Annotated in this window: 446 protein-coding genes, 3 tRNA genes and 8 pseudogenes (1 of these 457 running past the window's edge); 236 read left to right on the top strand and 221 right to left on the bottom strand. The window is 64.3% G+C overall.

Translation table 11 applies throughout. The features are described 5' to 3' along the window. From N7607_RS07395 to N7607_RS07370, 6 genes are all read right to left on the bottom strand, one after another. Window positions 1-366 carry the 5' portion of an amino acid ABC transporter permease gene (locus tag N7607_RS07395; protein WP_279869249.1) on the bottom strand. 285 nt of this gene lie to the left of the window's left edge, so only the first 366 of its 651 coding nucleotides appear in the window; it begins with the start codon at window positions 364-366; its stop codon lies beyond the left edge, outside the window. A 13-nt stretch (window positions 367-379) separates the two neighbouring features. Beyond that, on the bottom strand, window positions 380-1,045 hold the full coding sequence (locus tag N7607_RS07390; RefSeq protein ID WP_279869248.1) for an amino acid ABC transporter permease: 666 nt from the start codon (window positions 1,043-1,045) through the stop codon (window positions 380-382). 3 nt (window positions 1,046-1,048) lie between these two features. Further along, window positions 1,049-2,815 carry an aconitase family protein gene (locus N7607_RS07385; protein ID WP_279869246.1) on the bottom strand — a complete coding sequence of 589 codons (1,767 nt, stop codon included), beginning with the start codon at window positions 2,813-2,815 and terminating at the stop codon, window positions 1,049-1,051. Window positions 2,816-2,840: 25 nt separating this feature from the next. Further along, entirely contained in the window at window positions 2,841-3,659 is an 819-nt protein-coding gene (locus tag N7607_RS07380) for a transporter substrate-binding domain-containing protein (protein ID WP_279869245.1), read from the bottom strand. 302 nt (window positions 3,660-3,961) lie between these two features. Further along, on the bottom strand, window positions 3,962-4,714 hold the full coding sequence (locus tag N7607_RS07375; protein ID WP_279869243.1) for an AraC family transcriptional regulator: 753 nt from the start codon (window positions 4,712-4,714) through the stop codon (window positions 3,962-3,964). A gap of 91 nt (window positions 4,715-4,805) precedes the next feature. After that, complete coding sequence (locus N7607_RS07370; protein ID WP_279869242.1) at window positions 4,806-6,992, bottom strand: M14 family zinc carboxypeptidase; 2,187 nt, start codon at window positions 6,990-6,992, stop codon at window positions 4,806-4,808. 271 nt (window positions 6,993-7,263) lie between these two features. Between N7607_RS07370 and N7607_RS07365 the strand changes: the two genes are divergently transcribed. After that, window positions 7,264-7,707, top strand: a complete 444-nt coding sequence (locus N7607_RS07365) for a hypothetical protein (RefSeq protein ID WP_279869241.1) — start codon at window positions 7,264-7,266, stop codon at window positions 7,705-7,707. Here N7607_RS07365 and N7607_RS07360 read toward each other — a convergent pair. The 6 genes from N7607_RS07360 to N7607_RS07335 all read right to left on the bottom strand — a co-directional run bounded on the left by N7607_RS07360 (window position 7,692) and on the right by N7607_RS07335 (window position 12,991). Continuing rightward, window positions 7,692-8,948: an FAD/NAD(P)-binding oxidoreductase gene (locus N7607_RS07360; protein WP_279869239.1), complete on the bottom strand. Its 1,257-nt coding sequence runs from the start codon at window positions 8,946-8,948 to the stop codon at window positions 7,692-7,694. The genes N7607_RS07365 and N7607_RS07360 overlap by 16 nt on opposite strands. Then, entirely contained in the window at window positions 8,945-9,181 is a 237-nt protein-coding gene (locus N7607_RS07355) for a (2Fe-2S)-binding protein (RefSeq protein WP_279869237.1), read from the bottom strand. The genes N7607_RS07360 and N7607_RS07355 overlap by 4 nt, the downstream gene beginning before the upstream one ends. Further along, complete coding sequence (locus N7607_RS07350; RefSeq protein ID WP_279869236.1) at window positions 9,174-10,283, bottom strand: FAD-dependent oxidoreductase; 1,110 nt, start codon at window positions 10,281-10,283, stop codon at window positions 9,174-9,176. Before N7607_RS07350 ends, N7607_RS07355 begins: the two co-directional genes overlap by 8 nt. Then, window positions 10,280-11,215, bottom strand: coding sequence for a 4-hydroxyproline epimerase (locus N7607_RS07345; RefSeq protein WP_279869235.1), 936 nt, complete (start codon window positions 11,213-11,215; stop codon window positions 10,280-10,282). The genes N7607_RS07350 and N7607_RS07345 overlap by 4 nt, the downstream gene beginning before the upstream one ends. A 100-nt stretch (window positions 11,216-11,315) precedes the next feature. Further along, on the bottom strand, window positions 11,316-11,987 hold the full coding sequence (locus tag N7607_RS07340) for a GntR family transcriptional regulator (RefSeq protein ID WP_137974516.1): 672 nt from the start codon (window positions 11,985-11,987) through the stop codon (window positions 11,316-11,318). A gap of 62 nt (window positions 11,988-12,049) precedes the next feature. Further along, window positions 12,050-12,991, bottom strand: coding sequence for a LysR family transcriptional regulator (locus N7607_RS07335; RefSeq protein ID WP_279869233.1), 942 nt, complete (start codon window positions 12,989-12,991; stop codon window positions 12,050-12,052). Between the two features lie 189 nt (window positions 12,992-13,180). Here N7607_RS07335 and N7607_RS07330 point away from each other — a divergent pair, with 189 nt between their 5' ends. Both N7607_RS07330 and oadA read left to right on the top strand, forming a co-directional pair. After that, a complete protein-coding gene (locus N7607_RS07330) occupies window positions 13,181-14,596 on the top strand; it encodes an acetyl-CoA carboxylase biotin carboxylase subunit (RefSeq protein WP_279869231.1) in 1,416 nt (471 codons plus the stop codon). A gap of 16 nt (window positions 14,597-14,612) precedes the next feature. Then, window positions 14,613-16,424, top strand: a complete 1,812-nt coding sequence (gene oadA / locus N7607_RS07325) for a sodium-extruding oxaloacetate decarboxylase subunit alpha (protein WP_279869230.1) — start codon at window positions 14,613-14,615, stop codon at window positions 16,422-16,424. A gap of 60 nt (window positions 16,425-16,484) precedes the next feature. On the opposite strand, the gene N7607_RS07320 is transcribed toward oadA, so the two are convergent. Next, the gene (locus tag N7607_RS07320; RefSeq protein ID WP_279869229.1) at window positions 16,485-16,880 is read right to left on the bottom strand and encodes a hypothetical protein; all 396 of its coding nucleotides are present in this window, start codon (window positions 16,878-16,880) and stop codon (window positions 16,485-16,487) included. Window positions 16,881-17,028: 148 nt separating this feature from the next. Then, entirely contained in the window at window positions 17,029-17,244 is a 216-nt protein-coding gene (locus tag N7607_RS07315) for a DUF1127 domain-containing protein (RefSeq protein ID WP_279869228.1), read from the bottom strand. Window positions 17,245-17,634: 390 nt separating this feature from the next. On the opposite strand from N7607_RS07315, the gene N7607_RS07310 reads away from it, so the two are divergent. The 3 genes from N7607_RS07310 (at window position 17,635) to N7607_RS07300 (ending at window position 20,234) form a co-directional block, all read left to right on the top strand. Next, window positions 17,635-18,672: a low specificity L-threonine aldolase gene (locus tag N7607_RS07310; RefSeq protein WP_279869226.1), complete on the top strand. Its 1,038-nt coding sequence runs from the start codon at window positions 17,635-17,637 to the stop codon at window positions 18,670-18,672. A 103-nt stretch (window positions 18,673-18,775) separates the two neighbouring features. After that, window positions 18,776-19,600, top strand: coding sequence for an HDOD domain-containing protein (locus tag N7607_RS07305; protein WP_279869224.1), 825 nt, complete (start codon window positions 18,776-18,778; stop codon window positions 19,598-19,600). A 199-nt stretch (window positions 19,601-19,799) separates the two neighbouring features. Beyond that, window positions 19,800-20,234 (top strand): CBS domain-containing protein, encoded by a 435-nt coding sequence (locus N7607_RS07300; protein WP_279869223.1) that lies wholly within the window; start codon window positions 19,800-19,802, stop codon window positions 20,232-20,234. A gap of 145 nt (window positions 20,235-20,379) precedes the next feature. Here the strand turns inward: N7607_RS07300 and N7607_RS07295 are convergent, their stop codons facing one another. The 3 genes and pseudogenes from N7607_RS07295 to N7607_RS07285 all read right to left on the bottom strand — a co-directional run bounded on the left by N7607_RS07295 (window position 20,380) and on the right by N7607_RS07285 (window position 23,024). Then, on the bottom strand, window positions 20,380-20,721 hold the full coding sequence (locus N7607_RS07295) for a hypothetical protein (RefSeq protein WP_279869221.1): 342 nt from the start codon (window positions 20,719-20,721) through the stop codon (window positions 20,380-20,382). A 160-nt stretch (window positions 20,722-20,881) separates the two neighbouring features. Beyond that, window positions 20,882-21,970 (bottom strand): polyamine ABC transporter substrate-binding protein, encoded by a 1,089-nt coding sequence (locus N7607_RS07290; protein ID WP_279869220.1) that lies wholly within the window; start codon window positions 21,968-21,970, stop codon window positions 20,882-20,884. Window positions 21,971-21,996: 26 nt separating this feature from the next. Then, window positions 21,997-23,024, bottom strand: a pseudogene (locus N7607_RS07285) (histone deacetylase family protein). A gap of 270 nt (window positions 23,025-23,294) precedes the next feature. Between N7607_RS07285 and glsB the strand changes: the two are divergent. Next, window positions 23,295-24,215 carry a glutaminase B gene (gene glsB / locus N7607_RS07280; RefSeq protein ID WP_279869219.1) on the top strand — a complete coding sequence of 307 codons (921 nt, stop codon included), beginning with the start codon at window positions 23,295-23,297 and terminating at the stop codon, window positions 24,213-24,215. Between the two features lie 201 nt (window positions 24,216-24,416). Here glsB and N7607_RS07275 read toward each other — a convergent pair whose 3' ends face one another. The 3 genes from N7607_RS07275 to N7607_RS07265 form a co-directional block, all read right to left on the bottom strand. Then, window positions 24,417-27,668, bottom strand: coding sequence for an autotransporter outer membrane beta-barrel domain-containing protein (locus N7607_RS07275; protein WP_279864572.1), 3,252 nt, complete (start codon window positions 27,666-27,668; stop codon window positions 24,417-24,419). Window positions 27,669-27,749: 81 nt separating this feature from the next. Beyond that, the gene (locus tag N7607_RS07270) at window positions 27,750-28,742 is read right to left on the bottom strand and encodes an asparaginase (protein WP_279864573.1); all 993 of its coding nucleotides are present in this window, start codon (window positions 28,740-28,742) and stop codon (window positions 27,750-27,752) included. Window positions 28,743-28,855: 113 nt separating this feature from the next. Further along, a complete protein-coding gene (locus N7607_RS07265) occupies window positions 28,856-30,304 on the bottom strand; it encodes an alanine/glycine:cation symporter family protein (RefSeq protein WP_279864575.1) in 1,449 nt (482 codons plus the stop codon). Window positions 30,305-30,467: 163 nt separating this feature from the next. Here N7607_RS07265 and N7607_RS07260 point away from each other — a divergent pair, with 163 nt between their 5' ends. After that, window positions 30,468-31,286, top strand: coding sequence for a helix-turn-helix transcriptional regulator (locus N7607_RS07260; RefSeq protein WP_279864576.1), 819 nt, complete (start codon window positions 30,468-30,470; stop codon window positions 31,284-31,286). Window positions 31,287-31,362: 76 nt separating this feature from the next. Beyond that, window positions 31,363-32,061 carry a hypothetical protein gene (locus N7607_RS07255; RefSeq protein WP_279864577.1) on the top strand — a complete coding sequence of 233 codons (699 nt, stop codon included), beginning with the start codon at window positions 31,363-31,365 and terminating at the stop codon, window positions 32,059-32,061. 3 nt (window positions 32,062-32,064) lie between these two features. Here N7607_RS07255 and N7607_RS07250 read toward each other — a convergent pair whose 3' ends face one another. The 3 genes from N7607_RS07250 to N7607_RS07240 all read right to left on the bottom strand — a co-directional run bounded on the left by N7607_RS07250 (window position 32,065) and on the right by N7607_RS07240 (window position 33,884). Continuing rightward, window positions 32,065-32,736, bottom strand: coding sequence for a GNAT family protein (locus N7607_RS07250; RefSeq protein WP_279864579.1), 672 nt, complete (start codon window positions 32,734-32,736; stop codon window positions 32,065-32,067). Then, complete coding sequence (locus N7607_RS07245; protein ID WP_279864580.1) at window positions 32,733-33,176, bottom strand: GNAT family N-acetyltransferase; 444 nt, start codon at window positions 33,174-33,176, stop codon at window positions 32,733-32,735. The genes N7607_RS07250 and N7607_RS07245 overlap by 4 nt, the downstream gene beginning before the upstream one ends. An 84-nt stretch (window positions 33,177-33,260) precedes the next feature. Next, the gene (locus N7607_RS07240) at window positions 33,261-33,884 is read right to left on the bottom strand and encodes an FMN-binding negative transcriptional regulator (protein WP_279864582.1); all 624 of its coding nucleotides are present in this window, start codon (window positions 33,882-33,884) and stop codon (window positions 33,261-33,263) included. A 90-nt stretch (window positions 33,885-33,974) separates the two neighbouring features. Here N7607_RS07240 and N7607_RS07235 point away from each other — a divergent pair, with 90 nt between their 5' ends. Next, window positions 33,975-35,441, top strand: coding sequence for a PLP-dependent aminotransferase family protein (locus N7607_RS07235; protein ID WP_279864583.1), 1,467 nt, complete (start codon window positions 33,975-33,977; stop codon window positions 35,439-35,441). Between the two features lie 590 nt (window positions 35,442-36,031). Here N7607_RS07235 and N7607_RS07230 read toward each other — a convergent pair. Continuing rightward, complete coding sequence (locus N7607_RS07230) at window positions 36,032-37,456, bottom strand: aspartate ammonia-lyase (RefSeq protein ID WP_279864584.1); 1,425 nt, start codon at window positions 37,454-37,456, stop codon at window positions 36,032-36,034. Window positions 37,457-37,796: 340 nt separating this feature from the next. Between N7607_RS07230 and N7607_RS07225 the strand changes: the two genes are divergently transcribed. Further along, the gene (locus N7607_RS07225) at window positions 37,797-38,711 is read left to right on the top strand and encodes a LysR substrate-binding domain-containing protein (protein WP_279864585.1); all 915 of its coding nucleotides are present in this window, start codon (window positions 37,797-37,799) and stop codon (window positions 38,709-38,711) included. On the opposite strand, the gene N7607_RS07220 is transcribed toward N7607_RS07225, so the two are convergent. The 8 genes from N7607_RS07220 to N7607_RS07185 form a co-directional block, all read right to left on the bottom strand. After that, the gene (locus tag N7607_RS07220) at window positions 38,708-39,505 is read right to left on the bottom strand and encodes a transporter substrate-binding domain-containing protein (protein ID WP_279864586.1); all 798 of its coding nucleotides are present in this window, start codon (window positions 39,503-39,505) and stop codon (window positions 38,708-38,710) included. The two genes, N7607_RS07225 and N7607_RS07220, sit on opposite strands and share 4 nt — an antisense overlap. Window positions 39,506-39,577: 72 nt before the next feature. Continuing rightward, on the bottom strand, window positions 39,578-40,900 hold the full coding sequence (locus tag N7607_RS07215; protein ID WP_279864587.1) for a sigma-54 dependent transcriptional regulator: 1,323 nt from the start codon (window positions 40,898-40,900) through the stop codon (window positions 39,578-39,580). A gap of 10 nt (window positions 40,901-40,910) precedes the next feature. Beyond that, the gene (locus N7607_RS07210; protein WP_279864588.1) at window positions 40,911-42,761 is read right to left on the bottom strand and encodes an ATP-binding protein; all 1,851 of its coding nucleotides are present in this window, start codon (window positions 42,759-42,761) and stop codon (window positions 40,911-40,913) included. Between the two features lie 165 nt (window positions 42,762-42,926). After that, window positions 42,927-43,661 carry an amino acid ABC transporter ATP-binding protein gene (locus N7607_RS07205; RefSeq protein ID WP_279864589.1) on the bottom strand — a complete coding sequence of 245 codons (735 nt, stop codon included), beginning with the start codon at window positions 43,659-43,661 and terminating at the stop codon, window positions 42,927-42,929. Continuing rightward, window positions 43,658-44,326 (bottom strand): ABC transporter permease subunit, encoded by a 669-nt coding sequence (locus N7607_RS07200; RefSeq protein WP_192399768.1) that lies wholly within the window; start codon window positions 44,324-44,326, stop codon window positions 43,658-43,660. Before N7607_RS07200 ends, N7607_RS07205 begins: the two co-directional genes overlap by 4 nt. Continuing rightward, window positions 44,323-45,069 (bottom strand): amino acid ABC transporter permease, encoded by a 747-nt coding sequence (locus N7607_RS07195; RefSeq protein ID WP_279864590.1) that lies wholly within the window; start codon window positions 45,067-45,069, stop codon window positions 44,323-44,325. Before N7607_RS07195 ends, N7607_RS07200 begins: the two co-directional genes overlap by 4 nt. Window positions 45,070-45,344: 275 nt before the next feature. Continuing rightward, window positions 45,345-46,256 carry a glutamate/aspartate ABC transporter substrate-binding protein gene (locus N7607_RS07190; RefSeq protein ID WP_279864592.1) on the bottom strand — a complete coding sequence of 304 codons (912 nt, stop codon included), beginning with the start codon at window positions 46,254-46,256 and terminating at the stop codon, window positions 45,345-45,347. A gap of 323 nt (window positions 46,257-46,579) precedes the next feature. Continuing rightward, window positions 46,580-46,759 carry a hypothetical protein gene (locus N7607_RS07185; protein ID WP_279864593.1) on the bottom strand — a complete coding sequence of 60 codons (180 nt, stop codon included), beginning with the start codon at window positions 46,757-46,759 and terminating at the stop codon, window positions 46,580-46,582. Between the two features lie 255 nt (window positions 46,760-47,014). Between N7607_RS07185 and N7607_RS07180 the strand changes: the two genes are divergently transcribed. From N7607_RS07180 to N7607_RS07160, 5 genes are all read left to right on the top strand, one after another. Further along, entirely contained in the window at window positions 47,015-47,767 is a 753-nt protein-coding gene (locus N7607_RS07180; RefSeq protein ID WP_279864594.1) for a transporter substrate-binding domain-containing protein, read from the top strand. Between the two features lie 196 nt (window positions 47,768-47,963). Continuing rightward, entirely contained in the window at window positions 47,964-48,452 is a 489-nt protein-coding gene (gene purE / locus N7607_RS07175) for a 5-(carboxyamino)imidazole ribonucleotide mutase (protein WP_279864595.1), read from the top strand. Window positions 48,453-48,466: 14 nt separating this feature from the next. Further along, entirely contained in the window at window positions 48,467-49,549 is a 1,083-nt protein-coding gene (locus N7607_RS07170; protein WP_279864596.1) for a 5-(carboxyamino)imidazole ribonucleotide synthase, read from the top strand. Window positions 49,550-49,632: 83 nt separating this feature from the next. Further along, window positions 49,633-49,878 carry a GlsB/YeaQ/YmgE family stress response membrane protein gene (locus N7607_RS07165; RefSeq protein WP_279864597.1) on the top strand — a complete coding sequence of 82 codons (246 nt, stop codon included), beginning with the start codon at window positions 49,633-49,635 and terminating at the stop codon, window positions 49,876-49,878. Between the two features lie 55 nt (window positions 49,879-49,933). Next, window positions 49,934-50,464: a DUF3299 domain-containing protein gene (locus N7607_RS07160; protein WP_279864598.1), complete on the top strand. Its 531-nt coding sequence runs from the start codon at window positions 49,934-49,936 to the stop codon at window positions 50,462-50,464. 128 nt (window positions 50,465-50,592) lie between these two features. On the opposite strand, the gene N7607_RS07155 is transcribed toward N7607_RS07160, so the two are convergent. Together N7607_RS07155 and N7607_RS07150 are read right to left on the bottom strand one after the other, a co-directional pair. Continuing rightward, complete coding sequence (locus N7607_RS07155) at window positions 50,593-51,492, bottom strand: D-hexose-6-phosphate mutarotase (protein ID WP_279864600.1); 900 nt, start codon at window positions 51,490-51,492, stop codon at window positions 50,593-50,595. A 107-nt stretch (window positions 51,493-51,599) separates the two neighbouring features. Beyond that, window positions 51,600-52,004, bottom strand: coding sequence for an acyl-CoA thioesterase (locus tag N7607_RS07150; protein WP_137974555.1), 405 nt, complete (start codon window positions 52,002-52,004; stop codon window positions 51,600-51,602). A 203-nt stretch (window positions 52,005-52,207) separates the two neighbouring features. Between N7607_RS07150 and N7607_RS07145 the strand changes: the two genes are divergently transcribed. From N7607_RS07145 to N7607_RS07100, 10 genes are all read left to right on the top strand, one after another. Next, window positions 52,208-53,515, top strand: coding sequence for an MFS transporter (locus N7607_RS07145; protein ID WP_279864602.1), 1,308 nt, complete (start codon window positions 52,208-52,210; stop codon window positions 53,513-53,515). Between the two features lie 150 nt (window positions 53,516-53,665). Further along, window positions 53,666-54,631 carry a phosphate ABC transporter substrate-binding protein PstS family protein gene (locus tag N7607_RS07140; protein ID WP_279864603.1) on the top strand — a complete coding sequence of 322 codons (966 nt, stop codon included), beginning with the start codon at window positions 53,666-53,668 and terminating at the stop codon, window positions 54,629-54,631. A gap of 396 nt (window positions 54,632-55,027) precedes the next feature. After that, complete coding sequence (locus N7607_RS07135; RefSeq protein WP_279864854.1) at window positions 55,028-57,091, top strand: ABC transporter permease subunit; 2,064 nt, start codon at window positions 55,028-55,030, stop codon at window positions 57,089-57,091. 22 nt (window positions 57,092-57,113) lie between these two features. Beyond that, a complete protein-coding gene (gene pstA, locus N7607_RS07130) occupies window positions 57,114-58,790 on the top strand; it encodes a phosphate ABC transporter permease PstA (protein WP_279864604.1) in 1,677 nt (558 codons plus the stop codon). Between the two features lie 77 nt (window positions 58,791-58,867). Then, window positions 58,868-59,701 (top strand): phosphate ABC transporter ATP-binding protein PstB, encoded by an 834-nt coding sequence (gene pstB / locus N7607_RS07125; protein ID WP_137974559.1) that lies wholly within the window; start codon window positions 58,868-58,870, stop codon window positions 59,699-59,701. 146 nt (window positions 59,702-59,847) lie between these two features. After that, complete coding sequence (phoU, locus tag N7607_RS07120; protein ID WP_192399782.1) at window positions 59,848-60,576, top strand: phosphate signaling complex protein PhoU; 729 nt, start codon at window positions 59,848-59,850, stop codon at window positions 60,574-60,576. Window positions 60,577-60,697: 121 nt separating this feature from the next. Next, window positions 60,698-61,615 (top strand): response regulator, encoded by a 918-nt coding sequence (locus N7607_RS07115; protein WP_279864606.1) that lies wholly within the window; start codon window positions 60,698-60,700, stop codon window positions 61,613-61,615. Window positions 61,616-61,832: 217 nt separating this feature from the next. Beyond that, window positions 61,833-62,729, top strand: coding sequence for a peptidoglycan DD-metalloendopeptidase family protein (locus tag N7607_RS07110; RefSeq protein WP_279864607.1), 897 nt, complete (start codon window positions 61,833-61,835; stop codon window positions 62,727-62,729). 95 nt (window positions 62,730-62,824) lie between these two features. After that, window positions 62,825-64,651, top strand: coding sequence for a diguanylate cyclase (locus N7607_RS07105; RefSeq protein ID WP_279864608.1), 1,827 nt, complete (start codon window positions 62,825-62,827; stop codon window positions 64,649-64,651). A 79-nt stretch (window positions 64,652-64,730) separates the two neighbouring features. Beyond that, window positions 64,731-65,003, top strand: coding sequence for a hypothetical protein (locus N7607_RS07100; RefSeq protein ID WP_279864609.1), 273 nt, complete (start codon window positions 64,731-64,733; stop codon window positions 65,001-65,003). A gap of 57 nt (window positions 65,004-65,060) precedes the next feature. Here the strand turns inward: N7607_RS07100 and N7607_RS07095 are convergent, their stop codons facing one another. The 5 genes from N7607_RS07095 to N7607_RS07075 all read right to left on the bottom strand — a co-directional run bounded on the left by N7607_RS07095 (window position 65,061) and on the right by N7607_RS07075 (window position 70,100). Beyond that, complete coding sequence (locus N7607_RS07095; protein ID WP_192399787.1) at window positions 65,061-66,401, bottom strand: hemolysin family protein; 1,341 nt, start codon at window positions 66,399-66,401, stop codon at window positions 65,061-65,063. Window positions 66,402-66,473: 72 nt separating this feature from the next. Continuing rightward, window positions 66,474-67,778, bottom strand: a complete 1,305-nt coding sequence (phoR, locus tag N7607_RS07090; RefSeq protein ID WP_279864610.1) for a phosphate regulon sensor histidine kinase PhoR — start codon at window positions 67,776-67,778, stop codon at window positions 66,474-66,476. Between the two features lie 36 nt (window positions 67,779-67,814). Beyond that, complete coding sequence (phoB, locus tag N7607_RS07085; protein ID WP_061902709.1) at window positions 67,815-68,504, bottom strand: phosphate regulon transcriptional regulator PhoB; 690 nt, start codon at window positions 68,502-68,504, stop codon at window positions 67,815-67,817. An 86-nt stretch (window positions 68,505-68,590) separates the two neighbouring features. Beyond that, window positions 68,591-69,484, bottom strand: coding sequence for a 4-hydroxybenzoate octaprenyltransferase (gene ubiA / locus N7607_RS07080; protein ID WP_279864611.1), 894 nt, complete (start codon window positions 69,482-69,484; stop codon window positions 68,591-68,593). A gap of 67 nt (window positions 69,485-69,551) precedes the next feature. Beyond that, window positions 69,552-70,100 (bottom strand): chorismate lyase, encoded by a 549-nt coding sequence (locus tag N7607_RS07075; protein WP_279864612.1) that lies wholly within the window; start codon window positions 70,098-70,100, stop codon window positions 69,552-69,554. Between the two features lie 230 nt (window positions 70,101-70,330). Between N7607_RS07075 and N7607_RS07070 the strand changes: the two genes are divergently transcribed. The 6 genes from N7607_RS07070 (at window position 70,331) to N7607_RS07045 (ending at window position 77,197) form a co-directional block, all read left to right on the top strand. Continuing rightward, window positions 70,331-70,498 carry a rubredoxin gene (locus N7607_RS07070; protein WP_068827612.1) on the top strand — a complete coding sequence of 56 codons (168 nt, stop codon included), beginning with the start codon at window positions 70,331-70,333 and terminating at the stop codon, window positions 70,496-70,498. A 280-nt stretch (window positions 70,499-70,778) separates the two neighbouring features. Continuing rightward, window positions 70,779-71,051 carry an HU family DNA-binding protein gene (locus N7607_RS07065; RefSeq protein ID WP_137974570.1) on the top strand — a complete coding sequence of 91 codons (273 nt, stop codon included), beginning with the start codon at window positions 70,779-70,781 and terminating at the stop codon, window positions 71,049-71,051. 278 nt (window positions 71,052-71,329) lie between these two features. After that, the gene (locus tag N7607_RS07060; RefSeq protein ID WP_143481290.1) at window positions 71,330-72,481 is read left to right on the top strand and encodes a tyrosine-type recombinase/integrase; all 1,152 of its coding nucleotides are present in this window, start codon (window positions 71,330-71,332) and stop codon (window positions 72,479-72,481) included. Further along, window positions 72,478-74,082 carry a hypothetical protein gene (locus N7607_RS07055; protein WP_021702154.1) on the top strand — a complete coding sequence of 535 codons (1,605 nt, stop codon included), beginning with the start codon at window positions 72,478-72,480 and terminating at the stop codon, window positions 74,080-74,082. Before N7607_RS07060 ends, N7607_RS07055 begins: the two co-directional genes overlap by 4 nt. After that, on the top strand, window positions 74,082-76,739 hold the full coding sequence (locus N7607_RS07050) for a hypothetical protein (protein ID WP_052716963.1): 2,658 nt from the start codon (window positions 74,082-74,084) through the stop codon (window positions 76,737-76,739). The genes N7607_RS07055 and N7607_RS07050 overlap by 1 nt, the downstream gene beginning before the upstream one ends. A gap of 2 nt (window positions 76,740-76,741) precedes the next feature. Further along, on the top strand, window positions 76,742-77,197 hold the full coding sequence (locus N7607_RS07045; RefSeq protein ID WP_031287504.1) for a hypothetical protein: 456 nt from the start codon (window positions 76,742-76,744) through the stop codon (window positions 77,195-77,197). 30 nt (window positions 77,198-77,227) lie between these two features. On the opposite strand, the gene N7607_RS07040 is transcribed toward N7607_RS07045, so the two are convergent. Continuing rightward, window positions 77,228-77,443: a helix-turn-helix transcriptional regulator gene (locus tag N7607_RS07040; RefSeq protein WP_021702156.1), complete on the bottom strand. Its 216-nt coding sequence runs from the start codon at window positions 77,441-77,443 to the stop codon at window positions 77,228-77,230. Between the two features lie 110 nt (window positions 77,444-77,553). On the opposite strand from N7607_RS07040, the gene N7607_RS07035 reads away from it, so the two are divergent. The 4 genes from N7607_RS07035 (at window position 77,554) to N7607_RS07020 (ending at window position 80,869) form a co-directional block, all read left to right on the top strand. After that, the gene (locus N7607_RS07035; RefSeq protein ID WP_021218872.1) at window positions 77,554-78,138 is read left to right on the top strand and encodes a hypothetical protein; all 585 of its coding nucleotides are present in this window, start codon (window positions 77,554-77,556) and stop codon (window positions 78,136-78,138) included. Further along, a complete protein-coding gene (locus N7607_RS07030) occupies window positions 78,135-79,523 on the top strand; it encodes a DEAD/DEAH box helicase family protein (protein ID WP_031287506.1) in 1,389 nt (462 codons plus the stop codon). The genes N7607_RS07035 and N7607_RS07030 overlap by 4 nt, the downstream gene beginning before the upstream one ends. Before the next feature lie 51 nt (window positions 79,524-79,574). Next, entirely contained in the window at window positions 79,575-80,375 is an 801-nt protein-coding gene (locus N7607_RS07025; RefSeq protein WP_081672160.1) for an inositol monophosphatase family protein, read from the top strand. Window positions 80,376-80,503: 128 nt separating this feature from the next. After that, on the top strand, window positions 80,504-80,869 hold the full coding sequence (locus tag N7607_RS07020) for a histone-like nucleoid-structuring protein, MvaT/MvaU family (protein ID WP_021703201.1): 366 nt from the start codon (window positions 80,504-80,506) through the stop codon (window positions 80,867-80,869). 149 nt (window positions 80,870-81,018) lie between these two features. Here N7607_RS07020 and N7607_RS07015 read toward each other — a convergent pair whose 3' ends face one another. From N7607_RS07015 to N7607_RS07005, 3 genes are all read right to left on the bottom strand, one after another. Next, window positions 81,019-81,507 (bottom strand): hypothetical protein, encoded by a 489-nt coding sequence (locus N7607_RS07015; RefSeq protein WP_021703200.1) that lies wholly within the window; start codon window positions 81,505-81,507, stop codon window positions 81,019-81,021. Beyond that, on the bottom strand, window positions 81,482-81,967 hold the full coding sequence (locus N7607_RS07010) for a type II toxin-antitoxin system antitoxin SocA domain-containing protein (RefSeq protein WP_021218875.1): 486 nt from the start codon (window positions 81,965-81,967) through the stop codon (window positions 81,482-81,484). The genes N7607_RS07015 and N7607_RS07010 overlap by 26 nt, the downstream gene beginning before the upstream one ends. Before the next feature lie 560 nt (window positions 81,968-82,527). Further along, window positions 82,528-82,962 (bottom strand): hypothetical protein, encoded by a 435-nt coding sequence (locus tag N7607_RS07005; RefSeq protein WP_021218876.1) that lies wholly within the window; start codon window positions 82,960-82,962, stop codon window positions 82,528-82,530. Between the two features lie 252 nt (window positions 82,963-83,214). Here N7607_RS07005 and N7607_RS07000 point away from each other — a divergent pair. From N7607_RS07000 to N7607_RS06975, 6 genes and pseudogenes are all read left to right on the top strand, one after another. Next, a pseudogene (locus N7607_RS07000) lies at window positions 83,215-83,694 on the top strand (IS21 family transposase); the annotation flags it as partial. Then, entirely contained in the window at window positions 83,687-84,490 is an 804-nt protein-coding gene (gene istB / locus N7607_RS06995; RefSeq protein ID WP_011911830.1) for an IS21-like element ISPst3 family helper ATPase IstB, read from the top strand. The pseudogene N7607_RS07000 and the gene istB, both read left to right, overlap by 8 nt. Before the next feature lie 520 nt (window positions 84,491-85,010). Next, window positions 85,011-85,454, top strand: coding sequence for a peptide-methionine (R)-S-oxide reductase MsrB (gene msrB, locus N7607_RS06990; protein ID WP_003464965.1), 444 nt, complete (start codon window positions 85,011-85,013; stop codon window positions 85,452-85,454). A gap of 1 nt (window position 85,455) precedes the next feature. Continuing rightward, window positions 85,456-85,995, top strand: coding sequence for a peptide-methionine (S)-S-oxide reductase MsrA (gene msrA / locus N7607_RS06985; protein WP_003464967.1), 540 nt, complete (start codon window positions 85,456-85,458; stop codon window positions 85,993-85,995). Between the two features lie 140 nt (window positions 85,996-86,135). Then, complete coding sequence (locus N7607_RS06980; RefSeq protein WP_003464969.1) at window positions 86,136-86,840, top strand: glutathione S-transferase N-terminal domain-containing protein; 705 nt, start codon at window positions 86,136-86,138, stop codon at window positions 86,838-86,840. Continuing rightward, complete coding sequence (locus N7607_RS06975) at window positions 86,837-87,805, top strand: magnesium and cobalt transport protein CorA (protein WP_011979111.1); 969 nt, start codon at window positions 86,837-86,839, stop codon at window positions 87,803-87,805. Before N7607_RS06980 ends, N7607_RS06975 begins: the two co-directional genes overlap by 4 nt. 204 nt (window positions 87,806-88,009) lie before the next feature. Here the strand turns inward: N7607_RS06975 and N7607_RS06970 are convergent, their stop codons facing one another. Then, window positions 88,010-88,177: a hypothetical protein gene (locus N7607_RS06970; protein ID WP_016487060.1), complete on the bottom strand. Its 168-nt coding sequence runs from the start codon at window positions 88,175-88,177 to the stop codon at window positions 88,010-88,012. Between the two features lie 75 nt (window positions 88,178-88,252). Between N7607_RS06970 and N7607_RS06965 the strand changes: the two genes are divergently transcribed. The 3 genes from N7607_RS06965 to N7607_RS06955 all read left to right on the top strand — a co-directional run bounded on the left by N7607_RS06965 (window position 88,253) and on the right by N7607_RS06955 (window position 90,122). After that, window positions 88,253-89,266, top strand: a complete 1,014-nt coding sequence (locus N7607_RS06965; protein WP_263101885.1) for a zinc-binding alcohol dehydrogenase family protein — start codon at window positions 88,253-88,255, stop codon at window positions 89,264-89,266. Between the two features lie 72 nt (window positions 89,267-89,338). Further along, window positions 89,339-89,770 carry a heme-binding protein gene (locus N7607_RS06960; RefSeq protein ID WP_005006001.1) on the top strand — a complete coding sequence of 144 codons (432 nt, stop codon included), beginning with the start codon at window positions 89,339-89,341 and terminating at the stop codon, window positions 89,768-89,770. A 58-nt stretch (window positions 89,771-89,828) separates the two neighbouring features. Continuing rightward, the gene (locus N7607_RS06955) at window positions 89,829-90,122 is read left to right on the top strand and encodes a DUF1330 domain-containing protein (protein ID WP_003464978.1); all 294 of its coding nucleotides are present in this window, start codon (window positions 89,829-89,831) and stop codon (window positions 90,120-90,122) included. 325 nt (window positions 90,123-90,447) lie between these two features. On the opposite strand, the gene N7607_RS06950 is transcribed toward N7607_RS06955, so the two are convergent. Beyond that, complete coding sequence (locus N7607_RS06950) at window positions 90,448-90,918, bottom strand: hypothetical protein (protein ID WP_003464979.1); 471 nt, start codon at window positions 90,916-90,918, stop codon at window positions 90,448-90,450. A gap of 467 nt (window positions 90,919-91,385) precedes the next feature. On the opposite strand from N7607_RS06950, the gene N7607_RS06945 reads away from it, so the two are divergent. The 5 genes from N7607_RS06945 to N7607_RS06925 all read left to right on the top strand — a co-directional run bounded on the left by N7607_RS06945 (window position 91,386) and on the right by N7607_RS06925 (window position 94,238). After that, window positions 91,386-91,988, top strand: a complete 603-nt coding sequence (locus N7607_RS06945; protein WP_003464980.1) for a sulfite oxidase-like oxidoreductase — start codon at window positions 91,386-91,388, stop codon at window positions 91,986-91,988. Next, on the top strand, window positions 91,981-92,727 hold the full coding sequence (locus N7607_RS06940) for a ferredoxin reductase (protein WP_002118292.1): 747 nt from the start codon (window positions 91,981-91,983) through the stop codon (window positions 92,725-92,727). Before N7607_RS06945 ends, N7607_RS06940 begins: the two co-directional genes overlap by 8 nt. Window positions 92,728-93,180: 453 nt before the next feature. Continuing rightward, entirely contained in the window at window positions 93,181-93,453 is a 273-nt protein-coding gene (gene grxC / locus N7607_RS06935; protein WP_005005995.1) for a glutaredoxin 3, read from the top strand. Between the two features lie 67 nt (window positions 93,454-93,520). Further along, window positions 93,521-93,802 (top strand): DUF427 domain-containing protein, encoded by a 282-nt coding sequence (locus tag N7607_RS06930; RefSeq protein WP_003464986.1) that lies wholly within the window; start codon window positions 93,521-93,523, stop codon window positions 93,800-93,802. 169 nt (window positions 93,803-93,971) lie between these two features. Further along, window positions 93,972-94,238 (top strand): hypothetical protein, encoded by a 267-nt coding sequence (locus N7607_RS06925; RefSeq protein ID WP_003464988.1) that lies wholly within the window; start codon window positions 93,972-93,974, stop codon window positions 94,236-94,238. Between the two features lie 860 nt (window positions 94,239-95,098). On the opposite strand, the gene sdhC is transcribed toward N7607_RS06925, so the two are convergent. Continuing rightward, entirely contained in the window at window positions 95,099-95,473 is a 375-nt protein-coding gene (gene sdhC, locus N7607_RS06920) for a succinate dehydrogenase, cytochrome b556 subunit (RefSeq protein ID WP_005005993.1), read from the bottom strand. A 730-nt stretch (window positions 95,474-96,203) separates the two neighbouring features. Between sdhC and N7607_RS06915 the strand changes: the two genes are divergently transcribed. Beyond that, on the top strand, window positions 96,204-96,722 hold the full coding sequence (locus N7607_RS06915) for a DUF417 family protein (RefSeq protein ID WP_003464991.1): 519 nt from the start codon (window positions 96,204-96,206) through the stop codon (window positions 96,720-96,722). A 29-nt stretch (window positions 96,723-96,751) separates the two neighbouring features. On the opposite strand, the gene N7607_RS06910 is transcribed toward N7607_RS06915, so the two are convergent. Continuing rightward, window positions 96,752-97,597 carry an AraC family transcriptional regulator gene (locus tag N7607_RS06910; RefSeq protein ID WP_003464995.1) on the bottom strand — a complete coding sequence of 282 codons (846 nt, stop codon included), beginning with the start codon at window positions 97,595-97,597 and terminating at the stop codon, window positions 96,752-96,754. Window positions 97,598-97,848: 251 nt separating this feature from the next. Further along, complete coding sequence (locus N7607_RS06905) at window positions 97,849-98,778, bottom strand: recombinase family protein (RefSeq protein WP_003150544.1); 930 nt, start codon at window positions 98,776-98,778, stop codon at window positions 97,849-97,851. A 201-nt stretch (window positions 98,779-98,979) separates the two neighbouring features. On the opposite strand from N7607_RS06905, the gene N7607_RS06900 reads away from it, so the two are divergent. The 3 genes and pseudogenes from N7607_RS06900 to N7607_RS06890 all read left to right on the top strand — a co-directional run bounded on the left by N7607_RS06900 (window position 98,980) and on the right by N7607_RS06890 (window position 102,626). Continuing rightward, window positions 98,980-99,219, top strand: a complete 240-nt coding sequence (locus N7607_RS06900; protein ID WP_003089107.1) for a ribbon-helix-helix domain-containing protein — start codon at window positions 98,980-98,982, stop codon at window positions 99,217-99,219. After that, a complete protein-coding gene (locus N7607_RS06895; RefSeq protein ID WP_003150546.1) occupies window positions 99,219-99,629 on the top strand; it encodes a putative toxin-antitoxin system toxin component, PIN family in 411 nt (136 codons plus the stop codon). The genes N7607_RS06900 and N7607_RS06895 overlap by 1 nt, the downstream gene beginning before the upstream one ends. Window positions 99,630-99,632: 3 nt before the next feature. After that, a pseudogene (locus N7607_RS06890) lies at window positions 99,633-102,626 on the top strand (Tn3 family transposase). A 12-nt stretch (window positions 102,627-102,638) separates the two neighbouring features. Here N7607_RS06890 and N7607_RS06885 read toward each other — a convergent pair. The 3 genes from N7607_RS06885 to N7607_RS06875 are packed head-to-tail and all read right to left on the bottom strand — an operon-like array spanning window position 102,639 to window position 103,497. Next, the gene (locus N7607_RS06885; RefSeq protein WP_003089113.1) at window positions 102,639-102,851 is read right to left on the bottom strand and encodes a GDCCVxC domain-containing (seleno)protein; all 213 of its coding nucleotides are present in this window, start codon (window positions 102,849-102,851) and stop codon (window positions 102,639-102,641) included. A 7-nt stretch (window positions 102,852-102,858) separates the two neighbouring features. Further along, on the bottom strand, window positions 102,859-103,134 hold the full coding sequence (gene merP, locus N7607_RS06880; RefSeq protein WP_003150552.1) for a mercury resistance system periplasmic binding protein MerP: 276 nt from the start codon (window positions 103,132-103,134) through the stop codon (window positions 102,859-102,861). 12 nt (window positions 103,135-103,146) lie between these two features. Beyond that, entirely contained in the window at window positions 103,147-103,497 is a 351-nt protein-coding gene (locus tag N7607_RS06875; protein ID WP_003089115.1) for a mercuric transporter MerT family protein, read from the bottom strand. Between the two features lie 74 nt (window positions 103,498-103,571). Between N7607_RS06875 and merR (N7607_RS06870) the strand changes: the two genes are divergently transcribed. After that, window positions 103,572-103,970, top strand: a complete 399-nt coding sequence (gene merR / locus N7607_RS06870; RefSeq protein WP_003089120.1) for an Hg(II)-responsive transcriptional regulator — start codon at window positions 103,572-103,574, stop codon at window positions 103,968-103,970. Window positions 103,971-104,045: 75 nt separating this feature from the next. Here merR (N7607_RS06870) and N7607_RS06865 read toward each other — a convergent pair. From N7607_RS06865 to merT, 4 genes and pseudogenes are all read right to left on the bottom strand, one after another. Further along, a pseudogene (locus N7607_RS06865) lies at window positions 104,046-104,696 on the bottom strand (cation transporter); the annotation flags it as partial. After that, on the bottom strand, window positions 104,693-104,938 hold the full coding sequence (gene merF / locus N7607_RS06860; protein ID WP_000654684.1) for a mercury resistance system transport protein MerF: 246 nt from the start codon (window positions 104,936-104,938) through the stop codon (window positions 104,693-104,695). The gene merF and the pseudogene N7607_RS06865, both read right to left, overlap by 4 nt. A 2-nt stretch (window positions 104,939-104,940) precedes the next feature. Continuing rightward, entirely contained in the window at window positions 104,941-105,216 is a 276-nt protein-coding gene (gene merP, locus N7607_RS06855; protein ID WP_000735441.1) for a mercury resistance system periplasmic binding protein MerP, read from the bottom strand. Window positions 105,217-105,231: 15 nt separating this feature from the next. Continuing rightward, a complete protein-coding gene (gene merT / locus N7607_RS06850) occupies window positions 105,232-105,582 on the bottom strand; it encodes a mercuric ion transporter MerT (protein WP_001294667.1) in 351 nt (116 codons plus the stop codon). 71 nt (window positions 105,583-105,653) lie between these two features. On the opposite strand from merT, the gene merR (N7607_RS06845) reads away from it, so the two are divergent. From merR (N7607_RS06845) to N7607_RS06790, 12 genes and pseudogenes are all read left to right on the top strand, one after another. Next, window positions 105,654-106,088, top strand: coding sequence for an Hg(II)-responsive transcriptional regulator (gene merR / locus N7607_RS06845; RefSeq protein ID WP_000429838.1), 435 nt, complete (start codon window positions 105,654-105,656; stop codon window positions 106,086-106,088). Between the two features lie 222 nt (window positions 106,089-106,310). Further along, window positions 106,311-106,601, top strand: a complete 291-nt coding sequence (locus N7607_RS06840; protein ID WP_001247892.1) for a nucleotidyltransferase — start codon at window positions 106,311-106,313, stop codon at window positions 106,599-106,601. Then, entirely contained in the window at window positions 106,598-106,984 is a 387-nt protein-coding gene (locus N7607_RS06835) for a DUF86 domain-containing protein (RefSeq protein WP_003100872.1), read from the top strand. The genes N7607_RS06840 and N7607_RS06835 overlap by 4 nt, the downstream gene beginning before the upstream one ends. 236 nt (window positions 106,985-107,220) lie before the next feature. After that, on the top strand, window positions 107,221-107,577 hold the full coding sequence (locus N7607_RS06830; protein ID WP_003465043.1) for a cupin domain-containing protein: 357 nt from the start codon (window positions 107,221-107,223) through the stop codon (window positions 107,575-107,577). Between the two features lie 254 nt (window positions 107,578-107,831). Continuing rightward, window positions 107,832-108,158 carry a hypothetical protein gene (locus N7607_RS06825; RefSeq protein ID WP_003100858.1) on the top strand — a complete coding sequence of 109 codons (327 nt, stop codon included), beginning with the start codon at window positions 107,832-107,834 and terminating at the stop codon, window positions 108,156-108,158. Beyond that, a complete protein-coding gene (locus tag N7607_RS06820) occupies window positions 108,155-108,655 on the top strand; it encodes a hypothetical protein (RefSeq protein WP_003100856.1) in 501 nt (166 codons plus the stop codon). Before N7607_RS06825 ends, N7607_RS06820 begins: the two co-directional genes overlap by 4 nt. Beyond that, window positions 108,652-109,023 (top strand): hypothetical protein, encoded by a 372-nt coding sequence (locus N7607_RS06815; RefSeq protein ID WP_003100853.1) that lies wholly within the window; start codon window positions 108,652-108,654, stop codon window positions 109,021-109,023. The genes N7607_RS06820 and N7607_RS06815 overlap by 4 nt, the downstream gene beginning before the upstream one ends. Next, window positions 109,017-109,574: a recombinase family protein gene (locus N7607_RS06810; protein WP_003100847.1), complete on the top strand. Its 558-nt coding sequence runs from the start codon at window positions 109,017-109,019 to the stop codon at window positions 109,572-109,574. Before N7607_RS06815 ends, N7607_RS06810 begins: the two co-directional genes overlap by 7 nt. Window positions 109,575-109,744: 170 nt before the next feature. Beyond that, entirely contained in the window at window positions 109,745-110,689 is a 945-nt protein-coding gene (locus N7607_RS06805) for a chromate resistance protein ChrB domain-containing protein (RefSeq protein ID WP_003117271.1), read from the top strand. 170 nt (window positions 110,690-110,859) lie between these two features. Further along, the gene (chrA, locus tag N7607_RS06800) at window positions 110,860-112,110 is read left to right on the top strand and encodes a chromate resistance efflux protein ChrA (protein ID WP_279864620.1); all 1,251 of its coding nucleotides are present in this window, start codon (window positions 110,860-110,862) and stop codon (window positions 112,108-112,110) included. Further along, window positions 112,083-112,430, top strand: a complete 348-nt coding sequence (locus N7607_RS06795) for a chromate resistance protein (RefSeq protein ID WP_223656445.1) — start codon at window positions 112,083-112,085, stop codon at window positions 112,428-112,430. The genes chrA and N7607_RS06795 overlap by 28 nt, the downstream gene beginning before the upstream one ends. Before the next feature lie 67 nt (window positions 112,431-112,497). Beyond that, window positions 112,498-112,815, top strand: a pseudogene (locus N7607_RS06790) (response regulator transcription factor); the annotation flags it as partial. Window positions 112,816-113,085: 270 nt separating this feature from the next. Here N7607_RS06790 and N7607_RS06785 read toward each other — a convergent pair. After that, window positions 113,086-113,805 (bottom strand): response regulator transcription factor, encoded by a 720-nt coding sequence (locus N7607_RS06785; protein WP_081672164.1) that lies wholly within the window; start codon window positions 113,803-113,805, stop codon window positions 113,086-113,088. Window positions 113,806-114,163: 358 nt separating this feature from the next. Here N7607_RS06785 and N7607_RS06780 point away from each other — a divergent pair, with 358 nt between their 5' ends. Both N7607_RS06780 and N7607_RS06775 read left to right on the top strand, forming a co-directional pair. After that, the gene (locus tag N7607_RS06780; RefSeq protein ID WP_192399790.1) at window positions 114,164-114,562 is read left to right on the top strand and encodes a helicase; all 399 of its coding nucleotides are present in this window, start codon (window positions 114,164-114,166) and stop codon (window positions 114,560-114,562) included. A 69-nt stretch (window positions 114,563-114,631) separates the two neighbouring features. After that, entirely contained in the window at window positions 114,632-115,360 is a 729-nt protein-coding gene (locus tag N7607_RS06775; protein ID WP_279864621.1) for a hypothetical protein, read from the top strand. A gap of 57 nt (window positions 115,361-115,417) precedes the next feature. Here the strand turns inward: N7607_RS06775 and N7607_RS06770 are convergent, their stop codons facing one another. The 6 genes from N7607_RS06770 to exbB form a co-directional block, all read right to left on the bottom strand. Continuing rightward, window positions 115,418-116,827 carry an aminoacyl-tRNA deacylase and HDOD domain-containing protein gene (locus N7607_RS06770; protein ID WP_279864622.1) on the bottom strand — a complete coding sequence of 470 codons (1,410 nt, stop codon included), beginning with the start codon at window positions 116,825-116,827 and terminating at the stop codon, window positions 115,418-115,420. 103 nt (window positions 116,828-116,930) lie between these two features. After that, window positions 116,931-119,006: an ATP-dependent DNA helicase RecG gene (gene recG, locus N7607_RS06765; protein WP_279864624.1), complete on the bottom strand. Its 2,076-nt coding sequence runs from the start codon at window positions 119,004-119,006 to the stop codon at window positions 116,931-116,933. Beyond that, window positions 119,003-119,935, bottom strand: coding sequence for a hydrogen peroxide-inducible genes activator (locus tag N7607_RS06760; protein WP_137974575.1), 933 nt, complete (start codon window positions 119,933-119,935; stop codon window positions 119,003-119,005). The genes recG and N7607_RS06760 overlap by 4 nt, the downstream gene beginning before the upstream one ends. Window positions 119,936-120,150: 215 nt before the next feature. After that, the gene (locus N7607_RS06755; RefSeq protein WP_279864625.1) at window positions 120,151-120,864 is read right to left on the bottom strand and encodes a TonB family protein; all 714 of its coding nucleotides are present in this window, start codon (window positions 120,862-120,864) and stop codon (window positions 120,151-120,153) included. Beyond that, window positions 120,861-121,286 (bottom strand): TonB system transport protein ExbD, encoded by a 426-nt coding sequence (gene exbD / locus N7607_RS06750; protein WP_192399795.1) that lies wholly within the window; start codon window positions 121,284-121,286, stop codon window positions 120,861-120,863. The genes N7607_RS06755 and exbD overlap by 4 nt, the downstream gene beginning before the upstream one ends. A gap of 3 nt (window positions 121,287-121,289) precedes the next feature. Then, window positions 121,290-122,402: a tonB-system energizer ExbB gene (gene exbB / locus N7607_RS06745; protein ID WP_279864626.1), complete on the bottom strand. Its 1,113-nt coding sequence runs from the start codon at window positions 122,400-122,402 to the stop codon at window positions 121,290-121,292. A gap of 173 nt (window positions 122,403-122,575) precedes the next feature. Here exbB and N7607_RS06740 point away from each other — a divergent pair, with 173 nt between their 5' ends. Then, entirely contained in the window at window positions 122,576-123,448 is an 873-nt protein-coding gene (locus tag N7607_RS06740) for an SDR family oxidoreductase (RefSeq protein ID WP_279864627.1), read from the top strand. Here the strand turns inward: N7607_RS06740 and N7607_RS06735 are convergent. From N7607_RS06735 to N7607_RS06705, 7 genes are all read right to left on the bottom strand, one after another. Further along, window positions 123,424-123,783 (bottom strand): hypothetical protein, encoded by a 360-nt coding sequence (locus N7607_RS06735; protein ID WP_279864629.1) that lies wholly within the window; start codon window positions 123,781-123,783, stop codon window positions 123,424-123,426. The genes N7607_RS06740 and N7607_RS06735 overlap by 25 nt on opposite strands. Window positions 123,784-123,788: 5 nt before the next feature. After that, the gene (locus tag N7607_RS06730; protein ID WP_279864630.1) at window positions 123,789-124,520 is read right to left on the bottom strand and encodes a hypothetical protein; all 732 of its coding nucleotides are present in this window, start codon (window positions 124,518-124,520) and stop codon (window positions 123,789-123,791) included. Between the two features lie 4 nt (window positions 124,521-124,524). Then, complete coding sequence (locus tag N7607_RS06725) at window positions 124,525-124,905, bottom strand: RidA family protein (RefSeq protein WP_279864632.1); 381 nt, start codon at window positions 124,903-124,905, stop codon at window positions 124,525-124,527. A gap of 49 nt (window positions 124,906-124,954) precedes the next feature. After that, window positions 124,955-127,063, bottom strand: a complete 2,109-nt coding sequence (spoT, locus tag N7607_RS06720) for a bifunctional GTP diphosphokinase/guanosine-3',5'-bis pyrophosphate 3'-pyrophosphohydrolase (protein ID WP_279864634.1) — start codon at window positions 127,061-127,063, stop codon at window positions 124,955-124,957. Window positions 127,064-127,126: 63 nt separating this feature from the next. Continuing rightward, on the bottom strand, window positions 127,127-127,393 hold the full coding sequence (rpoZ, locus tag N7607_RS06715; protein WP_137974584.1) for a DNA-directed RNA polymerase subunit omega: 267 nt from the start codon (window positions 127,391-127,393) through the stop codon (window positions 127,127-127,129). 105 nt (window positions 127,394-127,498) lie between these two features. Further along, window positions 127,499-128,119, bottom strand: coding sequence for a guanylate kinase (gene gmk / locus N7607_RS06710; RefSeq protein WP_279864635.1), 621 nt, complete (start codon window positions 128,117-128,119; stop codon window positions 127,499-127,501). A gap of 39 nt (window positions 128,120-128,158) precedes the next feature. Beyond that, window positions 128,159-129,022, bottom strand: coding sequence for a YicC/YloC family endoribonuclease (locus N7607_RS06705; protein WP_279864636.1), 864 nt, complete (start codon window positions 129,020-129,022; stop codon window positions 128,159-128,161). 144 nt (window positions 129,023-129,166) lie between these two features. Here N7607_RS06705 and rph point away from each other — a divergent pair, with 144 nt between their 5' ends. From rph to N7607_RS06690, 3 genes are read left to right on the top strand one after another with little or no spacing between them, the layout of a single operon-like run. Further along, window positions 129,167-129,886 (top strand): ribonuclease PH, encoded by a 720-nt coding sequence (gene rph, locus N7607_RS06700; protein ID WP_137974587.1) that lies wholly within the window; start codon window positions 129,167-129,169, stop codon window positions 129,884-129,886. 24 nt (window positions 129,887-129,910) lie between these two features. Further along, window positions 129,911-130,276: a DUF4870 domain-containing protein gene (locus N7607_RS06695; protein WP_279864637.1), complete on the top strand. Its 366-nt coding sequence runs from the start codon at window positions 129,911-129,913 to the stop codon at window positions 130,274-130,276. A gap of 60 nt (window positions 130,277-130,336) precedes the next feature. Next, entirely contained in the window at window positions 130,337-131,272 is a 936-nt protein-coding gene (locus N7607_RS06690) for a DUF808 domain-containing protein (RefSeq protein ID WP_279864638.1), read from the top strand. Between the two features lie 19 nt (window positions 131,273-131,291). Here N7607_RS06690 and N7607_RS06685 read toward each other — a convergent pair whose 3' ends face one another. After that, window positions 131,292-132,071 carry an exodeoxyribonuclease III gene (locus tag N7607_RS06685; protein ID WP_192399805.1) on the bottom strand — a complete coding sequence of 260 codons (780 nt, stop codon included), beginning with the start codon at window positions 132,069-132,071 and terminating at the stop codon, window positions 131,292-131,294. 92 nt (window positions 132,072-132,163) lie between these two features. On the opposite strand from N7607_RS06685, the gene pyrE reads away from it, so the two are divergent. Together pyrE and N7607_RS06675 are read left to right on the top strand one after the other, a co-directional pair. Next, window positions 132,164-132,805 (top strand): orotate phosphoribosyltransferase, encoded by a 642-nt coding sequence (gene pyrE / locus N7607_RS06680; protein ID WP_279864639.1) that lies wholly within the window; start codon window positions 132,164-132,166, stop codon window positions 132,803-132,805. A 50-nt stretch (window positions 132,806-132,855) separates the two neighbouring features. After that, window positions 132,856-133,428, top strand: coding sequence for a DUF4124 domain-containing protein (locus tag N7607_RS06675; protein ID WP_279864855.1), 573 nt, complete (start codon window positions 132,856-132,858; stop codon window positions 133,426-133,428). 18 nt (window positions 133,429-133,446) lie between these two features. Here the strand turns inward: N7607_RS06675 and argB are convergent, their stop codons facing one another. From argB to coaBC, 4 genes are all read right to left on the bottom strand, one after another. Beyond that, window positions 133,447-134,355, bottom strand: a complete 909-nt coding sequence (gene argB / locus N7607_RS06670) for an acetylglutamate kinase (protein WP_279864640.1) — start codon at window positions 134,353-134,355, stop codon at window positions 133,447-133,449. Between the two features lie 23 nt (window positions 134,356-134,378). Continuing rightward, window positions 134,379-135,785, bottom strand: a complete 1,407-nt coding sequence (gene algC, locus N7607_RS06665) for a phosphomannomutase/phosphoglucomutase (RefSeq protein WP_279864856.1) — start codon at window positions 135,783-135,785, stop codon at window positions 134,379-134,381. Window positions 135,786-136,999: 1,214 nt separating this feature from the next. Next, a complete protein-coding gene (gene dut, locus N7607_RS06660) occupies window positions 137,000-137,455 on the bottom strand; it encodes a dUTP diphosphatase (protein WP_279864641.1) in 456 nt (151 codons plus the stop codon). A gap of 22 nt (window positions 137,456-137,477) precedes the next feature. Continuing rightward, window positions 137,478-138,686, bottom strand: a complete 1,209-nt coding sequence (coaBC, locus tag N7607_RS06655; RefSeq protein ID WP_279864642.1) for a bifunctional phosphopantothenoylcysteine decarboxylase/phosphopantothenate--cysteine ligase CoaBC — start codon at window positions 138,684-138,686, stop codon at window positions 137,478-137,480. 136 nt (window positions 138,687-138,822) lie between these two features. On the opposite strand from coaBC, the gene radC reads away from it, so the two are divergent. Then, entirely contained in the window at window positions 138,823-139,497 is a 675-nt protein-coding gene (gene radC, locus N7607_RS06650; protein WP_279864643.1) for a DNA repair protein RadC, read from the top strand. Window positions 139,498-139,560: 63 nt separating this feature from the next. On the opposite strand, the gene N7607_RS06645 is transcribed toward radC, so the two are convergent. Continuing rightward, window positions 139,561-141,138, bottom strand: coding sequence for an ABC transporter substrate-binding protein (locus N7607_RS06645; protein WP_279864644.1), 1,578 nt, complete (start codon window positions 141,136-141,138; stop codon window positions 139,561-139,563). Between the two features lie 322 nt (window positions 141,139-141,460). Here N7607_RS06645 and rpmB point away from each other — a divergent pair, with 322 nt between their 5' ends. Next, complete coding sequence (gene rpmB / locus N7607_RS06640; protein ID WP_021702024.1) at window positions 141,461-141,697, top strand: 50S ribosomal protein L28; 237 nt, start codon at window positions 141,461-141,463, stop codon at window positions 141,695-141,697. A gap of 10 nt (window positions 141,698-141,707) precedes the next feature. Then, window positions 141,708-141,863: a 50S ribosomal protein L33 gene (gene rpmG, locus N7607_RS06635; protein WP_021702025.1), complete on the top strand. Its 156-nt coding sequence runs from the start codon at window positions 141,708-141,710 to the stop codon at window positions 141,861-141,863. Between the two features lie 152 nt (window positions 141,864-142,015). Here the strand turns inward: rpmG and N7607_RS06630 are convergent, their stop codons facing one another. Continuing rightward, a complete protein-coding gene (locus N7607_RS06630; RefSeq protein WP_279864645.1) occupies window positions 142,016-142,378 on the bottom strand; it encodes a cupin domain-containing protein in 363 nt (120 codons plus the stop codon). Between the two features lie 214 nt (window positions 142,379-142,592). Between N7607_RS06630 and N7607_RS06625 the strand changes: the two genes are divergently transcribed. Together N7607_RS06625 and N7607_RS06620 are read left to right on the top strand one after the other, a co-directional pair. Next, the gene (locus tag N7607_RS06625; protein WP_279864646.1) at window positions 142,593-144,086 is read left to right on the top strand and encodes an aldehyde dehydrogenase; all 1,494 of its coding nucleotides are present in this window, start codon (window positions 142,593-142,595) and stop codon (window positions 144,084-144,086) included. Between the two features lie 139 nt (window positions 144,087-144,225). Continuing rightward, window positions 144,226-145,377, top strand: a complete 1,152-nt coding sequence (locus N7607_RS06620; protein WP_279864647.1) for an MFS transporter — start codon at window positions 144,226-144,228, stop codon at window positions 145,375-145,377. 5 nt (window positions 145,378-145,382) lie between these two features. Here the strand turns inward: N7607_RS06620 and N7607_RS06615 are convergent, their stop codons facing one another. Further along, entirely contained in the window at window positions 145,383-146,894 is a 1,512-nt protein-coding gene (locus N7607_RS06615; protein ID WP_279864857.1) for a phospholipase D family protein, read from the bottom strand. Window positions 146,895-146,991: 97 nt separating this feature from the next. Further along, entirely contained in the window at window positions 146,992-148,416 is a 1,425-nt protein-coding gene (locus N7607_RS06610; protein WP_279864648.1) for a PLP-dependent aminotransferase family protein, read from the bottom strand. A gap of 178 nt (window positions 148,417-148,594) precedes the next feature. On the opposite strand from N7607_RS06610, the gene N7607_RS06605 reads away from it, so the two are divergent. Further along, on the top strand, window positions 148,595-148,819 hold the full coding sequence (locus tag N7607_RS06605) for a DUF1127 domain-containing protein (protein ID WP_279864649.1): 225 nt from the start codon (window positions 148,595-148,597) through the stop codon (window positions 148,817-148,819). Between the two features lie 162 nt (window positions 148,820-148,981). Here N7607_RS06605 and N7607_RS06600 read toward each other — a convergent pair whose 3' ends face one another. Next, on the bottom strand, window positions 148,982-150,316 hold the full coding sequence (locus N7607_RS06600) for an FAD-binding oxidoreductase (RefSeq protein ID WP_279864651.1): 1,335 nt from the start codon (window positions 150,314-150,316) through the stop codon (window positions 148,982-148,984). Window positions 150,317-150,418: 102 nt separating this feature from the next. After that, a complete protein-coding gene (dadR, locus tag N7607_RS06595; RefSeq protein WP_137974605.1) occupies window positions 150,419-150,907 on the bottom strand; it encodes a transcriptional regulator DadR in 489 nt (162 codons plus the stop codon). A gap of 220 nt (window positions 150,908-151,127) precedes the next feature. On the opposite strand from dadR, the gene dadA reads away from it, so the two are divergent. The 5 genes from dadA to N7607_RS06570 all read left to right on the top strand — a co-directional run bounded on the left by dadA (window position 151,128) and on the right by N7607_RS06570 (window position 155,079). Then, window positions 151,128-152,426: a D-amino acid dehydrogenase gene (dadA, locus tag N7607_RS06590; protein WP_279864652.1), complete on the top strand. Its 1,299-nt coding sequence runs from the start codon at window positions 151,128-151,130 to the stop codon at window positions 152,424-152,426. Beyond that, window positions 152,401-152,754: a RidA family protein gene (locus N7607_RS06585; RefSeq protein WP_279864653.1), complete on the top strand. Its 354-nt coding sequence runs from the start codon at window positions 152,401-152,403 to the stop codon at window positions 152,752-152,754. The genes dadA and N7607_RS06585 overlap by 26 nt, the downstream gene beginning before the upstream one ends. A 58-nt stretch (window positions 152,755-152,812) precedes the next feature. Next, entirely contained in the window at window positions 152,813-153,886 is a 1,074-nt protein-coding gene (gene alr / locus N7607_RS06580) for an alanine racemase (protein ID WP_279864655.1), read from the top strand. A 103-nt stretch (window positions 153,887-153,989) separates the two neighbouring features. Next, on the top strand, window positions 153,990-154,538 hold the full coding sequence (locus tag N7607_RS06575) for a cupin domain-containing protein (RefSeq protein WP_137974609.1): 549 nt from the start codon (window positions 153,990-153,992) through the stop codon (window positions 154,536-154,538). A gap of 118 nt (window positions 154,539-154,656) precedes the next feature. Further along, on the top strand, window positions 154,657-155,079 hold the full coding sequence (locus N7607_RS06570; protein WP_279864656.1) for a c-type cytochrome: 423 nt from the start codon (window positions 154,657-154,659) through the stop codon (window positions 155,077-155,079). A 140-nt stretch (window positions 155,080-155,219) separates the two neighbouring features. Here the strand turns inward: N7607_RS06570 and N7607_RS06565 are convergent, their stop codons facing one another. Together N7607_RS06565 and rep are read right to left on the bottom strand one after the other, a co-directional pair. Next, window positions 155,220-157,787: a WG repeat-containing protein gene (locus tag N7607_RS06565; RefSeq protein WP_279864657.1), complete on the bottom strand. Its 2,568-nt coding sequence runs from the start codon at window positions 157,785-157,787 to the stop codon at window positions 155,220-155,222. Window positions 157,788-157,858: 71 nt separating this feature from the next. Next, the gene (gene rep, locus N7607_RS06560) at window positions 157,859-159,868 is read right to left on the bottom strand and encodes a DNA helicase Rep (RefSeq protein WP_137974612.1); all 2,010 of its coding nucleotides are present in this window, start codon (window positions 159,866-159,868) and stop codon (window positions 157,859-157,861) included. A gap of 295 nt (window positions 159,869-160,163) precedes the next feature. On the opposite strand from rep, the gene N7607_RS06555 reads away from it, so the two are divergent. Next, complete coding sequence (locus tag N7607_RS06555; protein WP_279864659.1) at window positions 160,164-161,837, top strand: bifunctional diguanylate cyclase/phosphodiesterase; 1,674 nt, start codon at window positions 160,164-160,166, stop codon at window positions 161,835-161,837. A gap of 121 nt (window positions 161,838-161,958) precedes the next feature. On the opposite strand, the gene N7607_RS06550 is transcribed toward N7607_RS06555, so the two are convergent. Further along, window positions 161,959-163,344: a NorM family multidrug efflux MATE transporter gene (locus N7607_RS06550; RefSeq protein WP_279864660.1), complete on the bottom strand. Its 1,386-nt coding sequence runs from the start codon at window positions 163,342-163,344 to the stop codon at window positions 161,959-161,961. 138 nt (window positions 163,345-163,482) lie between these two features. Between N7607_RS06550 and N7607_RS06545 the strand changes: the two genes are divergently transcribed. Together N7607_RS06545 and N7607_RS06540 are read left to right on the top strand one after the other, a co-directional pair. Further along, window positions 163,483-164,409 (top strand): LysR substrate-binding domain-containing protein, encoded by a 927-nt coding sequence (locus N7607_RS06545; protein WP_279864661.1) that lies wholly within the window; start codon window positions 163,483-163,485, stop codon window positions 164,407-164,409. Window positions 164,410-164,782: 373 nt separating this feature from the next. Continuing rightward, complete coding sequence (locus tag N7607_RS06540; protein ID WP_279864662.1) at window positions 164,783-165,586, top strand: type 1 glutamine amidotransferase; 804 nt, start codon at window positions 164,783-164,785, stop codon at window positions 165,584-165,586. 50 nt (window positions 165,587-165,636) lie between these two features. Here the strand turns inward: N7607_RS06540 and betT are convergent, their stop codons facing one another. From betT to N7607_RS06510, 6 genes and pseudogenes are all read right to left on the bottom strand, one after another. Continuing rightward, a complete protein-coding gene (gene betT / locus N7607_RS06535; protein WP_279864663.1) occupies window positions 165,637-167,604 on the bottom strand; it encodes a choline BCCT transporter BetT in 1,968 nt (655 codons plus the stop codon). A gap of 124 nt (window positions 167,605-167,728) precedes the next feature. Then, window positions 167,729-168,322 (bottom strand): annotated as a pseudogene (locus N7607_RS06530) (ATP-binding protein); the annotation flags it as partial. Window positions 168,323-168,448: 126 nt separating this feature from the next. After that, window positions 168,449-169,402: a site-specific integrase gene (locus N7607_RS06525; protein ID WP_279864664.1), complete on the bottom strand. Its 954-nt coding sequence runs from the start codon at window positions 169,400-169,402 to the stop codon at window positions 168,449-168,451. A 401-nt stretch (window positions 169,403-169,803) separates the two neighbouring features. After that, window positions 169,804-170,325 (bottom strand): hypothetical protein, encoded by a 522-nt coding sequence (locus N7607_RS06520; RefSeq protein WP_279864665.1) that lies wholly within the window; start codon window positions 170,323-170,325, stop codon window positions 169,804-169,806. After that, window positions 170,306-172,348: a hypothetical protein gene (locus N7607_RS06515; RefSeq protein ID WP_279864666.1), complete on the bottom strand. Its 2,043-nt coding sequence runs from the start codon at window positions 172,346-172,348 to the stop codon at window positions 170,306-170,308. Before N7607_RS06515 ends, N7607_RS06520 begins: the two co-directional genes overlap by 20 nt. A gap of 2 nt (window positions 172,349-172,350) precedes the next feature. Continuing rightward, window positions 172,351-174,588: a hypothetical protein gene (locus N7607_RS06510; protein WP_279864667.1), complete on the bottom strand. Its 2,238-nt coding sequence runs from the start codon at window positions 174,586-174,588 to the stop codon at window positions 172,351-172,353. Between the two features lie 353 nt (window positions 174,589-174,941). On the opposite strand from N7607_RS06510, the gene N7607_RS06505 reads away from it, so the two are divergent. Continuing rightward, on the top strand, window positions 174,942-175,298 hold the full coding sequence (locus tag N7607_RS06505) for a histone-like nucleoid-structuring protein, MvaT/MvaU family (RefSeq protein WP_279864669.1): 357 nt from the start codon (window positions 174,942-174,944) through the stop codon (window positions 175,296-175,298). Between the two features lie 173 nt (window positions 175,299-175,471). Beyond that, a complete protein-coding gene (locus N7607_RS06500; RefSeq protein ID WP_279864670.1) occupies window positions 175,472-176,065 on the top strand; it encodes a hypothetical protein in 594 nt (197 codons plus the stop codon). Between the two features lie 135 nt (window positions 176,066-176,200). Here N7607_RS06500 and N7607_RS06495 read toward each other — a convergent pair whose 3' ends face one another. Beyond that, window positions 176,201-176,974: a hypothetical protein gene (locus N7607_RS06495; protein ID WP_279864671.1), complete on the bottom strand. Its 774-nt coding sequence runs from the start codon at window positions 176,972-176,974 to the stop codon at window positions 176,201-176,203. A gap of 60 nt (window positions 176,975-177,034) precedes the next feature. Next, window positions 177,035-178,093 carry a phospholipase D family protein gene (locus tag N7607_RS06490; protein WP_279864672.1) on the bottom strand — a complete coding sequence of 353 codons (1,059 nt, stop codon included), beginning with the start codon at window positions 178,091-178,093 and terminating at the stop codon, window positions 177,035-177,037. Window positions 178,094-178,150: 57 nt separating this feature from the next. Here N7607_RS06490 and N7607_RS06485 point away from each other — a divergent pair, with 57 nt between their 5' ends. The 4 genes from N7607_RS06485 to N7607_RS06470 all read left to right on the top strand — a co-directional run bounded on the left by N7607_RS06485 (window position 178,151) and on the right by N7607_RS06470 (window position 181,165). After that, a complete protein-coding gene (locus tag N7607_RS06485) occupies window positions 178,151-178,903 on the top strand; it encodes an NYN domain-containing protein (RefSeq protein WP_279864673.1) in 753 nt (250 codons plus the stop codon). Between the two features lie 40 nt (window positions 178,904-178,943). After that, the gene (locus tag N7607_RS06480; protein ID WP_279864674.1) at window positions 178,944-179,783 is read left to right on the top strand and encodes a hypothetical protein; all 840 of its coding nucleotides are present in this window, start codon (window positions 178,944-178,946) and stop codon (window positions 179,781-179,783) included. A 412-nt stretch (window positions 179,784-180,195) separates the two neighbouring features. Beyond that, window positions 180,196-180,639: a hypothetical protein gene (locus tag N7607_RS06475; RefSeq protein WP_279864675.1), complete on the top strand. Its 444-nt coding sequence runs from the start codon at window positions 180,196-180,198 to the stop codon at window positions 180,637-180,639. 97 nt (window positions 180,640-180,736) lie between these two features. After that, entirely contained in the window at window positions 180,737-181,165 is a 429-nt protein-coding gene (locus N7607_RS06470) for a HEPN family nuclease (protein ID WP_279864676.1), read from the top strand. A 9-nt stretch (window positions 181,166-181,174) separates the two neighbouring features. Here N7607_RS06470 and N7607_RS06465 read toward each other — a convergent pair whose 3' ends face one another. From N7607_RS06465 to N7607_RS06445, 5 genes are all read right to left on the bottom strand, one after another. Then, window positions 181,175-181,327: a DUF4113 domain-containing protein gene (locus N7607_RS06465; RefSeq protein ID WP_279864858.1), complete on the bottom strand. Its 153-nt coding sequence runs from the start codon at window positions 181,325-181,327 to the stop codon at window positions 181,175-181,177. Between the two features lie 171 nt (window positions 181,328-181,498). After that, window positions 181,499-182,578 (bottom strand): reverse transcriptase family protein, encoded by a 1,080-nt coding sequence (locus tag N7607_RS06460; RefSeq protein WP_279864677.1) that lies wholly within the window; start codon window positions 182,576-182,578, stop codon window positions 181,499-181,501. Then, complete coding sequence (locus N7607_RS06455; RefSeq protein ID WP_279864678.1) at window positions 182,538-182,861, bottom strand: helix-turn-helix transcriptional regulator; 324 nt, start codon at window positions 182,859-182,861, stop codon at window positions 182,538-182,540. The genes N7607_RS06460 and N7607_RS06455 overlap by 41 nt, the downstream gene beginning before the upstream one ends. A gap of 46 nt (window positions 182,862-182,907) precedes the next feature. Further along, window positions 182,908-183,075: a hypothetical protein gene (locus N7607_RS06450; protein WP_279864679.1), complete on the bottom strand. Its 168-nt coding sequence runs from the start codon at window positions 183,073-183,075 to the stop codon at window positions 182,908-182,910. A 534-nt stretch (window positions 183,076-183,609) separates the two neighbouring features. Beyond that, window positions 183,610-186,696: an error-prone DNA polymerase gene (locus tag N7607_RS06445; protein ID WP_279864680.1), complete on the bottom strand. Its 3,087-nt coding sequence runs from the start codon at window positions 186,694-186,696 to the stop codon at window positions 183,610-183,612. 85 nt (window positions 186,697-186,781) lie between these two features. Here N7607_RS06445 and N7607_RS06440 point away from each other — a divergent pair, with 85 nt between their 5' ends. Then, entirely contained in the window at window positions 186,782-187,477 is a 696-nt protein-coding gene (locus N7607_RS06440; RefSeq protein ID WP_279864681.1) for an SOS response-associated peptidase family protein, read from the top strand. Window positions 187,478-187,495: 18 nt separating this feature from the next. On the opposite strand, the gene N7607_RS06435 is transcribed toward N7607_RS06440, so the two are convergent. The 4 genes from N7607_RS06435 to N7607_RS06420 all read right to left on the bottom strand — a co-directional run bounded on the left by N7607_RS06435 (window position 187,496) and on the right by N7607_RS06420 (window position 190,459). Continuing rightward, complete coding sequence (locus tag N7607_RS06435; protein ID WP_279864682.1) at window positions 187,496-188,902, bottom strand: DNA polymerase Y family protein; 1,407 nt, start codon at window positions 188,900-188,902, stop codon at window positions 187,496-187,498. A gap of 7 nt (window positions 188,903-188,909) precedes the next feature. Continuing rightward, on the bottom strand, window positions 188,910-189,527 hold the full coding sequence (gene imuA, locus N7607_RS06430; RefSeq protein WP_279864684.1) for a translesion DNA synthesis-associated protein ImuA: 618 nt from the start codon (window positions 189,525-189,527) through the stop codon (window positions 188,910-188,912). 83 nt (window positions 189,528-189,610) lie between these two features. Further along, entirely contained in the window at window positions 189,611-189,907 is a 297-nt protein-coding gene (locus tag N7607_RS06425; protein ID WP_279864859.1) for a hypothetical protein, read from the bottom strand. Between the two features lie 69 nt (window positions 189,908-189,976). After that, window positions 189,977-190,459 carry a hypothetical protein gene (locus N7607_RS06420; RefSeq protein ID WP_279864685.1) on the bottom strand — a complete coding sequence of 161 codons (483 nt, stop codon included), beginning with the start codon at window positions 190,457-190,459 and terminating at the stop codon, window positions 189,977-189,979. A 270-nt stretch (window positions 190,460-190,729) separates the two neighbouring features. Here N7607_RS06420 and N7607_RS06415 point away from each other — a divergent pair, with 270 nt between their 5' ends. Both N7607_RS06415 and N7607_RS06410 read left to right on the top strand, forming a co-directional pair. Beyond that, window positions 190,730-192,631, top strand: a complete 1,902-nt coding sequence (locus N7607_RS06415) for an AAA family ATPase (RefSeq protein WP_279864686.1) — start codon at window positions 190,730-190,732, stop codon at window positions 192,629-192,631. A gap of 62 nt (window positions 192,632-192,693) precedes the next feature. Then, complete coding sequence (locus N7607_RS06410; RefSeq protein WP_279864687.1) at window positions 192,694-193,263, top strand: hypothetical protein; 570 nt, start codon at window positions 192,694-192,696, stop codon at window positions 193,261-193,263. 123 nt (window positions 193,264-193,386) lie between these two features. Here N7607_RS06410 and N7607_RS06405 read toward each other — a convergent pair whose 3' ends face one another. The 3 genes from N7607_RS06405 to N7607_RS06395 all read right to left on the bottom strand — a co-directional run bounded on the left by N7607_RS06405 (window position 193,387) and on the right by N7607_RS06395 (window position 195,217). Continuing rightward, window positions 193,387-194,013, bottom strand: coding sequence for a hypothetical protein (locus tag N7607_RS06405; RefSeq protein WP_279864688.1), 627 nt, complete (start codon window positions 194,011-194,013; stop codon window positions 193,387-193,389). A gap of 356 nt (window positions 194,014-194,369) precedes the next feature. Then, the gene (locus tag N7607_RS06400; protein ID WP_279864689.1) at window positions 194,370-194,768 is read right to left on the bottom strand and encodes a hypothetical protein; all 399 of its coding nucleotides are present in this window, start codon (window positions 194,766-194,768) and stop codon (window positions 194,370-194,372) included. Between the two features lie 2 nt (window positions 194,769-194,770). Further along, window positions 194,771-195,217 (bottom strand): hypothetical protein, encoded by a 447-nt coding sequence (locus N7607_RS06395; RefSeq protein ID WP_279864690.1) that lies wholly within the window; start codon window positions 195,215-195,217, stop codon window positions 194,771-194,773. Between the two features lie 99 nt (window positions 195,218-195,316). Here N7607_RS06395 and N7607_RS06390 point away from each other — a divergent pair, with 99 nt between their 5' ends. Continuing rightward, entirely contained in the window at window positions 195,317-195,628 is a 312-nt protein-coding gene (locus tag N7607_RS06390; protein ID WP_279864692.1) for a helix-turn-helix transcriptional regulator, read from the top strand. 19 nt (window positions 195,629-195,647) lie between these two features. Here N7607_RS06390 and N7607_RS06385 read toward each other — a convergent pair whose 3' ends face one another. The 5 genes and pseudogenes from N7607_RS06385 to N7607_RS06365 all read right to left on the bottom strand — a co-directional run bounded on the left by N7607_RS06385 (window position 195,648) and on the right by N7607_RS06365 (window position 199,995). Further along, on the bottom strand, window positions 195,648-196,808 hold the full coding sequence (locus N7607_RS06385; RefSeq protein WP_279864693.1) for an ATP-binding protein: 1,161 nt from the start codon (window positions 196,806-196,808) through the stop codon (window positions 195,648-195,650). Between the two features lie 61 nt (window positions 196,809-196,869). Further along, window positions 196,870-197,574 carry a YiiX/YebB-like N1pC/P60 family cysteine hydrolase gene (locus N7607_RS06380; RefSeq protein ID WP_279864695.1) on the bottom strand — a complete coding sequence of 235 codons (705 nt, stop codon included), beginning with the start codon at window positions 197,572-197,574 and terminating at the stop codon, window positions 196,870-196,872. A gap of 31 nt (window positions 197,575-197,605) precedes the next feature. After that, window positions 197,606-198,610, bottom strand: a complete 1,005-nt coding sequence (locus tag N7607_RS06375) for a restriction endonuclease (protein WP_279864696.1) — start codon at window positions 198,608-198,610, stop codon at window positions 197,606-197,608. A gap of 187 nt (window positions 198,611-198,797) precedes the next feature. Beyond that, window positions 198,798-199,700 (bottom strand): annotated as a pseudogene (locus tag N7607_RS06370) (YifB family Mg chelatase-like AAA ATPase); the annotation flags it as partial. 34 nt (window positions 199,701-199,734) lie between these two features. Continuing rightward, entirely contained in the window at window positions 199,735-199,995 is a 261-nt protein-coding gene (locus N7607_RS06365; protein WP_279864697.1) for an accessory factor UbiK family protein, read from the bottom strand. Between the two features lie 413 nt (window positions 199,996-200,408). Between N7607_RS06365 and glnK the strand changes: the two genes are divergently transcribed. The 5 genes from glnK (at window position 200,409) to sutA (ending at window position 204,449) form a co-directional block, all read left to right on the top strand. After that, complete coding sequence (glnK, locus tag N7607_RS06360; RefSeq protein ID WP_021700071.1) at window positions 200,409-200,747, top strand: P-II family nitrogen regulator; 339 nt, start codon at window positions 200,409-200,411, stop codon at window positions 200,745-200,747. 35 nt (window positions 200,748-200,782) lie between these two features. Further along, window positions 200,783-202,099 (top strand): ammonium transporter, encoded by a 1,317-nt coding sequence (locus N7607_RS06355; RefSeq protein WP_192399830.1) that lies wholly within the window; start codon window positions 200,783-200,785, stop codon window positions 202,097-202,099. A gap of 96 nt (window positions 202,100-202,195) precedes the next feature. After that, window positions 202,196-203,446, top strand: coding sequence for an ammonium transporter (locus tag N7607_RS06350; protein WP_279864698.1), 1,251 nt, complete (start codon window positions 202,196-202,198; stop codon window positions 203,444-203,446). A gap of 154 nt (window positions 203,447-203,600) precedes the next feature. Further along, window positions 203,601-204,044: a secondary thiamine-phosphate synthase enzyme YjbQ gene (locus tag N7607_RS06345; RefSeq protein ID WP_279864699.1), complete on the top strand. Its 444-nt coding sequence runs from the start codon at window positions 203,601-203,603 to the stop codon at window positions 204,042-204,044. A gap of 78 nt (window positions 204,045-204,122) precedes the next feature. After that, window positions 204,123-204,449: a transcriptional regulator SutA gene (gene sutA / locus N7607_RS06340; protein WP_279864700.1), complete on the top strand. Its 327-nt coding sequence runs from the start codon at window positions 204,123-204,125 to the stop codon at window positions 204,447-204,449. 59 nt (window positions 204,450-204,508) lie between these two features. On the opposite strand, the gene N7607_RS06335 is transcribed toward sutA, so the two are convergent. The 6 genes from N7607_RS06335 to N7607_RS06310 all read right to left on the bottom strand — a co-directional run bounded on the left by N7607_RS06335 (window position 204,509) and on the right by N7607_RS06310 (window position 209,118). After that, window positions 204,509-205,207, bottom strand: a complete 699-nt coding sequence (locus N7607_RS06335; RefSeq protein WP_279864860.1) for an HAD family hydrolase — start codon at window positions 205,205-205,207, stop codon at window positions 204,509-204,511. Beyond that, on the bottom strand, window positions 205,204-206,097 hold the full coding sequence (gene xerC, locus N7607_RS06330; protein WP_279864702.1) for a tyrosine recombinase XerC: 894 nt from the start codon (window positions 206,095-206,097) through the stop codon (window positions 205,204-205,206). The genes N7607_RS06335 and xerC overlap by 4 nt, the downstream gene beginning before the upstream one ends. Window positions 206,098-206,190: 93 nt before the next feature. Continuing rightward, window positions 206,191-206,886: a DUF484 family protein gene (locus N7607_RS06325; protein WP_279864703.1), complete on the bottom strand. Its 696-nt coding sequence runs from the start codon at window positions 206,884-206,886 to the stop codon at window positions 206,191-206,193. Further along, window positions 206,883-207,713, bottom strand: coding sequence for a diaminopimelate epimerase (gene dapF, locus N7607_RS06320; RefSeq protein ID WP_279864705.1), 831 nt, complete (start codon window positions 207,711-207,713; stop codon window positions 206,883-206,885). Before dapF ends, N7607_RS06325 begins: the two co-directional genes overlap by 4 nt. A 10-nt stretch (window positions 207,714-207,723) precedes the next feature. Further along, window positions 207,724-208,971, bottom strand: a complete 1,248-nt coding sequence (gene lysA, locus N7607_RS06315; RefSeq protein ID WP_279864706.1) for a diaminopimelate decarboxylase — start codon at window positions 208,969-208,971, stop codon at window positions 207,724-207,726. A 9-nt stretch (window positions 208,972-208,980) separates the two neighbouring features. After that, entirely contained in the window at window positions 208,981-209,118 is a 138-nt protein-coding gene (locus tag N7607_RS06310) for a lipoprotein (RefSeq protein WP_021700061.1), read from the bottom strand. Window positions 209,119-209,281: 163 nt separating this feature from the next. Between N7607_RS06310 and N7607_RS06305 the strand changes: the two genes are divergently transcribed. The 4 genes from N7607_RS06305 (at window position 209,282) to rnk (ending at window position 211,380) form a co-directional block, all read left to right on the top strand. After that, window positions 209,282-210,334, top strand: a complete 1,053-nt coding sequence (locus N7607_RS06305) for an AraC family transcriptional regulator (protein ID WP_279864707.1) — start codon at window positions 209,282-209,284, stop codon at window positions 210,332-210,334. 10 nt (window positions 210,335-210,344) lie between these two features. Beyond that, window positions 210,345-210,677, top strand: a complete 333-nt coding sequence (gene cyaY / locus N7607_RS06300; RefSeq protein ID WP_137974629.1) for an iron donor protein CyaY — start codon at window positions 210,345-210,347, stop codon at window positions 210,675-210,677. Further along, a complete protein-coding gene (locus N7607_RS06295) occupies window positions 210,649-210,852 on the top strand; it encodes a DUF1289 domain-containing protein (protein ID WP_137974630.1) in 204 nt (67 codons plus the stop codon). The genes cyaY and N7607_RS06295 overlap by 29 nt, the downstream gene beginning before the upstream one ends. 120 nt (window positions 210,853-210,972) lie before the next feature. Then, window positions 210,973-211,380: a nucleoside diphosphate kinase regulator gene (gene rnk, locus N7607_RS06290; RefSeq protein ID WP_279864708.1), complete on the top strand. Its 408-nt coding sequence runs from the start codon at window positions 210,973-210,975 to the stop codon at window positions 211,378-211,380. Here rnk and N7607_RS06285 read toward each other — a convergent pair. Continuing rightward, window positions 211,377-211,607 (bottom strand): hypothetical protein, encoded by a 231-nt coding sequence (locus N7607_RS06285; protein ID WP_279864709.1) that lies wholly within the window; start codon window positions 211,605-211,607, stop codon window positions 211,377-211,379. The two genes, rnk and N7607_RS06285, sit on opposite strands and share 4 nt — an antisense overlap. A 3-nt stretch (window positions 211,608-211,610) precedes the next feature. Next, window positions 211,611-211,796, bottom strand: coding sequence for a hypothetical protein (locus tag N7607_RS06280; protein ID WP_279864710.1), 186 nt, complete (start codon window positions 211,794-211,796; stop codon window positions 211,611-211,613). 185 nt (window positions 211,797-211,981) lie between these two features. Between N7607_RS06280 and N7607_RS06275 the strand changes: the two genes are divergently transcribed. Next, window positions 211,982-212,785, top strand: a complete 804-nt coding sequence (locus N7607_RS06275; protein ID WP_279864712.1) for a lipase family protein — start codon at window positions 211,982-211,984, stop codon at window positions 212,783-212,785. A 6-nt stretch (window positions 212,786-212,791) separates the two neighbouring features. Here N7607_RS06275 and N7607_RS06270 read toward each other — a convergent pair whose 3' ends face one another. The 4 genes from N7607_RS06270 to N7607_RS06255 form a co-directional block, all read right to left on the bottom strand. Then, window positions 212,792-213,457, bottom strand: coding sequence for a hypothetical protein (locus N7607_RS06270; RefSeq protein WP_279864713.1), 666 nt, complete (start codon window positions 213,455-213,457; stop codon window positions 212,792-212,794). Window positions 213,458-213,473: 16 nt separating this feature from the next. Next, on the bottom strand, window positions 213,474-216,338 hold the full coding sequence (locus N7607_RS06265) for a class I adenylate cyclase (RefSeq protein ID WP_279864714.1): 2,865 nt from the start codon (window positions 216,336-216,338) through the stop codon (window positions 213,474-213,476). 352 nt (window positions 216,339-216,690) lie between these two features. Next, window positions 216,691-216,933, bottom strand: coding sequence for a TIGR02647 family protein (locus N7607_RS06260; protein WP_279864715.1), 243 nt, complete (start codon window positions 216,931-216,933; stop codon window positions 216,691-216,693). A gap of 72 nt (window positions 216,934-217,005) precedes the next feature. After that, window positions 217,006-217,281 carry a hypothetical protein gene (locus N7607_RS06255; RefSeq protein WP_279864716.1) on the bottom strand — a complete coding sequence of 92 codons (276 nt, stop codon included), beginning with the start codon at window positions 217,279-217,281 and terminating at the stop codon, window positions 217,006-217,008. A gap of 130 nt (window positions 217,282-217,411) precedes the next feature. Here N7607_RS06255 and N7607_RS06250 point away from each other — a divergent pair, with 130 nt between their 5' ends. Further along, on the top strand, window positions 217,412-218,071 hold the full coding sequence (locus N7607_RS06250; protein WP_279864717.1) for a glutathione S-transferase: 660 nt from the start codon (window positions 217,412-217,414) through the stop codon (window positions 218,069-218,071). Between the two features lie 23 nt (window positions 218,072-218,094). On the opposite strand, the gene N7607_RS06245 is transcribed toward N7607_RS06250, so the two are convergent. The 3 genes from N7607_RS06245 to argH are packed head-to-tail and all read right to left on the bottom strand — an operon-like array spanning window position 218,095 to window position 220,258. Next, a complete protein-coding gene (locus N7607_RS06245) occupies window positions 218,095-218,574 on the bottom strand; it encodes a GNAT family N-acetyltransferase (RefSeq protein WP_279864719.1) in 480 nt (159 codons plus the stop codon). 19 nt (window positions 218,575-218,593) lie between these two features. Beyond that, window positions 218,594-218,836 carry a hypothetical protein gene (locus N7607_RS06240; RefSeq protein WP_279864720.1) on the bottom strand — a complete coding sequence of 81 codons (243 nt, stop codon included), beginning with the start codon at window positions 218,834-218,836 and terminating at the stop codon, window positions 218,594-218,596. A gap of 27 nt (window positions 218,837-218,863) precedes the next feature. Then, entirely contained in the window at window positions 218,864-220,258 is a 1,395-nt protein-coding gene (gene argH / locus N7607_RS06235) for an argininosuccinate lyase (RefSeq protein ID WP_279864721.1), read from the bottom strand. A gap of 208 nt (window positions 220,259-220,466) precedes the next feature. On the opposite strand from argH, the gene N7607_RS06230 reads away from it, so the two are divergent. The 8 genes from N7607_RS06230 to rsd all read left to right on the top strand — a co-directional run bounded on the left by N7607_RS06230 (window position 220,467) and on the right by rsd (window position 227,763). Beyond that, complete coding sequence (locus N7607_RS06230) at window positions 220,467-221,549, top strand: sensor histidine kinase (RefSeq protein ID WP_279864723.1); 1,083 nt, start codon at window positions 220,467-220,469, stop codon at window positions 221,547-221,549. After that, window positions 221,546-222,295: a LytTR family DNA-binding domain-containing protein gene (locus N7607_RS06225; RefSeq protein WP_137974642.1), complete on the top strand. Its 750-nt coding sequence runs from the start codon at window positions 221,546-221,548 to the stop codon at window positions 222,293-222,295. The genes N7607_RS06230 and N7607_RS06225 overlap by 4 nt, the downstream gene beginning before the upstream one ends. Before the next feature lie 92 nt (window positions 222,296-222,387). After that, a complete protein-coding gene (gene hemC, locus N7607_RS06220) occupies window positions 222,388-223,320 on the top strand; it encodes a hydroxymethylbilane synthase (protein WP_279864724.1) in 933 nt (310 codons plus the stop codon). Continuing rightward, window positions 223,317-224,099, top strand: a complete 783-nt coding sequence (locus tag N7607_RS06215; protein WP_279864725.1) for a uroporphyrinogen-III synthase — start codon at window positions 223,317-223,319, stop codon at window positions 224,097-224,099. The genes hemC and N7607_RS06215 overlap by 4 nt, the downstream gene beginning before the upstream one ends. Before the next feature lie 14 nt (window positions 224,100-224,113). After that, window positions 224,114-225,259, top strand: coding sequence for a uroporphyrinogen-III C-methyltransferase (locus tag N7607_RS06210; protein ID WP_279864726.1), 1,146 nt, complete (start codon window positions 224,114-224,116; stop codon window positions 225,257-225,259). Further along, window positions 225,256-226,488 carry a heme biosynthesis HemY N-terminal domain-containing protein gene (locus N7607_RS06205; RefSeq protein ID WP_279864728.1) on the top strand — a complete coding sequence of 411 codons (1,233 nt, stop codon included), beginning with the start codon at window positions 225,256-225,258 and terminating at the stop codon, window positions 226,486-226,488. The genes N7607_RS06210 and N7607_RS06205 overlap by 4 nt, the downstream gene beginning before the upstream one ends. A gap of 122 nt (window positions 226,489-226,610) precedes the next feature. After that, the gene (locus N7607_RS06200; protein WP_279864729.1) at window positions 226,611-227,102 is read left to right on the top strand and encodes a disulfide bond formation protein B; all 492 of its coding nucleotides are present in this window, start codon (window positions 226,611-226,613) and stop codon (window positions 227,100-227,102) included. A gap of 184 nt (window positions 227,103-227,286) precedes the next feature. After that, window positions 227,287-227,763, top strand: coding sequence for a sigma D regulator (gene rsd, locus N7607_RS06195; protein ID WP_279864730.1), 477 nt, complete (start codon window positions 227,287-227,289; stop codon window positions 227,761-227,763). Window positions 227,764-227,825: 62 nt separating this feature from the next. On the opposite strand, the gene N7607_RS06190 is transcribed toward rsd, so the two are convergent. Next, window positions 227,826-228,464 (bottom strand): FKBP-type peptidyl-prolyl cis-trans isomerase, encoded by a 639-nt coding sequence (locus N7607_RS06190; protein ID WP_279864732.1) that lies wholly within the window; start codon window positions 228,462-228,464, stop codon window positions 227,826-227,828. A gap of 116 nt (window positions 228,465-228,580) precedes the next feature. Here N7607_RS06190 and N7607_RS06185 point away from each other — a divergent pair, with 116 nt between their 5' ends. After that, on the top strand, window positions 228,581-229,678 hold the full coding sequence (locus N7607_RS06185; protein ID WP_279864734.1) for an AlgP family protein: 1,098 nt from the start codon (window positions 228,581-228,583) through the stop codon (window positions 229,676-229,678). On the opposite strand, the gene N7607_RS06180 is transcribed toward N7607_RS06185, so the two are convergent. Continuing rightward, window positions 229,675-230,118: a TIGR02444 family protein gene (locus tag N7607_RS06180; protein ID WP_279864735.1), complete on the bottom strand. Its 444-nt coding sequence runs from the start codon at window positions 230,116-230,118 to the stop codon at window positions 229,675-229,677. The genes N7607_RS06185 and N7607_RS06180 overlap by 4 nt on opposite strands. A gap of 50 nt (window positions 230,119-230,168) precedes the next feature. Between N7607_RS06180 and N7607_RS06175 the strand changes: the two genes are divergently transcribed. From N7607_RS06175 to N7607_RS06150, 6 genes are all read left to right on the top strand, one after another. Beyond that, the gene (locus tag N7607_RS06175; protein ID WP_279864736.1) at window positions 230,169-232,082 is read left to right on the top strand and encodes an ATP-binding cassette domain-containing protein; all 1,914 of its coding nucleotides are present in this window, start codon (window positions 230,169-230,171) and stop codon (window positions 232,080-232,082) included. Then, window positions 232,082-232,621, top strand: coding sequence for a mechanosensitive ion channel family protein (locus N7607_RS06170; RefSeq protein WP_279864737.1), 540 nt, complete (start codon window positions 232,082-232,084; stop codon window positions 232,619-232,621). Before N7607_RS06175 ends, N7607_RS06170 begins: the two co-directional genes overlap by 1 nt. 33 nt (window positions 232,622-232,654) lie before the next feature. After that, entirely contained in the window at window positions 232,655-233,413 is a 759-nt protein-coding gene (locus N7607_RS06165) for a TerC family protein (protein ID WP_279864738.1), read from the top strand. Between the two features lie 74 nt (window positions 233,414-233,487). Further along, window positions 233,488-234,120, top strand: coding sequence for a homoserine/homoserine lactone efflux protein (gene rhtB, locus N7607_RS06160; protein ID WP_279864740.1), 633 nt, complete (start codon window positions 233,488-233,490; stop codon window positions 234,118-234,120). 155 nt (window positions 234,121-234,275) lie between these two features. Continuing rightward, window positions 234,276-235,847, top strand: a complete 1,572-nt coding sequence (locus N7607_RS06155) for an FTR1 family protein (protein ID WP_279864861.1) — start codon at window positions 234,276-234,278, stop codon at window positions 235,845-235,847. Window positions 235,848-235,858: 11 nt separating this feature from the next. Continuing rightward, complete coding sequence (locus N7607_RS06150; RefSeq protein ID WP_137974655.1) at window positions 235,859-236,308, top strand: YaiI/YqxD family protein; 450 nt, start codon at window positions 235,859-235,861, stop codon at window positions 236,306-236,308. Window positions 236,309-236,438: 130 nt separating this feature from the next. On the opposite strand, the gene N7607_RS06145 is transcribed toward N7607_RS06150, so the two are convergent. Beyond that, on the bottom strand, window positions 236,439-236,906 hold the full coding sequence (locus N7607_RS06145) for a thioesterase family protein (protein WP_279864741.1): 468 nt from the start codon (window positions 236,904-236,906) through the stop codon (window positions 236,439-236,441). A gap of 93 nt (window positions 236,907-236,999) precedes the next feature. Beyond that, window positions 237,000-237,671 carry an isoprenoid biosynthesis glyoxalase ElbB gene (gene elbB, locus N7607_RS06140; protein ID WP_279864743.1) on the bottom strand — a complete coding sequence of 224 codons (672 nt, stop codon included), beginning with the start codon at window positions 237,669-237,671 and terminating at the stop codon, window positions 237,000-237,002. A gap of 172 nt (window positions 237,672-237,843) precedes the next feature. On the opposite strand from elbB, the gene N7607_RS06135 reads away from it, so the two are divergent. The 3 genes from N7607_RS06135 to ppk1 all read left to right on the top strand — a co-directional run bounded on the left by N7607_RS06135 (window position 237,844) and on the right by ppk1 (window position 242,451). Further along, window positions 237,844-239,073, top strand: coding sequence for a sterol desaturase family protein (locus tag N7607_RS06135; protein ID WP_279864744.1), 1,230 nt, complete (start codon window positions 237,844-237,846; stop codon window positions 239,071-239,073). Window positions 239,074-239,198: 125 nt separating this feature from the next. Further along, complete coding sequence (gene hemB, locus N7607_RS06130) at window positions 239,199-240,212, top strand: porphobilinogen synthase (protein WP_279864745.1); 1,014 nt, start codon at window positions 239,199-239,201, stop codon at window positions 240,210-240,212. Window positions 240,213-240,234: 22 nt separating this feature from the next. After that, window positions 240,235-242,451: a polyphosphate kinase 1 gene (ppk1, locus tag N7607_RS06125; protein WP_279864746.1), complete on the top strand. Its 2,217-nt coding sequence runs from the start codon at window positions 240,235-240,237 to the stop codon at window positions 242,449-242,451. Between the two features lie 149 nt (window positions 242,452-242,600). On the opposite strand, the gene N7607_RS06120 is transcribed toward ppk1, so the two are convergent. The 3 genes from N7607_RS06120 to N7607_RS06110 form a co-directional block, all read right to left on the bottom strand. After that, complete coding sequence (locus N7607_RS06120; protein WP_279864862.1) at window positions 242,601-242,993, bottom strand: DUF4399 domain-containing protein; 393 nt, start codon at window positions 242,991-242,993, stop codon at window positions 242,601-242,603. A 118-nt stretch (window positions 242,994-243,111) separates the two neighbouring features. Next, the gene (locus tag N7607_RS06115; RefSeq protein WP_279864747.1) at window positions 243,112-243,609 is read right to left on the bottom strand and encodes a DUF523 domain-containing protein; all 498 of its coding nucleotides are present in this window, start codon (window positions 243,607-243,609) and stop codon (window positions 243,112-243,114) included. A 91-nt stretch (window positions 243,610-243,700) separates the two neighbouring features. Beyond that, complete coding sequence (locus N7607_RS06110; protein WP_279864748.1) at window positions 243,701-244,309, bottom strand: 2OG-Fe(II) oxygenase; 609 nt, start codon at window positions 244,307-244,309, stop codon at window positions 243,701-243,703. A gap of 63 nt (window positions 244,310-244,372) precedes the next feature. On the opposite strand from N7607_RS06110, the gene N7607_RS06105 reads away from it, so the two are divergent. Then, entirely contained in the window at window positions 244,373-245,140 is a 768-nt protein-coding gene (locus tag N7607_RS06105; protein ID WP_279864750.1) for a hypothetical protein, read from the top strand. 71 nt (window positions 245,141-245,211) lie between these two features. Here N7607_RS06105 and N7607_RS06100 read toward each other — a convergent pair whose 3' ends face one another. Next, a complete protein-coding gene (locus tag N7607_RS06100) occupies window positions 245,212-246,153 on the bottom strand; it encodes an alpha/beta hydrolase (protein ID WP_279864863.1) in 942 nt (313 codons plus the stop codon). Between the two features lie 109 nt (window positions 246,154-246,262). On the opposite strand from N7607_RS06100, the gene N7607_RS06095 reads away from it, so the two are divergent. Beyond that, the gene (locus tag N7607_RS06095) at window positions 246,263-246,829 is read left to right on the top strand and encodes a DUF6436 domain-containing protein (RefSeq protein ID WP_279864751.1); all 567 of its coding nucleotides are present in this window, start codon (window positions 246,263-246,265) and stop codon (window positions 246,827-246,829) included. Window positions 246,830-246,914: 85 nt separating this feature from the next. On the opposite strand, the gene N7607_RS06090 is transcribed toward N7607_RS06095, so the two are convergent. Beyond that, window positions 246,915-247,673 carry an NRDE family protein gene (locus tag N7607_RS06090; protein WP_279864752.1) on the bottom strand — a complete coding sequence of 253 codons (759 nt, stop codon included), beginning with the start codon at window positions 247,671-247,673 and terminating at the stop codon, window positions 246,915-246,917. A gap of 120 nt (window positions 247,674-247,793) precedes the next feature. Here N7607_RS06090 and N7607_RS06085 point away from each other — a divergent pair, with 120 nt between their 5' ends. From N7607_RS06085 to N7607_RS06035, 11 genes are all read left to right on the top strand, one after another. Further along, window positions 247,794-248,576: a sulfite exporter TauE/SafE family protein gene (locus N7607_RS06085; protein ID WP_279864753.1), complete on the top strand. Its 783-nt coding sequence runs from the start codon at window positions 247,794-247,796 to the stop codon at window positions 248,574-248,576. A 9-nt stretch (window positions 248,577-248,585) separates the two neighbouring features. Further along, entirely contained in the window at window positions 248,586-249,383 is a 798-nt protein-coding gene (gene lgt, locus N7607_RS06080; protein ID WP_279864754.1) for a prolipoprotein diacylglyceryl transferase, read from the top strand. Then, window positions 249,383-250,177: a thymidylate synthase gene (locus N7607_RS06075; RefSeq protein ID WP_279864755.1), complete on the top strand. Its 795-nt coding sequence runs from the start codon at window positions 249,383-249,385 to the stop codon at window positions 250,175-250,177. Before lgt ends, N7607_RS06075 begins: the two co-directional genes overlap by 1 nt. A gap of 3 nt (window positions 250,178-250,180) precedes the next feature. Further along, a complete protein-coding gene (locus N7607_RS06070; protein WP_279864756.1) occupies window positions 250,181-251,041 on the top strand; it encodes a LysR family transcriptional regulator in 861 nt (286 codons plus the stop codon). A gap of 71 nt (window positions 251,042-251,112) precedes the next feature. After that, window positions 251,113-251,448: a hypothetical protein gene (locus N7607_RS06065; protein ID WP_279864757.1), complete on the top strand. Its 336-nt coding sequence runs from the start codon at window positions 251,113-251,115 to the stop codon at window positions 251,446-251,448. Between the two features lie 128 nt (window positions 251,449-251,576). Then, window positions 251,577-252,617 carry a putative 2-aminoethylphosphonate ABC transporter ATP-binding protein gene (locus N7607_RS06060; protein ID WP_279864758.1) on the top strand — a complete coding sequence of 347 codons (1,041 nt, stop codon included), beginning with the start codon at window positions 251,577-251,579 and terminating at the stop codon, window positions 252,615-252,617. Further along, entirely contained in the window at window positions 252,617-254,326 is a 1,710-nt protein-coding gene (locus N7607_RS06055; RefSeq protein ID WP_279864759.1) for a putative 2-aminoethylphosphonate ABC transporter permease subunit, read from the top strand. The genes N7607_RS06060 and N7607_RS06055 overlap by 1 nt, the downstream gene beginning before the upstream one ends. Window positions 254,327-254,343: 17 nt before the next feature. Then, window positions 254,344-255,171, top strand: a complete 828-nt coding sequence (gene phnX / locus N7607_RS06050) for a phosphonoacetaldehyde hydrolase (RefSeq protein ID WP_279864760.1) — start codon at window positions 254,344-254,346, stop codon at window positions 255,169-255,171. Between the two features lie 48 nt (window positions 255,172-255,219). Next, the gene (locus N7607_RS06045; protein ID WP_279864761.1) at window positions 255,220-256,239 is read left to right on the top strand and encodes a putative 2-aminoethylphosphonate ABC transporter substrate-binding protein; all 1,020 of its coding nucleotides are present in this window, start codon (window positions 255,220-255,222) and stop codon (window positions 256,237-256,239) included. Window positions 256,240-256,457: 218 nt separating this feature from the next. Beyond that, the gene (locus tag N7607_RS06040; RefSeq protein ID WP_279864762.1) at window positions 256,458-257,615 is read left to right on the top strand and encodes a TIGR03364 family FAD-dependent oxidoreductase; all 1,158 of its coding nucleotides are present in this window, start codon (window positions 256,458-256,460) and stop codon (window positions 257,613-257,615) included. Continuing rightward, the gene (locus tag N7607_RS06035; protein WP_279864763.1) at window positions 257,612-258,175 is read left to right on the top strand and encodes an HD domain-containing protein; all 564 of its coding nucleotides are present in this window, start codon (window positions 257,612-257,614) and stop codon (window positions 258,173-258,175) included. The genes N7607_RS06040 and N7607_RS06035 overlap by 4 nt, the downstream gene beginning before the upstream one ends. Window positions 258,176-258,366: 191 nt before the next feature. Here N7607_RS06035 and N7607_RS06030 read toward each other — a convergent pair whose 3' ends face one another. Next, window positions 258,367-259,740 (bottom strand): DUF3482 domain-containing protein, encoded by a 1,374-nt coding sequence (locus N7607_RS06030; RefSeq protein WP_279864764.1) that lies wholly within the window; start codon window positions 259,738-259,740, stop codon window positions 258,367-258,369. 77 nt (window positions 259,741-259,817) lie between these two features. Beyond that, the gene (locus tag N7607_RS06025) at window positions 259,818-261,212 is read right to left on the bottom strand and encodes a DUF2868 domain-containing protein (protein WP_279864765.1); all 1,395 of its coding nucleotides are present in this window, start codon (window positions 261,210-261,212) and stop codon (window positions 259,818-259,820) included. 127 nt (window positions 261,213-261,339) lie between these two features. Here N7607_RS06025 and N7607_RS06020 point away from each other — a divergent pair, with 127 nt between their 5' ends. The 3 genes from N7607_RS06020 (at window position 261,340) to N7607_RS06010 (ending at window position 263,799) form a co-directional block, all read left to right on the top strand. Beyond that, entirely contained in the window at window positions 261,340-262,527 is a 1,188-nt protein-coding gene (locus N7607_RS06020) for a GGDEF domain-containing protein (protein ID WP_279864766.1), read from the top strand. Between the two features lie 28 nt (window positions 262,528-262,555). Next, window positions 262,556-263,068 carry a dihydrofolate reductase gene (locus N7607_RS06015; protein ID WP_279864767.1) on the top strand — a complete coding sequence of 171 codons (513 nt, stop codon included), beginning with the start codon at window positions 262,556-262,558 and terminating at the stop codon, window positions 263,066-263,068. 86 nt (window positions 263,069-263,154) lie between these two features. Further along, entirely contained in the window at window positions 263,155-263,799 is a 645-nt protein-coding gene (locus N7607_RS06010; RefSeq protein ID WP_137974677.1) for a YitT family protein, read from the top strand. 9 nt (window positions 263,800-263,808) lie between these two features. Here N7607_RS06010 and N7607_RS06005 read toward each other — a convergent pair whose 3' ends face one another. Both N7607_RS06005 and ilvD read right to left on the bottom strand, forming a co-directional pair. Next, window positions 263,809-264,267 (bottom strand): metallophosphoesterase family protein, encoded by a 459-nt coding sequence (locus N7607_RS06005; RefSeq protein ID WP_279864768.1) that lies wholly within the window; start codon window positions 264,265-264,267, stop codon window positions 263,809-263,811. 155 nt (window positions 264,268-264,422) lie between these two features. Next, window positions 264,423-266,261, bottom strand: coding sequence for a dihydroxy-acid dehydratase (gene ilvD / locus N7607_RS06000; protein ID WP_279864769.1), 1,839 nt, complete (start codon window positions 266,259-266,261; stop codon window positions 264,423-264,425). Between the two features lie 477 nt (window positions 266,262-266,738). Between ilvD and N7607_RS05995 the strand changes: the two genes are divergently transcribed. Continuing rightward, a complete protein-coding gene (locus N7607_RS05995; RefSeq protein WP_279864770.1) occupies window positions 266,739-267,575 on the top strand; it encodes an alpha/beta hydrolase in 837 nt (278 codons plus the stop codon). 48 nt (window positions 267,576-267,623) lie between these two features. Here the strand turns inward: N7607_RS05995 and N7607_RS05990 are convergent, their stop codons facing one another. Both N7607_RS05990 and N7607_RS05985 read right to left on the bottom strand, forming a co-directional pair. Next, complete coding sequence (locus tag N7607_RS05990; RefSeq protein WP_279864771.1) at window positions 267,624-268,820, bottom strand: class I SAM-dependent rRNA methyltransferase; 1,197 nt, start codon at window positions 268,818-268,820, stop codon at window positions 267,624-267,626. A 190-nt stretch (window positions 268,821-269,010) separates the two neighbouring features. Then, on the bottom strand, window positions 269,011-269,550 hold the full coding sequence (locus N7607_RS05985; RefSeq protein ID WP_279864772.1) for a type 1 glutamine amidotransferase: 540 nt from the start codon (window positions 269,548-269,550) through the stop codon (window positions 269,011-269,013). Between the two features lie 191 nt (window positions 269,551-269,741). On the opposite strand from N7607_RS05985, the gene N7607_RS05980 reads away from it, so the two are divergent. The 4 genes from N7607_RS05980 to N7607_RS05965 all read left to right on the top strand — a co-directional run bounded on the left by N7607_RS05980 (window position 269,742) and on the right by N7607_RS05965 (window position 272,633). Next, entirely contained in the window at window positions 269,742-270,554 is an 813-nt protein-coding gene (locus tag N7607_RS05980) for an HDOD domain-containing protein (RefSeq protein WP_279864864.1), read from the top strand. A 215-nt stretch (window positions 270,555-270,769) separates the two neighbouring features. Next, on the top strand, window positions 270,770-271,582 hold the full coding sequence (gene mutM, locus N7607_RS05975; protein ID WP_279864773.1) for a bifunctional DNA-formamidopyrimidine glycosylase/DNA-(apurinic or apyrimidinic site) lyase: 813 nt from the start codon (window positions 270,770-270,772) through the stop codon (window positions 271,580-271,582). 50 nt (window positions 271,583-271,632) lie between these two features. Next, a complete protein-coding gene (locus N7607_RS05970; RefSeq protein ID WP_279864774.1) occupies window positions 271,633-272,211 on the top strand; it encodes a lysophospholipid acyltransferase family protein in 579 nt (192 codons plus the stop codon). Between the two features lie 83 nt (window positions 272,212-272,294). After that, the gene (locus N7607_RS05965) at window positions 272,295-272,633 is read left to right on the top strand and encodes a multidrug transporter (protein WP_279864775.1); all 339 of its coding nucleotides are present in this window, start codon (window positions 272,295-272,297) and stop codon (window positions 272,631-272,633) included. Between the two features lie 59 nt (window positions 272,634-272,692). Here the strand turns inward: N7607_RS05965 and ggt are convergent, their stop codons facing one another. From ggt to N7607_RS05930, 7 genes are all read right to left on the bottom strand, one after another. Then, entirely contained in the window at window positions 272,693-274,366 is a 1,674-nt protein-coding gene (gene ggt, locus N7607_RS05960; RefSeq protein ID WP_279864777.1) for a gamma-glutamyltransferase, read from the bottom strand. 80 nt (window positions 274,367-274,446) lie between these two features. Next, the gene (locus tag N7607_RS05955) at window positions 274,447-274,698 is read right to left on the bottom strand and encodes a YfhL family 4Fe-4S dicluster ferredoxin (RefSeq protein WP_279864778.1); all 252 of its coding nucleotides are present in this window, start codon (window positions 274,696-274,698) and stop codon (window positions 274,447-274,449) included. A gap of 291 nt (window positions 274,699-274,989) precedes the next feature. Beyond that, entirely contained in the window at window positions 274,990-275,469 is a 480-nt protein-coding gene (gene coaD / locus N7607_RS05950; RefSeq protein ID WP_279864779.1) for a pantetheine-phosphate adenylyltransferase, read from the bottom strand. Window positions 275,470-275,547: 78 nt separating this feature from the next. After that, complete coding sequence (locus N7607_RS05945; protein WP_279864780.1) at window positions 275,548-275,934, bottom strand: phosphopantetheine adenylyltransferase; 387 nt, start codon at window positions 275,932-275,934, stop codon at window positions 275,548-275,550. A 2-nt stretch (window positions 275,935-275,936) separates the two neighbouring features. Then, the gene (locus N7607_RS05940; RefSeq protein WP_279864782.1) at window positions 275,937-277,529 is read right to left on the bottom strand and encodes a GMC family oxidoreductase; all 1,593 of its coding nucleotides are present in this window, start codon (window positions 277,527-277,529) and stop codon (window positions 275,937-275,939) included. Window positions 277,530-277,574: 45 nt separating this feature from the next. After that, window positions 277,575-278,120 (bottom strand): twin-arginine translocation pathway signal protein, encoded by a 546-nt coding sequence (locus N7607_RS05935; RefSeq protein WP_279864783.1) that lies wholly within the window; start codon window positions 278,118-278,120, stop codon window positions 277,575-277,577. A 9-nt stretch (window positions 278,121-278,129) separates the two neighbouring features. Continuing rightward, window positions 278,130-279,560 (bottom strand): coniferyl aldehyde dehydrogenase, encoded by a 1,431-nt coding sequence (locus tag N7607_RS05930; RefSeq protein WP_279864784.1) that lies wholly within the window; start codon window positions 279,558-279,560, stop codon window positions 278,130-278,132. Between the two features lie 144 nt (window positions 279,561-279,704). Here N7607_RS05930 and N7607_RS05925 point away from each other — a divergent pair, with 144 nt between their 5' ends. Further along, complete coding sequence (locus tag N7607_RS05925; protein WP_279864785.1) at window positions 279,705-280,367, top strand: TetR/AcrR family transcriptional regulator; 663 nt, start codon at window positions 279,705-279,707, stop codon at window positions 280,365-280,367. Here the strand turns inward: N7607_RS05925 and N7607_RS05920 are convergent. The 5 genes from N7607_RS05920 to N7607_RS05900 form a co-directional block, all read right to left on the bottom strand. Next, on the bottom strand, window positions 280,364-281,347 hold the full coding sequence (locus tag N7607_RS05920) for a hydrolase (protein WP_279864786.1): 984 nt from the start codon (window positions 281,345-281,347) through the stop codon (window positions 280,364-280,366). The genes N7607_RS05925 and N7607_RS05920 overlap by 4 nt on opposite strands. A gap of 137 nt (window positions 281,348-281,484) precedes the next feature. After that, entirely contained in the window at window positions 281,485-281,724 is a 240-nt protein-coding gene (locus N7607_RS05915) for a hypothetical protein (protein ID WP_279864788.1), read from the bottom strand. A 1-nt stretch (window position 281,725) separates the two neighbouring features. Then, a complete protein-coding gene (gene rsmD / locus N7607_RS05910) occupies window positions 281,726-282,319 on the bottom strand; it encodes a 16S rRNA (guanine(966)-N(2))-methyltransferase RsmD (protein WP_279864789.1) in 594 nt (197 codons plus the stop codon). Continuing rightward, the gene (locus N7607_RS05905) at window positions 282,319-283,803 is read right to left on the bottom strand and encodes a pitrilysin family protein (protein WP_279864790.1); all 1,485 of its coding nucleotides are present in this window, start codon (window positions 283,801-283,803) and stop codon (window positions 282,319-282,321) included. The genes rsmD and N7607_RS05905 overlap by 1 nt, the downstream gene beginning before the upstream one ends. Further along, on the bottom strand, window positions 283,800-285,164 hold the full coding sequence (locus N7607_RS05900) for a pitrilysin family protein (protein ID WP_279864791.1): 1,365 nt from the start codon (window positions 285,162-285,164) through the stop codon (window positions 283,800-283,802). The genes N7607_RS05905 and N7607_RS05900 overlap by 4 nt, the downstream gene beginning before the upstream one ends. A gap of 127 nt (window positions 285,165-285,291) precedes the next feature. Between N7607_RS05900 and ftsY the strand changes: the two genes are divergently transcribed. From ftsY to N7607_RS05870, 6 genes are all read left to right on the top strand, one after another. Continuing rightward, window positions 285,292-286,719, top strand: a complete 1,428-nt coding sequence (ftsY, locus tag N7607_RS05895; protein WP_279864792.1) for a signal recognition particle-docking protein FtsY — start codon at window positions 285,292-285,294, stop codon at window positions 286,717-286,719. Next, complete coding sequence (ftsE, locus tag N7607_RS05890; protein WP_279864793.1) at window positions 286,716-287,384, top strand: cell division ATP-binding protein FtsE; 669 nt, start codon at window positions 286,716-286,718, stop codon at window positions 287,382-287,384. The genes ftsY and ftsE overlap by 4 nt, the downstream gene beginning before the upstream one ends. Further along, complete coding sequence (gene ftsX, locus N7607_RS05885; RefSeq protein ID WP_279864794.1) at window positions 287,384-288,394, top strand: permease-like cell division protein FtsX; 1,011 nt, start codon at window positions 287,384-287,386, stop codon at window positions 288,392-288,394. Before ftsE ends, ftsX begins: the two co-directional genes overlap by 1 nt. 116 nt (window positions 288,395-288,510) lie before the next feature. Next, window positions 288,511-289,365, top strand: a complete 855-nt coding sequence (gene rpoH / locus N7607_RS05880; protein WP_279864795.1) for an RNA polymerase sigma factor RpoH — start codon at window positions 288,511-288,513, stop codon at window positions 289,363-289,365. Window positions 289,366-289,424: 59 nt separating this feature from the next. Beyond that, window positions 289,425-290,027 carry a hypothetical protein gene (locus N7607_RS05875; protein ID WP_279864796.1) on the top strand — a complete coding sequence of 201 codons (603 nt, stop codon included), beginning with the start codon at window positions 289,425-289,427 and terminating at the stop codon, window positions 290,025-290,027. Window positions 290,028-290,117: 90 nt separating this feature from the next. Next, a complete protein-coding gene (locus N7607_RS05870; protein ID WP_279864797.1) occupies window positions 290,118-290,816 on the top strand; it encodes a lysoplasmalogenase in 699 nt (232 codons plus the stop codon). Here the strand turns inward: N7607_RS05870 and mtgA are convergent. Beyond that, a complete protein-coding gene (mtgA, locus tag N7607_RS05865) occupies window positions 290,746-291,495 on the bottom strand; it encodes a monofunctional biosynthetic peptidoglycan transglycosylase (protein ID WP_279864798.1) in 750 nt (249 codons plus the stop codon). The genes N7607_RS05870 and mtgA overlap by 71 nt on opposite strands. Before the next feature lie 65 nt (window positions 291,496-291,560). Here mtgA and N7607_RS05860 point away from each other — a divergent pair, with 65 nt between their 5' ends. From N7607_RS05860 to N7607_RS05840, 5 genes are all read left to right on the top strand, one after another. Then, on the top strand, window positions 291,561-291,938 hold the full coding sequence (locus N7607_RS05860; protein WP_279864799.1) for a DUF423 domain-containing protein: 378 nt from the start codon (window positions 291,561-291,563) through the stop codon (window positions 291,936-291,938). A gap of 79 nt (window positions 291,939-292,017) precedes the next feature. Beyond that, a complete protein-coding gene (thiS, locus tag N7607_RS05855; protein ID WP_279864800.1) occupies window positions 292,018-292,218 on the top strand; it encodes a sulfur carrier protein ThiS in 201 nt (66 codons plus the stop codon). A 17-nt stretch (window positions 292,219-292,235) separates the two neighbouring features. Further along, complete coding sequence (locus N7607_RS05850) at window positions 292,236-293,027, top strand: thiazole synthase (RefSeq protein WP_279864801.1); 792 nt, start codon at window positions 292,236-292,238, stop codon at window positions 293,025-293,027. Between the two features lie 76 nt (window positions 293,028-293,103). Next, window positions 293,104-293,775 carry a tRNA (guanosine(46)-N7)-methyltransferase TrmB gene (gene trmB / locus N7607_RS05845; protein WP_279864865.1) on the top strand — a complete coding sequence of 224 codons (672 nt, stop codon included), beginning with the start codon at window positions 293,104-293,106 and terminating at the stop codon, window positions 293,773-293,775. A 155-nt stretch (window positions 293,776-293,930) separates the two neighbouring features. Continuing rightward, window positions 293,931-295,277: a DUF1329 domain-containing protein gene (locus N7607_RS05840; RefSeq protein ID WP_279864802.1), complete on the top strand. Its 1,347-nt coding sequence runs from the start codon at window positions 293,931-293,933 to the stop codon at window positions 295,275-295,277. Between the two features lie 65 nt (window positions 295,278-295,342). Here the strand turns inward: N7607_RS05840 and N7607_RS05835 are convergent, their stop codons facing one another. Further along, on the bottom strand, window positions 295,343-295,792 hold the full coding sequence (locus N7607_RS05835) for a hypothetical protein (protein ID WP_279864803.1): 450 nt from the start codon (window positions 295,790-295,792) through the stop codon (window positions 295,343-295,345). 153 nt (window positions 295,793-295,945) lie between these two features. After that, the gene (gene yrfG, locus N7607_RS05830; RefSeq protein WP_279864804.1) at window positions 295,946-296,620 is read right to left on the bottom strand and encodes a GMP/IMP nucleotidase; all 675 of its coding nucleotides are present in this window, start codon (window positions 296,618-296,620) and stop codon (window positions 295,946-295,948) included. Window positions 296,621-296,712: 92 nt separating this feature from the next. Between yrfG and nudE the strand changes: the two genes are divergently transcribed. From nudE to N7607_RS05815, 3 genes are all read left to right on the top strand, one after another. Further along, window positions 296,713-297,279: an ADP compounds hydrolase NudE gene (nudE, locus tag N7607_RS05825; protein WP_279864805.1), complete on the top strand. Its 567-nt coding sequence runs from the start codon at window positions 296,713-296,715 to the stop codon at window positions 297,277-297,279. Further along, window positions 297,276-298,097, top strand: a complete 822-nt coding sequence (gene cysQ / locus N7607_RS05820; protein ID WP_279864807.1) for a 3'(2'),5'-bisphosphate nucleotidase CysQ — start codon at window positions 297,276-297,278, stop codon at window positions 298,095-298,097. The genes nudE and cysQ overlap by 4 nt, the downstream gene beginning before the upstream one ends. 215 nt (window positions 298,098-298,312) lie before the next feature. Next, window positions 298,313-298,762: a thioesterase domain-containing protein gene (locus N7607_RS05815; protein WP_279864808.1), complete on the top strand. Its 450-nt coding sequence runs from the start codon at window positions 298,313-298,315 to the stop codon at window positions 298,760-298,762. Window positions 298,763-298,883: 121 nt separating this feature from the next. On the opposite strand, the gene N7607_RS05810 is transcribed toward N7607_RS05815, so the two are convergent. The 5 genes from N7607_RS05810 to arcD all read right to left on the bottom strand — a co-directional run bounded on the left by N7607_RS05810 (window position 298,884) and on the right by arcD (window position 305,821). After that, a complete protein-coding gene (locus tag N7607_RS05810) occupies window positions 298,884-300,767 on the bottom strand; it encodes a beta-ketoacyl synthase (protein WP_279864809.1) in 1,884 nt (627 codons plus the stop codon). A gap of 197 nt (window positions 300,768-300,964) precedes the next feature. Continuing rightward, on the bottom strand, window positions 300,965-301,891 hold the full coding sequence (arcC, locus tag N7607_RS05805) for a carbamate kinase (RefSeq protein WP_279864810.1): 927 nt from the start codon (window positions 301,889-301,891) through the stop codon (window positions 300,965-300,967). A 153-nt stretch (window positions 301,892-302,044) separates the two neighbouring features. Then, entirely contained in the window at window positions 302,045-303,055 is a 1,011-nt protein-coding gene (locus N7607_RS05800) for an ornithine carbamoyltransferase (RefSeq protein WP_279864811.1), read from the bottom strand. Window positions 303,056-303,125: 70 nt separating this feature from the next. Then, window positions 303,126-304,376: an arginine deiminase gene (gene arcA / locus N7607_RS05795; RefSeq protein ID WP_279864812.1), complete on the bottom strand. Its 1,251-nt coding sequence runs from the start codon at window positions 304,374-304,376 to the stop codon at window positions 303,126-303,128. A 17-nt stretch (window positions 304,377-304,393) separates the two neighbouring features. After that, on the bottom strand, window positions 304,394-305,821 hold the full coding sequence (arcD, locus tag N7607_RS05790) for an arginine-ornithine antiporter (protein WP_279864813.1): 1,428 nt from the start codon (window positions 305,819-305,821) through the stop codon (window positions 304,394-304,396). 351 nt (window positions 305,822-306,172) lie between these two features. Between arcD and N7607_RS05785 the strand changes: the two genes are divergently transcribed. Continuing rightward, on the top strand, window positions 306,173-306,550 hold the full coding sequence (locus N7607_RS05785) for a DUF5064 family protein (protein WP_279864814.1): 378 nt from the start codon (window positions 306,173-306,175) through the stop codon (window positions 306,548-306,550). Here N7607_RS05785 and N7607_RS05780 read toward each other — a convergent pair. The 10 genes from N7607_RS05780 to N7607_RS05735 all read right to left on the bottom strand — a co-directional run bounded on the left by N7607_RS05780 (window position 306,547) and on the right by N7607_RS05735 (window position 315,916). Beyond that, window positions 306,547-307,908, bottom strand: a complete 1,362-nt coding sequence (locus tag N7607_RS05780) for a sigma-54 dependent transcriptional regulator (protein ID WP_279864815.1) — start codon at window positions 307,906-307,908, stop codon at window positions 306,547-306,549. The two genes, N7607_RS05785 and N7607_RS05780, sit on opposite strands and share 4 nt — an antisense overlap. After that, window positions 307,905-309,713 (bottom strand): ATP-binding protein, encoded by a 1,809-nt coding sequence (locus N7607_RS05775; RefSeq protein WP_279864816.1) that lies wholly within the window; start codon window positions 309,711-309,713, stop codon window positions 307,905-307,907. The genes N7607_RS05780 and N7607_RS05775 overlap by 4 nt, the downstream gene beginning before the upstream one ends. A 423-nt stretch (window positions 309,714-310,136) precedes the next feature. Beyond that, window positions 310,137-310,493 (bottom strand): hypothetical protein, encoded by a 357-nt coding sequence (locus tag N7607_RS05770; RefSeq protein ID WP_279864817.1) that lies wholly within the window; start codon window positions 310,491-310,493, stop codon window positions 310,137-310,139. Continuing rightward, the gene (locus N7607_RS05765) at window positions 310,490-310,996 is read right to left on the bottom strand and encodes a type II toxin-antitoxin system antitoxin SocA domain-containing protein (RefSeq protein ID WP_279864818.1); all 507 of its coding nucleotides are present in this window, start codon (window positions 310,994-310,996) and stop codon (window positions 310,490-310,492) included. The genes N7607_RS05770 and N7607_RS05765 overlap by 4 nt, the downstream gene beginning before the upstream one ends. Window positions 310,997-311,246: 250 nt before the next feature. Further along, window positions 311,247-311,322, bottom strand: a tRNA-Thr gene (locus N7607_RS05760). A gap of 342 nt (window positions 311,323-311,664) precedes the next feature. Next, entirely contained in the window at window positions 311,665-312,870 is a 1,206-nt protein-coding gene (locus N7607_RS05755; protein ID WP_279864819.1) for a methyltransferase, read from the bottom strand. 69 nt (window positions 312,871-312,939) lie between these two features. After that, a complete protein-coding gene (locus N7607_RS05750; protein WP_279864820.1) occupies window positions 312,940-313,629 on the bottom strand; it encodes an ABC transporter permease in 690 nt (229 codons plus the stop codon). Further along, window positions 313,629-314,321 (bottom strand): ABC transporter permease, encoded by a 693-nt coding sequence (locus tag N7607_RS05745; RefSeq protein WP_279864821.1) that lies wholly within the window; start codon window positions 314,319-314,321, stop codon window positions 313,629-313,631. Before N7607_RS05745 ends, N7607_RS05750 begins: the two co-directional genes overlap by 1 nt. Before the next feature lie 55 nt (window positions 314,322-314,376). Then, window positions 314,377-315,129, bottom strand: coding sequence for an ABC transporter substrate-binding protein (locus N7607_RS05740; protein WP_192399950.1), 753 nt, complete (start codon window positions 315,127-315,129; stop codon window positions 314,377-314,379). 13 nt (window positions 315,130-315,142) lie between these two features. After that, window positions 315,143-315,916, bottom strand: a complete 774-nt coding sequence (locus N7607_RS05735; protein ID WP_279864824.1) for an ABC transporter ATP-binding protein — start codon at window positions 315,914-315,916, stop codon at window positions 315,143-315,145. Between the two features lie 360 nt (window positions 315,917-316,276). Here N7607_RS05735 and N7607_RS05730 point away from each other — a divergent pair, with 360 nt between their 5' ends. Genes N7607_RS05730 through N7607_RS05720 form a run of 3 tightly spaced genes read left to right on the top strand, consistent with a single transcriptional unit; the run spans window position 316,277 to window position 319,529 of the window. After that, complete coding sequence (locus N7607_RS05730) at window positions 316,277-318,118, top strand: adenylate/guanylate cyclase domain-containing protein (protein WP_279864825.1); 1,842 nt, start codon at window positions 316,277-316,279, stop codon at window positions 318,116-318,118. Beyond that, window positions 318,115-318,615, top strand: coding sequence for an SH3 domain-containing protein (locus N7607_RS05725; RefSeq protein WP_279864826.1), 501 nt, complete (start codon window positions 318,115-318,117; stop codon window positions 318,613-318,615). Before N7607_RS05730 ends, N7607_RS05725 begins: the two co-directional genes overlap by 4 nt. A gap of 14 nt (window positions 318,616-318,629) precedes the next feature. After that, a complete protein-coding gene (locus tag N7607_RS05720; RefSeq protein WP_279864827.1) occupies window positions 318,630-319,529 on the top strand; it encodes a M48 family metalloprotease in 900 nt (299 codons plus the stop codon). A 34-nt stretch (window positions 319,530-319,563) separates the two neighbouring features. On the opposite strand, the gene N7607_RS05715 is transcribed toward N7607_RS05720, so the two are convergent. The 6 genes from N7607_RS05715 to N7607_RS05690 form a co-directional block, all read right to left on the bottom strand. Next, window positions 319,564-321,513, bottom strand: a complete 1,950-nt coding sequence (locus N7607_RS05715; RefSeq protein ID WP_279864828.1) for an HD family phosphohydrolase — start codon at window positions 321,511-321,513, stop codon at window positions 319,564-319,566. A gap of 113 nt (window positions 321,514-321,626) precedes the next feature. Next, a complete protein-coding gene (locus N7607_RS05710) occupies window positions 321,627-322,277 on the bottom strand; it encodes a DedA family protein (protein WP_279864829.1) in 651 nt (216 codons plus the stop codon). A 92-nt stretch (window positions 322,278-322,369) separates the two neighbouring features. Beyond that, window positions 322,370-322,445, bottom strand: a tRNA-Phe gene (locus N7607_RS05705). Window positions 322,446-322,569: 124 nt separating this feature from the next. Beyond that, window positions 322,570-322,842, bottom strand: a complete 273-nt coding sequence (locus N7607_RS05700; RefSeq protein ID WP_137974743.1) for an oxidative damage protection protein — start codon at window positions 322,840-322,842, stop codon at window positions 322,570-322,572. Beyond that, complete coding sequence (mutY, locus tag N7607_RS05695; protein ID WP_279864830.1) at window positions 322,839-323,906, bottom strand: A/G-specific adenine glycosylase; 1,068 nt, start codon at window positions 323,904-323,906, stop codon at window positions 322,839-322,841. The genes N7607_RS05700 and mutY overlap by 4 nt, the downstream gene beginning before the upstream one ends. Beyond that, the gene (locus N7607_RS05690; protein WP_279864831.1) at window positions 323,903-326,125 is read right to left on the bottom strand and encodes an AsmA family protein; all 2,223 of its coding nucleotides are present in this window, start codon (window positions 326,123-326,125) and stop codon (window positions 323,903-323,905) included. The genes mutY and N7607_RS05690 overlap by 4 nt, the downstream gene beginning before the upstream one ends. Window positions 326,126-326,363: 238 nt before the next feature. Here N7607_RS05690 and N7607_RS05685 point away from each other — a divergent pair, with 238 nt between their 5' ends. Further along, window positions 326,364-327,578, top strand: coding sequence for a sterol desaturase family protein (locus N7607_RS05685; RefSeq protein WP_279864832.1), 1,215 nt, complete (start codon window positions 326,364-326,366; stop codon window positions 327,576-327,578). Window positions 327,579-327,717: 139 nt separating this feature from the next. Here the strand turns inward: N7607_RS05685 and N7607_RS05680 are convergent, their stop codons facing one another. Next, window positions 327,718-328,116 carry an acetyl-CoA sensor PanZ family protein gene (locus tag N7607_RS05680; protein ID WP_279864833.1) on the bottom strand — a complete coding sequence of 133 codons (399 nt, stop codon included), beginning with the start codon at window positions 328,114-328,116 and terminating at the stop codon, window positions 327,718-327,720. Between the two features lie 148 nt (window positions 328,117-328,264). Between N7607_RS05680 and hisB the strand changes: the two genes are divergently transcribed. From hisB to N7607_RS05640, 8 genes are all read left to right on the top strand, one after another. Beyond that, window positions 328,265-328,858: an imidazoleglycerol-phosphate dehydratase HisB gene (gene hisB, locus N7607_RS05675; RefSeq protein ID WP_279864834.1), complete on the top strand. Its 594-nt coding sequence runs from the start codon at window positions 328,265-328,267 to the stop codon at window positions 328,856-328,858. Continuing rightward, window positions 328,859-329,497, top strand: a complete 639-nt coding sequence (gene hisH, locus N7607_RS05670) for an imidazole glycerol phosphate synthase subunit HisH (protein WP_279864835.1) — start codon at window positions 328,859-328,861, stop codon at window positions 329,495-329,497. Further along, window positions 329,498-329,755, top strand: a complete 258-nt coding sequence (locus N7607_RS05665) for a DUF2164 domain-containing protein (protein WP_279864836.1) — start codon at window positions 329,498-329,500, stop codon at window positions 329,753-329,755. Between the two features lie 37 nt (window positions 329,756-329,792). Further along, the gene (hisA, locus tag N7607_RS05660; protein ID WP_279864837.1) at window positions 329,793-330,536 is read left to right on the top strand and encodes a 1-(5-phosphoribosyl)-5-[(5-phosphoribosylamino)methylideneamino]imidazole-4-carboxamide isomerase; all 744 of its coding nucleotides are present in this window, start codon (window positions 329,793-329,795) and stop codon (window positions 330,534-330,536) included. 17 nt (window positions 330,537-330,553) lie between these two features. Then, a complete protein-coding gene (gene hisF / locus N7607_RS05655) occupies window positions 330,554-331,324 on the top strand; it encodes an imidazole glycerol phosphate synthase subunit HisF (protein WP_279864838.1) in 771 nt (256 codons plus the stop codon). 98 nt (window positions 331,325-331,422) lie between these two features. Further along, window positions 331,423-332,157 carry a transporter substrate-binding domain-containing protein gene (locus N7607_RS05650; RefSeq protein ID WP_279864839.1) on the top strand — a complete coding sequence of 245 codons (735 nt, stop codon included), beginning with the start codon at window positions 331,423-331,425 and terminating at the stop codon, window positions 332,155-332,157. 257 nt (window positions 332,158-332,414) lie between these two features. Further along, the gene (locus N7607_RS05645; protein ID WP_279864840.1) at window positions 332,415-333,170 is read left to right on the top strand and encodes an ABC transporter substrate-binding protein; all 756 of its coding nucleotides are present in this window, start codon (window positions 332,415-332,417) and stop codon (window positions 333,168-333,170) included. Between the two features lie 188 nt (window positions 333,171-333,358). Further along, a complete protein-coding gene (locus N7607_RS05640) occupies window positions 333,359-334,117 on the top strand; it encodes an ABC transporter substrate-binding protein (RefSeq protein ID WP_279864866.1) in 759 nt (252 codons plus the stop codon). Between the two features lie 57 nt (window positions 334,118-334,174). On the opposite strand, the gene N7607_RS05635 is transcribed toward N7607_RS05640, so the two are convergent. The 3 genes from N7607_RS05635 to gpmI all read right to left on the bottom strand — a co-directional run bounded on the left by N7607_RS05635 (window position 334,175) and on the right by gpmI (window position 338,416). Next, entirely contained in the window at window positions 334,175-335,485 is a 1,311-nt protein-coding gene (locus tag N7607_RS05635) for a S41 family peptidase (RefSeq protein WP_279864841.1), read from the bottom strand. 41 nt (window positions 335,486-335,526) lie between these two features. Further along, complete coding sequence (locus tag N7607_RS05630) at window positions 335,527-336,771, bottom strand: murein hydrolase activator EnvC (protein ID WP_279864842.1); 1,245 nt, start codon at window positions 336,769-336,771, stop codon at window positions 335,527-335,529. A 109-nt stretch (window positions 336,772-336,880) separates the two neighbouring features. Then, complete coding sequence (gene gpmI, locus N7607_RS05625) at window positions 336,881-338,416, bottom strand: 2,3-bisphosphoglycerate-independent phosphoglycerate mutase (protein ID WP_279864843.1); 1,536 nt, start codon at window positions 338,414-338,416, stop codon at window positions 336,881-336,883. A gap of 140 nt (window positions 338,417-338,556) precedes the next feature. Between gpmI and N7607_RS05620 the strand changes: the two genes are divergently transcribed. Genes N7607_RS05620 through secB form a run of 3 tightly spaced genes read left to right on the top strand, consistent with a single transcriptional unit; the run spans window position 338,557 to window position 339,731 of the window. Further along, window positions 338,557-338,970, top strand: coding sequence for a rhodanese-like domain-containing protein (locus N7607_RS05620; protein WP_279864845.1), 414 nt, complete (start codon window positions 338,557-338,559; stop codon window positions 338,968-338,970). 1 nt (window position 338,971) lies between these two features. After that, the gene (gene grxC / locus N7607_RS05615; protein WP_137974759.1) at window positions 338,972-339,226 is read left to right on the top strand and encodes a glutaredoxin 3; all 255 of its coding nucleotides are present in this window, start codon (window positions 338,972-338,974) and stop codon (window positions 339,224-339,226) included. Between the two features lie 34 nt (window positions 339,227-339,260). Next, on the top strand, window positions 339,261-339,731 hold the full coding sequence (gene secB / locus N7607_RS05610; RefSeq protein WP_192399979.1) for a protein-export chaperone SecB: 471 nt from the start codon (window positions 339,261-339,263) through the stop codon (window positions 339,729-339,731). 44 nt (window positions 339,732-339,775) lie between these two features. On the opposite strand, the gene trmL is transcribed toward secB, so the two are convergent. Next, entirely contained in the window at window positions 339,776-340,237 is a 462-nt protein-coding gene (gene trmL / locus N7607_RS05605; RefSeq protein ID WP_279864846.1) for a tRNA (uridine(34)/cytosine(34)/5-carboxymethylaminomethyluridine(34)-2'-O)-methyltransferase TrmL, read from the bottom strand. A gap of 104 nt (window positions 340,238-340,341) precedes the next feature. Here trmL and N7607_RS05600 point away from each other — a divergent pair, with 104 nt between their 5' ends. From N7607_RS05600 to N7607_RS05515, 18 genes are all read left to right on the top strand, one after another. Further along, the gene (locus tag N7607_RS05600) at window positions 340,342-341,256 is read left to right on the top strand and encodes an MSHA biogenesis protein MshI (RefSeq protein ID WP_279864867.1); all 915 of its coding nucleotides are present in this window, start codon (window positions 340,342-340,344) and stop codon (window positions 341,254-341,256) included. After that, a complete protein-coding gene (locus tag N7607_RS05595; RefSeq protein ID WP_279864847.1) occupies window positions 341,256-341,864 on the top strand; it encodes a PilN domain-containing protein in 609 nt (202 codons plus the stop codon). Before N7607_RS05600 ends, N7607_RS05595 begins: the two co-directional genes overlap by 1 nt. Continuing rightward, a complete protein-coding gene (gene gspM / locus N7607_RS05590; protein ID WP_279864848.1) occupies window positions 341,857-342,540 on the top strand; it encodes a type II secretion system protein GspM in 684 nt (227 codons plus the stop codon). The genes N7607_RS05595 and gspM overlap by 8 nt, the downstream gene beginning before the upstream one ends. Further along, entirely contained in the window at window positions 342,533-342,847 is a 315-nt protein-coding gene (locus tag N7607_RS05585; protein WP_279864849.1) for a Type II secretory pathway component, read from the top strand. The genes gspM and N7607_RS05585 overlap by 8 nt, the downstream gene beginning before the upstream one ends. Window positions 342,848-342,852: 5 nt before the next feature. Continuing rightward, window positions 342,853-344,448 carry a pilus (MSHA type) biogenesis protein MshL gene (locus N7607_RS05580; protein WP_279864850.1) on the top strand — a complete coding sequence of 532 codons (1,596 nt, stop codon included), beginning with the start codon at window positions 342,853-342,855 and terminating at the stop codon, window positions 344,446-344,448. Window positions 344,449-344,452: 4 nt separating this feature from the next. After that, window positions 344,453-345,385, top strand: coding sequence for an AAA family ATPase (locus N7607_RS05575; RefSeq protein ID WP_279864851.1), 933 nt, complete (start codon window positions 344,453-344,455; stop codon window positions 345,383-345,385). Then, window positions 345,382-346,743 (top strand): tetratricopeptide repeat protein, encoded by a 1,362-nt coding sequence (locus tag N7607_RS05570; protein WP_279864852.1) that lies wholly within the window; start codon window positions 345,382-345,384, stop codon window positions 346,741-346,743. The genes N7607_RS05575 and N7607_RS05570 overlap by 4 nt, the downstream gene beginning before the upstream one ends. Continuing rightward, the gene (locus tag N7607_RS05565) at window positions 346,740-348,461 is read left to right on the top strand and encodes a GspE/PulE family protein (protein WP_279864853.1); all 1,722 of its coding nucleotides are present in this window, start codon (window positions 346,740-346,742) and stop codon (window positions 348,459-348,461) included. Before N7607_RS05570 ends, N7607_RS05565 begins: the two co-directional genes overlap by 4 nt. Window positions 348,462-348,657: 196 nt before the next feature. Beyond that, entirely contained in the window at window positions 348,658-349,893 is a 1,236-nt protein-coding gene (locus N7607_RS05560; protein WP_279869421.1) for a type II secretion system F family protein, read from the top strand. Next, a complete protein-coding gene (locus tag N7607_RS05555) occupies window positions 349,890-350,408 on the top strand; it encodes a hypothetical protein (protein ID WP_279869418.1) in 519 nt (172 codons plus the stop codon). Before N7607_RS05560 ends, N7607_RS05555 begins: the two co-directional genes overlap by 4 nt. 16 nt (window positions 350,409-350,424) lie before the next feature. Further along, entirely contained in the window at window positions 350,425-350,937 is a 513-nt protein-coding gene (locus N7607_RS05550; protein ID WP_279869416.1) for a type II secretion system protein, read from the top strand. 27 nt (window positions 350,938-350,964) lie between these two features. Beyond that, entirely contained in the window at window positions 350,965-351,435 is a 471-nt protein-coding gene (locus tag N7607_RS05545) for a prepilin-type N-terminal cleavage/methylation domain-containing protein (RefSeq protein ID WP_279869415.1), read from the top strand. Between the two features lie 4 nt (window positions 351,436-351,439). After that, entirely contained in the window at window positions 351,440-351,871 is a 432-nt protein-coding gene (locus tag N7607_RS05540; protein ID WP_279869413.1) for a prepilin-type N-terminal cleavage/methylation domain-containing protein, read from the top strand. Next, the gene (locus N7607_RS05535) at window positions 351,868-352,359 is read left to right on the top strand and encodes a prepilin-type N-terminal cleavage/methylation domain-containing protein (RefSeq protein WP_279924018.1); all 492 of its coding nucleotides are present in this window, start codon (window positions 351,868-351,870) and stop codon (window positions 352,357-352,359) included. Before N7607_RS05540 ends, N7607_RS05535 begins: the two co-directional genes overlap by 4 nt. Continuing rightward, entirely contained in the window at window positions 352,350-353,246 is an 897-nt protein-coding gene (locus N7607_RS05530; protein ID WP_347881166.1) for a type II secretion system protein, read from the top strand. Before N7607_RS05535 ends, N7607_RS05530 begins: the two co-directional genes overlap by 10 nt. Window positions 353,247-353,292: 46 nt before the next feature. Next, window positions 353,293-353,655, top strand: coding sequence for a hypothetical protein (locus tag N7607_RS05525; protein ID WP_279869409.1), 363 nt, complete (start codon window positions 353,293-353,295; stop codon window positions 353,653-353,655). A 2-nt stretch (window positions 353,656-353,657) separates the two neighbouring features. After that, window positions 353,658-358,133 (top strand): DUF6701 domain-containing protein, encoded by a 4,476-nt coding sequence (locus N7607_RS05520; protein ID WP_279869386.1) that lies wholly within the window; start codon window positions 353,658-353,660, stop codon window positions 358,131-358,133. Window positions 358,134-358,579: 446 nt separating this feature from the next. Beyond that, window positions 358,580-359,326, top strand: coding sequence for a transporter substrate-binding domain-containing protein (locus N7607_RS05515; RefSeq protein WP_279869383.1), 747 nt, complete (start codon window positions 358,580-358,582; stop codon window positions 359,324-359,326). Window positions 359,327-359,478: 152 nt separating this feature from the next. Here the strand turns inward: N7607_RS05515 and dbpA are convergent, their stop codons facing one another. Together dbpA and N7607_RS05505 are read right to left on the bottom strand one after the other, a co-directional pair. Then, window positions 359,479-360,852, bottom strand: a complete 1,374-nt coding sequence (dbpA, locus tag N7607_RS05510; RefSeq protein ID WP_279869381.1) for an ATP-dependent RNA helicase DbpA — start codon at window positions 360,850-360,852, stop codon at window positions 359,479-359,481. Between the two features lie 71 nt (window positions 360,853-360,923). Next, window positions 360,924-361,811, bottom strand: coding sequence for an acyltransferase (locus tag N7607_RS05505; RefSeq protein ID WP_279869379.1), 888 nt, complete (start codon window positions 361,809-361,811; stop codon window positions 360,924-360,926). A gap of 133 nt (window positions 361,812-361,944) precedes the next feature. Here N7607_RS05505 and N7607_RS05500 point away from each other — a divergent pair, with 133 nt between their 5' ends. From N7607_RS05500 to N7607_RS05460, 9 genes are all read left to right on the top strand, one after another. Further along, a complete protein-coding gene (locus tag N7607_RS05500) occupies window positions 361,945-363,189 on the top strand; it encodes an HD-GYP domain-containing protein (RefSeq protein ID WP_279869420.1) in 1,245 nt (414 codons plus the stop codon). Window positions 363,190-363,272: 83 nt separating this feature from the next. After that, window positions 363,273-363,959, top strand: a complete 687-nt coding sequence (gene creB / locus N7607_RS05495; RefSeq protein WP_279869377.1) for a two-component system response regulator CreB — start codon at window positions 363,273-363,275, stop codon at window positions 363,957-363,959. Window positions 363,960-364,051: 92 nt separating this feature from the next. Continuing rightward, window positions 364,052-365,476 (top strand): two-component system sensor histidine kinase CreC, encoded by a 1,425-nt coding sequence (creC, locus tag N7607_RS05490; protein ID WP_279869375.1) that lies wholly within the window; start codon window positions 364,052-364,054, stop codon window positions 365,474-365,476. Between the two features lie 127 nt (window positions 365,477-365,603). Further along, on the top strand, window positions 365,604-366,038 hold the full coding sequence (locus N7607_RS05485; protein ID WP_279869373.1) for a CBS domain-containing protein: 435 nt from the start codon (window positions 365,604-365,606) through the stop codon (window positions 366,036-366,038). Between the two features lie 171 nt (window positions 366,039-366,209). Beyond that, window positions 366,210-367,562 carry a cell envelope integrity protein CreD gene (gene creD, locus N7607_RS05480; protein ID WP_279869371.1) on the top strand — a complete coding sequence of 451 codons (1,353 nt, stop codon included), beginning with the start codon at window positions 366,210-366,212 and terminating at the stop codon, window positions 367,560-367,562. A 44-nt stretch (window positions 367,563-367,606) separates the two neighbouring features. Beyond that, window positions 367,607-367,912: a hypothetical protein gene (locus tag N7607_RS05475; RefSeq protein WP_279869370.1), complete on the top strand. Its 306-nt coding sequence runs from the start codon at window positions 367,607-367,609 to the stop codon at window positions 367,910-367,912. Continuing rightward, window positions 367,909-368,040, top strand: a complete 132-nt coding sequence (locus N7607_RS05470; protein ID WP_279869369.1) for a hypothetical protein — start codon at window positions 367,909-367,911, stop codon at window positions 368,038-368,040. The genes N7607_RS05475 and N7607_RS05470 overlap by 4 nt, the downstream gene beginning before the upstream one ends. Beyond that, window positions 368,031-368,309, top strand: a complete 279-nt coding sequence (locus N7607_RS05465) for a hypothetical protein (protein WP_279869368.1) — start codon at window positions 368,031-368,033, stop codon at window positions 368,307-368,309. Before N7607_RS05470 ends, N7607_RS05465 begins: the two co-directional genes overlap by 10 nt. Continuing rightward, window positions 368,306-368,827 (top strand): hypothetical protein, encoded by a 522-nt coding sequence (locus N7607_RS05460; RefSeq protein ID WP_279869367.1) that lies wholly within the window; start codon window positions 368,306-368,308, stop codon window positions 368,825-368,827. Before N7607_RS05465 ends, N7607_RS05460 begins: the two co-directional genes overlap by 4 nt. Here the strand turns inward: N7607_RS05460 and N7607_RS05455 are convergent. From N7607_RS05455 to N7607_RS05435, 5 genes are all read right to left on the bottom strand, one after another. Then, window positions 368,815-369,432: a glutathione S-transferase gene (locus N7607_RS05455; RefSeq protein WP_279869366.1), complete on the bottom strand. Its 618-nt coding sequence runs from the start codon at window positions 369,430-369,432 to the stop codon at window positions 368,815-368,817. The genes N7607_RS05460 and N7607_RS05455 overlap by 13 nt on opposite strands. A 35-nt stretch (window positions 369,433-369,467) precedes the next feature. After that, window positions 369,468-370,940, bottom strand: a complete 1,473-nt coding sequence (locus tag N7607_RS05450) for an NAD(P)/FAD-dependent oxidoreductase (RefSeq protein ID WP_279869364.1) — start codon at window positions 370,938-370,940, stop codon at window positions 369,468-369,470. Next, window positions 370,940-371,869 carry an ion channel gene (locus tag N7607_RS05445; RefSeq protein ID WP_279869362.1) on the bottom strand — a complete coding sequence of 310 codons (930 nt, stop codon included), beginning with the start codon at window positions 371,867-371,869 and terminating at the stop codon, window positions 370,940-370,942. Before N7607_RS05445 ends, N7607_RS05450 begins: the two co-directional genes overlap by 1 nt. A gap of 49 nt (window positions 371,870-371,918) precedes the next feature. After that, window positions 371,919-372,479, bottom strand: coding sequence for an NAD(P)H-dependent oxidoreductase (locus N7607_RS05440; protein ID WP_279869361.1), 561 nt, complete (start codon window positions 372,477-372,479; stop codon window positions 371,919-371,921). Window positions 372,480-372,550: 71 nt separating this feature from the next. Next, the gene (locus tag N7607_RS05435; protein ID WP_279869360.1) at window positions 372,551-372,760 is read right to left on the bottom strand and encodes a hypothetical protein; all 210 of its coding nucleotides are present in this window, start codon (window positions 372,758-372,760) and stop codon (window positions 372,551-372,553) included. Between the two features lie 33 nt (window positions 372,761-372,793). Here N7607_RS05435 and N7607_RS05430 point away from each other — a divergent pair, with 33 nt between their 5' ends. Next, entirely contained in the window at window positions 372,794-372,979 is a 186-nt protein-coding gene (locus N7607_RS05430) for a hypothetical protein (RefSeq protein WP_279869359.1), read from the top strand. A gap of 3 nt (window positions 372,980-372,982) precedes the next feature. Here N7607_RS05430 and N7607_RS05425 read toward each other — a convergent pair whose 3' ends face one another. Next, window positions 372,983-373,879 carry a LysR family transcriptional regulator gene (locus tag N7607_RS05425; RefSeq protein ID WP_279869358.1) on the bottom strand — a complete coding sequence of 299 codons (897 nt, stop codon included), beginning with the start codon at window positions 373,877-373,879 and terminating at the stop codon, window positions 372,983-372,985. 142 nt (window positions 373,880-374,021) lie between these two features. Between N7607_RS05425 and N7607_RS05420 the strand changes: the two genes are divergently transcribed. Together N7607_RS05420 and speB are read left to right on the top strand one after the other, a co-directional pair. After that, on the top strand, window positions 374,022-375,095 hold the full coding sequence (locus tag N7607_RS05420; protein WP_279869357.1) for a polyamine ABC transporter substrate-binding protein: 1,074 nt from the start codon (window positions 374,022-374,024) through the stop codon (window positions 375,093-375,095). Window positions 375,096-375,211: 116 nt separating this feature from the next. Further along, entirely contained in the window at window positions 375,212-376,168 is a 957-nt protein-coding gene (gene speB, locus N7607_RS05415; protein WP_279869356.1) for an agmatinase, read from the top strand. On the opposite strand, the gene N7607_RS05410 is transcribed toward speB, so the two are convergent. Next, the gene (locus tag N7607_RS05410; RefSeq protein WP_279869354.1) at window positions 376,165-377,052 is read right to left on the bottom strand and encodes a LysR family transcriptional regulator; all 888 of its coding nucleotides are present in this window, start codon (window positions 377,050-377,052) and stop codon (window positions 376,165-376,167) included. The genes speB and N7607_RS05410 overlap by 4 nt on opposite strands. 99 nt (window positions 377,053-377,151) lie before the next feature. Here N7607_RS05410 and N7607_RS05405 point away from each other — a divergent pair, with 99 nt between their 5' ends. Beyond that, complete coding sequence (locus N7607_RS05405) at window positions 377,152-378,939, top strand: alkyl sulfatase dimerization domain-containing protein (protein ID WP_279869352.1); 1,788 nt, start codon at window positions 377,152-377,154, stop codon at window positions 378,937-378,939. A gap of 424 nt (window positions 378,940-379,363) precedes the next feature. Beyond that, window positions 379,364-379,522 carry a YqaE/Pmp3 family membrane protein gene (locus N7607_RS05400; RefSeq protein ID WP_003084988.1) on the top strand — a complete coding sequence of 53 codons (159 nt, stop codon included), beginning with the start codon at window positions 379,364-379,366 and terminating at the stop codon, window positions 379,520-379,522. Between the two features lie 343 nt (window positions 379,523-379,865). On the opposite strand, the gene N7607_RS05395 is transcribed toward N7607_RS05400, so the two are convergent. The 11 genes and pseudogenes from N7607_RS05395 to rpsU form a co-directional block, all read right to left on the bottom strand. Next, window positions 379,866-381,092, bottom strand: a complete 1,227-nt coding sequence (locus tag N7607_RS05395) for a hypothetical protein (RefSeq protein ID WP_279869351.1) — start codon at window positions 381,090-381,092, stop codon at window positions 379,866-379,868. Continuing rightward, on the bottom strand, window positions 381,076-382,098 hold the full coding sequence (locus N7607_RS05390; protein WP_279869350.1) for a nucleoid-associated protein: 1,023 nt from the start codon (window positions 382,096-382,098) through the stop codon (window positions 381,076-381,078). Before N7607_RS05390 ends, N7607_RS05395 begins: the two co-directional genes overlap by 17 nt. Before the next feature lie 131 nt (window positions 382,099-382,229). Beyond that, complete coding sequence (locus N7607_RS05385) at window positions 382,230-383,000, bottom strand: NERD domain-containing protein (RefSeq protein ID WP_279869348.1); 771 nt, start codon at window positions 382,998-383,000, stop codon at window positions 382,230-382,232. A gap of 88 nt (window positions 383,001-383,088) precedes the next feature. Then, window positions 383,089-384,228 (bottom strand): Fic family protein, encoded by a 1,140-nt coding sequence (locus tag N7607_RS05380; protein WP_279869346.1) that lies wholly within the window; start codon window positions 384,226-384,228, stop codon window positions 383,089-383,091. Window positions 384,229-384,446: 218 nt separating this feature from the next. After that, the gene (locus tag N7607_RS05375) at window positions 384,447-384,842 is read right to left on the bottom strand and encodes a hypothetical protein (protein WP_279869344.1); all 396 of its coding nucleotides are present in this window, start codon (window positions 384,840-384,842) and stop codon (window positions 384,447-384,449) included. 1,034 nt (window positions 384,843-385,876) lie between these two features. Continuing rightward, window positions 385,877-386,197: pseudogene (locus N7607_RS05370) on the bottom strand (PAAR domain-containing protein); the annotation flags it as partial. A 181-nt stretch (window positions 386,198-386,378) separates the two neighbouring features. After that, window positions 386,379-386,455: transfer RNA gene (locus tag N7607_RS05365), tRNA-Ile, on the bottom strand. Between the two features lie 17 nt (window positions 386,456-386,472). Further along, the gene (locus tag N7607_RS05360) at window positions 386,473-390,207 is read right to left on the bottom strand and encodes an EAL domain-containing protein (RefSeq protein WP_279869343.1); all 3,735 of its coding nucleotides are present in this window, start codon (window positions 390,205-390,207) and stop codon (window positions 386,473-386,475) included. A 96-nt stretch (window positions 390,208-390,303) separates the two neighbouring features. Beyond that, window positions 390,304-392,148, bottom strand: coding sequence for an RNA polymerase sigma factor RpoD (gene rpoD / locus N7607_RS05355; protein ID WP_192400023.1), 1,845 nt, complete (start codon window positions 392,146-392,148; stop codon window positions 390,304-390,306). Between the two features lie 67 nt (window positions 392,149-392,215). Next, window positions 392,216-394,216 carry a DNA primase gene (gene dnaG / locus N7607_RS05350; protein ID WP_279869341.1) on the bottom strand — a complete coding sequence of 667 codons (2,001 nt, stop codon included), beginning with the start codon at window positions 394,214-394,216 and terminating at the stop codon, window positions 392,216-392,218. Between the two features lie 168 nt (window positions 394,217-394,384). After that, window positions 394,385-394,600 (bottom strand): 30S ribosomal protein S21, encoded by a 216-nt coding sequence (gene rpsU / locus N7607_RS05345; RefSeq protein WP_021702507.1) that lies wholly within the window; start codon window positions 394,598-394,600, stop codon window positions 394,385-394,387. 203 nt (window positions 394,601-394,803) lie between these two features. Here rpsU and tsaD point away from each other — a divergent pair, with 203 nt between their 5' ends. Beyond that, a complete protein-coding gene (tsaD, locus tag N7607_RS05340; RefSeq protein ID WP_279869337.1) occupies window positions 394,804-395,829 on the top strand; it encodes a tRNA (adenosine(37)-N6)-threonylcarbamoyltransferase complex transferase subunit TsaD in 1,026 nt (341 codons plus the stop codon). A 19-nt stretch (window positions 395,830-395,848) separates the two neighbouring features. On the opposite strand, the gene plsY is transcribed toward tsaD, so the two are convergent. Then, on the bottom strand, window positions 395,849-396,418 hold the full coding sequence (gene plsY, locus N7607_RS05335; RefSeq protein ID WP_279869336.1) for a glycerol-3-phosphate 1-O-acyltransferase PlsY: 570 nt from the start codon (window positions 396,416-396,418) through the stop codon (window positions 395,849-395,851). Window positions 396,419-396,493: 75 nt separating this feature from the next. Here plsY and folB point away from each other — a divergent pair, with 75 nt between their 5' ends. Beyond that, window positions 396,494-396,847 (top strand): dihydroneopterin aldolase, encoded by a 354-nt coding sequence (gene folB, locus N7607_RS05330; RefSeq protein ID WP_279869335.1) that lies wholly within the window; start codon window positions 396,494-396,496, stop codon window positions 396,845-396,847. Then, complete coding sequence (folK, locus tag N7607_RS05325) at window positions 396,844-397,377, top strand: 2-amino-4-hydroxy-6-hydroxymethyldihydropteridine diphosphokinase (protein WP_279869333.1); 534 nt, start codon at window positions 396,844-396,846, stop codon at window positions 397,375-397,377. Before folB ends, folK begins: the two co-directional genes overlap by 4 nt. 77 nt (window positions 397,378-397,454) lie before the next feature. Here folK and N7607_RS05320 read toward each other — a convergent pair whose 3' ends face one another. The 11 genes from N7607_RS05320 to N7607_RS05270 all read right to left on the bottom strand — a co-directional run bounded on the left by N7607_RS05320 (window position 397,455) and on the right by N7607_RS05270 (window position 411,773). Then, complete coding sequence (locus N7607_RS05320) at window positions 397,455-398,687, bottom strand: multifunctional CCA addition/repair protein (RefSeq protein WP_279869331.1); 1,233 nt, start codon at window positions 398,685-398,687, stop codon at window positions 397,455-397,457. Between the two features lie 88 nt (window positions 398,688-398,775). Then, on the bottom strand, window positions 398,776-400,341 hold the full coding sequence (locus tag N7607_RS05315; protein WP_279869329.1) for a SpoVR family protein: 1,566 nt from the start codon (window positions 400,339-400,341) through the stop codon (window positions 398,776-398,778). Between the two features lie 10 nt (window positions 400,342-400,351). After that, on the bottom strand, window positions 400,352-401,623 hold the full coding sequence (locus N7607_RS05310; RefSeq protein ID WP_137974812.1) for a YeaH/YhbH family protein: 1,272 nt from the start codon (window positions 401,621-401,623) through the stop codon (window positions 400,352-400,354). 217 nt (window positions 401,624-401,840) lie between these two features. Further along, window positions 401,841-403,763: a PrkA family serine protein kinase gene (locus N7607_RS05305; RefSeq protein ID WP_279924017.1), complete on the bottom strand. Its 1,923-nt coding sequence runs from the start codon at window positions 403,761-403,763 to the stop codon at window positions 401,841-401,843. A gap of 277 nt (window positions 403,764-404,040) precedes the next feature. Further along, on the bottom strand, window positions 404,041-404,370 hold the full coding sequence (gene glpE / locus N7607_RS05300; RefSeq protein ID WP_279869109.1) for a thiosulfate sulfurtransferase GlpE: 330 nt from the start codon (window positions 404,368-404,370) through the stop codon (window positions 404,041-404,043). Continuing rightward, window positions 404,367-405,191, bottom strand: a complete 825-nt coding sequence (locus N7607_RS05295; RefSeq protein ID WP_279869107.1) for a symmetrical bis(5'-nucleosyl)-tetraphosphatase — start codon at window positions 405,189-405,191, stop codon at window positions 404,367-404,369. The genes glpE and N7607_RS05295 overlap by 4 nt, the downstream gene beginning before the upstream one ends. After that, on the bottom strand, window positions 405,191-405,571 hold the full coding sequence (gene apaG, locus N7607_RS05290) for a Co2+/Mg2+ efflux protein ApaG (protein ID WP_279869106.1): 381 nt from the start codon (window positions 405,569-405,571) through the stop codon (window positions 405,191-405,193). Before apaG ends, N7607_RS05295 begins: the two co-directional genes overlap by 1 nt. A 31-nt stretch (window positions 405,572-405,602) precedes the next feature. Beyond that, window positions 405,603-406,415, bottom strand: coding sequence for a 16S rRNA (adenine(1518)-N(6)/adenine(1519)-N(6))-dimethyltransferase RsmA (rsmA, locus tag N7607_RS05285; protein WP_279869104.1), 813 nt, complete (start codon window positions 406,413-406,415; stop codon window positions 405,603-405,605). Window positions 406,416-406,623: 208 nt separating this feature from the next. Further along, complete coding sequence (pdxA, locus tag N7607_RS05280; RefSeq protein WP_279869112.1) at window positions 406,624-407,610, bottom strand: 4-hydroxythreonine-4-phosphate dehydrogenase PdxA; 987 nt, start codon at window positions 407,608-407,610, stop codon at window positions 406,624-406,626. A gap of 112 nt (window positions 407,611-407,722) precedes the next feature. Next, the gene (locus N7607_RS05275) at window positions 407,723-409,021 is read right to left on the bottom strand and encodes a peptidylprolyl isomerase (protein WP_279869102.1); all 1,299 of its coding nucleotides are present in this window, start codon (window positions 409,019-409,021) and stop codon (window positions 407,723-407,725) included. Beyond that, entirely contained in the window at window positions 408,996-411,773 is a 2,778-nt protein-coding gene (locus N7607_RS05270) for an LPS-assembly protein LptD (protein WP_279869101.1), read from the bottom strand. Before N7607_RS05270 ends, N7607_RS05275 begins: the two co-directional genes overlap by 26 nt. A 127-nt stretch (window positions 411,774-411,900) precedes the next feature. Here N7607_RS05270 and N7607_RS05265 point away from each other — a divergent pair, with 127 nt between their 5' ends. Genes N7607_RS05265 through N7607_RS05255 form a run of 3 tightly spaced genes read left to right on the top strand, consistent with a single transcriptional unit; the run spans window position 411,901 to window position 414,369 of the window. Further along, window positions 411,901-412,926: a phosphotransferase gene (locus N7607_RS05265; RefSeq protein ID WP_279869100.1), complete on the top strand. Its 1,026-nt coding sequence runs from the start codon at window positions 411,901-411,903 to the stop codon at window positions 412,924-412,926. Then, window positions 412,923-413,594, top strand: a complete 672-nt coding sequence (murU, locus tag N7607_RS05260) for an N-acetylmuramate alpha-1-phosphate uridylyltransferase MurU (RefSeq protein ID WP_279869099.1) — start codon at window positions 412,923-412,925, stop codon at window positions 413,592-413,594. The genes N7607_RS05265 and murU overlap by 4 nt, the downstream gene beginning before the upstream one ends. A gap of 1 nt (window position 413,595) precedes the next feature. After that, the gene (locus tag N7607_RS05255) at window positions 413,596-414,369 is read left to right on the top strand and encodes a TerB family tellurite resistance protein (RefSeq protein WP_279869098.1); all 774 of its coding nucleotides are present in this window, start codon (window positions 413,596-413,598) and stop codon (window positions 414,367-414,369) included. A 7-nt stretch (window positions 414,370-414,376) separates the two neighbouring features. Here the strand turns inward: N7607_RS05255 and N7607_RS05250 are convergent, their stop codons facing one another. Beyond that, the gene (locus tag N7607_RS05250; protein WP_279869097.1) at window positions 414,377-415,381 is read right to left on the bottom strand and encodes an alpha/beta hydrolase family protein; all 1,005 of its coding nucleotides are present in this window, start codon (window positions 415,379-415,381) and stop codon (window positions 414,377-414,379) included. A gap of 107 nt (window positions 415,382-415,488) precedes the next feature. Here N7607_RS05250 and N7607_RS05245 point away from each other — a divergent pair, with 107 nt between their 5' ends. The 12 genes from N7607_RS05245 (at window position 415,489) to trpC (ending at window position 428,994) form a co-directional block, all read left to right on the top strand. Next, window positions 415,489-417,861, top strand: coding sequence for a sensor histidine kinase (locus N7607_RS05245; RefSeq protein ID WP_279869096.1), 2,373 nt, complete (start codon window positions 415,489-415,491; stop codon window positions 417,859-417,861). Then, on the top strand, window positions 417,858-418,487 hold the full coding sequence (locus tag N7607_RS05240; RefSeq protein WP_279869095.1) for a response regulator transcription factor: 630 nt from the start codon (window positions 417,858-417,860) through the stop codon (window positions 418,485-418,487). The genes N7607_RS05245 and N7607_RS05240 overlap by 4 nt, the downstream gene beginning before the upstream one ends. Before the next feature lie 253 nt (window positions 418,488-418,740). Then, window positions 418,741-419,850, top strand: coding sequence for an ABC transporter ATP-binding protein (locus tag N7607_RS05235; RefSeq protein WP_279869094.1), 1,110 nt, complete (start codon window positions 418,741-418,743; stop codon window positions 419,848-419,850). Between the two features lie 43 nt (window positions 419,851-419,893). Then, window positions 419,894-420,934: an ABC transporter substrate-binding protein gene (locus N7607_RS05230; protein WP_279869093.1), complete on the top strand. Its 1,041-nt coding sequence runs from the start codon at window positions 419,894-419,896 to the stop codon at window positions 420,932-420,934. Between the two features lie 122 nt (window positions 420,935-421,056). Then, window positions 421,057-422,304 (top strand): ABC transporter permease, encoded by a 1,248-nt coding sequence (locus N7607_RS05225; protein ID WP_279869092.1) that lies wholly within the window; start codon window positions 421,057-421,059, stop codon window positions 422,302-422,304. Window positions 422,305-422,408: 104 nt separating this feature from the next. Beyond that, window positions 422,409-423,236, top strand: a complete 828-nt coding sequence (locus tag N7607_RS05220; RefSeq protein ID WP_279869090.1) for an ABC transporter permease — start codon at window positions 422,409-422,411, stop codon at window positions 423,234-423,236. Between the two features lie 237 nt (window positions 423,237-423,473). Continuing rightward, a complete protein-coding gene (gene rpe, locus N7607_RS05215; RefSeq protein ID WP_279869089.1) occupies window positions 423,474-424,148 on the top strand; it encodes a ribulose-phosphate 3-epimerase in 675 nt (224 codons plus the stop codon). Continuing rightward, window positions 424,145-424,960: a phosphoglycolate phosphatase gene (locus N7607_RS05210; RefSeq protein ID WP_279869088.1), complete on the top strand. Its 816-nt coding sequence runs from the start codon at window positions 424,145-424,147 to the stop codon at window positions 424,958-424,960. The genes rpe and N7607_RS05210 overlap by 4 nt, the downstream gene beginning before the upstream one ends. 72 nt (window positions 424,961-425,032) lie before the next feature. Continuing rightward, window positions 425,033-426,511: an anthranilate synthase component I gene (trpE, locus tag N7607_RS05205; protein WP_279869087.1), complete on the top strand. Its 1,479-nt coding sequence runs from the start codon at window positions 425,033-425,035 to the stop codon at window positions 426,509-426,511. Between the two features lie 13 nt (window positions 426,512-426,524). Continuing rightward, window positions 426,525-427,118, top strand: coding sequence for an aminodeoxychorismate/anthranilate synthase component II (locus tag N7607_RS05200; RefSeq protein WP_279869086.1), 594 nt, complete (start codon window positions 426,525-426,527; stop codon window positions 427,116-427,118). Next, window positions 427,118-428,164, top strand: a complete 1,047-nt coding sequence (trpD, locus tag N7607_RS05195) for an anthranilate phosphoribosyltransferase (RefSeq protein WP_279869085.1) — start codon at window positions 427,118-427,120, stop codon at window positions 428,162-428,164. Before N7607_RS05200 ends, trpD begins: the two co-directional genes overlap by 1 nt. Beyond that, on the top strand, window positions 428,161-428,994 hold the full coding sequence (gene trpC, locus N7607_RS05190; protein ID WP_279869084.1) for an indole-3-glycerol phosphate synthase TrpC: 834 nt from the start codon (window positions 428,161-428,163) through the stop codon (window positions 428,992-428,994). Before trpD ends, trpC begins: the two co-directional genes overlap by 4 nt. 56 nt (window positions 428,995-429,050) lie before the next feature. Here the strand turns inward: trpC and crp are convergent, their stop codons facing one another. Continuing rightward, window positions 429,051-429,695: a cAMP-activated global transcriptional regulator CRP gene (gene crp, locus N7607_RS05185; RefSeq protein ID WP_137974837.1), complete on the bottom strand. Its 645-nt coding sequence runs from the start codon at window positions 429,693-429,695 to the stop codon at window positions 429,051-429,053. Between the two features lie 234 nt (window positions 429,696-429,929). Between crp and N7607_RS05180 the strand changes: the two genes are divergently transcribed. Beyond that, a complete protein-coding gene (locus N7607_RS05180; protein ID WP_279869082.1) occupies window positions 429,930-430,355 on the top strand; it encodes an OsmC family protein in 426 nt (141 codons plus the stop codon). A 212-nt stretch (window positions 430,356-430,567) separates the two neighbouring features. Continuing rightward, window positions 430,568-431,362 carry an adenosylmethionine decarboxylase gene (speD, locus tag N7607_RS05175; protein WP_279869081.1) on the top strand — a complete coding sequence of 265 codons (795 nt, stop codon included), beginning with the start codon at window positions 430,568-430,570 and terminating at the stop codon, window positions 431,360-431,362. Window positions 431,363-431,415: 53 nt separating this feature from the next. On the opposite strand, the gene coq7 is transcribed toward speD, so the two are convergent. Next, a complete protein-coding gene (gene coq7, locus N7607_RS05170; protein ID WP_279869080.1) occupies window positions 431,416-432,063 on the bottom strand; it encodes a 2-polyprenyl-3-methyl-6-methoxy-1,4-benzoquinone monooxygenase in 648 nt (215 codons plus the stop codon). An 82-nt stretch (window positions 432,064-432,145) separates the two neighbouring features. Beyond that, the gene (locus N7607_RS05165) at window positions 432,146-432,484 is read right to left on the bottom strand and encodes a histidine triad nucleotide-binding protein (RefSeq protein ID WP_279869079.1); all 339 of its coding nucleotides are present in this window, start codon (window positions 432,482-432,484) and stop codon (window positions 432,146-432,148) included. Window positions 432,485-432,555: 71 nt separating this feature from the next. Here N7607_RS05165 and N7607_RS05160 point away from each other — a divergent pair, with 71 nt between their 5' ends. Continuing rightward, complete coding sequence (locus N7607_RS05160) at window positions 432,556-434,037, top strand: AAA family ATPase (RefSeq protein WP_279869078.1); 1,482 nt, start codon at window positions 432,556-432,558, stop codon at window positions 434,035-434,037. Here N7607_RS05160 and N7607_RS05155 read toward each other — a convergent pair. From N7607_RS05155 to hemJ, 4 genes are all read right to left on the bottom strand, one after another. Further along, window positions 434,034-434,840: an SDR family oxidoreductase gene (locus N7607_RS05155; protein ID WP_279869076.1), complete on the bottom strand. Its 807-nt coding sequence runs from the start codon at window positions 434,838-434,840 to the stop codon at window positions 434,034-434,036. The genes N7607_RS05160 and N7607_RS05155 overlap by 4 nt on opposite strands. A gap of 3 nt (window positions 434,841-434,843) precedes the next feature. Next, window positions 434,844-435,836 (bottom strand): DUF805 domain-containing protein, encoded by a 993-nt coding sequence (locus N7607_RS05150; protein WP_279869075.1) that lies wholly within the window; start codon window positions 435,834-435,836, stop codon window positions 434,844-434,846. Between the two features lie 88 nt (window positions 435,837-435,924). Continuing rightward, complete coding sequence (locus N7607_RS05145) at window positions 435,925-436,887, bottom strand: nitronate monooxygenase family protein (RefSeq protein WP_279869073.1); 963 nt, start codon at window positions 436,885-436,887, stop codon at window positions 435,925-435,927. A gap of 17 nt (window positions 436,888-436,904) precedes the next feature. Further along, the gene (hemJ, locus tag N7607_RS05140) at window positions 436,905-437,330 is read right to left on the bottom strand and encodes a protoporphyrinogen oxidase HemJ (RefSeq protein ID WP_279869072.1); all 426 of its coding nucleotides are present in this window, start codon (window positions 437,328-437,330) and stop codon (window positions 436,905-436,907) included. A 137-nt stretch (window positions 437,331-437,467) separates the two neighbouring features. On the opposite strand from hemJ, the gene argC reads away from it, so the two are divergent. Together argC and erpA are read left to right on the top strand one after the other, a co-directional pair. After that, window positions 437,468-438,502, top strand: coding sequence for an N-acetyl-gamma-glutamyl-phosphate reductase (gene argC / locus N7607_RS05135; protein WP_279869070.1), 1,035 nt, complete (start codon window positions 437,468-437,470; stop codon window positions 438,500-438,502). 165 nt (window positions 438,503-438,667) lie between these two features. Next, window positions 438,668-439,018, top strand: coding sequence for an iron-sulfur cluster insertion protein ErpA (gene erpA / locus N7607_RS05130; protein ID WP_043308183.1), 351 nt, complete (start codon window positions 438,668-438,670; stop codon window positions 439,016-439,018). A 61-nt stretch (window positions 439,019-439,079) separates the two neighbouring features. Here the strand turns inward: erpA and N7607_RS05125 are convergent, their stop codons facing one another. After that, window positions 439,080-440,171 (bottom strand): anhydro-N-acetylmuramic acid kinase, encoded by a 1,092-nt coding sequence (locus N7607_RS05125; RefSeq protein WP_279869069.1) that lies wholly within the window; start codon window positions 440,169-440,171, stop codon window positions 439,080-439,082. 1 nt (window position 440,172) lies between these two features. Next, window positions 440,173-441,573, bottom strand: a complete 1,401-nt coding sequence (locus N7607_RS05120) for a peptidoglycan DD-metalloendopeptidase family protein (protein WP_279869067.1) — start codon at window positions 441,571-441,573, stop codon at window positions 440,173-440,175. A 180-nt stretch (window positions 441,574-441,753) separates the two neighbouring features. Here N7607_RS05120 and tyrS point away from each other — a divergent pair. Next, window positions 441,754-442,952: tyrosine--tRNA ligase (gene tyrS / locus N7607_RS05115; RefSeq protein ID WP_279869065.1), on the top strand; the 1,199-nt coding region annotated here is incomplete at its 3' end.

The raw sequence follows: 442,952 nt of genomic DNA, 5'->3' as shown, positions 1-442,952 counted from the left end.
CGAGCGCGAGGCGCGGCGCAGGTTCGGCGGCACGGCGAGCACGCCGCTGCGCACGATCTCGGTGCAGAACGAGGCGGCGTATACACCGAGCACGATGCAGCCGACGGCGAAGGCGCTGATGTCGAGGCCGGCGATGCTCTTCAGTGCGTTGAACAGGACGAACTGGATCAGCAGCGGCACGCTGCGGAACACGTCCAGCACCCAGGCCAGCGGCAGCGTGGCGCGGGGCAGGGTGGCGCGCAGCAGGCCGAACAGCACGCCGGCTAGGGTGCCGATCAGCATGGCGCCGACGGTCAGTTCCAGGGTGACCCAGGCGCCCTTGAGCAGGAACATCAGGTCGTTGGAGGTGAGACTGGTTTCGAACATGCGCAGTCCTCCCTCAGTAGCGGAACAGGCGCCAGGCCATCAGGCGTGCGACGAGCACGATGGTCTTGGCGATCAGGTAATAGAGCACCGCCGCGATGGCGAAGTACTCGAAGGTGCGGAAGGTCTTCACGTTGTAGTCCTGGGTCACGCCGGTCAGGTCGTTGTTCAACCCGACGATCACGCCCAGCGAGGTCATCAGCACGGCCCAGACCATCTGGTTGGACAGCGGGTAGAAGACGATGCGCAGCAGCTGCGGAATGATGATCATCCGGTAGGCCTGGAAGGCGCTCATGCCCAGCGAGCGCGCCGCACGCATCTGCGTGTCGGGCACCGCCTTGAGGCCGCCACGGAAGTTCTCCGCCAGGTAGCCGGCGTTGTTGAAGGTGATGCCGGCGAGCAGGGCGACCCACGAGCTGACATGCAGGCCGAAACTGCCGAGGCCGAAGTAGAGGATGTAGATCTGGAACAGCGACGGGGTGTTACGGGCGATGGACACCCAGGTGTTGGCGAAATGCCGGGGCACCGGGTGCTGCATCTGCCGCATCACCGTCAGCAGCAGGGCGATCAGCGTGCCTAGGAGCATCGACAGGGCTGCCGTCTCCAGGGTGACCCAGGCGCCTGCCAGCATGTCCGGCAAGGCCTTGAACGCCGAGCGCCAGTGGAAGGTGTAATCGAACATCGATCAGCGATTTCCTTGTGGGTGATGGCCCAGCCAGGCCGGGAGCTGTCCTTGGTTGTGCCCGGTGCAGGCGGCCTCGACGCAGGCGGCGAGGTTGCCGAAGTGCACGTGCCGGCCGACCAGGCCGGGGGCGTAGTGGGCGTACTTGCCCGAGTTGGTCATCAGGGTGCGGCTGCCCGGCGGTACGACCGGCTCGCCGAGCATGCACCAGCAGGTGTCGGTTACCAGGCGCGCACCGAATCTTTCCAGCGTCGCCACGTGCCCGGCCTGCACCGCCCGCTCGTGCACGGCGCGGCCGCAGGTCACCACCAGGGCGGTGTCCGGGTGCTTGCTACGACCGGCGCAGAGGTTGGCCAGGGCGGCCAGCTCGCTGCTGGAGAAGTGCGGGTTGCCCAGGGCCACCAGCTCGACGCGGGGCGACTCGGCGCTGTTGAGTTCCTGCCAGCTGGCCCGCAGGTCTGTGATGGTCACCCGCAGGTGCTTGGCCGGAGCCTTGCCGCCGAGGGCGCTGGCCACGTCCGGTGCTTCCGGGGTGATGCCGGCGATATGGAACATCGGTGCCGCCGAGGTGGTGGCGAAGGCGGCGCCGAAGGCCTTGAGCGCGTCGCTATCGGCGGCGCTGCGCTCCAGTCCGCAGAGCAGCGGGATATCGCTGCCGGCCAGCAGGCCGACGTGGTAGCCGAGTAGCGGCCAGAAGCTGTCGTCCGGTTGCTGCGGCGCTTCCACCTCGATCAGCAGGCTGGCGTGGCGGCCCTCGTCCAGGTGGCTGCCGCTGCGCGGCGCGCGGCCGGTGAGGGCGATGCAGATATCCAGGTAGTCCGGATACTTGAGGGTGCGGGCGCCGAGCACGCTGTTGGCGTAGACCACGGCGTTGGACTCGGCCCAGACGATCTGCTCGCCGGCCTTGGGTGCACTGTCCAGCAGGTACGGCGCGCAGGTGTAGCTGAGCGCCGCGCCCATGGCCATGTACACCTCGCCGAGGGCGCTGGCCGGCTCGCCGAACGCCGGGTCGATGCCCAGGGCCCGCCACTGGCGCTGGTCCACGGAGATCGAGTTGAGCGTGGTCGGCACGCAGACCTTGGCGTCCCAGTCCAGCAGCTGCTGGGCGAAGCGCAGGCAGGCCGGGCCGGTATAGATGCAACCATCGATATGCGCCTGGGTCACGTCGAGCAGTTCGCGGGCACCCTGCAGCTCGGCCATGCGCAGCACCAGCTGCATGGCCACCTGGGCGGCCTTGCCGTGCTCGCCGGCGAGAATCGCGCTATCGCGTTCGCTTAAGGTGAGCGAGCTCGGTTGCGCTGCGTCGTGGGCAATCGGCTCGGCGCGCCAGCCGTCGTCCGGGGCGCTGGCGAACAGCTGCAGGCGCGCGCCGTCGATGCGGGCGATGGCGCCGGTGTGGCGTTCCAGCTCGGCGAAGGCCGCCTGGCCGATGCACAGCACCGGCAGCTGGACGCCGAAGACATGCTCGGCGACCAGGGCGCCGAGGGTCAGAATCTCGTCGGGTTCGGCCAGCACCAGTGCCGCCGGTGCCGGACCGTTGAGGATCAGTTCCAGCAGGACGCTGCTGCCAGTGCAGGAGCCGCGTCCGCTGGGAATGGCCAGCACGCGCCCGGCCAGGGATTGCCCGCTCAGCGGATGGTGTCGGTCGATCACCTCGCCGCTGAACGGGTCGACGCCACCCCAGAAGCTCAGGCCCAGGTCGGCATACAGCAGAGGCCCCTGGCCCCTGCCGTTGACCAGACTGCGGCCGTCGATACTGGCTGCGGACATCGTCATCGCTCCCGGGCGCGCCTGATCAGTAGTACACGCCAGGCACGGTCAGGTTGGCCGGCTTGATCTCGTCGCCGACCCACTTCTTCCACAGCTCCTCGTAGCGACCGTTACGCACCTGCTGGTTGACGAACAGGTTGAGGTAGTTGAGCAGGCCGTACTCGCTGCGCTTGGCGGCCAGCGACACGTAGTCGACCACGTAGGGCGCATCGCCGGCGATTTTCAGGCCCTTGTACTTGCCGGACTTGAGGGTGGCGGCGGCCACGGTGTTGGTCACCACGGTGGCGTCGATATGGCCCTGGGCCACGGCGAGGATGGTGTCGTTCTGCGACTGGTAGGCGCGGAAGCTGCCTTCACCCCAGGCCTTCTGGTCTTTCTCCAGGGCGATGGCCTCGTAGGTGCCGCTGGTGTTGCCGAGCTTCTTGCCCTTGAGGTCGGCGTAGCTGTTCACGCCCGCATCATCGCGGGTCAGCACGACCATCTGGAAGGCGAAGTAGGGCACGGTCATGCCCACGGTCTTGGCGCGTTCCAGGGTGTCGGACGTGGAGGCGACGATGATGTCGGCTCGGCCGGAGACCAGCGCCGGGATGCGGTCGGGGAACGGCGTCTCGACCACTTCCGGCTCCACGCCGAGGACCTTGGCCAGGTCGGCGCAGTAATCCACGTCGAAGCCGGCCGGGTTGTTGTCGGCGTCACGGAAGCCCATGGGCGGGAAGTCCAGGGTCACGGCGCAGCGCAGTTTGCCGGACTCGATGATGTCGTCGAGCTTGTCGGCCTGGGCGGTCACGGCCAGGGAGGAGGTCAGAACGGTGCTGAGGGCAAGAGCGAGAGTCTTACGGTTCATGTGCAGCCTCGTGTGTCTGAAGGAATTGGCAGTCGGATCTGAGTATCTTGAATTTCGTATACGATATTTACTTTGCAAGGCCTATGCCGGATTGCCCCGTGGCAGATGCCGTGCATGGCCGAGCCCGCGCCGCGCCGGCCCGTTCGGGCAAGCGCAGCGGTGGCGGAAAGACTAGTCGGGCGTTTTCGTGACCGATCGGTGTTACATAAGGAAGCATGGTCGCGGAGGCGTGCCCGCAAACGGAACACGCCGGGTGGAAATGGGTTGCACCTGTCGCGCCCGGGCCGGCCGCGCAACCCTTATCAAGGGTTGCGGTGGGAGTCGCGGTACTGGCTGGGGGAGAGGCCGGTAAGGGCCTTGAACTGACGGCTGAAGGCGCTGTGGTCGGTGTAGCCGCAGCGCAGGGCGATCTCGGTGATTGGCAGTTCGCCGAGCAGCAGCTGCGAGGCCGCACCCAGGCGGGCCTTGTGGATCATTTGCCGCGGGGTGAGCTGGAAGATGCGTTTGCAGTGACGCTCCAGCTGCGCCACCGAGAGGCCGGCGATGGCGGTCAGCTCGGCCAGGCTGAGCGGCTGGGCATAGTGGCGGCGGATGTGTTCGTCCACCGCCGCCAGCTTCTGGTAGGCCGGGTGGGCGGCCTGGGCCGCCGGCAGATCGCAGGAGATGCCGGCCATGCCGATGATGCGACCCTCGGCGTTGCGCAGGGCCAGCTTGTGGGTCAGGCACCAGCCGGGCTGGCGACCGGGGTAGAGGTGCAGCTCCAGCTGGTCTTCGAGGCCGTTGCCGCTATCCAGCACCTGCAGGTCCTGGGCGGTGTACAGCGAGCCGAAGCGCGCGGGGAAGACTTCCTCGGCGGTGCTGCCCAGCAGTTCGTGCTTGCTGGCAAAGCCGCAGCGGGTGGCCAAAGTCTGGTTGACCAGCGCGTAGCGCGCCTGCGGGTCCTTGATGAAAAACACCACGCTGGGCATGGCATCCAGCAGCGGGGCGACGGCGCTCAGGCTGGCGAGCAGGGTGGGCAGATCGGCGGGGGTGGGTTGCGGCAGCAGGTCGAGCATGGGGATCGGGCACTGGCCTGGAAGGCGCCCATTCTGCGCAGCGGTAGGCGATGGGGACAAGCGGCCCGCCCGTAGGCGGGCCGCTCTCGCGTCATGGCAGACGGATGCTGTAGTCCTCCACTTCGCCGTAGTTGAAGGTGCCGCAGGGCACGGGAGCCGCGTTGTAGCGCATGGCGATGCGCAGGCGCGTCTTGCCGGCCGGGGCGCTGGCCGGGATGGTCAGGTTGCCGGTGGCCACCGTGCTCAGGGCGCGGCCCGAGCTGTACACCTCTTCACCGGCGTCGAGGAAGTCGCCGTCCTTGTTCAGATCGACCCAGGCCTTCCAGTACTCGGCGTAGGCGCGGCCGGAGAACTGCGGAGTCAGGCGCAGGCTGTTGGCGCCGCGCTGCAGGTCGATCACCTGGGCGGTGAAGTCGCTGTAGGTGCTGGCGGCGGAGCTGCGGCTGAAGGTGCCGACCTGGACCTGGCCGATCCACTCGGAAGCGGAGTTGCCGCTGGCGGCGCTGCAGTAGGTGGGTTGTGGCGTGCCTTCGCCGATCACCAGGAAGCTGGAGCTGACCGCACCCCAGCTGCCGCCGGCGTCACGGGCGCGTACATAGACCAGGTGCTTGCCGGTGGCCAGACCGGTGGTGTCCAGCGTGCCGGTCAGGTTCTCGGTCTTGGCGTTGAACGCGCCGTCCAGCGGTTGCAGGACGACGGGCGTGGCGCCGGCTTCCCAGGGCGCCTTGTCGATGTAGTACTCGGCGGCGGCAATGTTCTGCGTCGCCTCGGTGCCGTTGGCCGTGCTGAAGCGCAGGTCGCTGGTGCTGGCCGACAGCGTCACCGGCGTGCCGGCCGGCACTCCCGTGGTGGCCGCGCCGCCGCTCAGCACGACGCTGGCCACGTCCGGCCCGGCCGGGGTCACGTACGGCGTGCGCACCACCTTGGCGGCGTAGATCAGCGCCGGCAGGTTCTTCGGCTTCACCGTGTTCTGGTACACGGCGCAGGTCTGGAAGAACTGGGTGCCCAGCTCGAAGGTGTAGGCCGCCACGCCTAGTTCGCCATAGCTGATGCCGTCGCTGGTGCCGTCGGTGGGATACAGGCCGACCGACTGCTGCGGGGTGTAGCCGTTGAAGAAGGCGAACTTGCGGCCCAGGGTCTGCAGCGCCGTGCCGTTGGGCGCGGCCTGGCTGGTGTCGCCCCAGGGCCAGAGCACCAGCTCGCTGTAGCTGTGGATATCCAAGTGGATGCCGCTGGTGTTGCTAGGCGCCGCATCGCCGCGGTTGGGGCCGCGGCGGTCCGGCCAGATGCTCCGCGCGTAAGCTTCCAGGGCCTGCACTTCCGGCTCGGAGCCGGCGCTGGGGCCGCGATAGGTGTCGTTGCACTGGGCACCACTGGAGCCCTGGCCGTTGGTGCTGTTCCAGCCGAAAGTGAAGTTGCGGTTGAGGTCGGCGCCGCGCGTGTTGCTGTTCGGCCCGCAGTAGTTCTGGTTGGTGTTCTTGCGCCAGGACAGCCCGGTCTCGGCCTTCTTGCGCCCGTCCGGGTTGGTCTGCAGCAGCAGGTGCACTTCGTGGTGATCGAGGATCCAGGTGGCGTCCGGGTCCACCCCGTAGCCGTCCACCAGCCAGCGGGCGAAGGCCAGCACCAGCGGCGCGGTGGTGTACTCGCGGGCATGGATGGCGCTGTTGATCAGCAGCTTGGGCTTGTCGCCGGGCTTGTTCTGGTTAGTCAGCTTGAGCACGCCGATGTCGTAGCCGCCCAGGCCCTGGGTCTTCTCCCAAGACTGGCCGACGGTCAGCCACTGCGCCAGTTGCGGGTGCGTGCTGGCCATACCGGCGGCGGCCGCGTAGGTCTCTTCCACCGTCTCGTAGCAGGCATAGCCGGGGATGCTGGCGATGCCTGCATCGGCGGTCGCCGCGCTGGTGCTCAGGCTGCGCTGCTGCAGGCGTTGCTGGATCTTGCCGAGGATCTGGTTGCGCTTGGCGATGAAGTCGTCAGCCACCTGGAAGGTGAAGCCGAACGCGGCCAGCTTCTCCTGTTCTTCGGCAGTCAGCTCCATGATCAGGTAGCCCTGCTCATAGTGCGATTCGAGCAATTGACCGTGGAAGCTGATGGCGGCCTTGCGGGCGATATCCAGATTGGGGAAGAACGCCTTGTACACCTGGTTGGCGGCCTTCTCCTGTTCCAGCAGGAGGAAGTCTTCCTGGGCCTGGACCTCGGTGTTGGCCTGAGCGTTTTGCAGCATGCAAAGGGTGGCGATGCCCGCGCCGATGGCGAGCGTGAGGTTCCGCTTTATCATTCTTGCTGTTCCTGTCCATGTAGTAGGGGCGCCCGCTCGATAAGCGGGCACGGTTCCGATGGCGGTCTTGTGGACCGCAGCGGATACGGCGAACGCTCTGGTGCCGACTGCACGGGCTGGGATCCTTTCCTGGCGTGGCGTCGGGAGGTGGCCGGTCTGGCAGCAAGAGTCAAAGAAACCTAGAAGTCACTGGCGGGTCTGTCAATTTGTCGGATGATGGCCGCGTGATGCGTACAGATTCGCGGCAAATGGCCACTAAATGAGCGATTTCATGAGGCAATTCAGTGCACTGTTTGTAGCTCTGCCGCTGCTCGCCAGCCTGGGCTGCAGTGCCGGGCCGGCGTCGGGCGATGGTGCTGAAGCCAGGGAATGGGCACAGCTACGCCAGCAGCGCGGACATTTCGATGGAGCGGCCTGGAACAAGGATCTGGATGCCTGGCAGGGGCGCAAGCACCAGTTGATGCAGGGCCTGGCCGAACGCCTGATTGCGGAAAAACCGGACGAGGCAGGCGTGCGCGCGCTGATGGGCGAGCCCGATGGGCAAGTGACCGCTGATGGCGTCGAGTACGCCGACTGGCTGCGCCGCACCGATTGGCGCGGCGAGCCGGGCGAGAGGCTGTGGAGCTACCACTGGCGCGGCAACCACGACCAGCTGCTGGTGGCCTTCGACGGCGAGCAGGTCAGCGCCGTCGGCTGGCTCTACGCCTGGGAATGAGGCTCGCCACGCAATTCCAGCAAGGTCTCGATGCGCGCCGGACTGAACGGCGGGCGTGGCGCCGTCGGCTGCCAGCCGAACAGCGCCTGGGCGGCACCGCCGCAGACCCGCCCCTGGCAGGCGCCCATGCCGCAGCGGCTGGCCATCTTGGCCTGGCTCCAGCCGTGGTGATCGGCCACGGCAGATAGCGGCACGTCTTCGCAGCGGCATATCAGGGTGTCCGGCCTGGCCAAGCCCTTCACCTCGTCACGCAAGGCAAAGGCGGTATTCAATGCAGTGGCAAAGCCTTGCCAGTGCTGGCGCTGCGACCACAGGCGCTGCGCGGCGTCGCGCTCACCCACCGCGGCATGGCCGGCGATGGCGCCTTCCACCAGGGCCTTTTCGCTACCACCGAAACCGGTGCTCTCACCGGCGGCGTAGACGCTATCCAGGCTGGTGGTTTGCCAGGCATCGACGGCGATGGCGTTGTTGTCGATGCGGCAGCCCAACGCCTGGCCCAGCTGCAGATTGGGAATCAGGCCGAAGCCACAGGCCAGCCGTTCGCAGGCGACTTCGCGGATCTGTCCACCGACGCTCAGGCGCACCGCTTCCAGCTGGCCCTCGCCCAGCGCTTCGAGGACATGGCTGCCCGCCCGGTAGCCAGGATGGAACAGGCCGAACGATTGCAGCAGCTTGTGCGGCCAGCGCGGCAGTTGCGCGGCAAAGCCGGCCACGGCGGACCAGCTGGCCTGCTCGGCGATATGCAGCACCGTCGCGCCGTTGTCTTTCGCGGTGGCGGCGCTGGCCAGCAACAGCGGGCCACTGCCGGCGATGACGATGCGCTCGCCAGCCACCGGCATGCCGCCCTTGATCAGCGCCTGCAGGCCGCCGGCGCCGGTGACGCCAGGCAGGGTCCAGCCGGGGAAGGGCAGCAGCAGTTCGCGGGCGCCGGTGCAGAGGATCAGCCTGTCGTACTCGATCACGCGGCCCTGCTCGGGATCTTCCACCAGCAGCGCCTTGGGCCCGGCCAGGGCGACCACGCGGGTGGCCGGCAGCAGCTCTATGTTGGCCTGGGCTTCCAGGCGTTGGCGATGCTCGCGGGCCAGTGCGGGCAGGTGTGCCTGCGGGCCGTCGCGCCAGATCTGCCCGCCAGCGGCGGGGTTGTCGTCGAGCACGGCGATGCGCGCGCCACTCGGCGCGGCGGCCAGGGCCGCGGCCATGCCGGCGGGGCCGGCGCCGATGATGAGGATGTCCACCTTCATGGCCGGCTCTCCACCCGCATGCCGTCGCGGCACAGGGTCTGGCAGGCCAGGCGGCGCTGGCCGTCGATGGTCACCCGGCATTCCTGGCAGATGCCCATGCCGCACACCGGCGCGCGGCGCTGGCCGCTGACCGAGGTGCGGCTGGTGCCGTCACCGCCAAGCATCAGCGCGGCGGCCACTGTGGTACCGGGAGCCACCTGCAGCCGGCGGCCGTCGAGAATCAGTTCAGGCATGCGCGCGTACTCCGGGGAAGCGCTGCGGCAGATATGGTTCCGCAGCCAGTGGTGCGGTCTCGCCAAGTAGCTGGGCGACCAGCAGGTCGGCGCTGCCCGGGGCGGTGGTGACGCCCAGGCCCTCGTGGCCGACCGCCAGCCACAGGCCGGGGCGCTGTGGGTGCTCGCCGAGCAGCGGCAGGCCGTCCGGGCTGGCGGCGCGGAAGCCGGTCCAGGCGCGGATGCCGTTGAGCCGGGCCAGGCCCGGCATGTAGTCGACGGCGCGTTGCAGCATCTTCGCCAGCATCCACGGCTCGACTTCCGGATCGCTGGTGCCGAACTGCCGCGAGGCGCCGATGAACAGCTGGCCGGTCGGCCGCGGCTGGATATTGGCGGCGGTCGACGGGCCGGTGAGGTTGTGTGCGCTGGTCACGTAGCCGAGTTCCACCAGGGTATGGCTGATGCGCCCGGGGTAGCGGTCGGTGATCAGCAGGTGGCCCTTCTTCGGCTCGATCGGTAGTTCCGGGCATAGCTCGGTGACATGGGCGCCGCCGGCCAGGATCACCGCCTGGGCGCTGAGCCAGGCGCCGTCCGGCAGGCGGACGCGGTTACCGTCGATCTCCGTCACATGAGCCTGGCGCTGCTCGATCAGCGGGTGGTCGAGCAGCCAGCGCGCCGCGTTGGGCGCGTAGAGAATACCGTCGCCGATCACTCGCAGGCCGCCGTGCAGCCCTTCGCGCAGTTCCGGTTCGGCGTTGCGCAGGGCGTCGGCGCCGAGCAACTGGCAGTCCAGGCCATGCTCGCGCAGCACCTGGTACTTGGCCTCGGCCACCGCCATCTCCTCGGCGTTGGCGGCCAGCCACAGGGTGCCGTTCTGCCGGTAGGCGCAGTCGTCCGGCATATCGTGGGCCCAGTCGCGCCAGCGCTGCACCGAGTATTGGCTGAGCGCCAGCTCCGCCGGGTTGTCGTCGAGCACGATCAGGTGGCCCATGCCGGCGGCGGTGGCGGCGCGCAGGCCGGCATCCAGCACCAGCACGCGCTGGCTACGCCTGGCCAGCTCATGGGCGCAGGCGGCGCCGACTATGCCGGCGCCGATGACGATGACGTCGGCGCCATCGCTCACAGGCGAATGCCCCAGGCGAACGGGTCGTCCGCCTCGATCAGCAGGGTGGCCTCGGCGCTGATATGCGCGCGGCCGCGAATGGTGGGGATGATGCGACCACCATCGGTGTTCTCGTAGCTGCCCTCGAACTGGCTGCCGATCACGCTGGCCTGGCGCCACAGCTGGCCCGGCTGCAGCTTGCCGTCTGCCGCCAGGCACGCCAGCTTGGCGCTGGTGCCGGTGCCGCAGGGCGAGCGGTCGTAGGCCTTGCCAGGACAAAGCACGAAGTTGCGGCTGTCGGCCTCCGCGTCATCGGCGAACAGCTCGATATGGTCGATCAGGCCGCCGTCTTCGCCACGGATGCCCTGGTCTTCCAGGGCCTGCTGCACGGCCACGGAATAAGCGGTAAGGGCGTCGAGATTGTCGCCGGCCACGCGCAGGCCGTGATCGCTGATCAGGAAGAACCAGTTGCCGCCCCAGGCGATATCGCCCGCTACCTGGCCATGGCCCGGCACATCAACGGCGACCGCCTTGCGGTAGCGGTAGGCCGGCACGTTGCGCACGCTCACCGAGCGGTCGTCGTGCAGGGTCGCCTCGACGGTGCCGACCGGCGTCTCGATCTTGTGCACGCCGGGGCCGATGCGACCCAGGTGCGCCAGGGAGACCACCAGGCCGATGGTGCCGTGGCCGCACATGCCGAGGTAGCCGGTGTTGTTGAAGAAGATCACTCCGGCACAGGCGCTCGGGTCGACCGGCTCGCACAGCAGGGCGCCGACCAGCACGTCACTGCCGCGCGGCTCCAGCACGCTGGCGGCGCGCCACTGGTCGAAGCGCTCGCTCAGCAGTTGGCGGCGCTCGGCCATGCTGCCGGTGCCGAGATCGGGGAAGCCTTCGAGAACCAGGCGAGTCGGTTCGCCACCGGTGTGCGAGTCGAGTACACGGATACGTTGCATGCAGGCCCCTGCCGCTGAATGGTTTCGGCAAGGGTGCCGCCGGAACGAGGTCGGCGGCTTGAGCCATTTCCGTCGACGCTATGACGAAATCGGCACAGCCTCAGACGCGATTGGGCAGGTGCTCGTAGAGCGTCTGGCACACGCCGTTGATGTGCTCCTCGATCAGCCGGGCGGCGGTCTCGGCGTCGCCGGCGCGGCAGGCGGCGATGATTTCGCGGTGCTCGTGGTCGGCGCGGTCTTTGCCCTCGGACAGGCTCATCTGCATGCGCAGGTAGCGCTCCAGCTTGTCGTGGATCGAGCGGATCAGGTTGACCAGGAACGGCCGTTGCGCCGGCTCGTAGAGGCAGGCGTGCAGCTGCCAGTTGAGCTCGGCCCAGCGGCCGACGTCTTCCTCGCCAAGGAAGGCCTCGCAGATGCGTTCGGCGGCGGCGAAGGTGGCCTCGCTCATGTTCGGTACCGCCAGGCGGATCGCGCGCATTTCCAGCAGCACGCGCACTTCGAACATCTGCGCCATCTCCGGCTCGGAGATGCGCGTGACCACCGCGCCCTTGTTGCGCTGGAACAGCACAAGGCCCTCGGCCTCCAGGCGCTTGAGCGCCTCGCGCACGGGGATCTTGCTGACGTTGAACAGCTGGGCGATGTCGTCCTGGCGGATCGGCTCGTCCTCGGCGAAATGCCCGGAGATGATTGCGTCGCGCAGGTGCTTGGCGATGACCTCGGATGCGGCGGGCGCTATTCCCAGGTTGGGAGCATTGAAACGAGGTAGGGGCACGGCGCGTCACCGAGTCGGCTTATTGATGCGAATATCATATACGAAATCCCTAGATTGCCAGTTCAGCCTGCACGGCTGAAACGCTGCTCCAGCGCCGCGATCTGCGCGCGCTCGTTGCGAATGAAGTCGCGGAACGCCTGGGCCACCGGCGACAGGCGCTTGCCACGCACATGCACCACACACCAGCTGCGCTGCAGCGGCAGCTCTTCCACTGGCAGTTCACGCAGCAAGCCCTGGGCCAGTTCCAGGCGCACGGCATGCCGCGGCAACAGGGCCAGGCCGAGCCCGGCGATCACCGCTTCGGCCTGGGTCTCGCTGGAACCGACTTCGAGGGTTTGGGCGAAGTGGGCGCGCTTCTGGTGACAGTATTCCTCGCAGGCGCGACGAGTGCCCGAACCGATCTCACGGACCAGCAGCGGGAAGGCGGTCAGGTCGCCCAGGCGCAATTTTTCCCGCGAGCACAGCGGATGGCTCGGTGGCGCGACCGCGACGATGGGGTTGTTGAGGAAGGGGAAGAAATCCAGGGCCTGGTCGCCGGGCGGCTGCGACATGATCAGCAGGTCGTCGCGGCTCACCGACAGGCGCCGTACCGCCTGGCCGTGGTTGACCACCGCCAGTTGCAGGCTGACCTCCGGGTGCTGCTCGCGAAAGGCGGCGAACAGGTGCGGTACCAGGTACTTGGCGCTGGATTCCACGGCCAGATTGAGCTGGCCCTGCAGCGAGCCCTGCAGGTCGGAGAGCTGCATGTCCAGCGCCTCCAGGCGGCCGAACACGTCCTCGCTGGCGCGTAGCAGGGCCTCGGCGGCGGGCGTCAGGTAGAGCTTCTTGGCGATGTAGTCGAACAGCGGCTGGCCGACCAGCTCTTCCAGCTGGCGAATCTGCAGGCTCACGGCCGGCTGGGTCAGCGCCATTTCCTCGGCGGCGCGGCTGTAGGAGAGGCTTTCGCACACTGCACGGAAAATCTGCAGCTGGCGAAAAGTCATTCTCATCAACGACTTGCGCATCTATAGGGGCTCGCGAAAGGTCTTCATTGGCTCAACTATAATTCTTTGCTAATGGTCACCCCAACAATTATTGATTTTGGGTAATTCATCCACGGCGCTAGCTTAGAAGCAAGACCGCCGCGGGCTGTGCGGTCACCCGTCGACCGCCTTGCAACGGTCGTTTGCTCACGTGATCGAGGAACCAGGCTCGTGATCAAGAAGATCCTCATCGCCAACCGTGGCGAGATCGCCGTCCGCATCGTGCGTGCTTGCGCCGAGATGGGCATCCGCTCGGTGGCCGTGTATTCCGAGGCGGACCGCCAGGCACTGCACGTCAAGCGCGCCGACGAGGCCCACAGCATCGGCGACGACCCGCTGGCCGGCTACCTCAACCCGCGCAAGCTGGTGAACCTGGCCGTGGAGACCGGCTGCGATGCCCTCCACCCCGGCTATGGCTTCCTCTCGGAGAACGCCGAACTGGCGGATATCTGCGCCGAGCGCGGCATCAAATTTATCGGCCCCAGCGCCGAGGTCATCCGCCGCATGGGCGACAAGACCGAGGCGCGGCGCAGCATGATCGCCGCTGGCGTGCCCTGCACCCCGGGCACCGAGGGCAACGTCGCCGATATCCACGAAGCCCTGCGCGAGGGCGACCGCATCGGCTACCCGGTGATGCTCAAGGCCACCAACGGTGGTGGCGGTCGCGGTATTCGCCGCTGCAACAGCCGCGAGGAGCTGGAGCAGGCCTACCCGCGGGTGATTTCCGAGGCGAGCAAGGCCTTCGGCCGCGCCGAGGTGTTCCTGGAAAAATGCATCGTCAATCCGAAGCACATCGAGGCGCAGATTCTCGCCGACAGCTTCGGCAACACCGTGCACCTGTTCGAGCGCGACTGCTCGATCCAGCGCCGCAACCAGAAGCTGATCGAGATCGCCCCCAGCCCGCAGCTCACCCCCGAGCAGCGCGCCTATATCGGCGATCTGGCCGTGCGCGCCGCCCAGGCGGTGGGCTACGAGAACGCCGGCACCGTGGAGTTCCTGCTCGCCGAGGGCGAGGTGTACTTCATGGAGATGAACACCCGGGTGCAGGTGGAGCACACCATCACCGAGGAAATCACCGGCATCGACATCGTCCGCGAGCAGATCCGCATCGCCTCGGGGCTGGAGCTGTCGGTCAAGCAGGAAGACATCCAGTACCGCGGCTTCGCCCTGCAGTTCCGCATCAACGCCGAGGACCCGAAGAACAACTTCCTGCCCTCGTTCGGCAAGATCACCCGCTACTACGCCCCCGGCGGCCCCGGCGTGCGCACCGACACGGCGATCTACACCGGCTACACCATTCCGCCCTACTACGACTCCATGTGCCTGAAGCTGATCGTCTGGGCGCTGACCTGGGAAGAGGCGATGGACCGCGGCCTGCGCGCGCTGGACGACATGCGCGTGCAGGGCGTGCGCACCACCGCGGCCTATTACCAGGAAATCCTGCGCAACCCCGAGTTCCGCAGCGGCCAGTTCAACACCAGCTTCGTGGAAGCCCATCCGGAGCTGACCCAGTACTCGATCAAGCGCAATCCGTCGCACCTGGCCATCGCCATCGCCACCGCCATTGCCGCCCACGCCGGCCTGTAGGGGAAGGAATCAGAACATGAGCAAGAAAATTACCGTCACCGATACCATCCTGCGCGATGCCCACCAGTCGCTGATCGCCACCCGCATGCGCACCGAAGACATGCTGCCGATCTGCGACAAGCTCGATAAGGTCGGCTACTGGTCGCTGGAAGTCTGGGGCGGCGCCACCTTCGACGCCTGCGTGCGCTTCCTCAAGGAAGACCCGTGGGAGCGCCTGCGCAAGTTCAAGGCCGCGCTGCCCAACACCCGCCTGCAGATGCTCCTGCGCGGGCAGAACCTGCTCGGCTACCGCCACTACAGCGACGACGTGGTGCGCGCCTTCGTGGCCAAGGCTGCAGTGAATGGCATCGACGTGTTCCGCATCTTCGACGCGATGAACGACGTGCGTAACCTGCGCGTGTCCATCGAGGCGGTGAAGGCCGCCGGCAAGCACGCCCAGGGCACCCTGAGCTACACCACCAGCCCGGTGCACACGGTGGCGGCCTACGTCACCCAGGCCAAGGCCATGCAGGCCATGGGCATCGACTCCATCGCGATCAAGGACATGGCCGGTCTGCTCACCCCGTTCGCCACCGCCGAGCTGGTCAAGGCGCTGAAGGCCGAGGTCGACCTGCCGGTATTCGTGCACAGCCACGACACCGCCGGCATGGGCTCGATGTGCCAGCTCAAGGCCATCGAGGCCGGCGCCGATCACATCGATACCGCCATTTCCAGCTTCGCCTGGGGCACCAGCCACCCGGGCACCGAGTCGATGGTCGCCGCCCTGCGCGGCAGCGAATACGACACCGGCCTGGACCTGGCGCTGATCCAGGAGATCGGCATGTACTTCCACGCCGTTCGCAAGAAGTACCACCAGTTCGAGAGCGAATTCACCGCCGTGGACACCCGCGTGCAGGTCAACCAGGTGCCGGGCGGCATGATGTCCAACCTGGCCAACCAGCTGAAGGAGCAGGGCGCGCTCAACCGCATCAACGAAGTGTTCGCCGAGATCCCGCGCGTGCGTGAAGACCTCGGCTTCCCGCCCCTGGTCACCCCGACCTCGCAGATCGTCGGCACCCAGGCGGTGTTCAACGTGCTGGCCGGCGAGCGCTACAAGACCATCACCAACGAGGTGAAGCTGTACCTGCAGGGCCGCTACGGCAAGGCGCCGGGCAAGGTCAACGAGGCGCTACGCAAGCAGGCCATCGGCAGCGAGGAAGTGATCGACGTGCGCCCGGCCGACCTGCTCAAGCCGGAGATGGCCAAGCTGCGCGAGGAGATCGGCAGCCTGGCCAAGTCCGAAGAGGACGTGCTGACCTTCGCCATGTTCCCGGACATCGGCCGCAAGTTCCTCGAGGAACGTGCCGCCGGCACCCTGACTCCGGAAGTGCTGCTGCCGATCCCCGAGGCTGGCGGCGTGGCGCCTGTCGGCGGTGGCGGCGTGCCGACCGAGTTCGTGGTCGACGTGCACGGCGAGAGCTACCGCGTGGACATCACCGGCGTGGGCGTGAAGGGCGACGGCAAGCGCCACTTCTACCTGTCCATCGACGGCATGCCGGAAGAGGTGGTGTTCGAGCCGCTCAACGACTTCGTCGCCGGCGGCGCGGGCAGCAGCAAGCGCAAGAGCGCCAGCGCGCCGGGCGATGTCAGCACCACCATGCCGGGCAACATCGTCGACGTGCTGGTCAAGGAAGGCGACACGGTCAAGGCCGGCCAGGCGGTGCTGATCACCGAGGCGATGAAGATGGAAACCGAAGTGCAGGCGCCGATCGCCGGCACCGTCAAGGCCATCCACGTGGCCAAGGGCGACCGGGTCAATCCGGGCGAAGTGCTGGTGGAGATCGCCTGACGGCGTAACGAGTAAGTCCCGTTGGGGGAGCCTCGGGCTCCCCTTTTTTATGGGCGCGACTCAGTTGTGCATGCGGTAGGCGCGCCGCAGGGTGATCAGGTCCTGCTTGGTGCAGGCCTGCGGTTCGGCGCCGGTCAGGTCGTAGCAGCGGTAGCGAAAGCCCATCGGCCAGTAGGCGATGGCCACCGGCGGCCAGAAGATCGAGGCCACGCGGAAGCGACTACGCAGCTTGCCGCTCTGGAGGGTGTTGGCCTGCGCGTCCTGCAGGCGATACGGCACGCCGCCAGCGGCGCCCCAGGAGAACGGGCGGGTCTTCACCAGGCCATAGTTGTTCTCGACCGGACGCTCGTTGATGACCAGGGTGCTGTTTTCCGGCAGTTTGAACCAGGCGGCAGCCGAGCAGCCGGTGAGGGCCAGAGTGGCCGCGAGCAGGGCGGCGGACTTGAGTGGAGACATCTCTACTTCCTTGTGCTTCTGGATGGCAGATTGCGCTACCGCGGCGGCGCGCACTATATCGGCTTGCCTGTGGCTTGGCGATGCCAGAACCACGGGCACAAAAAAGGGAAGCGCTCGGCTTCCCTTCGATACGACTTGCTGGTGCGACTCAACGCCAGAACGGCTTGCTCACTTCAACCGCGCGGTCGTAGGTGCTGATGCCGGCGTCGGAGAGCAGGCGCTCGTCCAGGCGGGCCAGCTCGCGACGGCTGGTGATGCGGCGCTGCCACAGCAGCAGGGTGCCCAGCACGCGCAGGGGCAGGTGGCCGCCGCTGGCCGGGGACTGTTGTTGGAACATGAGGTCGGAACTGAGTGTGCGTTCCATGGTGGTGCTTCCTTCCGCTGTCGAGCGGGGTTAGATGGTGTCCTACTGGAAGCATATTTTCCTGACTGTGCAGTCGATTTTGTAGGCACAGCTGGGCTAAATTGCGGGGCTATTAGTTAGGCGGCTTGGTAACTGTTCTGTTTCTATGGCGGCAACTGTACTGGTCATCCGTGGAAGATCGCGGAGAAAGGCGATACGCGTGATTTATCACTGACAAAGCCAGCCAGAACGGTACCTTTCTATAGGTACAGTTATTTTAGAATGCCGACAGACAGCTAATCTGTTATTGCCAGGAAATGCGCCCACAACGCCTGTTTCCGAGCCCCCAGCACAGGCTCCGAGTGCTGGGGCACCACCTAGAATAATCGGCGCTCCCACAAGGAATTCCTCATGACCGACCAGACCCAGCAATTCGCCAGCGACAACTATTCCGGCATCTGTCCGGAAGCCTGGAGCGCCATGGCCGAGGCCAATCGCGGCCACCAGCGCGCCTATGGCGAGGACGAATGGACGGCCCGCGCCTCCGACCAGTTCCGCCAGCTGTTCGAGACCGACTGCGAAGTGTTCTTCGCCTTCAACGGCACGGCGGCCAACTCCCTGGCTCTGTCCAGCCTGTGCCAGAGCTACCACAGCGTGATCTGCTCGGAGACTGCCCACGTCGAGACCGACGAATGCGGCGCGCCGGAATTCTTCTCCAACGGCTCCAAGCTGCTCACCGCGTGCACCGAGCAGGGCAAGCTGACCCCTGCCTCGATCCGCGAGGTGGCGCTCAAGCGCCAGGACATCCACTACCCGAAACCGCGGGTGGTGACCCTGACCCAGGCCACCGAGGTCGGCACCGTCTACCGGCCCGAGGAAGTCGCCGCCATCAGCCAGGTGTGCAAGGAGCTGAAGCTCAACCTGCACATGGACGGCGCGCGCTTCTCCAACGCGTGCGCCTCCCTCGGCTGCAGCCCGGCCGAGCTGACCTGGAAGGCCGGGGTCGACGTGCTGTGCTTCGGCGGCACCAAGAACGGCATGGCGGTGGGCGAGGCCATCCTGTTCTTCAACAAGGCCCTGGCCGAGGACTTCGACTACCGCTGCAAGCAGGCTGGCCAGCTGGCCTCGAAGATGCGCTTCCTCTCCGCGCCCTGGGTCGGCCTGCTGCAGGACGACGCCTGGCTGCGCTACGCCAACCACGCCAACCGCTGCGCGCGCCTGCTGGCCGAGCTGGTGGTCGATGTGCCGGGCGTCAGCCTGATGTTCCCGGTGGAGGCCAACGGTGTGTTCCTGCAGCTCTCCGAGCCGGCCATCGAACGCCTGACCGGCTGGGGCTGGCGCTTCTACACCTTCATCGGCGCCGGCGGCGCGCGCTTCATGTGTTCCTGGGATACCGAAGAGGCGCGGGTGCGCGAGCTGGCGGCGGACATTCGTCGGGCCATGGCCTGAAAAGAGGGCGCAGACGACGAAAGGCGGGGTCCTATCAGGTGGGGCTGACTAAGGTTTTCAGTCCCACCCACTCACTCTTCCGCTTCGCCGGAGACCCGCCTCTATGGAAATCAACAACCTCTTCGAACAGCTTCACAGCCTACCCAGCATTCCCAAGGTCGCCCAGGACCTGATCCAGCAGTTCGACAATCCCAACACCAACCTCGACGCGGTCGCGCGCAATATCAACCTCGACCCGGTGATCGCCGCCAAGGTCCTGCGCCTGGCCAACTCGGCACGCTTTCGCGGCGCCCGCGAGGCGCACAGCGTCGAGGACGCCGCCTCGCGACTGGGTTTCAACACCCTGCGCACGCTGGTGCTGGCCTCGGCGGTGACCGGCGCGTTCAAGACCGATTCCGGCTTCGACCTCAAGGGCTTTTGGCAGCACAGCTTCCAGGTGGCGAGCATCTGCCGCCTACTGGCCAAGACCCGTGGCGTGGCGATGGAGACGGCGTTCACCTGCGGCATGATGCACAACATCGGCGAGCTGCTGATCCAGACCGGTGCGCCGGAACTGGCCGCGCGCCTCAACCGTAGCGGCAAGACCGACGCCGCCGGGCGCGTGGCGCTGGAGACGCTGCAGCTGGGCTTCGGCTTCCCCGAGGTCGGCGCCGAACTGGCGCGCCGCTGGCAGCTGCCGGAGGTGATCCAGCAGGCCATCGCCCTGCAGGCCCGCCCGCACCAGGCCCCGGCGGACATGCCGCTGCCACGGCTGGTGGCTCAGGCGGTACTGATCGCCGAGGCGCTGCGCCTGCACAACGGCGACCTGGCCAAGACCCGCGAGGAACTGGACAGCCCGCTGTGCGAGGGCATCGACCTCGATGCGCTGTTCGACAAGCTGCCGGAGGTGCTGGAGGCTGACAAGGGCTTCAGCCAGCTGCTCGACTGAGCCCCCGGTGACGATCACCTGACGTGGCGCTGCGGCGTTGGAAGCCGCTCTCGGTCAGGCGATCGCCACCCGCTTCCGGGTTGCCGTGGCGCCAGTGAATTTCTCAATGGCCGCCATGAATATCTCCATTTGGCCCGTGCCGAGCCCCTTGCCCGATGCTTCGCCCCACAGACGCGAACACAGGACAAGGGGGATTCGCATGAAGACCGTAGCGCAGATGCTCGGCAGCAAGACGCAGCAGAGCGTACACACCGTGGCAGCCGAGGCGAGCATGCTCGAGGCGCTGCAGCTGATGGCCGAGCACAATGTCGGCGCCCTGCCGGTGACCGAGCAGGGCCGCCTGGTCGGCATCGTCAGCGAGCGCGATTACGCGCGCAAAGGCGTGTTGCAGGGGCGCTCGTCGATCGGCACGGCGGTGCGCGAGGTGATGAGCGTACCGGTGGTGACGGTACAGCCACGACAGAGCATCCGCGAGTGCATGAGCCTGATGACCGACGGCCACCTGCGCCATCTGCCGGTGGTGGAGGGCGAGCGCCTGCTCGGCCTGCTGTCCATCGGCGACCTGATCAAGGAGACGCTGGCCGAGCAGGATGGCCTGATCCAGCACCTGGAGCAGTACATCCGCGGCGAGTGAGGCCCAGGCTGTACGAAAGGTGCCTGCGCTCGGTGATGCTGCGTTAAAAACAGGCTCAGAATGCTCATTTACAGCAGGTAAACTCCGCTTCTTCGCCTGTTTTTGCCTTGCCTGACCTTCGCTCGGCGACTTTTCGTACAGACCCCTAGCTCTGCGGCTGCGTTTCGGTTTCCGCTGCCGGCTCCGCTGGCGCTTGCTCCTCCTGCTTCTCGCACACGCCGTTGGCGCCCTGCTTGCCGGTGTAGGAAATCGTGGGCGTGCCTTTGCCATCCAGGCTGATGGAGATGGTCACGCCCTCGGCCCTGGCCTCGTAGTACTGCTCGCTGAACTTGCTGAGGATGGCCTGCTTGTCGTTGATGAACACCGGGCCGCCGGCGTCGGCGCGCACGGCCAGATCGGTGGGGCAGGTGACCTCGAATTTCGGCAGGCTGGCGGCATGGGCGCTGCCCATGACGAGCAGGGCGGCGGCGAGCGGCAGTGTGTTCATCGGTGTGCTCCTGGCAGGTGTCGGCGTGCGTTGCGCCTGTGGTCCTGACCAGTGAACTAAGCAGCCGTCCGCCGGCTTGTCCAAGCGCTTCGTCAGTTGCCGCTGCGCTGGGCAAAAAAAGACCGGCCAAGTGGCCGGTCTCGGGTACTGCGCGAACGGCTCAGTTGCCGGTCTTGATCTTGCTCCAGGCGCGGGTACGGGCGCGCTCGGCGGCACGCGGCAGCGGCTCGAGGGTGTAGAGCTTCTGCATGGCCTCGGCGGTCGGGTACAGGTTGGGGTTGGTGCGGATCGACTCGGCGACCAGCGCGGTGGCGTCCTTGTTCGGGTTGGGGTAGCCGACGAAGTCGGAGATCGGCGCGATCACCTGCGGCTGCAGCAGGAAGTTGATGAAGGCGTGGGCCTCGTCGATGTTCTTCGCGTCCTTCGGAATCGCCATCAGGTCGAACCAGATCGGCGCGCCTTCCTTGGGCAGGCGCATGTCCACGGTCACGCCGTTCTTCGCCTGCCTGGCGTTGTTGGCGGCCTGCGAGAAGCTGCCCGAGTAGCCCACGGCCACGCAGATCTCGCCGTTGGCGATGTCGCTCATGTACTTGGAGCTGTGGAAGTAGCGTACGTGCGGGCGGATCTTGCTCAGCAGCTGCTCGGCCTTGGCGTAGTCGGCCGGCTCCTTGCTGTTGGGCGACAGGCCCAGGTAGTGCAGGGCCAGCGGCAGGATTTCCGACGGCGAGTCGAGCAGGACCACGCCGCACTGCTGCAGCTTGGCGATGTTCTCTTCCTTGAAGATCAGGTCCCAGCTGTCCACCGGCGCGTTGTCGCCGAGGGCGGCCTTGACCTTGTCCGGGTTGAAGCCGATCAGCACGGTGCCGTACATGTAGGGCACGGCGTACTGGTTGCCCGGATCGTTGGCCTCGATCAGCTTCATCAGCTGCGGGTCGAGGTGCTGCCAGTTGGGCAGCAGCGAACGGTCGAGCTTCTGGAACACGCCGGCCTCGACCTGCTTGGCCAGGAACACATTGGACGGCACCACCAGGTCATAGCCAGAGTTGCCGGTGAGCAGCTTGGCCTCCAGCGCCTCGTTGGTGTCGAAGATGTCGTAGGTCAGCTTGATGCCGCTGTCCTGCTTGAACTGGGTCAGGGTTTCCGGGGTGATGTAGTCGAACCAGTTGTAGACCTTGAGTTCGCGGTCGGCGGCCTGGGCCGTGCCGGCCAGGGTCAGGCCGCAGAGCGCGGCGGCGAGCAGTTTCTTCATTTTATTTTTCTCCTGTGCAGGGCGCTTTAGGCGCCCTGGAAGCCTTCGAGCACGTTGACGGCGTTGATGCCGATTTCGGCGACGGCATAGCCGCCTTCCATGACGAACAGCACCGGCTTGCCCAGCGCGGCGATGCGTTCGCCCATGCGCAGGTAGTCCGGGCTGTCCAGTTTGAAACTGGAGATCGGGTCGTTCTGGTAGGTGTCGACGCCGAGGGACACCAGCACCACGTCCGGGCCGTAGGCGGCGATGCGCTGGCAGGCGGTTTCCAGGGCGGCGCCCCAGAGGTCCCAGGCGCTGCCGGCGGCCAGCGGCAGGTTGAGGTTGAAGCCCTCGCCACGGCCGGCGCCGGTCTCGTCGGCATAGCCGAGGAAGTGCGGGTACTCGAAGCTCGGGCAGCCGTGGATGTTGGCCACCAGCACGTCATCGCGGTCGTAGAAGATCGACTGGGTGCCGTTGCCGTGGTGGTAGTCGACGTCGAGGATGGCCACCCGCGCGGCGCCCTGGTCGAGGAAGGCTTGAGCGGCGATGGCCACGTTGTTCAGGTAGCAGTAACCGCCCATCACGTCGACGCTGGCGTGGTGGCCCGGCGGGCGGCACAGGGCGAAGGCGCTGTGCGCGCCGGCGGCGATCTCGGCCTGGCCGCTCAGGGCGATCTGCGCCGAGCTGTACACCGCCTGCCAGGTGCCGGCGGTGATCGGTGCGAAGCAGTCGAAGCTGTGGAAGCCGTACTGGCCGTAGAGGTCGTTGGGGCGCTTGGCGCGCAGATGCCGGGCCGGGAACACGCCGGGCAGGAAGTCGGCCGTGTTGCCCTGGGCGGCCCAGCCGGCCCAGCCTTCTGCAGGAAGTCCAGATAGTCACCGGTGTGGATGCGGGCGATCGGCGCCAGGCCGAACTCGCGGGGTGCCAGCACTTCGCCGATGTTGCGCTCGCGCACGCGGGCCAGCACGTGATCGGCGCGCGCCGGCATCTCGAAGCAGGGTTTGAATTCGCCGCCGACCATCTCGCCCTGGGCGTGGTGCAGGCGGTGGTCGTCGCTGTAGTAGGTCAGCATCTTGTTGTTCTCCTCGATGGGCTGGGCGAATTGTTGGCTGGCCCGGTGAGCGGGGTGAACGATAACGGCGGCCAACAAAGGGATAATTACGGTCAACCTGCCTGCCGAGATAGCCGATGGGCAGGGCGAATCTTCTGTGGGAGCCACCTTGGTCGCGAAGCTTTTGCCCCTGCTGCCATCGCGGTCAATCGGAATGCCGCTCCCACCGGCTGTGATGGCGAGCATGCCGCCGGCGTCTATTTCGGCACCCGCACACGCACGAGGCCGACCATGCAGGCGCTGTTGAACGAGATACTGGACCAGGTGCGCCCGCTGCTGGGGCGGGGCAAGGTGGCCGACTACATCCCGGCGCTGGCCGAGGTGGCGGGTGACCGTCTGGGGATCGCGGTGCTGGGCGTGGATGGCAGCCTGCACACCGCCGGTGACGCCGCCGAGCCGTTCTCGATCCAGAGCATCTCCAAGGTGTTCAGCCTGGTGCAGGCGATCCAGCATTCCGGCGAGGACATCTGGCAGCGCCTCGGCCACGAGCCGTCCGGCCAGCCGTTCAACTCGCTGGTGCAGCTGGAGTTCGAGCGTGGCCGGCCGCGCAACCCGTTCATCAACGCCGGCGCCCTGGTGATCTGCGACATCAACCAGTCGCGCTTCGCCGCCCCGGCCCTGTCCATGCGCGACCTGGCCCGGCGCCTGGCCGGCAACCCGCTGCTGGTGTCGGACGCCAAGGTCGCCGAGTCGGAGTACCAGCACCGCGCGCGCAACGCCGCCGCGGCCTACCTGATGCAGGCCTTCGGCAACTTCCACAACGAGGTCGAGGCGGTGCTGCGCAGCTACTTCCACCACTGCGCATTGGCCATGAGCTGCGTCGACCTGGCCCGCGCCTTTGGCTTTCTGGCCAACCAGGGCCTGTGCCCGCGCAGCGGCGAGCCGATCCTCACGCCGCGCCAGACCCAGCAGGTCAACGCGATCATGGCCACCAGCGGCCTGTACGACGAGGCCGGCAACTTCGCCTACCGCGTCGGCCTGCCCGGCAAGAGCGGCGTCGGCGGCGGCATCGTCGCGGTGGTGCCGGGGCGTTTCAGCATCTGCGTGTGGTCGCCGGAGCTGAACGCCGCCGGCAACTCCCTGGCCGGCATGGCGGCGCTGGAGTTGCTCAGCGAGCGGATCGGCTGGTCGGTGTTCGCGCCGTTGGCTTGAATCGTAGGGCGGGTGAAACCCGCGGGGGGAAATGCGCGGGTTGCACCCGCCCTACGCCGGAAGCCCTCACCCCCGGCCCCTCTCCCGGGGGAGAGGGGAGTGTCGGAGCTGGATGGGATCTAGTCGGTAGCCCGGACTTCAGTCCGGGGCACCCCTGCCAGCTCCCGGACTGAGGTCCGGGCTACATCGCTGGCTTGGCTCTTAGAAGCGCGCCTGCCACTGGGCGATCAGCGCGTGGTTCTGCGCATCGCTGCCCAGCTCGCCGCTGTAGCCCAGGCCCAGACTCTGCTCGGCGCTGAGGCCGAGGTCGACGCCGGCCTCGACCAGCAGGCTGTTGCGGTCCAGCGCTGCGCCTTCGACGCTGAAGGCGTTGCCGCCGGTGAGGAAGGACTGCCGCGCACCGCTTTGCAGGTCGCCGTAGGTGTGGCGCCAGCCCAGGCTGGCGCGCGGGGTCAGGCTCATGCCGTTGTCCAGCGTGCCGAGGTGGGCGACGCGTACGCCGAGGGTGCTGCTGACGTTGTCCTGGTCTTCCTCTTCCACGCGCAGGGCGGCGGCGCCGCCTTTCTCGCTGTAGCTCTCGTGGCTGTAGCGTTGGTAGCCGAGGGCGGCGAACGGCTCGGCGAGCAGGCGACCGTCGGCCAGCTGGTAGCCCAGCTCGGCGAAGACCTGCTGGCTGTCGGCGTCGTAGTCGGCGCGCAGGTGATCGCGGAAGCCACTGAAGTCGACGCGGCGCTCGGCGTTGTTGTCGTGCTGGCTGTAGGCGGCACCCAGGCGCAGGGCCAGCGGGCCGCTCTGGCGCTGGGCGTAGAGGCCCAGGTGCAGGCTGTCGATATCGTTGCCGGCGCCTTGGTCGGCGTCCACGTCGGTACGCCCGTAGCCACCGAGCACGCCCAGACGCCAGGCGCTGCCCAGGGCCCAGTCGGCGCCGAGCACGGCGCCGGCGCTGTCCTGGCGAATGTCGCCACTGTCGGCATCCAGCTTGCCGTGGCTGCCCAGGCCCTGCAGCCACAGGCGGCCGGCGGCGTGCGGGTCGTTCAGGTTGCGGGCGTCGCGCGGCACGCCGCTGGCGGCCAGTTGCGGGCCGTCTTCGCGCAGCAGGGCGGCCTGCAGGTTGCCGCTGCCGCCCATCTGCTGCATGGCCGAGAGCATGCTGGCGCCGACTTGGGCGCCGCCGGCCAGGGTTGCGCTGGCGATGCTGGCGTTGCTGCTGCCGGCCAGCTGTTCCAGGCCGCGCTGCGCCTGCTCCGCGTCGCTGCCGAGCAGAGTCTGGTAGAGCTGGCCGTCGCCGCTGCCCTGAATGGCGTCGGCCACGTTGCGACCGTTGCCGCTGCTGGCCAGGTCGGCGAAGTCCAGGTCGTTGCGCAGTAGCTGCAGCTCGACGCTGTCGGCGTCATAACTCAGCTCGGCGGTGAGGAAGGCCAGGTTGCTGCTGACCGAGGCGAACTGGCCGCTGATGCCGCCACCGGCCTGCAGCACCTGGTACTGGCCGATGCGCGGATAGTCGCCGGCGCCGCCGACGATGCTCAGGCTGGCGCCGGCGATGCTGGCGCTGCCGCCGACCGAGGTGGGCGCGTGGCTGCCATCGGCGGCCACGTCGAGGATCAGCTTGGCGCCACCGGCCAGGCTCAGGTCGCCCTCGACCCGCCCGCCACCGAAGCCGGCGCCGCTGGCGACCTGCACGTCGCCCTGGATGCGCCCGAGGTTGCGCAGGCTGCCGCCGAGCACGTCGACGCCGGTGCCGAAGTCGTCGCTATCCAGGGTCCAGGCACCTTGAGCCACTTGCAGCTGCTCGAAGCCGAGGGTGTCGGCCAGACTGCCACCGGCGGCATCATCGAGCAGCACCAGGTCGTTGCCGGCGCCGCCGTTGATGCTGCCGATGAACTGGCTGCCGCCGAGCACGAACAGCTGGTCGTCCCCGGCGCCGAGGTCCACCGCCAGGCCGTTCTGGCCTTCGATCAGGCCGGCGTTGCTGAGAACGTCGGCGCCCGCGCCCATCTGCACGGCCGCGGCGGCGGTGGTGCTGCCGAGCTGGTCGACGCGGGTGGCGTCGGCGCCACCACGGATCACCCCGCCGCTGCGGTTGATCAGCAGGTCGGCGTAGTCGCCGACCAGGCCGATGGCGGCGTCCTCGGCGCCGATGATGCTGCCGGCGTTGTCGATGCGCGCCGCGCCGCCATGCGCGGAGTCGGTGCCGCGCCCGCTGGCCGAGGCGCTGCCGCTGGCACCGTCGTCGATCAGGATGCCCTTGGACTGGCCGAAGATGCTCGCGCCGGCGAGGTTGATGATGGTGCCGCCCCCGGCGGCGATGCCGTCCGCGCCATTGGGGTTGCCGCCGGAGTCCAGGCCGCCGGCGCCCAGACCCTCGATGCGCCCGTGGTTCTCGACATAGGCCATGCCGTCGATGTCGACACCGTCGCCATCGCCATTGCTGGTGGTCTGGCCCAGGCCCTCGTGGTCGAAGACGTTGCCCGCGCCGGCATAGCGGCCGCTGATCAGGCCATGGTTGAACACCACGCCGTGGCCGTCGAGGCCGACGCCGGAGCCGTTGTGGCCGATCAGGCTGCCGTCGGCGTAGTTGACCACCACCGGGTTGGCGATGCTCACGCCGTTGGTGGTGACGCCATCGACCACCTTGGCGAAGGTCACGCCGTTGCCGTCGGCGCTGGTGACGATCAGCCGCTCCAGGCCGAACAGGTCGGCATCGGCGTCGGCCGCCAGCGGGTCGCCGCCGTCGATGGCGTGGCGCGGGCCTTCGATGCTGCCGTGGTTGAGGATGGCCACATTGCCGCGGGCGTTCTCGATGGCCACGCCGTCGGCGGCGGAGTAGTCGTTGGTGCAGGTCAGGTAGTCCGGGCAGCTGGTGTTCACTGTGCCGGTGGAGACGATGCGTCCGTAGTTGGTCAGGGTGAAGTTGCTGCCCAGGCGGATCGCGTCGTTGCCAGTGGCGCTGATCAGTGCGTCGCGGTTGTTGGCGGCGCCGTTGATGATCTGGTTGCCGGTGCTGCTGTAGTCGGCGTCGGCCTTGATCGCCCGCTCGCCGTTCACCGAAACGCCGCTCTGGGTGATGCTGCCCTGGTTGTCGATGATGTATTGCCCGGCGGCGCGGTTGAGGCGGATGGCCACGCTGCCGGCGGCGTCGATCAGCCCGCCTTCCTGGTTGCTGATGGTCAGCACGGGCGTGCCGCTGTTGGCGTCGATGGTGCGACCGGTTCCGGTCTGCTGAATGGTGCCGGCGTTGCTCAGGGTCGAGGTGCCGCTGCCGACGCTCACCGCCACCGTGCCGCCGCTGCTGCTCAGCGTACCGCCCTGCTGTACCACGCCGGCGCCGGTCAGGCTCTGGCCACTGTTCACCATGCTGCCGGTGGTGACGGTGAAGCCGGCGGCGAAGGCCGGGCCGGCGATGGCGGCCTGCAGGGCCAGGACCAGGGGGAGAGGGCGCAGGAGCGGATTCATGCTGGGTCACCAGTCGTTGGAATAATAAAGCCAGCGACTATGCCCAGAACGTATTACGGAATTTTGAAGGCCCCGCGTCCCTCAGTCGGCGCACTCTCCGCACAGATCGAAGACGAACAGGCGCTCCACCTCGGCCTGGGGCAGGCCGGCGCCGAGCAGGCTGAACAGCTTGGCCAGCGCGGCCTCGCGGGTCATGCCGGTGCCGCTGACCAGGCCGGCCTCGGCCAGGGCGCTGCCGGCGGCGTACACCTCGAAGTCGACATGGCCCTGCGGGCACTGGCTGATGGCGGCCAACACCACGCCGCGCTCATGGGCTTCACGCAGCACGGCGAGGAACTCGGCATCGTCCGACGGCCCGGTGCCGCTGCCGTAGCATTCCAGCAGCACGCCTTGCACATCATCCGCCAGCACGGCGCGCAGCTGGGCGGCGCTCAGGCCGGGGAACAGCGGCTGCACGGCCAGGGTCACCGGGCGGCGCGGCTGACGGTAGTGCAGCGCCGCGGGCAGCTCGTCGAGGCGCGCCGCGTGGCGTGGGCGATGCATGTTGGCGAAGGCATCGAAGGCCTCGCTCTTCAGCTTGCTGGCGCGGGCACCATGCAGCAGCTGGCCGTCGAAGAACAGGTGCACGCCGGGCAGGCAACCCTCGCTGAGCGCCGCCAGGGCGCCGAACAGGTTGGGCCAGGCGTCGCTGCCCGGGCTGCCCACCGGCAGCATGGAGCCGGTCAGCAGCACCGGCACCTCGATGCCCAGCAGCAGGAAGCTCAGCGCCGCGGCGCTGTAGGCCAGGGTGTCGGTGCCGTGCAGCAGCAGCACGGCATCGCAGCCGTCCTCATCCACGGCCTGGACGATGGCGTCGCGCATGGCCAGCCAGTTGGCCTGGCGCATGTTGGCGCTGTCGATCGGCGGGCTCAGTTCGCGGAAGCGCCAGGCCGGCGCCGGGCGCTCCGGGTGCAGGGCCTGCTCGGCCTTGAGGCGATCCTCGAAGCCGGAAGCCGGGGCCAGCCCGGCCTCGCTCATCTGCATGCCGATGGTGCCGCCGGTGTAGAGCACCAGCAGGTTCTGCGAAGGGTTCATGCGCGTATCCGATCAAATGACGTGGGCGGTCTCGCCCGAGTGTAAGACGCTGGGCAGAGCTGGGACCAAGAAAAAGGGGGCTGTGTGCCCCCTTTTTTCATACCCGATATGACTCAGCGCTGATGCTGGCTGTGGCCGATCTCGGCGCTCTCGCTGAGAGGGCTCTCGGCCTTGCTCGCACCGGCCCAGACGCTCGGGTCGAGGTCCAGATCGGCGAACTGCTTGGCGTCCAGCACCGGGCTGGCGACGCCGGCCTTGATCTGCGCATCGTAGTCACGCATCAGGCGCAGGCCGACGTTGAACAGCATGAACACGGCGAACAGGTTGACCAGTGCCAGCAGGCCCATGGTCACGTCGGCGAAGCCGAACACGGTGGACAGGTCCTGCATCGAACCCCACAGCACCAGGCAGATGACCAAGACGCGGTAGACCTGCACCAGCCAGCGCTTGCTGCTGAAGAAGCCCAGCGCGTTCTCGCCCAGGTAGTAGTTGTACACCAGGGTGGTGAAGACGAAGAGCAGCAGGGCCATGCTGACGAACACCCGGCCCCACTCGCCGACCTGGGCCGCCAGGGCGCTCTGGGTCAGGACCACGCCGGCCATCTCGCTGCCCGGCTGGTAGACGCCGGAGAGCAGGATGATCAGCGCGGTGCTGGTGCACACCAGCAGGGTGTCGATGAACACGCTCAGCGACTGCACGATGCCCTGGGCGGCCGGGTGCTTGACCTCGGCCACGGCGGCCACGTTCGGCGCACTGCCCAGGCCGGCTTCGTTGGAGAACAGGCCGCGCTTGACGCCCATGATGATGGCCGCGCCGATGCCGCCGGCGAAGGCCGGCTCCAGGCCGAAGGCGCTCTTGACGATCAGCGCCAGGGTGGCCGGCACGTCGGAGACGTTCATGCCAATCACCACCAGGGCCATGCCGATGTAGGAGAAGGCCATGATCGGCACCAGCACGTCGGCCATGCTGGCGATGCGCTTGATGCCGCCGAAGATGATCAGGCCGATCACCGCTACCAGGGCGATGCCGCTGAAGTGGGTAGGCAGGCCGAAGGTGTCATGCAGCGAAGTGGCGACGGTGTAGGACTGCACGGCGTTGAAGCCGAAGCCGAAGGTCACCAGCAGCAGGATCGAGAAGACGATCGCCAGCCAGCGCAGGCCGAGGCCGTGCTCGATGTAGAAGGCCGGGCCGCCGCGGTAGCTGCCGTCGGGCTCGCGGCGCTTGTACAGCTGGGCCAGGGAGCATTCGAAATAGCTGGTGGCCATGCCGAGCAGCGCGACCAGCCACATCCAGAATACCGCGCCCGGGCCGCCGAGCATGATGGCGACGGCTACACCGGCGATGTTGCCGGCACCCACGCGGCCCGCGACCGACAGCATCAGGGCCTGGAACGAGCTGAGTTGACCGGGCTTACGCTGGAAGGCTTCGGCGAAGATGCTGAACATGTTGCCGAAGTAGCGGAACTGCACGAAACGCGAGCGGATGGAGAAGTACAGGCCGAGACCGACCAGGGCGACGATGAGGACCTTGCTCCAGAGCAGGTCGTTGAGGAGATCGAGCATGATGGGTTGTCTCTCTTGTAGTTATGCGTGATGACCGCCGGTACAGCACGCGCGGCTGGCGCATGGTCGACCCGGCAGGCGCCGTGGGCAATTTCGCGGGTTGCGGCGAGTTGGCGCTACCTGATGCTAGAATCGCGTCGCTCGCATCACCAGGAAAGGCTCTATGTCGGACACTCTAGGCGACAACCTCAAGCTGCTCTGCAGCCATTACCGTTCGATCGCCGAGGTTTGCCGCAAGCTGGCGATCAATCGCGCCCAGTTCAACAAGTACCTTAGCGGCCAGAGCCGCCCGACGCCCTACAACCTCAAGCGTATCTGCGACTTCTTCGGCGTCGAGGACTACGAGCTGCTGCTGCCGCCGGAACAGTTCAGCCGCCTGCTCGGCGCCCGCGAACCGGGCCAGGTGGCCGGCAAGCGCGCCGACGCGCTGGTCGAGCTGCTCAAGCCGCTGCGCGAGCAGACCGGCAACCTGTCGCGCTACTGCGGCTACTACTTCGAATACTCCAACTGCATGTCGGTGCCGGGCATGGTGCTGTTGTCGCTGGTGCACCTGCGCGAAGAGGACGGCGACTTCCTGTTCGAGCGCCAGGAACGCCAGGAGCGCTCCGCCAGCAGCGACGTGCAGGGCGAGGACTGGGTGCGCTGCCGCTACCTGGGCGCCGCCTTCCAGCTGCAGGACCGGCTGTTCCTGATGGACTACGAGTCGCTGACCGTCAACGAGATGAGCCAGACCATCCTCATCCCCAGCTACAAGAGCCGCATTACCCGCCTCAACGGCCTGAAGACCGGCGTCTCCAGCGGCGACCGACGCAACCCGGCCTGCACCCGCGTGGTGTGGGAATACCTGGGCGCTGAGATCAACCGCATCAGCGCCTACCGCCAAGTGCGCCTGTACCGCCCGGACGACCCGCGCATCGACGACGACGTGCGCCAGCGCCTGGCCGTGGCGCCGCTGAAGAACGGCCTGTTCGAAATCGAGTAGGGCGGCGAATCAAAGCGCAGCGGCAAGGTCGTATGGATGCCAGGGCGACAGCTGCCCCATCAAGGAGTGATAGAGCGTGTTGGCAATCTATGGGTCGAGGGCGCTGCTGCGCCGTCTTGTGGTTGTGTCGCTGTGTCTGCTGGCCGTCGGTTGCAGCAGTCTGTCGGGCCAGGGCTATCTGTTCACCCAGGACAGCCAGCCGCTGCAGTTGGCCGAGGATGTCACGCTCAAACAGGGGCATATGCGCCTGGAGTTCAACCCCGATCCCTGGCTGCTGGGGCGTCTGCGCCTGCATGACGAGCGCTCCGCCTTCAAAGCCTGGGTGTCTTCCGGTGACTACGCCGGCAACTCCTTCTTCATCGACAGCCAGGACAGCGGCCTGGCCTACGACATCCAGGCGCGTTGGCAGGAAGTTCGCACGGAAACCGCCGAGCGCGACGAGTATGAGTCGTGTACCACGTCCGGCTACTGCAGCCAGCCGGTGAACCGCCTGGACTGCGGCCGCAAGAGCTACCGCGAAGGCACGGAGCGTTACGAGGACCACGAGGACGACAGCAATTGCGAGGAAGAATCGACGGTGGAGCAGGGCCACTTCTCCGACTGCCCCGGCCACCGTCAGGTGCGCAAGCGCTACCAGGTGTACAAGCTGCTGGTCAGCCTGGAGTTCCGCGAGCCCTTCAGTGATCGCCCACCGGTGGCCGAGTTCGATGGCGAGAGCCGCTATCGCCAGCGCCTGCTGGATACCATCAGTGAGGGCGAGTGCCGGGTATACTGAACCTCAGGCGTGCAGCTCCTCCAGCCTCTTAATCTGCTTACCATCGGCATCGAAGTTGTCCGTCGCCAGCCAGTGCTGGAAGGCGGCGCGGCACTGCGGCCATTCGCTGTCGATCAGCGCATACCAGGCGGTGTCGCGGTTCTCGCCCTTGATCACCATATGCTGGCGGAAAAGTCCCTCGTAGCTGAAGCCGAAGCGTTCGGCGGCGCGCCGGGAGCGGGCGTTCCTCGAGTTGCACTTCCACTCGAAGCGGCGGTAGCCAAGGGTGTCGAAGGCATGCTGCGCCAGCAGGAACACCGCCTCGGTGGCTCCCGGCGTGCGTTGCATGGCGCCGCCAAAGGCGACGTGGCCGAGCTCGATGCAGCCATCCTTGGGTGTGATGCGCAGATAGGCGAGCAGGCCGAGAGCGCGTGCGCTGGTCTGCTCGACCACGGCATAGAACTGCGGATCGCGGCTCTCGGCATTGCCGGCCAGCCAGGCATCGAAGGCCGCGTGCTCGGTGAAGGGGCCGTAGGGCAGGTAGTCCCACAGCGCCGGGTCCGGGCCCTGCAACTCCTGCCAGAGATCATCGCCATGCCGGGCGGTATCCAGCGGCTCCAGGCGAATGAAGCGGCCCTGCAGCGGGTCATGTGGCGGGAAGGGTCGTGGCTGCCACTGGCTCAGGTCGGCGCTCATCCCAGCAGCTTCCGGTACTGGATAAAGCCGGAGCGGTCGGCGATGCGGTCGTAGAGCATGCGCCCCTGGTAGTTGGTTTCCTGGGTCAGCCAATGCACGCGACTGGCGCCGGCGGCCGCCGCCTCGGCGTAGACGTATTCGATCAACGCGCGGCCGATGCCGCCGCCGCGGATGTTTTCCGCGACGTACAGGTCCTGCAGATAGCAGTAGTCGCCCGTGGTCCAGCAGCTGCGGTGGTAGATGTAGTGCACCAGGCCCACGGCCTCGCCGTCGCGCCAGGCCAGGGCGGCGTGCATCGGCTCGGCCGGGTCGAGGAAGCGCTGCCATGTTAGGGCGCTGGTCTCGTCGGCGATCGTGGCGTTGTAGAAGCGCTGGTAGCCCTGCCAGAGCGGTAGCCAGGCGGCATGGTCGGCGGCGGTGATCGGGCGGATATCGAGCATGGTTCCTCCTTGGTATGCGAATGCGGGTGGGGCCTTCCCCTCTCCCTAACCCTCTCCCCAGCGGGGAGAGGGAACTAGTGGGGCTCAGGTCATGCGCGCCGCCAGTTCGAGGTCGCGTGGGTTGGATGAGGCGTCGAGGCCATCGCGCACGCCGACCTGGTCGATGGCCGAGCGGTTCTGCCCGAGCTTCCATTTGCCATCCAGGCGGCGGATCGGCAGGGCGAAGCCGACGATGGCGCGCAGCATGGCGTCGATGTAGTCGCGCGGCGCATCGCTGACCGCCCAGGGCCGGGCGCGGCCACTCTCGTGCTGGTCGCTGAGGCGGCTGACTATCTGCAGCAGGCGCTCGGGATCTTCGATCAGCTCGACCGGGCCGCGGGCGTGCACGGCGATGTAGTTCCAGGTCGGCACCACCTTGCCGTGCTCGGCCTTGGCCGCATACCAGCTGGGGCTGATATAGGCGTCCGGGCCGGAGAACACGGCCAGCGCCTCGGCGCCGCCCTGCAGCTCGCGCCAGTGCGGGTTGGCCCTGGCGAAGTGGCCGTAGAGGGTACCGAACTCGCCTTCGCCGGGCTCCAGCAGCAGTGGTAGATGGCTGGCCTGCACGCCTTCTGCGCCGGCACTGGTGAGCAGAGCGAAGGAGCTGGCCTGCATCTGCGCGTGCAGCTCGGCGAGGTCGTCCTGGCGGAACGAGGCGGGCATGTACATGGGGGCGGCTCCTGGCGGAATGACTCCATGCTAGGCAGGATATTGGTCCGTTGTAAGATCCATTTCACGTCAGTTCTATGGAGCCAATCCATGTCAGCCATGCCGCCATTGCCGGTCGATCTTTCCGGCATTCGCCTCGATCCCGACCAGGGCCTGGCGCGCCAGCTGTACCAGGCCCTGCGCGAGCGCATCCTCGATGGCCGTCTGGGTGGAAATACCCGCCTGCCGGCCAGCCGCGATCTGGCGGCGTTGCTGAACATCTCGCGCAATACCGTGACCCGCGCCTTCGACCAGCTGTATGCCGAGGGCTATGTGGAGGGGCGCGTGGGCGATGGCACCTACGTGGCCGACCTGGCCAACGAGCGCCCGGCCGCGCAGCCGTTGGCCAGCGGCCCGGCACCCAGCGCGGCGCTGCAGCGTCTGCAGCATCATCATCTGCCGCCGCCGGTTACGGGCGCGCCACGGGCCTTTCGCATCGGTGTGCCGGCCTTCGATCTGTTCCCCTTCGAGACCTGGGCGCGGCTGCAGGCGCGCTTCTGGCGCAAGCCCTCGGCGGCGCGCCTGGGCTATGGCGACCCGGCCGGCGATGCGGCCCTGCGCGAGCTGGTGGCCGCCTACCTGCGCAGCAGCCGCGGGCTGAACTGCGCCCCGGCGCAGATAGTGATCACCTGCGGCGCCCAGCAGGCCATCAGCCTGTGCGCCCAGCTGCTGGTGCAGCCTGGCGAGCGGGTGGCCGTCGAGAACCCCGGCTACCGCGCCGCCGGTCATGCCTTCGCCGTGGCCGGTGCCGAGCTGTGCGGCGTGCCGGTGGATGGCGATGGGCTGGATACCACTGCGCTGGCCGCCATCGAGGATTGCCGGCTGGTGTATGTCACGCCCTCGCACCAGTACCCCACCGGCGTCACCCTGTCGTTGGCGCGGCGCCTGGAGCTGCTGGAGTGGGCCGAACGCCGCGACGGCTGGATCATCGAGGACGACTACGACGGCGAGTATCGCTACAGCGGCACCCCGCTAACGCCTCTGGCGGCGCTGGATCGACAGGGGCGGGTGCTGTACGTCGGCACCTTCTGCAAGATCGCCTTCCCGGCCCTGCGCCTCGGCTACCTGGTGTTGCCGCCGGCGCTGACCGAGGCCTTCGCCCGCCGCCGCGCGGTGGACATGCGCCATTCGGAGATCGGTACCCAGGCGGTGATGGCCGAGTTCATCGCCGCCGGGCATTTCCAGCGCCATGTGCGGCGCATGCGCCAGGCCGCACGGGCCCGCCTGGAAGCGCTGCTGCGCGACTGGCCCACGGTGATTCCCGGCTGCGCGGCCCTGCCGAAGGTGGAGGCCGGCCTGCACCTGTGCGTGCGGGTCGACAGCCTGGCCCGCGAGCGCGAACTGGTCGGCGCCGCCCGCGCCGCTGGCGTGGAAATGAACGGGCTCAGCGACTATTGGCTGCCGCACAGCCTTGAGCCGGAGGATGCCCGCGCCGGGCTGGTGCTGGGTTTCGCCGCCGTGCCCGAGGCGCAGATCGGCGAGGCCATCGCCACGCTGCGCCGGGCCTGGAAGCTGTAGCCCGGATGCAATCTGGGAATGTCGGCGGCTCCGCTCCCGGATTGCATCCGGGCTACGGTGATTAGCATATGTAGGGTGGATGTCGCTTTACCTATCCACCGGGGGCGGTCCCGATGGTGGATGAAAAGAGCGTCATCCACCCTACGTTGCTGCGCAGGGCTTGGAGGCTATAGCCCGGATGTAATCCGGGAATGCCGGCGGCCCCGCTCCCGAATTGCATCCGGGCTACGGTGATTCGCAGATGTAGGGTGGATGGCGCTTTACCCATCCACCGGGGCGGTCCCGATGGTGGATGAAAAGAGCGTCATCCACCCTACGTTGCTGCGCAGGGTTTGGAGGTTGTAGCCCGGATGCCATCCGGGAATGCCGCGACCCCGCCCCCGGATTGCATCCGGGCTACGGTGATTCGTGGGTGTAGGGTGGATGACGCTTCACCCATCCACCGGGGCGGTCCCGATGGTGGATGAAAAGGGCGTCATCCACCCTACATTGCGCGCGGCAGGGCATCCGCGCCGGAATAAAAAAGGGATGGCCGAAGCCATCCCTGGAGGGCAAGAGGCGTGGGGCTGCCCCTCGGTCGATGAAGCGGATCAGCCCTGCAGCGGCACCAGGCGCGGCGCGATCATGTTTTCCGGGCGGAGGATGTCGGCCAGGGTGGCGTCGTCCAGTAGCTTCTCCTCGCGCACCAGTTCCAGCACGCCGCGGCCGCTTTCCAGCGCCACCTTGGCGATGCGCGTGGCGTTCTCATAGCCGATATAGGGGTTCAGCGCGGTGACCAGGCCGATGGAGTTCTCCATCAGCTCGCGGCAGCGCTGCTCGTTGGCGCTGATGCCGTCGATGCACAGCTCGCGCAGCATATCCATGGCGCGGGTCAGCAGGCGGATCGAGTCGAGGATCTTGTAGGCGATCAGCGGCTCCATCACGTTCAGCTGCAGCTGGCCGCCCTCGGCCGCCATGGTCAGGGCCAGGTCGTTGCCGATCACTTCGAAGGCCACCTGGTTGACCGCTTCCGGGATCACCGGGTTGACCTTGCCCGGCATGATCGAGCTGCCCGGCTGGCGCGCTGGCAGGTTGATCTCGTTGATGCCGGTGCGCGGGCCGCTGGAGAGCAGGCGCAGGTCGTTGCAGATCTTCGACAGCTTGACCGCGGTGCGCTTGAGCATGCCGGAGAACAGCACGAAGGCGCCCATGTCCGAGGTGGCCTCGATCAGGTCGGCGGCCGGCTTGACCGGGTGGCCGCTGATGATCGCCAGGCGCTGCACGGCCAGCAGCTGGTAGGCCGGGTCGGCGTTGATGCCGGTGCCGATGGCGGTGCCGCCCAGGTTCACTTCAGTGAGCAGGGCCGGGGCGAGCATCTTCAGGTGCTGCAGATCTTCGCCGAGGGTGGTGGCGAAGGCACGGAATTCCTGGCCGAGGGTCATCGGCACGGCGTCCTGCAGCTGGGTACGACCCATCTTCAGCACGTGGCCGAACTCCAGACCCTTGGCGGCCAGCGACTGGATCAGCTTGTCGAGGGCGTTGAGCAGGCTGTCGTGGCCGAGCAGCAGGCCGACGCGGATGGCGGTCGGGTAGGCGTCGTTGGTCGACTGCGCCATGTTCACGTCGTTGTTCGGGTGCAGGTGTTCGTACTGGCCTTTCTCATGGCCCATGGCTTCGAGCGCAATGTTCGCGATGACTTCGTTGGCGTTCATATTGGTCGAGGTGCCGGCGCCGCCCTGGATCATGTCGACCACGAACTGCTCGTGGAACTCGCCCTGGATGATGCGCGCACAGGCGGTGCTGATGGCGGTGTGCTTGGCGGCGGACAGGTGGCCCAGCTCGCGGTTGGCGTCGGCGGCGGCCTGCTTGACCATGGCCAGGGCGATCACCAGTTTCGGGTAGTGCGACAGCGGTACACCGGACAGTCGAAAATTCTGCACGGCACGCAGGGTCTGGATGCCGTAGTAGGCCTCGGAGGGGACTTCGAGCTTGCCGAGCAGGTCTTTTTCGATGCGGGTGGATGCAGCAGCGGACATGATGTCTTCTATCTCTGGGAAATACGGCTTGGCGCCGCGATGCCCAATAATCTAGGCTTCCTGCCGTTTGTCGGCCAATGCTGTTAGTGGCTATGGTATGCACAAACGGCATAATGTCGCCGTGACCTGGGTTCGATGTCGCGCGTGCATAATTTGCAACGGTTGTTGGGGTGCGAGCTGGCCAGGGGACCCTCACCCGGCCCTCTCCCAAGGGGAGAGGGAGTTGTTCGTGCAATAGGAATACCCGAGCTTGCAAGGCAGCCCGGCGCCGCCCCCTCTCCCTCCGGGAGAGGGCTGGGGTGAGGGAGAAAATCCCGCTGCGATCAAAAGTGAGGAAGCGATGAATCTGGAAACCAAATGGCTGGAGGACTTCGTCGCCCTGGCCGCCACCCGCAGCTTTTCCCAGGCGGCGGAGAAGCGTTTCGTCACCCAGCCGGCCTTTAGCCGGCGCATCCGCAGCCTCGAAGGCGCGCTGGGCCTGACCCTGGTCAACCGCTCGCGCACGCCGGTGGAGCTGACCGAGTCCGGCCAGCTGTTCCTGGTCACGGCGCGCAGCATGGTCGAGCAGCTCGGCGAGGTGGTGCGCCACCTGCACCATGTCGAGGGCCAGCAGGGCGAGGTGCTGCAGATCGCCGCAGCGCACTCGCTGACCCTCGGCTTCTTCCCGGAATGGATCGGCCGCCTGCGCCGCGAAGGCCTGCCGCTGTCCACCCGGCTGGTGGCGACGAACGTCGGCGAGGCAGTGCACTCGTTGCGCGAGGGCAGCTGCGACCTGATCCTCGCCTACTACGACCCGGACGCGGCCCTGCAGCTGGCGCCGGATATCTTCCCCTCGCTGCACCTGGGTACTACCTCGATGCTGCCGGTGTGCGCGGTGGGGGAAGACGGCGTGCCGCTGTTCGACCTCGATGCCGGCCTCAGCGTGCCGTTGCTGGCCTACAGCGCCGGGGCCTTTCTCGGTCGCTCGGTGAATCAGCTGCTGCGCCAGCGCGCGCTGCGTTCGACCACGGTGTACGAGACGGCCATGGCCGATAGCCTGAAGACCATGGCCCTGCAGGGCCTCGGCGTGGCCTGGGTGCCGCGCCTGTCGGTGACCATGGAGCTGGCCCGTGGCGAGTTGGCGGTGTGCGGCGGCGAACAGTGGCAGGTGCCGCTGGAGATCCGCCTGTACCGCTGCGTGCTGTCGCGCAAGGCGACGGTGCGCCTGCTGTGGCGCAAGCTGGAAGCGGGGATGGGTAGCGAGGTGAGCCGCTAGAACTGCAGCGCGCTTTCCAGCTCGTCACCCGACAGGTAGGCGGACAGCAGCCTGCGCAAGGTGCCATCGTCACGCATGCCCTGCATGAGGGTGGCCATACGCTGGTAGTCCTGATAGGAGAAGTGTGCCTTGCTCAGGGCCAGGTGATGGGGAATGGGAGGGGTCTGGGGCGACCAGTCCATGATTCTCACGCGATTCTCCAGCCCCAGCTCGGCCAGCTCCTTGCGGTAGAACAGCGGCAGGGAAAACACGGTATCGACGCGGTTGCCCGCGTCCAGCATGAGAAACAGGTTGTGGATGCTCGGCACCTTGATGACCCGGCCCTGCACGGCCAGCTGCGCGACCAGTTCGTCGTAGGTCGGGCCATGGCGGAAGCTGCGCACCACGGCGACGCGTGCGCGTGGGTCGGCCAGCAGATCGGCCGGCTCGCGCAGGTCGGAGCGGGTGGTCAGCGCCATGTTCTTCTGCGCGTGGTAGGGGATGAAGTAGGCGAAGCTGTCGCGCTCCGCGACGCGTATGGCGGACACCGTCATGGACAAGGTGCCGTCCTGCAGCGCTTTCCAGATCCGCGCCCTCGGCTGCTCGAAGGTGTCAAAGCGGTAGCCGCCGCGCCTCATCAGCTCGTCGACCACATCGCGGTCGAGTCCCTTGCCCTGCGAATACAGTAGCCCCGCCTGGTAGAAGGCCAGGCTGTAGACCTTGTCAGGCGCTGCACCCGTAGCCGCCGACAACCCCGTCGAGAGCGCTGTGCTGAAGATCAGGCAGAGAGCTCGGCGAAATAGCCTAGGGGTCATGGTGGTGCTCGGGCGTGGGGTGAGTCTGCAGTGTGGCATGCCACGGCCAGCGCGCCAGCGCCTGCCTGTGCTTCACAGCCCGTACTTCTTCACCTTGTCGAACAGGGTGGTCTTGGCCATGCCCAGGTCCAGGGCGGCCTGGCTGAGGTTGCCGGCGTGGCGTTCCAGGGCGGCGCCGAGCAGGTTGCGCTCGAAGGCTTCCACCGCCTCGGCGAAACCCGGGCCGCTGCCGTCCGGGGCGGCGTCGCTCTTCTTGAACACCGGCAGGCCGAGGGCGAAGCGTTCGGCCACGTTGCGCAGCTCGCGCACGTTGCCCGGCCAGTCGTGGGCCTGCAGGGTGGCGGCGGTGCGCCGGTCCAGCTCCGGCAGGGCACGGTCGAAACGCAGGGCGGCGAGCTGCAGGAAGTGCTCGAATAGCAGCAGGATGTCCTCGCGCCGATCACGCAGCGGCGGCAGCTCCAGGGTCACCACGTTGAGCCGGTAGTACAGGTCGCTGCGGAACTCGCCGCGCTGGCCCAGCTCGGCCAGATCGGCCTTGGTCGCGGCGATCACCCGGCAGTCCACGCTGATCGGCTGGTTCGAGCCGAGGCGTTCCAGGCTGTGTTCCTGCAGCACGCGCAGCAGCTTGATCTGCAGGGCCAGTGGCATGCTCTCGATCTCGTCGAGGAACAGCGAGCCGCCGTCGGCATGCTCGATCTTGCCGATGCGCCGTTTGCCGGCGCCAGTGAAGGCATTGGCCTCGTGGCCGAAGATTTCGCTCTCGAACAGGCTCTCCGGCAGGCCGCCGCAGTTCAGCGCGACGAACTCCTTGGCCTGGCGCCGGCTGAAGTCGTGCAGGCAGCGGGCGACCAGTTCCTTGCCGGTGCCGGTCTCGCCCTCGATCAGCACGTTGGCGCCGGTATCGGCGACGTTGGCGATCAGCTCGCGCAGCTGCTGCATGGCCGGTGAGCGGCCGATGATGCGCTGCTCCAGGGCCTGGCGTCCGGCCAGCTGGCGGCGCAGGGCGCTGACCTCGCGGGCCAGGCCGCGTTGTTCGAGGGCACGGCGCACCACCTCGACCAGGCGCTCGGGGGAGAAGGGTTTCTCGATGAAGTCGTAGGCGCCGTCGCGCATGGCGCCCACCGCCATGCCGATATCGCCGTGGCCGGTGATCAGCACCACCGGCAGGCTCGGGTCGCGGCGCTTGAGCTCGGCCAGCAGCTGCAGGCCGTCGATGCCCGGCAGGCGGATATCGCTGACCACTATGCCGGCGAAGTCGCCATCGATGCGCGCCAGGGCCTCCTCGGCGCTGCCGACGCCCTCGCTGGCGATGTCCTCCAGCTGCAGGGCCTGCTGGCAGCCGAGCAGCACATGCGGGTCGTCCTCGACTATCAGTACGGTCAGCGCTTCAGTCATCGCGGGGCTCCTACAGGGGCAGATCGAGGATGAAGGCGCTGCCGCCTTCCTCCGGGTGGCGCACCACCAGGCTGCCGCCGGCGGCGGCGGCCAGGCTGGCGGACAGGGTCAGGCCGAGGCCCAGGCCCTTCTCGCCCGGCTTGGTGGTGAAGAACGGCTCGAACAGATGCACGCGCACGTCCGGCGGGATGCCGGCACCGCTGTCGCGCACTTCCAGGCGGTAGCTGGCGCCGTGCTGCGCGCCGTTCAGCCACAGCTCGCGGCGCGGCTGTTCGCGCAGGGCGTCCAGCGCGTTGCTCAGCAGGTTGACCAGGATCTGCTCCAGGCGGGTCTGGTCGATGGCCAGGCGCGCCTCGGCGAACTCGCGGTGCAGGGTCGGACGCTCCTGCTCGACGCGGCTGTGCAACAGGAACAGCGCCGCCTCCACCGCCTGCTCCAGGCTGGCCTGGCCGTGGTCGCCGCCGCGTCGGGCGAAGGCGCGCAGGCTGCCGGTGATGCGGCCCATGCGGTCGACCAGCTCGCCGATGGCCTGCAGGTTGCTGCCGGCGGTGTCCAGCGCGCCGCGTTCGAGGAAGCGCGCGGCATTCGCCGACAGGGTGCGCAGCGCCGCCAGCGGTTGGTTCAGCTCGTGGGCGATGCTGGTGGACATCTGCCCGATCACCGCCAGCTTGCCGGCCTGGACCAGGCCGTCCTGGGCCTGGCGCAGGTTGGCCTCGGTCTGCTGGCGCTCGCGCACCTCGGCCTGCAGCAGCAGGTTGCTGGCGGAGAGGTCGAGGGTACGCTCGGCGATCTTGCGTTCCAGCTCGTTGTTGGCCCGCTGCAGCGCCTCGCGGGCGGCCAGGCGGGTGGCGATCACCTTGCGCCGCTGGTTCAGCGCCAGGCCGCCGAAGATCAGCAGGGCGCAGACCACGCCGGCGAGCAGGCCGTGGCTGGCGGCGGTGCGGCGCTGCTCGGCCAGCGGCGTGAGCAGAGTCAGGTGCCAGGCGGTGTCGTTGAGTGCGCGGGTCTGCTGCAGGTAGTCCAGCGGCTGGCCGGCGGGACCGTCCAGGCGCACTTCCTGCAGGCCGTCGCCGAGCTCGCGGCTGGCCAGCGGTTGCAGTTCCTGCAGGGTTGCCCAGTGGTACTGCAGGCTGCGCGCCAGGCGCTCGCGGCGGGCATCATCCAGCGGCCGCACGGCCTTGAGCCGGCGCGCCGGGTCGCTGGAGAGGATGATGATGCCGTTCTCGTCGCTGACATGGGCCTCGACGCGGGCGTCGGCCCAGCGCTTTTCCAGGGCGTCCAGGCGCACCTTGACCACCGCCACGCCAATCACCCGGCCGTTGGCGCGCAGACCGTGGGCCAGGTAGTAGCCGGGCTCGCCGGTGGTGCTGCCGACGCCGTAGAAGCGCCCCGGCTCACCGCGCACGGCCTGCTTGTAGTAGTCGCGGAACGACAGGTCTTCGCCGAGGAAGCTGCTCGGCTGGTTCCAGTTGCTGGTGGCGACCACCCGGCCATCCAGGTCGAGCACGTACACGGCGAGGCTGCCGGCGCGCTGGTTGAGACCTTCGAGGTGATCGTTGAGGCGCTGCCGGCGGTAGCTACCAGGAGTCAGCAGCAGGCGGCTGACGCCACTTTCCAGCTCCAGCAGGCTGGGCAGGTAGGTGTACTTGCCGATCTCGCTCTCCACCGCGCGAGCGTTGAGTTCCAGCTGGCGCTCGCCGCTAGCGGCCAGGTCGCGGATGCCGATCGCCTCGCTGAGCCGGTAGCCGGCGTAGCCGCAGCCGAGTACCAGGGCGATGCCCAGCAGGGTCAGCAGCAGTTGGCGGAGCAGGTGTGGCTTCACGGCGAGGGCGGGCGGGACGCTGGGGGACAGGCATTGCATCACAGTAGGCCCAGGCTGGGTAGGTTGGGCGAGAGGGGCCTATGGGCTCCCTCACCCCCGGCCCCTCTGGACTCGCCACGTCCTTGTGGCTCGGCCTGCGGCCAGCTGGCGCTGCCCAAATCGGCTTTCCTGCCGATTAGTCCAGGGGGAGAGGGGTGGTTTCGCTTAGTGCTGGAGGATCTTGTTGAGGAACTGCTGGGCGCGTTCCGAGCGAGCGTTGATGTCGCCGAAGAACTGCTCCTTGGCGCAGTCCTCGACGATCTGCCCGCGGTCCATGAAGATCACCCGGTCGGCGACCTTGCGCGCGAAGCCCATCTCGTGGGTCACGCACATCATGGTCATGCCCTCGTTGGCCAGCTGCACCATGACGTCGAGCACCTCGTTGACCATCTCCGGGTCGAGGGCCGAGGTCGGTTCGTCGAACAGCATCACCACCGGGTCCATGGCCAGGGCGCGGGCGATGGCCACGCGCTGTTGCTGGCCGCCGGAGAGCTGGCCGGGATGCTTGTGCGCATGGGCGGAGAGGCCGACCCGCTCGAGCAGCTTGAGGCCTTTCTCGGTGGCCTCGGCCTTGCTGCGGCCGAGCACCTTGATCTGGGCGATGGTCAGGTTCTCGGCGATGGTCAGGTGCGGGAACAGCTCGAAGTGCTGGAACACCATGCCGACCCGCGAGCGCAGCTTAGGCAGGTTGGTGTTCTTGTCGGCGATGGAGGTGCCGTCGACCACGATGTCGCCCTTCTGGAAGGGCTCCAGGGCGTTGACGCACTTGATCAGGGTCGACTTGCCGGAGCCGGACGGGCCGCAGACCACGACCACTTCGCCCTTGTTCACCGCGGTGCTGCAAGCGGTCAGCACCTGGAAGTCCCCGTACCACTTGTTGACGTTCTGGATGGAAATCATACGGCTAACCTTTTCTGCAGGAGCTTGACCAGCTGCGAGGCGGCAAAGCTGATGGTGAAGTACACGAGGCCGGCGAAGATCAGGAACTCATGGGGCTGGCCGAGGATGTCGCCGCGCGAGCGGGCGGCGTTGAGGAAGTCCATCAGGCCCACGGTGTAGACCAGCGAGGTGTCCTGGAACAGGATGATGCTCTGCTGCAACAGCAGCGGCGTCATCTTGCGGAAGGCCTGCGGCAGGATGATCAGGCGCATGCTCTGGCCGTAGGTCATGCCCAGGGCCGAGGCGGCGCCCATCTGGCCCTTGGGGATGGCCTGGATGCCGGCACGGACGATCTCGCTGAAGTAGGCCGCCTCGAACATCACGAAGGCCACCAGGCACGAGGTGAAGGCGCCCACCGGGGTGTCCTCGCCGGTGATCCAGCGCAGCAGGAACGGCACCGCGAAGTAGAACCAGGTGATCACCAGCAGCAGCGGGATGGAGCGGAAGTAGTTGACGTAGGTGGCGGCGAAGCCCGACAGCAGGCGGTTGTGCGACAGGCGCATGATGGCCAGCAGGGTGCCCAGCACCACGCCGCCGATCACGCCCAGCACCATCAGCTGCAGGGTCATCAGCATGCCGTTCCACAGGCCCGGCAGGGCCGGGACGATAGCGCTGAAATCCATCATTTGCCTCCCGCGGCGATCAGGCCCGGCACCGCGACCTTCTTCTCGATCAGGCGCATCAGCAGCATCAGGCTCATGTTCAGGGTGAAGTAGATCAGCGTGGCCAGGGTGAAGGCCTCGAACAGGTTGGCGCTGAACTCGGCGGTCTGTTTGGTCTGCGCCAGCAGTTCCATGAGGCCGATCAGCGAGGCCACCGAGGAGTTCTTGAAGATGTTGAGGAACTCGCTGGTCAGCGGCGGAATGATGATGCGGAAGGCCTGCGGCAGCAGGACGTTGGCATACACCTGCGGCAGGCGGAAGCCCAGCGCGTAGCCGGCGGCCAGCTGGCCCTTGGGCAGCGCCTGGATGCCGGTGCGCACCTGCTCGCAGACGCGGGCGGCGGTGAACAGGCCGAGGCACACCACCACGCTGAGGAAGGCCGAGGTGGCCGGCGACAGGTCCTGCTTGAACCACATTTCCAGCGGCTCGGGCAGCAGGTCCGGCACCAGGAAGTACCAGAGGAACAGCTGCACCAGCAGCGGTACGTTGCGGAAGACTTCCACGTAGCAGGTGGCGAAGCCGCTGATCCAGCGGTTCGGCACGGTGCGCATCACGCCGAGCAGGGCGCCCAGCGCCAGGGCGATCAGCCAGGCGGTGAGGGCGATGGCGATGGTCCAGCCCAGGCCGGTGACGAACCAGTCCAGGTAGATCTCGCTGCCGATGCCGGTGGACTTGAAGAACACGCCCCAGTCCCAGTTGTAATTCATCTTGGCTACTCACGATCAGGGCGGACAGGAGCCGGGGCCGACACGGTCCCCCACCGCGGTTGACGGTGGTGCTCCTGTCCTAATTTGCAGAGGTGAGGCGGCGCCGCTCTTGTGAAGCGGCGCCGTACCGACAGGCCGGAGGGCTCTTACTCCCTCTCCTGTTCACGGGGGCACGCCCAGTGGAGAGGGTTGGGGAGAGGGTGTATTGCCGTCCCTCTCCCCCGGCCCCTCTCCCACAAGTGGGAGAGGGGAGCCCCGACGGCCGCCAGCCGCGCTTAGAGTTGCTCGGCGGCCTTGTCGGTCGGGTTGGCGACCAGCTTCTTCAGCTCGTCGCTCATCGGGAAGTTCAGGTTCAGCCCCTTGGGCGGGACCGGGTTGAGGAACCACTTGTCATAAATCGCGGTGACTTCGCCGGACTTGAAGGTGGCGACCAGGGCCTCGTCGACCACTGCCTTGAAGGCCGGGTCACCCTTGCGCACCATGCAGCCGTATATCTCGTAGGACTGCGGGGTGCCGACCACGTGCCAGTCGGCCGGCTTCTTGGCCTTGGCCATTTCGCCGGCGAGCAGGGCGTCGTCCATCATGAAGGCCACGGCGCGACCGGACTCCAGCATCAGGAAGGACTCGCCATGGTCCTTGGCCGAGATGATGTTCATGCCCATCTGCTTCTCGGCGTTCATCGCCTTGAGCAGGCGCTCGGAAGTGGTGCCGGCGGTGGTCACCACGTTCTTGCCCTTGAGGTCGGGGAAGTCTTTGATGCCGGAAGTGGTCTTGGTCAGCAGGCGGGTGCCCACCTCGAAGATGCCGACGGAGAAGTCGACCTGCTGCTGGCGCTCGACGTTGTTGGTGGTGGAGCCGCACTCCAGGTCCACGGTGCCGTTCTGCACCAGCGGGATGCGGGTCTGCGAGGTCACCAGGTTGTAGCGCACCTTGAGGTCGGGCATGCCCAGCTTCTGCTTGATCGCCTCGACCGCCTTCAGCTGCAGGTCATGGGAGTAGCCCTCGGGCTGCTGCGGGTCGCTGCCGAAGTAGGAGAAGGGGATGGACGAGTCGCGGTGGCCGAGGACGATGGTGCCGCTGTCCTTGATCTTCTTCAGGGTGCCGGTCAGTTCTTCGGCCAGGGCCGGTGCGCTGCACAGGGTGGCGGCCAGGGCGACGCCGATGGCGCGGGAGAGAGTGCTGTTCATGCTGATCCTCGCTGTTGTTGTTATCCGGGGCGGCCGCTGCATGGCGATGCGGGCCCCTGTGGAGTGGACGGTCGAGCCGTCCCTGCGAGAGTCAGAGCAGGTACTGTGCCAAGGCTGCTTTTATGGTCTAACTAGCTGATATTCAAAGATTTATGGTGCTTATCCGGGCCGAGTGGAAAAGCGCCGGCGTTCGCCTGGGCGAACAAGCTCGCCGGCCGCGTTCGGAAAACCGAATGGCGCAATCGCTTGGCGATTACCCGGGAAGGGCAGGCAAGCCGCCCGATTGCGCGCGACCTTGTTGAGGGGAGAGGCTGGCGCCGAACTCAGCGCGCCAGTTCGGCGGCGCTGACCAGCGGGCAGAAGATCAGCTGGTAGCAGACCTCGACGCCGGCCTGCGGCTCTAGGGTTTCGTCGTGCACGGCCAGCGGGGCGTCACCCTGCGGGGCAGTGGCACAGCCGGCGAGGGTGGCGAGCAGGGTGGTGAGGGCAAAGACGCGGCGCATATTGAAGTCCTTTTCAATCTGGCGGGAAGAAGGCGCGGATTGTATGCAAGGCGGCCAACATCGGCGGTGGCCGAGTTCTCGCTTTGCGCCGCGTTGTCATCCGTTCGTCATCTGGGGCTTGCCGGGTGGCCTCGGCGAAACTACCCGCGGGCATCGGTGATGCTCCTGCCCCGACTCAGGCGATTAGCGGGGTGCGCGTTCCCGCCCCAGCTCCTAGAGTGAAAGCACTTGTTCATTGGTCAGCGAGGCGCCGCCATGTATGCCAGCAAGCTGCGCCACCTGCTTCTGTTGCTGCTCCTGCTGGGGCCGGCAGTCGTCCGGGCCGACGCGTTCATGGTCTATGGCACCCATGATGGCTTCCCCAAGTACTTCGAGCAGGACGGCGAGGCCAAGGGCATCGTGGTGGACATCAGCAAGCATTGCCTGGACGAGATGCAGGTGCCCTACCTGATCAAGCTGATGCCCTGGAAGCGCGCCTACACCATGGGCGAGCGCGGCGGCGGCGGGGTCATCGGCCTGTCGATGAGCGAAGAGCGCCTGGCCCTGTTCGACTTCTCCGCGCCGATCTTCACCGAGCACGTGGTGCTGGTGGTGAAACGGGGGCGGGAGTTCCCCTACCAGACCATCGCCGACCTCAAGGACAAGCTGGTCGGTGCGACCATCGGTACCAGCTACGGCACCGCCTTCGACGAGGCGGTGGCCAACGGCAGCATGACCCTGGTCGGCTTCAACGACACCCGCAGCGGCCTGGCCATGCTCCAGCGCGAGCGCATCGACGCCATCCTGATCGGCTCCAGCGTGGATATCGCCAAGCTGGCCCAGGGCAGCCCCGACCTGCAGGGCGACAACTTCACCACCCTGCCGGTGCCCTTCAAGTCCGACAGCAAGCACATGGGCATCGCCAAGTCGCTGAAGATGGGCTGGTTCCTGGAGCAGTTCGACCAGTGTCTGCAGCGGGGGTATGCGTCGGGCAGCTTCGACTCGATCATTTATCGGTACAGCAACTGACCGAATGTGGCGCTAAGTCAGGTTACAAATCCCCGCTGACGGACGGTCACAGCAAGGGCGCGACTGCCGTGGCTTTCCGGTATACTGCCCCGCCTCCAGGCCCCGAGTGGCCTGGCCCGCACATAACAAGCCACGCCGAATGCGTGGCTTGTTGGTTTTTGTCGCGCCGACAGGCGCCCGAGTTAGAGGCAAAACGATGAGCGCACTGGTTGGCGTGATCATGGGCTCCAAGTCCGATTGGAGCACCCTCAGTCACACCGCAGACATGCTGGAAAAGCTGGGCATTCCGTACGAAGTGAAGGTGGTTTCCGCCCACCGCACCCCGGATCTGCTGTTCCAGTACGCGGAAGCAGCCGAAGGCCGTGGCATCCAGGTGATTATCGCCGGTGCCGGTGGCGCCGCTCACCTGCCGGGCATGTGCGCGGCCAAGACCCACCTGCCGGTGCTCGGCGTGCCGGTACAGTCGGCTGTGCTGTCGGGCGTCGACTCGCTGCTGTCCATCGTGCAGATGCCCGCCGGCATCCCGGTCGCCACCCTGGCCATCGGCAAGGCCGGGGCGATCAACGCCGCCCTGCTGGCCGCCAGCATCCTCGGCCACCAGCACCCGCAGTTCCACGACAAGCTCAAGGCGTTCCGCGACGAGCAGACCCAGACTGTGCTGGACAACCCGGACCCGCGTTCCTGATCGAGGCCCTATAGATGAAGATCGGTGTAATCGGTGGCGGCCAGCTGGGCCGCATGATGGCCCTGGCGGGCACCCCGCTGGGCATGGACTTCGCCTTCCTCGACCCGGCGCCGGATGCCTGTGCCCAGGCTCTCGGCGAGCATATCCGCGCCGACTACGGCGACCAGGACCACCTGCGTCAGCTGGCCGATGAAGTCGACCTGGTGACCTTCGAGTTCGAGAGCGTGCCGGCCGAGACCGTCGCTTTCCTCTCGCAGTTCGTGCCGGTCTACCCGAGCGCCGAAGCCCTGCGTATCGCCCGTGACCGCTGGTTCGAGAAGTCCATGTTCAAGGACCTCGGCATCCCGACTCCCGAGTTTGCCGATATCCAGTCCCAGGCCGACCTGGACGCTGCCGTGGCCGCCATCGGCCTGCCGGCGGTGCTGAAGACCCGTACCCTGGGTTACGACGGCAAGGGCCAGAAGGTCCTGCGCAAGGCGGAAGACGTGGCCGGCGCCTTCGCCGAGCTGGGCAGCGTGCCGTGCATCCTCGAAGGCTTCGTGCCGTTCACCGGCGAAGTGTCGCTGGTGGCCGTGCGTGCCCGCGATGGCGAGACGCGCTTCTATCCGCTGGTGCACAACCGCCACGACAGCGGCGTGCTGGCCCTGTCCATCGCCAGCACCGACCATCCGCTGCAGGCGCTGGCCGAGGACTACGTCGGTCGCGTGCTGACCCAGCTGGATTACGTCGGCGTGCTGGCCTTCGAGTTCTTCGAAGTCGACGGTGGCCTCAAGGCCAACGAGATCGCCCCGCGCGTACACAATTCCGGGCACTGGACCATCGAAGGCGCCGAGTGCAGCCAGTTCGAGAACCACCTGCGTGCCGTCGCCGGCCTGCCGCTGGGCTCCACCGCCAAGGTGGGCGAGAGCGCCATGCTCAACTTCCTGGGTTCGGTGCCGGACGTGGCCAAGGTCAGCGCCATCGCCGACTGCCACCTGCACCACTACGGCAAGGCCTTCAAGGCCGGGCGCAAGGTCGGTCACGCCACCCTGCGCAGCAAGGACCTGGCGACCCTCAAGGCGCGCATCGCCGAGGTCGAGGCGCTGATCCAGGGTTGAACCCCGCCGCTTCGCTCCGGTCACAACAAGGCGTGCCATTTGGCGCGCCTTGTTCGTTTCTGGCCTCTGCAAAGGAGCATGGCATGAGCATTCTCGGCACCATCTTCATCGGCCTGATCGTGGGTCTGATCGCGCGCTTCCTCAAACCTGGCGACGACAGCATGGGCTGGATCATGACCATCCTGCTCGGCATCGGCGGCTCGCTGGCCGCCACCTACGGCGGCCAGGCCCTGGGTATCTACGAGGCCGGTGAGGCGGCGGGCTTCGTCGGTGCGGTGGTCGGCGCCATCGTTCTGCTGCTGATCTACGGGCTGCTGAAACGCAAATGACGGCCGCGCGCCGAGCCGCTAGGCTTGGCCGCCCGCATCCATCACGAGACCATCCATGCGCCGCCTGTTGTTGACCCTGCTATTGCTGCCTCTGCTGAGCCATGCCGAACCGGCCGAACTGGACTGGCTGGAGCTGATGCCCAGGGAGGACCAGCAGGCCCTCGAAGCCATGCCGGAGATCAGCCACGACAGCCCCGAGGCGGCCGGCTCCTTCGGCCAGCAGGGCGGCCTCAAGCAGGAGCAGGGCCTGCCGGCGGTGATGTACTCGACCAAGACCGTGGCGCGCCTGGACGGCAAGCAGATCCGCCTGGGCGGCTATCCGGTGCCGCTGGAGAGCGATGCCGCCGGCAAGACCACGCTGCTGTTCTTGGTGCCCTACCCGGGCGCCTGCATCCACGTGCCGCCTCCGCCGCCGAACCAGATCGTGCTGGTGCGTTACCCCGCGGGCATCGCCCTGGACGATATCTACGAGCCGCTGTGGGTCGATGGCACCCTGCGTGTCGAGGCGGTGGAGAACGAGCTGGCGGCGGCTTCCTATGCCCTGGATGCCAGCGAGGTACGGCTGGTGGAGGAGGGTGATCTCTGACCCCTCTCCCTTTGGGAGAGGGTGCCCGGAGGGCGGGTGAGGGGCTATGGCCGGCAGTGAGTACTAGCCCCTCACCCTACGCGGGCCGCCCAGCCCTCTCCCAGGGGGAGAGGGAGTCTGCCCATGCCCTACGCCGGTTCGCTCCACAGGCTAAGGCCCATGCTGTGCCGCTCGCCGGGGGCCAGCCTCACGCAGTCGTCCCAGACGTTGGCGGTCTCGATGCACAGCATGCGCTGCCAGGCGTCCTCGGCGAAGCTGGACAGGCGCTGGGCCTTGTCGATCCACGGATTCCACAGCACCGCCGAGCGCGAGTTGCGGGTCTGCAGGTGTAGCTCGCGCTGCCAGCCGGCGTCATGCAGACGCAGGTGCGGCGGCAGGTCGAGGTAGATGCGGTCGGTCTCGCCGGCGAAGCGCAGCTCGCCCTGCTGGCGGCGTTCCTGCCAGTCCTCCAGGGTGTCGATATAGCGGCTGTCCTCCAGCCCGCGCACGGCCACCTGGCGGATGTCGCTGACGGCGAAGTAGCTGTGCAGCGCCTGGCTCAGGGCCAGCGGCGTATTGCCCAGATTGTGGCTGGTCAGGTCCAGGTGCAGATGTTCGTCCAGGCGGATGTCCAGGCGCAGCTCGGCGGCGTGCGGCCAGTCGGGCAGCGGATGCTGACGGCTGTCGAAGGCGAAGCGCAGGTGCACAGCCTCGCCCTCGCTGTCGATGCCCAGCAGTTGCCAGTCCAGCGCGCGTACGCCGCCGTGGAAGGGCGCGGCGCCCAGGTTGTCGTGCTGGGCCTGTACCTGCAGCGGGTTGCGGCCGAGGTCGCCGAACCAGGGCCAGCAGATCGGCACGCCGCCGCGCACCGATTGCCGGCGCTGGTAGCTGGCCTGCTCGCTGAGCCAGATCAGCGGCGGTTGCTCGCCCTGCTGGTAGCTCAGCACCTGGGCCCCCTGCTGGGCCACCAGCAGTTCGGCGCCGGCGTGGCGCACGCGCCAGCAGGTCAGCTCATCCAGTTCGATGCGTTCAATCTGGGCCTGGCTCATGTTGGTTCTCCCTGAATTCCTGGCTCATTTGACTCCAGCGCGGGGCAAAAGGCCAAGTCCAATGGAAAACGCCGACACTGTGGTCGGCGTTGTCTGCAGCGGGCTTCTCAGCCGCGGCGGGGCGGAACCGGGCGGGTGCGGCCGCTGCCGTCGATGGCGACGAAGACGAACACCGCCTCGGTGACCTTGCGCCACTCGCTGGACAGCGGATCGTCGCTCCACACTTCCACCAGCATCTGGATCGAGCTGCGCCCGACTTCCAGGGCCTGGGTATAGAAGGACAGCTGCGCGCCCACGGCCACCGGTACCAGGAAGGCCATGCGGTCGATGGCCACGGTGGCGACACGACCGCCGGCCACCTTGCTGGCCATGGCGGTGCCGGCCAGGTCCATCTGCGATACCAGCCAGCCGCCATAGATGTCGCCGAAACCGTTGGTCTCGCGCGGCAGGGCGGTGATCTGCAGGGCCAGATCGCCCTGGGGGATGGGGTCTTCCTGTTCGAGTTCGATCATGCTGCTGGGCCCCGCTGGTGGATTCTTATGATTGGCTGTTCGGTGGCAGGCTGCGGCCCGTGCTAGACGGGCCGTGCGCAGTATATAGAGGCGCGCGTCAAACGACGACCGCGCGGTTCCGCTTTTCCGCCGCAAAGCTGCGGTCCGGGGCCCGATTTGCTATGGTGCGGCGCAGCCTTGCCACTCTAATAATGAAGCCCTCTATGCCCGCCGAACATGCCAGCGCCGCGCCCGTGGCGCGCCCATTGAACCGCAGTGACTACAAGACCCTCTCGCTCTCCGCCCTGGGCGGTGCGCTGGAGTTCTACGACTTCATCATCTTCGTGTTCTTCGCCGCGGTGGTCGGCAAGCTGTTCTTCCCCGCTGAGATGCCCGAGTGGCTGCGCCAGCTGCAGACCTTCGGCATCTTCGCTGCCGGCTACCTGGCGCGGCCGCTGGGCGGCATCATCATGGCCCACTTCGGCGACCTGCTCGGGCGCAAGCGCATGTTCACCCTGAGCATCTTCCTGATGGCGGTGCCGACCCTGCTGATGGGCCTGCTGCCGACCTACGCGCAGATCGGCATCTGGGCGCCGCTGGCGCTGCTGGCCCTGCGCGTGATGCAGGGCGCGGCGATCGGCGGCGAGGTGCCGGGCGCCTGGGTGTTCGTCGCCGAGCACGTGCCGGCCAAGCGCATCGGCTTCGCCTGCAGCACCCTGACCGCAGGGCTCACCGCCGGCATCCTGCTCGGTTCGCTGGCGGCCAGCGCGATCAACCGCAGCTTCACCCCGCAAGAGATCGCCGACTACGCCTGGCGCATTCCCTTCCTGGTCGGCGGGGTGTTCGGCCTGATCTCCGTCTACCTGCGCCGCTGGCTGCATGAGACCCCGGTGTTCGCCGAGCTGCAGCAGCGCCAGTCGCTGGCCGCCGAGCTGCCGCTGAAGGCGGTGGTGCGCGAGCATCGCCCGGCGATCATCCTGTCCATGCTGCTGACCTGGGTGTTGTCGGCCGGCATCGTCGTGGTGATCCTGATGACGCCGACCCTGCTGCAGACCCAGTACGGCTTCACCCCGGCCGATACCCTGACGGCCAACGGCCTGGCCATCGTCTGCCTGAGCATCGGCTGCGTGCTGGCGGGGCTGGCCGCCGACCGCTTCGGCCCGGGGCCGACCTTCCTGGTCGGCGGCGCGCTGCTGCTGGTCAGCTCCTGGCTGTTCTACACCACGCTGAAGACCCAGCCGGAGCTGCTGGTGCCGCTGTATGCCCTGGCCGGCCTGTGCGTGGGCATGATCGGCGCCATCCCGATGGTGATGGTCAAGGCCTTTCCGGCGGTGGTGCGTTTCTCCGGGCTGTCGTTCTCCTACAACCTGGCCTACGCCATCTTCGGCGGTCTGACGCCGATCCTGGTCAGCCTGCTGCTGAAGTGGAGCCCGCTGGGCCCGGCCTATTATGTAGGCGCCCTGTGCCTGCTGTTCATGCTGATCGGCACCCTGCTGTGGCGGCGCCAGGCCAGCCATCTCGTGCCGGCCTGAATCCAGGACGCTCACAAAAAGGCCCGTTCGCGGGCCTTTTGCTTTTTTCTGCGCTTTAACCTGATTGTCACAATCCAGTCATAGAGTGTTCATGCGGCCTACAGATACTTGGGCCCGTTCCATCCAACCCCTTCCTGCTAGGAGCAAGGCATGAAACTCAAGCGTTTGATGGCGGCCCTGACCTTTGTCGCCGCTGGCGTAAGCGCCGCTAGTGCGGTTGCCGCTGTCGACCCGGCCATCCCGGCTTACCAAAAGACTTCCGGTGTATCGGGTAACTTGTCCAGCGTCGGTTCCGACTCCCTGGCGAACCTGATGACCCTGTGGGCCGAGGAATACAAGAAGCTGTACCCGAACGTGAACATCCAGATCCAGGCCGCCGGTTCCTCCACCGCGCCGCCCGCGCTGACCGAAGGCACCGCCAACCTGGGCCCGATGTCCCGCGCCATGAAGGACAACGAGCTGCAGGCCTTCGAAGAGAAGTTCGGCTACAAGCCGGTCGCCGTGCCGGTGGCCATCGACGCCCTGGCCGTGTTCGTGCACAAGGACAACCCGATCAAGTCCCTGGACATGGCTCAGGTTGACGGCATCTTCTCCAGCACCCGCCTGTGCGGTGGTAGCAACGTGAAGACCTGGGGCGACCTGGGCCTGACCGGCGAGTGGGCCGACAAGCCGATCCAGCTGTTCGGTCGCAACTCGGTATCCGGCACCTACGGCTACTTCAAGGAAGCCGCCCTGTGCAAAGGCGACTTCAAGGCCAACGTAAACGAGCAGCCGGGTTCGGCCTCGGTGGTGCAGTCCATCTCCAGCACCGTCAACGCCATCGGTTACTCGGGCATCGGCTACAAGACCGCCAGCGTCCGCGCCGTACCGCTGTCGAAGAAAGGTGGCGAGGCCTTCGAAGCCAACGAAGCCAACGCCCTGGCAGGCAAGTTCCCGCTGTCGCGCTTCTTCTTCGTCTACGTCAACAAGGCGCCGAACAAGCCGCTGAGCCCGCTGGAAGCCGAGTTCGTCAAGCTGGTGCTGTCCAAGCAGGGCCAGGAGGTAGTGGTCAAGGATGGTTACATCCCGCTGCCGGCCAAAGTGATCGAGAAGACCAAGAAAGAACTGGGCCTGTAACGGCCCGCCAGTGACGCCGAGGCCCATCCCTCGGCGCGCTGTTCGACACGCCCGCGACTCTTCTGGAGCCGTGGGCGTTGTCGCGTCACCGAGTGGTAATCTTTCTGTCACACAAGACGGATAGATTGAAGTACCTCACATTGAGCGGGCTGTGTCCGCTGTGCTCGAGACCTCCTCATGAATGACCTGGCCAACAACAGCATGAGCGCCTCCGCGAACAACCACCGCATCGACTTCGATACCCCCGCCCTGCTGCGCAAGCGCCGTATGCGTGCGCTCAAGGACCGCATGGCGCGCTGGTATGTGTCGATCGGCGGCCTGGCCGTGCTGGCATGCATCACGCTGATCTTCTTCTATCTCGCCTACGTGGTGGCGCCGATCTTCGGTGGCGCCGACATGGAGGCGCGCGAGGCCCAGCAGCCGGCTTGGTTGGCGGGGCAGGGCGAGGCCCTGCTGCTGGCGGTGGAAGAGCAGAACAAGGTGGCCATGCGCCTCGGCCGCGATGGCCAGGTGCAGTTTTTCGGCCTCAAGGACGGCGTCGCCATGAACGCCTACCAGCTGGCGCTGCCGGCCGGTGCCAGCATCGCCTCGGTGAGCCAGGACCAGCCCGGCAGCCATCGCGTGGTGCTGGGCCTGTCCAACGGCCAGGTGCTGGTGTTCGAGCATGCCTACAAGGTCAGCTACCCGAACAACGTCAAGACCATCACTCCCGAGCTGGACTACCCCTACGGCGAGGCGCCCATCGTCCTCGACACCCAGGGCCGGCCGCTGGAGCACGTCGCCATCAGCGAGAACGGCGACACCCTGATGCTCAGCGCCTCCACCGGTGCCGAGCTGCAGGTGCTGGCGATCACCCGCGAAGAGAACATGCTGACCGGCGAGGCCACCCTCAGCGAGGAGCGCATCGCCCTGCCGCAGATCGCCGAGCCGATCAAGGCGATGATCATCGACCCGCGCCAGCAGTGGCTGTTCGTGATCAACGGCAAGGCCACCGCCGACGTCTTCGACCTGCGCACCAAGGCCCTCAACGGCCGCTACAAGCTGCTCGGCGGCGACGCCGAGGTGAGCACCGTCACGCCGCTGCTCGGTGGCATCTCGCTGCTGATCGGCGACAGCAAGGGCGGCATCGGCCAGTGGTTCATGGTCCGCGATGCCGACAACAAGGCCGCGCTGACCCACATCCGTGGCTTCCAGCTGAGCGATGCGCCGATCATCCAGATCCTCTCCGAGGAGCGCCGCAAGGGCTTCGTGGCATTGGATGGCGCAGGCCACCTGGGCATCTTCCACAGCACCGCGCACCGCACCCTGCTGACCGAGAAGGTCGCCGACGGTGCCGGCGTCGCCGCCCTTTCCCCGCGCGCCAACCGCGTACTGGTGGAGTCCGGCGGCCAACTGCAGCGCTTCGTCATCGACAACCCGCACCCGGAAATCTCCTGGAGCGCGCTGTGGGGCAAGGTCTGGTACGAGAGCTACGACGAGCCCAAGTACGTCTGGCAGTCGACCTCGGCCAACAGCGATTTCGAACCCAAGATGAGCCTGGCGCCGCTGACCTTCGGCACCTTGAAAGCCGCCTTCTACGCCATGCTGCTGGCCGCTCCGCTGGCCATCTGTGCGGCCATTTACACCGCCTACTTCATGGCCCCGGCCATGCGCCGCAAGGTCAAGCCGGTGATCGAGCTGATGGAAGCGCTGCCGACGGTGATCCTCGGCTTCTTCGCCGGCCTGTTCCTCGCGCCCTATGTCGAAGGCCACCTGCCGGGCATCTTCAGCCTGCTGCTACTGACGCCGATCGGCGTGCTGCTGGCCGCCTACGCCTGGAGCCGCCTGCCGGAGAAGATCCGCCTGGTCATCCCCGATGGCTGGGAAGCGGCGCTGCTGATCCCGGTGATCCTGCTGATCGGCAGTGGCGCCCTGGGCATGAGCGGCCACCTGGAGAACTGGTTCTTCGGCGGCGACATGCGCCTGTGGATCAGCAATGACCTGGGCATCGCCTTCGACCAGCGCAATGCCCTGGTGGTCGGCCTGGCCATGGGCTTCGCGGTGATCCCGAACATCTACTCGATCGCCGAGGACGCCGTGTTCAGCGTGCCGAAGAGCCTGACCTTCGGCTCCCTGGCCCTGGGCGCCACGCCCTGGCAGACCCTGACCCGCGTGGTGATCCTCACCGCCAGCCCGGGCATCTTCTCCGCCCTGATGATCGGCATGGGCCGTGCAGTGGGCGAGACCATGATCGTGCTGATGGCCACCGGCAACACGCCGATCATGGACATGAACATCTTCGAGGGCCTGCGCACCCTGGCCGCCAACGTGGCGGTGGAAATGCCGGAATCCGAGGTGGGCAGTACCCACTACCGTGTGCTGTTCCTCTCCGCGCTGGTGTTGCTGGCCTTCACCTTCGTGATGAACACGCTGGCGGAGGTGATTCGTACCCGCCTGCGCAAGAAGTACGCGTCGCTCTGAGAACTGGGAAAGGTAGACGTCAGTGAAAATCAAAGAGCAAAACCTCAAGTCCTGGTTCAAGAGCGGTTCGCCCTGGGTGTGGATGACCGCCAGCGGCGTGTCCATCGCCGTGATCATGACCATCGGCCTGCTCGCCGTGATCGCCGTGCGCGGCCTCGGCCACTTCTGGCCGGCCGACGTGATCGAGGCCAAGTACCAGGTGCCGGGCGAGGCCGCCCGAGTGATGGCCGGCGAGCTGGTGCAGGAAGAAGAAGTACCGCGTGCGCGCCTGGCCGCCGCCGGCCTGCCGGTGGACGTGAAAGGCGGCGAGTTCATGACCCGCGAGCTGTTCAAGGTCGGCAACCGTGAGGTCTACGGCGCCGACTTCAGCTGGGTGGTGGCCGAGTGGCTGAGCGAGCCGCGTACCCCTGCCAACCTGATGACCATGGAGCGCCGCGAGTGGGGCAACTTCTACGGCTACCTGGTCAACGTCAAGGAAGGCGGCAAGGTGATCGCCGAAGGCGATGCCGCCTGGAGTGAACTGCAGAGCCGTATCGCCCGCGTCGACGAGCTGCATGCGCAGCAGGTGCGCCTGGAGAAGCGCGATATCGGCCACATCAACCATGGCCTCGAGCAGCTGCGCCTGGAGGGTCGCCGCCTGGAGCTGAAGGACCGTCTGGACGCCGCCGCCCAGGCCGACCTCGACGCCCGGCGCGCCGAGCTGGACGCCCAGTACAAGGTGCTCGAGGGCCAGCTGGTGGAGCTCAACCAGCAGCTCGACCGCGACAGCGTGACGGTGAAGACCGTCGACGGTCGCGAGCAGGAGATCGCCCTGAGCAAGGTGGTTCGCGCCCTCCAGCCGAACGCCATGGGCGTCTTCAGCAAGCTGGGCTTCTACTTCGCCAAGCTGTGGGAGTTCCTCAGCGACGAGCCGCGCGAGGCCAACACCGAGGGCGGCATCTTCCCGGCCATCTTCGGCACCGTGATGATGACCCTGATCATGGCAGTGATCGTCACCCCGTTCGGCGTGCTGGCGGCCATCTACCTGCGCGAGTACGCCAAGCAGGGGCCGATGACCCGCATCATCCGCATCGCCGTGAACAACCTGGCCGGCGTGCCGGCCATCGTCTACGGCGTGTTCGGCCTGGGCTTCTTCGTCTACGTGCTGGGTGGCTCGATCGACCGCCTGTTCTTCGCCGAAGCGGCGCCGGCGCCGACCTTCGGCACCCCTGGCCTGCTGTGGGCCTCGCTGACCCTGGCTATCCTCGCCGTGCCGGTGGTGATCGTTGCCACCGAGGAGGGCCTGGCGCGTATCCCGCGGGCCCTGCGCGAAGGCTCCCTGGCCCTCGGTGCGACCAAGGCCGAGACCCTGTGGAAGGTGGTGCTGCCGATGGCCAGCCCGGCCATGATGACCGGCATGATCCTCGCCGTGGCCCGCGCCGCCGGCGAAGTGGCGCCGCTGATGCTGGTCGGCGTGGTCAAACTGGCTCCGGCGCTGCCGGTGGACGGCAACTACCCGTACCTGCACCTGGACCAGAAGATCATGCACCTGGGCTTCCATATCTACGACGTCGGCTTCCAGAGCCCCAACGTCGAGGCCGCCCGCCCGCTGGTATACGCCACCGCGCTGCTGCTGGTGCTGGTGATCGCGCTGCTCAACCTGAGCGCCGTGTTCATCCGCAACCACCTGCGCGAGAAGTACAAGGCGCTGGACCACTGATCACGAATTGCGCCGCCGCGGCAGTGGCCGCGGCGGCATGAATGAATTGAACGAATTGTTAGCGTAGGGAGCATCCCATGCAGCACGAAGTACACACCCACGGTATCGACATGGCCGCCCTCGGCCGGCAGAAGCAGGGCCTCAACCTGGCGGAAGAAACCGTCGCCCTGGAGGTGCCCAGCCTGAACCTGTTCTATGGCGACAAGCAGGCGCTGTTCGACGTGTCGATGAACATTCCGAAACAGCGCGTGACCGCCTTCATCGGCCCGTCCGGCTGCGGCAAGTCGACCCTGCTGCGTACCTTCAACCGCATGAACGACCTGGTCGACGGCTGCCGCGTGCAGGGCGAGATTCGTCTCGACGGCCATGACATCTACAAGAAGGGCGTGGACGTCGCCGAGCTGCGTCGTCGCGTCGGCATGGTGTTCCAGAAGCCCAACCCGTTCCCCAAGAGCATCTACGAGAACGTGGTGTACGGCCTGCGCATCCAGGGCGTGAACCAGAAGCGCGTGCTCGACGAGACCGTGGAGTGGGCCCTGAAGAGCGCCGCCCTGTGGGACGAAGTGAAGGACCGCCTGCACGAGTCCGCCCTCGGCCTCTCCGGTGGCCAGCAGCAGCGCCTGGTGATCGCCCGTACCGTGGCGGTGCAGCCGGAAGTGCTGCTGCTCGACGAACCCTGCTCGGCGCTGGACCCGATCTCCACCCTCAAGGTCGAAGAGCTGATCTACGAGCTGAAGAGCAAGTACACCATCGTCATCGTCACCCACAACATGCAGCAGGCGGCGCGGGTCTCCGACTACACGGCGTTCATGTACATGGGCAAGCTGATCGAGTTTGGCGACACCGACACCCTGTTCACCAACCCGGCCAAGAAGCAGACCGAGGACTACATCACCGGTCGCTACGGTTAACGCAGGACAGTCCCCTCTCCCGTTGGGAGAGGGTTAGGGTGAGGGCGCTCGGCTTGGTCTGAGTCACCCTCATCCGAACGCGGCCCGCCCCGCCCCCTCTCCGTGAGTGGGGGAGAAGATGCAAATTCCGGCTCAGGACTCTCTACATGATCAACAAAGACAGCCTCACCCATCACATCTCCCAGCAGTTCAACGCCGAGCTGGAGGAAGTGCGCAGCCACCTCCTGGCGATGGGCGGCCTGGTCGAGAAGCAGGTCAACGACGCGGTCACCGCGCTGATCGAGGCCGACTCCGGCCTGGCCCAGCAGGTGCGCGAGATCGACGACCAGATCAACCAGATGGAGCGCAACATCGACGAGGAATGCCTGCGCATCCTCGCCCGCCGTCAGCCGGCCGCCTCCGACCTGCGCCTGATCATCAGCATCTCCAAGTCGGTGATCGACCTCGAGCGCATCGGCGACGAGTCGTCGAAGATCGCCAAGCGTGCCATCCAGCTGTGCGAGGAGGGCGAGTCGCCGCGCGGCTACGTCGAGGTACGCCACATCGGCGACCAGGTACGGCGCATGGTGCAGGAGGCGCTGGACGCCTTCGCCCGCTTCGATGCCGACCTGGCCCTGTCCGTGGCCCAGTACGACAAGACCGTCGACCGCGAGTACAAGACCGCCCTGCGCGAACTGGTCACCTACATGATGGAGGACCCGCGTGCGATCAGCCGCGTGCTCAACATCATCTGGGTCCTGCGTTCGCTGGAGCGCATCGGCGACCACGCACGCAACATCGCCGAGCTGGTCATCTACCTGGTGCGCGGTACCGACGTGCGCCACATGGGCCTGGCGCGCATGCAGGAAGAAGTGCAGGGCGGCAAGAAGGAGTAAATCGCCCGCGCGGCGACCGCGGACAATCCCCGGCGCGCTCGGGGATTCACCGAGCGCGCCGTGTTGGCCTCGGGCCAGTATCCGCGGCTATGCTTGTCGACATCGTTGTCGGGAGTGGTCGATGAGCAAAGTCAGTGTGCTGGTGGTGGACGACGCCACCTTTATCCGTGATCTGGTGAAGAAGGGCCTGCGCGACCACTTCCCCGGCATCCAGATCGAAGAGGCGGTCAACGGCCGCAAGGCCCAGCAGATGCTCGCCCGCCAACCGGTCGACCTGATCCTCTGCGACTGGGAAATGCCCGAGCTGTCCGGCCTCGAACTGCTCACCTGGTGCCGCGAGCAGGAGGCCCTGAAGATCGTGCCGTTCATCATGGTCACCAGCCGTGGTGACAAGGAGAACGTGGTCCAGGCCATCCAGGCCGGGGTCTCCGACTACATCGGCAAGCCGTTCTCCAACGACCAGCTGGTGACCAAGGTCAAGAAGGCCCTGCACCGTGCCGGCAAGCTGCAGGCCCTGGCCGCCAGCGCGCCGCCGAAGATGCTCAGCACCGGCGGCTTCGCCAACGACTCCCTGAGCGCCCTGACCGGCGGCAAGGCCGATGTGGTCAAGCCGGCGGCCAAGCCCGCCGCCGCGGCGGCCGATCCGGCTGCCGCCTCCACCAAACCTGCCGCCCCGGCGGCCAAGGCATCCGCCGCGCCGACCGGTCGTGGCCAGGGTCAGCTGCGCCTCCCCGGCGGCAGCATGGCCTGCGTGATCAAGGCGCTGAGCCTCAAGGAAGCGCTGCTGGTGGTGAAGCGCACCGAGCAGCTGCCGCAGGTGCTGGAGAGCGCGGTGCTCGACCTGGAGCAGGGCGAGGCGGCCGAGACCGCGCGGCTCAACGGCTACCTGCATTCGGTGGCGGCCCTGGAGCCGAAGCCGGACAGCGAATGGCTGCAGCTGAGCTTCAAGTTCGTCGACAAAGATCCGCAGAAGCTCGACTACCTGTCGCGCCTGATCGCTCGCGGTACCGCGCAGAAACACTTCGTGCCGGGCGCCTGACGCGGCTGCCAGGTACAGGACAACGGCGCCCACGGGCGCCGTTGTCGTTTGCTCGGATTGAGTATCGCGAAGCACGCCTTTCGTCGGATATCGCCGCGATTCGCCGCCTGACCCTGCGGATTGCCGCACAGCCCGCAGCGCGAGCACTCGCGAGGCGAATGGCGCGCTGCTAGTCTTTTCGTCCCGGATACCAAATAACCATTAAATCCGTGAAGTTATGCTAGGGCGTTCAATCATTTTCTGCGCACTGCTGCTGGCCGCCGGCCAGGCCGGTGCGCTGACCATCTACAAGTATGTCGACAAGCACGGCACGGTGACCTATAGCGACAAGGCCGTGCCCGGCGCCCAGGTGTTCGTGTTCCGCGACCGCATGGTGGAGAAGCTCGACAACCTGGTGAAGCTGGAAACCAAGAAGCACGACGCCGGCGAGACCCTGGTGTTGCGCAACGACCTGTACGCCCCGGTGGAGGTCGAGCTGCGCCTGGATCGCCTGGTCAACGTCGCCGGCGCGCCGGAGCAGCCGATCCGCTGGGTGCTGCCGCCGCGCAGCCATATCCGCCTGACCACCCTGGCGCCGCTGGATGCGGCCAAGCCGATGAGCTACAAACCGCGGCTGCGCTACGCCATGGGCGATCCGCGCCTGCAGCCGCTGCTGTTCCGCTATCCGCTGCCTTGGCGCGGAGGGCCGTTCAAGCTGACCCAGGGCGCCAACGGCAAGTACAGCCATTTCACGCCCAAGGGCCGCTACGCCATGGACATCGCCATGCCCGAGGGCACGCCCATCGTCGCCTCGCGCAGCGGCATGGTGGTGAAGACCGAGAACCGCCAGAGCGGCCGCGGCAACAACCCGTCCGGCAACTACGTGCGCATCCTGCATGACGACGGCACCATGGGCGTCTACCTGCACCTGATGCGCGGCTCGGTGGCGGTGCGCGAGGGCGAGCGGATCGAAGCCGGCATGCAGATCGCTCGTTCCGGCAACACCGGCAACAGCACCGGCCCGCACCTACACTTCGTGGTGCAGCGCAACATCGGTCTGGCGCTGGAGTCCATCCCGTTCAACTTCGCCCAACCCGTGGACAGCCTGCCGAACTTCGCGGTGGGCGGCGAATAGCCGCACTGGCGCGATCCGCGATTCGCGGCAATGCTTGAGGGACTGGCGCCTGCAGTCCCCGAGAGTGGCGCCGAGTCGAGGAAACCCATCTGCCCGTGCGCCTGTTCAGCCTGCTGTTCTGTCTGTTGGCTACCCTGCCTTGCGTAGCCGCTCCGCTCGAACTCACCGATGACCATCAGGTGGTGCGCCCCGCGCCCTGGCTGGAATACCTGCTGCCTGCCGAGGAGCTGGATTTCGCCGAGGCCGCCACCGCCAACGGTTGGCGCAGGCCGGAGGGCGCCTCCCTGAGCCTGGGTTTCCAGGAGGGGCCGGTGTGGGTGCGCATGGCCCTGCACAACCGCTCCGCTCGCGCCGACTGGCGCCTGCTGGTGGAGTGGCCGATCCTCGATCGCCTCGAATTGCGCCTGTTCGATCCCGCCAGCCGCCGCTGGGGGCCGCTGCTGGAGGCCGGTGACCATCTGCCGCTGAGCGCCTGGCCGGTGCCCGGCCGGCAACCGCTGTTCCCCCTGGCACTGCAGTCCGGCGAGCAGCGCTGGGTCTACCTGCGCCTGCACAGCCGCGAGAACATCGTGGCGCCCATGCAGGTGCTCAGCGAGGCGGCCTATCAGCAGCAGGAACTGGACCAGCGCGTGCTGCTGGGGCTGTTCTTCGGCGCCATGCTGGCGGTGCTGCTGTACAACTTCAGCCTGTACCTGTTCACCCGCCACCTCAGCTACCTGTGGTACAGCCTCTACCTGCTCGGCGTGGTGATCTACGAGCTGAGCCTGAGTGGCTTCGGCGTGCTCTTCCTGTGGCCCGAACTGGGCCGGCCGGCGGGGCAGATCTATGCGTTCTCCGCGCTGTGGAGCTTCTTCGCCGCGGGCTATTTCGTCCGCGTGTTCCTGCGCATTCCGCGCTACGGCGGCTGGGTGCTGTGGGCCAACAATCTGCTGCTCGGCTACTGGGCGCTGGCGATCGCGCTGCTGCTGGTGCGGCCGCAGTGGCTGACCGCCATCGGCACCGGCCCGGTGGCGCTGCTCAGTTGCCTGGTGGCGCTGGCGACGGCGGTCAGCCTGTGGCGGCGTGGCAATCGCTCGGCACCGCTGTTCAGCCTGGCGTGGATCTTCCTCATCGTCGGCACCGCGGTACACGTGGCGGCCCTGCAGGGCGCCCTGCCGGTCAACCAGCTGACCCTGCGCATGCAGACTCTGGGCTTCTTCGTCGAATTCATCCTGCTCTCGGTGGCCCTGGCCGACCGCATCAACAGCGAGCGCTCCGCGCGCATCGCCGCGCAGACCGCGCTGATCGGCGAGCGCGAGGCGCGCCTGGCCAGCCAGGAACAGCTGCTGGTCGAGCAGGCGCGGCTCAACGAGGAACTGGAGCGGCGCGTGCTGGCGCGCACCGCCGAGCTGCAGCAGTCGACCCGCGAGCTGGCCGAGGCCAATGCCGAGCTGACCCGCCTGAGCAACACCGATGCCCTGACCCAGCTGGCCAACCGCCGGCATTGCGACCAGCAGCTGGCCGACCAGGCCAACACCCGGCTGGCCGTGTTGCTGCTCGATATCGACCACTTCAAGCGCATCAACGATGGCTATGGCCATCCCTTCGGCGACCGCTGCATCGCCGCCGTGGCCAAGGTGCTGCGCGGCAGCACCCGGCGTGCCGGCGATCTGGCCGCGCGTTATGGCGGCGAGGAGTTCCTGCTGGTCCTGGCGGATGTCGACGCGGCCGGCGCCCGGGCCCTGGCCGAGCGCATCCGCGCCGAGGTGGTGGCGCTCGATCTGCAGCACCAGGGCGTTAGCGTGCCGCTGAGCGTGAGCATCGGCCTGGTGCATCACGATGGCCGGGCCGCGCTGCACATGCAGGCGCTGATCGATGCCGCCGACCAGGCGCTGTACGCGGCCAAGGCGGCCGGGCGCAACCAGGTGTGCGTGGCCGGCTGACCCTTGGTCGGTCCGCAGCGCCGGGTGATCGTTCTGGGGCTAAGGTGGCCAGACACGCCGAATCCGTGAGGTGAAGATCATGAACAATCTGCACTGCACCTACCGCGACCATGCCATCAGTGCCGCGATCATCGAGCACCCGGGCATTCCCACGCCGTGGGCAGCGGGTTGCCAGATCACCCTGCCGGATGGGCACTCCAGCAAGCGCATGTCGCTGCCGCTGCGGTTCGCCTTTTTCGCCAACCTGGAGAGCGCCCAGCGTGCCTCGCTGGCCCATGGCAAGTGGCTGGTGGACCAGCACCTGGACCACGGCATGAGCCTGGCCGGCGTCGACCAGGCCAAGGCGGCCTGACGCCAGAAAGCACAACGCCGCAGACAGGCTGCGGCGTCGCGCGGAGCGGCGGGTGCGTCAGTCCAGCTTGAGCACCTTGGCCAGGACGATCTTCGGGCCCTTCATCTTCTTCACGATGATGTGCAGGCCTTCGGTCTCCAGTACCTCGTCCTCCTCCGGCACCCGGTTCAGGCTCTCGTAGACCAGGCCGGCCAGGGTCTCGGCCTCGATATGGTCGAGGTCCAGGCCGAGCAGGCGCTCGATCTTGAACAGCGGGGTGTCGCCGCGTACCAGCAGCTTGCCGGGCTGATAGGCGAGGATGCCGCGTTCGGCCTTGTGGTGTTCGTCCTGGATATCGCCGACCAGCACTTCCAGCACGTCTTCCATGGTCAGGAAGCCGACCACCTTGCCATCGGCCTCCTCGACCAGGGCGAAGTGCGCGCCGCCCTGGCGGAACTGCTCGAGCAGCGAGGACAGCGGCATGTGCTTGCTGACCCGCTCGATCGGGCGCATCAGCTCGGCGACGTTGAACTTGGACGGCAGCATCTCCAGCAGGCTCAGCTGCAGCAGCAGGTCCTTGATGTGCAGTACGCCGACGAAACCCCCAGTGGCCTCTTCGTACACCGGGTAGCGGCTGAACTTGTGCCGGCGGAACACGTTGAACAGCTCGTCCAGCTTGGCGTTGGCGTCGATGTACACCAGGTCCTCGCGGGAGTTGGCCCAGTCCACCACTTCCAGCTCGCCCATCTCCACGGCCGAGGCCAGCACGCGCATGTCCTGGTCGCTGGGGTCACGGGCGCGGCTGGAGTGCAGGATCAGCTTCAGCTCGTCGCGGCTGTAGTGGTGCTCGTGATGCGGCCCCGGCTCGCCTTGCCCGGCGATACGCAGGATGGCGTTGGCGCTGGCGTTGAGCAGGTAGATGGCCGGGTACATCAGCCAGTAGAAGGCGTACAGAGGCGCGGCGGTCCACAGCGACAGCAGCTCGGGCTTGCGGATCGCCCAGGACTTGGGCGCCAACTCGCCGACCACGATGTGCAGGTAGGAAATGATGAAGAAGGCGAAGAAGAAGGCGATGCCGTGGACCAGCTTCTCCGACTCGATGCCGATGGCGCCGAGCAGCGGGGTGAGCAGTTCGGCGAAGGCCGGCTCGCCGACCCAGCCGAGGCCGAGGGAGGCCAGGGTGATGCCCAGCTGGCAGGCCGACAGGTAGGCGTCCAGCTGGTTGTGCACGGTGCGCAGGATGTGGCCGCGCCAGCCGTGCTGCTCGGCGATGGCTTCGACCTTGGTCGCGCGCAGCTTGACCATGGCGAATTCGGCGGCGACGAAGAAACCGTTGAGCAGAACGAGGAACAGGGCGAACAGCACGAGGCCGAGGTCGGCGACCAGCGCGGAAGTGGAGAGACTAGAGGAAGGGTCCATGGGTACTAGGGTTGGCGGAAGATCGCTACAGGTTGGCGGCTGAGGCCGGTGATTGCAAGCCGCCGGCCATTTCTAGCCACGCCGGCTGACCTGCTGGGGCGGGAAGTGGCAGGTGAAGGTGCTGCCCTTGCCGACCAGGCTGGTGATGTCCAGGCGCGCCCGGTGACGCAGCAGCACGTGCTTGACGATGGCCAGGCCGAGGCCGGTGCCGCCGGTGTTGGAGGCGCGGCTGGAGTCGACCCGGTAGAAGCGTTCGGTCAGGCGCGGCAGGTGCTTGGCCTCGATGCCGATGCCGCTATCGGCCACGCTGAAGTGGCCGCCCTGGTCGTCGCCCCACCAGCGGATGCGGATATCGCTCTCCTCGGGGCTGTACTTCACCGCGTTGAACACCAGGTTGGAGAAGGCGCTGCGCAGCTCGGCCTCGCTGCCCTTGAGGCGGACCTGGCTGTCCGCCTCCAGGCTGATGCGATGGTTGCGCGCGCCGGACAGGGCCTGGGCGTCGTTCTTGATCGAGAGCAGCAGCAGGTCGACGGCCACCGGCTGGTTGTCCGAGGGGTAGTCGGTGGCCTCCAGCTTCGCCAGCAACAGCAGGTCGTTGAGCAGGTTCTGCATGCGCGAACCCTGCTGCTGCATCTGCTGCAGGGCGCGCAGCCAGCGCGGATTCACGTCCTCGACATTGTCCAGCAGGGTCTCCAGGTAGCCGGTGATCACCGTCAGCGGCGTGCGCAGCTCGTGGGACACGTTGGCGATGAAGTCCTTGCGCATCTGCTCCAGCTGGTGGAGGCGGGTGACATCGCGCACCAGCATCAGGTGCTCGTGGTTGCCGTACTGGGTGATCTGCAGCTGCAGGCGCATGCGGTCGTTGATCGGCGAGGGCAGCTCCAGGGCTTCCTGGTAATTGCCGGCCTCGAAGTACTCCTTGAAGCGCGGGTGGCGCACCAGGTTGGTGATCGACTGGCCGCTGTCCTGCGGGGTCTTCAGGCCCAGCAGCTGCTCGGCGGCGCGGTTCCACCACTCCAGGTTGCCTTCGGCGTCGAGCATGATCACCGCATCGCGCAGGGCGGCGGTGGACTCCTGAACGCGGTCGATCACCGCCTGCAGGCGGCCGCGCACGCGCTGGTCGCGGCGTTGCAGGTGGTAGATGTTGTCGAAGATCTCGCCCCACAGGCCGTAGCCTTCGGGCGGCGCCTCGTCCGGCTGGCGATCGCGCAGCCACTTGTGCAGGCGCAGCAGCTGCTTGAGGTGCCACAGCAGGTAGCCGCCGAGGCCGATGGCCAGGGCCCAGGCGTACTCGCCGGTGACCAGGCCGACCAGGCCGCAACCGACCAACAACAACAGCAGGCGGCGCACCAGGGCGCCGCGCCAGTCTTGGTTCACCTAGTGCTTCCTTTCTCTGGACGCGGGGCGCGTGGGTCAGCTCTTGGTGGAGAAACGATACCCGGTGCCGCGCACCGTTTGCACCAGATTCTCGTAGGCCTCGCCGAGCGCCTTGCGCAGGCGGCGGATATGCACGTCGACGGTGCGCTCCTCGACATAGACGTTGCCGCCCCACACCTGGTCGAGCAGCTGGCCGCGGGTGTAGGCGCGTTCCTGGTGGGTCATGAAGAACTGCAGCAGGCGGTATTCGGTGGGGCCCATCTCGGCCGGCTTGCCGTCGATGGTCACGCGGTGGCTGATCGGGTCGAGCAGCAGGCCACCGACTTCGATCGGCGCCTCGCCGTCGCTCGGCGCGGTACGGCGCAGCACGGCCTTGAGGCGGGCCACCAGCTCGCGCGGCGAGAAGGGCTTGGTGATGTAGTCGTCGGCGCCGACTTCCAGGCCCTGGATCTTGTTGTCCTCTTCGCCCTTGGCGGTGAGCATGATGATCGGGATGTCGTCGGTCAGCTCGTCGCGCTTGAGGCGGCGGGCCAGCTCGATGCCGCTGGTGCCCGGAAGCATCCAGTCGAGCAGGATCAGGTCCGGTTTGCGGTCGACGATCAGGGCGTGAGCCTGCTGGGTGTTTTCCGCTTCCAGGCAGTCGTAGCCGGCCATCTCCAGGGCCACCGCGATCATCTCGCGGATGGGAGCTTCGTCGTCAACGATCAGGATGTTCTTGCCAACCATGGGTCGAGCCTCGGGTCGTCTGTCTTGCGCCGCATTAGATAACGGAATTATTGCAGCGATGTGACAGCCATGCGGCAGGCCCCGATCTAGCGCAGCGCGTAGTCCACGATGATGCCCAGCAGAATCGCCAGACCGGCCCAGTGATTGTGCAGGAAAGCGGCGAAGCATCGCTGCGGGTCGCGGTCACGGGTACTCCAGAATTCCCAGGCGAAGCAGGTGGCGGCGCCGAGCAGGCCGAGGAGGAACCAGATGCCCAGGCTGAAGCGCGCGCCGGCCATGGCCAGGCACAGCAGAGCCAGGCCCTGCAGGGTGAGGATGATGATGCGGTCGGCGTCGCCGAACAGGATGGCGGTGGATTTCACCCCGATCTTCAGGTCGTCCTCGCGGTCGGTCATCGCGTAGTAGGTGTCGTATGCCACGGTCCACAGCAGGTTGGCGATGTACAGCAGCCAGGCCTCGGCCGGCGGCAGCTCGCCGGTGACGGCGCTGAAGGCCATCGGCATGCCCCAGGAGAAGGCCGCACCGAGCACCACCTGCGGGTAGTAGGTGTAGCGCTTCATGAAGGGGTAGCAGGCCGCCAGGGCCAGGCCGCCGAACGACAGCAGGATGGTGGTGAGGTTGGTGAACAGCACCAGGATGAAGCTCAGGCCCACCAGCACGGCGAACAGGATCAGCGCCTCGCGCGGCGTCACCCGACCATCGGCCAGAGGGCGTGCCTTGGTGCGTGCCACATGGCCGTCGAAGTCGCGGTCGGCGTAGTCGTTGATCACGCAGCCGGCGGCGCGCATGAACAGGGTGCCGAACACGAAGATCAGCAGCAGGCCAAAGTCCGGCACGCCCTTGCTCGCCACCCACAGGGCCCACAGGGTCGGCCACAGCAGCAGGTAGATACCGATCGGCTTCTCCAGGCGCATCAGCTGGACGAAGTCCCAGGTACGCGGATGCAGGCGGTTCAGGGCGAGCAGGAAGGATTGGTACATCGGTGGGTCTCCGGGCCAGGTGCGCCGATTATACGAGCAGCGACCGGGCCAGGAGCGAGGGCGGCGTCTAGTTCTGCGCGGCCTGGTCCCAGAACGCCGGCAGGAATACTTCGGCCACCAGCACGCCGAGGCCGTCGCGACGGAAGCAGGAACGGCGTCCCCAGAGCTGCTCGGCGCGTGCCTCGGCCGGCAGCCAGGCCGCGGGGTAGCGACACACCTGCAGCTCGCCGCGGACGAAGGCGCGGTCGCTGAACAGCAGCTCGCCGAGAGAGCGGCTACCCAGTTTGCCCAACTCGAAGCCGGAGCCTTCCAGGGCGGCGCGCGGCGCCACGCTGCGGGCGAATACCCAGGGCTGGCCGGCGCCGAGCAGGAACACCTCGCGCACCCAGCCCATGCTGCCGGCCGGCACCTGCAGGGCGTTGCACTCGTCGGCGCGCAACACCTGCCAGCCCTGCTGCAGCGGCTGCACGGCGAAGCGCCCGGCACTCAGGGCGGTGAGGCGGCGGGTCAGCGAGCCTTGGCCGAACAGCCAGTCGCGCAGCAGCGGTGCGGGGGCAGGATGCAACTGGCCGGCGTTGAGCCAGCGGGGCGGGTGGGCGAGGGCGGAGGAGGGCACGACAACGGCTTCGGCTACCGGGAAGGCGGCGAGCTTAACACGACGAGCGCCATCGCCAGGCACTTGCGCGCAGGCCTGCATGTCAGTACAAAGCCTGTTGATTTTTTGTGGCCCGCCATCTTTGGCGGCCGCCCATCGGGCCGTCGCCCAAGGGCGACGTCAAAAACCGTTCCCGACGCTTTTTTGACCAGGGCAACGTCCGCCAGAGACGGCCCGCGATGAGGTAGAGCATGAAGAAGTGGCAATGTGTGGTCTGTGGCCTGATCTATGACGAGAGCCAGGGCTGGCCCGATGACGGCATCGCCGCCGGTACCCGCTGGGAAGACGTGCCGGCCGACTGGCTGTGCCCGGACTGCGGCGTGGGCAAGGCCGATTTCGAGATGATCGAGATCGGCTGATCGCCCTGCTCGATACGCCCGAACGGCGGCCCCAGGGCCGCCGTTCGCGTTTCTGCGGAAAATTCGGAGCAACGATCAGCTTCTGGCGGAAATAGCGGATGTTCTGTCTGCTTCGCCATATTCGCCGCCGGGCAAACTGCCCGGCAGCACTGGCGCAGTCCCGGATGGCGTGCCATTCTCCCCGAGTCTGCCGCAGCGCAGAGCCGTTGCGGCGCCTTTGGCGCTGTTCTGGAAGGACAGCTCGGACACACAACAACAACAAACAGTCAAAGAGGCATCTATGCGCAAACCTGAACTCGCCGCGGCCATTGCCGAGAAGGCTGATCTGACCAAAGACCAGGCCAACCGCGTACTCAACGCCGTGCTCGAAGAAATCACCGGCGCGCTGAACCGCAAGGACAGCGTTACCCTGGTCGGTTTCGGTACCTTCCTCCAGCGTCACCGCGGTGCCCGTACCGGCAAGAACCCGCAGACCGGCGCCCCGGTCAAGATCAAAGCCAGCAACACCGTTGCCTTCAAGCCGGGCAAGTCCCTGCGCGATGCGGTGAATTAAATAGAGATTATCTCATTTTCTGTGGATAACTCTCTGTAAGCCCCGCTAGTCGGGGCTTTTCATTTTATGCATTCTCTACAGCGGCTTGAAACGTGTTTCATTTTTTTCATCTCGGAAAAAATGATCGTATAGCTGTTAATTCGTTTCATTATTGACTCCTCATCTAGCTGCCTCTAGGCTGCCGCGCTCGTTCTTGTGCGGTGTGTCATTTGAAGCCCTCTCGATATTCATTAGTCCAAGTTGAGTTCACTAAGTTAGGTGGGCTCAAACTCCAGCTCGTGGCTGAAAACGATCAAATTGATCTATTTGCCGGAGCATATGCACTACAACGATTCGATAATGGTGCGAAACCTAACACAATAAGGGTGGACCAGAATTCAATTCTGGCCCTGTATAGGTTCTGCGAGAGCAAGAATATTAATTTGATTCAGCGGATAGTGGATCTTGTGCCGTTCACTATCGGTGAGATTGAGTCATTCTCCTCATATTGTGGATACGGCCTACAATCCGGGGAGCGAGTGGGCGAGAACTGGTATAGCGCTAGAATGCGGGGAGCAAGAAAATTTTTAGAATACCTTTGGCTCTTTTACGAGGGGCAGTATTCGCGAAATATACAGCAGCTAAAGGCAGCAAAGCGTTTATATGAACGAATGGACGCAGGATTTAAGCTGTACCTTAAGTCTCCTTACAAGGGCGACAGGAAAGACAAGATTGGCCTTACTCCTGAGCTGCAGGTGAAGTTCATAACTATCATCGACCCTGATTATAGTAATAAGAGTAATCCTTGGAAGTCGTCAAAGGTGAAGTGGCGGAACTATATATTTCTGCTGCTTCTGATGCTTGCGGGGAATAGAAAGGGTGAGACGCTACTATTAAAGCTGAACGATTTTCAGCTTACGGGTAGGAGGAAGTATTTCGATATATTGAAGAACACTGATGTAATCAACTATCCGCGCGCAGAGTCTCCGTCCGTAAAAACCTATGGTCGGCAAGTTGAGTTACACGATGATTTCGCATCCCTGATTGAGCATTACATAGTCCATGTAAGAAAAGAGTTCGAAGGCTGGCAGAGATCTAGCTATTTATTTCTTTCATGCCGTGATGGAAATCCATTGTCGGTCCAAACGCCAAACTCGATATTGAATGAACTTATCCTGCGGCACCCTGAGTTTTCTGGATTGTTAAGCCCCCACCGCCTACGTAACACATTTCATGATCTTCTGAATCAAGCGCTGGATAAGAAATTCAAAGGAGCTAGTGGATTAAGCCGCAAGATAATGAAGGCGCCTATTCAGGAGGCAGCGGGAGGCTGGGCTAGAAACAGTGATATGCCTGACCGTTATTCTAGAGGGTCAATACAAGCCAAAGTTGCAGGCCTGCAAGTTCTTCTACAGGAGGAGATACTTCGTTCGCAGGAAAATAAGCAATGATTTCAGCTAAGGATGTACGCCTTTCACCTACTGCTGAAATTATTTCAGATATCCAAGAGAATGAGAGATTCGTAAGCAGTCGTCTAGGTTACCGAGTTGAGCTACTTGATTCTAAGGGTGACTTTCGAAACGTAATAATAGTTCCCGATGATACTAGTGAGTTCACATATCTCAGGTCTGAGTATATAAATTATCTGGATTATGACTTAAAGGGAATCGTTGCAAGCTATTTGCGATATATTTTAGAGCGGAATCTTTCTTCAACTGTCCGGCATAAATTCAAATTCATCGACAGGCTTGCTAAAGAGTTGACTAGAGGGACTAGTCTAAATGACTTCCTTGATGAGGTTTCTGCGTTAAACGGAAGACATAGGCAGCAGTTTATTTCGACTTGCAAAGAATTCTTGCGGTTCGCTCTCTTGCATGAATATGAATGGTTGTGTCTAGATAAGTACGAAGATTTTATGAGGCTTCGTGACTACTCGGGAAGAAAAAATTCGTATTTGTCTCTCTTTATGATGGATGAGGAAAGAGGTCCATTTAGCAAAGAAGAGATCACCATACTATCTGCTCAAGTAGACAACGAATCGCTCCCGCTAGCTTTTCGTCTGATCTTGGACCTCTGTTTGTGTTTCGGCTTGAGGCCTATTCAGCTTTCTATGCTGAAGCGAAAAGACTTCATCAAAGACGTTGTAACTGGCGTTCGATACTTGAACGTTCCGCGTGTGAAACAGCGATCTGCTAAAAGAAGAAGTAAGTTCAGCTCCAGGCTTCTCTCAGAAAGAACAGCCAATCTACTAGAATTTTATATTAATTCTTCCGATACCCCGATTGGTTTCGATCCTGGGGAGTTACCCATATTTATTTCGCCTAAGGCTATAGATCTAGAGGCCGACGGTAATTCCCGAGGGAGTCACTATTGGGAAGATGACGAGAGAATTTCGAGTGATTATTTCGCGGATGAAGCGAAGATGTCCGTGCAGTATCATAAATCTTCATGCCGAATTAATTATATGCTTTGGGGTAATGAGCATAGACTGCCTCTGTCGCCTAGAACCGGTAAGAGATTCAACTTGTGTGCTTATAGATTTCGATACACGGTAGGGACCCAGGCTGTTATGTCTGGTTGCACCCCTGAAGAAGTAGCTGATCTTTTGGATCATGAAGGCACAAGTAGTATTAAGCATTATTTTCGCTTTACTCACGAAATGTGGGAAATTCTTGAGGCTGCGACGCTGAACCGCATTGAGCAGAAACACTTTACGGCTGCATGGATGAAGGAAGGTGAGCTCAAGGGTAATGTATATAGCCAGGTTTGTGAGCCCAGAAATTTCAATGTTATTGGGAAGTGTGCATCAAAGTCGATTTGCTTTGAGGAGCCAGCCATTACTTGCTACTCCTGCAGTAGATTTTGTCCGAACAAAAGTACTGTAGCGCATGAGGCCGCATTGGAGGGACTAATAGAGAGAAAGGAACAATTACTTATGATTAGTACAGCCAATGTCGTGTCAGTAATTGACCAGGCAATTGCCGGTTGTCATGCCGCCATAGCGTATTCAGAAGGCAATGAAGTTTTGCTGATTAATTCTAAGGAATTCTAATGCAGGTTAAAGTGGTTAGAGATATCCTGCATGAAGAGTTGCTGCTAAAGCTAAAGAAACTTGCAAGCAGTGCTGAGGTGCAATTTTCAAAGCTTGTTGTCTTTAAAGGCTCTACCTGGCAGGAGGATGTTTGGAGATATAAGGGGCGGGAAAAATTAAACTTATTTGCTAGAGGCTCATGCAGCCAAGAGCTGACGCTATTGAATAAGGTCTTTATTGTAAATTATTTATGGGAAAGACGAGCCTCAAGCAAGCAAGTTTCTTTCTCGCGCGTGCGCGATTTGATTTCACCCATTAAAAATTTCGTATCGCAAGGCTCCACTTCCCTGGTAGACCTAGATCAGGACTATTACTTTCGCACCTTTGGCTTTTTGCAGTCGAGGTACAAATATCCCGCAGGTCCTTGTAGAGCGATTAACTACTTTGTTCGTTTCTTATTCGACTCCGGGTTGGCACCGCAGAACTTCGATCTGATTGGTGCACACGACCTTGAGGAGAGAGATAAATATGGCCGCTTGGAGGCTGGTGACAAACTGCCCCTTCCAGAGCTTATTAAGGCAATAATCGCGTTAAAATGGGCTATCAAGACGCAGTGGGATGGGAGCCTTAGAGCGCAAATTGATTATCTTGCAGTTTTAACTCAGGTCTTTCAGTTTGGATTGGGTCTGAGAATAGGTGAAATTCTTCGTCTCCCCAAAAATTGTTTGGTTGAGATAGGCGGAGAAATGTATTGCCGGGTCTGGACCGAAAAAGGGTCTGAGCCCATTGCTAGATATGTCCCTACCATATGGCGGTCTGCATTCAGCGATGCGGTTGATAGCATCAATAATATTTGCCAGCCCTACAGAGCTCGGGCTTTGAGCATTGAGAACGGCTCCTTTGCTGACGAGTTGAAAGAGCGATTCCACGCAAGAGCAAATAAAATTGAGTCCGAAGTGCAGAACGCTCTCGAGAGGTTGCACTGCAAGGTCCGCTCGAATGTCGCCGACACAAAATCTCGTCTGCATCTTTTGAAAAGCGTTTCAGACGATGAAATGATTGAGCTGAAGAATCTTGCTGAATATCTACCAGTTGCTTCGAGTTCTACGTCTGCTGCTTCGCTTCTGAAATTCTATAGAGCCAATGGCTTCAATTTGATTTCTAAGCCATTAGGCAAGAAAAAATGCGCTCACTATGTGCAAGGTAGGGATCTTAAGAAGCGCATCAAAGAGCTTGTCGAGTTAAGGCGCGGCTTTTTGCTTTACGATGAGGTTTTCGAAATCCTCCATGGCCGTCAGCCGGCTAAGAACGGGTCTAAAGATCGTTTCGCATTCAAAGATAAATTGAAACTCTGGATCATGTCATCCTTTGAATGTTTTGCATTCACCGGGGAGCCCTCTTTACACGGGCGTCGAACTGTCTATCTAAGTCGCGCGGACGCCCTACTTGCAGTGCGTACGGTTGTGGGTGGCGGATATGATAAAGCCAAGTACATTCCTGTGCTTGATGCTGAGCAGTTATTCCCTGAGTTTTTTAACCAGAAGACACTGACCTCAGTGGCACTCGATTCAGAGAGAAGCTTTTACTCATTTTTAAAGCTTTCTAGTGCGCGAAAAAATTTCTATAGACCATCACCTCTGCCATCAGAGCTTAGATATCGTGCTGCGTATGGCTTTCTAATTGATCAAAGCAGTATTATTGATGCTGTGGAGAGCTCTTTTGTTTCAATTAACTCTAGAGTTTCTGCGGCGCTAGTTGAGGATATTAAGGAAGAATTCTTGGCGGATGGGATGCAAATAAGCTCTGCATCCTTTGGAATAAATCAGCAGGTATCTGATTACCTGTTCTTGGTTCCGGCCTCTCTGGGTGGCGTGTATAATGAATACTTACCTTCCATCTTTGATTATCATGCTGTACTGCATGTAATAAAGCCGACCAATATTGCCCGCTCGGCGTTCTTCCGCTATGGCATTGCTGCAGATGAGAAGCTGATTAAGTCTTTTCAAAGCCACAAGGGAAGGCATTGGCAAACCAATTCTCTTTTTCGCGCGGGCTTAGCTGCAAGTATCGTGAATAAATGGATGGGTAGAACTGACAGTCAAGGCGATCATTATGATCATCAGACTCCACGAGAGCGGGCCGCTAAAGTAAGTGAATTGATGCTCTCTGAGCAGTCTAGGTTCATTGGTGAGCTAGCCAATAAGGTCAAGTCTTGGTCTGGGACTAATGTTTCAGATGAGCATATCCAAGGCTACCTCAACAACACTCTGCAAACTGTTCATTATGGCCCCCTCGGTCATTGTTTTCGCGACATCAACCTCAAGCCCTGTGAGTTTCACCTAAAATGCTTAACCGGAAATGCTGGGAAAGGTTGTCGGGAATTTGTAGTGGATATGTCTGATCCAATACAAGTAAAGCAGATCGAGGCGGAGCGCAGTCGCGCAGAGAATGAGCTTTCCAGGTTATTCGAAGCAATTAATAGGCCGGACGTTCCGGTTGAGTCTGTTGAGATGCATATTGAGCATCAAATGACGGTTTTCAGAAATGCAAGTTACATACTGGATCGTTCTGATATTGTTCTCACTCAGGAGCAGGTTGAACAAAGTCAAGACTATCAACCATTTGTTCATGAGGGTTCTATCCCGAGTGACTGTGTCTTTCAGTGCGGGGCGACTTGATAGTGACTATATCTGCTAATCAATGGGATGTTGCTTTCTCTACTCTCCAGCAGTTTGAGAGGCAATTGATTTCACCAGAGCTCTTCTGCTGGAATTACATGGTGGAGAAATGCGGTATATCCAAGCCTACTCTCTGGCGAAACAAGGATTTTGTCCGCGAGTTTCAGCGTGTTAAAAGCCTGACAAAGAACTACGCAGGAGGAGAGCAGTACTTTGATCAGGTAGTTTCTTTGGAAACTGCCAGGATCCGCGAATACGACCAACAGATCGTTAAGCTGAAGGCGCAGGTCGAAGAATTAACCCGGCAGCTGAGCAGGGAGCGGGAAAGAGTGCTCTACGCCTCGATGATTGCTAGGAGAAAGAATATCGACCCTGCTGAGTTCTTGGAGGAGACCCCGCTGTTCAGGAAAGCAGGCAAAGCAGCCAAGGTGATCAAGCTTCCATCAAAGGAAACCTAATAGGCTCACTGTAGGGCGTTAGGTGGTGAGTCAGAAGACTGCGGGAAGTAGTGCCGCTGGCTCGCACTGAAGTATTTCTGCAATTTTGTACAGCTTTTCAACAGTGAGGTTTACCTCGCCTCGCTCGATACGTCCCATGTAGCTCCGATCAATTTTGCATGCCAACGCTAGGGCATCCTGTGGAATGCCCTTGGCTTTCCTATGTGCTCGGATTGACTTGCCCAATGCGATCGCAAGCTGACCCATGGCCGCCTCGGCTCTTGTGAGCCGGCACTATCCTGTGTTTGCGGACTATTCGGCCACGGACTATAATCCGTATTTTCGGCTGTTCCGCGCGACCCGTTCCAGGTACCCGCATGAAATCGGATTCATTCACTTTCGATAGTCGGCTGTACCAGCTGCTGCAGCAGGATAGGTTCGCGAAATTTACGACTCGTGATCTGCGTGACGCCTACGCCCAGTGCTTAGGCAGCGTGAGCTTTGACATCACGGAAGTTCGTTATTACGTGTATGAGCAGATTCGACGGATGCTGCGCGTGGGCTGGGTTACCTACGACGAAGTGCGACGAAAGCGCGGTCAGGTCTACCATCTAGGACCAATCCCTTCAGGTCTTGATCTTGAGCTTGTGGATGGCAGATTCACTTCGACTTCTCCTCCACTGCTGGAGTTACCACAGGTTGGGAGTTCAGCTTCGGTGTCCCCTTCCGTCACGGAGGCAGACGTACTAGAGCATTTGGAATCACTGCAGAAGGAAATTCGCCTCGACTTTCTGACGTCGATGGGCGAAACGGAGCGGTACAAGCAACTCCTTGATGACATGCCCCACCTAAAGCCTAGGGTTGAAGTGGAATATTTCGACGCGCGAGATCGAAGCTCTCGGCTTCTTGGGCACCTTCGAGCGGTCGAGAAAACTCTAAAGACCTTCGCACCCAAAGCATGAAGTCGACGCTAAGAGAATGGCAGCGTCGATGCATTGATGCTGCCCTAGAACGGTACGCTGTTGCGCCGCACTTCTTCTGTCAGGCTACGCCTGGGGCTGGAAAGACTTGGATGGCTGCAGAGCTTGCCAATCGCTTGCTCCAGCTGGACAAGATCGATCTTGTGCTCTGTTTCGCACCCTCGTGCCAAGTCGTCGAAGGTTTCCGATCTACCTTTTCCAAGGTCTTGGGTAGGCGCCTTGATGGTCTCATTGGTGCTGTGGGAGCTGCTTGTACCTATCAGGCAATGGACTACCAGGATGAAGCTTTCTGGGCGCTCCTAGAAAACTATCGAGTGTTGGCTATTTTCGATGAGATTCATCATTGCGCCGGTCATGATCTCCTTCTGAGCAATGCTTGGGGCCAGCAAATCATCCAGAACGTCCAGGATCAGGCAGCCTTCACCTTGGCGCTCTCAGGGACGCCTTGGCGTTCCGATGATAAGGGCATTGCACTGGCTCGCTATTCGACAGCAGAAGGTCGATTAGTCTGCGACTACCGCTACGGGCTCCGCGAGGCCATTTCAGATAATGTTTGTCGCGCCCCTCGCATCGTGCTGCTGGACAATCACTCTGTGAAGCTGACGGAGGAGTCCAGTGGTGACAACCCAGTACGACTTTTCCCTAGTTTTAATCAGTTGCTCTGTGAGTCCCCGGTTTCCTATGAGGAGCTGCTTCGGAACCCTGAAATCATCAGTCAGATGCTCGGTCTTGCGATCGCAAAACTCGATGACCTCAGAAAGGTTAAGCCGGATGCAGGCGGTCTGGTGGTTGCCACTGATGTTGAGCATGCGCACCAAGTAGCGCTGGCACTTGAGGCTAGGGGTGAATCATGCCGAATCGTGACCAACAGAGATAAACGTGCTCAGGATGGAATTAACGAGTTCAGGCATGGCGCTTCTCGTTGGATCGTAGCTGTGGGGATGATCAGCGAAGGGACAGATATCCCCCGATTGCAGGTTTGTTGCTACCTCAGCCGTATTCGCACGGAGTTGCATTACCGCCAGGTGTTAGGGCGTGTTTTGCGTCGAACTGGAGCGGCTGATGACCAGGCTTGGTTGTATGTGTTGGCAGAGTCGACCCTTGAAGGGTTCTCTCAACGAGTGGCTGATGACCTGCCCGAAGATTTAGCCATTCTCAGTCGGGTGCATGCTCCGCCTGACATAGTCGAAGATCTGATCAGCGAGCTGGCACCAAGCTACGAGTTGAGGTGCCCGTCGAGCGATGATGCTGCGCCATCAATTTGCGGGTTCTCGTTGGGGCTTTCCCCGAGCGACTCCGATTCCACTTCGCTCTACCGACTGAGTTTCTCACAGCGCTATCACTATCAGTTGTTAGCGCTTTTCTAAGTCTTCATCTGAGGCTTGTGGGGCACTAACTTCTTGCTTTTGGAGGCTTGTATGAGCTGCGTCGAGTTACTAGCCCCAGTTACCAAGTGCGTGCAGTTGGCTGGCAAACTGCTGGCTGCTGAGTGGAAGCGCTCAGGTGGGCCCAGGGGCTCGGGGGATAAAGCAAGCGTGGACACAGAGATCGAAGTACTTCTACGCAAAAGCTTGCTTGAACTGCTGGGCTGCGATTTCTGGGGAGAGGAAACCGGCTATCACCTTTCTGGGCATGAATACTGTTGGGTTGTTGATCCCAACGACGGGACTAGAGATTTCCTGCTCGGGCGACAGGGATCAGCTATTTCTGTCGGGCTACTGCGTGGTTCTAGGCCGGTTCTTGGCGTGGTCTATGCGCCGATCACGGTCGACCGTGGTCCTGATTGCATTGCTTGGGCGGAAGGATGCTCCCGCGTCATTCGCAATGGGGAGGAAGTTCTTTCAGGGTTGCAACGTGGGCCACTAACGTCTGGTAGCCAGGTTCTGATGAGTACAGCTGCAGGTAGTAAAGCTGACCTGAATGCAGAGTTATGTTCGCCCGCTAATTGTTGTCCCATGCCAAGCATTGCCTATCGGTTAGCACGAGTTGCCGTCGGTGATGCAATCGCAGGTGCGTCCCTTGTATCGGTGGGCGCGCATGATGTCGTAGCCGGCCATGCTCTTTTGACAGGCGCAAATGGTGTGCTTCTGAACCAGGATGGATTACCGGTCACATACCACTCCGTGGCGCAAATGATGAGCGTATCGAGGCGATGCTTTGGTGGCGCCCCTGAAGTGTGTAGAGAGCTCGCTAACAGGGACTGGCAACGCCTTTTCTGAACTCCTCGAGCGCTCTCGCGGGATGGCTCTTGGCGGCAACGCTAGGTCTGACCTTATGACATCTTTCACCAAAACCAGCCTCCAAGTAGAGTGGTGCTCCCCAGCCATTCCTTAGAAAAGGCCGATGTATGTCCAAACTTGCTGAATTCAAGGCACTTGAAGCCCAACTCGCCGCCCAACTTAAACAGCTAAATGAGCTGAAAAATGACGATGGACTTAAGCGAGAGATTGAGTTTGAGGAGAAGCTTCGCGAATTGATGGCTGAATATGGATTTGGCCTGAAGGGAATCATTGCTCTGCTCGATCCGCAGGCCTGCTCTCTTGGAGCAACACCTGTTCCTACCACTAGAGGAAACCGCCGTCAGCGCCAGCTCAAAGTTTACAAAAACGAAGAAACTGGCGAGATTGTAGAAACCAAAGGCGGCAACAATAAAGTGCTGAAGGCTTGGAAAGACAAGTACGGGGCTGCGAAGGTTCAAGGCTGGTTGCAGTAGGGCCTATCTCGTTGGATGAAAAAGCCAGGTATTGCCTGGCTTTTTACTAGCTGCTGCGAGCGGCGGTTGGTCAGAACGAATGCTATACCGATAGAACTCTACGCTTAGAGAAAGCGTGGTAGAGAAAACCTGCCACTTGGCGGTTTGGCTCAGGAAGGAAAAACTCGATGCTCGCGATCCAGTAGAACTAAAAAGAATGCGGCTTTTGCTCGAAAACCATGAACGCGCATTTTTTGGTTCACTCGTAGTTCGAAGAATGTGATGTCGTCTCCGATCTGCTTTCGCACTCTCTTCAGATGTTCTTCGGCGCCATTTTTTATAGTGGCTATATCGTACTGCGTATAGGCTAAACCGGCTTTGTTATCGCCTTTCCCGCTGGTTTCTAAAACCTGGCGCCAGGTTCGATCGCGAAGCGCAGAAATAAAGTCGCTGAAACTTTTGAGCTCATCTTTCTCCCATGCAGAAAAGCACTCAAAGGCGTTGCAAAAATATTTTAGTGTGACAAATGGGTTTTCATTGTCAGCCGAGCCGCCGTTCATTGTGTTATTAAGAGAAAAGACTTTCTCTTCAATGGGAGATAGCTTGCTAGCGGACTGTGCTTGCTGGTGTATTTTATCCTTGGGTAGTTTCTTCACCATCTTCCAACTCCCCGTAAACCTCCTTATAGAAGCTAAGAATTGAGTCCTTTGAAATCACTTCCTCGCAACGCTCCTCAGGGTCGCGGCCGCCGCGGGCGCTGATCCAAGGACGCTCGGAGTGAGTCATAGCTTCAAGCTTCTTGGCAGCAAATGAGCCGTAAGCATCGCGAACCTGCTCCAATATATTAAGAGAGTCCGCATCAATACCTTCGGATGCGCCACCAGGTACGATCGGTTGCCAGCCGTAGCGCTTAAATTCGTGCCAAACGGAAGGTACTACCGGACCATGAGGCCATGCTTGCATGTCTTCATCAAACAATGGCCGATCTAAGGCCATCAAATGCCAAGCTTGCGCGAAGTAGAGAAGCTTCTGCACCTGCAGATGCGTTACGACCTCGCCAGCCGCATGGTCGCTTAGGTTGTTCACAAACCAGTTTGCGACGGCAACAGGCTTTGTCATCCCAATCTCCAATGTTCTAAATGGTCGCCCAGCTTGTCAGACGGATTCATTCGGAAGTGAGTCTCCTGACCAACTGCCTTTAGGCGACTATAGCTGATGCGCTCAACGGCTGAGCCTTCAGTGATCCTGCTCTCACTAGAGACGCTCAGATTAATCGAGCTCGAGCCGTTGCAAGGGGCGATAGAGTACTCGGCGAAATCGAGAAGGGACAATCTCAGCTTTAACCGACAGCCGGTAGCTGCCGCGTGGCATCGCCCCGCATTAGCTCTCTCCACACAACATGATCCGCCATGGGCAAGGCCGATAGGTGATCAACCGGTTGCCCCAGCCTTTTATAGAGAATTATTCCAGGCCAATAATTATCGCCCTGGAATAATTCTCTATAAAGTCGCAGGAGGACAGGAACGAGCGCATAACCAGGAGAATCGACAATTAATCACCGCGCAAGCCAGGAGTCCTGGCAATCGAAGCCTCATCATGAGAATTATGTGGAATTATGCGAAAATTCATAATGTCACTGACTGCCCAGTCACCTTGTCGCTCGGAGCGATACCCAAGGGCTAGCAGCTACCTGCGAGAAGCGGCCATCGATCATGAATCCAGGTGTACTCAGCCGGTGCGTTGGTAGTCACGATATACACCCGGCGCTGCTCGCCCTCCCCAATGACCAAGCACTCCAAAGCGGAGCCCTCCGGCACATCGAACCAGTGGGACTGTCGGTTCTTGTCGCCCGGATGACCGTCCTTCTCCATGAAGCGCTGCACCATTGCCAGCCCTTGCCGCGGCCGATACTTGGCCCACCCGCCGGCCTGCACAGTGCTGAGCCTTGCCCAGCCACCAGGTGGACCTTCGCCAGGCTCTTCCTTGCGCCGGCCCCACTGAATCCAATCGAGCTGGCCGGAGCCTTCCAGAAGCACTGGTAGGGCTGCCTTGGGATTGGGGAAGTAGATTTTCCAGACCTTCTCAGCCTCGCGGGCCTCAACACCTCCGCACATCGACTACCTCCTCGAGCTGCGCGCAGCTGCACATTTGGTGCTCGTCTTCCTGTTCTAGACTGCTCGCGCAGGACGCACATTCCCCAACCGGAAAAGGATTTCGCCATGGGATTTCTGACCGTCACTCGCCGCGAAGGCGAGACCATCCGCCTCACCATCGACCCCGGCGTCGACACTGAGAAACTACTCGCGCTGCTACTGCGCGATGGCATCACCATCCACATGCATCGAGGTCAGCACAACGGGCATAAGTGGGTCAGCAGCCGTTTGTATCCGACGCGAATCGAGGTGGTGGCTGACGACGCGCTGATCGCCAGCCATGTCCGCTTGCTGGATCGCGACCAGGTCAGCTATGACTGGCAGCACTACCTCCCGCTGATCGAACGCAAGCCCGGTGCGCTGCGCAACGGCGCGCCCTTTGCTGATCTGCCGGCGCCGCTGCGTCAGCTTAAGCACGGTCTGGGGCGTCATGCCGGCGGTGACCGGATCATGGCGCAAGTTCTGGCTGCCGTACCGGTCGCCGGGCTCGATGCGGTGCTGGTGGCTGTTGAGCTGGTACTGGAAAGCGGCAGCCTGAGCGCCGAACACATCCTCAATGTCGTGGCACGGCTGACAGCATCCGAACCGCCGCCCAGCGTCGAAACCCACTTGTCGCTCAAGGAAGCCCCCGTCGCCAACACGGCGCGCTACGACCGCCTGCGTGGCCAGACCAAGGAGATCGGTCATGCGTGATTTGATGGCGGAACTCAAGGAACTGCGCCTGCACGGCATGGCCACGGCCTGGGCGGAGTTAACTGCACAGGGTGAGTCGAACACAGCCTCATCCAAGTGGCTGCTCGAACACCTGCTGGAACAAGAGCACACAGATCGCGCCATGCGCTCGGTGAGCCACCAGATGAACATGGCCAAGCTGCCGATGCACCGCGATCTGGCCAGCTTCGATTTCAACGCCTCTAGCGCCGACGCACGCCTGATCAGCGAGCTGGCCAGCCTGGCCTTTACCGACACCGCGCAGAACGTGGTGCTGATCGGTGGGCCAGGCACCGGTAAAACCCACCTAGCCACCGCGCTGGCCGTGTCCGGCATCACCCGGCACGGTAAGCGCGTGCGCTTCTACTCCACGGTCGATCTGGTCAATCTGCTGGAGCGCGAAAAACACGACGGCAAAGCCGGGCGGATCGCCCAGGCACTGCTGCGCATGGATCTGGTCATCCTCGACGAACTGGGTTATCTGCCGTTCAGCCAGGCTGGCGGTGCGTTGCTGTTTCACCTGCTGTCCAAGCTGTACGAACACACCAGCGTGGTGATCACCACCAACCTGAGCTTCGCCGAATGGTCGAGCGTGTTCGGCGACGCCAAGATGACCACCGCCCTGCTGGATCGGCTGACCCACCACTGCCACATCGTCGAAACCGGTAACGAGTCCTATCGCCTGCAACACAGTAGCTTGGCGGCCCAGGCCAAGATCAAATCACGGGAGCGAAAGCGTAAGGGCGGCCAGGAACCGGAGGACGATGAGCCGTTCTGATTTCATGGCGACGACGGCCTGCTACATGGCTGCGTGTGGCAGGTCTTAAACAACTGAACTGGGCTAGCGAAGGAGTGGGGGCAACAGCAGCTGCGCTGGTAGACTTATCCACAGTTGCTGGTAACAAAATCAGCAATCCGCCCTGGGTCAAATTTCAATCGGCAGGGTGGGTCAATTTTCCATCAGCGCCAACACACTAAGCAACCATCAGAAAATTTTGACTGTACGCCAAAAAATTCGCATCTACCAGCATCTAAACAGGCGTTGTTGATTATCATAAAACACTGACACTGTATTATATAATCGTGCTTTTGTGTTATTTTTTTAATATTTACTGATTACGTACTTGCTTAACCACTCAGTTGCGCTAGAATTAATAGACGCGAAATTTAAATCTCTAATTTTCCAACACTTAGTAAAACCTCGTTTGCCATCCCACTACCATTGTAGGAGCAAATCAGGAGACATAAAAAATTAGCGGTAGCGTGCCTGGCCCTCTAGATAAGTATTGGAGACTGTAATGAAGTTTGAAAAGTCACAGACAGCAATCGACCACCTGACTCCCGAGCAACACCGAATTACCCAGGAGGCGGGCACCGAAAGGCCCTTCACGGGCGAGTACAACGACAACAAGGAGCCTGGCATCTACGTCGACATAGTGTCGGGAGAGCCACTGTTCGCTTCGACGGACAAGTTCGATTCGGGTACTGGCTGGCCCAGCTTCACCAAGCCGATCGTTTCGGCAAACGTGAACGAGGTGCGGGACAGCGCACACGGCATGGTCCGGACGGAGGTCAGGTCAGTACACGCAGACAGTCATCTCGGCCATGTGTTCCCCGATGGTCCTTCCGACCGCGGCGGTCTGCGGTACTGCATCAACTCAGCGTCCCTTCGCTTCATCCCGCGCGACGAGATGGAGTCCGAGGGATACGGTGAATATCTCGATCAAGTAGAGGAGGCTTAACATGCATCAGCGCGCTGTTCTCGCAGGAGGATGTTTCTGGGGCATGCAGGATCTGATCCGCAAGCGGCCCGGCATCATCTCGACCCGTGTGGGTTACACGGGCGGCGATATTCCGAACGCCACGTATCGTAATCACGGCACGCATGCCGAGGGGATCGAGATTGTCTTCGACCCGACAGTGACGAGCTACCGGAACATCCTGGAATTCTTCTTCCAGATCCACGATCCGACGACGCTGAACCGCCAGGGCAATGATCGTGGGCTCTCCTACCGGTCGGGCATCTATTATGTCGACGAGGAGCAGAAGCGCGTCGCCGAGGATACGATCGCCGATGTGGATGCCTCGGGGCTGTGGGATGGCAAAGTGGTGACCGAGGTCCAGCCGGTCGGCGAGTTCTGGGAGGCCGAGCCCGATCACCAGGATTATCTGGAGAAGCGCCCGGGCGGCTACACCTGCCACTTCGTCCGTCCCGGCTGGGTGCTTCCGAAGCGCCAAAAGGTTGACGACGTACAGCCAGCGGCCGGGACCGCGGCGGAATAGGCTTCACTGCCGTTGCCACTGCGCCGGTCCGGTCCGCAATCTTCGTGACCGCGTCGTTCAGCGACGCGGTCATCGAACCCTACTTCAGAGTGACGGCTCGTTCCAGTCAGTCGCCATCGCAACACCAGGATCGCAGATTTATGCCAGACCTCTCGTCCTTTCCGATCACGCAGCGCTGGCCGGCATCTCATCCCGATCGCCTGCAACTCTACGCAGCCCCTACGCCCAATGGCGTCAAGGTCTCGATCATGCTTGAGGAGACTGGCCTGGCGTACGAGCCCCACCTGATCGACATCTCGAACAACGAGTCGAAGGATCCGGCGTTCGTGTCGCTGAACCCGAACGGACGCATACCGGCGATCATCGATCCGGCTGGCCCTGACGGTAGACCCATCGCCTTATGGGAATCCGGTGCGATCCTCCTCTATCTGGCCGACAAGACGGGTCAGTTCATCTCCACCGAACCAGGCCAGCGTTACGAGACCCTAGCGTGGGTGTTCTTTCAGATGTCGGCCATCGGGCCGATGTTCGGTCAGCTCGGCTTCTTCCTGCGATTTGGCGGCAAGGACTATGAGGACAAGCGGCCGCAACAGCGCTTTATCGACGAATCCACGCGTCTGCTGGGGATTCTGGATCGCCGGCTGGAAGGCCGCGACTGGATCGTCGACGACTATTCGATCGCGGACATCGCGACGCTCGGCTGGGTGAATGCGCTGGTGGAATTCTACGCTGCGGGTGACATCCTTGGCCTCAGCAGCTTTTCGAACGTCCGCGCATGGCTTGGACGCGGGCTGGCTCGACCGGCCGTCCAGCGTGGCCTCCACATTCCCGCGAGGCCAGCATGAGCATCATCGCCGCCTATTATTACAACGAAGGCAAGCGAGTTCGCGAAATCGCGCTCGATGAGCACGTCAAGTTGGGCGAGAGTCGCTCGGGCTTCTGCTGGATCGCGCTTAGCGAACCCACCCCCGAGGAACTACTCGCGATCCAAAGGACATATAATCTTCATCCGTTGGCGATCGACAACGCGATGCACCCGCTGTGCCCGCCCAAGCTCGAGGTCTACAACGATGAGTTGTACGTCGTCGCGCAGACCGCCGAGCTGGTCGGCGACCGGATCAGCTACGGCAAGATGGCGATCTTCACCGGTCACAATCACCTTATCACCGTGCGGCACGGCAATGCCGGAGCGCTGGGCAAACTTCGGGAGCAACTCGAGGCATCGCCGACGCAGTTCGGCAAGGGTGTCGACTATGTGCTGCACGCGATCTTGCATCGCGTGGTCGACCAGTATCTGCCCATCTTCGAAATGATCGAGGACGACGTCCTGGCGATGGAGCGACGGTCGCTGCACGATTTCCTCGGGCCAGAAGAGGTGGCGCGAATCTTCGAACTAAGGTCCGAACTCACGCGGTTCCAGCGCACGCTCAGGGCTATGGCCGAGCTGGTGCGAAAGCTCGTTCGCGGCCACTTTCCCTGCATCAGCGCCGAAATGACACCATATTTCCACGACGTCGCGGACCATGTCCACCGCGTGCAGTCCATGGTCGACGGCCTCCTGCTTGTCCTGTCCACGGTCTTTGAGGCCAGCAGCCTTCTGGAAGCGCAAAGGATCGGTGTGGTCACCCGCCAGCTCGCGGCCTGGGCGGCAATACTGGCAGTCCCGACGGCGATCGCTGGAATATACGGCATGAACTTTAAGCACATGCCGGAGCTGGACACGGCCTACGGATACTTTGTCGTGCTCGGAGTGATAGCGATATCGTGCGTTTTCCTATTTGTGCGCTTCAAGAAGGCTAAGTGGCTGTGAATACTGCCCATCGTTTTCTTCGCCGTCATCTGACGGTTACAGCGGGCCTTATACGGAAGCTTGTCCAATCCAACTCAAGATGAAGGTGCGTCCATGACATAGCAGCTGACCGACGCTCTACAAGCAGTTCAGTCCTTCATCGCCAAGGGCTAAGACCGCGAATAGCGCGTCAAGGACAGCAATCTCGTCGATCTCGAGCCAGGATCAACCATCGGTCCGTGCGGCATCTGCGTCGACGCGGCGTTTCGCCTCGGAAGCGGTGATGATGGCGATAACGCCTCCACCCTCTACGCGATCACCGATCCGGCGACCGAGCATAAGGGCCTGTTGATCGACGTGTTCGATGAAATCTGCTACCGCGACCCAGTTCAAGAGTCGGGACCTCAATGTAGAAGAAGTTGACTAACGAGCATTCGCGTCATCCGATCAAGCAAGCTGGAGACATTTATGAAAGCCATTGGTTACAAGGTTCCGCGACCCATCGCCGCGGATGCCGCGCTGGTCGACATCAATCTGCCTCGGCCTGTCGCTGCAGGATACGATATCCTGGTTGAGGTGAAGGCCGTCTCGGTCAACCCGGTCGACTACAAGGTCCGCAACAGCACGCCGCCGGCAGATGGCGATTGGAAGGTGCTGGGATGGGATGCCGCCGGGATTGTGCGCGAGGTCGGCCCCGACGTCACGCAGTTCGAGTTAGGCGACGAGGTCTATTATGCCGGATCGATCACACGGCCCGGTACCAATGCGGAGTTCCATCTCGTCGACGCCCGGATTGTCGGTCACAAACCTGCGTCGCTCTCCTGGGCGGAAGCGGCGGCGCTGCCGCTGACGACGTTGACGGCCTGGGAGGCGATGTTCGACCGCCTGGACGTGGCGAAGCCCGTACCCGGTGCGGCGGAGGCGATCCTCATCATCGGTGGCGCGGGCGGGGTTGGGTCGATCGCCGTCCAGATCGCGCGACAGCGCACGGACCTCACCGTCATCGCCACAGCCTCTCGACCGGAAACCCAAGAGTGGGTAAGAGGGCTTGGAGCTCACCACGTCATCGACCATTCTCGTCCGCTCGCGCCACAGATCGCCGAACTCGGCATCGGTGCTCCCGCTTTCGTCTTTTCGACCACACATACCGAGCAACATGTCGCCGACATCGCCGAACTGATCGCCCCACAAGGACGGTTCGGACTGATCGACGATCCCAAGGCATTCGATATCATGGTTTTCAAGCGCAAGGCGGTGTCGATCCACCACGAGCTGATGTTCACGCGGTCGATCTACGGCACGCCCGACATGAATGAGCAGGGCGAGATTCTGGATGCGATGGCAGCGCTGGTTGACGACGGCAAAATCCGCACGACGCTGACCCGGCGACTGTCGCCGATCAATGCCGCCAATCTGAAGACGGTGCATGCACTGATCGAAAGTGGCGCGGCTAAAGGCAAGATCGTCCTCGAAGGCTTCTAACGACCGCGATCGCCAAACATCTTGTCCAACCTCAAAAAGCCGAACGGGTTATGCCCCAGCGATGAGAATCCCATGACCAAATCTATTGCCACCGCCTCGATCAACCGCGAAACCGCAGTCGCCCTCATCGACGCGGCGCTCGCTGCGGCCCGTGCCATCGGCATCCCGGCTGCCGTCGCCGTCGTCGACGCCACCGGTAACCTGCGCGCGTTCGAGCGCACCGACGATGCGCCGTTCCTTACCGTCGATGTTGCCATCGACAAGGCCTGGAGTTCCGCCTCGTTTGGGTTCCCGACCCATGTCTGGAACGACTATGTGACCAACGATCCAAAAGTGGCGCCGCTAGCCTATCGCCCTCGGATGGTCGCTGTCGGCGGCGGTTATCCGATTCTGGAGGATGGGAAGTTGATCGGCGGCATAGGCATCTCCGGAGGCAACTATCAGCAGGATCAGGATGCGTGCGTCGAGGCACTCATGAAAATCGGGTTCCAGTTGCCAGCCTGACGACTGTGAGGCCATCACCGGTGGTAATGGCCAACAGATCCAACCTTTGAGAGGCCTAATGATGGAAGCGTTCGTCGTCTTTACGCGGGAAGAAACCAGCGACCCACATGCACTCGCAACCTATTCTGCAGGCGTCGGACCATCGTTCGATGGTCACGACGTTACCTTTCTCGCCGCTTATGGCGCGATCCAGCATTTGGAGGGGCCGCCCATCGAAGGGGCCGTAATCTTGCGTTTCCCGACGATGCAGGCCGCTCGCGACTGGTATGACAGTCCCGCCTACCAAACCATCGCTGCTCATCGCTTTGCCGGTTCCCGTTACCGCGCCTTTATCATTGAAGGGCGGCGGTGACATACCGACAGAAGCACTTCGGCGCTGACCACGAGGTATCGGCGTGTGAACTCGCATCTTGGGAATCTGTGGGGGGGACCAAGACAGCGGCGCTAGGGGCTCATATCGTCGATCGGATCAGAGAGTTGCTCGGCGAGAATGGGTTATCTATTGCCGAGCTGACGGAGCGGAGCCGCCCTCTCCCAACGGATTGATTCAATCGTTGACGCTCCTCCTATCCGGATCCGGGTTTTCGCACGCTGATCAACAGAGTTACAGCGCGCAACGCCTGTAGTGGGCATCAGGGGATGGGTGGCAATCAGGATGATTGCCCACCTTCCAACGATTAACCTTGCTCAAGTTGCTTCACTAGTCGCTCCGCGTCGAGATGGAAGTCCGAGAAAACAATGCTACCGCCAGCGTCGATAACCGTAAACCACGGAGTTCCTCGTGTGCGGTAGTCTTCCATGAAGGTTGGAAACGGCGAGCCGGTCGGTTGCTCGTCGTGACCGAAAACGATAGGAAGCTCATACTTGAGCTGGTTCACGCGCAACTTCTCGAAGGTATTCTCATGCGTTCCTTCGAAGACGGTCTGGATCACTGCGAACCCCACGTCTTTTGAGCTCAACGCTGCATGCAACTTTTGTAGCGTCGGAAACCCATGCAAATGGCAACCTTGGCACCAATGCTGGAAGGCAAACAAGATTTTCGGGCCGGGCCCGATATCTGACAGTTTGAACGGCGCGATACTTTCCCCATCTTTGCCAATCCATTTTTGCACCCGCAGCTCAGGCGCTTGTCGTTCGATCTCGTTCATCTGATCCTCCAACCCCGATACAGAAGCTTAGTGGATGATCGCGCGTCGCGACGGTGCGCGAACGTCCGACCTTATTTTCCCTATTTCCTGAAGCCAGAATAGATCAGATCGACATTTCGTCCTTAATATACTCAAGCTGCCGGCGAGCGCGAACTGGGCAACCATGCGCTGGTGAGCCTTGAGCTTTGCACGCTGCCCATCCGTTTGAGAGCGAACCTGCAACTTCCGCTCCGCATACCGCAGATCAGCGTACGCAGCCTTGGGGTTATCTACCCTATAGCCATTGGGTATTGGGAATCATGCTGGCCTGACGCTATGTTCGATACGCGATTTTTTACGATGATAGAGCATCTGTATCTGATTTTTAGTCGATTGGCTTATTCGGCGGATGTGCGGGCAAATGCTTTACGCAGAGTACTGAAATGAAGGCCGGCTTCGGTCTGCCGTATCGAGCAAGAGGGGTCACTATGGTCACCAGAGGTTTCACCGGTCGCGGTTCAGGCGACCAGTCCGATCGGATTCCGCCAGGTCAGCATCTGGTGGAGGATTTCCCTGTTCTGTCGGCCGGCCCTACGCCGAGGGTAGAGCCCTCCGACTGGAAATTCACAGTCAAAATTGGTCCGAAGCCCGTCAAAACGTGGAATTGGGGCGAATTCAACACTCTACCAAAGACCCAGGTGACAAAGGATATTCACTGCGTCACCTCTTGGTCCAAACTGGATACCGTTTGGGAGGGTGTACTCATTGAAGACATCCTTGCAGATGCAGAGCTTGATCGGCCTACCGATTTCGTCTTGGCGCACTGCTACGATAATTATTCGACAAACGTCCCTCTGACGGATCTGCTTTCCGGGAAAGCGATGGTCGCCCTCAGTTATGCGGGCAAGCCACTTTCCCGCGATCATGGGGGGCCGGCGCGTCTTCTAGTGCCGCACCTTTACTTCTGGAAATCCGCCAAATGGGTGAATGCGCTGCAATTCACGACGCGTGACGAGGCCGGCTTTTGGGAGCTGCACGGCTATCACATCTACGGCGATCCGTGGCGCGAACAACGATACACCCATGACTGAAAACGAAGCGCAAGTCCGTTCGTGGCAATCATGCGTGATCGACGACATCATCCAGCAAACACCGAGTATCAAGAGCTTCTTCCTTCGGTTGAGCAAGCCGTTCGCGCACACCGCAGGTCAGCACGTCGATATCCGGCTGACCGCGCCCGACGGCTACAGTGCAATGCGCAGCTACTCGATCGCGTCATCGGCAGTTTCGACCCCGATCGTCGAGATAGCTATCGAGCGCATGCCGGATGCCGAAGTTTCGCCGTTTTTTCACGACATCGCGGCGATTGGTGACGAAATCGAAGTTCGCGGTCCGCTCGGTGGCCATTTCCTTTGGCCTGAGCCTGCCATAGATCCGGTTCTGTTGATCGGGGGAGGCTCCGGCCTCGTGCCGTTGATGGCAATGATCCGGCAGCGCCGCGCATTGGCCCAAGCCGTTCCGACAGCGTTGCTCCTGTCCGCACGAACCGCCGAGGACGTTCTCTTCTCAGAAGAACTTCATTGCATCGAAATCAGCGATCCGGCGTTCGTCCTGGCGCTCGCGATTACGCGCGAGAAACCGGTTCGCGCATCGGACTTTGCGCGACGGATCGACGGCATGATGGTCCAAGAAATTCTAACCAGGCTTCAGGGAAAGCCGACGCAAGTGTTCGTCTGCGGGTCTAACGGATTCGTCAACATCGCAACCGATAGCGCGCTGCTGGCGGGCTTGGACGCCTCCATCATCAAGACGGAGCGCTACGGGGGCTAGCGGCGCGAGCTATCTCACGTCGCGCCGATCGTAGACGTGCGCCCTGGGAAGCTTTGGCGATCAACGTGAACCGTTTTGCCGAACACAGTCTTCGTACCCCCCGGCCTCTAGAACGCCTTCGCTCGCGATACCTGGCTCGACATCAAGCTCAATTTGAAAGTTCCTGCACTATCCGTCGTCCTGATATGCTCGACCAGCATGATGGGCGATTCGAGCGGGACCGCTTCCGTCCCAATCGAGGCTCGGTTACCTTAGAGCATCGGCTCGGCGCTACAGGAGGCGCGTGCGGCCTCTGCCTGGCGGTGAAAGCACTTTGGGCCATGTCGCCTGGATAGCGGCCAATCGTCAGCATCTGCTCCGATGTCGGCCAAGGTGCAGTCGCCATCTTTGAACGCCGCGAATTGGAGATCAACGCCATGACAGCGATCCGCGTGCAACTGCCGGAGATGCAATATGACAACTGATGTATTGCTGTACACCACGAATTGGTGCCCGTTCTGCCGCCGAGCGAAGGCGCTCCTCAAGGAAAAGGGCGTGCGATGGAAGGAGCTCGATATTGAGGCGGATCCGGCTCACCGGCAGGCCATGGCGGAAGCGTCGGGGCGAAGCTCCGTGCCGCAGATCTTCATCAATGGCACCCTTATCGGTGGCTCCGATGAGCTATTCGCGCTCGATGTCAGAGGCGAGCTCGACAAACTTCTCGGGCGCAACCCGCCTGCCACCTGAGGAGGTGCGGCTTGGGGCAGCCAGCCCGCGAGCCTTCGCCGGTTGATGAATACAAAAGGAGAGTCCGTTGGTCTCAGCCATCTGGAAAGACACTACTATCGCCACAAGCGACGAAACAGTCATCGTCGAGGGAAATCACTACTTCCCACCGTCAGGAGTCGACCTGAGCCTGCTTGAGATGAGCCCGCACACATCTGTCTGTCCGATCAAAGGCGCCGCGCGCTTCTTTCATGTTCGCGCGGGTGACGCGCTCAACGTGAACGCCGCTTGGACCTATCCCGCCCCCACTCCGGATGCCGAGGGTATCCGGGATTACATCGCTTTCTGGAAAGGCGTGGACGTTGCCTAGCAGACTGGACGGACGACTTCGCTGATAGCCATGCGGGCGCCGACATCTCAATTATCCTGCCCACCCCGGGCCTCGTCGGCTGCAGGAATCTGCCCGGCACCTTAGCGCGACCCGGCACTGGCGGTCTCGCACCCGCCGCGCCTCTGTTCTATCAATAAGGATGGATGACATGGAGCATTCCGAGTTCGATGCCGCTTTCGCGAAGCTTGCGGAGGGATACAGAGAAGGGACTTATGAAGGCCGGCGTTTCAGCTTGATCGTCCGGCGATCTGGGGACGGACGTCGCAACAGTCTGTTCGCCAGGGAGTTGGACGGGACTGACATTGTCAGCTTCAACCTCTTCCGCGTTACATCAGATAGGACATTGTTGAAGCCGTGCGAAATGTCCGCCGAAAAGGTCGTAGCGTTCGTGCTGGAGTTCCGACCGGACACCTGACGGGCAGAAGAAGATCCCGGCCAACCGGCGCGCCTGCGACGGCCGGCTATCTAAGGCTGCGCAAGCCTATAGCCGCAGCTCATTGCACTTCGTCTGGCGAGGAATTCAACATCGATACGTCGCCATCCGCGGGGATATCGGTACAGGCGCCCGTGTAAGCCAGATTGAGAAATCCTAAGCGATGACTAACACCAATGACGCCACCCTTCCGACACATTCTATTCTTGAGGAATGCACAGCGATGGCTGTCGTCAACGCTCTGAAGATTATTCTGAAGAACAGCTACGCGATCTACCTTAAGACAAAAAATGCCACTCGGGCGCATCCCGCCCCTACTTCAGGGACTTTCACTTGCTTCTCGCTCTGTCACTCACAGCATCGGCACGCCCATGACGCATGGTATCCAGGCCTCATAATTTTCCCATATAACCTTCTTGTCTTTTGCGCACCCAGAAAGACTCGAGGCTTTAACTGGACAGATGAGCCCTCGAGGGTAGTGTTCACCTGATTGGCTTTCTCATATCTGATGTTGATTCGCACAGTGTGCCAACCAGGTGATAGTTTCAAAAAACCTGCGCTTCAGAGCGAATTAGACGATCTTCGATAAGAGCGATCCGCCTCAAAATCCAAAACATCTAACATTGTCCTAGAGCCATATTTGTACCTAGTACTATGGCGCTCCCATTAACACATTTGATGATGCACAGAAAACTTAGCTCATGATAGCTTTCAGCTAACAGCTATTCGGAAGCCCGAAAGGATTCAACCGTTTAAGCGTGAACCGTCGATTATAAATACTTTCGTAAGTTAGCTTTAAAGGACGCTTTTAGTCCTTGTAAATACGCATTACGACTCCACAGCTACCAAATCCATACGGCGCCAGCAACCATTAAAACACCCGACACTACTAAAACAATAGTAGAGGCGCGATTGCTGCCTTTCAAAGTATGACCAACACCCACATCCATAACTAGGTGTCGAATTCCGGCTACGAGATGATAAATAAATGAAGAGTATACCAACCAGAAACTAACTTTGCCGAAAGGTGAAGAAAAAATCTCCTTGACTTCATTAAAACCCTTTTCTGACTCCAACGATTTGCTCAGCATATACAGTATCAGTCCCAGAAAAATAAAGAGCATAATTCCTGAAATCCGGTGCAGAATCGATGTAAGCGCCGTGAGAGGAAGCTGAATGGTTCGAATATCAAGATTAACCGGCCGCTTTTTATTCATTTTGACTCCAGTCAACAATTCTAGTGGGGGATTTCAGTTTTCGATCTCATTCATCATAGCAGCTGTAACTAAGGCTGGCGGCGACAATAATGGAGATATTCGGGGCTTACGTTGCATTTTGAGGTCGCAAGTGCATGTGCGTAAATTGAAGCAAATTGCAAGGTTATGCCCAATAGGTAGCTAGCTTATTAATTTAACAAAAGTGACGTGTGTCGTTCTGCAGGGCATGCTGTTCCCCAACCCTGGAAAACCTATCCTCTTTAACACGTCAAAGTCGATTGATAGGCTTGCTGCAACAGCTATCTGCCCGGTTGAAGTCGAAGATCGATGTATCTGTAGGGTTTGGAAATAAATGCGGGCGCCCACCGCACTCACGGCTCAGTTACCATTCTTTGTGCATCGCGGCCGCGCGGCTAGTTGGTAGCTGTTCTAAGCCTAGTCAGTGCCGCCCTTCGCCCCAAGCCCCATAGTCAGATTTGAGAAATGACAGTAGGCGATGCCGCAACGCGCTTCATCGACCTATGTAAAACGACTCCTTTATCGAAATAGTGCACTCATCGCTCTCCACGGCGATCCCTTCATCGCGAATTGCACCGCCCAAGACGATCTGCACTGAAATCAATACTTTCTGATGCCTCTTGATTAGAGATGCCAGCCATAATCATCTCATCGCCAACGCATACGGCGTTCGGCAGCCAACACACTCTCACTCACTACTGGAAGCTCAGACATGAAAACCATAGGCATTGAAAACTCGAAGTCCAGCGTACAGGCCCACTTAACGCTTGGAACCAAAACTATGGGGCTAGGTATCTATGGCGCGTACTTGGCTCTCGCTATTATTTACTTCTGGTTCGGCGGCATGAAATTTACCCACTACGAGGCCGAGGGCCTGGTTCCACTGGTGAGCAACAGCCCGCTTTTGGGATGGGTGTATAGCATTTTTTCGGTCGACATGTTCTCCAGCCTGCTCGGCATACTAGAGATTTCGATCGGCACTCTGATCGCAGGCCGCATGCTGTCGCCCAAACTATCCGTGGTAGGAGGCGCTCTGTCTGCAGGCCTGTTCTTCACAACCCTTAGCTTTATGTTTTCCACTCCGGGCGTCATTGAGCCTAGTTTAGGGTTTCCGGCGATTTCCGTTGCGCCAGGTCAGTTTCTGCTTAAAGACTTAGGGTTGCTTGCTGTTTCGATATTTGTGGCAGGCCATTCGCTGGTTGAACTGGAAAAACGTAAAATTAATGCATAATTTTTTCAATGGCTTAAGGCAGTAATGCCTTAGGCCTTTTTGCCATCATTTTCCCCCGCCAGATCTTTCAACCAGTCACGAGGGCTCAACCCCGTCTTGCGTCTAAATGCGCGAGACAGCGCCGAAGGACTTTCGTAGCCGACTTGAGCTGCAATCAGCGTAATCGAGCGCCCTTCTCGCATCAGCTTCTGAGCCAGGCTAACTCGCCAACTCAACAAATAATCAGCAGGCGTCTGTCCGATGACACTCTTGAAATGCACGGCATACGCAGCGCGTGACATATTTGACTCACTGGCCAGCTCTGCTATTGACCAGGCATGTTCCGGGGAGTTGTGCATCTGTAAAAGCGATCGGGCAAGCCGCATGTCGGCCAGTCCAGCCATCATTCCGGTGCGCAACTGGTGATGATCGAGCAGGTAACGGAGCAACAGAATGATTAGGAGCTCAAATAAGCGCTCAAGCGCGGCTTCCCTTCCACAATGCACATTTGCCGCCTCGGCAAACATCCACTCCAACGTGTCTGCCAGCATGGGCAGATCATCGAGTGCGAGCACCAAACAGTCCGGTAATGAAGCCGACAAAGGATTATCAATTCCGCCCTCAAACTCCATGGAAGCACACAACAACTTTGCGCCATCGGACTCACCCGCAAACAATTGATGCTTGGCGGGGCGTGGCATAAAAATCAAGCTAGGGCGAGTGAGCTGCAAATCCTTGCGATCGGGACCAAGCAACGTCACGCTGCCGGCCTGAAGCAGATGGATATAACCTCGCCGCTCGGCGCCATCGTAAGATGCAGAGCCGCATAGGTCGCCGTCATAGAACAGATTGGCCCGCACGCCGAACCGCGAGAGCAAATTAGACAAACGATCCATTGGCCGATCCTTGACGAGTCAGAACGCACAGACCATACCATCTGCGTTGTCGTTCAGTGCCTGTAGCGAACATGCCGGCGTAAATCAGCCAACGGATAAAGTGATCACTGAGCAGCTCAGCCTCCCTTTCCAGTTCGGCTGTTAAAAAAACAACACCGTTGTTTGAAAGCACCAGCAAATCAAGTGCTCACTCTTCTATTTTACAGTACCTGGGGTTTGGGGAGCAATGGAACCAAAAACCAACGTAAGCCCTACCAACGCTTTTCGGTGTCTTCTTCCCAGGCGCCCATCTCGACAAAACAGTTGCGCATGTCGGCCTCCTGGCTGATCTCGGTCAGCAGGTCATGCACGCTCTTGTCCAGCTCATCGTCGCTCCGATACGGAATGGTCAACTCATAGTGGCCGGCATCCAGCCGCTTCATGCCATAGGGCTCCAGGCAGTAGCGCTCAATGTTCTCCGTGGCCCGCTTCCGGCCGCGCACGAACTTGCTGTTATTCACCACCGCGAGGCGCAGGGTGACGGTGGCCACCCGCTCGGCGGCGGGCGGCTCTGCCGGCGACGCGGCCGAAGGCTGCTGGTCGCGTGACCTGGCGCTCTTCTGGTACGCGCCGATCTCGACACCACGGTGGCGCAGGTAGCTGTACAGCGTGCTCTTGGAGATGTGCAGCTTCTCGCCGATCGCGCTGACGCTCAGGCGACCTTCGCGGTAGAGGGTTTCGGCCGCCATGGCGGTGGCCTCAGCCTTGGCTGGCAGGCCCTTGGGACGGCCACCGATCCGGCCACGCGCCCGTGCGGCCGACAGACCCGCCTGAGTCCGCTCGCGGATCAGCTCGCGCTCGAACTCCGCCAGCGAGGCGAACAGGTTGAACACCAGGCGGCCTTGGGCGTGGGTGGTGTCGATGGGGTCATTCAGGCTCTGTAAGCCGACCTTGCGCTCTGCCAGCTCGCCGACCAACTCGACCAGGTGCTTGAGGGAACGCCCAAGGCGATCCAGCTTCCAGATCACCACGGCATCACCCGGCCGCACGTTGGCCAGCAGTTTGTCCAACTCCGGCCGGGCGCTTTTCGCGCCGCTGGCGATGTCTTGGTAGATGCGTTCGCACCCGGCCTGTTTCAGGGCATCGACTTGTAGGTCGGCTTTCTGATCCCGAGTGCTCACTCGCGCATAACCGATCTTCATCAAAAGTACTGTTTACTCGACTACGTTAGTAATAGTTGAACTTTGATTAAGCGTACCAGTTATTTGAACCGTAGCGCGGGGAGCTTAACGAACCGAGCCATTCCTCGATAGAGTTCGGCAAAACCTTCGTTTTGTCGAACCATTGCATCGCCCTTTGTGATTGGCGTATAAACACACAAACACCTATTAGCGGAGAACGCTATGAATACCATTCGCTGGAATGTCGCCGTCTCGGCCGACACCGACCAGTCGCTTCGGATGTTTCTGGCCAGCCAGGGCGGCGGCCGTAAGGGCGACCTGTCGCGCTTCATCGAAGAAGCGGTACGGGCACACATCCTGGAGCTGAGCGCTGAGCAGGCCAAGGCCGCTAACGCCCATCTGAGTGAGGCAGAATTGACCAACGCGGTTGACGAAGCGCTCGACTGGGCACGTAAGCGCTGATGCGGGTCGTGTTGGATACCAACATCCTGTTCAGCGCCCTGATCTCGCCACATGGCGCGCCCGATGCGATCTACCGTGCCTGGCGGGCGGCGCGTTTCGAGGTGGTGACCTCGCGGATGCAACTCGATGAAATTCGTCGAGCCAGCCGCTATCCCAAGCTTCAGGCCATCCTACAGCCCGCCAAGGTGGGCGCCATGATCAATAACCTGCAACGGGCTGTGGTACTGGAGCGCCTGACCATCGAGGTCGAAGCCGATGATCCGGATGACTCGTTTTTGCTGGCCATGGCCTTGGCGGGCGATGCGGACTACCTGGTAACCGGTGATCGCCGCGCCGGCCTGCTGCAACGCGGGCACATCGAACGCACGCGGATCGTCACGCCCGCCGTGTTCTGCGTCGAGGTGCTGTGATCAATGCCGGTCGGTTTTCTGACTCAAGAGCAACGCGACGGTTTTGGCCGCTATGTTGATTCGCCCAGCCGTGAAGAGCTGGAACGTTACTTCCACCTGAGCGATGAAGACCGTGAAGCCATCCAGGTGCTGCGGGGTAACCATAACCGTCTGGGTTATGCCGTTCTGCTGACCACCGTCCGCTTCGTTGGCGTTCTGCCGGACAAGCCCGCCGCCGTGCCGGTGGAAGTCCTGCAGGTGCTTTGCCGACAACTGGCGATTCCAGACCCCGACTGCCTCCAGCGCTATAGCGATCATCGCCGCTGGATACATGCCACCGATATTCAGAACCGCTTTGGCTATCGTCATTTCACCGATCCGGGCATCGGCTTTCGCTTGAGCCGCTGGCTGTATGCCCTCTGCTGGACGGGCACCGACCGGCCGGGAGTGCTGTTTGAGCGAGCCACCTCGTGGCTGTTCACACAGAAAGTCCTCCTGCCTGGTGTGTCTCAACTAGAGCGCTTTATCGCCCAGTTGCGCAGTCGGGTCGAAGAACGCCTCTGGTTTACGCTGGGCCGCAGCGTGACTGAGGAACAGCGATTGCAACTGCAAGACTTGCTGACGGTGGCCGAAGGCAACCGCAGCTCCCGGCTGGATCAATTGCGCTCCGGCCCGGTCATGGTCAGTGGCCCCGCGTTGATTCGGGCACTGCGCCGGCTCGATGACGTGCGCGGCATCGGCATCACCTTGCCGGCGGCGGCGCACATCCCTCCCAGCCGTATCGCCGCCCTGGCCCGCTTCGCCAACACGGCCAAGGTCACCGCGATTAATCGGCTGCCGGCGTCGCGGCGGATGGCGACACTGGTGGCCTTCGCACTCTGCCTGGAGGCGACTGCGCACGACGACGCACTGGAAGTCCTGGAGGCCTTGCTGCGCGACCTGTTCAGCAACGCGGAGAAGGCCGACAAGAAAGCCCGCATGCGCAGCCTGAAAGACCTGGATCGGTCGGCCGCGACGCTCGCCGCCGCGTGCAAGGTCGTGCTGGACAGCTCGATCAGCGATGACAACGTGCGCGCCCGGCTGTTCAACGACCTGCCGAGGACCACCCTGGAAAAGGCCCTGGAAGAGGTCAACGCGCTGATCCGCCCGGTAGATGACGTCTATTTTCTTGCATTGGAAGCGCGCTACCGCAGCGTGCGCCGCTTCCTGCCCGACCTGCTCAAGCACATCCGCTTCGGCTTCAGCCCGGCCGGCAAGGGCGTGGCGGCTAGTCTGGAGTGGCTGCAACTGAACCTGCCGCGCCGGAAGCCAGAGGATGACGCGCCGCAGGAGATCGTGGCCAAGGCTTGGCAGAAGCACATCACCCGCGAAGATGGCTCCCTCGACATGGGTGCCTATGTGTTCTGCACGCTCGATGCGCTGCGCACGGCCCTGCGCCGCCGCGATGTCTTCGTCTCGCCCAGTTGGCGCTATGCCGACCCGCGTCTTGGCCTGCTCGACGGTGCCGAATGGCTGGCGGCGCGACCGATCATCTGCCGGTCACTGGGCCTGACCATCGACGCCAAAACCACCCTGGACGCCTTGTCCGTCGAGCTGGATGCAACCTGGCTGGCAGTAGCCGCGCGCCTGCCCGACAACCCGGCGATTCAACTGAGCGAGAACACCGAGGGCAAGACCGAACTGTCGCTCGGGGCGCTGGACAAGCTGGACGAGCCCTGCTCGTTGCTGCAACTGCGGGCGGCCGTGTCTGACCTGATGCCGCGTGTCGATCTGCCGGAAATCCTCTTGGAAATCGCCGCCCGCACTGGCTTTTCCGAGGCCTTCACCCATGTCTCCGAACGCAATGCACGCGCCGACAACCTGGTCACCAGCCTCTGCGCGGTGCTGTTGGGCGGGGCCTGCAACACCGGCCTGGAGCCCTTGATCCGCACCGACAACCCGGCGCTGCGCCGTGACCGGCTGTCCTGGGTCAGCCAGAATTATATCCGCGACGACACCCTGTCAGCGGCTAACGCCATCCTGGTCGGAGCGCAAAGCCAACTGGAACTGGCCCAAGTCTGGGGTGGCGGCGAGGTCGCCTCCGCCGATGGCATGCGCTTCGTCGTACCGGTGCGCACCGTGCATGCCGGCCCCAATCCGAAGTATTTCGGCACCGGCCGGGGTGTCACCTGGTACAACCTGATTTCCGACCAATTCTCCGGCCTCAACGCCATCACCGTGCCCGGCACGCTGCGCGACAGCCTGGTGTTGCTGGCGGTCGTGCTGGAACAGCAGACCGAGTTGCAGCCGACGCAAATCATGACCGACACCGGGGCCTACAGCGATGTGGTGTTCGGGCTCTTCCGCCTACTTGGCTACCACTTCAGTCCGCGGCTGGCCGATGTCGGCGGTACCCGCTTCTGGCGCACGCGCCCGGACGCGGACTACGGCAAGCTCAACGGGCTGGCCCGCCAGTCGGTCAAACTCGACCTGATCGCCGAGCACTGGGACGACCTGCTGCGCCTGGCCGGCTCGCTCAAACTCGGCCGGGTGCCGGCGACTGGCATCATGCGCACGCTGCAAACGGGAGATAGACCCACCCGGCTGGCCCAGGCGCTGGCCGAATTCGGGCGGATCGAAAAGACTCTGCACACGTTGACCTATATCGACGACGAGTCCAAGCGCCGCGCCACCCTGACCTAGTTGAACCGAGGCGAAGGCCGGCACAGCCTGGCCCGCGCCGTGTTCCACGGCAAACGCGGCGAGCTCCGCCAGCGCTACCGCGAAGGCCAGGAAGACCAGCTCGGTGCTCTGGGCCTGGTGGTGAACATCATCGTGCTGTGGAACACCCTCTACATGACGGCGGCCGTGGAACGGCTCAAGCAGCACGGCTATCCAGTGCTGGAAGAGGATTTGGCCCGGCTATCGCCGCTGATCTACGAGCACATCAACATGCTCGGGCGGTATTCCTTTGCGGTACCGGAAGAAGTTGCGCGCGGCGAGCTGCGGCCACTGCGTAATCCAGACGACGACCTGTGATCCCCCTAAACGCTATGAGCAACACCCAAGCTGCTGCTGGATCGGCGGGCACTTCACCGAGCCGAACGAACAGAAAACGCAGCAATCCCCTGGGTTGGGGCGCAGCAGCGCCTTGCAGTTGCTGCACTCGTAATAGAACTGGCAGGCGTCCGTGGGCATGGTTTCCGGCTTGGCGAAGCCGCAGCGCGGGCAAGTCAGCACGGACTCAAGGACAATGGCGCTCATCGTGACCTCACTTCTGCACTGTGGAGGGGTATCCCGCGTTCGCGGTCGCCTCAGTCAGTGCCTCGGGCTGGGCCTTATCGGGATCGTAGGTGACGGTCGCCGTCTTCTGGTCGAAATTGACCTGGACGTCACTCACGCCGGACACCTTCTCCAGCGACTTCTTGACCGTGATCGGACAGAGTCCGCACGTCATGTTCTGCACGTCGAGCGTGACGGTTTTCGGGGGAGCCGCCAGCGCCACGAAGGGCAAGGCGAAAAGCACGGCGATCAGCAGTTTGCGCATGGTTAATCTCCTTCAGTAGAACAGCGGGGCGAGCCACGGCACGGCCAATAGGCCGAGCAGCAGCACGCTGACGATCCAGAACACGAGTCGCTGTCGCACGAGCGTGCGCGGATCGGCGCAGGGTGTACCTGGCGTACAAACCTGTGGCACCAGGTAGAGCTTGCGGAATGCCAATCCCAGGAACAGTAGAGTCAACCCGATGAAGAGGGGGCGTAGTGGCTCCATCATGGTCAGAGCGCCCACCCACGTACCGCCGACACCGAGTGCCAACAGCACCAGTGGCCCGACACAGCACACCGACGCACCGATGGCGGTCAGCGAACTCGCGACCAGCGAGCCTTTCCCGGTGAGTTGCATCCCCATTCCCATCTCCTGAGCCTGATTGCCTAGGTGCTATTCTAAACTCCGTACCAAAGTACGGAATCAAGGAGAAAGTGATGGCCACAGAGCTGACCATTGGCAAGCTGGCAGACGCCGCCGGGGTGAACGTCGAGACGATCCGCTACTACCAGCGACGCGGGCTGCTGGATGAACCAGCCAAACCCTTGGGTGGCCATCGGCGCTATCCGGTGGACATGGTGAAGCGACTGCGTTTCATCAAGCGGGCTCAGGCGCTGGGTTTCACGCTCTCGGAAGTCGGTGGACTGCTGACGCTGGATGAGTCGTGCGCCTGTGCCGAAACGCGAGCACGGGCTGCACGCAAGCTCGCGTTGATCGAGCAGAAGATGGCCGACTTGGTCGTCATGCAGCAACTGTTAGGCGAACTGGTGCAGCAATGTGATGCGGGAGACGGCGGAACGATCTGCCCGATCATCGAGGCACTGATCAGAGAGTAATGCCTGGCGGGTGAGCTGGAGATCGGAAAGCCCCTTTACGGTGGGATTCAGAGCTTACGTTGGTTTTTGGTTCCATTGCTCCCCAAACCCCTCGTTCAAACGGACGACCAGGCTCTGGTCGTCCTTGAAACGCGCTTCACCGTGCAAAACGGTGATGGCTGGATTGCCGTCCAGGATGCCTTCGTATTTGGCGTGCCGCAGTTCATCGACACGGGCCTGCTGCTGGGCCAGCAGTTTGCTGCGGTCAATCGCAGGCACAGTTGCCGCAATACCGCCGTCGAACGGACTTTCCCGGCGCAGATGGGCAATATGGGCAGCGCGGATCATGATCTTGGACGGCACACAGCCGATATTGACGCAGGTGCCGCCGATGGTGCCGCGTTCGATCAGCGTGACCGTCGCGCCTTGCTCGACGGCCTTCAGCGCCGCCGCCATCGCGGCCCCGCCGCTGCCAATGATGGCGATATGCAAACCGGCGCCCTCAAGTGCATCACGGATTTTTGGTTCATCTTTGAAATCACCAACCCGGATCGAGCCTTGATAACCCAATGCGGCGATGGCGGCCAGCAGTTGGTTGTGGCTCACGGCGGTGTCTGCCATGACTTGCGCGCGGCTTTCTGGATAGGACACCACAGCGGCATTCACGCCGGGAATCTTTTCCAAAGCATCTTTGACATGGGTGGCGCAGGATGTGCAGGTCATGCCATTCACGGTGATTTCGGTCATTTTTTTACTCCATTGAATTTCGGGGTGCAGCAGGCATCGGCTTGGCGTTTTCGTTGGATGGCGTAGATGGTCAAGCCGATGAAAATCGCCAGCGCAGGCAGCAGCACATAGTCCAGATAGCCGGTCAGCGCGGACAAGCCGACCACACCGAGCAAAATGACCAGAACAGGGGTGAAGCAACACAGCGCCACGAGGGTTGTGCCAATGATGCTGACCCGCAGCAGTGTCTTCGGGTCTTTCATGATCAGTTCTTGACTGATGATGGGTAGCCCGCATCCTCGGTAGCCTTGGTCAGTTTCTGCACGCTGGTCTTGGCATCATCGAAGGTGACCACCGCTTCGCGCGTCTCGAAGGTCACGTCAACTTTACTGACGCCATCGACCTTGGAAATCGCCTTCTTGACAGTGATCGGACAGGCCGAGCAGGTCATGCCCGGTACGGACAGCGTAACGGTCTGGGTGGCGGCCCACACGGGGGCAACAACGGCAGCGAGGGCAAGGGCGGAAAGCAGCTTTTTCATGGTGAACTCCTGTGATCAATAGAAAAATGGCACGACGTAGGGAAATCCGAGCGCGACCAAAACCAGCACGGCCACGCCCCAGAAAATGAGCTTGTAAGTAGCTCGCACTTGGGGAATCGCGCAAACCTCACCCGGTTTGCAGGCGGCTGACGGCCGGTAGATGCGCCGCCAGGCGAAGAACAACGCCACCAGCGCCACGCCGATAAAGATGGGGCGATAGGGTTCCAACACCGTCAAGTTGCCGATCCAAGCGCCGCTGAACCCCAAGGCGATCAGAACCAGCGGCCCGAGGCAGCAAGCCGAGGCGAGGATGGCGGCCAGCCCGCCAGTGAAGAGCGCGCCGCGCCCGTTTTGAGGTTCAGACATACGTTTGTCCTTTCGAATCTGAATTGGATAGCTTAAGCTTACTTCCGTAGTTATGTACGGAGTCAAGCGATATGGAAAACAATTTGGAGAACCTGACCATTGGCGTTTTCGCCAGGACGGCCGGGGTCAATGTGGAGACCATCCGGTTCTATCAGCGCAAGGGCTTGCTCCCGGAACCGGACAAGCCTTACGGCAGCATTCGCCGCTATGGCGAGACGGATGTAACGCGGGTGCGCTTCGTGAAATCAGCCCAGCGGTTGGGCTTCAGCCTGGATGAGATCGCCGAGCTGCTGCGGCTGGAGGATGGCACCCATTGCGAGGAAGCCAGCAGCCTGGCCGAGCACAAGCTCAAGGACGTGCGCGAGAGGATGGCTGACCTGGCGCGCATGGAGGCCGTGCTGTCTGATTTGGTGTGCGCCTGCCATGCGCGGAAGGGGAACGTTTCCTGCCCGCTGATTGCGTCACTGCAAGGGAAGAAAGAACCGCGCAGTGCGGACGCGGTGTAGCCCGAGGGAACTACGCCTTAGCGTGCTTTATTTTCCGTTTTCTGAGGCGACTCCAACGTCAGAAAAGACCGTGCGGTCGACTTTTGATATTTCGTGCTGTCGCCTTCTGAAAGTGACAGGCGCGGCACGGGAATCAAGGCATTGCGATTCTCGAAAATAGTTCTTGAAATTCTATTCTTGATTGCATATCATCTCAACGAGTTTCGATAAGAAAGGATGCCCATGCGACCGTCTGTTGTGCTTGACATGAAGCGAAGCGCAGTGCGTGAAGCGGTAGGCCGCTTTCGCGCCGCGAACCCGCGCGTCTTCGGCTCGGTGCTGCATGGCACCGACCGGGATGGCAGCGACCTCGACCTGTTGGTCGATGCGCTGCCCGGTGCCACGTTGTTGGACTTGGGCGATTTGGAAGAAGAACTGAAATCGCTGCTCGGCGTTGACGTCGATCTGCTGACTCCCGGCGACCTGCCGCCGAAGTTCCGGGCCAAGGTGCTCGCGGAGGCGCAACCGATATGAGCGAGAACCGCCTGCCCGATTACCTCGACCACATTCAGCAGGCCGCAACCGATGCGCGCAGCTTCGTGGAAGGGATGGCCAAGGACGACTTCTTGGCCGACAAGCGCACCCAGCAGGCCGTCATCATGAGCCTGATCGTCATCGGCGAGGCGGCCACAAAGGTGATGGATGGCTACGTCGAGTTCACCCAGGCGCATGCCGACGTGCCGTGGCGCAGCATGCGCAATATGCGTAATCGCATGGCTCACGGCTATTTCGACATCAACCTCGATGTGGTGTGGGAGACGGTACAGGAATGGCTGCCGGCGTTGCTCCAGCAATTGCCCGCCGTGCGTCAGGATGCCGACGATGAAGACCGTAACGACAAAGGCATGGAGCCATGACCAATCAAGCCGCCGATGTTCGGCCCCTCTGGCGTGTTCGATCCCGCGACCTATGAGCCGCGCTCGGGCAAGACCTTCTGGATGGCCGCAACGGACGTGAGTTCGCTGGTGGGCAAGGAGGCAGCAGCCGACACGCTCATCGGCAACTGCACGACCGCACGACCAGCCTCCCGTTCAAATTCGAGTTAGAACTCATATCCAGCCTGTCTGGGGGCACTGTGAAAGAGGGATCTCCGATGACTGTTGAATCGAGAATATTTTCTGTAGCCGAGTATGTTCAGCCGTCCGAAGGCGAGCCTATTCGTTCCGTTGTGCTTGAAACCCGAGACTCAATTATCGTGGTTTGGCATGTCCATCCCGGGCAGGAAATTGCGGCTCACATTCATCCTCACGGCCAAGACACGTGGACTGTTTTGTCGGGAATGGCTGATTACTTTCAGGGCAATGGGATTGTTCGTGCCCTCAGGGAAGGTGAGATAGCCGTGGCAAGACCGGGCCAAGTGCACGGGGCGCGAAATACAGGTACCGAGCCATTTGTGTTCGTCTCGGTTGTGGCATCAGCCAATGCCGGTTTCGTATTGGCTGAGCGATAGAGCCCAATCTCTGGAGTTGGTCCAATGAGCGGTCGGGGAGATAGGTAACAGACATGCAGCGGACACGGCTGCTAAACCAGGTCGCAAACCTCCTTGCGTCGCAGCGTGCCGCAAGCGACGCGATCAATCGAATGGGGTCGGCATGAGACTGAACACCATCCAGTTCCCGACCGCGTAGCCGCCTGTCCTGCCGATCAGGTCTTGACCATCGACGCCTGGGATCAGTCCTGAATGTTCTTGGAGACCACTACGTTATGAGCCGCAGCCGCCGCAAAACACCCATCGTCGGGCACACGACCTGCGGCAGCGAGCGCGAGGACAAGAAGCTCTGGCATCAGCGCTGGCGCACCCGTGAGCGCACGGCGCTGACCAGCGCGTCGCCCGAAGCCCTGAGCGCCCATCTGCCCCTGCTGGAAAACCAGGCCAGCAGCGTCTGGTCGATGGGCAAGGATGGCCGCTCCTACTGGCCCGTCAAGCGCCAGGCCGCCACGGCGGATCGCATCGCCAATCACAAGGGACGCAACCCGCAAGAACGCGCCTCCCTGAAAAAGCGCCTGCTGCGCAAGTGGATGAGCAAATGAAGCTCTCCTTCCATCAGCACATTGCGCTGTTCTGGATGATCGGTGCTCCGGGCGTCTTCGCGCCCGTGATCGAGAACGCCAAGCGGCCCGATGCCGGCGCCGTCATGGCGTGGGGTGTCGCGATCGTGGCGGTGATGATCCTCTTCACCCCTTTGCTGCTGCGCTGTCCACCATTCCGGCGCTGGTATGGCCGGACGGATGCGCTGTCGGAGCGGCAGCGCCAGGCGCTTGCCGAGCGCGGCCTGCGCCGCTACTACCAGACCGCTTTCGATGACGGCTACGTGCCCCGCGTGATGCCCTACGTGTGGCGCATCATCTGGACGGTCGGCGGGTTGATGGCTGTGACCGCCGTACTGCCTACCAACACCGGACGGCCAGCCTTCGATGCCTTGGTGGTCTTCTCGACCTGGTATCCGATAGGCGTGATGCTGCTGGTTTTCGCGTCGAGGCCCCTTGGCCGGTTGATTCGCCAAAGAGCACAGGAGCGGCGGAAATGAGCACGTCAACCATCGAGGCGCTGGCCAGCGCCTGGGCAAGGATTGCCGAGGAAGCGGAATTCCCCGCTGACTACGAGGGGACTGCCACACCACAAGCGCATCGGGCTAGCGAAGCTATTCAGGAGCAGATTCGGGAGCGCATCGTCGCCACCAACGACATGCGGCTGTTCAGCCTGCTGCACCTGCTGGGTCAGGCGTCGCTGCGCATGGAGCAAGCGCTGTGGCCGGAGGATTACGAGCGGATGACGCGCGAGGTTGAGGAAGCCCTGCGGCAAGCCACCGACGCCAACGCCAGATCGTACACCCACGAAGAAGTGATGCAGGCGATGCAGGAACGCATCGACCGGGCGCGAGACAAGCCATGTTGATTGGCTATGCGCGCGTCTCGACGCAGGATCAGAACCTGGAGCTGCAACGCGAAGCCTTGAGCAAGGCCGGATGTAAAAAGGTCTTCGAGGACAAGGTGAGTGGCACGCGGGCAGACCGGCCTGGCTTGGCCAAGACGCTCGAAATGCTGCGCGAAGGCGATACTTTGGTCGTCTGGAAGCTCGACCGGCTGGGCCGGTCGGTCAAGCAACTGGTCGATCTGGTCGGCGATCTGCACAAGCACGGTGTCCAGTTCAGGAGCCTCACCGACTCCATCGACACCGGCACACCATCCGGGCGGTTCTTCTTCCACGTCATGGCGAGCCTTGCCGAAATGGAGCGCGAGCTGACCGTCGAGCGCACCCGCGCCGGGCTGGAAGTCGCCAAGCAGCTCGGCCGCAAAGGCGGCCGCAAGCCGAAGATGACCGACAGCAAGATCGAGTCGGCCAAGAAGCTGCTGGCCAGCGGGGTGCCGCCCAAGGACGTGGCCAAGAACCTCGGCGTGTCCATTCCGACGCTGTACCGCTGGGTGCCAGCCTCCACGCACGCTTAGCGTGCTTTATTTTCCGTTTTCTGAGACGACCCCTGACGGCGCAGCGTGGCCATTCCTGACATCCAGTTAGGGTATGCCTTAAATTGACGCTCCGACATGAGTTGTGTATTAGATATAACTTATTGTAGTATTTGTAACATTAATCATCTTTTTGACGAAGGAGCCCGTGCTTGAGCTTTCTTGCCCTATTCGTCAGCCTGCCCACCAAGGCATCGACCGGCCGCATGCGCGTCTGGCGTTCTGTCAAAGCGCAGGGCTGCGCAACGCTGCGCGACGGGGTCTATCTGCTGCCCGACTCGGCGGACAGTGCGGCGACGCTGGGCGAAGTGGCGGCGCAGGCGGTGGAAGTCGGGGGCAGCGGCCAGGTCTATCGACTGTCGGGGTGTGACGAAGCTCAGAAGGCCGCGCTACGCGCCCTGTTCGACCGGGGCGAGGAGTACGCCAGCATCGCCGAGGAGATCAAAGCGCTCGGGCGTAACCTGGCATCCCCGGACGGCGCCGATGCCATGCGCAAGCTCCAGCCGCTCGTGCGCCGCTTCGAGCAGGTGAACCGCATCGACTTCTTCCCCGGCGAGGCGCAGCGGCAGACCTTGAGCCTGCTGGACGACCTGCGCGACGCGATCACCCGCCGTATGTCTCCCGACGAGCCGACCGCCCGGCAGACGGATATTCCGCGGCTGAACCGCGCCGACTATCAGGGTCGGACCTGGGCCACGCGGGCGCGCCCGTGGGTGGACCGACTCGCTTCGGCCTGGCTGATCCGGCGGTTCATCGACCCGAGCGCGCGCATCGTCTGGCTGGCGAGTCCCTCCGACTGCCGCAATGGCTGGCTCGGCTTCGATTTCGACGGCGCCGCCTTCAGTCATGTGGGCACCAAGGTCACCTTCGAGACGCTGCTGGCGAGTTTCGGACTTGATTCCGCCCCTGCACTGGTACGCCTGGGCAAGCTCGTGCATTGCCTGGATTTGGGCGGGCTGCCGGTAGCAGAAGCGCTGGGCATCGAATCGCTGCTCGCCGGCTTGCGCGCATCGGAACCCGATGACGACGCGCTGCTTGCCCGCGCGTGCGAAATTTTTGATTGGCTATTGAAGAGTTACGAGGACAAAACAACGTGAACGCCCCGACCAGTCCTCAGACCGCCGCGCAACCACGCCCGGCCCGTCCGTCTTTCTGGGACATCACCCAAGACGACCTGCTGCTGGCCGCAGGCTTCGGCCGTATTCGACGGCTTGTTGGCCAACTTCCGTATTTGACTGGTTACTGTTGAACTACAAGGAGAAGATCTATGAGCGTTGCGAATGAAGAGTCGTATCGCCCGAGCAAGGCGACGGATGCCACGACTGAAACCGTCCCTCCACCCATGAGCTACCCACAGCTCTTCGCGCGCTTCCTCAAGTTCGGCTTGCTCGCATGGGGCGGGCCTGTGGCTCAGATCGACATGTTGCGCCGCGAGCTCGTGGACGAGGAACGCTGGATCTCCAGCAAACGCTTCAACAAGCTGCTTGCGGTGATGCAGGTGCTGCCCGGACCCGAAGCGCATGAAATATGCGTTCATTTGGGCATCCGAGCAAAGGGGCGGCTGGGGGGCGTGCTGGCGGGACTCGGTTTCATGCTTCCCGGATTCTTGCTGATGTTCGCGCTGTCCTGGTTGTACTTCCAGATTGAATTCGTGGGTACCGCGCTGGGCGCGGCGTTCCTTGGCGTGCAGGCGGCTGTGATCGCCCTGATCGTGCGCGCCGTGCACCGTATCGGCGAGCACATCCTGCTTGATCGCTGGTTGTGGGTCATTGCCATCGTTTGCGCGCTGGCAGCCATAGGTCGTGTCGACTTCTGGATCACCCTGCCGGCGGGCGGCCTTGTGTACGCCCTGCTCGTGCTGAATCATCGGGCCTCAGCGCTCTTGGTGACACTGGCGGCGGTGGCGCTGGCCGCGGCCGTGGCTTTGTGGGCTGCACCGACAGCGAAGCTTGTGGAAGCGGTCGTTCAGGGCCAGGCCTCGGTGCTGCTCATCTTCGCGTCGGGCCTGAAGGCCGGCTTGCTCACCTTCGGCGGCGCCTACACAGCGATTCCGTTCGTTCGCAACGACGCCGTCGGGCGCGGATGGATGACGGATGGGCAGTTCCTGGACGGCCTGGCGCTGTCCGGTGTGCTACCGGCACCCCTCATCATCTTCGCCACGTTCGTCGGCTATGTGGCGGGGGGGCCGATCGGGGCGGTGGCCATGACGGTGGGTGTCTTTCTTCCGGCCTTTGCGTTCTCGCTGATTTTCTACGACCGGCTGGAGGCGGTCGTGGAGAACAAACGGCTGCACGCCTTTCTGGACGGCGTCGCGGCTGGGGTAGTCGGCCTGATCGGCGCAACCACCATCGACTTGGCGCAGGTCACTGCTGAACGTGTCCCATCGTTGACGGTGGGCATGTCGATTTTCGCCGCAGGCTTGGCATTCCTTTATGCCTGGAAGAACAAGCTCAACGTCGTCGTCGTGATCCTCGCGGCGGGATTGGCGGGGTGGCTGGTATTTCCGAACCAAGGCTGAACCTGATCGAGTCAGCCTTCGTCGCGCCGTTTCCGATCCACCTTGCTGAGGAAGCCAAGATGCCTTACGAACTGAAACCTCTTTCATGCGATCCGGCCAAACTCACCGGCCTGTCCGAGAAGCTGATCGTCAGCCACTGGGAAAACAACTACGGCGGTGCGGTAAAGCGCCTCAATGCCATAGCGAGCCCCGCCATTGGCGGCGCCCTATTCGCCGCCGGCTGGCTGGCGGCGCCGCTGGTGGCCTGCGGCCTACTCAAGGTCGTCTATGACGTTGTGCTTTGGCGCGCTTTTCGGAAGTACGAGGGACCATCCTCTTGAGAGCGCTCGCGCGCAAGCACATGGCGCGGCTTAGCGTACGATTTTTTCCGAATTCTGCGGGCACCCAATGCTCACCGCCCGCGACCAACTAGATGACCGGCTACAAGGCTTCCAATCCGGAGCAGACGACTATCTGGTGAAGCCCTTCGCCCTCTCTGAGCTAGCGGCTCGCATTGAAGCAGTGTTGCGCCGCAGCCTTGGCGGAGGAAAACGTCAGCTGCAGGTCAGCGACCTGATCTATGACCTCGATACTCTAGAAGCGACGCGCGCCGACAAGCCCCTCAAGCTGAACCCTGTTGGTCACAAGTTGCTGACCCTTCTCATGCAAAAGAGTCCACATGTGGTGCGCCGTGAAGTACTTGAGGAGGCAATTTGGGGCGATGAGCCATGTTGTGCGCCATCTCACCAAGCAGCACTTCTAATTATTAAATTCCCGCTCACGCTGTGGAGGAGGCTTGGAAATAAAAAACCAAAGCCAGCTCGGATTATGCGGTCAGACCCAAACCAGAATTCCTTATTGGTAGTGGGAGGCCTTAAAATTCGCCGAGAGTAAGCGTAGATGTAACGACTCTTACCCGCTCTATGCCATTGGGGATATGTTCCTCATCCGTATTTGAATATTTGCCGCGAATTTTAGCTGAGGCCGAGTGGGCTTTCAGTCCGATGGCTCGCATTCTGGGATTTGGACTCTGTATCCACATCCCCGAACGTTTTTGATGCGTACATCACTGCCAGCATCTCGCAAGCTCTTGCGCAATCGATAAATCGTAGACTTGATAGTCGTATCATCGCTTGATTTGCATTCTTTCTGAGCATCAAGTGCAGCAATAATTAGATCTTGATGGACTACTCGAGGCGCATGTTTGGCTAGTGTAAAGAGTATTTGATGTTGCCTTTTCGGAAGCCTCGACGTTGATCCGCCAATAGTGAGCGTCCCTTTTTTGTCGCAAAGTGTCATGCTGCCTATAGACGTAATAGATCCTAGATTCTTCGGTTTTATTATGGCGGCGATGCGCTTTGCAATAACCTCAATTTTGAATGGCTTAAGCAAGTAATCATCAATCTTCGGGTTGAAGGTTTTATTATTAATGATCAGTGAATTAGCTTGCGCCAAAATAATGCATGGGGTGTCTTTGTTTATAGTTGAGCACCTGATTATTAAAGGGGCTTCGGATAAAAAGTCTGGCGCGTCACCATTAAAAACCATCGCCGAGAACTTTGATGTATTCATGACGATTGTGGCTTGCTTGCAGCTTTCTGTCTCTGTTACCTCGTAGCCAAACTTCTCAAGGCAGGTTCGAATATGTGAGCGCAGTGCCGGGTGATCGTGAGCGACAAGGATTTTGATCGAAATGAGTTTTGCAATAGCTGTCATTTTTGGGCGGCGAAAGGATACATGGAGACGATTTTGACATGCCGGGTAGAAGCACCTGAGGGTGTTTTCGCCCGAAGGGGCAAGCTTTTTTCTATAAAATGAAACGAATGTTCTGCTTGATCAAAAGAATTCTCAACGGTGAGCTGATCTGGTGGGGGGTGGCGGTGTTTCAAAAAATGAAACGGTATTTCTCAATGGTTATTGAAAGACGCCGTCAACTGAGCAAGTCCCGGCCCGGAGCCGCAGGGCTCCGGGCCACCCCCTCCCCAACGCCGAAGCGCCCGCCAGACGGGATGTAGTGTTCTGCGCCATCCGCTACAATGCGCCGCCGATTTCACCACCATCGAGGCCGCGCGCCATGAAATTCCGCTTTCTCCTCTGGATGCTGGGCCGCCTGATGGTCAAGGCCAGCCGCACCAATCCCGAGTTCCAGCAACAGCTGGAAGGCAAGGAGCTGGTCTTCCAGCTGCACACCCTCGACGGCAAAGTCGCCCGTCACTACCGAATCAAGGACAAGCGCGTCACCAGCCATGCCGGCACGGCCCGCGAGCCGGCCTTTGCCATTGGCTTCAAGGACGCGGTCTACGGCTTCGCCACCATGAACGCCAAGAACAAGCAGCTGGCCTTCATGCAGGGTATCCAGAACAAGGACATCCAGATCCAGGGCAACCCGGCGCTGGTGATCTGGTTCCAGGGCCTGCTCAAGCACGTGGTGCCGAAGAAGAAAAAGAAGACCGAGGTCAAGAAAGCGGCCTGAGCCGCCTTCCCTTGCTGGCCCGGGTCGCGCCACTTGGCTAGGCTGGGCGTTTTCCACGGAAGTCCCCTTATGCGTCCGCTGTTCATCCTCGCCCTGCTCCTGTCCCTGGTCGCTCCGGCCCAGGCGGCGCCCGACGCTACCCTGAAGCGCGTGCTGGAGCTGGCCGGCGTTCAGCTGCTGTGCGAGCAGACCGCACCGCTGCTGCAGCGCGGCATGAGCGCCGAGCAGCAGAAGTCCCTGGGCCAGACATTCGCCGCCGGCCCGCTGTGCGATGACCTGGCCAAGCGCGTGGCGCTCAAGGTCAAGCGCGAGCAGCTGGAGGCCGCGCTCGAGCTGCTCGACAGCCCGCTGGCCCAGCACTTCACCGCCGCCGAGCGCGCGGTGGGCGAGGATGGTGGCCTGGCCGCCTACCGTCAGCAATTGCAGGAGCGCCCGCCGCTGGGCAAGCGTCTGGATCTGGTGCGTCGCCTGGACAAGGCCGCCCACACCACCGAGCTGGCCACCCTGTTGCGCTATGAGGTGGGCAAGACCCAGGCCCTGCTGACCCTGCGCGCCCGCGGTGGCGATCTGGACGAGAAGGCTCTGGCCGAGCAGACCGCCACCCAGCTGGCGCCGCTGCGCGCGTCCAGCGCCAGCGGCGTGGAGGCCTTCATGCTCTATGCCTACCGCCAGACCCCCAGCGACAAGCTCGGCGAATACGCCGCGCTGTACGAGCAGGCGCCGCTGCGCGCTGTGCTGGAGGCCAGCGCCAAGGCCCTGCCGGAAGTGTTCGCCGCCAGGCGGGCGAAGCTCAAGTAACCATTCAGCCGACGAAACGAAAAAGGGGCCCGCAGGCCCCTTTTTCATTCCAGGCACTCAGTGCGGGTGGTTGAACTGCGAGGCCAACTCGCGCAGCGCCACTTCCGCCTGCAGCACCTTGTTCAGCGCATCGTCGGCCTTGTCGCGGGTCAGCCCCAGGCGCTCGAACAGCTCGTCTGGCAGGTCATGTTGCGGGCCGCTGCCGATGCCGCGGCTGCGCAGCAGGTTGACGGCCAGGCACACCAGATTCGGGTAGGCGGCGTGGGCGCCGTCGTAGTGCGGGTCGTGCTGGAAGCGCAGTGCAGTGGCCAGTTCTTCCGGCATGTCCCAGAAGCGCATCAGCCAGGCGCCGATCTGCTCGCGGGTGATGCCCAGCAGGTGCTGCTCGATATAGCCGGCGGACAGGTGCGGGTTGACCTCCAGGTGCCGGCAGATCAGCGAGAAGTGCGGCGGGAAGACGTGGGCTAGCACCAGGTATCCGAAGTTGTGCAGCAGCCCGGCGAGGTAGGTCAGACCGGCTTCCGGGCGCTGGGCACGCGGCATGGCGCGGGTCAGGCCCTCGATGATGGCGGCCGTGTAGATCGCCTGCTGCCAGTAGGGCGTGGCCTGCTGTGGCTGGTCCTTGGGTAGGCTGAGGGTCTTGCCCAGCGCCAGGCCCAGAGCCAGGTTGATTACCAGGTCGAAGCCCAGCACGCGAACGATGGCGTCTTCCACCGAGCGGATCTTGCCGGGGGCGGCGTAGTAGGGCGAGGCGGCCCAGCTGACCACCTGGGCGGCCAGGGCCGGGTCGGTCTCGACCACTCCGGTGATGTCGTCCACGGTGGCGTCCGGGTCGACGCGCAGCTTGATGATCTTCTGCGCGGTCTCCGGCAGCGGCGGAATCTCGATGGTCTCTTCGAGGCGCTGCTGGATACGGCGGGCGGTGAAGGCCTGCACGGCCTGGGTGATCTCGGCGCGGTCGTCGTCCGGGCGGTTCAGGTTGGGGCGAATGCCCAGCAGCGGCTCGCCGAAGCGGGCGGCGCTGGCCTTGGCCAGGAGGATGGACTTGTAGTGCTCGCTGTCGATCTCCAGCAGCACGCCGGCCTGGCCGGACTCCACCAGCACGCTGGGCTCCTGCAGCAGGCGCTCGTCGTACAGGCAGGGCGAGCTGGTCAGCGGCGGCAGGCCGGGCAGCAGGCCGAGGTTGTGCTTGGCCAGCATGCGCTCCATGCGCTCGGGCTTGACCGCGGTGAGCTTGCGCCCGGTCAGCTCGGCCAGGCGATTGAGGTCGAGCAGCTGGCTCTGCGGGAACAGCACCAGCAGGGCACCGACCGCGTCTTCCAGCAGCGCGGCCTGCACGCGGCGAGCGGCGGGATGTGCGGGGTGGTCGGGACGGATATGGCAGGGGACGCCGAGTTTCTCGAGGAGTTGCAGGATCACCACCGGCGGGCGCGGGGCGGAATCGGGGGCGAGGGCGACTTCGGTCATGGGCGACATCCGGCTGAGGAACTACTGACGGGCAGTATAACCAGCGCCCCGTGGGGTAGGCTCGTCCGCCGGACGGGCGACCAGCGGCATTACGTGCGGCGGATCACACTTGGCCGTACTGCTGGCCATGCCGTAGCCAGCGTTCGAGCAACGGGCTGACATGCTGCGGCCAGCGCGCCAGTAGCTCTTGCGCCGCTTCGCGCACGGCCGGCAGCAGGTCGGCATCGCGCATCAGGTCGGCGACCTTGAACTGCAGCAGACCGGTCTGGCGGGTACCGAGCATCTCGCCGGGGCCGCGCAGTTCCAAGTCCTTCTCGGCGATGACGAAGCCGTCGCAGGTCTCGCGCATGATGCCCAGGCGCTCGCGGCCGAGCTGCGACAGCGGCGCGTGATAGAGCAGCACGCAATGGCTGGCGGCGCTGCCCCGGCCGACCCGCCCGCGCAGCTGATGCAGCTGGGCCAGGCCCAGGCGCTCGGGGTTCTCGATGATCATCAGGCTGGCGTTGGGCACGTCGACGCCGACCTCGATCACCGTGGTGGCGACCAGCAGCTGCAGTTCGCCGCGCTTGAATGCATCCATCACCGCGGCTTTCTCGGCCGGCTTCATGCGCCCGTGGATCAGGCCGACGCGCAGCTCGCCCAGGGCGCTGGAAAGCTCCTCGTAGCTGGTCTCCGCCGCCTGGCAGGTCAGCTCCTCGGACTCCTCGATCAGGGTGCACACCCAGTAGGCCTGGCGCCCTTCGCGGCAGGCCAGGCGTACGCGCTCGACCACTTCGAGGCGGCGACTGTCGGCGATCACCAGGGTATTCACCGGAGTGCGCCCGGGCGGCAGCTCGTCGAGGATCGAGGTGTCCAGGTCGGCGTAAGCACTCATCGCCAGCGTTCTGGGTATTGGTGTCGCGGTCATAATCAGCTGGTGCGGGCACAGGCGGCCATCGATGCCTTTCTGGCGCAGGGCCAGGCGCTGCTGTACGCCGAAACGGTGCTGTTCGTCGATGATCACCAGGGCCAGACGCTTGAACTGCACCTCGTCCTGGAACAGCGCGTGGGTGCCGACCACCATCGGTGCACCGCCGGCAATCTGCTCCAGCGCGGCAGTGCGCGCCTTGCCCTTGAGCTTGCCGGCCAGCCAGGCGACCTCGATGCCGAGTGGCTGCAGCCAGCGGCTGAAGTTCAGGAAGTGCTGCTCGGCGAGGATCTCGGTGGGCGCCATCAGCGCCACCTGGTAGCCGGCTTCCAGCGCCTGCAGCGCGGCGAGTGCGGCGACCACTGTCTTGCCGGCCCCGACATCGCCCTGCACCAGGCGCAGCATGGGCTCGGGCTGGCTCAGGTCGTAGGCGATCTCGGCGCCGACCCGTTGCTGCGCGCCGGTGAGGGCGAAACCGAGGTTGGCCAGAAAGCGCTGCGGCAGCTGCTTGGCTGGTGGCAGCACCGGCGCGGCTTGGGCGCGCACCTGCTCGCGCAGGCGCTGCAGCGACAGCTGGTGGGTCAGCAGTTCCTCGAAGGCCAGGCGATGCTGGGCCCAGTGGCGACCCTCGGCCAGCTCTTCCTGGTCGGCGTCCGGCGGCGGTCGGTGCAGGTAGCGGATGGCGTCGGCCAGGGGGCCCAGCTGGTAGTCGCGGCCCAGCTCGGCCGGCAGCCAGTCGGGCAGGCTGTGCGGGCCGAGGCGGGCCAGGGCCTGCTGGCTGAGCTGGCGCAGGCGCTGCTGGGTCAGGCCTTCGGTGGTCGGGTAGATGGGCGTCAGGGTCTGTTCCACCGGCGCCGGCTCGTCCCCACTCTGGGCGCGGTATTCCGGGTGGTAGATCTCCAGACCGGTGGCGCCGGGGCGCACCTCGCCGTAGCAGCGCAGGGCGGTGCCGCGCTTGAGGCCGTCCTTCTGCGCCTGGCTGAAGTGGAAGAAGCGCAGGCTGAGGGTGCCGGTGCCGTCCTGCAGGCGCACCAGCAGGCTGCGGCGGCGGCCCATGGTGACGTCGGCGCCGGCCACTATGCCTTCCACCACGGCGTCCTGGCCCGGGCGCAGGGCGCCGATGGGCGTGATGCGGGTGCGGTCCTGGTAGCGCAGGGGCAGGTGGAACAGCACGTCCTGCAGGTTCTCCAGACCGACCTTGCCCAGCTTCTCGGCCAGCGCGTCACCGACGCCCTTCAGCGCGGTGACCGGGACCTGCGCCAGCTCGATCATGCCGGGATGGCTTCACCCTGCGGGCGCGCCACCGAGCACAGGCGGATCGAATCGGCCAGCACTTCGATGGCCTTGGGCCGCGGGAAGCTGGCGCGCCAGGCGATGGCCACGGTGCGGTAGGGCGCCGGCGCGCTCAGCGGGCGCACCTCGATCACGCCAGGGGCGTAGTGGTGGCTGTCGACCGCGGAGAACGGCAGGATCGAGATGCCCAGGCCGGAGGCGACCATATGGCGGATGGTTTCCAGCGAGCTGGATTCCACCGTGGTGTGCTTGGCCGAGTCTTCGCCGCCCTTGCGTAGCGACGGGCAGGCCTCCAGCACCTGGTCACGGAAGCAGTGCCCCTCGCCGAGCAGCAGCAGGCTCTTGTCGTTGAGCAGTTCCTTGTCGATGGTCTCGCGCTCGGCCCAGGGGTGGCCGGCCGGCAGCAGGGCGAAGAACGGCTCGTCGTACAGCGGCTTGGTCAGCACGTCGGCTTCCTGGAACGGCAGGGCGATGATGATCGCGTCCAGCTCGCCGGTGCGCAGCTTGTCGCGCAGGATGTGGGTGAAGTTCTCTTCGATGTACAGCGGCATCTGCGGGGCGACCCGGTGCAGCTGCGGAATCAGGTGCGGAAACAGGTAGGGGCCGACGGTGTAGATGGCGCCGATCTTCAGCGGCGCGGTCAGCTGGTTCTTGCCGGCCTGGGCCAGCTCGCGGATGCCCTGGGCCTGCTCCAGCACCTTCTGCGCCTGGGTGACGATGCCCTCGCCGACCGGGGTCAGGCGCACCGCGCTCTTGCTGCGCTCGAAGATCAGCACGCCGAGTTCGTCTTCCAGCTTCTTCACCCCCACCGACAGGGTCGGCTGGCTGACATGGCAGCGCTCGGCCGCGCGGCCGAAGTGCTGTTCCTGGGCAAGGGTCACTATGTAGCGCAGTTCGGTGAGGGTCATAGGTAAATTCCATTGAGATGCCGCCAAGCATAGCGACTGCATTCAATGGAACCAACCGGGCCGCCGATAAAGATATGACCTAACAGACAAAGAACCTGCTGTCGGCGTGCGTGCTAGTCAGGCACGGCGCAAGCCGGCGAGGGCGCGCATTTATGAGCATCCGGGCCGGCTTGCAACGCCGCCTGGTCGACGCGCAGGGCGTCGGCGGCGGGTTCTCAGCGGGTGAGGGTGAAGTTCAGCGGATAGTCGATCGACATGCTGCCGCCGCTCAGCACCTTGGTCGGCGGCGCCGGTACCGGGCTGGCCTTGCGCAGCTGGCGCTGCACGTCGCGGTCGAACGAGTTGCGGGCGGTGGACTGCTTCACTTCGGCGGCGAGGATGCGGCCACGGGTGTCGATGGTGAAGTTGAGCAGCAGGGCATGCTTGCTGCCGGGCTTGTTGAAGCGCCGCTCGCGATCCGGATAGCGCAGGTGCTTACTCAGGTAAGCCTGCACCTTGGCCATCCAGATGGCGCGCTCGCGGTCGATCTCGCCGGTGCTGACCTGCTGCTGCACCGGGGCCTTGATCGGCGCCGCGGTCTTCTCCTGGTTCGCCACCTTGGGCGCGTCGGGCTGCGGCTTGACCTCGGGCTTCGGCGGCTGCGGCTTGGGCTTGACCTTGGGTTTCGGCTTGGGCTTGACGATGGCGATCTTCGGCTCGGGCACCTCGACGATCTCGGGCTCCGGCTCTTCCTCGATCACTGGCTCCGGTGGCGTCGGCTCCGGCGGCGCGACCATCGGCTCCAGCTCGATCAGCATGGCCGCCGGTTGCAGCAGGATCGGCGTGACGGCCGGGCGCCACAGCAGGGCGGCGTAATAGACGACCAGGTGCAGGCCGATCACGGCGATCAGGCTGACAGCCCATAACGGCAGGCGACGCGCTTGGCTCATTGCGCGCCGACCGTTTCCAGGCCCACCAGGCCGATCTTCAGGTACCCGGCACCGCGCAGGTTGTCCATCACGCCCATCAGGTCGGCATAGTCCACGCCCTTGTCGCCACGGACGAAGATGGTCTTGTCCTTGTTGGCGCCGGTCAGGCGGTCCAGGGAGGCGCCGAGCTGGGCCGCGTCGACCTGCTGGTTGTCCAGGTACAGGCTGGTGTCTTCCTTGATGCTCAGGTAGATCGGCTTGTCCGGACGCGGCACCGGCTTGGCGGTGGAGGCCGGCAGGTCGATCTTCACGTCCACGGTGGCCAGCGGCGCGGCGACCATGAAGATGATCAGCAGTACCAGCATCACGTCGATGAACGGGGTGACGTTGATCTCGTGGTTTTCCTGGAGGTCGTCACCGCCCTCGTGCAGATGCAGCCCCATGGTTCAGACCGCCTTGGCGATCGGCGCTTGAGCGCGCTCGCCGGCCGGCTGGTCGAGGTCGCGGCTGACCAGCAGCAGGACCTGGGCCGAGGCGTCGGCCACCTGGGCCTTGTAGCCGGCGATGGAGCGGGCGAAGACGTTGTAGATGACCACGGCAGGGATGGCGGCGACCAGGCCCAGGGCGGTGGCCAGCAGGGCCTCGGCGATACCCGGGGCGACCACGGCCAGGTTGGTGGTCTGCGATTCGGCGATGCCGATGAAGCTGTTCATGATGCCCCACACGGTACCGAACAGGCCGACGAAGGGGGCGGTGGAACCGATGGTGGCGAGCACGCCGGTGCCCTGGCTCATGTTGCGGCCGCTGGCGGCGACCAGGCGCTCCAGGCGGAAGCTGACGCGCTCCTTGATGCCTTCCTTCTCCTTGCAGCCGACGGACAGGCGCAGCTCTTCGCGGGCGTCCTCGATCAGCTGGGCGCTGAAGCTGTGCTTGGCGCGGGCCTGTTCGGCGGCCTGGTTGAGGGTGCGCGCGCCTTTCAGGTCGGGCAGCTCGCGCTGCAGACGGCGGCGGGCGATGAGCAGCTCCAGGCCCTTGGCGATCCACACGGTCCAGGTCAGGATCGAGGCCAGCACCAGGCCGATCATCACGCTCTTCACCACGCGGTCGGCGTTCTGATACATGCCCCACGGCGACAGGTCGTGCAGCAGCTCTTCCTCGCCTTCCAGTGCTGGCTCAGCCTGCAGCGCCTGCAGGGCGGCGAGCAGTTGCTCGGCATCGGTGCCACTGATGTTGTTCTGCTGCAGGAATTCCTGCTGGGCGGCGGCGATCTGTTCGGCAGTGGCCTGTTCGCCCAGGGTGTCCAGCTTCTGCTGCAGGGCCGCGGCCTGGGGATGCTGGACCGGCGCCGGAACTTGCTCGGCGGTAGCCGGGGCGCCAGTGGCGTCACTCAGCGGTGCGGCGGTGGGGGCGGTTGCCGGCGCGGTGGCGGCCGGTTGCTGCGCGACCGGGGCCGCTTCCTCGGCCATGGCGCCGAACGGCAGCAGCAGGCCGAGCAGCAGGGCTGCCACTGGCAGGCGGGAAGTGCGAGTTGGCTGAGCGCGGAGGGCGGTAGAATTCATGCTGGCCGGACCTGAAGTGAGGGAGCGTCGGACGGAGGAAACGGCACCCCCGTGCAAAAACGGCCTGTATTATTGCAAGTAATTCTTGTTTGTGAAAGATACACTGTAACTATTCGACACGCGTGCCGGATTCAGTGCACTGATTTCGGCGCTTCCACGAGGTGCCTCCTGTCATGTCCAAGACCCTGATGATTGCTGGCTGCGGCGATGTTGGCAGTCGCCTGGCGCGGCGTCTGGCTGCGGCCGGCTGGAACGTGTACGGCCTGCGGCGCGATGTCGCGCAGCTGCCCGCCGAGATCCGTCCGGTAGCCGGCGATCTGCAGCAACCAGCCTGCCCGGAGGCCTGGCCGCGAGGCGAGCTGGACTATCTGGTGTACTGCGCGGCGGCCAGCCAGCACGACGAAGCCGGTTACCGCGCCGCCTATGTCGATGGCCTACGGCATGTGCTGACCTGGCTGGCTGAGCATGGCCAGCGTCCGCGGCGCCTGCTGTTCGTCTCCAGCAGCGGGGTCTATGTGCAGCAGAGCGGCGAGTGGATCGACGAGGATTCGCCGGCCGAGGCCGAGGGCTATTCCGGCCGGGTGATGCTGGAAGCCGAACGCCTGGCCCTGGACAGCGGCCTGCCGGCGACCCTGGTGCGCCTGACCGGCATCTACGGCCCCGGTCGCCAGTGGCTGCTCAACCAGGTGCGCCAGGGCTACCGGGTCGCCAGCGAACCGCCGTTGTATGCCAACCGCATTCACGCCGAGGACGCCGCCGGCCTGCTGGCCTTCCTGCTGCAGGTAGATGCCGAAGGTACGCAACTGGCCGACTGCTACCTGGGCGTGGACGACGCGCCGGCGCCGCTGCACGAGGTGGTGGGTTGGCTGCGCGAGCAGCTGGGTGTGACCCAGTGGGCCGAGGACAACAGCGTGCGCCGCGCCGGCAGCAAGCGCTGCAGCAACGCCCGCGCCCGGGCGCTGGGCTGGGCGCCGCAGTACCCCAGCTACCGCGAAGGATACGCGGCGGTGCTGGCGGCCGATCAGTCGTCGCTGCGCCCGGTGTAGCGGCCGCTGTCGTCGTAGTGACTTCCGTCCGGGTCGTCGCGGCCCAGGTAGCGCCCCGAGTCGTCGTAGAGGCGACCATCCTGATCCTGGCGGCCTGTGTAGCGGCCACTGTCGTCATAGCTACGGCCGTCGCCGTCGATGCGTCCCGTGTAGCGGCCGGAGGCATCGTAGTGGCGGCCGTCGGCATCGGTACGGCCGGTGTAGCGCCCGCTGTCATCGTAGCGGCGGCCATCGTCGTCGGTGCGCCCCAGATAGCGGCCGCCGTCGTCGTAATGGCGCTGTTCCGCCTGGGCGGCCAGGCTTGCCAGCAGGAGGCCGACCAGCAGCGGGCGCATGCCGATCAGTCGCGCTGCAGCAGCCAGGCCTGGCGCCCGGGGCGGAAGCTGGGTGCCTCGTCCAGTGCCGACTGGTTGAGCGCCTGGAGGATGCGCAGCTGGTCGCCGTCGCGCTCGAAGATCCACGATGCTCCCTGCTGGCCGAGCTGTAGCCACAGGCTGTCGTGCTCGCCGGCCATCGAGGCGCAGTCGCCGGCCAGGCACAGGGCGTAACGCTCGGCGCCGGGCAGGCCTTCCAGGCGGCCGTCCGGGTGGAACAGCACCAGGCCGCCCTCGCCGACGCCCTCGCGGATCGTCCATTCGCCGCCCAGGTAAGCGTCGTACAGCGCCCATTCGAAGCTGCTGCCAATTGGCGCGCCGTCCTCCGCCTGGCGAGGCGGGCGGCTGAAGTGCTGCTCGGGGCCATAGTTGCTGGCCTGCTGCACCAACTGGCCGTCCTGCAGATCGAGGTTTTCCTGATAGTCGCCCTGATAACTGACTTGCCAGCGCCCCGGTTCGCCGGACGCCAGGCGGCCTTCGGGGGCCTCGAAGCCATTGCTGTAGGTGGCCAGGCCGCGCTGGCTGTCGAGCCGCCATTCCAGGTTGGGGCCGTGGGCCAGCAACGCCTCGCGCAGCGGCCCGCCTTGGCGGGCACTGTCGATGATCGGCTGGTTGATCCAGGTGCCGTCGGGGCTGTCAGGGCCGGCGCAACCTGTCAGCAGGCCGGCACTGAGGGCGATCAGGAGGGGGCGACGCATGGGCTTATTCGAGTACCAGGATGCCGTCCATTTCCACCTGGGCGCCGCGCGGCAGGGCGGCCACGCCGATGGCGGCGCGGGCCGGGTAGGGCTGCTCGAAGTAGCGGCCCATGACTTCGTTGACCGTGGCGAAGTGGCTGAGGTCGGTGAGGAAGATGTTCAGCTTGACCACGTCCTTGAACGAGCCGCCGGAGGCCTCGATCACCGCCTTGAGGTTCTCGAACACCTGCACGGTCTGCTCCTCGAAGCCCTGCACCAGTTCCATGGTCTTCGGGTCCAGCGGAATCTGCCCGGACAGGTACACGGTGTTGCCGGCCTTGATCGCCTGGGAGTAGGTGCCGATGGCGGCCGGGGCGTTGGGCGAGGAAATGACGGTCTTGCTCATGACGAACTCCGATTCGATGAATTGTGGTTTGTACTGCGACATGGCGCCGTCAGGCGCGCATGCGGGTGATGCGGATGACGCCGTTGAGGGCGCGCAGCTTCTTGATGACGCGGGCCAGGTGCACGCGGTCATGCACGCTGACGACCAGCTGGACCACGCTGATACGGCCGTCACGCTCGTCCATGCCGATCTTCTCGATATTGCCGTCGGCGGCGTTGACGCTGCTGGCGAGCAGGGCGATCAGGCCGCGCTGGTGCTCCAGCTCGACGCGCAGTTCGACGTTGAATTCGCCGGCGACATCCTTGGCCCAGTTGAGCTGGATGCATTTCTCCGGGTTGTGGCGGATGTCGGCGATGTTCTTGCAGCTGTCCAGGTGCACCACCATGCCCTTGCCGGCCGACAGGTAGCCGACGATGGGGTCGCCGGGGATCGGCGTGCAACACTTGGCGTAGCTGAGCACCAGGCCCTCGGTGCCGCGGATGGCCAGCGGGCCGTCCGGGCTGGGCGCGGCGTCGCCGGTCTCGGCCAGCAGACGGCGGGCGACCACGTAGGCCATGCGATTGCCCAGGCCAATGTCTTCCAGCAGGTCCTCGATCACTTCCAGGCGGTATTCGCTGAGCACCGCCTGCACCCGCTCCGTGGCGATCTTCTCCAGATGGCTGTCGAAGCCGGTGAGGGTCTTGTTCAGCAGGCGCTCGCCGAGGTTGATCGACTCCGAGCGGCGCTGCAGCTTGAGCGCGTGGCGGATATGGGTGCGGGCCTTGCCGGTGACCACGAAGTTGAGCCAGGCCGGGTTCGGTCGCGCGCCGGGGGCGGTGACGATCTCCACCGTCGAGCCGCTTTCCAGGGCCTGCGACAGCGGCGCCAGGCGGCGGTTGATGCGGCAGGCGATGCAGCTGTTACCGACGTCGGTGTGCACCGCGTAGGCGAAGTCGACCGCGGTGGAGCCCTTCGGTAGCTCCATGATGCGGCCCTTGGGCGTGAACACGTAGACCTCGTCGGGGAACAGGTCGATCTTCACGCTCTCGATGAATTCCAGCGAATTGCCGGCGCGTTGCTGCATTTCCAGCACGCCCTTGACCCACTGGCGGGCGCGGGCGTGGTTGCCCTTGGGCGCGTCGTCGCCATCGGACTTGTACAGCCAGTGGGCGGCGATGCCGTTGTTGGCCATCTCTTCCATCTCGCGGGTGCGGATCTGGATCTCGATGGGCACGCCGTGCATGCCGAACAGGGTGGTGTGCAGCGACTGGTAGCCGTTGGCCTTGGGGATCGCGATGTAGTCCTTGAAGCGGCCCGGCAGCGGCTTGTACAGGTTGTGCACCACGCCCAGGGCGCGGTAGCAGGTGTCGACCTTGTCGACGATGATGCGGAAGGCGTAGACGTCCATGATCTCGTTGAACGCCCGGCGCTTGCCGCGCATCTTCTGGTAGATGCTGTAGAGGTGCTTCTCGCGGCCGATCACTTCGCCCTGCAGGCCTTCGCGCTGCAGGTAGGCGGTGATCGACTCCTCGATCTTGGCGACGATTTCCTTGCGGTTGCCGCGGGCGCGCTTGACTGCCGTGCGGATGCGCTCGGAGCGCATCGGGTGCATGGCCTTGAAGCCTAAGTCCTCGAACTCCACGCGCATGCTGTGCATGCCCAGCCGGTTGGCGATGGGCGCGTAGATTTCCAGGGTTTCCTTGGCGATACGGCGGCGCTTCTCGCCGGACAGCACTTCCAGGGTGCGCATGTTGTGCAGGCGGTCGGCCAGCTTGACCAGGATCACGCGGATGTCGCGCGCCATGGCCATGGCCATCTTCTGGAAGTTCTCGGCCTGGGCCTCGGCCTTGGTCTCGAAGTTCATCTGGGTCAGCTTGCTGACCCCGTCGACCAGTTCCGAGACGGTTTCGCCGAACTGTGCGGTGAGCGCTTCCTTGGCGATGCCGGTGTCCTCGATCACGTCGTGCAGCATGGCGGCCATCAGGCTCTGATGGTCCATGTGCATGTCGGCGAGGATGTTGGCGACGGCGAGCGGGTGGGTGACGTAGGCTTCGCCGCTGCGGCGGCGCTGGCCGTCGTGGGCCTGCTCGGCGTAGAAGTAGGCGCGGCGGACCAGGTTGACCTGATCCACGGCCAGGTAGGACGAGAGTCTGTCGGCGAGGGAGTCTATGCTCGGCAAGGGATCACCCCCTGCCGCGCTGGCGCTTGACCCGGTGCCGCGAGACTTCGACCAGGCATAGGCTTACAGAGGCTCGTTGGCCTCTTCCTCGAAGGCGACGGCGAACAGCGGCTCGTCCTCGACCAGGTCTTCCTGGGCAACGAACTCGGCATCGACCAGGCCGGCCGCGATTTCACGCAGGGCCACGACGGTCGGCTTGTCGTTTTCCCAGGCGACTTTCGGCTCCTTGCCGCCGGTAGCCAGCTGACGGGAACGCTTGGTGGCCAGCATGACCAGCTCGAAGCGGTTGTCTACGTTCTCCAGGCAGTCTTCAACGGTAACGCGGGCCATGGTGTTCCTCTTGGCGAATAGCAAATAAGGCTGGGCCCGAATGGGCGAGCGGACTGGATAGTCTAAAAAATCACCAGCAATTAGGGAAGGCCTTTCGGCGGCCGGTCAGGCCAGCAGCTCACTGAGAAGGCCGGCATGGCGCTGCTGCTGGCAGCTTTGCTGCAGTTGATTGGCGCGGAAGATGGCCTTCAGATCATCCAAGGCATGGGCGAAATCGTCGTTGATCACCAGGTAGTCGTACTCGACATAGTGGCTCATCTCGCTGACGGCTTCCTGCATGCGTCGCTCGATGATCTCGGCGCTGTCCTGGCCACGGTTGGTCAGGCGATGGCGCAGCGCCTCCTGGGTCGGTGGCAGGATGAAGATCGATTTCGCTAGCGGCATCAGCTTGCGCACCTGCTGGGCGCCCTGCCAGTCGATCTCCAGGATCAGGTCGGAGCCGGCCGCCAGGGTCTGCTCGACCCAGACCTGCGAGGTGCCATAGAAGTTGTCGAACACCTGGGCATGCTCGAGGAACTCGCCACGTTCGATCATCGCACTGAACTGCGCGTGGTCGACGAAGTGGTAGTTGACCCCGTCTTCCTCGCCCGGGCGCATGGCGCGGGTGGTGTGCGAGACGGAAACGCGGATGCGCGCATCGCTGTCGAGCAGCGCCTTGACCAGGCTGGTCTTGCCGGCGCCGGAGGGTGCGGAAACGATGTAGAGGGTGCCGGTGGTGACGGTCATCTTGATGTCCTGATAACGCTATGGCTCAAGCCTAGCGGCTTATTCGATGTTCTGGACCTGTTCGCGCATCTGCTCGATCAGGACCTTGAGGTTGACGGCGGCCTGGGTGCTGCGCGGGTCGAAGGCCTTGGAGCCGAGCGTATTGGCCTCGCGGTTGAGCTCCTGCATGAGGAAGTCCAGGCGCCGGCCGGCGGCGCCGCCGACCTTGAGCACGCGGCGCACTTCGGTCACATGGGTGTTCAGGCGATCCAGTTCCTCGGCCACGTCGCTCTTCTGGGCGAGGAGCACCAGCTCCTGCTCCAGGCGCTGGGGGTCCACCTCGGCGCGCATTTCGGCGAAGCGGGTCTCGATCTTCTGCCGTTGGTTGGCCAGCATCTCCGGCACCAGCGCGCGCAGGGCGACGACTTCGGCGGCAATGCTGTCCAGGCGCTCGTTGAGCAACTTGGCCAGCTCGGCGCCTTCGCGGGCGCGGCCGTTCTTCAGCTCGCCCAGGGCCTGCTCGAACAGTTGCAGGGCGGCGGCATTCAGGGCCTGCGGATCGGCAGCGTCGGCCACCAGCACGCCGGGCCAGGCCAGCACTTCCAGGGGGTTGAGTGGTGCCGGTTGCTGGATCAGTGCCGCTACCTGTTCGGCGGCGGAGATCAGTTGGCGGGCGCGCTCGTCGTCTACTTGCAGGCTCTTGCCGGCGTTTTCCTCGGCGAAGCGCAGGGTGCATTCCACCTTGCCGCGCGACAGGCCCTGGCGCAGGGCTTCACGTACCGCGCCTTCGAGGTCGCGGAACGGGTCCGGCAGGCGCAGGTGTGGCTCCAGGTAGCGATGGTTGACCGAGCGCAGCTCCCAGCTCAGGGTGCCGTGGGCGGCGGCCGACTCGACGCGGGCGAAGGCGGTCATGCTATGCACCATGGTGGGAGCCTCGTGAAATGACGAATGGGCGCGGATTGTAGCGCAGACCGACCGTCGGCCCAATCCGCCCCGTCGCGGCGCTATAATGCCGGCAGGTCGGGCGCCGGGCGCCCGAGATTTCCGCTTTTCTACAGGTATCAGCAGATGAAACGTCCCAGCGGCCGTGCTTCCACCCAGTTGCGTTCTGTGCGCATCACCCGCAACTACACCAAGCACGCCGAGGGTTCGGTGCTGGTCGAGTTCGGCGACACCAAGGTAATCTGCACCGCCAGCGTCGAGTCCGGCGTGCCGCGTTTCCTCAAAGGCCAGGGCCAGGGCTGGCTGACCGCCGAGTACGGCATGCTGCCGCGCGCCACCGGCGAGCGTAACCAGCGTGAAGCCAGCCGCGGCAAGCAGGGCGGCCGCACCCTGGAGATCCAGCGCCTGATCGGCCGCTCGCTGCGTGCAGCGCTGGACATGAGCAAGCTGGGTGAGAACACCATCTACATCGACTGCGACGTGATCCAGGCTGACGGTGGTACCCGAACTGCGTCCATCACTGGCGCCATGGTGGCCCTGGTCGATGCGCTGAAGGTGCTGAAGAAGCGCGGCGCGCTGAAGGGCGAGCCGCTCAAGCAGATGGTCGCTGCCGTGTCCGTGGGCATCTACCAGGGCGAGCCGGTGTTGGACCTGGACTACCTGGAAGACTCCGCCGCCGAGACCGACCTCAATGTGGTGATGACCGACAGCGGTGGTTTCATCGAAGTGCAGGGCACCGCCGAAGGCGCCCCCTTCCAGCCGGAAGAACTGAATGCCATGCTGGCGCTGGCCCAACAGGGCATGCGCGAGCTGTTCGAACTGCAGCGCGCGACCCTGGCCGACTGATTTCCCACAACCGCGGAGAGCCCCATGGAAGAGCAGAACCTCACCCCCACACCGAGCCCGGAAGCCCGCCAATGGGCGATGTTCTGCCACTTCGCTGCCTTCGCCGGTTTGCTGATCCCCTTCGGCAACCTGCTCGGCCCGCTGATTGTCTGGCAACTCAAGCGCGATCTTGATCCCTTCGTCGACGACCAGGGCAAGGAGGCGCTGAACTTCCACATCACCGTGTCGCTCGCCGCGCTGGTGTGCATGCTGCTCGCCGTGGTGGTGATCGGCTTCCTGCTGCTGCCGCTGCTCGGCCTGGCCGCCCTGGTGCTGACCATCATCGCCGGGATCAAGGCCAATGAAGGTCAGACCTACCGCTATCCGCTGTGTTGGCGCCTGGTCAAATAACACCCTCGGGCCCCGCATGCGGGGCCTTTTTCTGCAACCACTCATATAAGGAAGTCAGAAGTGGCCGGAGCCAGTCTGTTAACTCTGCTCGACGATATCGCCAGCGTGCTGGACGACGTCTCGGTGATGACCAAGGTCGCGGCGAAGAAGACCGCCGGCGTGCTCGGTGACGATTTGGCGCTGAATGCCCAGCAGGTCACCGGGGTCAAGGCCGAGCGCGAGCTGCCGGTGGTCTGGGCGGTGGCCAAGGGCTCGCTGATCAACAAGCTGATCCTGGTGCCGGCGGCGCTGCTGATCAGCGCCTTCGCGCCATGGCTGGTGACGCCGCTGCTGATGCTCGGTGGCGCCTTCCTCTGTTTCGAGGGCTTCGAAAAGCTGGCGCATAAGTTCCTGCACAGCAAGCAGGAGGATGCCCAGCATCACGCCGAGCATGTGCAGGCGCTGGCCGATCCGGCGGTGGACATGCAGGCGTTCGAGAAGGACAAGATCAAGGGCGCGGTGCGCACCGACTTCATCCTGTCCGCCGAGATCATCGCCATTACCCTGGGCGTGGTCGCCGAGCAGGCGTTCATGCAGCAGGTCATGGTGCTGTCCGGCATCGCCCTGCTGATGACCGTGGGCGTCTATGGCCTGGTCGCCGGCATCGTCAAGCTGGACGACGCCGGCCTCTACCTGAGCCAGCGTGGCAGCGCTGCGGCACAGAGCCTGGGGCGCGGCATCCTGTGGCTGGCGCCATGGCTGATGAAGCTGTTGTCGGTGGTGGGCACGGCGGCCATGTTCATGGTCGGTGGCGGTATCCTTACCCACGGCATTCCCGGTGCTCATGACCTGATCCACCACTGGGTCGACGCGGTCCATGGCGTGCCGGGTATCGGCGGCGTGCTGGCCGTGCTGACGCCGACCCTGGTCGATGCCTTGTTCGGCGTACTGGTCGGCGCTCTGGTGCTGGCTGTGGTGAGTGTGGCTGGCAAAGCCTGGAAGGGTTTGCGCGCCTAGGCGGCGAGGGGCTGGCTGCTTAGACGCTGAGCAGCCAGTCGTAGTCGACGATCAGCGGGGCGTGCTGGGAGAAGCGCGGCTGACGCGGCAGCTTGGCGTTGCGCACCACGCGGCGCAGGCCCGGAGTGAGCAGCTGATAGTCGAAGCGCCAGCCGAGATTGAGCATCTCCGCCTGCTCGCTGTCCGGCCACCAGCTGTACTGATCGCCCTCGCGACTGACTTCGCGCAGGGCGTCGACATAGCCCATGGTGCCAACCACTTCATCCATCCAGGCGCGTTCCGGCGCGAGAAAGCCCGGCAGCTGCTGGCAGTCGCGCCAGTTCTTCACGTCCAGTTTCTGGTGGGCGACGAACAGCGAGCCGCAGTAGATGTACTCGCGGCGCTTGCGACGTTGCTTGTCCAGGTAACCGGTGAAGTCGTCGATGAACTTGAATTTCTGATTCAAGTTCTCGTCCCCGCCCTGGCCGGATGGCAGCAGCAGGGTGGCGATACTGACCTTGTCGAAATCCGCCTGCAGATAACGCCCGTACCGATCGGCCGATTCGAAGCCCAGGCCGTGGATCACCGCCTTGGGTTGCAACCGGGAGTACAGGGCCACGCCGCCCTGTTCGGGCACTTCGGCGTCGACGGCATAGAGGAAATAGCCATCCAGCTGGAAGGCCGGGTCATCGAGTTCGAAGGAAGAGGCGCGAGTATCTTGCAGGCAGATCACGTCGGCATTCTGGGCCTGCAGCCAGCTGAGCAAACCTCGCTCGACTGCGGCCTGAATACCATTCACGTTCACACTGATGATCCGCATAAATGGCCCCCAAAAACACCTGCGTGTATGATACCCGAGCTCATTCCCATTAGCTAAATTCATAGCTAAATCCGTGCCGTACGGAGCTTTGCATGCAGGCGTATCAACGCGAATTCATCCGTTTTGCCATCGAACGCGGCGTGCTGCGCTTCGGTGAATTCACCCTCAAGTCCGGGCGCACCAGCCCCTACTTCTTTAATGCCGGACTGTTCAACAGCGGCCTGGCGCTGGCCAGGCTGGGGCGCTTCTATGCGTCGGCGCTGATCGAAGCTGGCATCGACTTCGATGTGCTGTTCGGCCCGGCGTACAAGGGTATCCCGCTGGCGGCGGCCACGGCCGTGGCGCTGGCCGAGCAGCATGACCGCGACCTGCCCTGGTGCTTCAATCGCAAGGAGGCCAAGGCTCACGGCGAAGGTGGCACCCTGGTCGGTGCGCCGCTCGCAGGTCGGGTGATGATCGTCGACGACGTGATCACCGCCGGCACCGCGATTCGCGAGGTGATGCAGATCATCCAGGCCCAGGGCGCCCAGGCGGCCGGCGTGCTGATCGCGCTGAACCGCCAGGAACGTGGCCAGGGCGAGCTGTCGGCGATCCAGGAAGTGGAGCGCGACTACGGCATGCCGGTGGTCAGTATTGTGTCCCTGGAGCAGGTACTGGATTATCTGGCAGAAGATGCTGAGCTGAAAAAACATCTGCCGGCGGTGGAGGCTTACCGCGCGCAGTACGGCATCTGACCATAACAAGGAAAAGCTCCATGTTCCGATTGGCGAAGCTTGTGGTCCTCATGATTGCCGCGATGCCTCATATGGCGTCTGTCGCCAATGCGGCAGATGCCGGTATTGAGTCCTATCGCTACAAGGACAATCAGGGCAGAGTAGTGATCAGTCGGCAGGGAATTCCTCCAGAGTTCATTTCCAATGGCTACGAGGTACTCGATGTCGATGGACGAGTACTTCGAAAGGTGCCACCGGCCCCCACGCTTGAGGAGCGTCAGCGCCTTGCCGAGGAAAAGGCCAGGGCAAAGTCCGATGTCCAGTTGCTACGTATCTATTCGGAGCCAGTCGATGTGGACCGTGCGCGCGATCGCAAGCTTGCTGAGCTGGATGGGGTTATACGTGTAGCGCAGAGTAACTTGCATTCCCTGCGTGCTCAGCAGGCCAATTTGCAAGCCCAGGCTGCCGATTTTGAGCGTGCTGGGCGCAAAGTGCCAGAGCATCTGTTGGTGCAAATAGACAACCTCAAGGCCGAGCAGGTGGGCGTTGAGAAGGATATACAACGCCATCAGCAGAGCCGCAGTGATGCGGAGGCGACGTTCGCCGCCGATCGTGCGCGCCTGGTAGAGCTGCGCGGCGAGTGACCCTGCCGCGCGGCGCCATCAATGATGGCGCTTGCGATTGGTGATCAGGGTGCCCACGCCGCTGTCGGTGAAGATCTCCAGCAGCACCGCGTTCGGCACGCGACCATCGATGATATGTGCGCTGGTCACGCCGCCCTGCACAGCCTCAAGCGCGCAGCGAATCTTCGGCAGCATGCCGCCATAGATGGTGCCATCGGCGATCAGGCCATCCACTTGCTCGGTGGTCAGGCCGGTGAGTACTTCGCCCTGCTTGTCCATCAGGCCGGCGATATTGGTCAGCAGCATCAGCTTCTCGGCCTTCAGTGCCTCAGCCACCTTGCCGGCCACCAGGTCGGCGTTGATGTTGTAGGACTCGCCCTCGGCGCCCACGCCGATGGGCGCGATCACCGGGATGAAGTCGCCCTTCACCAGCATGTTCAACAGGTCGGTGTTGACGCCGACCACCTCGCCGACATGGCCGATATCGATGATTTCCGGCTGAGTCATCTCCGGGGTCTGACGGGTCACGGTGAGCTTCTTCGCACGAATCAGCTCCGCGTCCTTGCCGGTCAGGCCGATGGCGCTGCCGCCATGGCGGTTGATCAGATTGACGATGTCCTTGTTGACCTGGCCGCCGAGGACCATCTCCACCACATCCATGGTCTGCGCGTCGGTGACGCGCATGCCATCGATAAAGTGGCTTTCAATGCTGAGTCGCTTGAGCAGATCGCCGATCTGCGGGCCGCCACCATGCACCACCACCGGATTGATGCCGACCGCCTTCATTAGCACGATGTCGCGGGCGAAGCCTTCCTTGAGCTCGTCACTCTCCATGGCGTTGCCGCCGTACTTGATCACCAGGGTCTTGCCGACGAAGCGACGAATATACGGCAGCGCTTCGGACAGGACCTTGGCGACATTGGTGGCGGCATCACGATTGAGGGTCATGGTGGAACGGACTCCGGAACAGATCAGAACGGCAGATTGAGGTCAGGGGCGGCGTTGTACAGCTGGGCGCGGAATACTTCCTTGATCCGCGTGAGCTCTTCTTCGGTCTCCGCCTCGAAGCGCAGCACCAGCACCGGCGTGGTGTTGGAGGCGCGCACCAAGCCCCAGCCCTTCGGATAATCGACACGCACGCCGTCGAGCGTGGTCAGGTTGGCCTCGCCCCACACGCCGTCACGCTGCAGACGGTCGATCAGGCGGAACTTGCTCTCGTCGGTGACGGTGACATTGATCTCCGGCGTGGAAATATCCAGCGGGAAGGCGGAGAACACCTGCTCGGCGTCGCGACGATCCTGGCTGAGGATCTCCAGCAGGCGCGCGGCGCTGTAGATACCGTCGTCGAAGCCGAACCAGCGTTCCTTGAAGAAGATATGGCCGCTCATTTCGCCGGCCAGTAGGGCGCCGGTTTCCTTCATCTTCTTCTTGATCAGCGAGTGGCCGGTCTTCCACATCACCGGGCGGCCGCCGTAGCCGCTGATCAGTGCGCCCAGGCGGCGGGTGCATTTGACGTCGTAAATGATGTCGGCGCCGGGGTTGCGCGATACCACGTCCTTGGCGAACAGCATCATCAGGCGGTCGGGGAAGACCATGGTGCCCCTGTTGGTTACCACGCCGACGCGGTCGCCGTCGCCATCGAAGGCCAGGCCCAGATCGGCGCCCTCGTTCTTCACTCGGGCGATCAGGTCCACCAGGTTTTCCGGTTTACCCGGGTCCGGGTGGTGGTTGGGGAAGTTGCCGTCGACATCGCAGAACAGCGGGATAACGCTGCAGCCCAGGGCCTCGATCAGGCGCGGCGCAATGACGCCGGCTACGCCGTTACCGCAGTCGACCACCACCTTGAGAGGCTTGGCGATGGCGATATCACCGACGATATGTTTGAAGTAAGGCTCCAGCACGTCGACCTGCTCGACACTGCCGACGCCGCTGGCCAGATCGTTGTTGTCGATACGGGTCTTCAGGGCCTGGATCTGCTCGTTGGCCTGAGTGTCGCCAGCAATGACGATCTTGAAGCCGTTGTAATCCGGCGGGTTGTGGCTACCGGTGAGCATCACACCCGACTTGCCCTTGAGCACGTTGGTGGCGAAATACAGCACGGGGGTCGGCACCATGCCGATATCTGTGACTTGGCAACCGCAGTCCAGCAGGCCCTGGATCAACTGCTCCACCAGTTGCGGGCCGGACAGACGGCCGTCGCGGCCGACAGCGACGTTCGGCTCGCCCTTGGCCAGACTCTCCGAGCCAATGGCGCGACCGATCCAGTAGGCGGCTTCGGCGGTCAGGGTATCGCCGACCACGCCGCGAATATCGTAGGCGCGGAAGATGGTGGCGGGCAGCTTGGGTGGGGTTTGTACGTTTTGCACAGTGCTATCCATGAAAGGTTGCTCCAATCCCAGGAGGTCCTGGTCTTCATCGAGAATGTCGATATCGAGGATATCGGTGGCCTGGAACAGCGGGTCCGCCAACTGCACGGGCTTGGGCGCCGCCGAGGGGGCAGTGATCGGGGGACTGCCGGCCTCATTTCTTGAGGCTTCTTGTTTGGTGCGCGGCAGGCGCGCCAGGCTCTGCGCCAAGCCGTCGAGGGCGGTAAAGTGCAGGCTGAAGGCTTTGACCGACTTTCCGCTGGAAAGCTCCTGCAGCATGCTCGCCAGCTGCTGCACGTCACCGCGCAGGCGGCCGAGCAGGTGGTTACGGGTCAGCATCAGGCCGAGGAGTGCGCCGGCCAGAGCCAGTAGCGCGGCGATGCCAAGGATCAGCGGCGACATGGGCATGCCACTCAGGGCCGGGCCCGGAGTGAAGTCGAGTTGCCAGTTGGGATTGCCGGTGTCGAAGCGTTGCGCCGTACCGGTCGCGCTGCCGCGTTGCAGCAGGACCTGGGCGGGGCTGTTGCCGAACTGCTGGCCAAGCTGCACCTGGCCGGCGTCATAGGGTAGGGCCGGCAGGGCGGCGAGCAGGCGCTCGAGGTCGACCACCAACAGCAGGGTACCCTGCAACTGATCGCTGCCCGGGCTGCGCAGGGGCGCGGCGCTGTAGACCAGCCAGCGCTCGCCGACCTTGTAGGCTTCTACTGCCGGTGTCTGACCGTTTTCCAGGCGGCGCAGCATATCCAGGGCGGCAAAGTTCATCGGCCCGCTGCGGCCCACATCGAGAGAGGCGCGGCCAGGCAGGTTGAGATGGGCATCGACCACGCCTTGCCAGTGCTGCAGGCTGCGCTCGGCGCTGGCGATCAGGTTGCGGTCGCCACTCTGCAGGGCGGTCAGCAGCGATGGATCGGCCGCCGCGGCCCGGGTGTCGGCCTGTAACTGCAGTTGAGCCTGCTGCAGGGCGCTGGCCTGGCTGCCGCCCCAGGCTTCGATCAGTTGTCGTTGCTGCTGCTGGCCGCTGCCGCTGAGGTTGAAGGCAACCAATGCGCCTGCCAGTAGCAGGCCGCCGAGGGCAGCGATGGCGCCATGCAGCAAGGCTTGCTGGTCGTTACCGACCTTGGCGGCCGGCTTGCCCGGAGTGGCGGCGATGAGCGAGTCGGTATCCTTGGCTGCACGCTTTAGTTTCACGCAACGTCTCCCTGGCGATTGATCCTGAACAGGCGAATTCAGTGGCTGCCGGAGTGGCCGAAGCCACCGGCACCGCGTTGGCTTGCGTCGAATTCCTCGACCAGTTCGAAGTGCGCCTGCACCACCGGTACCAGTACCAGCTGGGCGATGCGCTCGCCGATGGCGATGGTGAACGGCGTCTGGCCGCGGTTCCAGCAGGACACCATCAGCTCGCCCTGGTAGTCGGAGTCGATCAGGCCGACCAGGTTGCCGAGCACGACGCCATGCTTGTGGCCCAAGCCGGAGCGCGGCAGGACCAGGGCAGCCAGGTTCGGGTCGGCGATGTAGATGGACAGACCGGTCGGGATCAGCAGGGTCTGCCCAGGCTCAAGCACGGTGTCCTGCTTGAGCATGGCGCGCAGGTCGAGGCCGGCGGAGCCGGGCGTGGCGTACTGCGGCAGGGGAAAGTCACTGCCCAGGCGCGGGTCGAGAATCTTGGCTTGCAGAGCGTGCATATCAATTTCCGTAACGAATGGTTCAGGCGCGGTTGAGACGCTCGGCGATGAAGGCCACCAGCTGGCGGGCGATCTTGCTCTTGCTGGTCTGGGCGAAGGCGCTCGCCTGCAGCTCGCGGTCGATCACGGTGATGGCGTTCTCTTCGCTATTGAAGCCGATGGTGGGGTTGGCCACATCATTGGCAACGATCAGATCGAGGTTCTTGTCTTTCAGCTTGCGCGCAGCATAGCCGAGCAGGTTCTCGGTTTCTGCGGCGAAGCCCACGCTGAACGGACGATCTTCACGGCCGGCGATGGTGGCGAGGATGTCCGGGTTGCGCACCAGCTGCAGCAGCAGGCCCTCGCCGGTGGTGGGGTCCTTCTTCATCTTGTGCGGGGCCACCACTTCCGGGCGATAGTCGGCTACGGCGGCGGAGGCGATCAGCAGGTCGCAAGGCATGGCGGCCTCGCAGGCGGCCAGCATGTCGCGGGCGCTGACCACGTCGATGCGGTTGACCCGATCCGGCGTCGGCAGGTGCACCGGGCCGGTCACCAGCGTCACCTTGGCGCCGGCCTCCACGGCCGCTTCGGCCAGGGCGAAGCCCATCTTGCCGGAGCTGTGATTGGTGATGTAGCGCACCGGATCGATATTTTCCTGGGTCGGGCCGGCGGTGATCAGTACGTGCTTGCCAGTCAGGGCTTGCCACTGGAAGCAGTCGGCGGCGCGTTGGGCCAGCTCGTCGGCTTCGAGCATGCGGCCGAGGCCGACATCGCCGCAGGCCTGGCTGCCGGCGGCCGGGCCGAACAGCTGGTAGCTGCGCTTTTGCAGCGCCTGGGCATTGGCCTGGGTGGCATCGTCGCGCCACATGGCCTGGTTCATCGCCGGGGCCAGGGCAACCTGGGCATCGGTGGCCAGCACCAGGGTGGTCAGCAGGTCGTCGGCCACGCCTTGGGTCAGGCGCGCCATGATGTCGGCAGTGGCCGGGGCGATCAGCACCAGGTCCGCCCACTTGGCCAACTCGATGTGGCCCATGGCGGCCTCGGCGGCCGGGTCGAGCAGGTCCAGGTGTACCGGGTGGCCGGACAAGGCCTGCAGGGTCAGCGGGGTGATGAATTCGCGACCGCCGCGGGTCATCACCACCCGTACCTCGGCGCCCTGGTCGCGCAGGCGGCGGACCAGTTCGGCGCTCTTGTAGGCGGCGATGCCGCCGCCGACGCCCAGGACGATGCGTTTCCGATACAGCCGCTGCATAGGCCTGCCTTTAATAATGTGGTGGATAGCAACGCGCTGGAGGCACCTCCCCAGGCCGACCAACGCGCCAAAAAAGCCGGGCTAAGATAGCACAGGGCCTGCGCGGGAACAGCGGGCCGACTGACAGGGAGAGGTCATGAGCATACGCGATTGGCCCGCGGCGGAACGCCCGCGGGAGAAGCTTCTGGAACTGGGTGCGGCGGCGCTGAGCGATGCCGAGTTGCTGGCGATATTCCTGCGCACCGGGGTGGCCGGGCAGAGCGCGGTAGACCTGGCGCGCCACCTGCTGGCCGATTTCGGCAGCCTGCGGGCGCTGCTGGAGGCCGATCTGGAGTCCTTCAGCCAGCGCCTTGGGCTGGGGCCGGCCAAGTTCGCCCAGCTGCAGGCGGTGCTGGAGATGGGACGTCGTCACCTGGCCGAGCGGCTGCGCCGGGATTCGGCGCTGGAGAGCCCGCAGGCGGTGCGCGATTACCTCAAGGCGCGCCTGCGCCATGAGCCGCACGAGGTGTTCGGCTGCCTGTTTCTCGATGCCAAGCACCGGGTGATCTGCTTCGAGGCGCTGTTCTTCGGCTCCATCGACGGCGCCAGCGTTTACCCGCGGCAGGTGGTCAAGCGCGCCCTGGCGCATAACGCGGCGGCGGCCATCCTGGTGCACAACCATCCTTCAGGGGTGGCGGAACCGAGCCAGGCCGACCGCCTGCTCACCGAGCGGCTCAAGGAGGCGCTCGGTCTGATCGAGGTGCGGGTGCTCGACCACTTCATCGTCGGCGACGGCGAGCCGCTGTCGATGGCCGAGTTCGGCTGGGTGTGAGCGAGCTTTGCTCGCGAACCCGGTCCGCAAAGAGCTTCGCGAGCAGAGCTCGCTCCTGCGCAATCAAGGGAGAAGCTTTACCGAGGCAAAAGCCTGGCGGCCGAACGGGCTGACCTGATAGCCGCTGACCTTGTCGCTGTGCAGGGCGAAGGCGGTGGGGTGGGCCAGCGGCAACCACAGTGCCTGTTGCTGGATCAGCCTTTGCGCCTGCTGGTACAGGGCGCTGCGCTGCTCCTGGGCACTGGCGGCTTTGCCGTCGGCGATCAGCTTGTCCAGCTGCGGATCGCAGTAGCGGGCGAAGTTCAGCCCGGACTGCACCGAGGCGCAGGCGAATTGCGGCGTCAGGAAATTATCCGGGTCGCCATTGTCACCGGCCCAGCCCATGAACAGCAGATCGTGCTCGCCGGCCTTGGCCCGGCGGATCAGTTCGCCCCATTCGATCACGCGGATTGCCGCCTGGATGCCGACCTTGGCCAGGTCTGCCTGCAGCAGCTGGGCGCCGAGGGTCGGGTTGGGGTTGAGCAGGCTGCCCGAGGGGCGGGTCCAGATCGTGGTCTTGAAGCCGTCTGCCAGACCCGCCTCGGCCAGCAGTGCCTTGGCCTTGGCTGGGTCGTGGGCGTAGCCCGGCAGCTCCTTGGCGTAACTCCAGGTGTTGGGCGGGTAGGGCCCGCTGGCCGGGGTAGCGCTGCCCTCGAACACGGCCTTCAGGTAGCTGGCCTTGTCGAAGGCCAGGTTGATGGCCTGGCGCACCTGCGGCTTGTCCAGCGGCGGGTGCTGGCTGTTGATGCCAACGAAGGCGGTCATGAACGCCGGCGTCTCGCTCACTTTCAGCTTCGGCTCCTGGCGCGCGCTCTGCACGTCCAGTGGCTTGGGAGAGAGGGCGATCTGGCACTCGCCGCGCTTGAGCTTCTGCAGGCGTACATTGGCGTCCGGGGTGATGGCGAATACCAGGCCATCGACGGCCGGCTTGCCGGCGAAGTAGTCCGGGTTGGCGGTGTAGCGGATCACCGCATCCTTCTGGAAGCGCTTGAGCACGAAGGGGCCGGTGCCCACCGGCTGGGCGTTGAGCTTTTCCGGCGTGCCGGCGGCCAGCAGCTTGGCGGCGTACTCGGCACTATAGATGGAGGCGAAGCCCATGCTCAGGGTGGCGAGGAAGGTGGCGTCCGGATGCTTGAGGACGAAGCGCACGCTCAGCGGCGTCGGTGCCTCGATGCGCTCGATCAGCGCCGGCCACTGCATGGACTGGGCATGCGGATAGCCGCTGACGGCGACCTTGTGCCAGGGATGGGCGGTGTCGAGCATGCGCTGGAAGCTGAACAGCACGTCGTCTGCGTTCAGCTCGCGGCTGGGAGCAAACCATTCGGTACGCTGGAATTTCACTCCGGGGCGCAACTGGAAGGTCCAGCTCAGGCCATCGGCAGACACTTCCCAGCGTTCGGCCAGGCTCGCTACCAGCTTGCCGGCCGCGGCGTCGTAGTCCACCAGACGGTTCATTAGCACGTCGGCCGAGGCGTTGGTGGTGGTCAGCGAGTTGTACTGCACCACGTCGAAACCATCCGGGCTGGCCTCGGTGCACACGCTGAGGGTGGCGGCTTGGCTCAGCACGGGAGCGAGCAGCAGGGGCAGGGCGGCAAGGCGCATCGCGAGTCCTCCGAATGGCAAGAGGCCAACCCTAGACCAAAGACCGCGGGCAGACAATCGAATCGGGCGACGAGCGGTTGCGGCGCCGTAGCCGCGAGAGGCCGCCGTTCCTGGCGGCCACGGTGTTCGGCAAGGCACGGCAATTCTTGCGGGTGACTGGGTGTTCTGGTATAAAGCAGCGCTCTTTTCTAGGGGCCCGGTCCAGCGGCAACGCTAAACGCCGGTAAGACCCCCGAGAAACGCGGCGCTGAGCGCCAAATGACTATTGAGTTCAAGCGGCCAACCCATGCCGGGTTGGGCATGTGGTTTAGAGGGCTGAGGCATGTCGAGAGTCTGTCAAGTTACCGGTAAGGGTCCGGTAACCGGGAACAACGTTTCCCACGCTAACAACAAAACCCGTCGTCGTTTCCTGCCGAACCTGCAGCACCATCGCTTCTGGGTCGAGTCCGAGAAGCGCTTCGTGCGTCTGCGCGTTTCTGCCAAGGGCATGCGCATCATCGACAAGCGCGGCATCGACGTAGTTCTGTCCGAGCTGCGCGCTCGCGGCGAAAAGGTTTAAGGAGCTAATCATGCGTGAACTGATCCGTTTGGTGTCCAGCGCCGGTACCGGCCACTTCTACACCACCGACAAGAACAAGCGCACCACTCCGGACAAGATCGAGATCAAGAAATACGATCCGGTCGTCCGTAAGCACGTGACCTACAAGGAAGCCAAGATCAAGTAATTGATCCGGCCCTTGTTCGAAGAAACCCGCCTCGGCGGGTTTTTTCTTGCCTGCGAAAAAGTGCGGGCGAAAAAAAGCCCGCAGGGCGCGGGCTAACAGGGTGTCGCAGGATCAAGCGGTGGGCGGATAGAGTTCCGCCGAAATAGCTGGCCTCAAGCCTTGGCCTCGAAGATCACGTAGACCTTGCGGCAGGGCTCGAGCACTTCCCAGGTGCCTTTCAGGCCGGCCGGGATGACGAAGCGGTCGCCGGCGCGCACGGTCTTGGCGTTGCCGTCCTGGTCGCGGATCACCGACACGCCCTGGAGAATCTCGCAGTACTCGTGCTCGGTGTAGTTGAACGTCCACTGGCCGACGGCGCCTTCCCAGATGCCCACGTTGAACTGGCCGCAGGGGCTATCGTAGTGGTTGCGCATGCTCTGCTCGGGATCGCCCTTGAGGATCTTCTCGGCGGCGGGGCGGTAGTGTTGCGGCGCGCTGGTGGCCGTGGCGAAGTCGACGATCTGCTCGATGTTCATGGCGGTTCCTATTGTTGTGAGGCGCGAATGCGCGGAAGTCTATGTTTGATAAAGCGAACATTTCAAGGCGTTTGCGTCCGCTCTGTCAAAAATATTGAAAAGGCTGGGCGCTCTGGTTTAGTGTTGCCTGCATAAAGGCCGGCAATCGGCCTGGCAGAATAATTGACAGTGCGTGTTGTCGATTTGCGACACGCTTCCACCCGAGGATCCCCGCATGACCACCCTGACCCGTGCCGACTGGGAACAGCGCGCCAAGAACCTGAAGATCGAAGGTCGCGCCTTCATCCACGGCGAATACACCGAGGCCGCTGCCGCCGACACCTTCGAGTGCATCAGCCCGGTCGATGGCCGTCTGCTCGGCCTGGTGGCCAGCTGTGACGCCGCCGACGCCGAGCTGGCGGTCAAGGATGCCCGCGCCACCTTCGAGTCCGGCGTGTGGTCGCGCCTGGCGCCGGTCAAGCGCAAGGAGATCATGATCCGCTTCGCCGACCTCATCGACGCCCATGCCGAGGAGCTGGCTCTGCTGGAAACCCTCGACATGGGCAAGCCGATCAGCGACTCGCTGAGCGTCGACGTGCCGGCCGCTTCCCGCGCCATCCGCTGGAGCGGTGAGGCCATCGACAAGATCTACGACGAAGTGGCCGCCACCGCCCATGACGAGCTGGGCCTGGTCACTCGCGAGCCGGTCGGCGTGGTCGCCGCCATCGTGCCGTGGAACTTCCCCCTGCTGATGACCTGCTGGAAGCTCGGCCCGGCCCTGTCCACCGGCAACTCGGTGGTGCTCAAGCCGTCCGAGAAGTCGCCGCTGACCGGTATCCGCATCGCCCAGCTGGCCATCGAGGCCGGCATCCCGGCCGGCGTGTTCAACGTGCTGCCGGGCTTCGGTCACACCGTGGGCAAGGCCCTGGCCCTGCATATGGACGTCGACACCCTGGTGTTCACCGGGTCGAGCAAGATCGCCAAGCAGCTGATGATCTACGCCGGCGAATCGAACATGAAGCGCGTCTGGCTGGAAGCCGGCGGCAAGAGCCCGAACATCGTCTTCGCCGACGCGCCTGACCTGCAGGCCGCCGCCGAGGGCGCGGCCGGCGCCATCGCCTTCAACCAGGGCGAAGTCTGCACCGCCGGCTCGCGCCTGCTGGTAGAGAACTCGATCAAGGACAAGTTCGTGCCCATGGTGGTCGAGGCGATCAAGGCCTGGAAGCCGGGCAACCCGCTGGACCCGGCGACCAACGTCGGCGCCCTGGTCGATACCACTCAGATGAACAACGTGCTGAGCTACATCCAGGCCGGTCACGACGACGGCGCCAAGCTGGTGGCCGGTGGCAAGCGCGTGCTGGAAGAGACCGGCGGCACCTACGTCGAGCCGACCGTGTTCGACGGCGTGACCAACGCCATGCGTATCGCCAAGGAAGAGATCTTCGGCCCGGTACTGGCGGTGATCGGTTTCGACAGTACGGAGGAAGCCGTGGCCATCGCCAACGACAGCATCTATGGTCTGGCCGCTGGCGTATGGACCAGCAACCTGTCCAAGGCGCACCTGGTAGGCAAGGCCCTGCGTGCCGGCAGCGTGTGGATCAACCAGTACGACATGGGCGACATGACCGCGCCGTTCGGCGGCTTCAAGCAGTCCGGCAACGGCCGCGACAAGTCGCTGCACGCCTTCGACAAGTACACCGAGATCAAGTCGACCTGGATCAAGCTGTAACTCGAATGGTGGGCGCCTCGCGCGCCTGAAGGTCCGCCCCTCGGGGCCGGCTCCCAGTGAGCCACACCTGCGGCCGGGTTTCCTTGGGAACCCGGCCGTTGTGCTTTCGGCACGGCCAGAAATGAACAAGGACATGGCTATGCGTTGGGGTACCTATTTCGCCGTCACCTCGGCGGTGATCATTGTCGGCCTGGCCCTGGGCGTGACCCTGCCGTTGGTTTCGCTGCGCCTGGAGGGCTGGGGCTACGGGCCGTTCGCCATCGGCGTGATGGCGGGCATGCCGGCCATCGGCGTGCTGCTCGGTGCGCGCCTGACCGGGCGCCTGGCCGGCTGGTTCGGCACGCCGCTGACCCTGCGTCTGTGCCTGCTGGCCAGCGCCGTCTCGGTGGGGCTGCTGGCCGTGCTGCCGTACTACCCGCTGTGGCTGCTGCTGCGCCTGCTGATCGGGATTTCCCTGACCGTGGTGTTCGTGCTGGGCGAGAGCTGGATCAACCAGCTGGTCGAGGACCGCCTGCGTGGCCGCCTGGTGGCGCTGTACGGCACCGGCTTCGCCCTGAGCCAGCTGGCTGGGCCGCTGGCGCTGAGCCTGATCGGCAGCGCCAGCGACCTGGGTTTCTGGCTCTCGGCGGGTCTGCTGGTCGGCGGCTGCCTGGTGCTGTTCGGCCATGGCGGGGCGCCCAAGGTCGATGCGCACAGCGTCTCGGGGCGCGGCCTGCTGGCATTCTGTCGGAAGCTGCCGGCGATCGCCTGGGCGGTGGTGCTGTTCGCCGCCTTCGAGGCGATGGTGCTGACCCTGCTGCCGATCTACCTGCTGCGCGAGGGCTTCGCCCAGGAAACCGCGTTGCTGATGGCCAGCGTGGTGGTGGTTGGCGATGCCTTGCTGCAGCTGCCGATCGGCCTGCTCGCCGACCGGGTTTCCCGTGGCCTGCTGTTCCGCGCCTGTGGCGTGGGTTTGCTGTTGTCCAGCCTGGCCATTCCGTTCCTGCTGCACACGCCGCTGATCTGGCCGCTGCTGGTGCTGTTCGGCGCCGCCGCCGGCGGGCTCTACACCCTGTCGCTGATCCTGGTCGGGCAGTTCTATCGGGATGACGCACTGGTGCGCGCCAACTCGCACATCGCCCTGCTGTGGGGTGTCGGCTGTCTGCTCGGGCCGCTGTCCACCGGTGCGGCCAGCCAGTGGTTGAGCGGCCATGCGCTGCCGATGTTGATGACAGTGGGTGCGCTGGTGTTCGTGGCGCTGGCGTGGCGGCGCACGGCCTTCCTCGCGCCGCCCATCGAGGAGCGCGGCTAGGCCGCTCAGAGCATGCGTTCGAGGCCGATCAGGTCGGCGAACCAGGCATTGAAATGGCGCCAGGCGCCACCGGGTTCCTCCACCAGCTCGCGCGGCTGGCCGTCGTCCTCGGTCAGCCACACCGGCTGGCCGTCACGCAGGCGCACCTCGTAGCTGAGCGCCGGCTGCATGCCTTCCAGCGCCAGACGGCGCACGTGCTCGCTGAGCTGCTGGCTGTCTACCAGCACGCCGACCTCGGTGTTCCACAGCAGCGAGCGCGGATCGAAGTTCAGCGAACCGATAAAGCTGTAGCGGCCGTCGAGGACGATTGCCTTGCTGTGCAGGCTGGAGTCCGAGGAGCCGCTGAAGCTGTACGACCCGCTACCGCCGGAACCGCTGTCGTCGGGCTGACGGCGCAGCTCGAACAGGCGCACGCCGTGCTTCAGCAACTCGTTACGATAGGGCGCATAGCCGCCGTGTACGGCCGGCACGTCGGTGGCCTCCAGCGAGTTGGTCAGCAGGCGGATGCTCACTCCGGCGTCGGCCTGGCCGGTGAGGTAGCGCATGCCGTCCTCGGCCGGCACGAAGTAGGCGGAAAGCAGGATCAGCTCGTGTTCGACGGCTGCCAGCTTGGGCTCCAGCTGGCTGGCCAGCAGCAGCTGCGGGTCCGGCTCGCCGTCGGCCAGCACCTTGGCCGGCGCGTCCCACAGGGCCCAGCCCGGCGCCCAGATCAGCTCTCCGAGCCAACGCTGCAGCTGAGGCTCCTCGCGGTAGGCCTGCAGCCGATCGGACAGCTCCTTCTGCTCGACCCGCGCCGTGGCCAAGTAGCCGCGCAGGCGCTGGCGGGCCTTTGCCAGGTCGCGCTGATCCGGTGCCCAGCGCAGGAACTGCTGGATCGGCTTGCTCAGCGCGCTGTTCCAGTACTGGTCGAAGCTGTGCCCGAGTTGCTCGGCGACCGGGCCCACGGCCAGCAGGTCGATGTCGGTGAAGTTGCGGCTGGGTTCGGCGTCGAAGTATTCGTCGCCCAGATTGCGCCCCCCGACGATGGCCGCGCTGCCATCGGCCAGCCACAGCTTGTTGTGCATGCGCCGGTGCTGCTGACCCAGGTTGAGCGCGCGGCCTATCAGGCGGGTGACGCCGGTGGAGCGGCCCAGGTGCAGCGGGTTGAACACCCGGACCTGAATGTTGGGGTGGGCGGCGAGCAGGGCGATCTCATAGTCGCGGCCGTCGCTGCTGGTGTCGTCCAGCAGCAGGCGCACGCGCACGCCACGGTCGGCGGCGCTCAGCAGTTCGTCGAACAGGGTACGGGTGCTGAGGCCGTCGTTGACGATGTAGTACTGCAGATCAAGGCTGCCGCGGGCCGCGCGGATCAGTTCGGCGCGGGCGGCGAAGGCCTCGTCGCTGGCGGGCAGCAGGCGGAAGCCGGACTGGCCGTCGTGCTGGCCGGCGAGCTGCTGCAGCTGGCGGCCGAAGGCCGATTCGGCCGGCGACAGCGTCTGGCTGGGCTGGATGGGAACGGCACTGCCGCAGGCGCTCAATGCGAGCAGCAGGCCGAGCAACAAGGCATGGCGCAAGATGCGGCCTCCGCGTGGGTGTCGCTCCGTTTACTTGGGACGCCTGGCGTGGCGCAAAGATTCAGGTGGAATGTTCGCTCAGCAGCTGCGCCACCGTTTCGCCGACCCGGCGCACGGCCTGCTCCATGCCGGCGGCCTGGACATTGGCGAAGTTCATGCGCAGGCAGTTGCGGTACTTGCCGGCGGCGGAAAAGATGCTGCCCGGCGCCACCTGCACCTTGTGCGGCGCCAGCAGGCGGTTGAGGCGCTGGCTGTCGAAGCCCTGGGGCATCTCTACCCACAGCATGAAGCCGCCCTGGGGCTGGCTGACCCGGGTACCGGGCGGGAAATACTGGCTGACCCAGGCCGTCATCAGCTCGCGACCGCGCGCGTACTGGGCGCGCATGCGCCGCAGGTGCGGCTCGTACTGGCCGGCGGCTATGAACTCGGCCAGCGCCAGCTGCGGCAGCTGGGCACTCATGCCGGTGCTCATGTACTTCATGTGCAGCACCCGCTGCAGGTAGCGGCCCGGGGCGATCCAGCCGATGCGCAGACCCGGCGCCAGGGTCTTGGAGAAGGAGCTGCAGAGCAGTACGCGGCCGTCCTCGTCGAACGACTTGATGCTGCGCGGGCGCGGGTACTTGTAGGCCAGCTCGCCGTAGATGTCGTCCTCGATGATCGCCACGTCGTAGCGCTGCGCCAGTTCCAGCAGGGCGCGCTTGTTGGCCTCCGGCATGATGTAGCCGAGCGGGTTGTTGCAGGTCGGAGTGAGCTGGATGGCCTTGATCGGCCACTGCTCCAGGGCCATTTCCAGGGCTTCCAGACTGATCCCGGTGAGCGGATCGGTGGGCAGCTCCAGGGCCTTGAGGCCGAAGCCCTTGAGCGCCTGCATCACGCCGTGGAAGCTCGGTGAGTCCACCGCGACGATGTCGCCGGGCTGGCAGATGGCGCGGATCGCCGTGGACAGCGCCTCGTGGCAACCGGTGGTGATGACGATGTCCTCGGCCGGGATCTGGCAGCCGGAATCCAGCACCAGGCGCGCGATCTGTTCGCGCAGGCCGATGTCGCCCTCCACGCAGCCGTAGCTCAGCTCCTTCAGGCCCTGACGCCGACTCAGGCGCGACAGGCTGCGCAGCAGCGGCTTGAGGGTCGGCGCGCCGATATCGGGAATGCCGCGGCCGAGCTGGATCACATCGCCATAGGGCGGGGTGCTGACCAGCTCCAGCACCTGATCCCACTGCGACACCTCCACCGGGCGCTGCGCTGTTCGGCTGACCATCGGCAGCGCCGGCTTCTGTCTGCTCGGCGGCACGAAGTAGCCGGACTTCGGCCGCGGCTCCACCAGGCCGTCGTCCTCCAGCTGGCGGTAGGCCTGCTGCACGGTGCTGAGGCTGACACCATGCTCCTGGCTGAGAGCGCGTACCGAGGGCAGACGGTCGCCGGGGCGGTACAGGCCCTGTTCGATGCGGGTGCCGAGCAGCTCGGCCAAGTTGAGATAGAGCGTCATGACAGATGCCTTGCCCTGATTCGGGGCGAGCAATACAGATGACGGCAGAATAGACCATTCAGCTGCGCAGTCGAGCGATCTGTATGGGGCTAATAGATTATTTGTGGATCTGTATTGGCTGTATGGTCGCCGTGATCATGGTCATCCAAGGGAGAAGGCCTGGAACGGAGGGCTGACCATGCGCGAGTTCGGAGATCTGTATGTGGCGCTGCAGGAGCGGCGCGAATGTGGCGAACGCCTGCCACTGCGTGAGCTGGGGCGGCGCTGGCAGCTGCTGCTCAGGCGCCTGAGCACCCGACGGGTGTTGCTGGAGCTGGATGCCGAGCAACTGAAGGACATCGGTCTCACCGCCGAACAGGCGCGGGCCGAGGCGACCAGATCGTTCTGGAGTTTGTTGCGATAGGCTCCTAAGGGTGGCGCTACGGAGCGTAGCGACCTCCACCAGATGGCAGGTGCGCTGACAACCCTACTGTTGGCGAGTTTTGTAGGGGCGAGCTCTGCTCGCGAAGGGGCCTTGGTGGCCTGATTCGCGAGCAGAGCTCGCTCCTACTAAGTTGTGCCTGGATCAGACCAGCCCCACCGCTTCCTTCAGGCGGTACCAGGCCATGCCCAGCGCCAGCAGCGGCGAGCGCAGGTGCTTGCCGCCCGGGAAGGTCATGTGCGGCACCTTGTCGAACAGCTCGAAGCCGCCGCCCTGCTGGCCGCTGATGGCCTCGGCCAGCAGCTTGCCGGCCAGGTGGGTGGCGTTCACGCCATGGCCGGCATAGGCCTGGGCGTAGAACACATTGGGCTGGTCCTTGAGCCGGCCGATCTGCGGCAGGCGGTTGGCGCCGATGCCGATCATGCCGCCCCACTGGTAGTCGATCCTTATGTCCTTCAGATGCGGGAAGACTTCCAGCATTTTCGGTCGCATGTAGGCGGCGATATCCGCCGGGTCGCGGCCCGAGTAGTGGCAGGCGCCGCCGAACAGCAGGCGGTTGTCGGCGGACAGGCGGAAGTAGTCCACCGTCACGCGCTGGTCGCACAGGGCCATGTTCTGCGGGATCAGGTTGCGCGCCTGGGCCGGGGACAGCGGCTTGGTGGCGATCACGTAGCTGCCGGCCGGCAGCACCTTGCCGCCGATCTTGTCGTTGAGGCCATTGAGGTAGGCGTTGCAGGCCAGCACCAGGGTCTTGGCGCGGACGTGGCCGCTGGCGGTATGCACCTGCACCTCGGGACCGTAGTCGATGCGGGTGACGGCCGAGTGTTCGAACAGCTTCACGCCGAGCGAGGCCGCGGCTGCGGCTTCACCGAGGGCCAGGTTGAGTGGGTGCAGGTGGCCGGAGCCCATGTCGATCATGCCGCCGGCGTAGCGGTCGGACCCGACCACCTGGTGCATCTGATCCGGCTGCAGCAGGCGCAGCTCGTGGCGGTAGCCGAGGCTTTCCAGCTCGGCCTTGTCTTCGGCGAAACCTTCCAGGTGCGCGGGCTTGTTGGCCAGGTCGCAGTAGCCCCAGGTCAGGTCGCAGGCGATGTTGAACTGCTCGATGCGGCGGCGGACGATCTCCACCGCCTCCAGGCCCATCAGCTTCAGACTGCGCACGCCGTTCTCGCCGATCACCGACGCGAACTGCTCGACGCCGTGGCCGACGCCGCGGATCAGCTGGCCGCCGTTGCGCCCGCTGGCGCCCCAGCCGACCTGATGCGCTTCCAGCAGCACCACCGAGAAGCCCTTCTGGGCCAGCTCGATGGCGGTGTTCAGGCCGGAGAACCCGCCACCGACAATGCACACATCGGCCAGCTCCTCACCCGCCAGCGGCGGATAGGCCAGCTGCAGGTTGGCAGTGGCGGCGTAGTAGGAGGGGGCGTGCTGGTCGCTGTGCACGGCTGGCTGGTGCGGCTGGTGAACGCGGGCGTTCATGTGCGAAATCCTGAGTGATGTGTTGTTAAAATTTGACGCAGGATAAGCGCGGCCCGCGCGACTCGCCAAGAGGGGCGCGGTAAAAACTGTTTTTCCGCCGCGTCAGTCGGGTACCGGCAGGGTCAGCGATTCCTTCACCTCTTCCATGACGATGTACGACTTGGATTCGCGCACATGCGGCAGCTTGAGCAGGATGTCGCCGAGCAGCTTGCGGTAGCTGGCCATCTCGTTGATCCGCGCCTTCACCAGGTAGTCGAAGTCGCCGCTGACCAGGTGGCACTCCAGCACGTGGGGCAGCTTGAGCACGGCGCGGCGGAAGTCCTCGAAGGTGTCGCCGGACTTGTAGTCCAGGCTGATCTCGACGAACACCAGCAGGCTGGCCTTGAGCTGCTGCGGATTGAGGCGGGCGTGGTAGCCCATGATGATCCCCTCGCGCTCCAGGCGCCGCACGCGCTCGGTGCAGGGCGTGGTGGACAGGCCGACGCGCTCGCCCAGCTCGGTGAAGCTGATGCGCCCGTCCTCCTGGAGGATGCGCAGGATGTTGCGGTCGATCTTGTCCAGTTCGCGGCGGCTCTGGTGCTGGGTGCGCATGGTGGGCTCCGGTCAGGCGTGTGTGGAATAACTGAACGCGATAATTCACTGGCAGTGTGGCGCAAGTCTAGCCATATCGCCTGGGTGACTTCCTGTAAAAGTGCTCTGTGCCGCGAGCTAACGCCAAATGCCGCTTGATAAACAGTGATTATCGCTACTCAAGCCTTCCTATACTGCCGGTCATAACGCTCAGCAAAACAAACGCCTGAGGGAGGCCACAATGCGCGTTCTGGTTCTTGGCAGCGGTGTCATCGGTACCGCCAGCGCCTACTATCTGGCCCGTGCCGGTTTCGAGGTGGTGGTGGTCGACCGCCAGAACGGCCCGGCCCTGGAAACCAGCTTCGCCAACGCCGGCCAGGTCTCCCCTGGTTACGCCTCGCCCTGGGCCGCCCCGGGCGTGCCGCTGAAGGCCATCAAGTGGCTGCTGCAGAAGCACGCGCCACTGGCGATCAAGGCCACTGCCGATATCGATCAATATCTGTGGATGGCGCAGATGCTGCGCAACTGCACGGCGGCCCGCTACGCGGTGAACAAGGAGCGCATGGTGCGTCTTTCCGAGTACAGCCGCGACTGCCTCGACGAGCTGCGCGCCGAGACCGGCATCGGCTACGAAGGCCGCCAGCTCGGTACCACCCAGCTGTTCCGCACCCAGGCCCAGCTCGACAACGCCGCCAAGGACATCGCCGTGCTGCAGCAGTCCGGCGTGCCCTACGAGCTGCTCGACCGCGCCGGTATTGCCCGCGTCGAACCGGCCCTGGCCGGCGTCACCGACAAGCTAGCCGGCGCCCTGCGCCTGCCCAACGACCAGACCGGCGACTGCCAGATGTTCACCACCCAGCTGGCAGACATGGCCAAGGCGTTGGGCGTGGAATTCCGCTTCGGCTGCACTATCGAGCGTCTCGACCACGCCGGCGACCGCATCAATGGCGTGTGGATCGACGGCAAGCTGGAGACCGCCGACCGCTATGTGCTGGCCCTCGGCAGCTACAGCCCGCAGCTGCTCAAGCCGCTGGGCATCAAGGCGCCGGTGTACCCGCTCAAGGGCTACTCGCTGACCGTGCCGATCAGCAACCCGGACATGGCGCCGTCCTCGACCATCCTCGACGAGACCTACAAGGTCGCCATCACCCGCTTCGATAACCGCATCCGCGTGGGCGGCATGGCCGAGATCGCCGGTTTCGACCTGAGCCTCAATCCCGCGCGCCGTGCGACCCTGGAAATGATCACCAACGACTTGTATCCGCAGGGCGGCGATGTCAGCCAGGCGACCTTCTGGACCGGCCTGCGCCCGGCCACCCCGGACGGCACCCCGATCGTGGGCGGCACTGCCTATCGCAACCTGTTCCTCAACACCGGACACGGTACCCTTGGCTGGACCATGGCCTGCGGCTCCGGTCGCCTGCTCGCCGACCTGATGGCGAAGAAGCGCCCGCAGATCAGCGCGGAAGGCCTGGATATTTCCCGCTACGGCAACACCAAGGAGACCCACAAGCATGTCCATCCAGCGCCTGCGCATTGAGAAACGCTACAGCGACATCGTCATCCATAACGGCACCGTCTACCTGGCGGGCCAGTTGGCCGACGACTACAGCGGCGACATCGCTGAGCAGACCCGCCAGACCCTGGCCAACATCGACGGCGCGCTGGCCGAGGCCGGCAGCGACAAGTCGAAGATCCTCTCGGTGACCATCTACCTCAAGGACATGGCCGCCGACTACGCCGGCCTCAACCAGGTGTGGGATGCCTGGGTCGCCGAAGGCGCCGCTCCGGCCCGCGCCTGCGTCGAGGGCAAGCTGTACGACCCGCGCGTGCTGGTGGAGATGATGGTCGTCGCCGCGCAGAACTGAACATCCCGTTTGCCCGGCTCCCCCGCCGGGCTTTTTTTAACCGAACGAAGTAGCCGAAATGCGCCCCGCCCGTGCCCTGATCGACCTCGAAGCCCTGCGCCACAACTACCGTCTCGCCCGCGAGATCAGCGGGGCGAAAGCCCTGGCGGTGGTCAAGGCCGACGCCTACGGCCATGGCGCCACGCGCTGTGCCCAGGCGCTGGAAGTGGAGGCCGACGGCTTTGCCGTGGCCTGCATCGAGGAGGCGCTGGAGCTGCGCTACGCTGGCATCCGCAAGCCGATCCTGCTGCTCGAAGGCTTCTTCGAGGCAAGCGAGCTGAGCCTGATCGACCAGCACCAGCTGTGGTGCGTGGTGCACTCGGCCTGGCAGGTCGAGGCCATCGAGCGGGCGCGCCTGGCGCGACCGCTGCAGGTGTGGCTGAAGGTCGACTCGGGCATGCACCGGGTCGGTCTGCACCCGGCCGAGTACCGCGACGCCCATGCGCGCCTGCTGGCCAGCGACAAGGTCGAGAAGATCGTGCTGATGAGCCATTTCGCCCGCGCCGACGAGCTGGACTGCCCGCGCAGCGCCGAGCAGCTGGCGCTGTTCCACGAGGCGCGCGGCGGCCTGCAGGCCGAGATCAGTCTGCGTAACTCGCCGGCCATACTCGGCTGGCCTGACATTCCTAGCGACTGGGTGCGCCCCGGCATCATGCTCTACGGCGCCACACCCTTCGAACAGGATCAGGCCCAGGCCGCGCGGCTCAAACCGGTGATGACCCTGGAATCGAAGATCATCGCCGTGCGCGAGCTGCCGGCCGGCGAGCCGGTAGGCTACGGCGCGCGCTTCGTCAGCGAACGGTCGACCCGCGTCGGCGTGGTCGCCATGGGCTATGCCGACGGCTACCCGCGCCATGCGGCGACCGGCACGCCGGTCATGGTCGACGGCCAGGCCACCCGCCTGATCGGCCGGGTGTCGATGGACATGCTCACCGTCGACCTCACCGATCTGCCCGGCGCCGGCCTCGGCAGCCGGGTCGAACTGTGGGGCCGCAACGTCTCGGCCAGTGCCGTGGCCTATGGCTGCGGCAGCATTCCGTACCAGCTGTTCTGCAATCTCAAGCGGGTACCGAGGCTCTATTCCGCGGGCTAGCGGTCGGGCCGCGGAGCAATTGCGGCAGCAGTGTTGTAAATACTGAACACTGGCGCCATGATACGGCCACCCATATGCCTTGCTCCCAAGGAGGACCCCCGCATTGGACGTCGGTGTTCGACTGCAATCTATCCGCAAACTCAAAGGCCTTTCCCAGCGTGAACTCGCCAAGCGTGCGGGCGTCACCAACAGCACCATTTCGATGATCGAGAAGAACAGCGTGAGCCCCTCGATCAGCTCGTTGAAGAAGGTGCTCGGCGGGATTCCCATGTCGCTGGTGGAGTTCTTCTCCCTGGATATGGAGCAGGACAGCCACACCCAGGTGGTGTACCGGGCCAACGAACTGACCGACCTTTCCAGCGGTGCCGTGACGATGAAGCTGATCGGCAAGGCGCATCCCAATCGGACCATCACCTTCCTCGACGAGATCTACCCGCCGGGTACCGACACCGGTGAAGAGATGCTCAACCACGACGGCGAAGAGGCCGGCATGCTGGTGGACGGGCGTCTCGAACTGACCGTCGGCGCCGAAGTATTTGTCCTCGAGCCGGGCGACAGCTACTACTTCGACAGCACCAAGCCGCATCGCTTCCGTAATCCGTTCGACCGGCCGGCTCGGCTGATCAGTGCGACAACCCCGGCTAACTTCTAAAAGAGCGGGCAATGCCCCTGCGACAAGTTGGGTTGTTCCGGCCGACAGGCCTAACCGTTATACTGCGCCCGCTCGCGAAACCGTGGCCGCGAGCGTGTCTAGCCAATGAGGGTGTACCGTGAACCTGATCAAGAAAATGCTGGCGGCCCAAGCTGCCGTATTGGCCCTGTGGGCTGTGAGCGCTCAGGCTGCGACCAACGACGAGATCGCCGAGCGCATCAAGCCGGTCGGCGAGGTCTGCATCCAGGGTGAAGAATGCAAGGGCGTCGGCGCCGTAGCCGTGTCCGCCGGCGGTGGCGCCAAGTCGCCCGACGACGTGATCGCCGCCCACTGTGGCGCCTGCCACAACGCCGGCGTGCTGGGTGCTCCGAAGGCTGGCGACACCGCCGCCTGGAAGGCCCGCGCCGACAAGGAAGGTGGTCTCGATGGCCTGCTGGCCAAGGCCATCTCCGGCATCAATGCGATGCCGCCGAAAGGCACCTGCGCCACCTGCTCGGACGACGAGCTGAAAGGCGCGATCCAGAAGATGTCCGGCCTGTAAGGCCTGCGACAGCGAGAAAAAAGCCGCCTACGGGCGGCTTTTTTTGTGGCCTGCCATCCCTGGCGGCCACCTTGCAGGCCGTCGCCAGGGCGACGTCAAAAATGGCTCCAGGCCATTTTTTTACGCTTGCACTCTGCGGCTTATTGTCGCAGTCGACCTAGCAGGCGTCCCAGCAGGCCGGCGCCGTTGCGTTGTTTGAGCAACTGCTCGGCCAGCTCGCGAGCGCCGGCCACCTCGGCGTCGACCGCCTTCTGCAGCCAGCTCAGGCCTTCTTCCTGGGTGGCCTCCTCGTCCAGCAGCAGTTCGGCCAGATCCAGATAGGCGTTCTCGCACTCGCGCTCGCTGGCGCTGCGCAGATACTCCAACGCCTTGTGCGGATTGGCCGGCATGCCCAGGCCGTGCAGGTGCAGGCGGCCCAGCCGCCAGTCGGCGTAGGCGTCGCCACGGGCGGATGCATGCAGATAGTAGCGCTGGGCCTGGGCATAGTCCTCGCGCTGCTCGTACAGCCAGCCCAGGCAGCTGGCGCTCTCGTCCTTGTCGCCGTGGCGCCAGGCCGCCAGATAGTGCTCCAGGGTCAGGTCGAGGTCGCCCAATTCCGGCTGGTGGTCGAGCAGCAGCGCGGCCAGCTCCAGGTGCGCCGGGCGATGACCGCGCTCGGTGGCCAGCAGGAAGTAGTCGCGCGCCTTGACCAGGTCCGCCTCGGCGCCCTGGCCGTGCTGGTAGCAGTAGCCCAGGTTGCGGGCGGCCAGCGCCGAGCCGGCGTCAGAGGCGCGGTGGAAGTAGGCGAGGGCGCCGCGGTCATCCTGGTCGGCGTTCTGCAGCAGGCAGCCCAGGTCGTTGAGGGCGTCGTCGTTGCCCAGCTCGACGGCGCGTAGCAGTAGCGGGCGGGCCGTGGCGTAGTCCCCGGCCTCGTAGGCCGCCAGGCCGCGGCGGTGGCAGTCCAGCGCCTGCCAGAGATCGCCGGCGCTGGCTTGCAGGCAGGCCTGCTGCATGTCGTCGAGGCCGAACTGGGCGTAGCGGTCGACGGTCTCCAGGGCACGTTCGGCGGCCAGTGGCAGGCACTCGCCGTCGGACTGCAGGGCCCAGGTGCGGCCGTCGTGGAACACCAGGGCCAGTTCGCCATCGCGGACGAAGCGGTATTCGGCGCGGGCCTGGTCGAAGGGCTGGCGCAGCCATTCGCCGCCGGTGTCGAGAATGCCCCAGCGGCCCTCCAGGCAGGCGTTGAAGTAGCGCTGGTTGAGATGCTCAAGGCGCTCGAAGCGCGGCTCGACCACCCAGCCGGGCCGCGCGCCCCCGCGGTACAGGCCCCAGCCGCGCTCGTCCTGCACCGTGCAATAGCTGGTGCCGTCGTCTTCGCGGCTGGTGTTTTCCTGCGGCACCAGGCGGGCATGGGCGCAGGGCAGCAGCCATTGCCGGTCGCTGTGGCGGTAGAGGCCGTACAGGCGCTGGTCGCGCACCAGCCAGGCCTGCAGGTCGTGCTGGTACTTGAGCGACTGGTACTCGCCGGGCAGCAGCGGCTGGCCGAGTTCGTCGAGGGCGCGATACAGCCATTGCTTGCCGTCGCGGCGGCGGATGACATAGGCGTTATGCGCCTCGTCCAGGTAGGCGATGTCCACCTTGTCCAGGCCGATGGCACCGAGGGCGTGAAAGCGCCGGGTGAACAGCTGCTGCGGGCCCTTCTCCGGCTTGGCGGCATAGCAGCTGCCATGGGCCTGGATCTGCCGGTACTGGGCCGGCAGCAGCCAGTTGCCGGCCGGGTCGATCACGCCCCATATCTCGCCCTGTTGCACGCTCCAGCAGGTGCCGTCGTGGTCCAGCGGCTCGCCGCCGTCGAACTGGCACGGCACGGTGACCTGGCCCTGGCGATCGATCAGGCCGAACTTGCCGCCCTCGGCGATCAGCGCATGGGCGCCGCTGAAGTCGTAGGCATCCTCGAACTGGCAGGCGATGACTTCCCGGCCCTGGCGGTCGACGTAGCCGAAGCGTCCGCCCTGCTGCACGCAGGCCAGGCCGCTGTCCCAGTCGAATTCGTAGAAGGCCTGGTAGCGCGGCGCGATCAGCACCTGGCCATTGGCACCGCGCAGGCCGAACAGCTCGTTCTCGCAGAAGATCTGCGGCTCGTCCTCGTCGCGATGCGGCAGCAGCGAGCCGAGCGGCGCCCAGCCGTAGTCGTAGTTGGCCAGGTTGAGCAGGGTGCGGAAGCTGCCGGCCGCCCAGGGCGCGTCGACGCCCGGGCAGGCGTCGAGCAGCAGCGGGTTGTCGTTGGCGATGGCCTCGCGGATGCAGGCGTTGGCCCGCTCGATCTCGTCGAGCAGCGCCTCGGCCTGGGCGCGGCGGTCCTCATCGCTCATGTTGAACACGTCCCAGGCGTCCAGGTGGAACCAGGCATGGCCGGCCTGTTCGTCGAGCAACTGGAATATCTTGCGCCGCGCCTCGCGGAAGGCCTCGACGTCGGTCAGCAGTTGGCCGGCATGCCGCTCGATGAAGTCGTAGAAGGCGCGCAGCGCGGCGATACCGCCGGGCGCCTCGGCGTACAGGCCCTCCTCGCTACCCGGGTCGTTGTAGCAGTTGCGCCCAACGAAGGGCGCCTGGGCGAACAGCGGCTGCAGCAGCAGGGGCAGCTCGTAGCCCCATTCCATCAGTGGCAGGCAGGCGTCCGCGCTGCTGCCGATCTCGGCCTTGTTGTACAGGTACATGCGGTGGGACACGGCGCGCTTCCTTGCGATACGACGGAAGCCCGCAGTCTAGCCAAGCCGCCCAGTGGCGACTGTGCGCGCGGTCAGCGCTTGAGCATCGCGCGCATGTTGGCCAGGGCGTCGTTGCCGCGGGCCGCCTTGACCTCCACCGGGGTGTCTTCCTGGCCTTCCCAGACCAGGTCTTCGGGCGGCAATTCGTCGAGGAAGCGGCTCGGCGTGCAGTCGATGATCTCGCCGTACTGCTTGCGCTTGGCGGCGAAGGTCAATGCCAGGTTGCGCTTGGCGCGGGTGATGCCGACGTAGGCCAGGCGCCGCTCTTCCTCGATGGTGTCGGCCTCGATGCTGGAGCGGTGCGGGAGGATCTCCTCCTCGAAGCCGATGATGTACACCGAGGGGAACTCCAGGCCCTTGGAGGCGTGCATGGTCATCATCTGCACGCCTTCGGCGCCTTCTTCCTCTTCCTGCTGGCGCTCCAGCATGTCGCGCAGCACCAGCTTGCCGATGGCGTCCTCGACGGTCATGTCGCCGTCTTCGTCCTTGTCCAGGGTGTTCTTCAGCGCCTCGACGAGGAACCAGACGTTGCCCATGCGCGCCTCGGCGACCTTGTCGCTGGAGGCGTTCTGGCGTAGCCAGCTCTCGTAGTCGATGTCCATCACCATGCTGCGGATGGCGCCGATCGGGTCGTTGCCGGCGCACTGCTCGCGGATCTTGTCCATGTAGCGTTTGAAGCGGGACAGACGCTCGGTATAGCGGCTGTCCAGGTGCTCGGCCAGGCCCAGCTCGTCGCTGGCGGTGTACATGCTGATCTTGCGCTCGCTGGCGTAGTTGCCGAGCTTCTCCAGGGTGGTCGAGCCGATCTCCCGGCGCGGCACGTTGATCACCCGCAGGTAGGCGTTGTCGTCGTCCGGGTTGACCAGCAGGCGGAAGTAGCTCATCAGGTCCTTCACCTCCTGGCGGGCGAAGAAGCTGGTGCCGCCGGACAGGCGATAGGGAATCTGGTGGTGCTGCAGTTTCAGCTCCATCAGCTTGGCCTGGTAGTTGCCGCGGTAGAGGATGGCGAAGTCGCTGTACGGGCGCTCGGTACGCAGGTGCTCGGTGAGGATTTCCAGAGCCACCCGCTCGCACTCGGCGTCTTCGTTGCGGGTGCGGATCACGCGGATCTCGTCGCCCATGCCCATCTCGCTCCACAGCTGCTTCTCGAAGGCGTGCGGGTTGTTGGCGATCAGGGTGTTGGCACATTTGAGGATGCGGCTGGTGGAGCGGTAGTTCTGCTCCAGCATCACCACCTTCAGCGACGGGTAGTCCTCCTTCAGCAGCATCAGGTTTTCCGGGCGCGCGCCGCGCCAGGCGTAGATCGACTGGTCGTCGTCGCCGACCACGGTGATCTGGTTGCGCATGCCCACCAGCAGCTTCACCAGCAGGTACTGGCTGGAGTTGGTGTCTTGGTACTCGTCCACCAGCAGGTAGCGGATGCGGTTCTGCCACTTCTCCAGGATGTCCTTGTGCTCCTGGAACAGCTTCACCGGCAGCAGGATCAGGTCGTTGAAGTCCACCGCGTTGTACGCCTTGAGCGTGCGCTGGTAGTGCAGGTAGACGACGGCGGCGGTCTGCTCCTTGGGGTTGCGGGCATTGGCCAGGGCCTGGTCCGGCAGGATCAGGTCGTTCTTCCAGCTGTCGATGTAGTTCTTGACCTCGTCGGCGCCGTCATCGCCGGCGTATTCCTTCTGCATGATGTCGGTCAGCAGGGCCTTGATGTCGCCGTCGTCGAAGATCGAGAAGCCCGGCTTGTAGCCCAGCGCCGCGTATTCCTTGCGGATGATGTTCATGCCCAGGTTGTGGAAGGTCGACACGGTCAGGCCGCGGGCCTCGGCGCCCTTGAGCAGGGTGCCGACGCGCTCCTTCATCTCGCGCGCGGCCTTGTTGGTGAAGGTCATGGCGACGATGTGGCGGGCCTGGATGCCGCAGTGCTGCACCAGGTGGGCGATCTTGCGGGTGATCACGCTGGTCTTGCCGGAGCCGGCGCCGGCGAGCACCAGAAGAGGGCCGCCGACGTAGTTCACGGCTTCCTGCTGCCGAGGGTTGAGTCGGGACATGGAGGACTGTTCGGTCTGCAAAAAAGAGGCGGCATTCTAGCAGTCGCCAGGCGACGGCGGGACGAGTGCAGACAGCCGCCGGGCAGGCAGAGTTCCGCATAAAAAGCTTAAGGATTGTGGGCTAAGTCACTATTTTTTAAGATCATGTACGGTTGTACCACTCGCCCCCGGTTGCCGCTGCTATGTCTTTCCGGGAGGATGCGCAGAAATCTGCACAGGACGGCAGAAAGAGAACGCCGAAAAACGGTGCACGCAGACGGGGTAAGTCTGTCTCGCTTGACCTTGGGGAGGTCATTTGTCCGCGCTCGTCGAACCCATGCGCTTGGTCCTGCTCGCCGAAAGGCCGGAGTGGGCGGCGTTGCTGCGCGCGCGGCTCGAAGTCATTGCCGGGGCCTACCCGCTGATCACCGCGCCTTCCTGGGAAGCCGCCAGCAGCCTGTTCGACGACGGCGGCTGCGGCCTGCTGCTGACCACCCCCGCCTGTCGCCCGGCTCCCGGCCGCTGCTCGCTGCCCACCGTGCTGCTGCTCGACGAGGAGCCTAGCGAGGCGCCGGCCGATGTCTACGACTGGCTGGTGCGCGGCAGCCTCAGTGTCGATCTGCTGCGCCGTTGCCTGCGCTACGCCGGCGAGCGCTCGCGCCTGCAGAACACCCTGCAGGGCCTGGCCGAGCAGGACCCGCTGACCGGCATCGCCAACCGCCAGGGCTTCCAGACCCTGCTGGCGGCGCGCCTGGCGGAATACCAGGGGCGCGGCCTGACACTCGGCCACCTGGACCTGGACAACTTCAAGCATGTCAACGACGCCCTCGGCTACCAGGCCGGCGATCGCCTGATCCTGCAGGTGGTGGCGCGGCTCAAGGCCCAGCTGGAGGCCGGTGACGCCCTGGCGCGCCTGGGCAGCGACGAATTCGCCCTGCTGGTCGATACCCGCCGCGACCCGGCCCGCGCCGAACGCCTGGCCGAACGCATCACCGAGGCGCTGTCCGAGCCCTACTGGGTCGACGGCGAGAGCCTGCTGCTCGGCTGCAGCCTGGGCCTGGCCCATGCCCGCGCCGACGCCGGTGCCGACCCGCTGATGTGGCACGCGCATATCGCCATGCAGCAGGCCAAGGCGGCCCAGGGCTGCACCCATCATCTGTACGACGAACGCATCCACCGCGGCGCGCGCAGCATGGCCGACCTGGAGGCCGAGCTGCGCCGCGCCCTGCGCCGCGACGAGCTGGAGCTGCACTACCAGCCGCGCCTGTGCCTGCAGAGCGGGCGCATCGTCGGCCTCGAGGCGCTGGTGCGCTGGCGTCACGCCGAGCGCGGCCTGCTCGGCCCGGACGAATTCGTGCCGCTGGCCGAGGAGAGCGGGCTGATCGTGCCGCTCGGCTACTGGGTGATCTCCCGCGCCCTGCGCGACATGCAGTGGCTGCGCGGGCGCGGCCTGCCGGCGCTGCACATGGCGGTCAACCTGTCGTTCCGCCAGTTCCAGGACAGCCAGCTGCTGTCGACCCTCAGTCGCCTGATCGAAGAGCGCGGCGTGGACGCCCAGTGGCTGGAGTTCGAGCTGACCGAAACTGCCGTGATGCGCCGCAGCGAGCAGGTGCAGCAGACCATGCAGGCCCTCGGCCGCCTCGGCGTGCGCTTCTCGCTGGACGACTTCGGCACCGGCTTCTCGTCCTTCGTGCACCTCAACAATCTGCCGATCACATTGCTGAAGATCGACAAGAGCTTCGTCGGCGGCATGGGCGAGCGCGCGGAGAATCGCCAGCTGGTGCGGGCCATGATCAACCTGGCACACAACCTCCATCTGGAAGTGGTGGCCGAGGGCGTGGAGAACGCCGAACAACTGGCCCTGCTGCGCCAGTTCGGCTGCGACCAGGTGCAGGGCTATCTGATCAGCAAGCCGCTGCCGCTGGCCGACCTGGCGCGCTTCCTGGTGTTCGGCATGCGCCAGCCGCTGCTGAGCGGGCTGCCGTCTTAGGCTGCGGCGTCGCGCGTTGCACCATTCCCTCTCCCCCGGGAGAGGGCTAGGGTGAGGGACTGAGCCGGCAGCTCTCACCTCGACGCGGGCTGCCCATTTCCTCTCCCGGATGGCATCCGGGCTACGACAGACAGGCCTCTACCGCTACCGACTGCGGCCGCAGCATACGGCCCATCTTCCATTCGAAGCCCAGGGTCAGCCCCACCGCCGCACAGGCCAGGCCACCAGCCAGACCCCACCATACGCCCTCGGCGCCCCAGCCCAGCGGGAAGGCCAGCGCCCAGGCCAGCGGAATGCCGATCACCCAGTAGCAGCCGATGCCCACCAGCAGGGTGGTCTTGCCGTCCTTGAGGCCGCGGATCGCGCCCATGGCGATGGTCTGGATGCCGTCGAACAGCTCGAATACCGCGGCCACCGCCAGCAGGCTCACGGCCATGGCCACCACGGCGGCGAACTGCGGGTCGTGGCGGTCGAGGAACAGGCCCACCACCTGCTCCGGCAGCAGCCAGAACAGCAGGGCGAAGCCGAGCATCAGCACGGCGCCACTGCCGATGCCCAGGCGTCCGGCCCGGCGCGCCTCGAGCAGGCGTCCGGCGCCATAGTGCTGGCCGATGCGGAAAGTGGTGGCGTAGGAAATGCCTACCGGCACCATGAACGCCACGTACACCGACATGATCGCCACCTGGTGCGCGGCTAGCGCGTGGCTGCCGATGGCGCCCATGCACAGGGCGGCGAAGGCGAACATGCCGGATTCCACCGCATAGGTGCCGCCGATCGGCAGGCCCAGGCGCAGCAGTTCCTTCAGCTCGGCCAGGCGCGGTTGCAGCAAGCCCTGGCGCAGCGGGTAGGCGGCGTAGGCCGGATGACGCAGCAGATGAATGAACAGCAGCAGGGTCATCACGTTGGCCACCACCGCAGTGACCAGACCGATGCCGGCCAGGCCGAGCTTGGGCAGGCCGAACCAGCCGTGAATCAGCACGTAGTTGAGAGCGAAGTTGGCCAGCGCGCCGCCGATGCTGATGGCCATCACCGGCCCCGGCCGGCCGATGGCCGCCGGGAAGCCGCGCAGGGCCATGAAGCCGAGGTAGCCGGGCAGGGCGAACACCAGGGTGGAGAGGAACTGCATGGCGCCTTCGATGTTGTGGGCTTCCTGACCGAACTGGGCCAGCAGCGGGCCGAGGTTCCACAGCAGCAGGCCACACGCCAGGGCCAGACCCCAGGCCAGCCACAGACCGTTCTGCGCCAGGCGGGTGACCCCGGCGGTGTCGCCGGCACCGTGGCGGATGGCGATCAGGTTGCCCACCGCGGCCAGCACGCCGACACAGAAGATCGAGATGAACGAGTAGCTGGCCGCGCCCAGGCCGCCGGCGGCCAGTTCCGCTGGGCCCAGCTTGCCCATCATCAGGGTGTCGGTGAATACCATCAGCACATGAGCCAGCTGCGCGGCGATCAGCGGGCCGGCGAGGCGGAAGAGGGCGATGAGTTCATTGCGGACGGCGTGCGGCATGATGAGTCTGGCTCAGTAAAAGGGCTTGTCCGCTAGAATCGGGCGAGCCGAGAATGCTGCCATTCTCCGGAGCCAGCCGCCGTCGCACAAAGGGAAAAAAGCGATGCCTGGCATGACTAATACTCATAGGTAATCACCATGGGCCGCCGCCTGCCCCCGCTCTATGCCCTGCGCGCCTTCGAGGCCGCCGCCCGGCACGCCTCCTTCACCCGCGCCGCCGAGGAGCTGGCCATCACCCAGAGTGCGGTGAGCCGGCATATCCGCACCCTGGAGGACCACTTCGGCTGCCGCCTGTTCGAGCGCGCCGGCCGTCATCTGCGCCTGAGCGAGAGTGCGCGCCTGCTGCTGCCGGGCGTGCGCGATGGTTTCGATGCGCTGGAGCGGGCCTGCACCGCGCTGAGCGCCGACGATGCCACCCTGCGTCTGAAGGCGCCCTCGACCCTGACCATGCGCTGGCTGCTGGCGCGGCTGTCGCGCTTCCGTCAGCGCAATGCCGATATCGAGGTGCAACTGACCAGCGCCTGGATGGACGTGGACAAGGTCGATTTCCACCAGGAGCCCTTCGATTGCGCCGTGCTGCTCAGCAGCGGCGGTGCCTTCCCCGCCGAGTGGGAGAGCGTCGAGCTGTTCGCCGAATGGCTGATCCCGGTCTGCGCGCCGGAGGCCGCCGCCGATGGGCCCTGGGCGTTGGAGCGCCTGCAGGCCGCGGAACTGCTGCATCCGACCCCGGACCGCCGCGACTGGCGGCGCTGGGTGCAGGCCATGGGCCTGGAGGAGCGGGTGCCGCTCAGGGGCGGCCAGGTGTTCGACACCCTGGAGCTGGGCATAGTGGCGGCGGCGCGTGGCTACGGGGTGTCCATCGGCGATCTGGTGATGGTCGCCGAGGATGTCGAGCAGGGCCGCCTCGGCCTGCCCTGGCCCAGCGCGGTGGCCAGTGGCGACAGCTATCACCTGGTCTGGCCACGTGGCCGGCGCGGCGAGGAGCGCCTGTGGCGCCTGCGCGATTTCCTCCTCGCCGAGGTGGCGCAGATGCGCCTGCCGCCGGTGCAGTGGATCAAACCCTGATGCCGCCTGGCTTTGGCGGTCTTTCAGGATTTCAATCGGTTTGCGTAAAAAATAATGGACCTTTGCGGCGGATAGAGAAAAGCGCTGATGGCCTTATGCGCCGAATATTGGCGCCTGCGAGCCGATATGCCGATCTGATTCTTAAACGTTCTCGATAAGATTTGTTTGACATATTTTACGGGCCTGGAGAGACTGTGCTGGCGGTTCGTCTGTTATGCGGCCGTCGCGGAAGGTTCGTTACCTCCCACTCCCATGCCTCCAGGCGAGGCCCCAGTTACGCCGCCGACAGACGGAACCGTGCCAAACAGGTAGCGCGTCGATCTCCCGACCCACCTGCACAGCAACGGCAGATCGATCTGCCCCAAGGTGACGTATGTCCAACAACAAGAGCGCAAAGACCCCTTCTGCCAAACGCAAACCCGTCGTGTTGATGTCCATGGGCGCCCAGGAGCGCAAGGGCCACGACTATCAGGTGATGACCCACAAATACATCGTGCCGCTGGTGGAGATCGCCGGCTGCGTACCGGTGCTGGTGCCCACCTGCTGCGGTACCGAAGACCTCGAGCAGTATCTCGACATGGCCGACGGTGTGTACCTCACCGGCGCGGGCTCGAACATCGACCCCACTCTCTACGGTCAGGAGAACCTCACCCCGGAGAAGGGCCAGGACCGCGACCGTGATCTGTTCGACCTGCCGCTGATCAAAGCCGCCATCGCTCGCGGTCTGCCGATCTTCGGCATCTGCCGCGGCATGCAGGAAATCAACGTGGCCCTGGGCGGCGACATGTACCAGAAGCTCTACGCCGAGCCGGGCTTCAACGACCATCGCGAGAACACCGACGACCCGGTGGCGGTGCAGTACTCCGAGGCGCACAAGGTGCGCATCGAGTCCGGCAGCTGGCTGGCCAAGGTGCTGGGCGGCGAGGAGATCGGCGTCAACTCCCTGCATGGTCAGGGTGTGAAAAGCCTGGGCAAGGGCCTGGAGCCGCTGGCCCACGCCGAGGACGGCCTGGTCGAGGCGGTCCATGCGCCGAGCCTGTCACCCTTCCTGTTCGCCGTGCAGTGGCACCCGGAATGGCAGGCCGCGCAGAACCCGGATTCGGTGAAGATCTTCGAGGCCTTCGGCGAAGCCTGCCGCCAGCGCCAGGCTGGCGTCAGCTTCGATCTGGCTGGCTGAGCGCTGTTCCACACGCATGCAAAGCCCGGCAGATGCCGGGCTTTTTTGTTTCAGCGCACCATGTGCAGGTAATGCATGTGCTTCTCGTACTGGTCGAGGATGTCGCCGATCACCTCGTCGCGGCCCCAGCCCATTACGTCGTAGTCCTGGCCGCCCTCGCGCAGGTGGACCTCGGCGCGGAAGTACTTGCGCTCCTCGTTGCCGTCGTCGGCCGTGTCGCGCAGGGCGAAGCTGGGCTGGACGAAGGCGCGTGGGCGCACCTCGTAGCTGAAGTCCGTCTCGCTGCCGTGGGCCACCTCAAGGCGCACGCGACCTTCTTCGCCACCGTTCACGCTGGCCGCCAGCCCCTGCTTGCGCAGCTCTTCAGCCACCGCCTGGCAGGCTGGTTGCACCACATCGGCGATAAAGCGCGTGACATGGGCGCGCCGCGGGAACATCACCAGATTGCGCAGGCGGCGCTCCCAGCCACCGTGCTGGCGCCCGCTCTGCCGTGAACTGGCCAGCGCCTGGAAGCGGATGCCGCGCTTGGTGGCATCCAGATGAAGGGCGCGCAGCAGGCCCCACATGGCGGCGAGCAGGACGACGGAGAAGGGCAGGGCACTGGCGATGGTCGCCGTCTGCAGGGCCTTGAGGCCGTCGGCCAGGAGCAGGGCGATGGCCACCACGCCGATCAGCAGCGACCAGAACAGGCGCTGCCACAATGGCGTATTGGTGCGCCCGCCAGAAGCCAGCATGTCCACCACCAGCGCACCGGAGTCGGCCGAGGTGACGAAGAACACCACCACCATGGCCACCGCTATCAGCGACAGCAGGCTGCTGAAGGGGAAGTGCTCGAGGAAGGCGAACAGCGCCAGCGAGCTGTCCACACTGACCGTTTCGGCCAGACTGCTCAGGCCCTCGTTAAGCACCATGTGGATGGCGCTGTCGCCAAACACGGTCATCCATAGCAGAGTGAAGCCGGCGGGAACGAACAGTACGCCGCAGATGAACTCGCGGATGGTGCGGCCGCGCGAGATACGCGCGATGAACAGGCCGACGAAGGGCGACCAGGACAGCCACCAGCCCCAGTAGAGCAAGGTCCAGCCGCCAATCCACTCGGTCGGCTGGTAGGCGTAGAGGTTGAAGGTCTTGCTGACGATCTCCGACAGGTAGGCGCCGCTGTTCTGCACGAAGGTCTTGAGCAGGAATACTGTCGGCCCCAGCGCCAGGACGAACAGCAGCAACAGCACCGCCAGCGTCAGGTTCAGTTCGGAGAGAATGCGGATGCCCTTGTTCAGGCCGCTGGCCACCGACAGGGTGGCCAGCAGGCAGATGCCGGCGATCAGGGCGACCTGCACCGCGCTGTTCACCGGCAGACCGAACAGATGATGAAAGCCGCTGTTGATCTGCAGCACGCCATAGCCCAGGGACGTGGCCACGCCGAACACCGTGCCGAGAATGGCAAAGATATCCACCGCATGGCCGATGGGGCCGTAGATGCGTTCGCCGATCAGCGGGTAGAGCGCCGAGCGCAGGGTCAGCGGCAGGTTATGGCGGAAGCAGAAAAAGGCCAGGATCAGGGCGACTATCGCGTAGATCGCCCAGGCATGCAGGCCCCAGTGGAAGAAGGTCAGCTTCATTGCCTCGCGAGCCGCCTGCACGGTGCCGGCCTCGCCCACTGGCGGTGCGGTGAAGTGCATCAGCGGCTCGGCCACACCGAAGAACATCAGGCCGATGCCCATGCCGGCGGAGAACAGCATGGCGAACCAGGTGGTATTGCGGTACTGGGGCTGGCTGTGGTCGGGACCGAGCTTGAGGTCGCCGTAGCGGCTCACGGCCAGATAGATGCAGCAGATCAGGATCAGGGCGACGGTGAGAACGTAGAACCAGCTGGCCTTATCGAGGATCCAGGTCTGCAGCAGGGCGAACTGGTTTTGTGCCTGGGCTTGGAACAGCACGCTGTACAGCACCAGGGCGAGGATGAGGGTGGCCGAGGTGAAGAATACGGGCCGGTTGAGCGAAGACGAAGATGCCTCCATTGAGCTAGCTCTCCTTGTTATCGGATGGGCCGCCAAGGGCGGAAGGCTGGCCATTCTAGCACGGATTGATAGGTTTTTTCTCTTGATGAGGTTTAGGCAATGTCTTTATTGGATCGATGGCGCTTCAGCACGCGGCACTGGGTCGATACTGCAGGGCCTCAGCCAGATGCGGACGAGCGATCTGCTCGGCCTGTTCCAGGTCTGCCAGGGTGCGGGCCACCTTGAGCAGGCGGTGGGCGGCGCGTAGTGACAGGTTGAGGCGTTCGCAGGCCTGTTCCAGCCAGTACTGGTCCTGCTCCGCCAGCGCGCAATGGCGGCGCAGGCCGGGCAGGTCGAGAAAGGCGTTGGCGCAGCCCTGGCGTTGGAGCTGCCGTTGCCGCGCCAGGGCGACCCGGCCGGCGACGCTGGCGCTGTCTTCGCCCGGCTGCGCCGATGCCTGCAGACTGGTGCTCTCGCGCGCCACCGTAAGGTGCAGGTCGATGCGATCGAGCAGCGGTCCGGACAGCTTGGCGCGGTAGCGCTGCACCTGGTCCGGCGAGCATCGGCAACGCCCGCCGGGGTCGCCCAGGTAGCCGCAGGGGCAGGGGTTCATCGCCGCCACCAGCTGGAAGCGCGCGGGGAAGCGCACCTTGTCGCGGGCCCGGGCGATGACGATCTGTCCGCTCTCCAGCGGTTCGCGCAGCACCTCCAGAACCTTCCTGTCGAACTCCGGCATTTTGCTTTTTTGCATGGCACGTACTGAAAGTTGTCAGTAGCCACGTGCTGAGGGCAAGCGTTAGGCAGCATGCAGCCTACAACCTGATTGGGGAAAGGAAAGGGCTATTGATAGGAATGCGAGTGGTGGTCAGTTCTTGTTGATCGCTTCGAGCAAACGAAGATCAGCAAGGGTTTGCTCCTTTGACTGACCGATCTGGACTCCACTAATCAGCTTCTGAATCAGATCAGCGCTTGCTGAATCGTCTTTCTTTGCGACTAGTATTTCAGCTGCTTTTTGGAGCTCGAAAAATTCATCAAATGCAGGGTCAATGTATCTTTCAAGGGAGGCAATGCGCTTATGCCCCGTGAGTTCCATTACCTTGCGTTTCAGGTAGTCAGTATCAAGAAGTCTACGCCTGAAATCATCTTTATTTACTAGGCAGTAGTGCTGAATGTAGCTAATGAAAAGCTTCGTGATGAATCTATGGCGGAACATGTGGGCGTGAGCTTTAGACCTGATTTTGGCTAAAGCTTTGAGATTAGATAATTCTTGAGTAATGGTATTAGTGGCAAACCGTTGGCCAGTTCTTTGGCTAATGAAAACAAATCCATGGTCATGGTGCTTTCCTATTGTCTTTTGAATAATCAGCATCCGAGATTTTTCAACAAAGTCTAAGAGGAATTCACAGTCCTGTTTAGAAATAGGGATCATGCGCTCTACTACGGTATTGCCGCCTTGCTTTACTGTTATTAGGCGTAAGCTCGGATGCTCCATCTTGTATGCTGCTCGCACAGATTCAACCGTTAGATTTAGGACTTCCTCTCTACGGCCTCCCGTAATCTCTAGTACTCTTATTAGTATGTATCTGCGCCTGCGAATGAATAGAGACGTCTTAGCGTTAGTGGCAGCTTCAGTGAGGGAATCGATTGCCTGTTGACGTATAGCATCTCTCTCATTAGAAGCGATAGGTCTCGGAAGTGCTTGATGGTGCCAGTAATATCTGGATATTGTATTGGGGCTGTCTTCGATTTTAATTATTGCTTTCTTTTTAACAGCTCTTATTTGACCATCAATACCTAACATTGAGTCATGGCCATGCATGCGTCCTACATGGTCAAGGAAGTCGAGCGTCAATCTTCCAATTGCCAGTACCGCAGTTAGGGAGCGTGCTGGCTCATTTGTGTTTGTCTTCTCGCCCTTCAGGGAGCTTATGAAAGATCGAAAGCGTGAGTCGGATAATTGGATAAAGTCAACTTTGTTAGCGTAACAGTACCTGATTATGTGGCAAAGCTGGGTGGCGTAAGTGTGTAGTGTTGATCCGCGACCAATCCTAGAAAGGCCTTGTTCGAATTTATTGAATAAAAAAGAGTTGGCTTCATAGCACCAAGAACCATCTGGCCAATGCAGCATCGGAATATTGTTAGCAGGCAATGTCTGAGGCACTCCATCCGGAGTGATTGAGAAAACATACTTAAACTGTGCTGAGGTTAATGAGACCCTTTTCATTGGGGTTCAAACGTCGTTCTGCGACGATTCCTCAGGGAGAGCATTGTGAGAATCTCTTTCCGCTGTTGACTCCAATGCTTGATCAGTAGTTGATTGTTTGTATCTGATATGTTGCGTGTTACCCATGAAAGGGCAGTATCAAGTGCAACGGAAAAAGTGAGCAAGTCTTCTTCTAGCGATAGAATATCTGATTTTAAAGACGTAATTTTCACTTCAAGATCTAGTTTCGTGCGGCCATCACCAGTCTTCGATTTAGTTGGACGCTTTTGCATCTGGATAAGAGCTTTACGCCGTTGGCCGTCAAGCTCTTGAAATCCACCAGAAATGAGAGAATTTGCTTTGGCTTTTAGAGTGTTCAATGAGCTTTTATAGATTCCTAGATGCGAATCAGAATAGTTGGCAAGTGATGACTGACTGCTGAGAACACTGGTTGGCAAGCTCGTTCGCCCAGAAGCTACACTAGTTAATAGCTCATATAGTGTTACGACGGATGGCGACTCAGAGGTATTGGTCTTCATGTAAGACCTCGATCAGTATGTCGTATGACTTACCGGTGTCAGAATAGTAGTAATGTGGCTCTACCAGAATTGTTTTATCTTTTATCAAGAGCTGGATGTAATCCCTGACCTCTTCTTCAAGAAGAATTGATAACCGATTGGTGTTGAAGTGTTCCTCTACAAGCGATTCGAGCTCAGGGTTAGAGTGCTGTCTGTGGAGAAGGACTTCAGTTACAAATTCTGCCTTAACGTCTATGAAGATCTCGCCTGGAACATTATCTGATATATATCTGTAAATATGTTCTGGATCAGTTTGACCCAACATCCAACGAAGTGTGTGTAAATTCCCTAGAGAAGACCAGAAGAAAGCCTGTGCAAAGAAACGACGTAGTTGGTGCTCGCGAAGGTAATAACGTTGGCCAAACTCGTTTAACGGGATTTGCGCATGGTCGCAAAATAGATCAATTACATCATAGTATCCTTTCGAGTTTGTGCGCTTGATTTTAAGTGTTGATCTGTCCGGGAGGCTAAGTAATTTGGCGTCCGTTTCACTAATGTTATGTTCTGAAAGAAATACATGAAAATCATGAAGAAGATTCAAAACTTTGAAGCAGACTGGCGGTATAGGCCGGGAAATTTTGGCGCGCTTGTCTCCAATGCCAGACTTTCCATTGTGAAAAATTAGATCAGAGGACTGAGGGTCAAGATTGCTGTATCGGACGTTCCGAATCTCTTCAAAGCGCCTGGCGCTGAGAAGACCAAGCATTACTTGCACTGCGCCAATTAACACAAGAAAAGCTTCATAAAGCCCTTCGCTTGCCTTCAATTGCTCCGTAAAATTATTTCCAGTGCCGGTAGGCGTATATATCGTCCATCTCTTTATGCCTAGCAGCAACAGTTTGTCGGACAGATACGGAGTTAGATCATGATCGCCGCTAATATCTAAATTTCCATTGTTAACTTCAATAATAATTCTTGCTGTTGCGTCTAGGATGTCGGGGCCGTACCGAAGGGAGTACTCAATCGACTGCCTTAGAGCAAGTAAACCTACGTGAAATGGAACTGAGCGATACCTATCAGGATCGGACGTCTCCAGATTTCGTAGATTTTTAGAAGCAATCAGCTCGAACTCAGCATGCAGAGGAGGACGAGATCCATACTCAGATATGTTCTCTAACGACCTAATGCATGACATGTAGAGCCTGAAATTCTGCTTCACAATTTTATTGTGCTTACTTCGAATTGGTGCGGGCTGCTTTTCTTTGAGCTCTATAATGGGTGAGGCAAGTTTAAGCTCAGCCGGCAGCTTGTATAGTCTCTCACCGTATAGAGTGTTTGCGTATAAGGCGACCCGGATCGGGTTAAGCAGGTTTTTCGGTCTATTTTTAAGGGTAGAAGGAAACTCTGTGCTATTCAGATATAGATTTCTACGTATGTTGACTATTTGCTCGTCTGTCAAATTAAGTGAGAAGCCTCTCCTGTGCGGCTCAAAATTTTCAATATCAGGATGGATCGGCAAACCACTATGGTTATAGGCATGTGAGCAATGCTCAATAAGATAAGCACGAAGGCGTTTACTCCAGTCATAGAACTGCTCTTCGACGCAGTTGAAAGTGCATAGCCTATGGGCAAGCGACTTAAACGAGTTACCTGTTAATGCCGATACACCATGAGTTGCTAGCAGCGGAGCTTCATCGCTAAGTAGGAAATAGTCGATTATGCGGAGGACATGCCGGATCCGCTTTAGAATGTGTTCTGTTGAGTACTGAATTTTTTTATTTTCTGGTAGCGCTTGCTGGATGGCGATCCAAGTTTTCAGTTCTAGCAAGAGCGCAGAATTCTTTGAGTCTGTTAGCCGTGAATTATCAGCTAGTAAAATGTTGAAATTGATTGGGTACTGTAGCCCTTCGATAAGCCACAGCTCTGCGGTGAATGGGGATTTTAGAAGGGTGAATTGCGTGATCAGTCTTTCTAGACCTCGACTTCCGTCAGTCTGTTTCAGAAAGGCGAATACTTCTGGAATATTTAGGTTAGTCAGCGCCATCATTAGTCCGCCAGTAGCTTGGATCTTGCTTGTTGCAAGCAAAGCTTAATGTCGGGCCTAAAGAAATCAGGAGAATCGATTCTTCGTATTATGGCTTCGCAGACACTTTTCCAGTAAAGGTTCAGGCTATTCTTTTCACTTTGCACTGTTTTGCCTAAAGACAAGCGAAGCATTAACTCTAAGATTTCTTCATTGACATTAATTATTATTTCTTTGGCTATATTATGTAGGCGTTTAGGGATTTGATCTGGTGCCGGTCGATCCGTTGGTTGCATAAACTCGACCGCGTGGCACTCTAAAAAAATGGCAATTTCTGTATCAGAGGCCAAGCCTGAAGCTTCAAGCAGATATTCGCTACCAGCCATTGCTTCGATAATTAGTGCTTGTTGGAATATTCGAATCCAGCGGCGGCTAAAAAATTCAAATATTGGTTTAGGTATGTAGCGACGCAGAAGCCTTTCTGAGACCTGCTTATGCCCTAGCGCATGGGCAATAGAGTTCAAGTCTTTATGTTTGATGAAATCTATTATTGCTCTTGTGGCTCTGATGCTCTTAGCTGTGAGATTCAGCGGCCCGAATGATGAATTTGGCTGACGTTTTGAATGGACGTTTCTAAGACTGTCGAGGATATCAGGCAGTCGCTCGGAGCTATAGCAAAGGTTGGTTAAGGTCTTAGGATAACCAAACCCTTTTCCGGTTGTTAAAAATAATCTTTTCCAGTTAGGGTCTGAATTGTCTTTGAGATATTGTCGGGCCGGATTGGTTAACTCAACAATTAATTTAACTATGGCAAGTGATGATTTTGAGAGCTTAATTTTCTGCTCTGCGTTATGCGCGCCGCGCCTGTATTTGAAACCTCGAAGGTATGTGCAGTTATCTGTTTGAATCAGGCCCGCAATATTATCTTTCGCGTCAACTATTTCTAGTTTTATGAGAAAGTTAGGCGTGATTTGTGGGTGCTGCGCGATGAGATAGTAGGCAAGAGGCAGTAGTGCATCGATAGTCGGAGCTGCAATTACATTGGCGGCTTCGCTAAGTGGAGTTGGGTATATGCTTTTAAGGCGCATGTCCATCTCGGTGACATGCCCGTAGATTTTGTATGAGCTGCTTGCTATGTGCTCGAACTCTATAGTGCCAGGAATAGCATTTTTGTTAGCCGCCTTTAATGTCAGAGGCTTCAATTGAAGAGTCCTCATTCTGACTAAGCGATTTTTAAGAGATTGCGCATGTTGTATTGCCCAGCATTTTATTGTTTTTATGTCGGCGCTGAGCTTGTTGAATATAACTTCAATTGCTTCGGAGTCTGAGATTTCGTTTGGGATCGGTTGAGTTAGCTTAAAATTGTAAGTTCGCCCATTAATATCTCGCGTGTTAATTTCATCTAGATTCGTGAATGTCGGGCAGTACTTATCTATGCCTCCGGTCGGAGCGCAGAATATTTTAGTGCCGAATAGTGATCCGTTCGCGAATTGACAGAACTCTTTCCACACTGAGGCGACTACTCTTGCTTTGGAATTTCGATCATAAGCGGTTGTGAAGTACCAGACTTTAAAGTCAGACCAAAATATCCGGGATTTGTCTGGATCAAGAAAGTCCTTATCGGTCATCTCCTGATAAACAGTGCTGATAAATTCGCACAGGTACTTTAAAGCCGGTATATACCTGGATCGGCTGCGGGCAAGATTGCACTTGCAAATTGTGAATAGGGATTCAGAGAATTTTTTGCCACGGGCTAGGTAAATTCCGGTAAGCGGAAGGTGTATTGCCTCCCCATTCTGGTTTGTTGCTTGCCATGTTTTTAGCGTGTATTTAGCTGATTCGTTTATTTGTATCTTCGCAAATGATAAGATTATCTCGTGGATATCAGTGGTGTCGAATTTCATGTTAATACACAGCGCGGGCTGATTAAAATCGCCGTCAGTGTAAAGCTTTTGAATTGCATAGTTCCAAGTTGATATAAATCTGTATTTTCGTTGGTCTGACAAGTCTATAAGTTCGCCAGACAATACTGCCCCAATAAACAATCTTGCATATTTCTCGCACTCTTGAGTGTTGTTCCAGTTAATGCTTAAGGATTGACTGACTGCAAGGTAGTAGCATAGGAAGATTTTTTCTAAGCGCGGATAATCACTTTCGCATAGATTCTTGGTACAGGCTAATAGTCTTAGCAGCACTTCAGGCAGCTCTGTTGGAAGATACTTCCTCTCAACCGTATGCAGTTTCTGAATTATGGCTGGCATGCCCGATCTCCAGTTTCGGATATGGAGATTTATATGCGCAGCTCTCTCCTTTGCAACTGTCATCAAGTTTGCGATATATATTTATTGACAACTTTAAAGTGGCGTTGTCGTGCTATGTCTATGAAATGCTTAGAGTTAATTTGTGTTGATGAAAGTCGGTTCTGATACACTCTCCGACGAGTGGTCTGCGGGTTTGGTATCAAATTCGAGCTGAGCTCAGGGGCTCGTTTGCCGCGACAAGCTAATGCTGGTTGTTTTTTGCGGCTTTGCGTTGTTCGCTTCCTGATTTCTGGCTTAATATCTACAGACCTTGCTGTACTTTTCCCTCAACCCCTCCTTTAAGAGAGCACCCCATGTCGATAGTCGCAGAATACAAAGCCCTGCAAGCTCAGATCGCTGAGCAACAAAAGCGTCTCGAAGCTCTGAAGGATGATGAGAAACTTAAGCGGGAAATCGAGTTTGAAAACAAAATTCGCTCCCTCCTCGGTGAATACGGCTACTCACTGCGTAATGTCATCGACCTGCTGGATCCCAAGGCTAGCAAAGGTTCCGTAGCGCCCGTCAAAGGTGCCCGCCGCGAGCGCACTCTGAAGGTCTACAAAAATCCGAACAACGGCGAAGTTGTCGAAACCAAGGGTGGCAATCACAAGGTGCTGAAAGCTTGGAAAGAGCAGTATGGCGCCGAGAAGGTTGAAAGCTGGCTTCAATAAGTCTGTATCAAGTTCAACGAAAGGGCCGCGAATGCGGCCCTTTTTGTTTGTGGGAAAAGCATAGCGCTTAATGAAGGTCGTGTGCTCTTCATGATGTTTGCGTTTTAGTGTAACCGGGTCTAGCGTTGTCTTACATAGTTGCGGATTAACCCTCTAGTGCGTAAAGGATTTCTATGACCTCGGCACACATTTATCCGACTGAGTATGAACAAACCAGACCTGTTGACGGCATATATGCTGCCACGGTCTTTAAGAGTCATGCTGAGTTTCAGTACTTGGGGAAAACAGTCATCGCTAAAGCTGTCAATGCTTGTATGGATGCACACGGTAATGCGGGGAAGGTTGTTGTGAGGGGATTCAGTGCAGAAATCTCTTGGGTTGGCACTGCCCCTTATAGCGCCCCAAACGATGTTAACTCAGTGGATAGAGCTTACAGTTTTGATAGCATGCTTGTCGCATCCTTGATTCCAGGATTCGATGAGCCGCATCCGTTTTCAAATGGTGATCTTGAATTCAGGAGCCGAATTAATTGCATGAACATTAGTTTTGGGCATTACTATAAATATTCCGCAGTTCTTGATGGGCAAGTTAAAGTCGCAGTGGACGACGCCCCATGCACTATTAGGCCAATTGTAGGAGAATCGCTTAAATGCCTGGTGGTTCTCGACGACCCGACGATTTTTCTCGCTAGACGATACGGGCCTGGGAAATACGACCAATTGGTGGCAAACGCTGTCAATGACCTCAAGGAGGTCATCAACCCATGATGGTTGCTCTGGTATGCACTGGAGTGTCTGGTAATCAGCGAGGTGAGCAGCGACGTGCCGATGTTGTGACGCCGGACGCGCCGGCTGAATACGCCCAGATTCTTGACCAGAGGCCGTTGCTAGTAGCGTTTTCAGTCAAGACATCGCTGCCTTGAAAAAGCACTCGAAGTGGTGAGGTTGGCCGCAAGAGGTGCATTGGCGAACCTCATGATGCAACGGGCCCGGAAGAGAGTTCTCAGCATGACAGCGAGTGCAGCGGTAGTCGAAGCAATGGAGCCGCTCGACTTTTAGCTTGTCACCAAAACCTATGATTTTGTAGCGAACCGGACATGCCTGGTTGTAGCACTCTAGTTCAGCTTGAGCCTTGATTTGTTCCTCGCTGAAATAGATAGCTGTACCGCATTTCTCGCAGGGGAAATTTCCCGTGATCGTGAAGCTCATAACCATGCTGGAAGCAGCAACGTAGTCCAATTCCTTCAGGATTTCTCTGAGCGAGCCCACGACTTCATGAGCAGGCTTTCTCTTCTCATGAAGAGGCGGCGCGTGGAGATAGCCGCCCAGCTTGTTGTAGTACTTATTCAGCCATTGGTGCTTAAAGGCTCTCGCCTCCCCGAGGTCAGACCAATCCCCTGCGGGCGAACCATCCTCAGCGACCGAGCAAACCGCAACCTTTACGTTCTGATCTGCTTGCGGTTCAAAGTTCAGCAGAAGCTTCATGGCCTTGTGTGGCTGCCATGTGCGGTATATCGCAGGAGGGATTTTCTCCGCGAGCTTCGACAGCTTCCTGTAAACGATTTTCTCTATGGAGAAACGCATTTCCAAACATGCGTAGCGCACTGAGGTTTCGTCTCCAGCCTCCAACAGCTCTCTTGCCCGCTCTAGGTGCTCTTTCACACTGAAAACGTCCACCGCCCCTCCCTTAGCCGCTCGACACTAGATGCATGTCGGAACACTGGCATTTCCTTCGTTTCAACGACTGCTCTGCTCGTGAAGTACTCGGGCCAACTCGGCGATATGAATTCGGCGTACTGGTTGGTCGCTCTGCGAGCCATGACCTGCTGCAACCCAGAGCTCGCGCCCGAATGGCTGTAACTGCTCTGCCATTAACTTTCTACCAGTCTCTGCAAAAGGTCGGTTGAGCAGAGTTTCCTGAGCCAAAGCCATGTCGATATGACCCGGCCCTTCAGACGCATCTGCGTACTGAAGCGGCAGGCGCTGGCCGATCATGCGACACACACCGTCGACGATTACCCGGCCATTCGTGGCGTAGTAAATGGACAGGTGATCCACCTCTTTCTCGTCGCTCAGGTTGACCGGCCAGGATTCGAATGGCCACCAGTCCAGAGCGTCTGCACTCTCTGGTTGTTGCGCCTCAAACTCCTCGGTCACCTCAACAGCCTCCTCGCTCACGCGAGAGCGGTACAGCAGGACATACGCAGGAAGCCCTTCAAGATCGCTCGCGGAGAAGCTATGCAGATCGAACTCATCTTGTGGGTCACCTGGGAGCTGCCAGCCGCGACGATTTTGCGTCCAGACCTTGGCAGCAGCTTCGATGTCCTCGTTTCTTATCGACCGTACGCCGTTCGATTTCCACAGTTCATCGAACCAGTTCCGGGCACTCCCTACTACGGTCTCGTCAGACGCGAGCACGCCAGCTTCCAGCCAGTGGGCCACACCTTGATCACCCAGTCCGAGGCCGTTCGTTGAGACGTTCGCAGAGCCGATCAGCGCCTGGCGTTCCCCGACCACGACCTTGGCATGAAGCCTGTCACACTGAAGAATCTGAATGCGACCATCGCTGTTCTTGGCGAGCGTGCAGAGCTCGCGAATAACGTAGGGGTTCGTTCCGCCCGACTTAAGGTTGCACAAGAGGCGAAAGCTTTTGCTTGGCCGGCTGGATATCAGCTCTAGGGCACCTTCCCCCCAGAAGGCAATCGCAAGCGCGAGATCGTGCTCATCATCGAGCAGCTGTTCTAGCCGTTGCTTGTATTGGTCAGGGGCCACGAAGGTCGACATTTGTCCGTTCATTCCATCTCCTTTTACTATCGCTGCAAGTGCCCTGCATACCCGAACAAGGATGTCCTCATGCAACAGAAGCGCATTGCTCTACTAATCGACTGCGACAATGTCAGCCACAACGCCATCGAGGGTGTGCTGGAAGAGCTCGCCAAGTACGGCATGGCCAACGTACGACATGCGCACGGTGACTGGAAGAGCGACGGCCTATCGGGTTGGGTTGAGCGTCTGCATCCCTTCGCCATTCGGCCCATGCAGCAGTTCGCCTATACGAAGGGCAAGAACGCGACCGACGCGGCCATGATCATCGACGCGATGGATCTGCTCTATAGCAAGAACATCGACGCTTTCGCCTTGATGACCAGTGACAGCGACTTCACGCCACTTGCTCTGCGCCTGCAAGAAAGCGGCTTCCCGGTTTATGGGTTCGGCGAGAAGAAGACACCGTCCGCCTTTGTGCACGCATGCACCTCATTCATCTATGTGGAGAACTTAGTTCGGGCCCCTGATGACGGTAAGGCGTCCACGGATGAGCAACCGAAGAAGAAAACTCGCAATGAGCTGCGCTGCGACACGTCCTTGGTTCGCCTGCTTCGCAATGCCGCAGATCAGACGGCTGGCGATGATGGCTGGTCGCTGCTGAGCAGGGTGTCGGACTACATCCACAACAACAGCTCGTTCTCTGTCGTGAACTACGGCTATCAGAAGCTAGGTGATCTCATCCGCACCTCAGAACTGTTTGACGTCGAGATGCGCGGCACGGTGATGTTTGTTCGCAACGTCCGCAAGCAGGCACCAACTCCGGCCCAGGAACCTGCCTGATCACCACCGGCTTACCACTATCTGCCCGCTGGAGTACTCCATGTCTGATCAGGTGCAGTTCACACGTAGAACCTTATTGGCAGCATCTGACTTCTTCGAAAGGGCTAGCACTACAGCCAAGTTTGACTTGATGGTGCAGCGCCTCGAACTCGCTCAATGGGTTCCATCAGGGGATAAGCTGTCGGTCGCCAAGAAGCGGTACGCCTTCAACGAAGCACTGCTCGCTAGGGTCAACCAGCTCATCGTCACTCGCGAAGGTCAGATGACGCTCGCGGAAGCGTTTATCCGCGAAGCTGTCCGGCTCATGAGCCCCTCGCCAGATAGCTGCCAAGAGCAAAAAGACTTTGAGCGATGCCTGGCACTCGACGGATTTGATGTGTCCTGGGATGAGGGCGAGTGCGGGGCTGGTTCGCCACCATGGCTGCGGCGAGGCTTGCCGGAATTAGTGGATCTAACGGCTGGCGACGACCAGGTTCATCAGGAGCTGAAACGTTATGGCTTTGTCAGAAGCCAAGGCCATTTGGATCAGGCTATCGATGCGCATACCAGAGGAGACTGGGCTGCGGCCAACGCCCAAATCAGAACGTTCATGGAGAGTCTCTTTCTTGAAATTGCGGGGAACGTCGTGCCTCACGATCTTGTGGCCAGCCAAGGCTTGAACAGCGCCTTCCAGGCATTAGCAAAACGTGAGTTCCTGTCCGAACCTCGCTCTGAATGGAATCAGGACGGTAAAGGCATGCTCAACGGCCTACTCAAGATGCTGCACTCGGACGGATCACATAAAGGCCTCTCGAATGAAGCACACTCGACCTTTCGACTTCACGTGGCGCTGGTTACAGCCAGACTGATGCTGAACCGACTTACACAAGGCCCGCTGTGAAGCGCTCTCGGTGCACCGAGGCGACTTACTGACCCAGTTCGTACTGAACCGTGAGCTGACTCCTTCAAGCCGATCCACGACCTCGTCGACGGGCGGCCAGCTCGCTCATCTGCGGAATTTAGCTTCAAGGACGAGGCTATTTTTCTTGGGCAAAAAAATATCTAAAAATTTTTCCTGGCGCTCGCCGCCATGCAATTAGTCGCTTTAACCAAGTTAATACTCAAGCAAATAAAGGCTTTTTAATTAGATTGACAAATTGTCAATTCGCGCCCGTCTCGCCAATAACGCTTCCCAGCTCGCCGAAGAGGTATTGTGGTTGTTTGGATGATGGGAAATACTTCTTCCCAAGTTGCCCATGAGTGCTGCGCTTAAGGGCTCTCTCGATGATCAGGTATGAATAGGGTGGTTAGTTGTGAGTATAGATTCTATTGTCTTGGCTAGTACTTTTGTCGGCTTGGTAGGCACCTTCCTGGCATTCGTTGAAATCTGGTGGCCCAATGTCAGCGTCCGCATTGAGCTGTATATTGACTCCGTTATTGAGGTTGCGGAATCTTATAGGGAGGCAAGAAGTTTTCTTATTGAGCAATCTGGAGATCGCGCAATTAAGGTGTGGGATGAAGTTATCAAAGGGCCACGACTGAAGACTTCAGATGAATTTATGGCCGATCTAGTGGCAAGCAAAGAGGGATTTAAAATTCACGGCCTGGCGTATGTAGCAATCATCGCCTACTTCGGTATTCTGATCCCGGCCAAATCTATTGTGCAGGCACTCAATCGCATCGGCAGGGGAAGGGCGGTAGGTGGGGTAGGGATTGTTCTAAACATAGTTGGTCTATGTCTCGGATTGGTCGCGTAATAGCATGCTCAGCTAGCGCGACTGCTTATCGCTGAAGAGCCAGGGCTTTAGCTTTGGCTGTCAGGAACATTAATCGCAGCATCTTTAGGGTTTATACATGAGCTATTTCAACGATTTTGAGCGCTTGTTCATGCGCAGAAGTCTTGAGCTTATTGAAGCGTATAATGGGGACTACGAAACGACATTACTCCTGAATGCCCTTGTGGGGCTCTTGTTCTTTCCGCACGAAAGAATGCGAGATATGATCCCCAGAATCCCCGTCCAGGCTTTAGATGAATGGGGGTTTGACCCAGGCTGTATTGTTAATGCAGGCGAAAACAAGGATATAGACAATATAGACCTGCGAGAATTAGTGCGGCGACTTAGAAATTCCGTCGCCCACTGCACTGTAACTCCCGTGCCGAACGATGATCGTCCCTGCGAAGGATTTTATTTTGTGGATCGAAATGGTTTCGAGGCAGATATACCTGCTGGTCAACTTAAAAGTTTAATGACGCATCTGCTCGCCCACATGCTGGAACAGTAACGTGTAGCGCTAGCCACGCACCCCGATAACCTCCTCCCAGCGCGTCGTGTATCGCTGACTCAGCATCTCCCGACGCATCGCCCAAGCGTGCTTCGCCGGCACCCGACCAATGCGCACAGAGCCCCTACCTTCACGTTGGTTAATCAGGTCGACAACCTTCATCAGTTGTTCTGAGCCAGGGCGAGGTTTGGGCGCAAACAGGTCGGGCGTCAGCACCACCCACCCTCACTGAGTGAGCGTCAGGATTTCGTGGGTGCAGACCATCGATGCAGCGCGGGCAAGGGTTGCCCGTTGAGGTTCATAGGTAGAATTGAAACCAGGGCTATTCACTAGCTAATCTGAATTGGCCAATGGAAGCGGCTGCCATGGTGGAGTCTCACCAGGAGAAAGAGACGCAGGCTGAGATGTCGAAATCTTTAATTTCCCATCACCAAGAATTCTAAGATCTCGCAGCTTCAACTCATCAATCGCACGGCGCGCGAGAAAGCCTTTCTTAGGGTCTAGATAAGCAATTTCACCTAACACGCCCGCTTTCATATTCAGCAGTTCTGCCTCGCTAAAGTCGTGCCTGCTGGCACGCCCCTCTAAAGCGGCATTGATATTTCTTAGTTTTTTATACCGAGAATTAGGGACGCTAACTTCATCATCAAGAAGAACAACGCCGGTGACGTGCTTCGGACAACCCGCCTTGAACAGCCTGGTCTTTCCCGCAGCAACCTCATGACCATAGCGGTGAACTATCCTTTCAACATCCCACAGAAAAGATCCGCTAATGTTATCACCTGAAAACGTCAGATCATCTATGTAGCAGGTAAAAATCAAACCATTCTTACGAGCTAACACATCAAGCTCATCAAATAACCTTTTATTTGCATAAAAAGACATCAGCGGGCTCAAAGGGCTGCCGGTAGGTAAAGAATCGTTGCAGGTGACGAGATCAGAATAAATTCTCGCAATATCACCAGGGCACCGAAGATCGGTCTCAAAGAAATTGAATACCTTTGATTTGTTAGTCGCCACAAAAAAATTTCTGACATCTAGCGTAGCAACACAAGCCCCGCCCACATGCATTGCCGCATTCTTGCGATAGGATGTGCCCGCCAAAGCCGCCTGCATGTAATGAGGAACGGCAACTCGCTTAAGAAGCCTCAACATCCGGTTATGGATATACAGAAGCTCGCCCTTGGGCTTTTGCACAGAACGGGGTTTTCGAGGTTTTTTGGCGGAGAAAGGATCAGGCTTGGGATCTTTCTTGAATTTACTGTATGAACCAATGCTCCCCATAATCAGGGGCAATGGTTTCAACAGGATCGCAGCAAGCCGTGTTCTCGATGATGTATTGAACATTGCGCATTGATGTAGCGCATAGGGCTTATAAGTTTTTTTGCAACTTCCTGCTGGCTTTTGCTTCATTCTTGTTGCCCACCCATTCCATTATATTAATGATTTTGCGAGCAACACTAGACCTAAAACCATCCAAAGGCTTGGTAGAATCTAGGTTTTCAGAAAAAAACAAAATAGACGAAAGGGGAACATCAAATCTTTCGCTGTACTTGTTCAATAGCTCCAGCGACGGCTGCTTTTTACCAGACTCAATTTCCGAGAGATGCGAGTTTGAAACGCTGAGCTCCTCGGCTAACTCGGTTTGTGATAGATCGTGATACGACCTAATCAAGCGAAGCGCTTGGTTTAGCATTTGAAGTCCTCAAACCATACAGTGACAACAGCGGGGGTTAGGACATTCAGAAAAGCTCACGATAAGCGTCTACGATCTTTGGCCAGATCTTATCAATGATCAAAAAAGCCTGAACAATGATTTTCACTAAACCAAAAAAACAACGAAACAAAACACGCTTACGCTTACTTTTCCGCACATCCGAACGCTGCTTGGCGGGTTTTTCAATCTTCATTGTTTGGAGCTCCAGTGGCACCTGAGTGTTATACCCAGGCTCTCGCACGCAACTGGACTGAAGAAGGATCAAGCAGTGTCTGTCCCCCCATCTGAATCACCTGATTCCGTCTCGCACGGAATCAGTATCCCGGCATGTCGCGCTCCCGGCGTCACGGACGGACGGGCGGGCGAACTGCGTGGGGAAGGATTAGAGGCAAGCCTCCACTAGGCCGAAGCCCTCACAACAAGCGAGAATCTCCTTACCGCAGATGAAAAGTACAACCACCTGCGGGCAATGTCAAAAATTAAATTCGCTTAAAGCGAAATTAATTCCCATGGATTTGCACCTCACACTCAGGTCTCCCCTCAGCCAAGCCGTCCAAGCACCGCCGAAAATAATGAATTACGACAGGCAGCTTCTGCCCTCTAGCTGCTCGTACAAAGGCATTTCACGCACCTCGCCCACCCTGGCTCCCGTAAGGTGCATGCCTACACCCCTGCCTTAAATGCAGGTGCACAGGTGTAGCTCGCGGGCGCAATTTCCTCGCTTGGATCAATGGAAATTCCTGCTCCTCACGTCCAACCCATCGAGCAGATCACTGCGGTCTTTCAGGTGCCCCGCGATCAGATGCGTCACCCCAGACTGATCCTCCAGTTTGCCTTTCACCTGGAGCAGCTTCGAGCTCATTAGAGCTGGCCTGTACTGCTCCGCAAGGTCACGCCAGACCACCACGTTGACCATGCCGAACTCATCTTCCAGAGTGACGAAGGTGACCCCAGAGGCGGTCGACGGGCGCTGCCTCCCGGTGACAATGCCGATCACAGTGACGTGCTTTCCGTCCTCTACATCTGCGAGGTCGCGTGAGCTCTTCGCCCGCATCGCCTGGAGGTCTGCACGAAGAAGAGACATGGGATGTGGCCCGAGTGTCGTGCCCGTTCGGGCGTAGTCGGCATGCATGTCCTCAACCACCGTAGGAGCCGGAATCGCCACGGGTTGCTCGTCGACGCTACAGCTAAACAGCGGCAGTGGCTGCTGCACGGCAGCGATCTCCCAGCGCGCCTGATGGCGATTGTTCGCAAGCGTCTTCAATGCATTGGCATCGGCCAGCAGCTCACGGGCCTTGGTATCCAGGTTTGCTCTCAAACACAGGTCGCTCACGTCCTCGAAGGGCCTCTCTGCTCGTGCAACCTTGATCCGCCGCCCTACCTCCTCGGGCAAGCCCCGTATCATTCTGAATCCCAGGCGAATTGCTGGCAGGTGTCGCCCAGCCTCTTCCAGGGTGCAGTCCCAATCGCTCACAGCGACGTCGACCGGACGTACCTCAATGCCGTGCCGGCGCGCATCCTGAAGCACCTGGTCGGGCGAGTAGAAACCCATCGGCCAGCTATTGATGAGCGCGCAAGCATAGGCGGAAGGCTCATGACACTTCAGCCAGCAACTGGCGTAGGTGAGCAAGGCAAAACTGGCCGCGTGTGACTCTGGAAAACCGTAGCTGCCAAAGCCCTTTATCTGCTCGAAGATGCGCTCAGCAAAATCCAGGGTGTAACCACGTTCGAGCATGCCCTCGCGCAGTCGCTTCTGATGAGGCTCCAGACCTCCATGGCGCTTCCAAGCGGCCATGGAGCGGCGGAGCTGATCGGCCTCGCCTGGGGTGTATCCGGCTGCAACGATAGCCAGCCGCATAACCTGCTCCTGGAACAGGGGCACACCCAAGGTGCGTGCGAAGACTTCACGCAGCTCCTCACTGGGATAGGTCACTTCCTCCTCGCCATTACGCCGACGCAGGTAAGGATGAACCATCTGCCCCACAATGGGCCCTGGTCGCACGATGGCTACCTCGATGACCAGGTCATAGAAGGTCTTGGGTTTCAAACGAGGCAACATGGCCATCTGGGCCCGCGACTCGATCTGGAACACGCCCAGGGTGTCGGCCCGACTGATCATCGCGTAGGTCTCTGGATCCTCAGCCGGAATGGTCGCGAGGGTAAGATCACGCCGCTCATAGGAGCGCAGCAGATCCAGGCATCGACGTATCGCGCTGAGCATGCCCAGGGCGAGCACATCCACCTTCATCAGCCCCAAGGCGTCGATGTCGTCCTTGTCCCATTGAATGATCGTCCTGTCCTTCATCGCCGCGTTTTCGACTGGCACCAACGTCGACAACGGATGCTCGGAGATGACGAAGCCACCAGGGTGTTGGGACAGGTGCCGAGGAAAGCCAACGAGCTCGGCAGTGAGCACGAGGATTCGCTTGAGCTCAGGGCTTTCCGGATCGAAGCCGGCCTCCAGCAATCGCTCCGGAGTTGGGATGCGATCACTCCATCGTCCACAGCAATTCGAAAGGGCCGTCAGCTGATCGGGTGGCAGGCCGAGTGCCTTTCCGACATCGCGAATCGCGCCAGCGAAGTGATAGGTGCTTGCGACTGCGGTCAGGGCTGCACGCTCACGCCCGTACCGTTCAAAGATGTACTGGATTACCTCCTCGCGACGCTCATGTTCGAAGTCCACGTCGATATCGGGCGGCTCATTGCGCTCCTTTGAAATAAAGCGGTCGAAAAGCATGCTCATCCGGGTGGGGTCGAGCTCGGTTATGCCCAGGGCGAAGCAGACCGCTGAGTTAGCTGCGGAGCCGCGCCCCTGGCAGAGAATGTCTCTGCTGCGTGCGAAGCGGACGATGTCGTGGACGGTGAGAAAATAGCTCTCGTACTGGAGCTCCTCGATCAGCCCCAGCTCTAATTCAACCTGAGCATGAGCTTTCTCCGAGATGCCATCCGGCCAACGCCAACGGGTGCCCTCATAGGTGAGCTCTCTCAGCCAAGCCGCCGCTGTTTTGCCTTCAGGTACGACCTCGTGCGGATACTCGTAGCGCAGCTGGCTGAGATCAAAGGTACAGCGCTCTGCGATTCGAACTGTCTCCTCTAGAAGCTGCGCCGGGTAGAGGTTGGCCAGGGAGGGGATTGACCTGAGATGCCGCTCGCCATTGGGAAACAAATACTGGCCGGCTTCGGCAACGGCGCAGTGGTTACGGATCGCGGTGATGGTGTCCTGTAGCGCCCGTCTCCCCCTGGCATGCATGTGCACATCGCCTGCGGCAACGAGCGGAATCTCCAGGAATTTGCCCAGGTCGTAGAGCCCTGCGACCTTGGCAGAGTCGTCGGGGCCGCGATGCAGTTCGACGGCAATCCAACAACGACCTGGGAACACTGAAGCGGCCCAACTACCGTGTTCCTCGTTGTTGCTGGCTCTAGGAATCCAAAGCGCGAGCATGCCCTCTGTTGAGCCTGAGAAATCCGCTTGGTGAAGTTCGTAGGCACCCTTTGCTGAGCGCCTGCGCCCCTGGGTAATTAGGGCGCAGATCCGCTGGTAGCCGACAAGGTTGGAAGCCAGGAGAACGAGATGAATGCCCTCGACTAGCCTCACCTCAGTACCAGTGATCAGAGTAACCCCGCTGGACTTGGAGGCCTGCCAGGCGCGAACGATTCCAGCGAGCGAACACTCATCTGTAATAGCCAGCGCCCGATAGCCGAGACGGCGGGCCTTGAGGAAAAGCTCCTCTGCGCTTGATGCGCCTCGCTGGAAGCTGAAGTTACTGAGGCAGTGGAGCTCCGCATACTGAGGTGGCTGGTCGAGGTCATTCATGATTGATAACGAATACTGTATGAGTATACAGTCTTGGTCTTCCCCCCTAGCCCGGTCAACGACGAGCCGACAGGAGGCGTAGGAGATGTGCGGACGACTTGCTCAGATCCGAGCAGAGCAGAAATACCTCGCCTCTCTGATGCTTCAAGGGCAGCTACTCCTGTCGCCTTCAGCAGAGCCGATCAACCGGTACAACGTGGCTCCCCACTCACGAGTAGGCCTGCTGCGTCAGGTGAGCCAGGGAAGGTATCTATGGGCGCCAGAGAGATGGAGGTGGCTGCCGGCGTGGGTAGAGAAGCCCGTGCGCAACGACTTCAATGCAACCCGAGAGAAAGTCGCCAGCAGTCCCTTCTACCGACAGGTATGGCCCCATCGTGCGCTGCTGTGTGTAGACGGCTGGTATGAGTGGTGCCCCGTAGAAGGCCAGAAGACAAAGCAGCCGTACTACATCCGTCGTCAGGACAGCGAGCCGCTTTTCCTTCCTGCTGTTGGGCAGTTTTCAGAGCCCGACCAGGAGCCCAAACCAGATGACGGGTTTCGCATCATCACCGCTGATTCCGAGGGCGGGATGCTCGACGTGCATGACCGCCGTCCGGTGGTGTTCGATGCCAAAAGCGCGAGAGCGTGGATCTCAGATATCAGCCTCGAAGATGCTGGCCACATGCTCTATAAACAGGCCCTGCCGGTAGAGGAGTTTCACTGGTATGCCGTGGGGCCTGAAGTGGGCAATTACCGCAATGAGGGAGCGGGTTTAATAGAACCGGCGTCACCCTCCAACTGAGCCCTGGGCAGAGCTCACTCATGAGAACCAGCCATGCAACATCAGCTGTCCACTGCCTACCGTGCGGAAAGCCCAGCCTTGTTGACCAAGGCGGGTTTCCACCACGTAGTAGTCGCGGCGCACATCACCACCATCCCACCAGCCAGACTCAATGCGCTCAGGGCCGGAGAGAATGCGCAGCCCTGACTCGGATAATGGCTCTGGCTTAACCAGCAGCCAGCCGGGGCGCGGCGCACACGCAGGCAGAGGAATCCTGATCTCATCTTGCGTCCAGCTCCGCTCAGGGCGGTGATCTGCTCGATGGCTAAGGCCATACACAGCGTCGTCCCCCAAGCGTGCCCGAAGACGCTCTCGTAGCTGCTCCCATGGTTGCGACTGCTGCGGTCTCTCGTCGAAAAGCTGCTGATGCTGCGGAACAAAAGGCGGGAGATCACGCGCGACCAATCGCACCGCCAGCACAGGTGCGGGGAGCTGTTGATGCTCCAGGCGACCACGGCTGAACTCGAAGAGCCTTGAGGCATCCCGCTCGGCACTGAGCAGCCCCACGATCACCAAGCTATCGGCTTGATTGCGGTGCTCCAGGTGCAGAGTGAAACGCTGCACACCACTGTCCCTACCTGCCAGGTAAGCAGCTAGGTCTGCCGTCAAACGGCGTAGCGGAAACAGCAGAGCCTGGTGCGATTCAACCTCGAAGTTCAGCTCAAGGCGCGTGTCGAAAACATCAGGTGGCGAGTAGAACTCCAAGGCAAGCGGACGGTGGCCAAACACCGTATCAAGGTGCAGCAATACCTCGGCAGAAAAGCGCTTTGCCAAGCTCTCGCGAGGCAGGGTGAGCACTTGCTGCAACTGGCGCAATCCCATCCGGCTGAAGGCCGTCGAAGCTGCTTCAGGCAGGCCAAGGCGCGCCACCGGCAGAGGAAGGAGTGCCTTGCGGAGTTCTTCTTCATCGAACACCGCCAGGCCGTCGCGGGCATTCGCGAGTACTCGGGCGGCGGCGGGGTTAGGCGCAGCAGTGATTCGATGCTGGAAGCCCAGGGTCGTGAGCTCATCGCGTAGACGTGCTTCGAATACTGGCCAGGGGCCGAACAGCCCGAGGCTGGAGTGGACTTCAAGCAGCAGACAGCGTGGATAGCGCAGGCTGACTTGGGCGCTAAAACCATAGGCCCAGGCCGCCAGAAAACACTGCCAGCGATCAACTGCTGCCTGGTCGTAGTCGGCAGTGGCAAAGTCGTTCGACAGCGCTTGAGCAGCCGTCAGGGACTGCCCAGGCCTTAAGCCAAGTGCCCTGGCTGCCGGATTGACCGCCTGCAAGATACGACGCTGCGCGGGGCCGGTAAGCAAAGCGAGTGGAGCCAGGCTGTCGGCGCGGTGGCGAAGCACACCGTCCATAGCCAGCTGCGGTAACAGGATGCAGGCCCAGAGCATGATCGGCTCAATGCCAGGTGGCCGCGATGGGCCGCGCCGAAGGCAGACCACCACGGCACTTGAGTATCCGCAGCTGGGCAGGCTTCGAATCGATGGCCACCCGCAGGGCCGCAGGCGAAGCGTTCACGGCCTCCTCCTTGGGGCGGTAGGCAAAGGCCAGTGTCTGCCCCGTCTCTGCGGCTACCTGTAGTCGGCGCAATGCCCGATCATCGGCCTTGTGAGGCCAAGACAATACGGCGCCACAGCTACCTGAGCGCAGACATTGCTCGGTTGCCCATAAGGCATTACGGCTTTCTGCCTGGACGATGCTCAGATGGCGCAGATCGATGCCCGCGCTGATCCAGGCCTGGGGAAATGGCAGATGAGGCGGGCTGATCAGCACCACGCGCTCCCCCGCCGAGGTGAGGCGAGCCAAGGTAGGCCACAGCAATCGCAGCTCACCGATCCCCTTGGTGGCGACCAGGATCTCGCTCAGTGCAGCCGTTGGCCATCCGCCACCGGGAAGTGCTGCATCCAGGTCGCGGTGACCAGTTGATGGACAGCTCGTTGATGGTGATGGGCCTGCCTGACCACGCCAGACGCGGCGAGCATCGAGCAGGCGGTCGAGGGAAACCACTGAAGACATGCTGGCGAACCAAAATACTGTATATGAATACAGTATTTAGTTTGGCCCGATATCGGTCAAGCAAGGCCGACGAGTGTCTCGACTCACTTCCTCACGTAGCTTTTCTTGCCCGAGGGAGTTAGGCAGTAAACACCGCCGCGTGGGCCGGTACAGAACGTACTGGCTCCACACATGCACTCGCCGCTGTTGTCGAGGAGCTGCTGCGGCGCGGCAGCTGGAGCCCGCCCCATCCCCATGTAGGCTGAGCAGCTCTTCTTCGAGCCGCTGATCGAGCCGTCATTGCACAGGAAGAGGTCTCCATCGCAGCCGGCTATGCCGCCCTTTCTGCCCGAGCACGGTGTGTTGGTCGCAGCGGCTTCGAACGAAGCCAGGCTGAACATAGCTGCCACGACCACGCTCAGGCTGAGAGCTAATTTGCGTAGCGGTGAGGGGACTGCATTCATCGTGGCCTACAGAGGATCGCCGACTAGCACCGCCCGACCTGTATCGCCCTCGCACCCGGAGGGTGGAGACCAGCTCAAGGCAGCAGTTTTGTCAGGCATGTGGATGACCAGACGGCGCTCCAAGCAACCCCCCATAGCGTGCACTGCTACGGCTTCTAGTTTGGTCTCATCCCAGGTGCTCACCTTGTAGCTGAAGGCCTGCGCTTCGAGGTCTTCACCCTCGTCGTGATGCAGGATCGAGGCTACCGCTTCGTGGCAGGTGTTGGAGCTGCGATTGCAGCGGATTTCAACGGCGTTCGTTCCGGGCGCCTGGTAGCCCTCGACAGTTTTCCAACCTCCCCAAATGACGAGTTCGTTTTGCTCTTCTTTGAAGATCAGCGGCGGGATTGTGGTGTTTTCGATAGGCGCAGGCTTCGTGAGCCAGAGCGCGACGTATGCCGCGCAGAGAGCTGAAGCGAGTGCGATCAGGAGCATGTTGACGTAGCGCATGTAGAGTCCTTTCTATGGGCAGCCATCCTGGCTGCGCTCAACATTAGAGCACCTTGAGGGATTGGGCCAATCAAAGGCAACTTACTGCCCAAATCTGTTACCGATTCTATCCTTGCAGTACGCTAGAAACTAAAGACTGAAGACCAGTTCATCTAACTGGGTTCATCTCCCTAGCATATATCCAAGCAACGACACCGCCAGTACAATGGCCAAAGGCCACTCCCGATATGGCCCCACAAGAAATTTTGACTAAGACAAGAAGAAGCGATAATGGAAGATCTTGAAAGTACGACCGAAGGAGCAGGTAGTCCTAAATCGATTATTGTCCTCAAACGGATCAAGCCACGCAAAAGAAAATCAAAGCTTGCAGCTCTAACTATCGAAGCCAGTAACTCTCTTCAGTCTATTGAAGATGCAATTGTTATCTCGGACACTCGTTCCTCGCGTGCAAAACGCTGGAGTGCTCTTGACTCCATTACCGTAAGAAAATTCAAGGCCGCCAAGCAAGCGTGCATACCGCTGAGTAATGTAACCATACTGGTAGGCCCGAATGGATGCGGTAAGTCTTCGGTGCTTCAGGCTATCCACTGGGCAGCCCGAGCCGCCAGCTACATCCTTCCTAAAAACACCAAAGAAATGATTTCATTTGAGCGACTTGATTACATTCCATCAAGCGATCCGCTCTCAACCCTGCACAATGGACAACTTAAGCCCGCAACAAACTCTACGCCAATTGAGGTGGTTTTTAATCATGCACCCTCTGGCGAAGATCAACTTCAGACTGTTGTAAAGCTAAGAGCAGCAAGAAACAAGGCTGGAATAACAGCCCATATCGATGGCGGGAATGCCGTCACCCCCTACAAACAAAGATTTCAGTTCATCACTACGTATATACCAGGACTGGCTGGCCTCTCGGAAAGAGAGACAATACTTGCGCAACCTTCGTTGCGAAGGCAAGCGGCAAGCGGAGATGCAGGAGGCGTTCTGCGCAACATCCTCCTAAACCTGAAAGCCAAGAGAGCAGATGACGCGAGCAATCTAGCAGGAGAGCAGCGCATAAAAGCGCTGAATTTACTTATTCAAAAGGTTCATCCAACCGTGTCTGTCGATGTCTCATTCAATGACAGGGAGGATTATCATATTTCTGCCACAGTCCAAATAGACGGACAAATAAGACCGTTGGAAACAGCGGCAACCGGCATCCTCCAGACAGTTCAAATATTCGCGTACCTTCTTTTCTTCGAACCAAAGATCATGCTTATAGATGAGCCAGACGCTCATCTTCATCCGAACCGGCAAGAACTACTCATTAGCGCATTAGAGCAAGCAGCCAATAAACATAACACTCAAATAATTCTGTCTACGCATAGCCCCCATGTGGTTAGAGCTGCAAGCCCTACAACCAAGCTAGTTTGGATGGCTGATGGAGAGGTCAAAACCGATGACGACGACGCTATACGACGACTTTTGGGGTGGGGCGGCCTAGATAAATCCATCCTCTTTTTCATAGAGGACGAGGATGACAAGCCATTACGTGAAATTTTAAAGCAGTGGCCTGAACTGTACCGTCAGCTTTCACTGTGCAGATGCTTTGGAATCGAAAACCTTCCTAAAGACAAACTTCTCTCGGGCTTGCTTGTAGACGGGAAAATTGACTTGGCAGCTGTAATCCATCGCGACGGTGACTTTATGACGCCCCAAGAAGCGACCAAGTGGACTGAGATGTTTACCACCGAAGGCGTGTTCCCATGGACAACAGCCGGGTCAGATATTGAGGGCTACTTCTGTTCAGCTGATTATTTGGCAGTCCTCTATAATATCTCCCTAGAGGAAGCTGAGGAATGGCGAAATATCGCCGCCAAAGCTGTACATAAGGCACGGGATAATTTTTTCACTAAACGCTCAGTTATCAACAGACTGATCTGGCCTGACGGCGGATCGCCGGCCTCGGTGGATCTGTGGACTCAACAGATGGGGCCAAGCCCGGCCACCGTGAAAGGCAAGAAACTTCTGGGCCAAATTAAGGTTATTGCGGTCAAGAAGGGCCACAGCGACGAACCTTTGAACTCTTTTTCAATCCCGGATGGCTTCACAGTTGCGCCCGAATTAAAAGAAATACTACAGAAGGCTGTTTCAAGCATCCGCCCTCAGAAAGACCCTGCTACCGCGTAACCTTCAAAAGAAACTAAATACTCAGAGCTAAGCAACAGATAGCTAAACTCGGAACGGGAATAATGGAGATTGAAAGAAAGTTTTCGCTGAAAATCAAACTTTACCTGATCAACAGAATCATCGAAGAGACAGCTGCCGAAAGGTTGAATAAGTATAATTACACCTCCAGACTGCGGCCTGACAGCAAAGCAATAATCGGCGCTGAACTCATTGAAGAGCCGAGGACGCACTATGAGCAGGAAATATCTGCGGCTTTCAGCGCGAGGTGCAGAATTGCTTTTGAGCTTACACAAACCCTTAAGCTGATTCAGAACGAGACCATTCGAGCGTTTGCTCCCTCTAACATCCCTGGAGGTGGTGATGCCATATGGATTAGTCGCTGCGTAACAACCAAAGCTGGGCGCATTTATCGCAGGATGCCCAAGTTCATTCAAGGACTTGCACTTTCGCTTACGCTGCTCTCACAAAAATTCTCAAATGTACTTTCACGATACAAATGGCTAACTGGCTTGATTAGCTTCACTGTTCTGTCCGCAAAAGTTTGGCATTCAGGTCTCATTGATAAAGTCTGGATCGGCATCAGTGCTGTAACCGGGCTCGCAGTAGTCTTCCTTCTGTCTCTGTGGCGCTAACAGGATTCTTGAGCGCCCCTCGACCAACACACAATTGCCCCCCCTGAGCATGCTCGTGGAGCGCCAAAGCCGCAAACAACAACTTGAAGCGTCGATTCTCCAAAAGTGTTTTTGCCAGTACATCTAAGTACCCGTGACTCTATTGAGCTTATGAAGTCCGTGCAGGTGCTGGCAGGTCAGGAACCCCGCCAGTTTCGAGATACTGACGAAGTACTCATCGCGCTCGCCATCAATGATCAGGGCTACCCGCCTGGCACTGATGAAGTCCCCATCAAAACTCATCGAGTAGGTGTCGATCTGATGCTTCTGGCCGGGCTGAATCACTGAGCCGGAAGCGATACCGTCATCGAAAGCGCTGCCAGCGGTTCGGTACTCGTCGACACCATCATCCGTGCTCGCGAAAGCATAGGAAGACCGCCGCAGATAGGTGCATGGAGCATCGGTTCGATTTACTAACCAGATCGGCTGCTTGTCCGAGCACCAGTCGAAGTAAGGGATAGCCAAGTACAGACCGGGAGAAACCTCCCGCTCGTACGCACTCAAGTTAGCCTGAGCCAGTACTTCGGCGATCTCTCTGCGACGCTGTGAGAGTGTGTCGAAAACATCTGAGTCTTCGGCAGGGCGACAGCCCGCAAAAGCGTTGAAGGCGTCGCATGCAGTGTCCAAACGAGCATATCGGGCAAGCTCTGTGCCGTACTGATCAGCGACCTGGGGATGACACCTCTCCGCCAGCGAAGCCGTCAAGCTCATCACCTGGTCGTAAACTGGCCGCCGCATCAGGACACCAACCAGGGATCGATGACCAGGCCAAATGACTCATCACTAGCAGGCGGCTGCTCGCAGAAGAGATGCATAGTCCGGCGCTCCTGCCGCAAGTAACTCAAAGTGCGCAGAAAACAGCCTTGGCAGAGGTGTACCTGGAAGCGCTCGCTTCGTCCGGAGGCAGCGCTCGGGAAGCTCCCTTGCAACGTTCCGCACTCTCCCTCTTCACAAGGGTCTCCGCACACAGAGCAGCGGATTTCATGAATTGCGTGGCGTGGCTCATTCATCGTGTCCACCCTGCTTTTGACGTTAGTGCTTGAAGGCTTCGAGTTGCGGTTTTGTGGTCAAAAAAGGCTGGCCACCGTTTCCAGGGTGGCTCGCTTGCGTACGCCGTTGCCCATCAAGAGATAGCAAGAGTTGAGCGTCGCGAAGATGAAGCCTTCCTTCCATTTATACAGAGGGCTTGTGCGCACGAAATCACCGACATCAAACCGGCGAGAGCTGTCGAAAATGACCGTGCGGGCAAAGATGATCGCGGGCTTACGTTGGGTTCTAGCTAGCTCGGCGCCTTGCTCGGCGGTAACTTCCAAGTCGATCCATGTCCAGTCCCGGACGATGCAGTACTCGAACCAGGGGAAGCGCTTAAGCGTAATCCGCACGGCTTCTTCATCGGACATCTCCAGGCCTTGCATTGGAGTGCCTTCGCCGTAGAGCAGTTGAGTTAGGTCTGTTAGCGCAGTCATGATCACTCCGCGTAAAAGCGTCGGGCTGGGCGTTCAGCTGAGTAGATCCGCACGTGCCAGTCGAGATTTTCCTGCCGCGCCGGCAGCTGTGTGGGCCCGCCGAATCGGAACACGCCGTACTTTGTTTTGAGCCGATAGAACACATCTCCCTTCTTCGTTTTTCCCTCCGAGAGGTCGTAAACCTCAGCTACGCCGAGGCCGGCGTTGTCGGGAAAGTCGGAGACGAAGATGGCTTGAAATGAGCGCACAAAAAGCCCCTCGCCAGGAGATAAAAGTGTCTGTTTGACGCGCTCAATGTCGTTCGTTGCGAGGGTTCTGACCACTGTCTGCTCGTCTGAGCTGGCGATAGTGAGGTGCATCCAGGTCTCGCTGCCCTCTAAGGAGAGGTTCCAGCTTCCAGGTGCGTTGGAGCTGAACAGGAATTCCGCTTTGCCCTTGTCGGCTGTCATGGTTGTGTTTCGCAATTTCTGAAAACGAACAGTATACGGTGTAGCTGTATACAGTTCAAAAGCAGATAAAACTCAATTTCCACCATTCGAAATTGAGCTATGAATCTTAAGGAGGGGCTGGGTGTAGCCCTACGAGCCATCCGGAAGCACAAAGGGCTGAGCCAGGAAGACTTCTCTGACGTCAGTGGCCGGACATACATGAGTGCGCTGGAGCGGGGGATCTACAGTCCGACCGTCGACAAGCTCGATGAGCTGACTTCGGTCATGGAGGTTCACCCCGTTACGCTGCTGGTCGCTGCTTATATGAAAGCTGATCCAGGGTTGAGCGCTGAAGAGCTTTTGGTACGGGTACTGCTAGAGCTTGAAGAGGCTGGACTTTCGAAAAACATGGATCGGAAGACAAAGGCGTGAGATTGAATGGTGCTTCGTTCTATCTCTTGTGCTGAGCTATCTCTGTGAGGAAAAACTGCCTGAAGCCTTCAAAGCCCAGCGAGTGAACCTCGCCTGTGGTCTCTATCAGGTGCTCTTCCTCAATGGGTGTGGACAGCTCGCTGCCCAATATGCGCATGTGGATACGAAGCCTGCCCGGAGCTTGCGGGACGACCGCGAGGATTTCAGAGCGGCCTTGCTCTCCAGGTAGGAGGGAGCCCAGGCGGATGTTGCTAACCGGGGTTGGGCCGCTTCGATCTACCTCCAGGCTCAGATCTGCCTTGGCTACGCCGTGATGCCTAGATGAGATGTCGGTAAGGCTCCAGGTGGTCTTGGGCTCTTTGGGTAAAGCACGACCCGCGAGCATTCGAAACGGCTGGGAGTCGAGGGCTTCGACCGTGACTTCAAGCTTGGCGTTGGACAGCTGCACGTTGGATCGATTGGTCAGCACGAATCGCATCGCAATGAGTGCTTCCGTTATGCATGTGTACTCACCGTACTCCCGCCAGTAGTCACGGTTGTCGCGCACCATGCCGTCCTCGAAAGAGATGTCGAATGGGCCGAGCTTGCGGACTCTCTCGAAGTTCGGAAAATCCTCAGTGAACCGCAGGTAGGTGTGAGCGAAGCTATTGGGGAGCTGTTCGTTTCCCGGAGTCTGCACGGCCAGCTCAACTCGTAGATCACCTCGGCGACTATCCTCGTTCGCCATCACGGCGATTTCGGGCGGCTCTGCTTCATCAGTGCTGCTACCTCGGCGGACGTACACCACATTGCTCTTGAGTTTGCCGTAGGCGGTTGCGATGTAGAACGGACGTTTCTGCTTCGGGATACTGATGACGCCCACGGTCTTGCCTTCGTACAGGTGCTCTTCGTAGCGGAAGGTCAACTTCGGCTTTACCTTGCTGTTCACGAATTGCTGGATCCGTGAGTCATCGATGCTGTCCTGGATACCGACGACTGCGGCAGGGTGGGGGCGTTGATCTTTGAATCCCAAAAGTATGTAGCCAGTGCCATCGCGCCAGGAGTTGGCTATCGCGAGAATGTCCTTGAGCAGCTCTGACTTGTCGGCCTCGGTTCCGTTATTGAAACGATATTGGGCAGATTTGAAGTCGATATCAGTGCTTTCGCTCTTATAGCGCAGCATGTTGAGCAACTCGATCATCTAGGCATCAACCCTTTGGCTATTGTCCTGTGCTGGTATAGCTGAGCTAAGTCAATAGCAGCTATTTTGCGTCATTTTCATCCCAGAAATGTAGAATTCTTTTCTCGCGAAGATTCTCCTTAACCTCAGCTACCGCCTTTTGCATATTAGGCGAGCCGTGGGTTTCAAAGTAATCAAAAATCTTCTTTCTATATTGGCTGTGGATGTGGCGTCTAGCCAGTACTACCTGTTGAAGCGCAAAATTCGCCCGTATGAGTGGTAGCATTTCCTGCCATGAGACTAAATGCTGGGAATACTCATGTGTTACATCAGCCCAAGCTTCCTGGCAGTCAAATTCCTTATCGAAGTCAGCGGGCAGAATTTTGCTTGCCTTTTTTCCATTAAATATGCGGATCCCTGCATGTTTGTAAGCTTTGACGGCAAACTCAGAGCAGAAAGAGGACACTTTGTTTCCACCCATCATAATCGCACGATTATATTTTTGCCTCTGAAAGTACAGGGCGCTCTTCTGTAGCTCCTCTTCCTGGGCTTCCGTCAAGCCTCTAAGGCGCATTACTCGCCAGTCCGGTTGGCATGACTTAAGTTCATCTATCATCTCAGCAAGGTGCACCCCCTTGCCGCCGATAGAGTGAACAATAGCGTTTTCTGCGTAGATTACTGCGACATGACTAGACTTTGCTTTCAAGTAAAAAGGTTTTTGCGCGTAGACAATAGCTTTTGAATGAGCAGCCAAGCCTGTAACCAGCAAAATATCACCAGGTCTCACCGATGTGCTCCTTCGGGTAATTTTTAGTGCTTTAGTTATTATGCCCGAATAGCTTTCTTTCAATCCACGCGTCTAAGTCGTTCCGGTCTACTTTTCCTAGCATGTATTGATCGCGCTGAACTCGTTGCAAGGCTCCAGAGGTCAGGAAGCTAGAAGTGACAATGATTCCTTTGCTGGCCTTGTGTTCGTTTCTAACGTCCGCCAGTTCCCGGATTGTTTCGATTCCGATCTTTCTGCCGGATTTATATTTTTTGGCTTGCCAAAGAGCTTTGAATAAACCGTGTTCGCCAAGGTCTTTGACGGCAACAATATCTACCCCATTATCTTTAGAGCCACGCATAAGCTCAACTTCAAATCCGTCAGACTGGAGTAGTTCATAGATAATGATTTCAAATTGACGCCAGTTTAAATCGTCTAGGCTTTTTGTTTTGGCATGTAAGGCCGGCAACAAATTTAGACTGGGGGATAATTTGGCAATATGTAGTTTTGTGTCGGGTAGAATTAGCTCGCCAGAGGTGAGGTAGAACTCCCGTTCGATGCGAAATGTCCAATCAATAGTGCTTCCAATCAGTGGTGTGCTCGAAATGAAAAGGCACTGATTGGTATCATTTTCATCTAATAGCTGGTCGACAAAATTGATCGCTGCGGTTTGGCTCCTGTGTAAGTCATCAACGATGATTAGTAGTCCGCCTGTGGAGGCGAGCTCCATTAGGCGATCTAAATTATCATTATTGGGTAGGTCTCTGTACGAAAGAGCTATTCCATCCTTAACTGAGGTGCTGTCGGCCAGGCGGAGGTCAATTTGATTGTTCATTGCCGTCTCTGCCCACATTTCAAGGCGCACTCGCATGTCTGAAAGAACTACCAGCTTTTTGCTTTTGCCTTGCTCAAGCCTTTTTTGTGCGGCGTGAATTGCAGCTAGAGTTTTTCCAGTGCCATAAGCCGCAACCAAAGTATTTCTTTGTCGGTCTGTTGCCACAAACTCGCTAATGAACTGTTGCTGCCATTGGCTTGGTTGAAAGTCGAAATTTTTCAACTGCGATCCTTATAGAAATATTGGTTCAAAGCTCAGCCAAGCTGAAAATCCGCACCTGATTGATTCCGGATTTTGACAAAGCTGAATCTGACAATTTCGTAGGCTGCTGTGGACATGAAAATTGTATAGAAATTAGTACCTAAGCCTATCTTTGACAGTCAGTGCTTGAAAGCAAAACGAATCGCTCATCGAGGAACAGCACACCCTGATGGGCCAAGGTAATTTCCCCGGGTTGCGGGCGACTACCGCCACCCACCAGTGCCGGTCCGGAAGCAGAGTGGTGCGGCTGCCTGAAGGGGCGCTGGGGCCAGGCCGCCAGCGGCTCCAGGCTGGCCACCGAATGGATGGCGGCCACTTCCAGTGCCTCTTCTTCGGACAGTGGTGGCAGCAGGCCGGGCAGGCGGCTGGCGAGCAGGGTCTTGCCAGTACCCGGAGGGCCTGAGAAAAGCAGGTTGTGGCTACCACTGGCGGCGATCAGCAGGGCGCGTTTGGCCGCCTGCTGGCCCTGCACTTCGGCCAGGTCCGGATAGGCTGGCGTCTCGCGCAGCAGGCCGTTGGCCTGGTGCGGTGCCAGTGGCGTATGGCCGTTGAGGTGCGCGGCGATCTGCAGCAGGTGATCGACGGCCAGCACTTTCAGGCCGGAAGCCAGGCAGGCTTCCTCGGCATTGGCGCTGGGCACCACCAGGGTGCGTCCGGCGGCGCGGGCAGCCAGGGCCGCCGGCAGCACACCCTGGACCGGACGTAACTCACCGGATAGCGCCAGTTCGCCGAGGCATTCCAGCTCGGCCAGTCTGTCGACCGGCACCTGGCCGCTGGCGGCCAGTACGCCGAGGGCGATGGCCAGGTCGAAGCGGCCACCGTCCTTGGGCAGGTCGGCGGGGGCGAGATTGAGCGTGATCCTGCGCGCGGGGAATTCGAAGCCGGAGTTCTGAATCGCGCTGCGCACGCGATCCTTGCTTTCCTTGACCGCGGCCTCGGGCAGGCCGACCAGGGCCATGCTCGGCAGGCCGTTGGCCAGGTGCGCCTCGACGGTAACCGGCGGGGCTTCGACGCCTACCTGGGCGCGGCTGTGGACGATGGCCAGGGACATGGATCACTCCTTGATCGCATGCCCGCCGATGGACTTACTCGGCGGGTGGTTTCTGTTGGGCTTCCAGCTCCGCCAGCTTGGCTTCCAGAGCTTCCAGGCGGGCGCGAGTGCGGGCCAGCACGGCCATCTGGCTGTCGAACTCTTCGCGGCTGACCAGATCCAGCTTGCCGAAGGCGCTCTGCAGTAGGGCCTTGAACTGCGCCTCGAACTCGCTACGCGGCAATGGATTCTCACCGCTGAACAGGCGCGAGGCGTGGCTGGCGAGGGTATCGAGAATGGCTTTGGGCGGCAGCATGGGCGGTTTATTCCGTGAGCAAACGGCTGGCAGTGTAGCACGCGGCCCGCGCCGGCCAGGGCGGGGCAGCGAGTGCACGGTTTTTGATCATGGCAGGGAGCTGCCGCGCACCAATGCTGTGCAATGACCTGCCGGTCAATCTGCGCGGATCACCGCGGAGAGGGCCTAACTGCATGAAAAAGTGGCCTTTTGGCATAGCTGGCAAGCTTTCTGCTTAACACCCCATGACGCGTGCACCGATGCAGTACCGGTGTGCAGGATGAAGCGGGGGAGTGCTTCACCGGATGCGGTTGGTGGGCATCGAATCGGCTGGCAACAGGGCGGGCGATGCGTTTCAAAAGCCAGACACTGCGCTTAGACTTGAGCCGGGTTCGTTTTCCTGGGGCGAGTCCATCAAAACGGGAGAAAGTTTCATGAAGCTAGTCACTGCCATCATCAAGCCGTTCAAGCTGGACGACGTGCGCGAGTCGCTGTCGGAGATCGGCGTGCAGGGCATCACCGTGACCGAAGTCAAAGGCTTCGGGCGGCAGAAGGGCCACACCGAGCTGTATCGCGGCGCGGAATACGTGGTCGATTTCCTGCCCAAGGTGAAGATCGACGTGGCCATCGCCGACGACCAGCTGGACCGGGTCATCGAGGCGATCACCAAGGCGGCCAACACCGGCAAGATCGGTGACGGCAAGATCTTCGTCGTCAATCTGGAACAGGCCATCCGCATCCGTACCGGCGAAACCGGCACCGACGCAGTTTAAGCCTCAGAACCCAACACGCCCCAGGAGAAAAACACATGACTCTGCGTAAGATCGCAGGGCTAGGAGCCCTTTTGTCCCTCGTAACCCCTGGCCTGGCCATGGCTGACGAGGTCGTACTCAACTCCGGCGACACCGCCTGGATGCTGACCGCCACCGCTCTGGTGCTGTTCATGACCATCCCGGGCCTGGCGCTGTTCTATAGCGGCATGGTCCGCTCCAAGAACGTTCTCTCGGTGATGATGCAGTGCTTCGCCATCACCGGCCTGATCAGCATCCTCTGGGTGGTCTACGGCTACAGCCTGGCCTTCGACACCACCGGCATGGAGAAGGGCGTCACCAACCTGAACTCCTTCGTCGGCGGCCTGAACAAGGCGTTCCTCAGTGGCCTGACCCCTGACAGCCTGATCGCGGCCTTCCCGGAAAGCGTGTTCATCGTCTTCCAGATGACCTTCGCTATCATCACTCCGGCCCTGATCGTCGGCGCCTTCGCCGAGCGCATGAAGTTCTCCGCGATGCTGATCTTCATGGCCGTCTGGTTCACCCTGGTCTACGCCCCGATGTGCCACATGGTCTGGTCCGGCGACGGCGCCTTCCTGTGGGACGAAGGCGTCCTCGACTTCGCCGGTGGCACCGTGGTGCACATCAACGCCGGTATCGCTGGTCTGGTGGCCTGCCTGGTGCTGGGCAAGCGTAAAGGCTACCCGACCACCCCGATGGCTCCGCACAACCTGGGCTATACCCTGATCGGCGCCGCCATGCTGTGGATCGGCTGGTTCGGCTTCAACGCCGGTTCCGCCGTCGCCGCCAACGGCACCGCCGGTATGGCCATGCTGGTCACCCAGATCGCCACCGCCGCCGCTGCTCTGGGCTGGATGTTCGCCGAGTGGGTCACCCACGGTAAGCCGAGCGCCCTGGGCATCGCTTCCGGTGTAGTCGCCGGTCTGGTCGCCATCACCCCGGCCGCCGGTACCGCCGGCCCGATGGGCGCCCTGGTCATCGGTCTGTCCGCTGGCGTGATCTGCTTCTTCTGCGCCACCAGCCTGAAGCGCAAGCTGGGCTACGACGACTCCCTGGACGCCTTCGGCGTACACGGCATCGGCGGCATCGTCGGCGCCATCCTGACCGGCGTGTTCGCTGCTCCGGCCCTGGGTGGCTTCGGCAGCGTGGAAGACATCGGCGGCCAGGTCTGGATCCAGATCGTCGGCGTGCTGGTCACCGTGGTCTACACCGGCATCGTCACCTTCGTGATCCTCAAGGTGCTGGACCTGGTGATGGGCCTGCGCGTCAACGAAGAGTCCGAGACCGTTGGCCTCGACCTCTCCGAGCACAACGAGCGCGGCTACAACCTGTAAGCCCTGCAGCAACACCAAACGCCCGGTTCGCCGGGCGTTTTTCATTGCGCGCCAACGGCGGCGCGGCTCTGTGCAACCGGTACAACGGAGTACTAGATGGAAAGCACGGCTCTGATTCCCCTGCAGTATGCGCTGGACACCTTCTATCTTCTGATCTGCGGCGCCCTGGTGATGTGGATGGCGGCGGGCTTCGCCATGCTCGAATCCGGCCTGGTACGGGCCAAGAACACCGCCGAGATCCTCACCAAGAACATCGTCCTCTACGCCCTGGCCTGCGTGATGTACCTGCTGGTCGGCTACTACCTGATGTACGGCGGCGCCGCGGGCGGCGTGCTGCCGCATTTCGGCTTTCTGATCGGCGACGAGCACGCGGTGGAACTGGTCGTGGCGGGCGGTGAGAACGCGCCGGGCTACGCCAAGCGCGCCGACTTCTTCTTCCAGGTGGTGTTCACCGCCACCTGCATGTCCATCGTCTCCGGCGCCGTGGCCGAGCGCATGAAGCTGTGGGCGTTCCTCGCCTTCGCCGTGGTCATGTGCGGCCTGATCTACCCGATCGAGGGCTACTGGACCTGGGGCGGCGGCTTCCTCAAGCAGCTCGGCTTCAAGGACTTCGCCGGCTCCGGCATCGTCCACCTGGCGGGCGCCTCGGCCGCACTGGCCGGGGTCATTCTGCTCGGCGCACGCAAGGGCAAGTACGGCAGCCAAGGGCAGATCAACGCCATCCCCGGCGCCAACCTGCCGCTGGCTACCCTCGGCACGCTGATCCTGTGGTTCGGCTGGTTCGGCTTCAATGGTGGCTCGCAGCTCAGCGTCAGCAGCATCGAGGATGCCAACGTGGTGGCCGCGGTGTTCGTCAACACCAATCTGGCCGCCGCCGGTGGCCTGCTGGCGGCGCTGGTGGTGGCGCGGGTGCTGTTCGGCAAGGCCGACCTGACCATGATCCTCAACGGCGCGCTGGCCGGTCTGGTGTCGATCACCGCCGAGCCGGCCACGCCGAGCGCGGTGCAGGCGGCGTTGATCGGCGCGGTGGGCGGCGTGCTGGTGGTGTTCAGCATCCTCATGCTGGAGCGCCTGCGCATCGATGATCCGGTGGGCGCCATCTCGGTGCATGGCACCAGCGGCATCTGGGGCCTGCTGGTGGTGCCGCTGACCAACAGCGCCGCCAGCCTCAGCGTGCAGATGCTCGGCGCGGCCTGCATCTTCGCCTGGGTGTTCGTCGCCAGCCTGCTGGTGTGGGGCCTGATCAAACTGATCATGGGCCTGCGCGTCAGCGAGGAGGACGAATACGAGGGCGTCGACATCGCCGAATGCGGCATGGAGGCCTATCCGGAGTTCACCCGCAAGTGACGCCAGCCGGTGGTCAGACCAGGGGCGCTGCGGCGCCCTTCGTTTTGTCTGCTGCGAGCCCATCGACGGATTGGAAATTTCCCGCGCCGCCAGGTGAAAAGGCCGCGGACAGGCTCTAAAATGCGCCGCCATTAGATGCTGCAGGTGCTGGCAAATGTGGCAACAACGGCTGATCAGTTTGCGTGCCCGGGCGCGCGGTTTTCATCTGGTGAGCGACGAGCTCCTGCAGGCATTGCCGGAGCTGGCCGATTACCGGGTGGGGCTTTTGCACATGTGGCTGCAGCACACGTCCGCCTCGCTGACCATCAACGAGAATGCCGATGGTGCGGTGCGACGTGACTTCGAGCGCTTCTTCAACCGTCTTGTGCCCCAGGGTGCGCAAGGCTACGAGCACGACTACGAAGGGCCGGACGATCTGCCGGCGCATTTCAAGTCCAGCCTGCTGGGCTGTCAACTGAGTCTGCCAGTCAGCGAAGGTCGATTGAACCTCGGCACCTGGCAAGGCATCTATCTCGGCGAGCACCGCGACCATGGCGGCTCCCGCCGGGTGCTGGCGACCCTGCAAGGCGAGCTGCGCGAAGGCGCGACCCGCCGATAAAATTTTTCCAGCGGCATTTTTGCAATGCGTGCCGCTGGGCTATAAGTAACCTGCTCTGCGCAAGTCATGAGGTAGAACATGAGCGACGAAGAACTGGAACAGGACGACCTGGAAGGCGCCGACGAGGACGAGGGCGATGAGCTGGAAGCGGCCGACGCCGGCGATGACGGCGACGACGGCAGTGAAGCCGCCGAGTCCGGCAGCAAGCCCGGCAAGAAGGCCAAGGCTGCCGAGGAAATCGAGGAACTGCCCAGCGTAGAAGCCAAGCAGAAGGAGCGCGACGCTCTGGCCAAGGCCATGGAAGAGTTCCTCGCGCGTGGCGGTGCGGTGCAGGAGATCGAGCCCAACGTGGTGGCCGACCCGCCCAAGAAGCCGGACAGCAAGTACGGCAGCCGTCCCATCTGAGGACTGCCGCCGGCATGAAAAAGCCCGCCAATTCGGCGGGCTTTTTCATGGACGTTCGTTCAGCTCCAACGTTCCAGCAGCGCCGGCAGTTCGGCCAGGCTGCGGATCTGCGCATCTGGTGCCTGCTCGCCCTCCCAGGCCTTGTTCTGCGGGTTGAACCAGATGGCACGCAGGCCGGCGGCGCGGGCACCGGCGATATCGTCGCTGGGGTGGTCGCCGATATGCACGGCCTGCTCGGCTGCCACCCCGGCGTGCTGCAGGGCGGTCTGGAACGGATGCGGGTCGGGCTTGCCGATGCCCAGTTCCTCGGCGCACAGGGCGAAGCGGAAGTAGTCGGCCAGGCCCAGGCGGCGCACGTCGGCGTTGCCATTGGTGATCACGCCGAGGGTGTAGCGCATGGCCAGGCGCTCCAGGGTCGGATGCACCTCGGGGAACAGCTGCACCTGATGGCGCGCGGCGAGGAACACCTGGAAGCCCAGCTCGGCCAGCTCGTCGGCCTCGCCTTGGGTATAGCCGGCGTCGAGCAGGGCGTGCAGCAGAATGCGCCGACGCAGCTCGCTGAGGCGATGTTTGAGTCCGGGGTCCGCCTCCAGCAGGCGCGCACGAATCGCCCACAGATGTTCGATCGGCACCGGCCCCAGGCACGGCGCCTCGGCGGCTAGCCAGTCGCGCAAAGCCGCCTCGGCGCTGTGCATGACCGGCGCCACGTCCCACAGGGTGTCGTCGAGGTCGAAGGTGATCAGGCGGATGCTCATCAGGATTCGCTCTTGCGTTTGGCCCGGGGGTGGGCGCCGTCGTAGACCTTGGCCAGGTGCTGGAAGTCCAGGTGGGTGTAGATCTGCGTGGTGGCGATATCGGCGTGGCCCAGCAGTTCCTGCACGGCGCGCAGGTCCTGGCTGGACTCCAGCATATGGCTGGCGAAGCTGTGCCTGAGCATATGCGGATGCAGGTGCTGGCCCAGCTCGCGCACGCCGGCCGCGCGTACCCGCAGCTGGATGGCGCGGGGGGTCAGGCGCTTGCCCTGGCGGCCGACAAACACCGCGCCGTCCTGCGGGTTGGCCAGCGCGCGCAGCGGCAGCCAGGCCTCCATGGCCTCACGCGCCTTGCGCCCGACCGGCAGCTCGCGGGCCTTGTTGCCCTTGCCGCGCACCCGCACCAGTCCGGCGGGCAGGTCGAGGCCGTCGAGCTCCAGGCCGACCAGCTCGGACAGGCGCAGGCCGGAGGAATAGAACAGCTCGAGCATGGCCTGATCGCGGCGGGCGATAAAGTCGTCCTCCACGCCGCCATCCAGCAGTTGCGCCGTACGGTCGGCATCCAGCGCACGCGGCAGGCGGCGTTCGCCCTTGGGCGCGCTCAGCCCGCCGGCCGGATCATGCCGGCACAGGCCTTCGCGGCCGAGGTATTGATAGAAGCCCCGCACCGCCGAGAGCAGGCGCGCCAGCGAGCGGCTGGACTGACCCAGGCCGTGCAGGCGGGCGACCATGGCGCGCAGGGTGCGGGTGTCGAGGGCATCCCAGCTGGTGACGGCGTGTTTCTCGCACAGGGCCAGTACCTTCAGCAGGTCGCGGCGGTAGCCGTCGAGGGTGTGCACGGAGACTTGGCGCTCGCTGCGCAGGTGTTCGAGGTAGGCGTCCAGTCGATCCTGCATGGATGGCTCCAGGCGCGGTGTACGGGTAGGAGCGAGCTCTGCTCGCGAATCTAGGCGCTGGCCGCTTCGCGAGCAGAGCTCGCTCCCACAGGATCAGCGTACCGAGCGCAGTGGCGCGGCGAAGCGCGGCAGCACGCGGGCCAGGACCTCGGCCACGTAGCCGAGGAACAGGGTGCCGAGGCTGCTCTTGTAGTGTTGCGGGTCCGGGCTGCCGATGGCGAGTACGCCGTGCAGGCCCTGGTAGGTGAGGCTGACCACGGCGGCCGAGCCGACCTGGGCGAACTCCTCGCTGCCGAAGAGGAACTCCAACTCGTTGGGGCGCAGCACGCCGCAGGTGGTCTTGCCGCCGCCGAGCAGGCCGCCGATGGCCTGGTGGGCCTCGGCCGAGCTGACCGAGCGGCCGACGCCCAGCGGCGTTTCGCTGAACAGAATCAGGCTGACGAAGGGCACCTGGAACTCGTGGCGCAGGCTGTCTTCCACCGCGCCGATCACTTCTTCCAGGCTGGTGGCGTCGAGCAGGTCGAGCACCAGGCGGCGGGTCTTGTCGAACAGGCGGTCGTTGTCGCGGGCCACATCCATCAACTGCGACAGGCGATGGCGCATTTCGATGTTGCGCTCGCGCAGCAGTTTGACCTGGCGTTCCACCAGCGACACGGCCTCGCCGGGCTGGTGCGGAATGCGCAGCTCGGGGATCAGCTCCTCAAAGTCGACGAAGAATTCCGGGTGCTGCCGCAGATAGGCGGCGACGCTCTCGGAGTCGAGTTTCACGAGCTGATCCTGATCACTCATAGACGAACCTGTCCTTCGTACACGCGAACGGCGGGTCCGGTCATCATAACCGGCTGGCCGGGCCCTGCCCACTCGATGGACAACTTGCCGCCCGGCAGCTCCAGCTGCACCGGCGAGTCCATCCAGCCCTGGCGGATGGCGGCCACGGCGGCGGCGCAGGCGCCGGTGCCGCAGGCCTGAGTCTCGCCAGCGCCACGTTCCCACACGCGCAGGCGCGCCTGCTGGCGGTCGACGATCTGCAGGAAGCCGACATTGACCCGCTGCGGGAAGCGCGGATGGTGCTCCAGCTTGGGCCCCAGGCTGTGCACGGGCGCCTTGTCGACGTCATCGACACGCAGCACGGCATGCGGGTTGCCCATGGACACGGTGGCTAGCTGCACGCTCTGTCCGTCCACTTCCACCGGGTAATTGAGCGCCTCGGTCTCGGCCTGGAAGGGGATCTGAGCCGGTGCGAGTCTGGGTGCGCCCATGTCGACGATGACCTGGCCGTCCGGGCGCAGGTTGAGCTCGATGATGCCGCCCTTGGTCTCGACGCGGATCTGCTTCTTCACGGTCAGGCGCTTGTCCACCACGAAGCGGGCGAAGCAGCGCGCGCCGTTGCCGCACTGCTCCACTTCCGAGCCGTCGGAGTTGAAGATGCGGTAGCGGAAGTCCACGTCCGGGGTGGTCGGCGCTTCCACCAGCAGCAGCTGGTCGAAGCCCACACCGGTGTGGCGGTCGCCCCAGGTCTTGGCGTGCTTGGGCTGAATGTGCGCGTGCTGGCTGATCAGGTCGAGGACCATGAAGTCGTTGCCGAGGCCGTGCATCTTGGTGAAGCGCAATAGCATGATCGCACCCTCACTGCGGCAGCAGGCTTTCGCCGGCGTAGAGTTCGGCGAGGGTCTCGCGGCGGCGCACTTCATGGGCCTGCTCGCCATCCACCAGCACCTCGGCGGCGCGGCCGCGGGTGTTGTAGTTGGAGCTCATGACGAAGCCGTAGGCGCCGGCCGAACGCACGGCCAGCAAGTCGCCCTCGGCCAGCACCAGCTCGCGGCCCTTGGCCAGGAAGTCGCCGGTCTCGCAGATCGGCCCGACCAGGTCGTAGTTGCGTGCCTCGCCGTCGCGCGGCTGCACCGGCGTGACGTCCATCCAGGCCTGGTACAAGGCCGGGCGGATCAGGTCGTTCATCGCCGCATCGATGATGGCGAAGTCCTTGTGCGTGGTGTGCTTGAGATATTCCACGCGGGTCAGCAGCACGCCAGCGTTGGCCACGATATAGCGGCCCGGTTCGAACACCAGGGCCAGGTCGCGACCGGCAATGCGCTCGCGCACGGCCTTGATGTAGTCGCCGGCCAGCGGAGGCTGTTCGTCGCGGTACTGCACGCCGAGGCCGCCGCCGAGGTCCAGATGCTTGATCTGGATACCCTGAGTGGCGAGCAGGTCGATCAGCGCCAGCAGGCGGTCGAGGGCGTCGAGGAAGGGCGGCAGCGTAGTCAGCTGCGAGCCGATATGGCAGTCGACACCGACCACCTGCAGGTTCGGCAGGGCGGCAGCGCGGGCGTAGACCGCCGGCGCCTGCTCGATGTCGATGCCGAACTTGTTTTCCTTGAGGCCGGTGGAGATGTAGGGGTGCGTGCCGGCATCCACGTCCGGGTTGACCCGCAACGAGATGGCCGCGGTCTTGCCCAGTTCGGCGGCGACCACCTGCAGACGCTCCAGCTCGTCTACCGATTCGACGTTGAAGCAGTGCACGCCCACTTCCAGGGCGCGGCGCATGTCGTCACGGGTCTTGCCGACGCCGGAGAAGACGATCTTGGCGGGCTCGCCACCGGCGGCCAGCACGCGCTCCAGTTCGCCACGCGAGACGATGTCGAAGCCGGCGCCGAGGCGCGTCAGGACGTTCAACACGCCCAGGTTGGAGTTGGCCTTGACCGCGAAGCAGACCAGGTGCGGCATGCCAGTGAGGGCGTCGGCATAGGCACGGTACTGGGCCTCGATGTGGGCGCGGGAGTACACGTAGGTGGGCGTGCCGAAGCGCTCGGCGATGGCGGACAGGGCCACGCCTTCCGCGAACAGTTGCCCGTCGCGGCTGGTAAAGGCTTGCATGGAACCCCCTTAGAGGAAGACGTCTTTGTCGCGTTCTTTGACGGTCTTGTCGTCGTCGGGCAGGTACAGCGGGCCTTTCTGGCCACAGCCGGCGAGGGCGGCGGTGAACACGGCGAGCGCGATGAAGGGCAGCAGCAGGCGCTTCATGGTGGAGTCCTTTGCAAAATCGAGAATGGCTCGGAGTATACCGACCCCCCGCCGCCTTGCCTATGTACGCCCGGCGGGCCTGCCAGGACCGTTCGACTGGCGTCTCCGGCTTGCCCGCAACCGGTCTTTTGCGGCTAGCATGGACGGAAAAAACGGAGCCCCGATGGAAGCCCCCGCCACACTCGCCAGCTCGGTCTCGGTCGCCTACCTGCAGGGCCTGCTGGACTATCTCGCCCGTCAGGGCTTCGCCAGCGAAGCGCTGCTCGCCAAGGTCCAGCTGAGCCCGACGATTCTCGCCCAGCGCGACCAGCGCATCGCCGTCAGCACCTACCTCGAACTGCTGGGCGAGGGCGTGCGCCTGACCGGCGACGCCAACCTCGGCCTGCACCTGGGCGAGGCCATGCGCCCCGGCTACTACGGCGTGCTCGGCTACCTGATCATGAGCTGCGCGACACTGGCCGACGCCCTGCATCGCCAGGCCCGTTACGCGGCTCTGGTGGGCAATCTGGGCCGCGTCGACCTGGACGACGAGCCGCCGCGCGAGGGTCTGGAGCCGCAGGTGGCGCATGGCTGGCAGCCGCTGGTGCGCGAGCAGCAGCGTCAGCATAGCGAGGAAACCCTGGCCGGCTGGCTGACGTTCGGCCGCTGGATCACCGGACTGCAGATCCCGCCGACCGAGGTGCGCTTCCAGCACGCGGCGCCGGCGGATACCTCGGAGCACCAGCGCATCTTCGGTTGCCCGGTATTGTTCGGCCAGGCCGACAATGCCCTGGTGTTCCCCAAGCGCCTGCTGAGCACGCCGCTGGGCCAGGCCGACGCGCAGCTGCGCCAACTACTCGATGCCCATGCCGATCGCCTGCTCGGCCAGCTCAACCTGGGTCACAGCGTGCTGGATCGCGCCCGCCGCGAACTCGCCAAGCAGCTACCGGAAGAGGGAGCCGATCTGGAGCGCCTGGCGCAGAGTCTCGACCTCAGCGCACGAACCCTGCAACGGCGCCTGCGCGAGGCGGGTCTATCGTTCAGTGGCCTGCTCGACGAGACCCGCCACCAACTGGTGCTGCACTACCTGCGCGATCCGGCGCTGGAGTTGGCGGAGATCGCCTTCCTGGTCGGCTTCAGCGAGGCTGGCTCGTTGGCCCGTGCGTTTCGCCGCTGGACCGGACAGACCCCCGGCGCCTACCGGCAGAGCCTGATAGACTCGCCGCCCCAACCTTGAGGACGCTGTTATGAGTTTGAGCGAAGCCCGTTTCCACGATCTGGTCGATGCCGCCCAGCAGGCCGTGGAAGACATTTTCGACGACAGCGACCTGGACCTCGACCTGGAAAATTCCGCCGGTGTGCTGACCGTGCGTTTCGAGAACGGCACCCAGGTGATCCTCAGTCGCCAGGAGCCCCTGCGCCAGCTGTGGGTAGCGGCGCGCTCCGGTGGTTTCCACTTCGACTACGACGAGGCCCAGGCGCTGTGGATCTGCGACACCAGCGAGGAGCCGCTGGGCGAACTGCTGAACCGGGTGACCCGTGAGCAGGCCGGTGAAGACATCGAATTCGACGAGCTCTGAAGTCGTCGACTCGCCCTGCCGGCGCCAGTGCTGCCTGGACGACCAGGACGTGTGCCTGGGCTGCGGGCGCAGCCTGGCCGAGATACTCGAGTGGGGCAAGGCCGACAACGGCCGGCGGCGGCAAATCTGCCAGGCCGCGCAACAGCGCCTGCGGCCGCCGCCGAGCTGGGGTTGACCGAGCGGTCTTGCTTCTTGCCGGGCTTGTGGTAGGGTCAGCCAAAGCTGACTAACCGATCAAAACCCCGCCTCAGGGCGGGGTTTTGCTTTATCTGGCCCAAGGAGGACGAACCTCGCCATGAGCAGCACCCCCGCAATCACCATTACCCGTCTCGACCTGCAACGCCTGGAGCGTCTGCTCGACAGCCTGGAGGACTTCGGCCCGACCGCCAAGGCCCTGGAAACGGAGCTGGCGCGCGCCCAGGTGGTGGGCCACGACGAGGTACCGGCCGGGGTGGTGACCATGAATTCTCGGGTGCACTGCCGCGAGGAAGGCAGCGGCAAGGATTACCACCTGACCCTGGTGTTTCCCGAAGATGTCGGCGGCGAAGGCCGCGTCTCGATCCTCGCGCCGGTGGGCTGCGCCCTGCTCGGGCTCTCCGTCGGCCAGCAGATCGACTGGCCGGGGCCGGGCGGCAAGCCGCTGCGGCTGACCCTGCTGGCGGTCGAGTACCAGCCCGAGGCCGCCGGCGAGTACCAGCGCTAGGCCAGCAGAAAGCGCGCGGAAAGCCTCGCGCGCGTCCGGCCGGGCGGCGTATCGCTGCGCCGCTTGAGTTGCTCGTCCAGTTCCAGATTGCGCGCCATGTTGTGGTTGCACTCGATGGTGCGAGCCACGCCACCGCCGGCCACCTTGCCGCTGCCGGCCAGCGCTGGGCCGTTGATCAGCGCCAGCAGCAGGGCGAGCAGCATGGCCTTGGTCGCGGTGAGCTGCATGTCCTAGCCTCCCACCCGGATCGCCGCGAGCAGGGCGTGCAGCGCATCGGGCTGGCTGGCCCCGCCACTCAGTGCCCGTTCGTCGCCCAGGCCCAAAACCATGCTCAGCAATACGCTGGCCGCGATGGCGAACAGGCCGAAGCCGGCGAGGGCGCCGCTTTGCGCGTGCTGGCGAAGGAGTCTGGGCATGGCGTTCTCCCGAGGGAATGCTGGAATGGCGCCAGGTTCGCTCAAGGAGATTCGATTGAATAATGCTGCTTATGCCTAGTAAGTATCAGTTGGATTGATTGTTGCTCCAGGGGTCGGGAACTCACCCTGTGCATGCCTGTCACTGGACTAGAGTGTTGTAACCCACCGCCGGCAAGGAGGCCGCCATGTCTAGCCTGCCCCTGTACTTCCCCCAAGGCTTCTCCCTGGACCGCTCGCTGCTCTGCGCACAGCTGATCGACCAGGCCTACGCGCAATACCGTCAATGGCAGACCCAGGACCGCCCGCGCCGCCCCCAGGACTTCGTCTGGACCCCGCCGCAGCTGCCCGGCTGGCGCTTCTCCCAGCCGATCTGGAGCATCCTCAGCGACCTGCACTTCATCAACGAGTCCGAACCCTTCGGCTTCGCCGCGGCCAACGACCAGGGCGAGACCTATCTGGTGCTGCGCGGCACCGATTCGGCCCAGGACTGGCTCGACGATCTGGATGTGGAGCAGGCCCCCTGGCCCTGGCAGGACGGTGGCCAGGGCCATGTGCATGCCGGTTTTCTCAAGCTCTACGGCTCCCTGCGCGACCTGGCCCTGGCGGCGCTGGACAGCCTGCAGCCGACCGGCCCGCTCTGGGTCTGCGGGCATAGCCTGGGCTGTGCGTTGAGCAGCATGGCGGTGCTCGACCTGCACGAGCGCTGGCCGGACCAGGCCCTGCAGCACTACAACTTCGCCAGTCCGAGGCTGGCCGCGCCGGATTTCGCCGCCAGCTACAACAGCTTGGGCATCACCACCTTCCGGGTGGTCAACGACAGCGACCTGGTGCCGGAAATCCCGCCCGCGGTGACCGACACCCTGCTGTACCAGCACCTGGGCATGGCGGTGACCTTCACCGCCAGCTACGCCGGCGTGGAGGCCAACCACAGCCTGGAAGGCTCGTACATCTATGCCCTGGAGCACCCCCAGGCGCCGATGAAGGGCTGAGCCCGCTCAGTCTCCGCCCCCGCCACATCCGCCCCCGCAACCGCCATCGCCGCCGCTGTCGTTGTTCGACCCCGAGCCGCCGGAGCAGCCCGAGCCGCAGCCGATATGGCTGGCGCAGTAGGCGTCGCCATTGCGGTAGCTGCCCGGGTGGGCGCCGCAGTCCAGGCGGTAGCGGAAGCCATCGGCGATGCCCAGCTCGGCGTCCAGGGCGAACAGCAGCGGCAGCCGCGTCGGCAGCTGTGGATCGATGCCCTCGCGGCTGCAGGCCAGGCGCCAGGCGCGGCGGATACCGTCGCTGGCGGCATTCGGGTTGGGCATGACGTCGTGCGGGGTATGGTGCAGGAAACGCCCCAGGCCCTGGCGGCAGAACTGGCGGTACTGGCGGGTGTAGAGGATGAACTCGTGCCAGGCCACGTCCACCACCTGCGACGGCATGGCCACCATGCGCCGCTCGGCCAGGCGGCACAGCTGGAAGTACTCGCGCAGGCCGCGCAGCACCTGGCCGGTCTGGGTCGGTGTGAGCTGCGGGTAGTGCCTGGTCAGCCGGCTGCGCAGCTGCTCGGGGAATTCGAAGCCGGCGATGAACTGTTCACGCAGCAGGCGCTGCCGATGCCGGCGCCAGCGGAAGATGCCGAAGGCGGTGGCGCCGATTATTGCGCTGGTGAGGAGCATGGGGCGTCCTTGTCGGTCAGGCGTTCTGCAGGGCGCTATTGAGCGCGGCTTCCAGTTCGGCCTTATAGCGCAGGTAGTGGATGGTCTGCGCCTGGCCGTCGCCGAGAATGCGCGACAGATCAAGGTCGGTGATGTAGCAGGGGTAGCGCTCGGCACCGCGGCGCTGGGCGAGGATGTGCCGGGCCACGGCGCCGAACAGCTCGCCGCCATACTCCAGCTCGGAAAACTCGCGGTGGTTGCAGTACAGGGTGACGTGCACCCGGCCGTGCTCGGCCGGCTCGATGATGGCCTGCACGTCGTAGAACGAATGGCTCACCGGCGCCTGTGGCGGGGCCCGGCGCTCCAGGTGCCTGGCGCGCTGCGGCGGCGCCGGCAGCACCTCGTAGTACAGCACCTCCAGCGCTGCCGGCGGCAGTGGGCTGTCCAGCGGCAGCAGGGCGTTGCGCCGGTACAGCACCGACTGCAGGAAGCGCTGCAGCGGGGTGAGCAGGCTCTGCTCGTCGCGGAACGGCAGGCGCTGGCGCCACAGCGCGTTGTATTCATCCAGCACCGAGAGCTCGGCCTGCTCGCCGTCGACCCGGTAGAACACCTGGATGCACTGGGGCCGGCCCAGCGGCAGGATCAGCGCCAGCTCCTCGCCCTCCAGGGCGTAGCGGTCCAGATGCAGCGGGCTGTAGGACGACTGCTCCTCGCCCAGGTGCTCGATCAGGCTCGGCAGGTCGGCCAGTGCCGCGTGGCTGACCTGGCCGGGCAGCAGCTCCAGCACGTGGTAGTGCTGCTGTACTTGCAGCAGGTAGCGGCTGTTGGGACCGCCGGTGAGGCTGGCCAGGGCGTCGCGGAACAGCTCCTCGACCCGCTGGGCGATGGCCTGGGCGCGGTTGCGGCAGAAGCAGCGCACCTTGAGGCTGGGGCGGCGGCCGTTGGCGGGCAGGGCGTTGAGGTAGTCGCGCAGGCAGTCGAGCAAGGCGTGCGGGCCGTCGTAGCGGCTGACCATCAGCTCGTTCCAGCTGTTCAGGCTGACCTGGTCGAGGGTCAGCACCAGATTCTCGCGCACGCCGGAGTAGCCCAGCGAGTCGGTGCGCCCGGTGGTCAGGTGCACGTTGAGCTGGCTGTGGGCCTTGAGCGGGTCGATGCCGACGTTGACCAGCAACAGCACCTCGGCCGGCTCGGCGGCGAGCAGCAGGGAATCCTCGTTCACCGCCGGCAACGGCAGCGGCACGCTCTGCTGCAGGCTGCCGAGCAGGCTGGACAGCTCGAACTCGCCGAGGTCGCTGCTGCCCGGGTGCAGCGACAGCCGCGTGCTGCTGTCGATCACGCCGTTGCGGTGGCACCAGGCGAGCAGCTCGATCAGCTGGCGGGCGCGCTTGAGCGGGGCGAAGTCCGGCCATTCCTGGCCGTTCAGGCTCCCGGGGTAGAGCGCCCACTGGGTCTCGCCCTCGGCCTCCGAACTGGGGCTCTGCACCAGGGTCAGGGTGTCCTCGGCCAGATCCGGGGCGATGCCGGGGTTGATGAACTCGATCTTGCCGGCCTTGCGCTCGAAGGCCGCGTACAGGCGTCGGCCGAGCACGCCGAGGTCGCGGCTGTTGAGCGGCATGGCCGCCTGCTCGCTACGGGCAAACTGCGACAGGAAGCGGTAGCTGTAGGTCAGCTCGTTGACCAGCGCGCGGCGCTCGGCGCTGACCTGGCGCACCTTCCACTGGCTGCGGCTGTCGAGGTTGGCCAGCTCGCGCTGGCTCCAGTGCCATTCGCCGGTGAGGCGCTCGAACAGCAGGCGCTGCCAGCTCTTGGCGCGCTGCCGCGGCGGCACGCTGAGCTTCTTGCCGACCTTGAGGTAGAGACAACGGCGAATCAGCTCCAGGCGCTCCAGTTCGCCGCGGGCGGTGAGGTATTCCTCCAGGCGGCGGTACACCACGATGTAGGGGTCCAGCTCGTCCAGCTCCAGGCGGTTGGCGTACACCGCCTGCTTGAAGCGCAGGCTAAGGCACTCCACCTGCGGGTGCTCGCTGGCATAGACCTCGGTGAGCAGCAGCTTGAGCACCGACTTGTAGGGCGAGTCGATACCCTTGAACAGCTGCCACATGCCGGCGCCGATGAACTCGCCCGGCGGGATGCGCGCCAGATTGCCGAGGTCGAGGACTTCCTCGGCACGGACGAAGCGCTTGCTCAGCAGGGCATGGGTGTAGCCGCGGTAGTTGGCCTCCTCGTACACCGGCACCAGCCACCACAGCGGGGTGCGCCCGCCGAGCCAGATGGCGGTGCGGTAGAACTCGTCGAGCAGCAGGTAGTGCTGGGTGGTACCGCAGTCGTCGGAGGTCAGTTGCGCCTCGCGGTCGCCGACGGTGAAGCGCGCCGGGTCGATCAGGAAGCAGTGCACCTCGGCGCCCTGGGTGGCGGCCCAGGCCTCCAGCAGGTCGCATTTGCGCCGTAGCTCGGCCAGGGCGCGGGCGTCCATCTCCGGGTCGTGGCACACCCACAGGTCCATGTCGCTCTGCTCGGCCTGGGCCACGGTGCCCAGGCTGCCCATCAGGAACAGGCCGTGGATCGGCGCCGGCCGCTTGCCGGCCTGGGGGCTGCTGCGGCGCGGCTTGTAGGTGAAGGAGCGGGTCAGGCGCTGGGCCTCGGCGAGGATCTCGTCACTCGGCTCGAAGCCGGACAGCCCGGCCGGAGTGGCGGCCGAGACATAGCCCGGCAGCAGCGGATGGTTCACATGGAACAGCAGCGGCAGCAGCTTGAGCACCAGTTGCTGGCGCGTCGACAGCGCCTGCATGGCGCGGCCCAGGCGCCCGTCGTTGATCTTCAGGAAGCGCGCGCGCAGCTGCGCCAGGACCTTGCGGTCGATGCCTTCGTTGATATCCGGACGGATTTCCTGGGTGCGCGTCATGTACTGCTCGAAAGCGATGGTGGCAGCAAGACTACCAGCGCCGAGCGGCGCCGGGCAGCCATTCCTGCCCAGTGTATCGGCGGCTCCCGGCCGCGACTGTAGGGAGAAGTTCGGGGGCGCGCCGCCCCCGGGCGCGGAGCAGAATCTGTTTACGATCTTTTGCGCTAGAGCCAGGCAAGGCGCAACGACTGGCGCGAGTAACAGCCGCAGGCTGGCCCGAAGGGTGAGCGCCAGCGAATAAACGGGGCGAGGGCGCGGAGTTTACCAGCGGTAAATGATCAGCCCGAGACGCCGCGCCTCGGCCCCATTTCAACGCAGCATGGCCGACGATCAGGAGATCGTCGGCAGGTTCTCAGGCCGGTTGCGGGCAGAGGATGGTCAGCAGCGCTTGCGCATGCTCGGCGGCGTCCAGCCCCAGGCTGGTCAGATAGCCGCCGTCGGCCTGGGTCACCAGGCCCTTTTCGTGCAGGCGGGTGATGGCCATTTGAGTGTGGTTGGAGGCGTTGTTGTGCACCTTGAGCCCCTCCTGGTGATTGTCCAGGTTGTACAGGGCGAGGATTTCCAGTTCGGCGATCAGTTCGGGGGTGTAGGCCATGGCGACTCCGGCTTGTTGTCGTGGGCCGCGCGAGGGCACGGCGGGAATCATTCGGCTCAGTGTAGTCGGTGATCAGCCTGGCTCGGGAAGATCGGGCAGGGCGCGCAGCGCCTGCTCGTACCAGGCGCCGTCGAAGGGACGGTCGTCGCGCAGCATGGCGTCGATCTCGTGCGCCAGCACCAGGGCCATCAGTTCGAGGATTTCCTCGCGCGGGTAACCCACCAGGGTCAGCTTGTTGTAGACCGCCTTGGCCGCCGGCGGGTTATCCGCTTCCAGCTGGTTCTCGATGGCCTGGATCAGGGTCTGTTCGGCGAAGGCTTCTTCGTCGTTGTCGTCGTGCTCGCTCATGGCGACTCCTCGGTTGCTGATTCGCAGTGTGCCACGGCCTGCGCGTTGCCGTGCCATTCAGCCGTCTGATGAAGCTTCCCCTGGCGCCGCGGCCGGCTATAACTGGGTTTTTCCTGCCTGGAAGCGACCCATGCTCAGACTCCACGGATTTGCCGTCAGCAACTACTACAACATGGTGCACCTGGCCCTGCTGGAGAAGGGGTTGGCGTTCGACACCGTCACCGTCTACGGCTGCCAGGACGAGGCCTTCCTCGCCATCAGCCCGCGCGGCAAGGTGCCGGTGCTGCAGACCGAGCATGGCTACATCAGCGAGACCAGCGCCATCCTCGACTACCTGGAAGAACTTGGCGAAGGCCGCCCGCTGCTGCCGGCCGAGCCTTATGCGCGGGCCCAGGTGCGTGCGCTGGTGAAGGAAATCGAGCTGTACATCGAGCTGCCGGCACGCAGTTGCTACCCGGAGGCGTTTTTCCGCAACCCGGTGGAGCCGGCGATCAAGGACAAGGCGCGCGGCGAGCTGCTGGCCGGCGTCGCCACGCTCAAGCGCCACGGCCGTTTCGCCCCTTATGTAGCCGGCGAGCAGTTCAGCCTGGCCGACCTGTACTTCCTCTACAGCATCGACCTGGCCGCCGTGGTGGCGCAGAAGCTGTTCGGCCTGGACCTGCTGGCCGACTTCCCGGCCGCCCGCGCGCTGCTGGAGCGGCTGCAGCAGAACCCGCACGTGCAGATGATCGCCGCCCAGAAGGAAGCCGGCATGCCCGGCTTCATGGCCTTCCTCAAGAGCAAGGCCTGAGGGCAGTGTGCCCGCTGCCGGCGTCAGCCGGCGGCGAAGTCGAGGAGGGCCTGGCCGGTCAGGCGGTAGCAGATCCAGTCGTCCTTGGGACGGGCGCCGAAGGCTTCGTAGAACTCCATGGCCGGCGTATTCCAGTCCAGTACCGCCCATTCCATGCGTCCACAGCCCTTGGCCACGGCCAATTGGGCCAGGTGGCGCAGCAGAGCCTTGCCGGCGCCGAGCTTGCGGTGCTCGGGGGAGACGTAGAGGTCTTCCAGGTAAATGCCGTGCTTGCCCAGCCAGGTCGAGTAGCTGAAGAAATACACGGCGAAGCCGACCGGCACGCCATCCTGCTCGCAGATCAGGCCGTGAGTGGTGCTGCCTTCGCCGAACAGGCTGTCGCGGATGCCGGCCACGTCGGTTTTCACCTCGTGCTCGGCCTTCTCGTAGATGGCCAGGTCGGTGATGAAGCGCAGGATCAGCGCGGCGTCGTCGGCGGTGGCGGGGCGGATATGCAGGTTCATGGGGATACTCTCGAAGTGTTCAACCGTAGAGGAGAACCAGTACGGTCAGTGGCAGGGCAACCAGGCAGAGGACGCCGAAGGCGGCGATCCAGCTACCGCGCGGACTGTCCGGATCAACTTGTCTTAGCGGCAGGCGCGGATAGCGGCCCAGCGTCAGCAGGCGTAAAAGCAGCCACCCGGCGCTGTAGAAGAGGTAGCTGAAAATCAGCTCCAGGATGGCCTGGCCGAGGAAAAGCAGGCCACGTAGTAACAACTCAAGCATGGGAAGTCCCTTTCCCTCGTTGGGCGATCAGCGCGTCGCCAGCAGTTCCTTGCCACGCGCCACGGCGGCGCGGACCTGATTCGGTGCGGTACCACCGATATGGTCGCGGGCGTTGACCGAGCCTTCCAGGGTCAGCACGGCGAACACGTCGTCGCCGATCTGCTCGCTGAACTGACGCAGCTCGTCGAGGCTCATCTCGGCCAGGTCCTTGCCGCTGTCCACGCCGTACTTCACGGCGTGGCCGACGATCTCGTGGCAGTCGCGGAAGGGAAGGCCCTTGCGTACCAGATAGTCGGCCAAATCCGTTGCTGTCGAGAAACCGCGTCGGGCCGCTTCACGCATGATCGCGTGTTTGGGCTTGATCGCCGGGACCATGTCGGCGAAGGCGCGCAGGCTGTCGCGCAGGGTGTCGGCGGCGTCGAACAGCGGTTCCTTGTCCTCCTGGTTGTCCTTGTTGTAGGCCAGCGGCTGGCCCTTCATCAGTGTCAGCAGGCCGGTCAGGGCGCCGAACACGCGGCCGGTCTTGCCGCGCACCAGCTCCGGAACGTCCGGGTTTTTCTTCTGCGGCATGATCGAGGAGCCGGTGCAGAAGCGGTCGGGCAGGTCGATGAACTGGAACTGCGCCGAGGTCCACAGCACCAGCTCTTCGGAGAAGCGCGACAGGTGCATCATCGCCAGCGAGGCGGCGGCGCAGAATTCGATGGCGAAGTCGCGATCGGACACGCCGTCCAGGGAGTTGCCGCCGACCTGGTCGAAGCCCAGCAGCTCGGCGGTGATCTCGCGGGCAATCGGGTAGGTGGTGCCGGCCAGGGCGGCCGAGCCGAGCGGCATGCGGTTGACCCGCTTGCGGCAGTCGACCAGGCGCTCGTAGTCGCGGCTCAGCATCTCGAACCAGGCCAAAAGGTGATGGCCGAAGGTCACCGGTTGCGCGGTCTGCAGGTGGGTGAAACCGGGCATGATGGTGTCGGCTTCAGCCTCGGCCAGGCCCAGCAGACCCTGCTGCAGGCGGGTGACTTCGGCCAGGATCAGGTCGATCTCGTCGCGCAGCCACAGGCGGATGTCGGTGGCGACCTGGTCGTTGCGGCTGCGGCCGGTGTGCAGCTTCTTGCCGGTCACGCCGATGCGGTCGGTCAGGCGTGCCTCGATGTTCATGTGCACGTCTTCCAGGTCGACGCGCCAGTCGAACTGGCCGGCCTCGATCTCGCCCTGGATTTGCTTGAGGCCCGCCTCGATGGCGTCACGTTCGTCCGCGGTCAGCACGCCGACCTTGGCCAGCATGGTGGCGTGGGCGATGGAGCCCATGATGTCGTGGCGATAGAGGCGCTTGTCGAAGTCGACGGAGGCGGTGAAGCGGGCGACGAAGGCGTCGACGGGCTCGCTGAAGCGGCCGCCCCAGGACTGGTTGGTCTTCTCAAGGCTCATGGCAGAACTCGCGGGACTGGGCAGGCGCGGCGCCTGCGGAACGGACAAAGTGCGCCGATAATAACAGCCTTGCCGGGAAAACCGAGGCCGCGCCGATCTGCAGGGCACGTCACAGTTTTCAGCACGAGCCCGCATTTGGGCACCCGTTTTAGCCCGGCCGGAGCGCTCTGGCTTGCCGCCCGAGGGGGCACACAAGGAAACTGCGCGGATGAAAATCCACTGGTTCAACAAGGGGCGCACCCTCGCCCCGGACGATGATTTCTTCCTGCCGGAGCTGTGCGAGCCCGAGGCGCTGCTCAGCCTGGTGCTGCTGGCCGAGCTGCTGGTGCTGGTGCTGGTGCTGTCCGAGCCGATGCAGCCGGGCTTCAACTGGGTGCGCCTGGCGCTGACCTCGCTGTTCGTGCAGTGGATAGTGCTGCTCTCGGCCGCGCTGCTGTGCCGCCTGCGCCCGCTGCTGGCGCGGTTGCGCGCGGCCCTGGCCGGCACCCTGTGCTGCGCCCTGGTGGTGGGGCTGGCATTGGCCTGCACGGCGGTGGCCGACTACTACGAGCTGGGCGGGCCGTTGCCGCGCGAGGGCGAGGTCAACCTGTACCTGCGCCATGCGCTGATCAGTCTGATCATGTCGGCTCTGCTGCTGCGCTACTTCTATCTGCAGAGCCAGTGGCGCAAGCAGCAGCAGGCGGAGCTGAAGGCACGCATCGAGTCGTTGCAGGCGCGCATCCGCCCGCACTTCCTGTTCAACAGCCTGAACAGCATCGCCAGCCTGGTGGCCATCGACCCGAACAAGGCCGAGCAGGCGGTGCTCGATCTGTCCGACCTGTTCCGTGCCAGTCTGGCCAAGCCCGGCACCCTGGTGGCCTGGGGCGATGAGCTGGAGTTGGCGAAGAGATATCTGTCGATCGAACACTATCGGCTCGGCGACCGGCTACAGTTGGATTGGCAGGTGGAAAACGTGCCGACGGACTTGCCGATCCCCCAGCTGACCCTGCAGCCGTTGCTGGAGAATGCCCTTATCTATGGCATCCAGCCGCGCATCGAGGGCGGCCTGGTACGGATCGAGGCGGACTACCGGGACGGGGTGTTCCAGCTCTGTGTGAGCAACCCCTACCAGGAAAGCGCCGAACAGCAGCCGTCGCGCGGCACCCACCAGGCCCTGGTGAATATCGACGCGCGTCTGGCGGCACTTTTCGGCCCCGGCGCGAGTCTCAGCGTGGATCGCCGTGACGGGCGCCACTTCACCTGTCTACGCTATCCTTGTTCGAGACTCATGCAGGAAGCCCGAGCAATATGAATGTGCTGATCGTCGATGACGAACCCCTTGCCCGCGAGCGACTGGCCCGCATGGTCGGTGAACTCGATGGCTATCGTGTCCTCGAGCCCTCGGCCAGCAATGGTGAAGAGGCTCTGACGCTGATCGACAGCTTGCGGCCGGACGTGGTCCTGCTGGATATCCGCATGCCCGGCCTCGATGGCCTGCAGGTAGCGGCCAAGCTGTGCGAACGCGAGGCGCCGCCGGCGGTGATCTTCTGCACCGCCCATGATGAGTTCGCCCTGGAGGCCTTCGACGTCAGCGCCGTCGGCTACCTGGTCAAACCGGTGCGGCCGGAGGCACTGGCCGCTGCGCTGAAGAAGGCCGAGCGGCCCAACCGGGTGCAGCTCGCCGCCCTCACTCGCCCCTCCGGTGGCGACAATGGCGCCGGCCCGCGCAGCCATATCAGCGCGCGTACCCGTAAGGGCATCGAGCTGATTCCGCTGGAACAGGTGATCTTCTTCATCGCCGATCACAAGTACGTGACCCTGCGCCATGAAGGTGGCGAGGTGCTGCTGGACGAGCCGCTGAAGGCGCTGGAGGACGAGTTTGGTGAGCGCTTCGTGCGCATCCACCGCAACGCCCTGGTCGCTCGCGAGCGCATCGAGCGCCTGCAGCGCACGCCGCTGGGGCACTTCCAGCTGTACCTCAAGGGCCTCGGCCCGGATGCCCTGACCGTCAGCCGGCGCCATGTGGCCGGCGTGCGTAAGCTGATGCACAGCCTGTAGCGCCACGTGTGAACGCCTGCGGCGATTGTGCCTGCGGGCGTGCGCTGGTCATCCTGTTATCATCCGCGGCAGTCCGCTTCCTGGAATTGCCCATGTCCCGCGAAATCCGCATCGCCACCCGTAAGAGCGCCCTGGCCCTGTGGCAGGCCGAGTACGTCAAAGCCCGTCTGGAACAAGCCCATCCAGGGCTGCAAGTCAGCCTGGTGCCCATGGTCAGTCGCGGCGACAAGCTGCTCGACGCGCCCCTGGCGAAAATCGGTGGCAAGGGCCTGTTCGTCAAGGAACTGGAAACCGCCCTGCTGGAAAACGAAGCCGACATCGCCGTGCACTCCATGAAGGACGTGCCGATGGACTTCCCCGAAGGCCTCGGCCTGTTCTGCATCTGCGAGCGCGAAGACCCGCGCGACGCTTTCGTCTCCAATACCTACGACAGCCTCGACGCCCTGCCGGCCGGCAGCGTGGTCGGTACTTCCAGCCTGCGCCGCCAGGCCCAGCTGCTGGCGCGTCGGCCGGACCTGAAAATCCAGTTCCTGCGCGGCAACGTGAACACCCGCCTGGCCAAGCTGGATGCCGGCGAGTACGACGCCATCATCCTCGCCGCCGCGGGCCTGATCCGCCTCGGCTTCGAGGAGCGTATCCGCTCCTCGATCAGCGTCGACGACAGCCTGCCAGCCGGTGGCCAGGGCGCCGTAGGCATCGAGTGCCGCAGTGCCGACAGCGAGATCCATGCGCTGTTGGCACCGCTGCACCACGCCGAAACCGCCACCCGCGTGATCGCCGAGCGCGCGCTGAACAAGCGCCTCAACGGCGGCTGCCAGGTGCCCATCGCCTGCTACGCGCTGCTCGAAGGCGAGCAGATTTGGCTGCGCGGTCTGGTCGGCCAGCCCGATGGCGGTCTGCTGTTGCGCGCCGAAGGTCACGGTATCGATGCCGAAGCGCTCGGCGTGCGGGTCGCCGAGCAGCTGCTGGCCCAGGGTGCGGAAGCCATTCTCAAGGCGGTCTACGGCGAGGCCGCTGCCGAGTGACGGGCTGGCGCCTGCTGCTGACCCGCCCGGCCGCCGAGTGCGAGGCCCTGGCCGCGACACTGGCCGAGGCCGGGGTATTCAGCCGCAGCCTGCCGCTGCTGGAGACCGAGGCGCTGGCCGAGACGCCCGAGCAGCGCGCCACTGCACTCGATCTGCAGCATTACAGCGCGATCATCGTGGTCAGCAAGCCGGCGGCGCGTCTGGGCCTCGATCTGCTGGCCCGCCATCGCGCGCAGCCGCCGGCTGGCCCGCGCTGGTTCAGCGTCGGCGCTGCCACCGCACAGATCCTCGATCAGTACCTGCAGCCCTACGGCCTGCAAGCCAGTTGCCCCAGCGCGGGTGATGACAGCGAGGCGCTGCTGGCGCTGCCGCAGCTGGACGCGGCGTTGCAGGTTCCGAGCCCGCGGGTGCTGATCATGCGCGGGGAGGGCGGCCGCGAACTGATCGCCGAAACCCTGCGCCAGCGTGGCGTCAGCGTGGACTATCTGGAACTCTATCGCCGTATACGGCCTCAATACCCTGCCGGTACGCTGGCGCGGGTGGTCGAAGAATCGCAGCTGAACGCCCTGCTGGTCAGCAGCGCGCAAGGCCTGGACAACCTCCGCCAGCTGGCCGCCGACGCCTGGGCGGAGCTGGCTCGGCTACCCTTGCTGGTGCCCAGCCCGCGGGTGGCCGAGATGGCCCGCGCGGCGGGGGCACGGCAGGTTATCGATTGTCGCGGCGCCAGTGCTGCGGCTGTTCTGGCGGCCCTGCGCGCTACGCCGGCGCCGGCCCACTAGCAAAGGAAGGACACGTGAGCGAAACAGCCCCGCAGATCAGCGAACAGACCCCGCAAACCCAGGTCGACCAGCCGCCGCTGGCCGTCACGCCCAAGGCCAAGGGCCGCGGCCCGGCCTGGCTGGCGCTGCTGGTTGGCCTGGCCGCCCTCGGCGCCGGTGGCTGGAGCGCCTGGCAGCTGTATCAGCAGCAGGGCCAGGCCGCGCAGCGGCTGGCGCAGTTCCAGCAGGCCGGCGAAGCCGCCCAGGCACGGGTGAAAGCTAGCGAGGAGCATGTGGCCAAACGCCTGGCCGGCCTGCCCACGGCGGATGAACTGGCCACCCAGCGCGATCTGCTGGTAAGCCTGCAGGGCGAGCAGCAGCGCCTGGCCCAGAGCCTCTCCGGCCTGCTCGGCAAGAGTCGCGAGGATTGGCGTCTGGCCGAGGCCGAGCACCTGCTGCGTCTGGCCATGCTGCGCCTCTCCGCGCTGCAGGACGTGGACAGCGCCGTGGCCCTGGTGCAGGGCGCCGACGATATCCTGCGCGCGCAGAATGATCCGCAGGCCTTCGCCGCCCGCGGTGAGCTGATCAAGGTGCTGGAGGCACTGCGCAGCCTGCCCCAGGTGGACCGCAGTGGTCTGTTCCTGCAACTGGCCGCCCTGCGCGGCCAAGTCGCCCAGCTGCAGATGCTGGCCCCCGAATACATCCTGCCGGCGGAAGTGCAGAGCAGCGTCAACGCCAGTGACAGCAGCCGTTGGGAAGCGCTGTGGGAGGAGCTGTCACGCTACGTGCGCATCGACCTGCACGCCGACCAGGATGTGCGCCCGCAATTGGCCGGGCAGAGCCTGGCGCAGGTGCGCCTGACCCTGGCGCTGGCCCTGGAACAGGCCCAATGGGGCGCGCTCAACGGCGAGCAGCAGGTCTATCGCCAGGCCCTGGCTTCCGCCAGCGAGGTGCTGGACAGCTATTTCGATCGCGACAACCAGGCCGTGCAGGCCATGCAGAAACGCATCGGCGAGTTGAGTGGGCAGAAGGTGGTCGCCAGCATGCCCAAGCTGGATGACGCCCTGGCCGGCCTGCAGGCCTATCTCAAGCGCCGCGAAGCCGCCGAGCTGATGCCCGAGGCCGAAGCCGAGCCTGCGCTCGAGCCCGATGTCGAGGCGATCGAGGAGGGCGGGCAATGATGCGCGCCGCTCTGCTGCTGATCCTGGTGGTGGCCGCTGCCACCGCGCTCGGCCTGGCCATCGTCGAACACAGCGGCTATGTGCTGATCGCCTGGAAGGGCCTGCGCTACGAGTCGAGTCTGTGGGTGTTCCTGCTGCTGATCGTGGTTGCCGTGCTGCTGCTGTGGACGCTGCGCTGGCTGGTGCGCCTGCTGCTGGTGTCCGGCGGGTTGGTCAATCCCTGGTCGCGCCGCCAGCGCGGCCGGCGCCAGCAACTGGCCGCCGACAAGGGCCTGCTCGACCTGATCGAGGGCCGCTGGGAGCGCGCGGTGCGCCACCTGCGCCTGGCCGCCGAAGGCGAGCGCCAGCCGCTGATGTACTACCTGGGCGCGGCCCGCGCTGCGCACAAGCTGGGGCGCGTGGAAGAGAGCGAGGAGTTGCTGGAGCAGGCGCTGCGGCGCCAGCCCCAGGCCGAGCTGGCCATCGCCCTGACCCACGCCGAGTTGCAGCGCGAACAGGGCAATCTACAAGGTGCGCTGGATACCCTGCAGGCCATGCGCGAGCGCCATCCGCGCCACCACATAGTGCTGGAGCAGCTCCAGCGCACCCTGGTCGAACGCGGTGACTGGGCCGCTTTGCTCGAGCTGCTGCCGGAGCTGCGCAAGGCCAAGGTGTTGGAAGGCGAGGCGCTGGCCGAGCTGGAGCGCAAGGTGTGGATTGCCCGCCTGCAGTCTGCCGGCGAACAGGGCCTGGACCAGGGCGAAGTTGCGCTGCAACCGCTCACTGCGGCCTGGCAGCAGCTGTCCTCGGCGCAGCGCCAGGATGCCGAACTGCTGCTGGCATACGCCGGTCAGCTGCGTGCCCTGGGCGCCCAGGAGGAGGCCGAAGAGGTACTGCGCAAGGCGCTCAAGCAGGGCTACGACGCACGCTTGATGCGTCTCTACGGCCAGCTGCGCGGGCGCGATCCGGCGCGTCAGCTGCAGACGGCCGAAGGGCTGCTCAAGCAGCATCCGCAGGACCCGCTGCTGCTGCTCAGCCTGGGCCGCCTGTGCCTGCAGAACGGCCTGTGGGGCAAGGCCCGCGAGTACTTCGAGATCAGCCTGGAGTTCTCCCGCAGCGCCGAGACCTGCGCGGAGCTGGCGCGCCTGCTGGCCAGCCAGGGCGATGTCGAAGGCAGTAATCGCCTGCTGCAGGAGATGCTCATGCTGCAGGGACAGCGTCTGCCGCAGCTGCCACAACCCACGCACTAGCGGATCGCCGCCTGGCCTGACATGCGGCGCCCTGTCACGGACGGGGTGCCCGCCGGCGCCTTGAAAGGCCAGTCAGCTTTCCTCTACCGTAGGCGCCTTTCTCGCCCCGCATCGGAGTTCCCATGGCGCTGGCCACCCCGCGTACCCTGTTCCTGCTCGCCTTTCTCGGCTGCCTGGCCCTGATGGGCGGAGCCCTCTACCTGGAGCATGCGGTCGGCCTGAACCCCTGCCCGATGTGCATCGTCCAGCGCGTGTTCGTCATCCTCTTCGCCCTGGTCTGCCTGATCGCCGCCATCCATGGACCGGCACGTACCGGGCAGCGCGTGTATGCCGTGTTGGCCCTGCTGTTCGCCGCTGGTGGTGCCGGCACCGCGGCGCGCCAGGTGTGGCTGCAGAGTGTGCCGGCCGATCAGCTGGAAGCCTGCCTGCCGAGCCTGGAGTTCATGATGGAGGCCCTGCCGCTGCAGGAAATCGTGCGCTTGGTGTTCCACGGCACCGCCGATTGCGCCGAAGTGACCTGGACCCTGTTCGGCCTGAGCGTGCCGGAGTGGAGCCTGCTGGCCTTTGTCGGCATGATCCTGTTCGCGCTGTTCCAGCTGCTGCGCCGTCGCTGAAGCGCGCCGGCGCTTTTCCGATCGCATGACTTGATGCCAGGGGCGAGTGGGCATACTCTGGCCCTACGTCTCGCCAGTAATCCGCCGTTTTCGGCGAGGCGTTCCCCGAGAACCCGCGAGCTGACAATAAAATGTCTCGGGGCTGGCGTATTCAGCATTCACCAGTAAGGGAAGTGAGGACATCATGCTCGAGAGCTGCCAGAACGCCCAGGAACGCTGGGGCGGTGTACACCAGCTGATTGACCGCTGGCTGCAGGAACGTCATGAGCTGGTGAGCGCTTTCGGTGGGCTCTGCGACAAACCTCAGGGCGTCGCCAACAATACCCAGGACGTGCAGCGCTTCTGCGAAATCCTGGTCGACTACGTGTCCGCCGGACACTTCGAGGTCTACGAGCAGCTCACCGTCGAGGCCAAGGCCTTCGGCGACCAGCGAGGCCTCGAACTGGCCAAGCAGATCTACCCGCGCATCGAAGCCATTACCGAGGTGGCGCTGGCCTTCAACGATCGCTGTGACAACGGCGACTGCCGCGACGCCGCCTCCCTCAATGCCGAACTGAAACGCCTCGGGCAGCTGCTGCACGAGCGCTTCGAGCTGGAAGACTGCCTGATCGAAGTGCTGCACAACTCGCATCAACACGAGGTCACCGCGACTCCACTCTGAGCGGTGAGCTGCACGAAAAGCCGCCACTTCAGGCGGATTTTTTCATGGCCTGGCGATGACCCTCAATCGGCCACATCCAGCAGTTCCACCTCGAACACCAGGGGCGCGTTCGGCGGGATCAGATCGCCGGCGCCTTCTTCGCCATAGGCCTGCGCGGCGGGAATCACCACGCGCCAGCGCGCGCCGATCGGCATCTGCCGCAGCGCCGTTTGCCAGCCGGGAATCAGGGCGTTGAGGCGGAACCATTGCGCGCCCTCGCTCTGGTCGAAGAGGCTGCCATCGGCCAGCTCGCCTCGGTAATTCACCTTCACCCGGCTATTCGCCGATGGCTTGCGTCCGCTGCCCGCGCGTAGTTCGCGCACCAGCACACCGCCCTCCAGTTCGCGCACGCCGTACTGGGATTTTTCCTTGGCGAAGAAGCGCCCTTCGGCCATGCGCGTCTGCTCTTCGCGGCTCTGCGCCATGCGTTGTTCGTGGGCCTCGAGCAGGGCGTCGATGCGCTCCGGCGGCAGGCGCAGAGCCTCGCCGTGATAGGCCTGGCGCAGGCCCTGGAGCAGGGCATCCAGCGGCAGGTCCGGCACTTCGCCGTGCAGTCGTTCGCCCAGTCGCGCACCCAGGCTGTAGGCCAGATCCTCGTCCTGATTCGCGGCCGGCGACAGGGTGGGAAGCAGGCACAACAGCAACAACGAATGGCGCAACATGGTGGAAGTCTCCGCAGAATTTGTCGGCGATTATGCCTGTTGCCGAAGCGGGTGCTAGCGACCGGCGAGTCAGCCGTCTAGTATGGGGAGCACCAACGTCCGTTAGGAGGCACGCCATGCCGACCAACAATAAGAAGTCCGTCAGCACCCCTTTGCATCTGCTTCAGCAACTCTCCCATAGCCTGCTCGAACATTTGGAAAAGGCCTGCGCGCAAGCTCTGGTCGACGCCGAAGAACTGCTCACCAAACTGGAAAAGCAGCGCGGCAAGGCGCAAGAAAAACTCCACGACACCCGCACCAAACTGCAGGGCGCTGCCAAGGCTGGCAAGGCCAAGGCGCAGGACAAAGCCAAGGCCGCCGTGGCCGAACTGGAGGACCTGCTCGCCAGCCTCAAGACCCGTCAGGCCGAGACCCGCGCCTATATCGTGCAGCTCAAGCGCGATGCCCAGGAGAGCCTGAAACTCGCTCAGGGTGTGGGCAAGGTGCGCGAGGCCGCGGACAAGGCGCTCAGCAGCCGCGCCGTCGCCAAGACTGTCGTGAAGCCGGCGGCCAAGCCGGCGGCGAAGAAAGCAACCGCCAAGCCCGCTGCAAAACCGGCCGCTAAACCTACTGTGAAGGCTGCGGCCAAACCGGCCAGCAAAGCCGTCGCCAAACCTGCGGCCAAAGCTGCAGCAAAACCGGCTGCCAAGCCGGCCGCGAAGAAAGCCGCCAGCGCGGCAAAGCCCGCCGCCAAGCCGGCAGCCAAACCTGCCGCTAAGCCCGCTGCTAAACCTGCTGCGAAGAGTGCCGCAAAACCAGCGGCCAAGCCGGCCGCGAAGCCCGCGGCGAAACCTGCTGCGAAACCGGCTGCTGCCAAGGCTCCAGCAAAGGCCGCTGCCGCCAAGCCGGCTGCGAAGCCAGCAGCCAAACCTGCCAAGGCGTCGACGAAACCCGCGGCCAAGCCCGCAGCGGCAAAACCTGCAGCAGCCAAGCCAGCGGTAAAAGCCGCGGCCAAGCCTGCCGCCAAGCCGGCTGCAAAACCTGCGGCGAAACCCGCTGCGAAGAAACCGGTCGCGGCCAAGCCGGCGGTTGCCAAGCCTGCCGCCAAGCCAGTAGCCAAACCCGCGGCCAAGCCCGCAGCAGCGAAACCGGCCGCACCGGCCAGCGCAGCCACGCCGACTCCGGCGCCTGTCGCTCCGGTCGCCGGCAACGGCACCACCCCGCCGGGCGCTTAAGCCGGGTTGGCCGCGTCGCGCAGCAGCTCGCGCGCGTCGCGGTCAGCTACCAGCTGCTCCAACCAGGCCACGGCATCGTCCGTGGCCTGCCATTTCTGCGCTACCCCTTCCAGTCTCCTGAGCAGCTCCTGCTCGGCTTCCAGCTCCAGTGCCTTGACCTGTGAGCGCAGCCGCGCCCGGGCCGGATCATTCACGCTATCGGTCTTCCAGCCGCGACGCAGTTCGCGCAAGGGTTGCACCACCTGGCGCTGCCAGGGTTCGGCAATGCTGCGTAGCTGTTCGAGGCGCTGCGTGTCGCAGGCGACTCGCCGCTGCTCCAGCCACAGCGTGCAGAGCAGCAGGCAGACATCGACACCGCCGTCCTGCAGGCGCAGGCAGGTCTGTTCCACGCCGGGGCGCGCGTAGCAATAACTGGCAAAACTCCACAGGTCAGACGGCATGCGGCTCTCCGGGCTATGGTGGGGCGAAGCTGGTAGACTCCGCCGCCATCATGATTCGACTGCTCAATCTTACTCTGCAACGTGGCCCGCAACGCCTGCTCGAAGGCGCCGAGCTGACCCTGCACGCCGGCCAGAAGGTCGGCCTCATCGGTGCCAACGGCGCCGGCAAATCCAGCCTGTTCGCCCTGCTGCGCGGTGAGCTGGGGCCGGATGCCGGCGATTGCCTGCTGCCGGCCGACTGGCGCATCGCCCATATGCGCCAGGAGGTGGACAACCTCGAGCGCCTGGCCACGGACTACGTGCTCGACGGCGACGCCCAGCTGCGTGCGATCCAGGCCGAGCTGAGCAAGGCCGAGGCGGCGCACGACGGCAGCGCCATCGCCCGCCTGCACACAGAGCTGGACAACGCCCAGGGCTACACCGCCGATGCCCGTGCGCGCAAGCTGCTGGCCGGGCTGGGCTTCACCGCTGAGCAGATGGACAAGCGTGTCGGCGACTTCTCCGGTGGATGGCGCATGCGCCTCAACCTGGCCCAGGCGCTGATGTGCCCGTCCGAGCTGCTGCTGCTCGACGAGCCGACCAACCACCTGGACCTCGATGCCATCCTCTGGCTGGAGGAGTGGCTGAAGAGCTACCCCGGCACCCTGCTGCTGATCTCCCACGACCGCGACTTCCTCGATGCCGTGGTCGACCATGTGGCGCATCTGGAGCAGCAGAAGCTGACCCTCTACCGTGGCGGCTACTCGGCTTTCGAGCGCACCCGCGCCGAGCGTCTGGCCCAGCAGCAGCAGGCCTACGAGAAGCAGCAGGCGCAGCGTGCGCACATGGAAAAGTACATCGCCCGCTTCAAGGCCCAGGCCACCAAGGCGCGCCAGGCGCAGAGCCGGATCAAGGCCCTGGAGCGCCTGGAGGAGCTGGCGCCGGCGCATGTCGATTCGCCGTTCGACTTCGTCTTCCGCGAGGCCGACAAGGTCTCCAGCCCGCTGCTCAATCTGTCCGAGGCGCGCCTCGGCTATGGCGACAAGACGGTGCTGGACAAGGTCAAGCTGAGCCTCGCCCCCGGTGCACGCATCGGCCTGCTCGGGCCCAACGGCGCCGGCAAGTCGACCCTGATCAAGACCCTGGCCGGCGACCTGACGGTGCTCGACGGGAGCCTGGCGCGCGGCGAGAACCTGGCCATCGGCTACTTCGCCCAGCACCAGCTCGACGCCCTCGACCCCAAGGCCAGCCCGCTGCTGCACGTGCAGCGCTTGGCGCCGAGCGAGCGCGAGCAGACCCTGCGTGACTTCCTCGGCGGCTTCGACTTCCGTGGCCCGCGTTGCGACGAGCCGGTGCTGAACTTCTCCGGTGGCGAGAAGGCGCGCCTGGCTCTGGCGCTGATCGCCTGGCAGAAGCCCAACCTGCTGCTGCTCGACGAACCGACCAACCACCTCGACCTGGAAATGCGCCTGGCGCTGACCATGGCGCTGCAGGATTTCGCTGGCGCCGTGCTGGTGGTATCGCACGATCGTCACCTGCTGAAGAGCACCACCGACGAGTTCATGCTGGTCGCCGATGGCCGCATCCAGCCGTTCGATGGCGATCTCGACGACTACGCCCGCTGGCTGATCGACTACCGTGCGCGTCAGCAGCCGCAGAGCGCATCGACCGCGCCGAGCGTGGACAAGACCGACAAGCGCGCCCAGCGCCAGGCCGCCGCCGCCTTGCGCCAACAGCTCGCCCCGCACAAGCGCGAGGCGGAGAAGCTGGAGAAGGAGCTGGGCAAGGTCCACGACAAGCTCGCGGTCATCGAGGAAAAACTCGGTGACAGCAGCCTGTACGAGGCGGCACGCAAGGACGAGCTGCGTGAACTGCTGACCGAGCAGGCGCGTCTGAAGGGCATCGAGGCCGAGCTGGAAGAGGCCTGGCTGCTGGCCCTGGAAACCCTCGAAGAGCTGCAGCGCCAACTGGAGGAAGCCGACTGATGGAAGAGCTGGATCTGCTCGCCGCCTGGCGCGAGCCGCTGGTGGTGGCCGCGCAGATACTGCTGATCCTGGTGCTGGCCTGGTTGGCCCAGCGCATCGTCACCCGCGGCATCACCGGGCTTGGCTCGCGCTACAGCCTGCTGCCCCCCGAGATCCTGCTGCCACTGCGCGGCCTGCTGCGCTGGCTGATCGTCGGTAGCGCAATGATGCTGGTGCTGGAGCGCCTGGGCGTGTCCGCCGAGGTGCTGTGGGCCGCGCTGACCGGCTTTGCCGCCGTCGCCGCAGTAGCCTTCTTCGCCATCTGGAGCGTGCTCTCCAACATGTTCTGCGCCTTGCTGATCTTCAGCATGGGCCCGTTCCGCATCGGCGACACGGTCGAGCTGCTCGCCAGCGGCGACAAGCCCAGCATCAAGGGCCGGGTGATCGGCGTCAACCTGTTCTACACCACCCTGGAAGACCACGGCGCGGACGCCAGCGGCGGCCTGCTGCAGGTGCCCAACAGCCTGTTCTTCCAGAAGACCGTGCGCCGCTGGCGCTAACGCTTTCTCTCACTCTCACGGAGCATCCCGCAGATGGAATGGCTGACCAGCCCGGAAATCTGGGTCGCGTTTCTGACCCTGACCGCCTTGGAAATCGTCCTCGGCATCGACAACATCATCTTCATCTCGATCCTGGTCAGCCGCCTGCCGGCGGCCCAGCAGCCGAAGGCGCGCTTCTTCGGCCTGGCCCTGGCGATGGGCACGCGCATCCTGCTGCTGCTGTCGATCACCTGGGTCATGCAGCTCACCAACGACCTGTTCCGCCTGTTCGGCCAGGGCATTTCCGGGCGTGACCTGATCCTGTTCTTCGGCGGCCTGTTCCTGCTGTTCAAGAGCACCATGGAAATCTTCCACAGCCTGGAGGGTGCCGAGGAGGCCCAGCAGAACGGCGGCAAGGCCCGCGGCTTCATGGGCATCATCATCCAGATCGCCATCATCGACATCGTCTTCAGCCTGGACTCGGTGATCACCGCCGTCGGCCTGGTGCAGCACGTGCCGGTGATGGTCGCCGCCATCGTCATCTCGGTCCTGGTGATGATGCTGTCCGCCAGCACCATCAGCGCCTTCATCGACAAACACCCGTCGCTGAAGATTCTCGCCCTGTCGTTCCTCATCGTGGTCGGCACCGTGCTGATCGCCGAGGCCTTCGAGGTCCACGTACCGAAGGGCTACGTCTACTTCGCCATGGCCTTCTCCCTGGCGGTGGAGGCGATCAATATCCGCATCCGTGGCGCCATGGCGCGGCGCAGGGACAGCGAACCGGTACAGTTGCGCAAGGGTTCGCCGGACTGACTGATACTGTGCAGCGTTGCAGCGGAGGGGTAGGCTGAGAGGCCTGCCCCTTTTTGCTTTCCGAGGTATCCGCCATGGCGCTCGAAACCTGGCTCGCTTTCTTCGTCGCCTGCTGGGTGATCAGCCTGTCGCCGGGTGCCGGCGCCATCGCCTCCATGTCCAGCGGCCTGCAGTACGGCTTCTGGCGCGGCTACTGGAACGCTCTCGGCCTGCAGATCGGCCTGGCCCTGCAGATCGCCATCGTCGCCGCCGGCGTCGGCGCCATCCTCTCCGCCTCGGCCCTGGCCTTCAGCCTGATCAAGTGGTTCGGCGTGGCTTACCTGGTGTGGCTGGCCATCGCCCAATGGCGCGCGCTGCCCAGCGACCTGGCCACAGGTGCCGCCGAGCGTCCCATCGGCCGGCCGCTGACCCTGGTGCTGCGCGGTTTCCTGGTCAACGCCAGCAACCCCAAGGCAGTGGTGTTCATGCTCGCCGTGCTGCCGCAGTTCATCCATCCGCAGGAGCCACTGCTGCCGCAGTACCTGATCATGGGCGCGACCATGATCGTGGTCGATCTGATCGTCATGGCCGGCTACACCGGCCTGGCCTCCCGCGTGCTGCGCGCTCTGCGCACGCCACGTCAGCAGCGTCTGCTCAATCGCACCTTCGCCGGGCTGTTCGTCGGCGCTGCGGCATTGCTGGCCACGGTGCGCCGCGCGCCGGTCTGAGCCCGGTCGAACAGACTGTTCGGCAGGTTGTTACCGGATGTGTCGATTTCCGCTTGAGGGTAATCGTTAGCTAGGCAACAATTCGCATTCCGCTTTTTCGGGATGCTCCGATGTCTGCCATCCGCCTCATGCGTTTCTGCCTGCTGCCCCTGCTCATGCTGGGCAGCCTGGCCGCCCTGGCCCAGCCCGTCGTGCCGGCCATTACCCCCGATCCGAGCCGTGGCGCGCCGCTCTATGTGCAGCATTGCGCCGTCTGCCATGGCGATGCCGGTGCCGGCGACGGCCCTGCCGCCCTCGGCCTGGAGCCGCCGCCCGGTGACCTGCGCGACGCCGCGCGGCTGGACCGCCTGAGCCTGCACGACCTGTTCGCCGTTATCGGCCAGGGCAGGGACGGCAGCGACATGCCGGCCTTCGCCGACCAGCTGGACGAGCGCCAGCGCTGGGACCTGGCCAGCTACATCGCCGGCTTCTCCGCCGTGCCGGGCGTGGCTGCGAGCAAGCCCTTCGCCTTGGCCGACCTGGCCGGCAAAACTCCGGCGGAAGTCGCCGCGAGTGGTGGCGACGTGGCCGCGTTCCGCGCCCAGCGTGCGCACCCGCCGCTGCAGCAGCGCGGCCCGGGCGAGCTGATCGAGCACACCCGCAGCACCCTGCAGCAGAGCCTGCAGGCCTATCGCGCCGGCGAGCACGAGCAGGCCTTCGATCTTTCCGTCGGCGCCTATCTGGAAGGCTTCGAACTGGTCGAGAGCGCCCTTGACAACCTCGACCCGCAGCAGCGCAAGATCACCGAGCGGGCGCTGATGGCCTACCGGCAGGGGCTGCAGGATGGCGCCACGGTCGCGCAGGCGGAGCAGGCCCTGGCCGTTGCCGCGGCCGAGCTGGACAAGTCCGCCGCGCTGCTCGCCGACGGCGCGATGGGCGACTCGCTGAGCTTCTTCTCCAGCCTGCTGATCCTCCTGCGCGAAGGCCTGGAGGCGATCCTGGTGCTGGCGGCGATCCTCGCCTTCCTGCGCAACACCGGCCAGCAGGCCGCGGCGCGTAGTGTGCACATCGGCTGGGGCCTGGCGCTGCTGGCCGGCGTCGCCACCTGGGCGGTGGCGGCCTACCTGATCGATATCAGCGGCGCCCAGCGCGAGCTGCTGGAAGGCGCCACCGCGCTGTTCGCCAGCGTGGTGCTGCTGTGGGTCGGCGTGTGGATGCATGATCGCCGCCATGCGGCGGCCTGGCAGGACTACATCAAGAGCAGCCTGGTTGGCGGCGGCGGGCGCTTCGGCTTCGCCGTGCTGGCGTTCTTCTCGGTGTACCGCGAGCTGTTCGAGGTCATCCTGTTCTACGAAACCCTGTGGCTGCAGGCCGGCCCGGCGGGCCACGGCATGGTCCTGGCCGGCGCGGGCGCGGCGCTGGTGCTGCTGATCGGCCTGGCCTGGGTGATCCTGCGTGGCTCGCGCAAGCTGCCGCTGGCCGCCTTCTTCAGCGCCAACGCCGTGCTGCTGTGCGTGCTCTCGGTGGTGTTCGCCGGCCACGGCGTGGCGGCCCTGCAGGAGGCTGGCGTGCTTGGCACGCGGCCGGTGACGTTCTTCGAGTTCGACTGGCTGGGCATCCACGCCGATGCCTGGAGCCTGTCCGCCCAGGCCTTGGCGCTAGCCGGTATCGCCACGCTCTACGGGCGCAGCTGGCTGGGCGAGCGGCGCCGCGCCGCCGCGGCTAAGATGGCGGCCTCGTCCGAATAAGAGTGCCGAAGATGCGTGTGTGGATCGACGCCGATGCCTGCCCCCGGCTGGCCCGCGACCAGTTGGTGAAGTTCGCCCTCAAGCGTGGCTTCGAGGTGGTGCTGGTGGCCGGGCAGGCCGTGGCGCGGCCGAACTTCGCCTGCGTGAAGCTGGTGGTGGTGCCGAGCGGCCCGGACGCGGCGGACGATTATCTGGTCGAGCACGCCGTGCCCGGCGAGCTGGTGATCTGCAGTGATATTCCGCTGGCCGACCGCCTGGTGAAGAAGGGCGTGGCGGCGCTGGACCCGCGTGGCCGCGAGTTCGACGAGCGCAACATGGGCGACAAGCTGGCCACCCGCAACCTGTTCGCCGATTTGCGTGACCAGGGCCAGATGGGCGGCGGCCAGGCCGCCTATTCGGAGAAGGACCGCCAGGCCTTTGCCAATGCGCTGGATCGGATTCTCACGCGGTTGATGAAGTAGCCCGGATGTAATCCGGGAACGGAGTCGCCTGCTGGATCGCATTCTTACTCGGCTGATGCGGTAGGAGCGAGCTCTGCTCGCGAAGCCTGGCCAGCGTAAAGATTCGCGAGCAGAGCTCGCTCCTACAAGATCAGCCGCACAGATAGGTGCCGGTACCCACCGCCACCAGGGTGCCGTCGTCGCTGTGCAGTTCGGTGCGCACCACCGCCACCTTGTTACCCGAGCGCAGCAGCACCGCGGTGGCGGTGAAGGCCTGGCCGCGGCCGGGGCGCAGGTAGTCGACGCGCAGGTCAATGGTGCCGAGCTTGGCCAGGCGTGCCATGCGCTCCGGTGCCGGCAGGTGCTGGTGGCGCTCGAAGGCGCCGATCAGCGCCATGGCGCCGCCGGCCACGTCGAGCAGCGAGGAGATCACCCCGCCATGCAGGATGCCCTGGACGAAGTTGCCGATCAGTTCGGACTTCATCGGCAGGCTCATCACCACCTTGTCGACGCTCAGCTGTTCCAGGCGAATGCCCAGCACCTGGTTGAAGGGGATGCGCTGAAAGAAGCTGGCGACGGCATCGCGCAGCTCGGTGGTGAGTTCGAAGGGTTGTTGCATGGGGGCTCTGTCCTGCGGGTCGAGGCCCCACGCTGCCGCAGTTCGGCGGCGCTGGCCAGGGGCGCGGCGGGTGTGCCGCGCACTATGGCCGTATCAGCCTTGCGCTGGCTGGGCCAGTTCCAGCACCCGGTCGACCAGCTTGTTGATGCCGGCGGCGGCCTCGGCGATGGACTCGGCGAGCATGTAGGCGGGGGTGGTGACCAGCTTGCGCTCGGTGTCCTCGACTATGTCTTCCACCGTGCACTCGACGTGCTGGCCGCCCATGGTGGTGAGGCCGGCGACGGCAGGGTCGTCCTCGGCGCCCAGGGTGCAGGTCACGCCTTCGCCGTAGATCTTCGCCGCCAGGGCCGGCGAGATACAGATCAGGCCGACCGGCTTGCCGGCCTGGGCGAAGGCCTGGGCGGCGGCCAGCACGTCCGGCTGCACGCTGCAGCCGGCGCCTTCTACGGCGAAGTTGGAGAGGTTCTTGGCCACGCCGAAGCCGCCCGGCAGGATCAGCGCATCGAACTGCTCGGCCTTCAGCTCGCGCACGTCCATCACATCGCCGCGGGCGATGCGCGCCGCCTCGGTGAGCACATTGCGGCTCTCCGGCATTTCCTCACCGGTGAGGTGGTTGATCACATGCATCTGCACGACGTTGGGGGCGAAGCATTGCACCTGGGCGCCGCGCTGATCCAGGCGCAGCAGGGTGATCACGCTTTCGTGGATTTCCGCGCCGTCATAGACGCCACAGCCGGAAAGGATGACCGCGACTCGTTTGTGCATGCTGTTCTCCATTGGCCAAGCAGTAAGTCGATGTCCCAGTTTCGCCGATCGCCCGACACAGCGTCGAGCGATGGCGTGTCGCCAAATGCCACTTCGGCTGGCATTCGCCGCCGCGAGTGGCCGGGCGGGCAGGACTAGGATCAGCTTAGGTCAACCCGTGCAGTGCCGAACCATGAACCTGATCCTGCTTGCCGTACCCTTCTTCTTCCTGCTCATCATTGCCGAACTGATCACCGATCGCGTGCGCGGGGTCCGTACCTACCGCCTGGCTGATTCGCTGAACAGTCTCAGCGCCGGCGTGCTGTCCCAGGCCAGCGGCCTGCTGAGCAAGGCCATCGCCGTGCTCGGTTACGCCTTCGCCTACGAGCACCTGCACCTCACGGTATTGCCGGACGAGCCGTGGGTCTGGGTGCTGGCCTTCTTCGCCTATGACCTCTGCTACTACTGGAGCCACCGCATCGGCCACGAGCGCAACGTGTTCTGGGCCTCCCACGTGGTGCACCACCAGAGCGAGGACTACAACCTCTCCACCGCCCTGCGCCAGACCAGCACCGGTTTCCTGCTGAGCTGGATGTTCTACCTGCCGATGGCCCTGGCCGGCATCCCGCCGGTGGTGTTCGTCACCGTCGGCGCGCTCAACCTGCTCTACCAGTACTGGGTGCACACCCGGCACATACCCAAGCTGGGCTGGTTCGAGTGGTTCTTCATCACCCCGTCCAACCACCGCGTGCACCATGCGCAGAACCCTATCTACATGGACCGTAACTACGGTGGCGTGTTCATCCTTTGGGATCGTCTGTTCGGCACCTTCCAGGAGGAGCTGGACGAGCATCCGGTGGTGTTCGGCGTGAGCGTTCCGCTGCGCAGCTGGAACCCGCTGTGGGCCAACGTGCAGTTCTACGTACAGCTGTGGCGCGATGCGGTGCGCGCGGAGTCCTGGTGGGACAAGCTGCGCATCTGGTTCATGCCCACCGGCTGGCGCCCGGCCGATGTGGCCGCGCGTTATCCGATCGACAAGCCGGACCTGGCCGCCTTCCGCAAGTTCGAGGTGCCGCTGGGCCGCGGGCAGAAGCTCTACGCCGGCCTGCAGTTCGCCAGCTACGTGGCCGGCACCAGCTGGCTGCTGGCGATGGCGGCGCAGCAGAGCCTCGGCGTGCTGGCCGGTGCCTGGCTGTGGGTGGCCTTCGGCCTGTACTGCATCGGTACCTGGCTGGAGAACCGCCCGTTCGCCCGCCCGCTGGAGGCGTTGCGCCTGGGGCTCAACCTGCCGGCGCTGCTGTGGGCCCAGCAGGTCGGCCTGATTGGCGGCGGCAGCCTGGCCTGGGCGCTACTGGCGGCCTGGAGCCTGGGCAGCCTGGTCTGGCTGTGCTGGCCACGCGGCGCGCAGGCACAAGTCGCCTGACCGACCCGTCGGCGACGCCGGAACTGCGGCTGCCCATCGCAGTCTGGGTGTGACAGTCATTATTTGGTCATAATGGCCGGGTACAACTGTCACACTCGCCCGCCGTGCGGGTTTTGGAGTCCGTCGTGAGCTTTACCCCCGCCAATCGCCTGTTCCCCGCTACCCGCCTGCGCCGCAACCGTCGCGACGAATTTTCCCGTCGCCTGGTGCGCGAGAACGTGCTGACCACCGACGACCTGATCCTGCCGGTGTTCGTCCTCGACGGCGACAATCGTCGCGAGGCGATTCCGTCGATGCCGGGCGTCGAACGCCTGTCCATCGACCTGCTGCTGCAGGAAGCGGAGCGCTGGGTGGAGCTGGGCATTCCGGCCCTGGCGCTGTTCCCGGTGACCCCGCTGGAGAAGAAATCCCTCGACGGCAGCGAGGCCTGGAACCCGGACGGCATCGCCCAGCGCGCCATCCGCGCCCTGCGCGCCAAGTTCCCCGAGCTGGGCGTTATCAGCGACGTGGCCCTCGACCCCTTCACCACCCACGGCCAGGACGGCATCCTCGATGACGCCGGCTACGTGATGAACGACGTGACCGTGGATGCCCTGGTCAAGCAGGCCCTGTCGCATGCCGAGGCCGGCGCCCAGGTGGTGGCCCCGTCGGACATGATGGACGGCCGCGTGCAGGCCATCCGCGAGGCCCTGGAGCTGGCCGACCAGCACAACGTGCGGATCATGGCCTACTCGGCCAAGTACGCCAGCGCCTACTACGGCCCGTTCCGTGACGCGGTCGGCTCGGCGGCCAACCTGGGCAAGGCCAACAAGGCCAGCTACCAGATGGACCCGGCCAACGGCGACGAGGCCCTGCACGAAGTGGCGGCGGACCTGGCCGAAGGCGCCGACATGGTCATGGTCAAGCCGGGCATGCCCTACCTGGACATCCTGCAGCGGGTGAAAAGTGAATTCCGCGTGCCGACCTTCGTCTACCAGGTCAGCGGCGAGTACGCCATGCACATGGCGGCGATCCAGAATGGCTGGCTCGGCGAGGCGGTGATCCTCGAATCGCTGACCGCCTTCAAACGCGCCGGCGCCGATGGCATCCTCACCTACTTCGCCGTACGTGCGGCAGAACTCTTGAACGCGGGGCGCTGAGCCGCCCCAGGGAAGCAAGGCAATGAATACCGAGGGACTCAGCAACAAGCAGATCTCCGACGCCCAGCTCGAGGCCGAGCCGCAGGCACCGGTGGAAGTGGTGGCCGAGGTGGTTGCCGTGCCGGCGGTCGAGCCCGAGCCGGCGCCCGCCCCGGCGCTGCCGATCCCCGGTCTGGATGACAGCAGCCTGTACATCCACCGCGAGCTGTCGCAGCTGCAGTTCAATATCCGCGTGCTGGAGCAGGCGCTGGACGAGTCCTACCCGCTGCTCGAGCGGCTGAAGTTCCTGCTGATCTTCTCCAGCAACCTCGACGAGTTCTTCGAGATCCGCGTCGCCGGGCTGAAGAAGCAGATCAACTTCGCCCGCGAGCAGGCCGGCGCCGACGGCCTGCTGCCGAGCCAGGTGCTGGCGCGCATCTCCGAGATCGCCCACGAGCAGGTCGACCGCCAGTACGCGCTGCTCAACGACGTGCTGCTGCCGGAGCTGGCCAAGCACCAGGTCAACTTCATCCGCCGGCGCTACTGGACCACCAAGCTGAAGACCTGGGTGCGCCGCTACTTCCGCGACGAGATCGCGCCGATCATCACGCCGATCGGCCTCGATCCGACGCACCCGTTCCCGCTGCTGGTGAACAAGAGCCTCAACTTCATCGTCGAGCTGGAGGGCGTCGATGCCTTCGGCCGCGATTCCGGTCTGGCCATCATCCCGGCGCCGCGCCTGCTGCCGCGCATCATCCGCGTGCCGGAGGAAGTGGGCGGGGCAGGGGACAACTACGTGTTCCTCTCCTCGATGATCCACGCCCACGCCGACGACCTGTTCCCCGGCATGAAGGTCAAGGGCTGCTACCAGTTCCGCCTGACCCGTAACGCCGACCTGTCGGTGGACACCGAGGACGTCGAAGACCTGGCCCGGGCCCTGCGTGGCGAGCTGTTCAGCCGCCGCTACGGCGACGCCGTACGCCTGGAGGTGGCCGAGACCTGCCCGCTGCAGCTGTCCGACTACCTGCTCAAGCAGTTCAACCTGAGCGAGAGCGAGCTGTACCGGGTCAACGGCCCGGTCAACCTGACCCGCCTGTTCAGCATCACCGGGCTGGAGAGCCACCCGGAGCTGCAGCACGCGACCTTCACCCCGGTGATTCCCAAGCTGCTGCAGAACGCCGAGAACATCTTCAGCGTGGTCGGCAAGCAGGACGTGCTGCTGCTGCACCCCTTCGAGTCCTTCACACCGGTGGTCGATCTGCTACGCCAGGCCGCCAAGGACCCCAATGTGCTGGCGATCAAACAGACCCTGTATCGCGCCGGGCCCAACTCGGAAATCGTCGACGCCCTGGTGGAGGCGGCGCGCAGCGGCAAGGAAGTCACCGCGGTGATCGAGCTGCGCGCACGCTTCGACGAGGAATCCAACCTGCAGCTGGCCAGCCGCCTGCAGGCCGCCGGCGCGGTGGTGATCTACGGCGTGGTCGGCTTCAAGACCCACGCCAAGATGATGCTGATCCTGCGTCGCGAGAACGGCGAGCTGCGCCGCTACGCGCACCTGGGCACCGGCAACTACCATGCCGGCAACGCCAAGCTGTACACCGACTACAGCCTGCTGACCGCCGACGAGGCGCTAGGCGAGGACGTGTCCAAGCTGTTCAACCAGCTGATCGGCATGGGCAAGACCCTGCGCATGAAGAAGCTGCTGCACGCGCCCTTCACCCTGAAGAAGACCCTGCTCGACATGATCGCCCGCGAGGCGCAGTTCGCCAGCGAGGGCAAGCCGGCGCACATCATGGCCAAGGTCAACTCGCTGACCGATCCGAAGATCATCCGCGCGCTGTACAAGGCCAGCCAGATGGGCGTGCGCATCGATCTGGTGGTGCGCGGCATGTGCTGCCTGCGTCCGGGCGTGCCGGGGGTGTCGCACAACATCCAGGTGCGCTCGATCGTCGGCCGCTTCCTCGAGCACAGCCGCATCTACTACTTCGGCAACGGTGGCGACGAGCAGCTGTTCCTCTCCAGCGCCGACTGGATGGAGCGCAACCTCGACAAGCGCGTGGAGACCTGCTTCCCGATGGAGGGCAAGAAGCTCATCACCCGGGTCAAGAAGGAGCTGGAGAGCTACCTGTCCGACAATACCCAGGCCTGGGTGCTGCAGCCGGATGGCCGTTACCAGCGCCTCAGCCCGTTCGGCAACGCCAACCCACGCAACGCCCAGGCGGCGCTGCTGGACAAGCTGACGGCGCCGCAGGTGCGCTGAGCAACGGCTGGACCTGAAGAAACGCCGCGATGCTCATGCAGGATCGCGGCGTTTTTTTGGGTCAGGCAAACCCTAGGAGCGAGCTCTGCTCGCGAATCGGGCCCCTGAAGAGCATCGCGAGCAGAGCTCGCTCCTACATGCGGTATGCCTTACTGCACCGTGATGGTGATCCTGTTCGAGATCACCGGCGGGTCCAGCGGCACGTGGTTCTTGTCGCCGATCAGCAGCTGCAGGGTGTGGCTGCCCGGCGGCAGGCTCAGTTCGGTCTCGGTCTGGCCCTTGCCGAAATGCAGGATCTGCTCGGTCGCCGGCAGCGGTACATCCAGCAGCGGCAGGGTGCTGACATCCACCAGCAGGTGATGGTGGCCGGTGGCGGGGAAATCGACACCGGCGGGCGCCACGCCCATGCCCTTGAGGCCGAACTTGACGCTGAAGGTCAGGCCGACGCTGGCGCCGTCGAGCGGCTCGATGAAATACACCTCGGCCCCCGGCGGTGCCGGCAATTGCGGCGCCGCATTCTCGGCCAGCGCCGGCACGGGCATGCAGAGCAGGGCGCACAGGCCCAAAGCACGTAGGGAGGTAGACAGGGAGAGACGCATGGCAGGCTCCTTTCGCGGCAATCTGCACTGACCTTAGTGCGCGGGCGCGGCACCTGCCCGGTCAGTCGTCGCGCCGCTCCAGGCGCGTCAACTCGGCGGCGGCCTCGGCCAGCTGGGTCTCGTTGAACACCCGCACGCCAGCGCGGCGCAGCAGGGCGGCGGTCACCCCTTCGCCCGCGACCAGGCTGCCGCTGAAGCTGCCGTCGTAGTTGTGGGTGTTGCCGCACGAGGGGCTGCGCGCCTTGAGCACGGCCACCCGCAGGCCGTGCTGCTGGACCAGGCGCAGGGCGATCTCGGCGCCGGCGACGAATTCCGCGGTGACGTCCTCACCGCCGTCGGTCAGCACCGGCAGGCGGCCGTCCAGCACTTCGCCGCCCTGGCCACCGGGGATTTCTGCCGGCGGACGTGGCGTCGGCAGGCCGCCGGCCACTTCCGGACACAGGGCGACGACGCGCCCCTCGTCCTGCCAGCGCTGCAGCAGATCGAATGGCCCGTGGGCGCCGCCGTCGTAGCGCACTTTGTGGCCGAGCAGGCAGCGGCTGACCAGCAGCTTCTCCATCAGTCCTCCAGGGCGAGCGTAGGGCGGGCGCAACCCGCGTAACCGGCCGCGCGGGTTTCACCCGCCCTATACCGCGGCTCCATACGCATGGTCAGCGCCTCCTGAACCAGCCGGTCAGCGACAGGCGCTCGCGGGTCGCCGGCAGCACTTCGTGGGGCAGCTCGGCGGAAATGAACAGCACCAGGGTGCCGGCCGTGGGCAGCACGTCCAGCTCGGCGCCGTCCTGCGAGTAGAGGCGCAGAGCGCCACCCTGCTCGGCCTGCCAGTCCTCATTGAGGTAGTAGACGGCGGACACGGTGCGGCGGTCGTCGTCGCGGAAGCGGTCCAGGTGCTTCTGGTAGAAGGCGCCTGGCGGATACAGGGCGAAGTGGCTCTCGTAGTCTTCCAGGCCCAGGTAGAACGCCTGATTGAGGGCCTGGCGCAGCTCGTCCATGGCCTGCAGGTACTGGTCGCAGGCCGCGTTCTGGCCCTGTTCCAGCCACTGGATACTGTCGCCACGGATGCCCTCGCGCACCGCCAGGCCCTGGCCACGGCCTACGCCAGCCGGGCTCAGCGCGCCGCTTTGCGCGCGGTTGCGGCACTCGGCGGCCAGTTCGCGGGTCAGAGACTGCGGCAGGGCATGCGCCTGCCGCGACCAGCCCTGGCTGGCGAGGTCGTCGATAATCTGCGGCAGGAGCCGCTGCAGGTGCTGGTCGGTCATGCGCCGATTCTACCAGCGCCGCCTGCAGGCCCCTACAATAGCCGCGCCAGACAGGAGTTATTCATGCGCGCCGTTTTTGCTCTGTTCATGCTGCTGTGCAGCTTCGCCGTTTCCGCCGACGACCATGCCCGCCTCTACCAGGCCGCCGGCTGGCCCGAGCAGCGCGCGCATTTCGGCGAGGCGCTCAAGCTGGCCCAGCAGCGCTACCAGGGCACCTTGCCGCCGGCGGTGTTCCAGGCCCTGGTGAGCAACAGCAACCGTCGCTTCGAGCCGGCCGCCATGGACCAACGCGCCCAGGCCGCACTGCGCACGGCCCTGGCCGACCCGCTGCCGGCGCTGCAGTTCTTCGAGTCGCCGCTGGGCAAGCGCGTGGTTGCCGCGGAAGTCCGCGCCAGTGCCCGCGACCAGCTGACCGCCCACGCCAATGGCCTGCCGCCGGTGCAGGCCGATGCCACCCGCCGCCTGCTGATCCGCCATCTGGCCCAGGTCGTGCCGGCCACCGAGGCCGGCGCCGAGGTCAGCCTGGCCCTGGCCGGCGTGGCGGCCGACAGCCTGAGTTCGATGGTGCCCGGGCTGTTCGGTGGCGAGCAGGCGCAGATGCTGGTGCAGAGCCAGCGCGAGCGGCTGATGCAGCAGATCGAGGCGGATATCGACAACACCCTGCTGCACGTCTATCGCGACCTGTCCGATCCGGAGCTGGACGAGTTCGTCGCCTTCGCCGAGTCGCCGGCCGGCAAGGCCTACTATCAGGCCGCCGTGGCCGCCCTGCGCGCGGGGCTGGCGGCGGGGCAGAGCGAGCAGAACATCCAGCCGGCCCAGCAGGGCATCTGACGAAGCGTCGGATGGCCCTGTAGGAGCGAGCTCTGCTCGCGAACGGCGAGGTGGGATCTTCGCGAGCAGCCTTAGCGCAAACGCTCGCTAAGGAAGGCGAAGTACTCGCGGCGAATGCCTTCGCTCTCGTTGACCAGGTGATGGCGGGCGCCGGGGATGCGCAGGACTTCCGGCTGGTCGAACTTGGCCTGCAGCACCTGCAGGTTGTGCCGCCAGTCCACCGTCATGTCCGCCTCGCCCTGTACCACCAGCGGCCTTAGCGCCTTGCGCGGGGCCTTCTCGATGCGTGGAATCCACTTGGCCAGGGCGCCGACCCAGGCGGTCGGCAGGTTGCGCGGCTGCAGCGGGTCGCGGTGCTGCAGGAAATCGAGGAATTCGGCGTCGCTGGAGTTGGCCGAGAAGCGCCGTGGGATTTCGCTGCGGAACGGGCCGATCAGGTGGTAGCTGAGCTTGGACAGGCCCCAGGCCCGCGGCCTTACCAGCGGCGCCAGGAGGATGGTGGCGCCGGGCTCCGGGCGCGGCTCGCCGAGTAGCAGGAAGTCCAGCAGGATGGCGCCGCCAGTGCTCTGTCCACAGAGATGCCAGGGTTGCGGCAGGTCGAGGCTGGCGGCCTCGGCGAACAGGCACTGCAGGGTGCGCTGGTAGGCGGCGAAGTCATCGATGCTGGCGCGCGCGCCTTCCGACAGGCCGTGGCCGGGCAGGTCGCAGGCCAGCACGGCGAGGTCCTCGCCCAGCGCCCAGTCGACCACATGGCGGTACAGGCCCATATGGTCGTAGTAGCCGTGCAGCAGGATCAGGGTCGCCTTGGGCTCCGCCGGCGTCCACAGCTGCGCCACCAGGTTCAGCCCGTCGCACTCGAAGCGGCCCAGGCGGCTGCGCATCCCGGCGTGCTGCGGCAGATCCAGGCCGTAGTAGCGCTGGTAGGCCAGGGCCTCGTCCGCCAAGGGTGCGGTGGCCGCGGCCAAGGGTCGCAGGCCGGCGCGCAGGCGCTCGGGCTGGAAGGGCTCTGGCAGGGTCTGGGGCATGGCGGTCATGGCGTCTTCGTGGCGGTGAGGGACAGCCGATATTCAGCTGTCGGGCGCGGCGTGGCAAGCTAGGCACCTTTCCTCCGTGTCGCCGATCATGTCCCCGCGCCGCAAAGCCATTCTCGCCAGCCTCGTTGCCATCCTCTGGCTGGGCGCCATGCTGGCCGCCTTCTGGTGGTTCGAGGCCCGCTACATTCGCCCCTTCGAGGCGCGCACCGAGCTGTTCTCGGGCGCCGAACTGCGTCTGCCGGCGGAGCTGGCGGGGCCGGGGCCGATCCGTCTGGTGCACTTCTGGGATCCGGGTTGCCCGTGCAATGTCGGCAACCAGCAGCACCTCGGCGAGCTGGTGCAGGCGTACTCGGGGCGTGGGGTGCAGTTCTACGCGTTGCAGAAGGCCGGCAGCCATGGCCGCCTGCCGGACAACCTGCAGGCCCTGCAACCACTGGAGGCCGTGCCCGGCAGCGAGCAGCTGCCGGCCAGCCCGGCGGTGGCGATCTGGGACCAGCAAGGCCGCCTGGCCTACTTCGGCCCCTACAGCGAAGGCGCGCTGTGCACCTCCAGCAACAGCTTTATCGAGCCAATTATCGAGGCGCTGCTGGCCGGCCGGCCGGTGCGTGCCGACAGCAACCTGGCCGTGGGCTGCTTCTGCGACTGGCAGGAGTGAGAACCTGCTTACGATCTCTTGATCGTCGGCCATGCTGCGTTGAAATGCCTGGCTTTAGCTCAAAAGATCGTAAACAGGTTCTTGCCTACTCCCGCGGCCCCAGGCGCAGATCCACTTCGCCGAGCATTTCGCCACCACTGCCGAAGCTGCGTTCCACCAGACGCACGCCACCGTCGCCGTGCAGCACCAGGGCGCTGCTGGCGCGGGTGCCGTAGCCGGGGCCGACGATGAATACAGTGGCCAGCAACATCTCCCAGTCGACGCCGACGCCGGTGTCCGGCAGCAGCACCCGTGGCGGCTGCTGGCGATCGCCGAGCAGCGCCAGCAGATTGGCCGGCTGAGGATTGTCGAGGGTGTTGGCCAGGGCCGCCGTGGAGCGCAGCACCTTGGGCCAGGGCGTATCCAGGTCGGCGTTGGACAGGCCATAGAGGCCAGGCAGCAGGCGGCGGATCTCGCCCTGCTCGGAGTTGAAGAAGTACAGCGCGCGGCGGTCGCCGAGCAGCAGATTGAAGCCGCTGTAGTGTTCCAGCCGGGGTTTCAGCTCGGCGAGGAAGGCTTCGGGGGCCTGCTCGCCACGCAGGAACTGCAGCGGCAGCTCGCCGCGCGAGCGTGCGCCGCGTGGCTGGCGTGGGTCGCGGATATTGGTCAGGGCGGCGAAGCGGCCCTCGGCCGTCACGCCCAGCCAGGTGCCACCGGCCAGCAGGTCGCGGCCGGCGTAGATGCCAGGCGCCTCTTCCCACTCCCCCAGCGGCAGGGTGGCACGCTCGTAGAACTCATCGCGGTTGGCGGCCAGTACCAGCGGTTGCGGGTGTCCGGGGCGCCAGGCGAAGACGATCAGGCACATACCACCTCCAGGGCCTGTGGTCAGGTGCCTGGAGTCTAACAAAGGTATAGGCGTCCATCGCCTCGGCTGGAGGGCAGGGTGGTCATCCGTTACCATGCCGCTTCGTTTTCGGGGGACTCCATGGAATTCCTGCTCTATCTGCTGCTCGGCGCGGCGGCCGGGGTGCTGGCCGGGCTGTTCGGTGTCGGCGGTGGCATCATCATCGTGCCGGTGCTGGTATTCAGCTTCACCGCCCAGGGCTTCGATCAGGCGATCCTCACCCACCTGGCGGTGGGCACCTCGCTGGCCACCATCATCTTCACCTCGATCAACTCGGTGCTCGAACACCAGCGCAAGGGCGCCGTGCTGTGGCCGGTGTTCACCTGGATGGCCGTGGGCATCCTGCTCGGCGCCGCCCTCGGCTCGCTCACCGCGGCGGCCATCCAGGGCCCGCTGCTGCAGAAGATCATCGGCGTGTTTGCCATCGTCATCGCCATCCAGATGGGCCTGGGTCTGAAACCCAAGGCCAGTCGCGCTGTCCCAGGCAAGCCCGGGCTGACCGGCGCGGGCGCGGTGATCGGCTGGGCCTCGGCGATCTTCGGCATCGGCGGCGGTTCGCTGACTGTGCCGTTCCTGACCTGGCGCAGCGTGCCCATGCAGCAGGCGGTGGCGACCTCCTCGGCCTGCGGCCTGCCGATCGCCGTGGCCAGCGCCCTGAGCTTCATGCTGCTGGGCTGGAACGAGGCACACCTGCCGGCCTGGAGCCTGGGCTATGTGTACCTGCCGGCGCTGGCCGGCATCGCCATCACCAGCATGTTTTTCGCCCGCATCGGCGCGCGCCTGGCGCACCGCCTGCCGGCCACCGTACTGAAACGACTGTTCGCTCTGCTGTTGCTCTGTGTGGGCACCAGCTTCCTGATCTAAGGAGTCGCAATGCTGACTTACCCGCAGATTGACCCGGTGGCCCTGGCCCTGGGCCCGCTGAAGATCCACTGGTACGGCCTGATGTACCTGGTCGGCATCGGCGGCGCCTGGTTCCTCGCCAGCCGCCGGCTGAAGGATTTCGACCCCAGCTGGAGCAAGGAGAAGCTCTCCGACCTGGTGTTCTGGGTGGCCATGGGCGTGATCCTCGGCGGCCGCCTGGGCTATGCGCTGTTCTACGACCTGTCCGCCTATGTGGCCGACCCGCTGAAGATCGTCCGCGTCTGGGAGGGCGGCATGTCCTTCCACGGCGGCCTGATCGGCGTGATGCTGGCCACCTGGTGGTTCGGCAAGCGCAACGGCAAGAGCTTCTTCGAGCTGATGGACTTTATCGCCCCTCTCGTGCCCATTGGCTTGGGCGCCGGGCGCATCGGCAACTTCATCAACTCCGAGCTGTGGGGCAAGGTCACCGACGTGCCCTGGGCCATGGTCTTCCCCAATGGCGGGCCGGACCCGCGCCACCCGTCGCAGCTGTACCAGTTCGCCCTCGAGGGCGTGGCCCTGTTTGTCATCCTCTGGGCCTATTCGCGCAAGCCGCGCCCGACCATGGCGGTGTCCGGCCTGTTCGCCATCTGCTACGGCATCTTCCGCTTCATCGTCGAATTCGTCCGCGTGCCGGACGCCCAGCTCGGCTACCTCGCCGGCGGCTGGCTGACCATGGGCCAGGTACTGTGCCTGCCGATGATTCTCGGCGGTCTCGGCCTTATGATCTGGGCCTACCGCCGCCAGGCCGTTCAAGGAGCCGCGTGATGAAACAGTATCTCGACCTGATGCGCCTGGTGCGCGAGACCGGCACCTTCAAGAGCGACCGCACCGGCACCGGCACCTATTCGGTGTTCGGCCACCAGATGCGCTTCAACCTGGCCGACGGCTTCCCGCTGGTGACCACCAAGAAGTGCCACCTGAAATCCATCATTCACGAGCTGCTGTGGTTCCTCCAGGGCGACACCAACATCAAGTACCTGAAGGACAACGGCGTGCGCATCTGGGACGAGTGGGCTGACGAGAACGGCGACCTCGGCCCGGTGTACGGCTACCAATGGCGCAGCTGGCCGGCGCCGAACGGCGAGTCGATCGACCAGATCAGCAAGCTGATCGCGATGATCAAGAACAACCCGGACTCGCGCCGCCTGATCGTCTCCGCCTGGAACCCGGCGCTGGTCGACGAGATGGCCCTGCCGCCGTGCCACACCATGTTCCAGTTCTATGTCGCCGACGGCCGCCTGAGCTGCCAGCTGTACCAGCGCTCGGCCGACATCTTCCTCGGCGTGCCCTTCAACATCGCCAGCTACGCGTTACTGACCCTGATGATTGCCCAGGTCTGCGGCCTGCAGCCCGGCGACTTCGTCTGGACCGGCGGCGACTGCCACCTGTACGCCAACCACATCGAGCAGACCGACCTGCAGCTGACCCGCGAGCCGCTGCCGCTGCCGACCATGAAGCTGAATCCCGAGGTGAAGGACCTGTTCGCTTTCAAGTTCGAGGACTTCGAGCTGCAGAACTACCAGGCCCACCCGCACATCGCCGCGCCGGTCGCGGTGTAAGCCATGCTGGCGGCCGAGCTCAAGGCCTTTCACATGGTCGCCCGCCTGGGCAGCATCACCCAGGCGGCGAAGAAGCTCGGCCTCAGCCAGCCCACGGTCACCACGCAGATCCGCAGCCTGGAGGCGCAGTACGGCGTCGAGCTGTTCTACCGGGGCGGCCGCCGCCTGACCCTGAGCGAGGAGGGCGCGCGCCTGCTGCCGATGGTGCAGCAGCTGTTGCAGCAGGAGGCCGATATCGAGTTCTTCCTGCGCAACTGCGGCCAGCTGCAGGGCAGCCTGCGCATCGCCGCCACCGCACCCTACTACGTGCTCGACCTGGTCAAACGCTTCCGCGAGCGCCTGCCGCAGATCCAGGTGACCCTGGAGATCGGCAACTCGCAGCAGGTGATCGAGGCGCTGGAGGAATACCGCGTCGACCTCGCCGCCTCCTCGCAGCTGGAGCAGGACGCGCGCTTCACCCGCCTGGTGCTGGGCCAGGACCCGCTGGTGCTGGCCGTGCACAGCAGCCACCCGCTGGCCGCGCACAAGCGGCTCAACGCCTCGGCACTGGCCGGCCACTGCCTGCTGATGCGCGAGGCCGGCTCGACCACGCGCCTGCTCACCGAGCAGATGCTGCGCGACGCCGGCGTCGCCCCCGGCCCGCTGCTGGAGATCGGCAGCCGCGAGTCGATCCGCGAGGCGGTGCTGCGCAATATCGGCGTCAGCGTGATCGCTCGCCACGAGGTGCCGGACAACCCCGAGCTGCGGGTGATCGAGCTGGACGACGCGCCGCTGATCCCCGAGTACCTCTACTGCCTCAAGGAACGCCGCGGCGCGCGCCTGCCGGCCGCCTTCCTGGCGCTGGCGCGGGAAGCGGTGAGTTGATTTCCCCTCGCCCGTGTTCTCTCCACCTGAGGGCTGACTTTTACCTACTGCAAGAAGCAGGGAGGCTATAAATGGTTCCGGTCGCACCCATCAAAGCATCACCCTTCACTCGTAGCCGCTTGTTTATCCTTCGCTCTCTAGCTCTTGTGCTGATTCTTTTCCTGGCTAATCAGGCTTTTGAAGCCTATCAGGATGGCGTGATGAGACTGGGCACAAGGCGTTTTTCTATCATGCTGAGCGGTGGTGATATCTGGGCGGGATATCTGTTCCTGTCTACCTGTGCTGCTGTATCGATGTTTCTTTTCTTCTGCAATCACGCCTTCACCCACAGCTATAAGCGACTTGCGCCCTGGATAGGCGGAGGCTGGTTCGCCAGTCTTGTCCTGTGCTGGGTATTGCATCTCTGACCGATGCGCTTCTAAACCTATTCGCAAATCCACCGATACCACTATCGGTAGCTTTTACCCAATTGCCATAAAGCCTTAGCACTGCACCCGCAGCATGAACCTCGTTCGATTCACAACGAGGTTCTGTCATGGCCACCGTCGACCTGCAGCTGCGCGACATTCACAAGGGCTTCGGCGCCTTCAAGGCGCTGGACGGCGTATCGCTGGACATCGCCGCCGGCGAGCTGGTGTGCCTGCTCGGCCCCTCCGGTTGCGGCAAGACCACCCTGCTGCGCTGCATCGCCGGCCTGGAACAGCAGGACGGCGGCGCCATCCGCTTCGCCGGGCGCGACGTCTCCGAGCTGCCGCCGCAGGCGCGTGACTACGGCATCCTGTTCCAGTCCTACGCGCTGTTCCCCAACCTGAGCGTGGCGCAGAACGTCGCCTACGGCCTGGCCGGCCAGGGCCGCGAGGCGATCCGTACGCGGGTAGTCGAGATGCTCGAACTGGTCGGCCTGGCCGGCAGCGAGCAGAAGTACCCGGCGCAGCTCTCCGGCGGCCAGCAGCAGCGCGTGGCGCTGGCCCGTGCACTGGCGCCGAGCCCGTCGCTGCTGCTGCTCGACGAGCCTATGTCGGCCCTCGACGCCCGCGTGCGCGAGCATCTGTGCGGCGAGCTGCGCGCGCTGCAGCGCCAGCTCGGCATCACCACCCTGATGGTCACTCACAACCAGGACGAGGCCATGCTGATGGCCGACCGCATCGCCGTGATGAACCACGGCCGCGTCGAGCAGTACGCCTCGCCCCAGGACATCTACCGCGCGCCGGCCACGCCCTTCGTCGCCGAGTTCGTCGGCCAGGGCAACTGGCTGCCGTTCGAGCGCGACGGCGAGCACGCCCGCGTCGGCGACCTCAGCCTGCGTTTGCACGGCCAGCAGCCGAGCGAGCGCGGCCGCCTGTTCTGCCGCCCCGAGGCGGTGGTGATCAACCCGCCGGTGCCCGAGGACAACCTGTTCCCGGCGCAGATGCGCGAGATCACCTTCCTCGGCAACCGCTGCCGCCTGAGCTTCGAGCTCGACGCGCTGCCGGGCCACGCTCTGCTCGCCGAGCTGGCGCCCGAGTCCATGCCGCGCCTGAGCGGTGCGGAGATCTGGGTCGCGCTGCCGCCGCGCAGCCTGCAGGTGTTCGCCTGATGCAGCAGGTCGCCATCCTCAAGTCGCTGCCCAGCGTCAGACGCTGGCCGGCCGATCTGGCCGACCGTTTGTTCGTGCGCGGCGGCCAGTGGCTGCTGCTGGCGCTGCTATTGCTTGCCGTGCTGCTGCCGCTGGCCGCCATGCTCTGGCGCGGCCTGGCCGGCGATCCGGCGCAGGGCGGCGGGCTGCTTGCGGCGCGTGAGCTGGTGGCCAGCGCCAACTTCCGCTGGCTGCTCGGCAACAGCCTGAAGAGCGCCCTGGCCGTGGTACTGATCGTGGTGCCGCTGGCCTACGCCTTCGCCTATGCCCTGCGGCGCACCTGCGTGCCGGGCAAGGGCCTGTGGCGCGGCATCTCGCTGCTGCCGCTGCTGGCACCGTCGATGCTGCCGGGCATCGCGCTGATCTACCTGTTCGGCAACCAGGGCGTGCTGCGCCACCTGCTGACGGACAACGTCTACGGCTTCTGGGGCATCGTCCTTGGCCAGGTCATCTACACCTTCCCGCATGCGCTGATGGTGCTGCTCAGCGCCCTGGCCCTGGCCGATGCGCGGCTGTTCGATGCGGCTTCGAGCATGGGTGCATCCAGGTGGCGCGCGTTCCGCAGCATCACCTGGCCGGGCAGTCGCCAGGGCGTGTTCGCCGCCGCCTGCCTGGTATTCACCCTGTGCGTCACCGACTTCGGCGTGCCGGTGGTGGTGGGCGGCGACTACCAGGTGCTGGCGCTGGAGGCCTACAAGGCGGTGGTTGGCCAGCAGCAGTTCGGCCGCGGCGCGCTGATCGGCCTGTTCCTGCTGCTGCCGGCGCTGCTCAGTTTCGCCGTCGATCTCTGGCTGCGTCGCCGTCAGCGCGACGCCATGGGCGGGCGAGCCCAGGTCTACCACCCGCAGCCCAGTCGTGGCCGCGACGGTGCCTTCCTGCTGCTGGTGCTGCTGGTCAGCGCCTGCCTGCTCGGCGTGTTTGGCATGGCGGTGTACTCGTCGCTGGTCAAGTTCTGGCCCTACGACCTGTCGCTGTCGCTGCACAACTACGCCTTCTCCGAGCTGCCCGGCGGCTGGCTGGCCTACCGCAACAGCCTGTTGCTGGCGACCTGCTGCGCGCTGTTCGGCGGCGTGCTGATCTTCCTCGGCAGCTACCTGCTGGAGAAGACCCGGCAGAGCCCGCTGACCCAGCTGCTGCGCCTGCTCTGCTTCATTCCCATGGCGGTGCCGGGTTTGGTCCTCGGCCTCGGCTACGTGTTCTTCTTCAACCTGCCGGCCAATCCGCTGCACGGCCTGTACGGCAGCCTGACGCTGCTGGTGATCTGCACCGTGGCGCACTTTCTGACCACCGCGCAGATGACCGCCAGCGCCGCCCTGCGCCAGCTCGACGGCGAGTTCGAGGCCGCCGCGCTGTCGCTGAAGGTGCCACTGCTGCGCCACTTCTTCCGCGTGATCCTGCCGATCTGCCTGCCGGCGCTGCTCGACATCGTCCGCTACCTGTTCGTCTCGGCGATGACCACGGTGTCGGCGGTGATCTTCCTCTACAGCCCGGACAGCCTGCTGGCCGCCATCGCCGTGCTGAACATGGATGACGCCGGCAACGTCGGCGGCGCCGCCGCCATGTCCACCCTGATCCTGCTCACTTCCGCCGCCGTCTCGCTGCTGCTGGCCGGGGCCTCGCGCGGCCTGCTGCGCCGGTCCCAGGCCTGGCGCGCGGCGCCCGGCCATTGAACCCTCGGAGAACCTTCATGCGCTATCAACATCCCACCCGCCTCAGCGCCACCATCCTCGACTGGGCCGGCACCGTGGTCGACTTCGGTTCCTTCGCGCCGACGCGCATCTTCGTCGAGGCCTTCGCCCAGTTCGATATCGAGCTGAGCCTGGACGAGGCGCGCGGCCCCATGGGCATGGGCAAGTGGGACCACATCCGCACCCTGTGCGACGTGCCGGCCATCGCCGAGCGCTACCAGCGCCGCTTCGGTCGCGCGCCGACGGACGCCGACGTCACCGCCATCTACGAGCGCTTTATGCCGCTGCAGATCGACAAGGTCGGCGAGCACTCGGCGCTGATCCCCGGCGCCCTGGAAGCTATCGCCGCCCTGCGCGAGCGCGGCCTGCGCATCGGCAGCTGCTCCGGCTACCCGCTGGCAGTGATGGGCAAGGTGGTCGAGCTGGCCGCCGCCAAGGGCTACAGCCCTGATCACGTGGTCGCCACCGATGAGGTGCCCAAGGGCCGGCCGAGCCCGGCACAGGTGCTGGCCAACGTCATCGCCCTGGGCCTCGACGACGTCGCCGCCTGCGTCAAGGTCGACGACACCGAGCCGGGCATCCTCGAGGGCCGCGCCGCCGGCATGTGGACCGTGGCGCTGCGCTTCTCCGGCAACTTCTTGGGCCTTTCCTGGGACGCCTACCAGGCGCTGCCGGCCGAGCGCCGCGCCACCGAGCGCGCGCGTATCGACGGCCTGTTCGCCGGCAGCCGCCCGCACTACCTGATCGACACCATCGCCGAGCTACCCGCGGTGGTCGACCACATCAACGCACGCCTGGCCCGTGGCGAAAGCCCGCAGGCCTGCTGAACCCGACAACCAACGCCAACCGCTAGCCACACCACTAGGAGCTTCACCATGTTCAAACGCACCGCTATGGCCGCCGGCCTGCTCGCTGCCTGCGCCCTGCAGGCTCAGGCCAACACCGAGCTGACCGTCTACACCGCGCTGGAAGTCGAGCAGCTCAAGCCCTACCAGGAAGCGTTCGAGAAGCAGAACCCGGACATCAGCATCAAGTGGGTGCGCGACTCCACCGGCATCGTCACCGCCAAGCTGCTGGCCGAGAAGGATCGCCCGCAGGCCGACGTGGTCTGGGGCCTGGCCGGCTCCAGCCTGGCCATCCTCAAGCAGCAGGACATGCTGGTGCCCTACGCCCCGGCCAACCTGGACAAGATCGGCGCCAACTACCGCGACGCCGCCAACCCGCCGGCCTGGGTCGGCATGGACGTGTGGGCCGCAACCATCTGCTTCAACCGCATCGAGGCCGAGAAGCAGGGCTTGCCCAAGCCGACCAAGTGGGAAGACCTGACCAACCCGGTGTACAAGGACAAGATCGTCATGCCCAACCCGGCGTCCTCCGGCACCGGCTACCTGGACGTCAGCGCCTGGCTGCAGACCTTCGGCGAGGACGGCGGCTGGGCCTACATGGACAAGCTGCACGCCAACATCGGCCAGTACACCCATTCCGGTTCCAAGCCGTGCAAGGTGGCCGCCGCCGGCGAATTCCCGATCGGCATCTCCTTCGAGTACCCGGCCGTGCAGCTCAAGCGCAAGGGCGCGCCGCTGGACATCGTGCTGCCCAAGGAAGGCCTGGGCTGGGAGATCGAGGCCACCGGCATCGTCAAGGGCACCGACCAGTTGGACGCAGCCAAGAAGCTCGCCGACTTCGCCGCCAGCCGCGAGGCCATGGACCTGTACAAGGCCAACTTCGCCGTGCTGGCCCAGCCGGGCATCGCCGAGCCGTTCCAGGAGCTGCCAGCCGACTACGAGCAACGCTTGATCAAGAACGACTTCGCCTGGGCCTCGGAGAACCGCGACAAGATCCTCGCCGAGTGGCGCAAGCGCTACGACGGTAAGTCCGAGCCGGTGGCGCAGTAAGCCCGCGTCACCCCTCTCCTGCGGGAGAGGGGCCGGGGCGGCCCGCGTAGGGTGAGGGATTTCCGGGCCGCACCGAGCTGCCTATCAGTCCGTAGGGTGGAAAACCGCGCAGCGTTTTCCACCTTCGCCCGGTGGATGTGCTGCGCGAGATCCACCCTACGCCATTCATTTTCGACGGCTGCATTGATGGCCGTCTGCAGCGATTCAGGAGTTTCCCCATGACTCAGCACGACTGCGACCTGCTGGTCGTCGGCGCCGGCATGCTCGGCCTCGCCCATGCCTGGGCCGGCGCCAAGCGCGGCCTCAAGGTCAAGGTCTTCGAGCGCACCGCCACGCCGCTCGGCGCTTCCATTCGCAACTTCGGCCAGGCCCTGGTCACCGGCCAGGCGCCGGGGCCGATGCTCGACCTAGCGCGTCAGGCCCACGGCCTATGGGCCGAACTGGGCAAGGCCGCGGGCCTGGCGCTGAAGCAGCAGGGCTCGCTGGTATTCGCCCGCACCGAAGCCGAGGAGGCGATGCTCGAAGCCTTCTGCACCGGTCGTGCGCGTGAGCTCGGCTACCGCGTCGAACTGCTGCGTGGCGCCGCCCTGGACGGCCTATACGCCGGCCGCTTCGCTCATCACCGCGCCGCCCTGCACGGGCTGGACGACCAACAGCTGTACTCGCGCGAGGCGCTGCCGCAGATCGTCGACTACCTGCGCGGCCTCGGCGTCGAGTTTCACTTCTCCACCCTGGTGCGCGATGTCGAGTCCGGCAGCGCGCTGACCACCGCCGGGCGCTTCACCGCGCGGCACATCCTGGTCTGCTCCGGCCACGACTACCAGACCCTGCTGGCCGAACCCATGGCCGCGCTGAAGCCTTCGGTGTGCCGCCTGCAAATGCTGCGCGCGCGCCTGGAACGCCCGCTGGAGCTGCAGCACGCGGTGCTCACCGGCCTCAGCTGCGTGCACTACGGCGCCTTCGCCGACCTGCCCGAGGCCGCGGCGATCCAGGCCGAGATCCGCCGCGACTACCCGGCGCTGGAGGAATACGGCATCCACCTGCTGGTCAGCCCGACGCCCTATGGCGAGCTGATCATCGGCGACTCCCACGACTACGGCAGCGACGCCACGCCGTTCAACGCCGAGAACGTCGACCAGCTGCTGATCGAGCTGGCCGAGCACACCCTGGGCGGCCGTCTGCAGGTGCTGGAGCGTTGGCAGGGCGTGTATGGCTCGCGTGGCCCCGGCCCGTTCAGTGTGCTGCGCGCCGCCGAGGGCGTGACCGCGGTGCTGATGCACACCGGCCTGGGCATGAGCGTCGGCCTCGGCCTGGGCGAGCGCACCATCGCCGCGCTGCTCGGCGAGGGCGAGTGGCCCGTGGCGCTGCGGGCGTGAGTGCCGCGCTGGCGGTGGCCGAGCTGTTCGCCCTGTGCCGCCAGCAGGCCCAGGCCGACTACATCGGCGAGGCGGTCAGCCAGCTCGAGCACATGGTCCAGGCCGCCCAGCTGGCGCGTGACGAAGGCGCCGACGAGGAGCTGATCCTCGCCGCCTTCTGCCACGACGTCGGCCACTTCTGCGTGCCACCTGCGGCGCACAACAGCATGGCCGGTCTCGGTCGCCAGGGCCACGAGCGGGTCGGCGCGCGCTGGCTGCGCGGCCTGGGCTTCTCCGAACGGCTCAGCGGCCTGGTGGCGTTGCATGTCGAGGCCAAGCGCTACCTGTGCCGGCGCGAGGCGGGCTATCTGGAGGCGCTCAGCCCGGCCAGTCTGCAGACGCTGAGCTGGCAGGGCGGACCGATGAGCGAGGCGCAGGCCGATGCCTTCGAGCGCGATCCGCTGTTCGCCGATAGCCTGCGCCTGCGCCGCTGGGACGAGGCGGCCAAGGTACCCGGCCGGCCAGCGGCTGATCTGGCCTGGCTGGAGGCCCTGGCCACGCGGGTGCTGGCGCAGTCCTAAGCGGTCCGTCGCGAGGCTGAAACGCCAGTTGCCGTGATCGGCCCATACACCTGGCACGGATGGACCTGGCGCAATGCGCGGCGAGAGTTTTCACAGAGCGTCAGCCGCAGCTTCGCCGCCACCTTCGCCGAGTGCCCCTGCCCGGGCTGGTCGATGCCATCATCCGCGCCAACCAATTGCGCTGACGGCGCTCAGGCGCCGAGCAGCTCGCCGGTCAGGGCATCCACCTGGTCACGCCGCTCGGCCTGCTCCAGGCGCGCAGCGGGATTCAGCGATGACCATTCGGGATGCGCCCGCGCCCGACGCAGGGCCTCGGGCAGGCGGGCCTCGCGCCAGGCGCTGTCCTGCGGCTGGTCCAGGCGGATCGCCGCGGTCGCCGCATGGCCGCGGGCGAGCAGGGCGGCCAGCAGCTGGCGCTGGCGCAGGGCGAGCAGGCGCAGCACATTGTCGTCCACCGTCAGCTCGCGCTGGCCCTTGAACTTGCCGAGCAGACGGCCGCCGAAGTTGCGCGCGGTCTGCAGCCCGCCTCCGGCCAGGGCGCCAAGCAGCGCGGCCGCGCCCAGGGTCACGCCGCCCACCAGCAGGTCGATGCCCACCCCGGTGGCCGCACCGGCAGCCATGCCGCCGCCGACCTTCACGCCGAGCTGGCGCAGGGTCTCCGGGTTGAACAGGTCGTCGCCCCAGCGCCCGTCCGTCAGCGGTAGGTCGCCGGCCTGGGCGTCGTCCGAACGGAAGGCATACAGGCGCAGCAGGGCCTCGACGCACTGCTGTTCGCGGCGGCGGATGACCTGATGCAGGGCGGCGATCTCGCCCTGTTCGATCTGCGGCTGGGCCGCCACGCTGCGCCGGCAGGCCGCGCAGTCCACCAGCAGCTCGGCGATCAGCCGCGCGCCGGCCTGGTGGCGGGCGGCGTCCTGGGCCTCGTGGTCGAGGATCAGCCGCTCCAGTTGCGGCCGCGCCGGTTCCACCAGCAGGGCCAGACTCTCGTACAGGCGGCGCTCGCCGTCCAGCGGCGGCGCCACCGTGTCGAACGCCACCCGCGCATGCAGGCCGAAACGGGCCAGGGCCTCGCGCCACTCAGGCTCGCGCTGGGCCGCCGCGGCACCGAAGTTGAGCACCGGCAGCAGCGGCTTGCCGCAACCGGCCAGCACCTGCAGCTCGTCGCGGTACTTGGCCAGCACCGGCTCACGGGCGTCAATCACGTACAGCCCGGCGTCGCTGGCCAGCAGTTGGCGCAGCACCTTGGCCTCCTGCTCGAAGCGCTGACGCACCTCGGCGCTGTCGAGGAAGCGGGCGATACGCGCCGGGCCGTCCAGGCGCTCGCCGGGCCGCTCCAGGCGTTCCAGGTAGTCGAGCAGGGCGATGGCGTCTTCCAGGCCGGGGGTGTCGTACAGCTCCAGCAGCGCTTCGCCGCCCACCGACAGGCGCGCGCCTTCCACGTGGCGGGTGGTGCTGGGCCGGTGCGAGACCTCGCCGAAGCCGACATCGCGCAGCAAGGTGCGTAGCAGCGAGGTCTTGCCGACATTGGTGTGGCCGACCACGGCCAGGCGCAGCGGTTTAGTCATGGCCGCGCTCCAGTTCGTAGCCCGGATGTAATCCGGGGTGGAGCTGCCTGCTTCCCGGTTGCATCCGGGCTATGCGATCAGTCATGTCCAGTCTCCAGCCAGGCCAGTGGCGCCGAATCGGAGAAGGCCAGGTCGAGGCGCGCCAGGCCTTCGTGCCAGTCGCCCAGGCGCTGGCTGTCCAGCGCCTCGCCGGGTGGTGGCGGCAGCAACCAGATGCGCGTGGCGGCGGCCGTGCGCGACAGCTCGCCGAGCAGCGCCAGGGTGCCGCGATCCGGCGAGCGCCGCGGGTCGACGGCGATGGCCAGGCGCGCCGGGGGGAAACGGCTCAGCTGGTCGAGCAGGTGCTGGCGCTGTTCGCGGCTGTCCAGCACCCCGGCATCGGCCACGCCCTTGCCCAACTGTGGCGGCCAGGGTCGGCTGTTATCCAGCTCCACCGCCACCAGCAGGGCGCCGGCCGTGGCCAGTGCACTGCGCCCACCCTGCGGTTGGTGCAGCGCCTGCGGCTCCGCATCCAGCACGCCGAGGCGTTCGGCCGGTGGTTGCAGGCGCTCGGCCAGCAGGCGGTAGCTCGGCAGGGTGAGGTCCAGGCGCAGGCGCGCGCTGCCATGCCACCAGCGCCACAGGCACAGCAGCAGGAGCAGGGCGCGCGGCAGCAGGCCGAACACCAGCAGCACGCCGAGCAGCCAGCCGGCCCAGGCATGCCGCGCCGTTTCCACAGCAAGGGCGGATTCGCCGCTGGCGCGGATGGTGTCGACATCCGGCAGCGGGAGGCCGAGCAGGGCGGGCAGGGCGCCGAGCAGATGGGTGAGGGCGACGAAGGCATCGCTGCCGAGCAGCGTGGTCTCCCAGACGAAGCCGTAGCGCCGGGTGCTGAGCAGGAGCAGCAGCATCAGCGCGGCGGCGAGCAGCGCCACCAGCCACAGGCCGTGGACCAGGGCGCCGAGCAGCCAGCGGTTGAGGCGACGGCGCTGCAGCAGCAGGACCAGCGCCGGGCCGAGCTGGGCGGCTGCGGCGTCGCGCGCCAGCTTCTCGCTGAGCCACAGCCAGAGGCGGCCGAGGGCGGCCTGGTGTTCGCCGGCGAAGGCGATGCCGAGCAGCCAGCCCAGCAGGGTCAGCAGATGAATGCCGAGCAGGCTGCCGAGGGCCCAGAACACGTTGACCGGGCGGCTGCCCTCGCCCAGGGCCGCCAGGGCCAGGCCGGCGCCGCCGACCAGGGCCAGGATCAGCAGGGCTGTTAGCGCCAGGCGTGCACCCTGCAGCCAGTGACGCTGAGCCTGAAGCTGGCCATCGCGCTTGGCCAGGAACAGGGCGCGGGCCTCGATGCGGCTCGCCAGGTCGCCATCGGCCTGGCGTGCCAGGCGATTGGCCTCGGCATCTTCCAGCGGCCCGGCGTGGTCCTCGCGCAGGCGAATGGCTTCGCACAGCCAGAGGCGCTGCAGGCGCGAGCGGGGAGGCGGGGGACTGTCTGTCACGCGGCGTTCCGTCTGCGGGTCGAGGGCCAAAGCATAACCGCTGCGCCACCACTGGGGAAAAGCCCGAGTTGTGACGCGCCGCCGGCTGCGGCTAGGCTTCAGGCAGAACAACGAGAAGAGCGCTGCCATGAAGCTGCCCCACCTGGATTGGGTCAACCACGACTCGCCCTACCTGCGCCAGCTGCGCGAGGGCTTCCGCCTGCTGCGTTTCGACGGCGAGATGGAGGCGGCGTACAACCGCTACCACGCCAGGGTGTTCCTGATCCGCATGCGCTGGTCGCTGCTGGTGGCCATCGTGTTGTTCCTCGCCTTCGCCGTGCTGGACACCATCAGCCTGCCGGGCGCGGTGCGCAGCCAGACGCTGACGATCCGCCTGGGGGTGATCGGGCCGATGCTGCTGCTGACCTGGCTGGCTACCTATCGGAGCCGCCTGCTCGGCCTTCTGCAGGTGCTGGGTGGGGTCTGCGCGCTGTTCTGCGGGCTGGGCGTGGTCGGCATCATCTGGGTCGCCCGGGCCCACGACTACCCCCTGCCCTACGAGGGCATCATCCTGGTCACGGTGTTCTTCTACTTCCTCACCGGCCTGCGTTTCGTGGTCGCCTCGTTGTGCGGCTGGCTGATCTTCCTCGCCTACCTGACGGTGGAGCTGATCAACGACCTGGATGGCGCGGTGCTGCTGTACAACCTGTTCTTCCTGGGCACGGCCAACGTGATCGGCTCGGTGGGCTGCTACTTCCTCGAATACGCCACGCGGCAGAACTTCCTCGCCCAGGGCCTGCTGCAGGACCTGGCGGAGAAGGACTCGCTCACCGGCCTGCTCAACCGCCGCGCCTTCGGCGAGCGCGCCGAGGCCAGCTGGCGCCAGGCCCTGCGCGAGCAGCAGCCGCTCGCCGTGGTGATGATGGATGTGGACTTCTTCAAGCGCTACAACGACCACTACGGCCACAGCGCCGGCGACGAGGCGTTGCGCGGGGTCGGCCGGGTGATCGGCGCCCAGGCCCGGCGCCCGCTGGACATGACTGCGCGCTACGGCGGCGAGGAGTTCGTCGGCCTCTGGTACGGCCTGGACGAGGCCGCCGTGCTGACGATCCTCGAACAGCTGCGCGCCGAGGTGGAGGCCCTGGGCCTGGCGCACGCCAAGTCCGACATCGCGCCGGTGGTGACCCTCAGCATCGGCCTGGCCTGGCTGGTGCCGCAGCCGCACCAGAGCCTGGCCGACGCGCTGCGCCTGGCCGACGTGGCGCTTTACCTGGCCAAGGAGCAGGGGCGCAACCGGGTGGTCGGCAAGCGGCCGGGCAGTAGCCAGGTGGCTTGAGCCGGCGCCAGTCGGTATCCTCGCGCCCATGAAAACGACTCTTCCCCTCTGCCTGATCGCCGCCCTCGCCGACAACCGCGTGATCGGCCGCGACAACCAGCTGCCCTGGCACCTGCCGGCGGACCTCAAGCACTTCAAGGCCAAGACCCTCGGCAAGCCGATCATCATGGGCCGCAAGACCTGGGATTCGCTGGGCCGCCCGCTGCCGGGCCGGCTCAACCTGGTGGTCAGTCGCCAGGCCGGGCTGCAGTTGGAGGGGGCGGAAGTCTTCCCGTCGCTGGACGCCGCCATCCTGCGCGCCGATGAATGGGCGCGCGAGCAGGGCGCGGATGAGCTGATGCTGATCGGCGGCGCCCAGCTCTACGAGCAGGGGCTGGCCCAGGCCGCGCGCCTGTACCTGACCCGCGTGGCGCTGCACCCGGAAGGCGATGCCTGGTTCCCGGCGTTCGCCGAGAGCGACTGGCAGCGCAGCGACAGCGAGGCGCATGAGGCGACCGACGCTGCGCCGGCCTATTGCTTCGAGACCTGGCAGCGCCGCTAGGGCTTTTCTTCACTGACATTGATCGACGTCGCCTTCGTGCGAAGGCGGCGCCCTATGCTTTTGTCTTTCCCCGCCAAGATCCGCACATGACCGACCCTATCGATACGCCCGAGGCGGAAACCGTCGCCGCCATCTTCGTCCGCCACCCGCTTTGGGAGGATGCCCTGGCCCTGCTGTTCGGCACCGCCCTGGTGGCCCTGGGCATCGCCTTCTACAGCCATGCCGGGCTGCTTACCGGCGGCACCGTGGGCGTGGCCTTCCTGGCCAAGTACCTGGCCGGCTGGCCCTTCGGCCTGGTGTTCTGCCTGGTCAACCTGCCGTTCTACGCGCTGGGCATCTGGCGCCTGGGCTGGGGCTTCACCCTGCGCACCGGCTGCGCGGTGCTGCTGGTGTCGCTGCTGGCCGAGCTGACCCCGGGCTGGGTCGCCTTCACCCATCTCAATGAACTCTATGCCGCGCTATTCGGCGGCGCGGCCATGGGCCTGGGCCTGCTGATGCTGTTCCGCCACCGGGCGAGTCTGGGCGGGGTGAATATCCTCGCACTGTTCCTGCAGGAGCGCTTCGGCCTGCGCGCCGGCGCGGTGCAGATGGCCATCGACGCGGTCATCGTGCTGGCGGCGGTGTTCGTGGTGACGCCGGACAAGGTGGCCCTGTCGGTGCTCGGTGCGGTGATGCTCAACCTGGTGCTGGCGATCAACCACCGCGCCGACCGCTATACCGGGGTCAGCTGAGCCCAGTGTTCAAGGCTGGAGTTCGACCAGCTCGGCGCGCGGCTCGCCATGGTCGATATGCAGCAGGGCGACGCTGATCGGCAGCTTGAAGCGCCGTGGTCCGGCGCTGCCGGGATTGATCCACAGCAGGCCGGCGCGCTCCTCGATCAGCGGCTTGTGCGAATGGCCGGTGATCACCACGCGCACGCCCTCCGGCAACTGCGCCGGCACATGGGCAAGCTCGTGCACCACGTACAGGCCGACCCCGCCGAGCCGCAGCGTGGCTTGCTGCGGCAACTCGGCGGCCCAGTCCAGCCCCTCGTCATTGTTGCCGCGCACTACGGTCAGTGGCGCCAGCTCGCGCAGGGCATCGAGAATCTCCGGTTTACCGATATCCCCGGCGTGCAGAATATGCGCACAACCCTGCAGCGCCACCAGTGCCTCGGGGCGCAGCAGGCCGTGGGTGTCGCTGATCAGGCCGATCTTCATGCGGCTCTCCCGTAGGGCGGGTGAAACCCGCGTGACCGATTGCGGGTTTCGCCCGCCCTACACAGCAGAAGCCCGGCGCTGGGCCGGGCTTGGCGCGTGTTGACTGGGAGACCCTCACCCCAGCCCTCTCCCAGAGGGAGAGGGTGTAGAGCGGATCAGCCGTCCAGCATAGCCTTGTCGCGCACCGCGCCCTTGTCGGCGCTGGTGGCCAGCAGGGCGTAGGCCTTGAGCGCGGTAGTCACCTTGCGCGCGCGCGGGGCAACCGGCTTCCAGCCCTTCTTGTCCTGCTCGATGCGGCGGGCGGCCAGTTCTTCATCGCTGACCAGCAGGTTGATGCTGCGGTTGGGGATGTCGATCAGCACCTTGTCGCCGTCACGTACCAGGCCGATGGCGCCGCCTGCGGCGGCTTCCGGCGAGGCGTGGCCGATGGACAGGCCCGAGGTGCCGCCGGAGAAGCGGCCGTCGGTGAGCAGGGCGCAGGCCTTGCCCAGGCCCTTGGACTTCAGGTAGCTGGTCGGATACAGCATTTCCTGCATGCCCGGGCCGCCTTTCGGGCCTTCGTAGCGGATGATCACGATGTCGCCGGCCTTCACTTCGTCGGCGAGGATGCCTTTAACAGCGCTGTCCTGGCTCTCGAAGATCTTGGCGTTGCCTTCGAACACGTGGATCGACTCGTCGACACCGGCGGTCTTCACCACGCAGCCGTCGAGGGCGATGTTGCCGTACAGCACGGCCAGGCCGCCTTCCTGCGAGTAGGCGTGCTCGACCGAGCGGATGCAGCCTTCGGCACGGTCGTCATCCAGGGTTTCCCAGCGGGTGCTCTGGCTGAACGCGGTCTGGGTCGGGATGCCGGCGGGGCCGGCCTTGAAGAAGGTGTGCACCTTCTCGTCCTGGGTCTGGGTGATGTCCCACTCGGCGATGGCGTCGGCAATGCTCGGGCTGTGCACGGTCGGCACGTCGGTGTGCAGCAGGCCGCCACGGGCCAGCTCGCCGAGGATGGAGAAGATGCCGCCGGCGCGGTGCACGTCTTCCATGTGGTACTTCTGGATGTTCGGCGCCACCTTGCACAGCTGCGGCACCTTGCGCGACAGGCGATCGATGTCGCGCAGGTCGAAGGCGATCTCCGCCTCCTGGGCGGCGGCCAGCAGGTGCAGGATGGTGTTGGTGGAACCGCCCATGGCGATGTCCAGGGTCATGGCGTTCTCGAACGCCTTGAAGCTGGCGACGTTGCGCGGCAGCACGGATTCGTCGCCTTCGCCGTAGTAGCGCTGGCACAGCTCGACGGCCAGGCGGCCGGCGCGCAGGAACAGCTGCTCGCGGTCGGCGTGGGTGGCCAGGGTCGAACCGTTGCCCGGCAGCGACAGGCCCAGAGCCTCGGTCAGGCAGTTCATCGAGTTGGCGGTGAACATACCGGAGCAGCTGCCGCAGGTCGGGCAGGCGCTGCGCTCGTACTCGGCGACTTTTTCGTCGGAGCAGGAGTCGTCGGCGGCCACCACCATGGCGTCGACCAGGTCCAGGCCGTGGTTGGCCAGCTTGGTCTTGCCGGCTTCCATCGGGCCGCCGGAGACGAACACCACCGGGATGTTCAGGCGCAGGGCGGCCATCAGCATGCCGGGGGTGATCTTGTCGCAGTTGGAGATGCACACGATGGCGTCGGCGCAGTGGGCGTTGACCATGTACTCCACGGAGTCGGCGATGATCTCGCGGCTCGGCAGCGAATAGAGCATGCCGTCGTGGCCCATGGCGATGCCGTCGTCCACGGCGATGGTGTTGAACTCTTTCGCCACGCCGCCGTGTTTCTCGATCTCGCGGGCGACCAGCTGACCCAGGTCCTTCAGGTGCACGTGGCCGGGCACGAACTGGGTGAAGGAGTTGGAGATGGCGATGATCGGCTTCTTGAAGTCTTCGTCCTTCATCCCGGTGGCGCGCCACAGGGCGCGGGCGCCGGCCATGTTGCGGCCGTGGGTGGAGGTTTTCGAGCGGTAATCGGGCATGACTCGTTCCTGCGGCTAATCAGGTGATGTTTCGTATGGTGAGCGTCGACTGGACCGGATGCAAACGGGAGATGGCCGTGCGTTCGGAAGGGGGCCGCAGGACGAAACGGGGTCACCGTTCGTTCGGCCCGGGCTCACGGACCCGCCGGGGGATGGTTGGCGAGGAATGCCCCGATTCTACGCCGCCCGCGCCCGCCGGGGAAAGGCTGGCGGTAGCTCGTGGTCGGCTGCTGCGGCCCGGCTAGCGGCCAGCCGCGCTCGCTCTTTGGGGTTATGCCGTTCATCCGGTTTCGCCGTTCGGGCGACTGTGCCCGTGACCGATTGGTCACGTAGGTTGCGTGGCGGTGTGCACCGGCGGTTTGCCGGGCGCCCGCCATCGCCGGCGAAGTACCAGCAGTGCAGCCCAGTCCGATGCCGTGGGTCGGGGAGGGCCATGGCGAATCCCTACTCGACGAATAACAACAAGGACTCCCTTCGATGCTCGATTCCAGACTCGGCCTGGCGGCCGCACTCTTCGCCTTCTCGGCCTCTGCTCTTGCGGCGCTGCCGGATACCCCAGGCACGCCGTTCCCCGCTGTCGGCAGTTTCGACAACAGCGGCCCTTACGCCACCACCAGCCAGGCCGAGGGGCCCAGCTGCCGCATCTACCGCCCCAGCACCCTGGGCCAGAACGGCGTGCGCCACCCAATCATCCTGTGGGGCAACGGCACCGGCGCCACGCCCGACACCTATGCGGCGTTGCTGACCCACTGGGCCAGCCATGGCTTCGTGGTGGCCGCCGCGGAAACCTCCGATGCCGGCACCGGCCAGGAGATGCTCGCCTGCCTGAGCTACCTGGTGCAGGCCAGCGGCAGCGGCTCCGGCACCTATGCCGGCAAGCTGAATGCCGGGCGCGTCGGCACTTCGGGCCATTCCCAGGGCGGTGGCGGTTCGATCATGGCCGGCCAGGACGACCGCGTACGCACCACGGCGCCGATCCAGCCCTACACCCTCGGGCTCGGTCACAACAGCAGCTCGCAGAACAAACAGAAGGGGCCGATGTTCCTGATGACGGGCGGCGGCGACACCATCGCCTTCCCCTACCTGAATGCCCAACCGGTCTATACCCGGGCCAACGTGCCGGTGTTCTGGGGCGAGCGCCGCACGGTCTCGCACTTCGAACCGGTCGGCAGCGGCGGGGCCTATCGCGGGCCGGCCACGGCCTGGTTCCGCTACCAGCTGATGAACGACCAGAATGCCAGCAGCACCTTCAATGGCACGCTGTGCAGCCTGTGCGTCAGTCCGCTGTGGACGGTGAAGCGCAAGGGCTTCTGAGGCAGGCGAGCGGGCCCCGTCCGCGGGTGCGGACGGGGCTTTTGCGACTCAGCTGTTGGGCAGCAGGCGTACGGTCAGGCTCTTGATGTAGCGGGTCTCGGCGATGGCCGGGTGCACAGGGTGGTCCGGGCCCTGGGCGCCGCGCTCGAGCAGCTGGATATTGCGGTCCAGGTGGCGCGCGCTGGTCAGCAGGATGTTCTGCAGGTTGTCCTCTTCCAGGTGCATGGAGCAGCTGGCGCTGACCAGGATGCCGTCCTTGTTGAGCATGCGCATGGCGGTTTCGTTGAGGCGACGGTAGGCGGCCTCGCCGTTCTTGATGTCCTTCTTGCGCTTGATGAAGGCGGGCGGGTCGGCAACGATCACGTCGAAACGCTCTTCGGCGGACTTCAGCTCCTTCAGCGCGGCGAACACGTCGCCTTCCACGCAGGTGACCTTCTCGGCGACGCCGTTGAGGGTCGCGTTGCGCTCCACGCCGTCCAGAGCGAAGCCGGAGGCGTCGACGCAGAACACTTCACTGGCGCCGAAGACTGCGGCCTGCACGCCCCAGCCACCGATGTAGCTGAACAGGTCGAGCACGCGCTTGCCCTGGACATAGGGCGCCAGGCGCGCGCGGTTCATGCGGTGGTCATAGAACCAGCCGGTCTTCTGGCCTTCCAGCACCGGGGCCTGGAATTTCACGCCGTTCTCTTCCAGGTCGACCCAGTCCGGCACCACGCCGAAGGCGGTGTCGACGTAACGCTCGAGGCCCTCGGCGTCACGCGCGGCGGAGTCGTTCTTGAACAGGATGCCGCGCGGCTTGAGCACCTGGACCAGGGCCTCGATCAACGCGTCCTTGCTGCGCTCCATGGTGGCGGAGGCCAGCTGCACCACCAGGTGATCGCCGAAGCGGTCGACCACCAGGCCCGGCAGCAGGTCGGAGTCGCCGTAGACCAGGCGATAGAAGGGCTTGTCGAACAGGCGCTCGCGCAGGCTCAGGGCCACGTTCAGGCGGTGCACCAGCAGCGACTTGTCTAGCACGTGCTTGACGTCGCGCGACAACAGACGGGCGCAGATCAGGTTGTTCGGGCTCATCGCCACGACGCCCAGCGGCTTGCCGCCGGCTGCTTCGAGGATGGCCTGGTCGCCGGCCTGGAAGCCGTGCAGCGGGGTGGCCGCCACGTCGATCTCGTTGCTGTAGACCCACAGGTGGCCGGCGCGCAGGCGACGATCGGCGTTGGCTTTGAGGCGCAGGGCGGGCAGGGTCATGGGGGCGCTCCGGAAAAAAGAGCGCGATTATACCCTGCCCACCCCACCCGGGACCTGTTTACGAGCTTTCGAGCTAGAGCCAGGCAAGGCGAGCGCGGGTGAGGGCGCGGAATTTACACGTCGTAAATGAGCAGCCCGAGACCGCGCTCAACGAGGCATGGCCGACGATCAAGAGGTCGTAGACAGGTTCTCAGGCCGCCAGCGACTCCAGCAGAGCCCGGTTGAACGCCGGCAGGTCGTCGGGTTTGCGGCTGCTGATCAGGTTGCCGTCGCGAATCACCTCCTTGTCCTGCCAGTCGCCACCGGCGTTGCGGATATCGTCCTTGAGCGACGGCCAGCTGGTCATGGTCTTGCCCTTGACCAGCCCGGCCGAGACCAGCAGCCAGGCGCCGTGGCAGATCACCGCGATCGGCTTGCCGGATTTCTCGGCGGCCTGTACCAGGGTCAGAGCGGCGGTGTCGGTGCGGATGGTGTCGGAGTTCATCACGCCGCCCGGCAGGACCAGGGCGTCGTATTCCTCGACCTGGGCGGTGTCGAAGGTGCCGTCGACCGGGAAGCTGTCGCCCGGTTTGTCGTGGTGCCAGCCACGCACCTGGCCTTCCTTGACGGACAGGATGTCGGCCTGGGCACCGGCCTGCTCCAGGGCCTTCTTCGGCTCGGTCATCTCGACCTGTTCGAAACCATCGGTCACCAGCAGGGCGACGCGTTTGCCTTTCAGGGACAGCGACATGGTGGAACCTCCTCCATATGGGATGTCCATGTTCCGACCGGCCCGGCGTGGAAAAGGTCAGCCAAAGGTTTAACCGCCTTGTCGCCGTGTGTCGGTTAAACTGTAGGCTCGTTCACATTCTCCACGTGTCCTTTTCCATGGCTCAAGAACTCTCCGCCGAACAGATCCAGCAGGTGCTGCAGGGCATCAGCGTGCCGCCGCAGCCGCAGATCATGGTCGATCTGCAGATGGAACAGTTCCTGCCCAACCCGGACCTGAAGACCATCGCCCGGCTGATCAGCCAGGACCCCGGCCTCTCCGGCGCGCTGCTGAAGATCGTCAATTCGCCGTTCTTCGGCCTGTCCAATCGCATCGCCTCGATCCAGCAGGCGGTCAACCTGCTGGGCTGCAACTCGGTGATCAACCTGATCAACGCCCAGTCGATCAAGGGTGAGATGAGCGACGAGACCATCGTCATCCTCAACCGCTTCTGGGACACCGCCCAGGACGTGGCCATGACCTGCCTGACCCTGGCCAAGCGCATCGGCTACCAGGCACCGGACGAGGCCTACACCCTCGGCCTGTTCCACAACTGCGGCATCCCGCTGATGCTCAAGCGCTTCCCCAACTACATGACGGTGCTGGAGGAGGCGTACTTCAATGCCAGCAGCGAGCGCCGCGTGGTGGATACCGAGAACCGCCTGCTCAACACCAACCATGCGGTGGTGGGCTACTTCACCGCCAAGTCGTGGAACCTGCCGCTGCACCTGTGCGAGGCCATCGCCAATCACCACAACGCGCTGTCGTTCTTCGAGGATGACACCGGCCGCGATGCTCAGCTGAAGACGCTGATGGCGATCCTCAAGATGGCCGAGCACATCTGCGCCAGCTTCCGTGTACTGGGCAACCAAGAGGCGGACCATGAATGGAACAGCATCCAGCAACACGTGCTGGAGTATGTCGGCCTCACCGAGTACGACTTCCAGACCCTCAAGGAAAGCATCCACGACCTCGGTGCCGGCTAGGACCTGCTCACGATCTTCTGAATTAGAGCCAGACAAGGCAAAAGTGGCCGAGGAAGCGCAGTCTACGAGCAGTAAATGAGCATTCCGAGGGCATTTTTAACTCTGTATGGCCGACAGTCAGGAGATCGTGAGCAGGTTCTAAGCGGGTCTCCCGGCGTTGTGTCTTTCCTGCTAGGGTGGCGTTCCGCTCAGTTGTACCCCCCGCGAGTGCGTGAATGCCTGAATTACCCGAAGTCGAAACCACCCGTCGCGGTATCGCCCCCCATCTCGTCGGTCAGCGCGTCAACCGCGTGCTGGTGCGCGAGCGCCGGCTGCGCTGGCCGATCCCCGAAGACCTCGATGTGCGCCTGTCCGGGCAGCGCATCGAGTGCGTCGAGCGGCGCGCCAAGTACCTGCTGATCCAGGCCGAGAGCGGTACCCTGATCGGCCATCTAGGCATGTCCGGAAACCTGCGCCTGGTGCCGGTGGGCGCGCCGGTGGCCAAGCACGAGCATGTCGATATCGAGCTGGAGTCGGGCCTGGCCCTGCGCTACACCGACCCGCGGCGCTTCGGTGCGCTGCTGTGGAGCAATGATCCGCTCAACCACGAGCTGCTGCTGCGGCTGGGCCCTGAGCCGCTGACCGATGCCTTCGATGGCGAGCGCCTGTATCAGCTGTCGCGCGGTCGTTCGATGGCGGTGAAGCCGTTCATCATGGACAACGCGGTGGTGGTGGGCGTGGGCAATATTTACGCCACCGAGGCGCTGTTCGCCGCCGGCATCGACCCGCGCCGCGAAGCAGGCTCCATCTCCCGGGCGCGCTATATGGCGCTGACCGTCGAGATCAAGCGCATCCTCGCCCATGCCATCGAGCGCGGCGGCACCACTCTGCGCGACTTCATCGGCGGCGACGGTCAGCCCGGCTATTTCCAGCAGGAGCTGTTCGCCTATGGTCGTAGCGGCGAGTTCTGCAAGGTCTGCGGTGCCACCCTGCGCGAGGTGAAGCTGGGCCAGCGCGCCAGCGTGTACTGCCCGAAATGCCAGCGCTAGAGCGCGTGCTGTCAGGTCGCACAGAATAAGAACAAGCAGTAGGAACAGCGATGCACGGCAACTACCTGCCGCCCAACCCGTTCGCCGAATGGGTCGGGCGTAGCGCACTGAAACTGATGGGCTGGCGCATCGAGGGCGCGCTGCCGAGGCTCGACAAGTTCGTCGCCATCGGCGCTCACCATACTTCCAACTGGGACTTCGTGATCTTCATCGCGCTGAAGTTCGTCCTGCGCCTGAACGCCCGCTGGTTCGGCAAGCACAGCATCTTCCGCTGGCCCTTCGGCGGCCTGCTGCGCAGCTGGGGCGGCATCCCGATCCAGCGCCACCTCAGCCTGAACATGGTGGACCAGGCGATCCAGGGCTTTCGCGACAACCGCGAGTTCATCCTGGTGCTGTCGCCGGAGGGCACGCGCAAGAAGGTGCAGCGCTGGAAGATGGGCTTCTACCATATCGCTCTCGGCGCCGGCGTACCGATAGTGCCGGCGGCCTTGGACTTCGCCAATCGCCGGGTGGTGATCGGCGCACCGTTCCAGCCCTGTGGCGATGCCGAGGCGGATATCCGCGCGCTGCTGGCGTTCTTCGGCCCCTATGTGCCGAAGAAGCCCGAATACGCATTCCACGGCGATTGACGGCGTTCACGCTGACAATTGCGCGAGCGCTGTTATAGTTAGCTGCAACGCTCTGCCATAACTACACAATGAAGGATCGCGCCATGAACCTGTTCCGCACCACCGCCGCTGTCTTGGCTCTGACCACTGGCCTACTGGCACTGCCGGCGCAGGCGGAAGTGGTTCAACAGAATGCCAGTGGCGATCCGCTGTACACCGCCAATGCACCCAAGGGTTACGCCATGGCTGGCGACCTGATCATCGCCCGTCCGCTGCTGATCGCCGGCACCGTGATTGGTGCCGGTCTGTTCCTGGTCAGCCTGCCGTTCACCGCCGCTGGCGGTAATGTCAAGGAAGCTGGGCAGGCACTGGTGGTGGAGCCGGGCATGGCCGCCTTCGTGCGTTGCCTGGGTTGCACCGAGAGCGGTTACAAGAAGGACTGATCCTTCCGCCGCTCTATTCAAGAAGCCGGTCCTTGTGACCGGCTTCTGCGTTTCTGCCCCTATGGCCACAGCGCCGCGCGGCCCACGCCGCGTGGGTCGCTGGCAGCCTCTACTCTGCCGTTGTCCTTGTGCCAGAGCAGCACCTGCTGGTTGCCGTAGCTGCGCTCCACGCGCTTGAGCCGATGTCCGCGCATTTCCAGGCTGCTCAGCTGGCTGGGGCTGAAGGCGTCGGCCTCGTACTCGATCACGTCCGGCAGGTACTGGTGGTGATAGCGCGGCGTGGCCGGCCACTGTTGCACCGGCTTGCCATCCAGATAGTCGAGCGCCGCCAGCAGCACCATGCTGGGGATGCGGCTGCCGCCGGGCGTGCCGAAGCTGGCCAGCTCCTGTTCGCTCTCGATAAAGGTCGGGCTCATGGAGGACAGCGGCCGCTTGCCGGCGGCTATGGCATTGGCCTGGCTGCCGGCGAGGCCATAGGCATTGCTGCCGCGCGGGTCGGCGGCGAAGTCGTCCATCTCGTTGTTCAGCAGCACGCCGGTGCCGGGGGCGGTGAAGGCGGCGCCGAACGGCAGATTGATCGACAGGGTGGCGGTCACTGCGTTGCCTTCGGCATCCAGCACGGTGAAGTGGGTGGTGTGGTCGCCCTCGCGCCAGGCCGGCGATGGCGACAGGCTGGCGCTGGGTGTGGCGTTCTGCAGGGCGATGCTCTTGGCCAGTCCCTTCAGGTAGTCGGGGGCGAGCAGCTGCGGCAGCGGGTTGCGCACATGGTCGGGGTCACCCAGCAGGCCGCGGTCGCGGTAGGCGCGGCGCAGGGTTTCCACCACATAGTGGCTGCGTTGCACCGCACCGGCCTTCTGCCAGGGCAGTTGCTGCAGTATCAGCAGGCTCTGCGCCAGGGCCACGCCACCGGCCGACGGCGGTGGCGCGCTGATCAGTTCGCGCCCGCCGGCCAGGGGGACTCGCAGCGGCTGGCGTTCCACTACCCGGTAGTCGCGCAGATCGCGGGCGCTCCACACGCCGCCCCCGGCCTTGACGCCCTCCAGCAGCAGACGCGCCGTTTCGCCGCCGTAGAAGCCCGCGTGGCCGTCGCGAGCCAGGCGCTCCAGGGTGCGCGCCAGGGCCGGCTGGCGCAGCAGGCCATGCAGCGGCGGGATGCGCTCCTGGTCGAGGAAAATGGCCGCGCTGGTTGGGTCCTGTTGCAATGCTTGCAGGCGCCACTCGGCGCGTTCGCGATAGACCCGGTCGATGCCGACGCCATCGCGGGACAGGCGAATGGCCGGGGTCAGCGAATCGGTCAGTGGCAGCTTGCCGTAGCGCTGGGCCAGATGGGCCAGGGCCGCCGGCAGGCCGGGAATGGCGGCGGCCAGCGGGCCGTTCAGCGACAGCTCGCGCTGCACCGTGCCGTTGCGCCGGTAGAGATCCGGGCCGGCGCTCAGCGGTGCGCGTTCGCGGGCATCGATGAAGCGATAGGTCGGCTTGTCGCCGGCCTGGCGCAGCAGGAAGAAACCGCCGCCACCCAGGCCTGAGCCATAGGGTTCGGCCACCGCCAGCGCGGCGGCGATGGCAACCGCGGCGTCGAAGGCATTGCCGCCCTGGGCCAGGGTTTCCAGGCCGGCGACGGTGGCGGCGGGGTGGGCGGTGGCGACTGCGGCCTGCTGTGGCTTGGCTGGTGCGGCCTGGGTGGCCAGTGCGCAGGCCAGCAGCAGGCCGGCGAGAAGACGTTTGGCAAACATGGGGCGATCCGTGCGGGGCAGGCCTAACAGCCTAGCGGAGATCGATCCCCAGTGGTGGCGACTGTGACTCGCCGACGCGATCAAGCCTTGCCGGTGATCAGGCGGTACTTCTCCATCAGCTGCTCCTTGGTCTCGACGCGGGCCTCGTCGAGCGGGATGCAGTCCACCGGGCAGACCTGCTGGCATTGCGGTTCGTCGTAGTGGCCGACGCATTCGGTGCACAGGTTGGGGTCGATCACGTAGATCTCCTCACCCTGGGAGATGGCGCCGTTGGGGCACTCGGGCTCGCAGACGTCGCAGTTGATGCAGTCGTCGGTGATTTTCAGGGACATCGGGCAACTCCTGCCAAACCCGTTGGGCATGGCACTTTCGGGCATTCAATGGGCGAATTGTGCCGGATCGGAGAGCCTGGCGCCATGCGCAGGCGACTGGGGGAATCTGCTCACGATCTCGCGAGCTAGAGATAAACGGTGGCGAAAGCGGCTGAGGAAGCGGAGTTTACAAGTCGTAAATGAGCATGACTCGCTCCGCTCACCCTTTGGGCCGCGCTAAAGCGCGTTAGCAGCAAGCTGCTTTCCGAAGCCGCTTTCAACGCCGTTTAGCCGACGCGCAGCAGATCGTGATCAGCGTTTGAAGCGCTCGGCCAGGGCGTCGGCCACCGCCGGATGGACGAACTTGCCGATGTCGCCGCCCAGCGCGGCGATCTCGCGCACCAGGGTCGAGGAGATGAAGGAGTACTTCTCCGACGGGGTGAGGAACATGCTTTCCACGTCCGGCGCCAGCTGGCGGTTCATGTTGGCCAGCTGGAACTCGTACTCGAAGTCGGACACCGCGCGCAGGCCACGCAGCAGGATATTGGCGTTCTGCTCCTTGACGAAGTGCGCCAGCAGCGTGGAGAAACCGACCACCTCGACATTCGGCAGATGCGCGGTGACTTCCCGGGCCAGCGCCACGCGTTGCTCCAGGGGGAACAGCGGATTCTTCTTGGGGCTGGCGGCGACCGCGATGATCACGGTGTCGAACAGCCGCGATGCGCGCTCGATCAGGTCGCCATGGCCCTTGGTGATGGGGTCGAAGGTACCCGGGTACAACACTCGATTCATCGCGAAGTCCTGCTCGGAGCGGTTGAAGTGCGCGGATGGTAGCGCAGCGTTTCCCTCGGGGCCAAGCCGGGGAAAACCTCAGTGGCCGTTGGCGGTCAGGCGCAGGTGTAGCAGCAGTGCCAGCAGCAGGCAGGCCAGGGCCACCCAGTCGGCCACTACTACGCGGCGCAAGGCCTCATTGTAGAGCGGCGCGCTCCAGGCTAGCAGCAGGAAGCTGATGACGCTGAGCAGGCCGCCGAGCAGCGCCAGAGTGCGCAGCCCTGGGATGAAGGCAGCGGCCAACAAAAAGGCGCCGAGCAGGCCGAACAGCACGGCGCGGTGGCGCATCAGGATCTGCAGGTTGGGTTCGTCCAGCGCCAGCCCGTACAGGGTGTTAAGCCGCTCGCCGCCGAGCACGCCGGCCAGCGGCAGCAGGTGGATGATGCCGGCGACCAGCAGCAGGAGGGCGATCAGCTTGTTCGCCATGCTCAGGCCTTGAGGCGCTCGGCCAGCAGGGTCGAGAGCTTGGCGGTGAGGCCGTAGATCGACAGCTGCGGGTTGGCGCCGATGCTGGTGGGGAACAGTGAGCCGTCGTGGATCGACAGGTTCTCCAGCTGGTGGTGGCGGCCCAGGCTGTCGGTGACTGCCAGCTTCTCGTCCTCGCCCATGGCGCAGCCGCCCATCACATGGGCGCTGCCCAGTCGCGTCTGGAACAGGCGCAGGTCGAGACGGTCGATCAGCGCCTTGGCCTCGGCCAGGCTCTTCACGTACTCGGCCTGGGCATGCACCGGCAGCACGGCCTTGGCGCCGGCGGCGAACTGGATCTCGGCCATGCTGTGGAAGGCCCGGCGCAGACCGTCCCAGGTGTAGTCGGTCATGCGGTAGTCGAGCACCGGCGTGCCGTCACCGCGCAATTCCACCGTGCCTTCGGCGCTGTCCGGGTGGAAGCCGTCGCGCATCAGCGCCAGCATCACGTTGGTGTTCGGCAGCTGCTCCATGCGCATGGCGTTGTCGACGCCGAAGCGGCCGAGCAGGGTGGCGGCCAGGGCTGGTTGCAGCGGCGGCACTTCCAGCTTGTAGGACATGTGCCCGGTGGCGCCGTCGTTCCACTGGAAATGATCGGAATACACCGACTGCGGCGCGCCGTAGAACGGGTTGATGACCTGCTCGAACTGCGCCGCGGAGAAGTTCACCAGGTGCAGGAAGGTACGCTTGCCGACTCGCTGGTGCGGGTCCGGAGCATTGGAGCGCAGCAGCAGCGCCGGCGAGTTGATGCCGCCGCCTGCCAGCACGTAGTGGCGCGCCTTGACCATGATGCGCCGGCCGTTGGGCGCGACCGCGCGCTCGTCCATGCCCAGGCATTCCAGGCCGGTGACGTGGTTGCCATCATGGAGAAGCCGTTCGGCGCGCGCCAGGTAGAGCAGGGCGCCGCCCTTGTCGAGGGCGGCCGGGATGGTGGTGACCAGCATCGATTGCTTGGCGTTGACCGGGCAGCCCATGCCGCAGTAACCGAGGTTCCAGCAGCCGCGCACGTTGCGTGGGATGACTTTCCAGGCGTAGCCGAGTTTGTCGCAGCCGGCGCTGATCACCGCGTTGTTTGGGTTCGGTGGAATGGCCCAGGGCGCGACGCCCAGGCGCTGCTCCATCTTCTCGAACCAGGGCGCCATCTCGGCGGCGCTGTGGCCGTGCACGCCATGGGCGTCGGCCCAGTGGGCGAGGGTCGGCTCCGGGGTGCGGAAGCTGGAGGTCCAGTTGACCAGGGTGGTGCCGCCCACGGCGCGGCCCTGCATGATGGTGATGGCGCCATCCTTGCTCATGCGCCCGATGCCTTCCTGGTACAACTGCGGGTAGGCGTCTGCCTCCTGCATCTTGAAGTCGCTGCTGGTCTTCAGCGGGCCTTCCTCGATCAGCAGTACCTTGAGCCCGGCGGCGCTGAGAATCTCCGCCGTGGTGCCGCCACCGGCGCCGCTGCCGATGATGGCCACGTCGGCCTCCAGCAGCAGGTCTTTTTCCAGGCGCGAGCCGTCATAGGTGGTCCAGCCGCGGGCCAGGCCGTCGCGGAAGATATCGGGTACAGGCATGTTCAGGCTCTTTTCTTGTAATTCTGCAAAGGGACGAGGCGGACGTCAGAACTGGGGTGGTCCTGGGTAGCCGCAATGGGCCCACGACTGTGGCCGGGCATACCAGGCCATCAGCACCAGCTGCAGCAGCGAGGCGTGGCCCATGCGCAGCAGGTCCAGCGAGCTGTGCTCCCAGCGGTTGAGGAACTGCTGGATATCGGCTTTGGAGGCGTTTTCCCAGCTACCCCAGATGCCGCTCAGCGGGCCGCGGGTGACGGCCATGGCCAGCACGTCGAACAGCTGCTGGGTGAGCTTGAGCAGTTCGGGCGATAGGTAGTTGAGGTTGTGGTCGATGCCCTGCAGGGTAGCGTCCACTGCCGCCTGCATGGCGTCGGCGCTCACCGCGCCATCGAGCACTACCGGGATGATCGCCCGCAGGCTCGGCAGATCGCTGCCGCGCAGGGCGGCGTAGCCGGCGGCCGGGCCGCTGGCCGAGCAGCCGCTGAGGCTGGCGGTGACCCCGGCGGTGGCCAGGAAGGCACCGCCCAGCAGGCCGACCTTGAGCAGGCCGCGGCGCGACAGCTGCGGCGCGGCGTTGGATATGTCGCTCATCTGCGCCCCTTAGCGGATAAACAGCTTGTGGATCAGCTTCTGGATCGCCGTGCCGTAGGGCGGATAGATGAAGCGCGCGGCATTGAAGCGCTGCTTGATCAGGACGCCCTTGGCCTTGCTGAAGGTCAGGAAACCCTCGTGGCCGTGGTAGTGGCCCATGCCGGAGGGGCCGATGCCGCCGAACGGCATGTCGTCCTGGGCCACGTGCAGCAGGGTGTCGTTGAGGCAGGCGCCGCCGGAGTGGGTCTCGGTCAGCACGCGCTGCTGCTCGGCCTTGTCGTAGCCGAAGTAGTACAGCGCCAGCGGGCGCGGGCGGTCGGCGATGTAGGCGAAGGCGTCGTCCAGGCGCTGGTACGGCACCACCGGCAGCAGCGGGCCGAAGATTTCTTCCTGCATCAGCTTCATGTCGTCCGACACGTTCAGCACCAGACTGTGGGCCATGCGCCGGCCCTGGTCGGCGGGTAACAGCGGAACGATCTGCGCGCCCTTGCTTTCGGCGTCAGTGATGTAGCCCTTCAGGCGGTTCAGCTGGCGCTCGTTGATGATCGCGGTGTAGTCGGCATTGCCTTCCAGCTTGGGATAGAAGCGCTGCACGGCGGCGCGGTAGGCGGCGACGAAGCCCTCGACGCGCTCCTGCGGCACCAGCACATAGTCCGGCGCCACGCAGGTCTGCCCGGCGTTCATGGTCTTGCCGAAGGCGATGCGCTCGGCGGCGTCTTCCAGCGGTACATCGGCGGAGACGATGGCCGGCGACTTGCCGCCCAGCTCCAGGGTCACCGGCACCAGGTTTTCGGCGGCGGCGCGCATCACATGCTTGCCGATGCTGGTGGCGCCGGTGAACAGCAGGTGATCGAACGGCAGCTTGGAGAAGGCCTGGCCGACCTCGGCCTCACCCAGCACCACGGCGACCTGGTCTTCGGGGAAGACCTTGGCCAGCAGGTCCTTGACCAGCTGCGAGGTGGCCGGAGTCGATTCGCTCATCTTGATCATCACCCGGTTGCCGGCAGCGAGTGCGCCGATCAGCGGGCCGAAGGCCAGGTACAGCGGGTAGTTCCACGGCACGATCACGCCGACCACGCCCAGCGGCTGGTACACCACGCGCGCCGAGGCGGGCTGGAAGGCCACGCCGACATGGCGGCGCGATGGCTTCATCCACTTGCCCAGGCGTTTGCTGGCGTAGTCGATGCCGTGCAGGCTGGGCATGATCTCCGCCAGCAGAGTCTCGCTGGCGGCGCGATTGCTGAAGTCGCTGGACACCGCATCGATCAGAGCCTGCTTCTCGCCGAGGATCAGCTCGCGCAGGGCCTTGAGCCAGGCGCGGCGTTGTTCGGCCGAGGGCATTGGATTGGCGCGATAAGCGGCACGCTGGGCGGCCAGCAGCGGCTCTAGGGCGTCGATCTGTTGTTGGTTTTGTTGGAGATAGGCAACGTCGGCGACCATGGCGGAGCGTCCTCTGTGGGAGCGGCGGAGTAGATGAGGGTGATTTTTAGAGTAAATGCTCTAAACTGTCAATCGAGGACTGCGCCGGTCGTCAGATCGAGCACTTCCCTGTACTTTTATCCCCTTTTCCGCGCGAGCCGAACCATGGCCCCGAAGAACAAGACCCGCGAACGCATCGTCGAAGCCAGCCTGGAGCTGTTCAATGCCCAGGGCGAGCGCAGCGTCACCACCAACCACATCGCAGCGCACCTGGGCATGTCGCCGGGCAACCTGTACTACCACTTCCGCAACAAGCAGGCGATCATCGCCGAGCTGTTCGCCGAGTATGAGAGCCGGGTCGCGGTATTCCTGCGTCTGCCCGAGGGCCGTGCCCTGACAGTGGCGGACAAGACCTTCTATCTGGAAGCGCTGCTGGCGGCCATGTGGCATTACCGCTTCCTGCACCGCGACCTCGAGCACCTGCTGGAAAGCGACCCGGAGCTGGCCGAGCGCTACCGGGCCTTCGCCCACCGCTGCCTGCAGGCGGCCACCGAGATCTATCACGGCTTCGTCACCGCCGACGTGCTTGCCATGGATGCCCAGCAGATCGAGGCACTGACCCTCAACAGCTGGATCATCCTCACCTCCTGGGTGCGCTTCCTCTGCACCATTCGCAGCAACCCCGGCGATCTCAGCGAGGAGCTGATGCGCCGTGGCGTGTACCAGATCTTGGCGCTGGAGAGCGGCTACGTCACCGATTCGGCGCGTGCGGCGGTACAGGCGCTGCTGGGCCGCCTGCATGTGCCGATGGCGGATGTGGTCGGCTAGCGTCCCGCGCTCAGCCAGGCGGGAATGCGCCGCTCCAGATAGAAATCAGGATGCCTCAGCGAGCCGCCGATAAAGCCGACGTGGCCGCCACGCCCGTGCAGCTCCAGGTGGGTGCTGCGCGACAGCTCCTGGGCCTGGGGCACGCTGTGGGGGAAGACGAAGGGGTCGTCGCTGGACTGGATGATCAGCGTGCGCGTGCGGATCCGCTCCAGGTAGTAGCGGCTGGACGCGCGGCGGTAGTAGTCGTCCGCGTCGGCGTAACCGTGCAGCGGTGCGGTGAAGCGGCCGTCGAAGTCCCAGAAGGTGCGCATGCCCTCCAGCGGGCCGAGTTGCTGCAAGGCGGCCAGGCGTTCGTGATGACCTTCGTCGGTGAAGCGCTGCTGCTTGTCCCGCACATAGGCCACCAGTTCGCGCATGAAGTGCGCCTGGTAGACCTTGGAAAAGCCCCGGTCGATGCGCTCGGCGCAGTGGTCCAGGCGAAACGGCACCGACACCGCTACCGCGCCCTGCAGGCCGGAGTCCTCTCCCGACTCGCCGAGATACTTGAGCAGCACGTTGCCGCCCAGCGAATAACCCACGGCATATAGCGGCGCCAGTGGCCGCTTGGCCTGCAGATGACGCACCACGCTGACCACATCCTCGCTGACTCCGGAGTGGTAACCGCGCGGCAGCAGGTTGGGCTCGCCGGAGCAGCCACGCCAGTTCAACGCCACACTGGCCCAGCCCTGGGCCGCCAATTGCTGTTGCAGACCGAGCACATAGTGCGAGCTGGAGGAGCCGGTCAGCCCGTGCAGCACCAGCACCAGCGGCGCCGTGGCTTCATGCGGGCCATGCCAATCCAGGTCGAGGAAGTCGCCATCCTCCAGCCACAGCCGCTCGCGCTGACGCTGCAGTTGCGGCGGAGTGCGGCACAGCGAGCCGAACAGGGTCTGCAGATGTGGGCTGGGCAGCCACCAGGCGGATTCGAAATTGGGAGTCATGCAGGCAAGGATAGCGGGCAAAGCGCCAGGCTAGAGAGTCTCGTTGCAGGATGGAAGCATCATCCGCCGAGCGAATGTGAGATGTCGGTTGCGCTGCTTGTCACGGCAGAAGCCGCTGGGGTATGTCCTTTGCTGATCTACCGGCGCCGACCAAGCCAGATTCGGTGCGTGGCGAAGGCCAGTGCCGCCAGGGCTATGGCGCGCTGGGTGGTCAGATCAAGCAGCAGCCCCGGTCTTTCTCGCACATTGATACGGCTGGCGAAGTCCAGGCCGATTTGCTGTTCCGTCAGCAGCAGTGGCAAGGCGATGCCGATCAGCAGCAGGTAGGGCAGGTTGGCCTGGATGAAATCCTTCAGCGACGAAGGCTGCCGGGGCATTTCAGCCCCGCGCCCACAGCGCGTAATACACCTGCCCGGCCTTCTGCTCGCGGTGCAGGCGCCAGTTGCCGGGCATGGCCAGGGTCGAGGGGGCGGTTTCGCTTTCGGTGTAGATCCAGGCGTCCTTGGCCAGCCAGCCCTTTTCTTCCAGCAGTGCGCAGGCCGGTGCCAGCAGGTCCTGGCCGAACGGCGGGTCGAGGAACACCAGGTCGTAGGGGGTGGGCGTCTGGCTTTCCAGGTACTGCAGGGCATTGGTCTGCAGCAACTGGCCATTGCTGCATTTCAGCGTGGTGAGGATCTGCCGCAGGCTGGCGATGGCGCTGCTGTTGCTGTCCAGGGCCAGCGCGCTGCTGGCGCCGCGCGACAGGGCTTCGAGGAACAGCGCGCCGCTGCCGGTGAAGCAGTCCAGTACATGGGCGCCCTCGACGTAGGGCGCCAGCCAGTTGAACAGCGTCTCGCGCACGCGGTTGGGCGTCGGGCGCAGGCCGTGGGCCATCGGGAAGCTGAACTGGCGGCTGCGCCACTCGCCGGCGATGATGCGCAGCTGGCCGCTACCGTTGTGGTCTGCGGGTTTGTTGCCTGGGGACTTGCGCATTAGTGCTCCGGCGGGCCGGCCGGTTGTTCGGCGGGCTTGTCGGTGGGTGGGGGCAGCGGTTTCTGCGCGACCGTGGGGCCGGCGGTGACGATGACCAGCTTGTCGGTCGCCAGGTGCTTGGCCATGGCGGCCTTTACCTGCTCCACGCTGAGCCCTTGGACTTCGCTCATGAAGTCGTCGAGGTAGGTCAGCGGCAGGTTGTAGAAGCCCATGCTGCCGAGCTGGCCGACGATGTCGGCGTTGCTCGCGGTGGTCAGCGGGAAGCTGCCGACCATCTCGCGCTTGGCTTCGTCCAGTTCCTTCTGGGTCGGGCCGTTGGCCAGGTAGTCGGTGAGGATATCCTGTACCAGCTTGAGGGTACCCTCGCTCAGCTCGGCGCGGGTCTGCAGGTTGATCATGAACGGGCCACGGGCCTGCATGGCGCTGAAACCGGAGTAGATGCCGTAGGTCAGGCCGCGTTTCTCGCGCACTTCTTCCATCAGGCGAGTGCCGAAGCCGCCGCCACCGAGGATCTGGTTGCCCAGCATCAGCGCGGCGTAGTCCGGTTCGCGGCGGTCGACGCCGAGCTGAGCCAGCATCAGGTGGGTCTGGTTGGACGGGAACTCGATATGGCTGGGGCCGGCCTTGGGCTCCTCGGGCTGGGCGATGCGTGGCAGCGCCGGGCCCTTGGGCAGGGAGGCGGAGACCTTGCTCGCGATGGCCTCGGCCTCGGCGCGGGAGAGGTCGCCGACCAGGGCGATCACCACGTTGCCGGCGGCGTAGGCCTTCTGGTGGAAGGCCTGCAGCTGCGCCACCGAGATACCGGGGATCGACTCCTCGCTACCTTCGCTCGGGTGGGCGTAGGGGTGCGTGCCGTACAGGCGCTCGAACAGCTGCAGGCCAGCCAGCTTGCCGGGGTTCTGCTTCTGGTACTCGAAGCCGGCCAGCAGCTGGTTCTTGATCCGCGCCAGGGCGTCCTGCGGGAAGGTCGGCTGACCGATGACCTGGTCGAACAGGGCCAGGGCCGGCTCGCGCTGCTCGGCGGCGCTGAGGCTGCGTAGGCTGGCGATGGCCATGTCGCGGTAGGCGCCGTTGCCGAACTCGGCACCCAGGCTCTCGAAGCCTTCGGCGATGGCGGTGACGTCCTTGCCGGGCACGCCCTCGTTGAGCATGGCGTTGGTCAGGGCGGCCAGGCCGGGCACGCCGTCGTCATGGCTGCTGCCAGCGGCGAAGGTCAGGCGCAGGTCGAACATCGGCAGCTGGCGCGCCTCGACGAACAGCACCTTGGCGCCCTCGGCAGTCTGCCATTGCTGGATGTCCAGGGTGCGCTTGCTCGGTGCCTTGCCTTCCAGGGCTTTCAGCGATTCCAGGCCGGTGGATGGCGCGGGCGCTTCCGCCAGCGTTGGTGCCTGGGCGCTGCGGCTGGCGATATAGGTGAGCAGGCCGATCAGCAGGATCAGGCCGAGGCCGAGCAGGCCGTAACGCATGCCGTTGCGCTCGCTCATGGCTGGGCTCCTTCTGCGGCTTTCTCGGGCAGGATGTGGGCGACCGACAGGCGCGAGTGGGTGAAGTAGGTGCGTGCGGCCTTCTGGATATCGGCCGGGGTCACTGCTTCGAGGGCGGCGAGATCTTTATCCATCAGCGTCCAGGACAGGCCGACGGTTTCCAGCTGGCCGATGGTGGTGGCCTGGCTGGTGATCGAGTCGCGCTCGTAGACCAGGCCGGCGATCACCTGGGCGCGGACCCGGGCCAGTTCCTCGGCGCTGGGTGGAGTCTGCTTGAGGTCGTCGAGCTGGGCCCACAGGCCGGCCTCGGTCTGCTCCAGCGTGACGCCTTTGTGCACATTGGGCGTGGCGGAGAGCATGAACAGGCTGTCGCCGCGGGGGAAGGCGTCATACCAGGCGGAGGCGCCGGACACCAGCTCCTGGCCGCGCTCCAGGCGCGACGGCAGACGCGCGCTATAACCACCGTCGAGCAGGGCGGAAAGCAGGCGCAGCGCATGGACTTCGCGTGCATCGGCGCTGGTGGCGATGCCGGGCACGTTGAAGCCCATCAACAGGCTCGGCAGCTGGGTCTTCACGTGCAGCTTGATGCGTCGCTCGCCCGGTTCGCTCAACTCGCGCGGGGCCTTGGCCGGCGGTACGTCACGCCGCGGGATGGCGCCGAAGTAGTGCTGGGCCAGGCCCTGAACCTCGTCCTTGGTCACGTCGCCAACCACCACCAGGGTGGCGTTGTTCGGCGCGTACCAGGCCTGGTACCAGGCGCGCAGCTCCTCGACGGTCATGCGGTCGAGGTCGGCCATCCAACCGATGGTGGGGGTGTGGTAGCCGCTGGCGGGGTAGGCCATGGCCTTGAAGCGCTCGTAGGCCAGCGAGGTCGGCTTGTCGTCGGTGCGCAGGCGGCGCTCCTCCTTGATCACCTCGATCTCGCGGGTGAACTCGTCGGCCGGCAGCTTGAGGCTGGCCAGGCGGTCGGCCTCCAGTTCGAAGGCCACGTCCAGGCGGTCGCGCGACAGCACCTGGTAGTAGGCGGTGTAGTCGTCGCTGGTGAAGGCGTTTTCCTCGGCGCCGAGGTCGCGCAGGATGCGCGAGGCCTCGCCGGGGCCGAGCTTGCGGCTGCCCTTGAACATCATGTGTTCGAGGGCATGGGACAGGCCGGTCTGGCCCGGTGTCTCGTAACTGGAGCCGACCTTGTACCAGAGCTGGGAGACCACCACGGGGGCGCGGTGATCCTCGCGGACGATGACCTTGAGGCCGTTGTCCAGCTGGAATTCGTGGGTCGCTTGGGGTTCGGCGGCGATGGTCGCCAGGGGCATGCAGAACGCGCTGAGGAGCAGGCCGGCGCAGCGGCGGGCGAGTCGTGTCATAGGGGCTCTTGACCTGTCGGACGGCCCGGCCGGTCGTACCGCCGGCGGGCGAAGAGGTGCTAGGATACCGCATCCTTTTCCGGGGCGGCGCGGCGATCCGTGCGGCTCCCCTGAGATCAAGCGACCCATGTTTGGTTCCCAAGACGACAAGCCATCGCCGGAGCAACCCGGCGAGAAGAAATCCCTGTTTGGCTGGCTGCGCAAGAAGCCGGATGCGCCGGCAACTGCCGAGCAGCCCCAGCCCGAGCCAGCGACCGAGCCGAGCACTGCTCGGGTCGAGCCCGAGACCGCCGCGAACCCTGCTCCAGTAACCGAGACCAGCGCCGAGCCCGTCGTGGTGGCGCCTGTTGCAGCGCCGGTTGTCGAGCCCGTGCCCGAGCCTGTCGCCACCGCGCCTGAGCCGGTGCCCACGCCGGTGGCGGTGCAGCCGCCGATCGAGCACCTGCCCGTGGTCGAGGCCGCGCCGCTGGCCGAAGAGCCCAAGCCGGCTTTCTCGCGCTTCCGCATCAATGCCGGCAGCGAAGTCACCCATCCGGTCCACGAAACGCCCGTCGAACCCGCGCCGCATCCCGAGCCTGTTGCCGCGCCGGCGCCGGTCGAACAGAGCAAGCCCGGTGACAACCAGGGCGGCTGGTTCGCCCGTCTCAAGCAGGGCCTGTCGAAAACCAGCGCCAGCCTGGGCGAGGGCATGGCCAGTCTGTTCCTCGGCAAGAAGGCCATCGACGATGACCTGCTCGAAGAGCTGGAAACCCGTCTGCTGATGGCCGACGTCGGCGTCGAGGCCACCAGTACCATCATCGGCAGCCTGACCAAGCGCGTGGCGCGCAAGGAGCTGGCCGACAGCGGTGCGCTGTACAAGGCGCTGCAGGAAGAGCTGGGCGGCCTGCTCAAGCCGGTCGAGCAGCCGTTGGCGATTCCTGCCGAGAAGCAGCCCTACGTGATTCTGGTGGTCGGCGTGAATGGCGTCGGCAAGACCACCACCATCGGCAAGCTGGCGAAGAAGCTGCAGGGCGAGGGCAAGAAGGTCATGCTCGCCGCCGGCGACACCTTCCGCGCCGCCGCTGTCGAGCAGCTGCAGGTGTGGGGCGAGCGCAACCAGATCGCAGTGATTGCCCAGCACACCGGCGCCGATTCCGCCTCGGTGATCTTCGATGCCGTGCAGGCCGCCAAGGCCCGTGGTGTCGATGTGCTGATCGCCGACACCGCCGGCCGTCTGCACACCAAGGACAACCTGATGGAGGAACTGAAGAAGGTCCGTCGGGTCATTGGCAAACTGGATGACACCGCGCCCCACGAGGTGCTGCTGGTGCTGGACGCCGGCACCGGGCAGAACGCGATCAACCAGACCAAGCAATTCAACCAGGCCGTGACCCTCACCGGGCTGGCGCTGACCAAGCTGGACGGCACCGCCAAGGGCGGGGTGATCTTCGCCCTGGCCAAGCAGTTCGGCCTGCCGATCCGCTACATCGGCGTCGGCGAGGGCATCGACGATCTGCGCACCTTCGTCGCCGCGGACTTCGTCCAGGCACTCTTTGCTGAGAAGGAACAGGGATGATTCGATTCGAGCAGGTCGGCAAGCGGTATCCCAACGGCCATGTCGGGTTGCACGAACTGAGTTTTGGCGTGCGCCGCGGCGAGTTCCTCTTCGTCACCGGCCACTCCGGCGCGGGCAAGTCCACCCTGCTGCGCCTGCTGCTGGCGATGGAACGGCCGACTACCGGCAAGCTGCTGCTGGCCGGCCAGGACCTGTCGCAGATCACCACCGCGCAGATCCCCTTCCTGCGCCGGCAGATCGGCGTGGTGTTCCAGAACCACCAGTTGCTGTTCGATCGCACGGTGTTCGACAACGTCGCCCTGCCGCTGCAGATCCTCGGCCTGTCCAAGCCGGACATCGCCAAGCGGGTCAGCGCGGCGCTGGAGCGCGTGTCGCTGTCCGACAAGGCCGAGCAGTTCCCGGCGGACCTGTCCACCGGTCAGCAGCAGCGCGTCGGCATCGCCCGCGCCGTGGTCCACCGTCCGGCCCTGCTGCTGGCGGACGAACCCACCGGTAACCTCGACCCGCGCCTGGCCGCCGAGATCATGGGCGTGTTCGAGGACATCAACCGCCTCGGTACCACCGTGCTGATCGCCAGTCACGACCTGGCCCTGATCGCACGCATGCGCCACCGCATGCTGACCCTGCAACGTGGCCGCCTGATCGGCGATGGGGAGGCCAGCTGATGAGCGACAAGCAACGCAATATCAAGGCCGCCGAGCGCGTCGGCGCCGTGCAGAGCAAGGCCGACAAGCCGATCAAGCAGGGCCCGGACTTCTCAACCCTGTTCGCCGCTTGGGTCGAGAGCCACCGCGCCAGCCTCATCGACAGTCTCGGTCGCCTGGTCGGCCAGCCCATAGGCAGCTTCTTCACCTGCCTGGTGATGGCCGTGGCGCTGTCGCTGCCCATGGGCCTGGCCCTGCTGCTGGACAACGTCGAGCGTCTCGGTGGTTCCTGGCAGCAGGCCGCGCAGATTTCCCTGTACCTCAAGCAGGAAGCCGGTGACGACGCCGGCCTGCAGCTGCGTGAGGAGATCGCCGCCATGGCTGACGTGGCCGAGGCCGAGTTCATCGGTCGCGAAGCCGGCCTGGCCGCGTTCGAGGAGCAGTCCGGTCTCGGCCAGGCCCTGCGCGAGCTACCGGACAACCCGCTGCCCGCCGTGGTGGTAGTGACTCCGGACGAGATCGACAAGGCCGCGCTGGAGGCCCTGCGCCAGCGCCTGGCCGAGCTGCCCGGCGTCGACCAGGCGCAGCTCGACCTGCAGTGGGTGGAGCGCCTGACTGCCATCCTCGGCCTGGGCGACCGCTTCGTCTTCGGTCTGACCCTGCTGCTGGTGATGGCGCTGCTGCTGGTAATCGGCAACACCATCCGCCTGCACATCGAGAATCGCCGCAACGAGATCGAGGTGATCAAGCTGGTCGGCGGCACCGACGGCTACGTGCGCCGTCCCTTCCTCTATATGGGCGCGCTCTACGGCCTGGGCGCCGGCCTGCTGGCCTGGGGCCTGCTGGCCTTCGGCCTGGACTGGCTTAACGCAGCGGTGGTGCGCCTGGCAGGGCTCTACGGCAGCGATTTCGCCCTGGGCGGGGTGCCGGCCGCCGATGGTCTTTCGCTACTGTTGGGCGCGGTTTTCCTCGGCTATATTGGCGCCTGGCTGGCGGTGGCCCGTCACTTGAGCGAGCTTGCGCCACGCTAGCAATTCATTGATTTCGATCATTTTCTGAGCAACTGTAAGGGAACTTTTCCACGGGTTCCCTGCTCAGAAAGGGCAGTGCTAGACTGCTTCCCGCTTTGTAATACCGGAGGTTTTTAATGACCACTTCCCTGCAACCTGTTCATGCCCTAGTCCCAGGCGCCAACCTGGAGGCTTACGTGCATGCGGTGAACAGCATTCCGCTGTTGACCCCCGAGCAGGAGCGCGAGCTGGCCGAGAGTCTCTACTACGAGCAAGACCTGGAAGCCGCGCGTCAGATGGTTCTGGCCCACCTGCGTTTTGTCGTGCACATCGCCCGCAGCTATGCCGGTTATGGCCTGTCCCAGGCCGACCTGATACAGGAAGGCAATGTCGGCCTGATGAAGGCGGTCAAGCGCTTCAACCCGGAAATGGGTGTGCGCCTGGTGTCCTTCGCCGTGCACTGGGTCAAGGCCGAAATCCACGAGTTCATCCTGCGCAACTGGCGTATCGTCAAGGTCGCCACCACCAAGGCCCAGCGCAAGCTGTTCTTCAACCTGCGCAGCCAGAAGAAGCGTCTGGCCTGGCTGAGCAACGACGAAGTCCACGCGGTGGCGGAGAGCCTGGGCGTGGAGCCGCGCGAAGTGCGCGAGATGGAGAGCCGTCTGTCCGGCCAGGACATGGCTTTCGACCCGGCCGCGGAAGACGATGACGAGAGCGCGTTCAAGTCGCCCGCCAACTACCTGGAAGACCACCGCTACGACCCGGCCATGCAGCTCGAGGATGCCGACTGGAGCGACAGTTCCAGCGCCAGCCTGCACGAGGCACTGGAAAGCCTGGACGAGCGCAGCCGCGATATTCTCCATCAGCGCTGGCTGGCCGAGGAGAAGGCGACCCTGCATGACCTGGCCGCCAAGTACAACGTCTCCGCCGAGCGCATTCGCCAGCTGGAGAAGAACGCCATGAACAAGCTGAAAGGCTCGATCCAGGCGTAAGCAGCACCACCTCGAAAAGCCGCACCCAGGTGCGGCTTTTTTCTGCCCGGAGCATTGCCATGAAGCGTCGTCCGCCTGCCCTGCTGTTCACCGTCGTGGCCCTGGCCAGCTGCCTGCTCGGCTACTGGTGGCTGGTGCCGCGCGAGGACAGGGCGGAGCCGCTGCCCTGGCTCGGCGAGTGGCAGGCCGAGGTGCTGCAGCCGCTGGCCGAGGATAGCCTGACCCTCGGCCAGCTCGATGACCGCCTGCCCAAGGCCGAGCTGTGGCTGCAGCCGCAGCTGGATGGCCCGCGTCTGCTGCTGCGCGACGCGCAGGCCCTGGAGGCGGGCGCCTGGGTGCTGGAGGCGGAACTGGCGCTCACCGCCGCCCAGCGCGACAGCCTGGCTACCGCCAGCGGCGTGAAGCCCAAGGATGCGGAGCAGCCGCAGTCGGCGCAGATGCGCGAGCAGCTGGCCGGGCAGCGCATCGAGGCGCTCAACCTGCAGCCGCAGCAGGCCATCTCCGCCGCCACGCTGAGCGCCAGCCTGGGCGCGCCGCGTCTGCGTCTGCAGCTGCCGGAAGGCGAGGCCTGGATCTATCCGCAGCTGGGCCTGACCGCCCACCTCAAGGACGAACGCCTGCAGCTGCTGCGCGTGGTGCCGCGCCGCCTGCTCAGTCACTGACGCCTGCGGCCGGCACTTCTGGCGCTTGAGGTTTTGGCGGGAGCGAGGTTTGCCGGCAGGATCGGGCTCCTCTCGCACAGGGAATCTCGTATGACCGCCTTCCAGCGCCGCTGCTTTGTTGCCGCCCTCGGCTTGGGCCTGCTCTATCTGCTGCTGTTGCCGCTCAAACCCTACCCGCTGGGCTGGCTGCTCAAACCACTACCCATGCTGCTGTTCGCCGTGCTGGCCTGGCGGGCGTTCCCCGGTGCGATCGGACGCTGGCTGGCGCTGGGCTTCGGCGCGGCAGCGGCGGGGGATTTTTTCCTCGACTTCGGTGATCGCGACGGTCTGTTCATCCAGGCGCTGCTGGCCTTCCTGGTCAACCAGCTGGCTTTTATTGTCGCGTTCGGCCTGCTCGGGCGTGGCCAGCTCTGGCACTGGCGGCGCTCGGTGCCGGTCGTGCTGTACGCGGCAGTGATCTCGGCCTGGATGCTGCCGGCGGCCGGTGACCTGCAGATTCCGGTGGCGATCTATCTGAGTTGCCTGCTGGCCATGGCGATTCTGGCCGGGCGCGTGGAGGCCAGGCCGGGGCCGCTGTGGCTGGGCGCGATGCTGTTCGTGGTGGCGGATTCGCTGATCGGGGTGAACAAGTTCGTCCAGCCCTTCCCCCATGCGGTGCTGGTCATCGTGACCTGCTACTTCAGCGGCCAGGCCCTGATCGCCTGGGGCTTGCTGCGGCTCAGAGCTTCGGCAGCCACTGCGGCCACCACTGCGCCAGTGGCAGCGTCAGAGGCGCGGACAGCTGGTTGAGGTAGTGGCTGCCGCCGAGCTGGTAGCTCTGCCGGCGGATCCAGCTGGCCCGGCGCTGCACATGTGGCCCCGGGCGGCCGGCGTTCCAGGCCCGTGGATTGGGCAGCACGGCGGCCAGCAGGCAGGCCTGCTGGCGTGACAGGTAGGGCGCGCCGACCTTGAAGTGGTAGCGCGCGGCCGCTTCGGCACCGAACACGCCGTCGCTCCATTCCACGCTGTTGAGGTACACCTCGAGGATGCGCTGCTTCGGCCAGAGCAGCTCGATCAGGCCGGTGAACCAGGCTTCCAGGGCCTTGCGCGGCCAGCTGCGGCCGGACCAGAGAAACAGGTTCTTCGCCACCTGCTGGCTGATGGTGCTGGCGCCGCGCAGGTTGCCGCCATCGGCGTTGTGCTGCAGGGCCTGGCGGATGGCGGCGACGTCGAAGCCCCAGTGCTCGGCGAACTTCTGGTCCTCGGCGGCGATCACCGCGACCTTCAGATCGTCCGGCAGCTCCTTCCAGGGGCGCCAGGTCCGTTGCAGGTCGATGGGCTCGCCGTCGACCCAGGACTGGATCTTGCGTTCGGCCATCAGCGCCGTGCCGGGCGGGTCGATCCAGCGCAGGGCCAGCACCACCAGCGCCGAGACGGCGGCGAACCACAGCAGCAATTTGGTCAGGCGGCGGAACAGGTTGCGCAGCATGGCTTGGCCCGGTCTGAGGGAGCGGCCATTATAGCGGCCGCATCGAGCCTGTCCGGGAGTCAATCATGTTACGAGTCTTTCTGCTGCTGGCGGCCCTGGCCGGCTTCACTGGCGTGGCACTGGGTGCCTTTGCCGCCCACGGCCTCAAGGGTCAGCTGAGCACGCAGTACCTGGCGGTATTCCACACCGGTGTGCATTACCAGCTGGTGCATGCCCTGGCCCTGTTCGGCGTGGCGCTGCTCGCCGAGCGCCTGCCGGGGCGCCTGGTGACGGTGGCCGGCACGCTGTTCGCGGTCGGCATCCTGCTGTTCTCCGGCAGCCTGTATGCCCTGACGCTGAGCGGCCTGGGCAAGCTCGGCATGATCACCCCGCTGGGTGGCGTGTGCTTCCTCGCCGGCTGGTTGTGCCTGGGGTTGGCGGCCTGGCGTGCCAAGCGAGCCTGACAGATGGCACGCACGTACCTTGGTCGATCCGGTCGATCGGGCTAGAATGCCGACCCTTTCATGTTCTGACCGCCCAGCCATGCACATCCAGTTGAACGGCCAACCCTTCGAGCTGCCCGCCGGCGCCACCGTCGCCGACCTGCTCGCGCGCCTGGATGCGACTGGCAAGCGGGTGGCGGTCGAACTCAATCTGGACATAGTGCCGCGCAGCCAGCATGGCGCCACCGTCCTGCACGACGGCGACCAGCTGGAAGTCGTCCACGCCATCGGCGGCGGCTAGTCGCCCGAGGAACTGCCATGAGCGCCATCATCGACAAGCCTTTCACCCTGGCCGGCCGCACCTACGAGTCGCGCCTGCTGGTGGGCACCGGCAAGTACAAGGACCTCGAGGAAACCCGTCTGGCCATCGAGGCCAGCGGTGCCGAGATCGTCACCGTGGCCGTGCGCCGGACCAATATCGGGCAGAACCCGGGCGAGCCGAACCTGCTGGACGTGATCTCGCCGGACAAATACACCATCCTTCCCAACACCGCCGGCTGCTTCAACGCCGAGGAAGCGGTGCGCACCTGCCGCCTGGCCCGCGAACTGCTCGACGGCCACAAGTTGGTCAAGCTGGAAGTGCTGGCCGACCAGAAGACCCTGTTCCCCAACGTGATCGAGACCATCAAGGCCGCCGAAGTGCTGGTCAAGGAAGGCTTCGACGTGATGGTGTACACCAGCGACGACCCCATCATCGCCCGCCAGCTGGCTGAGATGGGCTGCATCGCGGTGATGCCGCTGGCCGGCCTGATCGGCACCGGCCTGGGCATCTGCAACCCCTACAACCTGCGCATCATCCTCGAAGAGGCGACCGTGCCGGTGCTGGTCGATGCCGGCGTGGGCACTGCGTCCGATGCCACAATCGCCATGGAGCTGGGTTGCGAGGCGGTGCTGATGAACAGCGCCATCGCCCACGCCCAGGACCCGATCCTGATGGGCGCGGCGATGAAGCACGCGATCATCGCCGGGCGCATGGCCTACCTGGCCGGGCGCATGCCGAAGAAGCTGTATGCCAGCGCCTCCTCGCCGCTGGACGGCCTCATCAAGTAAGCCCCCGTAAACAGGCTAAGAGAATTTCATGAGCGACATCATCGAGCCGGCAGACGAAGGCGCTGCCGAGCGGCCGCTGCGCGGCATCAAGAGTTTCGTCATGCGCTCCGGGCGCATGACCGAGGGCCAGCAGCGCGGCCTGGACCAGGGCTGGCCGCAGTTCGGCCTGCAGCTGGAAGACGGTCTGCGCGACTTCGACCAAGTGTTCGGCCGCAGTGCGCCACGCACCTTCGAGATCGGCTTCGGCATGGGCCACGCCACCCTGGAGATGGCTGCCGCGGCGCCAGAGCAGGACTTCATCGGCGTAGAAGTACACAAGCCGGGCGTCGGCGCCCTGCTCAACGGCATGCTCACGCAGAAACTGAGCAACATCCGCGTATATAGCTGCGACGCCCTGGAAGTGCTGCGCGACTGCGTGGCCGACGCCAGTCTCGACCGCGTCCTGCTGTTCTTCCCCGACCCCTGGCACAAGGCCCGTCATCACAAGCGCCGCATCGTCCAGGCGAGCTTCGCCGAACTGGTGCGCAGCAAGCTCAAGGTCGGCGGTGTGCTGCACATGGCCACCGATTGGCAGCCATATGCGGAACATATGTTGGAGGTAATGTCGCTGGCACCGGGCTACCATAATGTGGCGGGCGCCGCCGGTTATGTGGAGCGTCCCAGCGAACGACCGGTGACCAAGTTCGAAAAACGTGGCGAACGCCTCGGCCACGGCGTGTGGGACCTCAAGTTCCAGCGCGACGCATAAGTACCTAAAGCCCCGCCGGATGCGGAGCGACCATGACCGGGACCACCCGGCGCCAGGATGGCCACTGCCTCACCCAACGGCAATCTGCGAGCGCGATCTAGACCGGTCGCACGAATAAGAACAGCGGCGCTTGAGTGCGTCGCGAGGAGAAAGCTGTGCTGAGAACAATTGCAGTCCTGTCGCTGGCAGCCGCTGTCAGCCTGCCGGCGCAAGCCCGCGTCGATGCTGCCCAGGCCGCCCGTCTCGGGCAAGACCTGATGCCGCTGGGCGGGGAGCGCGCCGGCAATGCCGCGGGCACCATTCCGTCCTGGGAGGGTGGCATCGCCACGCCGCCGGCCAACTACCAGCCCGGCATGCACCACCCGGACCCCTTCGTCGCGGACAAGGAGCTGTACCGCGTCGACAAGAACAACATCGCTCAGTACAAGGCGCTGCTGACGCCGGGCTACCAGAAGCTGCTGGAAACCAATCCGGGCTACTTCCTGCGCGTGTTCCCGACCCGCCGCAGCGCCGCCTCGCCGCAGCGCATCTACGACGCCACCCGCTACAACGCGGCCAACGCCTCGCTGATCGCCGGCGGTAACGGTATCGAAGGCACCGCCGCCGGCATTCCCTTCCCGATCCCGCAGAACGGTCAGGAAGCCATCTGGAACCACATCGCCCGCTACCGCGGCGAGCAGACCCGCATGACCACCAACCACGCGGCGGTGCTCAAGGGCGGCGACTACGTGCTGGTCAAGCGCGAACGCGACATCCTGTTCGTCTACGGCCGCGAAGGCGTGACCCCGGCCGACCTGGACAACACCCTGTTCTACTACAAGTACGTGGTGACCTCGCCGAGCAAGCTGGCCGGCTCCGCCCTGGTGGTGCAGGAGACCCTCGACCAGGTCCTGGCGATCCGCAAGGCCTGGCGCTTCAACCGTGGCGAGCGCCGCGTGCGTCGCCTGCCGATGCTGGCCTATGACGCCATGCAGCCGGACACCAACGGCATGGCCACCGCCGACGTGGTGGACGCCTACAACGGTGCGCCGGACCGCTACGACTGGACCCTGGTCGGCAAGCAGGAAATGCTGGTGCCGTATAACAGCTATGCCGTGCACCAGAAGGGCATTCCCTACGAGAAGATCCTCCAGGAGAAGCACGTCAACCCCGAGCTGCTGCGCCACGAGCTGCACCGCGTGTGGGTCGTCGATGCCAAGCTGCGCAAGGGCCATAGCCACCCGTACGCCGAGCGCCGCTTCTATATCGACGAGGACAGCTGGCAGATCCTCGCCGTCGACCTGTACAACAAGAGCGGCGAACTGGTCGGCCTGCAGGAAGCCCACCCGATCAGTTACTACGACGTGCCGATGTTCCTTAGCACCCTGGAGACCATCTACGACTTCGCCGGTAGCCGCTACTTCGTCGACGGCCTGGACAACAACGAGCCGATGTACGACTTCAACGTGCAGCTGAAGAAGAGCGACTTCACCGCCGCCGCCCTGCGCAGCGAAGGTATCTGATAACGCCCGGTTTCAGACCGCGTAAAACACAAGGCCCGCATCGTGCGGGCCTTGTCGTTTCCGGATCAGTCGTCGTCGTGGTGACGGTGTTTGTGCTTCTTCTTGTAGTGCTTCTTGTGGCCGCGCTTGTTGCTGCGGTCGCGGTCGTCGTCATGATCGTCACCATAGTAGTTGCCCAGCGCGCCACCGGCACCGCCACCGGCCGCGGCGCCGATCACGCCACCGGTGCTGCCACCGACTTTGCTGCCGATCACCTGACCGCCGGCCGCGCCGATGCCGCCGCCGATGGCCGCCTCGGTGCGATTGCGTTTGTCCGCACCGACGGCGCTGCCGGCCGCGCCGCCGACACCGGCACCGATCGCGGCACCGGTGCTGCCGCCGATCTGCTCGCCGACCACGGTGCCCAGCGCGCCACCCAGGGCGCCGCCGACCCCGGCCGACACGTTGCCGGCCAGGGCGCTGGCGCTGGCGCTGGCCAGGCCGAGAGAGAGTAGGAGCAGAGAGGAATACTTCATTAACTACGGGCCTCCGTTGGGGAATGGCGCACATGCTGCCAGCGCCGCTTCGCTGGGCAAGCGGCGTGTGGCGGCACTGGGAGCGCTGTCACGAGCTGTGCAAAAAATGGCGCAGTCGACGAACCGTCTGGCTGCCGGGCTGTCGGCGGCGTTTCAGGCGGGCGGGGCGAGCTGGGCGCTGAGCTGGCGATAGTCCTCGACGGCGGCGAACTCCTCGGTGTCCTTGGCCGCGCCGCGGCTATCCGGCTGGCGCACCGCCAGCAGGTGGGCGACGCCGTAGCGGCCGGCGCTGCGCAGGATCGGCAGGCTGTCGTCGATGAACAGGCTGCGCGCCGGCGTGAAGGGGAAGTCCTGCTGCAGGGCGAACCAGAACTGCTGGTCCTCCTTGGGGAAACCGTAGTCGTGGGAGCTGATCAGGCGGTCGAAGTAGGGCGCCAGTTCGACCTTCTCCAGCTTCAGCGACAGCGAGTCGCGATGCGCGTTGGTGATCAGCACCACGCGTTTGCCGGCGGCGCGCAGGGCGGCGAGGAAGGTATCGGCGTCCGGGCGCAGGGCGATCAGGTCGGCCACCTCGCGCTTGAGGTCGCGTACCGAGAGGTTCAGCTCGCGACTCCAGAAGTCCGTGCAGTACCAGGGCAGGGTGCCGGCGTGGGCGCGGAACAGCGGCAGCAGCTCGGCGCTGGCCGCCTCGCGGCTGATGCCGTGCAGCTCGGCGTAGCGCAGCGGCAGGTGTTCCAGCCAGAAGTGGTTGTCGAAGTGCAGGTCGAGCAAGGTACCGTCCATGTCGAGCAGGACGGTATCGATATCGGCCCAGGGCAGCTGATGCATGGCAAAGTCCGGAAACAGACGGGGAGCGAATATCCGGCGCGGATATTTCGGGGGAGCGGGGTATGATACCCGTTCGAATCAAGGAGCGAATGATGCGTGAGAAACCCCAGGTGCTGGCCCGCGAGATAGTCGCCAGCAGCCGCCTGTTCCGCGTCGAAGAGCTGCAGCTGCGCTTCGCCAATGGCGTCGAGCGCACCTACGAACGCCTGGTCAGCAAGGGCGCCGGTTACGGCGCGGTGATGGTGGTGGCGATGCTCGATGCCGAGCACGCGGTGCTGGTCGAGGAATACTGCGCCGGTACCGACGACTACCAGCTGTCGCTGGCCAAGGGCCTGATCGAGCCCGGCGAGGATGTGCTGGTGGCCGCCAACCGCGAGCTCAAGGAAGAGGCCGGCTTCGGCGCCGAGCGCCTGGAGCTGATCGCCGAGCTGAGCCTGTCGCCCGGCTACATGAGCCAGAAGATCCAGGTGGTGCTGGCCCGCGACCTCTACGAAGAAAGCCTGCCGGGCGACGAACCCGAGCCGCTGCGGGTCGACAAGGTCAGCCTGCGCGAACTCAGCGCCCTGGCCCAGCACCCGCAGTTCACCGAAGGTCGCGCCCTGGCCGCCCTCTATCTGGTCCGCGACCTGCTGACCCAACGTGGAGAATTCAAGCCGTGAGTCATCCCTATCTGCCGGCGGTGATCGCCCTGGCGCAGCGCGCCGGTCAGGCCATCCTGCCGCACTGGCGCAATGACGTGGCCGTCACCGAGAAGGCCGACGCCTCGCCGGTCACCGCCGCCGACCTGGCCGCTCACGAGATTCTCGCCGCCGGCCTGCGCGAACTGGCGCCGGAGATTCCGGTGCTGTCCGAGGAGGATGCCGGCATCGCCTTCGCCGAGCGCGCCGAGTGGCAGCGCTGGTGGCTGGTGGACCCGCTGGACGGGACCAAGGAATTCATCTCCGGCAGCGAGGAGTTCACCGTCAACGTCGCGCTGATTGAGCGTGGTCGCGTGGTGTTCGGCGTGGTCGGCGTACCGGCCAACGGTCGCTGCTACTTCGGCGGTGCCGGCCTGGGTGCCTGGCGCCAGGAGCCGGGCGGCGAGCCCGAGGCCATCGGCGTGCGCCTGGCACCGGCCGAGGCCTTTACCCTGGTGGCCAGCAAGCGCCACTCCAGCCCGGCCCAGGAGCGTCTGCTGGCCGGTCTGTCCGAGCGCTTCGGTGACCTGCAGCTGGCCAATATCGGCAGCTCGCTGAAGTTCTGCCTGCTGGCCGAAGGCAATGCCGACTGCTATCCGCGTCTGGCGCCTACTTCGCAGTGGGACACCGCCGCGGCCCAGGGCGTGCTGGAAGGCGCCGGTGGCGAGGTGCTGGATCTAAAGGGCGAGGCGCTGACCTACGAGGCTCGCGAGAGCTACCTCAATCCGTCCTTCCTCGGCCTGCCGCAGGCCGCCGAGTGGCGTGCCGAGCTGATCCAGCTGGCCCGCGCCCTGGACTGAGCCTATGCAGGGTCTGCTGCGCGTCGGCCTGGCTGTGTTAAAAGTGGGTTCGGCAAGCAGCTTGCTGCTAACGCGTTTTAGCGCGGCCCGAAGGGTGAGCGGAGCGAGTCATGCTCATTTACTGCAAGTAAACCCGAGTGCGGGCCCAGTCCCCTTCCTCACCCACTTTTGCCTTGCCAGGCTCTAGCTCGCGAGCCCCTGCACGGATTCAGAATATGAATGATGACCGCGCCTACCTGGAGCAACTGCTGCACCAGGACATCCCGCTGACCCAGGCCCTCGGCTTGGGCGTGCAGGGCTGGCAGGGCGGCGAGCTGCGCCTGAGCCTGCCGCTGGCGGCCAACCTCAACCACAAGAGCAGCATGTTCGGCGGCAGCCTCTACTGCGGCGCGGTGCTGGCCGGCTGGGGCTGGCTGCACCTGAGCCTGCGCGAGGCGGGCATCGCGGACGGGCATATCGTTATCCAGCAGGGGCAGATCGACTACCCGCAACCGGTGCTGAGCGATGCGCTGGCGGTATGCACGGCGCCCGTCGCGGCCGAGTGGGACAAGTTCCTCGCCCTCTACCAGCGCCGCGGCCTGGCGCGGATCAGACTGCACAGCCGCATTCTGGTCGGCGATGCCAAGGCGGTGCGCTTTAGCGGGCAGTACGTGCTGCACCGCTGAATCACCCCTCTCCCTCTGGGAGAGGGGCTGGGGGTGAGGGCCGTTCAGTCTATGCGCAACTGCCACCCTCACCCTACGCGGGCCGCCCCAATCCTCTCCCGGAGGGAGAGGGGGCCAGGAATTACAGCATGTCGCTGTAGCGCTCATCCTTCCTGTACAGCAATGGCTGGGCGAAGCCCGGCACTTGAATACCGTCGGTGCTGAACTGCAGCTGCTGGTCGTCGATCAGGTCGTGGCCGAAGTTGTAGAGAATGTCGAACTGGCCGCGCAGCGCCTGCTGGTCGTAGGCCGCGGCGGCGGCGCGGGTCGCTTCGCGCTTGATCTGCCAGGCGCTGAACGCGGCCTCGCCATGGCGCTTGCGCAGCATGCGCTCGGCCACCTGCGGGGCGAGCAGCACGCCGGTGGCGTTGTTGCCGCCGAAGCCCTTGGAGTTGAGGAAGCACACTTCCATGTCCTGCACCTGGCGGTCGCGCACATCCAGGCTGATGTGCTGGCGGTGCACGTCGTCGGCCACCCTGTCGATGGTTTTCAGGCCTGGCAGCAGGCCGTGATGGAAGGTGCCGAGGGCGGCGATCAGCTGGTCGCCACTGGCCGGCGCCAGGGAATGGCCAACGAAGGCCTTTACCGCGGTCACCGGCCATTGCTCGATACCGAAGGCGGCGGCGACCCGATCCAGCAGTTCCGACTCGGTGACCCGGTTGGCCGGGGTGCTGGAGCCATGGGCATGCACGAAGCTGTGGTTGCGCACGGCATCGATGCCGACCAGTTGCGCGGCGCTGGCCACGGCCTTGGCCATGGTCAGGTAGTTGCCCGGGCCAGGGGCGGAGATGGACTTCTTGAAGCCGTCGGCATTGATGAATACGTCGGGCACTGCGCCGTGGATATCGGCGCCCAGCTCCAGGGCCAGCTCGTCGTCCATCAGCACGATGAACTGCGCCGATTCGGACAGGGTGAAGCCGCAGTTGTCGCCGAACGGCCGGCTGGCGCGGCGGAAGTCCACGTCGTCGCGGCCCTCGATCTTGCGCAGGCCCTCCTCCGTGGCCAGGGCGCCCATGGCGCCGTAGCCGTCGATGAATTCCTGGCTGATCGGCGCCTCGCTATTGCCCACCAGCACCACGCGGGCCTGGCCGCTGGCGATATGCTCGACACCCTTCTGCAGGTTGTAGAGGAAGGTGGCGCAGGCACCGGTGACGCTGCCGGTGGTGCCGACGCTGCCCAGCACATAGGCGTTGATGAAGTCCGCCGGCATGCTGTTGAGGCCCAGGGGGCACTGCTTGGCGGTGACCCGGCCACCGCGCAGGCGCGACTGCAGCATGCCGCCGAAGCCGTTGTCGTCCATCTGGCTCATGCCGCTGCCGGCGAACACGGCGACCTGGTCCGGCTGAACCCGGGCCAGGATGTCGGTCCAGGGCAGGCCGGTGGAGCGCAGCGCGTCGGTGGCGCCGACCACCGTCATCTGCAGGCCGCGTGGGTGGAAGTGCGAGTGGTACAGCTCGCCCGGCTCGAAACCGGTGGGCAGCTGGCCGGCGGACTTCACCGGCAGGGCGCGGTAGCTGTCGACCTTGAATTCGCTGCTTTCCGCGAGGGTAACGCGGACCTGCTGCTCGTCCAGTTCCTCCACCTGCCAACTGGCCGGCAGCGGCTCGGGCAGGTGTTTGCGTAGGGTGGTGAACTGGGCGGCGCTGACGGCGATGTGCTTCTGCCAGTGGGCCGCGTCTACGTCCAAATGGCGCTTCTCGATGCGCCGTACCAGGGTGCCGGCGAGAATTTCGGCGCCATGCCGCGTCTCGATCTCGGCCGCGGTCAGCAGTTGGCCATCGAAGCTGCGGAACTGGCCGTCGACCACCTGTACCAGTTTCATCATCACGGCCAGGCCGGCCAGGGTTTCCTGACGGCTGGCGGTATCCAGGGATTCCTGGACGATGCGGCGGAAGCCATGGTGGAACGAGCTTCTGCCCGCGGCGTTGTAGCCGCCGAAGCCGACGATGACGGGAAGACGAGACATCACACAGAACTCCTGAGGGTCGCTCCGGCCCGGGCGTGGCTGGCTGCTGCCGGCAATGCAGCGGCAACGGTCGGCCCGCCAGGGCAGTACCGGATGGCGACTCGAATGAATCGGAATGTCTGGGTGACGCAGTCCGTGACCGTCAGGTCACGAATGCGTGGTCATCTCATGGAAGGAGGGCGTCCGTGCCCTGGCGCTCAGTAGTAGGTGAGGCCCGGCTCGGCGGTGCTGATGCGGGTGCCGGACTTGCCCTGGACGATGGCCTCGATATTGGCCAGCGAGCCGATCACCGCGACCTTGCCGGTGTTGCGGGCGAACTCGCAGGCGGCCTGGACCTTGGGTCCCATGGAGCCCGCGGCGAAGCCGAGGCGTTCCAGCTCGTCCGGGTGAGCCTGGGCGATGGCCTTCTGGGTTGGCTTGCCCCAGTCGACGTACGCCGCGTCCACGTCGGTAGCGATCACCAGGAGGTCGCTGGACAGCTGCTCGGCCAGCAGCGCGGAGCACAGGTCCTTGTCGATCACCGCTTCCACGCCATGCAACTTGCCGTTCTCGTACATGGTCGGGATGCCGCCGCCGCCGGCGCAGATCACCACGCTGCCTTTCTCCAGCAGCCATTTCACCGGGCGGATCTCGAAGATGCGCTGCGGCCGGGGGCTGGCCACCACGCGGCGGAACTTGTCGCCATCCGGGGCGATGCTCCAGCCCTTCTCGGCGGCCAGGCGCTCGGCGTCTTCCTTGCTGTAGACCGGGCCGATCGGCTTGGTCGGCGTGCGGAAGGCCGGGTCGCCGCTGTCCACTTCAACCTGGGTGAGGATGGTGGCGAATGGCACCTCGAACGGCAGCAGGTTGCCCAGCTCCTGTTCGATCATGTAGCCGATCATGCCTTCGGTCTCGGCGCCGAGCACGTCCAGCGGATAGGGGTTGGCCGCGTCGTAGGCGTTGCCCTGCAGGGCCAGCAGGCCGACCTGCGGGCCGTTGCCGTGGGCGATCACCAGCTCGTTGCCCGGTGCCACCTTGGCGATCTGTTCGCAGGCGATGCGCACATTGACGCGCTGATTCTCCGCGGTCATGGCCTCGCCACGCCGTAGCAGGGCGTTGCCGCCCAGGGCGATGACTAATCGCATGTTGCTTCTCCTTGTTCGTTTTCCCCTCGCTCTCTGGGAGAGGGGGTGGGAGCGATGGGCGTCCGTCAGCACCGCATGGCCTGCAACGCCCTCACCCTGACCCTCTCCCAGAGGGAGAGGGGACTGTCCGTGCATCCTTACAGGTAGGCGCGCTTAGACGTCGGCCAGGGTCGATACCAGGATCGCCTTGATGGTGTGCATGCGGTTCTCCGCCTGTTCAAAGGCGATGCACCACGGCGACTCGAACACGTCCTCGGTGACTTCGATGCCGTTCTTCAGGTGCGGGTACTGCTCGGCGATCTGCTTGCCGACCTTGGTCTCGCTGTTGTGGAAGGCCGGCAGGCAGTGCATGAACTTCACCCGCGGGTTGCCGGCAGCCTTCATCAGCTCGGCGTTGACCTGGTAGGGCATCAGTTGCTGGATGCGTTCGCCCCAGGCTTCCACCGGCTCGCCCATGGACACCCAGACGTCGGTGTGGACGAAGTCGACGCCCTTGACTGCTTCCTTGGCATCTTCGGTGAGGGTGATGCGTGCGCCGCTCTCTTCCGCGAACTTCTTGCACGCGGCCACATGCTCGTCGGTGGGCCACAGGGATTTGGGTGCGGCGATGCGCACGTCCATGCCGAGCTTGGCGCCGATCAGCAGCAGCGAGTTACCCATGTTGTTGCGGGCGTCGCCCAAGTAGGCGTAGCTGATCTCGTGCAGGGGTTTGTCGCTGTGCTCGCGCATGGTCAGCACGTCGGCGAGCATCTGGGTCGGGTGGTATTCGTCGGTCAGGCCGTTGAATACCGGCACGCCGGCATACTGGGCCAGGTCCTCGACGATCTCCTGCTTGAAGCCGCGGTACTCGATGGCGTCGTACATGCGGCCGAGCACGCGGGCGGTGTCCTTCATGCTCTCCTTATGGCCGATCTGCGAGGAGCCCGGGTCGATGTAGGTGACGTTGGCGCCCTGGTCATAGGCGGCCACCTCGAAGGCGCAGCGGGTGCGGGTGGAAGTCTTCTCGAAGATCAGCGCGATGTTCTTGCGCAGCAGGTGCGGTTGCTCGGTGCCGGTGTATTTGGCGCGCTTGAGGTCGCGCGACAGGTCGAGGAGGTAACGCAGCTCGCGCGTGCTGTGGTGCATCAGGCTGAGCAGGTTGCGGTTGTGCATGTTGAAAGCCATGGTTCTTTCTCCTTGTGGACAGCTGGAACGGTGCCCCGGCGGCTATGGATGGGCCGCCGGGGTGGCTTGATCAGTAGTCGATCGGGTCGCGGATGATCGGGCAGGTCATGCAGTGGCCACCGCCACGGCCGCGGCCCAGTTCGCTGGCGCTGATGGTGATGACCTCGACGCCGGCCTTGCGCAGCAGGGTGTTGGTGTAGGTGTTGCGGTCGTAGCCGACCACCACGCCGGGCTCCAGGCAGACCACGTTGTTGCCGTCGTCCCACTGTTCGCGCTCGGCCTCGAAGCTGTCGCCGCCGGTTTCCACTACGCGCAGTTGCTTCAGGTTGAGGGACTCGGCGACCACGTCGAGGAACGACTTGTCCTCGCGGCGTACATCGAGGCCGCCGGGGCGGCTCTCGTCGGGGCGGATCACGAACGGCACGATCTGGTAGGCGACTTCCGGGAAGACGGTCACCAGGTCGCGGTCGCAGAAGCTGAACACGGTGTCCAGGTGCATGGCGGCGCGCGACTTGCCGAGCCCGGCCACCACCACGCGTTCGGCGGCGCCGGCCTTGAACAGGGCCTGGGCCACCTGGCCGATGGCCTGGTGCGAGGAGCGCTCGCCCATGCCGATCAGCACGGTGCCGTTGCCGATCGGCATCACGTCACCGCCCTCCAGGGTGGCAGCGCCGTGGTCGACATCCGGGTCGCCGTACCAGATCTGGAAGTCGGCGTTGGCGAAGTCCGGATGGAACTTGTAAATGGCGCTGGTCAGCAGGGTTTCCTGGCGACGCGCCGGCCAGTACATCGGGTTGAGGGTGACGCCGCCGTAGATCCAGCAGGTGGTATCGCGGGTGAACTGGGTGTTGGGCAGCGGCGGGAAGATGAAGCTGGACTCGCCGAGGTAGGCGTTGAACATCTTCGCCGCGTCGGAATCCTTGTGCTTGGCCAGGTCGGCGCCGGACACGCCGCCGATCAGGAACTCGGCGATGCGCCGCGGCTCCAGGCCCTCGATGAACGAGCGCACTTCGTTCTGCAGACCGAGGCCGACGCTGTTGGGAGTGATCTTGCGATCGAGGATCCAGGCCAGTGCCTCCTTGTTGTGCACGGTCTGCTCCAGCAGATTGTGCATCTCGACCACGTCGATGCCGCGCTCACGCATCTTGGTCATGAAGTCGAAGTGGTCGCGCTTGGCCTGGCTGACCCAGATCACGTCGTCGAACAGCAGTTCGTCGCAGTTGTTGGGCGTCAGGCGCAGGTGGGCCAGGCCCGGGGAGCAGACCATTACCTTGTGCAGTTTGCCCGCTTCCGAGTGGACGCCGAGTTTGACCTTGGACATGTGAACCTCCTATGTCGTTAAAGGGTGAGGAAGCCGGCGTAGAGGCCATAGCCGGCGACGATTGCGCCGATCACGACCACTGCGAAGATGAGCTTCTCGACCGCGGTAAAAATGGGTTGCTGCATTTCCCGCTTGGCCTTGGCGAACAGAATCGCGCCGGGCGCATAGAGCAGGGCGGACAGCAGCAGGTACTGGATGCCGCCGGCGTAGATCAGCCAGATGGCGTAGATCAGGGCGATGCCACCGATCAGCAGGTCCTTGTTGCGCTCGCCGGAGGCCTGCTCGTAGGTCTCGCCACGCACGGCCAGCAATACGGCGTAGGCGGCGGACCACAGGTAGGGCACCAGGATCATCGAGGTGGCCAGGTACAGCAGGCTGAGGTAGGTGGAGTTGCTGAACAGGGTGACGATGAGGAACAGCTGGATCAGCCCGTTGGTCAGCCACAGGGCGTTGGCCGGCACATGGTTGGCATTTTCCTTCTTCAGGAAGTTGGGCATGGTGTGATCGCGGGCGGCGGCGAAAAGAATCTCCGCGCACAGCAGGGTCCAGGACAGCAGGGCGCCGGCCAGAGAAACGATCAGGCCGATGGAAATGAAGATCGCACCCCAGCGCCCGACCACGTGTTCCAGCACGTAGGCCATGGAGGGGTTCTTCAACCCGGCCAGCTCGGCCTGGCTCATGATGCCCAGTGACAGCACGTTGACCAGTACCAGCAGCAGAAGCACGCCGATGAAACCGAGCACGGTGGCCTTGCCGACATCGCTGCGCTTTTCGGCACGGGCCGAGTAGACGCTGGCGCCCTCGATGCCGATGAACACCCAGACGGTGACCAGCATCATATTGCGCACCTGGTTCATCACGCTGCCCAGGTCGGGGTTGCCCTTGCCCCAGATGTCCGCGGTGAACACGTCCATCTTGAAGGCGATGGCGGCGATGACGATAAACAGCACCAGCGGCACCATCTTGGCAATCGTGGTGACAGTGTTGATGAACGCCGCCTCCTTGATTCCGCGCAGCACCAGGAAGTGCACGCCCCACAGCACGGCGGAGGCGCAGATCACCGCAATTGGCGTATTGCCTTCGCCGAACACCGGGAAGAAGTAGCCAAGGGTGGAGAACAGCAGGACGAAGTAGCTGACGTTGCCCAGCCAGGCGCTGATCCAGTAGCCCCAGGCCGAGGAGAAGCCCATGTAGTCGCCGAAGCCGGCCTTGGCGTAGGCGTAGACCCCGGAGTCCAGTTCCGGCTTGCGGTTGGCCAGGGTCTGGAAGACGAAGGCCAAGGTCAGCATGCCGACCGCGGTGATGGCCCAGCCGATCAGTACGGCTCCGGCCCCGGCGCTGTTGGCCATGTTCTGTGGCAGCGAGAAGATGCCCCCGCCGACCATCGAACCCACTACCAGGGCAATGAGCGCCCCCAATCGAAGTTTTTGCGCTGAAGAGGACATCGGACACCTCCTTGCGGAGAAGAAGTTATGTCTTATTGAGCGCGCCGTTGATGGAGGGGGTATTGATCTCGATCAATAGCGAGCTATCCATATTTTCTGATGCTGTCCTTGTACAACTACTAATCGGTTTAGAGAGGGCGGTGGATATGCCGAGAGCTTCTAGATAGACGCATTCAGGCCGTTTCGGCTGAGCGTTTAATCAAGTTAGACGAGGTTTTACAAGCTGCAAGTTTCAGTAATGAGAAGGTTTGGTTTGATAGCAAAACGCTGCCGTGGATCTTTCTAATATGAAGTTAATTTTATATTTCGAAAGTTTATATATGAGTTGTTAGCGTATTAAAGGAGGCGAGTATGTTTCGCCCTGGACATGTTGAAGTGGTGCAATTGCCTACGGCCTTGACGCCTGGCTATCACCTGAGCCTGGACTATCGGGTCTGCCGCGACGAGGCGGGCTGCCATGTGGACTTCGAGCTGGACGGCGATGTGGCCGGGCGGCCGGTACATGACGGCTTCAGCTTGCGCCGCGATGTCGCCTACAACTTCCTGCAGAGCGCAGGCCGTTGTCTGCGCAGGCGCGGGATCACGCCGGCGCATCCGGCGTTGTTCGCCTTCCACGAGGATTACGACCGGGTGTTCGCCGATCTGCGTTGCCAGCTACGTGCCGACCCAGGGGAGCCGGTGGATCTGGAGCGCTTTCTGCTGGATCGCGGCGAGGCGCGGCTGCACTAGTCTTCGTCGCCTTCCGGGGCCAGGCCGTGCTTGCGCAGTTTGTCGTGCAGGGTCTTGCGCGGCAGGCCGAGGGCCTCGGACAGGCTGCGCAGCGAGCCGTGCCCCTTGGCCATCTCGGCGGCGATCAGCGCGCGCTCGTAAGCCTCGACCCGCTCGCCGAGGCTCTGCGCGCCGGCATCCGCCAGGGCCGCGCCGCCGGGTAGATCCAGGCCGATATCCAGGCCCATGGCGAAACGCTCGGCGGCGTTCTGCAGTTCACGCACATTGCCCGGCCAGGCGTGGCTGAGCAGCTGGGCGCGCTGCCCGGCCTGCAGCTCGCGGATCGGCAGGCCATGCCGCTGGGCCGCGGTTTCGGCGTGGTGCTGGAACAGCAGCAGGATATCCGCGCCGCGTTCGCGCAGCGGTGGGATGCGCAGCGGCGCCACGTTCAGCCGGTAATACAGGTCGGCGCGGAAGCGGCCCTGGTCGGCGGCCACGCGCAGGTCTTCCTTGGTCGCAGCGATCACCCGGATATCCAGCGGGATCAGCTGGTTGCCGCCGAGGCGTTCGACCACTCGTTCCTGCAGCAGGCGCAGCAGCTTGACCTGTACGTCCGGGCTCATGCTCTCGATCTCGTCGAGAAACAGGGTGCCGCCGTTGGCGAACTCGAACTTGCCGATGCGCCGTTTCTGCGCGCCGGTGAAGGCCCCCGGCTCATGGCCGAACAGTTCGCTCTCCACCACCGATTCGGCCAGGGCGCCGGCGTTGATCGCCACGAACGGGCCCTTTTTGCGCGCGGAGAGGTCGTGCAGGGCGCGGGCCACCACCTCCTTGCCGGCGCCGGTCTCACCGAGGATCAGCACGTCGGTGTTGATCGCCGCCAGGGCGCCGACCTGCTCGCGCAGGCGCAGCATCGGCGCGGACTGACCGATCAAACGGGCGCTCAGCTCGTTGCGGTCGGCCAGGGCCAGACGCAGGCTGCGGTTCTCCAGCACCAGGCGGCGCAACTCCAGAGCGCGGCGCACGCCATCGAGCAGGGCCTCGCTGGCAAAGGGTTTTTCCAGGAAGTCGTAGGCGCCGGCGCGCATGGCCTGCACCGCCAGCGGCACGTCGCCATGGCCGGTGATCAGCACCACCGGCAGGTGCGGGTCCTGTTCATGCAGCTGGCGCAGCAGTTCCAGGCCATCGATGCCGGGCATGCGGATATCGCTGACTACTACTCCGGGCCAATCCACAGCAATGCGTCCGGCCACGCCACGGGCATCGGCCAGGGTCTCGACGCGCAGGCCGGCCAGGTCGAGGGTCTGCGCCAGGGCCTGGCGTAAATGCTCGTCGTCGTCGATCAGCAGGACCTGGGTGCGGGCGTCGATGGCACTCATGAAAACTCCTCGGGCGCTTGCAGGTTGGCGCCGGGGGCGGCGTTGCGCAGCTGCAGGGTAACCAGCGCGCCACCGTCCGGGTGATTGGCCAGCAGCAGCTCGCCGCCCAGAGCGTGCATCAGCGTCTCGCAGATGGCCAGGCCGAGGCCCAGACCCTGGGTACTGGTCTTGGTAGTGAAGAAGGGCTCGCGGGCATGGGCCAGAGCCTGTTCGCTGAAGCCCGGGCCATTGTCGCGTAGCAGCAGGTTGACGCCGGCGTCGGTAACTTCGGCACTCAGCCACAGCCGCCGCGGTGGCGCCTTCTCGCCGAGCGCGTCGAGGGCATTGGCCAGCAGATTGCCGAGCACCTGGCGCAGGCGTGTTTCGCCGGCCTGCACCCACAGGGTGGCGGCGGGCAGGTCGCGGATCAGTTCCACATCCAGCGCGCGGCGGCGCTTGGCCAGCAGCGCCAGGGCATCGTCCAGCGCTGGCTGCAGGGCCACGCTCTCCGGCGCATGCTGGTCGCGTCGGGCGAAGGCACGCAGGTGGGCGATGATCGAGGCCATGCGCCCGGTCAGTTCGCTGATCTGCTTGAGGTTGCTGCGGGCATCGTCGGTGCGCTGGTGGTCGAGCAACACGCCAGCGTTGTCGGCATAGCTGCGGATCGCCGCCAGTGGCTGGTTGAGTTCATGGCTGATGCTGGCGCTCATGGTGCCCAGCGCCGTCAGCTTGCCGGCCTGGACCAACTCGTCCTGGGTACGCAGCAGCTCCTGCTGGGCGTGCTCGCGTTCCAGCACCTCGTCCTTGAGGCGATTGTTCAGCGTCTCCAGGTCGCGGGTGCGCTCCAGCACACGCATCTCCAGCTCGCGTTTGGCACGGGCATCCAGGGCGATGCGCTCGATGTAGTGACGCCGGCGCTGCAGCAGCAGGCCCAGCGTCAACAGGCCCGCCAGCAAGGCGGCGCCACCCACGGCCAGGGTGATGCGTACCTGGCGATCGATCAGTTGGCGCGGCGCGAGGATGCTGGCGGTCAGCCCGGTCTCCTGCAGCTCGCGGCTCTGCACCAGCCAGGCGCTGTCGTCCAGCTGCAGTGGCGTGGGCGCCTGGGTCGGATAGGGCTGGTTGGCGGCGATGGCGGCGCGCTCGGCATTGTCCAGCTCGCGGGTGGCGCGGAAGCGCCAGTCGCCGCGCGAGGAGATGATCACCACGCCATTGCTGTCGGTGACCATCAGCTGCTCCGGGGTATTGCCCCACAGGGTTTCGGCATCGTCGAGGTCGACCTTGACCACCAGAATCCCGATCACCTGCTGGCCGTCGCGCACCGGGCTGGAGAAGAAGTAGCCGCGCTTGCGCGAGGTGGTGCCGAGGCCGAAGAAGCGTCCCTGCTTGCCGGCCAGGGCCTCGCGGAAGTAAGGACGGTAGGTGAAGTCGCGGCCGACGAAACTGTCCTGCTGGTCCCAGTTGGAGGAGGTCAGGGTAATGCCTTGCGGGCTCATCAGGTAGATCACGTCGGCGCCGGTTTCCTCGCGCACCTGGGTCAGTAGGCGGTTGGCACGATCCTGCAGCGTTTTGTCCGCTGGAGTGGCGAGCAGCGAGCGCAGTGGCGGCAGGTCGGCGAGGATATTCGGCAGCACTTCGTAGCGACGCAGGGTGCCGAATAGGTTGGCCACGTACAGATCGAGGGTCTGGCGGTTCTGCTCGAGCAGCTCGCCGCGGTAATAGCGCTCAGCGAAGAACTGCAACGGCCACAGCAGCGGTGCCAGCAGCACGGCCAACAGGGCCAGGCTGCGCCAGCGTGGGCGGTGTGGAGTGAGGGCTGCGGTCATGCGATCTGCGCCTGGGAAGTCGGCGTCCAGTATGCCAGCCACCTGCCGCAGAAACGACGAAGGCCCGCATCACTGCGGGCCTTCAAGTGTCGTGGTGCCGGCACCAGGAATCGAACCCGGGACCTACTGATTACAAGAAAGGTGCTTTCTTCAATAAAATCAGCCACATGGGATTATTGTTGTTACGTAAGGGGCTCACTAATTGCCAGGCTCCATGCCAAGGCTGTTGAGCTTGTTACGTAGGCAATGGCAGTTAGTTGTGACTTCGCAGGCCCCGCTCGTCACGGATTTTGAGGCGTGTATGCAAGCGCTATTTGCATCTCAAAGCTGGATGAATGGCGATGTAGGCTCAGATGAGCTGACTGGCAGGGGTAGGAATAGATGGCGGCAAAGATGCTGGGGGAGTCCCGACTCCCTCCAGGTTTACTTCTTCGTGGCAGATCCGAAGACAAAGCCCAAGGCTGACGTGGTAAGGCCATAGAGCCATTTTCGGGCTTCGTTGAGTTCTGGAGATTCTGTCAGGAAAAAACTGCCGACAACGAGCAGGGCAGATACACCAATCACGAATCCGGCGATATTGGTGGGCGCTGCACGATCAGTAGCTCCCCAGAACTTTCCCAGCCACCCTAGGTTCTGCTGATTGTGTTGCAGTCGGAAATGTTCTTTGCCTGCTGCAAAGAACGCGTCCTCATCATTGCCTGATCCGTTGAGTATCGGCGATCCGGCCTCGGCAGAAGGATCAATTGGGAGAGTCCCGATGCTCTGGTTGGGCTCCGTCACGCCTGTACCGCCGTTTGGCCGCTCTGCGCTTTTTTGACTGCACTTTTAAAATGGTCGGCGATGGTTGCAAATGGGATGTCTACCCCACGCATTCCTTTGGCTGCTGACCACGTAACATCCCATGGTGTGCCAGTAGCATGGGTCATCTCCGACAGCCGAACCCCAGAGTATTTGCCATAGCTGTTGTACACATTCTGCAAGAATGTACGGATGTCAGGATCTGCAGGTACAGCAGCTTCACGAACGCCTAGAGCATCGTATTCGAATGCTTTACCAGTGATGTTGCCAGCGCCAAAGCGCTTAAATTCGTGGTAGAGCGAGGGGATCACAGGACCATACTGCCAAGCCTCAACGGCTTCGTTAATCAGTGGCCGCTCTGTATAGCCGGCGTACCAGCCATGGGCGTAATAAACGAGCTTCTGCAGCTTCATCGGGCTAATAGACTCACCCCTGGCTGCTGCCAGTTCAATAAAGTAATTAGCAATAGATTTCGCGTTGAACACGTTCGCTCCCCTTCCGCGACCCTGGCGCTCTATAGCAAGAGCGCTAGCCCCTTGACCCCGATGAGAACGGCCTTGGGGGCTAGTATGGCACACCGGATGCGGTTTCTATCATAAACAAGGATGGGCTAAAAGCAAGAAATACTGTACATGCAAACAGTATATTATTCTGGCTTTTCTACCCTTGTTAGCCGCCTTGTTACGTAATTTACAAATAAAAAAGGCCTGCATCGCTGCAAGCCTTTGATTTACATGGTGCCGGCACCAGGAATCGAACCCGGGACCTACTGATTACAAGTCAGTTGCTCTACCAGCTGAGCTATACCGGCGAAGGGGCCGCCATTATAGCCATTGCTTCGACCCTGTAAACCGGACCGCGCAATCTGTTTCTTTTGCCTGCGCGGTGAGCGCATTCGAGGCGCGGCGGGCGTGGTGCAACCGAAGCCGGATATCAGTAGCCATTTGTTTATGCACAAAGAGAAGCCGGGCCACTGGCGTGCTGCACGGATTTTGCGCAGTACGCCCGTGTTTTTCATAACGGCATGTTTTTTATAGATTTTTTGTTCGTGATCAAAAAATCTACAGACTTAGGCGAGGCAAGCCTGGCCGGCCTTGCAGCGAGTTCTGCAGAAACTGCGCACAGAGTTATCCACAGCTTCTGTGGATGACGCTCAGCTCCGTTCGGCGAGCAGCAGCAGGTTGCGTGGTGTCAGTTGATGGGCGCAGAAGGTGCCCAGGCGTACTCGGTAGCCCTGCTCCTGCAGATACAGGGCGCGATCCAGCAGCAGCCATATCTCCAGCGGGCGGCGGAACAGGCCGCGGACCAGTTCAAGATTGCGGACCTCGGCCAGTCGCTGCCAGCCGCCGGCCTCCAAAGCAGACCAGTCGATATCGCCGGATAGCTCGAGGCCCTTCATCTCGGCCAGGTCGCGGCAGTAGCTGGGCAGGTCCTTGCTCAGCCAACTGACCGGCAGCGATGGTGTAGGCAGATATCCGTCCACGCCGCGTTGCTGGCGCTGCAGCAGATCGAAGGCCAGGCGTCGGGCCATGGACTGATCGCGCTGGCGCCGCATGCGCTGGCCGGCGGTAACGGTTTCCGCCAGGGGCAGGCGTAGATCGTCCAGCGACAGCTGCAGTTGCGATTGCCGGGCGGGCTCGCATAGCGCCTGGTAATGCGGGGTGGCGATGCGGTTGTAGCAGCAGGGCGCCACGGCCAACTGGCTGCAGCCGGCGGCACTGGCCAGCTGCAATAGGCGCACGTGCAGGTCGCCGCAGGCGTGTAGGGCCACCGGGCTGTGTTCGGCGCTCAGGCGCTCGCCGGCGTTGTCGGCCAGCACGTCCTGCAGCAGGTGCTGGACGTCCATGTGTAGCCGCTGGCTGAGGTGCTGGCCGGCGGCTACCAGATGTTCGTCGTATTCCAGGCAGGTCAGCTGCTGGCCGCCCTGGGCCAGCAAGCGGCCCAGATAGCCCTTGCCGGAACACCAGTCCAGCCAGTGCGTCGGCGCGCGCTGGAACTGCAGGCGGCTGGCGAAGGCCTCGATCTGCTGCCATTTGCGCCCGGGTACGTCGACATCCAGTCGCGCCTGTTGTGCCCCCAGCTCATGGCCGGGCAGTTCTCCGATCTCGCTCAGCGCGGCGGCGCGACTGGCCAACTGAGGAAACGGCGCGGGAGCCTGCAGCCGCTCAGGGCAATTGTGTTCGGCCTCGGCCTGCTCCAGGCTGCGCCCACGCAACCAGGCGCCCAGCTCGGGATGCTCGGCCTCCCAGGGCAGGGTCAGGCAGGAGAAGGGCTTGGGGCGCCACAGGTGCTGGTGGGCGACGAGGAAGTCGTCCAGGGCCTGGAAACGTTCGTGCAGGGCGGTGCCGGTGAGGATCATGGGCGGCGATGACGGGCGGAGATGCCGTGCATTCTATCCCTCTCCCGTGCTCGGGAGAGGGCGAAGGGCTTAGCGACCCTGGCAGGCATCGACGCGCAGTTTGCGCTCCAGCAGCTTGAAGGCGCGCACCATCACGTAGGCGATGACCAGGTAGAAGATGCCGGCGGCGAAGAAGATCTCCACCGGCAGGTAGGTGCGGGCGATGATCGTGCGCGACATGCCGGTCAGCTCCAGCAGGGTCACGGTGCTGGCCAGGGCGCTGGCCTTGAGCATCAGGATCACTTCGTTGCTGTAGGCCGGCAGGCCGATACGCGCAGCGCGCGGCAGGATGATGTAGATCATCGCCTGGGCGCGCGACATGCCCAGCGCGCGGGCCGCCTCGATCTCGCCTGGTGGCACGGCCTGGATGGCGCCGCGCAGAATCTCGGCGATATAGGCGGCGGTGTGCATGGTCATGGTGATGACGGTGCACCAGTACGGATCACGCAGGTACGGCCATAGCGGGCCCTGGCGCACCACGTCGAACTGGGCCAGGCCGTAGTAGACCAGGAACAGCTGCACCAGCAGCGGCGTGCCGCGGAAGAAGAAGATGTAGCCGTAGGGCAGGGCGCGCACGTACCAGTGGCGCGAGGCGCGGGCGATGCCCATGGGCAGGGCGAGAATCAGCCCGGCGAGCACGGCGAAGGCCACCAGTTCAACGGTCAGCGCGGCACCTTCGAGCAGCCTGGGCAGGTATTTGACGATCACTTCCCAGTTCATCAGGCGCTCCGGATAAAGCCGCGGCTGGCGCGCTTCTCGAGGAAGTGCATGCCGATCATGGCGATGATGGTCAGGCCCAGGTAGATGAGGGCGGCGACCATATAGAAGGTGAAGGGCTCCTTGCTCGCGGTCACGGCGATCTGCGAGCGACGCATGATCTCCTCAAGACCGATCACCGAGACCAGCGCGGTGTCCTTCATCAGGATCATGAACAGGTTACCCAGGCCGGGCAGGGCGATGCGCCACATTTGCGGCAGGATCAGCTTCCACAGGATGCGGCCCTTGGACATGCCGAGAGCCATGCCGGCCTCGCGGTGGCCCTTGGGGATGGCCAGGATGGCGCCGCGGAACACTTCAGTGGCATAGGCGCCGAAGCACAGGCCGAGGGCGATGGTGCCGGCGGCGAAGGGGTTCAGTTCCAGGCTGCCGACGCCGAGGAGCTCACCAAGGGCGGCCAGGCCCTGAACGGTGCCGAAATAGATCAGCAGCACCCAGAGCAGCTCGGGCACGCCGCGAACGATGGTCGAATAGGTACCGCCAAGTCCCTGCAGGAACTTGTTCGGGGAAGTTTTGGCCAGGGCGCCGAGCAGCCCGAGCACCAGGCCGAGGGCCAGGGCGGACAAGGCCAGCTGGATGGTCACCAGCGTGCCGGCGGCGAGGGCGGGGCCGAAGCCGTGCAGGTCGAAGGTCATGGGAGGCTACTGCAGAATGACGGCCGCCCCCCGAGGGCGGCGGCGGTCGGAGGCATCAGTAGATGCTGAACGGGAAGTACTTGTCGTTGATCTGCTTGTAGGTGCCGTCTTCGACGATGGCCTTCAGCGCGGTGTTCAGCTTCTCGCGCAGCGGGTCGCCCTTGCGCACGGCGATGGCGATCTTGTCGTTGTCGAACACCGGCTCGCCCTTGAATTCGAAGTCCTTGCCGGCGTCGCTCTTCAGCCATTCCCAGTTGACGAACTTGTCGGCCAGCACGCCGTCGAGGCGGCCCGAGGACAGGTCGAGGTAGGCGTTTTCCTGGGTGTCGTACAGCTTGATCTCGACGGTGTCGGCCAGGTTGTCTTCCAGCCAGGTACCGGCGATAGTGGCGCGCTGGGCACCGATGACCTTGCCTTTCAGGCTGGCCTTGTCGGCCTTCAGGTCGCTGCTTTTCGGGGCGATGAACTGCAGCTTGTTGGTGTAGTAGGGCTCGGTGAAATCGACGGCCTGCTTGCGCTCCTCGGTGATCGACATGGAGGCGGCGAGGAAGTCGAACTTCTTGGCGTTCAGGGCCGGGATGATGCCGTCCCAGTCGGAGGTGACCACTTCGCACTCGGCGCCCATCTTGGCGCACAGGGCCTGGGCGATTTCGACGTCGAAGCCGCCGACCTTGCCGCTGGCGTCGATCAGGTTGAAGGGTGGGTAGGCGCCTTCGGTGCCGATCTTCAGTTTGTCCGCGGCGACTGCCTGGGTGCCGAAGGCCAGGGTGGCGACGGCGGCCAGCAGGATCTTCTTATAGTTCTGCATGCGTGTTGCTCCGTTAGTGATTGCTGGACATGAATTGTTTACAGCGTGCCGATTGCGGGTTGGTGAAGACCTGCTCGGGCGACCCCTGTTCCTCCACCAGACCCTGGTGAAGGAATACCACTTCGCTGGACACCTGCCGGGCGAAATTCATCTCGTGGGTGACCAGCAGCATGGTGCGGCCTTCATCGGCGAGCGCGCGGATCACGTTAAGCACTTCCTGTACCATTTCCGGGTCGAGGGCCGAAGTCGGCTCGTCGAACAGGATCACCTTGGGCTGCATGGCCAGGGTGCGGGCGATGGCGGCGCGCTGTTGCTGGCCGCCGGAGAGCTGATTCGGGTAGGCGTGGCGCTTGTCGGCGATGCCGACCTTGGCCAGCAGCGCCTCGGCCACTTCGGTGGCCTCGGCACGGCTCTGGCCGAGCACGCGACGAGGAGCCTCGATGATGTTGTCGAGGATGGTCATGTGCGGCCACAGATTGAAATTCTGGAACACGAAGCCGATCTCGCTGCGCAGGCGATTGATCTGCTTGTTGTCGGCGGCGATCAGGTCGCCGTTCTTCGCGGCCTTCAGCTTGAGCTCTTCGCCAGCCACCAGGATCTGGCCCTGGTGCGGGTTCTCCAGCAGGTTGATGCAGCGCAGGAAGGTCGACTTGCCGGACCCGGAGGAGCCGAGGATGGAGATCACGTCGCCGTCGCGGGCGGTCAGCGAAATGCCCTTGAGCACTTCGAGTTCGCCGTAGCGTTTGTGCAGGTTGCGGATTTCCAGCGCGGGCGATGCCTCGGCCATGGGGTGTCCTCTTGTTATGCGGATGCGCTCCGGCTGCTGGCCGCCTTCCTAGCGTGCGGCTGAACCTAGCATAGCGTCGACGGAGCGCCAAGCCGGGTTCCGGCCCCACCAACCGTGGTCGTGGCGCGGTGTCGCATCGTGACAGTTGTGTGTCGCCCAAACAAAAGCCCGAGACAGGGTCGGGCTTCGAATGCCGGCCACGCAGGGCGCCGGCCGGCGGCGCGCAGTGTACTGGAGCGCCCTGGCCAGGTGAAGGGCGCGCCGCGCTGGCGAATGGCCAGGGTGGGGAGCTTCTTGCTAGAGTCTGCGCAGCTCCCCAGGGGATCGGGTCGAGCTCGACCCATCTTCAGGGAGTTCCTCATGTCGCAGGCGCCGCAGTCATCCAGGGCCTTTCGGGCCAGCTTGTGGCTGGTCTGCGCCCTGATTCTGCTGCTGGTACCGCTGCTGCACCTGTGGACGCCCGTGCAGCGCTGGAGCAACGCCCACGGCGATTGGCTGATTCGCCAGCGTGCCGCGCAACAGATACCCGACCCGCGCATCGTCGTGGTCGATATCGACGACACCAGCCTGCAGGCGCTGGTCGGCGAGGCCGGCAAATGGCCCTGGCCGCGCTCGGTGCACGCCGAGCTACTGGAGCACCTGCTGGCGCAGAAGGCCGATGCGGTGGTGTTCGACGTGCTGTTCAGCGAGGCCGACCGTTTCCACCCCGACGCCGATGCCTACTTCGGCGAAGTGCTGGCCCAGACCGAGCGCGTATACCTGGCTGCCCTGCAGCAGCAGGCCAGCGATCCGGCCAGGGCGCCGTTGCTGGCCGACTACCCCGCGCGCACCGGCCTGCTGCCGGGCAGCGACCCACAGCAGCGCGGCGTGCTGCTGCTGCCGCGGGCCATCGATCCCGCGCACTGGAAGACCGGCACCATCAACTTCACCCAGGATGCCGACGGCGTCGGCCGCCGTTATGACATCTATAGGCGCTTCGGCGACTGGCGCATGCCGTCGCTGCCGGCGCGGGTAGCGCAGGATCGTGGCGTGACGCTGCCGGCCGCCGACAGCTTCCTGCTCGACTGGCGCAGCGACGCGCGCGTGCCCTATCCGCGCATTCCTTTCGCCGAGGCCCTGGCCCAGGCCCGTGGCGAGGCCGGCCGGCTGCCGGCCGACTACTTCGCCGGCAAGATCGTGGTGATCGGCACCACCGCCGCCGGGCTCTACGACCTGCGCCGTACCCCGCTGGACGATCTCTATCCGGCGGTGTTCATCCTCGCCACCGGCATCGACAACCTGCTCAACGGCCAGCAACTGAAAGCGGCGCCGGCCTGGTCCATGGCACTGCTGGGCATCGCCCTGCTGCTCGGCCTGCAGCTTCTGCTGCTGCGCGAGCGCCTGCTGCCCGCCAGCCTGCTGACCCTGGGCGTCAGCCTGGCGCTGCTGCTCGGCTCCTATCTATTGGTGCTGCAGGGCGTGTTGCTCAATGTGCTGCCCAGCCTGCTGGCGCTGTGGCTGCTGCTGGCGCTGGCCCTGGCGGTGTTCTACCGCCGCCGACGCCAGCAGCTTTCCAACACCATCAGCCTGTTCAGCCGTTTCCTCGACCCGCAGGTGGTGGCCCAGTTGGTGGCGCGCGAGGACCCGCAGGCGCTGCTGAGCAGTCGCGAGTGCCAGCTCACCGTGCTGTTCTCGGATATCCGCAACTTCACGACCATGTCCGAGCGCCACAGCCCCCAGGAGATCATGCAGATCCTGGAGAACTACTTCGGCGGCCAGGTGGATGTGCTGTTCAAGCACCGTGCGACCCTCGACAAGTTCATCGGCGACGCCATCATGGCCTTCTGGGGCGCGCCGCAGGACAACCCCAACCAGGCGGTGGACGCGGTCAACGCGGCGCTGGAAATGATCGACAACGTCGAGCGCTACCAGCGCGACTTCGACCACCCGGACTTCGACATCGGCATCGGCCTGCACACCGGACCGGCGGTGGTCGGCATGGTCGGGACCAGCAAGCGCTATGACTACACTGCCATTGGCGACACGGTGAATCTGTCCAGCCGCATCGAGGGGCTGACCAAGGGCCGTGCGCGCCTGCTGGTATCGGCGGCCACCATGCAGGCCTGCGGTGATGCCTTCGATTTCATTCCCCATGGCGATTTCCAGGTGAAAGGCCGTGTCGAGCCGGTGACCCTCTTCGAACCCAGGAGAAAGACGTTATGAGAAGTACCCTTACCGCTGCCCTGCTGATTCTGGCGGGCTGGCTGGGCAGCGCGGTGGCGCTGGCCGAAGTGCGCAGCGGCATCACCGTCGAGGCCACCGCGTTGCGCGATGGCGGCGCGGCCAGTGCCGCCGTGCTGCAACAGCTGCCGGCGCAGACCCGGGTGAGCATCCTCAAGCGCCAGGGTGGCTGGTATCAGGTACAGACCGGCTCCGGCCAGCAAGGCTGGGTGGCGCTGCTGGCGGTGCGTTTCGACAAGTCCGCCGGCGCCAAGGGCGGCAATATCGGCTCGCTGCTGGAAGGCAGCACCGCGGTGGAGCCGGCCAGCGGCGTGGCTACTGGCGTGCGCGGCATCAGCGACGACCAGGTCGGCGGTGGCGGCGGCTCTGGCAGTCTGTCCCTGCAGCAGCTCGACCGTTATGCGGTGACCCCCGGCAGCGCACGCGCCTTCGCCCAGCAGGGCGGCCTGCGTAGCCAATCCATCGCCTATCCCCAGTGAGCCGGAGCCGAGCCATGCACAAGATTGTTTGCCGTACCGCGCTGCTCGTTGCCATCTGCGCCGCGCTGCCCGCCTGCGAGAACCTGCAGGCCCTGGAAGGCGTGCAGATCCAGGGCGTCGACCTGTCGCCTCTGGCCAGCGCCGGGCGCAACCTCAGCGACATGGGCGAGAAGACCCAGGACGAGGAGCTGGTGATCGGTGCCAGCACCGCCGAGCTGCTGCTCAAGCAGGCTCCGCTGCTCGACAACGCCGGCGTGCAGTCGTACGTCAACCAGGTCGGCCGCTGGGTCGCCCTGAACAGCGAGCGTCCCGACCTGCCCTGGCGCTTCGGCGTGCTCGACAGCAGCGTGGTTGGTGCCTACGCCGCGCCTGGCGGCTACGTGTTCATCACCAGCGGCATGCTGGTGCAGATGAACAGCGAGGCCGAGCTGGCCGGTGTGCTGGCCCATGAGGTGGCGCACGTGGTGCAGAAGCACCATCTGGACGCGATCAAGCAGAAGGCCGGTGCCGGCCTGCTGGCCAATGTCTCGCGCTTCGCCCTGCAGGCCAGCCAGGCCAGTTCCAGTGCCCCGGCCAGCGCCGATCCGGCGTCCACCCAGAAGTTCGACCAGCTGGTGACCAACCTCTATACCCGCGGCCTGGATCGCGGCGACGAGTACGAGGCGGACGAGATGGGTGCGGTGATCGCCGCCCGCGCCGGCTACGACCCCTACGGCCTGGCCAATGTGCTGCAGGGCCTGGGCACCATGAAGCAGGACGACGCCACCCTGGTGACCTTCCTCAAGGTGCACCCGAACATCGGCGATCGCCTGAAGCAGCTGGAGCCTACCTACCTGTACCTGGACAAGGCCGCCGCCGGCGGCAGCCAGCAGACCCTGGAGCCGCGCTACCAGAAGGCGCTGTCAGCCAAGTGAGTATGAAGAAGGGCGGCCATGAGCCGCCCTTTTTTCAGTGCTGGTGCTTGTCGCAGGGCTCGTAGTCGCAGACGTGATGGGCATACACCGGCGCGCCACTCTGCGGCGCTGCGGGGGCAGCCAGGGCAGGTGTCTGCGCCGGGTCGAGGTAGCAGCGCGAGTCGATGAACACCTTGACCAGATCGCCGTCCAGCAGGCCGCTCTTCACCTCCGACTGCAGAATGTCGAGGGCATGCTCCACCGGTACCGCCGGTTTGTACGGGCGGTCCGAGGCGGTCAGCGCGTCGTAGATATCGCAGATGGTCATGATCCGCGAGCCGCAGGGAATCTGCTCGCCGGCCAGGCCCTTGGGATAGCCGCTGCCGTCGAGCTTCTCGTGGTGCGCCGCGGCGATTTCCGGAACGCCCTGCAGGGCCGGGGTCCAGGGGATCAGCTTGAGGAAGTCGCGGGTGTGCACCACGTGGCGCTCGATCTCCGCGCGCTCCTCCTGGGTCAGGCTGCCGCGACGGATGGCCAGGGCGCAGAACTCGCTCTCCGAGAGCAGGCCGATCAGGCTGTCGTCGTGGCTCTTCACCACATGGCCCTGGATTTCCTGCAGGTGATGGAAGTCGCCCTCGGTCAGCACGCTCGGCTCGTTGGCCTTGAGGATGTCGCGCAGGTACTGGTCCAGGCGCTCGCACTCCATGGCCAACTCGGTCTCCCACTGCAGGCGCAACTGCTCGTCCAGCGCGCCGTACTGCCGATAGGCCTGCAGCATGCGGCGCAGGGTCTGGTTCTGCAGGCTCTCCTTGGCCAGCGCCACCCGGTAGCGCAGGTTGTCGATCACTGGCTCCGGCAGCTTCTTGGCCTTGGTCAGCACATGCTCGCGCACACCGACCTTGCCGAAGTCATGCAGCAGTGCGGCGTAGCGCAGCTCACGCATGCTCTCGTCGCCCAGCGCCTGATTGCGCAAGTGCGCCAGCGGCGCCATGGGCAGCTGGCGGGCGAGGGCGATGCACAGATCGGCAACGCGGAACGAGTGGCCGGCGGACGTGGGGTCGCGCTGCTCGATGGCGAACACCGAGGCCTGCACGAAGCCGTCGAACAGCTGGCTGATGTCGTCCAGCAACTGGCGGTTCTCGATGGCCACCGCCGCCTGGCTGGCCAGGGCGCGCAGCGAGGCGGCCGTCAGTTCGCCGAAGGCGATCACCTCGCCCTGGGCATTCTGGCCGTTGATGAATTCCAGCACCCCGACCACCTCGCGACGGTGGTTGAGCATGGGGATCGCCAGCAGCGACATGGTGCGGTAGCCCACCTGCATGTCGAACGAGCGGTTGAAGCGGTAGGGCGCGTCGCTGGGAATGGCGTAGGCGTCGGCGATATTCAGCTCGGTGCTGGTCAGGGCCACGTAGCCGGCGATCGAGGCCTTGGTCAGCGGCATGCGCTGTTCCTGGAAACGCGTCGGCATCGAGCTGTTCTGGGTGAGCTTGAACAGCAGCTGCGGCTGATCGCCCTTGTTGTCCACCAGGAACAGCGAGGCGGCGTCGCTGTTGGACAGGCGCCGGCCTTCGGTGAGGATCTTGCTCAGCAGGCGCTCCAGATCCTTCTCGGCGGACAGGGCGAGGCCGACATCGACCAGTTTCTGCAGGTCGCCGTCCTTGTTCTGCAGGGCGGCGGCCAGTTGGTCGGTCTTCTGCTTGAGGCGGAATTGTTCGGCGGCGAAGCCGAGCAGGGCGACCAGCTCGTCCTCGCTGGCGGCGGACGGCAGCGGCAGCACACCAGTCGGTGCATCGCAGGCCACCAGGCTGGCGCCGCAGGCCTGCCAGGCGCTCAAGTCGTCGGCCCGCAACAGGCTGGCATCCAGCAGCAGTACTTCCAGGCTGCCGGTCTGCAGCTCGTCGGCTCGCGCCACGCCTCGCAGCGCTACGCCGGCGCGGCTGAGGCGAGCATGCAGGCTGGAATCGGCAAAGAGTGGGCTATGCCCCACCGTAAAACTGGCTGTCATCACTGATTACCCTCGGCGGCGCGCCGACTCGGACGGGAGTAACGCTCGTCTGAGTATTGCACCGGTGGCGAGGGGCTACCAGATCGGCGACGGCTGGCCCGTCGCCGGTTGACTCACTCGGCCCTGGCCGCCGTCCGGCGATGGCGAATGATCTCGATCACCCCCGGCAGGACCGAGACGAAGATGATCGCCACGATCAGGTAGTGCAGGTTGCTCTGCACCACCGGCAGGTTGCCGAAGAAGTAGCCGGCGTAGCTGAACAGGGTGACCCAGACAACGGCGCCGATCACGTTGTAGGCGGCGAAGCGGCGGTAGGGCATGTGGCCCATGCCGGCGACGAAGGGGGCGAAGGTGCGCACGATGGGCACGAAGCGGGCGAGGATGATGGTCTTGCCGCCGTGCTTGTCGTAGAAGGCCTCGGTCACTTCCAGGTAGCGGCGGCGGAAGATCTTCGAGTCCGGGTTGGCGAACAGTTTGGCGCCGAAGAAGCGGCCGATGCTGTAGTTGACCGCGTCGCCGAGGATGGCGGCGACGATCAGCAGCGGCACCATGATGTGCACGTTCATCGCGTCCTGGGTGGCGATGGCGCCGGCGACGAACAGCAGCGAGTCGCCGGGCAGGAAGGGCGTCACCACCAGGCCGGTCTCACAGAAGATGATCAGGAACAGGATGCCGTAGATCCACGGCCCGTAGGCGGCGGTCAGCTCCGCCAGGTGGCGGTCGATGTGCAGGATGAAGTCGATGACAAGCTGGATGAATTCCATCTGGGCTCCACTCGCCGAAGCATGGGCGCGGTTCCTGCGCCGTAGATAGCAAAAACCCCTGAGACCTTGCGGAATCAGGGGTTTCTATATTTTGGTGCCCAGAGACGGAGTCGAACCGCCGACACGGGGATTTTCAATCCCCTGCTCTACCAACTGAGCTATCTGGGCAACGGGGCGCAATTAAACGGATTTGGCCGGACAGTGTCAAGCGAGAGGATGAAAAAAATTTCAGTACAGACGGGCGGTTACGAGTTTTTGGGGTGGTGCGGGGCGTTTCCGCCCCGCATCCGCATCAGGCGCTCGGTGGCACGTAGCCGTCGGCCTTGGCGTAGTCCTCGCCGGAGAGGAACTTGTCCATCTCGGCCTGGAGGAACTTGCGGTCTTCGGCGTTCATCATGTTCAGCCGGCGCTCGTTGATCAGCATGGTCTGGTGTGCCTGCCACTCGTCCCAGGCCTTCTTCGACACGTTGTCGAAGATGTCCTGGCCCTTGGCGCCGGGGTAGGGCGGACGATCGAGACCGGGCAGATCTTCGTTGAACTTGCGGCAGTGGATGGTACGGCTCATGACTTTTCTCCTGCATTCAGTGCGTCCGCGGCTCGCTTGAGGAGCTTCTTCACCGGGGCGGCCAGGCCCAGGCGCGGCGGGCTGGCGAGGTTATACCAGAGCCAGTCGCCCTCAGCCACGGCGGGGCTGGCCTGTTCGGCGGGCACCAGCCAGGGTTCGATGGCCAGCTGGAAGTGGCTGAAAGTATGGGTCAACCCGGCCAGTTCGCGCGGGTCGCCGAGGCGCAGGGCGTGCTGGCTGGCCAGCGGCGCGAGGCCGGCCAGATCGTCCAGCTCCGGCAGGCTCCATAGGCCGCCCCACAGGCCGCTGGAAGGGCGGCGATAGAGCAGGATGGCGCCTTCGCGGTTGGCCAGCAGCGGCATCAGCGTGCGTTTCTGCGGCAGGGCCTTGCGCGGCTTGGATTCGGGGAAGTCGGTTTCGCGGCCGAGCAGGTGGGCGCGGCAGCCGTCGCGCACCGGGCACAGCAGGCAGCTCGGCTTGCTGCGGGTGCACAGGGTGGCGCCCAGGTCCATCATCGCCTGGGTGTAGTTGTTCACCCGCTGGTGCGGGGTCAGCTGTTCCGCCAGCTGCCACAGCTGGTCGGCCACCTTGGGCTCGCCGGGGTAGCCGTGCTGGGCCTTGTAGCGGGCCAGCACGCGCTTGACGTTGCCGTCGAGGATCGGCGCGCGCAGGCCCATGCTCAGGCTGGCGATGGCGCCGGCGGTGGAGCGACCGATGCCGGGCAGTTCGGCGAGCTGCTCGACTGAGCGCGGGAACTCGCCGCCATGCTGCTCCACCACCATCTTCGCCGCCTTGTGCAGGTTGCGCGCGCGGGTGTAGTAGCCGAGGCCGGTCCACAGGTGCAGCACCTCGTCCTCTGGCGCTGCTGCCAGCGCCTGCACGGTCGGCAGAGCGTCCATGAAGCGGTCGAAGTAGCCGAGCACAGTGCTGACCTGGGTCTGCTGCAGCATGATCTCGGAGACCCACACCCGGTAGGGGGTGATGCCCTGTTGCCAGGGCAGGTCCTTGCGGCCGTGTATGTCATACCAGGCCAGCACGGCGCCATTGAACTGCTCGGGACTCATCGGTTGAACAGGCCCTTCAGTGCGTCCTTGAGTTCCGGGCTGACCTTGTCGCCGAGCTTCTCTTCCAGCTTCTCGCCGAGCTTGTCGCCGGCCAGCTTGGCGGCGATCTTGCCGAGGCCGTCCTTGTCCAGGCGGCAGGCCTTGGCGCCCAGTTCCAGCGGGCCGCGGCAGCGCAGTGGCCATTCCAGGCCGACATAGCGTTCGTTGACCTGGCAGGCCGGGTCCGGCATGGCGCCCTTGTCGCCTTCGATGACAATGCCGACGCGGTAGTCCATGCCCAGCACGCGCAGGTCGAGATCGCCGTCACCATTGACGGTCAGGCCGGGGATGCGCGCCTTGAGGTCGGGGTTGCTGGCCACGCCGTTGGTGAACTTCAGGTTGCCGTGCAGCTCCTCGAACGGTGTGTCCTTGCCGCGCGGCTCGCCGGACAGGGATTTGCGATTGAGGGTGGCGATGCCCTGGCACAGCTGCTGCTCCAGGTTGGCGTCGACCAGCACGCCGTCGCTCAGGCTGAAGCTGGACGTGCCGTTGAGCGCGTCGATCCAGGCCTTCTGGCTGTTGCCCTGGGTGCGCAGGTTGGCGCTCAGGTCAAGCTGGCCGCGTACCGGTGCCTTCTCGCCGCGGGCCTCGATCAGCTTCTCCACGGGAATGCGCTTGAGCTGCTGGTTCAGGGTCAGCTGCGGCACGGCCGGGCGCGCGTCGAGCTGCGAGCGGACGACGAACTCGCCGCCATGCAGATCGCCGCGCAGTTCCTGCAGGTCGAGCAGGCCGCCCTTGGCAGACGCCTTGAGGCTGGCGTTTTCGATCGGCAGTTTGCTCAGGGTCAGTTGGCCGAGGCTGAGGGTCGCCTGCACGTCGAGCTTGCGCAGGCTCTCCAGCGGCAGAGCCGGCTCGCTGCTCCAGGCTTGTTGGGTCGGCGCGTTCGGCAGCGGCGTGGTGCCGCTCTTGCCGGCGGCGGCCACGGCTTCCTTGACCTCGCCCTTGCGCGCCGCGCCGGAGTCGGCGTCCTGGTTTTCCGGCGGCAGGTAGCGGTCGAGGTCGAGCTTGTCGCCCTTGAGCTGCAGGCGCAGGGCCTGCCTGGCGAAGTCGCTGACCGCCAGGCTGCCGCTGAATGTGCTGTCGTCCAGCTTCAGGCTGAGGTCGTTGAAGTTGACGCTACTCGGCGTGCCGGCCAGGCGGGCGGACATCTCGAAGCTCTTCAGGGTGCCGCCGTCGCGCATGGCGGGTAGGGCGATGCCGATGCCGTCGAGGAATTCGCGCAGGTTGAACTGGGCCAGCGACAGGTTGCCCTCCAGCTGGGCGGTCTTGTCCAGGTTGCGCAGCTTCAGCTCGCCGAGGGCGCGCAGCTGGTTGGCGGAGAGCTTGATGCCGGTCCATTCGGCCACCTGGGCGGACTGGTCGAGCAGCAACTGGCCCTGGCTGGAGAAGGTCAGGGTCTTGCCACCCAGCGGCTCGCCGGAGGCTTCGCCGGCCAGCTTGAGGTCCTGCAGCTGGTAGCGCTTGAGGTCACGGTCGAAGCGCAGCAGGCCCTGCAGCTCGGTCTTGGCGCGCAGTACCGGTTGGTTGCTGCCGAGGAAGGCCAGCAGCTTGACCGGGATATCCGCGCCCTCGCGGATGGCGCCGGTGGACAGCTCGATGCCCTCGGCGCTGAACTGCTTGCCGCTCTTGGCGTCGTGGTAGTCGATGCGCGAGGTGCTGAGGGTCAGGCTGTCGATGTCCAGCTTGACCGGCTTGCCGCTCTCGTCGGTGGTCTGCGCGGTGGTTTCGCTCGGCTCGCCGGGCGTGGTTGGTGCTGGTTCGTTCTGCGCGGGCTTGGCCGGCTGGCCGACGCCCTCCCAGTTGCCGCGGCCTTTCTCGTCGCGCTGCAGGGTCAGGTTTAGGCCATCGACGCGGATGTCGCTCATCTGCACTTCCTGGTACAGCAGCGGCAGCACGCGCACGGACAGGCCGAGCAGGCGCAGGTCGGCGAAGGGCTTGTCCGGGGTGTCGGCGCTGGCCAGGGTGGCGTCGGTCAGCTCCAGGCCGAGCCAGGGGAACAGGCTCCAGCCGATATCGCCCTTGAGCTGCAGTTCGAGGTTGGCCTTGTCGCGGGCCAGTTGCTGGATCTCGTCCTTGTAGTCGTTGGGGTCGAACAGATGGGTCAGGGCGAAGCCGAGGCCGACGATGATCAGCAGCAGCCCGAGAAATACCAGACCCAGGATTTTGCCAATGGCTTTCATGGACCAGTCCTTGTGTGGGGTTCTTCTATATAGGGGCGGAAGTATACCGCCGCCGTGGGGCGCGGCGAGCGCCGTGCGTGGCAGGGGTTGGATGACCAAGTCGACGAGCGGTTCCCCTGTGGCGCGTGCCGGCGCTGGCGCGCGGGGAAGGCCGTTTTGGCAGCGACGGCCCACCCGCCGCTGGCGCTGCGGGGTTAGGCTGCGGGCATGACAACAAGAATTCGCCTGTGAGGTTGCGATGAATATCGTGGTGATGGCCGTGCCGTTGTACATCCTGCTGATGCTGCTGGAGCTCGCCTATGAGCGCTGGAGTGGCCGCCACACCTATCGCCTGGCCGATGCCACCACTAGCATCAACACTGCGGTGCTGCGCGTGCTGCTGGAGGGGCCGCTGCGTCTGCTGCTGCTGATCCCCTATGCCTGGCTTTACGAGCATGCGCGGTTGTGGACGCCCGATCCGGCCTCGCCCTGGACCTGGCTGCTCGGCTTCATCGCCGTGGATTTCTGCTTCTACTGGGCGCACCGCAGCCTGCATCGCTACAACCTGTTGTGGGGCGCGCACCAGCCGCACCACTCCAGCGAGGACTTCAACCTGTCCACCGCGCTGCGCAAGGGCGCGTTCCAGACCGCCTTCGACTGGCCGTTCTACCTGCCGCTGGCGCTGCTCGGCCTGCCGTTGCCGCTGTTCCTGGTGCTGCTCGGCGCACAGCTGGTCTACCAGTTCTGGATTCATTCGCAGCACATCGGCCGCTTGGGCGTGCTGGAGTGGTTCATGGTCACGCCGACCAACCACCGCGTGCACCACGGGCAGAACGACCGCTACATCGACAAGAACCACGGCGGCGTGTTCATCGTCTGGGATCGCCTGTTCGGCACCTATGCCGACGAGGACGAGCCGGTGCGCTACGGCGTGACCACCCCGGTGCGCACCTTCGACCCGATCCGCCTGCAGTTCTCCTGGTGGCGCCTGCTGTGGGCCGACGCCATGGCGACCCGTTCCTGGTGGGACAAGCTGCGCCTGTGGTGGATGCCCACGGGCTGGCGCCCGGCGGATGTCGCCGAGCGGCCCTGGCCGAAGATGGGCGCGGACAAGTTCGACTGCGCCTATCCGGCGAGCCTGAAGTGGTATGCCTTCGTCCAGTTCGTGGCGATCAACGCCATGGCCCTGAGCTATCTGGCGGCGGTCAAGCGCGCCGAGCTGTGGCACGCGCTGCTGCTGGTGCCGCTGGTGCTGGCCGGCTGCGTTGGCCTGGGCCTGCTGTTCGAGGGCAAGCGCGCCTTGTGGAAGGTGGAGGCGGGGCGTCAGGTGGCGATGGCGGGCGCGGCTCTGGCCTGGACGCTGTGGCTGGCGCCGCAGCAGCCGATGCTGGGGCTCGGTCTGGTCGGGCTGTGCCTGGCCAGTCTGCTGTGGCTGGTCTGGCTGGCGGCGCGCCCGCAGCTGGCGCAGGCGTAGTCCGGATGCAATCCGGGGGCGGAGTTGCCTGCTCCCGGATGTTGTCCGGGCTGCGACTCACAGGGCGGATGACGCTTTTTTCACCCAACAGGGCGCCGCGCGCTTATCGATGGAGCGTGATTCGCCCTCCAGGCTGCTCCTACAGGCTATCCAGCGGCAGGCCGCTGCGCGCGGCCAGAGCCTGGCTCTCCAGGTGATCGCGAGGGGCGGCCAGGTGCAGCGGCTTGCCGGCATCAGACGCCAGGCGCTTGGCCTCGTCGAGAATGCGCCGGGCCACGCCACGCTTGCGGGTGACCTTGCGCACGCACAGGTGCGACAGGCGCCAGTGCGGCCCGTCGCGTTCCAGCAGGGCGGCACCGAGCAGACGGTCGTTGAAGCGCCCGGCGATCAGCTTGCCCTTGCCAATACCGTCGGCCAGCAGGGCATCGATGCTGGCGTAGGGCTCAAGTAGCCAGTCCGGGGCGTCGGCGTAGACCTTGCCCAGGTCGGTGTGGTCCTGGGCGGACGGGCGGCTGACGATTTCGACCAGAACGGGCATGACGACTTCCTCGCAAGAGCAGGCTGCGCAGTGTAAAGCCAGCTCAATCGCGCCGATAGCCACGCCCCCGACCACCGCCGGTAGCCGCCCAAGCCACGGCCCGCCTATAATGGCGGCCTTTTCCCGTGAGCAGCCTGTGGAGCTGGAGATGGCCGAACGTACGGCATCCGTCGAGCGCAACACCCTGGAGACCCAGATCAAGGTCTCGATCAACCTGGATGGTACCGGCAAGGCCAAGTTCGATATTGGCGTGCCGTTCCTCGAGCACATGCTCGACCAGATCGCCCGTCATGGCCTGATCGACCTGGACATCTACTGCAAGGGCGACCTGCACATCGACGATCACCACACCGTGGAAGACGTCGGCATCACCCTCGGCCAGGCCTTCGCCAAGGCCGTCGGCGACAAGAAGGGCATGACCCGCTACGGCCACTCCTACGTCCCGCTGGACGAGGCGCTGTCGCGCGTGGTGATCGACTTTTCCGGCCGCCCCGGCCTGCAGATGCACGTGCCGTTCACCCGCGCGGTGGTAGGTGGCTTCGACGTGGACCTGTTCCAGGAGTTCTTCCAGGGCTTCGTCAATCATGCCTTGGTGTCCCTGCATATCGACAACCTGCGTGGCAGCAACACCCACCACCAGATCGAGACCGTGTTCAAGGCCTTCGGTCGCGCCCTGCGCATGGCCGTCGAGCTGGACCCGCGCATGGCCGGGCAGATGCCGTCGACCAAGGGCTGCCTGTAAATGCAGACAGTTGCAGTAATCGACTACGGCATGGGCAACCTGCACTCGGTGGCCAAGGCCCTCGAGCACGTTGGCGCCGGGCGAGTGATCGTCACCAGCGATGCCGCGGTAATTCGCGAGGCCGACCGCGTGGTGTTCCCGGGCGTCGGCGCGATCCGCGACTGCATGGCCGAGATCAAGCGCCTGGGCTTCGACGAGCTGGTGCGTGAAGTCAGCGTTGATCGCCCTTTCCTCGGCATCTGTGTCGGCATGCAGGCCCTGCTCGAGCGCAGCGAGGAGAACGGCGGCGTCGACTGCATCGGCCTGTTCCCCGGCCAGGTGCGCTTCTTCGGCAAGGACCTGCATGAAGACGGCGAGCACCTGAAGGTGCCGCACATGGGCTGGAACGAGGTGGCGCAGGTGGTCGATCACCCGCTGTGGCACGAGATTCCGAACCACGGTCGTTTCTACTTCGTGCACAGCTACTACATCGAGGCTGGCAACCCGGCACAGGTGGTCGGTGGCGGTCACTACGGCAAGGATTTCGCCGCGGCGCTGGCCGATGGCTCGCGCTTCGCCGTGCAGTTCCACCCGGAGAAGAGCCATACCCATGGCCTGCAGTTGCTGCAGAACTTCGTCGGCTGGGATGGCCGCCGGTAAATGAGCCGGGGCAAGAAGGTCGCGCTGCTGGAGCTCGAAGGTGCTCAGCGGCAGGCGGCGTTGCAGGTGCTGGGGCGCTTTCTGGAAGACCGCTTCGAACTCGAACTGGGCTCGTTCGAGGTGCAGGAAGTGCTCGACCTGATCGGCCGCGAGATCGCCCCGCACGACTACAACAAGGCGATTGCCGACACGCAGGCCCTGCTGGCCGAGCGTTTCGCCAGCCTGGAAAGCGATTTGTGGGCGCTCGAGAAGAGCTGACCCATCCACGAATTCACGATTTGAGCAGGTTCAAGCGATGCTGATTATCCCCGCTATCGATCTCAAGGACGGCGCCTGCGTGCGTCTGCGCCAGGGCCGCATGGAAGACTCCACGGTGTTCTCCGATGACCCGGTGAGCATGGCCGCCAAGTGGGTCGAGGGCGGTTGCCGTCGCCTGCACCTGGTCGACCTCAACGGCGCCTTCGAGGGCCAGCCGGTCAACGGCGAGGTGGTCACCGCCATCGCCAAGCGCTACCCGAACCTGCCGATCCAGATCGGCGGCGGCATCCGCACCCTGGAGACCATCGAGCATTACGTGCGCGCCGGCGTCAGCTACGTGATCATCGGCACCAAGGCGGTGAAAGACCCGCAGTTCGTCACCGACGCCTGCAAGGCCTTCCCGGGCAAGGTCATCGTCGGCCTGGATGCCAAGGACGGCTTCGTCGCCACCGACGGCTGGGCCGAAGTCTCCAGCGTGCAGGCCACCGACCTGGCCAAGCGCTTCGAGGCCGACGGCGTCTCCGCCATCGTTTATACCGATATCGCCAAAGACGGCATGATGCAGGGCTGCAACATCCCGGCAACCGTGGCCCTGGCCAACGCCAGCCGCATCCCGGTGATCGCTTCCGGCGGCATCCACAACATCGGCGATATCCAGGCCCTGCTGGACACCAACAATCGCGGCATCGTCGGTGCGATCACCGGTCGCGCGATCTACGAAGGCACCCTGGACGTGGCCGAGGCCCAGGCCATCTGCGACCTGAAGAACAAGGTCGAGTAAGTCGACGGAGCTATAGCATGGCACTGGCAAAGCGCATCATCCCCTGCCTCGACGTGGACAACGGTCGCGTGGTCAAGGGCGTCCAGTTCGAGAACATCCGCGACGCCGGCGACCCGGTGGAAATCGCCCGTCGCTACGACGAGCAGGGCGCCGACGAGATTACCTTCCTCGACATCACCGCCAGTGTCGATGGTCGCGACACCACGCTGCACACGGTGGAGCGCATGGCCAGCCAGGTATTCATCCCGCTCACCGTGGGTGGCGGCGTGCGTACCGTGCAGGACATCCGCAACCTGCTGAATGCCGGCGCGGACAAGGTCTCGATCAACACTGCAGCGGTGTTCAACCCCGAGTTCGTCGGCGAGGCCGCCGATCGCTTCGGCTCCCAGTGCATCGTCGTCGCCATCGACGCCAAGCGCGTCTCCGCACCGGGCGAGCCGGGCCGCTGGGAAATCTTCACCCACGGCGGGCGCAAGCCGACCGGCCTGGACGCCGTGCTCTGGGCGAAGAAGATGGAAGATCTGGGCGCCGGCGAGATCCTGCTGACCAGCATGGATCAGGACGGCGTGAAGAGCGGCTACGACCTTGGCGTGACTCGTGCCATCAGCGAGATGGTGGGTATTCCGGTAATCGCCTCCGGCGGTGTCGGCAACCTGGAACACCTGGCCGCCGGCATTCTCGAAGGCAAGGCCGATGCGGTGCTGGCCGCCAGCATCTTCCACTTCGGCGAATACAGCGTGCCGGAAGCCAAGGCCTACCTGGCCAGCCGCGGCATCGTGGTGCGCTGAAGCACCTGTGCGGGAGTCGCTAACCACCTTCAGTAGGGCCGGCTAAAATGCCAGGGTCAGTTCGCGCTCGCGAACGCCCCTATCTGCAAGGAGTTTCTATGTTGTTCCCAAGGATGCTGGCCCTGTTCCTGCTGTTGGTCGGCACCACCCAGGCGCGTGCCGAGTCGCTGGTGCTGCTCACGGAAAATCTACCGCCCTTCAACATGGCCGTCAGTGGCGGCAACTTCGCCCGCGACGAGGGCATCAATGGCATCAACTCCGAGACCATGCGTCTGGTCTGCCAGCGCGCGGCCATCGAGTGCCAGCAGATTCTCCGTTTCCCCTGGGAGCGGGTCTACAACCAGGCGCTCAAGGATGCCGGCTACGGCCTGTTCTCGGTGGCACGTACGGCGGAGCGCGAGGACCTGTTCAAGTGGGTCGGCCCCATCGCCAGCGAAGACTGGGTGCTGCTCGCCCGCGCGGATTCGCCGATCCAGCTGAGCAGCTTGGACCAGGCCAAGCAGTACCGGCTGGGTGGCTACAAGGGCGATGCGCCCAGCGAGAAGGTGGTCGAGGCCGGTCTGGACGTGCAGCAGTCGCTGTACGACAAGGAAAACCCGGTGCGCCTGGCCGAAGGCCAGATCGACCTGTGGGTGACTTCCTCGATCGCCGGCCAGTACCTGGCCCGTCAGCAGGGCTACAAGGACTTCCGCGTGGTGCTGACCTTCGGTCGTGGCGATCTCTACCTGGCGCTCAACAAGCAGACGCCGGACGCCACCGTGGACAAGCTGCGCACCGCCCTCGAGCAGCTGCGCAGCGAGGGCCAGCTGCAGGCCATCGCCCAGAAGTACTGATCCACGCCGCCGACTGGCATAGGCGTCCGCCGTCCCAGGGTTGGTTCGCTTCTTGCGTGCCTTTGCGCCGCGAGCGATTTCCTCGGCAACGGCCGGCGTGACGCAGTTCAACGTAGTTGGCCGACGGCGTGGCACTATGCGCGCTTCCCACTGCGCCGGTCCGCGTGCCGGTCGGAGCCGCCCAGGGCGCAACGCCCCGTGGTCGGCCACTTGCAGAGAAGTCGCCCAAACAATCACAACTCTGGAGCTGTACTGCAATGTTGAAGTATCTGCACAAGGCGCTGTTTCTCGGCCTGCTGGTAGTGGCCGGCGGAGCACGAGCCGAAATCTCCGAAGACTACAAAATGGTCCTGCTGACGGAGAACTTCCCTCCGTTCAACATGGCCATCGACGACAAGAACTTCGCCCGCGACGACAGCATCGACGGCATCAGCGCCGACATCGTGCGCGAAATGTTCAAGCGTGCCGGCATCGGCTACAACCTGAGCCTGCGCTTTCCCTGGGACCGCATCTATCGCCTGACCCTGGACAAGGCCAACTACGGGCTGTTCTCCACCACCTTCACCGAAGAGCGCAAGCCGCTGTTCAAGTGGGTCGGCCCGCTGGCCAAGAGCGAGTGGGTATTGCTCGCCGCGCCGGGTAGCACGATCAAGGTCAACAACCTGGAAGAGGCGCGCAAGTACAACGTCGGCGCCTACAAGAACGACGCCGTCAGCCAGCACCTGGAGAGCAAGGGCCTGACCCCGATCAACTCCCTGCGTGACCAGGAGAACGTGGCCAAGCTGATGAGCGGCAAGATCGATCTGTGGGCCACCACCGATCCGGTCGGCCGCTACCTGGCCAAGCAGGAAGGCGCCAGCGGTCTGCAGGTGGTGCTGCGCTTCAACAGTGCCGAGCTGTTCCTGGCGCTGAACAAGGAGACCCCGGACGAGGTGGTCGAGCGCCTGCAGAAGGCCCTGGATGAGCTGCGTGGCGAAGGCTTCGTCGACGAGATCACCAACAACTATCTGTAAGCCTTCCGGGCGCCGCGCCACGTCCTGGCGCAGCGCGATTGGCGCCCGCCCGCCGGGCAGTGGCGGCACACCGCCACTGCTGGCCGGTTCGTGCTAACCTTCTGCCGCCCCGTGGCCATAGCCGCCTTGCGGGCACCGGAGGGCGCATGCTCTCCCGCCTCTCCCGACTGTCAAGGATTACGGATATGTTGTTGAAGCGACTGACCATGGTGTTGCTGGGCATGGGCCTGCTGTTGTCCACCCTGGCGCGAGCCGAGCTGCCCGCCGACTACAAGGTGGTGCTGCAAACCGAGAACTTCCCGCCCTACAACATGGCGACCAACGGCAAGAACTTCGCCCGTGAGGAGAACCTCACCGGCATCGCGGTGGACGTGGTGCGCGAAACCTTCAAGGCGGCCGGCATCCCGTACACCATGACGCTGCGCTTCCCCTGGGCGCGGGTCTACAAGATGGCCCTGGAAACCCCGAACAACGGCGCGTTCGTGATGGCCAAGCTGCCGGAGCGCGAGAAGCTGTTCAAGTGGGTGGGCCCCATCGGCCCGGACGACTGGGTCATGCTGGCCAAGGCCGATAGCACCATCAATCTGATCAGCCTGGAGCAGGCCAAGTCCTACCGAGTTGGCGCCTACAAGGGCGACGCCATCGAGGAACACCTGATCAAGCAGGGCCTGGATCCAGTCAGCTCGTTCCGCGACCAGGAGAATGCGCACAAGCTGCAGGAAGGCAAGATCGACCTGTGGGCCACTGGCGATCCCGCCGGCCGCTACCTGGCCAAGCAGGAGGGCATCACCGGTCTGAAGACCGTCCTGCGCTTCGACAGCGCCCAGCTGTACCTGGCGCTGAACCCGGAGACCCCGGACGAAGTGATCCAGCGCCTGCAGAAGGCTCTCGACGGCCTGCGCGCCAGTGGCAAGGTCGACCAGATCTTCCAGAGCTACGTGCAGTAAATTCTGCGCGCATGAAAAACCCGGGCTTGCCCGGGTTTTTTGTTTTCGCCGCTGGCGTCAGTCGCCGCGGGTGACGCTCAGGCCTTTCAGCAGGTTCAGTGCCTGGCTCAGCTGGTAGTCGTCGTCCTGCGGGCGCGGGTCGTGCTTCTTCTTGCCGTTGCTCGGCTTGTCCGCGCCGCCGTTGCCGTTGCCCAGGTGGCCGGCCAGGTCGGCTTCCTTGATCAGCTCACCGCCTTCTTCGCGGGTCAGCTTGGCGCGCGCCACCTCGATGTCCGGGACTATGCCCTGGGCTTGGATGGAGCGGCCGTTGGGGGTGAAGTACAGCGCGGTGGTGAGCTTCAGGGCACGGTCGTTGTTCAGCGGCAGCACGGTCTGCACCGAGCCCTTGCCGAAGCTGTCGGTGCCCATCAGCACGCCGCGCTTGTGGTCCTGCAGGGCGCCGGCGACGATCTCCGAGGCCGAGGCGCTGCCGCCGTTGATCAGCACCACCAGCGGCACGCCTTCGCTGGCGTCGGCCGGGTCGGCGTTGAAGCGCAGCTCGGAGTTGGCGATGCGGCCCTCGGTGTAGACGATCAGGCCCTTCTTGAGGAAGTGGTCGGAGACCTCCACCGCCGCCTGCAGCACGCCGCCGGGGTTGTTGCGCAGGTCCAGCACCAGGCCGCGCAGCTTCTTGCCGTTGTCCTTGCGCAGCTTGGCCAGGGCCTTGCCGACTTCCTCGCCGGTGTTGACCTGGAACTGGGTGATGCGGATCAGGCCGTAGCCGTCCTCCAGCAGCTGGCTCTTCACGCTCTTGACCTTGATCACCGCGCGGGTCAGCTCGACGTCGAACGGGCGGCCGCCCTCGCGCACCAGGGTCAGGTTGATCTTGCTGCCGGCCTTGCCGCGCATCTTGTCCACCGCTTCCATCAGCGACAGGCCCTTGGTCGGCTGGCCGTCGATCTTGACGATCAGGTCGCCCGGCTGGATGCCGGCCTTGGAGGCGGGGGTGTCGTCGATCGGCGAGACCACCTTGATGAAGCCGTCTTCGGTGCCGACTTCGATGCCGAGGCCGCCGAACTCGCCGCTGGTGCTCTCCTGCAGCTCGGCGAAGGCTTCCGGCTCCAGATAGGCGGAGTGCGGGTCGAGGTTGCTGAGCATGCCCTTGATGGCGTTTTCCAGCAGGGTCTTGTCGTCCACCGGCTCGACGTAGGCAGCCTTGATGCGGTCCATCACCTCGGCGAAGGTGCGTAGCTCTTCCAGCGGCAGCGGCGCCTTGCCATTGACCGCGGCGGCGGGCGCCTCGACAACTTCGGCGGCCAGCACGGCGGGGCTGCCGAGCAGCAGGCTGACGGCCAGGGCGATGGGGGTGAGACGACGGAATTGCTGCATGTGAACTCCCAATGTAATGAGGCGCTGACAGCGTAAGGCTGTCATCCCTGGGCGCGGCACCATTGCGCCGGATCGCTCGGGCGACCCTGCTGGCGAATGGCGAAATACAGCGCCGGGGTGTCCTGGCCACCGCTGGTGCCGACCGTGGCGATGGCCTCGCCGGCCTGCACCAGGTCGCCGGCATCCTTCAACAGACTCTGATTGTGGCCGTACAGGCTCAGATAACCGTTACCGTGGTCGAGGATGACCAGAAGCCCCGCGCCGCGCAACCAGTCGGCGAACACCACGCGCCCGCCATGCACCGCATGCACCTGGCTGCCGGCGCTGGCGCCGATCATGACGCCGTCCCATTTGGCCCGGGAGTCGCCATCACGGGTGGAGCCGAAGCGCGCCACCAGTCGGCCGTTGACCGGCCACGGCAACTTGCCCTTAGCCTTGGCGAATGGCCCGCCGAAGCTGGCGCCATCGCTGGAGACCGCAGGGCCCAGCGGCAGTGGCTTGCTGTTGGGGTTGCGTGCCTGTTGTTCTTCCAGAGCGGCCAGGCGGCGTGCTTCTTCGGCCTCACGCGCTTGGCGGGCCAGGGTTTCCTCGATGGTCTTGAGAACACGGGCGAGCTCAATCTGTTCCTGCTCGCGTGCCTTGAGCTTGCGGTCGCCGGCGCCGTATTCCTTGTTCAGCTTGGCCAGGGCGGCCTGGCGCTCCTTGCGTACGGCGGCGAGGGCCTCGCGGCGGCTGTCCAGCGCACCTTTCTGCTCCAGCAACTGGTTCTGCTGGTTGGCGATATCGGCTTCCACGTTGGCCAGTTGGCGCAGGGTCTCGTTGAAGGCGCCCAGTTGTTCCAGGCGGGCCTTGCCGAGGTAATCGTAGTAGGTGAGGGTGCGCGCGAACTGCTCCGGCTGCTGCTGGTTGAGCAGCAGGCGCAGCGGCTCCTGCTGGCCGCTCTGGTAGGCGGCGCGGGCCTGGATGGCGATCAGCCGTTGCTGTTCAAGGCGCGATTGCTGGAGTTTTTTTTTCTCCTGGTCGAGGCGCTTGAGCTCCTCCTCGCTCTTCTTCAGCTCGTCCTCCAGGCCCTTGACCTGCTTCTCCAGGCCGCCCATTTCCTTCTCGGTGCGCTTGAGCTCCTTCTGCACGCCGGATTTCTCCTGCTGCAGCTTCTCCAGCAGCTTTTTCAGCTCGGCTACATCGCTGCGGGCGGCTTCCAGCTGCTTCTGGGTTTCCGCCTTCTCGTCGGCTAAGGCCGGGGCGAGCAGGCAGGACAGGAGGACGAGAGTAAGGGCGCGGAACATGGGCGATGCGGCACCTGGGGCGGGGGAAGGGGCCTAGTATGCCCGTGGCGCCGGGCAAAAAAAACGCCCGCCGGCGGCAGCCGGCGAGCGCTTCACGGATTGCTCCGGGTTATTGCAGCTGGACGATGGTCTTGCCGGTCATCTCGGCCGGCACCGGCATGCCCATCAGGGTCAGCAGGGTCGGCGCCACGTCGGCCAGCACGCCACCGGCGCGGATGGTCGCCGGGCGCTTGCCGACATAGATGAAGGGCACCGGCTCGCAGGTGTGCGCGGTGTGCGCCTGGCCGGTGCACTCGTCTTCCATCTGCTCGACGTTGCCGTGGTCGGCGGTGATCAGCGCTTCGCCGCCGACCTTGTCCAGCGCGGCGACGATGCGGCCGACGCAGCTGTCCAGGGTCTCGACGGCGGCCACGGCGGCAGCGAACACGCCGGTGTGGCCGACCATGTCGCCATTGGCGTAGTTGACGATGATCACGTCGAAGCGCTGATTCTCGATGGCGTCGACGATCTTGTCGGTGACTTCCGGTGCGCTCATTTCCGGCTTGAGGTCGTAGGTGGCGACGTTCGGCGACGGGATGAGGATGCGTTCTTCGCCGGTGAAGGGCTCTTCACGGCCGCCGGAGAAGAAGAAAGTGACGTGGGCGTACTTCTCGGTCTCGGCGATGCGCAGCTGGGTCTTGCCGTTGTTGGCCAGGTACTCGCCGAGCACGTTGGTCAGCGGCTCCGGCTTGTAGGCGCTGGGCGCCGGGATGCTCGCCGCGTACTGGGTGAGCATGACGAAGCCGGCCAGTTGCGGCACGCGCTTGCGCTCGAATTCCTTGAAGTCGGCCTCGACGAAGGTGCGGGTTAGCTCGCGGGCACGGTCGGCGCGGAAGTTCATGAACACCACGGCGTCGCCGTCTTCGACTTTCACCGGCTCACCGATGGTGGTGGCCTTGACGAACTCATCGCTCTCGTCGCGGGCGTAGGCGGCGGCCAGACCTTCGACGGCGCTGGCGGCATTGAACTGGCCCTGGCCTTCGACGATCAGGTGGTAGGCCTGCTCGACGCGGTCCCAGCGATTGTCGCGGTCCATGGCGAAGTAGCGGCCGGTGAGGCTGGCGATGCGGCCTTTGCCGAGCCTGGCGAAGGTGGCGTCGAGCAGCTCGATGGAAGGCTGGGCGCTCTTCGGCGGGGTGTCGCGGCCGTCGAGGAAGGCGTGCAGGTAGATCTTTTCGGCACCGCGCTGGGCGGCCAGTTCGGCCATGGCGACCAGGTGGTCCTGATGGCTATGCACGCCGCCGTCGGAGAGCAGGCCGAGGATGTGTACGGCCTTGCCGGCGCCGACGGCCTTGTCCACGGCGGCATTGATCTCGGTGTTCTCGAAGAACTCGCCATCGCGGATCGCCTTGGTCACCCGGGTGAAGTCCTGGTACACCACGCGGCCTGCGCCGAGGTTCATGTGGCCGACCTCGGAGTTGCCCATCTGCCCGTCCGGCAGGCCCACGTCCATGCCGCTGCCGGAGATCAGTCCGTGCGGATAGGTGGCGCGCAGGCGGTCGTAGACCGGTGTGTTGGCCGCGTGGATCGCGTTGTATTCGGGGTTGTCGCTGTGGCCGAAGCCGTCGAGGATGATCAGGACCAGGGGTTTTGGCGTGGCGCTCATGAAAGCTGGCTCGCTATGGATGATCAAAAAAGGTCGCGCATTTTAGCGGCGGAAGCCCGCCGCGTCACCGCCGGGCGGGGCTTGGCCCGATGGGCGCGCTGTGTATACTGGCCGCCATTTTAAGGCTTTGGAACCTCCCGATGTTGGCCCAACTGATTGAATTTGCCACTAACCACTATGCATTGGCCGGCTGCTTCGTCGTGCTGGCGGTGCTGCTGCTGGTCACCGAGCTGCGCAAGGGCGGGCAGAGCCTGTCCAGCCGTGAGCTGACCGCGCTGGTCAACCGCGACGAGGCGGTGGTGCTGGACATTCGCAACAGCAAGGATTTCGCCGGCGGCCATATCGTCGATGCCCTGAACATCCCGTTCGACAAGGTCGCCAGCCGCATCGCCGAGCTGGAGAAGCACAAGGCCAAGACCATCATCGTGGTCGACGCCATGGGTCAGCACGCCGGCAGCGTCGCTCGCGACCTGAAGAAAGCCGGCTTCACCGCGGCCAAGCTGGGTGGCGGCATCGCCAGCTGGCGCAGCGACAACCTGCCGGTAGTCAAGTGACATGAACGAGGTCGTCGTCTACTCCAGCGCCTGGTGCCCCTACTGCATCCGCGCCAAGCAGTTGCTCAGCGGCAAGGGTGTGGCGTTCCGCGAGATCAGCGTGGACGGCCAGCCCCAGGTGCGTGCCGAGATGACGCGCAAGGCCGGGCGCACCTCGGTGCCGCAGATCTGGATCGGCGCCACCCATGTCGGTGGCTGTGACGACCTCTTTGCCCTGGAGCGCGCCGGCAAGCTCGACGCCCTGCTCGGCGCCTGAACCCCTTCAGCAACCCGAAACAAGAAGAATCGCCATGACCGAACAAGCAGCAGCAAGCAACGGCAACGAAGGCCCACAGTTCTCCCTGCAGCGCATCTATGTGAAGGACCTGTCCTTCGAAGCGCCGAAGAGCCCGGAAATCTTCCGTCAGGAGTGGGCGCCGAGCGTCGCTCTGGACCTCAACACCAAGCAGAAGCACCTGGACGGCGACTTCCACGAAGTGGTGCTGACTCTCTCGGTGACCGTGAAGACCGGCGAAGAAATCGCCTTCATCGCCGAAGTGCAGCAGGCCGGCATCTTCCTGATCAAGGGTCTGGACGCCGCCTCCATGAGCCACACCCTCGGCGCGTTCTGCCCGAACATCCTGTTCCCCTACGCCCGCGAGGCGCTGGACAGCCTGGTGATCCGCGGCTCGTTCCCGGCCCTGATGCTGTCGCCGGTGAACTTCGATGCCCTGTACGCCCAGGAGCTGCAGCGCCAGCAACAGGCCACCGAACAGGCCTGATCTGCGTCGCATGCGAAGAGCCGCCGCGAGGCGGCTTTTTCGTTTCAGGAGCCGGCGAAATCCAGTTGGCGCCAGCCTTCGTAGACCACCACGGCCACCGCGTTGGACAGATTCAGGCTGCGACATTGCGGGCGCATCGGCATGCGCAGGCGCTGTTCGTCGGGAATCTGCGCCAGTACTTCGGCCGGCAGGCCGCGGCTTTCCGGGCCGAACAGCAGCATATCGCCCGCTCGGTATTCCATTTGCGCGTAGCTGTGACTAGCTTTAGTGGTGAATGCCAATATTCTGTCGGGGTGAATCGCTGTGATACAGTCGTCCAACGAGTGATGGCGTTTTAATGTCGCGTATTCGTGGTAGTCCAGGCCGGCGCGGCGTAGGCGCTTGTCATCCAGGTCGAAGCCCAACGGCTCGATCAGGTGCAGGTGGCAACCGGTGTTGGCGCACAGGCGGATGATGTTGCCGGTATTCGGTGGGATCTCCGGCTGGAACAGGACGACATGGAACATTGATCGGGCTCAGGTAGGTCTGTAGCCACCATTCTACAATGCACCTGGCGCGACTCGCCCATGCAGGGCAAGCGACGGCAGGACGCAGGGGGATTTCGCAGTTGGTGTGGTTCGCGAAAAGAAGAAAGACAGCGGACGGATTACTGGGTATCGAGACCGGCCCCGAGGGCATCGCCCTGGCGCGGGTCCAGCGCTCGCCCGGTGAGGCGCCGCGTCTGCTCGACTGCCTGTTCCATCCAGCCACTCCGGCCGAGCAACCTGCCGTGTTGAGAAGCCTGGTGGCCGAGCGCGGCCTCGCCGGCATGGCGGTCAACCTGGTGCTGCACCCGGCCACCTACCAGATGCTCCTGCTCGATGCCCCCGACGTGCCCGCCGAAGAGCTGCGCGATGCCATGCGCTGGCGGGTCAAGGACCTGATCGCCGAATCTCTGGAGCAGGTGGTGGTGGATGCCTTCACCCTGCCTGACGACGCCTATCGCGGCCGCTCGCGCATGGCCTATTGCGCCGTGCTGGGGCGCGCGCGCATGCAGGCCTGGGGCGATCTGATCGACCAGGCCGGGCTGGAACTGCGCAGCATCGATGTCACCGAGATGGCATTCCGCAACCTCGGCCTGCTGGCCGGTGCCGAGGGCATGAACATCGCCCTGCTGCGCCTGCGCTCCAGCGAAGGCCTGATCTGCGTACAGAACGGCGCCGACCTGTACATGGCGCGGCGCATCGAACAGGGCCTGGAGAAAGCCAGCGGCGACTACGGCGCCGTGACCCTGGAGATCCAGCGCTCGCTCGACTATTTCGAGAGCCAGCTGGGCAAGGGCTATATCAATCGACTGCTGTTGCTGCCGGCCAAGCGCGATGGCGCCGCGGCGCTGCAGGCGCTCACCGCCGGCCTGGCGGTCAAGCTGCAGGCGCTGGACCTGCGCGAACTCTTCCCCGGCCAGGCCAGTGCCGAGCTGGATGACTCCCAGCAGGCCTACTGCATGGCCGCAGTCGGCGCCGCCCTGCGCCAGGAGGTTCTCTGATGCAGAACCTCAACCTCTATCAGGTCGAACGCCAGCGCCGTGCCGGCCCACAGAAGGCGCAGATGCTGCTTGGCCTGGGCGTGCTGGCGCTGCTTTGCCTGCTGCATGCCGCCTGGCAGGGCTGGCAGCTGCATCAGGCCGGGCAGAGCCTGGTGGCCGCCGAGGCGGCGGCCCAGGAGCAGGAGACGCTGCTGGCGGCGGCCAAGTCCAGCTTCGTCGAGCCGCAGCTGGATGATCGCCTGCCCGGCGAGCTGGCGGCCAGCGAGACGGGCAATCGCCAACTGCAGCGCCTGATCGCCTATCTGCAGGTGCTCTCGGAGCAGCAGAGCGCAGGCTTCGTCGCGCCGCTCAAGGCACTGGCCGAGCATCACCCGCAGGGTGGCCTGTGGTTGAACGGCATTCATCTGCAGGACGGTGGCCTGCAACTGCGCTTGCAGGGTCGCAGCCAGAATCAGCAACTCTTGCCGCAATACCTGGACGCCCTGGGCCGCAGCCCGGTATTCAAGGGGCGCGAGTTCGCGCGCCTGGATGTGCAGCGCGGCGAAGACCAGTTGCTCGACTTCGACCTGTCCTCGCGGCCCGCCGATCAGGAGAAGGACGATGAATAAGTGGCTGCAACGCTGGCAGGGCATGGCCGCCCGCGAGCAATGGCTGACCTATGGCGTCGGCGTGGCGGTGCTGGGCATGCTCTATCTGCTGCTGATCGGCGACCCGCTGGCTGCGCGGGTGGCCAGTCAAAAGGCCGCGGTCCAGCTCGCCAACGGCCGCGTTGCCGAAGCGCAGAGCGGCATCGCCGACCTGCAGGCCAGGCTGGCTGCCGACCCCAACATTCCCTATCGCAGCGCCCTGCTGGCGGCCTCGGCCAGCCGCGAGGAGCTGATCCGCCAGATCGATACCAGCACTGCCGAACTGGTGACGCCGGAGAAGATGAAGGCCGTGCTGGAGAGCCTGCTGCAGGCCCAGCAGGGCCTGAGCCTGATGGGCATGCGCAGCTTCAGCGAGCCGGTGCAGCTGCCCGATGCCAGCCAGCCGGTGGCTATTCCCGGTCAGGCCGTCGAGGCCCCGGCGCCGTTGCCGGCCACCCTCTATCGTCACGGCCTGGTGCTGCAGCTGGAGGGCGGCTATTTCGACCTGCTGCAGTATCTGCAGGCCGTGCAGCAGAGCGGCTGGAAGCTGAACTGGGACAGCCTCGACTACGAGGTCGGCGAGGCCGGCCCGAGTCGCGCGCAGATCAGCCTGAAACTCTTCACCTTGAGCCGCAAGGCGGGATGGGTCGGTGTCTAGAGCCTTGTTCCTCAGTTTGCTGCTGGCTTGTGCCGCGGCCCAGGCGGCGGTCGATCCGACCCAGCCGCCGGCCAATCTGCGCCCGGCCAGCAGCGCCGCCGAGGCGCCCGCCGCCCTGGTCCTGCAGGCCATCCTGCGGGGCGCCCAGGGCAGCCGCGCGGTCATCGATGGCCACAGCCTGCGCGTCGGCGAAGAACGCGCGGGCCTGCGCGTGCTGGCCATCCACCCGCATTCCGTATTGATCGAGCGCCAGGGGCAGCGTGAAGTGCTGCGCCTGGCCGAACCCGTTATGAAACCGAGCCGATGATGCCCATGACTCCCATACTGCCGAAACGAGGCCTGCTGCTAGGCCTGGCATGCTTGCTCAGCGCCTGCCAGACCTTCATCGATGGCGACAAGCAGCTCTACGAGCAAAGTGGCAAGCTGCTCGACGAGAGCCTGCAGCAGGCCCAGGGCAAGGTGGCGCCGCCGCCCGCCGTGCAGGCCGCCCTGCTGCCGCCGCTGACCAGCAGCACCAGCTTCAGCAGCGGCCCGCGTTTCGACGTGGCCGCCAAGGACATGCCGGCCCGCGAGTTCTTCCTCAGCCTGATGGAAGGCGCCGGACAGAACCTGGTGGTGCACCCGGAAGTGACTGGCACCATCACCTTCAGCCTGCGCCGGGTCACCCTGGAAGAAGTTTTGGCCGCCGTACGCGACAGCTACGGCTATGACTACCGCCGCACCAGCTACGGCTACCAGATCCTGCCTAACAAGGTGGTCACCCGCAGCTACGACCTCAACTACCTCAACCTGCAGCGCCTGGGCGAGTCGGACACCCGGGTCAGCTCCGGCCAGGTGGAAAGCACAGAGAGCGACTCCAGCTCCAGCGATGACGGCGGCAGCTCCAGCAGCGACCGCTCGGTGACCACCCTCAACGCCAGCAAGGTAGTGACCACCAGCAACGTCGACTTCTGGAAGGAAGTCGAGGGCGTGGTGCAGGCCATAGTCGGCGGCGAGGAGGGCAACAGCGTGGTGGTCAACCCGCAGGCCAGCCTGCTGGTGGTACGCGCCAACAGCGCCGACCAGGAAAACGTCGTGCGCTTCCTGGAGCAGGCCCAGCGCAACCTGCAGCGCCAGGTGGTGCTGGAGACCAAGATTCTCGAAGTACAGCTCAACGATGGCTTCCAGGCCGGCATCAGCTGGGAAAAGATCGGCGGTGACGTCAGTGCGGGCGTCGATGGTGACACCATCGACGGCCCGACCGATATCGACGGGGTGTTCAGCACGGTGCTCAGCTTCGGCGACTTCACCGGGCTGATCCAGCTGCTGCAGACCCAGGGCGAGGTGCGCGTGCTGTCCAGCCCGCGCATCTCCACGCTGAACAACCAGAAGGCGGTGATCAAGGTCGGCACCGACGAGTTCTTCGTCACCGAGGTCTCGTCCAACAGCTCCACCACCACTGTCGCCGGCGTCACCCAGCCGACCCAGGACGTGACCCTGACGCCGTTCTTCTCCGGCATCTCGCTGGACGTGACCCCGCAGATCGACCAGAACGACGTGGTCACCCTGCACGTGCGGCCGACCGTCAGTCGCGTGGTGGATCAGAACAAGACTATCGTCCTGGGCGAGGACAACGTCTTCAACCTGCCGTTGGCGCTGTCCACCTCGCGCCAGTCCGACTCCATCGTGCGAGCCCGCAGCGGCCAGGTGGTGGTGATCGGCGGACTGCTGCAGAACAACAATCAGAACACCGACGCCGAAGTGCCCTGGGCCAGCACCCTGCCTATCGTCGGCAACCTGTTCAAACAGCAGCGCAAGGCGCTACAAAAGAGCGAACTGGTGATTCTCATGCGTCCGCAGGTGGTCAGCGAGGACGTCTGGCTCGAGGAGATCAAGCGCAGTGCGGAAACCTTCAAGGAGCTGAGGTAAGGCGATGTACGAGGCCTTCTTCGGTCTGCGCGAGAAACCCTTCACGCTGACGCCCAACACCGGCTTCCTGGTGCAGCTGGCGCCCTATCAGGCGTGCCTCAACCTGCTGCGCGTGGCCCTGGGCGAGGGTGAGGGCTTCATCAAGGTGACCGGCGAGGTCGGTACCGGCAAGACCCTGCTGTGCCGCGCCCTGCTCAACACGCTTCCCGGCGAGCGTTACCAGCTGGCCTACCTGCCCAACCCGGGCATGAGCCCGGTCGGCCTGCGCCAGGCCCTGGCCCGCGAACTGCTGATCGAGAACATCGAGGAGCTGGACGCCCAGGCCGTGCTGGATGCCCTGCACTGTCGGCTGATCCAGCTGGCCGCCGAGGGGCGCAGCACCGTGGTGCTGATCGACGAGGCCCAGGCGTTGCCGGCCGCCACCCTGGAAGGCCTGCGCCTGCTGACCAATCTGGAGACCGAGCAGGCCAAGCTGCTGCAGGTGGTGCTGTTCGGCCAGCCGGAACTGGACGCCACCCTGGCCCGCGACGAGTTCCGCCAGCTGCGCCAGCGCATCACTTTCTCCTACCAGCTGCGCCCGCTGGATGTGAAGGACTGCACCCGCTACCTCAACGAGCGCCTGGCCGTGGCCGGTTATCGCGGCGAGCCGCTGTTCGGCCCGCGTGCCATCCGCCATCTGGTGCGCGGCAGCGGTGGCATCCCGCGGCTGATCAATATCCTCGCGCACAAGGCGCTGATGGTGGCCTTCGGCGAGGGCCGGCGCCAGGTCAGCGCCGAGCATGTGCGCCGGGCCCAGCTGGATACTGAAGGCGCGCAACCATTCCTGCGCCGGCGCCCGGCCTGGCTGGGCTGGGGGCTGGCCGCGGTGAGCCTGTCGCTGCTGGCGGCGGTCGGTGCCTGGCCCTGGCTCAGCCAGTGGCGGGAGCTGCTGCCATGAGCCTGGTCAACGACATGCTGCGTGATCTCGAGGAGCGTCGCGCCGCGCCCACCGAACGCCTGGCCCTGGAAGGCCTGCACGCGGTGGACGAGGCCGGTGCCGCGCGACGTGAGCGCAGTGAACGACTGCGCCGGGGCTCCATCTGGTTCCTGGCGGTGATGCTGATTGCCGTGCTGATCGGCGTGATGATTGGGCGGGTGGTCAACGGCCAGATTCCCTGGGGCGGCGTGATGCCCAAGCGCGAGGAGGTACCTGCCGTGCCGGCGGTCGCCGCGCCGCGCCTGCTCGACGTGCTGCCGCAGAACAATGGCCGCAGCCTGACCCTGCAACTGCTGCTGGAGCGCTCGGTGCCTTACCAGCGCACCGAGGAGAGTGGCGCGGTCAGCCTGCGTCTGCCGGGCGTGCAGCTGGCCGGGGAGGCTCAATCCGGTCGCGTGCAGCGCGATGGGCGCAGCCTGTCCTGGCGAGTCGAGGCCCAGGGCCAGGATGTGCAGGTGCTGGTGGTCGGCCTCGGCGAAGGGCTGCAGGTGAGCGATCGCCTGGAGCCGGCCGGCGATCGCTGGCTACTGTGGATCGAGGTGCCCCTGGCCGAGCCCGCCGCCCCGGTGGAGAACGAAGTGGCGCTGGAGCAATTGCCCGCCGCCGCACCGGCCAGCGAGACGCCGATCGAACCGGCGCTGCCGGCCTGGGCCACCGCCCCGGTACCGGCCGCCAATGCTCCCGAGCAGATCGCTGCGCCGCCGCAGGCCGAGCCGCCTAGCGGCCCGCCCGAAGTGAAGATCCAGCCCTACCGGCCGGACGGTCTGGCCAAGGCGCGCCAGGCGATCCAGGCCGGCGACTACGCCAAGGCCATCGTCGAGCTGGAGGAGTTGCAGAAGAGCCGCGGGCGCGACCCGGAAGTGCTGCGCTGGCTGGCCCGCGCCTACCTGGCCGACGGCCAGCAGCAACGCCTGCTCGGCTGGCTGCCGGCACAGCTGGCGCAGATGCCGTACGACACCGAGCTGCGCCTGTTGCTGGCACGCGCCCAGTTGCAGGGCGGCGACACCAAGGGCGCCGTGGCGACCCTGGAGCAGAACGCCCCGGCGCTGGCCCAGGAGCCGACCTATCACGCGCTGCTGGCCGCCAGTTACCAGCAGACCGGGCAATGGCAGGAGAGCGCCGCGCTATACCGGCAGATGGTTGCCCTGCGCCCCAGCCAGTCCACCTGGCAGCTGGGCCTGGCCATCGCCCTGGAGCAGCTCGACCAGTCGGCCGAGGCTGCCCGTCACTATCGCCTGGCCCTGCAGGGGCTGGGGCTGGACGAGAGCGCCCGGCGCTTCGCCAGTGAACGCGCTGCGGCGCTGGGAGGTCGGGGATGACTGAAGACGTACGTCAGCGCAAGGTGCGCCTGGGCGACCTGCTGGTGCAGGCCGGCCTGATCAGCGACACCCAGCTGCAACTGGCCCTGCAGGAGCAGAAACGCACCGGCTCCAAGCTCGGCCGCACCGTGGTCGACATGGGCTTCGTCGCCGAGGTGAAGCTGCTCACCGCGCTGTCCGAGCAGTTGAAGATTCCCTTCATCGAACTCAAGCACTTCAAGTTCGACCAGCAACTGGTGCAGACGCTGCCGGAGGCCATGGCCCGGCGTTTCCGCGCCATCGTCCTGTCGCGCGAGGGTGGTGGCGTGCTGGTCGGCATGTCCGACGCGCTCGACCTGTTCGCCCTCGACGAAATGGAGCGCATCCTCAAGACCCGCGTGCACCCGGCCGTGGTGCGCGAGGCCGAGCTGCTGGCCACCCTCGACCTGGTGTATCGACGCACCAGCGAGATCGCCTCGATCGCCGGCGAGCTGGAAGGCGAGCTGCAGGACAGCGACTTCGACCTGTCCAAGCTCGGCGCCGACAACGTCAGCGATGCGCCGGTGGTGCGCCTGCTGCAGACCCTGTTCGAAGACGCCGTGCAGATGAAGGCGTCGGACATCCACATCGAGCCGGACGAGGGCGTGGTGCGCATCCGCCAGCGCATCGACGGCGTGCTCAACGAACAGGTGATGAAGGAACAGCGCATCGCCTCGGCGCTGGTCATGCGCCTGAAGATCATGTCCGGTCTGGATATTTCCGAGAAGCGTCTGCCGCAGGACGGCCGCTTCAACATCCGGGTGAAGAACCGCAACATCGACGTGCGGGTCTCGACCATGCCCGTGCAGTTCGGCGAGTCGGTGGTGATGCGTCTGCTCGACCAGAGCGCTGGCATTTCCAGCCTGGATACCGGCGGCATGCCGCCGGACATGCTGGCGCGCTTCCGCCGCCTGCTGCAGCGGCCGTTCGGCCTGGTGCTGGTCACCGGCCCCACCGGTTCGGGCAAGACCACCACGCTGTATGCCGGTCTGGCCGAGCTGAACAGCCCGGAGAAGAAGATCATCACCGTGGAAGACCCGGTGGAATACCGCCTGCCGCGGATCAACCAGGTGCAGGTCAACACCAAGATCGAGCTGACCTTCGCCCGCGTGCTGCGCGCCGCCCTGCGTCAGGACCCGGACATCGTGCTGATCGGCGAGATGCGCGACCAGGAGACCGCCGAGATCGGCCTGCGCGCCGCACTCACTGGTCACCTGGTGCTATCGACCCTGCACACCAACGACGCCCTGACCTCGGCCATGCGCCTGATCGACATGGGCGCCGAGCCGTTCCTCGTCGCCACCTCGCTCAACGCCGTGCTGGCCCAGCGCCTGGTGCGCCGGGTGTGCGAGAACTGCATGGAAGACCACCAGCCGCAGCCGCAACAGCTGGCGTGGCTGGAGGCCCTGAACGGTACGTCCCTGGCCGGACGTACCTTCAAGCTCGGTGCCGGTTGCCACCAGTGCCACAACACCGGCTACTCCGGGCGCCTGGGCGTGTACGAACTGCTGGAAATGGACGAAGGCATGATCGCCGCGCTACGGCGCAACGATCCCCAGGGCTTCGCCGAGGCGGCCAAGGCCAGCGCCAACTATCGTCCGCTGGCCGCCTGTGCGCTGGACTATGCGCTGGCCGGCGTCACCAGTGTGGAGGAGGTGCTCAAGGTCTGCGCCACCCTCACCGACGAGGTTCTGGCGTGAGCGGCCGCTCCAGCCCCACTCGCACCCCCCCCTCTCCCGTTTACGGGAGAGGGCCGGGGAGAGGGCACTCTTGTAGCCCGGATGCAATCCGGGGTCGGAGCCGCCTACTTCCCGGATTGCATCCGGGCTACAACGGCGCCGCCGGTCGGTCCCTCACCCCCAACCCCTCTCCCGTGGGGAGAGGGGAGTACCGCCCATGAGCCAGTTCCGCTACACCGGGCGCGATGCCCAGGGTGGCAAGGTCGTTGGCACCCTGCAGGGCGCCAGCAGCGACAGTGTGGCCAGCGATCTGCTGGCGCAGAAGATCACGCCGCTGACCATCGAGGAACAGGCCGAACAGACCGGCGACGATGTGTTCGCCAGCTTGCGCGAGAAGCTGCGCCGCAGGCGCGTCGACCTCGAAGAACTGATCATCTTCTGCCGGCAGATGTACAGCCTGAGCAAGGCCGGTGTGCCGATCATCCGTGCCATCGGTGGCCTGGCCGAGTCGCACCGCAACCAGTACTTCCGCGAAGTGCTGCAGGCGGTGCGCGCCGACCTGGAGGGCGGCATGAGCATGGCCGTGGCCCTGCATGCCCACCCCAAGGTATTCAACACCCTGTTCATCAGCATGATCAGCGTCGGCGAGAACACCGGTCAGCTCGACCAGGCCTTCCGCCAGCTGTCCAGCTATCTGGAGCTGGAGCGTGAGACGCGCAAGCGCATCAAGCAGGCGACCCGCTATCCGCTGTTCGTGCTTGCCGCGATGGGCGTGGCCCTGGTGGTGATCAACCTGTTCGTGATCCCGGCCTTCGCCAAGGTATTCGAACAGTTCAAGGCCGATCTGCCCCTACCGACCCGAGTGCTGATCGGCACTTCGCAGTTCTTCCAGGACTTCTGGTGGCTGCTGGCGATCCTGTTCGGTGGCGCGCTCTACGCCTTCTTCAAGTGGATAGAGACCGACGATGGTGCGTTGCGCTGGGACCGTATCAAGCTGCGTCTGCCCATCGTCGGCGGCATTTTCGAGCGCATCGCCCTGGCTCGTTTCACCCGCACTTTCGCCATGATGTACAAGGCCGGCGTGCCGCTGCTGCAGACCCTGTCGATCAACAGTGCGAGCGTCGGCAACCGGCATATCGGCCAGGCCATCCTCGGCATGCGCGAGGGTGTCGAGCGCGGCGAGGCGCTGACCCGTACGGCGTCGGCCAGTGGCCTGTTCACCCCGCTGGTGCTGCAGATGATGGCGGTCGGCGAGGAGACCGGCGCGCTGGATGATCTGTTCGTCGAGGTGGCGGATTTCTATGAACAGGAAGTGGACTACGACCTCAAACAATTAGCCTCGGCCATCGAACCTATCCTGATCGTGGCCATGGGCGTGATGGTGCTGATCCTGGCGCTGGGCGTATTCCTGCCCATGTGGGAGCTGGCATCGGTGGCCAAGGGCGGCGCGTGAGCCCGGACTACGAGGCCGACTATTGGGTGCGGCGTTCGCGGCTGTTCGGTTGGGGGCTGGCGCTGGTCATGCTGATTAGCGTGGTGCTGGCGTTGGGCTGGAAGATCGCCGAGGTCAGCGAGGAGCGGGCCATGCAGGCCACTCGCGAACACCTGGCCGCCAGTCTGAGTAATTTGGCGGCGGAACAGATGGCGAAGGACCGGACGCTGGACGAGGCATGGAAGAAGAGGAATCCGTTCGTGCTGCTGCGTTGGCAGCAGGACAACTACTGCGGCGAACTGGCCGCAGACGGCGAGCCGCAGAGCGGTTGCTGGTACTGGCTGCAGAACCAGGCCTGGGTGCTGTATCGACCCAGATTCGCCGACGGATGGACAAGGGAAGGGAGTGAGGTGCGCGCCTGGAGGCTGTTGGCGGTTCCCGATGGAATGCCGACTGCGTCACAATCCGGTCGAGGCGCCTTTGCCCTGGAGCTTGAAGCGGTCCCTGCCGTGGAATTGGCCGCGCAAGGGTTTTGAGAACAGAGGAAGAAAGATGAAGAACAGCAAAGGCTTTACCCTGATCGAACTGGTGGTGGTGATCGTTATCCTCGGCATTCTGGCTGCGGTGGCATTGCCACGATTCATGAACGCAACCAAGGATGCCCATGACTCTGCAGTCAATGGCGCTGGTGGCGCATTGGCTTCCGCAGTGCTGCTGGTGCGCTCTCAATGGGAAGTGAATCGCTCCAATGGTACGGATACAACGCCTGATACCGATGTGACGGGTTTTGGCGACGGCACCGTCGATGTGAATACCAATGGTTGGCCAATTGGCACCGGCGGCGCGCTCAACTGCGTGCAGATCTGGAATTCGATCCTGCAGGGCTCGGCCCCCACTGTGGGCACAACGTCCACCCCAGCCGCTCCAGTCGATTATGTTGCGACTACGGCAGGCACAACCTGCACATACACCTATCAACTCGATCCGCCTATCAGCGCCACTACGGGGGATCGGATTGTCTACAACTCCGCGACCGGCACCGTTACTACGACCTTCGTCCGTTGACACGATTTTCTGCAAGAGGAATATCAGATGAATAAGCAACAAAGCGGTTTTACCCTGATCGAGTTGATCATGGTTATTGTAATCCTGGGCATTCTGGCGGCCTTTGCGCTACCCCGGTTTGCCGATCTCGGCGGGGATGCCCGTAAAGCTTCTCTGAAGGGGCTAGCTGGCTCGCTGAAATCTGCAGCAGCGATTGCTCGTTCTGCTCAATTGGCCAAAGGTGACACTTTAGGTACTGCTGTCGATCTGGACGGCACCAACGTTGTGATGGTTAACGGATACCCGCAAGCTCTGGCGGCGGGTGGTATTACTGCCGCTGCCGGCGTTGATACCTCTTCGTACACCGCTAGTGGCGGTGCGGCTGCAGGTGGCTCAGTTGTCACCTATACCATTCGCGCAAACTGCACTGTCACCTATAGAGCAGCTACAGCTGCAACTGATAACACTGCCCCTATCTCAGCCCCTCCAGCAGTTACCGTTACTGAAAACGGTTGTTAAGGATATGCGTGGCTTCACCTTGGTCGAGCTGGTGATGGTCGTCGTGATCATCGGCATCCTCGCCGCCGTGGTGGGGCCGCGTTTTTTCAACAGGCAAGTGTTTGACCAGCGCCTGTATTACGAAGAAGCGCTTTCAGCCGTACGCTACGGGCAGAAGCTGGCGGTGGCGAGCGGCTGTCTGATTCAGGTCAACCTAAACGCTGCAGGCTATAGCGTGCGGCAGGCTGCTGCCTGTACCAGTGGCGCTTTTACTGCTGCGGTACAGGCGCCGGATGGCCAAACGCCTTATGCACGTGCGCTGCCTGCAGGCATCAGCGTCACCGGCAGCACCTTTCCGGTGGTTTTCGGCTCCCAGGGCCAACCTTCAACTGCCGCTACCGCCACCATCGGAACCTTCACCATCAACGTGACTGCGACCACAGGCTTGGTGCAATGAGGCGCCAGGTTGGCATGACGTTGGTTGAGCTGGTGATCACCATCGTGATCATCGGCATTGCCGCCGCTGCGCTGTTCAGTGCCATGGCGGCCATTACGGGCCGTTCGGCCGATCCGTTGCTGCGCCAGCAGAGCCTGGCGATTGCCGAGGCCTATCTAGAGGAGATCCTGCAGCAGCCTTATCTCGACTCCGGTGGCGCGGTATGCCCCGCAGCGCCGGCCAGTCGGGCCAGTTTCGACAATGTCTGCGATTACAACGGGCTGAATGACAATGGCGCGCGCGATACGCGCGGGCAGGCCATCGCCGCGCTGGGCGGTTATGGCGTACGAGTAACCGTCGCACCGCGGGCCTGGGCCGGACTGGCGGCCAGTCAGGCACTCTACGTCCAGGTGACAGTGACGGACCCTGCCAGCCAGCAGCTGGTGCTGGATGCCTATCGCACCTGCTACAACGGCCGTGACCAAAATGGAAACCGCCTATGCCCATGAGAGTCGGCCTCAGGGGATTCACGCTAGTCGAGCTGGTGATGGTGATCGCCTTGGCCGGCCTGGTCGCATTGATGATCAGCACCGTGCTGTCGCGGCCGTTGGAGGGCTTTGCCGGACAGAGCCGCCGGGCCATGCTGGTTGATCAGGCAGCCGGCGCGCTGAACCGCATGAGCCGGGACGTGCGTCTGGCGATTCCCAACTCCTTGCGTGTGGCGGCCAATGGGCAAGCGATGGAGCTGCTGCTGATCCACAGTGCCGGGCGCTATCGGCCCAACCGGGTCGGCAGCGAGGGTCTGCGCTTTTCCAGCGAGGTTGCAGGTTCATGTGGCAGCTCTACCACTGGCGGCCGTTGCGACAGCGTCCAGGTGCTGGAGCCTGGGTTGAACTTGGCAGGCGTCAACTGGATGGTGTTGTACAACATAGGTGCCGTATCCGGGGGCGTTCCTGCACCGGGCAGCAATATCTGGGCATCTACAAACAATCCGGGTGTAATCACCCCGACGGGCACGACCTTTAGCCTGATCGCAGGCGCTCCCGCAGGAGAGAGCCAGATCGCGCTGGGCAATCTACCTAGTACCGGCTTCCGCTTCGCCTTCGCCTCCCCGCAGCGTCGTCTGTATTTGGCCGACGCGGTAGTGGGTTATCGCTGTCAGAACGGCCAGTTGGTCCGCTACAGCTACAGCAATCAGCTACCTCAGACGATTCCGGCCAGCCCGCCTGTCGGGTCGAATCCTCAGCCGGTGGTGGCCAACGTGGCCAGTTGCAGCTTCGTCTATCAACCCGGTAGCAGCCAGCGCAGCGGCCTGCTGACCCTTACGCTCGGTCTGGCCCAGGCTGGCGAGAGCCTGCAGTTGCTGCAACAGGTCCATGTCGACAATGCGCCCTAGGTTCGAAATGCCGCGCCCGAGCGGCGGCTTCGGCCTAGTGGCCGCCATGTTTCTGATCGTCGTCGTCGCGCTGGTGGTGATCACCATGGCGCGGCTCTCGGCGAATCAGCATGGCACCAGCAGCCTGGCCATTCAGCAGGCTCGGGCCTATCAGGCGGCGCGGAGCGGTTTGGAGTGGGCCATCGGGCAGGCGGACATTACCCGTGCGTGTGCCGCGGGTTCGCCAAGCCTGGCAGGTAGCAACCTCAGCGAGTTCACCGTGGTCGTCACTTGTGCCAGCAATGGCTATGTCGACGAGCAGGGCGTGGCGATCACCATTCTCCGCTTCACCGCCACAGCACAGAATGGCGCACCGGGCGGGCGAGTGGACTATGCCTACAGACAGCTAACGGCAGTGGTGCAGCAATGAGCATGTTGCGTCTAATTTCGATAATGCTGGGTATGCTGCTGTCTCTGGACGCCCTGGCGGCGACTTACACTTTCAACACCAGCGGCAGCCCCTTCGTGAGCGGCACACCGTCGATCTGCTCCGGTACTTGGGGGCGCAACGGGGCGGGCAACGTGTTTACCTGCAACGGTCGCATCAGCACCGCTGCGGGCGATGTGCTGAGCGTTTCCACCGTCACCAGCATTACTCTGGTGGCCGGCGATACGCTGACGCTGGCGGGTACCTCGGCCGGCAGCAGCACCGCCGCCATCAGCCTGCAGACCAGCTATGGGGCCATCAGCCTGAGTAACAGCAGTGTTTCGGGCGGTGTCACCGGCGATAACAACATCACCACCACCAGCACCACCATCGCTGGCAATCTGACCAGCAACTCCGGGGTGCTGAATCTCACCGGTGGTCGCATCAATGGAAACGTGCGCACCGCCGGCCAGATCACCACGAGCGGCATCGCCATTGGTGGCACGCTCACCAGCACCAACGGCAGCGTGAGCCTGACTGGCGGTAGCGTGGAGGGCCAGGTACGAAGCGGCTGCTGCGCCGTTACCAGCAATGGCACCAATCTGAATGGCGGTGCGCGTTCGGACTCCTCTTCCATAAGCATTACCGGCGGCACCATCAAGGGGGACTTCTACGCGGCCAACAACCTGGCGACCTTCAGCGGTGTGACCATGACCAGCGGTACTGTTACCGGCGCGAGCAGTGCGACGTTCAGCAACAGTACCTTGGGCAGTCCGACTGCCTATGTCGAGGTGACCACGCAAAGCAATGGCGTGACGCTCAACAACACCACTGCCTATGGCAACTTCAACGCGCCCACCAACCAGACTATTACGGTCAACAGCCCCAGCACGGTGACGGGGAGTTGCCTGCCTACCTCGACGCCGGCCAATGCCTGTTCACCTGGCCCCTTGCTCAGTTGGTCGATGGATGAAACCACCTGGAACGGCGCTGCTGGGGAGGTCAGGGATGCCACACCTAACGGCCTGCATGGTTCCGTGCTGAATGGTGCCAGCCCATCCTCTGCAGCACCCGCCCGTCCGGAAGTGAATGCGATGGGCACCTGCGGCTACGGCAGCCTCTCCAGTGGTTCGAGCCAGTATGTGCAACGCGCGGATGACAGCCTGCTTGATCTGCCTGGCAGTTTCACCATCGGTGTCTGGGTCAAGCCACGCGCACTGCCGGCCTCTGGACTGATGAGCATTCTGTCCAAGGATGAGAACTACGAGTTCCACCTCAATCCCAACGGCACTATCAACTGGTGGTGGCAGACCACCGGCCCTGCTGCCACACGCGAGTTCAACAGCACTGGCACGCTGACCGCTGGCCAGTGGAGTCATGTACTCATTCGTCATGCGCCGGGCGATCAGCGCATCTACATCAATGGCAGCCTGGCTGGTCAGGCGAGCTTCAGCGGTACACCGGTGGTCAACGGTGATCCGCTACAGTTGGGAGCCGATCAGGGGTTGGCCGGGCGCTATTTCGACGGTGATCTGGATGAGCTGCGCATATACAGCACGGCTCTGACCCAGGCGCAGATCACCACGCTGTATCAGGAGCGACATCAGTGCACCCTGCGTTTGCAATGCTTCAACGACAACTTCAACAATGGCAGCCTGGGTGAGGACTGGGCCGTAGCCAGTCGCGGCGCCACGGCTTTTATGCCGACTGTCGACAGCCAGCGCATGCGCCTGACCAGCAACCAGGGCAATGTGTCCACCTCGTCCACTCTGCAGCGTCTGTTCCCAGCAGCGGGCAACTACATCCAGGTGCAGTTCAAGTACTACGCCTACAACGGCAGCGGCGCCGACGGCGTGGCTGTGGTGCTCTCCGATGCGACCGTGACGCCGCAACCAGGGGCCTTCGGTGGGCCACTGGGTTATGGCACGCGTGGCGATGCGGCCAACCCCGGTTTCGCCGGTGGCTGGCTGGGCGTAGGGATTGATGAGTACGGCAACTTCTCAACCGAGGGCGGGCCGGGTGGGCCGGGGCGGCGGCAGGACTCCATCGCCATCCGTGGCTCGGGCTCCGGCAGCACGGGTTACACCTACATCGCCGGTACAGCGGCCGGCCTCAGCCCCGGCATCGATAGCGCCGCCAACGCCAGCGCCGCGCCCGGGCACACCTACCGCATCACACTGGATGGCCGCTTTAGCAACGAGGCGCGGGTGACAGTGGAGCGCGACACCGGCAACGGCTTCGTGGTGCTACCCAACCTGAGTGCGGTCAATGTGCTGGCGGCAGCCCACAGCCAGGCGCCGCTACCCGCGGACTTCTATCTGTCGCTGACCGGCTCCACTGGGGGATCGACCAATATCCACGAACTGGACGACCTGCAGGTCTGCGCCACCAATATCAATCCCATCGGCCAGCAGATCGATCACTTCGAGTTCAGTTACAGCGGCACGGCACTGACCTGCAATCCCCAGCCGGTCACCATCCGCGCCTGCCTCAACAGCAGTTGCAGCAGTCTCTACGCCAACCCGGTCAGCGTCACTTTGAGCCCGGCCAACTACTGGACGGCTACGACGCCGGCCTCTGCTAATGGCAACGTGATCACTTTCAGCGGGGGCACGGCACAGGCGCATCTCAGGGTGCCTACCGTGGGTACGGTCACCTTAGATGATCTCGGCTCGGTGCCTGCGACTAAACCCAACAGCCAGCCGATCTGCTCGACTGCGGGCTGCCAGATCAGCTATGCCAACAGCGGCCTGCTATTGCAGGTACCGAATATGCTGGCGGCCAAGCCCACGGCGGCAACGCTGAGCGCGGTGCGCAAGGCGGATAACGCTCTGCAGTGCGTACCGGCGTTTGCCAACGTGGATCGCATCGTGCAGTTCACTTCCGCCTATATCAATCCGGGTAGTGGCAGCCAACCGGTACTGGTCAATGGCAGTGCCGTTACCAGTGCGACTACCGATGTCAGTCTGCACTTCGATGCGACCGGCACCGCGCCGTTGACCGTGCGCTATGACGATGCGGGGCAGATGAAGCTTACGGCCCGCTATTTAGGCAGCGCTGGGAGTGCAGATGAGGGGCTGGTACTTGAGCAGCGAACTGTTGACGGAGTATTCGTCAGCAAACCCTATGGCCTATGCCTTAGCACCGTTAGCGCCTGCAGCAGTCCGAATGCCAATTGCGCGGTCTTTCCCGGTGGCATTCGCGCCGGTGACAGCTTCCCGCTGACCATCCGCGCGGTGGGCTGGGAGAGCGATGGCGAGGCGTCGACCGCGCAGGCGCTGTGCAGCGGCAATATCACCACGCCGAACTTCCGCCACTCGGGCATCACCTTGAGCAGTGCGGTGCAGGCCCCTATCGGCGGCGCCCCCGGCGCCCTGACGCCCACCAGCTACGACCATGCCCTGGGCAATCAGACCCAAGTCGATGTCGCCATATCCGAAGTCGGCGTGTTCAGCCTGAGTGCCACGCCCACTGTCAGCTACTTCGGCGAGACCGTCGGCGGCGGCAGTCGCGACTTGGTGGGCCGTTTCATCCCTGCTTTCCTGAGCGCCGCCGGCAGTGCCAGCCTGACGCCCAGCTGCGGCAGCGCCCTCAGCTATCAGGGCCAGCCCATGGGGTTCGCCAGCGGTCTACAGCCGACCCTCACCATCACCGCGCGCAACCGTAGTGGCGGTATTACCACCAACTACGACAGAGGCAACGTCAGCCAAGGTGATTTTTGGAAACTGGCGGCGCCCGGTGTCGGCAGCTACAGCTCGTTTACCGGGCTGGCCGCTCTGGATGCGCGCCTGGCTGTTGCGGGAACGGCTAGCCTGAGCGTAACCGGAGTTGGTGACGGCAATGGCGCGCGTACCTACAGTTGGAGTGGCGAGCAACTGCTCTACCAGCCGGCAGCTATGCCCGGTAGCGACGATTATCCTTTCAAGGCCAAGATCCGCCAGCGTTTCTCTGCGACCAGCCTGCAGGAGACGGACCAGGGGCAGGTGGTCTGCCACGGCACCGGTTCCGGCTGCGTCGACTATAGCTACGACTTCGCCGACAACCCGGGCAGCGACGTCCGCCTCGGCCGCCTGCGCATCGGCAATGCCTATGGGTCGGAGCTGCAGGGTTTGAGCCTGCCACTGGCCCTGGAAACCTGGCAGAGCACGGCCGGGGGCAGCTTCCAGCCCGAGGGGCTGGATAACTGCACCACGCCTGCGGTACTGGGTACGGCGCTTCTGGATGGTTACACCGATGCACTGGCGGCAGGGGAAACCACGGCTAGCCTGAGCTGGCCGGTCAGCCCAGCCAGTCGGGCGATATCCCTGAGTGCGCCTGGAGAAGGCAATGCGGGTTCGGTGCAGGTCAGTTTCCCTGCGGCGCCGACCTGGCTGCAGTACCCCTGGACCGGTGCCACGCGCTCGGCGGCGCGAGGCCTGGCCAGCTTCGGTATCTACAAGGGCGCGACGCCACTGATCTTCCGTCGTGAGCTGTATCGCTGACCAGCATCGGTGCGGTCTGCACCAGAACTGAACGTGCCGTCAGGAAGCTAGTCGGCAGTAGCCCCGTGGACTAAGTGCTGCGCTGTCGCCCTCCTGTCCTCCAGGCCCGGGAAAACAGGGCCTCGGAACGCAAAAAGGCCGCCTCAGGGGCGGCCTTTTGCCTGGGGTGTAAAAGAGGGGATTCCCCGGCCTGCCTGTACCAAGGTCCCCAAAACTGGAGTTACCTGATACTAAGCATGAGGTGTGCCAGTTTTATTACGGTGCGCGTTTGGCTGGTTTTCTGCTGTCAGGTCCTCGGCGAAAGCTTGGAGTTGGTGAGCAGCGCACAGGAGAAGGTCATGCAAGACGCGGGTTGTGAGCGTTTGCACGCCCCGTGTCGGACGGTCGCGCGGGTGGGAGAGGAGATGGCTAGGCTCTAGGGAGTCCCTCGTAGTCGGAAGTCGGGCATGAATCGGTTCCCTGGTCTCGCGTTGCTGGTCGCCCTGCTCCTGGGAGAGCAGGCGGTGGCGGAGCACCTGCGGCTGACCGGCGACTCCTGGCCTCCCTTCACCGATCAGCGTCTACCCAACAATGGGTTGGCGGTAGACCTTGTAAGTACGGCGCTGCAGCGTGCCGGGCATACCACGGAGTATGTCGAGGTGCCTTGGGCGCGGGTGCTGCGCGGCCTGCAGCAGGGCGACTACGACGTGATAGTGGCCGCCTGGTACAGCGCCGAGCGCACCCAGTTCGGGCTGTTCTCCGATCCCTATCTGGTCAACCGCATCCGCTTCCTGCGCCGCGCCGGCATGCCCATCGAATACGACGGGCTGGACAGTCTGCAGCCGCACAGCATCGCCGTGGTACGTGGCTACAGCTACGACGCGGCCTTCGATGCCGCCCAGGGGCTGAGCAAGGTGCCGGTGCTGGAGTTCGCCATGGGCGCGCGCATGCTGGCGGCCGGGCGGGTGCAACTGACTCTGGAAGACGAGCTGGTGGCGCAGTACCACCTCAATCGCGACCTGCGCGAGGTGCGCGATGCGGTGGAGTTCGTCGAGGTGCCGTTGAGCGAGAACGGCCTGCACATTCTGGTGCGGCGCAGCCACCCGCTGCACCAGCAGATCGTCCGCGAGTTCAACGCCAACATCGAGGCGATGCGCGCGGATGGCGGCTACCGGCGCATCTTCCAGCGCCACGGCCTGGCCAGCGGCGATTAGCGAGCGATTCCCTCGCCCTTCGGGAGAGGGGGCCCGGAGGGCGGGTGAGGGAGTGGAGTATTGATAGATCACCCCGACCCTCGGCTTTGGCATCCTGCGTCGGCCTAGTTCCCTCACCCCAACCCTCTCCCGGAGGGAGAGGGGGCAGGACCTCAGAGCATCCGTACCCGCACCGCGCGGCCCTTGATCTTGCCGCTCTGCAGGCGCTGCATGGCCTGCTTGGCGAGGTCGCGATCCACCGCGACGTAGGCCTGGTAATCGAAGATGGCGATCTTGCCGACCTTGTCGCCGGGGATGCCGGCATCGCCGGTCAGCGCGCCGAGGATGTCGCCGGGGCGCAGCTTGTCCTTGCGTCCGGCGGCCAGACACAGGCTGTGCATCGGCGGCAGCAGCGCCTCGCCCTTGTCCTTCAGTTCGCCGAGCAGCTGCCAGGTCAGCGGGCTATCCTGCAGCTCCTCGATGGCCTGGGCGCGACTGGCCTCGCTGGGCGCTACCAGGCTCACGGCCAGGCCCTTCTCGCCGGCGCGGCCGCTGCGGCCGATGCGGTGGATATGCACTTGAGCGTCACGGGCCAGCTCGACGTTGATCACCAGCTCCAGGCCGGCGATGTCCAGGCCGCGGGCGGCCACGTCGGTGGCCACCAGCACGCTGAGGCTGCGGTTGGCGAACAGGGTCAGCACCTGATCGCGGTCGCGCTGCTCCAGGTCACCGTGCAGGGCGGCGGCGGAAATCTTCTCCGCCTCGAGAATCGCCGCCAGCTCGTCGCACTGCTGGCGGGTGGCGCAGAAGGCCACCGCCGGCTGCTTGCGGAAGTGGCGCAGCAGGCGGATCACCGCCTCCATGCGCTGCTTGCCGTCGATCTCGTAGAAGCGCTGCTCGATCTGCCCGTCGTCGTGCAGGGCCTCCACCTGAACGCGCTCGGGCTCGCGCAGGAAGCGCGCAGCCAGCTGCTCGATGCCGGCCGGGTAGGTGGCGGAGAACAGCAGGGTCTGGCGGCGCGCCGGGGTCTGTTCGATGACCTCGGCGATGCTGTCGAAGAAGCCCATGTCGAGCATGCGATCCGCCTCGTCCAGCACCAGGGTGTTGAGGCCGTCGAGCTTCAGGGTGCCCTTGCGCAGGTGTTCCTGAATGCGCCCCGGGGTGCCGACCACCACGTGGGCGCCATGCTCCAGCGAGCCGATCTGCGGGCCGAAGGGCACGCCGCCGCAGAGGGTGAGGATCTTGATGTTGTCCGCCGCGCGGGCCAGGCGGCGCAGCTCCTTGGCCACCTGGTCGGCCAGCTCGCGGGTCGGGCATAGCACCAACGCCTGGCAGCCGAAGAAGCGCGGGTTCAGCGGGTGCAGCAGGCCGATGCCGAAGGCTGCGGTCTTGCCGCTGCCGGTCTTGGCCTGGGCGATCAGGTCGCGGCCCTTGAGGATCAGCGGCAGGCTGGCGGCCTGGATCGGCGTCATCTCGGCATAGCCGAGGGCGGCGAGGTTGTCGCGCATGGCGGCGGACAGCGACAGGGAGGCGAAGGCGGTGGTCACGGGGGCGAACCTGGCGGGGAGGGCGGGCGCGAAGTGTAACAGGCCGCGCCGCCCCGCTCCCGCCGTGCCGATCAGACGCTGCGCTTCAGCTCGGCGATGTGGGCGTCCTTGTCCTGCCACAGCTGGCTGACCCAGGCCTGCACGTATTGGCGGAATTCGGGGTCGCCCTCGTAGTCGCCGGCCCATAGCGCCGGGTCCAGCTCGCGGGTCTGGATATCCATGATCACTCTGGGCACCTGGCCACTGATCAGCTTCCAGAAGCCCGGTGGACGCTGGCCGGGGTAGACCAGGGTGACGTCGAGCAGGGCGTCCAGCTGTGGGCCCAGGGCCGCCAGGGTGAAGGCCACGCCGCCCGCCTTGGGCTTGAGCAGGTGCTGGTAGGGCGAGCCCTGCTGGGCTTGCTTGGCCGGGGTGCAGCGGGTGCCTTCCAGGTAGTTGACCACCGTCACCGGCAGGTCCTTGAAGCGCTCGCAGGCGCGCTTGGTGATCTCCAGGTCCTTGCCGGCCATCTGCGGGTGCTTGGCCAGGAATGCCTTGGAATAGCGCTTCATGAAGGGATAGTCGAGCGCCCAGAATGTCAGTCCGAGGAACGGCACCCAGATCAGCTCCTGCTTGAGGAAGAACTTGAAGTAGGGCGTCTTGCGGTTGAAGGCCTGGACCAGCGCCGGGATATCCACCCAGGACTGGTGGTTGCTGATCACCAGGTAGGAGCGGTCGCGGCGCAGGCCTTCGCCGCCGCGGATGTCCCACAGGGTCGGGGTGAGCAGGGCGAAGATCAGCTTGTCGATCTCGGCCCAGGTTTCCGCCACCCACATCACCCCGCGCGAACAGGCGTTGCGCAGGCGCCTGCCCGGCAGCACCAGCTTGAGCAGGGCGATCAGCAGCAGCGGGCCGATCAGGATCAGGGTGTTGAGCAGCAGTAGCAGGACCACACTGCAGGCGGTGAGCAGTCGACGCATGGGGACTCCTTGTCGCGAAGTGGTGCCATGATAGTCGCAGGCGAAAAAATAAAGTCGCTAGTGGCAATGTGCCCTGCGGGGTCCTGGCGTATTCTGCATGGCAGACATCAAACAGAGCAGCGGTTCATCCATCGTGCTTAAACGTATTGCCGTTTCCGAGCTGGTGCTCGGTATGTATATCCACGAGTTTTGCGGTTCATGGATGGACCATCCGTTCTGGAAAGGGCGTTTCCTGCTCGACAACGAGCGTGACCTGCAGCGCGTGCGCGACAGCGATGTGCAGGAGGTGTGGATCGACGTCAGCAAGGGTCTCGATGTGGCGCCGGGTCAGGCTAGCCAGAGCGTCGCCGAGGTCGAGGCGGAAGCCGAGGCGCAACTGCTCGCCGCCGACAGCCGTACCCCGCCGGCGCGTACCAGCCTCGACCAGGAGGTGCAGCGCGCGATCAAGCTGTGCTCGCAGGCCAAGGCGGCGGTCGTGGAAATGTTCAGCGACGCGCGCATGGGCCAGGCCGTGGCCCTGGAGCATGTCGGGGAACTGGTGCGGGAAATCTCCGACTCGGTGCTGCGCCACCCCAATGCGCTGATCAGTCTGGCGCGCCTGAAAACCTCCGACGAGTACACCTACATGCACTCGGTGGCGGTGTGCGCCCTGATGATCGCCCTGTCCCGCCAGCTCGGGCTGTCCGAGGAGCAGGTGCGCGAGGCGGGCGAGGCGGGGCTGCTGCACGACATCGGCAAGATGGCCATCCCCGACACCATCCTCAACAAGCCGGACAAGCTCACCGATGCCGAGTTCGGCACCATGCGCAGCCATCCCGAGGCCGGCGCGAAGATGCTGCTGGACTGCCGCCAGATCAGCGCGCTGGTGCTCGACGTGTGCCTGCACCACCACGAGAAGTTCGACGGTTCTGGCTACCCGCACCGCCTGGCCGGCGAGCAGATCAGCCTGTTCGCGCGGATGGGCGCGGTGTGCGACGTGTACGACGCGATCACCTCGGACCGCCCGTACAAGAAGGGCTGGGACCCGGCCGAGTCGATCCGCAAGATGGCCGAGTGGAAGGGGCACTTCGATCCGCAGATCTTCCAGGCCTTCGTCAAATCGGTGGGCATCTACCCGGTCGGCGCCCTGGTGCGCCTGGAGAGTGGCCGCCTCGGCGTGGTGCTGGAGCAGCACGAGAAATCCTTGCTCACGCCGCGGGTCAAGGTGTTCTTCTCCGCGCGCTCGAAAATGCCGATCCCGCAGGAAGTGCTCGATCTGGCCAAGCTGGCCGGGCGCGACAAGATAGTCGCGCGCGAGTCCGCCGAGGATTGGGGCTTCAAGAACATCGAGGAAATGTGGTCGGGCATCCCGGCCAGTAAGGGCTCGATTTTCGGCTGATCCGCTCGGCTGCATGGCGGTGATTGACGGGCCGGGCGCCATGCGGCACCGTGCCCCGCAGTCACTCAGCCTGCACGGACGCCATGCCGCACATCCTCATAGTCGAAGACGAAGCCGCCATCGCCGACACCCTGGTGTTTGCCCTGCAGGGCGAAGGCTTCACCACCACCTGGCTGAACCTGGCCGAGGCGGCCCTGGAGTTTCAGCAGCGCACCCCTGCCGACCTGCTGATTCTCGACGTCGGCCTGCCCGATATCAGCGGTTTCGAGGCATGCAAGCGGCTGCGCCGTTTCTCCGAGGTGCCGGTGATCTTCCTCACCGCGCGTGACGCCGAGATCGACCGGGTGGTGGGCCTGGAGATCGGCGCCGACGATTACGTGGTCAAACCGTTCAGCCCGCGCGAGGTGGCGGCGCGGGTCAAGGCCATCCTCAAACGCATGGCGCCGCGCGCGGCCGAAGCGGCGCCGGCCGATGGCGGGCCGTTTCGCGTGGATGCCGAACGGGTGCAGATCCACTACCGCGAGCAGTTGCTGGTGCTGACTCGCCACGAATTCCGTCTGTTGCAGGCGCTGCTGGCGCAGCCGGAGCGGGTGTTCGCCCGCGAGCAGCTGCTCGACGCCCTGGGCGTACCGGCCGACGCCGGCTACGAGCGCAACATCGACAGCCACATCAAGAGCCTGCGCGCCAAGCTGCGCCAGGTGGCCCCCGACGCCGAGCCGATCCAGACCCATCGTGGCCTGGGTTACAGCTACAGCCCGAAGAGCGCCTAGGCGGCCATGCGCCCCATCCCGGCCGTGTGGCCGCAGCCCCGCAAGGAGACCGGTATGCGGCAGATCCCTGGGCATCGTGCGGGAGGGCGGGCATGCCGCTAGGCGTTCGCATCTTCCTGGTGTACTTCCTGTTCGTTGGCCTGGCCGGCTGGTTCGTGCTCAGCACGGTGATGGACGAGATCCGCCCCGGCGTGCGCCAGTCCACCGAGGAAACCCTGGTGGACACCGCCAACCTGCTGGCCGAGATCCTGCGTGACGACGTGAAGCACGCGCGCCTGCAGCAGAGCCGCTGGCCAGAGCTGCTCAAGGCCTACGGTCTGCGCCAGCCGCAGGCGCAGATCTGGGGCGTGGAGAAGAGCGCGGTGAGCCACCGCATCTACGTCACCGATGCCAAGGGCATCGTCCTGCTCGACTCCAGCGGCGTCGCCGTCGGCCAGGACTATTCGCGCTGGAACGACGTGCTGCTGACCCTGCGCGGCGAATACGGTGCGCGCTCGACCCGCGAGGACCCGGCCGACGAGAACAGTTCGGTGATGTACGTGGCCGCGCCGATCAAGGATGGCGCGCAGATCATCGGCGTGGTCTCGGTGGCCAAGCCGAACCAGTCGCTGCAGCCCTACATCGAGCGCTCCCAGCGCCGCCTGGGCTGGCTGGGTGCCGGGCTGATCGTGCTCGGCCTGCTGATCGGCGGGGCGCTGTCCTGGTGGCTCAGCGGCTCGCTGCGCAAGCTGACCCGCTATGCCCAGGCCGTCAGCCAGGGCCAGCGCGCCGAGCTGCCGGCCCTGCGCGGCGGCGAGCTGACCCAGCTGGCCCAGGCGGTGCAGAAGATGCGCACCGAGCTGGAGGGCAAGGACTACGTCGAGCAGTACGTGCATACCCTGACCCACGAGCTGAAGAGCCCGCTGGCGGCGATCCGCGGTGCCGCCGAGCTGCTCGAGAGCGACATGCCCGCCGAGCAGCGTCAGCGCTTCGTGGCCAATATCGCCAGCGAGGGTGCGCGCCTGCAGCAGCTGATCGAGCGCCTGCTCAACCTGGCCCTGGTGGAGCAGCGTCAGGGGCTGGAGGAGCGGGTGGCGGTGGAGCTGCACGATCTCGCCGACGGCCTGCTGCAGGCCCAGGCCGCGCGCATCCAGGCCGCGGGTTTGAAGGTCGAGAACCACATCGCCGCCGGCCTGGTGGTACCCGGCGAGCGCTTCCTACTGCGCCAGGCGCTGGCCAATCTGCTGGACAACGCCCTCGACTTCACCCCGCCGGGTGGCGAACTGCGCTTCAGTGCCGAGGTCGCCGAGGGGCGCGTGGAGCTGGCCCTGTTCAACCAGGGCGAGGCGATTCCCGACTACGCCCTGCCGCGCCTGACCGAGCGCTTCTATTCGCTGCCGCGCCCCGCCAGCGGGCGCAAAAGCACCGGCCTGGGGCTCAACTTCGTGCAGGAGGTGGCGGCGCTGCATGGCGGCGAACTGGCCCTGAGCAATGTTCCCGGCGGTGTGCGCACCAGCCTGCGACTGCCGCTGGCCTGAGCGTACCCAGCTCGACCAGAGGAGCCTCGACTGAGCTGGGCTATGCTTCGTTACAGATCGAGCCAGCACCGTGGCTGGCAGAGATCCTGCTTGACGGGGAATAACAATCAGCCCGGGGAGGCGATGCATGAAGACCGTTGCGGAACTGCTCAGAACCAAGCCCAGCGCTTATGTCCACCACATCGCCCCGGAGGCCTCGGTGCTGGATGCGGTCAAGGAGCTGGCCGAGAAGAAGATCGGTGCACTGCTGGTGCTGGCCGGCGGGCGCCTGGTGGGCATCGTCAGCGAGCGCGACTACGTGCGCAAACTGGCCGAACTGGAGCGCGGCGCCTTCGAGGCCAAGGTCAGCGAGATCATGACCGCCGAAGTGATTACCGTCGGCCCGCGTGACAGCGTGCAGCACTGCCTGCAAATGATGACCGACCACCGCCTGCGCCACCTGCCGGTGGTGGCCGACGGTGAGCTGATCGGCATGCTGTCGATCGGCGACCTGGTCAAGCAGACCATCGCCGACCAGGCCAGTCTGATCCAGCAGCTGGAACAGTACATTCGCGGCGAATAGCGTCGTGCCGTAGGGCGGGTGAAGCCCGCGTAGCTAGGCGGTCTGGTCGCGGTTTTCACCCGCCCTACCTCTCGCCACACAAACTCCACACGCTCTCCACAATCCCCGCACGGCGCCACCATCGGCGCCGTCGAGACTCTCCCCACGGTCCAACCCAAGGAGAGTTTCCCCATGAATCGCAACCTGCTGATCAAGCTTGGCGCCATCGCCGCGCTGATCATTCTGCTGATGATCCCCATCATCATGATCGACGGCATGATTGAGGAGCGTCAGGAGCTGCGCGACGGCGTGCTGGAAGACATCGCGCGCAGCTCCAGCCACAGCCAGAAGATCACCGGCCCGCTGCTGGTGGTGCCCTACCGCAAGACCGTGCGTGAGTGGAAGACCCACGACAAGACCGGCGAGCGCTACCTCGAAGAGAGCGAAGTGAGCGGCCGTGTGTACTTCCTGCCGGAGCGTCTGGCCGTCGGCGGCGAGATCGGTACCGAGCTGCGCGCCCGTGGCATCTACCAGGCGCGGCTGTTTCACAGCAACAGCCGCCTCTCCGGCCACTTCGAGGTGCCGGCCAACTTCGGCGTGACCGAGGACCTCGGCGACTTCCGCTTCGGCGAGCCCTTCGTCAGCGTCGGCATCAGCGACATCCGTGGCATCAAGAACAACCTGGTGCTGGAGCAGGGCGAGCGCAAGCTGGCCTTCCAGCCGGGCAGCGCCGACCAGCTGCTGGGCGCCGGCGTGCACGCGCCGTTGCCGATGGCGGTGGCCGATACCCATCAGGCGCAGCGCCTGGACTTCGCCTTCGACCTGCTGCTGCAGGGCACCGGCGAGCTGAGCATCGCCCCGGTGGGCCGCGAGACCCAGGTCGACCTGAGCGCCGACTGGCCGCATCCGAGCTTTATCGGCGAGTACCTGCCGAGCGAGCGCGAGATCACCGCCAAGGGCTTCAGCGCGCGCTGGCAGACCAGCTTCTTCGCCACCAACATGGAGGAGGCCCTGAACGACTGCGCCAATGCCGGCGAGTGCAACGCCTTCCTCGGTCGCCAGTTCGGCGTCAGCTTCGTCGACCCGGTGGATCAGTACCTCAAGAGCGATCGCGCGCTGAAGTACGCGCTGCTGTTCATCGCCCTGACCTTCGCCGGCTTCTTCCTCTTCGAGGTGCTCAAGCGCCTGTCCGTGCACCCGGTGCAGTACGGCCTGGTCGGCCTGTCGCTGGCGATGTTCTACCTGCTGCTGCTGTCGCTGGCCGAGCACATGGCCTTCGCCCAGGCCTATGCCCTGGCGGCCTCCGCCTGCGTGCTGCTGATCGGCTTTTACGTCAGCCATGTGCTGCACAGCTGGCTGCGCGGCGCCGGCTTCACCGCCGCCCTGGCCGGGCTGTACGCAATGCTCTACGCCCTGCTCAGCGCCGAGGACTACGCCCTGCTGATGGGCTCGCTGCTGGTGTTCGGCCTGCTCGCTGCGGTGATGGTGCTGACCCGCAAGCTCGACTGGTACGGCATCGCCAAGCCGACCACCACCCTCGCCTGATCGATACGGGCGCGGCGGTGGCCGCGCCCTTCGAGGAGATCGCCATGCTTCGTCTGATGATGCAATTTTCCGCCTGTTTCGCCCTCGGCCTGGTGGTGGCCGGGATGCTCCTGGTCGGCCTGATGTTCTTCGGCCAGTTCGACCTGATCCACGGTATTAACCTCAGCGGCCGACCGCTGGCCAGCGTCGCCCTGGCGCTGCTGCCGGGCGGCTTCTGGGATGGCCTGACCGGCGTGCCAGACGCCGCCAGCAATTCCAGCGTGCAGTCGTTCCTACAGCTGTGCGTGGCCCTGGCTCAGGTCGCCCTGCTGCTGGCCGCCGGCTTCTTCCGCCTGTGGTACCGGACATGAGCGGCCATGTCGGTCTGCGCGAGGAAGCGCGTCTGGGGCATCTGCTGGCGCGGCGCATCGCCCGCCTGTTTCCACGGCCCTTGCAGCCCGTGACGGTATCGCGCTGGAAGGGGCTGCCATGGCGTTGAAGGCAGGCTCCGCCTGGTACTTCACTGCGGGGCTGATGGCGGGCTACCAACTGGCCTACCTGCTGGCTGTGCTGCTGGGGCTGCTGCTGCCGTCCTGGCCGTTCAACGCCTTCTTCACGCCGCTGGCTATGCTGGGCCTGGCCCTGCAGGTGCCCTACCTGTGGCGCCCGAGCGCGCACAACGGATCGAACTGGCGCCGGGGCGCGTTGCTGGGGGCCGCGGCGCTGGTTCTGGCCTGGTTGTTCTACTGCCATGGAGGGGCGATATGAGTCAGGTGAAGTCCGTCCTGATGGTGATCGCAAAGCTGATCTATCGCGGGGTGATGCTATGGTTCTGCCTGCTCCTGCTGCTCTACATGACCTACAAGATGTTCGAGCGCAGCCATGCGATCGATGTGCTGCCCGCGCAGCTGGAAGTGGACGGCCTGGTACTGGTCGGTGGCGAGAGCGGAATCCGCGAAGGCTGTGGCGTCGCGGTGTTGCACATGTCGCCCCGCCTACGCGCCCGCCTGCAGCGTGAGGGTATGGCGGTGCTGCAAGATGCGCGACAGGCACGCGGCCATGCGGATGATGACTACTACCACTACGCACCCTGGCAGGCGCTGCCAACCCCGGATGAAGGGGGAGGGCTTTCACCGATCTTTCTGGGTCTGCAGTGCGCCGATGCCGATGACGAGCTGAGCACAAGGATCGGCCGAGCCAGTCGGGGCTTCTACACCACCAAACACGAAGGTGCCCTGCTGGTGTTGCCGCAGGAGGGGCTGATCGTATTCGGCTACTTCGGTTGAGTGTCGCGCATCGACGGCCGCTGACTGACGTCGGCAAACCAGGCAGCCAGACCCGGAAAACGCTCGCGCCAGCCCAGCTGCGGCTGGCGAAAATCGAGATAGCCCAGGGCGCAGGCCAGGCCGATGGCGGCGATGTCGAAGCGGCTGGCGAGTTCGGCCAGGCATTCGTTCTCGAAATAGGCCAGGGCCCGTTCGATCTTTTCCTGCTGGGCCGTCTGCCACTGGTCCCAGCGCTTGTCCTCGGGGCGCAGGAAGGTCTCGTAGCGCAGCAGCACGGCGGCATCGAGGATGACGTCGGCCAGCGAGGCCAGGGTCAGGCGCCGCCAGCGTGCACCGCCGGTAGGGATCAACGGCTCGCCGACATGCTGGTTGTCGAGGTAGTCGAGGATCACCCGGCTATCGTGCAGTACCGTGCCGTCGGCCAGGCGCAGGGCGGGAATCTTGCCGGCCGGGTTGTCGTGCAGCACATCGGCACTGGGCGCCACTGGCGTCAGTTGCACCGCATGCAGGGTCACCCGCTCGATCTGCCCGGTCTCGTGGAGCAGCACCAGTACCTTGCGCACGAAGGGCGAGGCGGGGGAGTGGTACAGGGTCATGCTGCTCATGCTGGCTCCTCGTTCGGTTGAGCTGATGCAGCCTATCAGTCGCTCGGCTCCAGGGTGAAGGCCTCGGCCGGCCAGCGCCGGGTCTGCCACCAGTAGGCCAGGGTGCTGGCCGGCCACAGGGTGGTGTTGCGGCCACGGGCGTCGAGGTACCAGCTGCGGCAACCGCTGCTCCACACCGAGTTGGCCATGCGCTCCTGCAGCTGCGCGTTGAATGCCTGTTGCGCCGCGGCGCGCACCTCGATGCTGCGCAGGCCATCGTCGCGCAGGCGCTGGATGGCCTGCAGGATAAAGCCCAGCTGGGCTTCGATCATGAAGATCATCGAGCTGTGGCCGAGGCCGGTGTTGGGGCCGGTGAGCATGAAGAAGTTGGGGAAGCCGGCGCAGGCGATGCCCAGGTAGGCTTCGCCGCCATCGCGCCAGGCCTCGCGCAGGCTAAGGCCCTGGCGCCCGACGATATCGACATCATGCAGGTACTCGGTGGCGCGGAAGCCGGTGGCGAAGATCAGCGCGTCCACCTGGTGGCGCTCGCCATCGCTGGTGTCGATATGGTCCGCGCCGATCTGGGCGATGGCGCTGCGCACCAGGCGCACATTGGCGCGCTGCAGGGCCGGGTAGTAGTCGTTGGAGATGAGGATGCGCTTGCAGCCGATGCGGTAGTCCGGCGTCAGCGCCTGGCGCAGTTCGGGGTCGTGGACCTGGCGGCGCAGGTGGTGCAGGGCCATGCGTTCGGCGGGTTTGAGCAGCCAGTCGCGGCGGCGGGCGAAGCCGGGCACCCGCGACTCGTTGATCCAGTAAATCAGTGCGCGATACAGCCACTGCAGCGGGCGCAGGCGCAGCAGGCGTTTCTCACCGGTGCTGAAGGCCCGGTCGGCCTTGGGCAGTATCCATGGCGGGGTACGCTGGAACAGCAACAGCTGGCGGGCCTGCTCGGCGAGTGGTGGCACGAACTGGATGGCGCTGGCACCCGTGCCGATCACTGCCACCCGCTTGCCAGCCAGATCCTGCGTGTGGTCCCACTGCGCGGAGTGAAAGCGCACGTCGCGGAAATCGGCCAGGCCCGGCAGTGCGGGAATCGCCGGCTCGCTGAGCGCGCCGACGGCGCTGATCAGCACCCGCGTGCGCAGCAGTTCGCCGCTCGCCAGCTGCACGCGCCAGTGACCGCCGGCCTCGTCATAGCGTGCCGCCGTCATGGTCGCGTTGCAGCGGATATGCGGCGCCAGGCCGTAGCGGCGCACGCAGTGGTGCAGGTAGTCGAGAATTTCCGCCTGCCCGGAATACTTGCGCGACCAGTCGGCGCGCGGCTCGAAGGAGAAGGAGTAAAGGTGCGATTCGACATCGCAAGCGGCGCCCGGGTAATGGTTGTCGCGCCAGGTGCCGCCGATCTCGCCGGCCCGTTCCAGGATCAGGAAGTCCTCGATACCGGCCTGGCGCAGGCGAATGCCCATGCCGATGCCGGAGAAGCCGGCACCGATCACCAGCACCGCCAGCATGGTCGATTCGCCCTGCATCAACGGGTCATCTTCTTCACGAATACCACCACGAACAGGGCCATGGTGAAGCTGCCGGCGAAGGCCTCGAAGGCGGCGATCGGCCGCGCCAGGCCGTGGGGCGTGATGTCGCCATAGCCCAGGGTGGTGAAGGTCACCACGCTGTAATAGATGCAGTCGAGCAGGTCGCGCAGGTTGGCCGCCAGGCCACGCTCCAGGGCCAGGCCCAGGGGCAGGTCGCCGTGGCGCACGCCCACCAGGAAGTACAGCAGGCCGCAGGCGAAGATCAGGCCGAGGGAGAACAGCACCACGTTGAGCGGCTTCTCGCCGTAGCCGGAGAACAGGTCGACCAGCCAGGAGAGCAGGCGCCGGCTCGACAACCGCGGCATCTGCAGGCGACGCATGACCATCTCGCGGTGGAAGAACTGCCCGGCCTGCTCGAACAGGCCGGCCTTCTCCAGACGCAGGCGCAGGTTGCGATAGGTCTCCTCGGCCTCCTCGAAATCCTGCCGCGCGCCTTCCGCGTGGCCTTCCCGCTGGCGCTCGCGGCCGCGACGTTCCTGGATCAGCTGGCGATCCCACAGCACGTTGTCCAGCCGCGCGCCCTCCAGGCGCACGCCCAGCAGGTTGCAGTCGCGCAGGTCGGCGCAGTGCAGGTTGGCGCCGCGCAGGTCGGCCTTCATCAGCGAGGCACCGCGCAGGTTCAGGGCGAACAGATGAGCGTTCTGCAGATCTGCGCGGTACAGGTCGGCCTCACGCAGGTCATAGCCCTCGCGACTGCCGTGATGCACCAGGTCGATGCCGGCGAGACTGGCGTACTTGAGGCGGAAACCACGCATGGACTCGCCACTGCGCGCCCGCGCCTCCAGCGCCGCGCCCAGCCCCTCGGCCAGGCGCCGGTCCTGGTCGGGGGCCAGCCAGTTGATCTCGCTGGGCGCGTCATCGTTCATGGGCAGAACTCGCAGAGGGATAGCGCAAGCCTAGCCTGCGCATCCTGCTCTAGCCCTTCAGGTTCCTTTCCACCCAGGCGGCGTAGGCGTCGATGAACTTCTGCAGGAAGCCCTTGATGCCGTCGTTCGGCTTGCCGTTGTCGTCGAAGAAGCTGCCGGCGCCGCCCAGGTAGGCCTCGGGTTGCTGCAGCACGGGGACGTCGAGGAACACCAGGCACTGGCGCAGGTGGTGGTTGGCGCCGAAGCCGCCGACCGCGCCTGGCGAGGCGCTGAGCACGGCGCCGGGTTTGCCGCCGAAGGCGCTCTGGCCGTAGGGGCGCGAGCCGACGTCGATGGCGTTCTTCATCGGCGCCGGGATCGAGCGGTTGTATTCCGGAGTGACGAACAGCAGCGCGTCGGCCGCTTTCACCTGGTCGCGGAAGGCCGTGTAGGCGGCCGGTGGCGGGGTGACGTCGATGTCCTCGCTGTACAGCGGCAGCTCGCCGATCTCGACGATCTGCAGTTGCAGCGAGGGCGGTGCCAGTTCGGCCAGCGCCAGTGCCAGCTTGCGGTTGATCGAGGCCTTGCGCAGGCTGCCGACGATGACCGCGACCTTGTAAACCTTGCTCATGGTGACTCCTGGGGTACGAGTGGGTGAACGGGCTGGAGACTTGAGCAGGAAACTATAGTGCGCCGCGCCGATTACGCCGCCGCTCTGGCGCGCGGCTTGGCCGGGCTGCGACATTCCGCCGGCTTGCTCGTGAAGGCGTTCGCGCAGAAATTGATCAGCGGCGGCGAAACCGCCGGCACGCCAAGTGGGTCATAGCCTGCAGGCGTGTCATCAACCGGCGGCACGCTGGCCGAACAAGAACAATCCCCGATGCCCGTCACTGCCTTGTTGCGTCCGCGCATACCGCGCCGGCCATGATTCGTGAGGAATTGGTTATGGATAGGTTCGACCTCTTCGACCCGCGTTATCAGCTCGAAGCCGAAGACTTCGCCGCTGCATCGAACTCGGCCGCCGCGCCGCGCTCCCTGCACCAGGGCATCCACCAGGCCCTGCATGCGCTCGACGCCCTCGCCGAGCGCCTGCGCCAGCGCGAGCACGCAGGACGGTCGCCACGCCACTGAGCCCTAGCCGACGAAGCTCGCCAGCAGGTCTTCGTTGAGGGCCTGCTGTGCCTCGCTGGGCTGGCGCCCGCGATGGCGGGTGAGGCGGAACTGCACGCTGAAGCCGACTTCGTTCGGCAGCAGTTCGCGCAGCTGCCCGCTGGCGACCCAGGGCGCCGCCACGTGCTGCGGCAGGTAGCCGATATGCGCGCCGGAGAGGATGAACGCCAGGCTGCCTTCGACCTGCTCGCAGCGGGCGCTGCTGCTACCGGCTTGCCAGGGCTCGTCGGCGGCGATGAAGCGATAGGGGTGCAGCACCCGGTCGCAGGCGTCGAGGTCGGCGCGGCTGACCTTGGCCTGAGCGAACAGTGGATGGCCCTGGGCGCAATACAGTGACTGCTGCTCCTCGAACAGCGGCTGGTAGTCCAGTGCGCTCTGGGTGCCGGAGAAATAGCCGATGGCCAGGTGCAGCTGTCCCTGCAGCAGGCGCCGTTCCAGCTCGGCCGGGGTGGCGCTGATCAGCTCGATCTGCACCGCCTGGTTACGCCGACGAAAGCGCCCGATGGCCGCGGCGACGCGTTGCAGCATGCTGGCGTCGAGCGACTCGGAGAGGCCGATGGCCAGCTCGCCGAGCAGCTTGTCGGCCATGCCCTGGGCCTCGCCCTTGAAGGTCTCGATGGCGCCGAACAGCTTGCGCGTGGCAGCCAGCACCTGCTCGCCCTTGGGCGTCAGGCGAAAGCCGGCCTTGCCGCGCTCGCACAGGCGAAAGCCCAGGCGCGTCTCCAGCTTGGCCATCTGCGTGCTGATGGTCGACTGGCCGATGCCCAGCTCGCCCTGGGCGGCGCTGAAGCCGCCGTTCTCCACCACGCTGACGAACAGGCGTAGCAGTTGCAGATCAAGGTCGCGCAGCTGGCTGAGCATGGAGGCTCCATACATTGATAGATTGCGATGCCAGAGTAGATCACTTCGTATTTATCGGAAGCAAACGGCGGCGCAGGATGGCGTCACTCCAGAGCCCCCAACAGAGGGGCGCGGGCTATCGAATCTGCCGAGGAATCCGCTCATGCGCCTTGTCGCCAGCTTGCTTGTGTTCGCCTTCGCCCTGCCGCTGCAGGCCGAGGAAAAAGTCCTCAACCTCTACAACTGGGCCGACTACGTGCCGGTGCAGGCGCTGCAGCGCTTCCAGGCCGAGACCGGGATCAAGGTCAAGTACGACACCTTCGACAGTACCGAAGTCCTGGAGAGCAAGCTGCTCACCGGCGGCAGCGGCTATGACGTGGTGGTGCCATCTTCCAGCGTGCTGGCCCGCACCATCGGTGCCAAGGCGCTGCAGCCGGTGGGCGAGCTGGCCGGCAAGGGCAACCTCGATCCCGAGCTGCTGGCCAAGCTGGCCGGAGTCGACCCTGGCAACGCCTATGGCGTGCCCTACACCTGGGGCACCATCGGCCTGGGCATCAACAAGGAGGCGGTAGAGCAGCGCCTGCCCGGCGTAGCGCTGGACAGCCTCGACCTGCTGTTCAAGCCCGAGTACGCCAGCAAGCTCAAGGACTGCGGCATCAGTGTGCTCGACTCGCCGCAGGAGGTCATCGCCGTGGTGCTCAACTACCTGGGCAAGGACCCGTACAGCACCGCCGAGGCCGACCGCGAGGCGGCCAAGGCCCTGCTGGCCAGACTGCAACCGAACCTGCGCTACGTTGGCCAGAGCCGGCAGATCGACGACCTGGCCAAGGGCGAAACCTGCCTGGCGCTGACCTACACTGGCGACGCCGGCATGGCCACCGCCCGCGCACTCGAGGCCAAACAGCCTTTCTCGGTGGTCTACCGGATTCCCAAGGAAGGCACGCTGATCTGGTTCGACACCCTGGCCATCCCGGTGGACGCGCCGCACCCCGAGGCCGCCCGCGCCTTCATCGACTTCATGCTCAAGCCCGAAGCCATCGCCGAGCTGACCAACTCGTTGTACTTCGCCAATGCCAACCGCGCCGCCACGCCGCTGCTGGACGAGGCGGTGAGCGGCGATCCGGACATCTACCCGGCAGCGGACATGCGCGCCAAGTTGTTCGCCGAACAGAGCTTGCCGCTGCGCGAGATGCGCCAGCGCACCCGCCTGTGGACGGCGTTCCGCACCCAGTACTGAGTTTGACTCGAATCGCGTAGGAGCGAGCTCTGCTCGCGAAGGTTCTGTATAGGCGCTTTCGCGAGCAGAGCTCGCTCCTACGGTAAATCCCAGCCTTTACCTAGCGAGACCCACCCATGGACCAAGCCTTCGACAACGACCAGGCGATGACCCGCGACAGCCTGTACGGCACCGCGGCCGAGCCGACCTACGCTGGCATCACCAGCTTTATGCGCCGCCGCTATACCCGCGACCTGCGTGGGGTGGACCTGGTGGTCAGCGGCGTGCCGTTCGACACCGCCACCACCAACCGCCCAGGCAGCCGCTTCGGCCCGCGGGCGATCCGCGCCGCGTCGATCCAGTCGGCCTGGGCGCGGCACTTCCCCTGGGAGTTCGACCCCTTCGACTTGCTGGCCTGCATCGACTACGGCGACTGCTACTTCGACCACGGCACGCCGCAGGACACCCCGGCGGCCATCGAAGCCCACGCCGACAAGATCCTCGACGCCGGCTGCGCCATGCTCACCCTGGGCGGCGACCACTTCATCAGCTACCCGCTGCTCAAGGCCCACGCCAAGAAGCACGGCACCCTGTCGCTGATCCACTTCGACGCGCACAGCGACACCTGGCCGGACGAGGAGGGCGCGCGCATCGACCACGGCACCATGTTCTACCACGCCGCCAAGGACGGCCTGGTCGACCCGGCGCGCTCGGTGCAGGTCGGCCTGCGCACCACCAATGACGACGTAATGGGCTTCCAGGTGCTGGATGCGCGGCAGGTCAACCGCAGCACGCCGGAGCAGATCGCCGAGCTGATCCGCGCCCGCGTCGGCGACAACCCGGTGTACCTGACCTTCGACATCGACTGCCTCGACCCGGCCTTCGCTCCTGGCACCGGCACCCCGGTGTGCGGCGGGCTGTCCAGCCACCAGGCCCTGGAAATCTTGCGTGGCCTGCGCGGCATCAACCTGGTCGGCATGGATGTGGTGGAGGTGGCGCCGCCCTACGACAACTCGGAAATCACCGCGCTGGCCGGTGCGACCCTGGCGATGGAAATGGTCTGCCTGTATGCCTATCGGCACAGGTTGGGCTAGGCGTCCTGCTCCAGGATGATCCGCCGCAGCTCGGCTGCACCCGGCGACAGGCTGTGGCCGGCGCGGCTGACCAGGCCGTAGGCGGAGCGCTGGCCGAGCTTGAAGGCCAGCGGCAGCACGGCCAGTCGGCCGTCGGCCAGGTCCTGGGCGATCACGTCCCAGGGCGCCATGCTCAGTACCAGGCTGCTGGACACCAGTTCCTTGAGCACCATGAAGTTGTCGCACTGGATGGTCAGCGGGTTATCGCCCGCGCCGAGACCGCGCAGTGCGGCGATGACCTCATCGGGCAGCTGGGTGCCGGCCAGCGGATAGTCCAGCAGGTCGGCCAGCTCCAGCGCCCCGCGTTGCAGCAGCGGATGCCGGGGCTGGCAGAACAGCACGCCGGGGTGCGTGTGCAGCGGCTCGATCTGCAGCTGCGGGTCGCCAGCGAGCTCGCGGATATCGGCGACGAACAGCTCGACCTGCTCGTCGAGCAGGCGCGTGCGCAGTTGCTGCCAGTTTTCGATCAGCAGTTGCAGGCGCACCCGCGGGAAGCGTTCAGCGAATTGGCCCATGGCCTGCGGCAGCAGCCGGGCGGCGGGGTAGGGGCCGGCGCCCAGGCGCAGTTCGCCGCTCTCCAGATTGCCCAGCTGGCGCACTGCATTGTCCAGCGCGCGGCTACCGGCGAGCAGGCGACGGGCGTGCTCCAGCACCAGCAGGCCGTGGGCGGTGAGGCCGATGCCGCGGCTGTGGCGGTCGACCAGGCGGCAGCCCAGGCCGCTCTCCAGGGCCTGGATGCTGCGGCTCAGCGCCGGTTGGCTGAGGTGCACGGCTTCGGCGGCGCGGGCGAAGTGGCCATGCTCGGCGAGGGCGACGAAGTGGCGCAGCTGGCGTAGATCATTCATGCGGATAGCGCATCGGGTTGTGGAAAAGAATGCATTGGAATTATGACCTGTGCTGGGCCAGTCTGCAGCCATTCCAACAAACACAACGAGCCCTGCCCCATGAGACTGTCCTGCCGTTTCGGTGGCCTGCTGCTGGCCGCCAGTCTGCCTTTCTCCGCCGTTGCCGCCCTGCCCGAGGAGCGCATCGAGCCGAGCATCCACCCCGAACTCAAGGCGCATACCGCGCACTTCACCCAGAAGCTGTACAAGGTGGCCGACAACGTCTGGTCGGCGGTCGGTTGGCAGCTCGGCAACGTGGTGGCCATCGATGCGCCCGAGGGGCTGATCATCGTCGACACCGGCGAGTCGGTGAGCGAGTCGCGCAAGATCATGGACGAGCTGCGCAAGGTCAGCGCCAAGCCGGTCAAGGCGGTGGTCTACACCCACTTCCACCCGGACCATATCAACGGCGTGCAGGCCTTCGTCAGCCCCGAGCAGGTGGCCAGCGGCGAGGTGCAGATCTACGCGCACGAGACCCTGCTGGCCAACGTGGTGGCCCAGGGCGCGCAGGTCGGGCCGGTTCTCGGCGTGCGTTCGGCCTACACCTTCGGCACTTTCCTCAAGCCGGCCGACAACAAGGACATGAACGGTGGCATCGGCCCGATCGCCAAGGCCGATCCGTCGACCTTCATCGCCCCCACCGTCACCTTCAAGGAGCGCCTGGATACCACCATCGCCGGCCTGCCGGTGCAGTTCTTCCACGCGCCCAGCGAGGCGCCGGATGAGATAGTGCTGTACCTGCCGAACAACAAGGTGCTGATCAGCGCCGAGGTCGACCAGGGGCCCACCCTGCCGAACATCCACACCCTGCGCGGCACCAAGTTCCGCGACCCGGTGCTGTGGGTGGCCAGCCTGGATCTGCTGCGCTCGCTCAAGGCCGAGTACATGGTGCCGCTGCACGGCCGCCCGGTGACCGGCGCAGAGAAAGTGGAGGAGGTGCTGCGCATGACCCGCGACGGTATCGCCTACATCCACGACCAGACCGTGCGCTGGATGAACAAGGGCCTGACCCCGGACGAGCTGGTGGAGAAGGTCAAGCTGCCGCCGCACCTGGCCAGCTACACCCCCTACCTGCGCGAGTATTACGGCACCGTCAAGCACAGCGTGCGGCAGATCTACAACGGCTACCTGGGCTGGTTCCAGGGCGACCCGGTGGACCTCGACCCGATCCCGCCGCGTGAAAAAGCGCAGCGCCTGATCGCCCTGATGGGTGGCCGCGACAAGCTGCTGCTGGAGGCGGGCAAGGCCTACCTCGCCGGCGACTACCAGTGGGCCGCGGAGCTTTCCGGCTACGCCATCCGCGTCGACCGGGAGGATGAGCTGGCGCGCGATATCAAGGCGCGCAGCTTCCGCAAGCTGGGTTACGCCAGCATGAACATCAACTGGCGCAACTGGTACCTGACCAGCGCCATGGAGTTGGAGGGACAGTTCGACGGCGAGGATGTGCGCGATCAGGCCCTGGTGCTGCGCGGCGTATTCCTCTCGCCGCAGATGGTGAAGAACTTCACCCCGCAGGCCTTCCTCGGCAACTGGGTGACCCGCATCGACCCGGACAAATCGGCCGATCTGCAGATGACCCTCGGCTTCGAGTTCCCCGACGTCGGCGAGCAGTGGGCGCTGGAAGTGCGCCGCGGTGTGGCCCAGCTGCATCGCGGCATCCCCGAGGGCACTGTGCTCAAGCTGACGATGGACAAGAGCTTCATGGATACCCTGTTGACCGGCGAGGGCGGGCTGGTCAAGGGCGTGCTGCTGGGCGACGTCAAGGTCGACGGCAACCTGCTGGATATCAAGACCTTCCTCGGGTGCTTCGACTTCGGCGAAGAGCCCTTCGGTCTGACCATTCGCTGAAGGCAAGGAGGCAGTAATGCGGCGTCGTGCTCTGCTCAAGCTGGCAGGGGCGACCGGCGCCGCCTGGCCGAAAGCCTTGGCGGGGTGACTAAGCGCTCCGTGCGCGGTGAGCGCGGCCACCTCTACGACTACGGCGTGGTCGTGTATATCGACCTGGAATTCACCTAGCCGGTGCTGCGCGACCATGACCAGGTCACGCCTGGGCGATCATCCAGGAGTCGTTGGCGTAGATGCAGCTCGGCCCATCGCTAGGGATCGGCCTGCTGCACGGTCGCCTGCAGCGCCAGGCTCAGCCTGGCAATGGTGCTGCTGTTCGGCGTACTGCACGTGCGCGGTCTTAGCGAATCAGCTGGAACCGCGCTGCGCTTGTTCGGGTCTGTGCTGGTACGGCGCTTTCGCCATCATGGACCCCAAGGAGTAGCCCATGGACCTCATCCGTATTCTCATCGCCATCCTGCTGCCGCCGCTGGGCGTATTCCTCCAGGTCGGCTTCGGCGGTGCCTTCTGGCTGAACATCCTGCTCACCCTGCTCGGCTACATCCCGGGCATCGTGCACGCGGTGTACATCATCGCCAAACGCTGAAGGGCAGAAACGAAAAAGCCGCGCAATTGCGCGGCTTTTCATTTGGTGGGCCCACACGGACTCGAACCGTGGACCAAAGGATTATGAGTTGCCTAGAAACGCTGCAAGCCCAGTGAAATCGGGCGTAGCTTAGCGCAGGTACAGTTAGCTGAAAGTACTGTCGTAGAGCGGGTTAGGCGTAATTTAGCGAAGTCTGTAAAAGCTGGGCACTGTACCGCCAGTGTACTGCTGCATGGTGCTTCCTACCTGTTCGGCGTGTGTGCGTCGGCAGCAAAAGTGAACACGCTACCGTGATCGAAGGCGTGGACCGGTGGGGTTGATAATTTAGGATAAAGCTAACCTCTCACCGAGTCCTCTCTTTCCAGAAGAGAGCTAGCTGATAGAGGCCATAAGCTGGTAATCCAAGAGCGATGCCCCAGATGACGCTTTGAAGAAATAATAGCCAAGACACCGAATACCAGAGCAGCATGCCCGTTGCAAAAGCCAGTGCTGCTGCCACTAGGGTACTTACCGTTCCGAGTAGACGATGCTGATGAGCATAGCGGTCATCAAGTTGGCGGTAGTTATCCTTGAACTGCTCAGCAACAGTTTTATGCTTGCCTTGTATCAGATCCCATTGCTGGTCAATCTCAAGTTTGATAGCTCGGAGGGTATGGCGCTGGTTATTGATCAATAGGTTCATGAGTAACGCAAATACCATTGCGCCACTCCAAATAAGCAAGTTCTTGATTGACCATGCCCCCGCATTTTCCATCTGTCCACCAATAAGGATCAATGCGGCAGGAACAGCAAGAAGCTGGTTCTGGATGTCTGAAAATACCTTGTTCAGCTTGGTGGTGAACTCGAGCTTCTCCTTCTCGACTTCAGCTTTCACCTTTTGGAAAGAAAACTCTGAAACATAGAGCTGATAACTGCTCTCAACGTGTTCCACAAGCTCAGAGAATCGCTCTAGTATGTCGGATAGAGATACTTTGGATTGCCCTGAGAAGATGTTGAAGAGCGCAGTTCGGAGAATAGTCGCTTTCTGTTGTTTGTGAGTTGAGCTGAGGAAATACTGTTGCTCGAATTCTTCCAGTTTAGGTAAGTCCCTTAAATTATCTTCATTATACTCAGCTGTGACTTCCAATTTTTGATTGTGTAGGAAAACCAGCGTCACCATCCCGGCCAGTCGTCTCTCGTCATCAGCTACCTGTGTAAGTGCACGGAATAGACGGCAGGCTTGGAGGTACTGAGAAATCTCTCTCGGTATATCGTCCGCGCCCAGTGAGTAGCGATAGTCGAGATCTTCCACATAGAAATTACTTGGCGGTTCCACGCGCCTGGCAGGCGCACGCAACAGCATTTCCATCGACAGGTAGTAATGCGGCGGGAACGAGAATTCTAGCTTTCTGGATGCGGGATCATCGCTGGGGCCGCGTAAGTCGCAGTGCTCAATAGCGTCTAGGACTTGCTGGAAGTCCATGTGTGTAGGCAGCACCCCTTCAGAGTTGCCATCCTCATTGATGCGGCTCTGCTGCATCTCACGGCGCAGCAGAATAGCCAGATCAAGGGGGTCACTGGGTAGGTTCATTGCCTTTTGCCTGGCTGATTTTCGCGATTAAAGTAGCGGGGGGCTCGTCAATGACAAGCTGCTGAGTGTCGGCATCATAGTCGACCCTCCCATCAAGCACATCCTGGACATCGAAGGCGACTGAGACATTGCCAAATTTCTCGGTTATGCGCTTGAAGCGCGAGAAAGTCCTGCGGTGAGGCTCGAAGGTCTCGCTTACGGGCATGTCCTTCTCTTTCACAAACGCTATGAAGGACTCAGGCTCTTGATCGTTTATATGTCCTGATAGGGCGACCATATTGACGGCTTCGCTACTGCGGCTCTTCTCATCAAAATAGTCATAGGTTTTCTGCCGCGCAGAGCGCCGTTGTTCAGGTGTCCAACCCTTCTCTGCACAGTATGCGTCCACAGCTTTTAGCGCTTGGTCTGTATTGCTCCTGGAGTCGGTGTACTCAGTACAGCCCAACGCCAAGCGGAAATAGCGAGTAACTTCATCCTGTCGACCGCTACGTTTGATGAATGATAGATATGGTTGTTCGTTGGCCTGCCACTTGGCTAAATCGATGCGGGCCGCCTCGTGGAGGTGATTAATGTCGAATGCCAGGGACTCATTTAGCTCAAGGCTTTCCGGATCAATGCCTGTGCCCGTCTTAAGTTTGAGCATTACAATCAAAAGCCAGTCGCGCCCTTGATTTTCGTAGCGTAGAAAGCATGCGTATCCACCGGTCGCTGAGTTCGAGTCGCCCATGCGGGTAGCAATGGCGCGACAGGTGATTTTAGATAGTTCAACAACATCAAGTTGTTGTGCGCGATACTGCTCCAGATGATGCGGAAACCTATAAGTCTCACGGTCTTGGTCGAAACAGCCATAGTTGTTGGTGAGTCGGCTATATACTAATAGTAGTTCCTCCCCAAGCTTCGTCATCCGCTCATCCAATGGGGAGGGGGTGTCTCGAAACTTCTCGGTGACTATGCTGGAGCCCGAGAACTTGCTTAACCCCTGGATAACCGCTTCGCTGATTTCCATGTGCCTTCTTCCTGTAGTCGTGATGGACTTGTTAAGATCAGCCATTGAGAGTGTGTTGATTTGGGTTTGGCTGGCAGAGTAGGAACAGATTTATTTATCTGCTCTGTTAGGATTGAGGTTAGTGCTACGTGCTAAAGGCTCTGCATGGTTCGGCACTTGGGAAAAGCTGAGCAGCCCCAGAACTGTTGTCCCGCTTTCGGGCCTGATTTCACAGTACGGATCAGCAGCGCGCTGCCGCATTTCGGGCATTGCCGCTCGGCTGTCGGATCACTTCGGCGCTTGAGATTTTGCACGTGCTCGCGGTGGGTGGCGAGGGTCGGCGCGCGGCGGCCGGTTTGCAGGGCATGCAGCATGGCGTGGACTTCAGCCTCGCTGAATACCGGCTGCTGGTATGACTTGATATAGCGGACAAAGCCGATGCCTTGGGTCACGTTGGCCGGCACTTCGGTTTTGAAGGTGCTGCCGCCGACGAAGGTGATGACCGATTGCAGGTGCTCGGGGCTGACGCCAAGGGTGGCTTCCAGGGCTTTGAGGTGCTTGTAGTTCTGCCGTAGCGGGTTCTGGAACTTGAAGGTGCTTTTGTAGAGCTTCTGCGTCCACTGCGCCTGCTTCTCGCTGCCGAAGATCCAGCCGCTCATGTTCTTCGTTTCCAACACGAAGATGCCGTAGGGCGAGAGGACTACGTGGTCGATCTGCGTGGTACCGTCAGGCGTGTCGAGAGTGACGTTGTGCAGGCGGCGGTAGGTCTTCTTGTCCAGCTGCCAATGGGCAAACAGCCGCACCAGGAGTTCGCCAATATGACCCTTGGCCCAGGGCGACTTGAGCAGGCCGATCAGCAGCAACAGCGGGATAAACCAGCCGAGCGTGCCCCAGACCTGCGCGATGATCGGGGTAAAGTCCATTTCCTGTCCTAGTAATCCGGAATTAACCGGATAGTACCGAAACCTGGCGTAATGGCACTACACCATTACGGTGCGCTGCTGCTGTGGGTTAGCCGTGAGTGTTTGCCGAGTGCTGTATCTGGTAGCGCGTGCTGCGCCCGCCGCCCGGTAAGCGGACAAGGCAGCCCTTCTCGACAAGATCACTCAGATGGCGCGTGGCGGTGGCTTTCGAGACCTTGGCCACGGCTTGGTATTGCGCGGCGCTAATGCCGTTCTCGAAACCTTTCTCGCCGCCATCGAGCAAGCGGTTAAGCACTTTGATCTGCTCGGCAGACAGGGCTTGGCTGCGGTGAGCCTGCCAGAAGCGTGCTTTGACCAGCACGCGGTCGATACGAGCAAGGGCCTGCTCCAAGCTCTTGAGCAGGGTTGCGAGGAACCATTGCAGCCAGGCGGTGATATCCAGCGTGCCCTTCTGGCTCGCTTCCAGGATGCGGTAATAGCCGGCGCGGTCGTCGAGAATGCTCGCCGACATGGCGTAGAAGCGGATGGCCTGCTGTTCGCCCTGCGCCAGTGCCAGGTCGGTGATGGCGCGCGTAAGGCGGCCGTTGCCGTCATCAAAGGGGTGGAGGGTAACGAACCAGAAGTGCGCAATACCGGCCCGTAGAAACGGGTCGAGACTGGCATCGCTACGGCTGCTCTCGAACCAGGCGAGGAAGTCGCCCAGTTGTGCTTCCAGCCCGGCGCGGGGTGGAGCCTCGAAATGCACGGTAGGGCGGTCGAGTCTGCCGGAAACTACCTGCATGGGCTCCTCGCCGCGCAGCATACCGATGCGTGGCGGGCGGGCCAGCAGGTGGTTATCGCTGGGAAAAAGCCAGCCATGCCAGGTGAACAGCCGCTGCAGATCAAGCGGCTGCTGATAGGCGCGAGTGGCATCAAGCAGTAGCTCCGCTAGGCCTTCGGATCGAGAGGTAGTGCGCCCTTCATCGTTCAGCCCCAGGCGCCGTGCCAGTGATGAACGCACCGAGCCTACATTCAGCTGCTCGCCCTCAATGGCTGATGAGGTGACGATGTTCTGCAGCATGGCATCCAGGCTGCTCTGTGCTTCGGTGTCACTGCCCACGGCACCGAGCATCCCGAGCAAGCGACCCTGAGCCTGGCTGCATGCGCGCAGCAGAGGGGCAAGCGCATCGGCTTGCCAACTGAAGTGCGGCCAATTGGGTTGCTGCCAAATCCAGAGCGGGTCATTCATGTGGGCTGCTCGCCTGTGAGCCGATTAGCGAGCTTATTCGGCTCATGTGATGAGCCGATAGTGCCGGCTATTCGGCTCACTGTCTAATCCACAGGCCTAGGTTTGCCTAGCTGAGGAGCGCGTCTGGTCTGGCTGAGCGGGCCTACTCCTGTCTAGATGGCTCTGAGGGCGGGTTCGATTGTGAAAGCGGGGGAGGAGCCTATGCGGACGGTCGCGCTCTATTCGGTAACTTCGAGCTGATAGGTAATCTCTGCATACTGTCCCACGCACTGCGTGCCGAAGGTGCTGGCGTAAAGCAGCACCTCATAGGTTCCTGCCTGCTCGGGCACTCCACGAATAAAGCCATGCTTTTCGCGCTCGGTGTGAATGATGCTCAGCCCCTTTGGGAGAGGTCTTTCAGGATCATCGAGAATCCGCCCAACCGGGGTGCTTGCATTGATCACATCTATCCGCACGTCATATGGCGAACCTACTTTCGCTGCGGGCAGCTCCTTCGGCATGAATTCAGGCTCGGGTCGCATTGCGCAACCCACCAGCACATTGCCCAGCATTGCTGTCTCGCAACTGGCCAGCAATAAGGTCAAGCCGATGATTGGGAACGTTCGGAGGTTCATTTACCTTTGTCCTTGGCTGGGTGTGTCTAGGGGATACGGCTGAAGACCTTGCCTCCGAAAACATCGCTGAGCAGTTGCCGCACAGTAAAACCGCGTGTCACCTGGTGCCCGACGTTTCCCCACGAAAACAAGCGCGAGTCGGTGATCTGCTCATTGGTGGGAGTTGTTACTGTGATAGCGCCGCTACTGGCTATGGGCAGGTCTTCCCAGACGATCCAATGGTTTTTACCCGCCCCTATACCGCCTTCCACCATCGACGCGCTAACAAGGGATACCACATGGTGTTGTGGTCCCAAGTAAGTGAGCAGTTCCAGGAATCGCGACAGACTGGTACTGCTGAACTGAATATCGCTGAAAATCTCGCTGGCACCCGCGCGCGCAAACCAAGACTCGATAGTCCATGGAGGCGTGATGCCAGGGACCTTATCGTCAGGTGAGTCGTATTCCATCAGGTTGTTTTCGCTGTCGCGCAGGCTAGCCAGAGATATCCAGTCGATGGCTAATACCCGGTCTCCCTCTCTGCGATAGCTCAAGTTCTTGGGGTTTCGGCAGCCATAGCTTGGCTTGATGTACAGCGAGCCAATGGTGGTTTCCCCCGTTTCCCAGAGCGCGGTTATTGCTTGGGTGTAGAGGTCGGGTCTATCCATCAGCAGTGCATAGAAGAATGCCGCAGGCCCGCAAAGGCTGGTATCCGACTGGTGCGGATAGATGGGTACGAACATCGAGCTTGGCATGTTCTGCCCGTGGGCTCTTGCCACGCGGACTCTCAACTGCTCAATGATCTTGCTCTTCTCGAACGGGTCGTTTGCTGTCCCCATCGGATGTTCGGGGTCGTTGAAGACGCGGTCACTAGCGATTGAGCACTCGAAGTCGTCCAGGATCTTCTCGGCGGCGGCAACTCGATCAACCGTCGGCCCAGTCTGGGTCATGGGGGAGATGGGTTGTGCCGGTTGCTTGGCTGGTGGCTGGCCCGTTGGTATTGCCGCAGCCGCAACTGGGGTGACGGCTGCAGCCAGCGCTGATGGGCTTGGTGCTGTGAAGGGGGCGGTTACTGGGCTGTCGCCGATGATCACGCTGCCTGAGCCGCCGATGATTACGCTCCCATGGCCACCCGTACTTCCAAGTGTCGCGGCCGGCAGGCCGTTGATTATTACTGTGCTCGCTACAGCGCCCTCTATCGGGCTGCCACAGGCTGATGTATCGCTCATCCGTGCAGCCGGCAGGCTATCGAAGAAGACGTTTGGGGAGCCTGTTGCGATGGGGTTTGTGCCATGACCAGGCACAGGGCAAGAGGTGGGGTCAGTTTGGCGAGCCGCCGGTTTTCCGCTCATGGTGAATCTCCCTTGATGACGCAAGGGCCGATCCTACGCGTGTTGCGTGCCTAGCTGCTGCTGCCTTTGCCGAACTGAGCGAAGTATCACTGTTCGCCTGAAGGTCAGAGGTCGCACTGTACCGATTTGTACCGTTGGACCATGGGGCTGACCCAGATGCTGTTGCCGCAAAAGCGCAAAGCCCCGCATTGCGGGGCTTTCAGTTTGGTGGGCCCACACGGACTCGAACCGTGGACCAAAGGATTATGAGTCCTCTGCTCTAACCGACTGAGCTATAGGCCCTCAGAAGGAGCGGCGGATTATACCGGCGCCTTTTCCGCGCTGCCAATCGGCAATGGGCCGAGGAAATTGGCGGCGAAGGACGCGGCGGAAAGCGGGCGGCTGATCACGTAGCCCTGGATCTGTTCGCAGCCCTCGCTGGCGAGGAAGATCTCCTGGGCCTTGGTTTCCACGCCCTCGGCGATCACCGTCATCTGCAGGCTGCGGCCCAGGGCGATGATGGCGCGGGTGATGGCGGCGTCGTCCGGGTCGCCGGGCAGGCCGCGAACGAAGGACTTGTCGATCTTCAGGATATCCAGCGGCAGGCGCTTGAGGTAGCTGAGCGAGGAGTAGCCGGTGCCGAAGTCGTCGATGGCCAGCTGCAAGCCGAGTTTCTTCAGTTCATGCAGGATCAGCAGCGCTTCCTCGGCCTGGGTCATGATGAAGCTCTCGGTGATCTCCAGTTGCAGGCTGGCGGCCGCTAGGCCGAAGTCGCTGAGGGTGCCGGCGATGCGCTCGACCAGTTGCGTCTGGCGTAATTGACTTCCGGACAGGTTGACCGACAGCGGGCCGAAGGGCGCGTGACTGTCCTGCCATTCGCGCATCTGCCGGCAGGCCTCCTGCAGCACCCAATCGCCGAGCTGCAGGATCATGCCGTTGTCTTCGGCCAGCGGGATGAAACGATCCGGCGGAATCTCGCCGAACACCGGGTGGTTCCAGCGGATCAGCGCCTCGGCGCCGACCAGTTGCCCGCTGTGCAGGCACAGCTTGGGCTGGTAGTGCAGGGTCAGTTCGTTGCGCTCGATGGCGCGGCGCAGCTCCAGCTCCAGGGTCATGCGCTCGGTGGCCTGGAAGGTCAGGTTGCGGGTGTAGAACTCGATGCGGTTGCGGCCCTTGGCCTTGGAGCTGTACATGGCTGCGTCGGCGTTCTTCACCAGGGTGGCGACGTCGTTGCCGTCCTCGGGGAAGAGGCTGATACCGATGCTGGAGCTGATGAAGAATTCGTGGCCGTCGGCCTGGAAGGGCGCGTTGAAGCAGGTCAGCAGCTTGGTCGCCACCCGCTCGGCGTCGCGGGGCTGATGCAGGCCGGGCAGCAGCACGATGAACTCGTCGCCGCCCAGGCGCGCTACCGTGTCGACATCGCGCAACTGCTCGCGCAGGCGCTGGGCGATGCTCTTGAGCAGCAGGTCGCCGACCGGGTGGCCGAGGCTGTCGTTGATGTGCTTGAAGCGGTCCAGGTCGAGGAACAGCACGGCGCCGCGGCTGTGGTCGGTGCGTGCTTCGTTCAGCGCGTTGTCCAGGCGGCTCTCGAACAGCATGCGGTTAGGCAGGCCGGTGAGCGGGTCGTGGTGGGCCTGGTAGTCCAGGCGGGCCTGGGCATGCTTGAGCGAGCTGATGTCGGCGAACACGCCGACGAAGTGGGTGATCAGCCCGCTCTGGTCGCGCACCGCGCTGATGGTCAGCCATTCCGGATACAGCTCGCCGTTCTTGCGCCGGTTCCAGATCTCGCCCTGCCAGTGGCCTTCGGCGGCCAGTTGGTGCCACATGGCGGCGTAGAAGGCGCTGTCGTGCTTGCCCGACGCCAGCAGGCGCGGGCTCTGGCCCAAGGCCTCGGCCTCGCTGTAGCCGGTGATGGTGGTGAAGGCGCGATTGACGGCGGTGATGCGCTGATCGAGGTCGGTGATCATCACGCCCTCTGCCGTGCTCTCGAACACGGTGGCGGCCTGGTGCAGGCGCTCCTGCATTTGCTCGCGCTCGGTGATGTCGCGGGCGATGGTTAGCATGCACGGCTCGCCCTCGATCATGATCGGCTGCACGGCCAGGTCGCCCAGGCGGCGCTGACCGCTGCTGGTGTTGATCCACGCGCGGAAATCGTTGATCGAGCCGTTGGCGCGGATCTGCTCGATCATGCTGTCGCGGTCCTGCGGGTCGGCCCACAGGCCGATTTCCAGGGTGGTGTGGCCGATCGCCTGGTGGCTGTCGTGGCCGGTGATGCGGAAGAATCCGTCGTTGGCCTCGACGATCATGCCGTCACATACGCGGGTGATCAGCAGGCCGTCCGGGGAGGCATGGAAGGCCTTGGCGAATTTCTCTTCGGATAGGCGCAGCTGCTGCTGGGTGCGTTTTACTTCGGTGATGTCGCGTACCGCTATCACCAGGGCCGGCTGGCCGTCCATCTCGATGTGCTGGGCGGAGATCAGGCCGGTGAACTGCTCGCCGCTGCGTCGGCGGAAGGGCATTTCGATATTGTTCAGGACCTTCTGCTGCAGGCGGTCGAGCAACATCGGGCCGATGCTTGGCATGCCCCAGATTTCCAGTTCGGTGGCGGTCTTGCCGATGGCTTCCTGGGCGCTGATGCCCAGTTGTTGTTCGAAGGTGCGGTTGACCGTCAGCAGCACGCCATCCAGGCGCCGCGCGATGACCAGGATGTCCGGGCAGTTGTGGAACACCAGCTCGAATTTTTCTTCCGACAGGCGCTGAGCCTCCTCGACTCGCTTGGCCGCGCTGATATCGATCATCAGGCCGCGCATTAGCGTGCCGTCGCTGCTGGGGATCAGGGTGACTATGTCGCGAATCCACACGGTGCTGCCGTCGGCCGCCAGCATCCGGTAGTCCAGGCTATGATCGCGGCCCGCCTGGCTTTCCGACAGGCAGTACTGCTGGGCTCGGGCGGCATCGTCCGGATGCAGGGCGCGTTGCCAGAAGCCGGGTTCCAGCCAGTCCGATAGGGGATGGCCGAGCAGCTTCTCGGCATGCGGCGAGACATAGGTGAAGCGCAGATCTTCCATGCGCATCTGCCAGGCCACCGCGTTGAGGCTCTCGACCAGGCCGCGGTAATGCTGCTCGCTGTCGCGCAAGCGTTCTTCCAGCTCCTTGCGCCCGCGCATTTCCTGGCGCAGGCGCTGGTTGATGCGCAGCACCATGGCCAGCACCAGCAGGGCCAGCAGCAGCGCCGGCACGCCGTACAGCAGCAGGGTGCGCTGCCAGGCGTCGCGCTCGTCCAGCACGCCGCCGACCCACGGCTCTTGCAGGGCGGCGATTTCTTCTGGCGTTAGTTCGGCGAAGACCTTGTCGAGCATGCCAATCAGGGGGCTGTGGCCGTGGGGCGCGGCCATGGCCAACTGGTAGCGATAGGGCGTTTCACCGCTCACCAGCAGGCCTTCCAGCTTGAGCTGGCGAAGGCTCCAGACGCTCGAGGCGAGGTCGCCGATCATCGCGTCGGCCTGGCCGGTGGCCAGCGCCTGCAGGGCGGCATTGACGCTGGGCAGTGGCAGCAGGTTGAGGTCGGGATGACGGCTGCGCAGCAGCTCGTGGGGCGCATAGTCCTGCACCACGGCGATCTTCAGGCCGTACAGCTGCTCGAGCCGGCGGGGTTGCGGCCCGCTGCTGTGGGCCAGGATGACGATGGGGAAGTCGAGGTAGGGGCGGGTGAAGACCAGATCGCGCTGGCGTTCGGGGGTGGACATGATGCCGGGCAGCAGGTCCAGTTCACCGTTCCTGGCGCCGGCCAGCACTTCGCTCCAGCTGCGCGGCTCCACCGGCAGCACGCGCACCTTCAGGCGCTTCTCGATCAGCTCGACATAACTGGCACTGAGGCCGCTGTAACGGCCCTGTTCGTCGCGGAATTCGAAGGGGGGCCAGGAGGCGTCGATGCCCAGACGCAGCTGCGGATGCTCGGCCAGCCAGGCCTGTTCCTCCGGGCTGAGGGTCAGAGCGATCGCCGGGGCCGCCCAGAACGCCAGACACGACAGGAGAATGGCCAGCGGACGCGACATGCGGGCGGTTCCGGAAACGCTGCAGATGGTTCCAGTGTAGCTGGGCGTGTCTGCCGGCATAAACAAAAAACCCGGCATTCGCCGGGGTTTTTGTCATCACTCGTCGAGGAACGAGCGCAGGTGTTCGCTGCGGGTCGGGTGGCGCAGCTTGCGCAGCGCCTTGGCCTCGATCTGGCGGATGCGCTCGCGGGTGACATCGAACTGCTTGCCCACTTCCTCGAGGGTGTGGTCGGTGTTCATGTCGATGCCGAAGCGCATGCGCAGAACCTTGGCTTCGCGGGCGGTGAGCCCGGCCAGGACTTCGCGGGTGGCTTCCTTGAGGCTTTCCACGGTTGCCACCTCGATCGGCGACTGCATGGTGGAGTCCTCGATGAAGTCGCCCAGGTGCGAATCTTCGTCGTCGCCGATCGGCGTCTCCATGGAGATCGGCTCCTTGGCGATCTTCAGTACCTTGCGGATTTTGTCCTCGGGCATCTCCATGCGCTCGCCCAGCTCTTCCGGAGTCGGCTCGCGGCCCATCTCCTGGAGCATCTGCCGGGAGATGCGGTTGAGCTTGTTGATCGTCTCGATCATGTGCACCGGAATACGGATGGTGCGCGCCTGGTCGGCGATCGAGCGGGTGATCGCCTGGCGGATCCACCAGGTGGCGTAGGTCGAGAACTTGTAGCCGCGGCGGTATTCGAACTTGTCCACTGCCTTCATCAGGCCGATGTTGCCTTCCTGGATCAGGTCGAGGAACTGCAGGCCACGGTTGGTGTACTTCTTGGCGATGGAGATCACCAGGCGCAGGTTGGCCTCGACCATCTCTTTCTTCGCGCGGCGAGCTTTCGCTTCACCGATGGACAGGCGGCGGTTGATGTCCTTGATCTCGGCGATCACCAGGCCGGCGTCGGCCTCGATGGCGGACATCTTTTCCTGGCAGCGCTGGATGTCGGCCAGCAGGTTGCCGATGGCTTCGGCGTACTTGGCCTTGCCCTTGGCCAGGCCGGCGGCCCAGTCCTGGGAGACTTCGTTGCCGGGGAACAGCTTGAGGAAGTCGGCACGCGGCATGCGGGCGTCACGCACGCACAGCTGCATGATGGCGCGTTCCTGGGAACGAACCTGGTCCAGCGAACCACGTACGCGCTCGACCAGGGCGTCGAACTGCTTGGGCACCAGCTTGATCGGCATGAACAGCTCGGCGAGGAGCGCCTGCTCCTTCTCCGCCTGCTTGCTGCCACGGCCGTGCTTTTTCAGAACCTTGCGGGTCTTCTCCAGCTGCTCGGCAACGGCACCGAAACGACGGGCGGCTTCTTCCGGGTCCGGGCCACCATCGCCTTCGTCGTCGGAGTCGCTGTCGCCTTCTTCTTCCTCGTCCTCGTCGTCCTTGGCTTCGGCAGTGGCTTCCTTCAGCTCGGGCTCGACTTCCTCGGCCGGCAGGTTGCCGTCATCCGGGTCGATATAGCCGCTGAGCACGTCGGAGAGACGGCCGCCTTCAGTGGTGACGCGCTGGTACTCGGCGAGGATGCTGTCGACGGTACCCGGGAACAGGGAAATGGCGCCCATGACTTCACGGATGCCTTCCTCGATGCGCTTGGCGATTTCGATCTCGCCTTCACGGGTCAGCAGCTCCACGGTGCCCATTTCGCGCATGTACATGCGCACCGGGTCGGTGGTGCGGCCAATATCGGTCTCTACCGCAGCCAGAGCAGCAGCGGCTTCTTCAGCAGCGGCTTCGTCGGTGTCGGCTTCGGCCAACAACAGGGCATCTGCATCCGGAGCGGTTTCGAATACATTGATCCCCATGTCGTTGATCATGCGGATGATGTCTTCCACCTGTTCCGGATCGGAAATTTCCTCCGGCAGGTGGTCGTTGACGTCCGCGTAAGTCAGGTAACCCTGCTCACGACCACGGGCGATCAATTCTTTCAAACGAGATTGCTGTTGCGCTTTTCCGGACATAACACCCTATCCACTGAAGGTCTTGGCGGGCTGAAAATAAGCCGAGGATTATACCTGATTTGACGGGTCAGGCGCCAGTTGGGGTCTTGCTGTCGGGCGATGATGTGTGGCTGAACTGCTCTCGTAGCAGGGCTTTCTCTTCATCGCTCAGTTCGCTGGGGCTTTTGTGCCTGACGCTCTGGAGGAGCTGGTCGCGGCGTTTTTTCAACTGGCCGTTGGCAAGTGTAGTAATGGTGTCGAAGAACTGCTTTTCAAGATTTTCGCCCTCGATCAGCCACTCCTTCTCCGCCAGGGCGCGCAGTAGACGGCCTTGCTCGGTGCCGTGCCAGCGGGCGATCAGCTGCAGCGAACGTAGCTTCGGGCTCTTCTGCACGGCACCGACCAAGGCCGCCAGCAGCTGGGCGTAGGTGTCGTCTTCGTCGGAGAAGTGGCTGACATCCCCGACCTTCTGCGCCAATTGCGGGTGATGCAGTAAGGTGCGCAGGGCGGTCAGGGTGGGCGATTCGACGTGTACAGGCTTGCGCGGCGGTGCGTTATCGCGCGAGCCCTTCTTCCAGTCACCGCCTTTTTTCCACTCGCCATCCTTCTTCCAGGCCTTGCCTTCGCCCTTCTTCCAGGGCTTCTTCTGTTCGTAGGCTTCGGCCGGTGGCTCGATATGGTTGGCGTAGTCGGCGATATCGCCGTAATCCGGCTGGGCGTCGTAGTAGTGGCCGTAGTCTGCCGCCGGTTCGTGGCTGGCTGAGGTGGCGGGCGTGGCTGGTGCGCTCTGGGCGACCTGGCTGAGCATCTCGCCCGAGAGGCCGGTGATCTCGCTCAGGCGCTGGCGCATCAGGGCGCGCAGGTGGTTTCCTGGAATCTTGTCGATCAGTGGTGCGGCCAGGGTGACCAGATGCGCCTTGCCTTCCAGTGAGCGCGGATCGGCTTCCTCGGACAGCTGCTGGAAGAAGTAGTCGGCCAGCGGCTGGGCGTGCTGGTTGATACGCGCGCGGAAGGCGTCGGTGCCTTCGCTGCGCACCAAAGTATCCGGGTCCTCGCCCTCGGGCAGGAACAGGAAGCGCGCGCGGCGGCCGTCCTGCAGGTTGGGCAGGGTGGCCTCCAGGGCGCGCCAGGCGGCCTTGCGCCCGGCGCCGTCGCCGTCGAAACAGAACAGCACGCTGGGCACCAGGCGGAACAGGCGCTTGAGGTGCTCCTCGCTGGTCGCGGTGCCGAGGGTCGCCACCGCGTTGCGCAGGCCTTGCTGGGCCAGGGCGATGACGTCCATGTAGCCCTCGACCACCATGATCTCGTCGAGGTCGCGATTGCTTTTGCGCGCCTCGTACAGGCCGTAGAGCTCCTGGCCCTTGTGGAATACCGGGGTCTCCGGGGAGTTCAGGTATTTCGGCTTGTCGTCACCCAGCACGCGGCCGCCGAAGGCGATGATGCGTCCGCGGCTGTCGCGGATGGGGAACATCACCCGGTCGCGGAAGCGGTCGTAGCGCTTGCCGCTCTCGGCGTTCTCGATCAGCAGGCCGGCGTCGATCATCGCCTTCTGCTGCAGGCTGTCGCCACCCAGGTGCTTGAGCAGGTTGTCCCAGCCGGGCGGGGCGAAGCCGAGGCCGAAGTCGCGGGCGATCTCGCCGGTCAGGCCGCGGCCCTTGAGGTATTCCACCGCCGATTTGCGCGTCGGGTGGCTCTTCAGAGCTTGGCGGTAATAGGCGGCGGCGGCGGTCAACAGCGGGTAGAGCGGTGAGTCGGTGGGCTGGCGCGGCGTGCGGCCGCGGCCGCCTTCCTCGCGCGGGATATCCATGCCGGCACGCTTGGCCAGGTCCTCGACGGCCTGGAGGAAGTCCAGGCTATCGTGGTCCATGACGAAGCCGAGGGCATTGCCGCCGGCGCCGCAGCCGAAGCAGTAGTAGAACTGCTTGTCCGGGCTGACGCTGAAGGAGGGGGTCTTCTCCTTGTGGAAGGGGCAGCAGGCCGAGTAGTTCTTGCCGGTCTTCTTCAGCTGGATGCGCGAGCTCACCACCTCGACAATGTCGGTGCGGTTGAGCAGGTCATCGATGAAGGATTGTGGGATCAGGCCGGCCATGGGGTCGTCAGCGTGCGGTTGCCGAAGGCGGGAGCATAAACGAAAAAACTCCGGTCATTCGCCGGGCGGCGAAGCGGAGTCGATGGAGCTTGGGGCGAACTGCAGCCTGAAAATGCAAAGCCCGGCAGAAGCCGGGCATTGCGGAAGCTTAGCGGCGCGACTGATAACTCAGTACAGACGCTCGCGGCGACGCTGCTCGCGCTGCACTTTCTTGGCGTGGCGCTTAACGGCGGCAGCGGCTTTGCGCTTGCGCTCGGTGGTGGGCTTTTCGTAGAACTCGCGGCTACGCACTTCGGCCAGGACACCGGCTTTCTCGCAGGAGCGCTTGAAACGACGCAGAGCTACGTCGAAGGGTTCGTTCTCTTTAACTTTGACGGCTGGCATCCAGGTCGTACCTTCACTGTTTTACCGAATGGACGACGCGATCCGGCTAGGGCACGGGAATACGTCGGTTTTCAAGGGTTGCGGATATTAACGCCTCGCGCCGGGGAATGCAAAGCCTCTGATCGAAAAGCGCTGGCCGGTGCCGGGGGCGGCGATTATCATGCGCGCCTCCTTATTTAGCCCAGTTTTGAAGGTTCGAACCCATGCTAGTGCTGGGACTGGAAACCTCCTGCGACGAAACCGGCGTCGCCCTCTACGACAGCGAGCGCGGTCTGCTGGCCGATGCGCTGTTCAGCCAGATCGACCTGCATCGCGTCTATGGCGGCGTGGTGCCGGAGCTGGCTTCGCGCGACCACGTCAAGCGCATGCTGCCGCTGATTCGCCAGGTACTGGGCGAGGCGGGCGTCGAGGCCGTGCAGATCGAGGCCATCGCCTATACCTCCGGCCCCGGCCTGGTCGGGGCGCTGCTGGTCGGTGCCTCCTGCGCCCAGGCCCTGGCGTTCGCCTGGGGCATTCCGGCGGTGGGCGTGCACCATATGGAAGGTCATCTGCTGGCGCCGATGCTGGAAGAGCAGCCGCCAGCATTTCCGTTCGTCGCCTTGCTCGTTTCCGGGGGGCATACCCAGCTGGTGCGGGTCGACGGCATCGGCCGTTATCAACTGCTTGGCGAGTCGGTGGACGACGCCGCCGGCGAGGCCTTCGACAAGACCGCCAAGCTGATGGGCCTGAATTATCCTGGCGGCCCGGAAATCGCCCGTCTGGCGGCAAGCGGTACGCCGGGGCGTTTCACCTTCCCGCGGCCGATGACCGACAGGCCCGGCCTGGATTTCAGTTTCAGCGGCCTGAAGACCTTCACCCTCAACACCTGGCAGCAGTGCCGCGACGCCGGCGATGCCAGCGAGCAGACCCGCGCCGATGTGTCCCTGGCATTCCAGGAGGCGGTAGTCGATACCCTGACCATCAAGTGCAAGCGCGCGCTCAAGCAGACCGGGCTCAACAGCCTGGTGATTGCCGGCGGTGTGAGTGCCAACCAGGCGCTGCGCAAGTCTCTGGAAAACATGCTGGCCGGGCTCAAGGGCAAGGTGTTCTACGCCCGTCCGCGCTTCTGCACCGACAATGGCGCAATGATCGCCTACGCCGGCTGCCAGCGTCTGCTGGCCGGCCAGCACGAGGGGCCGGAGATTAAGGTGCAGGCACGCTGGCCGATGGAGCAGCTGCCGGCCATATGAGCCGGGCTCAGGCCCGCTATTAGAAATGCCGTTCGCGTCCGGCCAGCAGGTCGCGTAGATTGCCGCGATGGCGCCAGACGATCAGCCCGGTCAGTACGCACATGGGGAGCAGCGCTGCCGGTTGCTGCCAGGCCAGCAGTGGCAGGATCAGCGGCGTGGCGATCAGCGAGGCCAGCGAGCTGGTGCGGGTGAGATAGAAGGTCAGCGCCCAGGCGGCGAGGGCCAGCAGGGCCGCCGGCGGATACAGGCCAAGCAGCATGCCGGCGGCGGTGGCGACACCCTTGCCGCCCTTGAAGCGGAAGTACAGCGGGTAGAGGTGGCCGACCACGGCAGCCAGGCCGACCCAGGCCTGTTGCTGGATGTCGAGGCCGAGCAGGTAGGCGACCAGCACCGGCAGCAGGCCCTTGAGCAGATCGCCGAGCAGCGTGAGTACGGCCAGTTTCTTGCCGGCCACCCGTAGCATGTTGGTGGCGCCGGGGTTGCCCGAGCCGCTGGCGCGAGGGTCCGGCCCGCCGCTCAGGCGGCTGAGCAGGATGGCGAAGGACAGCGAGCCGAGCAGATAGGCGAGCAGTGCCAGCAGCCAGAGCATGGTATCCATTCCGGGGCGAGAGAGCCCCGATTCTAGCGGCGGGACAAGGGTCTTGTCGTGCAGCGGAGACGAGGTTTGGACAAGGTTTTCATCGAAGGTCTGGAAGTCGACACCCTGATCGGGGCCTACGACTGGGAGCGCGGCATTCGCCAATGCCTGCTGCTGGACCTGACGTTCGCCTGGGATATTCGCCCGGCCGCCGCCACTGACGACCTGAGCAAGGCCCTCGACTACGCCGCGGTCAATCAGCATGTGCAGGCATTCGCCGGCGCCGCCCAGTTCGAGCTGGTGGAGACCTTCGCCGAGCGCCTGGCCGAGAGCCTGTTGGCGCAGTTCGGCGCGCCCTGGCTGCGCCTCAAGGTGACCAAGCCCGGTGCCAACCCGGCCGCTCGCGCAGTGGGTGTGGAAATCGAGCGTAATCGCGTATGACTCAAGTCTTTCTGGGGCTCGGCAGCAATATCGATCGCGAGCGCCTGCTGACGGCCGGACTCGATGCCCTGGGCGCGCTGCTCGGCGAGCTGCGCTGCTCGCCGGTGTTCGAGAGCCGCCCGGTGGGGATCAAGAGCGGCAACTTCTACAACCTGGTGGTCAGTGCGCACACCGACTTGCCGCTGCACGAGCTGGATCGCCGGCTCAAGTTCATCGAGGCCGACAACGGCCGCTACGCCCCCGAGCGCAAGGGCCTGCCGCTGGACATCGACGTACTGCTGTATGACGGCCTGGCGGGTAACTTCGACGGCCTGGTGTTGCCGCGGGCGGAAATCCTGAAGAACGCCTTCGTACTCTGGCCGCTTGCCCTGCTGGCACCGCAGGAAATCCACCCCGTGATCGGCAGGCCGCTGGTCGAGTTGTGGGGCGAAGCGCAGATCGACCAGCAGCTGTGGCCGGTGTCCTTCCGGTGGCGCGGCGTTGAGCTGACGCCTGCGGAGTTGTTGCAGGCTTACCCGGCGCCCGTGTAGGAGCGAGGGGCGCCTAGTCATCTGCTCGCGCACGCGACAGCTCGACAGCGCGAGAGCTTCGCGAGCAGAGCTCGCTCCTACGTTGGCTGCGTGCTTGCCTTGTAGGCCTTGAGCGCCTTCAGGCGCTCGCCCTTGAGCGCCTCACCCAGTTCCGCCCCCTTGAAGCCTCGTTCCACCAGCGGCTGCACCGCCACCGCGCGGGCGGCCCGCATGGCGCCACGCAGGTAGGCGGATTGCGGATAGTCGCGCTGCTCCAGGCCCAGGCGTCCGCGGGCGTCCATCTCGCAGGCGGCGAGGAACTCCTCGAAGCGCTGCGGTCGGCGATAAACGTCGAAGCTTTGCAGCAGCTCCAGCAGGGTGTTGGCGCGCAGCTCCAGGGCGCGGTGGCCATGGGTGTGGTACTCGCCGACCAGCAGGGCCAGCTCGGCGCAGTCCTTGGGCACCTTGCAGCGTCGGTTTACCGCGGCGATCAGCTTGAGGCCGCGATGCTCATGGGCGATATGTCGCGGCCACTCCTCCTGCGGGGTACGGCCCTTGCCCAGGTCATGCAGCAGGCAGGCCCAGCGCACGGTCAGCGGCTGTTCGTGCTTGGCGCATTGCTGCAGCACCATCAGGCAATGCACGCCGGTATCCACTTCCGGATGATGGGCCTCGGGCTGCGGCACGCCGAACAGCGCGTCGACCTCCGGCAGCAGCTCGACCAGCGCGCCGCAGTCGCGCAGCACTTGGATGAACACGTCCGGCCGCGGCTCCATCAAGGCGCGGGAGATTTCCTTCCAGCTGCGCTCGGGCGTCAGCGCCTTGAGCTCGCCGGACTCGGCCAGCCGGCGCATCAGCGCCTGGGTCTCGTCGGCCACGCGGAAGCCCAGCGGTGCATAGCGGGCGGCGAAGCGAGCCACGCGCAGTACCCGCAGCGGGTCCTCGGCGAAGGCCGGGGAGACATGACGCAACAGGCGGTCTTCGAGATCCTGCAGGCCGCCGTAGGGGTCGATCACCTGGCCGTCATCGTCCTCGGCCATGGCGTTGATGGTCAGGTCGCGGCGGGTCAGGTCTTCTTCGAGGGTGACGTCCGGGCTGGCGTGGAAGGTGAAGCCGCCGTAACCCTGGCCGGATTTGCGCTCGGTGCGGGCGAGGGCGTATTCCTCACCAGTCTGCGGGTGGAGGAACACCGGAAAATCGGCGCCCACCGGGCGAAAGCCCTGGGCCTGCATGGCCTCGGCGGTGGCACCCACCACCACCCAGTCGGTGTCGCTGACGTCGCGGCCGAGCAGGCGGTCGCGCACGGCGCCGCCAACCTTGTAGATCTGCATGAATAAATTCCTCCGTTGTGGCGGAGGATAAGCGAAAAGGCCGGACAGCGTGTCCCTCACCCCGGCCCTCTCCCAGGGGAAGAGGGAGTTAAATCGGAGGTATCACCAGGTCCAGGCGTGGGTATTCGTTGTCGTCGCTCGATTCGCCCCTGGGGGGAACGTGCTGCACGCCGACCACCTGATCTCCGCGCATGCTCTCCAGGTGAATGTCGAAGCCCCACAGGCGGTGCAGGTGCTTGAGCACCTCCTGGGTGGACTCACCCAGCGGCTTGCGGTCGTGCTGCTGGTGGCGCAGGGTCAGTGAGCGGTCGCCACGGCGGTCGACGCTGAAGATCTGCACGTTGGGCTCGCGGTTGCCCAGGTTGTACTGGGCGGCCAGGGTCTCGCGGATCTGCCGGTAGCCGGGCTCGTCGTGGATGGCCGGGATCAGCAGGTCTTCCTGCTGGTCGTCGTCGAGCACGCTGAACAGCTTGAGGTCGCGGATCACCTTGGGCGAGAGGAACTGCAGGATGAAGCTCTCGTCCTTGAAGTTGGCCATGGCGAACTTGAGGGTGGACAGCCAGTCGCTGCCGGCGATGTCCGGGAACCAGCGTTTGTCCTCCTCGGTGGGTTTTTCGCAGATGCGGCGGATGTCGCAGTAGATGGCGAAGCCCAGGGTGTAGGGGTTGATGCCGCTGTAGTAGGGGCTGTCGAAGCCGGGCTGGTAGACCACGCCGGTGTGCGACTGCAGGAACTCCATCATGAAGCCTTCGGTGACCAAGCCCTCGTCGTACAGGTCGTTCATCAGGGTGTAGTGCCAGAAGGTGGCCCAGCCCTCGTTCATCACCTGGGTCTGGCGCTGCGGATAGAAGTACTGGGCGATCTTGCGCACGATGCGCACCACCTCGCGCTGCCAGGGCTCCAGCAGCGGCGCGTGCTTCTCCAGGAAGTACAGGATGTTTTCCTGCGGCTCGTCCGGCCAGCGCTTGCTGTCGTGGTCGTGGCCCTTGCGCGAGCTCTTGGGAATGGTGCGCCAGAGATCGTTGATCTGCTTCTGCAGGTGCTCTTCGCGGTCCTTCTGCCGGCGCCGTTCTTCTTCGGCGGAGATCGGGTAGGGGCGCTTGTAGCGGTCCACGCCATAGTTCATCAGGGCATGGCAGGAGTCGAGCAGTTCCTCCACCGCGTCGATGCCGTGGCGCTCCTCGCACTGCATGATGTACTGCTTGGCGAACACCAGGTAGTCGATGATCGAACTGGCGTCGGTCCAGGTGCGGAACAGGTAGTTGCCCTTGAAGAAGCTGTTGTGGCCATAGCAGGCGTGGGCGATCACCAGTGTCTGCATGCACATGGTGTTCTCTTCCATCAGATAGGCGATGCACGGATCGGAATTGATCACGATCTCGTAGGCCAGGCCCATCTGTCCGCGAGAGTAGCCCTTCTCGGTGGCCAGGAAGTGCTTGCCGTAGGACCAGTGGTGATAACCCAGCGGCATGCCGACCGAGGCGTAGGCATCCATCATCTGCTCGGCGGTGATCACCTCGATCTGGTTGGGGTAGGTGTCCAGCGCATAGCGCTCGGCGATGCGCGCGATCTCGCGATCGTAGGCGCGGATCAGCTCGAAGGTCCATTCCGAGCCGGTGGACAGCGGTTGGCGTCTTTTCTCGGCTGCGCTCATGGGGCGGCCCTCAGGTGACCATGCGGCGCTGGAACAGCTCGCGGAACACCGGGTAGATGTCCGCGGCGGAAACCAGCTGCTGCTGGGCGAACGAATTGGCGAAGGTCTCGCTGACCTGTTCGTACTCGTACCACAGCGCCTGGTGCTCGCGCGGGGTGATCTCGACGTAGGTGAAGTACTGCATGAACGGCATGATCTGGTTGATCAGGATGTCGCGGCACACCGGCGAGTCGTCGTTCCAGTTGTCCCCATCCGAGGCCTGGGCGCCGTAGATGTTCCACTCGTTGGTCGGGTAGCGCTCGACCATGATCTCCTGCATCAGCTTGAGGGCGCTGGAAACGATGGTGCCGCCGGTTTCGCGCGAGTAGAAGAACTCCTCCTCGTCCACTTCCTTGGCGCTGGTGTGGTGGCGGATGAACACCACCTCGATGCGCTCGTAGTTCCGTTTCAGGAACAGGTACAGGAGGATGAAGAAGCGCTTGGCGATGTCCTTGGTGGCCTGGGTCATGGAGCCGGACACGTCCATCAGGCAGAACATCACCGCCTTGGAGCTGGGGTTGGGCTGCTTGACCAGTAGGTTGTACTTGAGGTCGAAGGTGTCCAGGAAGGGGATGCGGTGGATGCGCGCGCTGAGGCGCTCGATCTCCGCCTCGATCTCCTGGATGTCGCCGAAGTTGTCCGGCTCCTCGCGCCTGAGCCGCTCCAGTTCCGCCTTGGCTTCGCGCAGCTTGCCGCGGCTGGAGCCGGACAGGGCAATGCGCCGGGCATGGGCCGAGCGCAGAGTGCGGACGATATTGATGCGCGAGGGATTGCCCTCGTTGCTGATGCCGGCGCGCACCGTCTTGAAGGTGTCGGTGCCGGTCAGGTGGCGCTTGATCAGGTTGGGCAGCTCCAGGTCCTCGAACATGAAGTCGAGGAATTCCTCCTGGGTGATCTGGAACACGAACTCGTCCATGCCTTCGCCGGAGTTGCTCGCCTTGCCCGGCCCGCGTCCGCCGCCACCGCCGGAGGGGCGCGGCACATGGTCGCCAGCGCTGAACTCCTTGTTGCCCGGGTGCACGACGTTCTGCCGGCCGCCACGGCCGTGGTGCAGCACCGGCTCGTCGATGTCGCGGCCGGGAATGCTGATCTGCTCGCCGTGCTCCATGTCGGTGATGGAGCGCCGGCTGACCGCCTCCTCGACGGCCTTCTTGATGTGTTCACGGTAACGCCGCAGGAAGCGCTGGCGGTTCACCGTGCTCTTGTTCTTGCCGTTCAGGCGCCGGTCTATCACATAGCTCATGACGTCTCCTTAGAGCCTGTTCATAGCCTGCTGCGCGTCGGCCAAAGGGCGTCGAAAGCTGCTTCGGAATGCTCATTTACCACCTGTAAACTGCGCTTCCTCAACACCTTTCTCCACCCTTTGGCTCTAGCTCGCTAGCCTATGAGCAGGTTCGTGGCGCGTGCTCCCAGGGGCGCACGGCAGTCGGCGCCGCCTGGGGCGGCGCGCCGACGGCGGGTTACTGCGACTTGCGAACCCGCAGGTACCACTCGGACAGCAGGCGCACCTGCTTCTCGGTGTAGCCACGTTCGACCATACGAGTGACGAAGTCGTTGTGCTTCTGTTGGTCCTCCTTGCTGGCCTTGGCGTTGAAGCTGATGACCGGCAGCAGATCCTCGGTGTTGGAGAACATCTTCTTCTCGATCACCACGCGCAGCTTCTCGTAGCTGAGCCAGGTGGGGTTCTTGCCGTTGTTGTTGGCGCGGGCGCGCAGCACGAAGTTGACGATCTCGTTGCGGAAGTCCTTCGGGTTGCTGATGCCGGCCGGCTTCTCGATCTTCTCCAGCTCCTCGTTGAGCGCCACGCGGTTGAGAATCTCGCCGGTCTCCGGGTCGCGGTATTCCTGGTCCTGGATCCAGAAGTCGGCGTACAGCACGTAGCGGTCGAAGATGTTCTGGCCGTATTCGCTGTAGGACTCCAGGTAGGCGGTCTGGATCTCCTTGCCGATGAACTCGATATAGCGCGGTGCCAGGTATTCCTTGATGTAGCGCAGGTAGCGCTCGCGCATCTCGGCGGGGAACTGTTCCTGCTCGATCTGTTGTTCCAGCACATAGAGCAGGTGCACCGGGTTGGCGGCGATCTCGTGCGGGTCGAAGTTGAAGACCTTGGACAGGATCTTGAAGGCGAAGCGGGTCGACAGCCCGGCCATGCCTTCGTCGACGCCGGCGGAGTCGCGGTATTCCTGGATCGACTTGGCCTTGGGGTCGGTGTCCTTGAGGTTCTCGCCGTCGTACACGCGCATTTTCGAGTAGATGTTGGAGTTTTCCGGCTCCTTCAGGCGCGACAGGGTGGAGAACTGGGCGAGCATCTTCAGGGTGTCCGGCGCGCAGTGGGCGTTGGCCAGGGAGCTGTTGATCAGCAGCTTGTCGTAGATGCGTACCTCGTCGGTGACGCGCAGGCAGTACGGCACCTTGACGATGTAGATGCGGTCGATGAACGCCTCGTTGTTCTTGTTGTTGCGGAAGCTGTGCCACTCGGACTCGTTGGAGTGGGCCAGGATGATGCCGCTGTAGGGCAGGCCGCCGAGGCCCTCGGTGCTGTTGTAGTTGCCCTCCTGGGTGGCGGTCAGCAGCGGGTGCAGCACCTTGATCGGCGCCTTGAACATCTCGACGAACTCCATCAGGCCCTGGTTGGCCCGGCACAGGGCGCCCGAGTAGCTGTAGGCGTCGGCGTCGTTCTGCGGGAATTCCTCCAGCTTGCGGATATCCACCTTGCCCACCAGAGCGGAGATGTCCTGGTTGTTCTCGTCACCTGGCTCGGTCTTGGCGATGGCGATCTGATTGAGAATCGAGGGGTGCAGCTTGACCACGCGGAACTTGCTGATGTCGCCGCCGAATTCGTTGAGCCGCTTGCTGGCCCAGGGCGAGATCACCGTGCGCAGGTAGCGCTGTGGAATGCCGTACTCCTCTTCGAGGATCTTGCCGTCCTCGTCGGGGTTGAACAGGCCGAGCGGCGACTCGAACACCGGCGAACCCTTGATGGCGTAGAAGGGGATGTGTTCCATCAGCTGCTTGAGCTTCTCGGCCAGGGAGGACTTGCCGCCGCCCACCGGGCCCAGCAGATAGAGAATCTGCTTCTTTTCCTCCAGGCCCTGAGCGGCATGGCGGAAGTAGGAGACGATCTGGTCGATGCACTCTTCCATGCCATGGAAATCGGCGAAGGCCGGGTAACGGCGGATCACCTTGTTGGAGAAGATCCGCGACAGCCGTGGGTCGACCGAGGTGTCCAGCAGCTCGGGCGAGCCAATCGCCATCAGCATGCGTTCGGCCGCGGTGGCATAGGCGCTGGGGTCCGTTTTGCACAGCTCCAGATATTCCTGCAGGGAATATTCTTCCTGCCGAGTCGCCTCGAATCGTTGCTGGAAGTGGCTGAATATACTCATGACTGCACCTCGCTCGCTTGCGTGGAGCCGGGGCGGGTCATTCGGGCGGGTGCGTGGGAGGACGGCTGCTCGCCGTTGCAAATCCCCCTGACACCATAAAGACGCTACCGATGGCCCGGAACCGGTGTGCCGGCTCTTCCTTCTGGATGGCCTCGCCCTAAGCGTAGTTCGCTTTCGGCGGCGTCAAGCGTGTAGAGATGGTGACAAGACGTAACCGCTCGTCGGTAAGTCGACTGTAGGCAGCGGATGGCGCGGCTTTGCGCCGCGCAGAAAAAAATTACTCGGCGTCGCCGCTGGAGACCTGATCTGGATACTGGCTACGCCACAGCTCGAAGCCGCCATCCAGGCTGTAGACCTCGGCGAAGCCTTGGTGCGCCAGGTAGGCGGCGGCGCTCTGGCTGGAGTTGCCGTGGTAGCAGGAGACGATCAGCGGCGCATCAAAGTCGGCCTTGGCGATAAAGTCCGCCAGGCTGTGGTTGTCCAGGTGGCGCGAGCCGCGGATATGGCCGTTGGCGAAGCTCTGCGGGTCGCGAATGTCCACCACCACGGCGCCTTGCTCGCGCAGAGCCTGGGCCTGCTCGGGGGGGATGCGTTTGAAGTCGCTCATGCGGGAGTCTCCTTGCAGTCGCAGCGGAATTTCTCGCCGCTGTCGATATTCATCAGGGTCATGGCGCCGCCCCACACGCAGCCGCTGTCCAGGGCCGAGAGGCCGGGCTCGTCGCAATTGCCCTCCAGCGCCGCCCAGTGGCCGAAGATGATCTTCTGGCCGCGGGTCTTGCGTGCGGGCCAGCTGAACCAGGGGGCGTAGCCGGGTGGTGCGGTGTCCACGCCTTCTTTGCTCTTCAGGTCGAGGGTGCCGTCCTCGGTGCAGAAACGCATGCGGGTGAAGTAGTTGGTGATCACCCGCAGGCGAGCCACGCCGTGCAGGTCGCTGTCCCACTTGGCCGGCTCGTTGCCGTACATGCCGTCGAGGAACAGCGGCAGGCGGGCATCGTCGAGCAGCACTTCTTCGACTTCGGCGGCGCGCTTGAGTGCCTTCTTCAGCGTCCACTGCGGCGGGATGCCGGCGTGCACCATGGCGATGTCGCGTTGCTCGTCATGATGCAGCAGCTTCTGCCGGCGCAGCCATTCGAGCAGGTCCTTGCGGTCCGGGGCGTCGAGGATTTCCTGCAGGGTGTCGTTCTTCTTCAGGCGCTCGATGTTGTGTGCGGCGGCCAGCAGGTGCAGGTCGTGGTTGCCCAGTACGCAGACCAGCGACTCGCGGATCGAGTAGAGGAAGCGCAGGGTCTCCAGGGATTCGGGGCCGCGGTTGACCAGGTCGCCGACCAGCCACAGTTTGTCCCGGCTTGGGTCGAAGGCGACCCGTTCGAGCAGGCACTTGAGCGGCTGCAGGCAGCCCTGCAGGTCGCCCACCGCATAAGTGGCCATCAGTGCAGGGCTCCCGGCATGGCCAGGCGGAACGGGGCGATGGGCGCGTCGAAGCGTTTACCGTCGTCGGCGACCATCTGGTAGCTGCCATGCATATTGCCGACCTTGGTCGCCATCACCGTACCGCTGCTGTAGGTGTGGCTCTGGCCCGGCTCCAGGCGTGGCTGCTGGCCGATCACGCCGGCGCCGCGGACTTCCTGCACGCGGCCGTCGCCGTCGGTGATGATCCAGTGCCGGCTGAGCAGCTTGGCCGCCTCGGTGCCGCCGTTGTGCAGGGTGACGGTGTAGGCGAAGGCATAGCGGTTCTGCTCCGGAGTCGATTGCTCCGGCAGGTAGCGGGTCTCGACGCTGACGTCGATCTGATAACGCGGGTCGGCCATCTGGAGAAACTCGGCAGGCTGAAAGGGCAGTTTAGTCCGCTTGGCCGGTGGCCTGGCGGTCGGCCAGCTGATCGGCCAGGCGCACAAAGGCGGCCAGGTCCAGCTGTTCCGGGCGCAACCCGCCGTCCACGCCGGCGGCCTCGATGGCCTCGTTCGGCAGCAGTTGCTTGAGAGTGTTGCGCAGGGTCTTGCGGCGCATATTGAAGGCCTCGCGCACCACCCGCTCGAGCAGGCGGTGGTCCTTGGCCGGGTGCGGCAGGGTCTCGTGCGGCACCAGGCGGACGATGGCCGAGTCGACCTTGGGCGGCGGATTGAAGGCGCCGGGGCCGACGTTGAACAGGTGCTCCACGCGGCAGTGGTACTGGACCATGATCGACAGCCGGCCCCAGTCGCCACCGCCCGGTTCGGCGGCCAGACGCTCGACCACTTCCTTCTGCAGCATGAAGTGCATGTCGCGGATCAGCGGGGCGTTGTCCAGCAGGTGGAAGATCAGCGGGGTGGAGATGTTGTACGGCAGGTTGCCGACCACCCGCAGGCTGTGCGGCGCGGCATCCAGGCGGGTGAAGTCGAACTTCAGCGCGTCTCCCTGGTTCAGCCTGAAGCGCGGGTTGTCGCCGAACTTGCCTTGCAGGATGGGGATCAGGTCGAGGTCAAGTTCGATCACGTCGAGCTGCGCGCCGCTGCCCAGCAGGCCCTCGGTGAGGGCACCCTGGCCCGGGCCGATTTCCAGCAGGCGCTCGCCTTCTTTGGCATGGATGGCGCGCAGGATGCGGTGAATCACACCCGCGTCGTGCAGGAAATTCTGGCCGAAGCGCTTGCGCGCGCGGTGTTGGTATTCGGACATCGGTACGGCTCCAAGCTTCAAGCCACAAGCTCAAAGCGCAATGCAAAGAGCGGCAGTTTAGCAGCCAAGCGGCCAGGCTCTAAGCGTCTAAGCTCGCGCGAGCTAGAGAAAAACGAGGCGAAAGCGGCTGAGGCAGCGGAGTTTGCCGAGAGTAAATGAGCATGCCGAAGCCGTTCTCAACGCAGTTTTTCCGACGCGCAGCCGAGCGTCAGCGGCGTGCGGCGGCCATCTGGTAGGCGGTTTCCAGTGCAACCTGCAGGCTGCCGGTATCGATTTTGCCACTACCGGCCAGGTCCAGGGCGGTGCCATGGTCGACCGAGGTGCGGATGATCGGCAGGCCCAGAGTGACATTGACCGCCGCGCCGAAGCCCTTGTATTTGAGCACCGGCAGTCCCTGGTCGTGGTACATGGCCAGCACCGCATCGCAGTGGTCCAGATGCTTGGGAGTGAACAGGGTATCGGCCGGCAGTGGGCCGATCAGGTTCAGGCCCTCGCCGCGCAGTCGCTCCAGGGTCGGCTCGATCACCTCGATCTCCTCGCGGCCCAGATGGCCGCCTTCGCCGGCATGCGGGTTGAGGCCGCAGACCAGGATGCGCGGGTGGGCAATGCCGAACTTTTCCACCAGGTCCGCATGCAGGATGCGCGTGACCCGCGCAAGGCGTTCGTCGGTGATCGCTGCTGCGACGTCCTTGAGCGGCAGATGGGTGGTCACTAGGGCCACGCGCAGGCCGCGAGTCGCCAGCATCATCACCACCTGCTCGGTGGCAGTCAGTTCGGCAAGGAACTCGGTGTGCCCGGAGAAGGGAATGCCGGCCTCGTTGATCACGCCCTTGTGCACGGGCGCGGTGATCATCCCGGCGAAGATGCCGTCGATGCAGCCCTGGCCGGCGCGGGTCAGGGTTTCCAGCACATAGGCGGCATTGGCCTGGTTCAGTTCGCCGGCCGTTACCGGTGCTGCCAGGGGCGTGTCCCAGACATACAGGCGGCCGGCCGGAGCTGGGGCACTCGGCCACTGGCCGGGACCGACGCCGATCAGCTCGATGCTCAGTCCCAGCTGCTGGGCGCGCTCAGACAGCAGCTCGCGGCTGGCGATGGCCACCAGCGCCTCGGGCTGCACCTCGCGCGCCAGTAGCAGGCACAGGTCCGGACCGATGCCGGCGGGCTCGCCGGGAGTCAGGGCAAACAGGCGAGGAATGGTCATGGTCGGCCTCGTGGGAATACCGGGTCGGAGGGGAGTACTTTACGCGCAAAAGCGTGGGTCGAAAAAAAGCCCGGCGGAACCGGGCTCTTTCACTGCGATCAGGCGATCAGAGCTTGATCTCGACGTAGGCTTCGTCGCGGATCTGGCGCAGCCAGGCCTGCAACTCCTCGTCGTATTTGCGGTTGCGCAGGACGTTCATCGCCTGCTGCTCGCGGTACTGCTCGCTGCTGTCGGTGGCGCGACGACCGAGGACTTCCAGCACGTGCCAGCCGTAGGGGCTCTTGAACGGCTCGGACAGCTGGCCGCTCGGGGTCTTGGCCATCACCTCGCGGAATTCCGGGACCAGGGTATTGGGGTCGATCCAGTTGAGGTCGCCGCCATTGAGGGCGGAGCCCGGGTCTTCGGAGAAGTTCTTGGCCAGGGTGGCGAAGTCTTCGCCGGCCACGATGCGCTGATACAGGCGCTCCACCAGGCGGCGGGTCTCCTCTTCGCTGCGCACTTCGTTGGGCTTGATCAGGATGTGGCGCACATGCACCTCATCGCGCACTTGGGTGTCGCCGCCGCGCTTGTCCAGCAGCTTGACGATCATGAAGCCGCCAGGAGTGCGAACCGGCTCGGTGATGTCGCCGACCGACAGTGTACGAATCATCTCGGCGAACGCCGGCGGTAGCTGGGCCGCCTTGCGCCAGCCGATCTCGCCGCCTTCCAGGGCGTTCTCGCTGGCGGAGCTGGACATCGCGGTCTGGGCGAAGTCGGCGCCGGCGCGCAGCTTGTCATAGACCTCGGAGGTCTTCTGTGCGGCTGCGCGGATCTCGTCCGGAGAGGCTGCTTCCTGAACCGGGATCAGGATATTGGCCAGGCGGAATTCCTCCGACAGCTGCATTTCGCCCAGATCCGAGGACAGGAAGTTCTGCACCTCCTGATCGGTGACCTGGATGCGCTCGGCCACGCGGCGCTGGCGCACGCGGCTGATGACCATCTCGCGACGAACCTGTTCGCGGGCCTCGTCGTAGGACAGACCGTCGCGTGCCAGCGCGGCGCGGAACTGGTCCAGATTCAGGCGGTTGCGCTGGGCAATCCCTTCCATGGCCTGGTTCAGTTCTTCGTCAGTGATGCGAATGCCCGAGCGGTCGCCAATCTGCAGCTGCAGATTTTCGACGATCAGGCGCTCCAGCACCTGTTGTTGCAGCACATCCTGCGGGGGCAGCTGGCCGCCGCGCTTGCCGATGGTCTGCTCGACCTCGCGCAGACGCTGATCCAGCTGGCTGTACATGATCACGTCGTTGTCGACGATGGCGACCACGCGATCGATGGATTGGAGCTGCGCCTGTGCGGCGGAAGCGAGGAAAACTGCGCCCAGCAACAGCGGGCGCAGGCAATCAGAAAGCTTGTTCTTCACGTTCACGGTAACCTTGAATGCCTTGCTCGAGGAAGCTCTCAGTCTTGCCGCCCAGCACGTTGCCGAGGCCCTTGAGGACGATCTGCAGGAAGATGCCGCGATCCGGCTCTTCGTTGGTGTCGGGGTTGAGACTGGTTTCGTCGTAGTCGATCCAGTAGCGGTTGATCAGGCGCAGCTTCCAGCAGCAGCTGTCGTACTCGAAGCCGCCGAAGGCCTCGAGGGTGCGGTCGCGCGCATAGTCGCGCTGCCAGCGGGCGATCACGTTCCACTGCGAGACGATCGGCCAGATGACCGAGAAGTCGTGCTGCTGGATCTTGTAGTAGTCCTTGATGTAGGTGGTATTCGGATTTCCGTCAGTCTCGTATTCGGGCAGGCCGAAGTCGCTACCGTAGGTCCAGGTTCCGCTGGCCTGATCGTAACGCAGAGTGTCGTCGCGATAGCGGTAGCCGGCGTTGATCACCTTGTTCGGGTTGTCCTCAGGCTGATAGTGGAACATCAGGCTGCCGGAGCGGGTGCGATGCGCATCGCCGTCCCAGTTGAAGTCCGAGGTCACGTTCCAGTCGCGGTTGAAGCGGTACATGTACTCCAGCGCATAGGGCGAGAAATCGGACTTGGAATCGTCGCGGGTGCGATAGTCGATGCCCGGCATCTGCACCTTGCGATCGGCGAAGTGGATGGCCTGACCGATGCTGAAGCGTTGACGCTCGAAGCCGTTGGTCTCGATCCAGCGATTGGTCACGCCCAGCGACAGCTTGTTCTCGTCACCAATGCGATCACGACCGGAGAAGCGGTTGTCGCGGAACAGCGAGGCATAATTGAAGCTGTACTCGCCGGTATCGAAGACCGGAATCTCGTCCTGCTCTTCTTCCGGCACATACAGGTAGTAGGCGCGCGGTTCCAGGGTCTGGCGGTAGCTGGTACCGAACCACTGAGTATTGCGGTCGAAGTACAGGCCGCTGTCGATGCTGGCGATCGGCACGCTGCGGTCCGGCGAGTCCTCGAAGTCCCCGCCAACCTGGGCCTTGCCAATGGAGTCCAGGTCCAGGTCGTACTGGGTATAAGCGTATTTGACGCTCGGTTTGACATAGCCCCAGGTCCACTCCAGCGGCAGGCTTACGCCTGGCTCGAGATGAATGCGCTCGCCGTTGGCGCGGGCGATGCCGCTGACGTAGTTGTCGTACCAGTGCTCCGGATTGCCATTCTCGTCGATGAAGTTGCCGCTGCGCAGGTCACGATCGAAGCGAACGTACTCGGTGCCGTAGGTGAAGTTCACTCCGCCCGGCTGGAAGGGCAGCTTGCCGTCCAGGGTCAGTTGCGGCAGGCGCTCGTACGGCGTGACATCGACCACGCTGGTCTGCGCATAGGCATGGGCATTGAGGCGGGCAGTGAAGGTATCGCCACGCCAGCTCAGCGTGCCGCGCTGATTGAGGAAGTCCGGGGTCTCGAGATTTTCCAGGTCGCTGTCCAGGTCCTGGAAGTAGTAGGGGTCGCTGATATCGGTGTAGTCGACCTCGGCCAGCAGGCGCTCGTCCAGGCCACCTACGTGCTGCCAGTTGTACATCCAGCGCTGGTCTTCGTAGTCCGACTGCAGCTCGCGCTCGTCTTCCTGGTCGTCCAGGTAGGCGCCGCCGACCTGGCCTTCGCTGCCCTTGGTCAGGTAGCGGAACTCACCCTCCATCAGCAGGCCGCGCTTGGCCATGTAGGTCGGGTAGAGGGTGGCATCGTAGTTCGGTGCCAGGTTGAAGTAGTACGGCGTCGACAGGGTGAAGCCGTTGTCGCTCGACGAGCCGATGCCCGGCGCGAGGAAGCCGGACTGGCGGCGATCGTCGATTGGGAAGTAGATGTACGGGGTGTAGAAGACCGGAATGTCCTTCACCCGCAGGGTCACGTTGGTCGCGGTACCGAAGCCGGTGGCCGGGTCCAGCTTGATGTTGTTGCCCTTCAGGTGCCAGGCATTGTTGCCCGGCTCGCAGCGGGTGTAAGTGCCGTCCTTGAGACGGACGACGGCGCTTTCTTCGCGCTTGGCGTAGAGCGCGTTACCACGGACGTGACCCTTGTGGATCACGTACTCGGCGTTCTCGACCTTGGCTTCGCCGTTGTCCAGCTGGATCTCGGCGCGGTCGCCGACCACCAGCATGCCGTTGTCACGGATGCGCACGTTGCCTTTCAGCTCGCCGCGGTTCTCGGCCTGGTGCAGAGTGGCCTCTTCGGCCTCGATCTGCATGCTCGACTGGCGCAGGACCACATCACCGGCGAGGGTGGCGGCTTCCTTCTCCTGCTCGTAGCGCGAGGCCTTGGCCGAAACGAACAGCGGGGCCTCGTCCATCGGCGTGTCGTCGCTCATGCCCGGGCGCAGCGGCTCGACGTAGGAACCCTCGCAGTACGGGCCGACTTCCGCCAGCTGGGCGGCGCTCAGTTTGTCGCGCGGGACCCAGTCCAGGTGGCTGTAGTCGGCGCTGCGGCTGCTCAGGGCGCGGCCTTCGCTCTCGGTGACCAGTACCGGCTGCTCGCCTTGAGCCTGACCATCGGCCGATGCGCCTGTGCCGGAGCTGACAGCCGTGGCGCTGTGCTGCGGGCGCGGCAGCGCGGCAGCGGCATTGCTCTTCGGCGAGCAGGCCCAGCCGCCGGTGGCGGAGGCGGAGCAGTCGTACTGCTCGGCAGCAATAGCGAAAGGCGATGCCAGAGGTTGCAGAGCCAGCAGGCTGCCGGTCACCAGCAACGGGAATTTTTTACGGAACAGGGGGAGTTTTACTGCCATCTTGTTTTTCCGGGCTTCCTGCGCGCCTTCGACCCGCGGGGGCCGCACGCCTCTCGATGGGCTGAAAAAGATGCTGGATAATAAAGCATGACCCGCGCAACGGCTAGCGCCGTCGGAGACCCCTGTAATGCCCGATCAAGATGTGCGTCTCCAGCTCCTGCAGAGCTGGCTGCAAGACTGTCTACCCGCTCTGTTTCAACGCGAAGGCTGGGGCGAAGTGCCCACTGCCAGCCTGGCTCCGGCCAGCAGCGACGCCAGTTTCCGCCGCTATTTCCGCTGGCAGGCCGCAGGCCGCAGCCTGATCCTGATGGACGCCCCGCCGCCCCAGGAAGACTGCCGGCCCTTCGTCAAGGTCGCCGCCATGCTGGCCGAGACGGGTGTGCACGTGCCGCGCATCCTGGCCCAGGATCTGGAGCGTGGCCTCCTGGTACTGGACGACCTGGGTTCGCAAACCTGGCTCGAGGTGCTGAACGCGGACAACGCCGATGGGCTGTTCGACGCGGCCCTGCAGGCCCTGGTGGCTTTCCAGAAACTGCCGATCGAGCACCAGCTGCCGCCCTATGACGACGCCCTGCTGCGCCGCGAGCTGCAGCTGTTCCCCGACTGGTACCTGCAGCGCCATCTCGGCGTGGAATTGAGCGAGGCGCAGCGCGGCCAGTGGCAACAGGTCTGCGATCTGCTGGTGAGCAGTGCCCTGGCCCAGCCGCGGGTATTCGTCCATCGCGACTACATGCCGCGCAACCTGATGCTGAGCCAGCCCAACCCCGGCATCCTCGATTTCCAGGACGCGGTGCACGGGCCGATCAGCTACGACGTCACCAGCCTGTTCAAGGACGCCTTCCTCAGCTGGCCCGAGGAGCGAGTGATCGGCTGGCTGCAGCGCTACTGGCAGCTGGCGCGCGAGGCCGGTCTCGCAGTGCCGGCGGAGTTCGCCGAGTTCCATCGCGCCAGCGACCTGATGGGCGTGCAGCGCCATCTCAAGGTGATCGGCATCTTCGCGCGCATCTGCCATCGCGACGGCAAGCCCAAGTACCTGAACGATGTGCCTCGCTTCTTCTCCTATATAGAAGCAGTGCTGACGCGGCGACCCGAACTGGCCGTGCTCGGTGAACTGCTGGCCAGTCTGCCACAGTGGGAGAAGCAACCGGCATGAAGGCGATGATTCTCGCCGCGGGCAAGGGCGAACGCCTGCGTCCGCTGACCCTGCACACGCCCAAGCCCCTGGTGCGTGCCGGCGGCATTCCGCTGATCGAGTTCCATGTGCGTGCCCTGGCGGCGGCCGGTTTCAGCGAACTGGTGATCAACCACGCCTGGCTCGGCCAGCAGATCGAGGACTACCTGGGCGACGGCAGTCGCTTCGGGCTGCGTATCCTCTATTCGGCCGAGGGCGAGCCGCTGGAGACCGGCGGCGGCATCTTCAAGGCCCTGCCGTTGCTGGGTGACGAGCCGTTCCTGGTGGTCAATGGCGATATCTGGAGCGACTACGACTTCACCACCCTGCGCCGTCCGCTGCAGGGGCTGGCCCACCTGGTGCTAGTGGATAACCCCGCCCACCACCCGAGCGGCGACTTCCGCCTGCAGGAAGGCCGCGTGTCGGATGCCATTGGCGGCGAAGACAGCCTGACCTACAGCGGCCTGGCCGTGCTGCATCCGCGCCTATTCGCCGGTTGCCAGCCGGGCGCCTTCAAGCTGGCGCCGCTGCTGCGCGCCGCCATGGCCGCCGGCCAGGTCAGCGGCGAGCACTTCGCCGGCCGCTGGATCGATGTCGGCACCCACGAGCGCCTGGCGGACGTCGAGCGCCTGCTGGCGGCGGGGGCCTGACATGCTCTGGCCGGCGACCCTGATCGGCGCGGCGGTGGGGCTGGCGATCGCCAGCATCCCCGGCGCGTTGCTCGGTGGCCTGCTCGGCCATGTGCTGGACCGGCGTCTGCGCCTGCAATCCCTCGACCATCTGCGCGAGTTGCTGGGTGCCAAGCGTCCGCAGCTGGATGACGAAGATCTGCTGTTCATGCTGATCGGTCGGCTGGCCAAGAGTGACGGACGGGTGCTCGACAGCCATATCCAGGCGGCGCGCAACGAGATGCAGCGCCTGGGCCTGGACGAGCCGGGCCGGCGGCGGGCCATGCAGGCCTTCAACCGCGGCAAGCAGGTCGACGATAAGGAGTTGCGCGCCGCGCTGCGTGCGCTGCACGAGCGTCCGGAGCGTGGTGAAACGCTGTTGCGCACCTGTTGGCGCATGGCCTGGGCCGATGGGCGGGTGAGCGAGGCGGAGTCGCGGCTGATCCAGCAATGGGGGCTCTGGCTGGAGTGGAAGCGCGAGGCGCTGAAGACTCTGGCCGCCGAGTACGAGCCAGCGCGTACGGTGCCGCAGGTGAAATCCAGCGACTACCAGGCGGCTCTGCGCCTGCTCGGCGTGCAGATGGATACTGAACCGGCCGCGATCAAGCGCGCCTACCGCCGCCTGATCAGTCGCCACCATCCGGACAAGCTGGCCGGCTCCGGTGCCACTGCGGCGCAGTTGCGTACCGCAACCGACAAGACCCGCGAGCTGCAGGTCGCCTACGAACTGGTGCGCCAGCGCCACGGCTTCCGCTAGCTGCTGTTTACTGTTTCTCCAGCCAGCCGCGCACGCGGCGGAACAGCTGTTCCTGCTCGGCATCCAGGTTACCCGGCAGGGCCTTGAGGGCGATCTGCGTATAGCCGTCATGGGCCAGGCGCTTGCTGGCCTGTTTGCGCCGTACCGCGCTGCCGCGATCGGCGGGCAAGTCCTTGTAGAAGAAGTCGCCGGTGGCCAGCTTGAGGCCGGGAATCAGCTCGTCCAGCGCCGGGGTCTGCCCGCCGGGCAGCTGCGGCGCGACCACCACCAGCTGCTTGATCTGCTCGGGCTTGCGCTCCCTGAGATAGAGGGCAGCCCAGTAGGCGCCATCGCCATGGCCGAGCAGCACGATGTGCTTGGCGTCCTGCTGCTCGGCGAAGGCGATGCCGGCCTGGATGCGGGCGAAGATGCGTTCGGCTGGGTCGACCGGGGCTGCGGCTGGCGCGGGTGTTTCGGTCGGCGGTGCGGTTTCGCCGGGTGCGCCAGTGGTGGCGCCCTCGCTGGCGGGGGCGGCTGCGGCGCCTTCCGCCGGCGCGGTAGCCGTATCGACCGTGACCGGCTCCGGTGCGCGTGGCAGCACCGCTTCCGGCAGCGGCGCGGCCTTGCTGTCCGGCAGGCTCAGGCTGAGCGTGCTCCATTCGACATCCGGCAGCTTGAGGCGCAGCGGTTTGATCGCCTGGGGCCAGTCGGCGCTCTCGTCGGCGCCTGGCACCAGAATCACCACGCCCTTGGATTCCGGCGCATTGGCCGGCTTCCACAGGGCGAGGAACTTCTCCTCGCCAGCCTGCAGGGTCTGCTGTTCGTCCCTGGGCAGTTGGCGCTCCAGGCCCTCGGCGTTGTCCTCGACGCGCTCTTCCAGCGGCTGGCGTGGCGCCTCGGCGGGCGCGGCGCCCTCGCTAGGGGCTTCCCCGGCAGGCGTTTCGGCGGGAGTCGGCGATTCTTCCTCGGCATGCACGGGCAGGGCGAGGGTCAGGCACAGGGCCAGGAGTGTCGGCAGGACTGGACGGCGCATCTCAGCACTTCGGTAGCGGGGAGGTTCTAGCAGCCTAAGCGCTTCGCCGCGGTTTGTCAGGTAAGGTAGAAAGCAGACTCGTGATGATGTGGATCGACGCTGTGCGCATGATTCGACTGCTGTGCTGGCTGCTGTTGCTGTTTCCCCTGCTGGGCCAGGCGGCCGAGCTGGATGCGGCGCAGCGTGCCTGGCTGGCCGAGCATCCGCGGCTACGCGCCGGCGTGGTGCTGCAGGCGCCCTATGCCGAGTACCAGCGCCGCCAGCAGCAGCTCAGCGGGCTCAATATCGAGCTGGGCGAGGCGCTGGCCAAGACCCTCGGCATCGAGCTGAGCTGGCTCGGCTATGCCGACCAGGCGGCCCTCGACCAGGCCCTACGCGCCGGGCGTGTCGACTTCGCCCCGGGGCTGACCCAGACCCCCGCCGGCCTGCGCCTGTGGCAGTTCTCCGATCCCTATCTGCGTGTGCCCCATCTGCTGGTGGGCGAGCGCCTGGGCGAACTGGGCGTGGAGCTGGAAAACCTCGGCGAACGCGAGCCGCTGGCCGTGCGCGAGCCCAGCGCGGTGGCCGACTACCTGCGCGGCAACTACTTCAACCTGCGCCTGCAGGCCCAGCCCTCCGACCGCGAGGCCCTGCGCGCGGTGCTGGCGCAGCGGGCGCGCTATGCGGTGATCGACCAGGCCCAGCTCAGCCGCCTGAGCCAGGAGAGCGAGTTCGCCGGCCTCACCGTGGTCGCCGATGTCGGTCTGCCGCAGCTGCTGCGTTTCGGCACCCGCCGCGACTGGCCCGAACTGGCCACCATCCTCGACGCCGGCCTGCGCCAGCTGCCGGCCGAGCAGCTGGAGCAATTGCAGCAACGCTGGCTGACGGCCCGCACGCCAAGCCTGGGCGAGTCGGCGCTGTTCTGGCGCAACCTGAGCGTGCTGCTCGGCCTGCTGTTGCTGGTCAGCCTGGCCCTGCTCGCCGTGCTACGCCGCCAGCGCGGGGGCCTGGAGAAGCGCCTGCTGGAGGCGCGCGCGACCCTGGCTCGGCGCGAAGTGGCCGAAGAGGCGCTGCGCCTGGCGCAGTTCTCCCTCGACCACAGCACGGTCGGCATCCTCTGGGTCAACTGGGACAGCCGCGTGCGCTATGCCAACCAGGCGGTGGCCGAGATGCTCGGCTACGACAGCCGCGCCATGGTCGACCGGCCGCTGCAGGATTTCGAGCCCAACCTGGGCATGGACCGCTGGCTCGGCCTGTGGAAGCGCGTACGCCAGCATGAGGAGGGCGCGCTGAGCTTCGAAAGCAACTGCCGGCGCGCCGATGGCAGCTGGATGCCGGCCGACGTGACCTTGGGCTTCCTGCGCTTTCGCGACGCCGAGTACCTGGTGGTCTACCTCACCGACGTTACCGAGCGCCGCCGTGCCCACGCCGCCCTGGAGGAGAGCGAGGCGCGGCTCAAGGGTATCGCCGGCAACGTGCCGGGCCTGGTGTTCCGCCTGGAGCGCCCGCTGCCCGGTGCGCCGGTGGATTTCGCCTTTATCAGCGAGGGCAGCGAGCAACTGGTCGGTTACCCGCCGACGACCATCATGGCGGCGGACTTCGGCATTCGCAGCCTGGTCCATCCCGAGGATCGCGCCGCCTACCACGCCACCCAGGATGCCGCCATCGAGGCGGCCAGCGACTGGCAGTGGCAGGGCCGCATCCTTACCTGCGCCGGCCGCGTGCGCTGGGCCGATATCAAGGCCAGCGCCCGACAGCTCAGCGCCGAGCATGTGGTGTGGGACGGCGTGGTGTGGGACATCAGCGACAACAAGACCATCGAGCTGGAGCTGGCCGAGTCGCGGGCCCAGCTGCGCGAGCTGTCGGCGCATCTGGAGAGCGTGCGCGAGGAGGAGAAGGCGCGCATCGCCCGCGAGGTGCACGACGAGCTGGGCCAGGTGCTGACCGTGCTCAAGCTGGAGACCTCGATGTGCGAGCTGGCCTACGCCGGCCTCGACCCCGGTTTGCAGGCGCGCCTGGACAGCATGAAGAAGCTGATCGCCAACCTGTTCCAGCTGGTGCGCGACGTGGCCACCGCGCTGCGCCCGCCGATCCTCGATGCCGGCATCGCCTCGGCCATCGAGTGGCAGGCGCGGCGCTTCGAGGCGCGCAGCGGCATCGCCTGCCTGGTGCAGGTGCCCGAGCAGCTGCCGGCGCTGACGGATGCCAAGGCCATCGGCCTGTTCCGCGTGCTGCAGGAGGCGCTGACCAACGTGTTGCGCCATGCCCAGGCGCACAGCGTGGAAATCACTCTGGAGGTGCAGGATGGCGAGCTGTGCCTGAGCGTGAGTGACGATGGTCGGGGTTTCGAGCCGGCCGCGCAGCGCGCACAATCCTTCGGCCTGGTCGGCATGCGCGAGCGCGTGCTGATGCTCGGTGGGCGCCTGGTGCTGGACAGCACGCCGGGGGAGGGCACCACACTGGTGGTGCATGTTGCACTGGATAGCGAGGTCGTAGCGTGATTCGAGTTCTGGTGGCCGAAGACCACACCATCGTCCGCGAGGGCATCAAGCAACTGATCGGTCTGGCCAAGGACCTGACGGTGGCCGGCGAGGCCTGCAATGGCGAACAGTTGCTGGAGACCCTGCGCCACACGCCCTGCGAGGTGGTGTTGCTGGATATCTCCATGCCCGGGGTCAACGGCCTGGAAGCGATTCCGCGTATCCGCGCGCTGAACGAGCCGCCGGCGGTGCTGGTGCTGTCCATGCACGACGAGGCGCAGATGGCCGCCCGCGCCCTGAAGATCGGCGCCGCTGGCTACGCCACCAAGGACAGTGATCCGGCCCTGCTGCTCACCGCCATCCGCAAGGTCGCCGGCGGCGGCCGCTACATTGACCCGGAGCTGGCCGACCGCATGGTCTTCGAGGTCGGCCTGACCGACTCGCGGCCACCCCACGCGCTGCTGTCCGAGCGCGAGTTCTCGGTGTTCGAGCGCCTGGTGCGCGGTGAGGGCGTCAACGAGATCGCCCAGCAGCTGTCGGTCAGCAGCAAGACCATCAGCACCCACAAGGCGCGCCTGATGCAGAAGCTCAACCTGCATTCGGTGGCCGATCTGGTGAAGTACGCGGTGGAGCACAAGCTGCTCTGACTTCTTCTCCCTCACCCTAACCCTCTCCCGGTGGGAGAGGGGACGAAGACGCCCGTGCCACCCCTCTCCCCTCGGGAGAGGGGCAGGGGCGGCCCGCGTAGGGTGAGGGGGCTCTCGGCAACTCGCGACTGTAGGGCAATCCCTACAACGCCTCCTCCGTCCGCCTTATAGCAATCTCTCATACCGCCCGATTTGCGCCGGCTCCACGGCTTTCTAGGCTTAGAGCACGGCAACAAGAACAAAAGGTGCGGTGATGGCCGAGAATGCTTCCAGCGATGTGCTCGTCAGTTTCAAGGGCGTGCAGAAGAGCTACGACGGCGAAAGCCTGATCGTCAAAGACCTCAACCTGGACATCCGCAAGGGCGAGTTCCTCACCCTGCTCGGGCCGTCCGGTTCCGGCAAGACCACCAGCCTGATGATGCTGGCCGGTTTCGAAACGCCCACCGCCGGCGAGATCCTCCTGGCCGGGCGCGCCATCAACAACGTGCCGCCGCACAAGCGCGACATCGGCATGGTGTTCCAGAACTACGCGCTGTTCCCGCACATGACGGTGGCCGAGAACCTGGCCTTCCCGCTCACCGTGCGCGGCATGAACAAGACCGACATCACCGAGCGGGTCAAGCGTGCGCTGTCCATGGTCCAGCTCGACAACTTCCGCAATCGCTACCCGGCGCAGCTCTCCGGCGGCCAGCAGCAGCGCGTGGCCCTGGCCCGCGCGCTGGTATTCGAGCCGCAGCTGGTGCTGATGGACGAGCCGCTCGGCGCGCTGGACAAGCAGCTGCGCGAGCACATGCAGATGGAGATCAAGCACATCCACCAACGCCTGGGCGTGACCGTGGTCTACGTGACCCACGACCAGGGCGAGGCGCTGACCATGTCCGACCGGGTGGCGGTGTTCCACCAGGGCGAGATCCAGCAGATCGCCCCGCCGCGCGACCTCTACGAAGAGCCGAGCAATACCTTCGTCGCCCACTTCATCGGCGAGAACAATCGCCTGGCCGGCGAGCTGGTCAGCCGTGATGGCGAGCGCTGCACCGTGCGCACCGCCCGTGGCGAGCAGGTACAGGCGCTGGCGGTGAATGTCGGTGCGCCGGGCGCGCCGGTGAGCCTGTCGATCCGCCCCGAGCGGGTGCGCATCAACAGTGCCAGCGAGAGCTGCGCCAACCGATTCAGCGGCCGGGTGGCCGAGTTCATCTACCTGGGCGACCACGTGCGCATCCGCATGGAGGTGTGTGGCAACCCCAGCTTCTTCGTCAAACAGCCGATCGCCGAGCTCGACCCCGCCCTGGGCGTGGGCGATGTGGTGCCGCTCGGCTGGCATGTGGAGCACGTAAGGGCGCTAGACCCTCTGATCGTCGAGTGACGGCGCCGCGCATTACCAACCCTGCACAGTGGAGAAAACAACAATGAGCAATATCCGCAGCATCTTCCGCCACAGCGCCCTGGCCATCGGCCTGCTCGGCGCGAGCCAGGCGATGGCCGCCGACCTGACGGTGATCTCCTTCGGCGGTGCCAACAAGGACGCCCAGACCAAGGCCTTCTACCAGCCGTGGGAAGCGGCCGGCAAAGGCAAGGTGATCGCCGGCGAATACAACGGCGAGATGGCCAAGGTCAAAGCCATGGTCGACACCAGCAGCGTGTCCTGGCACTTGGTGGAAGTGGAGTCGCCCGAGCTGTCCCGCGGTTGCGACGAGGGCCTGTTCGAGGAACTCGACCCGGCCCTGTTCGGCAGCGCCGACGACTTCATCGAGGGTGCCATCCAGCCGTGCGGCGTGGGCTTCTTCGTGTGGTCCACCGTACTCGCCTACAACGCCGACAAGCTCTCCGCAGCGCCGAGCAGCTGGGCCGATTTCTGGGACGTGGCCAAGTTCCCGGGCAAGCGCGGCCTGCGCAAGGGCGCCAAGTACACCCTGGAATTCGCCCTGATGGCCGACGGCGTGGCGCCGAAGGACGTCTACACCGTGCTCGCCACCCAGGAAGGCCAGGATCGCGCGTTCAAGAAGCTCGACCAGATCAAGCCGCACATCCAGTGGTGGGAAGCCGGTGCCCAGCCGCCGCAGTTCCTCGCCTCGGGTGACGTGGTCATGAGCTCCGCCTACAACGGCCGCATCGCTGCCGTGCAGAAGGAGAGCAACCTGAAAGTGGTGTGGAACGGCGGCATCTACGACTTCGACTCCTGGGCCATCCCGAAAGGCGCCAAGGATGCCGACGCCGCCAAGGCCTTCGCCGCGTTCAGCGTGCAGCCGGAGCAGCAGAAGGTGTACTCGTCGAACATCGCCTACGGCCCGGCCAACAAGAAGGCCGTCGAGCTGCTCGACCCGGCGCTGCTCAAGGACATGCCGACCACGCCGGAAAACATCGCCAACCAGGTGGCCATGAACGTGACCTTCTGGGCCGACTACGGCGAGCAGCTGGAGCAACGCTTCAACGCCTGGGCGGCGAAGTGATGATGTCCCCTCTCCCGCTTGCGGGAGAGGGTTAGGGAGAGGGGCGGTGCTTGCCCTCTCCCCCAGCCCCTCTCCCATGCATGGGAGAGGGGAGCTAGTCCCCGGTGTTTCTGGAGCCCGCGATGGCCACTACCGTTTCCCTCACCGAGTTCGCCGGCCTGACGCTGAAGCAGAAGCTGGCCCGCGCCGAGCGCATCAACCGGCTCAAGGCCCAGGGCCTGATCCTGCCGTTGCTGGTGTTCCTCTTCGTGGTGTTCCTGCTGCCCATCGGCATCCTGCTGTACAAGAGCGTGGAAAACCCCGAGGTGGTCGGTAGCCTGCCGCGTACCGTCGAGGCGATTTCCTCCTGGGATGGCCGCGGCCTGCCGGAGGAGCCGGTGTACCAGGCCCTGGCCCTGGACCTGGCCGACGCGCGCAAGAACCAGACCATCGGCGATCTTTCCAAGCGCCTGAACATGGAGCTGGCCGGCTACCGCAGCCTGCTGGCCAAGACCGGTCGCGCCCTGCCGTTCAAGCAGGAGCCTGCGTCCTATAAAGATGCGCTGGAGAACCTCGACGAGCGCTGGGGCGACCCGGCCTACTGGCAGGTGATCCGCCGCAACGACAGTGGCGTCACCCCGTATTTCCTGCTGGCGTCCCTCGACCACCGCATCGACGATCTCGGCGAGCTGGCGTCCGCCACCCCGGACCAGGCCATCTACCTGGACATCTTCGCCCGCACCTTCTGGATGGGCCTGGTGATCACCGCTATCTGCCTGGTGCTGGCCTACCCGCTGGCTTACCTGCTGGCCAACCTGCCGACCCGGACCAGCAACCTGCTGATGATTCTGGTGCTGCTGCCGTTCTGGACCTCGATCCTGGTGCGGGTGGCGGCCTGGATCGTGCTGCTGCAGTCGGGCGGGCTGATCAACAGCGCGCTGATCGCCATGGGCGTGATCGACGCGCCGCTGCAACTGGTGTTCAACCGTACCGGCGTGTACGTGGCCATGGTGCACATCATGCTGCCGTTCATGATCCTGCCGATCTTCAGCGTGATGAAGGGCATCTCGCCGAGCTACATGCGCGCTGCCATCTCGCTCGGCTGCCACCCGTTCGCCAGCTTCTGGCGGGTGTACTTCCCGCAGACCCTGGCGGGCGTCGGCGCCGGCTGCCTGCTGGTGTTCATCCTGTCCATCGGCTACTACATCACCCCCGCGCTGCTGGGCAGCCCGGGCGACCAGATGATCAGCTACTTCGTCGCCTTCTACACCAACAGCACCATCAACTGGGGCATGGCCACGGCGCTGGGCGGCCTGCTGCTGCTGGCGACCATGCTGCTCTACGTGGTGTACAGCTGGCTGGTGGGCGCGAGCCGCCTGCGCTTGGGATAAAGCCTGCGCAGCAGGCCAACTGATGGCCCTCGCCCCTTGGGGAGAGGGTGCCCGCAGGGCGGGAGAGGGGCGAGGCCCCGCTAGAGATTGATTGGAGAATGCAGATGCTGAGCCCCTACAAGTCCCCCGTCGAGCGTGCCTGGTTCTGGACCCACCGTGGCCTGTGCGCGCTGGTGCTGCTGTTCCTGATCCTGCCGGTGCTGGTGATCATCCCGCTGTCGTTCAACTCCGGCAGCTTCCTGGTCTACCCGCTGCAGGGTTTCTCCCTGCGCTGGTACGAGTCGTTCTTCACTTCCGCCGAGTGGATGCGCTCGCTGAAGAACAGCATGATCGTGGCGCCAGCCGCCACCGTGCTGGCGATGGTCTTCGGCACCCTGGCGTCGATCGGCCTGACCCGTGGCGAGTTTCGTGGCAAGGCGCTGGTGATGAGCCTGCTGATCTCGCCGATGGTCGCCCCGGTGGTCATCGTCGGCGTGGCCAGCTACCTGTTCTTCGCCCCGCTGGGCCTGGGCAACAGCTACACCTCGTTGATCCTGGTGCACGCCGTGCTCGGCGTGCCCTTCGTGATCATCACCGTGTCCGCGACGTTGCAGGGCTTCAACTACAACCTGGTGCGCGCCGCCGCCAGCCTGGGCGCCTCGCCGATCACCGCGTTCCGCCGGGTGACTCTGCCGCTGATCGCTCCCGGGGTGATCTCCGGTGCGCTGTTCGCCTTCGCTACCTCGTTCGACGAGGTGGTGGTGACCCTGTTCCTCGCCGGCCCCGAACAGGCCACCCTGCCGCGGCAGATGTTCAGTGGCATCCGCGAGAACCTGTCGCCGACCATCGCCGCGGCCGCCACGCTGCTGATCGCCTTCTCGGTGGTCATGCTGCTGACCCTGGAGTGGCTACGCGGGCGCAGCGAGAAGATGCGCACGGCGCCGGCGGAGTAGGGCAGCCCTCACCCTGACCCTCTCCCGAGGGGGAGAGGGGATTGGGCGGCGCCGTGCCTGGCGCCGATGTCTGGTCGAAACTCCGACTGCCCCTCTCCCCTCGGGAGAGGGCCGGGGTGAGGGTTCGCCAGCCGAGCGCCGACCAACCCCGCCCCCCCATTCCCTGACATACGACAACCGCCTCGCCCCCCGACTCAGGCTACAATCGCGCCACCGTGATTCATGCCTGAGGTTCGCATGCAGCCCTTCGCCATCGCCCCGTCGATCCTGTCCGCCGATTTCGCCCGCCTGGGTGAGGAGGTCGACAAGGTGCTCGCCGCCGGCGCCGACATCGTCCACTTCGACGTGATGGACAACCACTACGTGCCCAACCTGACCATCGGCCCGATGGTCTGCTCGGCGCTGCGCAAGTACGGCATCACCGCACCGATCGACGCGCACCTGATGGTGTCGCCGGTCGACCGCATCATCGGCGACTTCATCGACGCCGGCGCCACCTACGTGACCTTCCACCCGGAAGCCACCCAGCACATCGACCGCTCGCTGCAGCTGATCCGCGACGGCGGCGCCAAGTCCGGCCTGGTGTTCAACCCGGCCACCTCGCTGGAGTGCCTGAAGTACGTGATGGACAAGGTCGACATGATCCTGCTGATGAGCGTGAACCCCGGCTTCGGCGGGCAGAAGTTCATTCCCGGCACCCTCGACAAGCTGCGCGAGGCTCGCGCGCTGATCGACGCCAGCGGCTACGACATCCGCCTGGAGATCGACGGCGGCGTCAGCGCCAAGAACATCCGCGAGATCGCCGAGGCGGGCGCCGACACCTTCGTCGCCGGCTCGGCCATCTTCAACCAGCCCGAATACAAGACGGTGATCGACGCCATGCGCGCCGAGCTGGCCCAGGTGCGCGCGTGATCCACGAGTTGTTCGAGGGGAGCCTGCCGCGCCTGGTGATGTTCGATCTGGACGGCACTCTGGTGGATTCGGTGCCGGATCTGGCCGCCGCCGTCGACCGCATGCTGGTCCAGCTAGGCCGTCCGGCCGCCGGCGTCGAGCGGGTGCGCGACTGGGTCGGCAACGGTGCCCGCGTGCTGGTGCGCCGTGCTCTGGCCGGCGACATCGAGCATACCGAGGTCAGCGACAGCGACACCGAGCAGGCCCTGGAGCTGTTCAACGAGGCCTATTCCGGCAACCACGCGCTGAGCACCGTCTACCCCGGCGTCACCGCCACCCTCAAGTGGCTGAAGAAGCAGGGCGTGGAGCTGGCGCTGATCACCAACAAGCCGGAGCGCTTCGTCGCCCCGCTGCTGGACGAGATGAAGCTGGGCCGCTACTTCCGCTGGATTATCGGCGGCGACACCCTGCCGCAGCAGAAGCCCGACCCGGCCGCGCTGCTGTTCGTTATGCGCCTGGCCAATGTCGAGCCCGAGCGTGCGCTGTTCATCGGCGACTCGCGCAACGACGTGCTGGCCGCCCGCGCTGCCAGCGTGCCGTGCGTGGCACTGAGCTACGGCTACAACCACGGCCGGCCGATCGCCGAGGAGAACCCGGCACGGGTGCTCGACGACCTGCGCCAGCTGCTGCCCGGTTGCGCCTCGGAGGGCGCTGCGCTAATGTCGCCGGACTCTTCCGATTACCCGCCTCATCGAGACAGCATCGTGGTAGTTGCCAGCAAACAATGGATGAAAGTCATCAAGGCCCTGGCCCGCTGGCGCTGGCGCGCCTGATTTCTCCTGGCCGGCTGGTTCCGGCGCGTTTGCCCAACATCCGTTTCACCTCCTCATACCACGAGGCAGAGCATGACCCGCGACGAATTCCTGCGTTTGGCCGCCGACGGCTTCAATCGCATTCCGCTTGCATTCGAAACCCTGGCCGACTTCGACACCCCGCTGTCGATCTACCTCAAGCTGGCCGATACCCCCAACTCCTACCTGCTGGAATCCGTGCAGGGCGGCGAGAAGTGGGGCCGCTACTCGATCATTGGCCTGCCGGCGCGCACCGTACTGCGCGTGCATGGTCACCAGGTCAGCGTCAGCGTCGACGGCCAGGTCGTCGAGCAGCTCGATAGCGAAGACCCACTGGCCTTCGTCGAACAGTTCAAGGCGCGCTACAAGGTGCCGACCATCGCCGGTCTGCCGCGCTTCAACGGTGGCCTGGTCGGCTACTTCGGCTACGACAGCGTGCGCTACGTGGAGAAGAAGCTGGCGCAGTGCCCGAACCCCGATCCGCTGGGCACTCCGGACATCCTGCTGATGGTCTCCGACGCCGTGGTGGTGTTCGACAACCTGGCCGGCAAGATGCACGCCATCGTCCTCGCCGACCCGAGCCAGGCCGATGCCTACGAGCAGGGCCAGGCCCAGCTACGCGAGCTGCTGAACAAGCTGCGCCAGCCGATCACTCCGCGTCTGGGCGTGGACCTGAGCAAGCCGGCCGGCAAGGAGCCGGACTTCGTTTCCAGCTTCAAGCGCGACGACTACGAGGCGGCGGTCGGCGCGATCAAGGAATACATCCTGGCCGGCGACTGCATGCAGGTGGTGATCTCCCAGCGCATGTCGATCCCGTTCCAGGCCGCACCGATCGACCTGTACCGTGCGCTGCGCTGCATCAACCCGACCCCCTACATGTACTTCTTCAACTTCGGCGACTTCCACGTGGTGGGCAGCTCGCCGGAGGTGCTGGTGCGCGTGGAGGACAATCTGGTCACCGTACGGCCGATCGCCGGTACCCGCCCGCGCGGCGCCACCGAAGAGGCCGATCTTGAACTGGAGAAGGATCTGCTGTCCGACGCCAAGGAGATCGCCGAGCACCTGATGCTGATCGACCTGGGGCGCAACGACGTCGGCCGCGTTTCCAGCACCGGTTCGGTGAAGGTCACCGAGCAGATGGTGATCGAGCGCTACTCCAACGTGATGCATATCGTCTCCAACGTCACCGGCCAGCTGAAGGACGGCCTGAGCGCGATGGACGCCCTGCGTGCCATCCTGCCGGCCGGCACCCTATCCGGCGCGCCGAAGGTTCGCGCGATGGAAATCATCGACGAGCTGGAGCCGGTCAAGCGTGGGGTCTACGGCGGCGCCGTGGGTTACCTGGCGTGGAACGGCAACATGGACACCGCGATTGCGATCCGCACCGCGGTGATCAAGGACGGTGAGCTGCACGTGCAGGCCGGTGCCGGCATCGTCGCCGACTCGCAGCCGGCCCTGGAGTGGGAAGAAACCCTGAACAAGCGCCGCGCCATGTTCCGCGCGGTCAGCCTCGCCGAACAGTCCGTAGAGTAAGGGGAGCCCAACCATGCTGCTGATGATCGACAACTACGACTCCTTTACCTACAACGTGGTGCAGTACCTGGGCGAGCTGGGTGCCGATGTCCATGTGATCCGCAACGACGAGCTGACGGTCGCCGAGATCGAGGCGCTGAATCCCGAGCGCATCGTGGTCTCGCCCGGCCCGTGCACGCCGACCGAGGCCGGCGTGTCGCTGGAAGTGATCAAGCACTTCGCCGGCAAGCTGCCGATCCTCGGTGTGTGCCTCGGCCACCAGAGCATCGGCCAGGCCTTCGGCGGCGACGTGGTGCGTGCGCGCCAGGTGATGCACGGCAAGACCAGCCCGGTGTTCCACGAGGACAAGGGTGCCTTCGCCGGCCTCAACATGCCGCTTACCGTGACCCGCTACCATTCCCTGGTGGTCAAGCTGGAGACCCTGCCGGAGTGCCTGGAAGTCACCGCCTGGACCCAGCATGCGGACGGCTCGGTGGACGAGATCATGGGCCTGCGCCACAAGACCCTGAACATCGAGGGCGTGCAGTTCCACCCGGAATCCATCCTCACCGAGCAGGGCCACGAACTGTTCGCCAACTTCCTCAAACAACAAGGCGGAGTGCGCTGATGGACATCAAGGAAGCCCTCAACCGGGTGGTCAACCAGCTGGACCTGTCCACCACCGAGATGCAGGACGTGATGCGCCTGATCATGACCGGCCAGTGCACCGACGCGCAGATCGGCGCCTTCCTCATGGGCATGCGCATGAAGAGCGAGACCATCGACGAGATTGTCGGGGCCGCCACCGTCATGCGCGAGCTGGCCTCGCCGGTGAACATCAATGCCGAGCGGCTGGTCGACACCTGTGGCACCGGCGGCGACGGCATGAATGTGTTCAACGTCTCCACCGCCGCCGCCTTCGTGGTCGCCGCGGCCGGTGGGCGCGTGGCCAAGCACGGTAATCGCGCGGTCTCTGGCAAGAGTGGCAGCGCCGATCTGCTGGAGGCGGCCGGCGTCTACCTGAACCTCAAGCCCGAGCAGGTCGCACGTTGCGTCGAGAGCGTGGGGGTCGGTTTTATGTTCGCCCCGGCCCATCATGGCGCCATGAAACATGCCATCGGCCCGCGTCGCGAGCTGGGCCTGCGCACCATCTTCAACATGCTCGGCCCGATGACCAACCCGGCCGGGGTCAAGCACCAGGTGATCGGCGTGTTCAGCCAGGCCCTGTGCCGGCCAATGGCCGAAGTGCTGCAGCGCCTGGGCAGCCAGCATGTGCTGGTGGTACATGCGCAGGACGGCCTGGACGAGATCAGCCTGGCCGCGCCGACCCATGTGGCCGAGCTCAAGGACGGCGCGGTCAGCGAGTACCGCATCCAGCCTGAGGACTTCGGCATCAAGAGCCAGACCCTGATGGGCCTGACCGTGGAAGGTGCTCAGGACTCGCTGACGCTGATCCGCGATGCTCTGGGCAAGCGCAAGACCGAGCATGGCCAGAAGGCCGCCGACATGATCGTGCTGAATGCCGGTGCGGCGCTCTACGCTGCCGATCTGGCGACTAGTCTCAAGGAAGGCGTGCAGCTGGCGCAGGACGCCCTGCACACCGGCCTGGCCTGGGAGAAGCTAGACGAGCTGGTGTCCTTTACCGCGGTATATCGTGTGGAGAACGAAGGGTGAGCATTCCAACCGTGCTGGAGAAGATCCTCGCGCGCAAGACCGAGGAAGTGGCCGAGCGCCGCGCCCGTGTCAGCTTCGCCGAGGTCGAGGCGCAGGCACGCGCCGCCAACCCCGTGCGCGGCTTCGCTCGTGCCCTGCAGGAGCGGGTGGCGCACAAGCAGGCCGCGGTGATCGCCGAGGTGAAGAAGGCCTCGCCGAGCAAGGGCGTGCTGCGCGAGAACTTCGTGCCCGCCGAGATCGCCAGGAGCTACGAGGCCGGCGGCGCGGCCTGTCTGTCGGTGCTCACCGACATCGATTTCTTCCAGGGTGCCGACGAATACCTGCAGCAGGCCCGCGCGGCCTGCTCGCTGCCGGTGATCCGCAAGGACTTCATGATCGATCCGTACCAGATCGTCGAGGCCCGCGCTTTGGGCGCCGACTGTGTGCTGCTGATCGTTTCTGCGCTGGATGACGTGCGCATGGCCGAGCTGGCCGCCACCGCCAAGGACGTCGGCCTCGACGTGCTGGTGGAAGTGCACGACGGCGACGAGCTGGAGCGTGCGCTGAAGACCCTGGACACGCCGCTGGTGGGCATCAACAACCGCAACCTGCACAGCTTCGAAGTCAGCCTGGAGACCACCCTCGACCTGCTGCCGCGCATTCCGCGCGACCGTGTGGTGATCACCGAGAGCGGCATCCTCACCCGCGCCGACGTGGAGCTGATGGAGATCAACGAGGTGTACTCGTTCCTGGTCGGCGAGGCCTTTATGCGCGCCGAGGAACCAGGCACCGAGCTAAAGCGCCTGTTCTTCGCCGGCAGCCGCGTGGTGCCGGGTGTCGATCCGGATTGATCCATAGCGCATGAAAAAGCCCGCCGATTGGCGGGCTTTTTTGTGGCCGGTATCCGTCAGCGCGTGCCGAATACCACCATGGTCTTGCCTTTCACGTGGACCAGGCCCTGTTCCTCCAGGGACTTGAGCACGCGGCCGACCATCTCGCGGGAGCAGCCGACGATGCGGCCGATTTCCTGGCGGGTGATCTTGATCTGCATGCCGTCCGGATGCGTCATGGCGTCCGGTTGCTTGCACAGGTCGAGCAGGGTGCGGGCCACGCGGCCGGTGACGTCGAGGAAGGCCAGGTCACCTACCTTGCGCGTGGTGTTGCGCAGGCGGTCGGCCATCTGGCTGCCCAGGGCGTAGAGAATCTCCGGATCCTGTTGGGTCAGCTCGCGGAACTTGGCGTAGCTCAGCTCCGCCACCTCGCACTCGGTCTTGGCGCGGACCCAGGCGCTGCGTTCCTTCTCGGTGCCTTCCTTCTCGAACAGGCCCATCTCGCCGAAGAAGTCGCCGGGATTGAGGTAGGCGATGATCATCTCGCGGCCGTCGTCGTCCTCGATGAGGATGGTGACCGAGCCTTTGATGATGAAGAACAGGGTCTCGCAACGATCCCCTGCATAGATGATGGTGCTCTTCGCCGTATAACGACGGCGGTGACAGTGCGCGAGCAGCTTGTCGATGTTCTTGATCTTTGGTGTAAGGGTAATAGCTACCATGCCCGAGTCCCGAAATTTGAGTAAGCCTTTGTCCAGCAGGCGAATTTCTTATTAGTTATCCGAACAAGTGTGCCAGTTATCCGTCGCCAGCTTAACAGACACGTGGGGGCCGGCAACGCGAATTTGCGACGCAGTCATCACTGGTAATGGCCCGTTGCCCGTAAATGCGACGGCCGGGTGAAATAAGGCGCTGTGATAAGCTACGCGCCTTTTTCGGGCAGTGGAGTCCAGGCGATGAAAGCGCGCATTCAATGGGCCGGCGAGGCCATGTTCCTCGGCGAATCCGGCAGCGGCCATGTGGTGGTGATGGACGGCCCGCCCGAGGCCGGCGGTCGCAACCTCGGTGTGCGCCCCATGGAAATGGTGCTGATCGGCCTGGGCGGCTGCAGCAACTTCGACGTGGTCAGCATCCTGAAGAAGGCGCGCCAGCCGGTGGAGAGCTGCGAGGCTTTCCTTGAAGCCGAGCGCGCCGACGAAGATCCCAAGGTGTTCACCAAGATCCACCTGCACTTCGTGGTCAAGGGTCGCGGCCTCAAGGAGCCTCAGGTCAAGCGCGCGGTGGAACTGTCGGCGGAGAAGTACTGCTCGGCCTCGATCATGCTCGGTCGCGCCGGTGTGGAAATTACCCACGACTACGAGATAGTCGAACTGGGCGCCTGACGGTCATCCGACCATCATAAAGCGGGCGCAGACTCTGGCCGCCACGGCCTTCGATCTGCATAATGCGCGGCCCTTTTCGGGGCCTGCGCCCCAACCAAAACCAATCGCCATCGCGAAGAGGTGTTAACCGTCCTACGCAGCTGAGCCATTCGCAGCTGACGGGCATGCTCGATCACGCGGCAGAGCCGCACCAACCAAGAGAATCTCCAACGGTGAAAAGCAAACTCAAGCTCCACGGGTTCAACAACCTGACGAAGACCTTGAGCTTCAACATCTATGACATCTGCTACGCGGAAACGCCGGAAGACCAGCAGGCTTACGTCCAGTACATCAACACCGAGTACGACGCCGAGCGGCTGACGCAGATCCTCACCGATGTTGTCGACATCATCGGCGCCAATATCCTGAACATCGCCCGTCAGGACTACGACCCGCAAGGCGCCAGCGTGACCATCCTGATCTCCGAGCAGCCGGTGGAACCCACCGCCAGCCAGATCGAGGAATCCCCGGGGCCGCTGCCGGATACCATCCTGGCGCACCTGGACAAGAGTCACATCACCGTGCACACCTACCCGGAGATCCATCCGGTCGAGGGCATCGCGACCTTCCGTGTGGACATCGACGTGTCGACTTGTGGCGTGATCTCGCCGCTGAAGGCGCTCAACTACCTGATCCACCAGTTCGACTCGGACATCGTCACGGTCGACTATCGCGTGCGTGGTTTCACCCGCGACGTGGAAGGCAAGAAGCACTTCATCGACCACGAGATCAACTCGATCCAGAACTACCTCTCCGACGATACCCAGGACGCGTACCAGATGACGGACGTGAACGTGTATCAGGAGAACCTGTTCCACACCAAGATGCTGCTCAAGAACTTCGAGCTGGACAACTACCTGTTCGGCGACGCCACCCGCAACCTGACCGCCGAGCAGCGCCAGCAGGTGGAAGAGCGGGTGCGTCACGAGATGCTGGAGATCTTCTACGCGCGCAACATGCCGCGCTGATTCTCCTGCAACGAAAAAGGGCGCCGATTGGCGCCCTTTTCATTTCTACTGCTTTATATGCGGTAGGTGCTCTTGGTCATCACTTTAGATAACAGGCTCATGCCGAACTTCACCGGCGCCGGGAAGCGCAGGCCGCCGGCGTCGATGGCGCTGGTGGCGTGCTGTTCCTCGTCATCGCGCATCTGTTCGAGAATGGCGCGGGTCTTGGCATCTTCCGGGGGGATCTGTTCCAGGTGCTCGTCGAGATGCTTGACCACCTGATCCTCGGTGGCGGCGACGAAGCCCAGGCTGACCCGGTCGCTGATCAGCCCGGCTACCGCGCCGACGCCGAAGGACAGGCCATAGAACAGCGGATTGAGCACGCTCGGGTGGCTGCCCAGCTCGCGGATGCGCTGCTCGCACCAGGCCAGGTGGTCGACCTCCTCGTCGGCGGCATGCTCCATGGCCTTGCGTACTTCCGGCAGCTTGGCGGTCAGAGCCTGGCCCTGGTACAGCGCCTGGGCGCAGACCTCGCCGGTGTGGTTGATGCGCATCAGTCCGGCCACATGGCGGGCGTCTGCGTCGCTCAGCTCGGATTCGTTCTGCAGGATGGCCGGCGACGGCCGCGCCGGTGCACCGCTGAACGGCAACAGGGTGCGCATGGCGGCATCGGCCTGTATCAGCAGGCGGTCGACGGGGGAAAACTGGCGTTCGTTGCTCATGGCCATCTCCACGGAAAGCATGCCGGCAGTTTACCCGAAGGTCTGGACAGATTTTTGACCGGCGACAACGGGTCGCTGCCAATCAGCCCGGCGGCCAGTGCATCTGCCGCTGCCCGAGCACGTGCATATGGATGTGGTGCACGGTCTGGCCGCCCAGGTCGTTGCAGTTCATCACCACGCGGAAGCCTTCGCCGCAGCCCTGTTCGGCGGCCAGGCGCTGGGCGGTATAGAGGATATGCCCGGCCAACGCCCGGTCGCCTTCACCGAGATCGTTGAGGGTGGCGATATGGCGCTTGGGGATCACCAGGAAGTGCACCGGCGCCTGCGGGCCTATGTCGTGGAAGGCCAGTACCTGGTCGTCCTCGTAGAGCTTGCGGGCGGGAATGGTGCCGTCGATTATCCTGCAGAACAGGCAGTCCACGCGCTTTCCTCCGGCGGCTTTGGGTATCCTGCGAGTTTAATAGTGTCGGCAGACAGCACAAGGAGTGCGTGTTGAAGAACGATGTCCACGATCTGGGCCTGGTCCTGGAGTCCCGCGTCAAACTGGTGGTGATCGAGTCCTGGGACGAGCCACGGGTGCTGGAAACCCTCACCTCGCTGGCGATCAAGCGCGGTCTCGGCATCTACACCTGGGCGGTGACCGAAGGCCTGCAGCGCCTGGCCTTCGGCGGCGAGCCGGTGGGCGAACTGGACAGCCGCGAGCCGGAGCAGGCGCTGCGCCTGATCAAGGCCGATCCCACGCCCAATATCTATGTGCTGTGCGATCTGCATCCGTTCCTGGTCGACAATCCCAAGCTGGTGCGCCTGCTCAAGGAGATCGCCATGAGCGAGGCGCCGCACAAGCCGACCCTGGTGCTGGTGTCGCACGCGGTCAAGCTGCCGACCGAGGTGCAGCGCTACGCCGCGCGCTTCAGCCTGGCGCTGCCGACTGAGGAAGAGCTGCTGGCGCTGGTGCGCGAAGAAGCCACGCGCTGGAGCGAACGCAACCGCGGCGCGCGCGTACGCACGGACAATCGCACTTTGCAGCAGGTGGTGAAGAACCTGCGCGGCATGAGCCACGCCGAGGCGCGATCATTGGCGCGCAACCTGATCTGCGATGACGGTGCCATCACCCAGGAAGACTTGCCGGAGCTGAACAAGGCCAAGTTCCAGTTGCTCGACCTGGAAGGTGTACTCAGCTTCGAGTACGACACCGCGCGCTTCGCCGAGGTCGGCGGCCTGAACAACCTCAAGTGCTGGCTGGGCGAGCGCCAGGACATTTTCCTTAACGGCAAGGGTGCCGATATCCCACGTGGCATGTTGCTGGTGGGCGTGCAGGGCGGCGGCAAGAGCCTGGCGGCCAAGGCGGTGGCCGGCCTCTGGGGCCTGCCGTTGCTGCGCCTGGACTTCGCCGCCCTGTACAACAAGTTCTTCGGCGAGACCGAGCGCAACCTGCGCGAGGCGCTGAAGATGGCCGAGCAGATGGCGCCCTGCGTGCTGTGGATGGACGAGATCGAAAAGGGCCTGGCCACCGGCAGCAACGACGACGGCGTCAGCCAGCGCGTGCTCGGCACCCTGCTGACCTGGATGGCCGAGCGCAAGGCGCCGGTCTTCATGGTCGCCACTGCCAACGCCATCGACCGCCTGCCACCGGAGCTGGTGCGCAAGGGGCGCTTCGACGAGCTGTTCTTCGTCGACCTGCCGAGCGCCGAGGTGCGTGCGGAGATCTTCGCCATCCATCTGCGCCGCCGCGAGCTGGAGCCGGAGCAGTTCGATCTGCAGGCTCTGGCGCAGGCCAGCGCAGGGTTCGCCGGTGCGGAGATCGAGCAGGTGGTGGTCAGCGCCCTGTATGCCGCCCAGGCGCGCCAGCAGCCGGTGGATCAGGCGCTGTTGCTGAGCAACATCCAGGGGACGGCGCCGCTGTCGGTGGTCATGGCCGAGCGCCTGACGGAGCTGCGGGCCTGGGCCGACGGGCGCACGGTGAGCGCCGACTAAGGTTGCTCGGCGCGAGTGCGTGGCAGGAGCGGGCGCACCATCTTCATCGCTACGTGGCGTACCAGTGCGCGTGGCGTCAGGCGCAGCAGTTGCGGCACCAGGCGATGGCGCCAGCCGGGGATGATGATGGCGCTGTTGCGGTCCAGGCCGCGCAGGGCGACCAGGGCAATCTCCTCGGGGCTGGCCAGTTGCTGCTGTCTTTCCAGTCCGCCGCTGTACAGTTCGGCGCGGCGGAAGAAAGCGGTGGCCACCGGTCCCGGGCAGAGCACCGAGACTTTCACTCCGAACGGCGCCAGCTCGCTGCGTAGCGCCTCGGAGAAATGCAGCACGTAGGCCTTGCTGGCGAAGTAGCTGCTCATCAGCGGGCCCGGCTGGAAGGCGGCCAGGGAGGCCACGTTGAGGATCTGCCCGGCACCGCGCCGCTTCATCTCCAGCCCCAGGGCATGGCACAGGCGGCTCAGTGCCAGGATATTGAGCTCGATCAGCTGCTGCTCGCGTCCCCAGTCCTGCTCGACGAACAGGCCGGCGCTGCCGATGCCGGCGTTGTTCACCAGCAGATCGATCTGCCGCTCGCCCTGTTCCAGCTCCTGGATCAGGCCGGTGAGCTGCAGCGGCTCGGTCAGATCGCAGACGCGGAACAGGGCCTCGACGCCGAAGCGCTGGCTCAGCTCGCAGGCGATGCTCTCCAGCGCATCGCGCTGGCGCGCCACCAGGATCAGGTTACGCCCGCGCCGGGCCAGAGCCTCGGCCAGGGCCAGGCCGAGGCCGCTGGAGGCGCCGGTAATCAGGGCGTAACTGCTCACGGCTTACTCCTCCAGGTCTGGGGCTTGCTGGAATTGCTGGGCTTCCTTGGCGCGCTCGACATAGTCCTGGTAGGCCGGAATCGAGATGGCGGCGAGGATGCCGATAATAGGTACCAGCAGACAGGACCAAGCCAGGGCAATCACGCCGCCACTGTTTGGGGGAGGCGGTGGACCGTAGCGGTTGGCGCCCTGGGTGCCTGGGATGACCAGCATCAGGATGGCAAACACGCTACCGACCAGCGGCACGAAGTTGAGCAGCCAGAGCCAACCGGACCAACCGATATCGTGCAGGCGTTGCACGCCGATCATCACACTGACAACCACTGCACCTATCAATACCGGGATCATCAAGATGCCACCGAGTACCGGCGAAATGGCCATGGCGCCCATGGCGATACCGTAGGCCAGTAGGCCGAGCAGCATCAGCGCCATTGACCAGCCCAGGTAGCGTACTCGGCCGATCCGGCCATCTGTGGTGAATACCTTGAGATCGCCATATTCCTCCAACGCCTCGCCGACCTCTGATCTGGGCGTGCTGTAAGGCGACTGGTCGCCAGCAGCGACGGGCACAGGGGTGCTATCCACCAGTTGCGCCTGCCGGGCCAGATATTTCTCGATGATGATGCCGCAGGCTGTGCACTCGGCCGCCTTCGTCTGTTGATGACCGCATTTGGGGCAGACCATGCTGTTGGCGGGCATCTGTGGCGTAGCGGGAGCAATTGTGGTCGGCTCGCTATCCACCAGGCTAAGGCCGAGGCTTCCGCCCTCTTGCTCCTTGCGCACCAGTGCCCCAGCCCGGCGCAGCGCGGCCAGGTACTTGTCGGCCTCGGCTTCGGCCAGGTCACGCTTGAGCGCTACCGGCGAGCCGCTGAACAGCGCGTCGATCTTGCTCTGATCGCTCTTGAACAGGCGGGCCAGGTTGTCTTTCACCGTGTCGAGCGCCATCTCCGGCATCAGTTGGCCGTCGAAGACGATCTTGTAGCGAGTGTCCGTCATGCGTGCATCCCTGTTACGTCTTTGGAGTTGCCCAGAGCCTAGGGGCTTTGCCGGGCGCGAACAAGCGACCTGCTGCGCAGTTTTCTGCTCAGCGCGGCCAGCGTTGCGTCAGCTGTCCGGCCTGGTTCTGGGCGGCGCGATATTCGGCATCCAGGCGGGCGACCAGCTCGGCCACCGTCGGCAGGTCGTCGATACCGCCGACGCCCTGGCCAGCCGACCATACGGTCTTCCAGGCCTTGGCTTCGTCGCTGATCGGCTTGAGTTTCTCGCCATAGTTGATGTCGCCCTTGTTCTGCAGGCGCTGCAGGTCATAGCCGGCCTTCTCCAGGCTCTGGCGCATGAAGCTGGCCGGCACGCCGGACACTGCCGGGGTATGCACGATGTCGGCGGCGCGGGCGTCGAGGATCATCTGCTTGTAATCGCTGTCGGCATTGCTCTCGCGGGTGGCGATAAAGCGCGTGCCCATATAGGCGAGATCGGCCCCCAGCATCTGGGCAGCGAGAATTTCGTGGCCGTGGTTGAGGCAGCCGGAGAGCAACAGGGTCTTGTCGAAGAACTGACGGATCTCGGCGATCAGGGCAAACGGGCTCCAGGTGCCGGCATGGCCACCGGCGCCGGCGGCCACCGCGATCAAACCATCCACACCGGCCTCGGCGGCTTTCTCCGCGTGGCGGCGGGTGGTCACATCGTGGAACACCAGGCCGCCGTAGCTGTGTACGGCATCGACCACTTCCTTCACCGCGCCGAGGCTGGTGATCACCACCGGCACCTTGTGCTCCACGCAGATGGCCAGGTCGGCCTGCAGGCGCGGGTTGCTGCCGTGCACGATCAGGTTGACCGCGTAGGGTGCGGAGTCCGGCTTCAGCCCCGCCTCGATCTCTTCCAGCCAGGCCTTGAAGCCGGCGCTCTCGCGTTGGTTCAGTGCTGGGAAGCTGCCGACCACGCCACTGTGACAGGTGGCCAGCACCAGTGGCGGGGTGGATACCAGGAACATCGGGGCGGCCACCACCGGCAGGCGCAGGCGTTGATCGAGCAGGGCGGGCAGTGACATGGGCGTTCCTCTTGTTCTCAGAAGGGTTTGACCACCACCAGAATTACGATGGCCAGCAGGAACAGCACCGGCACCTCGTTGAACCAGCGGTAGAACACATGGCCGCGGACGTTCTCGTCGCGGGCGAAGCGTTTGAGTTGCGCACCACAGACGTGGTGATAAGCGACCAACAGTACCACCAGCAGCAGCTTGGCGTGCAGCCAGCCTTGCTGCAGCCAGGCCGGGCTGAGGTAGAGCAGCCAGCCGCCGAAGACCAGGGTGGCGATCATCGAGGGATTCATGATGCCGCGGTACAGCTTGCGCTCCATCACGCAAAAGCGTTCCTGGCTGGGCGCGTCGTCGGCCGAGGCGTGGTAGACGAACAGGCGCGGCAGGTAGAACAGCCCGGCGAACCAGCAGACCAGGGCGATGATGTGCAGGGCCTTGACCCAGAGATAAAGCATTGGCGACTTCCAACGGGACATTTGTCGCCGATAGTAGAGAAAGCCGTGGTGGCACGTCACCCTCGAGGTTGGCCGCCGGGGCCATGGGCTTTATCATCGGCAGCCTTTCTTATCGGTCTCTCTGCGGGGGTTATGCAATGGTCAAGGTCGGAATCGTCGGCGGCACGGGTTACACCGGGGTGGAGCTGCTGCGTCTGCTGGCCCAGCATTCCCAGGCCGAAGTGGCGGTCATCACCTCGCGCTCCGAGGCCGGGGTCAAGGTTGCCGACATGTACCCCAATCTGCGCGGCCACTATGACACTCTGGCCTTCAGCGTGCCGGACGTGGCCACCCTCGGTGCTTGCGATGTGGTGTTCTTCGCCACTCCGCACGGCGTCGCCCATGCCCTGGCTGGCGAGCTGCTGGCCGCCGGCACCAAGGTGATCGACCTGTCCGCCGACTTCCGTCTGCAGGACGCCGAGGAGTGGGCCAAGTGGTACGGCCAGCCGCACGGCGCGCCGGAGCTGCTGCCGGAGGCGGTCTACGGCCTGCCGGAAGTCAATCGCGAGGCGATCAAGGGTGCGCGCCTGATCGCCGTGCCGGGCTGCTACCCGACCGCCACCCAGCTCGGTTTGCTCCCGCTGCTGGAGGCTGGTCTGGCCGATAACAGCCGCCTGATCGCCAACTGTGCCTCCGGCGTCAGCGGCGCCGGTCGTGGCGCCAAGGTCGGTTCGCTGCTGTGCGAGGCCAGCGAGAGCATGATGGCCTACTCGGTCAAGGGCCACCGCCACCTGCCGGAAATCTGCCAGGGCTTGCGCCGCGCCGCCAACGGCCCGGTCGGCCTGACCTTCGTACCGCACCTGGCGCCGATGATCCGCGGTATCCACGCCACTCTGTACGCCACCGTCGCCGATCGCGGCGTGGACCTGCAGGCGCTGTTCGAGCAGCGCTACGCCAACGAACCTTTCGTCGACGTGATGCCCGCCGGCAGCCATCCGGAGACCCGCAGCGTGCGCGGTGCCAACGTTTGCCGTATCGCCGTGCACCGCCCGCAGGGCGGTGAGTTGGTGGTGGTGCTGTCGGCCATCGACAACCTGGTCAAGGGTGCGTCCGGCCAGGCCGTGCAGAACCTGAACATCCTCTTCGGGCTGGACGAGCGCCTGGGCCTGTCCCACGCCGCGTTGCTGCCCTGATCGAGTTGCACCTGCGACGACTTGAATTCGCCGCAGGCGCGCCTATCTAAGAAGCAGGGCCTAGCTCCTGTTATCGCGCAATAATTGACCAATTTGCTCGGGTAAGCGGATAATCGCCGCCCGTGAAGTACGTAACATGGCGCCTGGCGCCGGGAGAACAGCAAGATGAGCGTCGAGACCTTCACTCCAACCCCCCTGATCTTCACCCAGGGCGCGGCGAACAAGGTGAAGAGCCTGGTCGATGAAGAGGGCAATCCTCGCCTGAAACTGCGTGTGTTCGTCACCGGCGGCGGTTGCTCGGGTTTCCAGTACGGCTTCACCTTCGATGAGGATGTGGCCGACGACGACACCATCGTCGAGCGCGAGGGGGTCAGCCTGGTGGTCGATCCGATGAGCTTCCAGTATCTGGCCGGTGCTGAAGTGGACTACCAGGAAGGCCTGGAAGGTTCGCGCTTCGTGATCAACAACCCGAATGCTTCCACCACCTGCGGCTGCGGTTCGTCCTTCTCGATCTAAGTCTTTCACCATGAAAAAAGCCGCGCATTTGCGCGGCTTTTTCGTTTGTGGCCAGGCCTCGTCAGGCCGGGTAGATTGCCCCGAGCACTCGCAGCCCTTTGGCGCCGCTGACGCTGGGGCGGTTGGCCGGGATGCGCTCCAGGCAGCAATGCGCCAGCCAGGCGAAGGCCATGGCCTCGACCCAGTCGGGTGGTACGCCACGCTTGGCAGTGCTGGCTACCTGGCAACTCGGCATCATTTCCTGCAGGCGCTGCATCAATGCGGCGTTGTGCGCGCCGCCGCCGCAGACCAGCAACTCGGCGGTCTCCTGCTGAGCCTGCTGCAGGGAGTCGACGATACTGCGAGCTGTCAGTTCCAGCAGGGTGCGCTGGACGTCGGCGGGCGACACTGCGGGGAGCTCGGCCAGGTGACGTTCCAGCCAGGTCAGATTGAACAGCTCGCGCCCGGTGCTCTTTGGGCCGGTGGCAGCGAAGTAGGGATCGTTCATCAGCGCCTTCAGCAATGCAGCATTCAGCTGTCCGCTGGCTGCCCAGGCACCGTCGCGGTCGAACGCGTCGCCACGCACCTTGCCGATCCAGGCATCCAGCAGCACGTTGCCCGGCCCGCAATCGAAGCCGCGCACGGCCTGGCCCGGCTCGATCAGACTGAGATTGCTGAAACCGCCGACATTGAGCACGGCCTTGGGTTGCTCGTCTCTGTCGAACAGCGCTTCGTGGAAGGCCGGAACCAGTGGCGCTCCTTGGCCGCCAGCAGCGACATCGCGACGGCGGAAGTCGGCAACCACGTCGATGCCGGTCAGCTCCGCCAGCAATGCTGGATTGCCGATCTGCACGGTAAAGCAGCGAGCCGGCTCGTGGCGCACTGTCTGGCCATGGCTGCCGATGGCGCGGATGTCGCTGGCGCTCAGCCCTTCACGTTGCAGCAGTGTATTGATGCCGGCCGCCGCCAGCTCCACCCAGCGTTGCTCTGCAATGGCAGCGCGCGCTAGTTCGTCCTGGCCCGAGGAACACAGTGCCAGCAGCTCGGCGCGCAAGGCGTCGGGCATGGGGATGTAGTGGTGAGCGAGGAGAGTGGGGCGGGTATCTTGCTGGATCAGGGCGATGTCCAGTCCGTCGAGGCTGGTGCCGGACATCACCCCTAGGTAGTGCGGCATATTAGGGCTGCTTGTTGGCGGCCAGCATGGTGGCCTTTTCCTGGTCCATGCGTGCCATCAGCGGCTTGCTCAGTTGCAGGAAACGCTGCTTCTCGTTGCGAGCGATGGGGTCGGCCATCGGCAGTTTCTGGCTGAGCGGGTCGACATGGCGGCCGTTGACCTGGAACTCGTAGTGCAGGTGCGGGCCGGTCGAGAGGCCGGTGGTGCCGATGTAGCCAATGATCTGACCCTGCTTGACGGTGCCGCCGGTGCGCACGCCCTTGGCGAAGCCTTGCATGTGGCCGTACAGGGTGCGGTAGCTGTTGCCATGCTGGATGACCACGGCATTGCCGTAGCCGCCCTTGCGGCCGGCCAGCAACACGCGGCCATCACCGGCGGCTTTGATCGGCGTGCCGCGCGGGGCAGCGTAGTCGACGCCCTTGTGGGCGCGGATCTTGTTCAGGATCGGGTGGCGGCGGCCCATGGAGAACTTCGAGCTGATGCGGGCGAAGTCCACCGGGGTGCGGATGAACGCCTTGCGCATGCTCATGCCGTCGGCGTTGTAGTAGCTGGTCACGCCCTGTTTGCTGGTGTAGCGCACGGCGGTGTAGGTCTTGCCGCGGTTGGTGAAGCGCGCGGAGAGGATGTTGCCGTTGCCGACCTGCTTGTTGTTGACCACGTGCTCTTCGTAGATCAGCTCGAATTCGTCGCCTTCGCGGATGTCCTGGGCGAAGTCGATGTCGTAGCCGAATACGTTGGCCAGATCCATGGTCAGGCTGTGCGACAGGCCGGCACGCTTGGCGGAGAGGAACAGCGAGCTATTGATCACGCCGTGGGCGTAGGAGGTGCGCACGTCCGGCTTGACCAGCTCGCGCTTGAAGGAGAAGCCTTTGTCGCTGCGCGTCAGGGAAATGCTCTCCAGATCGTTCAGCTTGCTGCCCATGCGTTCCAGCTTGCCTTCAGGCGTCAGCTTGAAGTCCAGGACCTGGCCTACGTGCAGGCGGCTGAAGCGCTTGGCATCCTTGTTGCTGCCCATGGCTTCGTGCAGGGCAGTGGCGTCCAGGCCGACGCGAGAAAATACGGTCGACAACGTATCGCCGTTGGCGACGGTGACGCTCTTCTGCAGCGGGTCGGTGGGTTGAGTGAGCTGTGCTTCTTCGTTCTTCTTATTCGCGTCTGCTTGGGCGCTCTTGTTATCGTCGAAAGGTGATTCCCCGGCGGCTTGATCGGGTCGGAGATCATCCTTCTCTTGCACGATCTGCTCGGAGCCGTTGTCCAGCTCCAGGCTCAGATAGGTCTTCTTGGCTTCGACTTCGCGCGACGGGAACACCAGCAAGGCCAGGCTCAGCAGCGCCGCAATACCGCTGGCTGCCAGCAAGTGGCTCCGCGGATAGGACGTGGCTTTGGGTACAGAATGCGTCATGGCTCAGGGTGTTTCTTGGAAGAGTGCATTAACTGTCTAAAATATAATCAAATTTCACTATAGGCAACCCTGCAGGCCATGCATCGGCCCAGCGGCACACCCCTGGCGTAGAGCTTGTAATTGGTCAGTGATCTTGTATGGTTGGTTCCCTTTTTGGTTGCGGGTAGCACGGGTCCTGTCATGAAGTCGGTTGAAGAGCAGCTGGCGCTGATCAAGCGCGGTGCAGAAGAGGTTCTGGTCGAGTCCGAACTGGTGGAGAAGCTCAAGCGCGGCGAGCCGCTGCGGATCAAGGCCGGTTTCGACCCGACCGCGCCCGATCTTCATCTAGGACACACCGTGCTTATTAATAAGCTGCGCCAGTTTCAGGAGCTGGGGCATCAGGTGGTCTTCCTTATAGGTGACTTCACCGGAATGATCGGCGACCCCAGTGGCAAGAGCGCGACTCGCCCGCCGCTGACCCGTGAGCAGGTGCTGGATAACGCCGAGACCTATAAGAGCCAGGTGTTCAAGATCCTCGATCCGGCCAAGACCGAGGTGGCGTTTAATTCCACCTGGATGGACCAGCTCACACCGGCCGACTTCATTCGCCTGGCTTCGCAGTACACTGTGGCGCGCATGCTTGAGCGTGATGACTTCCAGAAGCGCTACGAAGGCAATCAGCCGATCGCCATCCACGAATTCCTCTATCCGCTGGTGCAGGGCTACGACTCTGTGGCGCTGCGTGCGGACGTCGAGCTCGGTGGCACCGATCAGAAGTTCAATCTGCTGATGGGGCGCGAGCTGCAACGCTCCTATGGTCAGCCCTCGCAGTGCATCGTCACCATGCCGCTGCTCGAGGGACTGGATGGCGTGAAGAAGATGTCCAAGTCGCTGGGCAACTATATAGGTATCCAGGAAGCGCCCGGCGTCATGTACAGCAAGCTGGTGTCCATGCCGGATTCTCTGATGTGGCGTTACTTCGAGCTGCTCAGCTTCCGTTCCATGGAAGAGATCGCGCAGTTCAAGGTCGACGTGGCCAATGGCGCCAATCCCCGCGACATCAAGATCAAGCTGGCCGAGGAGATCGTCGCTCGCTTCCATGGTGAAGAGGCGGCCGCCAGTGCGCACCGTTCTGCGGGCAATCGCCTCAAGGAGGGCGAGCTGCCGGATGACCTGCCGGAAGTCGAGCTGCTCTCTATAGAGGATATGCCGATTTCCTCCGTCCTTAATAAGGCAGGTCTGGTGAAGAACGCTGCCGCTGCACGCGACCTTCTGAGTGCAGGTAGCGTGAAGGTAGATGGCGAGGCGGTCGATCGCAGCTTCATGTTCAAGCTGGGCTCCAGCCATGTATGCCAGGCCGGCAAGAAGGCCTTTGCGCGTATCTCTCTGAAGGCAGAGTG

The organism is Pseudomonas sp. GD04019, assembly GCF_029837695.1.
GTDB lineage: Bacteria > Pseudomonadota > Gammaproteobacteria > Pseudomonadales > Pseudomonadaceae > Aquipseudomonas.
Note: the sequence above shows the minus strand (reverse complement) of the source record. Positions and strands in the feature narration are given on the sequence as shown.

What these genes read in the sequence shown, in the direction of transcription:
- N7607_RS07390 (WP_279869248.1), bottom strand. Translation starts at nt 1,045, where the DNA reads ATGTTCGATTACACCTTCCACTGGCGCTCGGCGTTCAAGGCCTTGCCG.
- N7607_RS07385 (WP_279869246.1), bottom strand. Translation starts at nt 2,815, where the DNA reads ATGTCCGCAGCCAGTATCGACGGCCGCAGTCTGGTCAACGGCAGGGGC.
- N7607_RS07380 (WP_279869245.1), bottom strand. Translation starts at nt 3,659, where the DNA reads ATGAACCGTAAGACTCTCGCTCTTGCCCTCAGCACCGTTCTGACCTCC.
- N7607_RS07375 (WP_279869243.1), bottom strand. Translation starts at nt 4,714, where the DNA reads ATGCTCGACCTGCTGCCGCAACCCACCCCCGCCGATCTGCCCACCCTG.
- N7607_RS07370 (WP_279869242.1), bottom strand. Translation starts at nt 6,992, where the DNA reads ATGATAAAGCGGAACCTCACGCTCGCCATCGGCGCGGGCATCGCCACC.
- N7607_RS07365 (WP_279869241.1), top strand. Translation starts at nt 7,264, where the DNA reads ATGAGGCAATTCAGTGCACTGTTTGTAGCTCTGCCGCTGCTCGCCAGC.
- N7607_RS07360 (WP_279869239.1), bottom strand. Translation starts at nt 8,948, where the DNA reads ATGAAGGTGGACATCCTCATCATCGGCGCCGGCCCCGCCGGCATGGCC.
- N7607_RS07355 (WP_279869237.1), bottom strand. Translation starts at nt 9,181, where the DNA reads ATGCCTGAACTGATTCTCGACGGCCGCCGGCTGCAGGTGGCTCCCGGT.
- N7607_RS07345 (WP_279869235.1), bottom strand. Translation starts at nt 11,215, where the DNA reads ATGCAACGTATCCGTGTACTCGACTCGCACACCGGTGGCGAACCGACT.
- N7607_RS07335 (WP_279869233.1), bottom strand. Translation starts at nt 12,991, where the DNA reads ATGCGCAAGTCGTTGATGAGAATGACTTTTCGCCAGCTGCAGATTTTC.
- oadA (WP_279869230.1), top strand. Translation starts at nt 14,613, where the DNA reads ATGAGCAAGAAAATTACCGTCACCGATACCATCCTGCGCGATGCCCAC.
- N7607_RS07320 (WP_279869229.1), bottom strand. Translation starts at nt 16,880, where the DNA reads ATGTCTCCACTCAAGTCCGCCGCCCTGCTCGCGGCCACTCTGGCCCTC.
- N7607_RS07315 (WP_279869228.1), bottom strand. Translation starts at nt 17,244, where the DNA reads ATGGAACGCACACTCAGTTCCGACCTCATGTTCCAACAACAGTCCCCG.
- N7607_RS07310 (WP_279869226.1), top strand. Translation starts at nt 17,635, where the DNA reads ATGACCGACCAGACCCAGCAATTCGCCAGCGACAACTATTCCGGCATC.
- N7607_RS07305 (WP_279869224.1), top strand. Translation starts at nt 18,776, where the DNA reads ATGGAAATCAACAACCTCTTCGAACAGCTTCACAGCCTACCCAGCATT.
- N7607_RS07300 (WP_279869223.1), top strand. Translation starts at nt 19,800, where the DNA reads ATGAAGACCGTAGCGCAGATGCTCGGCAGCAAGACGCAGCAGAGCGTA.
- N7607_RS07295 (WP_279869221.1), bottom strand. Translation starts at nt 20,721, where the DNA reads ATGAACACACTGCCGCTCGCCGCCGCCCTGCTCGTCATGGGCAGCGCC.
- N7607_RS07290 (WP_279869220.1), bottom strand. Translation starts at nt 21,970, where the DNA reads ATGAAGAAACTGCTCGCCGCCGCGCTCTGCGGCCTGACCCTGGCCGGC.
- glsB (WP_279869219.1), top strand. Translation starts at nt 23,295, where the DNA reads ATGCAGGCGCTGTTGAACGAGATACTGGACCAGGTGCGCCCGCTGCTG.
- N7607_RS07275 (WP_279864572.1), bottom strand. Translation starts at nt 27,668, where the DNA reads ATGAATCCGCTCCTGCGCCCTCTCCCCCTGGTCCTGGCCCTGCAGGCC.
- N7607_RS07270 (WP_279864573.1), bottom strand. Translation starts at nt 28,742, where the DNA reads ATGAACCCTTCGCAGAACCTGCTGGTGCTCTACACCGGCGGCACCATC.
- N7607_RS07265 (WP_279864575.1), bottom strand. Translation starts at nt 30,304, where the DNA reads ATGCTCGATCTCCTCAACGACCTGCTCTGGAGCAAGGTCCTCATCGTC.
- N7607_RS07260 (WP_279864576.1), top strand. Translation starts at nt 30,468, where the DNA reads ATGTCGGACACTCTAGGCGACAACCTCAAGCTGCTCTGCAGCCATTAC.
- N7607_RS07250 (WP_279864579.1), bottom strand. Translation starts at nt 32,736, where the DNA reads ATGAGCGCCGACCTGAGCCAGTGGCAGCCACGACCCTTCCCGCCACAT.
- N7607_RS07245 (WP_279864580.1), bottom strand. Translation starts at nt 33,176, where the DNA reads ATGCTCGATATCCGCCCGATCACCGCCGCCGACCATGCCGCCTGGCTA.
- N7607_RS07240 (WP_279864582.1), bottom strand. Translation starts at nt 33,884, where the DNA reads ATGTACATGCCCGCCTCGTTCCGCCAGGACGACCTCGCCGAGCTGCAC.
- N7607_RS07235 (WP_279864583.1), top strand. Translation starts at nt 33,975, where the DNA reads ATGTCAGCCATGCCGCCATTGCCGGTCGATCTTTCCGGCATTCGCCTC.
- N7607_RS07230 (WP_279864584.1), bottom strand. Translation starts at nt 37,456, where the DNA reads ATGTCCGCTGCTGCATCCACCCGCATCGAAAAAGACCTGCTCGGCAAG.
- N7607_RS07225 (WP_279864585.1), top strand. Translation starts at nt 37,797, where the DNA reads ATGAATCTGGAAACCAAATGGCTGGAGGACTTCGTCGCCCTGGCCGCC.
- N7607_RS07220 (WP_279864586.1), bottom strand. Translation starts at nt 39,505, where the DNA reads ATGACCCCTAGGCTATTTCGCCGAGCTCTCTGCCTGATCTTCAGCACA.
- N7607_RS07215 (WP_279864587.1), bottom strand. Translation starts at nt 40,900, where the DNA reads ATGACTGAAGCGCTGACCGTACTGATAGTCGAGGACGACCCGCATGTG.
- N7607_RS07210 (WP_279864588.1), bottom strand. Translation starts at nt 42,761, where the DNA reads ATGCAATGCCTGTCCCCCAGCGTCCCGCCCGCCCTCGCCGTGAAGCCA.
- N7607_RS07205 (WP_279864589.1), bottom strand. Translation starts at nt 43,661, where the DNA reads ATGATTTCCATCCAGAACGTCAACAAGTGGTACGGGGACTTCCAGGTG.
- N7607_RS07200 (WP_192399768.1), bottom strand. Translation starts at nt 44,326, where the DNA reads ATGATGGATTTCAGCGCTATCGTCCCGGCCCTGCCGGGCCTGTGGAAC.
- N7607_RS07195 (WP_279864590.1), bottom strand. Translation starts at nt 45,069, where the DNA reads ATGAATTACAACTGGGACTGGGGCGTGTTCTTCAAGTCCACCGGCATC.
- N7607_RS07190 (WP_279864592.1), bottom strand. Translation starts at nt 46,256, where the DNA reads ATGAACAGCACTCTCTCCCGCGCCATCGGCGTCGCCCTGGCCGCCACC.
- N7607_RS07185 (WP_279864593.1), bottom strand. Translation starts at nt 46,759, where the DNA reads ATGCGCCGCGTCTTTGCCCTCACCACCCTGCTCGCCACCCTCGCCGGC.
- N7607_RS07180 (WP_279864594.1), top strand. Translation starts at nt 47,015, where the DNA reads ATGTATGCCAGCAAGCTGCGCCACCTGCTTCTGTTGCTGCTCCTGCTG.
- purE (WP_279864595.1), top strand. Translation starts at nt 47,964, where the DNA reads ATGAGCGCACTGGTTGGCGTGATCATGGGCTCCAAGTCCGATTGGAGC.
- N7607_RS07170 (WP_279864596.1), top strand. Translation starts at nt 48,467, where the DNA reads ATGAAGATCGGTGTAATCGGTGGCGGCCAGCTGGGCCGCATGATGGCC.
- N7607_RS07165 (WP_279864597.1), top strand. Translation starts at nt 49,633, where the DNA reads ATGAGCATTCTCGGCACCATCTTCATCGGCCTGATCGTGGGTCTGATC.
- N7607_RS07160 (WP_279864598.1), top strand. Translation starts at nt 49,934, where the DNA reads ATGCGCCGCCTGTTGTTGACCCTGCTATTGCTGCCTCTGCTGAGCCAT.
- N7607_RS07155 (WP_279864600.1), bottom strand. Translation starts at nt 51,492, where the DNA reads ATGAGCCAGGCCCAGATTGAACGCATCGAACTGGATGAGCTGACCTGC.
- N7607_RS07150 (WP_137974555.1), bottom strand. Translation starts at nt 52,004, where the DNA reads ATGATCGAACTCGAACAGGAAGACCCCATCCCCCAGGGCGATCTGGCC.
- N7607_RS07145 (WP_279864602.1), top strand. Translation starts at nt 52,208, where the DNA reads ATGCCCGCCGAACATGCCAGCGCCGCGCCCGTGGCGCGCCCATTGAAC.
- N7607_RS07140 (WP_279864603.1), top strand. Translation starts at nt 53,666, where the DNA reads ATGAAACTCAAGCGTTTGATGGCGGCCCTGACCTTTGTCGCCGCTGGC.
- N7607_RS07135 (WP_279864854.1), top strand. Translation starts at nt 55,028, where the DNA reads ATGGAGGCGCGCGAGGCCCAGCAGCCGGCTTGGTTGGCGGGGCAGGGC.
- pstB (WP_137974559.1), top strand. Translation starts at nt 58,868, where the DNA reads ATGCAGCACGAAGTACACACCCACGGTATCGACATGGCCGCCCTCGGC.
- phoU (WP_192399782.1), top strand. Translation starts at nt 59,848, where the DNA reads ATGATCAACAAAGACAGCCTCACCCATCACATCTCCCAGCAGTTCAAC.
- N7607_RS07115 (WP_279864606.1), top strand. Translation starts at nt 60,698, where the DNA reads ATGAGCAAAGTCAGTGTGCTGGTGGTGGACGACGCCACCTTTATCCGT.
- N7607_RS07110 (WP_279864607.1), top strand. Translation starts at nt 61,833, where the DNA reads ATGCTAGGGCGTTCAATCATTTTCTGCGCACTGCTGCTGGCCGCCGGC.
- N7607_RS07100 (WP_279864609.1), top strand. Translation starts at nt 64,731, where the DNA reads ATGAACAATCTGCACTGCACCTACCGCGACCATGCCATCAGTGCCGCG.
- N7607_RS07095 (WP_192399787.1), bottom strand. Translation starts at nt 66,401, where the DNA reads ATGGACCCTTCCTCTAGTCTCTCCACTTCCGCGCTGGTCGCCGACCTC.
- phoB (WP_061902709.1), bottom strand. Translation starts at nt 68,504, where the DNA reads ATGGTTGGCAAGAACATCCTGATCGTTGACGACGAAGCTCCCATCCGC.
- ubiA (WP_279864611.1), bottom strand. Translation starts at nt 69,484, where the DNA reads ATGTACCAATCCTTCCTGCTCGCCCTGAACCGCCTGCATCCGCGTACC.
- N7607_RS07070 (WP_068827612.1), top strand. Translation starts at nt 70,331, where the DNA reads ATGAAGAAGTGGCAATGTGTGGTCTGTGGCCTGATCTATGACGAGAGC.
- N7607_RS07065 (WP_137974570.1), top strand. Translation starts at nt 70,779, where the DNA reads ATGCGCAAACCTGAACTCGCCGCGGCCATTGCCGAGAAGGCTGATCTG.
- N7607_RS07055 (WP_021702154.1), top strand. Translation starts at nt 72,478, where the DNA reads ATGATTTCAGCTAAGGATGTACGCCTTTCACCTACTGCTGAAATTATT.
- N7607_RS07050 (WP_052716963.1), top strand. Translation starts at nt 74,082, where the DNA reads ATGCAGGTTAAAGTGGTTAGAGATATCCTGCATGAAGAGTTGCTGCTA.
- N7607_RS07040 (WP_021702156.1), bottom strand. Translation starts at nt 77,443, where the DNA reads ATGGGTCAGCTTGCGATCGCATTGGGCAAGTCAATCCGAGCACATAGG.
- N7607_RS07035 (WP_021218872.1), top strand. Translation starts at nt 77,554, where the DNA reads ATGAAATCGGATTCATTCACTTTCGATAGTCGGCTGTACCAGCTGCTG.
- N7607_RS07030 (WP_031287506.1), top strand. Translation starts at nt 78,135, where the DNA reads ATGAAGTCGACGCTAAGAGAATGGCAGCGTCGATGCATTGATGCTGCC.
- N7607_RS07025 (WP_081672160.1), top strand. Translation starts at nt 79,575, where the DNA reads ATGAGCTGCGTCGAGTTACTAGCCCCAGTTACCAAGTGCGTGCAGTTG.
- N7607_RS07020 (WP_021703201.1), top strand. Translation starts at nt 80,504, where the DNA reads ATGTCCAAACTTGCTGAATTCAAGGCACTTGAAGCCCAACTCGCCGCC.
- N7607_RS07015 (WP_021703200.1), bottom strand. Translation starts at nt 81,507, where the DNA reads ATGGTGAAGAAACTACCCAAGGATAAAATACACCAGCAAGCACAGTCC.
- N7607_RS07010 (WP_021218875.1), bottom strand. Translation starts at nt 81,967, where the DNA reads ATGACAAAGCCTGTTGCCGTCGCAAACTGGTTTGTGAACAACCTAAGC.
- N7607_RS07005 (WP_021218876.1), bottom strand. Translation starts at nt 82,962, where the DNA reads ATGTGCGGAGGTGTTGAGGCCCGCGAGGCTGAGAAGGTCTGGAAAATC.
- istB (WP_011911830.1), top strand. Translation starts at nt 83,687, where the DNA reads ATGCGTGATTTGATGGCGGAACTCAAGGAACTGCGCCTGCACGGCATG.
- msrB (WP_003464965.1), top strand. Translation starts at nt 85,011, where the DNA reads ATGAAGTTTGAAAAGTCACAGACAGCAATCGACCACCTGACTCCCGAG.
- msrA (WP_003464967.1), top strand. Translation starts at nt 85,456, where the DNA reads ATGCATCAGCGCGCTGTTCTCGCAGGAGGATGTTTCTGGGGCATGCAG.
- N7607_RS06980 (WP_003464969.1), top strand. Translation starts at nt 86,136, where the DNA reads ATGCCAGACCTCTCGTCCTTTCCGATCACGCAGCGCTGGCCGGCATCT.
- N7607_RS06975 (WP_011979111.1), top strand. Translation starts at nt 86,837, where the DNA reads ATGAGCATCATCGCCGCCTATTATTACAACGAAGGCAAGCGAGTTCGC.
- N7607_RS06965 (WP_263101885.1), top strand. Translation starts at nt 88,253, where the DNA reads ATGAAAGCCATTGGTTACAAGGTTCCGCGACCCATCGCCGCGGATGCC.
- N7607_RS06960 (WP_005006001.1), top strand. Translation starts at nt 89,339, where the DNA reads ATGACCAAATCTATTGCCACCGCCTCGATCAACCGCGAAACCGCAGTC.
- N7607_RS06955 (WP_003464978.1), top strand. Translation starts at nt 89,829, where the DNA reads ATGATGGAAGCGTTCGTCGTCTTTACGCGGGAAGAAACCAGCGACCCA.
- N7607_RS06950 (WP_003464979.1), bottom strand. Translation starts at nt 90,918, where the DNA reads ATGAACGAGATCGAACGACAAGCGCCTGAGCTGCGGGTGCAAAAATGG.
- N7607_RS06945 (WP_003464980.1), top strand. Translation starts at nt 91,386, where the DNA reads ATGGTCACCAGAGGTTTCACCGGTCGCGGTTCAGGCGACCAGTCCGAT.
- N7607_RS06940 (WP_002118292.1), top strand. Translation starts at nt 91,981, where the DNA reads ATGACTGAAAACGAAGCGCAAGTCCGTTCGTGGCAATCATGCGTGATC.
- grxC (WP_005005995.1), top strand. Translation starts at nt 93,181, where the DNA reads ATGACAACTGATGTATTGCTGTACACCACGAATTGGTGCCCGTTCTGC.
- N7607_RS06925 (WP_003464988.1), top strand. Translation starts at nt 93,972, where the DNA reads ATGGAGCATTCCGAGTTCGATGCCGCTTTCGCGAAGCTTGCGGAGGGA.
- sdhC (WP_005005993.1), bottom strand. Translation starts at nt 95,473, where the DNA reads ATGAATAAAAAGCGGCCGGTTAATCTTGATATTCGAACCATTCAGCTT.
- N7607_RS06915 (WP_003464991.1), top strand. Translation starts at nt 96,204, where the DNA reads ATGAAAACCATAGGCATTGAAAACTCGAAGTCCAGCGTACAGGCCCAC.
- N7607_RS06910 (WP_003464995.1), bottom strand. Translation starts at nt 97,597, where the DNA reads ATGGATCGTTTGTCTAATTTGCTCTCGCGGTTCGGCGTGCGGGCCAAT.
- N7607_RS06905 (WP_003150544.1), bottom strand. Translation starts at nt 98,778, where the DNA reads ATGAAGATCGGTTATGCGCGAGTGAGCACTCGGGATCAGAAAGCCGAC.
- N7607_RS06900 (WP_003089107.1), top strand. Translation starts at nt 98,980, where the DNA reads ATGAATACCATTCGCTGGAATGTCGCCGTCTCGGCCGACACCGACCAG.
- N7607_RS06895 (WP_003150546.1), top strand. Translation starts at nt 99,219, where the DNA reads ATGCGGGTCGTGTTGGATACCAACATCCTGTTCAGCGCCCTGATCTCG.
- N7607_RS06885 (WP_003089113.1), bottom strand. Translation starts at nt 102,851, where the DNA reads ATGAGCGCCATTGTCCTTGAGTCCGTGCTGACTTGCCCGCGCTGCGGC.
- merP (WP_003150552.1), bottom strand. Translation starts at nt 103,134, where the DNA reads ATGCGCAAACTGCTGATCGCCGTGCTTTTCGCCTTGCCCTTCGTGGCG.
- N7607_RS06875 (WP_003089115.1), bottom strand. Translation starts at nt 103,497, where the DNA reads ATGGGGATGCAACTCACCGGGAAAGGCTCGCTGGTCGCGAGTTCGCTG.
- merR (WP_003089120.1), top strand. Translation starts at nt 103,572, where the DNA reads ATGGCCACAGAGCTGACCATTGGCAAGCTGGCAGACGCCGCCGGGGTG.
- merF (WP_000654684.1), bottom strand. Translation starts at nt 104,938, where the DNA reads ATGAAAGACCCGAAGACACTGCTGCGGGTCAGCATCATTGGCACAACC.
- merP (WP_000735441.1), bottom strand. Translation starts at nt 105,216, where the DNA reads ATGAAAAAGCTGCTTTCCGCCCTTGCCCTCGCTGCCGTTGTTGCCCCC.
- merT (WP_001294667.1), bottom strand. Translation starts at nt 105,582, where the DNA reads ATGTCTGAACCTCAAAACGGGCGCGGCGCGCTCTTCACTGGCGGGCTG.
- merR (WP_000429838.1), top strand. Translation starts at nt 105,654, where the DNA reads ATGGAAAACAATTTGGAGAACCTGACCATTGGCGTTTTCGCCAGGACG.
- N7607_RS06840 (WP_001247892.1), top strand. Translation starts at nt 106,311, where the DNA reads ATGCGACCGTCTGTTGTGCTTGACATGAAGCGAAGCGCAGTGCGTGAA.
- N7607_RS06835 (WP_003100872.1), top strand. Translation starts at nt 106,598, where the DNA reads ATGAGCGAGAACCGCCTGCCCGATTACCTCGACCACATTCAGCAGGCC.
- N7607_RS06830 (WP_003465043.1), top strand. Translation starts at nt 107,221, where the DNA reads ATGACTGTTGAATCGAGAATATTTTCTGTAGCCGAGTATGTTCAGCCG.
- N7607_RS06825 (WP_003100858.1), top strand. Translation starts at nt 107,832, where the DNA reads ATGAGCCGCAGCCGCCGCAAAACACCCATCGTCGGGCACACGACCTGC.
- N7607_RS06820 (WP_003100856.1), top strand. Translation starts at nt 108,155, where the DNA reads ATGAAGCTCTCCTTCCATCAGCACATTGCGCTGTTCTGGATGATCGGT.
- N7607_RS06815 (WP_003100853.1), top strand. Translation starts at nt 108,652, where the DNA reads ATGAGCACGTCAACCATCGAGGCGCTGGCCAGCGCCTGGGCAAGGATT.
- N7607_RS06810 (WP_003100847.1), top strand. Translation starts at nt 109,017, where the DNA reads ATGTTGATTGGCTATGCGCGCGTCTCGACGCAGGATCAGAACCTGGAG.
- chrA (WP_279864620.1), top strand. Translation starts at nt 110,860, where the DNA reads ATGAGCGTTGCGAATGAAGAGTCGTATCGCCCGAGCAAGGCGACGGAT.
- N7607_RS06785 (WP_081672164.1), bottom strand. Translation starts at nt 113,805, where the DNA reads ATGACAGCTATTGCAAAACTCATTTCGATCAAAATCCTTGTCGCTCAC.
- N7607_RS06780 (WP_192399790.1), top strand. Translation starts at nt 114,164, where the DNA reads ATGAAATTCCGCTTTCTCCTCTGGATGCTGGGCCGCCTGATGGTCAAG.
- N7607_RS06775 (WP_279864621.1), top strand. Translation starts at nt 114,632, where the DNA reads ATGCGTCCGCTGTTCATCCTCGCCCTGCTCCTGTCCCTGGTCGCTCCG.
- N7607_RS06770 (WP_279864622.1), bottom strand. Translation starts at nt 116,827, where the DNA reads ATGACCGAAGTCGCCCTCGCCCCCGATTCCGCCCCGCGCCCGCCGGTG.
- recG (WP_279864624.1), bottom strand. Translation starts at nt 119,006, where the DNA reads ATGATCGAGCTGGCGCAGGTCCCGGTCACCGCGCTGAAGGGCGTCGGT.
- N7607_RS06760 (WP_137974575.1), bottom strand. Translation starts at nt 119,935, where the DNA reads ATGACCCTCACCGAACTGCGCTACATAGTGACCCTTGCCCAGGAACAG.
- N7607_RS06755 (WP_279864625.1), bottom strand. Translation starts at nt 120,864, where the DNA reads ATGAGCCAAGCGCGTCGCCTGCCGTTATGGGCTGTCAGCCTGATCGCC.
- exbD (WP_192399795.1), bottom strand. Translation starts at nt 121,286, where the DNA reads ATGGGGCTGCATCTGCACGAGGGCGGTGACGACCTCCAGGAAAACCAC.
- exbB (WP_279864626.1), bottom strand. Translation starts at nt 122,402, where the DNA reads ATGAATTCTACCGCCCTCCGCGCTCAGCCAACTCGCACTTCCCGCCTG.
- N7607_RS06740 (WP_279864627.1), top strand. Translation starts at nt 122,576, where the DNA reads ATGTCCAAGACCCTGATGATTGCTGGCTGCGGCGATGTTGGCAGTCGC.
- N7607_RS06735 (WP_279864629.1), bottom strand. Translation starts at nt 123,783, where the DNA reads ATGCGCCCGCTGCTGGTCGGCCTCCTGCTGGCAAGCCTGGCCGCCCAG.
- N7607_RS06730 (WP_279864630.1), bottom strand. Translation starts at nt 124,520, where the DNA reads ATGCGTCGCCCCCTCCTGATCGCCCTCAGTGCCGGCCTGCTGACAGGT.
- N7607_RS06725 (WP_279864632.1), bottom strand. Translation starts at nt 124,905, where the DNA reads ATGAGCAAGACCGTCATTTCCTCGCCCAACGCCCCGGCCGCCATCGGC.
- rpoZ (WP_137974584.1), bottom strand. Translation starts at nt 127,393, where the DNA reads ATGGCCCGCGTTACCGTTGAAGACTGCCTGGAGAACGTAGACAACCGC.
- gmk (WP_279864635.1), bottom strand. Translation starts at nt 128,119, where the DNA reads ATGACCGTCACCACCGGCACCCTCTACATCGTTTCCGCACCCTCCGGC.
- N7607_RS06705 (WP_279864636.1), bottom strand. Translation starts at nt 129,022, where the DNA reads ATGGTGCATAGCATGACCGCCTTCGCCCGCGTCGAGTCGGCCGCCGCC.
- rph (WP_137974587.1), top strand. Translation starts at nt 129,167, where the DNA reads ATGAAACGTCCCAGCGGCCGTGCTTCCACCCAGTTGCGTTCTGTGCGC.
- N7607_RS06695 (WP_279864637.1), top strand. Translation starts at nt 129,911, where the DNA reads ATGGAAGAGCAGAACCTCACCCCCACACCGAGCCCGGAAGCCCGCCAA.
- N7607_RS06685 (WP_192399805.1), bottom strand. Translation starts at nt 132,071, where the DNA reads ATGCGGATCATCAGTGTGAACGTGAATGGTATTCAGGCCGCAGTCGAG.
- pyrE (WP_279864639.1), top strand. Translation starts at nt 132,164, where the DNA reads ATGCAGGCGTATCAACGCGAATTCATCCGTTTTGCCATCGAACGCGGC.
- N7607_RS06675 (WP_279864855.1), top strand. Translation starts at nt 132,856, where the DNA reads ATGATTGCCGCGATGCCTCATATGGCGTCTGTCGCCAATGCGGCAGAT.
- argB (WP_279864640.1), bottom strand. Translation starts at nt 134,355, where the DNA reads ATGACCCTCAATCGTGATGCCGCCACCAATGTCGCCAAGGTCCTGTCC.
- algC (WP_279864856.1), bottom strand. Translation starts at nt 135,785, where the DNA reads ATGGATAGCACTGTGCAAAACGTACAAACCCCACCCAAGCTGCCCGCC.
- dut (WP_279864641.1), bottom strand. Translation starts at nt 137,455, where the DNA reads ATGCACGCTCTGCAAGCCAAGATTCTCGACCCGCGCCTGGGCAGTGAC.
- coaBC (WP_279864642.1), bottom strand. Translation starts at nt 138,686, where the DNA reads ATGCAGCGGCTGTATCGGAAACGCATCGTCCTGGGCGTCGGCGGCGGC.
- radC (WP_279864643.1), top strand. Translation starts at nt 138,823, where the DNA reads ATGAGCATACGCGATTGGCCCGCGGCGGAACGCCCGCGGGAGAAGCTT.
- N7607_RS06645 (WP_279864644.1), bottom strand. Translation starts at nt 141,138, where the DNA reads ATGCGCCTTGCCGCCCTGCCCCTGCTGCTCGCTCCCGTGCTGAGCCAA.
- rpmB (WP_021702024.1), top strand. Translation starts at nt 141,461, where the DNA reads ATGTCGAGAGTCTGTCAAGTTACCGGTAAGGGTCCGGTAACCGGGAAC.
- rpmG (WP_021702025.1), top strand. Translation starts at nt 141,708, where the DNA reads ATGCGTGAACTGATCCGTTTGGTGTCCAGCGCCGGTACCGGCCACTTC.
- N7607_RS06630 (WP_279864645.1), bottom strand. Translation starts at nt 142,378, where the DNA reads ATGAACATCGAGCAGATCGTCGACTTCGCCACGGCCACCAGCGCGCCG.
- N7607_RS06625 (WP_279864646.1), top strand. Translation starts at nt 142,593, where the DNA reads ATGACCACCCTGACCCGTGCCGACTGGGAACAGCGCGCCAAGAACCTG.
- N7607_RS06620 (WP_279864647.1), top strand. Translation starts at nt 144,226, where the DNA reads ATGCGTTGGGGTACCTATTTCGCCGTCACCTCGGCGGTGATCATTGTC.
- N7607_RS06610 (WP_279864648.1), bottom strand. Translation starts at nt 148,416, where the DNA reads ATGACGCTCTATCTCAACTTGGCCGAGCTGCTCGGCACCCGCATCGAA.
- N7607_RS06605 (WP_279864649.1), top strand. Translation starts at nt 148,595, where the DNA reads ATGCGCGAGTTCGGAGATCTGTATGTGGCGCTGCAGGAGCGGCGCGAA.
- N7607_RS06600 (WP_279864651.1), bottom strand. Translation starts at nt 150,316, where the DNA reads ATGAACGCCCGCGTTCACCAGCCGCACCAGCCAGCCGTGCACAGCGAC.
- dadR (WP_137974605.1), bottom strand. Translation starts at nt 150,907, where the DNA reads ATGCGCACCCAGCACCAGAGCCGCCGCGAACTGGACAAGATCGACCGC.
- dadA (WP_279864652.1), top strand. Translation starts at nt 151,128, where the DNA reads ATGCGCGTTCTGGTTCTTGGCAGCGGTGTCATCGGTACCGCCAGCGCC.
- N7607_RS06585 (WP_279864653.1), top strand. Translation starts at nt 152,401, where the DNA reads ATGTCCATCCAGCGCCTGCGCATTGAGAAACGCTACAGCGACATCGTC.
- alr (WP_279864655.1), top strand. Translation starts at nt 152,813, where the DNA reads ATGCGCCCCGCCCGTGCCCTGATCGACCTCGAAGCCCTGCGCCACAAC.
- rep (WP_137974612.1), bottom strand. Translation starts at nt 159,868, where the DNA reads ATGTCCCGACTCAACCCTCGGCAGCAGGAAGCCGTGAACTACGTCGGC.
- N7607_RS06550 (WP_279864660.1), bottom strand. Translation starts at nt 163,344, where the DNA reads ATGCCGCACGCCGTCCGCAATGAACTCATCGCCCTCTTCCGCCTCGCC.
- N7607_RS06545 (WP_279864661.1), top strand. Translation starts at nt 163,483, where the DNA reads ATGGGCCGCCGCCTGCCCCCGCTCTATGCCCTGCGCGCCTTCGAGGCC.
- N7607_RS06540 (WP_279864662.1), top strand. Translation starts at nt 164,783, where the DNA reads ATGTCCAACAACAAGAGCGCAAAGACCCCTTCTGCCAAACGCAAACCC.
- betT (WP_279864663.1), bottom strand. Translation starts at nt 167,604, where the DNA reads ATGGAGGCATCTTCGTCTTCGCTCAACCGGCCCGTATTCTTCACCTCG.
- N7607_RS06525 (WP_279864664.1), bottom strand. Translation starts at nt 169,402, where the DNA reads ATGCATGGCCATGACTCAATGTTAGGTATTGATGGTCAAATAAGAGCT.
- N7607_RS06520 (WP_279864665.1), bottom strand. Translation starts at nt 170,325, where the DNA reads ATGAAGACCAATACCTCTGAGTCGCCATCCGTCGTAACACTATATGAG.
- N7607_RS06515 (WP_279864666.1), bottom strand. Translation starts at nt 172,348, where the DNA reads ATGGCGCTGACTAACCTAAATATTCCAGAAGTATTCGCCTTTCTGAAA.
- N7607_RS06510 (WP_279864667.1), bottom strand. Translation starts at nt 174,588, where the DNA reads ATGCCAGCCATAATTCAGAAACTGCATACGGTTGAGAGGAAGTATCTT.
- N7607_RS06505 (WP_279864669.1), top strand. Translation starts at nt 174,942, where the DNA reads ATGTCGATAGTCGCAGAATACAAAGCCCTGCAAGCTCAGATCGCTGAG.
- N7607_RS06500 (WP_279864670.1), top strand. Translation starts at nt 175,472, where the DNA reads ATGACCTCGGCACACATTTATCCGACTGAGTATGAACAAACCAGACCT.
- N7607_RS06490 (WP_279864672.1), bottom strand. Translation starts at nt 178,093, where the DNA reads ATGAACGGACAAATGTCGACCTTCGTGGCCCCTGACCAATACAAGCAA.
- N7607_RS06485 (WP_279864673.1), top strand. Translation starts at nt 178,151, where the DNA reads ATGCAACAGAAGCGCATTGCTCTACTAATCGACTGCGACAATGTCAGC.
- N7607_RS06480 (WP_279864674.1), top strand. Translation starts at nt 178,944, where the DNA reads ATGTCTGATCAGGTGCAGTTCACACGTAGAACCTTATTGGCAGCATCT.
- N7607_RS06470 (WP_279864676.1), top strand. Translation starts at nt 180,737, where the DNA reads ATGAGCTATTTCAACGATTTTGAGCGCTTGTTCATGCGCAGAAGTCTT.
- N7607_RS06465 (WP_279864858.1), bottom strand. Translation starts at nt 181,327, where the DNA reads ATGAAGGTTGTCGACCTGATTAACCAACGTGAAGGTAGGGGCTCTGTG.
- N7607_RS06460 (WP_279864677.1), bottom strand. Translation starts at nt 182,578, where the DNA reads ATGAAGCAAAAGCCAGCAGGAAGTTGCAAAAAAACTTATAAGCCCTAT.
- N7607_RS06455 (WP_279864678.1), bottom strand. Translation starts at nt 182,861, where the DNA reads ATGCTAAACCAAGCGCTTCGCTTGATTAGGTCGTATCACGATCTATCA.
- N7607_RS06450 (WP_279864679.1), bottom strand. Translation starts at nt 183,075, where the DNA reads ATGAAGATTGAAAAACCCGCCAAGCAGCGTTCGGATGTGCGGAAAAGT.
- N7607_RS06445 (WP_279864680.1), bottom strand. Translation starts at nt 186,696, where the DNA reads ATGAATGACCTCGACCAGCCACCTCAGTATGCGGAGCTCCACTGCCTC.
- N7607_RS06440 (WP_279864681.1), top strand. Translation starts at nt 186,782, where the DNA reads ATGTGCGGACGACTTGCTCAGATCCGAGCAGAGCAGAAATACCTCGCC.
- N7607_RS06435 (WP_279864682.1), bottom strand. Translation starts at nt 188,902, where the DNA reads ATGCTCTGGGCCTGCATCCTGTTACCGCAGCTGGCTATGGACGGTGTG.
- imuA (WP_279864684.1), bottom strand. Translation starts at nt 189,527, where the DNA reads ATGTCTTCAGTGGTTTCCCTCGACCGCCTGCTCGATGCTCGCCGCGTC.
- N7607_RS06425 (WP_279864859.1), bottom strand. Translation starts at nt 189,907, where the DNA reads ATGTTCAGCCTGGCTTCGTTCGAAGCCGCTGCGACCAACACACCGTGC.
- N7607_RS06420 (WP_279864685.1), bottom strand. Translation starts at nt 190,459, where the DNA reads ATGCGCTACGTCAACATGCTCCTGATCGCACTCGCTTCAGCTCTCTGC.
- N7607_RS06415 (WP_279864686.1), top strand. Translation starts at nt 190,730, where the DNA reads ATGGAAGATCTTGAAAGTACGACCGAAGGAGCAGGTAGTCCTAAATCG.
- N7607_RS06410 (WP_279864687.1), top strand. Translation starts at nt 192,694, where the DNA reads ATGGAGATTGAAAGAAAGTTTTCGCTGAAAATCAAACTTTACCTGATC.
- N7607_RS06405 (WP_279864688.1), bottom strand. Translation starts at nt 194,013, where the DNA reads ATGAGCTTGACGGCTTCGCTGGCGGAGAGGTGTCATCCCCAGGTCGCT.
- N7607_RS06400 (WP_279864689.1), bottom strand. Translation starts at nt 194,768, where the DNA reads ATGACTGCGCTAACAGACCTAACTCAACTGCTCTACGGCGAAGGCACT.
- N7607_RS06395 (WP_279864690.1), bottom strand. Translation starts at nt 195,217, where the DNA reads ATGACAGCCGACAAGGGCAAAGCGGAATTCCTGTTCAGCTCCAACGCA.
- N7607_RS06390 (WP_279864692.1), top strand. Translation starts at nt 195,317, where the DNA reads ATGAATCTTAAGGAGGGGCTGGGTGTAGCCCTACGAGCCATCCGGAAG.
- N7607_RS06385 (WP_279864693.1), bottom strand. Translation starts at nt 196,808, where the DNA reads ATGATCGAGTTGCTCAACATGCTGCGCTATAAGAGCGAAAGCACTGAT.
- N7607_RS06365 (WP_279864697.1), bottom strand. Translation starts at nt 199,995, where the DNA reads ATGCTGCCGCCCAAAGCCATTCTCGATACCCTCGCCAGCCACGCCTCG.
- glnK (WP_021700071.1), top strand. Translation starts at nt 200,409, where the DNA reads ATGAAGCTAGTCACTGCCATCATCAAGCCGTTCAAGCTGGACGACGTG.
- N7607_RS06355 (WP_192399830.1), top strand. Translation starts at nt 200,783, where the DNA reads ATGACTCTGCGTAAGATCGCAGGGCTAGGAGCCCTTTTGTCCCTCGTA.
- N7607_RS06350 (WP_279864698.1), top strand. Translation starts at nt 202,196, where the DNA reads ATGGAAAGCACGGCTCTGATTCCCCTGCAGTATGCGCTGGACACCTTC.
- N7607_RS06345 (WP_279864699.1), top strand. Translation starts at nt 203,601, where the DNA reads ATGTGGCAACAACGGCTGATCAGTTTGCGTGCCCGGGCGCGCGGTTTT.
- sutA (WP_279864700.1), top strand. Translation starts at nt 204,123, where the DNA reads ATGAGCGACGAAGAACTGGAACAGGACGACCTGGAAGGCGCCGACGAG.
- xerC (WP_279864702.1), bottom strand. Translation starts at nt 206,097, where the DNA reads ATGCAGGATCGACTGGACGCCTACCTCGAACACCTGCGCAGCGAGCGC.
- N7607_RS06325 (WP_279864703.1), bottom strand. Translation starts at nt 206,886, where the DNA reads ATGAGTGATCAGGATCAGCTCGTGAAACTCGACTCCGAGAGCGTCGCC.
- dapF (WP_279864705.1), bottom strand. Translation starts at nt 207,713, where the DNA reads ATGCTATTGCGCTTCACCAAGATGCACGGCCTCGGCAACGACTTCATG.
- lysA (WP_279864706.1), bottom strand. Translation starts at nt 208,971, where the DNA reads ATGCAAGCCTTTACCAGCCGCGACGGGCAACTGTTCGCGGAAGGCGTG.
- N7607_RS06310 (WP_021700061.1), bottom strand. Translation starts at nt 209,118, where the DNA reads ATGAAGCGCCTGCTGCTGCCCTTCATCGCGCTCGCCGTGTTCACCGCC.
- N7607_RS06305 (WP_279864707.1), top strand. Translation starts at nt 209,282, where the DNA reads ATGGAAGCCCCCGCCACACTCGCCAGCTCGGTCTCGGTCGCCTACCTG.
- cyaY (WP_137974629.1), top strand. Translation starts at nt 210,345, where the DNA reads ATGAGTTTGAGCGAAGCCCGTTTCCACGATCTGGTCGATGCCGCCCAG.
- rnk (WP_279864708.1), top strand. Translation starts at nt 210,973, where the DNA reads ATGAGCAGCACCCCCGCAATCACCATTACCCGTCTCGACCTGCAACGC.
- N7607_RS06285 (WP_279864709.1), bottom strand. Translation starts at nt 211,607, where the DNA reads ATGCAGCTCACCGCGACCAAGGCCATGCTGCTCGCCCTGCTGCTGGCG.
- N7607_RS06280 (WP_279864710.1), bottom strand. Translation starts at nt 211,796, where the DNA reads ATGCCCAGACTCCTTCGCCAGCACGCGCAAAGCGGCGCCCTCGCCGGC.
- N7607_RS06275 (WP_279864712.1), top strand. Translation starts at nt 211,982, where the DNA reads ATGTCTAGCCTGCCCCTGTACTTCCCCCAAGGCTTCTCCCTGGACCGC.
- N7607_RS06270 (WP_279864713.1), bottom strand. Translation starts at nt 213,457, where the DNA reads ATGCTCCTCACCAGCGCAATAATCGGCGCCACCGCCTTCGGCATCTTC.
- N7607_RS06265 (WP_279864714.1), bottom strand. Translation starts at nt 216,338, where the DNA reads ATGACGCGCACCCAGGAAATCCGTCCGGATATCAACGAAGGCATCGAC.
- N7607_RS06260 (WP_279864715.1), bottom strand. Translation starts at nt 216,933, where the DNA reads ATGGCCTACACCCCCGAACTGATCGCCGAACTGGAAATCCTCGCCCTG.
- N7607_RS06255 (WP_279864716.1), bottom strand. Translation starts at nt 217,281, where the DNA reads ATGAGCGAGCACGACGACAACGACGAAGAAGCCTTCGCCGAACAGACC.
- N7607_RS06250 (WP_279864717.1), top strand. Translation starts at nt 217,412, where the DNA reads ATGCTCAGACTCCACGGATTTGCCGTCAGCAACTACTACAACATGGTG.
- N7607_RS06245 (WP_279864719.1), bottom strand. Translation starts at nt 218,574, where the DNA reads ATGAACCTGCATATCCGCCCCGCCACCGCCGACGACGCCGCGCTGATC.
- N7607_RS06240 (WP_279864720.1), bottom strand. Translation starts at nt 218,836, where the DNA reads ATGCTTGAGTTGTTACTACGTGGCCTGCTTTTCCTCGGCCAGGCCATC.
- argH (WP_279864721.1), bottom strand. Translation starts at nt 220,258, where the DNA reads ATGAGCCTTGAGAAGACCAACCAGTCCTGGGGCGGCCGCTTCAGCGAG.
- N7607_RS06230 (WP_279864723.1), top strand. Translation starts at nt 220,467, where the DNA reads ATGAAAATCCACTGGTTCAACAAGGGGCGCACCCTCGCCCCGGACGAT.
- N7607_RS06225 (WP_137974642.1), top strand. Translation starts at nt 221,546, where the DNA reads ATGAATGTGCTGATCGTCGATGACGAACCCCTTGCCCGCGAGCGACTG.
- hemC (WP_279864724.1), top strand. Translation starts at nt 222,388, where the DNA reads ATGTCCCGCGAAATCCGCATCGCCACCCGTAAGAGCGCCCTGGCCCTG.
- N7607_RS06205 (WP_279864728.1), top strand. Translation starts at nt 225,256, where the DNA reads ATGATGCGCGCCGCTCTGCTGCTGATCCTGGTGGTGGCCGCTGCCACC.
- N7607_RS06200 (WP_279864729.1), top strand. Translation starts at nt 226,611, where the DNA reads ATGGCGCTGGCCACCCCGCGTACCCTGTTCCTGCTCGCCTTTCTCGGC.
- rsd (WP_279864730.1), top strand. Translation starts at nt 227,287, where the DNA reads ATGCTCGAGAGCTGCCAGAACGCCCAGGAACGCTGGGGCGGTGTACAC.
- N7607_RS06190 (WP_279864732.1), bottom strand. Translation starts at nt 228,464, where the DNA reads ATGTTGCGCCATTCGTTGTTGCTGTTGTGCCTGCTTCCCACCCTGTCG.
- N7607_RS06185 (WP_279864734.1), top strand. Translation starts at nt 228,581, where the DNA reads ATGCCGACCAACAATAAGAAGTCCGTCAGCACCCCTTTGCATCTGCTT.
- N7607_RS06180 (WP_279864735.1), bottom strand. Translation starts at nt 230,118, where the DNA reads ATGCCGTCTGACCTGTGGAGTTTTGCCAGTTATTGCTACGCGCGCCCC.
- N7607_RS06175 (WP_279864736.1), top strand. Translation starts at nt 230,169, where the DNA reads ATGATTCGACTGCTCAATCTTACTCTGCAACGTGGCCCGCAACGCCTG.
- N7607_RS06170 (WP_279864737.1), top strand. Translation starts at nt 232,082, where the DNA reads ATGGAAGAGCTGGATCTGCTCGCCGCCTGGCGCGAGCCGCTGGTGGTG.
- N7607_RS06165 (WP_279864738.1), top strand. Translation starts at nt 232,655, where the DNA reads ATGGAATGGCTGACCAGCCCGGAAATCTGGGTCGCGTTTCTGACCCTG.
- rhtB (WP_279864740.1), top strand. Translation starts at nt 233,488, where the DNA reads ATGGCGCTCGAAACCTGGCTCGCTTTCTTCGTCGCCTGCTGGGTGATC.
- N7607_RS06155 (WP_279864861.1), top strand. Translation starts at nt 234,276, where the DNA reads ATGCTGGGCAGCCTGGCCGCCCTGGCCCAGCCCGTCGTGCCGGCCATT.
- N7607_RS06150 (WP_137974655.1), top strand. Translation starts at nt 235,859, where the DNA reads ATGCGTGTGTGGATCGACGCCGATGCCTGCCCCCGGCTGGCCCGCGAC.
- N7607_RS06145 (WP_279864741.1), bottom strand. Translation starts at nt 236,906, where the DNA reads ATGCAACAACCCTTCGAACTCACCACCGAGCTGCGCGATGCCGTCGCC.
- elbB (WP_279864743.1), bottom strand. Translation starts at nt 237,671, where the DNA reads ATGCACAAACGAGTCGCGGTCATCCTTTCCGGCTGTGGCGTCTATGAC.
- N7607_RS06135 (WP_279864744.1), top strand. Translation starts at nt 237,844, where the DNA reads ATGAACCTGATCCTGCTTGCCGTACCCTTCTTCTTCCTGCTCATCATT.
- ppk1 (WP_279864746.1), top strand. Translation starts at nt 240,235, where the DNA reads ATGAATACCGAGGGACTCAGCAACAAGCAGATCTCCGACGCCCAGCTC.
- N7607_RS06120 (WP_279864862.1), bottom strand. Translation starts at nt 242,993, where the DNA reads ATGCCCGTGCCGGCGCTGGCCGAGAATGCGGCGCCGCAATTGCCGGCA.
- N7607_RS06115 (WP_279864747.1), bottom strand. Translation starts at nt 243,609, where the DNA reads ATGGAGAAGCTGCTGGTCAGCCGCTGCCTGCTCGGCCACAAAGTGCGC.
- N7607_RS06110 (WP_279864748.1), bottom strand. Translation starts at nt 244,309, where the DNA reads ATGACCGACCAGCACCTGCAGCGGCTCCTGCCGCAGATTATCGACGAC.
- N7607_RS06105 (WP_279864750.1), top strand. Translation starts at nt 244,373, where the DNA reads ATGCGCGCCGTTTTTGCTCTGTTCATGCTGCTGTGCAGCTTCGCCGTT.
- N7607_RS06095 (WP_279864751.1), top strand. Translation starts at nt 246,263, where the DNA reads ATGTCCCCGCGCCGCAAAGCCATTCTCGCCAGCCTCGTTGCCATCCTC.
- N7607_RS06090 (WP_279864752.1), bottom strand. Translation starts at nt 247,673, where the DNA reads ATGTGCCTGATCGTCTTCGCCTGGCGCCCCGGACACCCGCAACCGCTG.
- N7607_RS06085 (WP_279864753.1), top strand. Translation starts at nt 247,794, where the DNA reads ATGGAATTCCTGCTCTATCTGCTGCTCGGCGCGGCGGCCGGGGTGCTG.
- lgt (WP_279864754.1), top strand. Translation starts at nt 248,586, where the DNA reads ATGCTGACTTACCCGCAGATTGACCCGGTGGCCCTGGCCCTGGGCCCG.
- N7607_RS06075 (WP_279864755.1), top strand. Translation starts at nt 249,383, where the DNA reads ATGAAACAGTATCTCGACCTGATGCGCCTGGTGCGCGAGACCGGCACC.
- N7607_RS06070 (WP_279864756.1), top strand. Translation starts at nt 250,181, where the DNA reads ATGCTGGCGGCCGAGCTCAAGGCCTTTCACATGGTCGCCCGCCTGGGC.
- N7607_RS06065 (WP_279864757.1), top strand. Translation starts at nt 251,113, where the DNA reads ATGGTTCCGGTCGCACCCATCAAAGCATCACCCTTCACTCGTAGCCGC.
- N7607_RS06060 (WP_279864758.1), top strand. Translation starts at nt 251,577, where the DNA reads ATGGCCACCGTCGACCTGCAGCTGCGCGACATTCACAAGGGCTTCGGC.
- N7607_RS06055 (WP_279864759.1), top strand. Translation starts at nt 252,617, where the DNA reads ATGCAGCAGGTCGCCATCCTCAAGTCGCTGCCCAGCGTCAGACGCTGG.
- phnX (WP_279864760.1), top strand. Translation starts at nt 254,344, where the DNA reads ATGCGCTATCAACATCCCACCCGCCTCAGCGCCACCATCCTCGACTGG.
- N7607_RS06045 (WP_279864761.1), top strand. Translation starts at nt 255,220, where the DNA reads ATGTTCAAACGCACCGCTATGGCCGCCGGCCTGCTCGCTGCCTGCGCC.
- N7607_RS06040 (WP_279864762.1), top strand. Translation starts at nt 256,458, where the DNA reads ATGACTCAGCACGACTGCGACCTGCTGGTCGTCGGCGCCGGCATGCTC.
- N7607_RS06030 (WP_279864764.1), bottom strand. Translation starts at nt 259,740, where the DNA reads ATGACTAAACCGCTGCGCCTGGCCGTGGTCGGCCACACCAATGTCGGC.
- N7607_RS06020 (WP_279864766.1), top strand. Translation starts at nt 261,340, where the DNA reads ATGAAGCTGCCCCACCTGGATTGGGTCAACCACGACTCGCCCTACCTG.
- N7607_RS06015 (WP_279864767.1), top strand. Translation starts at nt 262,556, where the DNA reads ATGAAAACGACTCTTCCCCTCTGCCTGATCGCCGCCCTCGCCGACAAC.
- N7607_RS06010 (WP_137974677.1), top strand. Translation starts at nt 263,155, where the DNA reads ATGACCGACCCTATCGATACGCCCGAGGCGGAAACCGTCGCCGCCATC.
- N7607_RS06005 (WP_279864768.1), bottom strand. Translation starts at nt 264,267, where the DNA reads ATGAAGATCGGCCTGATCAGCGACACCCACGGCCTGCTGCGCCCCGAG.
- ilvD (WP_279864769.1), bottom strand. Translation starts at nt 266,261, where the DNA reads ATGCCCGATTACCGCTCGAAAACCTCCACCCACGGCCGCAACATGGCC.
- N7607_RS05995 (WP_279864770.1), top strand. Translation starts at nt 266,739, where the DNA reads ATGCTCGATTCCAGACTCGGCCTGGCGGCCGCACTCTTCGCCTTCTCG.
- N7607_RS05990 (WP_279864771.1), bottom strand. Translation starts at nt 268,820, where the DNA reads ATGACCCTGCCCGCCCTGCGCCTCAAAGCCAACGCCGATCGTCGCCTG.
- N7607_RS05985 (WP_279864772.1), bottom strand. Translation starts at nt 269,550, where the DNA reads ATGTCGCTGTCCCTGAAAGGCAAACGCGTCGCCCTGCTGGTGACCGAT.
- mutM (WP_279864773.1), top strand. Translation starts at nt 270,770, where the DNA reads ATGCCTGAATTACCCGAAGTCGAAACCACCCGTCGCGGTATCGCCCCC.
- N7607_RS05970 (WP_279864774.1), top strand. Translation starts at nt 271,633, where the DNA reads ATGCACGGCAACTACCTGCCGCCCAACCCGTTCGCCGAATGGGTCGGG.
- N7607_RS05965 (WP_279864775.1), top strand. Translation starts at nt 272,295, where the DNA reads ATGAACCTGTTCCGCACCACCGCCGCTGTCTTGGCTCTGACCACTGGC.
- ggt (WP_279864777.1), bottom strand. Translation starts at nt 274,366, where the DNA reads ATGTTTGCCAAACGTCTTCTCGCCGGCCTGCTGCTGGCCTGCGCACTG.
- N7607_RS05955 (WP_279864778.1), bottom strand. Translation starts at nt 274,698, where the DNA reads ATGTCCCTGAAAATCACCGACGACTGCATCAACTGCGACGTCTGCGAG.
- coaD (WP_279864779.1), bottom strand. Translation starts at nt 275,469, where the DNA reads ATGAATCGAGTGTTGTACCCGGGTACCTTCGACCCCATCACCAAGGGC.
- N7607_RS05945 (WP_279864780.1), bottom strand. Translation starts at nt 275,934, where the DNA reads ATGGCGAACAAGCTGATCGCCCTCCTGCTGCTGGTCGCCGGCATCATC.
- N7607_RS05940 (WP_279864782.1), bottom strand. Translation starts at nt 277,529, where the DNA reads ATGCCTGTACCCGATATCTTCCGCGACGGCCTGGCCCGCGGCTGGACC.
- N7607_RS05935 (WP_279864783.1), bottom strand. Translation starts at nt 278,120, where the DNA reads ATGAGCGACATATCCAACGCCGCGCCGCAGCTGTCGCGCCGCGGCCTG.
- N7607_RS05930 (WP_279864784.1), bottom strand. Translation starts at nt 279,560, where the DNA reads ATGGTCGCCGACGTTGCCTATCTCCAACAAAACCAACAACAGATCGAC.
- N7607_RS05925 (WP_279864785.1), top strand. Translation starts at nt 279,705, where the DNA reads ATGGCCCCGAAGAACAAGACCCGCGAACGCATCGTCGAAGCCAGCCTG.
- N7607_RS05920 (WP_279864786.1), bottom strand. Translation starts at nt 281,347, where the DNA reads ATGACTCCCAATTTCGAATCCGCCTGGTGGCTGCCCAGCCCACATCTG.
- N7607_RS05915 (WP_279864788.1), bottom strand. Translation starts at nt 281,724, where the DNA reads ATGCCCCGGCAGCCTTCGTCGCTGAAGGATTTCATCCAGGCCAACCTG.
- rsmD (WP_279864789.1), bottom strand. Translation starts at nt 282,319, where the DNA reads ATGCGCAAGTCCCCAGGCAACAAACCCGCAGACCACAACGGTAGCGGC.
- N7607_RS05905 (WP_279864790.1), bottom strand. Translation starts at nt 283,803, where the DNA reads ATGAGCGAGCGCAACGGCATGCGTTACGGCCTGCTCGGCCTCGGCCTG.
- N7607_RS05900 (WP_279864791.1), bottom strand. Translation starts at nt 285,164, where the DNA reads ATGACACGACTCGCCCGCCGCTGCGCCGGCCTGCTCCTCAGCGCGTTC.
- ftsY (WP_279864792.1), top strand. Translation starts at nt 285,292, where the DNA reads ATGTTTGGTTCCCAAGACGACAAGCCATCGCCGGAGCAACCCGGCGAG.
- ftsE (WP_279864793.1), top strand. Translation starts at nt 286,716, where the DNA reads ATGATTCGATTCGAGCAGGTCGGCAAGCGGTATCCCAACGGCCATGTC.
- ftsX (WP_279864794.1), top strand. Translation starts at nt 287,384, where the DNA reads ATGAGCGACAAGCAACGCAATATCAAGGCCGCCGAGCGCGTCGGCGCC.
- rpoH (WP_279864795.1), top strand. Translation starts at nt 288,511, where the DNA reads ATGACCACTTCCCTGCAACCTGTTCATGCCCTAGTCCCAGGCGCCAAC.
- N7607_RS05875 (WP_279864796.1), top strand. Translation starts at nt 289,425, where the DNA reads ATGAAGCGTCGTCCGCCTGCCCTGCTGTTCACCGTCGTGGCCCTGGCC.
- N7607_RS05870 (WP_279864797.1), top strand. Translation starts at nt 290,118, where the DNA reads ATGACCGCCTTCCAGCGCCGCTGCTTTGTTGCCGCCCTCGGCTTGGGC.
- mtgA (WP_279864798.1), bottom strand. Translation starts at nt 291,495, where the DNA reads ATGCTGCGCAACCTGTTCCGCCGCCTGACCAAATTGCTGCTGTGGTTC.
- N7607_RS05860 (WP_279864799.1), top strand. Translation starts at nt 291,561, where the DNA reads ATGTTACGAGTCTTTCTGCTGCTGGCGGCCCTGGCCGGCTTCACTGGC.
- thiS (WP_279864800.1), top strand. Translation starts at nt 292,018, where the DNA reads ATGCACATCCAGTTGAACGGCCAACCCTTCGAGCTGCCCGCCGGCGCC.
- N7607_RS05850 (WP_279864801.1), top strand. Translation starts at nt 292,236, where the DNA reads ATGAGCGCCATCATCGACAAGCCTTTCACCCTGGCCGGCCGCACCTAC.
- N7607_RS05835 (WP_279864803.1), bottom strand. Translation starts at nt 295,792, where the DNA reads ATGAAGTATTCCTCTCTGCTCCTACTCTCTCTCGGCCTGGCCAGCGCC.
- yrfG (WP_279864804.1), bottom strand. Translation starts at nt 296,620, where the DNA reads ATGCATCAGCTGCCCTGGGCCGATATCGATACCGTCCTGCTCGACATG.
- nudE (WP_279864805.1), top strand. Translation starts at nt 296,713, where the DNA reads ATGCGTGAGAAACCCCAGGTGCTGGCCCGCGAGATAGTCGCCAGCAGC.
- N7607_RS05815 (WP_279864808.1), top strand. Translation starts at nt 298,313, where the DNA reads ATGAATGATGACCGCGCCTACCTGGAGCAACTGCTGCACCAGGACATC.
- N7607_RS05810 (WP_279864809.1), bottom strand. Translation starts at nt 300,767, where the DNA reads ATGTCTCGTCTTCCCGTCATCGTCGGCTTCGGCGGCTACAACGCCGCG.
- arcC (WP_279864810.1), bottom strand. Translation starts at nt 301,891, where the DNA reads ATGCGATTAGTCATCGCCCTGGGCGGCAACGCCCTGCTACGGCGTGGC.
- N7607_RS05800 (WP_279864811.1), bottom strand. Translation starts at nt 303,055, where the DNA reads ATGGCTTTCAACATGCACAACCGCAACCTGCTCAGCCTGATGCACCAC.
- arcA (WP_279864812.1), bottom strand. Translation starts at nt 304,376, where the DNA reads ATGTCCAAGGTCAAACTCGGCGTCCACTCGGAAGCGGGCAAACTGCAC.
- arcD (WP_279864813.1), bottom strand. Translation starts at nt 305,821, where the DNA reads ATGTCCTCTTCAGCGCAAAAACTTCGATTGGGGGCGCTCATTGCCCTG.
- N7607_RS05785 (WP_279864814.1), top strand. Translation starts at nt 306,173, where the DNA reads ATGTTTCGCCCTGGACATGTTGAAGTGGTGCAATTGCCTACGGCCTTG.
- N7607_RS05780 (WP_279864815.1), bottom strand. Translation starts at nt 307,908, where the DNA reads ATGAGTGCCATCGACGCCCGCACCCAGGTCCTGCTGATCGACGACGAC.
- N7607_RS05775 (WP_279864816.1), bottom strand. Translation starts at nt 309,713, where the DNA reads ATGACCGCAGCCCTCACTCCACACCGCCCACGCTGGCGCAGCCTGGCC.
- N7607_RS05755 (WP_279864819.1), bottom strand. Translation starts at nt 312,870, where the DNA reads ATGATCCTCACCGGCACCGCCCTGCACGAACGTTTCCAGGCCCTGGAC.
- N7607_RS05750 (WP_279864820.1), bottom strand. Translation starts at nt 313,629, where the DNA reads ATGAACTGGGAAGTGATCGTCAAATACCTGCCCAGGCTGCTCGAAGGT.
- N7607_RS05745 (WP_279864821.1), bottom strand. Translation starts at nt 314,321, where the DNA reads ATGACCTTCGACCTGCACGGCTTCGGCCCCGCCCTCGCCGCCGGCACG.
- N7607_RS05740 (WP_192399950.1), bottom strand. Translation starts at nt 315,129, where the DNA reads ATGCAGAACTATAAGAAGATCCTGCTGGCCGCCGTCGCCACCCTGGCC.
- N7607_RS05735 (WP_279864824.1), bottom strand. Translation starts at nt 315,916, where the DNA reads ATGGCCGAGGCATCGCCCGCGCTGGAAATCCGCAACCTGCACAAACGC.
- N7607_RS05730 (WP_279864825.1), top strand. Translation starts at nt 316,277, where the DNA reads ATGTCGCAGGCGCCGCAGTCATCCAGGGCCTTTCGGGCCAGCTTGTGG.
- N7607_RS05725 (WP_279864826.1), top strand. Translation starts at nt 318,115, where the DNA reads ATGAGAAGTACCCTTACCGCTGCCCTGCTGATTCTGGCGGGCTGGCTG.
- N7607_RS05720 (WP_279864827.1), top strand. Translation starts at nt 318,630, where the DNA reads ATGCACAAGATTGTTTGCCGTACCGCGCTGCTCGTTGCCATCTGCGCC.
- N7607_RS05715 (WP_279864828.1), bottom strand. Translation starts at nt 321,513, where the DNA reads ATGACAGCCAGTTTTACGGTGGGGCATAGCCCACTCTTTGCCGATTCC.
- N7607_RS05710 (WP_279864829.1), bottom strand. Translation starts at nt 322,277, where the DNA reads ATGGAATTCATCCAGCTTGTCATCGACTTCATCCTGCACATCGACCGC.
- N7607_RS05700 (WP_137974743.1), bottom strand. Translation starts at nt 322,842, where the DNA reads ATGAGCCGTACCATCCACTGCCGCAAGTTCAACGAAGATCTGCCCGGT.
- mutY (WP_279864830.1), bottom strand. Translation starts at nt 323,906, where the DNA reads ATGAGTCCCGAGCAGTTCAATGGCGCCGTGCTGGCCTGGTATGACATA.
- N7607_RS05690 (WP_279864831.1), bottom strand. Translation starts at nt 326,125, where the DNA reads ATGAAAGCCATTGGCAAAATCCTGGGTCTGGTATTTCTCGGGCTGCTG.
- N7607_RS05685 (WP_279864832.1), top strand. Translation starts at nt 326,364, where the DNA reads ATGAATATCGTGGTGATGGCCGTGCCGTTGTACATCCTGCTGATGCTG.
- N7607_RS05680 (WP_279864833.1), bottom strand. Translation starts at nt 328,116, where the DNA reads ATGCCCGTTCTGGTCGAAATCGTCAGCCGCCCGTCCGCCCAGGACCAC.
- hisB (WP_279864834.1), top strand. Translation starts at nt 328,265, where the DNA reads ATGGCCGAACGTACGGCATCCGTCGAGCGCAACACCCTGGAGACCCAG.
- hisH (WP_279864835.1), top strand. Translation starts at nt 328,859, where the DNA reads ATGCAGACAGTTGCAGTAATCGACTACGGCATGGGCAACCTGCACTCG.
- N7607_RS05665 (WP_279864836.1), top strand. Translation starts at nt 329,498, where the DNA reads ATGAGCCGGGGCAAGAAGGTCGCGCTGCTGGAGCTCGAAGGTGCTCAG.
- hisA (WP_279864837.1), top strand. Translation starts at nt 329,793, where the DNA reads ATGCTGATTATCCCCGCTATCGATCTCAAGGACGGCGCCTGCGTGCGT.
- hisF (WP_279864838.1), top strand. Translation starts at nt 330,554, where the DNA reads ATGGCACTGGCAAAGCGCATCATCCCCTGCCTCGACGTGGACAACGGT.
- N7607_RS05650 (WP_279864839.1), top strand. Translation starts at nt 331,423, where the DNA reads ATGTTGTTCCCAAGGATGCTGGCCCTGTTCCTGCTGTTGGTCGGCACC.
- N7607_RS05645 (WP_279864840.1), top strand. Translation starts at nt 332,415, where the DNA reads ATGTTGAAGTATCTGCACAAGGCGCTGTTTCTCGGCCTGCTGGTAGTG.
- N7607_RS05635 (WP_279864841.1), bottom strand. Translation starts at nt 335,485, where the DNA reads ATGCAGCAATTCCGTCGTCTCACCCCCATCGCCCTGGCCGTCAGCCTG.
- N7607_RS05630 (WP_279864842.1), bottom strand. Translation starts at nt 336,771, where the DNA reads ATGTTCCGCGCCCTTACTCTCGTCCTCCTGTCCTGCCTGCTCGCCCCG.
- gpmI (WP_279864843.1), bottom strand. Translation starts at nt 338,416, where the DNA reads ATGAGCGCCACGCCAAAACCCCTGGTCCTGATCATCCTCGACGGCTTC.
- N7607_RS05620 (WP_279864845.1), top strand. Translation starts at nt 338,557, where the DNA reads ATGTTGGCCCAACTGATTGAATTTGCCACTAACCACTATGCATTGGCC.
- grxC (WP_137974759.1), top strand. Translation starts at nt 338,972, where the DNA reads ATGAACGAGGTCGTCGTCTACTCCAGCGCCTGGTGCCCCTACTGCATC.
- secB (WP_192399979.1), top strand. Translation starts at nt 339,261, where the DNA reads ATGACCGAACAAGCAGCAGCAAGCAACGGCAACGAAGGCCCACAGTTC.
- trmL (WP_279864846.1), bottom strand. Translation starts at nt 340,237, where the DNA reads ATGTTCCATGTCGTCCTGTTCCAGCCGGAGATCCCACCGAATACCGGC.
- N7607_RS05595 (WP_279864847.1), top strand. Translation starts at nt 341,256, where the DNA reads ATGCAGAACCTCAACCTCTATCAGGTCGAACGCCAGCGCCGTGCCGGC.
- gspM (WP_279864848.1), top strand. Translation starts at nt 341,857, where the DNA reads ATGAATAAGTGGCTGCAACGCTGGCAGGGCATGGCCGCCCGCGAGCAA.
- N7607_RS05580 (WP_279864850.1), top strand. Translation starts at nt 342,853, where the DNA reads ATGACTCCCATACTGCCGAAACGAGGCCTGCTGCTAGGCCTGGCATGC.
- N7607_RS05575 (WP_279864851.1), top strand. Translation starts at nt 344,453, where the DNA reads ATGTACGAGGCCTTCTTCGGTCTGCGCGAGAAACCCTTCACGCTGACG.
- N7607_RS05570 (WP_279864852.1), top strand. Translation starts at nt 345,382, where the DNA reads ATGAGCCTGGTCAACGACATGCTGCGTGATCTCGAGGAGCGTCGCGCC.
- N7607_RS05565 (WP_279864853.1), top strand. Translation starts at nt 346,740, where the DNA reads ATGACTGAAGACGTACGTCAGCGCAAGGTGCGCCTGGGCGACCTGCTG.
- N7607_RS05560 (WP_279869421.1), top strand. Translation starts at nt 348,658, where the DNA reads ATGAGCCAGTTCCGCTACACCGGGCGCGATGCCCAGGGTGGCAAGGTC.
- N7607_RS05550 (WP_279869416.1), top strand. Translation starts at nt 350,425, where the DNA reads ATGAAGAACAGCAAAGGCTTTACCCTGATCGAACTGGTGGTGGTGATC.
- N7607_RS05545 (WP_279869415.1), top strand. Translation starts at nt 350,965, where the DNA reads ATGAATAAGCAACAAAGCGGTTTTACCCTGATCGAGTTGATCATGGTT.
- N7607_RS05540 (WP_279869413.1), top strand. Translation starts at nt 351,440, where the DNA reads ATGCGTGGCTTCACCTTGGTCGAGCTGGTGATGGTCGTCGTGATCATC.
- N7607_RS05535 (WP_279924018.1), top strand. Translation starts at nt 351,868, where the DNA reads ATGAGGCGCCAGGTTGGCATGACGTTGGTTGAGCTGGTGATCACCATC.
- N7607_RS05530 (WP_347881166.1), top strand. Translation starts at nt 352,350, where the DNA reads ATGCCCATGAGAGTCGGCCTCAGGGGATTCACGCTAGTCGAGCTGGTG.
- N7607_RS05525 (WP_279869409.1), top strand. Translation starts at nt 353,293, where the DNA reads ATGTTTCTGATCGTCGTCGTCGCGCTGGTGGTGATCACCATGGCGCGG.
- N7607_RS05520 (WP_279869386.1), top strand. Translation starts at nt 353,658, where the DNA reads ATGTTGCGTCTAATTTCGATAATGCTGGGTATGCTGCTGTCTCTGGAC.
- N7607_RS05515 (WP_279869383.1), top strand. Translation starts at nt 358,580, where the DNA reads ATGAATCGGTTCCCTGGTCTCGCGTTGCTGGTCGCCCTGCTCCTGGGA.
- N7607_RS05505 (WP_279869379.1), bottom strand. Translation starts at nt 361,811, where the DNA reads ATGCGTCGACTGCTCACCGCCTGCAGTGTGGTCCTGCTACTGCTGCTC.
- creB (WP_279869377.1), top strand. Translation starts at nt 363,273, where the DNA reads ATGCCGCACATCCTCATAGTCGAAGACGAAGCCGCCATCGCCGACACC.
- creC (WP_279869375.1), top strand. Translation starts at nt 364,052, where the DNA reads ATGCCGCTAGGCGTTCGCATCTTCCTGGTGTACTTCCTGTTCGTTGGC.
- N7607_RS05485 (WP_279869373.1), top strand. Translation starts at nt 365,604, where the DNA reads ATGAAGACCGTTGCGGAACTGCTCAGAACCAAGCCCAGCGCTTATGTC.
- creD (WP_279869371.1), top strand. Translation starts at nt 366,210, where the DNA reads ATGAATCGCAACCTGCTGATCAAGCTTGGCGCCATCGCCGCGCTGATC.
- N7607_RS05475 (WP_279869370.1), top strand. Translation starts at nt 367,607, where the DNA reads ATGCTTCGTCTGATGATGCAATTTTCCGCCTGTTTCGCCCTCGGCCTG.
- N7607_RS05470 (WP_279869369.1), top strand. Translation starts at nt 367,909, where the DNA reads ATGAGCGGCCATGTCGGTCTGCGCGAGGAAGCGCGTCTGGGGCATCTG.
- N7607_RS05465 (WP_279869368.1), top strand. Translation starts at nt 368,031, where the DNA reads ATGGCGTTGAAGGCAGGCTCCGCCTGGTACTTCACTGCGGGGCTGATG.
- N7607_RS05460 (WP_279869367.1), top strand. Translation starts at nt 368,306, where the DNA reads ATGAGTCAGGTGAAGTCCGTCCTGATGGTGATCGCAAAGCTGATCTAT.
- N7607_RS05455 (WP_279869366.1), bottom strand. Translation starts at nt 369,432, where the DNA reads ATGAGCAGCATGACCCTGTACCACTCCCCCGCCTCGCCCTTCGTGCGC.
- N7607_RS05450 (WP_279869364.1), bottom strand. Translation starts at nt 370,940, where the DNA reads ATGCAGGGCGAATCGACCATGCTGGCGGTGCTGGTGATCGGTGCCGGC.
- N7607_RS05445 (WP_279869362.1), bottom strand. Translation starts at nt 371,869, where the DNA reads ATGAACGATGACGCGCCCAGCGAGATCAACTGGCTGGCCCCCGACCAG.
- N7607_RS05440 (WP_279869361.1), bottom strand. Translation starts at nt 372,479, where the DNA reads ATGAGCAAGGTTTACAAGGTCGCGGTCATCGTCGGCAGCCTGCGCAAG.
- N7607_RS05435 (WP_279869360.1), bottom strand. Translation starts at nt 372,760, where the DNA reads ATGCGCGGACGCAACAAGGCAGTGACGGGCATCGGGGATTGTTCTTGT.
- N7607_RS05430 (WP_279869359.1), top strand. Translation starts at nt 372,794, where the DNA reads ATGGATAGGTTCGACCTCTTCGACCCGCGTTATCAGCTCGAAGCCGAA.
- N7607_RS05425 (WP_279869358.1), bottom strand. Translation starts at nt 373,879, where the DNA reads ATGCTCAGCCAGCTGCGCGACCTTGATCTGCAACTGCTACGCCTGTTC.
- N7607_RS05420 (WP_279869357.1), top strand. Translation starts at nt 374,022, where the DNA reads ATGCGCCTTGTCGCCAGCTTGCTTGTGTTCGCCTTCGCCCTGCCGCTG.
- speB (WP_279869356.1), top strand. Translation starts at nt 375,212, where the DNA reads ATGGACCAAGCCTTCGACAACGACCAGGCGATGACCCGCGACAGCCTG.
- N7607_RS05410 (WP_279869354.1), bottom strand. Translation starts at nt 377,052, where the DNA reads ATGAATGATCTACGCCAGCTGCGCCACTTCGTCGCCCTCGCCGAGCAT.
- N7607_RS05405 (WP_279869352.1), top strand. Translation starts at nt 377,152, where the DNA reads ATGAGACTGTCCTGCCGTTTCGGTGGCCTGCTGCTGGCCGCCAGTCTG.
- N7607_RS05400 (WP_003084988.1), top strand. Translation starts at nt 379,364, where the DNA reads ATGGACCTCATCCGTATTCTCATCGCCATCCTGCTGCCGCCGCTGGGC.
- N7607_RS05395 (WP_279869351.1), bottom strand. Translation starts at nt 381,092, where the DNA reads ATGAACCTACCCAGTGACCCCCTTGATCTGGCTATTCTGCTGCGCCGT.
- N7607_RS05390 (WP_279869350.1), bottom strand. Translation starts at nt 382,098, where the DNA reads ATGGAAATCAGCGAAGCGGTTATCCAGGGGTTAAGCAAGTTCTCGGGC.
- N7607_RS05385 (WP_279869348.1), bottom strand. Translation starts at nt 383,000, where the DNA reads ATGGACTTTACCCCGATCATCGCGCAGGTCTGGGGCACGCTCGGCTGG.
- N7607_RS05380 (WP_279869346.1), bottom strand. Translation starts at nt 384,228, where the DNA reads ATGAATGACCCGCTCTGGATTTGGCAGCAACCCAATTGGCCGCACTTC.
- N7607_RS05375 (WP_279869344.1), bottom strand. Translation starts at nt 384,842, where the DNA reads ATGAACCTCCGAACGTTCCCAATCATCGGCTTGACCTTATTGCTGGCC.
- N7607_RS05360 (WP_279869343.1), bottom strand. Translation starts at nt 390,207, where the DNA reads ATGTCGCGTCCGCTGGCCATTCTCCTGTCGTGTCTGGCGTTCTGGGCG.
- rpoD (WP_192400023.1), bottom strand. Translation starts at nt 392,148, where the DNA reads ATGTCCGGAAAAGCGCAACAGCAATCTCGTTTGAAAGAATTGATCGCC.
- dnaG (WP_279869341.1), bottom strand. Translation starts at nt 394,216, where the DNA reads ATGGCCGGCCTGATCCCACAATCCTTCATCGATGACCTGCTCAACCGC.
- rpsU (WP_021702507.1), bottom strand. Translation starts at nt 394,600, where the DNA reads ATGCCAGCCGTCAAAGTTAAAGAGAACGAACCCTTCGACGTAGCTCTG.
- tsaD (WP_279869337.1), top strand. Translation starts at nt 394,804, where the DNA reads ATGCTAGTGCTGGGACTGGAAACCTCCTGCGACGAAACCGGCGTCGCC.
- plsY (WP_279869336.1), bottom strand. Translation starts at nt 396,418, where the DNA reads ATGCTCTGGCTGCTGGCACTGCTCGCCTATCTGCTCGGCTCGCTGTCC.
- folK (WP_279869333.1), top strand. Translation starts at nt 396,844, where the DNA reads ATGACTCAAGTCTTTCTGGGGCTCGGCAGCAATATCGATCGCGAGCGC.
- N7607_RS05320 (WP_279869331.1), bottom strand. Translation starts at nt 398,687, where the DNA reads ATGCAGATCTACAAGGTTGGCGGCGCCGTGCGCGACCGCCTGCTCGGC.
- N7607_RS05315 (WP_279869329.1), bottom strand. Translation starts at nt 400,341, where the DNA reads ATGAGCGCAGCCGAGAAAAGACGCCAACCGCTGTCCACCGGCTCGGAA.
- N7607_RS05310 (WP_137974812.1), bottom strand. Translation starts at nt 401,623, where the DNA reads ATGAGCTATGTGATAGACCGGCGCCTGAACGGCAAGAACAAGAGCACG.
- N7607_RS05305 (WP_279924017.1), bottom strand. Translation starts at nt 403,763, where the DNA reads ATGAGTATATTCAGCCACTTCCAGCAACGATTCGAGGCGACTCGGCAG.
- glpE (WP_279869109.1), bottom strand. Translation starts at nt 404,370, where the DNA reads ATGAGCGACTTCAAACGCATCCCCCCCGAGCAGGCCCAGGCTCTGCGC.
- N7607_RS05295 (WP_279869107.1), bottom strand. Translation starts at nt 405,191, where the DNA reads ATGGCCACTTATGCGGTGGGCGACCTGCAGGGCTGCCTGCAGCCGCTC.
- apaG (WP_279869106.1), bottom strand. Translation starts at nt 405,571, where the DNA reads ATGGCCGACCCGCGTTATCAGATCGACGTCAGCGTCGAGACCCGCTAC.
- rsmA (WP_279869104.1), bottom strand. Translation starts at nt 406,415, where the DNA reads ATGTCCGAATACCAACACCGCGCGCGCAAGCGCTTCGGCCAGAATTTC.
- N7607_RS05270 (WP_279869101.1), bottom strand. Translation starts at nt 411,773, where the DNA reads ATGGCAGTAAAACTCCCCCTGTTCCGTAAAAAATTCCCGTTGCTGGTG.
- N7607_RS05265 (WP_279869100.1), top strand. Translation starts at nt 411,901, where the DNA reads ATGCCCGATCAAGATGTGCGTCTCCAGCTCCTGCAGAGCTGGCTGCAA.
- murU (WP_279869099.1), top strand. Translation starts at nt 412,923, where the DNA reads ATGAAGGCGATGATTCTCGCCGCGGGCAAGGGCGAACGCCTGCGTCCG.
- N7607_RS05255 (WP_279869098.1), top strand. Translation starts at nt 413,596, where the DNA reads ATGCTCTGGCCGGCGACCCTGATCGGCGCGGCGGTGGGGCTGGCGATC.
- N7607_RS05250 (WP_279869097.1), bottom strand. Translation starts at nt 415,381, where the DNA reads ATGCGCCGTCCAGTCCTGCCGACACTCCTGGCCCTGTGCCTGACCCTC.
- N7607_RS05245 (WP_279869096.1), top strand. Translation starts at nt 415,489, where the DNA reads ATGATTCGACTGCTGTGCTGGCTGCTGTTGCTGTTTCCCCTGCTGGGC.
- N7607_RS05235 (WP_279869094.1), top strand. Translation starts at nt 418,741, where the DNA reads ATGGCCGAGAATGCTTCCAGCGATGTGCTCGTCAGTTTCAAGGGCGTG.
- N7607_RS05230 (WP_279869093.1), top strand. Translation starts at nt 419,894, where the DNA reads ATGAGCAATATCCGCAGCATCTTCCGCCACAGCGCCCTGGCCATCGGC.
- N7607_RS05225 (WP_279869092.1), top strand. Translation starts at nt 421,057, where the DNA reads ATGGCCACTACCGTTTCCCTCACCGAGTTCGCCGGCCTGACGCTGAAG.
- N7607_RS05220 (WP_279869090.1), top strand. Translation starts at nt 422,409, where the DNA reads ATGCTGAGCCCCTACAAGTCCCCCGTCGAGCGTGCCTGGTTCTGGACC.
- rpe (WP_279869089.1), top strand. Translation starts at nt 423,474, where the DNA reads ATGCAGCCCTTCGCCATCGCCCCGTCGATCCTGTCCGCCGATTTCGCC.
- trpE (WP_279869087.1), top strand. Translation starts at nt 425,033, where the DNA reads ATGACCCGCGACGAATTCCTGCGTTTGGCCGCCGACGGCTTCAATCGC.
- N7607_RS05200 (WP_279869086.1), top strand. Translation starts at nt 426,525, where the DNA reads ATGCTGCTGATGATCGACAACTACGACTCCTTTACCTACAACGTGGTG.
- trpD (WP_279869085.1), top strand. Translation starts at nt 427,118, where the DNA reads ATGGACATCAAGGAAGCCCTCAACCGGGTGGTCAACCAGCTGGACCTG.
- crp (WP_137974837.1), bottom strand. Translation starts at nt 429,695, where the DNA reads ATGGTAGCTATTACCCTTACACCAAAGATCAAGAACATCGACAAGCTG.
- N7607_RS05180 (WP_279869082.1), top strand. Translation starts at nt 429,930, where the DNA reads ATGAAAGCGCGCATTCAATGGGCCGGCGAGGCCATGTTCCTCGGCGAA.
- coq7 (WP_279869080.1), bottom strand. Translation starts at nt 432,063, where the DNA reads ATGAGCAACGAACGCCAGTTTTCCCCCGTCGACCGCCTGCTGATACAG.
- N7607_RS05150 (WP_279869075.1), bottom strand. Translation starts at nt 435,836, where the DNA reads ATGACGGACACTCGCTACAAGATCGTCTTCGACGGCCAACTGATGCCG.
- N7607_RS05145 (WP_279869073.1), bottom strand. Translation starts at nt 436,887, where the DNA reads ATGTCACTGCCCGCCCTGCTCGATCAACGCCTGCGCCTGCCGGTGGTG.
- hemJ (WP_279869072.1), bottom strand. Translation starts at nt 437,330, where the DNA reads ATGCTTTATCTCTGGGTCAAGGCCCTGCACATCATCGCCCTGGTCTGC.
- argC (WP_279869070.1), top strand. Translation starts at nt 437,468, where the DNA reads ATGGTCAAGGTCGGAATCGTCGGCGGCACGGGTTACACCGGGGTGGAG.
- erpA (WP_043308183.1), top strand. Translation starts at nt 438,668, where the DNA reads ATGAGCGTCGAGACCTTCACTCCAACCCCCCTGATCTTCACCCAGGGC.
- N7607_RS05125 (WP_279869069.1), bottom strand. Translation starts at nt 440,171, where the DNA reads ATGCCGCACTACCTAGGGGTGATGTCCGGCACCAGCCTCGACGGACTG.
- N7607_RS05120 (WP_279869067.1), bottom strand. Translation starts at nt 441,573, where the DNA reads ATGACGCATTCTGTACCCAAAGCCACGTCCTATCCGCGGAGCCACTTG.